At 67.4% G+C, this 458,778-nt stretch carries 393 protein-coding genes, 6 tRNA genes, 3 pseudogenes and 2 riboswitches (1 of these 404 only partly in view); of the genes and pseudogenes, 245 read left to right on the top strand and 157 right to left on the bottom strand.

Annotated features, from left to right (window positions below):
- Positions 1-29, top strand: the 3' end of a protein-coding gene (locus tag AC5QAB_RS03325; protein WP_014648233.1) for a class I fructose-bisphosphate aldolase. The gene continues 976 nt to the left of window position 1, outside the view; 29 of the gene's 1,005 nt are visible here — the last part of the coding sequence; the start codon falls outside the window, past its left edge; its stop codon occupies positions 27-29.
- Between the two features lie 129 nt (positions 30-158).
- Complete coding sequence (locus AC5QAB_RS03320) at positions 159-1,298, top strand: ABC transporter substrate-binding protein (RefSeq protein WP_142235238.1); 1,140 nt, start codon at positions 159-161, stop codon at positions 1,296-1,298.
- 92 nt (positions 1,299-1,390) lie between these two features.
- Here the strand turns inward: AC5QAB_RS03320 and AC5QAB_RS03315 are convergent, their stop codons facing one another.
- Both AC5QAB_RS03315 and cysK read right to left on the bottom strand, forming a co-directional pair.
- Positions 1,391-1,990 carry an O-acetyl-ADP-ribose deacetylase gene (locus AC5QAB_RS03315; RefSeq protein ID WP_014648231.1) on the bottom strand — a complete coding sequence of 200 codons (600 nt, stop codon included), beginning with the start codon at positions 1,988-1,990 and terminating at the stop codon, positions 1,391-1,393.
- Positions 1,991-2,255: 265 nt separating this feature from the next.
- The gene (gene cysK, locus AC5QAB_RS03310; RefSeq protein ID WP_197562083.1) at positions 2,256-3,215 is read right to left on the bottom strand and encodes a cysteine synthase A; all 960 of its coding nucleotides are present in this window, start codon (positions 3,213-3,215) and stop codon (positions 2,256-2,258) included.
- Positions 3,216-3,423: 208 nt separating this feature from the next.
- On the opposite strand from cysK, the gene AC5QAB_RS03305 reads away from it, so the two are divergent.
- From AC5QAB_RS03305 to AC5QAB_RS03260, 10 genes are all read left to right on the top strand, one after another.
- Positions 3,424-4,407, top strand: coding sequence for a LysR family transcriptional regulator (locus tag AC5QAB_RS03305; protein ID WP_010481448.1), 984 nt, complete (start codon positions 3,424-3,426; stop codon positions 4,405-4,407).
- 613 nt (positions 4,408-5,020) lie between these two features.
- Entirely contained in the window at positions 5,021-5,440 is a 420-nt protein-coding gene (locus AC5QAB_RS03300; protein WP_164110913.1) for a DUF2946 family protein, read from the top strand.
- A 72-nt stretch (positions 5,441-5,512) separates the two neighbouring features.
- Complete coding sequence (locus AC5QAB_RS03295; protein ID WP_169410685.1) at positions 5,513-7,576, top strand: TonB-dependent copper receptor; 2,064 nt, start codon at positions 5,513-5,515, stop codon at positions 7,574-7,576.
- 273 nt (positions 7,577-7,849) lie between these two features.
- The gene (locus tag AC5QAB_RS03290; RefSeq protein ID WP_046432263.1) at positions 7,850-8,956 is read left to right on the top strand and encodes an efflux RND transporter periplasmic adaptor subunit; all 1,107 of its coding nucleotides are present in this window, start codon (positions 7,850-7,852) and stop codon (positions 8,954-8,956) included.
- On the top strand, positions 8,953-12,078 hold the full coding sequence (locus AC5QAB_RS03285; RefSeq protein ID WP_495233152.1) for an efflux RND transporter permease subunit: 3,126 nt from the start codon (positions 8,953-8,955) through the stop codon (positions 12,076-12,078). The genes AC5QAB_RS03290 and AC5QAB_RS03285 overlap by 4 nt, the downstream gene beginning before the upstream one ends.
- The gene (locus AC5QAB_RS03280) at positions 12,071-12,673 is read left to right on the top strand and encodes a GNAT family N-acetyltransferase (RefSeq protein ID WP_164110909.1); all 603 of its coding nucleotides are present in this window, start codon (positions 12,071-12,073) and stop codon (positions 12,671-12,673) included. The genes AC5QAB_RS03285 and AC5QAB_RS03280 overlap by 8 nt, the downstream gene beginning before the upstream one ends.
- Before the next feature lie 180 nt (positions 12,674-12,853).
- A complete protein-coding gene (locus AC5QAB_RS03275; RefSeq protein WP_164110907.1) occupies positions 12,854-14,362 on the top strand; it encodes an alanine/glycine:cation symporter family protein in 1,509 nt (502 codons plus the stop codon).
- A complete protein-coding gene (locus AC5QAB_RS03270; RefSeq protein WP_046432259.1) occupies positions 14,363-15,196 on the top strand; it encodes a TrmH family RNA methyltransferase in 834 nt (277 codons plus the stop codon).
- 166 nt (positions 15,197-15,362) lie between these two features.
- Positions 15,363-16,349 carry a hypothetical protein gene (locus tag AC5QAB_RS03265; protein ID WP_049404925.1) on the top strand — a complete coding sequence of 329 codons (987 nt, stop codon included), beginning with the start codon at positions 15,363-15,365 and terminating at the stop codon, positions 16,347-16,349.
- Between the two features lie 10 nt (positions 16,350-16,359).
- On the top strand, positions 16,360-17,811 hold the full coding sequence (locus AC5QAB_RS03260) for an alanine/glycine:cation symporter family protein (RefSeq protein WP_134966441.1): 1,452 nt from the start codon (positions 16,360-16,362) through the stop codon (positions 17,809-17,811).
- A gap of 60 nt (positions 17,812-17,871) precedes the next feature.
- Here AC5QAB_RS03260 and AC5QAB_RS03255 read toward each other — a convergent pair whose 3' ends face one another.
- From AC5QAB_RS03255 to AC5QAB_RS03240, 4 genes are all read right to left on the bottom strand, one after another.
- Entirely contained in the window at positions 17,872-19,293 is a 1,422-nt protein-coding gene (locus AC5QAB_RS03255; protein WP_032957185.1) for a M28 family peptidase, read from the bottom strand.
- 245 nt (positions 19,294-19,538) lie between these two features.
- A complete protein-coding gene (gene mscL / locus AC5QAB_RS03250) occupies positions 19,539-19,943 on the bottom strand; it encodes a large-conductance mechanosensitive channel protein MscL (RefSeq protein WP_005418809.1) in 405 nt (134 codons plus the stop codon).
- Positions 19,944-19,997: 54 nt separating this feature from the next.
- Complete coding sequence (locus AC5QAB_RS03245; RefSeq protein WP_032957188.1) at positions 19,998-20,714, bottom strand: fumarylacetoacetate hydrolase family protein; 717 nt, start codon at positions 20,712-20,714, stop codon at positions 19,998-20,000.
- A gap of 75 nt (positions 20,715-20,789) precedes the next feature.
- Entirely contained in the window at positions 20,790-21,071 is a 282-nt protein-coding gene (locus tag AC5QAB_RS03240; RefSeq protein ID WP_005410817.1) for a hypothetical protein, read from the bottom strand.
- Between the two features lie 178 nt (positions 21,072-21,249).
- Between AC5QAB_RS03240 and AC5QAB_RS03235 the strand changes: the two genes are divergently transcribed.
- Positions 21,250-21,585 carry a Rieske (2Fe-2S) protein gene (locus AC5QAB_RS03235; RefSeq protein WP_012511947.1) on the top strand — a complete coding sequence of 112 codons (336 nt, stop codon included), beginning with the start codon at positions 21,250-21,252 and terminating at the stop codon, positions 21,583-21,585.
- 302 nt (positions 21,586-21,887) lie between these two features.
- Here the strand turns inward: AC5QAB_RS03235 and AC5QAB_RS03230 are convergent, their stop codons facing one another.
- The 4 genes from AC5QAB_RS03230 to thiS form a co-directional block, all read right to left on the bottom strand.
- Positions 21,888-23,735, bottom strand: coding sequence for an SLC13 family permease (locus AC5QAB_RS03230; protein WP_032957191.1), 1,848 nt, complete (start codon positions 23,733-23,735; stop codon positions 21,888-21,890).
- A 27-nt stretch (positions 23,736-23,762) separates the two neighbouring features.
- A complete protein-coding gene (gene trmB, locus AC5QAB_RS03225; protein ID WP_032957196.1) occupies positions 23,763-24,497 on the bottom strand; it encodes a tRNA (guanosine(46)-N7)-methyltransferase TrmB in 735 nt (244 codons plus the stop codon).
- Positions 24,497-25,291, bottom strand: coding sequence for a thiazole synthase (locus AC5QAB_RS03220; protein ID WP_005418798.1), 795 nt, complete (start codon positions 25,289-25,291; stop codon positions 24,497-24,499). The genes trmB and AC5QAB_RS03220 overlap by 1 nt, the downstream gene beginning before the upstream one ends.
- Before the next feature lie 118 nt (positions 25,292-25,409).
- Positions 25,410-25,610: a sulfur carrier protein ThiS gene (gene thiS, locus AC5QAB_RS03215; protein ID WP_032957227.1), complete on the bottom strand. Its 201-nt coding sequence runs from the start codon at positions 25,608-25,610 to the stop codon at positions 25,410-25,412.
- Between the two features lie 207 nt (positions 25,611-25,817).
- Here thiS and AC5QAB_RS03210 point away from each other — a divergent pair, with 207 nt between their 5' ends.
- The 5 genes from AC5QAB_RS03210 (at position 25,818) to AC5QAB_RS03190 (ending at position 30,040) form a co-directional block, all read left to right on the top strand.
- Positions 25,818-27,671 carry an autotransporter domain-containing esterase gene (locus AC5QAB_RS03210; protein WP_046432240.1) on the top strand — a complete coding sequence of 618 codons (1,854 nt, stop codon included), beginning with the start codon at positions 25,818-25,820 and terminating at the stop codon, positions 27,669-27,671.
- Positions 27,672-27,830: 159 nt separating this feature from the next.
- Positions 27,831-27,904 (top strand) — tRNA-Gly (locus tag AC5QAB_RS03205).
- 123 nt (positions 27,905-28,027) lie between these two features.
- Positions 28,028-28,246 carry a hypothetical protein gene (locus tag AC5QAB_RS03200; RefSeq protein ID WP_049405652.1) on the top strand — a complete coding sequence of 73 codons (219 nt, stop codon included), beginning with the start codon at positions 28,028-28,030 and terminating at the stop codon, positions 28,244-28,246.
- 177 nt (positions 28,247-28,423) lie between these two features.
- Positions 28,424-29,302 carry a 30S ribosomal protein S6--L-glutamate ligase gene (gene rimK / locus AC5QAB_RS03195; protein WP_005418651.1) on the top strand — a complete coding sequence of 293 codons (879 nt, stop codon included), beginning with the start codon at positions 28,424-28,426 and terminating at the stop codon, positions 29,300-29,302.
- Between the two features lie 258 nt (positions 29,303-29,560).
- Positions 29,561-30,040 (top strand): hypothetical protein, encoded by a 480-nt coding sequence (locus AC5QAB_RS03190; protein ID WP_032957208.1) that lies wholly within the window; start codon positions 29,561-29,563, stop codon positions 30,038-30,040.
- Here AC5QAB_RS03190 and AC5QAB_RS03185 read toward each other — a convergent pair.
- Positions 30,015-30,146 (bottom strand): hypothetical protein, encoded by a 132-nt coding sequence (locus tag AC5QAB_RS03185; protein ID WP_258391312.1) that lies wholly within the window; start codon positions 30,144-30,146, stop codon positions 30,015-30,017. The genes AC5QAB_RS03190 and AC5QAB_RS03185 overlap by 26 nt on opposite strands.
- Here AC5QAB_RS03185 and AC5QAB_RS03180 point away from each other — a divergent pair.
- From AC5QAB_RS03180 to AC5QAB_RS03160, 5 genes are all read left to right on the top strand, one after another.
- Positions 30,136-30,606 carry a hypothetical protein gene (locus AC5QAB_RS03180; RefSeq protein ID WP_014648207.1) on the top strand — a complete coding sequence of 157 codons (471 nt, stop codon included), beginning with the start codon at positions 30,136-30,138 and terminating at the stop codon, positions 30,604-30,606. The genes AC5QAB_RS03185 and AC5QAB_RS03180 overlap by 11 nt on opposite strands.
- Before the next feature lie 115 nt (positions 30,607-30,721).
- Positions 30,722-31,183 (top strand): hypothetical protein, encoded by a 462-nt coding sequence (locus AC5QAB_RS03175; RefSeq protein ID WP_014648206.1) that lies wholly within the window; start codon positions 30,722-30,724, stop codon positions 31,181-31,183.
- A 162-nt stretch (positions 31,184-31,345) separates the two neighbouring features.
- Positions 31,346-32,023, top strand: a complete 678-nt coding sequence (locus AC5QAB_RS03170) for a response regulator transcription factor (RefSeq protein WP_005410804.1) — start codon at positions 31,346-31,348, stop codon at positions 32,021-32,023.
- Positions 31,986-33,356: a sensor histidine kinase gene (locus AC5QAB_RS03165; RefSeq protein WP_032957212.1), complete on the top strand. Its 1,371-nt coding sequence runs from the start codon at positions 31,986-31,988 to the stop codon at positions 33,354-33,356. The genes AC5QAB_RS03170 and AC5QAB_RS03165 overlap by 38 nt, the downstream gene beginning before the upstream one ends.
- Positions 33,357-33,912: 556 nt before the next feature.
- Positions 33,913-34,299, top strand: coding sequence for a hypothetical protein (locus AC5QAB_RS03160; RefSeq protein ID WP_032957214.1), 387 nt, complete (start codon positions 33,913-33,915; stop codon positions 34,297-34,299).
- A gap of 173 nt (positions 34,300-34,472) precedes the next feature.
- On the opposite strand, the gene coaE is transcribed toward AC5QAB_RS03160, so the two are convergent.
- From coaE to AC5QAB_RS03145, 3 genes are read right to left on the bottom strand one after another with little or no spacing between them, the layout of a single operon-like run.
- Positions 34,473-35,084, bottom strand: a complete 612-nt coding sequence (coaE, locus tag AC5QAB_RS03155; protein ID WP_032957216.1) for a dephospho-CoA kinase — start codon at positions 35,082-35,084, stop codon at positions 34,473-34,475.
- A gap of 11 nt (positions 35,085-35,095) precedes the next feature.
- Positions 35,096-35,959, bottom strand: coding sequence for a prepilin peptidase (locus tag AC5QAB_RS03150; RefSeq protein WP_005418626.1), 864 nt, complete (start codon positions 35,957-35,959; stop codon positions 35,096-35,098).
- 7 nt (positions 35,960-35,966) lie between these two features.
- Entirely contained in the window at positions 35,967-37,226 is a 1,260-nt protein-coding gene (locus AC5QAB_RS03145; protein WP_075076078.1) for a type II secretion system F family protein, read from the bottom strand.
- A 355-nt stretch (positions 37,227-37,581) separates the two neighbouring features.
- Here AC5QAB_RS03145 and AC5QAB_RS03140 point away from each other — a divergent pair, with 355 nt between their 5' ends.
- From AC5QAB_RS03140 to pilB, 3 genes are all read left to right on the top strand, one after another.
- Positions 37,582-37,995 carry a pilin gene (locus tag AC5QAB_RS03140; protein ID WP_075076079.1) on the top strand — a complete coding sequence of 138 codons (414 nt, stop codon included), beginning with the start codon at positions 37,582-37,584 and terminating at the stop codon, positions 37,993-37,995.
- 80 nt (positions 37,996-38,075) lie between these two features.
- Positions 38,076-38,483: a pilin gene (locus tag AC5QAB_RS03135; protein ID WP_075076080.1), complete on the top strand. Its 408-nt coding sequence runs from the start codon at positions 38,076-38,078 to the stop codon at positions 38,481-38,483.
- Between the two features lie 224 nt (positions 38,484-38,707).
- Positions 38,708-40,438, top strand: coding sequence for a type IV-A pilus assembly ATPase PilB (gene pilB, locus AC5QAB_RS03130; protein WP_495233151.1), 1,731 nt, complete (start codon positions 38,708-38,710; stop codon positions 40,436-40,438).
- A 112-nt stretch (positions 40,439-40,550) separates the two neighbouring features.
- Here pilB and AC5QAB_RS03125 read toward each other — a convergent pair whose 3' ends face one another.
- Positions 40,551-41,924: a sigma-54-dependent transcriptional regulator gene (locus tag AC5QAB_RS03125; protein WP_014648199.1), complete on the bottom strand. Its 1,374-nt coding sequence runs from the start codon at positions 41,922-41,924 to the stop codon at positions 40,551-40,553.
- A gap of 60 nt (positions 41,925-41,984) precedes the next feature.
- Positions 41,985-43,598, bottom strand: coding sequence for a sensor histidine kinase (locus AC5QAB_RS03120; protein ID WP_014648198.1), 1,614 nt, complete (start codon positions 43,596-43,598; stop codon positions 41,985-41,987).
- Between the two features lie 405 nt (positions 43,599-44,003).
- Between AC5QAB_RS03120 and sucC the strand changes: the two genes are divergently transcribed.
- From sucC to AC5QAB_RS03105, 3 genes are all read left to right on the top strand, one after another.
- On the top strand, positions 44,004-45,173 hold the full coding sequence (sucC, locus tag AC5QAB_RS03115; protein ID WP_004154430.1) for an ADP-forming succinate--CoA ligase subunit beta: 1,170 nt from the start codon (positions 44,004-44,006) through the stop codon (positions 45,171-45,173).
- A 20-nt stretch (positions 45,174-45,193) separates the two neighbouring features.
- Positions 45,194-46,069 carry a succinate--CoA ligase subunit alpha gene (gene sucD, locus AC5QAB_RS03110; protein ID WP_005410793.1) on the top strand — a complete coding sequence of 292 codons (876 nt, stop codon included), beginning with the start codon at positions 45,194-45,196 and terminating at the stop codon, positions 46,067-46,069.
- A 181-nt stretch (positions 46,070-46,250) separates the two neighbouring features.
- Entirely contained in the window at positions 46,251-47,885 is a 1,635-nt protein-coding gene (locus AC5QAB_RS03105; RefSeq protein WP_126411295.1) for an NAD+ synthase, read from the top strand.
- A gap of 142 nt (positions 47,886-48,027) precedes the next feature.
- Here AC5QAB_RS03105 and AC5QAB_RS03100 read toward each other — a convergent pair whose 3' ends face one another.
- Together AC5QAB_RS03100 and AC5QAB_RS03095 are read right to left on the bottom strand one after the other, a co-directional pair.
- A complete protein-coding gene (locus tag AC5QAB_RS03100; RefSeq protein WP_495233150.1) occupies positions 48,028-49,230 on the bottom strand; it encodes a lipase family protein in 1,203 nt (400 codons plus the stop codon).
- A 190-nt stretch (positions 49,231-49,420) separates the two neighbouring features.
- Positions 49,421-50,308, bottom strand: a complete 888-nt coding sequence (locus tag AC5QAB_RS03095; RefSeq protein WP_032960726.1) for an outer membrane protein assembly factor BamD — start codon at positions 50,306-50,308, stop codon at positions 49,421-49,423.
- Between the two features lie 113 nt (positions 50,309-50,421).
- Here AC5QAB_RS03095 and rluD point away from each other — a divergent pair, with 113 nt between their 5' ends.
- The 4 genes from rluD to AC5QAB_RS03075 are packed head-to-tail and all read left to right on the top strand — an operon-like array spanning position 50,422 to position 53,120.
- Positions 50,422-51,411 carry a 23S rRNA pseudouridine(1911/1915/1917) synthase RluD gene (rluD, locus tag AC5QAB_RS03090; protein WP_014038257.1) on the top strand — a complete coding sequence of 330 codons (990 nt, stop codon included), beginning with the start codon at positions 50,422-50,424 and terminating at the stop codon, positions 51,409-51,411.
- Positions 51,411-52,181, top strand: a complete 771-nt coding sequence (gene pgeF / locus AC5QAB_RS03085; RefSeq protein ID WP_495233149.1) for a peptidoglycan editing factor PgeF — start codon at positions 51,411-51,413, stop codon at positions 52,179-52,181. The genes rluD and pgeF overlap by 1 nt, the downstream gene beginning before the upstream one ends.
- A gap of 23 nt (positions 52,182-52,204) precedes the next feature.
- Positions 52,205-52,708 carry a DUF4166 domain-containing protein gene (locus tag AC5QAB_RS03080; protein WP_495233148.1) on the top strand — a complete coding sequence of 168 codons (504 nt, stop codon included), beginning with the start codon at positions 52,205-52,207 and terminating at the stop codon, positions 52,706-52,708.
- Positions 52,683-53,120 (top strand): thiol-disulfide oxidoreductase DCC family protein, encoded by a 438-nt coding sequence (locus AC5QAB_RS03075; protein ID WP_075076084.1) that lies wholly within the window; start codon positions 52,683-52,685, stop codon positions 53,118-53,120. The genes AC5QAB_RS03080 and AC5QAB_RS03075 overlap by 26 nt, the downstream gene beginning before the upstream one ends.
- 70 nt (positions 53,121-53,190) lie before the next feature.
- Here AC5QAB_RS03075 and otsA read toward each other — a convergent pair whose 3' ends face one another.
- From otsA to AC5QAB_RS03055, 4 genes are all read right to left on the bottom strand, one after another.
- Positions 53,191-54,555, bottom strand: a complete 1,365-nt coding sequence (otsA, locus tag AC5QAB_RS03070) for an alpha,alpha-trehalose-phosphate synthase (UDP-forming) (RefSeq protein WP_014648191.1) — start codon at positions 54,553-54,555, stop codon at positions 53,191-53,193.
- Positions 54,552-56,333: a glycoside hydrolase family 15 protein gene (locus tag AC5QAB_RS03065; RefSeq protein WP_032960733.1), complete on the bottom strand. Its 1,782-nt coding sequence runs from the start codon at positions 56,331-56,333 to the stop codon at positions 54,552-54,554. Before AC5QAB_RS03065 ends, otsA begins: the two co-directional genes overlap by 4 nt.
- Before the next feature lie 41 nt (positions 56,334-56,374).
- Positions 56,375-57,133 (bottom strand): trehalose-phosphatase, encoded by a 759-nt coding sequence (gene otsB / locus AC5QAB_RS03060; RefSeq protein WP_014648189.1) that lies wholly within the window; start codon positions 57,131-57,133, stop codon positions 56,375-56,377.
- Between the two features lie 151 nt (positions 57,134-57,284).
- Complete coding sequence (locus AC5QAB_RS03055; RefSeq protein ID WP_197562145.1) at positions 57,285-59,720, bottom strand: TonB-dependent receptor domain-containing protein; 2,436 nt, start codon at positions 59,718-59,720, stop codon at positions 57,285-57,287.
- Positions 59,721-59,936: 216 nt separating this feature from the next.
- On the opposite strand from AC5QAB_RS03055, the gene AC5QAB_RS03050 reads away from it, so the two are divergent.
- The 4 genes from AC5QAB_RS03050 (at position 59,937) to AC5QAB_RS03035 (ending at position 65,353) form a co-directional block, all read left to right on the top strand.
- Entirely contained in the window at positions 59,937-60,419 is a 483-nt protein-coding gene (locus tag AC5QAB_RS03050; RefSeq protein ID WP_197562144.1) for a DUF3574 domain-containing protein, read from the top strand.
- Between the two features lie 36 nt (positions 60,420-60,455).
- Positions 60,456-61,313 (top strand): SH3 domain-containing protein, encoded by an 858-nt coding sequence (locus tag AC5QAB_RS03045; protein ID WP_495233147.1) that lies wholly within the window; start codon positions 60,456-60,458, stop codon positions 61,311-61,313.
- Between the two features lie 108 nt (positions 61,314-61,421).
- A complete protein-coding gene (locus AC5QAB_RS03040; RefSeq protein ID WP_495233146.1) occupies positions 61,422-63,140 on the top strand; it encodes a thiamine pyrophosphate-dependent enzyme in 1,719 nt (572 codons plus the stop codon).
- Between the two features lie 602 nt (positions 63,141-63,742).
- Positions 63,743-65,353, top strand: a complete 1,611-nt coding sequence (locus AC5QAB_RS03035; protein ID WP_262216848.1) for a hypothetical protein — start codon at positions 63,743-63,745, stop codon at positions 65,351-65,353.
- 165 nt (positions 65,354-65,518) lie between these two features.
- Here AC5QAB_RS03035 and AC5QAB_RS03030 read toward each other — a convergent pair whose 3' ends face one another.
- Positions 65,519-66,229, bottom strand: a complete 711-nt coding sequence (locus tag AC5QAB_RS03030; protein WP_164167680.1) for a glutathione S-transferase — start codon at positions 66,227-66,229, stop codon at positions 65,519-65,521.
- A 170-nt stretch (positions 66,230-66,399) separates the two neighbouring features.
- Here AC5QAB_RS03030 and AC5QAB_RS03025 point away from each other — a divergent pair, with 170 nt between their 5' ends.
- The 3 genes from AC5QAB_RS03025 to AC5QAB_RS03015 all read left to right on the top strand — a co-directional run bounded on the left by AC5QAB_RS03025 (position 66,400) and on the right by AC5QAB_RS03015 (position 70,627).
- On the top strand, positions 66,400-67,221 hold the full coding sequence (locus AC5QAB_RS03025; protein WP_478439697.1) for a DUF3014 domain-containing protein: 822 nt from the start codon (positions 66,400-66,402) through the stop codon (positions 67,219-67,221).
- 181 nt (positions 67,222-67,402) lie between these two features.
- On the top strand, positions 67,403-69,988 hold the full coding sequence (clpB, locus tag AC5QAB_RS03020) for an ATP-dependent chaperone ClpB (protein WP_012481080.1): 2,586 nt from the start codon (positions 67,403-67,405) through the stop codon (positions 69,986-69,988).
- Positions 69,989-70,081: 93 nt separating this feature from the next.
- Positions 70,082-70,627: a hypothetical protein gene (locus AC5QAB_RS03015; RefSeq protein WP_227864321.1), complete on the top strand. Its 546-nt coding sequence runs from the start codon at positions 70,082-70,084 to the stop codon at positions 70,625-70,627.
- 46 nt (positions 70,628-70,673) lie between these two features.
- Here AC5QAB_RS03015 and AC5QAB_RS03010 read toward each other — a convergent pair whose 3' ends face one another.
- The 3 genes from AC5QAB_RS03010 to AC5QAB_RS03000 form a co-directional block, all read right to left on the bottom strand.
- Complete coding sequence (locus AC5QAB_RS03010) at positions 70,674-71,474, bottom strand: MipA/OmpV family protein (protein ID WP_164167682.1); 801 nt, start codon at positions 71,472-71,474, stop codon at positions 70,674-70,676.
- Between the two features lie 140 nt (positions 71,475-71,614).
- Entirely contained in the window at positions 71,615-72,904 is a 1,290-nt protein-coding gene (locus AC5QAB_RS03005) for an ATP-binding protein (protein ID WP_495233145.1), read from the bottom strand.
- The gene (locus tag AC5QAB_RS03000) at positions 72,901-73,638 is read right to left on the bottom strand and encodes a winged helix-turn-helix domain-containing protein (protein ID WP_049407034.1); all 738 of its coding nucleotides are present in this window, start codon (positions 73,636-73,638) and stop codon (positions 72,901-72,903) included. The genes AC5QAB_RS03005 and AC5QAB_RS03000 overlap by 4 nt, the downstream gene beginning before the upstream one ends.
- A 180-nt stretch (positions 73,639-73,818) precedes the next feature.
- Here AC5QAB_RS03000 and AC5QAB_RS02995 point away from each other — a divergent pair, with 180 nt between their 5' ends.
- Positions 73,819-75,105, top strand: coding sequence for an O-acetylhomoserine aminocarboxypropyltransferase/cysteine synthase family protein (locus tag AC5QAB_RS02995; protein WP_495233144.1), 1,287 nt, complete (start codon positions 73,819-73,821; stop codon positions 75,103-75,105).
- Between the two features lie 267 nt (positions 75,106-75,372).
- Here AC5QAB_RS02995 and ybaL read toward each other — a convergent pair whose 3' ends face one another.
- Together ybaL and AC5QAB_RS02985 are read right to left on the bottom strand one after the other, a co-directional pair.
- Entirely contained in the window at positions 75,373-77,070 is a 1,698-nt protein-coding gene (ybaL, locus tag AC5QAB_RS02990; protein WP_041863753.1) for a YbaL family putative K(+) efflux transporter, read from the bottom strand.
- A gap of 200 nt (positions 77,071-77,270) precedes the next feature.
- Positions 77,271-79,658: a TonB-dependent receptor plug domain-containing protein gene (locus AC5QAB_RS02985; RefSeq protein ID WP_262216851.1), complete on the bottom strand. Its 2,388-nt coding sequence runs from the start codon at positions 79,656-79,658 to the stop codon at positions 77,271-77,273.
- Between the two features lie 336 nt (positions 79,659-79,994).
- Here AC5QAB_RS02985 and AC5QAB_RS02980 point away from each other — a divergent pair, with 336 nt between their 5' ends.
- The gene (locus AC5QAB_RS02980) at positions 79,995-81,860 is read left to right on the top strand and encodes an ABC-F family ATP-binding cassette domain-containing protein (RefSeq protein ID WP_014648175.1); all 1,866 of its coding nucleotides are present in this window, start codon (positions 79,995-79,997) and stop codon (positions 81,858-81,860) included.
- A 76-nt stretch (positions 81,861-81,936) separates the two neighbouring features.
- Here the strand turns inward: AC5QAB_RS02980 and ampR are convergent, their stop codons facing one another.
- Positions 81,937-82,803 (bottom strand): LysR family transcriptional regulator AmpR, encoded by an 867-nt coding sequence (ampR, locus tag AC5QAB_RS02975; RefSeq protein WP_032958938.1) that lies wholly within the window; start codon positions 82,801-82,803, stop codon positions 81,937-81,939.
- A 175-nt stretch (positions 82,804-82,978) separates the two neighbouring features.
- Here ampR and blaL2 point away from each other — a divergent pair, with 175 nt between their 5' ends.
- The 3 genes from blaL2 to AC5QAB_RS02960 all read left to right on the top strand — a co-directional run bounded on the left by blaL2 (position 82,979) and on the right by AC5QAB_RS02960 (position 85,888).
- Positions 82,979-83,893, top strand: a complete 915-nt coding sequence (gene blaL2 / locus AC5QAB_RS02970) for a L2 family extended-spectrum class A beta-lactamase (RefSeq protein WP_495233143.1) — start codon at positions 82,979-82,981, stop codon at positions 83,891-83,893.
- An 85-nt stretch (positions 83,894-83,978) separates the two neighbouring features.
- Positions 83,979-85,193: a cation:proton antiporter gene (locus AC5QAB_RS02965; protein WP_164167225.1), complete on the top strand. Its 1,215-nt coding sequence runs from the start codon at positions 83,979-83,981 to the stop codon at positions 85,191-85,193.
- A gap of 53 nt (positions 85,194-85,246) precedes the next feature.
- On the top strand, positions 85,247-85,888 hold the full coding sequence (locus AC5QAB_RS02960; RefSeq protein WP_032958941.1) for a hypothetical protein: 642 nt from the start codon (positions 85,247-85,249) through the stop codon (positions 85,886-85,888).
- A 99-nt stretch (positions 85,889-85,987) separates the two neighbouring features.
- Here AC5QAB_RS02960 and AC5QAB_RS02955 read toward each other — a convergent pair whose 3' ends face one another.
- The gene (locus tag AC5QAB_RS02955) at positions 85,988-86,722 is read right to left on the bottom strand and encodes a DUF3011 domain-containing protein (protein ID WP_032958942.1); all 735 of its coding nucleotides are present in this window, start codon (positions 86,720-86,722) and stop codon (positions 85,988-85,990) included.
- Between the two features lie 158 nt (positions 86,723-86,880).
- Here AC5QAB_RS02955 and aspS point away from each other — a divergent pair, with 158 nt between their 5' ends.
- The 18 genes from aspS (at position 86,881) to queC (ending at position 102,897) form a co-directional block, all read left to right on the top strand.
- On the top strand, positions 86,881-88,632 hold the full coding sequence (gene aspS / locus AC5QAB_RS02950; protein ID WP_046432163.1) for an aspartate--tRNA ligase: 1,752 nt from the start codon (positions 86,881-86,883) through the stop codon (positions 88,630-88,632).
- 16 nt (positions 88,633-88,648) lie between these two features.
- Entirely contained in the window at positions 88,649-88,978 is a 330-nt protein-coding gene (locus AC5QAB_RS02945) for a hypothetical protein (protein ID WP_049440340.1), read from the top strand.
- Positions 88,979-89,009: 31 nt separating this feature from the next.
- Entirely contained in the window at positions 89,010-89,531 is a 522-nt protein-coding gene (locus AC5QAB_RS02940; RefSeq protein ID WP_097049923.1) for a GNAT family N-acetyltransferase, read from the top strand.
- A gap of 75 nt (positions 89,532-89,606) precedes the next feature.
- Positions 89,607-90,239: an esterase/lipase family protein gene (locus AC5QAB_RS02935; RefSeq protein ID WP_032958946.1), complete on the top strand. Its 633-nt coding sequence runs from the start codon at positions 89,607-89,609 to the stop codon at positions 90,237-90,239.
- Between the two features lie 176 nt (positions 90,240-90,415).
- Entirely contained in the window at positions 90,416-91,147 is a 732-nt protein-coding gene (locus AC5QAB_RS02930) for a YebC/PmpR family DNA-binding transcriptional regulator (RefSeq protein ID WP_032128531.1), read from the top strand.
- A 105-nt stretch (positions 91,148-91,252) separates the two neighbouring features.
- Complete coding sequence (ruvC, locus tag AC5QAB_RS02925; RefSeq protein WP_014648164.1) at positions 91,253-91,774, top strand: crossover junction endodeoxyribonuclease RuvC; 522 nt, start codon at positions 91,253-91,255, stop codon at positions 91,772-91,774.
- Positions 91,775-91,787: 13 nt separating this feature from the next.
- Entirely contained in the window at positions 91,788-92,381 is a 594-nt protein-coding gene (gene ruvA, locus AC5QAB_RS02920) for a Holliday junction branch migration protein RuvA (RefSeq protein WP_014648163.1), read from the top strand.
- 49 nt (positions 92,382-92,430) lie between these two features.
- Positions 92,431-94,350 (top strand): potassium transporter Kup, encoded by a 1,920-nt coding sequence (locus AC5QAB_RS02915; RefSeq protein ID WP_014648162.1) that lies wholly within the window; start codon positions 92,431-92,433, stop codon positions 94,348-94,350.
- Between the two features lie 135 nt (positions 94,351-94,485).
- Positions 94,486-95,526: a Holliday junction branch migration DNA helicase RuvB gene (gene ruvB / locus AC5QAB_RS02910; protein ID WP_049465540.1), complete on the top strand. Its 1,041-nt coding sequence runs from the start codon at positions 94,486-94,488 to the stop codon at positions 95,524-95,526.
- Positions 95,516-95,947 (top strand): tol-pal system-associated acyl-CoA thioesterase, encoded by a 432-nt coding sequence (ybgC, locus tag AC5QAB_RS02905; protein ID WP_014648160.1) that lies wholly within the window; start codon positions 95,516-95,518, stop codon positions 95,945-95,947. The genes ruvB and ybgC overlap by 11 nt, the downstream gene beginning before the upstream one ends.
- A 10-nt stretch (positions 95,948-95,957) precedes the next feature.
- Positions 95,958-96,737 carry a protein TolQ gene (gene tolQ, locus AC5QAB_RS02900; protein WP_005410752.1) on the top strand — a complete coding sequence of 260 codons (780 nt, stop codon included), beginning with the start codon at positions 95,958-95,960 and terminating at the stop codon, positions 96,735-96,737.
- Between the two features lie 24 nt (positions 96,738-96,761).
- Entirely contained in the window at positions 96,762-97,190 is a 429-nt protein-coding gene (gene tolR / locus AC5QAB_RS02895) for a protein TolR (protein ID WP_197561398.1), read from the top strand.
- Positions 97,180-98,235: a cell envelope integrity protein TolA gene (gene tolA / locus AC5QAB_RS02890; protein WP_197561397.1), complete on the top strand. Its 1,056-nt coding sequence runs from the start codon at positions 97,180-97,182 to the stop codon at positions 98,233-98,235. Before tolR ends, tolA begins: the two co-directional genes overlap by 11 nt.
- A 285-nt stretch (positions 98,236-98,520) precedes the next feature.
- Complete coding sequence (tolB, locus tag AC5QAB_RS02885; RefSeq protein ID WP_014038220.1) at positions 98,521-99,840, top strand: Tol-Pal system beta propeller repeat protein TolB; 1,320 nt, start codon at positions 98,521-98,523, stop codon at positions 99,838-99,840.
- A 64-nt stretch (positions 99,841-99,904) separates the two neighbouring features.
- On the top strand, positions 99,905-100,423 hold the full coding sequence (gene pal, locus AC5QAB_RS02880) for a peptidoglycan-associated lipoprotein Pal (RefSeq protein ID WP_014648158.1): 519 nt from the start codon (positions 99,905-99,907) through the stop codon (positions 100,421-100,423).
- A gap of 3 nt (positions 100,424-100,426) precedes the next feature.
- Entirely contained in the window at positions 100,427-101,245 is an 819-nt protein-coding gene (gene ybgF, locus AC5QAB_RS02875) for a tol-pal system protein YbgF (protein ID WP_049406165.1), read from the top strand.
- A gap of 206 nt (positions 101,246-101,451) precedes the next feature.
- Positions 101,452-102,153, top strand: coding sequence for a 7-carboxy-7-deazaguanine synthase QueE (gene queE, locus AC5QAB_RS02870; RefSeq protein WP_197561396.1), 702 nt, complete (start codon positions 101,452-101,454; stop codon positions 102,151-102,153).
- Positions 102,154-102,231: 78 nt separating this feature from the next.
- The gene (gene queC / locus AC5QAB_RS02865; protein WP_032958954.1) at positions 102,232-102,897 is read left to right on the top strand and encodes a 7-cyano-7-deazaguanine synthase QueC; all 666 of its coding nucleotides are present in this window, start codon (positions 102,232-102,234) and stop codon (positions 102,895-102,897) included.
- 166 nt (positions 102,898-103,063) lie between these two features.
- On the opposite strand, the gene AC5QAB_RS02860 is transcribed toward queC, so the two are convergent.
- Positions 103,064-104,020 carry a DUF2268 domain-containing putative Zn-dependent protease gene (locus tag AC5QAB_RS02860; RefSeq protein WP_049406164.1) on the bottom strand — a complete coding sequence of 319 codons (957 nt, stop codon included), beginning with the start codon at positions 104,018-104,020 and terminating at the stop codon, positions 103,064-103,066.
- A 177-nt stretch (positions 104,021-104,197) separates the two neighbouring features.
- Here AC5QAB_RS02860 and AC5QAB_RS02855 point away from each other — a divergent pair.
- Positions 104,198-104,273 (top strand) — tRNA-Lys (locus AC5QAB_RS02855).
- A 288-nt stretch (positions 104,274-104,561) separates the two neighbouring features.
- On the opposite strand, the gene AC5QAB_RS02850 is transcribed toward AC5QAB_RS02855, so the two are convergent.
- Both AC5QAB_RS02850 and AC5QAB_RS02845 read right to left on the bottom strand, forming a co-directional pair.
- Positions 104,562-104,795 carry a hypothetical protein gene (locus tag AC5QAB_RS02850; RefSeq protein WP_032958956.1) on the bottom strand — a complete coding sequence of 78 codons (234 nt, stop codon included), beginning with the start codon at positions 104,793-104,795 and terminating at the stop codon, positions 104,562-104,564.
- An 88-nt stretch (positions 104,796-104,883) separates the two neighbouring features.
- Positions 104,884-105,390 (bottom strand): hypothetical protein, encoded by a 507-nt coding sequence (locus AC5QAB_RS02845; RefSeq protein WP_069116304.1) that lies wholly within the window; start codon positions 105,388-105,390, stop codon positions 104,884-104,886.
- An 85-nt stretch (positions 105,391-105,475) separates the two neighbouring features.
- On the opposite strand from AC5QAB_RS02845, the gene AC5QAB_RS02840 reads away from it, so the two are divergent.
- The 7 genes from AC5QAB_RS02840 (at position 105,476) to AC5QAB_RS02810 (ending at position 109,414) form a co-directional block, all read left to right on the top strand.
- Complete coding sequence (locus tag AC5QAB_RS02840) at positions 105,476-105,736, top strand: helix-turn-helix domain-containing protein (RefSeq protein WP_032958958.1); 261 nt, start codon at positions 105,476-105,478, stop codon at positions 105,734-105,736.
- Positions 105,726-106,154, top strand: a complete 429-nt coding sequence (locus tag AC5QAB_RS02835; protein WP_014038211.1) for a hypothetical protein — start codon at positions 105,726-105,728, stop codon at positions 106,152-106,154. The genes AC5QAB_RS02840 and AC5QAB_RS02835 overlap by 11 nt, the downstream gene beginning before the upstream one ends.
- A 125-nt stretch (positions 106,155-106,279) precedes the next feature.
- Positions 106,280-106,477: a hypothetical protein gene (locus AC5QAB_RS02830; RefSeq protein ID WP_014038210.1), complete on the top strand. Its 198-nt coding sequence runs from the start codon at positions 106,280-106,282 to the stop codon at positions 106,475-106,477.
- Positions 106,474-107,010 (top strand): glycoside hydrolase family protein, encoded by a 537-nt coding sequence (locus AC5QAB_RS02825; protein ID WP_014648117.1) that lies wholly within the window; start codon positions 106,474-106,476, stop codon positions 107,008-107,010. Before AC5QAB_RS02830 ends, AC5QAB_RS02825 begins: the two co-directional genes overlap by 4 nt.
- Before the next feature lie 3 nt (positions 107,011-107,013).
- On the top strand, positions 107,014-107,478 hold the full coding sequence (locus AC5QAB_RS02820; RefSeq protein ID WP_014648116.1) for a lysis system spanin subunit: 465 nt from the start codon (positions 107,014-107,016) through the stop codon (positions 107,476-107,478).
- 49 nt (positions 107,479-107,527) lie between these two features.
- Positions 107,528-108,391 (top strand): alpha/beta hydrolase, encoded by an 864-nt coding sequence (locus AC5QAB_RS02815; protein ID WP_100450488.1) that lies wholly within the window; start codon positions 107,528-107,530, stop codon positions 108,389-108,391.
- Positions 108,392-108,475: 84 nt separating this feature from the next.
- Positions 108,476-109,414: an alpha/beta hydrolase gene (locus tag AC5QAB_RS02810; protein WP_197561394.1), complete on the top strand. Its 939-nt coding sequence runs from the start codon at positions 108,476-108,478 to the stop codon at positions 109,412-109,414.
- A 56-nt stretch (positions 109,415-109,470) separates the two neighbouring features.
- Here AC5QAB_RS02810 and AC5QAB_RS02805 read toward each other — a convergent pair whose 3' ends face one another.
- On the bottom strand, positions 109,471-109,893 hold the full coding sequence (locus AC5QAB_RS02805; protein WP_014648113.1) for a response regulator: 423 nt from the start codon (positions 109,891-109,893) through the stop codon (positions 109,471-109,473).
- Positions 109,894-109,985: 92 nt separating this feature from the next.
- Positions 109,986-110,753, bottom strand: a complete 768-nt coding sequence (locus tag AC5QAB_RS02800; protein ID WP_197561393.1) for a CPBP family glutamic-type intramembrane protease — start codon at positions 110,751-110,753, stop codon at positions 109,986-109,988.
- A 149-nt stretch (positions 110,754-110,902) separates the two neighbouring features.
- On the opposite strand from AC5QAB_RS02800, the gene AC5QAB_RS02795 reads away from it, so the two are divergent.
- Positions 110,903-111,208, top strand: coding sequence for a zf-TFIIB domain-containing protein (locus AC5QAB_RS02795; protein WP_197561392.1), 306 nt, complete (start codon positions 110,903-110,905; stop codon positions 111,206-111,208).
- A gap of 77 nt (positions 111,209-111,285) precedes the next feature.
- Here AC5QAB_RS02795 and AC5QAB_RS02790 read toward each other — a convergent pair whose 3' ends face one another.
- From AC5QAB_RS02790 to AC5QAB_RS02765, 6 genes are all read right to left on the bottom strand, one after another.
- On the bottom strand, positions 111,286-111,798 hold the full coding sequence (locus AC5QAB_RS02790; RefSeq protein ID WP_032958968.1) for a GNAT family N-acetyltransferase: 513 nt from the start codon (positions 111,796-111,798) through the stop codon (positions 111,286-111,288).
- An 81-nt stretch (positions 111,799-111,879) separates the two neighbouring features.
- Positions 111,880-112,890, bottom strand: a complete 1,011-nt coding sequence (locus AC5QAB_RS02785; protein WP_053496105.1) for a copper resistance protein B — start codon at positions 112,888-112,890, stop codon at positions 111,880-111,882.
- Entirely contained in the window at positions 112,887-114,698 is a 1,812-nt protein-coding gene (locus AC5QAB_RS02780) for a copper resistance system multicopper oxidase (RefSeq protein WP_197561391.1), read from the bottom strand. The genes AC5QAB_RS02785 and AC5QAB_RS02780 overlap by 4 nt, the downstream gene beginning before the upstream one ends.
- Positions 114,699-114,773: 75 nt before the next feature.
- On the bottom strand, positions 114,774-115,157 hold the full coding sequence (locus AC5QAB_RS02775) for a CopL family metal-binding regulatory protein (protein ID WP_069116289.1): 384 nt from the start codon (positions 115,155-115,157) through the stop codon (positions 114,774-114,776).
- 204 nt (positions 115,158-115,361) lie between these two features.
- Positions 115,362-117,167 (bottom strand): DNA helicase RecQ, encoded by a 1,806-nt coding sequence (gene recQ / locus AC5QAB_RS02770; protein WP_032958973.1) that lies wholly within the window; start codon positions 117,165-117,167, stop codon positions 115,362-115,364.
- 569 nt (positions 117,168-117,736) lie between these two features.
- The gene (locus tag AC5QAB_RS02765) at positions 117,737-118,285 is read right to left on the bottom strand and encodes a Dps family protein (RefSeq protein WP_005410730.1); all 549 of its coding nucleotides are present in this window, start codon (positions 118,283-118,285) and stop codon (positions 117,737-117,739) included.
- 86 nt (positions 118,286-118,371) lie between these two features.
- On the opposite strand from AC5QAB_RS02765, the gene hrpA reads away from it, so the two are divergent.
- Positions 118,372-122,454, top strand: a complete 4,083-nt coding sequence (hrpA, locus tag AC5QAB_RS02760) for an ATP-dependent RNA helicase HrpA (protein WP_164111288.1) — start codon at positions 118,372-118,374, stop codon at positions 122,452-122,454.
- Between the two features lie 75 nt (positions 122,455-122,529).
- Here the strand turns inward: hrpA and AC5QAB_RS02755 are convergent, their stop codons facing one another.
- Positions 122,530-123,054, bottom strand: a complete 525-nt coding sequence (locus tag AC5QAB_RS02755; protein WP_197561946.1) for a hypothetical protein — start codon at positions 123,052-123,054, stop codon at positions 122,530-122,532.
- Between the two features lie 130 nt (positions 123,055-123,184).
- On the opposite strand from AC5QAB_RS02755, the gene AC5QAB_RS02750 reads away from it, so the two are divergent.
- Both AC5QAB_RS02750 and AC5QAB_RS02745 read left to right on the top strand, forming a co-directional pair.
- A complete protein-coding gene (locus AC5QAB_RS02750; RefSeq protein WP_197561945.1) occupies positions 123,185-125,341 on the top strand; it encodes a RelA/SpoT family protein in 2,157 nt (718 codons plus the stop codon).
- 30 nt (positions 125,342-125,371) lie between these two features.
- On the top strand, positions 125,372-126,937 hold the full coding sequence (locus tag AC5QAB_RS02745; RefSeq protein WP_495233142.1) for a hypothetical protein: 1,566 nt from the start codon (positions 125,372-125,374) through the stop codon (positions 126,935-126,937).
- Here AC5QAB_RS02745 and AC5QAB_RS02740 read toward each other — a convergent pair.
- Positions 126,934-129,033 carry a glycosyltransferase gene (locus AC5QAB_RS02740; RefSeq protein ID WP_075075735.1) on the bottom strand — a complete coding sequence of 700 codons (2,100 nt, stop codon included), beginning with the start codon at positions 129,031-129,033 and terminating at the stop codon, positions 126,934-126,936. The two genes, AC5QAB_RS02745 and AC5QAB_RS02740, sit on opposite strands and share 4 nt — an antisense overlap.
- A gap of 96 nt (positions 129,034-129,129) precedes the next feature.
- Here AC5QAB_RS02740 and mrcB point away from each other — a divergent pair, with 96 nt between their 5' ends.
- The 4 genes from mrcB (at position 129,130) to tsaB (ending at position 135,461) form a co-directional block, all read left to right on the top strand.
- Positions 129,130-131,568: a penicillin-binding protein 1B gene (mrcB, locus tag AC5QAB_RS02735; RefSeq protein WP_032958979.1), complete on the top strand. Its 2,439-nt coding sequence runs from the start codon at positions 129,130-129,132 to the stop codon at positions 131,566-131,568.
- The gene (locus tag AC5QAB_RS02730; RefSeq protein WP_014648099.1) at positions 131,565-132,101 is read left to right on the top strand and encodes a hypothetical protein; all 537 of its coding nucleotides are present in this window, start codon (positions 131,565-131,567) and stop codon (positions 132,099-132,101) included. Before mrcB ends, AC5QAB_RS02730 begins: the two co-directional genes overlap by 4 nt.
- A 588-nt stretch (positions 132,102-132,689) precedes the next feature.
- Positions 132,690-134,738 carry a DNA repair helicase YoaA gene (yoaA, locus tag AC5QAB_RS02725; RefSeq protein WP_134809193.1) on the top strand — a complete coding sequence of 683 codons (2,049 nt, stop codon included), beginning with the start codon at positions 132,690-132,692 and terminating at the stop codon, positions 134,736-134,738.
- Between the two features lie 9 nt (positions 134,739-134,747).
- Positions 134,748-135,461: a tRNA (adenosine(37)-N6)-threonylcarbamoyltransferase complex dimerization subunit type 1 TsaB gene (tsaB, locus tag AC5QAB_RS02720; RefSeq protein ID WP_100450480.1), complete on the top strand. Its 714-nt coding sequence runs from the start codon at positions 134,748-134,750 to the stop codon at positions 135,459-135,461.
- Between the two features lie 653 nt (positions 135,462-136,114).
- Here tsaB and AC5QAB_RS02715 read toward each other — a convergent pair.
- Entirely contained in the window at positions 136,115-136,999 is an 885-nt protein-coding gene (locus AC5QAB_RS02715) for an energy transducer TonB family protein (RefSeq protein WP_014648095.1), read from the bottom strand.
- Positions 136,999-137,946, bottom strand: a complete 948-nt coding sequence (gene gshB, locus AC5QAB_RS02710; RefSeq protein ID WP_032959093.1) for a glutathione synthase — start codon at positions 137,944-137,946, stop codon at positions 136,999-137,001. Before gshB ends, AC5QAB_RS02715 begins: the two co-directional genes overlap by 1 nt.
- A gap of 240 nt (positions 137,947-138,186) precedes the next feature.
- Between gshB and pilG the strand changes: the two genes are divergently transcribed.
- From pilG to AC5QAB_RS02675, 7 genes are all read left to right on the top strand, one after another.
- Complete coding sequence (gene pilG, locus AC5QAB_RS02705) at positions 138,187-138,588, top strand: twitching motility response regulator PilG (RefSeq protein WP_005418455.1); 402 nt, start codon at positions 138,187-138,189, stop codon at positions 138,586-138,588.
- Between the two features lie 18 nt (positions 138,589-138,606).
- On the top strand, positions 138,607-138,969 hold the full coding sequence (locus tag AC5QAB_RS02700) for a response regulator (RefSeq protein ID WP_005410717.1): 363 nt from the start codon (positions 138,607-138,609) through the stop codon (positions 138,967-138,969).
- A complete protein-coding gene (locus AC5QAB_RS02695; RefSeq protein WP_495233141.1) occupies positions 138,969-139,499 on the top strand; it encodes a chemotaxis protein CheW in 531 nt (176 codons plus the stop codon). The genes AC5QAB_RS02700 and AC5QAB_RS02695 overlap by 1 nt, the downstream gene beginning before the upstream one ends.
- Before the next feature lie 41 nt (positions 139,500-139,540).
- Complete coding sequence (locus AC5QAB_RS02690; RefSeq protein WP_014038185.1) at positions 139,541-141,577, top strand: methyl-accepting chemotaxis protein; 2,037 nt, start codon at positions 139,541-139,543, stop codon at positions 141,575-141,577.
- 100 nt (positions 141,578-141,677) lie between these two features.
- The gene (locus tag AC5QAB_RS02685; protein WP_495233140.1) at positions 141,678-148,409 is read left to right on the top strand and encodes an Hpt domain-containing protein; all 6,732 of its coding nucleotides are present in this window, start codon (positions 141,678-141,680) and stop codon (positions 148,407-148,409) included.
- Positions 148,396-149,733, top strand: coding sequence for a chemotaxis protein CheB (locus AC5QAB_RS02680; protein ID WP_495233139.1), 1,338 nt, complete (start codon positions 148,396-148,398; stop codon positions 149,731-149,733). Before AC5QAB_RS02685 ends, AC5QAB_RS02680 begins: the two co-directional genes overlap by 14 nt.
- Positions 149,730-150,194, top strand: coding sequence for a chemotaxis protein CheW (locus AC5QAB_RS02675; protein ID WP_014648089.1), 465 nt, complete (start codon positions 149,730-149,732; stop codon positions 150,192-150,194). The genes AC5QAB_RS02680 and AC5QAB_RS02675 overlap by 4 nt, the downstream gene beginning before the upstream one ends.
- A gap of 99 nt (positions 150,195-150,293) precedes the next feature.
- Here AC5QAB_RS02675 and AC5QAB_RS02670 read toward each other — a convergent pair.
- The 4 genes and pseudogenes from AC5QAB_RS02670 to bioA form a co-directional block, all read right to left on the bottom strand.
- Positions 150,294-150,407 (bottom strand): annotated as a pseudogene (locus AC5QAB_RS02670) (16S rRNA (uracil(1498)-N(3))-methyltransferase); the annotation flags it as partial.
- 157 nt (positions 150,408-150,564) lie between these two features.
- A pseudogene (locus AC5QAB_RS02665) lies at positions 150,565-150,678 on the bottom strand (16S rRNA (uracil(1498)-N(3))-methyltransferase); the annotation flags it as partial.
- Between the two features lie 154 nt (positions 150,679-150,832).
- Positions 150,833-151,570 carry a 16S rRNA (uracil(1498)-N(3))-methyltransferase gene (locus AC5QAB_RS02660; RefSeq protein WP_032959098.1) on the bottom strand — a complete coding sequence of 246 codons (738 nt, stop codon included), beginning with the start codon at positions 151,568-151,570 and terminating at the stop codon, positions 150,833-150,835.
- Positions 151,561-152,952, bottom strand: a complete 1,392-nt coding sequence (gene bioA, locus AC5QAB_RS02655; RefSeq protein WP_032959099.1) for an adenosylmethionine--8-amino-7-oxononanoate transaminase — start codon at positions 152,950-152,952, stop codon at positions 151,561-151,563. Before bioA ends, AC5QAB_RS02660 begins: the two co-directional genes overlap by 10 nt.
- A gap of 77 nt (positions 152,953-153,029) precedes the next feature.
- Between bioA and nudE the strand changes: the two genes are divergently transcribed.
- The 8 genes from nudE (at position 153,030) to AC5QAB_RS02615 (ending at position 158,991) form a co-directional block, all read left to right on the top strand.
- Entirely contained in the window at positions 153,030-153,593 is a 564-nt protein-coding gene (gene nudE / locus AC5QAB_RS02650) for an ADP compounds hydrolase NudE (RefSeq protein ID WP_495233138.1), read from the top strand.
- The gene (gene cysQ / locus AC5QAB_RS02645) at positions 153,590-154,393 is read left to right on the top strand and encodes a 3'(2'),5'-bisphosphate nucleotidase CysQ (RefSeq protein WP_014038179.1); all 804 of its coding nucleotides are present in this window, start codon (positions 153,590-153,592) and stop codon (positions 154,391-154,393) included. The genes nudE and cysQ overlap by 4 nt, the downstream gene beginning before the upstream one ends.
- Before the next feature lie 13 nt (positions 154,394-154,406).
- Positions 154,407-155,246, top strand: a complete 840-nt coding sequence (gene mazG, locus AC5QAB_RS02640) for a nucleoside triphosphate pyrophosphohydrolase (RefSeq protein ID WP_262217070.1) — start codon at positions 154,407-154,409, stop codon at positions 155,244-155,246.
- Positions 155,243-155,572: a YnfA family protein gene (locus tag AC5QAB_RS02635; protein WP_164111296.1), complete on the top strand. Its 330-nt coding sequence runs from the start codon at positions 155,243-155,245 to the stop codon at positions 155,570-155,572. The genes mazG and AC5QAB_RS02635 overlap by 4 nt, the downstream gene beginning before the upstream one ends.
- Positions 155,573-155,647: 75 nt before the next feature.
- Positions 155,648-155,950 carry an Mpo1-like protein gene (locus tag AC5QAB_RS02630; protein ID WP_014648084.1) on the top strand — a complete coding sequence of 101 codons (303 nt, stop codon included), beginning with the start codon at positions 155,648-155,650 and terminating at the stop codon, positions 155,948-155,950.
- A gap of 157 nt (positions 155,951-156,107) precedes the next feature.
- Positions 156,108-157,220: a glycine cleavage system aminomethyltransferase GcvT gene (gcvT, locus tag AC5QAB_RS02625; protein ID WP_032959101.1), complete on the top strand. Its 1,113-nt coding sequence runs from the start codon at positions 156,108-156,110 to the stop codon at positions 157,218-157,220.
- Positions 157,221-157,313: 93 nt separating this feature from the next.
- Positions 157,314-157,709, top strand: a complete 396-nt coding sequence (gcvH, locus tag AC5QAB_RS02620) for a glycine cleavage system protein GcvH (RefSeq protein ID WP_014648082.1) — start codon at positions 157,314-157,316, stop codon at positions 157,707-157,709.
- Positions 157,710-158,484: 775 nt separating this feature from the next.
- On the top strand, positions 158,485-158,991 hold the full coding sequence (locus AC5QAB_RS02615; RefSeq protein ID WP_049405613.1) for a hypothetical protein: 507 nt from the start codon (positions 158,485-158,487) through the stop codon (positions 158,989-158,991).
- Positions 158,992-159,115: 124 nt separating this feature from the next.
- Here AC5QAB_RS02615 and AC5QAB_RS02610 read toward each other — a convergent pair whose 3' ends face one another.
- Positions 159,116-160,009, bottom strand: coding sequence for a LysR family transcriptional regulator (locus AC5QAB_RS02610; protein WP_069116273.1), 894 nt, complete (start codon positions 160,007-160,009; stop codon positions 159,116-159,118).
- 114 nt (positions 160,010-160,123) lie between these two features.
- Between AC5QAB_RS02610 and AC5QAB_RS02605 the strand changes: the two genes are divergently transcribed.
- Entirely contained in the window at positions 160,124-160,882 is a 759-nt protein-coding gene (locus tag AC5QAB_RS02605; RefSeq protein WP_069116271.1) for an SDR family NAD(P)-dependent oxidoreductase, read from the top strand.
- Positions 160,883-160,984: 102 nt separating this feature from the next.
- On the opposite strand, the gene AC5QAB_RS02600 is transcribed toward AC5QAB_RS02605, so the two are convergent.
- On the bottom strand, positions 160,985-162,385 hold the full coding sequence (locus tag AC5QAB_RS02600) for a serine hydrolase domain-containing protein (RefSeq protein ID WP_032960851.1): 1,401 nt from the start codon (positions 162,383-162,385) through the stop codon (positions 160,985-160,987).
- A gap of 284 nt (positions 162,386-162,669) precedes the next feature.
- Between AC5QAB_RS02600 and AC5QAB_RS02595 the strand changes: the two genes are divergently transcribed.
- Positions 162,670-163,998: an NTP/NDP exchange transporter gene (locus AC5QAB_RS02595; protein WP_032960854.1), complete on the top strand. Its 1,329-nt coding sequence runs from the start codon at positions 162,670-162,672 to the stop codon at positions 163,996-163,998.
- Between the two features lie 76 nt (positions 163,999-164,074).
- Positions 164,075-164,425 (top strand): DUF1304 domain-containing protein, encoded by a 351-nt coding sequence (locus tag AC5QAB_RS02590; RefSeq protein ID WP_014648076.1) that lies wholly within the window; start codon positions 164,075-164,077, stop codon positions 164,423-164,425.
- A 478-nt stretch (positions 164,426-164,903) separates the two neighbouring features.
- Here the strand turns inward: AC5QAB_RS02590 and AC5QAB_RS02585 are convergent, their stop codons facing one another.
- From AC5QAB_RS02585 to AC5QAB_RS02575, 3 genes are all read right to left on the bottom strand, one after another.
- The gene (locus tag AC5QAB_RS02585; protein ID WP_014648075.1) at positions 164,904-165,371 is read right to left on the bottom strand and encodes a hotdog fold domain-containing protein; all 468 of its coding nucleotides are present in this window, start codon (positions 165,369-165,371) and stop codon (positions 164,904-164,906) included.
- 75 nt (positions 165,372-165,446) lie between these two features.
- On the bottom strand, positions 165,447-167,924 hold the full coding sequence (locus AC5QAB_RS02580) for an acyl-CoA dehydrogenase (RefSeq protein ID WP_046432033.1): 2,478 nt from the start codon (positions 167,922-167,924) through the stop codon (positions 165,447-165,449).
- Positions 167,921-168,838 (bottom strand): alpha/beta fold hydrolase, encoded by a 918-nt coding sequence (locus tag AC5QAB_RS02575; protein WP_014648073.1) that lies wholly within the window; start codon positions 168,836-168,838, stop codon positions 167,921-167,923. Before AC5QAB_RS02575 ends, AC5QAB_RS02580 begins: the two co-directional genes overlap by 4 nt.
- Positions 168,839-168,991: 153 nt before the next feature.
- On the opposite strand from AC5QAB_RS02575, the gene AC5QAB_RS02570 reads away from it, so the two are divergent.
- Positions 168,992-169,594: a TetR/AcrR family transcriptional regulator gene (locus tag AC5QAB_RS02570; protein WP_005418411.1), complete on the top strand. Its 603-nt coding sequence runs from the start codon at positions 168,992-168,994 to the stop codon at positions 169,592-169,594.
- 141 nt (positions 169,595-169,735) lie between these two features.
- Here the strand turns inward: AC5QAB_RS02570 and AC5QAB_RS02565 are convergent, their stop codons facing one another.
- The 3 genes from AC5QAB_RS02565 to hslO form a co-directional block, all read right to left on the bottom strand.
- Entirely contained in the window at positions 169,736-172,612 is a 2,877-nt protein-coding gene (locus AC5QAB_RS02565) for a TonB-dependent receptor plug domain-containing protein (RefSeq protein ID WP_014648072.1), read from the bottom strand.
- 383 nt (positions 172,613-172,995) lie between these two features.
- Positions 172,996-173,844 (bottom strand): XOO1806 family protein, encoded by an 849-nt coding sequence (locus tag AC5QAB_RS02560; RefSeq protein ID WP_014648071.1) that lies wholly within the window; start codon positions 173,842-173,844, stop codon positions 172,996-172,998.
- 116 nt (positions 173,845-173,960) lie between these two features.
- Entirely contained in the window at positions 173,961-174,854 is an 894-nt protein-coding gene (gene hslO, locus AC5QAB_RS02555; protein WP_014648070.1) for an Hsp33 family molecular chaperone HslO, read from the bottom strand.
- 77 nt (positions 174,855-174,931) lie between these two features.
- Between hslO and mtgA the strand changes: the two genes are divergently transcribed.
- The 3 genes from mtgA to AC5QAB_RS02540 all read left to right on the top strand — a co-directional run bounded on the left by mtgA (position 174,932) and on the right by AC5QAB_RS02540 (position 177,156).
- Positions 174,932-175,681, top strand: a complete 750-nt coding sequence (gene mtgA / locus AC5QAB_RS02550; RefSeq protein ID WP_481479260.1) for a monofunctional biosynthetic peptidoglycan transglycosylase — start codon at positions 174,932-174,934, stop codon at positions 175,679-175,681.
- Between the two features lie 64 nt (positions 175,682-175,745).
- Positions 175,746-176,765, top strand: a complete 1,020-nt coding sequence (locus AC5QAB_RS02545; protein WP_014648068.1) for a glycosyltransferase family 2 protein — start codon at positions 175,746-175,748, stop codon at positions 176,763-176,765.
- Positions 176,725-177,156, top strand: a complete 432-nt coding sequence (locus AC5QAB_RS02540; RefSeq protein WP_012511858.1) for a CBS domain-containing protein — start codon at positions 176,725-176,727, stop codon at positions 177,154-177,156. The genes AC5QAB_RS02545 and AC5QAB_RS02540 overlap by 41 nt, the downstream gene beginning before the upstream one ends.
- 483 nt (positions 177,157-177,639) lie before the next feature.
- Here the strand turns inward: AC5QAB_RS02540 and AC5QAB_RS02535 are convergent, their stop codons facing one another.
- From AC5QAB_RS02535 to AC5QAB_RS02520, 4 genes are all read right to left on the bottom strand, one after another.
- A complete protein-coding gene (locus AC5QAB_RS02535; RefSeq protein ID WP_032955910.1) occupies positions 177,640-179,613 on the bottom strand; it encodes an AsmA family protein in 1,974 nt (657 codons plus the stop codon).
- An 83-nt stretch (positions 179,614-179,696) separates the two neighbouring features.
- The gene (gene trhA / locus AC5QAB_RS02530) at positions 179,697-180,335 is read right to left on the bottom strand and encodes a PAQR family membrane homeostasis protein TrhA (RefSeq protein WP_049404938.1); all 639 of its coding nucleotides are present in this window, start codon (positions 180,333-180,335) and stop codon (positions 179,697-179,699) included.
- 160 nt (positions 180,336-180,495) lie between these two features.
- Entirely contained in the window at positions 180,496-182,100 is a 1,605-nt protein-coding gene (locus AC5QAB_RS02525) for a peptide chain release factor 3 (RefSeq protein WP_014648065.1), read from the bottom strand.
- A 66-nt stretch (positions 182,101-182,166) separates the two neighbouring features.
- Entirely contained in the window at positions 182,167-183,051 is an 885-nt protein-coding gene (locus AC5QAB_RS02520; protein WP_495233137.1) for a M23 family metallopeptidase, read from the bottom strand.
- 148 nt (positions 183,052-183,199) lie between these two features.
- Positions 183,200-183,318: riboswitch (SAM riboswitch) on the top strand.
- A gap of 77 nt (positions 183,319-183,395) precedes the next feature.
- Here AC5QAB_RS02520 and metX point away from each other — a divergent pair.
- Genes metX through AC5QAB_RS02505 form a run of 3 tightly spaced genes read left to right on the top strand, consistent with a single transcriptional unit; the run spans position 183,396 to position 186,723 of the window.
- Entirely contained in the window at positions 183,396-184,427 is a 1,032-nt protein-coding gene (gene metX, locus AC5QAB_RS02515) for a homoserine O-succinyltransferase MetX (RefSeq protein ID WP_100450473.1), read from the top strand.
- Entirely contained in the window at positions 184,424-185,659 is a 1,236-nt protein-coding gene (locus AC5QAB_RS02510; RefSeq protein ID WP_046432019.1) for an O-succinylhomoserine (thiol)-lyase, read from the top strand. Before metX ends, AC5QAB_RS02510 begins: the two co-directional genes overlap by 4 nt.
- Positions 185,656-186,723 carry a homoserine dehydrogenase family protein gene (locus AC5QAB_RS02505; RefSeq protein ID WP_032957054.1) on the top strand — a complete coding sequence of 356 codons (1,068 nt, stop codon included), beginning with the start codon at positions 185,656-185,658 and terminating at the stop codon, positions 186,721-186,723. Before AC5QAB_RS02510 ends, AC5QAB_RS02505 begins: the two co-directional genes overlap by 4 nt.
- 110 nt (positions 186,724-186,833) lie before the next feature.
- Here the strand turns inward: AC5QAB_RS02505 and AC5QAB_RS02500 are convergent, their stop codons facing one another.
- Positions 186,834-187,829 carry an alpha/beta fold hydrolase gene (locus AC5QAB_RS02500; RefSeq protein WP_495233136.1) on the bottom strand — a complete coding sequence of 332 codons (996 nt, stop codon included), beginning with the start codon at positions 187,827-187,829 and terminating at the stop codon, positions 186,834-186,836.
- 203 nt (positions 187,830-188,032) lie between these two features.
- Complete coding sequence (locus tag AC5QAB_RS02495) at positions 188,033-189,415, bottom strand: L-serine ammonia-lyase (protein ID WP_006464040.1); 1,383 nt, start codon at positions 189,413-189,415, stop codon at positions 188,033-188,035.
- Positions 189,416-189,514: 99 nt separating this feature from the next.
- Between AC5QAB_RS02495 and AC5QAB_RS02490 the strand changes: the two genes are divergently transcribed.
- Positions 189,515-189,745, top strand: coding sequence for a glutaredoxin family protein (locus AC5QAB_RS02490; RefSeq protein WP_049441297.1), 231 nt, complete (start codon positions 189,515-189,517; stop codon positions 189,743-189,745).
- Between the two features lie 118 nt (positions 189,746-189,863).
- On the opposite strand, the gene AC5QAB_RS02485 is transcribed toward AC5QAB_RS02490, so the two are convergent.
- From AC5QAB_RS02485 to AC5QAB_RS02475, 3 genes are read right to left on the bottom strand one after another with little or no spacing between them, the layout of a single operon-like run.
- Positions 189,864-190,436, bottom strand: a complete 573-nt coding sequence (locus AC5QAB_RS02485) for a YceI family protein (protein WP_495233135.1) — start codon at positions 190,434-190,436, stop codon at positions 189,864-189,866.
- A 3-nt stretch (positions 190,437-190,439) separates the two neighbouring features.
- Positions 190,440-191,012 carry a cytochrome b/b6 domain-containing protein gene (locus AC5QAB_RS02480; protein ID WP_049441295.1) on the bottom strand — a complete coding sequence of 191 codons (573 nt, stop codon included), beginning with the start codon at positions 191,010-191,012 and terminating at the stop codon, positions 190,440-190,442.
- Positions 191,009-191,653 (bottom strand): YceI family protein, encoded by a 645-nt coding sequence (locus AC5QAB_RS02475; RefSeq protein ID WP_126411266.1) that lies wholly within the window; start codon positions 191,651-191,653, stop codon positions 191,009-191,011. The genes AC5QAB_RS02480 and AC5QAB_RS02475 overlap by 4 nt, the downstream gene beginning before the upstream one ends.
- A 164-nt stretch (positions 191,654-191,817) precedes the next feature.
- Between AC5QAB_RS02475 and AC5QAB_RS02470 the strand changes: the two genes are divergently transcribed.
- Together AC5QAB_RS02470 and AC5QAB_RS02465 are read left to right on the top strand one after the other, a co-directional pair.
- A complete protein-coding gene (locus tag AC5QAB_RS02470) occupies positions 191,818-195,360 on the top strand; it encodes a sensor histidine kinase (RefSeq protein WP_495233134.1) in 3,543 nt (1,180 codons plus the stop codon).
- Between the two features lie 96 nt (positions 195,361-195,456).
- Positions 195,457-198,984: a hybrid sensor histidine kinase/response regulator gene (locus AC5QAB_RS02465; protein ID WP_197562087.1), complete on the top strand. Its 3,528-nt coding sequence runs from the start codon at positions 195,457-195,459 to the stop codon at positions 198,982-198,984.
- Between the two features lie 508 nt (positions 198,985-199,492).
- Here the strand turns inward: AC5QAB_RS02465 and mdtD are convergent.
- The 5 genes from mdtD to AC5QAB_RS02440 form a co-directional block, all read right to left on the bottom strand.
- Positions 199,493-200,902, bottom strand: a complete 1,410-nt coding sequence (mdtD, locus tag AC5QAB_RS02460; RefSeq protein ID WP_014648053.1) for a multidrug transporter subunit MdtD — start codon at positions 200,900-200,902, stop codon at positions 199,493-199,495.
- 92 nt (positions 200,903-200,994) lie between these two features.
- Positions 200,995-202,077 (bottom strand): uroporphyrinogen decarboxylase, encoded by a 1,083-nt coding sequence (hemE, locus tag AC5QAB_RS02455; protein ID WP_032957071.1) that lies wholly within the window; start codon positions 202,075-202,077, stop codon positions 200,995-200,997.
- A 25-nt stretch (positions 202,078-202,102) separates the two neighbouring features.
- On the bottom strand, positions 202,103-202,342 hold the full coding sequence (locus AC5QAB_RS02450) for a WGR domain-containing protein (protein WP_014648051.1): 240 nt from the start codon (positions 202,340-202,342) through the stop codon (positions 202,103-202,105).
- A gap of 143 nt (positions 202,343-202,485) precedes the next feature.
- On the bottom strand, positions 202,486-203,598 hold the full coding sequence (gene aroB / locus AC5QAB_RS02445) for a 3-dehydroquinate synthase (RefSeq protein WP_032957074.1): 1,113 nt from the start codon (positions 203,596-203,598) through the stop codon (positions 202,486-202,488).
- Positions 203,595-204,137, bottom strand: a complete 543-nt coding sequence (locus AC5QAB_RS02440; RefSeq protein WP_197562195.1) for a shikimate kinase — start codon at positions 204,135-204,137, stop codon at positions 203,595-203,597. The genes aroB and AC5QAB_RS02440 overlap by 4 nt, the downstream gene beginning before the upstream one ends.
- 98 nt (positions 204,138-204,235) lie before the next feature.
- On the opposite strand from AC5QAB_RS02440, the gene AC5QAB_RS02435 reads away from it, so the two are divergent.
- Positions 204,236-204,439 (top strand): dodecin family protein, encoded by a 204-nt coding sequence (locus AC5QAB_RS02435; protein ID WP_005410663.1) that lies wholly within the window; start codon positions 204,236-204,238, stop codon positions 204,437-204,439.
- Positions 204,440-204,447: 8 nt separating this feature from the next.
- Here AC5QAB_RS02435 and AC5QAB_RS02430 read toward each other — a convergent pair whose 3' ends face one another.
- Entirely contained in the window at positions 204,448-205,275 is an 828-nt protein-coding gene (locus tag AC5QAB_RS02430; protein ID WP_046432003.1) for a kinase, read from the bottom strand.
- A gap of 40 nt (positions 205,276-205,315) precedes the next feature.
- Here AC5QAB_RS02430 and pdxH point away from each other — a divergent pair, with 40 nt between their 5' ends.
- Entirely contained in the window at positions 205,316-205,915 is a 600-nt protein-coding gene (gene pdxH, locus AC5QAB_RS02425) for a pyridoxamine 5'-phosphate oxidase (protein ID WP_053495218.1), read from the top strand.
- A gap of 187 nt (positions 205,916-206,102) precedes the next feature.
- Positions 206,103-206,555, top strand: a complete 453-nt coding sequence (locus AC5QAB_RS02420) for a DoxX family protein (RefSeq protein ID WP_197562062.1) — start codon at positions 206,103-206,105, stop codon at positions 206,553-206,555.
- Positions 206,556-206,629: 74 nt separating this feature from the next.
- Here AC5QAB_RS02420 and prpR read toward each other — a convergent pair whose 3' ends face one another.
- Entirely contained in the window at positions 206,630-208,213 is a 1,584-nt protein-coding gene (gene prpR / locus AC5QAB_RS02415) for a propionate catabolism operon regulatory protein PrpR (protein WP_134967273.1), read from the bottom strand.
- 153 nt (positions 208,214-208,366) lie between these two features.
- On the opposite strand from prpR, the gene prpB reads away from it, so the two are divergent.
- The 9 genes from prpB to pbpC all read left to right on the top strand — a co-directional run bounded on the left by prpB (position 208,367) and on the right by pbpC (position 224,215).
- Complete coding sequence (gene prpB / locus AC5QAB_RS02410; protein WP_005418360.1) at positions 208,367-209,260, top strand: methylisocitrate lyase; 894 nt, start codon at positions 208,367-208,369, stop codon at positions 209,258-209,260.
- Between the two features lie 35 nt (positions 209,261-209,295).
- Positions 209,296-210,453: a bifunctional 2-methylcitrate synthase/citrate synthase gene (prpC, locus tag AC5QAB_RS02405; protein WP_049413436.1), complete on the top strand. Its 1,158-nt coding sequence runs from the start codon at positions 209,296-209,298 to the stop codon at positions 210,451-210,453.
- A gap of 97 nt (positions 210,454-210,550) precedes the next feature.
- Positions 210,551-213,169, top strand: coding sequence for a Fe/S-dependent 2-methylisocitrate dehydratase AcnD (gene acnD, locus AC5QAB_RS02400; protein ID WP_197606497.1), 2,619 nt, complete (start codon positions 210,551-210,553; stop codon positions 213,167-213,169).
- Positions 213,170-213,268: 99 nt separating this feature from the next.
- Positions 213,269-213,526: a type II toxin-antitoxin system ParD family antitoxin gene (locus tag AC5QAB_RS02395; protein WP_032957090.1), complete on the top strand. Its 258-nt coding sequence runs from the start codon at positions 213,269-213,271 to the stop codon at positions 213,524-213,526.
- Entirely contained in the window at positions 213,513-213,800 is a 288-nt protein-coding gene (locus tag AC5QAB_RS02390) for a type II toxin-antitoxin system RelE/ParE family toxin (protein ID WP_236636205.1), read from the top strand. The genes AC5QAB_RS02395 and AC5QAB_RS02390 overlap by 14 nt, the downstream gene beginning before the upstream one ends.
- Before the next feature lie 60 nt (positions 213,801-213,860).
- Entirely contained in the window at positions 213,861-215,039 is a 1,179-nt protein-coding gene (prpF, locus tag AC5QAB_RS02385; RefSeq protein ID WP_032957093.1) for a 2-methylaconitate cis-trans isomerase PrpF, read from the top strand.
- A 146-nt stretch (positions 215,040-215,185) separates the two neighbouring features.
- On the top strand, positions 215,186-216,646 hold the full coding sequence (locus AC5QAB_RS02380; RefSeq protein WP_495233133.1) for a bifunctional 2-methylcitrate dehydratase/aconitate hydratase: 1,461 nt from the start codon (positions 215,186-215,188) through the stop codon (positions 216,644-216,646).
- A gap of 230 nt (positions 216,647-216,876) precedes the next feature.
- Positions 216,877-221,784 carry an alpha-2-macroglobulin family protein gene (locus AC5QAB_RS02375; RefSeq protein ID WP_495233132.1) on the top strand — a complete coding sequence of 1,636 codons (4,908 nt, stop codon included), beginning with the start codon at positions 216,877-216,879 and terminating at the stop codon, positions 221,782-221,784.
- A gap of 49 nt (positions 221,785-221,833) precedes the next feature.
- Complete coding sequence (gene pbpC / locus AC5QAB_RS02370) at positions 221,834-224,215, top strand: penicillin-binding protein 1C (RefSeq protein ID WP_495233131.1); 2,382 nt, start codon at positions 221,834-221,836, stop codon at positions 224,213-224,215.
- Between the two features lie 116 nt (positions 224,216-224,331).
- On the opposite strand, the gene AC5QAB_RS02365 is transcribed toward pbpC, so the two are convergent.
- Both AC5QAB_RS02365 and AC5QAB_RS02360 read right to left on the bottom strand, forming a co-directional pair.
- On the bottom strand, positions 224,332-224,907 hold the full coding sequence (locus AC5QAB_RS02365) for a ferritin-like domain-containing protein (RefSeq protein ID WP_014648036.1): 576 nt from the start codon (positions 224,905-224,907) through the stop codon (positions 224,332-224,334).
- A 29-nt stretch (positions 224,908-224,936) separates the two neighbouring features.
- Positions 224,937-225,419 (bottom strand): peroxiredoxin, encoded by a 483-nt coding sequence (locus AC5QAB_RS02360; protein ID WP_495233130.1) that lies wholly within the window; start codon positions 225,417-225,419, stop codon positions 224,937-224,939.
- A 261-nt stretch (positions 225,420-225,680) separates the two neighbouring features.
- Between AC5QAB_RS02360 and AC5QAB_RS02355 the strand changes: the two genes are divergently transcribed.
- Positions 225,681-226,568, top strand: a complete 888-nt coding sequence (locus tag AC5QAB_RS02355; protein ID WP_032957103.1) for a DnaJ C-terminal domain-containing protein — start codon at positions 225,681-225,683, stop codon at positions 226,566-226,568.
- Positions 226,569-226,656: 88 nt separating this feature from the next.
- On the opposite strand, the gene pilH is transcribed toward AC5QAB_RS02355, so the two are convergent.
- Both pilH and AC5QAB_RS02345 read right to left on the bottom strand, forming a co-directional pair.
- Positions 226,657-227,028 (bottom strand): twitching motility response regulator PilH, encoded by a 372-nt coding sequence (gene pilH / locus AC5QAB_RS02350; protein WP_014648033.1) that lies wholly within the window; start codon positions 227,026-227,028, stop codon positions 226,657-226,659.
- Between the two features lie 88 nt (positions 227,029-227,116).
- Positions 227,117-228,112, bottom strand: coding sequence for an acrylyl-CoA reductase family protein (locus AC5QAB_RS02345; protein ID WP_197561792.1), 996 nt, complete (start codon positions 228,110-228,112; stop codon positions 227,117-227,119).
- Between the two features lie 153 nt (positions 228,113-228,265).
- Between AC5QAB_RS02345 and hflK the strand changes: the two genes are divergently transcribed.
- From hflK to AC5QAB_RS02320, 5 genes are all read left to right on the top strand, one after another.
- Positions 228,266-229,399, top strand: coding sequence for an FtsH protease activity modulator HflK (gene hflK / locus AC5QAB_RS02340; RefSeq protein WP_005418335.1), 1,134 nt, complete (start codon positions 228,266-228,268; stop codon positions 229,397-229,399).
- Complete coding sequence (gene hflC, locus AC5QAB_RS02335; RefSeq protein ID WP_014648031.1) at positions 229,396-230,259, top strand: protease modulator HflC; 864 nt, start codon at positions 229,396-229,398, stop codon at positions 230,257-230,259. Before hflK ends, hflC begins: the two co-directional genes overlap by 4 nt.
- A 67-nt stretch (positions 230,260-230,326) precedes the next feature.
- Positions 230,327-230,512 (top strand): DUF2065 domain-containing protein, encoded by a 186-nt coding sequence (locus AC5QAB_RS02330; protein WP_005414170.1) that lies wholly within the window; start codon positions 230,327-230,329, stop codon positions 230,510-230,512.
- 971 nt (positions 230,513-231,483) lie between these two features.
- Entirely contained in the window at positions 231,484-232,776 is a 1,293-nt protein-coding gene (locus AC5QAB_RS02325) for an adenylosuccinate synthase (protein WP_014648029.1), read from the top strand.
- 116 nt (positions 232,777-232,892) lie between these two features.
- On the top strand, positions 232,893-233,555 hold the full coding sequence (locus AC5QAB_RS02320; RefSeq protein ID WP_069116242.1) for a hypothetical protein: 663 nt from the start codon (positions 232,893-232,895) through the stop codon (positions 233,553-233,555).
- On the opposite strand, the gene AC5QAB_RS02315 is transcribed toward AC5QAB_RS02320, so the two are convergent.
- Both AC5QAB_RS02315 and AC5QAB_RS02310 read right to left on the bottom strand, forming a co-directional pair.
- Positions 233,485-234,162 (bottom strand): M23 family metallopeptidase, encoded by a 678-nt coding sequence (locus tag AC5QAB_RS02315; RefSeq protein ID WP_495233129.1) that lies wholly within the window; start codon positions 234,160-234,162, stop codon positions 233,485-233,487. The genes AC5QAB_RS02320 and AC5QAB_RS02315 overlap by 71 nt on opposite strands.
- Before the next feature lie 4 nt (positions 234,163-234,166).
- Positions 234,167-235,129 (bottom strand): L,D-transpeptidase family protein, encoded by a 963-nt coding sequence (locus AC5QAB_RS02310; protein ID WP_495233128.1) that lies wholly within the window; start codon positions 235,127-235,129, stop codon positions 234,167-234,169.
- Positions 235,130-235,362: 233 nt separating this feature from the next.
- Between AC5QAB_RS02310 and AC5QAB_RS02305 the strand changes: the two genes are divergently transcribed.
- Complete coding sequence (locus AC5QAB_RS02305) at positions 235,363-237,486, top strand: methyl-accepting chemotaxis protein (RefSeq protein ID WP_014648026.1); 2,124 nt, start codon at positions 235,363-235,365, stop codon at positions 237,484-237,486.
- Between the two features lie 86 nt (positions 237,487-237,572).
- Here AC5QAB_RS02305 and AC5QAB_RS02300 read toward each other — a convergent pair whose 3' ends face one another.
- Positions 237,573-237,860: a hypothetical protein gene (locus tag AC5QAB_RS02300; protein WP_053495719.1), complete on the bottom strand. Its 288-nt coding sequence runs from the start codon at positions 237,858-237,860 to the stop codon at positions 237,573-237,575.
- 134 nt (positions 237,861-237,994) lie between these two features.
- On the opposite strand from AC5QAB_RS02300, the gene AC5QAB_RS02295 reads away from it, so the two are divergent.
- A complete protein-coding gene (locus tag AC5QAB_RS02295) occupies positions 237,995-238,696 on the top strand; it encodes an alpha/beta fold hydrolase (protein WP_495233200.1) in 702 nt (233 codons plus the stop codon).
- A gap of 8 nt (positions 238,697-238,704) precedes the next feature.
- Here AC5QAB_RS02295 and AC5QAB_RS02290 read toward each other — a convergent pair whose 3' ends face one another.
- Together AC5QAB_RS02290 and AC5QAB_RS02285 are read right to left on the bottom strand one after the other, a co-directional pair.
- The gene (locus AC5QAB_RS02290; RefSeq protein WP_046431976.1) at positions 238,705-239,193 is read right to left on the bottom strand and encodes a hypothetical protein; all 489 of its coding nucleotides are present in this window, start codon (positions 239,191-239,193) and stop codon (positions 238,705-238,707) included.
- Between the two features lie 22 nt (positions 239,194-239,215).
- Positions 239,216-241,306 (bottom strand): catalase, encoded by a 2,091-nt coding sequence (locus AC5QAB_RS02285; protein WP_401734394.1) that lies wholly within the window; start codon positions 241,304-241,306, stop codon positions 239,216-239,218.
- 114 nt (positions 241,307-241,420) lie between these two features.
- Between AC5QAB_RS02285 and AC5QAB_RS02280 the strand changes: the two genes are divergently transcribed.
- The 3 genes from AC5QAB_RS02280 (at position 241,421) to AC5QAB_RS02270 (ending at position 244,107) form a co-directional block, all read left to right on the top strand.
- Complete coding sequence (locus tag AC5QAB_RS02280; RefSeq protein ID WP_014038112.1) at positions 241,421-242,143, top strand: AraC family transcriptional regulator; 723 nt, start codon at positions 241,421-241,423, stop codon at positions 242,141-242,143.
- Between the two features lie 82 nt (positions 242,144-242,225).
- Entirely contained in the window at positions 242,226-243,593 is a 1,368-nt protein-coding gene (locus tag AC5QAB_RS02275; RefSeq protein ID WP_014648020.1) for an amino acid permease, read from the top strand.
- 103 nt (positions 243,594-243,696) lie between these two features.
- Complete coding sequence (locus tag AC5QAB_RS02270) at positions 243,697-244,107, top strand: VOC family protein (RefSeq protein ID WP_005418291.1); 411 nt, start codon at positions 243,697-243,699, stop codon at positions 244,105-244,107.
- A 91-nt stretch (positions 244,108-244,198) separates the two neighbouring features.
- Here the strand turns inward: AC5QAB_RS02270 and gcvP are convergent, their stop codons facing one another.
- Entirely contained in the window at positions 244,199-247,066 is a 2,868-nt protein-coding gene (gene gcvP, locus AC5QAB_RS02265) for an aminomethyl-transferring glycine dehydrogenase (RefSeq protein ID WP_014648019.1), read from the bottom strand.
- Positions 247,067-247,128: 62 nt separating this feature from the next.
- Positions 247,129-247,231, bottom strand: a riboswitch (glycine riboswitch).
- A 299-nt stretch (positions 247,232-247,530) separates the two neighbouring features.
- Here gcvP and AC5QAB_RS02260 point away from each other — a divergent pair.
- The 3 genes from AC5QAB_RS02260 to AC5QAB_RS02250 all read left to right on the top strand — a co-directional run bounded on the left by AC5QAB_RS02260 (position 247,531) and on the right by AC5QAB_RS02250 (position 250,252).
- The gene (locus tag AC5QAB_RS02260; RefSeq protein ID WP_032960036.1) at positions 247,531-248,757 is read left to right on the top strand and encodes a multidrug effflux MFS transporter; all 1,227 of its coding nucleotides are present in this window, start codon (positions 247,531-247,533) and stop codon (positions 248,755-248,757) included.
- Positions 248,758-248,897: 140 nt separating this feature from the next.
- Positions 248,898-249,791, top strand: a complete 894-nt coding sequence (locus tag AC5QAB_RS02255) for a siderophore-interacting protein (protein ID WP_495233127.1) — start codon at positions 248,898-248,900, stop codon at positions 249,789-249,791.
- 68 nt (positions 249,792-249,859) lie between these two features.
- On the top strand, positions 249,860-250,252 hold the full coding sequence (locus AC5QAB_RS02250; RefSeq protein WP_014648016.1) for a hypothetical protein: 393 nt from the start codon (positions 249,860-249,862) through the stop codon (positions 250,250-250,252).
- Between the two features lie 119 nt (positions 250,253-250,371).
- Here AC5QAB_RS02250 and AC5QAB_RS02245 read toward each other — a convergent pair whose 3' ends face one another.
- From AC5QAB_RS02245 to AC5QAB_RS02230, 4 genes are all read right to left on the bottom strand, one after another.
- Positions 250,372-252,336 (bottom strand): M2 family metallopeptidase, encoded by a 1,965-nt coding sequence (locus AC5QAB_RS02245; RefSeq protein ID WP_032960031.1) that lies wholly within the window; start codon positions 252,334-252,336, stop codon positions 250,372-250,374.
- Between the two features lie 614 nt (positions 252,337-252,950).
- A complete protein-coding gene (locus AC5QAB_RS02240) occupies positions 252,951-254,600 on the bottom strand; it encodes a phosphoethanolamine transferase (RefSeq protein WP_414934369.1) in 1,650 nt (549 codons plus the stop codon).
- On the bottom strand, positions 254,597-255,364 hold the full coding sequence (locus tag AC5QAB_RS02235) for a phosphatase PAP2 family protein (protein WP_100450454.1): 768 nt from the start codon (positions 255,362-255,364) through the stop codon (positions 254,597-254,599). Before AC5QAB_RS02235 ends, AC5QAB_RS02240 begins: the two co-directional genes overlap by 4 nt.
- 111 nt (positions 255,365-255,475) lie before the next feature.
- Positions 255,476-257,179: an ArnT family glycosyltransferase gene (locus AC5QAB_RS02230; protein ID WP_049420433.1), complete on the bottom strand. Its 1,704-nt coding sequence runs from the start codon at positions 257,177-257,179 to the stop codon at positions 255,476-255,478.
- A 131-nt stretch (positions 257,180-257,310) separates the two neighbouring features.
- Between AC5QAB_RS02230 and AC5QAB_RS02225 the strand changes: the two genes are divergently transcribed.
- Both AC5QAB_RS02225 and AC5QAB_RS02220 read left to right on the top strand, forming a co-directional pair.
- A complete protein-coding gene (locus AC5QAB_RS02225; protein ID WP_014648011.1) occupies positions 257,311-258,024 on the top strand; it encodes a response regulator transcription factor in 714 nt (237 codons plus the stop codon).
- Complete coding sequence (locus AC5QAB_RS02220) at positions 258,011-259,297, top strand: sensor histidine kinase (RefSeq protein WP_032958989.1); 1,287 nt, start codon at positions 258,011-258,013, stop codon at positions 259,295-259,297. Before AC5QAB_RS02225 ends, AC5QAB_RS02220 begins: the two co-directional genes overlap by 14 nt.
- 86 nt (positions 259,298-259,383) lie before the next feature.
- On the opposite strand, the gene AC5QAB_RS02215 is transcribed toward AC5QAB_RS02220, so the two are convergent.
- Complete coding sequence (locus AC5QAB_RS02215; RefSeq protein WP_075077151.1) at positions 259,384-259,773, bottom strand: VOC family protein; 390 nt, start codon at positions 259,771-259,773, stop codon at positions 259,384-259,386.
- Between the two features lie 158 nt (positions 259,774-259,931).
- Here AC5QAB_RS02215 and AC5QAB_RS02210 point away from each other — a divergent pair, with 158 nt between their 5' ends.
- Positions 259,932-261,182, top strand: coding sequence for a DUF819 family protein (locus tag AC5QAB_RS02210; protein WP_014648008.1), 1,251 nt, complete (start codon positions 259,932-259,934; stop codon positions 261,180-261,182).
- Positions 261,183-261,281: 99 nt separating this feature from the next.
- On the opposite strand, the gene AC5QAB_RS02205 is transcribed toward AC5QAB_RS02210, so the two are convergent.
- Both AC5QAB_RS02205 and AC5QAB_RS02200 read right to left on the bottom strand, forming a co-directional pair.
- Positions 261,282-261,506: a YbdD/YjiX family protein gene (locus tag AC5QAB_RS02205; protein ID WP_032958992.1), complete on the bottom strand. Its 225-nt coding sequence runs from the start codon at positions 261,504-261,506 to the stop codon at positions 261,282-261,284.
- Entirely contained in the window at positions 261,506-263,587 is a 2,082-nt protein-coding gene (locus AC5QAB_RS02200) for a carbon starvation CstA family protein (RefSeq protein WP_495233126.1), read from the bottom strand. The genes AC5QAB_RS02205 and AC5QAB_RS02200 overlap by 1 nt, the downstream gene beginning before the upstream one ends.
- A 215-nt stretch (positions 263,588-263,802) precedes the next feature.
- Between AC5QAB_RS02200 and AC5QAB_RS02195 the strand changes: the two genes are divergently transcribed.
- On the top strand, positions 263,803-264,654 hold the full coding sequence (locus AC5QAB_RS02195; protein WP_401730195.1) for a pirin family protein: 852 nt from the start codon (positions 263,803-263,805) through the stop codon (positions 264,652-264,654).
- 128 nt (positions 264,655-264,782) lie between these two features.
- Here the strand turns inward: AC5QAB_RS02195 and AC5QAB_RS02190 are convergent, their stop codons facing one another.
- From AC5QAB_RS02190 to AC5QAB_RS02175, 4 genes are all read right to left on the bottom strand, one after another.
- Entirely contained in the window at positions 264,783-265,241 is a 459-nt protein-coding gene (locus AC5QAB_RS02190; protein ID WP_049441929.1) for a hypothetical protein, read from the bottom strand.
- 197 nt (positions 265,242-265,438) lie between these two features.
- Positions 265,439-266,158: an aquaporin Z gene (aqpZ, locus tag AC5QAB_RS02185; RefSeq protein ID WP_014648003.1), complete on the bottom strand. Its 720-nt coding sequence runs from the start codon at positions 266,156-266,158 to the stop codon at positions 265,439-265,441.
- 121 nt (positions 266,159-266,279) lie between these two features.
- Positions 266,280-267,143 carry a pirin family protein gene (locus AC5QAB_RS02180; RefSeq protein ID WP_005410608.1) on the bottom strand — a complete coding sequence of 288 codons (864 nt, stop codon included), beginning with the start codon at positions 267,141-267,143 and terminating at the stop codon, positions 266,280-266,282.
- A gap of 604 nt (positions 267,144-267,747) precedes the next feature.
- Positions 267,748-269,811 carry a 3-hydroxyacyl-CoA dehydrogenase NAD-binding domain-containing protein gene (locus tag AC5QAB_RS02175; RefSeq protein WP_197562152.1) on the bottom strand — a complete coding sequence of 688 codons (2,064 nt, stop codon included), beginning with the start codon at positions 269,809-269,811 and terminating at the stop codon, positions 267,748-267,750.
- 235 nt (positions 269,812-270,046) lie between these two features.
- Here AC5QAB_RS02175 and rpoE point away from each other — a divergent pair, with 235 nt between their 5' ends.
- The 9 genes from rpoE to recO all read left to right on the top strand — a co-directional run bounded on the left by rpoE (position 270,047) and on the right by recO (position 278,701).
- A complete protein-coding gene (rpoE, locus tag AC5QAB_RS02170) occupies positions 270,047-270,667 on the top strand; it encodes an RNA polymerase sigma factor RpoE (RefSeq protein WP_014038091.1) in 621 nt (206 codons plus the stop codon).
- The gene (locus AC5QAB_RS02165) at positions 270,664-271,533 is read left to right on the top strand and encodes an RseA family anti-sigma factor (RefSeq protein ID WP_197562153.1); all 870 of its coding nucleotides are present in this window, start codon (positions 270,664-270,666) and stop codon (positions 271,531-271,533) included. The genes rpoE and AC5QAB_RS02165 overlap by 4 nt, the downstream gene beginning before the upstream one ends.
- A gap of 74 nt (positions 271,534-271,607) precedes the next feature.
- Complete coding sequence (locus tag AC5QAB_RS02160) at positions 271,608-273,137, top strand: Do family serine endopeptidase (RefSeq protein ID WP_197562154.1); 1,530 nt, start codon at positions 271,608-271,610, stop codon at positions 273,135-273,137.
- A 183-nt stretch (positions 273,138-273,320) separates the two neighbouring features.
- Complete coding sequence (gene lepA, locus AC5QAB_RS02155) at positions 273,321-275,114, top strand: translation elongation factor 4 (RefSeq protein ID WP_032958997.1); 1,794 nt, start codon at positions 273,321-273,323, stop codon at positions 275,112-275,114.
- Between the two features lie 55 nt (positions 275,115-275,169).
- Positions 275,170-275,964 carry a signal peptidase I gene (gene lepB, locus AC5QAB_RS02150; RefSeq protein WP_014038087.1) on the top strand — a complete coding sequence of 265 codons (795 nt, stop codon included), beginning with the start codon at positions 275,170-275,172 and terminating at the stop codon, positions 275,962-275,964.
- 52 nt (positions 275,965-276,016) lie between these two features.
- Positions 276,017-276,400 (top strand): DUF4845 domain-containing protein, encoded by a 384-nt coding sequence (locus AC5QAB_RS02145; protein WP_014647998.1) that lies wholly within the window; start codon positions 276,017-276,019, stop codon positions 276,398-276,400.
- A complete protein-coding gene (rnc, locus tag AC5QAB_RS02140; RefSeq protein WP_046431951.1) occupies positions 276,390-277,070 on the top strand; it encodes a ribonuclease III in 681 nt (226 codons plus the stop codon). Before AC5QAB_RS02145 ends, rnc begins: the two co-directional genes overlap by 11 nt.
- Positions 277,067-277,963, top strand: a complete 897-nt coding sequence (era, locus tag AC5QAB_RS02135) for a GTPase Era (protein WP_005410599.1) — start codon at positions 277,067-277,069, stop codon at positions 277,961-277,963. Before rnc ends, era begins: the two co-directional genes overlap by 4 nt.
- A gap of 18 nt (positions 277,964-277,981) precedes the next feature.
- Entirely contained in the window at positions 277,982-278,701 is a 720-nt protein-coding gene (recO, locus tag AC5QAB_RS02130) for a DNA repair protein RecO (protein ID WP_197562155.1), read from the top strand.
- Positions 278,702-279,214: 513 nt separating this feature from the next.
- Here recO and AC5QAB_RS02125 read toward each other — a convergent pair.
- Positions 279,215-279,943, bottom strand: a complete 729-nt coding sequence (locus AC5QAB_RS02125) for a response regulator (protein WP_014647994.1) — start codon at positions 279,941-279,943, stop codon at positions 279,215-279,217.
- A 127-nt stretch (positions 279,944-280,070) separates the two neighbouring features.
- Here AC5QAB_RS02125 and rlmD point away from each other — a divergent pair, with 127 nt between their 5' ends.
- The 9 genes from rlmD to AC5QAB_RS02080 all read left to right on the top strand — a co-directional run bounded on the left by rlmD (position 280,071) and on the right by AC5QAB_RS02080 (position 287,428).
- Positions 280,071-281,405 carry a 23S rRNA (uracil(1939)-C(5))-methyltransferase RlmD gene (gene rlmD / locus AC5QAB_RS02120; protein WP_053495771.1) on the top strand — a complete coding sequence of 445 codons (1,335 nt, stop codon included), beginning with the start codon at positions 280,071-280,073 and terminating at the stop codon, positions 281,403-281,405.
- A gap of 34 nt (positions 281,406-281,439) precedes the next feature.
- Positions 281,440-281,925 carry a CYTH domain-containing protein gene (locus AC5QAB_RS02115; protein ID WP_100450446.1) on the top strand — a complete coding sequence of 162 codons (486 nt, stop codon included), beginning with the start codon at positions 281,440-281,442 and terminating at the stop codon, positions 281,923-281,925.
- A gap of 117 nt (positions 281,926-282,042) precedes the next feature.
- The gene (locus tag AC5QAB_RS02110; protein WP_014647991.1) at positions 282,043-282,738 is read left to right on the top strand and encodes a DsbA family oxidoreductase; all 696 of its coding nucleotides are present in this window, start codon (positions 282,043-282,045) and stop codon (positions 282,736-282,738) included.
- Positions 282,739-282,898: 160 nt separating this feature from the next.
- Positions 282,899-283,906, top strand: coding sequence for a beta-N-acetylhexosaminidase (gene nagZ, locus AC5QAB_RS02105; protein ID WP_014647990.1), 1,008 nt, complete (start codon positions 282,899-282,901; stop codon positions 283,904-283,906).
- Positions 283,906-284,460 (top strand): hypoxanthine-guanine phosphoribosyltransferase, encoded by a 555-nt coding sequence (locus tag AC5QAB_RS02100; RefSeq protein ID WP_014038078.1) that lies wholly within the window; start codon positions 283,906-283,908, stop codon positions 284,458-284,460. Before nagZ ends, AC5QAB_RS02100 begins: the two co-directional genes overlap by 1 nt.
- An 82-nt stretch (positions 284,461-284,542) precedes the next feature.
- Entirely contained in the window at positions 284,543-285,289 is a 747-nt protein-coding gene (locus AC5QAB_RS02095; RefSeq protein ID WP_100450444.1) for an S-methyl-5'-thioinosine phosphorylase, read from the top strand.
- An 88-nt stretch (positions 285,290-285,377) separates the two neighbouring features.
- On the top strand, positions 285,378-285,584 hold the full coding sequence (locus AC5QAB_RS02090) for a cold-shock protein (protein WP_005410590.1): 207 nt from the start codon (positions 285,378-285,380) through the stop codon (positions 285,582-285,584).
- 125 nt (positions 285,585-285,709) lie between these two features.
- Positions 285,710-286,978 (top strand): FAD-dependent monooxygenase, encoded by a 1,269-nt coding sequence (locus tag AC5QAB_RS02085; protein ID WP_197561880.1) that lies wholly within the window; start codon positions 285,710-285,712, stop codon positions 286,976-286,978.
- Between the two features lie 180 nt (positions 286,979-287,158).
- Entirely contained in the window at positions 287,159-287,428 is a 270-nt protein-coding gene (locus tag AC5QAB_RS02080) for a hypothetical protein (RefSeq protein WP_014647988.1), read from the top strand.
- A gap of 1 nt (position 287,429) precedes the next feature.
- Here AC5QAB_RS02080 and pdeM read toward each other — a convergent pair whose 3' ends face one another.
- From pdeM to AC5QAB_RS02060, 4 genes are read right to left on the bottom strand one after another with little or no spacing between them, the layout of a single operon-like run.
- On the bottom strand, positions 287,430-288,071 hold the full coding sequence (gene pdeM / locus AC5QAB_RS02075; RefSeq protein WP_032959004.1) for a ligase-associated DNA damage response endonuclease PdeM: 642 nt from the start codon (positions 288,069-288,071) through the stop codon (positions 287,430-287,432).
- Positions 288,061-290,520, bottom strand: a complete 2,460-nt coding sequence (locus tag AC5QAB_RS02070) for a ligase-associated DNA damage response DEXH box helicase (protein WP_053495780.1) — start codon at positions 290,518-290,520, stop codon at positions 288,061-288,063. The genes pdeM and AC5QAB_RS02070 overlap by 11 nt, the downstream gene beginning before the upstream one ends.
- On the bottom strand, positions 290,517-292,124 hold the full coding sequence (locus AC5QAB_RS02065) for an ATP-dependent DNA ligase (RefSeq protein ID WP_046431931.1): 1,608 nt from the start codon (positions 292,122-292,124) through the stop codon (positions 290,517-290,519). Before AC5QAB_RS02065 ends, AC5QAB_RS02070 begins: the two co-directional genes overlap by 4 nt.
- The gene (locus AC5QAB_RS02060) at positions 292,121-293,119 is read right to left on the bottom strand and encodes a ligase-associated DNA damage response exonuclease (protein WP_134967322.1); all 999 of its coding nucleotides are present in this window, start codon (positions 293,117-293,119) and stop codon (positions 292,121-292,123) included. The genes AC5QAB_RS02065 and AC5QAB_RS02060 overlap by 4 nt, the downstream gene beginning before the upstream one ends.
- A 113-nt stretch (positions 293,120-293,232) precedes the next feature.
- Between AC5QAB_RS02060 and AC5QAB_RS02055 the strand changes: the two genes are divergently transcribed.
- Positions 293,233-294,870 carry an acyl-CoA dehydrogenase family protein gene (locus AC5QAB_RS02055; protein ID WP_046431928.1) on the top strand — a complete coding sequence of 546 codons (1,638 nt, stop codon included), beginning with the start codon at positions 293,233-293,235 and terminating at the stop codon, positions 294,868-294,870.
- Between the two features lie 112 nt (positions 294,871-294,982).
- On the opposite strand, the gene AC5QAB_RS02050 is transcribed toward AC5QAB_RS02055, so the two are convergent.
- The 3 genes from AC5QAB_RS02050 to AC5QAB_RS02040 form a co-directional block, all read right to left on the bottom strand.
- Positions 294,983-295,393 carry a hypothetical protein gene (locus AC5QAB_RS02050; RefSeq protein ID WP_014647982.1) on the bottom strand — a complete coding sequence of 137 codons (411 nt, stop codon included), beginning with the start codon at positions 295,391-295,393 and terminating at the stop codon, positions 294,983-294,985.
- 156 nt (positions 295,394-295,549) lie between these two features.
- Positions 295,550-295,891 (bottom strand): hypothetical protein, encoded by a 342-nt coding sequence (locus AC5QAB_RS02045; RefSeq protein ID WP_005418203.1) that lies wholly within the window; start codon positions 295,889-295,891, stop codon positions 295,550-295,552.
- Positions 295,892-296,015: 124 nt separating this feature from the next.
- Positions 296,016-297,191 carry a thiolase family protein gene (locus tag AC5QAB_RS02040; RefSeq protein WP_014647981.1) on the bottom strand — a complete coding sequence of 392 codons (1,176 nt, stop codon included), beginning with the start codon at positions 297,189-297,191 and terminating at the stop codon, positions 296,016-296,018.
- A gap of 182 nt (positions 297,192-297,373) precedes the next feature.
- Here AC5QAB_RS02040 and AC5QAB_RS02035 point away from each other — a divergent pair, with 182 nt between their 5' ends.
- Positions 297,374-300,217, top strand: a complete 2,844-nt coding sequence (locus tag AC5QAB_RS02035; RefSeq protein ID WP_495233125.1) for a S8 family serine peptidase — start codon at positions 297,374-297,376, stop codon at positions 300,215-300,217.
- Positions 300,218-300,264: 47 nt separating this feature from the next.
- Here the strand turns inward: AC5QAB_RS02035 and AC5QAB_RS02030 are convergent, their stop codons facing one another.
- Positions 300,265-301,362 (bottom strand): Glu/Leu/Phe/Val dehydrogenase dimerization domain-containing protein, encoded by a 1,098-nt coding sequence (locus tag AC5QAB_RS02030; protein ID WP_008264553.1) that lies wholly within the window; start codon positions 301,360-301,362, stop codon positions 300,265-300,267.
- Between the two features lie 278 nt (positions 301,363-301,640).
- Between AC5QAB_RS02030 and AC5QAB_RS02025 the strand changes: the two genes are divergently transcribed.
- Positions 301,641-302,717 carry an HDOD domain-containing protein gene (locus AC5QAB_RS02025; protein ID WP_262088033.1) on the top strand — a complete coding sequence of 359 codons (1,077 nt, stop codon included), beginning with the start codon at positions 301,641-301,643 and terminating at the stop codon, positions 302,715-302,717.
- 3 nt (positions 302,718-302,720) lie between these two features.
- Here AC5QAB_RS02025 and AC5QAB_RS02020 read toward each other — a convergent pair whose 3' ends face one another.
- The 3 genes from AC5QAB_RS02020 to AC5QAB_RS02010 form a co-directional block, all read right to left on the bottom strand.
- Positions 302,721-304,313, bottom strand: coding sequence for a phospholipase D-like domain-containing protein (locus AC5QAB_RS02020; protein ID WP_197562067.1), 1,593 nt, complete (start codon positions 304,311-304,313; stop codon positions 302,721-302,723).
- A 108-nt stretch (positions 304,314-304,421) separates the two neighbouring features.
- Entirely contained in the window at positions 304,422-305,120 is a 699-nt protein-coding gene (locus AC5QAB_RS02015; RefSeq protein WP_032958643.1) for an RNA pseudouridine synthase, read from the bottom strand.
- 47 nt (positions 305,121-305,167) lie between these two features.
- Positions 305,168-305,668, bottom strand: coding sequence for a M48 metallopeptidase family protein (locus tag AC5QAB_RS02010; RefSeq protein ID WP_014647976.1), 501 nt, complete (start codon positions 305,666-305,668; stop codon positions 305,168-305,170).
- 62 nt (positions 305,669-305,730) lie between these two features.
- On the opposite strand from AC5QAB_RS02010, the gene AC5QAB_RS02005 reads away from it, so the two are divergent.
- Positions 305,731-306,288, top strand: a complete 558-nt coding sequence (locus tag AC5QAB_RS02005) for a DUF2058 domain-containing protein (protein ID WP_014647975.1) — start codon at positions 305,731-305,733, stop codon at positions 306,286-306,288.
- A gap of 170 nt (positions 306,289-306,458) precedes the next feature.
- Positions 306,459-306,725 carry a DksA/TraR family C4-type zinc finger protein gene (locus tag AC5QAB_RS02000; protein WP_049404696.1) on the top strand — a complete coding sequence of 89 codons (267 nt, stop codon included), beginning with the start codon at positions 306,459-306,461 and terminating at the stop codon, positions 306,723-306,725.
- A gap of 533 nt (positions 306,726-307,258) precedes the next feature.
- On the opposite strand, the gene AC5QAB_RS01995 is transcribed toward AC5QAB_RS02000, so the two are convergent.
- Together AC5QAB_RS01995 and AC5QAB_RS01990 are read right to left on the bottom strand one after the other, a co-directional pair.
- Positions 307,259-307,852 (bottom strand): mechanosensitive ion channel family protein, encoded by a 594-nt coding sequence (locus tag AC5QAB_RS01995; protein WP_080469282.1) that lies wholly within the window; start codon positions 307,850-307,852, stop codon positions 307,259-307,261.
- A 35-nt stretch (positions 307,853-307,887) separates the two neighbouring features.
- On the bottom strand, positions 307,888-308,067 hold the full coding sequence (locus AC5QAB_RS01990; protein ID WP_014647972.1) for a hypothetical protein: 180 nt from the start codon (positions 308,065-308,067) through the stop codon (positions 307,888-307,890).
- A 126-nt stretch (positions 308,068-308,193) separates the two neighbouring features.
- On the opposite strand from AC5QAB_RS01990, the gene AC5QAB_RS01985 reads away from it, so the two are divergent.
- The 3 genes from AC5QAB_RS01985 to AC5QAB_RS01975 are packed head-to-tail and all read left to right on the top strand — an operon-like array spanning position 308,194 to position 310,195.
- Positions 308,194-308,772 (top strand): RNA polymerase sigma factor, encoded by a 579-nt coding sequence (locus AC5QAB_RS01985; protein WP_032958649.1) that lies wholly within the window; start codon positions 308,194-308,196, stop codon positions 308,770-308,772.
- Positions 308,769-309,302 (top strand): hypothetical protein, encoded by a 534-nt coding sequence (locus AC5QAB_RS01980; protein WP_014647970.1) that lies wholly within the window; start codon positions 308,769-308,771, stop codon positions 309,300-309,302. The genes AC5QAB_RS01985 and AC5QAB_RS01980 overlap by 4 nt, the downstream gene beginning before the upstream one ends.
- Before the next feature lie 11 nt (positions 309,303-309,313).
- Positions 309,314-310,195, top strand: a complete 882-nt coding sequence (locus AC5QAB_RS01975; RefSeq protein ID WP_197561262.1) for a DUF4097 family beta strand repeat-containing protein — start codon at positions 309,314-309,316, stop codon at positions 310,193-310,195.
- 49 nt (positions 310,196-310,244) lie between these two features.
- Here the strand turns inward: AC5QAB_RS01975 and AC5QAB_RS01970 are convergent, their stop codons facing one another.
- From AC5QAB_RS01970 to AC5QAB_RS01960, 3 genes are all read right to left on the bottom strand, one after another.
- Complete coding sequence (locus tag AC5QAB_RS01970) at positions 310,245-310,427, bottom strand: hypothetical protein (RefSeq protein ID WP_005410566.1); 183 nt, start codon at positions 310,425-310,427, stop codon at positions 310,245-310,247.
- 11 nt (positions 310,428-310,438) lie between these two features.
- On the bottom strand, positions 310,439-310,732 hold the full coding sequence (locus tag AC5QAB_RS01965) for a YkgJ family cysteine cluster protein (protein ID WP_053462562.1): 294 nt from the start codon (positions 310,730-310,732) through the stop codon (positions 310,439-310,441).
- Positions 310,733-310,961: 229 nt separating this feature from the next.
- Positions 310,962-312,323, bottom strand: coding sequence for an Hsp70 family protein (locus tag AC5QAB_RS01960; protein WP_049407984.1), 1,362 nt, complete (start codon positions 312,321-312,323; stop codon positions 310,962-310,964).
- A 193-nt stretch (positions 312,324-312,516) separates the two neighbouring features.
- Here AC5QAB_RS01960 and AC5QAB_RS01955 point away from each other — a divergent pair, with 193 nt between their 5' ends.
- Positions 312,517-312,852: a zinc ribbon domain-containing protein YjdM gene (locus AC5QAB_RS01955; RefSeq protein ID WP_049442344.1), complete on the top strand. Its 336-nt coding sequence runs from the start codon at positions 312,517-312,519 to the stop codon at positions 312,850-312,852.
- Positions 312,853-312,859: 7 nt separating this feature from the next.
- Here the strand turns inward: AC5QAB_RS01955 and AC5QAB_RS01950 are convergent, their stop codons facing one another.
- A complete protein-coding gene (locus AC5QAB_RS01950; protein WP_134966276.1) occupies positions 312,860-314,011 on the bottom strand; it encodes a tetratricopeptide repeat protein in 1,152 nt (383 codons plus the stop codon).
- Between the two features lie 229 nt (positions 314,012-314,240).
- Here AC5QAB_RS01950 and AC5QAB_RS01945 point away from each other — a divergent pair, with 229 nt between their 5' ends.
- The 4 genes from AC5QAB_RS01945 (at position 314,241) to AC5QAB_RS01930 (ending at position 317,105) form a co-directional block, all read left to right on the top strand.
- Positions 314,241-314,843: an HD domain-containing protein gene (locus AC5QAB_RS01945; RefSeq protein WP_049447118.1), complete on the top strand. Its 603-nt coding sequence runs from the start codon at positions 314,241-314,243 to the stop codon at positions 314,841-314,843.
- A 49-nt stretch (positions 314,844-314,892) separates the two neighbouring features.
- Positions 314,893-315,066: an oxidoreductase-like domain-containing protein gene (locus AC5QAB_RS01940; protein WP_032958663.1), complete on the top strand. Its 174-nt coding sequence runs from the start codon at positions 314,893-314,895 to the stop codon at positions 315,064-315,066.
- Entirely contained in the window at positions 315,063-315,680 is a 618-nt protein-coding gene (locus tag AC5QAB_RS01935) for a DUF998 domain-containing protein (RefSeq protein ID WP_049447121.1), read from the top strand. Before AC5QAB_RS01940 ends, AC5QAB_RS01935 begins: the two co-directional genes overlap by 4 nt.
- A gap of 78 nt (positions 315,681-315,758) precedes the next feature.
- Positions 315,759-317,105 (top strand): virulence factor family protein, encoded by a 1,347-nt coding sequence (locus AC5QAB_RS01930; protein ID WP_495233124.1) that lies wholly within the window; start codon positions 315,759-315,761, stop codon positions 317,103-317,105.
- A 124-nt stretch (positions 317,106-317,229) separates the two neighbouring features.
- Here AC5QAB_RS01930 and mprF read toward each other — a convergent pair whose 3' ends face one another.
- On the bottom strand, positions 317,230-319,794 hold the full coding sequence (mprF, locus tag AC5QAB_RS01925; protein WP_197561984.1) for a bifunctional lysylphosphatidylglycerol flippase/synthetase MprF: 2,565 nt from the start codon (positions 319,792-319,794) through the stop codon (positions 317,230-317,232).
- A gap of 192 nt (positions 319,795-319,986) precedes the next feature.
- Between mprF and AC5QAB_RS01920 the strand changes: the two genes are divergently transcribed.
- Entirely contained in the window at positions 319,987-320,334 is a 348-nt protein-coding gene (locus tag AC5QAB_RS01920; RefSeq protein ID WP_005418155.1) for a RidA family protein, read from the top strand.
- Positions 320,335-320,384: 50 nt separating this feature from the next.
- Here AC5QAB_RS01920 and rnfB read toward each other — a convergent pair whose 3' ends face one another.
- From rnfB to AC5QAB_RS01875, 9 genes are all read right to left on the bottom strand, one after another.
- Positions 320,385-320,798: an Rnf electron transport complex subunit RnfB gene (rnfB, locus tag AC5QAB_RS01915; RefSeq protein ID WP_164110719.1), complete on the bottom strand. Its 414-nt coding sequence runs from the start codon at positions 320,796-320,798 to the stop codon at positions 320,385-320,387.
- Positions 320,799-320,823: 25 nt separating this feature from the next.
- Positions 320,824-321,414 carry an HAD family hydrolase gene (locus AC5QAB_RS01910; protein ID WP_032958670.1) on the bottom strand — a complete coding sequence of 197 codons (591 nt, stop codon included), beginning with the start codon at positions 321,412-321,414 and terminating at the stop codon, positions 320,824-320,826.
- Between the two features lie 78 nt (positions 321,415-321,492).
- The gene (metG, locus tag AC5QAB_RS01905; protein ID WP_164110717.1) at positions 321,493-323,574 is read right to left on the bottom strand and encodes a methionine--tRNA ligase; all 2,082 of its coding nucleotides are present in this window, start codon (positions 323,572-323,574) and stop codon (positions 321,493-321,495) included.
- Between the two features lie 102 nt (positions 323,575-323,676).
- Positions 323,677-324,120, bottom strand: a complete 444-nt coding sequence (locus AC5QAB_RS01900) for a DUF2147 domain-containing protein (protein ID WP_032958676.1) — start codon at positions 324,118-324,120, stop codon at positions 323,677-323,679.
- Between the two features lie 418 nt (positions 324,121-324,538).
- Positions 324,539-324,943, bottom strand: a complete 405-nt coding sequence (gene gloA2, locus AC5QAB_RS01895) for an SMU1112c/YaeR family gloxylase I-like metalloprotein (RefSeq protein ID WP_014647959.1) — start codon at positions 324,941-324,943, stop codon at positions 324,539-324,541.
- A complete protein-coding gene (locus AC5QAB_RS01890) occupies positions 324,940-326,010 on the bottom strand; it encodes a serine hydrolase domain-containing protein (protein WP_046431895.1) in 1,071 nt (356 codons plus the stop codon). The genes gloA2 and AC5QAB_RS01890 overlap by 4 nt, the downstream gene beginning before the upstream one ends.
- A 16-nt stretch (positions 326,011-326,026) precedes the next feature.
- Complete coding sequence (locus AC5QAB_RS01885; protein WP_049442350.1) at positions 326,027-327,967, bottom strand: DUF885 domain-containing protein; 1,941 nt, start codon at positions 327,965-327,967, stop codon at positions 326,027-326,029.
- A 94-nt stretch (positions 327,968-328,061) separates the two neighbouring features.
- A complete protein-coding gene (locus tag AC5QAB_RS01880) occupies positions 328,062-328,847 on the bottom strand; it encodes a queuosine precursor transporter (protein WP_495233123.1) in 786 nt (261 codons plus the stop codon).
- Positions 328,844-329,539, bottom strand: a complete 696-nt coding sequence (locus tag AC5QAB_RS01875) for a DUF502 domain-containing protein (RefSeq protein WP_049404662.1) — start codon at positions 329,537-329,539, stop codon at positions 328,844-328,846. The genes AC5QAB_RS01880 and AC5QAB_RS01875 overlap by 4 nt, the downstream gene beginning before the upstream one ends.
- Positions 329,540-329,615: 76 nt before the next feature.
- Here AC5QAB_RS01875 and AC5QAB_RS01870 point away from each other — a divergent pair, with 76 nt between their 5' ends.
- The gene (locus AC5QAB_RS01870) at positions 329,616-330,932 is read left to right on the top strand and encodes a hypothetical protein (RefSeq protein ID WP_014647955.1); all 1,317 of its coding nucleotides are present in this window, start codon (positions 329,616-329,618) and stop codon (positions 330,930-330,932) included.
- An 8-nt stretch (positions 330,933-330,940) separates the two neighbouring features.
- On the opposite strand, the gene AC5QAB_RS01865 is transcribed toward AC5QAB_RS01870, so the two are convergent.
- The 5 genes from AC5QAB_RS01865 to trxA form a co-directional block, all read right to left on the bottom strand.
- Positions 330,941-331,657, bottom strand: coding sequence for a hypothetical protein (locus AC5QAB_RS01865; RefSeq protein ID WP_100450434.1), 717 nt, complete (start codon positions 331,655-331,657; stop codon positions 330,941-330,943).
- A 47-nt stretch (positions 331,658-331,704) separates the two neighbouring features.
- Positions 331,705-332,157 (bottom strand): DUF4442 domain-containing protein, encoded by a 453-nt coding sequence (locus tag AC5QAB_RS01860; protein WP_197562045.1) that lies wholly within the window; start codon positions 332,155-332,157, stop codon positions 331,705-331,707.
- Between the two features lie 67 nt (positions 332,158-332,224).
- On the bottom strand, positions 332,225-333,850 hold the full coding sequence (locus AC5QAB_RS01855) for a CHASE2 domain-containing protein (protein ID WP_197562046.1): 1,626 nt from the start codon (positions 333,848-333,850) through the stop codon (positions 332,225-332,227).
- Positions 333,847-335,547 carry a FecR family protein gene (locus AC5QAB_RS01850; RefSeq protein WP_032961938.1) on the bottom strand — a complete coding sequence of 567 codons (1,701 nt, stop codon included), beginning with the start codon at positions 335,545-335,547 and terminating at the stop codon, positions 333,847-333,849. Before AC5QAB_RS01850 ends, AC5QAB_RS01855 begins: the two co-directional genes overlap by 4 nt.
- 107 nt (positions 335,548-335,654) lie before the next feature.
- Positions 335,655-336,512 (bottom strand): thioredoxin, encoded by an 858-nt coding sequence (gene trxA / locus AC5QAB_RS01845; protein WP_014038035.1) that lies wholly within the window; start codon positions 336,510-336,512, stop codon positions 335,655-335,657.
- 323 nt (positions 336,513-336,835) lie between these two features.
- On the opposite strand from trxA, the gene AC5QAB_RS01840 reads away from it, so the two are divergent.
- The 9 genes from AC5QAB_RS01840 to AC5QAB_RS01800 all read left to right on the top strand — a co-directional run bounded on the left by AC5QAB_RS01840 (position 336,836) and on the right by AC5QAB_RS01800 (position 344,764).
- The gene (locus AC5QAB_RS01840) at positions 336,836-337,435 is read left to right on the top strand and encodes a DUF998 domain-containing protein (protein ID WP_075076259.1); all 600 of its coding nucleotides are present in this window, start codon (positions 336,836-336,838) and stop codon (positions 337,433-337,435) included.
- A gap of 105 nt (positions 337,436-337,540) precedes the next feature.
- Positions 337,541-340,183, top strand: coding sequence for a leucine--tRNA ligase (gene leuS / locus AC5QAB_RS01835; RefSeq protein WP_495233122.1), 2,643 nt, complete (start codon positions 337,541-337,543; stop codon positions 340,181-340,183).
- A gap of 137 nt (positions 340,184-340,320) precedes the next feature.
- Positions 340,321-340,896, top strand: a complete 576-nt coding sequence (locus AC5QAB_RS01830; protein WP_032961942.1) for an LPS-assembly lipoprotein LptE — start codon at positions 340,321-340,323, stop codon at positions 340,894-340,896.
- 12 nt (positions 340,897-340,908) lie between these two features.
- Positions 340,909-341,946: a DNA polymerase III subunit delta gene (gene holA, locus AC5QAB_RS01825; RefSeq protein WP_032961944.1), complete on the top strand. Its 1,038-nt coding sequence runs from the start codon at positions 340,909-340,911 to the stop codon at positions 341,944-341,946.
- 3 nt (positions 341,947-341,949) lie between these two features.
- On the top strand, positions 341,950-342,615 hold the full coding sequence (gene nadD, locus AC5QAB_RS01820) for a nicotinate-nucleotide adenylyltransferase (protein WP_014647945.1): 666 nt from the start codon (positions 341,950-341,952) through the stop codon (positions 342,613-342,615).
- Positions 342,616-342,673: 58 nt separating this feature from the next.
- Positions 342,674-343,084 carry a ribosome silencing factor gene (gene rsfS / locus AC5QAB_RS01815; protein ID WP_005418109.1) on the top strand — a complete coding sequence of 137 codons (411 nt, stop codon included), beginning with the start codon at positions 342,674-342,676 and terminating at the stop codon, positions 343,082-343,084.
- A 66-nt stretch (positions 343,085-343,150) separates the two neighbouring features.
- Complete coding sequence (rlmH, locus tag AC5QAB_RS01810) at positions 343,151-343,621, top strand: 23S rRNA (pseudouridine(1915)-N(3))-methyltransferase RlmH (RefSeq protein ID WP_014647944.1); 471 nt, start codon at positions 343,151-343,153, stop codon at positions 343,619-343,621.
- 22 nt (positions 343,622-343,643) lie between these two features.
- Positions 343,644-343,720: transfer RNA gene (locus AC5QAB_RS01805), tRNA-Asn, on the top strand.
- A gap of 117 nt (positions 343,721-343,837) precedes the next feature.
- Positions 343,838-344,764 carry an alpha/beta hydrolase gene (locus AC5QAB_RS01800; protein WP_423172667.1) on the top strand — a complete coding sequence of 309 codons (927 nt, stop codon included), beginning with the start codon at positions 343,838-343,840 and terminating at the stop codon, positions 344,762-344,764.
- Between the two features lie 49 nt (positions 344,765-344,813).
- On the opposite strand, the gene AC5QAB_RS01795 is transcribed toward AC5QAB_RS01800, so the two are convergent.
- The 4 genes from AC5QAB_RS01795 to AC5QAB_RS01780 form a co-directional block, all read right to left on the bottom strand.
- Entirely contained in the window at positions 344,814-346,235 is a 1,422-nt protein-coding gene (locus AC5QAB_RS01795) for a basic amino acid/polyamine antiporter (RefSeq protein ID WP_495233121.1), read from the bottom strand.
- A gap of 167 nt (positions 346,236-346,402) precedes the next feature.
- Positions 346,403-349,198, bottom strand: a complete 2,796-nt coding sequence (locus AC5QAB_RS01790) for a TonB-dependent receptor (protein WP_014647941.1) — start codon at positions 349,196-349,198, stop codon at positions 346,403-346,405.
- 197 nt (positions 349,199-349,395) lie between these two features.
- Positions 349,396-350,046 (bottom strand): energy transducer TonB, encoded by a 651-nt coding sequence (locus tag AC5QAB_RS01785; RefSeq protein WP_134966372.1) that lies wholly within the window; start codon positions 350,044-350,046, stop codon positions 349,396-349,398.
- Positions 350,047-350,265: 219 nt separating this feature from the next.
- Positions 350,266-351,003: an SIMPL domain-containing protein gene (locus tag AC5QAB_RS01780; RefSeq protein WP_049406598.1), complete on the bottom strand. Its 738-nt coding sequence runs from the start codon at positions 351,001-351,003 to the stop codon at positions 350,266-350,268.
- Positions 351,004-351,132: 129 nt separating this feature from the next.
- Here AC5QAB_RS01780 and AC5QAB_RS01775 point away from each other — a divergent pair, with 129 nt between their 5' ends.
- Genes AC5QAB_RS01775 through tldD form a run of 4 tightly spaced genes read left to right on the top strand, consistent with a single transcriptional unit; the run spans position 351,133 to position 358,613 of the window.
- Positions 351,133-351,741, top strand: coding sequence for a Maf family nucleotide pyrophosphatase (locus AC5QAB_RS01775; RefSeq protein ID WP_197561830.1), 609 nt, complete (start codon positions 351,133-351,135; stop codon positions 351,739-351,741).
- Entirely contained in the window at positions 351,734-353,221 is a 1,488-nt protein-coding gene (gene rng / locus AC5QAB_RS01770; protein WP_005418079.1) for a ribonuclease G, read from the top strand. Before AC5QAB_RS01775 ends, rng begins: the two co-directional genes overlap by 8 nt.
- A gap of 30 nt (positions 353,222-353,251) precedes the next feature.
- Complete coding sequence (locus AC5QAB_RS01765) at positions 353,252-357,109, top strand: YhdP family protein (RefSeq protein ID WP_197561829.1); 3,858 nt, start codon at positions 353,252-353,254, stop codon at positions 357,107-357,109.
- Positions 357,110-357,167: 58 nt separating this feature from the next.
- Positions 357,168-358,613 carry a metalloprotease TldD gene (tldD, locus tag AC5QAB_RS01760; RefSeq protein WP_014647936.1) on the top strand — a complete coding sequence of 482 codons (1,446 nt, stop codon included), beginning with the start codon at positions 357,168-357,170 and terminating at the stop codon, positions 358,611-358,613.
- 41 nt (positions 358,614-358,654) lie between these two features.
- Here tldD and yjgA read toward each other — a convergent pair whose 3' ends face one another.
- Entirely contained in the window at positions 358,655-359,242 is a 588-nt protein-coding gene (gene yjgA, locus AC5QAB_RS01755) for a ribosome biogenesis factor YjgA (RefSeq protein ID WP_014647935.1), read from the bottom strand.
- A 68-nt stretch (positions 359,243-359,310) separates the two neighbouring features.
- Here yjgA and pmbA point away from each other — a divergent pair, with 68 nt between their 5' ends.
- Together pmbA and AC5QAB_RS01745 are read left to right on the top strand one after the other, a co-directional pair.
- Entirely contained in the window at positions 359,311-360,678 is a 1,368-nt protein-coding gene (pmbA, locus tag AC5QAB_RS01750) for a metalloprotease PmbA (RefSeq protein WP_014647934.1), read from the top strand.
- An 87-nt stretch (positions 360,679-360,765) separates the two neighbouring features.
- Complete coding sequence (locus tag AC5QAB_RS01745; protein WP_014647933.1) at positions 360,766-361,137, top strand: DUF4870 domain-containing protein; 372 nt, start codon at positions 360,766-360,768, stop codon at positions 361,135-361,137.
- Between the two features lie 76 nt (positions 361,138-361,213).
- Here AC5QAB_RS01745 and AC5QAB_RS01740 read toward each other — a convergent pair whose 3' ends face one another.
- The 5 genes from AC5QAB_RS01740 to AC5QAB_RS01720 all read right to left on the bottom strand — a co-directional run bounded on the left by AC5QAB_RS01740 (position 361,214) and on the right by AC5QAB_RS01720 (position 366,413).
- The gene (locus AC5QAB_RS01740; RefSeq protein WP_032961955.1) at positions 361,214-362,092 is read right to left on the bottom strand and encodes a polyprenyl synthetase family protein; all 879 of its coding nucleotides are present in this window, start codon (positions 362,090-362,092) and stop codon (positions 361,214-361,216) included.
- Positions 362,082-362,342 (bottom strand): exodeoxyribonuclease VII small subunit, encoded by a 261-nt coding sequence (locus AC5QAB_RS01735; protein ID WP_014647931.1) that lies wholly within the window; start codon positions 362,340-362,342, stop codon positions 362,082-362,084. The genes AC5QAB_RS01740 and AC5QAB_RS01735 overlap by 11 nt, the downstream gene beginning before the upstream one ends.
- A 36-nt stretch (positions 362,343-362,378) precedes the next feature.
- Entirely contained in the window at positions 362,379-363,665 is a 1,287-nt protein-coding gene (gene tilS / locus AC5QAB_RS01730; protein ID WP_495233120.1) for a tRNA lysidine(34) synthetase TilS, read from the bottom strand.
- 505 nt (positions 363,666-364,170) lie between these two features.
- Positions 364,171-364,710 (bottom strand): WG repeat-containing protein, encoded by a 540-nt coding sequence (locus AC5QAB_RS01725; protein WP_197561790.1) that lies wholly within the window; start codon positions 364,708-364,710, stop codon positions 364,171-364,173.
- A complete protein-coding gene (locus AC5QAB_RS01720) occupies positions 364,707-366,413 on the bottom strand; it encodes an alkaline phosphatase (protein ID WP_100450423.1) in 1,707 nt (568 codons plus the stop codon). Before AC5QAB_RS01720 ends, AC5QAB_RS01725 begins: the two co-directional genes overlap by 4 nt.
- A gap of 154 nt (positions 366,414-366,567) precedes the next feature.
- Here AC5QAB_RS01720 and AC5QAB_RS01715 point away from each other — a divergent pair, with 154 nt between their 5' ends.
- Both AC5QAB_RS01715 and AC5QAB_RS01710 read left to right on the top strand, forming a co-directional pair.
- Positions 366,568-367,902, top strand: coding sequence for a dicarboxylate/amino acid:cation symporter (locus tag AC5QAB_RS01715; protein ID WP_014647927.1), 1,335 nt, complete (start codon positions 366,568-366,570; stop codon positions 367,900-367,902).
- A 53-nt stretch (positions 367,903-367,955) separates the two neighbouring features.
- Positions 367,956-368,108 (top strand): hypothetical protein, encoded by a 153-nt coding sequence (locus tag AC5QAB_RS01710; RefSeq protein WP_153643432.1) that lies wholly within the window; start codon positions 367,956-367,958, stop codon positions 368,106-368,108.
- A 10-nt stretch (positions 368,109-368,118) separates the two neighbouring features.
- Here the strand turns inward: AC5QAB_RS01710 and AC5QAB_RS01705 are convergent, their stop codons facing one another.
- Together AC5QAB_RS01705 and AC5QAB_RS01700 are read right to left on the bottom strand one after the other, a co-directional pair.
- Positions 368,119-368,892, bottom strand: a complete 774-nt coding sequence (locus AC5QAB_RS01705; protein WP_005414115.1) for a C40 family peptidase — start codon at positions 368,890-368,892, stop codon at positions 368,119-368,121.
- A gap of 131 nt (positions 368,893-369,023) precedes the next feature.
- On the bottom strand, positions 369,024-369,563 hold the full coding sequence (locus AC5QAB_RS01700; RefSeq protein WP_026347086.1) for a C40 family peptidase: 540 nt from the start codon (positions 369,561-369,563) through the stop codon (positions 369,024-369,026).
- Between the two features lie 111 nt (positions 369,564-369,674).
- On the opposite strand from AC5QAB_RS01700, the gene AC5QAB_RS01695 reads away from it, so the two are divergent.
- From AC5QAB_RS01695 to AC5QAB_RS01665, 7 genes and pseudogenes are all read left to right on the top strand, one after another.
- Positions 369,675-370,157, top strand: a complete 483-nt coding sequence (locus AC5QAB_RS01695; RefSeq protein ID WP_014647924.1) for an FKBP-type peptidyl-prolyl cis-trans isomerase — start codon at positions 369,675-369,677, stop codon at positions 370,155-370,157.
- Between the two features lie 99 nt (positions 370,158-370,256).
- Positions 370,257-371,501, top strand: coding sequence for a DUF418 domain-containing protein (locus AC5QAB_RS01690; protein ID WP_041863671.1), 1,245 nt, complete (start codon positions 370,257-370,259; stop codon positions 371,499-371,501).
- Between the two features lie 26 nt (positions 371,502-371,527).
- Positions 371,528-371,689, top strand: a pseudogene (locus AC5QAB_RS01685) (amino acid dehydrogenase); the annotation flags it as partial.
- Positions 371,686-373,044, top strand: coding sequence for a glutathione-disulfide reductase (gene gorA, locus AC5QAB_RS01680; RefSeq protein WP_014647922.1), 1,359 nt, complete (start codon positions 371,686-371,688; stop codon positions 373,042-373,044). The pseudogene AC5QAB_RS01685 and the gene gorA, both read left to right, overlap by 4 nt.
- Positions 373,045-373,204: 160 nt before the next feature.
- On the top strand, positions 373,205-374,125 hold the full coding sequence (locus tag AC5QAB_RS01675; RefSeq protein WP_019660628.1) for a DMT family transporter: 921 nt from the start codon (positions 373,205-373,207) through the stop codon (positions 374,123-374,125).
- Positions 374,032-374,460, top strand: coding sequence for an MGMT family protein (locus AC5QAB_RS01670; protein ID WP_401730001.1), 429 nt, complete (start codon positions 374,032-374,034; stop codon positions 374,458-374,460). The genes AC5QAB_RS01675 and AC5QAB_RS01670 overlap by 94 nt, the downstream gene beginning before the upstream one ends.
- Positions 374,461-374,553: 93 nt before the next feature.
- A complete protein-coding gene (locus tag AC5QAB_RS01665) occupies positions 374,554-375,225 on the top strand; it encodes a rhomboid family intramembrane serine protease (protein WP_014647919.1) in 672 nt (223 codons plus the stop codon).
- Between the two features lie 50 nt (positions 375,226-375,275).
- Here AC5QAB_RS01665 and AC5QAB_RS01660 read toward each other — a convergent pair whose 3' ends face one another.
- The 7 genes from AC5QAB_RS01660 to AC5QAB_RS01630 form a co-directional block, all read right to left on the bottom strand.
- Entirely contained in the window at positions 375,276-376,859 is a 1,584-nt protein-coding gene (locus AC5QAB_RS01660; RefSeq protein WP_197561894.1) for an FAD-dependent oxidoreductase, read from the bottom strand.
- 76 nt (positions 376,860-376,935) lie between these two features.
- On the bottom strand, positions 376,936-377,430 hold the full coding sequence (locus AC5QAB_RS01655; RefSeq protein WP_014647917.1) for a VOC family protein: 495 nt from the start codon (positions 377,428-377,430) through the stop codon (positions 376,936-376,938).
- 123 nt (positions 377,431-377,553) lie between these two features.
- Positions 377,554-379,560: a M13 family metallopeptidase gene (locus AC5QAB_RS01650; RefSeq protein ID WP_032957468.1), complete on the bottom strand. Its 2,007-nt coding sequence runs from the start codon at positions 379,558-379,560 to the stop codon at positions 377,554-377,556.
- A gap of 215 nt (positions 379,561-379,775) precedes the next feature.
- Positions 379,776-381,878, bottom strand: coding sequence for a M13-type metalloendopeptidase (locus AC5QAB_RS01645; protein ID WP_197561893.1), 2,103 nt, complete (start codon positions 381,876-381,878; stop codon positions 379,776-379,778).
- 173 nt (positions 381,879-382,051) lie between these two features.
- The gene (locus AC5QAB_RS01640; protein WP_014647914.1) at positions 382,052-384,079 is read right to left on the bottom strand and encodes an alpha/beta hydrolase family protein; all 2,028 of its coding nucleotides are present in this window, start codon (positions 384,077-384,079) and stop codon (positions 382,052-382,054) included.
- 94 nt (positions 384,080-384,173) lie between these two features.
- Entirely contained in the window at positions 384,174-387,152 is a 2,979-nt protein-coding gene (locus AC5QAB_RS01635; RefSeq protein ID WP_032957471.1) for a TonB-dependent receptor plug domain-containing protein, read from the bottom strand.
- A gap of 387 nt (positions 387,153-387,539) precedes the next feature.
- Positions 387,540-390,329, bottom strand: coding sequence for a TonB-dependent receptor domain-containing protein (locus AC5QAB_RS01630; protein ID WP_197561892.1), 2,790 nt, complete (start codon positions 390,327-390,329; stop codon positions 387,540-387,542).
- A 213-nt stretch (positions 390,330-390,542) separates the two neighbouring features.
- Between AC5QAB_RS01630 and apbC the strand changes: the two genes are divergently transcribed.
- Both apbC and dcd read left to right on the top strand, forming a co-directional pair.
- Positions 390,543-391,397 (top strand): iron-sulfur cluster carrier protein ApbC, encoded by an 855-nt coding sequence (apbC, locus tag AC5QAB_RS01625; RefSeq protein WP_495233119.1) that lies wholly within the window; start codon positions 390,543-390,545, stop codon positions 391,395-391,397.
- A gap of 78 nt (positions 391,398-391,475) precedes the next feature.
- A complete protein-coding gene (dcd, locus tag AC5QAB_RS01620; RefSeq protein WP_014037995.1) occupies positions 391,476-392,048 on the top strand; it encodes a dCTP deaminase in 573 nt (190 codons plus the stop codon).
- A gap of 106 nt (positions 392,049-392,154) precedes the next feature.
- Here dcd and AC5QAB_RS01615 read toward each other — a convergent pair whose 3' ends face one another.
- Genes AC5QAB_RS01615 through AC5QAB_RS01605 form a run of 3 tightly spaced genes read right to left on the bottom strand, consistent with a single transcriptional unit; the run spans position 392,155 to position 393,428 of the window.
- Positions 392,155-392,322, bottom strand: coding sequence for a LiaI-LiaF-like domain-containing protein (locus AC5QAB_RS01615; protein WP_005418011.1), 168 nt, complete (start codon positions 392,320-392,322; stop codon positions 392,155-392,157).
- A 15-nt stretch (positions 392,323-392,337) separates the two neighbouring features.
- Positions 392,338-392,760: an HIT domain-containing protein gene (locus AC5QAB_RS01610; RefSeq protein ID WP_014647910.1), complete on the bottom strand. Its 423-nt coding sequence runs from the start codon at positions 392,758-392,760 to the stop codon at positions 392,338-392,340.
- The gene (locus AC5QAB_RS01605; RefSeq protein ID WP_032957503.1) at positions 392,757-393,428 is read right to left on the bottom strand and encodes a dienelactone hydrolase family protein; all 672 of its coding nucleotides are present in this window, start codon (positions 393,426-393,428) and stop codon (positions 392,757-392,759) included. The genes AC5QAB_RS01610 and AC5QAB_RS01605 overlap by 4 nt, the downstream gene beginning before the upstream one ends.
- Positions 393,429-393,632: 204 nt before the next feature.
- On the opposite strand from AC5QAB_RS01605, the gene rimO reads away from it, so the two are divergent.
- Positions 393,633-394,994, top strand: a complete 1,362-nt coding sequence (gene rimO, locus AC5QAB_RS01600) for a 30S ribosomal protein S12 methylthiotransferase RimO (RefSeq protein WP_046431844.1) — start codon at positions 393,633-393,635, stop codon at positions 394,992-394,994.
- Positions 394,991-395,815 carry a DUF3025 domain-containing protein gene (locus AC5QAB_RS01595; RefSeq protein ID WP_495233118.1) on the top strand — a complete coding sequence of 275 codons (825 nt, stop codon included), beginning with the start codon at positions 394,991-394,993 and terminating at the stop codon, positions 395,813-395,815. The genes rimO and AC5QAB_RS01595 overlap by 4 nt, the downstream gene beginning before the upstream one ends.
- An 87-nt stretch (positions 395,816-395,902) precedes the next feature.
- Here AC5QAB_RS01595 and greB read toward each other — a convergent pair whose 3' ends face one another.
- Positions 395,903-396,409: a transcription elongation factor GreB gene (gene greB, locus AC5QAB_RS01590; RefSeq protein WP_014647900.1), complete on the bottom strand. Its 507-nt coding sequence runs from the start codon at positions 396,407-396,409 to the stop codon at positions 395,903-395,905.
- Positions 396,410-396,533: 124 nt separating this feature from the next.
- A complete protein-coding gene (locus AC5QAB_RS01585) occupies positions 396,534-398,039 on the bottom strand; it encodes a helicase HerA-like domain-containing protein (RefSeq protein WP_046431840.1) in 1,506 nt (501 codons plus the stop codon).
- A gap of 122 nt (positions 398,040-398,161) precedes the next feature.
- Here AC5QAB_RS01585 and AC5QAB_RS01580 point away from each other — a divergent pair, with 122 nt between their 5' ends.
- On the top strand, positions 398,162-399,781 hold the full coding sequence (locus tag AC5QAB_RS01580; RefSeq protein ID WP_053494766.1) for a transglycosylase SLT domain-containing protein: 1,620 nt from the start codon (positions 398,162-398,164) through the stop codon (positions 399,779-399,781).
- A 23-nt stretch (positions 399,782-399,804) separates the two neighbouring features.
- Positions 399,805-400,152 (top strand): ribonuclease E inhibitor RraB, encoded by a 348-nt coding sequence (locus tag AC5QAB_RS01575; RefSeq protein WP_046431838.1) that lies wholly within the window; start codon positions 399,805-399,807, stop codon positions 400,150-400,152.
- 111 nt (positions 400,153-400,263) lie between these two features.
- Here the strand turns inward: AC5QAB_RS01575 and asd are convergent, their stop codons facing one another.
- Together asd and AC5QAB_RS01565 are read right to left on the bottom strand one after the other, a co-directional pair.
- Positions 400,264-401,106 (bottom strand): archaetidylserine decarboxylase, encoded by an 843-nt coding sequence (asd, locus tag AC5QAB_RS01570; RefSeq protein ID WP_053496464.1) that lies wholly within the window; start codon positions 401,104-401,106, stop codon positions 400,264-400,266.
- A complete protein-coding gene (locus AC5QAB_RS01565; RefSeq protein WP_014647895.1) occupies positions 401,103-401,753 on the bottom strand; it encodes an SCO family protein in 651 nt (216 codons plus the stop codon). The genes asd and AC5QAB_RS01565 overlap by 4 nt, the downstream gene beginning before the upstream one ends.
- A gap of 123 nt (positions 401,754-401,876) precedes the next feature.
- Between AC5QAB_RS01565 and prmB the strand changes: the two genes are divergently transcribed.
- From prmB to AC5QAB_RS01500, 13 genes are all read left to right on the top strand, one after another.
- Positions 401,877-402,806 (top strand): 50S ribosomal protein L3 N(5)-glutamine methyltransferase, encoded by a 930-nt coding sequence (gene prmB, locus AC5QAB_RS01560; RefSeq protein WP_197562084.1) that lies wholly within the window; start codon positions 401,877-401,879, stop codon positions 402,804-402,806.
- On the top strand, positions 402,803-403,906 hold the full coding sequence (gene aroC, locus AC5QAB_RS01555; protein WP_014647893.1) for a chorismate synthase: 1,104 nt from the start codon (positions 402,803-402,805) through the stop codon (positions 403,904-403,906). The genes prmB and aroC overlap by 4 nt, the downstream gene beginning before the upstream one ends.
- Positions 403,899-404,936 carry a 2-hydroxyacid dehydrogenase gene (locus AC5QAB_RS01550; protein ID WP_046431836.1) on the top strand — a complete coding sequence of 346 codons (1,038 nt, stop codon included), beginning with the start codon at positions 403,899-403,901 and terminating at the stop codon, positions 404,934-404,936. The genes aroC and AC5QAB_RS01550 overlap by 8 nt, the downstream gene beginning before the upstream one ends.
- Before the next feature lie 90 nt (positions 404,937-405,026).
- Positions 405,027-406,055, top strand: a complete 1,029-nt coding sequence (locus AC5QAB_RS01545; protein ID WP_014647891.1) for an aspartate-semialdehyde dehydrogenase — start codon at positions 405,027-405,029, stop codon at positions 406,053-406,055.
- A 145-nt stretch (positions 406,056-406,200) separates the two neighbouring features.
- Complete coding sequence (locus tag AC5QAB_RS01540) at positions 406,201-408,213, top strand: FimV/HubP family polar landmark protein (RefSeq protein WP_495233117.1); 2,013 nt, start codon at positions 406,201-406,203, stop codon at positions 408,211-408,213.
- A 26-nt stretch (positions 408,214-408,239) separates the two neighbouring features.
- On the top strand, positions 408,240-408,602 hold the full coding sequence (locus AC5QAB_RS01535) for a VOC family protein (RefSeq protein ID WP_014647889.1): 363 nt from the start codon (positions 408,240-408,242) through the stop codon (positions 408,600-408,602).
- 32 nt (positions 408,603-408,634) lie between these two features.
- Complete coding sequence (truA, locus tag AC5QAB_RS01530; protein WP_014647888.1) at positions 408,635-409,405, top strand: tRNA pseudouridine(38-40) synthase TruA; 771 nt, start codon at positions 408,635-408,637, stop codon at positions 409,403-409,405.
- On the top strand, positions 409,402-410,058 hold the full coding sequence (locus tag AC5QAB_RS01525) for a phosphoribosylanthranilate isomerase (protein WP_014647887.1): 657 nt from the start codon (positions 409,402-409,404) through the stop codon (positions 410,056-410,058). The genes truA and AC5QAB_RS01525 overlap by 4 nt, the downstream gene beginning before the upstream one ends.
- A 168-nt stretch (positions 410,059-410,226) precedes the next feature.
- Entirely contained in the window at positions 410,227-410,901 is a 675-nt protein-coding gene (locus AC5QAB_RS01520) for a hypothetical protein (protein ID WP_014647886.1), read from the top strand.
- Complete coding sequence (locus AC5QAB_RS01515) at positions 410,898-412,916, top strand: hypothetical protein (protein WP_197561168.1); 2,019 nt, start codon at positions 410,898-410,900, stop codon at positions 412,914-412,916. The genes AC5QAB_RS01520 and AC5QAB_RS01515 overlap by 4 nt, the downstream gene beginning before the upstream one ends.
- A gap of 85 nt (positions 412,917-413,001) precedes the next feature.
- Entirely contained in the window at positions 413,002-418,389 is a 5,388-nt protein-coding gene (locus AC5QAB_RS01510) for a DNA repair ATPase (protein WP_197561167.1), read from the top strand.
- Positions 418,390-418,391: 2 nt separating this feature from the next.
- Positions 418,392-419,093 carry a hypothetical protein gene (locus tag AC5QAB_RS01505; RefSeq protein ID WP_014647883.1) on the top strand — a complete coding sequence of 234 codons (702 nt, stop codon included), beginning with the start codon at positions 418,392-418,394 and terminating at the stop codon, positions 419,091-419,093.
- A 44-nt stretch (positions 419,094-419,137) separates the two neighbouring features.
- Entirely contained in the window at positions 419,138-420,247 is a 1,110-nt protein-coding gene (locus tag AC5QAB_RS01500) for a toxic anion resistance protein (RefSeq protein WP_014647882.1), read from the top strand.
- A 71-nt stretch (positions 420,248-420,318) separates the two neighbouring features.
- Here AC5QAB_RS01500 and AC5QAB_RS01495 read toward each other — a convergent pair whose 3' ends face one another.
- Positions 420,319-421,206 (bottom strand): LysR substrate-binding domain-containing protein, encoded by an 888-nt coding sequence (locus AC5QAB_RS01495; protein WP_197561166.1) that lies wholly within the window; start codon positions 421,204-421,206, stop codon positions 420,319-420,321.
- A gap of 97 nt (positions 421,207-421,303) precedes the next feature.
- Between AC5QAB_RS01495 and trpB the strand changes: the two genes are divergently transcribed.
- From trpB to glmM, 5 genes are all read left to right on the top strand, one after another.
- The gene (gene trpB / locus AC5QAB_RS01490) at positions 421,304-422,521 is read left to right on the top strand and encodes a tryptophan synthase subunit beta (RefSeq protein ID WP_032957499.1); all 1,218 of its coding nucleotides are present in this window, start codon (positions 421,304-421,306) and stop codon (positions 422,519-422,521) included.
- Complete coding sequence (locus AC5QAB_RS01485; RefSeq protein WP_014647879.1) at positions 422,518-423,198, top strand: hypothetical protein; 681 nt, start codon at positions 422,518-422,520, stop codon at positions 423,196-423,198. Before trpB ends, AC5QAB_RS01485 begins: the two co-directional genes overlap by 4 nt.
- 1 nt (position 423,199) lies before the next feature.
- The gene (gene trpA / locus AC5QAB_RS01480; RefSeq protein ID WP_197561165.1) at positions 423,200-424,009 is read left to right on the top strand and encodes a tryptophan synthase subunit alpha; all 810 of its coding nucleotides are present in this window, start codon (positions 423,200-423,202) and stop codon (positions 424,007-424,009) included.
- A gap of 261 nt (positions 424,010-424,270) precedes the next feature.
- Positions 424,271-425,146, top strand: a complete 876-nt coding sequence (gene accD / locus AC5QAB_RS01475) for an acetyl-CoA carboxylase, carboxyltransferase subunit beta (protein WP_005410473.1) — start codon at positions 424,271-424,273, stop codon at positions 425,144-425,146.
- The gene (gene glmM, locus AC5QAB_RS01470; RefSeq protein WP_014647877.1) at positions 425,146-426,507 is read left to right on the top strand and encodes a phosphoglucosamine mutase; all 1,362 of its coding nucleotides are present in this window, start codon (positions 425,146-425,148) and stop codon (positions 426,505-426,507) included. Before accD ends, glmM begins: the two co-directional genes overlap by 1 nt.
- 78 nt (positions 426,508-426,585) lie before the next feature.
- On the opposite strand, the gene AC5QAB_RS01465 is transcribed toward glmM, so the two are convergent.
- From AC5QAB_RS01465 to AC5QAB_RS01455, 3 genes are read right to left on the bottom strand one after another with little or no spacing between them, the layout of a single operon-like run.
- Entirely contained in the window at positions 426,586-427,443 is an 858-nt protein-coding gene (locus AC5QAB_RS01465; protein WP_049407821.1) for a polysaccharide deacetylase family protein, read from the bottom strand.
- Positions 427,436-428,581 (bottom strand): glycosyltransferase family 4 protein, encoded by a 1,146-nt coding sequence (locus AC5QAB_RS01460; RefSeq protein WP_014647875.1) that lies wholly within the window; start codon positions 428,579-428,581, stop codon positions 427,436-427,438. The genes AC5QAB_RS01465 and AC5QAB_RS01460 overlap by 8 nt, the downstream gene beginning before the upstream one ends.
- 20 nt (positions 428,582-428,601) lie before the next feature.
- Positions 428,602-430,479, bottom strand: coding sequence for a sulfatase-like hydrolase/transferase (locus AC5QAB_RS01455; RefSeq protein WP_197561164.1), 1,878 nt, complete (start codon positions 430,477-430,479; stop codon positions 428,602-428,604).
- Positions 430,480-430,673: 194 nt separating this feature from the next.
- Between AC5QAB_RS01455 and AC5QAB_RS01450 the strand changes: the two genes are divergently transcribed.
- The 27 genes from AC5QAB_RS01450 (at position 430,674) to pnp (ending at position 458,556) form a co-directional block, all read left to right on the top strand.
- Positions 430,674-431,609, top strand: coding sequence for an isopenicillin N synthase family dioxygenase (locus AC5QAB_RS01450; protein ID WP_014647873.1), 936 nt, complete (start codon positions 430,674-430,676; stop codon positions 431,607-431,609).
- Positions 431,610-432,352: 743 nt separating this feature from the next.
- Entirely contained in the window at positions 432,353-433,108 is a 756-nt protein-coding gene (gene tpiA, locus AC5QAB_RS01445; RefSeq protein WP_197561163.1) for a triose-phosphate isomerase, read from the top strand.
- Positions 433,109-433,139: 31 nt separating this feature from the next.
- Positions 433,140-433,577, top strand: coding sequence for a preprotein translocase subunit SecG (gene secG / locus AC5QAB_RS01440; RefSeq protein WP_014647871.1), 438 nt, complete (start codon positions 433,140-433,142; stop codon positions 433,575-433,577).
- A gap of 51 nt (positions 433,578-433,628) precedes the next feature.
- Positions 433,629-433,713: transfer RNA gene (locus AC5QAB_RS01435), tRNA-Leu, on the top strand.
- A 111-nt stretch (positions 433,714-433,824) separates the two neighbouring features.
- Positions 433,825-434,181 (top strand): NADH-quinone oxidoreductase subunit A, encoded by a 357-nt coding sequence (locus tag AC5QAB_RS01430; protein ID WP_008265012.1) that lies wholly within the window; start codon positions 433,825-433,827, stop codon positions 434,179-434,181.
- On the top strand, positions 434,172-434,726 hold the full coding sequence (locus tag AC5QAB_RS01425; protein WP_005417936.1) for a NuoB/complex I 20 kDa subunit family protein: 555 nt from the start codon (positions 434,172-434,174) through the stop codon (positions 434,724-434,726). The genes AC5QAB_RS01430 and AC5QAB_RS01425 overlap by 10 nt, the downstream gene beginning before the upstream one ends.
- Positions 434,727-434,759: 33 nt before the next feature.
- Positions 434,760-435,509, top strand: a complete 750-nt coding sequence (locus AC5QAB_RS01420) for an NADH-quinone oxidoreductase subunit C (RefSeq protein ID WP_197561162.1) — start codon at positions 434,760-434,762, stop codon at positions 435,507-435,509.
- On the top strand, positions 435,506-436,813 hold the full coding sequence (locus AC5QAB_RS01415) for an NADH-quinone oxidoreductase subunit D (RefSeq protein ID WP_032957439.1): 1,308 nt from the start codon (positions 435,506-435,508) through the stop codon (positions 436,811-436,813). Before AC5QAB_RS01420 ends, AC5QAB_RS01415 begins: the two co-directional genes overlap by 4 nt.
- A gap of 97 nt (positions 436,814-436,910) precedes the next feature.
- On the top strand, positions 436,911-437,438 hold the full coding sequence (gene nuoE, locus AC5QAB_RS01410; RefSeq protein WP_014647867.1) for an NADH-quinone oxidoreductase subunit NuoE: 528 nt from the start codon (positions 436,911-436,913) through the stop codon (positions 437,436-437,438).
- A gap of 4 nt (positions 437,439-437,442) precedes the next feature.
- Positions 437,443-438,783: an NADH-quinone oxidoreductase subunit NuoF gene (nuoF, locus tag AC5QAB_RS01405; protein ID WP_014647866.1), complete on the top strand. Its 1,341-nt coding sequence runs from the start codon at positions 437,443-437,445 to the stop codon at positions 438,781-438,783.
- Positions 438,780-441,014 (top strand): NADH-quinone oxidoreductase subunit NuoG, encoded by a 2,235-nt coding sequence (gene nuoG / locus AC5QAB_RS01400; RefSeq protein WP_049442381.1) that lies wholly within the window; start codon positions 438,780-438,782, stop codon positions 441,012-441,014. The genes nuoF and nuoG overlap by 4 nt, the downstream gene beginning before the upstream one ends.
- Positions 441,011-442,105 (top strand): NADH-quinone oxidoreductase subunit NuoH, encoded by a 1,095-nt coding sequence (nuoH, locus tag AC5QAB_RS01395; protein WP_014037948.1) that lies wholly within the window; start codon positions 441,011-441,013, stop codon positions 442,103-442,105. The genes nuoG and nuoH overlap by 4 nt, the downstream gene beginning before the upstream one ends.
- A 4-nt stretch (positions 442,106-442,109) precedes the next feature.
- The gene (nuoI, locus tag AC5QAB_RS01390) at positions 442,110-442,598 is read left to right on the top strand and encodes an NADH-quinone oxidoreductase subunit NuoI (RefSeq protein WP_005410456.1); all 489 of its coding nucleotides are present in this window, start codon (positions 442,110-442,112) and stop codon (positions 442,596-442,598) included.
- Between the two features lie 9 nt (positions 442,599-442,607).
- Entirely contained in the window at positions 442,608-443,264 is a 657-nt protein-coding gene (locus AC5QAB_RS01385) for an NADH-quinone oxidoreductase subunit J (protein WP_014647864.1), read from the top strand.
- Entirely contained in the window at positions 443,261-443,566 is a 306-nt protein-coding gene (nuoK, locus tag AC5QAB_RS01380; protein WP_005417921.1) for an NADH-quinone oxidoreductase subunit NuoK, read from the top strand. Before AC5QAB_RS01385 ends, nuoK begins: the two co-directional genes overlap by 4 nt.
- 7 nt (positions 443,567-443,573) lie before the next feature.
- Positions 443,574-445,748, top strand: coding sequence for an NADH-quinone oxidoreductase subunit L (gene nuoL / locus AC5QAB_RS01375; RefSeq protein ID WP_197561161.1), 2,175 nt, complete (start codon positions 443,574-443,576; stop codon positions 445,746-445,748).
- 23 nt (positions 445,749-445,771) lie between these two features.
- Positions 445,772-447,280, top strand: a complete 1,509-nt coding sequence (locus AC5QAB_RS01370) for an NADH-quinone oxidoreductase subunit M (protein WP_495233116.1) — start codon at positions 445,772-445,774, stop codon at positions 447,278-447,280.
- 15 nt (positions 447,281-447,295) lie between these two features.
- On the top strand, positions 447,296-448,756 hold the full coding sequence (gene nuoN / locus AC5QAB_RS01365; protein ID WP_032957446.1) for an NADH-quinone oxidoreductase subunit NuoN: 1,461 nt from the start codon (positions 447,296-447,298) through the stop codon (positions 448,754-448,756).
- A gap of 127 nt (positions 448,757-448,883) precedes the next feature.
- Positions 448,884-448,960: transfer RNA gene (locus AC5QAB_RS01360), tRNA-Met, on the top strand.
- Between the two features lie 82 nt (positions 448,961-449,042).
- Positions 449,043-449,119 (top strand) — tRNA-Met (locus tag AC5QAB_RS01355).
- Positions 449,120-449,485: 366 nt separating this feature from the next.
- On the top strand, positions 449,486-450,076 hold the full coding sequence (rimP, locus tag AC5QAB_RS01350) for a ribosome maturation factor RimP (RefSeq protein ID WP_014647860.1): 591 nt from the start codon (positions 449,486-449,488) through the stop codon (positions 450,074-450,076).
- A 4-nt stretch (positions 450,077-450,080) separates the two neighbouring features.
- Positions 450,081-451,592, top strand: a complete 1,512-nt coding sequence (gene nusA / locus AC5QAB_RS01345; RefSeq protein WP_014647859.1) for a transcription termination factor NusA — start codon at positions 450,081-450,083, stop codon at positions 451,590-451,592.
- A gap of 92 nt (positions 451,593-451,684) precedes the next feature.
- Positions 451,685-454,330: a translation initiation factor IF-2 gene (gene infB, locus AC5QAB_RS01340; protein WP_014647858.1), complete on the top strand. Its 2,646-nt coding sequence runs from the start codon at positions 451,685-451,687 to the stop codon at positions 454,328-454,330.
- A 132-nt stretch (positions 454,331-454,462) separates the two neighbouring features.
- Entirely contained in the window at positions 454,463-454,846 is a 384-nt protein-coding gene (rbfA, locus tag AC5QAB_RS01335; RefSeq protein WP_005410447.1) for a 30S ribosome-binding factor RbfA, read from the top strand.
- A gap of 107 nt (positions 454,847-454,953) precedes the next feature.
- Positions 454,954-455,862: a tRNA pseudouridine(55) synthase TruB gene (gene truB, locus AC5QAB_RS01330; protein ID WP_014647857.1), complete on the top strand. Its 909-nt coding sequence runs from the start codon at positions 454,954-454,956 to the stop codon at positions 455,860-455,862.
- A 173-nt stretch (positions 455,863-456,035) separates the two neighbouring features.
- Positions 456,036-456,296, top strand: a complete 261-nt coding sequence (gene rpsO, locus AC5QAB_RS01325; protein WP_005417886.1) for a 30S ribosomal protein S15 — start codon at positions 456,036-456,038, stop codon at positions 456,294-456,296.
- A gap of 151 nt (positions 456,297-456,447) precedes the next feature.
- Positions 456,448-458,556, top strand: a complete 2,109-nt coding sequence (gene pnp, locus AC5QAB_RS01320; RefSeq protein WP_049405012.1) for a polyribonucleotide nucleotidyltransferase — start codon at positions 456,448-456,450, stop codon at positions 458,554-458,556.
- Positions 458,557-458,778: the final 222 nt, after the last annotated feature.

Here is a 458,778-nt window from a genome sequence, read left to right as displayed (position 1 = left end):
TGGCCGCGCTGGGCAAGTGGAACGGTTGATCCGTCCCATCGCCGGATGAACAAGGCAGCGCCGGCATCACGCCGGCGTTTGCTTTTGCGGGTATCTTTTCCGCCCCCGCGTGCCTGGCCGGTATGCGGGAACCACATGGAAGGCCAAGGAGAAACAACATGCGTTTGGCAGCAATCACACTGGCCGTTGCCACGGTCCTGGTCGCCAGCGGTTGCAACCGCATCGGCGGCGGCGCGGACGCGGGCAAGGCCGCGTCACTCGATTTCGACAAGCCGGTATCCGGCGAGATCACCTCGCGCAGCGGCATCAACTACAACGACGGCAGCCACCACCAGCTCTACCAGATCAAGCTGGAAGACAAGCAGCTGGTCGGGCTGAAGCTGACCGGTTCGCTGAGCGGCTCGATCGCCGTGTTCAACAACGGCAGCCTGGTGGCCAGCAGCAACACCGGCTACGAGCGCGAAGGCGACGTCTCGGTGGCCTTCCGTGCCAACGGTGGCGGCACCTACCAGGTGGCGGTCAACGCCAACGGCTCGACCGACTACGGTCCTTACCGCCTGCGCGCCGAGAAGCTGGTGCCGTACGACGGCAAGCCGCTGGCGGGCAGCGGCGAGATCGTCGACATGCTGGCCGGTGGTTCCCAGGACTACACCTTGCAGGTGGACAAGGCCGGCCTGTACGAGATCCGCCTGGTGTCGGATGTCTTCGATCCGGTGCTGAAGCTGTCGGGCCAGGGCGTGGATGCAGAGAATGACGATGGCGGCGACAGCACCAACTCGCGTCTGACCCTGTCACTGAAGCCGGGCAAGTACACCCTGACCGCGCGCGGCCTCGGCGACGGCGTCAGCGGCATGTTCACCCTGTCGGCCAACCGCATCGAGCTGCCCGGCAATCTGGTCGAGCGCGATGGCACGGCACTGCCGAAGTCGGGCAGCGTGTACACGATGCTCGACAACGATGGCCGTCGCCGCTTCCTGCTGTCGCTGGACCGCCCGGCCGATGTGCGCCTGGATGCGATTTCCAGCCAGGTTGATACCGTGCTGCGCGTGGTCGGTGGCGACGTCGAGCTGACCGACGACGATGGTGGCAACGGCACCAATTCGCGCCTGGAAGAGACCCTGCCGGCCGGTCATTACACGGTCGACGTGTCCAGCCTGAACAATGGCGCGGGCATGGTGGAAGTGCGCGTGCAGGTGGATGGCGCCAGCGCCGATGGGGCTGCGGCCTCGGCGGCACGCGCCGCAGCCGACGCAGCCGCCGTGGCCGATGACGCCGCGGTGGAAGCTGCCAGCCGTTGAGCGTGACCCACGCCATGCGTGGCTGAGCACAACGGTGCAACGGAAAAGGCCGGGTACTGCCCGGCCTTTTTCTTTACGTCGCGCACCGGGATTCAGTGCGCGGCGGCAAAACCCGCATCACCCAGCGGCGGCAGCATCGACCCGCGCGGTTCGCTGTCCGCGCTTTGCCCGGCGGCGCTCAACGCCTGCTGGTAGGCCTTGGCCGTAGCGGTATTGAACGCCACCAGCACGATGCGCATCGGTTGCGCATGGCTGCGCTGCCACGCCAGTGTTTCGGTCACTGCGATCTGCGCCGCCTGGTACAGCGGATAGCCATAGACGCCGCAGCTGATCGCCGGGAACGCGATCGACTGCACGCCCAGCGACTCGGCCAGCTGCAGCGACTTCCAATAGCAGTTGGCAAGCAGCGCCGGTTCGTCGCGCTGGCCGTCATGCCAGACCGGGCCCACCGTGTGCAGTACATGGCGCGCCGGCAGCGCATGGGCGCTGGTGGCGCGCACTTCGCCCGTCGGGCAACGCACGCCCGGGCGCAGCTCCGGCAACTGCGCGCACTCGGCCAGCAATGCGGGGCCGGCCGCGCGATGGATCGCGCCGTCGACACCGCCGCCACCGAGCAGTGTTTCGTTGGCCGCGTTGACGATCGCATCCACCGCCAGGGTCGTGATGTCACCCTGCCAAACCTCGATCTTCATGCGTCCGTCTCCTGCCTGTGAGGTGATCCGCGCAGCATCTGCGCCGGCTGTTCCCACGGTAGGGGACAGGGCATCGATACTGCGTCATGACCGTCTCACGCGCTGCGATCCGACGGCCTTCACGCACGATGGCGGGCGACGCCTTCACGCAGGCTGAAGCAGAACGGGGTCGGAGTCCTTCCCCTGCGGAAAAGGGATCCGGCCCCGGGCATGTAACAGGCTGGGTCAGATCCTTTTCCGCGCGAAAAAGCCCTGACCCGGGGTGTCACGGCAGGCCGGCCAGCCAGTCGTCGTCGGAGCCTTCGTTGACATCGGCGAACAGCGGTGTGGAGAAATAGCGTTCACCAGTGTCCGGCAGCATCGCCAGGATCACCGAGCCGGGTTCGGCGCGGGCAGCCACGTCCAGCGCGCTGGCCACGGTGGCACCGGCAGAGATGCCGACGAAGATGCCTTCCTCGGCGGCCAGGCGGCGCGCGGTGGCGATCGCGCGGTCATCTTCGACCGAGACCAGTTCGTCCACCACATCGCGGTTGAGCACGTCCGGCACGAAGTCCGGGGTCCAACCCTGGATCTTGTGCGGCTTCCAGTCATCGCCCTTGAGCAGGGCGGCGCCGGCCGGCTCGGTGGCGATGATGCGGGTCTGCGGGCGCGCGACCTTCAGCACTTCGCCCACACCAGTGAGCGTGCCGCCGGTGCCCCAGCCGCTGACGAAATAGTCCAGCCGCTTGCCGGCGAAGTCGCGCAGGATTTCCGCGGCGGTGGTGTTGCGGTGATAGGCCGGGTTGGCCGGGTTGGCGAACTGGCTGGCCAGGAACCAACCGTGCTGTTCGGCCAGTTCGGCTGCCTTGCGCACCATGCCGCTGCCGCGTTCGGCGGCCGGGGTCAGGATCACCTTGGCACCATAGGCACGCATCAGCTTGCGGCGCTCGACCGAGAAGGTCTCGACCATGGTCGCCACGAACTTGTAGCCGCGCGCTGCGGCGACCATCGCCAGTGCCACGCCGGTATTGCCCGAGGTGGCCTCCACGATGGTGTCGCCCGGCTTGAGCAGGCCACGCGCTTCAGCGTCGAGGATGATCGCCAAAGCCAGGCGGTCCTTGACCGAGCCGCCCGGATTGAACGACTCGACCTTGGCGTAAACGCTGACCTGCGACGGTGCCAGACGCTGCAGCTTGACGATGGGGGTGTTGCCGACGGTGTCGAGGATGGAGTCGTACAGGGCCATGGAAGCGCTCCGGAAACGGGGCCGCGCCGGGCTTCGGCGGGCGAAGGGGGAGGGCTGGCTGTTCAGGCCAGCGGCTGCCGGCTGACCGTAGCGCCGGCATATGACGCCCGGAAATGACCAGATACCTTTCTTAAACAACCTTTGGTTATAAGCTGGTGACGGCAATTGACCCTAGAGTGGACCTCCGCCCCACGCCGCCTGCCTGCCAATGACGCTGACCCAGCTGCGCTACCTGGTTGCCATCGCCGACGCCGAGCTGAACATCACGCTGGCCGCCTCGCGCGTGCATGCCACCCAGCCCGGCTTGTCCAAGCAGCTCAAGCAGCTGGAGGACGAGCTGGGTTTCCTGTTGTTCGTGCGCAAGGGCCGCAGCCTGGAGTCGGTCACCCCGGCCGGGACCGAGGTGATCGCCCGCGCCCGCGCCGTGCTGGCCGAGGCCAACAACATCCGCACCTACGCGGCCAACCAGCGGCGCGAGAGCCAGGGCCAGCTGATCCTGACCACGACCCACACCCAGGCGCGCTTCGTGCTGCCGCCGGCGGTGGCGGCGATCAAGCAGGCTTACCCGCAGGTCAGCGTGCACCTGCAGCAGGCCGGTGAAGCCGACGCGCTGGATCGCTTGAACCAGGGTGACGCGGATATCGCCATCATCAGCACCGCTGGGGGGGAGCCCACCGATGGCATCGCGGTGCCACTGTTCCGCTGGCGACGCCTGGTGGTGGTGCCCAAGGGCCACCCGCTGGACCGCGCCGGGCGTGCACCGGACCTGGCCGCGCTGGCCCGGCAACCATTGATCAGCTACGAATCCTCGACCCGCCCGAATTCGTCGCTGCAGCGTGCGTTTGCCGCCAACGGGCTGGTGCCGGATCTGGCGCTGACCGCGCTGGATGCCGATCTGATCAAGACCTATGTGCGTACCGGCCTGGGCGTGGGCCTGCTGGCCGAAATGGCGGTCAGTTCCAACGACGAAGACCTGAGGTCGTGGCCGGCGCCGGACCCGATCAGCGAGTGCATCGCCTGGGCGGTGCTGCCGCGCGACCGCGTGCTGCGTGATTACGCGCTGGAGCTGGTGCATGTGCTGGCACCGCAGATCGATCCGCGCGACCTGCGGCGGGTGCTGGATGGCAACCAGGCGGCCGCGTGGCCGGTGCCACCGACCTGGGAATCACTGACCCAGACCATCACGGTGTGAGGTTGGTCGAGCAGGGCTTGCAGCCCTGCACCCGCCGAATCATTCAAGCAAGAGCAACAGCAACAGCAGAAGCGGCATTCCGTGGGTTGGCGGGGCGGTGTCGGAGTGCGGGGACGCTGCAAGTACGTCCCTGTAAGCTTGGCAGCCGCATCCATGCGGCTGACACCCCGCACTCCGACACCGCCCCACCTCTGACAGATCCCGGTGGCTGTCGGTAGGTGTCGACCTTGGTCGACACGGTAGATCCACGCCATGCGTGGATGAAAGCTGTCAGATGTCGAAATGCATCTGGGGTCAGATCCGTTTTCCTTCGGAAAACGGATCTGACCCCAAAGCCGTTCCAACAGACCGCAGGAAACTGTCGAAGGCGGGGTGGGTCCGGTTGCGGGAGTGTCCGCGGCATGGATGCCGCGGCCAAGCCCCCATGGATGGGTTTACGGCGTCTCCCGCAACCGGACCCACCCCGCCTACCCACAGGAACCCGCTTTTGCTGTTGCTTCGGCTCTTGCCGTGGACGTGGCCTCTGCAGGTGCAGGGCGCAGCCCTGCCGATAAACCCCTCCTGCGACGGTTCGTCGCACGGGCAACCCTGGACCCGGCTCTACACTAGCGGGATGACCCGGCTGTCCCGCCCGCAGCGCCTTCTGCTCCAGCTTGCCGTCCTGGCGACGCTGCTGATGGTGCTTGCGCCGCTGGTCAGCCGCGCGCTGCAGGCGCAGCCGATGGACCACGCTGCGATGGCCGGCATGGACCACGCGCACATGCAGCATGATGGTGCCGGATTGGGTCAGAGCCCTCTGCATGGGCAGAGGGATCCGACCCCACCGGCCGATCCCCACGCCATGCACGGCGAAGCCTGCGAATACTGCGTGCTGGCGATGCGCCTGCTGCCGTGGCTGGCCGTGCTGGTGCTGCTGTTGCCGCTGTTGTGGCGGCCGCGGCTGGTGTTCCCCTGGTCGCGGCAGGTGCTGCCCGCGCTGTGCTGGCCGGCGCATGCCGCGCGTGGGCCGCCGCCTTTCTCCATCGTTCGCTGATGTCCCTGTCGAATCTGCCGCACGACGCCTGACCGGGCGCCGTGCGCGCGTGCGTACCTTGGAGCTGTTCCGATGAAAATGACTTCCCGCCCCGCGGGCGCCTGTGCGCGCCTGCCGGTTGCCCTTGGCCTGGCCGCAGCTGCAACGCTCGCCCATGCCGCGCCCGCCGAAGAGGCGCGTACCCTCGACACCCTGGTGGTCACCGCTGCCGCACCGTCCTCGCCACTGCACTGGGTGACCGACCCACGCCTGCCGCGGCAGCCGGTACCCGCCAGTGATGGCGCCGATTACCTGAAGACCGTTCCCGGTTTCTCCGCCATCCGCAACGGTGGCACCAACGGTGACCCGGTGCTGCGCGGCATGTTCGGTTCGCGCCTGAACATCCTCAGCAATGACGGCAACCTGATCGGTGCCTGCCCGTCGCGCATGGACAATCCGCTGTCCTACATCGCGCCGGAGAGCTTCGACCGGCTGACCATCATCAAGGGCCCGCAGAGCGTGCGCTGGGGCGCAGGTGCCTCGGCTGGCACCGTACGCTTCGAGCGCGATACACCGCGCTTCGAAGAGCCGGGCCTGCGTGCCGATGCCAGTGCGCTGGTCGGTTCGCGCAACCGCAACGACCAGGTGCTCGACCTGACCCTGGGCAACCCGACCGGCTATGTGCGCGCCAGTGGCAACCGTTCCGAAGCCGATGACTACAAGGACGGCCACGGCGATGTGGTGCCATCGAAGTGGCGCAAGTGGAACGGTGACGTGGCGATCGGCTGGACGCCGGATGCCGACACGCTGCTGGAAATTTCTGCCGGTGCCGGAGATGCGATCGCACGCTATGCGGGACGCGGCATGGACGGGGCCGCGTTCGAACGCACCAGCTATGCCGCGCGCTTCGAGAAGCGCAACCTGCCGGGTGCGTGGGACACGGTGCAGGCCAACGTGTACTACAACGAGGCCGATCACGTGATGGACAACTACACGCTGCGTGCGCCGAACCCGAACAGCATGATGCCGATGCCGATGGCTTCAAACGTGGATCGCCGTACCCAGGGCGGCCGGGTCAGTTCCGAGTGGCGCTGGCAGGACGTGCAGCTGGTGGCGGGCGTGGACGGCGAAGACAGCCGCCATCGTGGGCGCATGGGCATGGGCCGCGGCACCTATCGCCAGGTGGCGTGGGAGACCGATGCCCACTTCCGCCGCTATGGCGTGTTCACCGAGTTGACCCTCGGCGCCGGCACCGATCAGCGTTGGATCAGCGGCCTGCGCATCGATCGCGCCAGCGTGCGCGACGAGCGGCAGTCGCTCCGCAGAATGATGGGCAACATGCCCAATCCGACTGCGGGCCAGCGTCGCAAGGAATGGCTCGGCAGTGGCTTCCTGCGCTACGAGCAGGATCTGGCCGACGGCCTGACCTGGTACGCCGGCCTCGGCCACAGTGAACGCATGCCCGACTACTGGGAGCTGTTCTCGCCCGACCACGGCCCGGCCGATGCGGTGAACGCGTTTGCCGGCATCCAGCCCGAGCGCACCACCCAGCTCGACGCTGGCCTGCAGTACAAGGGACCGCGCGTGCAGGCCTGGGTCTCGGCGTACGCCGGGCAGATCCAGGACTACATTCTGTTCACCTACCACCGCAGCGGCGCGATGGGGATGAGCCAGGCCAGCAACGTCGATGCGCGCATCGCCGGTGCCGAGGCGGGGCTGGAAGTGAGCGTGGCCGAACAGTGGAAGCTGGGTGGCACGCTGGCCTATGCCTGGGGCGAGAACCGCGACCAGCAGCGTCCGCTGCCGCAGATGCCGCCGCTGGAAGCGCGCCTGAGTGCGAACTGGGAAGGCCAGCGCTGGAGCGCCGGTGCGCTGCTGCGCGCGGTGACCCACCAGCACCGTGTCGCAGATGGCCAGGGCAACGTGGTCGCACAGGATCTCGGGCCGAGCGCGGGCTTTGCCACCTTCGCGCTCAACGCGGCGTACCGTTTCGGTTCGCAGCTGCAGCTCAGCGCAGGCGTCGACAACCTGTTCGACCGCGCCTACAGCGAGCACCTGAACCTGGCCGGCAGCGCCGACTTCGGCTTCCCGGCCGACCCGGTGCGCATCAACGAGCCGGGGCGCAGCGTGTGGATGAAGCTGAACTACCGGTATTGATCCGCCGGATGTAAAAAAACGGGGCCGGATCCCCGCCAGGATCCGTCCCCGCCCGACGCCCTCCGTCGGGCAGCTTCGACTCTACGATGACTGACCCGGTGGTGCACGACGGGATACACCCCGATACACGCCGACACTGCCCATGGCAGCCTTGCACGGAATGGGTTCAAGGCGCTATCGCAGCCCTGGTTCCACGCCGGTAAACGCTTGGCACATACCGCTTTCAGGGGCACTTGCCTACACTCGGCGGCCGTGGATCAATTTGGACCGTTCATGTTGGCTCGTATCGCTTCGACCCTGGCCCTTGGCCTCAGCCTGGCCGTGCTGGCCGGGTGCGCAGGCAAACAGGAGGCCGCCGCGCGTCGGCAGGGAGAAGCGGTGCCGGTCACTGCGCAGGTCGTGCAGTCCCGTCAGTGGAGCGACACCCTGCAGGCGCTTGGCACGGCCAAGGCGCGCGAATCGATCAGCGTGACCGCCAAGGTCAGCGAGATCGTCGAGAAAGTGCATTTCGAAAGCGGCCAGCACATTGCTGCCGGTGCGCCGATCGTGACCCTGCGTGGGCAGGCCCAGGAGGCCGCACTGGTGCAGGCGCAGGCGACCTTCCATGAAGCCGATCAGCTGTACAAGCGCCAGCGCGAGCTGGCCGCCCAGCGGCTGGTGTCCAGCGCCACACTGGATACGCAGAAGTCGATCCGCGATGCCGCCGAAGCGCGCGTGATGCAGATGCAGGCAGACATCGGTGATCGCCGTGTGCGCGCGCCGTTCGCCGGCGTGCTCGGCATCCGCCAGGTCAGCCCTGGCTCGCTGGTGACCCCGACCACGGTCATCGCCACGCTCGACGATATCGAGCACATGCACATCGATTTCCAGGTGCCTGAAGTGGAACTGGCTGCGCTGGGCGTCGGTGACAAGGTCAGCGCCACCAGCGTGGCCTGGCCGGGCCGCACCTTCGAGGGCGTGGTCAGCACCATCGATGCGCGCATCGACCCGGCCACCCGTGCCGTGACCGTGCGCGCCGACTTTGCCAACGGCGACCATGCGCTGCGTCCTGGCATGCTGCTGGACGTGCGCCTGTTCCGCCCCGAGCGCCCGGCGCTGGTGATTCCGGAAATCGCCGTGGTGCAGGTCGGTCGCGATACCTTCGTGTACCGCATCAAGGTTGACGACAGCGTCGAGCGTGTGGACGTGGTGACCGGCGCGCGCCGTGCCGGCGTGGTCGAGATCAGGCAGGGTCTGGAAGCGGGCCAGCGCATCGTGGTCGATGGCACCGGCAAGCTGCGTCCGGGCCTGAAGGTTGCCGCCAAGGACGCAGCGCCCGCCAGTGGTGCAAAGCCCGCTGAAGACGCTGCGCCGGCCGCGGCCGAGGGCCACGGCGGATGAAGCTGTCCGACATCTCCATCCAGCGGCCGGTGTTCGCCGTGGTGATGAGCCTGTTGCTGCTGGTGCTGGGCGTGATGTCCTTCACCCGCCTGACCCTGCGCGAACTGCCGGCCATCGACCCGCCGATCGTCTCGGTCTCGGTGGACTACACCGGCGCCTCGGCGGCGGTCATTGAAAGCCGCATCACCCAGGTGCTGGAAGATGCGCTGGCCGGCATCGAAGGCATCGATACGATCAATGCGCGCAGCACCAACGGCCGCTCGCAGGTCAGCATCGAGTTCACCTCCAACCGCGATATCGAAGCGGCGGCCAACGACGTGCGCGATGCGGTCAGCCGCGTGGCCGACCGCATGCCGGAAGAGGCGCGGCCACCGGAGATCGCCAAGGTCGAAAGCGATGCCGACCCCATCATCTGGTTCAACATGGTCTCCTCGACCATGGACACGCTGGAGCTGAGCGACTACGCCGACCGTTACGTGGTCGATCGCTTTTCCAGCCTCGATGGCGTGGCCCAGGTCCGCATCGGCGGCCGCCAGCGCTATGCGATGCGGATCTGGCTGGACCGGGACCAGCTGGCCGCACGCGGGCTGACCACCGGCGACGTGGAAACCGCGCTGCGCAACGAGAACGTGGAGCTGCCGGCCGGCCGCATCGAGTCGACCGACCGTGATTTCACCCTGCGCGTGGAGCGCAACTACATCAAGCCCGAAGACTTCGCGACCATCCCGCTGGGCAAGGGCCGCGACGGTTACGTGGTGCGCATGGGCGACGTGGCGAAGATCGAGCTGGCCTCGGCCGAACGCCGCGCGTACTACCGCAGCAACGGCGAACCGGGCATCGGCTTGGGCATCGTCAAGACCTCCACGGCCAACTCGCTGGACGTGGCGCGTACCGCGCGCGCTGAAGCCGAGCGGGTGGCGCTGACCCTGCCCAAGGGCACGCAGATCTTCGTCGCCTTCGACAACACCACCTTCATCGAAGCGGCGGTGGACCGCGTCTACGCCACGCTGGTGGAAGCGATGATCCTGGTGCTGGCGGTGATCTGGCTGTTCCTCGGCAGTTTCCGCGCCGCGTTGATCCCGGCGGTGACGGTGCCGGTCTGCCTGGTCGCGGCGTTCATCGCGCTGTACGCGTTCGATTTCTCGATCAACCTGCTGACCCTGCTGGCGCTGGTGCTGTGCATCGGCCTGGTGGTGGACGATGCGATCGTGGTGGTGGAGAACGTGCAGCGCCGCATCGACCTGGGTGAGCCACCGCTGGTGGCCTCCAAGCGCGGCACCGCGCAGGTCGCCTTCGCGGTGATCGCCACCACCGCCGTGCTGGTGGCAGTGTTCCTGCCGGTCGGCTTCCTGGAAGGCAACACCGGGCGCCTGTTCCGCGAGCTGGCAGTGGCGCTGGCCGCCGCCGTGGCGTTGTCCGCGTTCGTGGCGCTCACACTGACGCCGATGATGGCCTCCAAGCTGCTCAAGCCGCACACCGGGCAGGCGCCACGTGGTCTGCACGGCTTCATCAACCGCAACCTGGAACGCCTCGCGGGTGCCTATGGGCGGGTGCTCGATCACCATGTCGACCGCACCTGGATCTACCTGCTGGTGATGGTGGCCGCGCTGGTCGCCAGCTGGGGCCTGCTCAAGCTGCTGCCCTCGGAACTGGCGCCGGCCGAAGACCGCGGTTCGTTCCAGATCATGATCGACGGCCCGGAAGGTGCCGGCTACGACTACACCGTGCAGCAGGTGCAGCAGGTGGAGGCGCTGCTGGCCCCGCATGTCGGCCCGGACAAGCCGATCGTGCGTGTCAACCCGCGCGTGCCCGGTGGCTTCGGTGCCAGCGAGGAAATGCACACCGGCCGCGTCAGCATCTTCCTGCAGCCGTGGCGCCAGCGCAGCGAGGCCACGCCGGACGTGGCCAACGAACTGCAGAAGGAACTGGACACCATCCGCGGCGTGCGTGTGCGTACCCAGGTCGGTGGCGGCCTGGTGCGCAGCGGCGGGCAGCCGTTCCAGATCGTGCTGGGTGGGCCGGAGTACGCGGAGATCGCGCAGTGGCGCGACCGCATCCTGCTGCGCATGGCCGACAACCCCGGCCTGGTCGGCCCCGACTCGGACTACAAGGAAACCCGGCCGCAGATGCGGGTCAACATCGACCGCCAGCGTGCGGCCGATCTCGGCGTGCCGGTCACCGCGATCGGTTCGGCGCTGGAAACCATGATGGGCTCGCGCCGCGTCACCACCTTCGTCGACAACGGCGAGGAGTACGACGTGCTGGTGCAGGCCGGACGTGACGGTCGCGCCAGCCCGGCCGACCTGGCCGCGATCCGCGTGCGCGCCACCTCTGGCGAGCTGGTGCCGCTGTCCAACCTGGTCACGTTGAGCGAAGTGGCCGAGGCCGGCACCCTGAACCGCTTCAACCGCCTGCGCTCGATCACCATCAGTGCCGGCCTGGCGCCGGGCTATCCGCTGGGCGAGGCCATTGCCTGGGCGCAGAACGTGGCCCAGGAAGAGCTGCCGCAGTACGCGCAGGTGAACTGGAAGGGTGAATCGCGCGAGTACCAGAGCGCCGGTGGCGCCGTGCTGCTCACTTTCGCCATGGCCCTGCTGGTGGTCTACCTGGTGCTGGCCGCGCAGTTCGAGAGCTTCATCCACCCGCTCACCATCATGCTGACCGTGCCGCTGGGCGTGCTCGGCGCGCTGGTCGGGTTGTGGGTGAGTGGCGGTACGGTGAACCTGTTCAGCCAGATCGGCATCGTGATGCTGGTTGGCCTGGCCGCGAAGAACGGCATCCTCATCGTCGAATTCGCCAACCAGCTGCGCGACGATGGGCGCAGCGTGCGCGAGGCGATCATTGAATCGGCGATGGTGCGCCTGCGCCCGATCCTGATGACCTCGATCGCCACCGTGGTCGGCGCCATTCCGCTGGTGGTGGCCGGTGGTCCCGGTTCGGCCAGCCGTGGCACGATCGGCATCGTGATCATCTTCGGCGTGACCCTCTCGACCTTCCTGTCGCTGTTCGTGGTGCCGGCGTTCTACGCGCGGCTTGCCCCGTACACCCGTTCGCCGGAAGCGGTGAAGCGCGAGCTGGAGAAGCAGGAAGCGGAATCGCCGTCGGTGGGCGGCCATGCCTGACCGGCACACCGACGGGATCGGGTCCCTCGCTGACGGGGTCGGACCCCTTTCCCAAAGGGAAAGGGCTCTGACCCCACTTCGAGGCGACGGCTTCCAGCTGCGCCCCTGGCGCCCGGATGATCTGGAATCGCTGCTGCGCCACGCCAACGATCCCGAGGTGTCGCGCGGCCTGCGCGACCGTTTCCCGTATCCGTACACGCGCACCGATGGCGAGGCCTTTCTCGCCGGCCGCGTGCTGGCCCCCGGAACCCTGAATCTGGCCATCGAGATCGACGGCCAGGCCTGCGGCAGCGTCGCTGCCCAGCAGGGCATGGCCGAGCGTGGGCACACCGCCGAACTGGGCTACTGGCTGGGCCAGGCCTATTGGGGGCACGGCGTGATGACCCGTGTGGTCGGGCTGTTCGCACCGTGGGTGATGGACGAGCTGCGCCTGTTCAGGCTGCAGGCCTCGGTCGTCGACTTCAACCTCGGCTCTGCGCGGGTGCTGGAGAAGAACGGCTTCCAGGAGGAGGGCGTGGAGCGCTGCGCGGTCTACAAGCGCGGCGTGCTGCACGACCTTCGCCGTTTCGCCCGGGTACGCACCCAGCTGCCCTGAACACGCGGGCTGGCCGCTGTAGAGCCGAGCCCATGCTCGGCTGCCCTCGGGGGGCCAAGCCGAGCATGGGCTCGGCTCTACAAAACAGCGCTACCGCAGCGGCCTGCGATCAGGGAGAATCGACCGGTCCCTTCCAGCCGACGGGACGTCCTTACAACCCGCCGACTGGAGAGAGCGCGCGTGGAAGCAACCGTACACTTCATCAACAGCATCATCTGGAGCAAGGCACTGATCTTCGTGTGCCTGGGCGCCGGCCTGTTCTTCAGCCTGCGCACGCGCTTCATGCAGATCCGTGGCTTCTTCGAGATGTGCCGCCTCACCGTCAAGGGTGAGAAATCCGACGCCGGCGTGTCCTCGTTCCAGGCCCTGGCCATGTCGATGGCCGGCCGCATGGGCATCGGCAACATCGCCGGCGTGGCTACGGCCATCGCCTTCGGCGGCCCCGGTGCGATCTTCTGGATGTGGGTGATGGGCTTCCTCGGCGCGTCCACGTCGTATGTGGAATGCACCCTGGCGCAGATCTACAAGACCAAGGACGCCGAAGGCCGCTACCGCGGTGGCCCGGCGTACTACATCGAAAAGGCCATGGGCCTGAAGTGGTACGCGCTGGCCTTCGCCATCGCCACGATCATCGCCGCCGGCTTCCTGATGCCGGGCGTACAGGCCAACGCCATTGCCGACAGCATCATCAACGCCTGCCGTGGCACCGCGCTGTGCGGTTCGCTCGATGGCCAGGCCTTCGGCATGGAATCGGTGCAGGCGCTGAAGCTGGGCATCGGCATCGTGGTGGCGCTGCTGCTGGGCGTGGTGATCTTCGGTGGCGTCAAGCGCATCGCCAACTTCGCCGAAGTGGTGGTGCCGTTCATGGCCGCCGGTTTCATCCTGATGGCCATCGTCATCATGATCATCAACTACGACCGCGTGCCGGAGATGTTCAACATCATCTTCAGCAGCGCCTTCGGTACCCACGCCGCGTTCGGCGCGATGATGGGCCTGGCGGTGGAGTGGGGCATCAAGCGCGGCATCTATGCCAACGAAGCCGGCCAGGGCTCGGGCCCGCATGCAGCGGCCGCCTCGGAAGTCTCGCACCCGGCCAAGCAGGGCTACGTGCAGGCCTTCGCGATCTACTTCGACACCATGATGGTGTGCACCGCCACCGCGTTCCTGATCCTGGCCAGTGGTACCTACAACGTGTACTCGCCGGTGGAGGGCGCCGCGCCGATCTTCCAGGGCCTGGCCGGTATTCCCGAAGGTGCGGGCTACGCCCAGGCCGGCGTGGAAGCGGTGCTGCCGGGCTGGGGTTCGGCGTTCGTGTCGATCGCCATCTTCTTCTTCGCCTTCACCACCATCATGGCGTACTACTACATGGCCGAGACCAACCTCAGCTATGTGAACCACAACAGGAAGCGCCCGCTGACCGTGCTGGTGCTGCGCCTGGGCATCATCGGCATGGTGGTGTTCGGCGCGTTCCATAATGCGACCCTGGCCTGGGCGCTGGGTGACATCGGCGTCGGCCTGATGGCCTGGCTGAACATCATTGCCATCCTCATCATCCAGAAGCCGGCGATGCTGGCCCTGCGTGACTACGAACGACAGAAGAAGCTGGGCCTGGATCCGGTGTTCGACCCTGATGCCCTGGGCATCAAGAACGCCGATTTCTGGCGCCAGCGCAAGCAGGAGAGTGTGTAAGTGAACAACCCCTGGAACAACCGCCGCCCGTCCGCCCGTCCGCCGCGCGCAACGCCGTTGCCGCGCCCGGAGGTGCCGGCCACGGGCGGTGGTGGGCGCGGTGGCAGCGACGAGCTGCGCCTGTACGGCCTGAATGCCGTGCTGGCCGCGTTCGAAGCGCGGCCACAGGCGCTGCGCAAGCTGTACCTGCTGGAGGCGCGCATTCCGCGCCTGCAGCCGCTGCTGAAGTGGTGCGTGGCCAACCGCGTGGGGTATCGCGTGGTTGAAGACGGCGATCTGAACAAGCTTGCCGGCACCACCCACCACGAAGGCGTGGTGGCCGATGTGCTGCGCGCACCGGCGCTGCCGCTGGCGCAGTGGCTGGAGCAGGTCGGCGACGGCCCGGCGCTGGCGCTGTGGCTTGATGGCGTGGGCAACCCGCACAACCTCGGTGCGATCCTGCGCTCGGCCGCACACTTCGGCGCCAAGGCGCTGCTGCTGCCGGCCGGCAGCACGCTGGCGCTGTCCGGTGCCGCCGCGCGCGTGGCCGAGGGCGGTGCAGAAGCGGTGCCGCTGGTGCAGCTGCCGGAGACCGCCCAGGCGATGACGCAGCTGCGTGCGGCCGGCTTCGGCCTGGCGGCGACCCTGGTGGAGGGCGGTGACGACGTGTTCCGCACCTCGCTGCCGGCCCGCCTGGTGTATGTGATGGGCGCCGAAGGCGAGGGCATGGACCGCAGCCTGGCGGGAGCGTGCGACCAGCAGGTCTCGATTCCCGGCAGCGGCGCGGTGGAGAGCCTGAACGTGGCCTCGGCCACGGCGGTACTGCTGGCGCAGTGGGCGAGCCGCCGCGGCTGATCCGGTATCCCGGGTCGGATCCCTCGCCGCAGGCGAGGGCTCTGACCCCTTCCAGGGTCCGTAATTGCGTCAAGCGCGCATGATGTTTTGAAAGTTTCCTTATTGGTCAGCCGCTTCCGGCAACGCAGGGTGGAACTCCATCCCACGTTGTCCAGAAGAGGCTGCCATGCATCACCCACGCTGTATCCTCATCGCATTGCTGGTCCTGACCAGCGTCCTTGCCAACGGCCGTGCCGCAGCCAGCGAACGCAGCCTGGACGGCGTCAACTTCACCGGGCCGCTGATCACCCCCAACCCGGCTGGCCTGCCGCAGGGCAACTGGTACATCGAACCCTATCTGGTGCGGATCGACAGCCGCGATCATTACGACGATGGCGGCCATCGCCGCCGCAGTGGGCAACGCAGCGGCGCATGGGCAACGGTGGTACCGATCATCTACGGCTTCAGCGACCGGGTGATGGGGCAGGTCAATCTCAGTGCATCGCGTGCCGAACAGGGCGGCGCGCGCAGCAGTGGTTTCCGTGCCGGTGACACCACCGCGCGCCTGCAGTACCTGTTGCAGGCGCCCAATGCCGATGGCACGCGTCCGGCCATCTCGGTCGCGCTGGTGCAGCGCTTCAGCACCGGCAGCCATGACCGCATCACCGGCAATCCGCTCGATGCGCAGGGCGACGGTGTGCAGCGCACAACTGCCGCATTGGGCGTGCAGCAGGTGGTCTGGCTGGGTAACGACCGCCCGCTGCGCTGGCGTGCCCAGCTCAGCGCCGGGCCTGCGCCGTCGCGGACGGCGATCTCCGGGGCCAGCGTCTACGGCACCGACGACAGCTTCCAGGGGCACATCTCCCGGGGGTCGGTGCTGGGCCTGTCGGTCGGCGCCGAGTACAGCTTCAATCCGCGCTGGGTGGGCGTGATGGAAGTGGCCGCCAGCCGCGAGACCGGCCAGCGCCTGAGGGGTTTCGCGCGCAACGCCAGCGGTGGTTTCGAACGCATCGACGAGCATCGCCCGGCCAGCCGCAGCGTCACCCTGGCGCCGGCCGTGGAGTACCACTTCAGCCCGTCACTGGGCCTGATCGCCGGCGTCGAGTTCAGCGTGGCCGGCCGCAACACCGGCCGCATCATCAGCCCCCAGGTCGCCCTGGGCATGTTCTTCTGAGGGGCCGCCGATGAACATCGAATCCATCGTCAACGCGATCCTTGGCGTCGTCTGGAGCCCCTACCTGGTGGTGCTGTGCCTGCTCACCGGCCTGTACTTCAGCGTCCGCACGCGCTTCATCCAGCTGCGTGCATTGCCGGACATGCTGCGCCTGATGTTCCGCCATGAGCGCTCCGATGCCGGCGTGTCGCCGTTCCAGGCGTTGTCCCTTTCGCTGTCCAGCCGCGTGGGCGTGGGCAACATCGCCGGCGTCGCCATGGCCATCGCCTTCGGCGGGCCCGGCGCGATCTTCTGGATGTGGATCGTCGCCTTCCTCGGCGCCTCGAGCGCCTTCATCGAGTCCACGCTCGCGCAGATCTACAAGGAGCGCGACGGCAAAGGACAATACCGGGGTGGCCCGGCGTACTACATCGAAAAAGGCCTCGGCCAACGTTGGTATGCAGTGCTGTTCGCATTGGTGACGGTGCTGGCGGGCGCGATGCTGGCCGGCACGCAGTCCAATGCGATCACCAGTGCGGTGAACGAAGCCTGGGACGTGCCGGTGATGACCACCACGGCGGTTCTGCTGGTGGTGCTGGGTGCCATCCTCATCGGCGGTGTGCGGCGCATTGCGCGCGTGGCCGAATGGGTGGTGCCGCTGATGGCCGTGGCCTACCTGCTGGTCGCGGCGCTGGTGATGGTGCTCAACGCGGACAGGGTGCCGGAGGTGATCATGCTGGTGCTGCGCAGTGCATTCGGCGTGGATGCGGCGTTCGGCGCGATGATCGGCACCGCCATCCAGTGGGGCGTGCGCCGTGGCGTGCTGTCCAACGAGGCCGGCATGGGCAGTGGTGCGCATCCGGCCGCCGCCGCGGAAGTCTCGCATCCGGTCAAGCAGGGCCTGGTGCAGTCGTTCTCGGTCTACATCGACACAATGGTGGTGTGCAGTGCGACCGCCTTCCTGATCCTGTCCACCGGCCTGTACAACGTCTACGACCCGGCGGTGAACGGTATTCCGGATGAGGCGCGCCTGCTGCTGGGCAATCTGCCGGGTGTCGAAGCCGGCCCACGCTTCGTGCAGCACGCGGTGGAATCGACGCTGCCGGGCTTCGGCCGTTCGTTCGTGGCGCTGGCGATCCTGCCGTTTGCGTTCACCACCATCCTGGCGCTGTATTACATGGCCGAGACCAACGTCAGCTATCTGTGCCGTGATCGGCCGACGCCCTGGGTGATGGGCGGCTTCCAGCTGCTGTTCCTGGCGGCAACCGGCTACTCGGCGGTGAACAGTGCAACGGTGGCCTGGTCGCTGGGCGACATCGGCGTCGGCCTGATGAGCTGGCTGAACATCATCGCCATCCTGCTGTTGCAAAGGCCTGCCCTGGCCGCACTGCGCGATTACGAGGCGCAGAAGCGCAAGCAGCGTGATCCGCTGTTCAAGCCGCAGACGATCGGGGTAAGCAACACCCGGGTCTGGGAGAGCTAATACGATCAGGGGTCAGATCCCTCGCCAAGGGCGAGGGCTCTGACCCCCTGTGTCACCGCATCACTCGTTCGGCGGCGTGGTCGCCTTGGCCTCGCTGCCGAAGCTGCCGTCGGCTTCCGCCGCCAGGTAGGCGAACACCGTATACGCGGCCACGTTCTGCGCCAGTGCCTTCGGGTCGATCTTGTCCAGCGTGTCGTCGGCGGTGTGGTGCAGGTGGAAGTAGTCCGAGCCGTCCTGCGCCAGCCACGCCCACGCACCGCCCTTGGCGGCCAGCGGGCCGACGTCCGGGCCAGGGCCACCCTTGTCGGCCTGGTACTCGATGCCCAGCGGCTTCATTACTTCGGCAATCTGCTTCGTCGCCTCACGCGAGCCTTCCGGATTCGGTGAACCAGTATTGAAGGCGTAGATGCGGCCTGCGCCGAAGTCGCTCTCGGCGGCCAGCTGGTGCAGGGCCACGTCCTTCGCGTGCGCTTCGGCATAGGCCTTGCCGCCGTAGAGGCCCTGTTCCTCGTTGGCGAAGGCGATCACGCGGATGGTGCGCTTCGGTGCCTGCTTGAGCTGGCCGATCAGGTGGCCGGCGGCCATCGTGATGCCCACGCCCGCGCCGTCATCCACAGCGCCGGTGCCCAGGTCCCACGAATCCAGGTGACCACCGATCACCACCACTTCCTTCGGCAGGCTGCGGCCGGTGATCTCGCCGATCACGTTGTACGAGGTGGCGGTGCCGTCCCAGCCGCAATCCAGTGCCACCTTCACTGTGGTGCTGCCACGCGCCAGCAGGCGGGCCAGCTGGTCGGCATCGGGCACCGACAGCGCGGCCGACGGCACCGGGGTCAGGCCGTCATCGAAACGGGTGATGCCGGTGTGCGGCACGCGGTGCGAGTCGGTACCGGCCGAGCGCATCAGGAAGCCGACCGCGCCCTTGCGGATGGCTTCGGATGGGCCCTTGCTGCGGATCGCACCGCCGCGGCCGTAATCGCGGCCATCGCGGAAGGGCAGCATCTGGTAATCGACGAAGGCGATCTTGCCCTTCAGCGAACCTGCCGGTGCGGCCTGCAGCGCGGCCAGATCGGCGAAGCGCACCACCTCGGCTTCCACGGTGCCACCCGGGCTGCCGCCCAGTGCGGTGATCTGCAGCGGCTGCGGGTTCCTGCCGGTCACGGCGGCGTGTTCGCTGCGACGCTCCCATTTCGGGAACGTCACCGGCTCCTTCCAGACCTTGTCGAAGCCCAGGGCCTTGAACTTGGCTTCGGCCCAGGCAACGGCGCGGGCATCGGCTTCGCTGCCGGCGATGCGCGGACCAATCTCGGTGGTGAGCGACTCGACCACCTTCCAGCCGGTGTCATCGGCCAGCGCCTGGTCGCGCAGCTGCGCGGCGGTCGCCAGCGAGGCGGGGGGCAGGGTGGTGGTGCGCGGTGCCGCGAAGGCCGGGGCGGCCAACAGGGCGAGGGAGGATGCGATGGCAAGGACGCGGCGACGCATGGACAACTCCGGGAAGGGACCTAAGCCTTGGAGCTTAACAGTCGTTCAGCCCGGCGCATGGGCGGGAGGTCATGGCTGGCGCGGATGCTGTTTTCCGCCAGATGCAGCAAAGCGAAAGCCCCGCCGGAGCGGGGCTTTCGCCTGCTTCTGTAGAGCCGAGCCCATGCTCGGCTGCCTTTCGCAGATCAGCCGAGCGTGGGCTCGGCTCTACAGGTGGGAGGGGCGCCCATAGGCGCCCGGTACCCTTACTTCTTCAGGCTGTCGCGGATCTCGCGCAGCAGCACCACTTCTTCGGCCGGCGCCGCCGGTGCCGCTTCCTTCTTGCGCGACAGGCGGTTGATCGCCTTGACCACGATGAAGATCGCGAAAGCCACGATCACGAACTGGATGACGGTGTTGATGAAGTCGCCGTAGCCAACCACCACCGCCGGGATCTCCTTGCCATCCGGTCCGAGCCGGGCTGGCGACAGCGTCCAGGCCAGGCTGGAGAAGTCCACGCGGCCGATCAGGTAGCCCAGCGGCGGCATGATGATCTTCTCGACCAGTGCGGTCACGATCTTGCCGAAGGCCGCGCCGATCACCACGCCGACGGCGAGGTCGATGACGTTGCCGCGCATCGCGAATTCCTTGAACTCGGTGAGCATTCCCATTGTTGTTTTTCTCCGGTGGGGAAGTGGACAGCGCGCAGGGTAGCGCAGGTGATGTCAGCCGGCGATCACGCCGTGGCGCTCGGCCACGTTTTCCAGGCGCGCGCTGAAGCGGTCGCCGGGCTTGAGCGCGGCCACGCCGGACGGCGTGCCCATGAACACCAGGTCGCCGGCACGCAGCTGCCACAGCTTGGACAGCTCATGCAGGATCTCCGGCACGTTCCAGATCATCTGGTCGAGCAGAGCCTGCTGACGCACCTCGCCGTTGACCTCCAGCGACAGGTTCAGCGCGGCCAGGTCGCCGACTTCCTCGGCGTGGACGATTTCGCTGATCGGCGCGGAGGCATCGAAGCCCTTGGCCGCGTCCCACGGGTGGCCCTTGTCCTTGGCGGCGGCCTGCAGGTCGCGGCGGGTCAGGTCCAGGCCGACGGCATAGCCGTAGACCAGTGCGTCGGCATCGGCCACCGCCAGCTCGCCGACGGGCGCATCGCGGCCGATCGCCACCACCAGCTCCACTTCGTGGTGCAGGTTGGCGGTCGCTGGCGGGTAGGGGATGGCATCGTCGTGGCCGACCACGATCGCATCGGCCGGCTTGCTGAAGAACATCGGGCGGCCACGGTCATCGGCCGCCGGCACTGCCGCACCCATTTCGCGGGCGTGGTCGGCAAAGTTGCGGCCGACGCAGTAGATGCGGTGCACGGGGAAACTGCCACCACCGGCTACCGGCACACGCGGCAGGGCTACGGCAGGGATCACATCGGAGACATGGGACATGCGGGCATCCAGGAAGAGCGTGCCCGCAGTCTAGAACGCATGGCGCCCGCCGTCAGCGGGCGCGCAGGAGGTGGATCAGCGCGAGGCCGGCAACACCGGCTTGCGTACCACGCGGTACTCGCCTTCGACCACGGTCGGGTCGACCGGGCGGGCAACACCCGGCTTGCGCGAGGCCAGCAGCTTCCACGCCAGGCCGACCAGGATCATCGCCGCACCGACGAACACACCGATGAACACCATCGCGGCCAGGATCGCCAGGCCAAGCAGGCCCACGGCAACGCGCACCAGCGGGTGGCGCGGCTTGCGCGGCGCGAACAGGGTGCGGAACTGGTTGAAGGCGGATGCGCGATTGAACATGGCGGCTCGATAGGCTGGGATCAGCGAAACCAGAGTATCGGGACGCGCCACTGTCATTGAGTGAAAAACTCGTTAAATATAGCCTGTGCTTATTACGGATCAATGACTTGTGTTCATGTCGCAGCCAGTCACCTGAGTGGGCATGCGACAATGCGGGTTTACCGTACGAGCCTTCGCCATGACTGCCGCTGCTGCCCTGATCGCCCTGGATGCCATTGCCGATGGCGCGTTTGCCGAGGTCGAAGCGGTGGTCGATGGCGATGCCGAATCGCTGGTGCTGTACCGCGACGGCGCGCAGGTGCGCGCATTCCTGAACATCTGCCCGCATGCCGGCCGCCGCCTGGACTGGGCGCCGGGGCAGTTCCTGAAGAGCCGCGAGGGCCACCTGGTGTGCGCCGCGCATGGCGCGTCGTTCGCGCTGGACAGTGGCGACTGCATCGCCGGCCCGTGCAAGGGCGACCGCCTGCGCGCGGTGCCGGTGGACGTGCGCGACGGGCAGGTCTACCTGGCTTGAGGCCAGAAGCAGTCGAGCACGGCTCGACTCTACAAAGCCGTGTCGACCAAGGTCGACAGCTAACAGAGCGAGATCCGTGCCGACCAACGGTCGGCACCCACCACCCGCCGCGTGAAACTGTCGAAGGCGGCGCACTGTGGGTTTGCGGGGTGTGAACGGCATGGATGCCGCGGCCAAGCCCCCATGGATGGGTTTACGGCGCCCCCGCAAACCCACAGTGCCCCGCCATCCCACGGAATGCCCGCTGTTGCTGTTGCTTCGGCTTCTGCAGGTGCAGGGCGCAGCCCTGCCGATCAAGCCCCTCAGAACATCAGGTTGATCATCAGCACCACCACGCAGGTGTAGATCAGCGACAACGGGCCGCCGACCCGCCACATCTCGCGCGGGGTGTAGTTGGCCGGGCCGGTGATCATCGAGATCACCGGGTTGGAGGCCGTCATCAGGTTGTTGGACGCCGACAGCGCCACGATCAGCGCGAACGCGGTCGGGTTGCCACCCGCCGCCAGTGCCAGGTTCACCGCAATGGGCACCATCACGATGGTCGCGCCCACATGGCTGATCACCAGCGAGAACGCCGTGGTCAGCAGCGCCAGCGCCACCTCCAGCACCCACACCGGAATGCCGGTCGGCAGCTTGTCGATGGTATGGCCGGCCACCCACGCGGCCGCACCGCTGGAGTCCATCGCCCAGCCGAGCGGAATCAGCCCGGCCATCATGAACACCGTCTTCCAGTTGATCGAGGCATAGGCCTCGTCCATGCGCAGCACGCCGGTCAGCAGCATGCCGGCCACGCCGGTCATCAGCGTCAGCGCCACCGGCAGCTTGCTGGTCAGCGCGATCAGGATGGTCAACGCGAAGATCGCCATCGCGATCTTGAACTTGTGCGGGCGCTGCTCGCCGGTCGGGTAGTCGGTCACCACCACGAAGTCGCGGCTCTTGGCAGCCTGCGCCAGGTCGGTCCAGATGCTGTGGAACACCAGCATGTCACCGGCGCGCAGCTGCACGTCACGCACGTCCTCGCGGATCACCTGCTTGTCGCGGTTGATCGCCAGCAGGCTGATGCCGCGCTCCTTGCGCAGGCGCAGGTCGGCCGCACTCTTGCCGATCACGTTCGAGGTCGGCGGCACCACCGCCTCGGAAATGCCGGCGCGGCTGGGGTTGAACAGGTCGCCCAGGTGCTTCAGGCGCGAGGACATGCGCAGGAACTGGTTCTGCGCGAAGTCGCTGATCTGCTGGCGCGGGCCCATCGCACCGAGCACGCTGCCGACCCAGATGCGCATCTCCGCCGGCGGCGCCAGGCGGGTGTCATTGCCGGTCTTCAGGGCCAGCAGCAGTGGCGCATCGTGCAGGGTCTCGGCCTCGCCCAGGGTCATGCCGACCAGCGGGCTTTCGGCGCTGACCACCAGCTCGAACACATCGCCTTCGATGCCGTAGGTCTTGGCAAAGTAGCTCTCGGTTCGCGCCGGGGTGACCCCGTCGTTGACCAGGTTTTCTTCCTCGATCAGCTTGCGGTCGCCGTAGTAGCGGAAGTACAGCAGCGAGGCGACCAGCAGTGCCACGCCGATCGGCAGCGGCGCGAACATGCGCAGCGGCTCGATGGTGGCCAGGCCGGAGGGCAGGTTGTTGTTGGCCGAGGCCAGCAGATCGTTCAGCAGGATCAGCGGCGAATTGCCGACCATAGTCAGCGCGCCGCCCATCACGATCGCCGCCGAGATCGGCAGCAGCAGGCGCTGCATCGTCAGCCCGGTGCGCGCTGCCAGTCGCGAGGCGACCGGCAGGTACAACGCCATCACCGACGGGTTCTGCATGAAGGATGAGTTCAGGCCGGCGATGGCCGTGGTCATCATCAGCAGCCGCTGCTCGACACCGTGGCCGCGCCGCAGCAGCCAGGCGGCCAGCCGGTTCAGCGCCCCGGTGCGGTCCAGACCCGCACCGAGGATGGTGGTGGCGATGATGCTCATCACCGCGTTACCGGAGAAACCGCCGAAGATTTCCTCCGGCGCGATCAGTCCGGTGACACCGAGCACCACCAGCACCACCAGCGCGACCACGTCGGCGCGGATGCGCTCGAACAGGAACATCGCCATCGTGAAGCCGACCAGCCCGAGCACGAGCTTCATGTCGTTGGTCAGCGTCAGCGCGGTATCCATGTGGGGCGCGGCGTCCTCAGGCGATCGTCAGGTGCGGTCGTACAGCAGGTCCCAGACGCCATGGCCGAGCTTCTGGCCGCGGGTCTCGAAGTGGGTCTGCGGGCGCCAGTCCGGGCGCGGCACGCTGCCACGCGGGCCAGCACGGTTGACCAGGCCGGCGGTGGCATCGAGCACATCCCACATCTGCTCGGCGTAGTCTTCCCAGTCGGTCGCGCAGTGCAGGCGGCCACCCGGGCGCAGCTTGCGCACCAGCAGTTCGGCGAACGCCGGCTGCAGCAGGCGGCGCTTGTTGTGGCGCTTCTTGTGCCACGGGTCCGGGAAGTAGATGCGCACTTCATCGAGCGCGCCATCGGCGATCTCGTTCTGCAGCACTTCCACCGCATCGTGGTGGTACAGGCGCACGTGGTCGGCATTGTCCTCGGCCAGCGCGTTCAGCAGACGGCCCACGCCCGGGGCGTGCACCTCGATGCCGATGTAGTCGCGCGACGGGTCGTGCTGGGCGGCGAAGCGCAGCGCGGCGCCGTTGCCGAAGCCGATCTCCAGCACCTTGGGTGCCGGGCGGCCGAAGGTGGCGTCCAGGTCACGCAGCTGACCGTTGTAATCGATGCCGAAGCGCGGCCAGCGTTCGTCGAACGCGCGCTGCTGGGCAGGGGTGAAGCGGCCCTGGCGCAACACGAAGCTGCGCACTTCGCGGCGGCCCTCGCTTACGGTGAAGGGCTTGGGCGGAGCCTTGGAACCGGCGCTGTCGAATGGATTGGTCATCAGCCGATCAGCCCATCCACCGGCGAGGAGGCGCTGGCGTAGCGCTTGCGCGGGATGCGTCCGGCCAGAAAGGCCTCGCGGCCGGCCTCGACCGCCTTGCGCATCGCACTGGCCATCAGCACCGGGCTGCGTGCACCGGCAATGGCGGTGTTCATCAGTACGCCGTCGCAGCCCAGCTCCATCGCGATCGCCGCGTCCGACGCGGTACCGACGCCGGCGTCGACGATGATCGGCACCTTGGCGTCTTCGATGATCTGCAGCAGGTTGTACTTGTTCTGGATGCCCAGGCCCGAACCGATCGGCGCGGCCAGCGGCATCACCGCAGCGCAGCCGATCTCTTCCAGGCGCTTGGCCAGGATCGGGTCGTCGGAGGTATAGACCATCACCTCGAAACCGTCCTTGACCAGCTGCTCGGCGGCCTTCAGGGTCTGCATCACGTCCGGGTAAAGGGTCTTCTGGTCACCCAGCACTTCCAGCTTGGTCAGGTTGTGGCCGTCCAGCAGCTCACGGGCCAGCCGGCAGGTACGCACGGCGTCCTCGGCGGTGTAGCAGCCGGCGGTGTTGGGCAGGATGGTGAAGCGCTCCGGCGGCAGCACGTCCAGCAGGTTCGGCTCGCCCGGGTTCTGCCCGATGTTGGTGCGGCGGATGGCCACGGTGACGATCTGGGCGCCAGCGGCCTCGGTGGCCAGGCGGGTTTCTTCCAGGTCCTTGAACTTGCCGGTGCCGGTCAGCAGCCGCGAGCCATAGGTCTTGCCGGCGATCACCAGCGAATCGGGGGAGACATGAACGTTCATGGCGCGATTATCGCTTATCCGCCTGAAGATGGGGTCACGCAGAGGGCGGGGTCGAGCGTGGGGTCAGATCCCTTTGCCATCGGCAAAGGGATCTGACCCCTGAACACCCGCGCAGGCCTCAGCCCCCGCCCAGCGCGTGCACGATCTCCACCACGTCGCCTTCGGCCAGGACGTACTCGCCATGGCGGCTGCGGCTGACGATCTCGCCGTTGACCTCCACCGCCACCCGGCGCTGCAGCAGCTGCTCGGCCTGCAGCAGGTCGTGGAGGGTCGCCGAAGCGGGCAGGGTACGGGGTTCGCCGTTGAGCTGGATGTTCATCGCCGCATTGTCGCCGATGGCCTGCGCGGATCGGAACCCTTGCAAATTTCGTTGATCGCCAGCCCCGGCACAGCGTGGTCCAGCGCCCTCAGGCGACAATCCATGCGGCGGCGCAGCGTGAGCAAAACGCGGCGCAGTGGAACCATTCACCGTGCGCCGGCGTACGTCCGCCGGGTCCTCAACGATATCCCCACAGGAGTTTTTTACATGCTGCTCAGCAAACGCCCGATCCGCTCCCTGATGGCGGCCGCGATCGCGCTGGCCGCGCTTCCGGCCATGGCAGGCGAATCCCCCTATTCCAAGGCCGTGTTCTTCGGTGACAGCCTGACCGACGCTGGCTATTTCCGCCCGCTGCTGCCGGCCGATGTGCGTCCGGTGACCGGCCAGTTCACCACCAACCCGGGTTGGGTGTGGGCGCAGCAGGTCGCCAACTACTACGGCCTCAACGGCACGCCCAACGGCAATGGCCAGAACGGTGACAACTACGCCGTCGGCGGCGCCCGTGTATCGGCCGACGAAGCGGGTGGCCTCGGAGCCATTCCGTCGCTGAAGTCGCAGGCGACCCGTTACCTTGCTGCGAATGGTGGCAAGGCTGACGCCAATGCCCTGTACACCGTCTGGGGCGGTGCCAATGATCTGTTCGCGGCCACGCGCGCAGCGGCCGGTGGTGCCTCGCAGGCCCAGGTGCAGGGCATCATCGGCGCCGCGGTCACCGACCAGATCGCGCTGGTGGGCGCCCTGAAGCAGGCCGGTGCCCAGTACGTGCTCGTGCCGAATCTGCCGGACGTGGGCATCACTCCGCAGTTCCGTGGCCCCAACGCCGCCGCCGCCACTGCACTGTCGGCCGGTTACAACAAGGCCCTGTACGGTGGTCTGAAGCAGGCGGGCATCGAGTTCATTCCGCTCGACACCTTCAGCATCCTGCGTGAAGTGACCGCCAACCCGGGCATGTACGGCTTCACCAACGTCACCAGCACCGCCTGCAAGATCGATCCGGCCAACTCGACGCAGAGCATCCTGACCTGCAACCCGACCAGCTACGTCAGCCCGGATGCGGCCAACACCTACCTGTTCGCCGATGGCGTGCACCCGACCACCGCGGGTCATCAGCTGCTGGGTCAGTACGCGGTCTCGGTGCTGGAAGGCCCGCGCCTGCAGCAGGTGCTGAGCCACTCGGCACAGACCATCGGCCGCTCGCGTGCCGACCAGGTCAGCATGCACCTGGGTGGTCGTCCGGCTGACGGCCTGTCCTGGTGGGGCGGCGTGCGCGGTGACCTGCAGCGCTACGACCACGCCGACCTGTACGACGGCCTGGCCCCGGCCGGCCTGTTCGGTATCGACTGGGCCCGCGACGGCATGGTGTTCGGCGGTTTCGCCGGCTTCGGCCGCCTCAGCGCCGACTTCGGCAACAGCCGTGGCGACTTCACCCAGAAGGACACCACCGCCGGTCTGTTCGCCGGCTGGTATGGCGACCGCATCTGGGTGAACGGCCAGGTCAGCTACACCTGGCTGTCCTATGACGTGAACCGCAAGGTCCAGCTGGGCCCGGCCACCCGTGAGCATGGTGGTTCGCCGGACGGCAGCAACCTGACCGCCGCCCTGAACGCCGGTTACGAGTTCGGCACCGAAGGCGGCTTCCGCCACGGCCCGATCGCCTCGGTGATCTGGCAGAAGGTGAAGATCGACGGTTACACCGAAAGTGCTGCGGCTGGCACCCTGGCCACCGCACTGGGCTATGACCGCCAGAACGTCGATTCGACCGTCGGCCGCCTCGGCTGGCAGGCCCGCTTCGATGGCGGCGCCGTCAAGCCGTACGCGCAGGTGACCTACGATCACGAGTTCGAGGACACCAAGCAGGCCAGCGCCTGGTTGCAGACCCTACCGGAACTGGGCAGCTACCGCGTGCCGGGCCTGAAGTTCGACAAGAACTACGCCACCGTCGTGCTGGGCGCCCGCACCGAGCTGTTTGGCCTGCAGAGCAACTTCGGCCTGAGCGCTTCGACCGGCCAGAAGCGCGCGCAGGACGCTACCCTGTTCGCCAACTTCAGCGGCACGTTCTAAGCAGCACCCGCTGGGGTCGGGGCCCTTTCCGCAAGGAAAGGGCTCTGACCTGTTGCGCCGGGGGTCGGATCCGTTTCCGCCAGGAAACGGCTCTGACCCCATTGCGGCACGCTGCCATTGCGCAACACCGGCCCCACCGCATAGACTTTCACCCGCAATGCGGGCGTAGCTCAATGGTAGAGCTGTAGCTTCCCAAGCTACTGACGTGGGTTCGATTCCCATCGCCCGCTCCAATCGCGCCACGCGCGTAGACAGAAGGCCGCTCATCAGCGGCCTTCTTCATTTCTGATTAGTTTCATATCCACGGCCATGCCCGCCCGGTTAGCGTTGCCGCATTTCCTACACGGAAGCAGCGCATGGAAACGAAGGACGACGTCGTCGGCAGCCTTCATGAGATCTACAGGAACTCCGGTGCCGGCACCTCCCGCCAGCTGGAGGCAGTGCGCGCACTGGGTCGCGCCGGTGGGCCGAAGGCCGCGCAGCTTCTGTGGCAGATCTATGAGGGGACCTCGGCCGGATCGGTCACGCAGATGGCCTGCATCGCAGCGCTGGGTGAATCCGCGCGCGGGTTCTGAAGCGGAACCAGCCCGCATGGTGATGCGGGCCTGTGGTGTATCCGGCGACGGTTACTCTTTCGCCGGAATCGTCGCCGCAGGAGCCGGCCACTACCGGCGCAGGCGGCACGGGCCAGGCATCATCCACCCGCCACACGCCCGCGCTATGCTTCGCGCCTGCCGACCGATCCCACCGCGATGAAGCTCGCCATCCTGTCCCGCAACAGCTCCCTGTATTCCACCCGTCGGCTGGTCGAGGCGGCGCGCGCGCGCGGCCACACCGTGCGCATCCTGGACCCGTTGCGCTGCTACATGCGCATCGCCGCCGATGGCTTTTCCATGCACTACAAGGGCCGGCCAATGACCGGCGTGGACATGGTCATTCCGCGCATCGGTGCCTCGATCACCCGCTACGGCACCGCGGTGCTGCGCCAGTTCGAGCTGATGGGCGCGCGCACGCCCAATCCGTCCGACGCCATCCTGCGTTCGCGCGACAAGCTGCGCGCGCACCAGCTGCTGGCGGCCAAGGGCATCGACATGCCGGTCACCGTGTTCGGCGACAACCCCGACGACACCGTCGACCTGCTGTCCATGCTGGGCCCGCCGCCGCACGTGGTGAAGCTCAATGAAGGCACCCAGGGGCGCGGCGTGATCCTGACCGAGAAGGCCAGTGCCTCGCGCGGCATCGTCGAAGCGCTGCGCGGCCTGTACGCCAACTTCCTGATGCAGGAATTCATCGGCGAGGCCAAGGGGGCCGACCTGCGCTGCTTCGTGGTGGGCGACCAGGTGGTGGCGTCGATGCAGCGGCAGGCACCGGAGGGCGACTTCCGCTCCAACCTGCACGCCGGGGGTACCGCCGTGGCGGCCAAGGCCAGCCGTGCCGAGCAGCAGGTGGCGGTGCGTTCGGCCAAGGCGCTGGGCCTGTCGGTCTGCGGCGTGGACCTGATCCGTTCCGCGCGCGGCCCGCTGGTGCTAGAGGTCAACTCCACGCCCGGGCTGGAAGGCATCGAAGCGGCCTGCGGGGTCGACGTGGCGACACGCATCATCGAGCACGTAGAGAAGATCAAAAAACCCTGATTATCCATGGGGTTATGATTCTCACCGGCAAATGATCCGGGCCTTTAACGAGGCTTTAATCGGATCGGGCGTAGGCTTCAGCGAACCGCAGCTCTGCCTCTCAGCAGGATCGGTATCGGGATACGACTTCAGGCCCAGGCGGGTGCACCGTCTGGGCCTTTTTTATGCCTGTCGGCCCCATGCCCAAGGTCTCTTGTGGAGGCCGCGTGACGGTCGTAGAGTTGGCCCTTCGTTCCGGGATGGATCGGGAGGTTGGCGATGTACCGCATCATGATGATCGCGTTGCTGCTGGGCCTGTCTGGCGCTGTTGCCGCCAAGCCGGAGAAAGTGGCTGTACAGATGGACCGGCAGGGCTCGGTCGCCGAGCAGATGCGTCAGGTGGAAACCGCCCTGGCCGCCCCCGACTATGCCGAACTGTCCGCCGAGGATCGCGGCCAGGTGCAGCAGTCGCTGTCGCGTATCCGCCAGCACATGGGCGAACGCCAGACCGTGCAGGAGCTGCCGCCGCAGCTGCAGGCCGAGGTCTTCAACGAGCAGGAACGCATCAACACCCTGTTGGCGCGTGGCCATGAAGACAGCCGGCAGATCTGCAGGTACGAACGCACCACCGGCAGCAACATGCCCAAGAGCCGCTGCCTGACCGTGGCCGAACGGCGCCGGATCGAAGAGAAAGGCAAGGCGCTGATCAACGACCAGCGCAGCTACAACACGCTCAGCCCACCGCCCGCCGGGCGTTGACCGCACCGCCCTTCGGCCCATCGAGCGTGCTGTGACGGCGCATCGGTGGCACCGCAGGATCGATGTTCCACTCATGGAAGAACCTGGAGGTAACGATGCAGCGCATGACCCCCTTCGCCCTGATGTTGGGCCTGGCCCTGGCCACCACCGCCCACGCCAAGCCCGAGAAAGGGCAGGTGAAGTTCGACGCCAACGCACCGGTGGCCGAACAGATCCGCAACGTTGAGACGGCGATCAACAGCGAGGACTACAGCGAGATCGGGCTGGAAGACAAAAGCCGCGTGCAGCAGGCGCTGGGCCGCATCAAGATCAAGATGGGCGACCACGAACGCGTGGAGCAGGTCAGTCCGCAGGACCGCACCGAGATCTTCAACGACCAGGAAGTGATCAACACGATCATGACCCGCGCCCACGCCGACAGCCGCATGGTCTGCCGTCGTGAACGCACCACCGGCAGCAACATGCCGCAGAGTGTCTGCCTGACCGTGGCCCAGCGCCGCAAGGCGCAGGAAGACAGCCGCAAGGCGCTCAACGACAACCAGCGCTTCAACAACTACAAGCCCTGATCGCTGCCGGACCGATCGCATGCCGCCATCGGTCACCCTGCCGTGCGTCCCTTGTGGGCGCATCGGCGGAATCGTACAGTCGAGACCCTATTCATGGACGAACATGGAGCTCGTCATGTACCGCAATACGACACTTGCCCTGATGCTGTCGCTCGGCCTGGTAGCCACCGTGCAGGCCAAGGCGCAGAAGGACACCGTGCAGATGGATGCCTTCACCCCGGTGTCCGAGCAGATCCGCCGCGTTGAAACGGCCATGGGCAGCGAGGACTACAGCGAGATCGGGCTGGAGGACAAGAGTCGCGTGCAGCAGGCACTGAACCGGATCCGGATCAAGATGAATGGCCGGGAGAAGGTGGATGAGTTGGCCCCGCAGGAGCGCAACGACCTGTTCAACGAGCAGGAGATCGTCAACACCATCATGACCCGCGCCCAGGCCGACAGCCGCATGATCTGCCGCCGCGAGCGCCTTACCGGCAGCAACATGCCGACCAGCGTCTGCCTGACCGTGGCCCAGCGTCGCAAGGCCCAGGAAGACAGCCGCCGGGCGCTGACCGACCAGCAGCGCATCAGCCGCTGACCGCTCGCCGAGGGGGCTTTTGCCGGTGTCGGCCCTTCGGTACGAAATGTTAAGAATGGAACCTGTATCGTTCAGCAGGTAGACGTCGCGTCCACCCACGCAGGGGCATCCTGAGCGGGTGGGCCTGGCCCCCCGACGACCCTTCAAGAACCAGAGGTCCCAGTGCGCATTCTCGTAATCGAAGACAACAGCGACATCGCCGCCAACCTTGGCGACTACCTTGAGGATCGTGGCCACACCGTGGACTTCGCCGCCGACGGCGTGACCGGCCTGCACCTGGCCGTGGTCCACGAGTTCGACGCCATCGTTCTGGACCTGAACCTGCCGGGCATGGATGGCATCGAAGTGTGCCGCAAGCTGCGCAACGAAGCGCGCAAGCAGACCCCGGTGCTGATGCTGACCGCCCGCGACTCGCTGGACAACAAGCTGGCCGGTTTCGATTCCGGCGCCGATGACTACCTGATCAAGCCGTTCGCGCTGCAGGAAGTGGAAGTGCGCTTGAACGCGCTGTCGCGCCGCGGCAAGGGCGTGCAGACCCGCGTGCTGGAAACCGGCGACCTGGAATACAACCTGGATACGCTGGAAGTGCGCCGCCAGGGCAAGCTGCTGCAACTCAACCCGACCGCGCTGAAGATCCTGCAGGCCCTGATGGAGGCCGCGCCGGCCGTGGTCACCCGCCAGGAGCTGGAAACCCGCGTGTGGGGCGAGGAGCTGCCCGACTCGGATTCGCTCCGTGTCCACATCCACGGCCTGCGTGCGGTGGTCGACAAGCCGTTTGAAGTGCCGCTGATCCAGACCCGCCATGGCATCGGATACCGCATCGCCACCCCGGAAGCCTGATTCCGTGGCAACCAAGGGGGAGCGCCGGCGTTCGCCGTATCGCCGGCGCCTGCGCAGCCGCATCATCGTCTCGTTCGTGTTGTTGGGCTTCTGCCTGACGACACTGTTCGCGTTTGCCACCAACTGGGCCCGCATGCGCGTGGAAAACCAGCTGGTGGAAGACGTGATGAACCGCAACATCAACGAGTACGTGCGGCGGTTCTACGAGAGCCCGGATCGCAACCCCGACCTGCCCGTGCAGCAGATGCGTGCGCGCCTGATCAAGCCTGACAAGTTTGACGCGCTGCGCGAGGAAGAGCCGGACTGGTATGAGTTCAAGGATGGCCTGTACAACATGGGCGGCGTGGACGAGCGCGGCCAGCGCTATTCCTACAAGCTGGCCGTGCGCAAGACGCCCGACGCCTGGGCGTTCCTGGCCTATGACATGACCGACAGCGTGCGCGGTGGGCAGCAGCTCAACCGCGCGCTGGTGCTGTCGGTGCTGGTGTTCAGCCTGTTGTCGCTGGTGCTGGGCTGGTGGTCGGCATCGAAGGTGATGAAGCCGGTCTCGGACCTGGCCGCGCGGCTGCGTGCCTATCGCGGCGGCACCAGTGATCCCGAGCCGCTGGCGCCGCGGTTCCCCGACGACGAAGTGGGGCAGCTGGCGCAGGCGCTGGATGATTATTCGTCGCGACTGACCGAAGTGGTGCAGCGCGACCGCGAGTTCAATGCCGACGTCAGCCACGAACTGCGCACGCCGCTGGCGGTGATCCGTGGCGCCACCGAACTGCTGCTGACCCGGCCCGGCCTGGATGAGAAGGTGTTGCAGCGCCTGCAGCGCATCCAGCGTGCCGAACAGCAGTGCAGCGACCTGATCGGCGCACTGCTGCTGCTGTCGCGCAACGAACGCGGGCAGGGCACCAGCAACGTCGCGCGCGTGGCCGAACAGCTGCTGGACGCCCACCGCGCCCAGCTGGGTGGCAAGCCGCTGGAGCTGGCGCTGGAAGGCGAGCGCAACTTGGTGATCGATGCGCCGGAGGCGGCCTTGTCGGTGGCGCTGGGCAACCTGATCGGCAACGCGGTGAAGTACTCGCAGGATGGCGAAGTGCGCGTCTTTGTCGGCAGCAATTCAGTGTCGGTGACTGACAGCGGCCCTGGCCTGAGCGAAGAAGACGCCGCCAAGCTGTTCCAGCGCGGCTATCGCGGCACCCATGCCGGCCATTCGCAGGGCGGTGGCATCGGCCTGTCGATCGTCAGCCGCCTGTGCGATCTGTACGGCTGGCAGGTCAGCGTGCGCCCCGGTGGCGAGCGCGGCGTGATCGCCACGCTGACGTTCTCGCCGAAGCCGTTGTAAGGGCCGACTGCCGACCTCCATCGGCGTCTGGATCTGCTCTGGTCGCTGCCGACCTCGGTCGGCAATGGCTCTGCTTTGGTAGGTGCCGACCTTGGTCGGCACGAATCCCGCCGGCACCGTATAGCGCCCTGTGTCGCTAGTGCCATCGAATTAACCTCGCAGTCGTGATGCGCAAGAAGCCCAATACGACATCACCGTGATCGCCGCCACGCCGCGTGCGTGTCCGCGTGCACGCATTCGTGCCCTCAGCGGCGGCTTGAGAATTTCCTTACAGATCACAGCGCTGCGTGATGGCCAGATGGGTCGGCCGGGGCAGGTGCCTTGGCCGGGATTGGCGTCCTGAAAAAAACCTTCAACTCAAGCGCTCCGGGTGGGCTGCGGCTCATCATGGAAAATGCATCGCCTGCCTCGTTTCGGCGGATGGTGCGTGGGGATTCATCAGAATCCGCTGGAGTCTTTTTCCTCGCGCTTGAGTTGTTGGGTCTCCGGTACGCCAACCCGCACCGTCCGCCACCTCGCATCCGCAGGTGGCTCGTCGTCTGCGAGGAGATTCACCATGTCCGCACGCCCCGTGTTCCCTCAACTGCACGCCCTGATCGGCGAAGCCGCCGACCTGCTGCCGGCCGACGTCGCCGCGCGCATCGAAACCCTGCTCGATGATCCCAAGGATCTGCTGCCCGCGCTGCTGGCCCGCATGGACGGTCGCGATGCAGCCGACGGTCGCCGACTGGAAGCGCAGGGCCTCAGCCCGGCCCAAGCGGCCACCATGGCCGGTCTCAGCCGCACCCTGGCCGGCTTGAATGCACTCATGCAGGTGCTGCACGCCGCCGAAGCCGCCCGCGAACAGGGCGGTGCCCACCAGCAGCTCAGCCCGGATGTCGTCGACGGCCTGCTGCTCGGCGCACGAGAACTGGCCCGTTATGCCCGTCTGCAGTTGGAGTAGATCCAAGCCATGCGTGGATGCAGAACGCTTTGTAGAGCCGAGCCAATGCTCGGCTTGATGATCGCAGCCGAGCACGGGCTCGGCTCTACAGCAGTTCCACGCTGGTGCAGGGTAAATCGCCGCAATGCGCGGATGCGCTTCGGTAGTGCCGGTCGCTGGCCGGCAGCCAGGCCTCAGCCCCCAGCCAACCCCAGATACCGCTCATGCACCCGTTCCACCTGCGCCTGCAGGTCCTCGGGGTGACCATCGTTGACCACTACATCATCGGCCAGTGCCAACCGCTGCGCGCGGCTGGCCTGGGCGGCGATCATCTTGTCGGCCAGCGCGGCGTCGATGCCGTCGCGCTGCATCAGCCGGGCGTGCTGCACGGCTTCGGGCGCATCCACCAGCAATACCCGGTCCAACCACGGGTAGGCCTGCCGCCCACCGACCTCGGTCAGCAGCGGAATGGCGGCAATCGCATAGGGGCTGGCGGCCTGCGCGCATTGCTGTTGCATCAGCAGGCGGATGGCCGGGTGGGTGATCGTTTCCAGTGCCGCCCGTTCGGCCGGGTCGGCGAATACGTGGGCCCGCAGGCGCGCCCGGTCCAGGCTGCCATCCGCCTGCAGCATGCCGGCGCCGAAGCGCTCGGCGATACGGTCAAGGGCTGGGCTGCCGGCGGCAACCACCGCGCGGGCGGCCAGATCGGCGTCGGCCACCACGATGCCCAGCGCCTCGAAGCGCCGGGTCACCTCGCTCTTGCCGGCGGCAATGCCGCCGGTCAGGCCAACCACATAGCGGCTCATGGGGATTCCCCTCAGCGCAGTCCGCTCAACACCAGGTACTGCTCCACCACGGGCGCGCCCCACATGAAGTACAGCCAGCCCGCGATGGCCAGGTAGGGGCCGAACGGGATCGGCGTGGCGCGGTCACGGCCCCGGGTGTACAGCCAGATCGAACCGATGATGGCGCCCAGCACCGACGACAGCAGGATGATCGGCAGGATGCCCTTCAGCCCGCACCAGGCGCCGAGGGCGGCCAGCAGCTTGAAATCGCCGTGGCCCATGCCTTCCTTGCCGGTCAACTGCTTGAACAGCCACCAGACCATCCACAGCGACAGATAGCCCACCGCCGCGCCGACCAATGCAGGCTTGGCCGGCATGTACAGGTTGTCGATGTTGCCTATCAGGCCCAGCCACATCAGTGGCAGGGTCAACTGGTCGGGCAGCAGCTGGGTGCGCAGGTCGATGCCGGACAAGGCGATCAGGAAGCAGGTCAGCACGATGGCGCCGAAGCCCTGCCAGCCGAAGCCGAACTGCCAGACGCAGGCCAGCACCAATACCGAGGTCAGGGCCTCGACCAGCGGGTACTGCAGCGAGATCGGCGCCTTGCAGTGGCGGCACTTGCCGCCCTGGATGATCCAGCTGAACAGCGGGATGTTCTCGTACCAGCTCAGCTTGTGCTTGCAGTGCGGGCAGTGCGAGGGCTCGACCACGATCCCCGGTGGCGGGGGCTCGTAGAAGTCCGGTTCTTCCAGGACCTCGCGCGCATCGCGCTTCCACTGCCACTCCAGCCGCTTGGGCAGGCGCAGGATGACGACGTTGAGGAAACTGCCCAGCAGCAGCCCCAGGGCGGCCGCGGCGGGGTAGCCGAGGCCGGGATGCTGGTCGAGAAATGCCATGTAGTGATTATCCGACGACGGAAGCGAGCTTGAAGATCGGCAGGTACATGCCGATGACCATGCCGCCGACGATGGTACCAATGATCACCATGATCACAGGTTCCAGCAGGCTGCTCAGGGCGTCAACGGCATTGTTGACCTCCTGCTCATAGTACTCGGCCACCTTGAACAGCATGGCGTCCAGGGCGCCCGCCTCTTCACCGATGCCGGTCATCTGGATGACCATGTGCGGGAACAGGGCGGTCTGCTTCATGGCCATGTTGACCGGGTAACCGACCGACACGTCGTCGCGCATGCGCAATACGGCATGCTCGTAAACCGTATTGCCGGTAGCGCCGGCCACGATACTCAGTGCCTCCACCAGTGGTACGCCCGCCTTGAAGGTCACGGCGGTGGTACGGGCAAAGCGGGCGATCGAGCTGTTGTGCATGATCTGCCCAATGACCGGCAGCTTCAGTATCAGCCGATCTATGCTGTGCTGCAGTTTCGGTGAACGCTTATAAGCGGCGATGAAGCCTACTACCGAGCCAATGATGACCAGCAGGATCAGCCACCACCATGAGACCATGAATCTAGACATGTTGACGATCAACTGCGTGAACGCCGGCAAGTCTGCACCGAAGCCTTTGAATACGTCTTCGAACTGCGGTACGACCCAGACCAGCAGGATGCCGCTGACCAGCAGGGCAACCGCAAGTACCATCGCCGGGTAGAACATCGCCTTCTTGATCTTGCCCTTCAGCGCCTCAATGTTCTCTTTATAGTTGGCAACAGTGTCCAGCACCGTCTCCAGGACACCGGCGCCTTCACCGGCCCGTACCAGGTTGCGGTAGAGCTCGTCGAACTGTACCGGGTACTTGCTGACAGCCTCATAGAGCGACGAGCCGCCCTCGATGTCGGTGCGCAGGCCATCCACCATCTTCTTCATGCGCGGGTTCTTGTGCCCGTTCGCGATGATGTCCAGCGACCCCACAATGGGTACGCCTGACTTCATCATGGTGGCCATCTGCCGGCTGAAGAAAGCGATTTCCTTGGGTGTGATCTTGCTCCCGGCCGCGCCAAACAGCGGCTTGGGCTTGGGTTTGACCACGCCGGGATTTATGCCCTGGCGGCGTAGTTCAGCCCGCAGCAGGTTCGCGTTCTTCGCGGCCTGCTCCCCTTTCATCTTCACGCCCCGCTTGTCGGTCCCCTCCCAGACAAACGGCTGCAGTTCCGTGGTGCTGCGCGCCACGGGCTCCTTCTTGATCGCACTGCGACTGACAGACATATCGGCTCCCCAAGACCCGCCATCCCCAGGCGGGCGTCTAGCCGTCGATGGTAGCGGGTTCATGCCCGTCTGGGCAGTTGCCAAGGGGCCCATGATGCGAATTCGTGCCGGTTGCCGGCCAAAGGTGACGCACTGCGTCACATTGCCGCGTCCATCGCAGATTCGCATCCGGGGGGTTCCCATCCGTGAAATAGCTGCCATCATGGGCGCGGGGAAATCCAGGGGGAGGCGTGCCGGGGTTGGCACGCAACCTGCGTTGATCCACCCGCAGGGGGCAGGACCCGCTCAGCTGGCCGCTGGTCAGACCGATCCTGACTTCTGAAATCAACCACCACTTATCTTGGGGATGTACCAAATGAAGAACCAGAAGGGCTTCACCCTTATCGAACTGATGATCGTCGTTGCGATCATCGCCATCCTGGCCGCCATCGCCCTGCCGATGTACCAGGACTACGTGGCCAAGTCGCAGACTGCGGCGGGCCTGGCCGAAGTCACCAGCGGCAAGACCGCTGCTGAGGTCGCACTCAACGAAGGCAAGGATTTCGCTGATCCGGCTGACATCGGTCTGAAGGTTTCGACCCGTTGCCCGACCGTCACCGTGAAGGGCACCGCGTCTTCCGGTGCAGCGTCGATCGCCTGCACCCTGGCTGGTAACTCTCAGGTGAAGGACAAGACCATCACCCTGACCCGCGCCACTGCTGACGGTACTTGGACCTGTGCCACGACCGTACTGAAGAAGTACGCCCCGACGGGCTGCACCGGCGCCTAAAGCGCTCCGGAAGAAGCCCCGCGAAAGCGGGGCTTCTTTCGTTTGGAAGGGCGATAACTCACTCATGAGCTGGGGGAGCCATGAAGCGAACTAGGGGTTTCACACTGATCGAGCTGATGATAGTAGTTGCCATCATTGCCATCCTGGCAGCTATTGCATTGCCGATGTATCAGGATTACGTGGCCAAGGCTGATTTGGCTGCAGCTTTGTCGGATATCCGGCCGGGTAAGACCACGATGGAGTCCGTTGCCCAGGACAACCAGAACGCATCTCTGGTTAACGCGGAATACATTGGGCTCAAGCCGAGTACGAGGTGTTCTGCGGTTTCAGCGGAACTGGCGGCGACGGGCGTGGGCAGTATCACGTGCACTCTCGTTGGAGGGGCGCCAGTATCGGGCAAGAACTTGGTCCTCCGTCGCGCAGCCGACGGCACTTGGACCTGCGACGGCAGCGCCTTCGAAGCGCGCTATCGCCCAACCGGCTGTTGATCACACTTCGGCCTGCCAATGGGATGTTGGCGGGCCGTTGACGGGGCTATCATCCCCGGGGGAGTCAGGATCGTGCCTGCCGGGCTGGGAGTGCCGGGCGAGGCAGTCATGCTGAAGGATTGGCGTCGTCGTCGGCCATCGGGTCGCGGCAGGTTCTGCTGCCCTGTGCGGTGCCTCTGGAAGGCGCGCCGCACTGCCTGACCCATGATGAGCCAAGGATCCATATGAACGCCGTAACCACCGCCAATCTCGTCGGCATCACCGGCCTGGCCCGTCGCCTGGTCCAGGATGGTGCGCTGGACGAGGCTTCCGCCCGCGACGCCATGGCCAAGGCCGCTGCGGCCCGCCAGCCGCTGCCGACCTGGTTCGCGCAGAACAAGGTGGTCGGGGCGGCCCAGTTGGCGGCGGCCAACGCGGTCGAGTTCGGCATGCCGCTGTTCGACGTGTCCACGTTCGACGCCAGCCAGAACGCGATGAGCCTGGTCAGCGAGGAGCTGCTGCGCAAGCACAACGTGCTGCCGCTGTTCAGGCGCGGCGGCAAGCTGTTCGTGGGCACCAGCAACCCGACCCATTCGCTGGACGAGATCAAGTTCCACACCAACCTGGTGGTGGAGCCGATCCTGGTGGATGAAGACCAGATCCGCCGCACGCTCGAGCAGTGGCATGCCAGCCATGACACGCTGGGCGACGCGCTGAGCGGTGACGACGATGGCATTGGCAACCTGGATGTGTCCGGCGGTGACGAAGACATTTCCGGAGCCGGCGACTCCGGCATCGATGCCAAGGGTGATGACACCCCGGTGGTGAAGTTCGTCAACAAGGTGCTGGTGGACGCGATCCGCAAGGGCGCCTCGGACATCCACTTCGAGCCCTATGAAGACGACTATCGCGTGCGCCTGCGCATCGATGGCCTGCTGAAGATGGTGGCGCGCGCGCCGGTGAAGCTGAACCAGCGCATCGCCGCGCGCCTGAAGGTGATGGCGCAGCTGGACATCGCCGAGAAGCGCGTGCCGCAGGACGGACGCATCAAGCTCAACCTGTCCAAGACCAAGCAGATCGACTTCCGCGTGAGCACGCTGCCGACCCTGTTCGGCGAGAAGGTGGTGCTGCGTATCCTGGACGGCAGCGCGGCCAAGCTGGGCATCGACAAGCTGGGTTACGAGCCGGACCAGCAGAAGCTGTTCCTGGACGCCATCCACAAGCCGTACGGCATGGTGCTGGTGACCGGCCCGACCGGTTCGGGCAAGACGGTGTCGCTGTATACCGCGCTGGGCATCCTCAACGACGAGACGCGCAACATCTCCACCGCCGAAGACCCGGTGGAAATCCGTCTGCCCGGCGTCAACCAGGTGCAGCAGAACAACAAGCGCGGCATGACCTTCGCCGCGGCACTGCGCTCGTTCCTGCGACAGGATCCGGACATCATCATGGTCGGCGAAATCCGCGACCTGGAGACGGCCGAGATCGCGATCAAGGCGGCGCAGACCGGCCACATGGTGCTGTCCACGCTGCACACCAACGATGCACCGCAGACCATCGCGCGCCTGATGAACATGGGCATCGCGCCGTACAACATCACCAGCTCGGTGACCCTGGTGATCGCCCAGCGCCTGGCGCGCCGGTTGTGCAACACCTGCAAGCGCCCGGCCAACCTGCCAGAGCACGCGCTGCTGGCTGAAGGCTTTACCCAGGCGCAGCTGGATGCGGGTATCGAGCTGTACGAGGCGGTCGGCTGTGACGAGTGCACCGAGGGGTACAAGGGCCGCACCGGTATCTACCAGGTGATGCCGATGACCGACGAGATCGCCACGATCGTGCTGGCCGGTGGCAATGCGTTGCAGATTGCCGAGGCCGCACAGCAGATCGGGGTGAACGATCTGCGCCAGTCGGCGTTGAAGAAGGCGGCGGCGGGTGTCACCAGCCTGGCCGAGATCAACCGCGTTACCAAGGATTGAGGTAGAGCCGAGCCTATGCTCGGCTGATGGTTCGAAGAGCAGCCGAGCGTGGGCTCGGCTCTACAGTAGATCTGCGTCGTGCGTGGATGGGGTGGCCCGCGTCGGGCCCTCCTTACTCCATCCCCAGCTTCTTCAGCTTGTAGCGCAGCGCGCGGAAGGTGATGCCCAGCTGCGCGGCGGTGCGGGTCTTGTTCCAGCGGTTCTCTTCCAGCGCGCGCTGGATGGCGCTGCGCTCGAGCTGTTCGATGTACGAGGGCAGGGCGGCGCTGCCGGGCTGCAGGTCCACCACGGCCTCGGCGTGTGCTGCGCTGCCGGGCGTGCGCGGGGCATGCTGCGGCAGGCGCAGGTCGTCGGCGCCGATGCGGTCTTCTTCGGCCAGGGCCAGCGCGCGTTCCAGGATGTTCTCCAATTCGCGCACGTTGCCAGGGAAGGCGTACTGGGCCAGTGCGTCCAGCGCCGACGGCGCCAGCAACGGCGTCGGGCGGCCATGGCTGCGGGCCAGCCGTGCCAGTACCGATGCGGCCAGTTCCGGCAGGTCCTGGCGACGCTCGCGCAGCGGCGGCACCCTCAGTTCGATCACGTTGATGCGGTAGTAGAGGTCGTGGCGGAAGCGCCCGTCCTCGACCAGCTCGGCCAGGTCCTTGTGGGTGGCCGAGAGGATGCGCACGTCCACCGGCTCCTCGGTAGCCGCGCCCACCGCGCGCACTGATTTTTCCTGGATCGCGCGCAGCAGCTTCACCTGCATCTGCAGCGGCAGCTCGGCCACTTCGTCGAGGAACAGGGTGCCGCCATGCGCGGCCTGGAACAGCCCGGGCTTGTCGGCGTGGGCGCCGCTGAAGCTGCCCTTGCGGTGGCCGAAGAATTCGCTTTCCATCAGCTCGCCGGGAATGGCGCCACAGTTGACCGGCACGAACGGGCCGGCCGCGCGGGCGCCCTGGGCGTGGATGGTGCGTGCGACCAGCTCCTTGCCCACGCCGGATTCGCCGAGGATGTAGACCGGCGCCTGGCTGCGCGCGACCTTGCCGATGGTGGTGCGCAGCACGTCCATGGCCGGCGAATCGCCGAGCAGGCGTGCGCCCTGTTCGGCGGCGGGCCCGGGCGCGGGGCGCTCGGTGTTGTTCAGTTCCAGCGCGTGCTTGACCAGGCCGCGCAGCACGGCGATATCCACCGGCTTGCTGACGAAGTCGAAGGCGCCGGCCTTCAGCGCTTCCACGGCCAGGTCCATGCTGCCGAAGGCGGTGATCATCGCCACTGGCGTGCGCGGGTAGTGCTGCGCGATCTCGCTGACCAGCTCGATGCCATTGCCGTCCGGCAGGCGCATGTCGGTGATGCACAGGTCGTACGGATTGCTGGCCAGCAGTTCGCGCGCTTCTGCAAGGTTGGCTGCCGTACTGATGCGCAGCCCCATGCGGCCGAGCGTCAGTACCAGCAGTTCGCGGATGTCGCGTTCGTCGTCGACGACGAGGGCGCTGCGGGTTTCGTTCATGGGCGTGAAAGATAAACGAGGGGGCTGGAAGCGACAAATGTTTGACGCACAGAATCGAGATCAGGTGGGCAACAGCGTATGCGGGCCGGGCAGCACCAGGCGGAAGCAGGAGCCTCCAGCGGGAACCGGGATGTAGTCCAGCCGCGCCTGGTTGGCCCGGCACAGCTCGCGGGCGATATACAGGCCCAGCCCGGTGCCATGCTCGGACGTGGTGAAGAACGGCCGGAACAACTGTGCGGCCACACTCTCGGGAATACCGGGGCCACGGTCCATCACGTCGATGACCGCACTGCGCTCGTGCTGCGCCACGCGCAGGCGCACCCGCGCCGGCTGCTGGCCGATGCGCCCGTACTTGAGCGCGTTGTGCACCAGCACGGTCAGCACCTGGTAGAGGTGCTTGGTGTCGACCTGGGCCAGCACCGAGGTGTCGTTGATGATCGGCTCGATGCTGTCGGTCTCCAGCGTCTGGCCCTGCTTGTACTCCAGCACGAAGCGGCGCACGAAGGCGGCCAGGTCGACGTTCTCCGGCGTGGCGCGCTCGCGCCGGGCCAGGCCCAGCACGCTTTCGACGATGCCGTTGGTGCGCTGGCACTGCTGGCGGATGATCTGCAGCAGGCGGCGGTCGCTTTCGTTGAAGCCGGTGCCTTCTTCCAGCAGCTGCACCGCGTAGTTGATCGCGGCCAATGGGTTGCGGATCTCGTGGGCGAGGCTGGCCGAGAAGCGGCCCATCGCCGACAGGGTGAGCGATTCGGCGCGGCGCGAGACCACGCTGGAGTCGTCCAGGAACACCAGGGCCAGGTCGCTGCCGGCCAGCAGGCGGGCAAAGCGCGGCTGCACTTCGGGCTGGTCGGGGTTGAGCTGCAGCGGTAGTTCGTCCTGCGCCCAGCCATTGCGCCAGCGCTGCAGGCGACGGGCGAGTTCCGGGGCGGCGCTGGCCAGGTCCAGGCGGCCGCTTTCGCCGCTGCCATCACTGTCACCGAGCAGCATCGAGGCGGCCTCGTTGGCCAGGGTGACGCGGTTGTCGGCGTCGACCACCAGCACGCCGGTACGCATGCGGCGGATGATCAGCTCGTTGATCTGGAACAGGTTGGCCACTTCATCGCCGCGCTGGTTGGCCAGCTGCTGGTTGCGGCGCGCGCGGCTGCCGACCTGGTAACTGATGAAGGCCAGTGCCAGGTAGCTGGTGGCGAACATCGCCAGTTCGGCCAGGGTACGGGTGGGGTCGCCGCCTTCCAGCAGCTTCCAGGTGTACTCCACGCCGGTGGCGAGGCTGGCGGCCAGGGCCAGGCCCAGCCCCAGGCTGAGCGGCAGCAGGGTGGCGGCGGCGGCGATGTTGAACAGCAGCGACATCGAGATGCCGGCGCTGGCACCGGGCAGGGCATGCGACAACAGGGTGGCGGCGACGATATCCACCAGCACGCCGCTGACCACGATCGGGCGCAGCCAGCGTTCGTTGCGGCCGATCACCAGAGCCAGCAGGGACAGCACCAGATAGATGGCGGCGACGGTGTCGGCCAGCCGCGGGTGGTGCGCTTCGCCGACCATGGCCGACAGCGGGCTGTAGAGCAGGGCGGCGATGACCGAGGCGATCAGCACCCGGTACAGCGCGAAGAAGTACAGCTCACGCCGCGGAATCGATTCGATGCGGTCGATCAATGAAGCACTGGGTGACACGCCGGAACTCCCCTTCTGGCTGCCTGGGTCTGGAATCTGCGGCGGGCCTGCCCGGCGTCCCCTGAGGCCGGGCGGGCACGTCGCTTCGATGTGGCCTGCGGTGGAAGCAGCAGGGCAAGCCCGACTCTACACACCTTGGTCGGCCAGTATAGGGCCCCGGGCAGGGCGCCGCCGGAGCCGCCCGGATCGCGCATTTGGCCCGGGATGGATACCGGTGGCCAGTGGGCCGCCGGGCGCAACTGCCTGAATGACGGCGGAAATCTGGCCGGGTCTGGCGTTTTGTACAGACTTCTTTGCGCCCCGGCGCCGGCTCGGCCACAATAGTGGGCCCGCCGCGGTCCATGCCGGCGCCCCGCCGGGGCCCTGAGGAATTGCGTGCGGTCGTTCCTATTCCCACGGTGACGCATGAATTTCCACGAATACCAGTCAAAACAACTGCTTGCCGAGTACGGCATCCCGGTCCCGGCCGGCAAGGTCGCTGCGACCCCGGACGAAGCGGTTGCCGCTGCCAACTCCCTGGGCCAGGGCCCCTGGATGGTCAAGGCGCAGATCCACGCTGGCGGCCGCGGCAAGGCTGGCGGCGTCAAGTTCTGCAAGACCACCGACGACGTGAAGGCCGCTGCGGCCAAGATGCTCGGCACCAAGATGGCCACCTACCAGACCGCAGGCGTTGAACTGCCGGTCAACCTGGTGCTGGTGACCACCGCCGGCGAGATCGTCAAGGAACTGTACCTGTCGGTGCTGGTCGACCGTGGCACCAAGACCATCACCTACATCGCCTCTTCGGAAGGCGGCGTGGAAATCGAGCAGGTCGCTGCTGAAACCCCGGAGCTGATCCACTCGCTGAACGTCGACTTCGTCGAAGGCGTGCAGGGTTACCACGGCCGTGATTTCGGCTTCAAGCTGGGCCTGACCGCCAAGCAGGCCGGCCAGTTCGCCAGCATCATGGTGAACCTGTACCGCCTGTTCAACGAAAAGGACCTGGCCCTGGTTGAAATCAACCCGCTGGCCATCCTGGACGACGGCAACCTGTACGCGCTGGACGGCAAGTTCGACAGCGACGACAACGCCGCGTTCCGCCAGAAGGCCCTGGTCGCCATGCGCGACAAGACCCAGGAAGATCCGACCGAAGTGATCGCTTCGGAGCTGGACATCAACTACGTCACCATGGACGGCAACATCGGCTGCATGGTGAACGGCGCCGGCCTGGCCATGGCCACCATGGACGTCATCAAGCTCAACGGCGGCGAGCCGGCGAACTTCCTGGACGTGGGCGGCGGTGCCAACAAGCAGCGCGTCATCGAAGCGTTCAAGCTGATCCTGTCCTCGGACAAGGTCGAAGGCATCTTCGTCAACATCTTCGGCGGCATCGTCCGCTGCGACATGATTGCCGAAGGCATCATCGCCGCCGTGAAGGAAGTGGGCGTCAAGGTTCCGGTCGTGGTGCGCCTGGAAGGCACCAACGTGGAAGAAGGCAAGCAGCTGCTGCGCGACAGCGGCATGGCCATCATCCCGGCTGACAACATCAACGATGGCGCCAAGAAGATCGTTGAAGCTGTCAAGAACGCTGCCTGATTCGACACCAAGGAATTCCCATGTCTGTTTTGATTAACAAGAACACCAAGGTGATCGTGCAGGGCTTCACCGGCCAGCAGGGCACCTTCCACGCCACTCAGATGATCGAGTACGGCACCCAGGTTGTTGGCGGCGTGACCCCGGGCAAGGGTGGCACCACCCACATCGATCTGCCGGTCTTCAACACCGTTGCCGATGCCGTGCAGAGCACCGGCGCCAACGCTTCGGTCATCTACGTGCCGCCGCCGTACGCGGCCGACGCGATCCTGGAAGCCGCAGCTGCCGGCATCAAGGTCATCGTCTGCATCACCGAAGGCATCCCGGTGCTGGACATGCTGCGCGTCAAGAACGTGCTGACCCGTTCGCATCCGGACACCGTGCTGATCGGGCCGAACTGCCCGGGCGTCATCACCCCGGGTGAGTGCAAGATCGGCATCATGCCGGGCCACATCCACCAGCCGGGCAAGATCGGCATCGTGTCGCGTTCGGGCACCCTGACCTATGAAGCGGTCAAGCAGACCACCGAAGTCGGCCTGGGCCAGTCCACCTGCATCGGCATCGGTGGTGACCCGATCAACGGTCTGAACTTCGTCGACTGCCTGAAGCTGTTCAACGAAGACCCGCAGACCGAAGGCATCATCATGGTTGGCGAGATCGGCGGTGACGCTGAAGAAGCCGGCGCCGAGTACATCAAGAACCACGTGAAGAAGCCGGTCGTCGGTTTCATCGCCGGTGCGTCGGCTCCGGCCGGCAAGCGCATGGGCCACGCGGGCGCGATCGCCTCGGGCGGCAAGGGCACCGCGGAAGGCAAGTTCGCCGCCATGGAAGCTGCCGGTGTTGTCACCGTCCGCTCGCCGGGCGACCTGGGCGCTGCCATCGCCAAGCTGGTGAAATAAGATCGACTGCCTCCGGCAGACGATGCTGTAGAGCCGGCCGCTGGCCGGCTGCTTGAACACAGAAAGGCCGCCTCCGGGCGGCCTTTCTGCGTCTGGTGTGGGGCCAGATCCCTTTTGCTGCGCAAAACGGATCTGACCCCGGCGTTACAATGGCGGCATTGCAACCACAGGCTGGAATCCCATGGCTTCGATCCGCATCGCGATGGCGCAGTTCGACTTCCCGGTCGGCGATGTCGCCGGCAACACCGAGCGCATCATCGAGATGATCGGCCAGGCGCGCGACGAGTACGGCGCCGAGCTGGTGATGTTCCCCGAGCTGGCGGTGAGCGGCTACCCGCCGGAAGACCTGCTGCTGCGCCCGGGCTTCCTGTACGAGTGCGAGCAGGCGATGGCCAGCATCGCTGCCGCCTGCCGCGGCATCACCGCCGTGGTCGGCTGGCCGCAGGCGGCTGGCGCGGTGGTCTACAACGCCGCCAGCGTGCTGCGTGACGGCCTGGTCGAGCAGACCTACCGCAAGCGTGAGCTGCCCAACTACGCCGTGTTCGACGAGCGCCGCTACTTCGATGTCGATCCGGATGGCGGCAGCTGTGTGTTCGAGGTCAATGGCATTCCGGTCGGCCTGCTGATCTGCGAGGACCTGTGGTTTGCCGAGCCGCTGGCCGACACCATGCGCGCCGGTGCGCAGCTGGTGGTGGTGCCGAATGCTTCGCCGTACGAGCGTGGCAAGCATGCCCAGCGCGACGCCGTGCTGGCTGCACGTACCCGCGAGAGCGGGGCGGCCATCGCTTACCTCAACGTGGTTGGTGGCCAGGACGCGCTGGTGTTCGACGGCGCCTCGGTGGTGGCCGACGGTGATGGCACGGTGCACCCGGCTGCTGCTGCCTTCGTCGACCAGTGGCTGGTGGTGGAGTACGACGGCGCCAGCCGCCGCTTCATGCCGCACGTGTGGATGGACGACGGCGACGAGAGCATGGACGCGCTGGCCTGGCGCGCGGTGACCCGTGGCATCCAGGACTACTGCCGCAAGAACGGCTTCAAGAAAGTGTGGCTGGGCCTGTCCGGCGGCATCGACTCGGCGATCGTGCTGGCCATGGCGGTGGACGCGATGGGCGCGGAGAACGTAACCGCCGTGCGCCTGCCGTCGCGCTACACCGCGGGCCTGTCCAACGACCTGGCGGCCGAGCAGTGCCAGGCGCTGGGCGTGAAGCTGGAGGCGGTGTCGATCGAGCCGGCGTTCAAGGGCCTGATGGAAGCGTTGGCGCCGATGTTCGAGGGCACCGCGCCGGACGTGACCGAAGAGAACCTGCAGTCGCGCAGCCGCGGGGTGATCCTGATGGCGCTGGCCAACAAGTTCGGCGGCTTGCTGCTGACCACCGGCAACAAGAGCGAGTACGCGGTCGGCTACGCCACCATCTACGGCGACATGTGCGGTGGCTATGCGCCGCTGAAGGACCTGTACAAGACCGAAGTGTTCGGCCTGTCCAAGTGGCGCAATACCGTGGGCGGCGCACCGGTGATCCCGCCGGCGGTGATCAGCCGCCCGCCGTCGGCCGAGCTGCGCGAGAACCAGCTGGACCAGGATTCGTTGCCGGCCTATGACGTGCTGGACGGCATCCTGTACCGCTACATCGACCAGGAACAGTCGCGCACGGAGATCGTGGCCGCCGGTTACGATGCGGCCGTGGTTGACCGCGTGCTGCGCCTGGTGCGCATCAGCGAGTGGAAGCGGCACCAGGCCGCGCCGGGGCCGAAGGTCTCGCGCCGGGCGTTCGGCCGCGAGCGTCGTTACCCGATCAGCAACGGCTACAAGGGCTGAGGCAGCGGTTGGCAGGTGATGCCGGCCGCTGGCCGGCAACGCCCTATAGCGCGTATCCACGCATGGCGTGGATCTACTGCATTCGGTAGTGCCGGCCGCTGGCCGGCAACTTCCTGGATCGCGTATCCGGCATGGCGTGAATCTACCGGGCTTCGTCGAGCCGTTGTTCGAGGCCTGCGATCTCCGCAGCGTCGTTGAAGTGGTCGTCCTCCAGCCGCGCACGCACGAACGCCAGGGCATCCGCCGCCGCCGCATCCAGCGTGCCGCGATGATCGACCGGGTAGCGCCGGAACGCGACCGGCTCACCTCGCACGGCCAGGCTTGCGGCGTACAGCAGGGTGGTCAGATAGGGCACGTCGCGGTCCTCGCTGCCATGGGCCAGCATCAGCGGCTGGCTGAAGCCGCGGCGCGGTACGCCCAGGTAGTCATGCAGCACCGTCCAGATGCCCGGCACGCGGGTCAGCGGTGCAGTGAACATGCTGCCGGTATCCATGCCGTCCAGCGTGGTGGCCAGATCACCCAGGCACTGCTCGCGTGCCAGAGCAATGCGGGCGCGCCCGGCCTCGCTCAGCACGCCGTCGACCTGCGGCGCAACCTGCAGCAGGCCGTCGAGCAGGTACGCGTGATATGCGTTGAGCGCGCCGGGATTGGCGGTGCGGTTGTCGGGCTTCATCACCAGCGCGGTCAGTTCGACTGCGGTGGGCGTTCCGGCGGTGAAACTGCCGCGGTACTGCAGTGAGGGCCCGCCATGGGACGCCGCCAGGTGGCCGGCGACCAGCGCGGCCGCGCCCCCCTGCGAATAGCCTACCGAGACCCAGCGCGGCGACAACGCTGCGGTGCCCAGGTACTGCCGGCTGGCCTTGACCATGTCGATGGCGTTGCGCGCCGCGGTACGCACGTGCAGGTAGGCATGATTGCCTGGGCTGCCCAGGCCCTGGTAGTCGGCGGCTGCGACGGCATAGCCCTGGGCCAGGAACACGTCCAGGAAGCGCCCGTCGCGTTCGGCATGGGTGGGGCCGGAGGCCGACGGCGCACAGCGATCCGCGATGCCCTGGGTGCCATGTGCCCAGGACACCACCGGCCACCCGCCCGCAGGCGCCGCGCCGACGGGCAGGTACAGCAGGCCAGTGCCTTCGGCCAACTGGCCGCGGTGGTCCGGGGTGCGATAGTGCAGCTTGTACGCCTGGGCGGCCCTGGACGGCACCCAGGGCGCGCGATAGGGGGCGGCAGACAGCAGATCGCCCGGTGCGTCCCGCGCGGCGGCCGCGGGCGCCAGGGTCAGCGCCAGCAGGGCGCTGGCGAGAAGGCAGGACAGGAAACGGAAACTACAGGGCCGTGTCGGCATGGGGCGCTCCGTGATGGCCGGTGTGGCCGCAGCGCCGCAGTGTGGACACCCCCGCCCAGGCGGGGTGCGACCGCCGTCGCAACTGCCGGGGATTCGTAGCATTCCGAGTGTCGTGGTCGATTGGTGCACGAACCATCCACGCATGGCGTGGATCTACCGACAAAGAAAAGGCCCCTTTCGGGGCCCTCTCTTACTTCTTCTCCAGTCGCGCGTTGCGCTGGCCGGTGCTGGCGGACTTCTCGCCGGCGAACGGGTTCAGCTTGCGGATCATCCACGGGTACTTCGGCCACTTGCCTTCCAGCCACGGGTGATCCGGCTGGTTCAGCTGCAGGACGCGACGGGCGTCGTCGGCCAGGGTCTTGTTGCCCAGGTGGGTGTAGGAATCGGCCAGCACGGCCACGGCGTCGTACTGGAAGGCGCTCTGCGGGTAGGTTTCCAGCAGGTAGTTGGCGCGGCCCACGGCCGAGACCCAGGCGCCGCGGCGCATGTAGTACAGGGCGTTGTCCAGCTCGTGCTGGGCGAACACGTCACGCAGCTCCAGCATGCGCTGGCGCGCATCGGCGGCGTAGCGGCTGTTCGGGTAACGATCAACCACGATGTTGAAGTCCGAGTACGCCTGGTGCGGCGTGGACAGGTCGCGGCGGCTGGCATCCAGCGACCATACGCGGCGCAGGAAAACCGTACTGCGGTTGGAATTGGCCAGGCCGCGCAGGTAGTACAGGTAGGCGATGTTGCGGTGCGTCGGGTAGGTGCGGATGAAGCGGTCGATGCTGGACACCGCGTCATCGTGCTTGCCGGCCTTGTACTGGGCGTAGGCGGTTTCGATCATCGCCTGCTCGGTGTACGGGCCATACGGATACTGGGCCACCAGGCGGCGGAAGCTGGCTTCGGCGCCGCTCCAGTTGCCGCCCTGCATCAGCTTGTGGCTTTTCTCGTACAGCTGTTCGACCGGCACGCCTTCGTCGGGGCGATCACCCTTCTTGGCGCCGCGGTGGCAGCCGGTTGCGGCGATGACCAGCACCAGCAGCAGGGCGGTGAGGCGGACGGGCGCGGAGAGCATGGCGGAGCGTCGGATCATGGGGTCGAGGCGGGACGCGGCTGGAATACGAAGGGTCGATGATAGCCTAGTGTCCTGTCCAGCGACTGAAACCGGCCGCCGGGACCCCAAAATTTCAAAGAATGCCCCCTGCCATGTCTGAACAACCCTCTGAATCGGCCCGCCAGGCCATCGTCCCCGACACCGCCGCCGGCCGTCGTTTCGATGCCGTCGTGGCCGAACTGTTCCCCGAATATTCGCGTTCGCGCCTGACCGAGTGGATCAAGTCCGGTGACGTCCTGCTGGACGGCGCCCAGGTGCGCCCGCGCGATCCGCTGCGCGGCGGCGAGGTGGTGACCCTCCACGTGGTGCTGGAAACCCAGACCGACGCCCAGCCGGAGGACATCCCGCTGGACGTGCTGTTCGAGGACGAGCATGTGCTGGTGATCAACAAGCCGGTCGGCCTGGTGGTCCACCCCGGCGCCGGCAACCACAGCGGCACCCTGGTCAACGCGCTGCTGTTCCGCGACCCGTCGGTGGCGGTGCTGCCGCGCGCGGGCATCGTGCACCGCCTGGACAAGGACACCAGCGGCGTGATGGTGGTGGCCAAGACCCTGGAAGCCCAGACTGCATTGGTCGAGCAACTGGCGGCCCGTGACGTGCACCGCCAGTACCTGGCCATCGTGATGGGCGCGCTGGTGGCAGGCGGTACCGCCGATGCCCCGATCGACCGCCACCCGCGCGACCGGCTGAAGATGGCGGTGCGCGAAGACGGCAAGGAAGCGGTGACCCACTACCGCCTGCGCGAGCGCTTCCGTGCGCACACCGCGCTGGAGTGCCGCCTGGAAACCGGCCGTACCCACCAGATCCGCGTGCACATGGCACACGTGCGCCATCCGATCATCGGCGACCCGCTGTACGGCGGCGCGCTGAAGCTGCCCAAGGGTGCCAGCGACGAGCTGGTGGCCGCGCTGCGCGGCTTCAAGCGCCAGGCCTTGCACGCCGAGACCCTGGAGTTCATGCATCCGATCACCGGTGAGCCGGTGCGCAATACCGCGCCGGTGCCGGAGGACATGCTGCACCTGATGAAGGTGCTGCGCGAAGACAGCGAAGCCTTCGCCGCCCGCGAGCGGGATCGCTGGTGATGGCCGCCGCGCTGCCGTTGCTGCAGGCGGACTGGCCGGCGCCGGCAGGCGTCCATGCGCTGACCACGCGCCGGCATGGCGCGGGCATTTCGCCGGCGCCGTTCGCGCAGTTCAACCTCGGCAACCGGCACGCGGCCGATGGTGATACCCCGGCCAACGTGGAGCACAACCGCAAGCTGCTGCAGGAGGGGCTGGCACTGCCCTCGGCACCGCACTGGCTGCGCCAGGTGCACAGCAGCACCGTGCTGCGCTTCACCGCGCCACCGGTGCCCGGCACCAGCGAACCGGTGGCCGACGCCGCGGTGACTTCGGTGCCGGGCGTGGTGCTGGCGATCCTGACCGCCGACTGCCTGCCGGTGGTGTTTGCCGCGGCCGATGGCAGCGAGGTGGGTGCGGCCCATGCCGGCTGGCGTGGGCTGGCTGACGGCATGCTGGAGGCCACGGTGGCCGCCCTGCAGACGCCGCCGGCGCAGCTGCGGGCTTGGCTGGGCCCGGCGGCCGGGCCGGCCGACTACGAGATCGGCGAAGAGGTCTATCACGCCTTCGTCGGCCATGATCCGGCCGCCGAAGCGGCGTTCGTGGCGACCCGGCCGGGCCACTGGAAGGTGGACCTGTTCGCGCTGGCGCGGCAGCGGTTGCAGGCGGCGGGGATGGACCCGGCGCAGGTGTATGGCGGCACGGTGTCGACCATGGCCGATCCTGACCTGTATTCGCACCGGCGCGACCGTCGTACCGGGCGCATGGCGACCCTGGCCTGGATCGCGCCCTGACCACGCCGCTGTTCGCGCGCGTGATGGGGCCGGCCTTCGCCACCCTGGCAGCGCCGGTGCAGGCGCTGCATGCCGCGTCGTTGCCCTGCCGCTACGTGGGGCAGGCGCGCATCGTGCGAGGGCGGCACTGGCTGGTGCCGCTGCTGGCCGCGTTGGCGCGGCTGCCGAAGGACGGCGACGCGCTGCCCACCGAAGTGGCGTTCAGTGCACGCGGGCAGGGCGAGCAGTGGGCGCGACGGTTCGACCGCTGGCCGATGGTGTCGCGGCTGTGGGCGCACGAAGGGCTTCTGCGCGAGCAGCTGGGCGCGGTGCGCTTCGAGTTCGCGTTGCAGGCCCGCGAGGGTGGTATCGACTGGTCGGTGCGGCGGGTCTGGGCGTTCGGGCTGCTGCCGCTGCCGACGCGTTGGTTCGGCGGTGTGCGCTGCCGTGAAGCCTGGCGCGGCGAGCGTTACACTTTCCGGGTTGATGTGAGGTTGCCTTGGGTGGGAGCCCTGATCCGCTATGAAGGCTGGCTCGAACCACAGTGACGGCGCCGCCGGGACTGGCAGCGCGGTGATCGTGTTCGACGGCGTGTGCGCCCTGTGCAACCGCTGGGTGCGCTTCCTGCTGCGTTTCGACCGCAAGGGGCGCTACCGTTTTGCAGCGATGCAGGGGCAGCAGGGCAGCGCGATGTTGCGCGCGCACGGGCTGGACCCGCAGGACCCGATGTCGTTCCTGCTGCTGGACGCGCAGGGCGCCTGGACCGATACCGATGCCATCCTGCGTGTACTGGCCGGGCTGGACGGCGCCTGGCGCCTGACCGGCGTGCTGCGGATGGTGCCGCGCGGCTGGAGGGATGCCGCGTATCGCGCGCTGGCGCGCAACCGCTACCGCTGGTTCGGGCGGCATGATGCCTGTCATCTGCCGGCACCGGAGCAGGCTGCGCGGTTCCTGGATTGAAGAAAAAGGGGACGGAGGGGATTAAGTCGTTTGTGCACAAACGACTTAATCCCCTCCGTCCCCTTTTTCCTCAGCCTTCCAGTGCGTCCAGGTAGCTGCGCCGCCAGTGGTTGATGTCGTAGGTGCGCAGGTGCTCCATCATGGCGTGCCAGCGCTCCTTGCGCTTGCGCAGCGACATCGTCGCCGCGGTGGCGATGGCGTCGGCAACGCCATCCAGGTCGTGCGGGTTCACCAGCAGTGCTTGCTTGAGTTCATCGGCGGCGCCGGCCAGCAGCGACAGCACCAGCACGCCCGGGTCCTCCGGATCCTGCGAGGCCACGTATTCCTTGGCCACCAGGTTCATGCCATCACGCAGGGGCGTGACCAGCCCCACCGCCGCTGCACGGTAGAAACCGGTGAGGGTGGCATGGGTGAAGTTCTGGTTGACGTAGCGCAGCGGTGTCCAGTCCGGCTCGGCGTGGCCACCGTTGATGTGGCCGGCGATCTGCTCCAGCTGGCTGCGCAGCTGCCGGTACTCGGTGACATCACCGCGCGAGACGGGGGCGATCTGCAGGTAGGTCAGCGACCCGCGCTGGTCGGGATGGCGCTCAAGATACCGTTCGAAGCCGAGGAAGCGCTCGGGCAGGCCCTTGGAATAATCCAGGCGATCAACGCCGATCGCCAGTTGGCGATCACGCAGGCTCGCGCGCAGGTTCTTTACGGCGGCCTTGGTGGCGGCGGTACCGGCCTGACGCGCGATCAGCTCGGTGTCGATGCCGATCGGGAACGCCGCCGCGCGGAAACGACGCCCGCCGGGTGCTTCCAGCTCGCCGTTGGCGAGTACCCGACCGCCGCCGAACAGGCGCAGGTAGGTCTGGAAGCGATCGGCATCGCGCTGGGTCTGGAAGCCCACCAGGTCATACGCGTAGAGCGCGGAGAACAACCGCAGGTGGTCGGGCATCGCCTGCAGCAGGTCGGCCGAGGGCATCGGGATGTGCAGGAAGAAGCCGATGCGGCAGCCGATGCCACGCTCGCGCAGCAGTGCGCCAAGCGGGATCAGGTGATAGTCGTGGATCCAGACGATGTCATCCTCGCGCAGCAAGGGCGCGAGCTTGTCGGCGAACAGTGCGTTGACCTTGTGGTAGGTCTCGCGGGTGGCACGGTCGTAGTCGACCAGATCCAGGCGGAAGTGCAGCAGCGGCCACAGCGTGCGGTTGGCAAAGCCGTTGTAGTAGCCGTCCACCTCGCGCTTGCTCAGGTCCATGGTGACGTAGTCGATGTCACCGTCTTTCTGCCGGTGCAGCGTGCCGCTGCCGTCCTTTACCGTCTTGCCGCTCCAGCCGAACCACAGGCCGCCGCGTTCCTTCAGGGCGGCCAGCAGGCCGACAGCCAGGCCGCCGGCGCGGTTCTCGCCGGGTACGGCCACACGATTTGAAACCACCACCAGACGACTCACGATGCCTCCTGCCAGGACCGCGACAGGCGCATCGCGGCAGTGATCAGGCCGACGTGCGAATAGGTCTGCGGGAAATTGCCCCAGGCCTCGCCGCTGTCGAAGGCCAGATCCTCCGACAGCAGGCCCAGGTGGTTGCGCTGCTTCAGCAGCAGCTCGAACATCTCGCGCGCCTCGTCCATGCGCCCGATCGCCGCCAGCGCATCGATGTACCAGAACGTGCAGATGGTGAAGCTGGTTTCCGGCTCACCGAAGTCATCTGGCGCGACATAGCGGTACAGCGAATTGCCATGCTTGAGGTCGCGGCCGATCGCATCGACGGTGGCGATGAAGCGGGCGTCCATCGCATCGATGAAGCCGATGTCGGCCAGCAGCAGGAGCGAGGCGTCCAGGCGATGGCCGCCGAAGGTATCGGTGAAGTGGCCCAGTTCCTCATTCCAGGACTCGGCCATGATGCGCGCATGGATGGTGTCGGCGCGCTCGCGCCAGTAGTGAGCGCGGTCATCGCGCTTCAGGCGCACGGCGATCTTGCACAGGCGATCGCAGGCGGCCCAGCACATCGCGCTGGTGTAGGTGTGCACTTCGGTGCGGCCACGGAACTCCCACAGGCCAGCATCGGGCACGTCATGCAGGGCGAAGGCCTGTTCGCCCAGCGGTTCGAGGCGGGCGAAGGTGTGCGCGTCGCCGGGATCCTGCAGGCGGCGGTCGAAGAACAGCTGCGTGGAGGCCAACACCACGCTGCCGTAGACATCGTGCTGGCGCTGCACCCAGGCCAGGTTGCCGCGGCGTACCGGGCCCATGCCGCGATAACCGGACAGGCTGGGCACTTCGTCTTCGTCCAGCTTGGCTTCAAAGCCGATGCCATACAGCGGCTGCAGCGTGCCGTCGGTGGTGGCCAGGTTGAAGATGTAGCCGAGGAACTGTTCCATCGTGCGCGTTGCGCCGAGACGGTTCAGCGCCCGCACCACGAAAGCCGCGTCGCGCAGCCAGCAGTAGCGGTAGTCCCAGTTGCGCACGCTGCCGGGTGCTTCTGGAATGGAAGTGGTCATCGCCGCGATGATCGCGCCGCTGTCCTCGTACTGGCACAGCTTCAACGTGATCGCACTGCGGATGACCGCGTCCTGCCACTCCAGTGGAATGGACAGGTAGCGCACCCATTCGCGCCAGTAGTCGCGGGTGCGCTGGAAGGCTTCCTGCACGTAGCCGCTGATCGACCGGTTGAGTGACTCATCCACGCCCAGGATCAGGTGGATGGGATGGTTGAGCACGAACGGCAGGCCGTCGCGCACGAAGCGCACCGGCACATCGGTGGTCAGCCGCAGCACGTGCTCCGGCAGGATCCAGCGCACATGGTTGCTGCCCCAGGTCGACTCTGGCACGCGTGCGCCCCAGTCGGCCAGCGGGCGCGCACGCACGGTGATGCGCGGGCTGCCAGCCAGCGGACGCACCTGGCGGATCAGGCTGACCGGCCGGTAGAAGCGGTCGTTCTGCCGCCAGCGGGGGGCGAAATCCAGGATTTCCAGTTCGCCGCCGTGCGCGTCGCGGAGCACCGTGCGCAGGATCGCCGTGTTGGTGAGGTATTCCTGCTCGCTGCTGGCGAAGTCTTCCAGCTCGATGGCGAAGTCGCCACCGGTCTGCTGGTTGGGGCCCAGCAGCGCACAGAAGGTAGGGTCGCCGTCGAAGGTCGGCAGGCAGCTCCAGACAACGCGGGCACGTTTGTCGACCAGGGCGCCGAAGCTGCCGTTGCCGACCACGCCCAGATCAAGATCGGGTTGGGTCATCACGCGGTACATCTCGGTTGCGGCCGTGGGGGTTGGCCGGGTCAATAGGCATTCTCACGCAGCCAGGCGTGCACGCTGCGTATGTCGGGCAGCGCGAACACCGCCGCGCTGGGTTCACGTTCACCCACCAGCACGCTCCAGCCATGCTGGCTGTTGGCGGCATCGAAGCCGAATTCATCGGTGAGGTCGTCACCGAGAAACACCGGCAGGCGGCCGCGGAAGGGCAGGTACTGCATCATCCGGCGCACGGCACGGCCCTTGTCGGTGCCGACGGGCACGAACTCGACCACATGGTCGCCGGGTTGCAGGCGGTAACTGGCGCGGCCCCGCACGTGGCGATCGGCGAAGGCGCGCACATCACTTGCCGCGTGCGGCGCACCGCGCCAATGCAGGGCCAGGCCGACGCCCTTGTCTTCCACCAGCACGCCGGGATGGCCGTGGGCAAAGCGCATCGCCTGCTGGTGCAGCGCGTGCAGCCACTCGGCGGTGTCGTCGTCGTGCTCGTCGCGCAGCACACGACCGTCCTCGCCGCGCAGTTCGTGCCCATGCAGGCCGGCGGCAGGCAGCTGGAGGGGAGCGAACAGCTGGTCCAGCTGTTCAAGCGGTCGGCCACTGACCAGTGCCACGGCGCCTTCCAGGCGGTCACTGATGCGGCCGATGGCTTCGCGCACATCCGGCAGGAGCTGCACGGCATCCGGTCGTGCAGCGAATTCGATGAGGGTGCCATCGACATCGAGGAACAACGCACAGGCGTCGTCCAGCAATGGCGGTGGCGGACGCAGGGGGAGCGGTTCAGCCATGACGACCAGCCTGCCAGCCTGGGCGTGTACGTGGGGTCGAGGGCAGGCTGCGGATCAGCTTCGGTGGGTGCCGACCGTTGGTCGGCACGGCAGGTTAGCCTGCATCCAGCCCAAACAGCGCGGACCAACGGTCCGCACCCACCCAATGCGATCAGAACGTATAGCGGACGCGGCCGTAGTAGTACGCGCCGTTGCTGCCGATCGGCGACAGCACGTCGTACGGCAGGTTGCCGAAGTAGTGGATATCGCTGTTGGATCGATCCGGGTAGTTGTCGGTCAGGTTCTGGCCACCGATCGCCACGCTCCATTGCGGGGTGATGCGGTACTCGACTTCGGCATCCAGCTGCCATTCGGCCTGGTAGGTCTGGCGCGGGATATAGCCATCACCGAAGTTGAACACCCGGGTGGCGCTGCCGTAACGGTTCACGCGGGTGCTCAGCGACCAGTGGTCGTTGCTCCAGGCGGCCGAGAAGCTGCCACGCGTGCGCGGGGTGGCATCGGTCAGGGTGTTGGTCTCCTCGATGCCGAACAGTACGTAGTCCGGGTTCAGCGCGCGCAGCTGCGCCGGCGTGGCCAGCACATTCTTCAGCGTGGTCTTGGTGTAGGCGTAGGTGCCGGTCAGCAGCAGCTGGCCATCGCCCAGCGACTGCCGCCAGTTGCTTACCAGCTCGGCGCCACGGGTGCGGGTATCGGCGGCATTGACGAAGAAGCTGGCGCTCTGCAGGCCACTGACGCCGTAGCTGGCGGCCACGTAATCGGTCAGCGCATCGCCGGTGATGCTCTCCGACAGCGCGATGCGGTCGTCGATATCGATCTGGAAGAAGTCCAGCGACAGGTCGAAATGCTCGCCGATGCGGCTGGTGAAGCCCAGCGAGGTGTTGATCGACTTCTCCGGCTTCAGGTTCTGCGCACCCAGGCCACGCGCGATCGGATTGTTGACCGACAGCAGCCGGCCCTGCACCAGCTGGCCGCCGGCGTTGTAGCCGGTGGAGGTGGATTCGTAGCCGATCTGCGCCAGCGACGGAGCGCGGAAATTGTTGGAGATGGCACCGCGCAGTGCGAACGCCGGGGTGAATTCGTAGCGCAGGCCGAGCTTGCCGGTCAGTTCGCCGCCAAAGTCGTCGTTGTGCTCGTAGCGCGCGGCCAGGTCGGTGGAGAACTTCTCGCCGAACTGGCTGGACAGGCTGGCATAGGCGCTGGCCACGTCGCGCGACAGGGTGGCGGCGTCCTGTGGGGTCAGGCCGCCACCGGCCTGCGAGCCGGTCGGGCGGTCGGTGTACGGGCCCGCCGCATAGCTGGCCGGGTCGCCGGGGCGGGTCTGGTAGCGCTCATGGCGCGCTTCCACGCCCAGGCCCAGCGTGTGGCTGATGCTGTCGCTCTGGGTGAACACGCGGCTCAGATCGAGGTTGCCCACGGTCTGCGCGTACTCGTAGTCGGCGGTCTTGAAGCGGGTCGGGCTGGTCGGGCCCAGCGATGCGTTGAGCGAATCACGCAGGCGGTAGGTGAAGTCGTTCTGGCCGTAATCCAGGCTGCTGTCGTAGCTCCATTCGCCCCACTGCCCGCGCACGCCGGCCACGGCCTGCACGTCGCGGTTCTCGCCTTCGGAAATGGGCCGGTAACCGTTCGGATAGACCTGCTTCCAGTTGGCCTCGCCATCGGGATAGCGGAAGTAGTTGGCGCCTTCGGTGTCACGCTGGTTGAAGGTACCGAACGCGTAGAACGTCGAGGTCTGTCCCACCGGGATCTCGGTGTTCAGCCACAGGTTGATGTCCTTGCTCTTGCCATCGCCCAGCACGTAGTTGCGCTTGCCCTGCAGCGCCAGGTTGTCCGGCGTCTGGTCCCACGGCGGAATCTGGTCGAAGCCGGCGCGGTTGGTGCCGTTGCGGTGCTTGTATTCCAGGCCGACGCGCAGGAAGCCGCCGTCCTCGCCCAGCGAAGTACCGACCTTGGCGCTGACGTTGCCGGTCTGGCCGTCGGTGAGGGTGCGGCCGATCGGCTTGAGGTCGGTGTGGTTGGCACCGTAGCTGGCCTCGATCTCGCCACCGTCGCCGCCGTTGTCGAGGATCACGTTGATCACGCCGGCCACGGCGTCCGATCCGTAAAGCGCACCGGCACCATCGCGCAGCACTTCGATGCGCTTGATCGCGCTGACCGGGATCGAATTGAAATCGACCGGGGTGGTGCCCTTGCCGATCTTGCTGTCGGTGTTGACCAGTGCGGTGTGGTGGCGGCGCTTGCCGTTGACCAGCACCAGCACCTGGTCCGGCGACAGGCCACGCAACTGCGCCGCGCGCACGTGGTCGGCGCCACCGGAGTTGGATTGGCGCGGGAAGTTGAACGACGGCAGCAGCGCCTGCAGCGCGCTGCCCAGTTCGCCGTTGACCACGCCGGCCTTGCGGATGTCCTCGGCGGTGAGCACATCCACCGGCGAGGTGGATTCGAGCACGGTGCGGTCTGCGGCACGGGTGCCGGTGACGATCACGGTGTCCAGGTTGGTGGCGTCCTGGGCCAGGGCCGGGATGGCAGCGGAGGAAAGCGCGAGGGCGATGGCGAGGCCGAGCGGCGACGCGGGCAGGCGGGCGGACATGGAGGGCTCCAGCAACAACGACGACGGGGAAGGGGGGAGATAGTTTCACTTACATCCATCCGGATGAAGCGATATATTATCTTCGCGTGATGGCCGGTGCCGATGCAAGTCCCTGCCGGTCCGGCATGAGCTGATGCCCGGTTGGCATCAGCACGCCGGGCCGGTGGCGCTGTACGCTGCCGGCTTGCCCTGTCCCCCTTCCCCGGAGCTGTACCGATGAAACACCTTGGCCTCGTCTTCGCCGTGCTGCTGGCCACCAGTGGCTGCGCCAGCCTGTCTTCGCAGGCGCCCAGCGCCTATGCCACGGCCACCACCGCCGAACTGAAGGGCGATGCCGCCCGCCCTTCCGCCGGCCATGGCTGGGTGCGCAGCGAGCTGTACTTCGGCGTAGGCGAGGAGCAGGGCGCCGGCAACCGCCCGCAGGCCGACACCATCAGCGAGGCGCAGTGGCGCACCTTCCTGGACAAGGAAGTGACCCCGCGCTTTCCAGATGGCCTGACCGTGTTCGATGCCTACGGCCAGTGGCTGTTCCGCGGTGATGCCTCGCCCAACCGCCTGCGCACCAAGGTGCTGGTGGTGCTGCACGAAGACACCCCGCAGCGCCGTGCCGATATCGAAGCCATCCGCCTGGCGTGGAAGCAGCAGACCAGGCATCAATCGGTGCTGTGGTCGCGGCAGCCGGTCGAGGTATCGTTCTGAGTGGAAGGTGCCGCCGAGGTGCCGCAGGGAGCAATGATGAACTACAGGGAATGCATGCTGGGCCTGGCATTGGCAGGCGTGCTGGCACCGACGGCGCAGGCGGGTGGGGACGACGGCGAAACGCTGCGCTTCCAGGTGGCCGCGCACGTGCAGGCGCACGCCGATCCCCAGCAGGACGGCAGCATCGCGGTGCAGCTGTCACCGTCAGGCAAGCGCCAGACGCTTGAGGGCGCGGCCGATGCCGACGGCAATTCGCGATGGTCGCTCGAAGATGTCGATTTCGATGGCTACCCGGAACTGGTCGCGCGCGCCTCGGTAGGCATGGTCAACGAAGCGGTGACGGTGTACCGCTTCGATCCGGCCAGTGCCGGGTTCCGCGCGCTGCAGGCCGACACCCACGGCAAGGACAGTTGCGGTGACCTGATGGGGCTGACGGTCGACCGTCCGAGCCGCACGCTGACCAGCAGCTGCCGCAGCGGCCCGATGTGGTACACCGACCAGTACCGGTTTGCAGGCGCGAAGCTCTATCTGTACCGCGCCGAGAGCGTGCTGATGCTGGGCGATACGTTGAACGCCGCGCTGCAGTGGGAACAGACCGGCGAGCAGGGCCCGCTGGCGGTCTGGCGCACCTATGATGCCGCCGGCCGGGTGCTGGAAAGTGCCATCGCCGATGGCCTGGGTGCACCGCCGGATGGACCGTTGCGTGGCCAGCAGGCCACCGTGGTACCCGCGCGGCTGTTCCTGTTCGATCGACCCGGCGCATCCAGCACCAGGCGTTACCTGGTGCAGGGAGACCGCGTGGAGATGCTGGATGAACAGGATGGCTGGGTGAAGCTGCGCTACCGCAACCCCAGGCAGGGTGAGGTGGAGGGCTGGATCAACGTCAACGATTGACTCGATCTCCGCCGGTAGTTTGCCTATCGAGGTGATGTGCGCCTTGCCCACGGAGGCATCACTTCTTCGGGTCTAGCCTCGGATGTTCTCCCCTCGAGGATGTATCCGATGAGCAAGCGCGTTGCCGAGATCGTTGTCGATACCCTGCAGCAGGCGGGCGTCCGCCGCTGTTACGGCATCGTTGGCGATACCTTGAATCACGTCACCGATGCCCTGCACCGCAGTGAAATCGACTGGGTACATGTACGCCACGAAGAAGTGGCCGCCTTCGCTGCCGGCGCCGATTCGCTGGTGAGCGGCGAGTTGACCGCCTGTGCGGGTTCTTGTGGTCCCGGTGGCCTGCACTTCATCAACGGCGTCTTCGAGAGCAATCGCAACCGTGCACCGATGGTACTGATCGCCAGCCAGGTGGTGACCAGTGAGCTGGGCATGGAATTTCCGCAGGAAGTGGACTTCAAGGCGGTGTATGCCAGTTGTTCGGTGTTCTGCGAGCAGGTGCACAGCCCGGAGCAGGCGCGGCGCGTCGTGGCCCTGGCCTGCCAGGCCGCGATCAGCCGCCGTGGCGTGGCGGTGGTGATCCTGCCGGCCGACATCAGCCAGGCCGAGGTGAAGCACGATGTGCCGTTCTCGGTTCACTACACCCAGCCGGTGCTGCGCCCGTCCGATGCCGAGCTGCAGCGCATCACCGAACTGCTGGGGCAGGGCAAGCGCATCGGCATCTATGCCGGTGCCGGTTGCCAGGGCGCGCACGCGCAGCTGCTGGAGCTGGCCCGGCGCCTGCAGGCGCCCATCGCGCATACCTCGCGCGCCAAGGATTTCGTCGAGCCGGACAACCCGTACAACATGGGCATGACCGGCATCTTCGGCATCGAATCCGGCTTCCACACGCTGATGGAGTGCGACACGCTGCTGCTGCTCGGCGCCGACTTCGCCTGGGGCCAGTTCTACCCGGACAAGGCCACGATCATCCAGGTCGACCGCGATGGCAGCCATCTCGGCCGCCGCCACCCGGTGAACCTGGGCGTGGTCGGTGACATCGCACCGACGCTGGATGCCTTGCTGCCGATGTTGCCGCCGCGCGAGGACAGCAGTTTCCTGGACGAATGTATCGAACGTCGCGACAAGGCGCTGAAGAAGCGCGAACAGGAAGAACAACCGGGCGAGGGTGAACTGATCCATCCGCAGCACCTGACGGCATTGCTGTCGAGGCATGCCAGCGACGATGCGCTGTTCACCGCCGACGGCGGTTCGCCGATGGTGTGGGTGCTGCGCCATATCCGCGTCAACGGCCGCCGCCGCACGCTGACCAGCCTGCTGCACGGCACGATGGCCAACGCGATGCCGCAGGCGCTGGGCCTGCAGAAGGCCTTCCCCAGCCGGCAGGTGATCTCGCTGTCCGGTGATGGTGGCCTGGCGATGCTGCTGGGTGACCTGCTCACGGCAGTGCAGGAGAACCTGCCGATCAAGGTGGTGGTGTTCAACAATGGTTCGCTGAACTTCGTCGAGCTGGAGCAGAAGGTGGAGGGCCTGCTGGACAACTACACCGACCTGAAGAACCCGGACTTCGGCCGCCTGGCCGAGGTCATCGGCTTCCACGGCCGCACGGTGACCCGCAGCGAGGATCTGGAAGAGGCGGTGCTGGATTTCCTGTCCCAGCGCGGCCCGGCGCTGCTGGACGTGCATACCAGCCGCGCGGAGCTGGTGATGCCGCCGCAGATCGAGGCCAAGCAGGTGGCCGGTACGGCGTTGTACGCGGCCAAGGCAGTGTTGAACGGCCGCTTCGACGACGTGAAGCATCTGCTGGTGGACAACTTCCTGAAGAAGTAACGGGGTGGGTTTGATGCAGGGCTGCGCCCTGCACCCGCTACGAGCCGGAGCCAGAGCAGAAGCGGCCTTCCTGAGGGATGGCGGGGTGGGTCCGGTTGCGGGGGACGCCGTAAACCCGTCCCTGGGGGCTTGGCCGCGGCATCCATGCCGCGGACACCCCCGCAACCGGACCCACCCCACCTTCGACAGTTTCCTGCGATCTGTCGGTAGATCCACGCCCTGCGTGGATAGCGTGGAAATGATCGAATTGTTCGTGTAGAGCCGAGCCATGCTCGGCTCAGAGCGAAACGACCCGCTTTTGCTTTTGATCCTTTGATTCCTTTCCGTGGCTGGCACGCGCAAGGAATTATCAGGGGCCGGTCGGGATGGGCTGCGCAGGACCGTTGGTGCCATGGATGGCGCCATCGAGCCCCCAGGGATGGGTTTACGGCGTGTCCTGCGCAGCCCATCCCGACCGGCCCACTCCGATAAAGCTGCTTTGACGACCCCCCCCAGCCACGAGGGGCCCCGCCGTTGGCTGGAACCCATCATTCCACGACGGAATTGGCGCGCCGGCCTCGCTGGGCCTACCATCGGCGCTCCCCACCCCCACCGCCCCTTCCATGTCCGCTCCCGCTTCCGCCGTACCGCGTCGCTGGTTCGTCGCCGGCGACTTCAACGGCTTCTTCGGCCTGGTCGTCGACAACCTCTCCATCCTCGGCTTCATCGCCATGGCCCTGGTCGGGATCTTCCAGTTCCCCGCCGACGTGGTGTTCGGCCGAATGTTCCCCGGCACCGCCTTTGGCGTGCTGGTCGGCAACCTGCTGTACACCCTGATGGCGCGCCGGCTGGCGGCACGTACCGGCCGCGACGATGTCACCGCCATGCCGCTCGGCCTGGATGCCCCCACCAGCATCGGCATGGCCCTGCTGGTGCTCGGCCCGGCCTTCCTCGCCTTCAAGCAGCAGGGCATGGATCCGCACGCTGCGGGCATCGCCACCTGGCAGCTGGGCATGGCCGCGCTGGTCATCATGGGCGTGCTCAAGTTCGTGCTGTCGTTCTTCGGTGAAGCGGTCACCCGCGCACTGCCGCGAGCTGCGCTGCTGGGTTCCATCGCGGGCATCGCGCTGGTGCTGATGGGCCTGCTGCCGCTGCTGGAAACGCTGCGCTCGCCGCTGGTCGGCTTCACCACGCTGGGCCTGCTGCTGTATGTGCTGATCGCCAAGGGCAAGCTGCCGGTGCGTGGCCCGGGCGTGCTGCTGGCCTTCGTGTTCGGCACCGTGCTGTATTACGGCCTTGGCCTGGCCGGGCTGGGCGCGCCCGGCTTCCATGTGCCGGAATGGGTGCCGCCGCAGGTGGTGCTGCCGCTGCCGACGCTGGGCTTCCTTGAGGGCCTGCCCACCGCGATGACCTACCTGCCGCTGCTGCTGCCGTTCGGCCTGCTGATGGTGGTGGGCGGCATCAATGTGTCTGAAAGCGCACGCGCGGCTGGCGATGACTACCGCACCCGCGACATTCTGCTGGTGGAGGCGGTGGCCACGCTGGTGGCAGGCGTCTGCGGCGGCGTGGCGCAGACCACGCCGTACATCGGCCAGCCGGCGTACAAGCACATGGGCGCGCGCAGCGGCTACACGTTGTTGACCGGCCTGTTCGTCGGCATCGGCGGCATGCTCGGCATCATCTCCGGGTTGGTGCAGTGGCTGCCGCTGGCGGTGCTGGCACCGATCATCGTGTACGTGGCCATCGACATCACCACCCAGGCCTTCCAGGCCACGCCGCGCCACCATACCGGCGCGATGGTGTTCGGTTTCCTGCCGTCGGTGGCCTACCTGCTGGCGATCAAGGCGCCCGGCTGGATCGCACCGGACCAGCTGCCGCAGCTGCTGACCAAGCTCGACGGCCATGGCCTGCCCGAGCTGGCGGTGATTTTCACCCTCGGCAACGGCTTCATCATCACCTCGATGCTGTGGATTTCGGCGGTGGCGGCGATGGTCGATGGCCGCCTGCGCCGTGCCTGCGGCTTCCTGCTGGTGGCGGCGGTGCTGACCCTGTTCGGCCTGATCCATTCGGTGGACCCGCGTGGCGGCATCTACCTGCCGTGGGATCTGGACGGGCTGGTACGCATCATCAGCTTGCAGTTCGCCGGCGCCTACGTGGCATTGGCGCTGCTGCTGGGCCTGCTGTCGCTGCAGAAGCAGCCGGTGAAACCGCTGGATGATCGCACCGATCATTGACTGGTGACGCCGGGCATGGCCCGGCGTTACCGCTCCTTCCACTTCTGGTGCTCTGTAGAGCCGAGCCTGCGCTCGGCTGCTCTGAGCCGAGCATGGCTCGGCTCTACAGGGGCGTGTTGCAGGCGGCGAATGATCACAGCGTGCTCTGCCGGCCAGCGGCCGGCACTACCGTTCGGCGTCCAGTTCCGGGTAATGGCGGAAGATGCCGTTGGTGTTGAACGGCAACCGCCGCTCAGACGCCAGATAGGCGGCGATGTTGGGTCGTTTCGCCACTCGTTCCTGCAGCGCGCGCAGCCGGGGCAGGGTGGGGCCGAGCGCCTGCATGCGGCGCGGAAACATGTAGTCCAGCCCGCTCAGCAGCTGGAACAGTGACAGATCCACATAGGAGTGCTCGCGCAGTGCATGGCGGCCACCGTTGGCGGCCATCACCTGCTCGAAGTAGCCGAGGAACTTGGGCAGGCGCTCGCTGCGCAGTGACGCGGCTCGTGCCCTGGCCTCGGTCTTCTGCTGTTCGTAGTACTTCGATGCGGCGATCGGATGGTGGGTGTCGTGCACCTCGGCTACCAGGTCGGCGATGGTCAACTGCAGTTGCAGCGCCTGCATCCGCCGCGATGCGGCCTGCGGCACCAGGTCCAGCGTCGGGGCGAGGAAATCCAGGATCGCCGCGACCTGCGCGATGACCTGGCGGCCGGCCTTCAGGAACGGCGGCGCAAAGGGCTGTGCCCCTTCGTTGCGACCCTCCAGAAACGGCTGCATCACCGCATCGCCGTGCACCCGCGCCATGTCGATGTAGTCGGCGCCGGCATCTTCCAGCGCCAGGCGCACGAACTCGCCACGGCCCTGGATGCCGGTCCAGTAGTACAGCGCGTACTGCATGGCAGAGTCTCCACGGGACAGGACTCCTAGCCTCGCGCGGGTGGCGCAAAGCAGACGTGAGCGCGGCCTTGCTGCAGGTCTCAACCCGAACGGCAGCGGAACAGGCGGGGAACCGGCTGCACTCGATGGGGTCACACCTTCTCCATGCGTGTGAAACGAGGTGCTGCATCATGCAGAGTGGAAAGGCGGTCTGGCCCTGGGTGTTGGGTGTGGTGGTGATCGGTGGCGCGGGCGGCTGGTTGTTCCGCGATCAGCTGAAGAGCCTGGCCGACGGTGTCCCGGTGCCGGTGCAATCAACCCCTGCCAGTACCAGTGCACCGGCACAACCGCAGGCGGCCGCAGAGCCCGCGCCAGCACCACCATCGATCAGGCATCCGCTGGATACCGAGGCCGCCGCCGACCCGGCGCTGCCGAAACTGGCTGACAGCGACGCCGCGGGCTGGGGCGCACTGAGCCAGCTGTTCCAGGGCGAGGGGCCGCTGACCCTGCTGCTGCGTGATCACCTTATCCAGCGCCTGGTCACCCAGGTCGACAACCTGGACAAGCCCAGCGTGCCGCCGACCGCGCTGGCCGCGCGGCCGCTGCCGGGCAACCTGCAGGTCGATACGGGCGAAGGCGGCGAACGCATCGCCGCCAGCAATGCGGCACGCTATGCGCCTTACGTACAGGCGTTCACTGCGCTGGACCCGGCGGCAACGGCTACCGCTTACAAGCGCTTCTATCCGCTGATCCAGCAGGCCTATGCCGACCTTGGCCGGCCCGAGGGTTATTTCAACGACCGCCTGGTCATGGTGATCGACCACCTGCTGGACACCCCGGAACTGGCCCAGTCGCCGCTGGTGCAGCGCGATGAACGCGGCCGCTATCGCTTTGTCGATCCCACCCTGCAGTCACGCTCGATCGGGCAGAAGGCCCTGCTACGCATGGATCCTGCACAGGCGCGGGCGATCAAGCAGCAGCTGCGGGCGATCCGCAGCGCGATCACCCGCTGAGCCCGTCCACCGTACGGAACTGATCGGGATCAACGCGCCGACCACACGCGCTCCGGCATGCTGGCCGCAGGCTGACTGGCCCCGGGGTGCAGTCGCAGCCACCCTTGAAACCGGGTGGGGCAACCGCATCTTTCCAGCATTGCCGGCCCAGGCCGGCCCTGATGACCGATGAGGATTCGCAATGCGGATGGACAAGCTCACCTCGCGTTTCCAGCAGGCGCTGGCAGACGCCCAGTCGCTGGCCGTGGGCCGCGACAACAGCATCATTGAACCGGTTCACCTGTTCAGCGCGCTGCTGGACCAGCAGGGTGGCAGCACGCGCCCGCTGCTGGCCCAGGCCGGGGTGAACGTGCCGGTGCTGCGCGAGCGCCTGACCGAGGCGCTGGACGCACTGCCGAAGGTATCCGGCCAGGCCGGCAACGTTTCGATGGGCAACGATCTGGGGCGCCTGCTGAACCAGACCGACAAGCTGGCGCAGCAGCACGGGGACGCCTTCATTGCCAGCGAGTGGTTCGTGCTGGCGGCGCTGGACGATGGCGGCACGCTGGGCATGGCGCTGCGCGCCGCTGGTGCCGACAAGACGCGCCTGCAGGCGGCGATCGACAAGCTGCGTGGCGGCGAGAACGTGCAGTCGGAGAATGCCGAGGAGCAGCGGCAGGCGCTGGAGAAGTACACCATCGACCTGACCGCGCGGGCCGAGAGCGGCAAGCTCGACCCGGTGATCGGCCGTGACGAGGAAATCCGCCGCACCATCCAGGTGCTGCAGCGCCGGACCAAGAACAACCCGGTGCTGATCGGCGAACCCGGCGTGGGCAAGACCGCGATCGTGGAAGGGCTGGCCCAGCGCATCATCAACGACGAAGTACCCGAAGGCCTGCGCGGCAAGCGCGTGCTGTCGCTGGACATGGGCGCGCTGATCGCCGGGGCCAAGTTCCGCGGCGAATTCGAGGAGCGACTGAAGGGTGTACTCAACGACCTGGCCAAGAACGAAGGCCAGATCATCCTGTTCATCGATGAACTGCACACCATGGTCGGCGCGGGCAAGGCCGACGGCGCGATGGATGCCGGCAACATGCTGAAGCCGGCGCTGGCACGCGGCGAGCTGCACTGCATCGGTGCGACCACGCTGGACGAATACCGCAAGTACATCGAGAAGGACGCTGCGCTGGAGCGCCGCTTCCAGAAAGTCTTCGTCGGTGAGCCGTCGGTGGAGGACACCATCGCGATCCTGCGCGGGCTGAAGGAAAAGTACGCCGTGCACCACGGGGTGGAGATCACCGACCCGGCCATCGTGGCCGCCGCCACGCTGTCCAACCGCTACATCACCGATCGCCAGCTGCCGGACAAGGCCATCGACCTGATGGACGAGGCTGCCTCGCGCCTGCGCATGGAGATCGACTCCAAGCCGGAGGAGCTGGATCGCCTGGAACGCCGGGTGATCCAGCTGAAGATCCAGCGCGAGATGCTGAAGAAGGAAAAGGACGAAGCCTCGCGGCAGCGGCTGGCCGACCTGGAGAACGACATCGACGGGCTGGAGCGCGAGTTCTCCGACCTCAATGAAATCTGGAAGTCGGAGAAGGCTGCGCTGCAGGGCGCCACCAAGATCAAGGAGCAGGTCGAGCAGGCCAAGCTGGAACTGGAAGCCGCGCAGCGCCGCCAGGATTTCGCCAAGATGAGCGAGATCCAGTACGGCCTGTTGCCGCAGCTGGAAAAGCAGCTGGCCGCGGCCCAGGAAGCCGAGCACAAGGACTTCAAGCTGGTGCAGGACCGGGTCACCGACGAGGAGATCGCCGAGGTCGTGTCGCGCTGGACCGGCATTCCGGTCAACAAGATGCTCGAAGGCGAGCGCGACAAGCTGCTGCGCATGGAAGAGGTGCTGCACAACCGTGTGGTCGGCCAGGAGGAAGCGATCAAGGTCGTCTCCGACGCCGTGCGCCGTTCGCGTGCAGGCCTGTCCGATCCGAACCGTCCGGCCGGCTCGTTCCTGTTCCTCGGCCCGACCGGCGTCGGCAAGACCGAGCTGTGCAAGTCGCTGGCCGAATTCCTGTTCGACAGCGCCGACGCGATGATCCGCATCGACATGAGCGAATTCATGGAGAAGCACAGCGTCGCCCGCCTGATCGGCGCCCCCCCGGGTTACGTGGGCTACGAGGAAGGCGGCTACCTGACCGAGGCGGTGCGCCGTCGCCCGTACTCGCTGATCCTGCTGGACGAAGTGGAGAAGGCGCATCCGGATGTGTTCAACATCCTGCTGCAGGTGCTGGACGATGGCCGCCTGACCGATGGCCAGGGCCGCACCGTGGACTTCCGCAATACCGTCATCGTGATGACCTCGAACCTGGGCTCGCACCAGATCCAGGACATGAGCGCCGACGACAGCCCGGAGGCCTACACGCAGATGAAGGCAGCGGTGATGGGCGTGGTGCAGGCGCACTTCCGTCCGGAGTTCATCAACCGCCTGGACGACATCGTGGTGTTCCACCCGCTGGACAAGCAGCAGATCAAGCAGATCGCGCGCATCCAGATGCGCGGGCTTGAGAAGCGGCTGGCCGAGCGCGGGTTGAAGCTGGCGGTCTCCGATGCGGCGTTCGACCTGCTCGGCAACGTCGGCTTCGATCCGGTGTACGGCGCGCGCCCGTTGAAGCGTGCGATCCAGTCGCAGCTGGAAAACCCGCTGGCGCAGCAGATCCTGTCCGGCGCCTTCGTCAACGGCGATACCATCGAAGTCGGCAACGACGGTGGTCGCCTGGTGTTCGCCAAGGCTTGAACCGGTGGCGCCCCGGCCATGGCTGGGGCGCCATCCGAGCCTTGGCAGCGCACGATGGTCCTGTTTCACTTTCGCAAGGATGAGGAGAACCGCATGGACGTTGCCCGCAGGGCTTCACTCTGCATGACGCTGGCGTTGGCTGCTGTTTGTGGACACGCCGCGGCCGCCGAACAGGTCCAGCTGCCGCCGATGAAGGGCTACCAGCAGGCCCACCAGAGCACCGACGCGCAAGGCAACCGCATCACCGAGTACGTGCCACAGGGCCAGACCGTGCACGACTGGACCGACATGGTCACCGTCAACGATGCGCCGAACAGTGGCCATGTGAGTCCGCGTGAGTTCCTCGGCATCATCGAGGCGGGGTGGCGCATCGCCTGTCCGGCGGCGCAGAGCCACTGGATCCGCGAAGGTGAAGAAGGGGGACGGCCATTCGCCCTGCTGATGCTCAGCTGCCCGCGGAATCCGGGGACAGGCAAGCCGGAGTTCACCTGGATCAAGGGCGTGCAGGGCAGGCAGGGCTTCCACACCGTGCAGAAGTCGTTCCGCTCCGAGCCGGAGAAGGAGGACGTCGTGCAGTGGATCGGCTGGCTGCGCGAGGTCGGGTTGTGCGGCAACGGCGACGCACCGGCCTGCCGCTGACCGCAGAGGGAAAGGGCGCCCAGCGGCGCCCTTCATGCATCAGACATCAGAAGCGGTGGGTGTAACCGCTCATCAGCCCGAACTGGTTTGCCTTCTGCACGATCGGGCTGTTGGCCGCATCGCCGAGCAGGCGCGTGCCTTCGGCCGAGATGTACCAGTTGCCGTTGCGGCCCACGCGGTGGCTCCACTTCAGGCCGACTCCGGCACTGATCAGGCCGGCCTTCGGCTTGTGCTCGGCGAAGCCCGTGCGTTTGGCCTGTTCCGGGCTGACGCCGTACCAGGTCTGCATGTAGCCGCGGTTGCCGTAGTCGGTGGAAACACTGCCGCTGACCACGCCACCGGCCAGGTCGAACAGCGGCATGCTCAGGTTCAGATGGATCTGCTGGGTGGCCAGGCCGTTCTCGGCCTTGTCCTCGTCCTTGCGGGTGAACTGCCAGGAGCCGCTCAGCACGGCTTCGCCCAGCGTATAACCAGCCGAGACGCCGACCAGGGGACGGGTATCGATATCACCCATGCCGCGCAGGAAGTCCGAACCGCCGAGCAGCGAGTCCTTGTCCTTGCGGATGCCGCTGGCGCCGACATAGGCACGCACGCGCGTGTGCTCGCCGAGGGAGGTGCCCCAGCCGATGCCACTGGTGCCCAGAAACCATCCCCCCGGCGAGGTGACATCAAAGGACAGCGACGGCGTCGCACGATACTCCTCGCTGCCGCTGTAGCGCGGTGCCACGCCGCCACCGGCGGCGAGCTCGAAGGTCCAGTGGTCATCCTTGGCGTGGGCGATCGGGGCGGCGAACAGCGGCAACACGGCCAGGCAGAGCAGGGCGGGGGAACGGCGAAGCTGGGACATGGAAACTCTCGACAATGGGAGGAAAGCAGCGCGCGCATCCGGCGAGTGCTGCAGGGTTGCCAGCGTGGCGATATGCCGGCGACCGATCCGTCCGCAGTTGTGCGGGAGTTGTAATCAACTGTAATCGCGCCCTTGGGCGTTCAGCTGGCAGCCAGCGGCCAGTGCATTTCCAGGCGCGCGCCGCCCAGCGTGGCGCGACTGATGCGCAGCTCGCCGCCGTGGCGGGCTGCAATGCGGCCGACAATGGCCAGGCCCAGGCCGAAGCCGCCGGTATCGCGGCTGCGGCTGTCGTCCAGGCGGGTGAACGGGCGCATCACCTTCTCCCGATCGGCTTCGGCGATGCCCGGGCCGTCATCGTCCACGCGCAGGCAGGCGCGGCCGCTGATACCGACCAGCGAGACCTCCACCTGCGAACGCGCATGGCGCAGCGCATTGCCGACCAGGTTGCTCAGCGCCAGCTGCAACAGGCGTGGCTCGGCATCCACTCGCGGCAACGCGCTGGGCTGCACGCGCAGGACAATGCCGGCACGTTCGGCATCGCGGCGGGCATCGGCCAGGCAGGCCTGCAGCCAGTCGTTGGCTTCGATGCGCTGCATCGGTTCGCCCTCGCTGGGATGCTCCAGCCGTTCGTAGGCCAGCAGTTCGCTGACCAGCCGGTTGAGCTCGGCCAGGTCGCCGTGCAGGCCCTGCGCCAGCCGTGCGCGGCGTTCGCGGTCATCGCTGTCCTGCATCAGGTCCAGGCCGAAGGCCACGCGCGCGATGGGCGTGCGCAGTTCGTGCGAAATGGCATGGGTCAGGTCGCGCTGGCGCTGCACCAGTTCGGCCACGCGTGCCGCCATGCGGTTGGAGTGTTCGACGATGACCCGGATCTGCGAGCGGGGCGAAACCTGCGCACGTGCCTGCAGGTCGCCGGAACCGATGCGGTCGGCGTGCCGGCGCAGTGCTTCCAGGTCGCGCCAGAGCAGGCGCACCCAGGCATACAGGCTGGCGCCCACCAGCAGCAGGATGCTGAGGTAGGCGGCGATGGTCATGTACGTCGTCATCTGCACCGCGCCGGGCAGGCGCAGGTGCAGCCAGCGGCCGCCGATGCCGTCGATGGGCAGCAGCACCTGCTGGTACTGATCGCGCACGACGAAGCCATCGGCCTTCACGGCCTCCTGTTCCTGCGCGTCGAGCGCGGGAGGCTTGTCGAGCAGGGTCAGGGTGATGCCGTAGTGTGGCTGCCACTGTTGCAGGCGCTCACGCTGCTGGACGGCGTCCAGGCCGGCCAGGCCACTGCGCAGGGCGTACACCTGCCCGCGCACCTGCTGCACGAACACGCGATCCTGCACGGGCGTGTAGATGCCATCCAGGATGTGGTTGAGAAAGAACACCGACACCAGGAAGCAGGCGCCGGTGATGAACCACAGCCACAGGAACAGCCGCTTCATTCCGACCAGGCCGCAGGATTGAACTGGTAGCCGCGCCCCCACACGGTCTTGATCCGCCGCGGTTCGCGCGCATCGTCGCCGAGCTTGCGGCGCAGCTTGCCGATGCAGACGTCGACGCTGCGGTCCAGACCGTCGAAGCCGATGCCGCGCACCGCCTGCAGGATCTGGTCGCGCGACAGGATCTGCCCCGGCTGGCTGGCCAGCAGCCACAGGATCTCGAATTCCGTGGTGCCCAGCTCGACCGGCTGGCCGTGCAGGTGCACCTCGCGCTGCATGCGATCGATCAGCAGCTCACCATGCATCAGCCGGCTGGGCGTGCCGGTATTGCTGCTGCCGTGGCGGCGGCGCAGCAGGGCGCGCAGGCGGGCCAGCAGCAGGCGTGGCTCGATCGGCTTGTGCACATAGTCATCGGCACCCGATTCCAGGCCCAGCACCTGCTCGATGTCGTCCTCACAGGCGGTCAACATCAGGATCGGCACATCGGAGAAGCTGCGGATCTGCCGGCACACATCGATGCCCCCCAGGCCGGGCAGCATCAGGTCCAGCACCACCAGCTCCGGCGCATGCTGGCGGCAGGCGGCGCTGGCGAGGTCGCCGCGTGCCACGTGCTGCACGGTGAAGCCATGTTCGTGGAGATAGTCGCTGACCAGTTCGGCCAGGCGACGGTCGTCCTCCACCAGCAGGACCGACGTGGGCGAACTGCTGGCAGGGGGAGTCCAGGGGGATGGCTGCATGCGTGGGGCCTCCGTTCCCAGGCAGGAGCGCCCGGCGGCGCAGCCTAGCAATGCCCCATGACGACTGCCTGAATCGCGGCCAACCTGATAACCGCGGGTACGGACGTCATCGCCAGCGGCTTTCAGCGGGCGGCCCCGGCTGGCCTATGGTGGCGGTTTCCCCGGATGGAGCCTGGTGCAATGAGCGACCCGCAGTGGCAACTGGACACCCTGGCCGTGCACGGCGGTTACCGTCCCGACCCGACCACCCGCGCGGTGGCGGTGCCGATCTACCAGACCGTGGCGTATGCCTTCGATGACACCCAGCACGGCGCCGACCTGTTCGACCTGAAGGTTCCGGGCAACATCTACACGCGCATCATGAACCCCACCACCGACGTGCTGGAGCAGCGCCTGGCCGCGCTGGAAGGCGGCATCGGCGCGCTGGCGCTGGCCTCGGGGCAGGCCGCGATCACCTATGCCATCCAGACCATCGCCGAGGCCGGCGACAACATCGTCGCCTCCAGTGCGCTCTACGGTGGCAGCCTCAACCTGCTGGCGCACACGCTGCCGCAGTACGGCATCCAGGCGCGCTTTGCCGATCCGGCCGACCCGGCGGCGTTCGCCGCGCTGATCGACGACCGCACCAAGGCGGTGTTCGTCGAATCGATCGGCAACCCGCGCGGCAATGTCACCGACATTGCTGCGATCGCCGAGGTCGCGCATGCCGCGGGCGTGCCGCTGATCGTCGACAACACCGTGGCCACGCCGTTCCTGCTGCGCCCGTTCGAGCACGGCGCCGACATCGTGGTGCATTCGCTGACCAAATACCTCGGGGGACACGGCAACAGCCTGGGCGGCGCGATCATCGATTCCGGCCGCTTCGACTGGACCGCACAGCCCCAACGCTTCGCGCGGCTCAACCAGCCCGACCCCAGCTACCACGGCGTTGTCTATACCGAAGCACTGGGGCCAGCCGCCTACATCGGCCGGGCGCGGGTGGTGCCGCTGCGCAATACGGGCGCTGCGTTGTCGCCGTTCAACGCGTTCCTGATCCTGCAGGGCATCGAGACCCTGGCCCTGCGCATGGAACGCATCAATGCCAATGCGCTGGCCGTTGCGCAGTTCCTGAAGGCGCATGCCAAGGTCGCCTGGGTGCGCTACGCCGGACTGGCCGACGACCCCGAGCATGCCGCCGCGCAGCGCTATCTGGGTGGACACGGCTCGGGCGTACTGACCTTCGGTCTGCCCGGTGGGCGCGAGGCCGGCGCCCGCTTCCTCGATGCGCTGAAGCTGTTCACCCGCCTGGTCAACCTGGGGGATGCGAAGTCACTGGCCACCCATCCGGCTTCGACCACGCATCGCCAGCTGGATGCAGCGGAGCTGGCCAAGGCCGGTGTCAGCGAGGACACCGTGCGGCTGTCGATCGGCATCGAACACATCGGCGACCTGCGCGCGGACCTGGAACAGGCCCTGGCCGGCGCCTGATAGCTGCGCGCTTGGTCGTCATCGCCACAGGCGATCACCGCCGGCACCGCGATGGGTTACGGTGGAACTGCCTCTCCAAGGCGTGGCAACGTGGCGATCCAGATCCCCGGTCGATGCGGGTCGACCGGGGATTTTTTTGTTTCCGGGGTCAGATCCGTTTTCCTGCGGAAAACGGATCTGACCCCGCCATCCCACGCTATGCCCGCTTTTGCCGTTGCCGTTGTTTCGGCAGGTGCAGGGCTGCAAGCCCTGCCGCACGCACACCCCTCACACCACCGGAATGCTGTGCTGCCCCAGGTTCCGGTACGGCGGCGTGGACATGATCATCTCCGCCAGCGAATACGCCAGCTCGCGCTCGGCCATCACCGTGCCATCGGCGCCGTGCTCCAGCAGATGCTTCACCTCGGCATCGCTGTGTGCGCGCGCCAGCAGGGTCAGGTCCGGATTGATCGCCCGCAGCTTGGCCAGCGCCTCACCGGCTTCCAGCGGCTGCGGAATCGCCAGCACCGCGATCTTGGCGCGCTCCGGATGGGCCTCGGCCAGCACCCGGTCGGCGGCGGCACTGCCGCGGATCGCCGCCAGGCCCTTGGCATGTGCCTGCTCGACGTGTTCCTTGTTGTCATCGATCACCAGCACCGGCACGCCACGGTCGCGCAGCACCTGCGCCAGTTCGCTGCCCACCCGGCCATAGCCGATCACGATGGCGTGGTCATGCAGGTCGCGCGACGGGCCGATCGCTTCGGGCGGCTCGGGTACCTGCGGAGACTGCTCCTGCTTGGCCTGCCAACGGTCGAGCAGGCCGAACACCAGCGGGTTGAGCATGATCGACACCAGTGCCCCGGCCAGCACCAGCGACTGGCCTTCCTTCGGCAGGATCTGCAGCGCCACGCCGAGGCCGGCGATGATGAAGGCGAACTCGCCGATCTGCGCCAGGCTGGCCGAGATGGTCAGCGCGGTGCTGGTCGGGTGGCCGAACGCACGCACGATGAAGAACGCCGCCGCCGACTTGCCGAACATGATGATGGCGACGGTGGCCAGCACCTGCCACGGATGCTGGACGAGGATGTTGGGGTCGAACAGCATGCCGACCGACACAAAGAACAGCACCGCGAACGCATCGCGCAGCGGCAACGAATCATGCGCGGCCTTGTGGCTCAGCTCCGATTCGTTGAGCAGCATGCCGGCGAAGAACGCGCCCAGCGCGAACGAGACGCCGAACAGCATCGCCGAGCCGAACGCCACGCCCAGCGCGATCGCCAGCACGGACAGTGTGAACAGCTCACGCGAACCGGTACCGGCGATGCGCTCGAGGATCCACGGGATGACCCGCCGACCGACCACCAGCATCACCGCCACGAACAGGCCCAGCTGCACGAAGGTCCAGCCGATGTCGGCCAGCACGCTGCCGAGCGAGTGCGATTCCTTGGCCGCGTCAGGACCGAACACACCGGCCATCACCGGCATCATCACCAGCGCCAGCACACAGGCCAGGTCTTCCACGATCAGCCAGCCGACCGCGATCTTGCCGCGCATCGTTTCCAGCAGGCGGCGTTCCTCCATCGCCCGCAGCAGCACCACGGTACTGGCGGTGGCCAGCGAGAAACCGAAGATGACGCCATGGATGGCCGGCCAGCCCATCAGCGAGGCCACGCCCCAGCCGAGCAGGGTGGCCACCGCGATCTGCCCAATGGCACCGGGAATGGCGATCGCCTTGACCGCCATCAGGTCCTTCAGCGAGAAGTGCAGGCCGACACCGAACATCAGCAGCATCACGCCCAGTTCGGCCAGCTGGTTGGCCAGCGCCTGGTCGGCGACGAAGCCGGGGGTGAACGGACCTACGCAGATGCCAGCAACCAGGTAACCGACCAAGGGAGACAAGCGGAGCTTGTTGGCCAGCGCGCCGAAGATGAAGGCGAGCCCCAGGCCAACGGCAACGATGTTGATCAGGTCGGTGTCATGGTGCATCGGCACTCGCAGAAAGCAGGGGGATACCCCGATTTTCACCGAAGCGGCCAGATACGGCAAACCCGCCGTCCACGTGCCGTGGCCGGCGGGTTTGTCCACGCATTTCTCCTCTACCCCCGCCATCGGCGCGCCCCTTCAACAAGAAGGGGCGCTCCTCCAGACGCGGCCCGGGTATGCCGGCCAGCGGCCGGCACTACCCCTTACCAGGTGTACTTGATCCGCCCGTACACATACGCGCCGTTGAAGCCGAACGGCGAATAGTTGCTGTACGGCAGCATGCCGAAGGTCGAGTTCTGCAGGTCTTCGGTGCGGTCCGGGTACTTGTCCAGCAGGTTGTCGGCGCCCACGGTCAGGGTCCAGTTGCTGCTCGGCTTGTAGCTGGCCGAGGCATCCACCACCCAGGCGTCGCCGTAGGTCTGGTCACGCAGCGCGGTGGCCGAGTTGCGCACGGTGAATTTGCCGTAGCGGGTGGCGGCCAGGCCCAGTTCCCAGTGGTCCGAGCGCCAGGTGCCGCTCAGGATCGCCTTGTCGCGCGGGTAGCTGTCCTCGATGCGGCCAATTTCATCGCGACCGATCAGCGACTGGGTCAGGCCCAGCGTGCCGAACACCGGCGGGGTGCCGCCAACGCGGCGCACTTCGGTGTCGTTGTAGCTGTATGCCGCGGTCAGCTCCAGGCTGCTGGCGCTGAACGGTACCGTGTAGCTGGAGACGAAGTCGACACCGCGGGTGCGCGTATCCAGGCCGTTGGTGAAGTAGGAGAACGCGGTCACCTGCGGCAGGCCCAGGGTGCCCAGCAGCGCGCTGGTCGCGGCATTGGTGGTGATGCTCGACGACAGCGCGATGCGGTCATCGATGTCGATCTGGTAGGCATCGACGGTGATGTACAGGCGGTCGACCGGCTGCAGCACCAGGCCCAGGCTGTAGGAGGTGGAGGTCTCGGCCTTCAGCGGCGAGGCGCCCAGCGCCTGCGCGGCCTGGCTGGTGGTCGGGAAGGTGCCGCGCTCGACGAATACGCCATTGAGGAACTGGCTGGTCACCGCCTGGTAGCCCTGCTGCGCCAGCGAGGGCGCGCGGAAACCACTGGAGGCGGTGGCCCGCAGCGCCACCTTGTCGGTGAACGCGTAGCGCGCCGACAGCTTGCCCGAGAAGCGGTCGCCGAAGTCCGAATAGTCTTCGTAGCGGCCGGTGATGCCGGCCGAGAACTTCTCGGTCAGGTCCGCTTCCAGGCCGGCGTAGACCGCGTAGTTGTGGCGGTCGGCATGCACTTCATTGGTCGGGGTGAAGCCGCCGAAGCCCTGCGCGCCACTGCCGGTGTACGAGTTCAGTTCGCCCGGGTTCTGGTCCCACTTCTCCTTGCGGTACTCACCGCCGAAGGACAGCGTGACCGGGTAGGCCAGGCCCCAGTCCAGCGACTTGGTCAGGTCGGCATTGAAGATGTCCTGCTGGTACTTCAGCGTGCCGTCGTAGAACGAGCGCGGGCTGGTCGCACCCAGGCTGTAGTTGATGCTGTTGCGGGTGTGGAAGTCCAGGGTGTTCTCGCCGTGATTCAGGCTCAGGTCCCAGGTCCAGCCGTTGTCGGTGTTGCCCTTGACCCCGGCCACCAGCGAGCGGTCCTTGGAGTACTGGTTGATCTCCGGCACGAAGCCGTCCGGATAGGTCTGCGCCAGCAGCGCGCTCTGCCCGTTGTGGTTGCGCGAGCGGTAGAACGCGAACGAGGTGATGTCGCGGTTGCTGAGCAGCGCGCTGGCGTAGCCGGTCGCGTGGTCGCTGAAATCGAAGCTGGCGTTGGCCGACGCAGCGGTGGCATCCACGCGCGGGTCGCCGACGATGAAGGTCTTCTGGCCGATGCTGGGGAAGTTGCCGGTATTCGGGGTGGTACCGCGGTACGGGCCGGCGCGGTTGCTCTCGTCCTGCTGGCTGATCTGGCCGGCCACATGCACGCGGCCACGGCCGTTGCCGAACTCGACGCCGGTATCGCCGGACAGCTGGTACTTGTTGCCGTCACCAGCCGAGTACTGGCCGTAGTCCACCGCCAGGCTGCCGCCACTGCCGCTGCCCTTGAGCACGATGTTGATGACGCCGGCGATGGCATCCGAGCCGTACTGCGCCGACGCGCCGTCGCGCAGCACTTCCACGCGCTCGATGGCGGCGATCGGGATCGCGTTGATGTCCACCGCCGACGAACCACGGCCGATGCTGCCGTTGACGTTGATCATCGCCGAGGTGTGGCGGCGCTTGCCATTGACCAGCACGAGCACCTGGTCCGGCGACAGGCCGCGCAGCTGCGCCGGGCGCACGCCGCTGGTGCCGTCGGTCAGCGCCGGGCGCGGGAAATTCAGCGAGGGCAGTGCGCGCGACAGCGCGGTGGCCAGTTCACTGGTGCCGGTGGATTGCAGGGCTTCGGGCGTGATGATGTCGATCGGCGACTGCGATTCGGCGACCGTGCGGTCGGCCACGCGGGTGCCGGTGACGATCACCGTATCCAGGGTGTTGGCAGCGGTGCCGGTCTGCTGGGCAGCGGCGACGAACGGAGAGCCACCGAGTGCGACAGCGACGGCGGCGGCGATCAGGCTGGTCTTGCGGGTCATCGGGATGGGGCTCCGGTTGGCGGGGGGCGGCACCGGAATCGACATCACGGGGGTGAGGCGGACGGCGGTTGTTGCGGTGCGCAAAGCAGGAATTAACGGGATATTCAGTGGCTGTCAAATGCCGGTCATCGGGAAAAACGTTGCAGAAGCAACCATTTAGCCCGGATCGGCAGTCGCGGGGAGGGGACCCGGGAGGCGCGCGGCGAGGACGTGGGAGAGAGGAACGCCGGCCGCCGCGCATCCCGGGGCGCGTCAAGTATTCGTTAACGCTAGAATTGCGTCGCAGGAACAGTGCTCACCAGCACATTCCATTCGGTTATATGGACGCCTTCCCCCATGATTTCGCTTCGTAATTTCGCCTTGCGCCGCGGCGAGCGGCTGCTGTTGTCCAATGTCGACCTGACCCTGCACGCCGGTTACCGGGTAGGTGTGGTCGGCCGCAACGGTGCTGGCAAGTCCAGCCTGTTCGCGGCGGTGAAGGGCGAGCTGGAGGCCGACAAGGGTGACGTCGACCTGCCCGGCAAGGTGCGCATCGCCAGCGTGGCCCAGGAAACCCCGTCGCTGCCGGATCCGGCGCTGAGCTTCGTGCTGGGCGGCGATACCGAGGTGGCCGCGGTGCTGGCCGAAGAGGCCGAGGCGACCGCGCGCGAAGACTGGGAGGCGGTGGCCAACGCGCACACCAAGATGGCCGAGATGGGGGCCTACGACGCCGAAGCGCGTGCCGGCAAGCTGCTGCACGGCCTCGGCTTCCCTGCCGAGACGCACCACCGTGCGGTGTCCTCGTTCTCCGGCGGCTGGCGCGTGCGCCTGAATCTGGCCCGCGCGCTGATGATGCCCAGCGACCTGCTGCTGCTGGACGAACCGACCAACCACCTGGATCTGGACGCGGTGTACTGGCTGGAACAGTGGCTGCTGAAGTACCCGGGCACCCTGCTGCTGATCTCGCATGACCGCGAGTTCCTCGACAACGTGGCCACCCACACCCTGCACCTGCATGGCGGCGGCGCCAAGCTCTACCCGGGCGGCTACACCGATTTCGAGCGCCAGCGCGCCGAACAGCTGCGCCAGCAGCAGATCGCGCATGAAAAGGAACAGGCCGAGCGCGCCCACCTGCAGAGCTTCATCGACCGCTTCAAGGCGCAGGCCAGCAAGGCCGCGCAGGCGCAGAGCCGCATGAAGCGCCTGGCCAAGCTGGCCGGCACCGAAGCGGTGCGCGCCGAGCGTGAGTTCCGCATCGAGTTCGCGCCGCCGGCGAAGCTGCCGTTCTCGCTGATCCGCCTGAACCACGTCGAGGCCGGTTACGGCAAGGACGCGGTGATCCTGCACAACGTCGGCTTCGGCCTGGAAGCGGGACAGCGCATCGGCCTGCTCGGCCCGAACGGTGCGGGCAAGACCACCCTGGTGAAGACCCTGGTGGGCGAACTTGCACCGATCGTCGGCGAGCGCATGGCGCACCCGGACCTGAAGATCGGCTACTTCGCCCAGCACACCGTGGAATCGCTGCACGAAGGCCAATCGCCGATGGAGCACTTCCGCGAGATCGCCCCGGACGCACCGAACCAGTCGTTCCGCGATTTCCTCGGCAAGTGGAACTTCCCGGGCGACCGTGCATTCGAGCCGGTCGATGGGTTCTCCGGTGGCGAACGCGCCCGCCTGGCGCTGGCGCTGATCGCCTGGCAGCAGCCGAACGTGCTGCTGCTGGACGAACCGACCAACCACCTTGACCTGGAAATGCGTGAAGCGCTGGCCGAAGCGCTGGCCACCTTCGAAGGCGCGATCGTGATGGTCTCGCATGACCGCCACCTGATCGGCCTGGTCTGCGATACCTACTGGCGCGTGGCCGATGGCGTGGTCGAGCCGTTCGATGGCGACCTGGATGCCTACGCCGCGTGGCTGCGCACCCGCCCGCAGGCGCAGGGCACCAAGGCACGCATGGAGCAGGTGGAAGAACCGGTGGTGGTCAAGACCGCGCCGGTGGCGCAGGTGGTGCAGAAGAAGCCGGTGAACCCGCACAAGCTGGCCGCCGCCGAGGCCAAGGTGGCCGAACTGGAGGGCGCGCTGGCCGAGCTCGACCGCCAGCTGGCCGATCCGGCCAACTACGCCGATGCGACCCGCATGGCGGTGATCGGACGTGACCGCGAAACCACCGCCGCGCAGCTGGAGAAAGCCGAAGCGGCGTGGATGGAGCTGCTGGAGTCCTGATCACGCAAAAAAGGGGACGGAGGGGATTAAGTCGTTTGTGCCACAAACGACTTAATCCCCTCCGTCCCCTTTTTTGTTACGTGCCCTGCGCCTGCAGCCATTCGCGGAACCGCTTGGCCGGTTCGCGCTCGGCGCGCGAGCGCAGCCGCGTCAACCAGTAGCGGCCCAGCTCCAAGGTGGTGCCGAAGGGCTGCAGCAGGCGGCCTTCGGCCAGTTCCTGCTCGAACATGCACAAGGGCAGCAAGGCCACGCCGGCGCCCCCGGCGGCGGCCATCGCCACCGTCAGTGAGGAATCGAACACCGGCCCGCGGGCTTCCACGCCGCTCACCCCGGCCGCCTGCAACCAGCGCGGCCATTCGTCGCTGCGGTAGGAACGCAACAACGGCAGTGTGGCGAGGTCGCGCGGTTGCTTCAGCCGCCGCGCCAATGCGGGGGCGCACAGCGGTGCGAAGGGCGCATCGAGGATTGCCGTGCAGGCCTGGCCCTGCCAGTCGCCATCGCCGAAGCGGATCGCCAGATCCAGCCCTTCGCCGGCCAGGTCGATACGGTTGTTGTGGGTCTGCAGGCGCAGCTCGATGTCCGGGTGCGCGGCTTCGAACGCGCCCAGCCGTGGCAGCAGCCAGCCAGTGGCGAAGGTGCCGACCACGCCCAGCGTCAGCACCTCGCGTGCCGGGCCACCGGTATAGCGCGCGATGCTGGCGGAAATGCGCTCGAACGCTTCGTTGAGCACCGGGTACAGCGCTGCCCCTTCATCGGTGAGCGCTACGCCGCGTGGCAGGCGATGGAACAGGCGGATGCCAAGCCGGTCCTCCAGCCCACGGATCTGGTGGCTCAGTGCGGCCTGGCTGACGCACAGCTCCAGCGCGGCTCGGGTGAAGTTCTGGTGGCGGGCGGCCGCCTCGAACGCACGCAGCGCGTTCAGTGGCAGGGTGGGGTGCAGCATCGGAGAGCCGTGAGCCAGGGTGATGGCTGATCCTACCCGTTCAATGAGGAATTTCGTAAATCTCAAACATTTGATCGCGTCAGGCATGAGTTCAACTTATGGCTTGCCCTGATTTTTCGCGCTGGTCGGTCGCAGGGGAGGCGCCAATAATCGAGCGGTCACCAGGAGAACCCCTATGCTCGCCCGTCGCCGATTCCTGCAGTTCAGTGGTGCTGCCGTTGCGTCCTCGCTGCTTGCCCCGGCGCTGGCGCAACCGGTTTCCGCCTCGTCTGGCATACCCGCCGCGAACGCCGCCATTGCCGGCGCCGCCGATTTCGCCGCGCTGGAGAAAGCCAGCGGTGGCCGCCTGGGCGTCACCGTGCTGAACACCGGCAACGGCCGTCGCATCGGCGGGCATCGGCAGGATGAGCGCTTCCCGATGTGCAGCACGTTCAAGTCGATGCTGGTCGCCCATGTGCTGAGCGTTGCCGATGCAGGCCGCGTTTCGCTCGACACCCGTGTGCCCATCGCCGGGAAGGATCTGCTGTCCTACGCTCCGGTGGCGCGCCGCCACGTGGGCAAGGATCTGACCGTGCGCGACCTGTGCCGGGGCACGCTGACCACCAGCGACAACACGGCGGCCAACCTGCTGCTGGAGGTGGTGGGCGGGCCGTCGGCGCTGACGGCATTCCTGCGCGGGCAGGGCGACAGCATTACCCGCAATGACCGCAACGAGCCGGACGTGAATCTGTTCGCGAAGGGAGACCCGCGCGATACCACCAGCCCGGCCGCGATGGCCACCAGCCTGGCCCGCTTCGCGGTGGGCAATGGCCTGCAGCCTGCATCGCGCCGGCAGTTCGCCGATTGGCTCATCGACAACCAGACCGGCGATGCCTGCCTGCGCGCCGGGCTGGGCAAGCGCTGGCGGGTGGGGGACAAGACCGGCAGCAACGGTGATGACACGCGCAACGACATCGCCGTGCTGTGGCCGCATGCGGGCGGCACCGCGTGGGTGGTCACCGCCTATCTGCAGGGCGCATCGGTCAATGACGACCAGCGCGCAGCAGTGCTTGCACGGGTGGGGGCGCTGGCCGATGCGATGATCGGATGAGGTAACCGGGGTCATCGGGAAATGGCTTGCCGGATCGGTCGGGCACGCGCATCCTGCGCGCGTTCGAACCCCACGGAAGACCCCGATGAGCCATGAGTTGATCTACCTGCTGCTGATCTTCGCGCTGCTGGTGATCCCGCGCGCACTGCAGCGCTTCAGCCTGCCGGCGCCGTTGACCTGCCTGCTGTTCGGCATCATCGGCATGCTCTGGCTGGGCGACCAGGCACACGACGCGGTGATCGGCCTGCTGGCCACGCTGGGCATTTCCTCGCTGTTCCTGTTCGCGGGCCTGGAAGTGGATCTGCAGGCGCTGCGGCGTGGCATGTGGCCGCTGCTGGCGCACCTGTTGATCCGTACCGGCACGCTGTTCGGCGTGGGCTGGCTGGCCTGGCGCTATGCGGGGCTGCCATGGCAGGCCGCTGGGCTGCTGGCGCTGGCGCTGCTGACGCCCTCCACCGGCTTCATCATGGATTCGCTGTCGCGGCTGGGCCTGAGCGAGGACGAGCGGTTCTGGGTCACCAGCAAGGCCATCGCCGGCGAACTGCTGGCGCTGGCGGCGTTGTTCATCGTGCTGCAGGCCGGCGACCCGGGCCACATGGCGCTGTCCAGCCTGGCCCTGCTGGCGATGATGATCGGCCTGCCGCTGCTGTTCATCGCGCTGGGCCGCTGGGTGGCGCCGCACGCGCCGGGCTCGGAGTTCTCGCTGCTGGTGATGGTCGGCATGGTGGCGGCGTACATCACCTATCTGCTGGGCGTGTATTACCTGGTGGGCGCGTTCATCGCCGGCCTGGTCGCGCGCCTGCTGCACCAGCGCATGCCGCTGCTGGCCTCGCACGAGAACCTGCACGCGCTGCGCCTGTTCGCCTCGTTCTTCGTGCCATTCTATTTCTTCAATGCCGGCACCAAGGTGCCCAGCGAAGCCCTCAGTTTCGAGGCGCTGGGGCTGGGCATCGTGATCACCCTGGTGGTGCTGCCGCTGCGCATCGGCGTGGTCTGGCTGCAGCGCCGGGTGATGTTCGGCGAGAGCTTCCGCAGCAGCCTGCGCGTCTCGCTGGCGCTGGCCCCGACCCTGATCTTCACCCTGGTGCTGGCGGCGATCATGCGCGAGCGTTTCCAGATTCCGGCGGTGCTGTTCGGCGCGCTGCTGCTGTACGCCGCACTGACCACACTGTTGCCGTCGCTGGTGTTCCGCACACCCTTCGACGTCGATCCGGTGGAGCAGGAGCCGGCGGGCGAGGGCGAGTCCGCGCCGGTAGCGGCCACCGAGACGCGGCCGGAACCTCACATCGCCGAACGCTGACCGGTTGCCGCGCGCGGTTTGCGCCCGTCGGCCATGGCCGTTAGGGTTGGGGCATGAAACTGCCTGCCGTTGTCACCGCTTCCGCCCTCCTGCTCAGCCTCGCTGCCTGCTCGCAGCGTTCCGATACGGTCGCGCATGATCTGGCGACCGCACCGGCCGATGCCTTCATGGCTGCCATCGCCGCGCATTGCGGCCAGGCCTATGAGGGCCGGGTGGTGGAGGACACGCCGGCACCGATCGGCAAGGACCCGTTCGCCGGCCAGCGCCTGGTCATGCATGTGCGCGGCTGTGCCGACCCCGCCCATGAACTTCGGATTCCCTTCCATGTGGGGGATGACCATTCGCGCACCTGGGTGCTGACCCGCACCGGAAACGGCCTGCGCCTGAAACACGATCATCGCCACGAAGACGGTAGCCCCGACGCGATCACCCTCTATGGCGGCGACAGCACGCCACCGGGCACCGCCGAGCGCCAGCGGTTCCCAGCCGACTCCGATTCGGTGGCGATGTTCCGTCGTGCCGACATGCTGGCCTCCACGCACAACACCTGGGCGATGGAGATCGACCCCGACCAGACTTTCGTCTACGAACTGACGCGCCCGGAAGGCCGCCGTTTCCGCGTGAAGTTCGACCTGAGCAAGCCGGTCGAGCTGCCGCCCGCACCGTGGGGCGACGAGAAGGCGCCAGCACCCTGATCTTCGGGTCGGATCCCTCCTGCGGAAGGTCCGACCCGGTCACTGCATGAACCCACGGGTCAGAGCCCTGGCCGTCGGCCAGGGATCCGACCCCGGGGCTCAGCGCGCGCTGAAGCGTGCGCGGCAGCCGTTGCTCACCCACACCTGGCCGCGTGCATAGCCCCAGCTGCGGCCTTCCTGGCAGGCACTGCCGGACAGCTGCTGCTGCAGCACCGGCCGGCCCTGGCGCTCATCCCAGTCGCAGTTCTGCGTGCGGTTGTTGTTGCTGCTGCAGGTGATCGAATAGTTGCTGTTGCCGCCGCCCCAGCCACCGCCGCCGCCCCAGCCGCGGGCCTCGGCGAACTCGGCGCGGCAGCCGTTGCTGACCCAGACCGCGCCGTTGCGCACGCCCCAGGTGCGTCCTTCGTCGCAGGGGCTGCCGGACAGCTGGCGGACCAGGCGGGCGTTGCGCCAGCCGACCGGGCAGCTGCGCTCACGGTTGCTCTGGCTCTCGCAGCGGATGGTTTCGCCGGGACGGCCGTTGTTGCCGCCCCAGCCACCGCCATTGCCACCGCCCCAGCCGCCGCGGGCTTCAACGAACTCGGCGCGGCAGCCATTGCTGACCCAGATGCTGCCATTGCGGCTGCCCCAGGTGCGGCCCTCGTCGCAGGCGCTGCCGGACAGCTGGCGGACCAGCTGCGCATTGCGCCAGCCGGTGCTGCAGACACGTTCACGGTTGTTCTGGCTTTCGCAGCGGATCACCCCGTCCTGCGCAGCGGCCGGAGCAGAGGGCAGGGCGAGCACGGCCAGAGTGCTCAGGGTCACGGCCAGGCTGGCCAGGGACAACGATTTCATGGCGGCATCCCATACGGTGGCAGGTGCCCGACTATAGGGACCGGGGCGATCAAGCCGGCGTGACTGCCCGGATTTGCCCCGGCCGGGGCCTCGGCCGCAGAATACGAGGCTTTCCGGCCCCCATCCGGTGCCGGCGTTCTCCAGCGGAGCTTCCCCCCATGCGTACCCACTTCTGCGGCCTGGTCGACGAGACCCTGATTGGCCAGACTGTCACCCTCGCCGGCTGGACCGACGTGGCCCGTAACCAGGGCGGCGTCTGCTTCATCGATCTCCGCGATCATGAAGGCATCGTGCAGGTGACCGTGGAGGTCGACAACGCCGACGTGTTCGCCGTGGCCGCGTCGCTGGGCTATGAGGACGTGCTGCAGGTGGAGGGCGTCGTGCGCGCCCGGCACGCGGTGAACGACAAGATGCGCACCGGCAAGGTGGAAGTGATCGCCACCGCCATCACCGTGCTGAACAAGGCCGCCCCGCTGCCGTTCCACGCCCACGAGAACCCGGGCGAGGAAACCCGCCTGAAGTACCGCTACCTGGACCTGCGCCGCCCCGAAATGCAGCGCATGCAGCGCACCCGCATCAAGCTGGTGCAGGCGCTGCGCCGCCACCTGGACGAAAAGGGCTTCCAGGACATCGAGACCCCGATCCTGACCAAGGCCACTCCGGAAGGCGCGCGCGACTTCCTGGTGCCGGCGCGCATGCATCCGGGCGAGTTCTACGCCCTGCCGCAGAGCCCGCAGCTGTTCAAGCAGATCCTGATGGTGGCCGGGTTCGACCGCTACTACCAGATCGCGCGCTGCTTCCGCGACGAGGCCCTGCGTGCCGACCGCCAGCTGGAATTCACCCAGCTGGACATGGAGTTCGCCTTCGTCCGCGAACGCGATGTGCAGGACTTCGTCGAGGACATGATCCGCGCCATCTTCAAGGAAGTGGTCGATGTCGAGCTGGATGCCAGCTTCCCGCGCATGACCTGGGCCGAGGCGATGCGTCGCTATGGTTCGGACAAGCCGGATCTGCGCATCGCGCTGGAACTGGTCGACGTGGCTGAACTGGTCAAGGACAGCGAGTTCCCCGTGTTCACCGGCCCGGCCAACGATGCCGAAGGCCGCGTCGCCGCGCTGCGCATCCCGGGCGGCGCGTCGCTGAGCCGCAAGCAGATCGACGAGTACGCCGCGCATGCCGCCAAGTACGGCGCCAAGGGCCTGGCCTACATCAAGATCGCCGACAACGGCGAAGTCAGCTCGCCGATCCAGAAGTTCTTCAGCGAAGAGCGCTTCGCCGCGCTGGTGGCCCATGTCGGTGCCGGCAACGGCGATATCGTGTTCTTCGGTGCCGGTGGCTACAACAAGGTCTCCGACTTCATGGGCGCGCTGCGCCTGAAGGCCGGCAAGGACTTTGGCCTGGTCGCCGACGGCTGGGCACCGCTGTGGGTCACCGACTTCCCGATGTTCGAGTGGGACGAGGAAGAACAGCGCTACGTCGCCCTGCATCACCCCTTCACCGCACCAGCCGTGGACGACATCGCCGACCTGCGCGCCAATGCCCGTACCGCCGTCTCGCGCGGTTACGACATGGTGCTCAACGGCAATGAAATTGGCGGCGGTTCGATCCGTATCCACCGTCCGGACATGCAGAGCGCGGTGTTCGAGCTGCTGGGCATCGGTGCCGAAGAGGCCCGCGCCAAGTTCGGCTTCCTGCTCGACGCGCTGAACTACGGCGCGCCGCCGCACGGTGGCATCGCCTTCGGCATCGACCGCATCGCCGCGCTGATGGCCGGAACCGAGTCGATCCGCGACGTCATCCCGTTCCCGAAGACCACCGGTGCACAGGATCTGATGACCGACGCGCCGTCGCCGATCGTCGACGCGCAGCTGGCCGAAGTGCACATCCAGGTTCGCCCCAAGACCAACTGATCAGGAGATCCAGGCAATGACCGAGTTTGCGTTTTCGCTGGAGTGGGAAAAGCTGGGCAATGAAGGCTCCGAGGCCACCCTGGTCACCGAGCGTGCACGCGTGTTCGGGGGGTGGCTGGTCCGCGTCGGTACCAATCCGGCCGCGATGGCCCTGACCTTCGTCGCCGACGGCGAAGGCCGTTGGGACGGTGAAGACTTCGGCGTCGAGGACTACGAGGACGACGAAGAGGAAGAAGAGTACGACGAGGACGAGGAAGGCGAGGAAGAAGAGGACGAGGACGAGGACGAAGAGGAGTACGAGGAAGAGGACGAGGAAGAAGAAGCGGAATCGCCTGGAAAGGCTTGACCCGCGCTTCGCCCTGACGTCAACTTCCTGCATGTATTCGATCCGCCGCGCCACTGTGGACGACGCGCCGACCCTGTCGGCGCTGGCCGCACGCACGTTCACTGAAACCTTCGGCCATCTGTACCCGCCGCAGGACCTGCAGGCCTTCCTCGAGGAGGCCTACACGGTCGAGCGCCAGCGCGTGATCCTGGCCCACCCCGATTACGCGGTGTGGCTGCTGGAACTGGATGGGGAGGCGGTCGGCCATGCCGCCGCCGGCCCCTGTGGCCTGCCGCATCCAGATGTGAAACCCGGTGACGGCGAACTCAAGCGGCTGTACCTGGTCAAGACGCAGCAGAGCTGCGGCTGGGGCAGCCGCCTGCTGGAAACCGCGCTGGCCTGGCTGGAACACGAAGGCCCGCGCACGTTGTGGCTGGGCGTGTGGTCGGAGAACTTCGGCGCGCAGCGCTTCTACGCCCGCTACGGTTTCGAGAAGGCCGGCGAGTACCTGTTCCCTGTCGGCGACACCCAGGACCTCGAATTCATCCTGCGCCGCGCGCCGCGCGCGGCCTGACGTTCACCGCCGCTTGCCGCGCGCGCGTGTTCAATCACCTCACGTTCCTGCCCCGCTGACCGCCAGGCTGTTTGCATGACTCCCCCCGTATTGCTGCTGCATGGCATCTGGAATGCCCGTGCCTGGGTCGGGCCACTGGCCTGGCGCCTGCGCGCGCGTGGTTTCCAGGTACACGCGTTCGGCTATCCCTCGGTGTTCGGTGGCCCCGATGTGGCAGTGCCGCAGTTGCTGGAACGTCTGGCCGACGCCGGGCCGTTGTCGCTGGTCGGTCACAGCCTGGGCGGACTGCTGGCACTGGAGGCGCTGCGCCGCGATCCGCAGCTGCCAGTGCAGCGCGTGGTCTGCCTGGGCTCGCCGCTGCGCGGCAGTGGTACCGCGCGCTCGTTGTCCGATCATGGCTGGGGCCTGGCGCTGGGGCGCAGCAGCGAGCTGCTGCTGGACGGCCTGCCGGACTGGCAGGGCAAGGCCGAGGTTGGCCTGATCGCCGGTTCGGTGCCGCACGGGCTGGGCAGCCTGCTGGGCGCGATCGACGATGCGTCCGACGGCACCGTGGCCCTGGCCGAGACCCGCCTGCCGGGCCTGGCCGACCATTGCGTGGTGCGTACCAGCCACAGCGGCCTGGTGGTGTCGCCCGACGCCGCGCGGCAGACCGCGCATTTCCTGCGCCACGGCCACTTCGACCACAGCCGCGACGCGGCGGCGGCATAGGGGCAGGGCAGGCGGGGCCGCCTTGTAGCGCCGAGCCCATGCTCGGCTGCATTCCGTCGGGCCCATTGAGCCGAGCATTGGCCCGGCGCTACAACAATACGGGCCTAGACACGGTTGCAGCGCCCGATCAGGTAGAATCCGCGCCTTGATCCTGAAGCAGCCAGACGGTAGCACCCATGGGTAGAGGCCCCTCCATCGAAGCCCGCAAGAACGCGTCCGACGCGAAGCGCGGCAAGATTTTCACCAAGATCATCCGCGAGATCGGCGTTGCCGCGCGCGGCGGTGGAGGCGACCCCAACAACAACCCGCGCCTGCGCGTGGCGGTGGACAAGGGCCTGGCCGTGAACATGTCCAAGGACGTGATCGAGCGCGCCATCAAGAAGGCCACCGGTGAACTGGAAGGCGTCGATTACGAGGAAATCCGCTACGAAGGCTATGCCCCGGGTGGCGTGGCCGTGATCGTCGACTGCCTGACCGACAACCGCGTGCGCACCGTGGCCGACGTCCGCCATGCGTTCAGCAAGTGCGGCGGCAACATGGGCACCGAAGGATCGGTGGCCTTCATGTTCAAGCGCCTGGGCGTGCTCAGCTTCGCCCCGGGTGCCGACGAGGAAGCCATCACCGAAGCAGCCATCGAGGCCGGCGCCGACGACATCGTGGTCTACCCCGATGACGGCTCGATCGACGTGGTCACCAGCCCTGACGCGTTCAACGCGGTCAAGGACGCGATGGCCGCCGCCGGGCATGTCGCCGACCACGCCGAGATCACCTTCCGCGCCGACAACGACATCAAGGTCGAGGGCGAGGTCGCCCTGCAGGTCAAGAAGCTGCTGGACATGCTCGAAGACCTGGACGACGTGCAGGACGTGTATTCCAACGCCGAACTCGGCGCCGACGCCTACGCCTGAGCCGTCCTCGACGGCCTGGGCGCGGGCCGTTGAATGGTCACCGCGGACAGTCATGAGCCCATACGCCTGCCAGCGCCCCCCGTTCCGCCCCGCCAGGAGCGCGGCATGACCCGCATCCTCGGCATCGACCCCGGTTCGCAGCGGACCGGGGTCGGCATCATCGATGTCGACGCCGCCGGCCGCGTCAGTTACGTGCACCACCAGCCGCTGGTGCTGCTGGGCGCCGACGACTTCCCGCAGCGCATGAAACTGCTGGTGCTGGGCCTGGCCGATCTGTGCCGCGAGTACCAGCCCAATGAAGTGGCCATCGAAAAGGTGTTCATGGCGCGCAATCCCGATTCGGCGCTGAAGCTGGGCCAGGCCCGCGGCGCGGCGATCTCGGCCGTGGTGCTGCGCGACCTGCCGGTGCACGAATACGCCGCCAGCGAGATCAAGCTCGCGGTGGTCGGGCGCGGTGGTGCCGAAAAGCAACAGGTTCAACACATGGTCGGGCTCATGCTCAACCTGAAAACCAAGCTGCAGGCCGACGCGGCCGACGCGTTGGCGGTGGCGATCACCCATGCCCACGTAAGGGCGACGGCCAACCGCCTGGGGCTCAGTGCCCGCCAGGCGTGGGGCCGCAAATGAGGAGCTGCACGCAATGATCGGTCGACTGCGCGGCATCGTCGCCTACAAGGCGCCGCCGTGGCTGGTGGTGGACGTGAACGGAGTGGGCTACGAACTGGAGGCGCCGATGAGCACCTTCTACGACCTGCCCGAGCTCGGCCGCGAGGTCACCCTGTACACCCATTACTCGCAGAAGGAAGACAGCGTCTCGCTGTACGGCTTCCTGCGCGAGGGCGAGCGGCGCCTGTTCCGCGACGTGCAGAAGGTCAGCGGCATCGGCGCGAAGATCGCGCTGGCCGTGCTGTCTGGCGTCAGCGTCGAAGAATTCGCGCGCATGGTCCAGGCCGGCGACATCACCGCGCTGACCCGCATCCCGGGTATTGGCAAGAAGACCGCCGAACGCATGGTGCTGGAACTACGTGACCGCGCGGCCCAGTTCGGTGCCGGCGGCGCGCTGCCCACCGGCAGTGGTCCGGCCCCGGCCGATCCGCTGTCCGATGCCACCGTGGCCCTGCAGCAGCTGGGCTACAAGCCGGCCGAAGCGGCCCGCATGGCCCGCGATGCCTTCAATGAAGGCGACGAAGTGGCCACCGTGATCCGCAAGGCGCTGCAGTCCGCGCTGCGCTGAACCGCGTCCCTTTTCCCCAACCTACCGCCTGAGCTTCGCCAGGAGTCCCATGTCCAGCAGTCAAACCCCGCACGCAGCCGCCCCCGGCGGCCATGGCCACGCCCCCTCCGCTGGAGGACTGGCGCTGGTCATCGGTGCGATCGGCGTGGTGTTCGGCGATATCGGTACCAGCCCGCTGTACACCCTGAAGGAGGCGTTCTCGCCACACTACGGGCTCAACAGCGACCACGACACCGTGCTGGGCGTGCTGTCGCTGGCGTTCTGGGCGCTGAACCTGGTGGTGACCCTGAAGTACGTCACCATCATCATGCGCGCCGACAACGATGGCGAAGGCGGCATCATGGCGCTGATGGCGCTGACCCAACGCACGCTGCGCAACGGCTCGCGCTCGGCTTATGTGGTGGGCATCCTCGGCATCTTCGGCGCCTCGCTGTTCTTCGGCGACGGCGTGATCACCCCGGCCATGTCCGTGCTCAGTGCGGTCGAAGGCCTGGAGGTGGCCGCGCCCGGACTTCATGTCTTCATCGTGCCGGTCACCCTGGTGGTGCTGCTGGCGGTGTTCGCCGCGCAACGCTTCGGTACCGAGAAGATCGGCAAGGCGTTCGGCCCGATCATGGCAATCTGGTTCGTGTCGCTGGCGGCAATCGGCATCTACAACATCGTCGATGCGCCCGAGGTGCTGAAGGCCTTCAACCCCTGGTGGGGCATCCGCTTCTTCATGGAGCACGGCTGGCACGGCATCTTCATTCTCGGTGCAGTGGTGCTGGCGGTGACCGGCGGCGAAGCGCTGTATGCGGACATGGGCCACTTCGGGCTGCGCCCGATCCGCCACGCCTGGTACTTCTTCGTGCTGCCGTGCCTGGTGCTGAACTACCTGGGGCAGGGCGCACTGGTGCTCAACCACCCCGAGGCCCTGAAGAACCCGTTCTTCGAGGCAGTGCCGTCGTGGGCGCTGTACCCGATGATCATCCTGGCCACCATGGCGGCGGTGATCGCCTCGCAGTCGGTCATCACCGGCGCATTCTCGGTCTCGCGCCAGGCCATGCAGCTGGGCTACATCCCGCGCATGCGCATCAAGCACACCTCGCACGACACCATCGGCCAGATCTACATCCCGGGCATCAACTGGGGCATTGCGGTGATGGTGTTCGGGCTGGTGCTGGCGTTCCGCAGTTCGTCCAACCTGGCCGTGGCGTACGGCATTTCGGTGTCGGCCACGATGCTGATCGACACCCTGCTGCTGGCCGTGGTGGCGCGGACGTTGTGGCCGAAGTCGCGTGGCTGGCTGCTGCCGCTGTGCGTGGTGTTCTTCATCATCGACCTCGGCTTCGTCATCGCCAACGGCGCCAAGCTGCTGCAGGGCGCCTGGTTCCCGGTGGTGCTGGGCATCTTCCTGTTCACCATGATGCGCACCTGGCGCCGTGGCCGCGAGCTGCTGCGCGACGAGATCCGCAAGGACGGCATCCGCCTGGATACCTTCCTGCCGGGCCTGATGCTGGCCCCGCCGGTGCGCGTGCCGGGCACCGCGGTGTTCCTCACCGCCGACCCGACCGTGGCGCCGCATGCGCTGATGCACAACCTCAAGCACAACAAGGTGCTGCACGAGCGCAACGTGTTCCTGCACGTGGAAACCCTGCCGATCCCGTATGCGATGGAAGGGCAGCGGCTGAAGATCGAATCGGTGGGTGACGAGTTCTACCGCGTCTACGTGCGCTTCGGCTTCATGGAGACCCCGGACGTGCCGCTGGCGCTGATGCGCTCGTGCGACCACGGTGGCATCTATTTTGATCCGATGGACACCACCTTCTTCGCCAGTCGCGAGACCATCGTCGCCACCGCCAACCGCGGCATGCCGATCTGGCGTGACAAGCTGTTCGCGCTGATGCACCGGAATGCCGCTCCTGCGACCGGCTTCTTCCGGATTCCGGGCAACCGCCTGGTCGAACTCGGGGCCCAGGTCGAGATCTGACGCGCGCGGGGTCGGATCCCTTTCCGCAGGAAAAGGGCTCTGACCCCATGTTCCCGGTGTTCCGGTTCGGGGTCAGAGCCGTTTTCCTCTGGAAAACGGATCCGACCCCATACGCTTTTGCCGCATAATCAGCACATGACCGACGACCGCATCATCGGCGCCGGCGCCACCCGCGAGGATGACGCCGCCGACGCCAGCATCCGCCCCAAGCGCTTGGCCGACTACCTCGGCCAGGCCCCGGTGCGCGAGCAGCTGGAGATCTACATCGAAGCGGCCAAGGCCCGTGGCGACGCGCTCGACCATGTGCTGATCTTCGGGCCGCCCGGCCTGGGCAAGACCACGCTCAGCCACGTCATCGCCAACGAGCTGGGCGTGGCCCTGCGGGTGACCTCCGGCCCGGTGATCGAGAAGGCCGGCGACCTCGCTGCACTGCTGACCAACCTGCAGCCGCACGACGTGCTGTTCGTGGACGAGATCCACCGCCTGTCGCCGGTGGTCGAGGAAGTGCTGTACCCGGCGATGGAAGACTTCCAGATCGACATCATGATCGGCGAGGGCCCCGCCGCCCGTTCGATCAAGATCGACCTGCCGCCGTTCACCCTGATTGGTGCCACCACCCGCGCCGGCCTGCTGACCGCGCCGCTGCGCGACCGCTTCGGCATCGTCCAGCGCCTGGAGTTCTACAGCGTCGAAGAGCTGACCCGGATCGTGCGCCGTTCGGCCACCATCCTCGGCATCGACTGCACCGCCGATGGCGCCGGCGAGATCGCGCGCCGCGCGCGCGGCACCCCGCGTATCGCCAATCGCCTGCTGCGCCGCGTGCGCGACTACGCGCAGGTGAAGGCCGGCGGCCACATCGACGAGGCCGTGGCACAGGCCGCGATGAAGATGCTCAAGGTCGATCCGGAGGGCTTCGACGAGCTCGACCGGCGCCTGCTCAAGACCCTGGTCGACTACTTCGACGGCGGCCCGGTCGGCATCGAATCGCTGGCCGCGGCGCTGTCCGAAGAGCGTGGCACGCTGGAAGACGTGGTCGAGCCGTACCTGATCCAGCAGGGCTTCCTGGTGCGTACCGCGCGCGGCCGCATGGCCACCCACAAGGCTTACCGGCACATGGGCCTGAAGCCGAAGAACCCGCCGCAGGACCTGTTCGCGGAGGTTCCCGATGTCGGTTGAGCCCCGATTCAGTTGGCCGACACGCATTTACTGGGAAGATACCGACGCAGGTGGGGTGGTCTACCACGCCCGCTACGTGGCCTTCATGGAACGGGCCCGGACCGAATGGATGCGCGCGCTCGGCTACGGCCAGGAGCGCATGCGCGCCGAGCACGGGATGGTCTTCGCGGTGCGCTCGATGCAGATGGATTTCATCAGGCCGGCACGGCTGGATGACACCCTGCAGGTGACTGCCCGCCTGGTCCAGCTGAAGAAGGCCAGCATGGTCTTCGACCAGCAGATCCTGCGCGACGGCGAGCTGCTGCTGTCCGCGCAGGTCCGCATCGCCGCACTGGAAGCGGCCAGTTTCCGCCCGCGTGGCATGGACGATGCCGTCCTTGCCGTGCTGCAACCCCACCTCCACCCCGAATCCGAACATTGAGGAACAACGGATGATCGCAACGCTCCTGGCCCTGCAGGCCACGGTCACCGAGGCACTGCCGGCCGACGTCAGCAACGCCGCGACACAGACCCTTGCCCAGGCCACCACCGGCGGCGGCATCAACTACCTCGAACTGATGGCCAAGGCCAGCCTGCCGGTGAAGATCATCGTGCTGCTGCTGCTGGTCGGCTCGTTCGTCAGCTGGGTGATCATTTTCCGCAAGGCCCGCGTGTTCAAGCAGGCCACCCGCGAAGCCGACGAGTTCGAGAACCGCTTCTGGTCCGGCGCCGACCTGGGCAAGCTGTACAGCGCAGCCACCGACCGCAGCCGCAGCGTGACCGGCCTGGAAGCCATCTTCGAAGCCGGCTTCCGCGAGTACACCCGCCTGCGCGACAAGCGCCGGCTGGATGGCCGTGCGCAGCTTGAAGGCGCGCAGCGCGCCATGCGCACCACCTACACCCGTGAAGTGGACCAGCTCGAGCGCAACCTGGAGCTGCTGGCCAACATCGGCTCGACTGCCCCGTACGTGGGCCTGGTCGGTACCGTGTTCGGCATCATGGTGACCATGCACGACATGATCAGCAGCGGTGCCCAGGCCGGTATCGCCGCCGTCGCGCCGGGCATCTCCGAGGCACTGTTCGCCACCGCCATCGGCCTGTTCGTGGCGATCCCGGCGGTGTGGGCCTACAACCGCTTCACCACCCGCGTGGAGCGCATGTCGGTGCGGTTCGAGACCTTCGCCGAAGAGTTCAGCTCCATCCTGCAGCGCCAGAGCGCTGGCGACGAGTAAGCGCCTGACCCGGGAGTCCAAGCCATGTCCGCTGCCATCGGTCGCCGCAAGCGCCGCAAGCTGAAATCGGAAATCAACGTCGTTCCCTACATCGACGTCATGCTGGTGCTGCTGATCATCTTCATGGTCACCGCACCGCTGCTCACCCTGAGCTTCGACGTCGACCTGCCGCAGTCCAACGCCAAGGCGCTGGAGAGCAAGCAGGACCCGGTGATCGTCTCGGTGCGCCAGGACGGCCAGCTCAGCCTGAAGCTGCCCGACGCCAAGGAGCCGGCCGCCGTGTCGACCGAGGAACTGGAAGGCCGCCTGGCCGGCATCGCCGCCCAGGACAAGGGCGTGCGCGTGATCGTCGCCGCCGACCGCGCCGTGGCCTATGAGAAGGTCATTGCCGCGATGGACGTGATCAAGCGCGCCAAGGTAGACAAGGTAGGCCTGGCCACCGATGCACGCTGACGCCCTGCCATCCCCGCATCAGCGCGAACCCGGCTGGGGTCTGCCCCTGGCGCTGGCTTTGCTGGTGCACCTGCTGGTCGCGCTGGTCTTCATCGTGGCCTGGCTGTGGTCGCCCCAGCGCAACACCGATGCCGCCGCTGGCGACCCCTCGGTCGAGGCCAGCCTGGCGCTGTCCGCCTCCGAGGCGTCCGCCGCACGCCAGGCGCTGCGCCAGTCGGAGAAGCTGGAGGACCTGCCGCCGCCGGTCGCCGAGCCGATCCCGGTGCCGGAAGACACCATTCCGCCGCCGCAGCCGATTCCCGAGCCGCGCCCGCAGGACGCGCCCACGCCCCAGCAGCAACAGGCGCAGGAGCGTGTTGCGCAGCCGGACACCAAGGACCAGGAAGCGGTGAGCGCACTGGCCATCTCGCAGGAGAAGGCCAAGCAGGAACAGGAAGCCAAGCGCCGCCAGGAGCAGATCGACCTGACCGAACGCAAGCGCCAGGAAGAAGCGGAGCAGAAGCTGCGCCTGGCCAAACAGCAGGAAGCGGACGAGAAGAAGAAGCAGGCCGAGCAGGAGCGCGTCGCGGCTGACAAGGCCGAGGCCGAGAAGCAGAAGAAGATCGCCGAGATCCGTGCCCGCCGCGAGCAGGCCGAGAAGGAAGCCAAGCTGGCCGAGCGGAAGCTGCGCGAGGTCGCCGCCGCGCGCAATGCTGCCGGCAGTGCCGCTGCCGGCTCCAGCGGCGCTTCCCAGCCGGCGGCCGGTGGTGGTGGCAACAGCGACGATCTTTCAGCCAAGTACGCCGCAGCGATCCAGGCCAAGGTGCTGTCGCAGTGGGTGCGCCCGGATACGGTGCCGCTGGGCCAGCGTTGCCAGATCACCATCACCCAGATTCCGGGCGGCACGGTGATGCAGGCCAAGGTCAGCCCGAACTGCCCCTATGACGAGGCCGGCAAGCGTTCGATCGAGGCCGCGGTGCTCAATGCGCAGCCACTGCCGTACCGCGGCTTCGAGTCGGTGTTCGCGCGTACGCTCAACTTCACCTTTACCGCCCAGGATCGCTGAGGCGGGCAGGGCAGGGGTGGCCTCGGGCCACTCCTGCCCACGGATGTCGCGCTTGCCTCTGGCGTGCTCGGTTTCGGCCGGGCAGGCTGCAGGCTGCTGTCGAACACCGCCCCGAGGGGCGGCGTGCCCGGGGCAGGCAGGTGCGATGTTAGCCACGACGTTAACGGTGCGTGAGAGGACGGGCTGGAACTGACCCGGAATTCACGTACCCTTGGTTCATGATTGCGAAGCGGTTCACTCCCGCTTTGTTATCCCTCGTTCCGGTTTCCCCCTATTGAGCGCTCCATGAAAAAGATGCCTCGCTGGCTTGCCGTGTTTGCGGCCCTGTTGCTGCCCTTTGCTGCCGTCGCGCAGCAGAAGGGGCTGGATATCGACATCATCGGCGGCAATGCCTCCGCCCTGCCGATCACCATCGTGCCGATGCCCTACCAGGGTTCGTCGGCCGCTCCGCAGACCGACGTCGCCGGCGTGGTCCGCGCCGACCTGGAGCGTTCGGGCCAGTTCCGCACGCTGCCGGAAGCGCAGATCGTCGAGAAGCCCGTGCGTGGCGGTGACATCCAGTTCGCCACCTGGCGCGCGCTGAAGCAGAACTACATCGTGGTCGGCCGCGTGCTCGATGCCGGTGCCGGTGCCTACCGCGTCGAGTACGAACTGTTCGACGTGCCCAAGGGCGAGCGCCTGCTGGGCCTGGCGATGACCGCCCGTGGCAACGCCATGCGCGACGTCGCCCACCAGATGGCCGACGCCATCTACGAGAAGATCACCGGCGTGCGCGGCGCCTTCTGGACCCGCATCGCCTACGTGACCGCCAGCGGCAAGGGCGATGCCATGCGCTATGCGCTGATGGTGGCCGACTCCGACGGCTACAACCCGCAGACCATCGTGCGTTCGGCCGAGCCGCTGCTGTCGCCGTCGTGGAGCCCGGATGGCAGCAAGCTGGCCTACGTCAGCTTCGAGCGTGGCAATTCGGCGATCTACATCCAGAACATCGGCACCGGTGCGCGCGAACTGGTCACCAGCTTCCGCGGCATCAACAGCGCCCCGGCGTTCTCACCCGATGGCCGCAAGCTGGCCCTGACCCTGTCGCGTTCGGGCAACCCGGAAATCTACGTGATGGACCTGGGCAGCAAGCAGCTGACCCAGCTGACCAACCACTTCGCCATCGACACCGAGCCGACCTGGGCGCCGGATGGCAGCGCGGTGTACTTCACCTCCGACCGCGGCGGCCGCCCGCAGGTCTACAAGGTCGGCGCCGGTGGCGGCAGTGCCGAGCGCGTGACCTTCCAGGGCAACTACAATGCCAAGCCCTCGGTGTCCTACGACGGCAAGAAGATCGCCGTTGCGCAGGGCTCGGGCAACAGCTACAAGATCGCGATGATGGACAGCTCGCTGGGTTCGCCCCGCTGGAGCACGCTGTCCCCGGGTTCGCTGGATGAATCTCCGAGCTTTGCGCCCAACGCAAGCATGGTGTTGTACGCCGCCCGCGAGGGTGGCCGTGGTGTGCTGTACGCCGTTTCCGCCGATGCGCGCGTGCGCCAGCGGTTGGTTCTGGCTGACGGAGATGTGCGCGAACCGGCATGGTCCCCATACCGTACCCAGCGCTAAAAGAGTGTTAATATTTTCGCTGTCTTGAACCCCTCATCGGCCTAGGAGCCACAAAGGTATCGCCATGAACAAGTCCACCCGCGTTCTGCTTGTTTCCCTGCTGTCTGTGGCCGTCCTGGCCGGTTGCTCGAAGAAGGTGAAGGAAGAGCCGGCAACCCCGGTCGACACCGGCACCTCCACCACCACCCCGACCGGTCCGTCGACCTCCGGCCTGTACGGCCCGGGCGACCTGGACACCGACGCTTGCCTGCGCCAGCGCGTTGTCTACTTCGACCTGGACAAGGAAGACGTGAAGCCGGAATTCCAGGCCATCATGGCTTGCCACGCCAAGTACCTGCGTGACCGTCCGTCCTCGCGCATCACCCTGCAGGGCCACACCGACGAACGCGGTTCGCGCGCGTACAACCAGGCCCTGGGTGAGCGTCGTGGCAACGGCGTCAACTCGGCCCTGCAGGCCAACGGTGGCTCGGCTTCGCAGCTGACCGTCGTGTCCTACGGTGAAGAGCGTCCGGTCTGCACCGAGTCGAACGAGTCCTGCTGGTCGCAGAACCGTCGCGTCGAAATCGTCTACACCGCGCAGTAATCCATGCGCATTGGCATCAAACTGATGCTGGTCGTTGCGGCAGCCCTCGTGGCTGCCGCACCGGCGCATGCACAGCGACAGAGCCTGGCCGACCGTGTCGGCGCGCTCGAGCAGCAGATGTACAACAACAGCGCCAACCAGGACCTGTTGAACCAGATCAATCAGCTGCGGCAGCAGGTCACCAGCCTGCAGGCCTCGATCGAGCAGTTGCAGCACGACAACGCCCAGCTCAAGCAGTCCGCCCAGGACCAGTACCTGGATCTGGACAGCCGCCTGAACCGGTTGGAAGGGGGCAATGCCGCCCCGGCCCTGCCGCCCGTTCCGGCGAGCGCGCCGAAGGCCGCACCGGCCCCGGCAAAACCCGCAGCGGCGGCCACTTCCGAGCGGCCGCCTTCCGTCCACGGTGATGCCGGCAGTCTTGCCGCCACCGGCGACGAGCGCACCTCCTACAACGTCGCCTTCGATTCGCTGAAGGCCGGCAAGTACGATGATTCGGCGCAGTTGTTCCTGAGCTTCCTGCAGCTGTACCCGAACGGCGTCTACGCGCCGAACGCGCTGTACTGGCTGGGCGAGAGCTACTACGCCACCCGCAACTTCCCGATGGCCGAGACCCAGTTCCGCGAACTGCTCTCGCGCTATCCGACCCACGACAAGGCCGCCGGCGGCCTGCTCAAGGTCGGTCTCTCGCAGTATGGCGAGGGCAAGGTCGACCAGGCCCAGCAGACGCTGGAGGCCGTCGTGGCGCAGTACCCCGGCTCGGACGCCGCGCGCACCGCGCAGGACCGTCTGCAGTCCATCCGCCTCGGCAAGCAGATCCGCTGATCCGCTGACCCGGCGTACAATAGGTGCCCTGTAGAGCCGAGCCCACGCTCGGCTGCTTTCGTTTCCGGTTCGGCAAACCCGCCCGGATCCGGCAGCGCCGGGCCCTGTCTGCCCGGTTGTTTTCGTAGAGCCGAGCCATGCTCGGCTGCGTTCGTTACCGGCCACGGTAGCCCACCCGCCACGTGTCCCACCAAGAAGTACCCGCCATGACCGCCGTTACTCCGTCCAGCGCCGCCGCCACGCCCAGTGAGATCGTGCAGTCGCCCCTGCCACGCCTGAAGATCACCGAGATCTTCACCTCGCTGCAGGGCGAAGCCGATACCGCCGGCTGGCCAACCGTGTTCGTGCGCCTGACCGGCTGCCCGCTGCGTTGCCAGTACTGCGACACCGCCTATGCCTTCCACGGCGGCACCTGGTGGGATATCGACGACATCGTGGCCGAGGTGCTGGCCCAGGGCGTGCGCCACGTCTGCGTGACCGGTGGCGAGCCGTTGGCGCAGAAGCGCTGCCTGGTGCTGTTGGAAAAGCTGTGCGATGCCGGCACGGACGTCTCGCTGGAAACCTCCGGTGCGCTGGACGTCAGCGCGGTGGACCCGCGGGTGTCGCGCGTCGTCGACATCAAGACGCCGGGTTCGGCCGAAGCCGCCCGCAACCGCCTGGAAAACCTGCCGCTGCTGACCGCCCGCGACCAGATCAAGTTCGTCATCTGCAACCGCGAGGACTATGACTGGGCCAAGGCGATGGTCGCCGAGCACGGCCTGGTGCAGCGCTGCACCGTGTTCTTCTCGCCCAGCAAGGGCGAGATCACCGCGCGGCAGCTGGCCGACTGGATTGTCGAAGACCGGCTGCCGGTGCGCTTCCAGATGCAGTTGCATAAAATCCTGTGGAACGACGAGCCGGGCCGATGAGCCGGCGCAGCGTTCCCTGATGTAACTCCGGCGCGGGACAGCGTGCTGGCTTTCCCCTCCCAACCGGATGTTTTTCCCATGAAGAAGGCAGTCGTGCTTCTCTCCGGCGGCATGGATTCAGCCGCCGTCATCGCCATGGCCCAGGAACAGGGCTTCGCCGTGCATGCCCTGAGCGTGCGCTATGGCCAGCGCCATACCTCCGAACTGGACGCTGCCGCCCGCGTGGCCAAGGCCCAGGGCGTGGTCGCGCACAAAACCGTGGACGTGGACCTTCGCAGCATCGGCGGCTCGGCACTGACCGACGACATCGACGTGCCGGAGGCCGGCGGTGCCGGCATTCCGGTCACCTATGTGCCGGCGCGCAACACCATCATGCTGTCGCTGGCCCTGGGCTGGGCCGAAGTGCTTGGCGCCAACGACATCTTCTGCGGCGTCAACGCCGTGGATTACTCCGGCTACCCGGACTGCCGCCCCGAGTTCGTGGCGGCGTTCCAGGCGCTGGCCAACCTGGCCACCAAGTCGGGCGTGGAAGGTGCGGGCATCAAGGTGCACGCACCGCTGCAGTTCCTCAGCAAGGGCCAGATCGTCAGCGAAGGCGTGCGCCTGGGCGTGGACTTCGGCCTGACCGTGTCCTGCTACAACGCCGACGCTCACGGCGCCGCCTGCGGTCATTGCGATGCCTGCCGCCTGCGCGCGCAGGGCTTTGCCGAGGCCGGCGTGCCCGACCCCACGCTGTACGCCTGACCGCGTCTGGTAGAGCCGGCCGCTGGCCGGCTTCACTGCAGGTGCGAACCGCCCCTTCTTGGTGGGTGCAAGCCGCCCCCTCTCGGTGGGTGCGAACCACCCCCTCTCGGTGGGTGCGACCGCCCCCCTCTCGGTGGGTGCGAACCGTTGGTTCGCACTCCTTGACCTACCGGGCCTGCAACCATCCCGATGCCTCGATGAAGCCGCGCACCGCGTCCGGATCGGCGTAGTCCAGTTCGATCATCCGCGCGATGGCGGCCCCCTCGTCGGTCTGTTGGCGCATGTACTCCTGCGCGATGCGGTATCCGGCGTAGTAGCCCAGATCACTCACCCCGAACGGATTGCGCGCGCTGTTGTACAGCCAGTTGTCCAGGCTGTCACCGTGCATCTCGGCAAGGAAGCGCGTGCGGATTTGTGCCTCGTGCGCGGGCCCATAGGCGTACAGCGGCAGTGCCGGACGGCGACCGCTGATGCGCTCTGCCACGTATTCGGCTACGCCTTCGCGTACTGCGTACTGGGCCAGGCTGCCAGTGGTCTCGCGCTGCTGGGTATGCACGTACTCGTGCAGGTTGTTCTGCGCGTTGTTCGCACCGGGGCGGCTGTCGTAGAAGATCCGCAGGCGGCCGCGCATCGGCTCGGGCAGCTCGCTTACGTCCACGCGCTCATCGCCCAGCGCCATCTCCGCCCCGATCAACACCTTGTCGCCCAACGTGGTGCCGCCGGTACGCAGCACGCCCATCGCGTAGGTGATGGTGGCCGGACGCAGTGCAGGGTAGAGCGCGCGGAACGCGTCCAGGTCCCGGTCCAGCGTGGCGCTGGCCTGCTGCGCGTTCGCAGTCAACGGCCGTACCGAAGTCCAGAAGCGTGGCCATGACTGCATGGCCTCGGCGTATTCGCGGGCCGTGTAGTTGCGGACCTGCGTCAGTGCATGCAGTCCGGGGCTGCCGGGATCGATGTAGCGTTGCTGGACCAGCACCACGCGGCGTTCGGCATCAGGCTCGGCGCGCACCGCGTCATAGGTGGCCCAAAAGCGGGCGATGTCGTCAGTGACGACCTGGGACGGCGAGGCCACTGCTGTGCAGGGCAACAGCAGGATGGCGATCAGATAGCTGGAAAAGCGCATCCGTGGCTCCGGGTGTTGAACATGGATGGGATGCGTGGAAGGCCCGGAAGGTTTAAGCGGGCTGACCCGACCGGGTAGTGCCGGCCGCTGGCCGGCACACGCACCAACCCTGTACTTCGCGCGACCCGGCAAAGTAGGGTAGAATGCGGACCCCGCCGAAAGGCCGGGCGATGCATCGGGCCGTTAGCTCAGTCGGTAGAGCAGAAGACTTTTAATCTTTTGGTCGAAGGTTCGAATCCTTCACGGCCCACCATTGCATTGACGATCAAGGCGCCCAAGGGGCGCCTTTTTTGTTGCTTCCTTCAAAGCACTTCCGCAATGGGGGAAGCGCCGCTGCAACGATGCGGTGTTGCAGGTGCTATCGACTCCCCGGCGCCCGCTGGCAGCGGGTGCGGGGAAGCGGCGCTCCGCGCACCTGCTTCCATCGCTGCTACCCCCACGTCGCTCACCTTAAAAAAATTACCTTTAAGGTAAAAATATTGGTAATTTCAGGTAATTGATCTCATCAGAACCGGCCGTTTCCGGCCGGCCAGGGACGCTGTCAGCCGTAATGCGCGCGCAACAGCCCGGCGTCGTGGAAGGAAATGCCCTCGCGGATGCACTCCTCCGCGCGCTCCATGTCCTTGTGCAACTGGATCAGTGCGTCGTCGGCGAGCTGCTCGATGTTGACCACACCGCAACATGCCTGGTCGATCACATGCTGCATGGGTTCGCCCCAGCGTCGGCGTACGTTGCGGATCATGCGGCAATGCCACTCGCGCATGATCGCGTCCATGCGCCTCTCCCCGCGGACCACATGTGCGTCTCCCGCCACCACCCGCAATGCCGGCGCCGGGGTGCGCTCGCCGCGCAGTTCCTGGGTCCTAGCGGCCAACCGCTGTGCGAGCTCCTCGAGTCGCGTGTGAGTCATCCTTTGCCTCCCTGATCCGTCTTGCCAGAAGCTTCGTCAGGTCGAGCACATTGTCCGGTGCAGAGGGCTGACCGAACTCGTCCACGACCATGAATGCGGTCTCCAGCAGCACGGGATCGTAGATCCATTCCGGTGGATCGCCGACCAGCTCCAGGTAGTGCGAAAGCACCTTGACCGCAGCGCTCATTTTCTCGAAATCCAGTCCCGCAGATTGAGACTGAAGCGACACGTCTCCGTCCTGATCGACGCGATCCAGCGTTCCATGTGGAAGCTGCATCACTGATTCAAGATCGCGCGCAAGCCGATGGCCGATGCTCTTCGGGTTGCTCTCGGAAATCCACTGGCTGACCTGGGGCTGGGCCCAGCGGGTGCCACCGTACAGGCGGGCCCACTCGGCCGGGCCGCCGGCGGCGGCCACGCGGAGGCGCATGTTGAGGGTGCGAGCGGTACTGGCGTCCATCTGTAGATGGTGCGCTGCATTACCAATCCAGCAAATGACCAAAACGGTATTGACTACCCATTACCGTAGCAGTAATGTGTGGCCCATGAACCTCATCGACTACGCCATCTCCCAAGGGGGCTACGGCACCCCCAGCTGTCCCGTCATGCGCCGCCTGGCCCACCAGACCGGTTGCGCGCTGCGGACCCTCTACATGATCGCCCGCGGCCACAAGCTTCCCGGCGCACGCCTGTGCCGGCGCATCGAGCTGGCCACTGCGGGCGCCGTGCGCCGCGAATCCCTGCGCCCGGATGTGTTCGGTCCGGCCCCGTCGCCCGTCAAAGGAGAAGCCACCCATGCAGCTTGATACGTTCGGTGAGTATGTCCGCAGCCGCCTGGAGCACTGGGGCGGCGAATATGCGCTGCATCGCGACTGCGAATACCTCGGCTTCCAGTCGCGCAACCTGCTGGCGGTGCTGATCGAGCATCGTGGTGACATGCCGGGGCGGGCTCAGGGCTACAAGCCTCTGGAAACCGATCAGCTGGCGCAGCAGATCGAAGACATCATCACGGCGGTCGCGCGTGACAACGTGGCGATGGCCTGTGCGCTGCGCGGCTACTACTGCGGGCGTGGCCGACGCAAGGTCGAACGATTCGAAACGGCGAATCTGCTGCTGGCCAACAGCGGGCAGCGGCCGGTATCCAACCGGCATTACCTCAACCTGGTCGAACTTGGCTTCCAGCGCGTACGTGGCTGGATGGAGGGCATCGCCCAGGCCGCATGAGCGGCGGAACCGATCTTCCGCCCGCCTCCCGACCGGAACAACCCTCGTGCCGAGCCGGCAGCGGGGCGGGCACCCCTTCGGGCCACGTCGATGCGACGCGGCCTGCATTCCCTCCAGGACCCATCATGAAAGAAGAAATCATCAGCACGGCCGGCGCGGCGGCCATCAAGTCGGCGCCACCGGTTACCGTCGCCGGTGCGCTTGCAGCCGGCATCACCCTGGACCGCCTGGTCGTGGTCCTCACCATCATCTACCTGGCGGCGCAGATTGCCTATCTGGGCTGGCGCTGGCTGCGCGAATGGCGCCGCAGGGAGCGCGAATGAGCCGGCCCGGCAGTACATTGCCGGTACGCAGCCTGGTCGCCGCGCTTGCGCTGAGTGCTGCGGGCCTGATCGCCATCGTTGACCGCGAGGGATACACCGACGCCGCAGTGGTGCCCACGCGCAATGACCGGCCCACCTATGGCTTCGGCTCGACCGTTCGCGAGGATGGCACGCCGGTGAGGCTGGGCGACCGCACCACGCCGGTACGCGCGCTGCATGCCGTGCAGGCTCATCTGGCCAGGGAGGAAGGGCAGTTCCGCGCGTCGCTGCCCGGTGTGGCGCTCAGCCAGGGCGAGTACGACGTCTATGTCGATTTCCTCTACCAGTACGGCATCGGCAACTGGCGCGCGTCGTCGATGCGCCGGCATCTGCTGCAGGGTGAGTATCACCAGGCCTGCGATGCCTTGCTGCTGTGGAGACGGGCAGGGGGCTACGACTGTTCAACCCGCATCGACGGCCGCCCCAACACCGTGTGCTGGGGAGTGTGGGAGCGCCAGCAGCAGCGCCACGCGCGTTGCCTGGCGGAGCAGTGACCCATGCCGCGCATGCTGGTGGTGATGGCGTCGCTGCTGCTGTGGTCGTTGCTGATGTTCATGACTGGCTGGCGTTGGCGCGGTGATCGCAGCGACCTCGCGATGGCGCGTGCCGATGTGGAGCAACAGGCCGGCGCGGTGCAGTCCGAACGGCGGTTGCGCCGGGATCAGGAAGAACGGAGCGAGGCGATGGCCTCACTGGGGGAACAACATGAACAGGATCGTGAGCGCGCGGCCGAGGTGGATGCCGATGTGGTGGCTGCCCTGCGCGCTGGCACTCTCCGCCTGCGCGACGACCTCGCCGCGTGCCATACCGGCCGTCTGTCCGAAGCCGCCGCCCGCACCGGCGAACGTGATGCGGGCGCCCAGTTACGAGCAGAGGTTGCGGCAGCGCTTGTTCGAATCGGACGCGATGCCGACGACCAGCTCCGTGCCTGCCAGGCCGTGATCGAACTGGATCGCCGTTGAGGGCGCCGGCGCAGTTATGCTGGCCGTCCTCTCGAAAATGGAAGTTCGCATGCGCGTCGTCGCTCTCTCCGCCCTGATCCTGCTGGCCGCCGCAGGGCCGGGCCTCGCAGCTGTTCCCACCGTGCCGGCAGCACCGCCGGCATCGACCGCTGCGGCCGCACCACTGGTCATCGGCGAGACCTTCACCGTGCAGTCGAAGGCACTGGGCGAGACCCGCCGCATCAATGTCTATCGTCCGCAGCCCTGGGGCCTGGATCCGAAGGCGCCGCTGCCGGTGCTGTACATGGCCGATGGCGGCATCGGCGAGGATTTCCTGCATGTGGCAGGGCTGGTGCAGGTGCTGACCGGCAATGGCAGCATGCGTCCGTTCCTGCTGGTCGGCATCGAGAATACCGAGCGCCGCCGCGACATGACCGGCCCCAGCAGCGACCCGCAGGACCAGAAGATCGCGCCACGCATCGGTGGCTCGGCGGCCTACCGCAGCTTCCTGCGCGATGAACTGATGCCGCAGGTACGCCAGCGCTACCCGACCACAGACGAGCGTGCGCTGATCGGTGAGTCGCTGGCTGGCCTGTTCGTGGTCGAGACGCTGCTGCAGGAGCCGACGCTGTTCAACAGCTATATCGCGCTGGACCCCAGCCTGTGGTGGAACCGTGGTGCGATGCTGGCCGGAGCATCCCGGCAGCTGCCGGCGGTGACGCGTGCACAGCCGCACGTGTTCCTGGCCAGCAGCGGGCAACCGGAACTGGCCGCCTCCACGGCACGACTGGCCGCGCTGCTGCAGCAGGCCTCGCCGTCGCCGCTGGTGAAGTACCTGCCGCTGCCGGAGGAAACCCACGCGACCGTCTACCACCCGGCCGCATTGCAGGCGCTGCGCACACTGTTCCCGGCGCCGCCGCCGGCCTCGCCCTGACCGCGCGTGGCGCGGCGCCGCGCGACGTGTGAGGATGCGGTAGCGACGCCACCCGGGTGCGTCGCCCGCAACGGGAGAGTGTGGATGCAGCGTGTGCGTGGATGGAGTGTGGCGGCCTGCCTGGCCATGGGGGGCTGTGCGATGTCGGTGGCGCCACCGGCAACTCCGGATGAAGCGAAGGAAAGCGCGGCCACCGCCGCGCAGGGCGTGGTGCTGCCGGATACCGAGGCGCTGCGCGTGCACGACCCGGTGGGACGCGATTACCCGATCTGGGTGGCGTTGCCGGCCGACTACGCCGCACATCCGGAAAAGCACTATCCGGTGCTGTACGTGACCGATGCGCTGTACAGCTTCCCGCTGGTGCGCAGCGTGCGCAACCTGGTTGGGCAGAAGGGCGTCAACATCGAGGATTTCATCCTGGTCGGGCTGCCGCCGCAGGAGGGGCTGACCTCCAAGCAGAGCCGCTCGCGCGACTACACGCCCAGCACCCCGGCGCGTACGGTCGATGGCTACTACAGCGACGACGTCTCCTACGGCGGGGCCGCGCACTACCGCGATTTCCTGGCGGCGCAGGTGCTGCCGATGGTCGATGCGCGCTACCGCACCGATCCCACCCGCCGCATGTTCGCCGGCCACTCCTATGGCGCGCTGTTCGGCGCCTATGTGCTGACCACCCAGCCGGACTTGTTCAGCACCTACATCCTGTCCAGTCCGTCGCTGTGGTTCGACCAGCTACTGCTGCCACGCATGCAGGACGTTGCCGTCATCCCGGCGCAGCCCACGCGCGTTCTGTTGTCGGTGGGCAGCTATGAAACGGACAAGCCCGGGCCGCGCTATTCAACCGGCAACGACATGCTGCGCCAGACCGCCGACTTCACCGCCCAGCTTCAGCGCAGTGGCCGCAAGCTGAAGGTGGACAACGTGGTGATCGACGGTGAGGACCACCTGACCGTCTACCCGCGGGCGATCACCCGTGCGCTGCTGGAAGTGATGCCGGGCGAGGGGCCGTATACCGGCGGTTGATGGCCGGTGGCATCCACGCATGGCATGGATACCGGGGTGTGGTGTGGATGAATGCCTCAGGCCGCCTGTGCGTCCGGCCCGGTCAATACGCCCACATCGGCGTGCCGGAAGCACAGCCGGATGGCGTCGAGCAGCTCGCTCATGTTGTAGGGCTTGGGCAGGAAATGGATGCCGTCGCGCAGCTGCGGCAGCACCTGGTGCTGGTCCATGCCCGACGTCACCAGGATCGGCAGCTGGGGATACAGGCTGCGGACCCGGTTGGCGGCTTCGATGCCACTGATCGCCCCCAGATTGACGTCGGTGAACAGCAGGTCAAAACGCTCACCGGCCGCCAGCAGGCCCAGCGCCGCTTCGGCAGAGCTCACGCCCACTACGTGGCAGGCCTGGCTTTCCAGCGCCAGTCGGCTCAGCTCGCGGGTTTCCTCGGCGTCCTCGATGAGCAGGACGCGGGGTTCAACGTGGCGCTTGGACAGCAACATGACGCGACAACTCCGGACAGCAACGGTGAAAAGGCGCGCAAGTATGCGCAAGCCGGTAGTGATCCCGACGTGCACGGCAAGCTAAGCGGGCGTTACAGCCCTCTCTGGCGCCTGAACCGCACGTGCCAGGCCAGCACCGCCACCGCGAGCAGGGCGGTGCCGATGCGCAGGCCGGTGGCCTGCCAACCCAATGCGATGGCGTCATCGAGGCTGAACACATTCCAGGCAAGGTTCATCGAAACATGCAGGATCAGGCCGCACCACAGGGTGTCGCCGTCGAGGTGGTCGAGCCAGGCGAAGATGAAGCCGCCCAGCGCGATCATCGCGCCAATGAACAGTGCGATGCCGCCGCCGTCGAACCCGCCGAAGCCGAGCCAGTGCACCATGCCGAACAGCAGTGCCTGCGGCAGCGCGAGCAACGGCCACGGACCGCGCACGATCTTCACCAGCAGCACGAAGCCGAGGCCACGGAACAGCACTTCCTCGGCCAGCGGGAACAGCGCGGCCAGCATCGTGGCATCCAGCGCAGTCAGTGCCGTGTTCGGAGTTCCGAGCAGCGCCAGTCCCAGCCAGCAGGGCAGGCTGGCCAGCAGCACCCACAACGGGCCGCCCCAGCCGTTTCCGCGCAGTCCCAAGCTGGCCATCAGGCCCATGTCACGGGGCCGCAGCAGCGCGGCCAGCAGCAGTGCCACCAGCACCGCCAGCGCGTTGTCCAACAGGCTGCCGCCATAGGGGATGGGCAGTGCGGGAACCGGTGTGCCGATGGCCGCGGCGATATCCCGCAGGTTCAGGCCAAGGCCGACACCCAGCAGCACCAGCAACAGGCGCGCGGTGGTGGGCAGGCGGGACAATACGGTCATGTACGCATTCCCTGCGGAACAAGGGCGCAGTGTGCCGCGCGGTACGCATGTGGGCACGCGCCGGAAGTCCCTGTGCCATCGGTCACGCGTTGCCGCACAGTCATCGCGGTGCAGGTACAGTCGAAACCAGACCGACAGGAGCAATACCGATGCTGTGCCCCGTGTGCAAGACCCAGACGCTGCAGATGGCCAAACGCCACGGCATCGAGATCGATTACTGCCCAAGTTGCCGCGGCGTGTGGCTGGATCGTGGCGAGCTGGACAAGATCATCGAGCGCGCAGGCGCCGGTGCGGCCGTACCGCCGCCAGCGCCCGTGCAGGCTCAGCCGGCGTCGCCGCCACTGGTGATGCACCGTGATACCCGCCACCTCGGCCAGCGCTACGAGGACAACCGGGGCCAGGGCTACAAGAAAAAGAAGAAGGACAGCTTCCTGTCGGAACTGTTCGATTTCTAGTTTGTAGCGTCGAGCCATGCTCGACTGGATATTGCAGACCCTGGCCAAGCATGGCTCGACGCTACATGGCTGCATGATCATGGCCGCCGCAGGATGAACTCGCGGTCGTGGGTATCACCGACGATGAAGTCGTACTCGCCGACCTTGCTGCAGCCATAGCGCGCGTAGAAGCGCTGCGCGCCGAAGTTTTCTTCCCATACGCCCACCCACAGGGTGCGGCGCTGCGGCTGGTCCAGCCAGGCCATGAACGCGTCCATCAGGCGTGCACCATGGCCGCCGTTCTGGTGTGCGGCCAGGATGTAGAACCGCTTCAGTTCGATGTCGCCCTCGCGTGCATCGGCATGCGGCAGGGTGTTGGCACCGGCGGCCAGGTAGCCGACCACGGCGTCGCCGTCCATCAGCAGCCAGATGGCACTGCGTGGGTCGGACAGTTCAGTGCGCTGCGGTTCGCTGCTGTAGTGCGCCTGCAGGAAATCATGCAGCTCCTGCGCGGGGTACGAGTCGCCCCAGGTTTCGGTGTAGGTGGTGATGGCGATCGCCGACAGGGCATCGACATCGGCAAGGGTGGCGCGGCGGATCTGCAACGACATGGCGGTGCCTGCACTGGAACGTGGCGCAGTGTAGCCGGCCCCGGCGGCTGCCGGGGCTGGCCATTGCGCACGAGCCGCTGCTCAGAACCACATGCGCACGCCGGCCACCCAGCGTGTGTCGCGCGCGTGGTCGCCGGCGTAGTCGGCGGTGTCGCCAAACGTGCGCTCGTGGCTGATGCCGATGTATGGCGCAAAACGGCGGCTGAACTCATAGCGCAGGCGCAGCCCGGCTTCGACCTTGTTCAGTCCGCGACCAATGCCGTACTCCGGTTCATCCCTGGCAGCGACGGTGGCTTCCAGCAGCGGCTGCAGGATCAGGCGGTTGGTCAGCAGCACGTCGTACTCGACCTCGGCCTTGGCCAGCACCTGGCCGCCGGAACCCATATACAGCGTGGCCGAGCTCTCGAACTTGTACGGTGCCAGCCCCTGGATGCCGATGGCCGCCCACGTGCGCGAGTCGGCCGGGCGGAAGTCCTGGCGCACGCCGACCAGCACGTCCCACCACGGCGACACGCTGCGGCCATACAGTGCTTCCAGCGACGATGACTCGGTGCGGCCGCGGCTGCGTTCGCCATCGGTGCGCAGCCACAGGCGGTTGATGTTGCCACCGATCCAGCCGGTGGCCTCCCAGGCCTGGCCATTGCTGCTCTTGCCGTCCCAATGTTCGAGGCGGTCGATCAGCAGCAGGCTGTTGATCTCCGGCGCATGCTCCATCGCACCGTGCGCGATCGGTGGGAATGCGGCAGCGCGGTCGGCATCGGTCGGCACCGGGATGGGGGCGCGCGGTTCGGTGGGCGCGGGCGTGGCATGGCCCATTGCCCCGTGGTCCATCTGCGAATGGTCCATCGCCGCCGGTTGCATCGCGCCATGGTCCATCTTCGAGTGATCCATGCCGGCATGATCTGTGGCGCCCGAATCCATCTTCGAATGATCCATCTTCGAATGATCGGCCTGTTCGACCGGCGCGTTGGCGGTCTTTGCGGGCGGATCCATCGCGGCCATGTCATGCCCGGCGTGCGACTGCGCGAACACCGGCAATGCGGCGGCCAGGCCCAGGGCCAGCAGGCTGGGGGAAAGCAGTGAGCGGCTCATTCTTCGATCCTCACTTCGCGCATCATGCCCGCTTCCATGTGGTACAGCAGATGGCAGTGGTAGGCCCAGCGGCCGAGCGCATCGGCGCGCACGCGGTAGCTGCGGCGGGTGCCGGGCGGCATGTCGATGGTGTGCTTGCGCACCTGGAATTCCTCCTGCGCGTTCTCCAGATCGCTCCACACGCCATGCAGGTGGATCGGGTGCTGCATCATGGTGTCGTTGACCAGCACGATGCGCATGCGCTCGCCGTAGTTCAGCCGCAGCGGTTCGGCGCTGGCGAACGGAATGCCATCGAACGACCAGGAGAATTTCTCCATGTGCCCGGTCAGGTGCAGTTCGATCTCACGGCTGGGCTCGCGGCCATCGGGGTCCTCGAACAGGCTGCGCATCGCGCCATAGGTCAGCACCTGGCGGCCGTTGTCGCGCAGGCCGATGCCGGGGTCGTCCAGCTTCGGTTCGGTCGCCGAGCTCTGCATGTCCACCAGCGGGTTGTTGCGCTCGCTGGGCGGGTGCTTCGGCGCCTTGCTGGCGGCATCACCGCCGCCATGCGCACCGTGGCCCATGCTGGCGCCGCAGCCGCCTTCCATGCCCTTCATCGCGGTCATGTCGTGGCCGCCGTGGCCACCACTGCCCATGTCGTGGCCCATGTCGCTCATCGTCAGCAACGGGCGTGGGTCGCGCTCGGGAATCGGCGCCTGCAGGCCATGGCGCACCGCCAGCGTGCCGGCAGCGTAGCCGGTGCGGCCCATGTCCTGGCAGAAGATCGTGTAGGCATCCTGGCCGCTCGGTTCCACCAGCACATCGTAGGTCTCGGCCGGCGCGATGCGGAATTCATCGATGCTGACCGGGTGGATGTACTGGCCATCAGCGGCGACCACGGTCATCTTCAGGCCGGGAATGCGCACATCGAAGTAGGTCATCGAGGCGCCGTTGATGAAACGCAGCAGCACCTTCTCGCCGCTGCGGAACAGCCCGGTCCAGTTGCCGGCCGGGGCGGTGCCGTTCATCAGGTAGGTGTAGGTGTGGGCGTTGATGTCGGAGATGTCGGTCGGCGTCATCCGCATCCGCCCCCACATGCCACGGTCGGACAGCGCGGCTGACCAGCCCCCGCGCTTCACGTCACGCAGGAAGTCGGGCAGGGTGCGCTTGTAGTAGTTGTCATGCTCGGCGAGCTTCTTCATGCGCCGGAACAGCGCACCCGGATCCATGTCGGTCCAGTCGGACAGCATGATCACGTGCTCGCGGTCGTGCCGGTACGGCGCCGGTTCGGCCGGATCGATGATCAGCGCGCCGTACAGGCCGGCCTGCTCCTGGAACATCGAGTGGCTGTGGTACCAGTAGGTACCCGACTGCTTCAGCTGGAAGTGGTAGTGGTAGGTCTCGCCGGGGCCGATGCCGTTGAAGCTCAGGCCGGGCACGCCGTCCATGTTGGCCGGCAGCAGGATGCCGTGCCAGTGGATCGAGGTCGGGTGGCGTTCCAGCGTGTTGCGCACGAACAGGTCCACGGTCTGGCCTTCGCGCCAGCGCAGGATCGGCGCCGGCAGCGATCCATTGACGGTGATCGCCGGGCGGGTGCGGCCGGTGAAGTTGGCCAGTGATTCGCCGATGGCCAGTTCGATGCGGGTGTCGCTGAGCACGGCTGGGGCGCCGGCCAGGCGCGGGGTGGCCGTGGCGGCGGCGAGCGCGCGCTGTGGTACGCCGACGGCGGCGATGCCGGCAACCACGCCGCCGGCGGCCAGGCCCTGCACGAACAGGCGGCGCGACGGCATGGGCACGGCGCCCGGACCGGGGGGAATGCGGGTATTCATGGTGGTGACTCCAGACACGTAAAGACGCCGGCAGGTGGCCGGCTACGGTGCGCAGGGCGCACGGTGCATGTGGAATCAGCCGATGGGAGGGCGTGAGATCGGCGGCAGCGGCGGCGCCGGACGGCCGGTGGCCGGCATCGGCTGTGGTGCCAGCGACAACGCCGGGCCGGCCATGAACGGCAACGGCTGCACCACCAGCAACGGGTGCTGGGCACAGCTGCGCACGCAGTCCTTGATCTGGCAGTGGGCGTCGTGGGCGGGGGCCTTGGCCTGCGGGGCCGGGTCGGCCTGCATGCCGGCGTGGTGGTGGCAGTCGGCGTCACCGCCAGCTGCGGCGGCCGCGACGGCGTGTGCCATCCGCCCCATTTCTTCATGACCGCTGGCCATGGCCGCGTTCAGCCCGTTGAGCAACAGGCTGAGCATGAGCACGACACGAAGCAGGGTCGAGGCCAGGGACATGGCGCTAATCTAGCCGCAAGCGGGCGCGGATGCACTTCCGGCTGAATGGCCGGTTCAAGGTTGGAGCTGCACCAAGGTGGAGCCGGGCCCGCGCTCGGCTGCTGTTCGCGCAGGGGCAGCCGAGCGTGGGCTCGGCTCTACCGGGGCGCCCGCGCGCCGTTGGGACCATGCCCGGCGGCCGCGCAGCGCGGCAACGCGATACCGTCAGCCCTCTTCGCGCACGATCTCGACCAGGCGCGGGCCGTAACGGCTCAGCTTGGTGCCGCCGATGCCGCCGACCCGTGCCAGTGCATCCAGGCTGGTCGGGCGCTGTTCGGCGATGTTGCGCAGGGTGCTGTCGTGGAAGATCACGAACGCCGGCACGTTCTGTTCGCGGGCCAGTTCGGCACGCAGGCCGCGCAGGGCGTTGAACAGCGCCAGATCCTGCGGCAGTACCGACAGCCCGGTACGCTGCGCACTGCGCTCGCGCCCGCTGGTGCTGCTGGCCGGGTCGCGGCGCATGCTGATCTGTCGGCGGCCGGTCAGTACGTCGCGGCTGGCGTCGGTCAGGCGCAGGCCGCCGTGGCCCTCGCTGTCCACTTCCAGCAGGCTGGCGGCGACCAGTTGGCGGAACACGCTGCGCCAGGTGCGCGCATCCAGATCGCGACCGATCGCATAGGTGCTGAGCTTGTCGTGGCCCTGCTGCTTCACCTTCTCGTTCTCGCTGCCACGCAGGATGTCGATCAGGTGGCCGACGCCGAAGCGCTGGCCGCTGCGGTAGACGCAGCTCAGCGCCTTCTGTGCCGGAATGGTCGCGTCCCACGAGGCCGGCGGTGTCAGGCAGTTGTCGCAGTTGCCGCAGGGCTGGGGGTAGGTCTCGCCGAAACCGGCCAGCAGCACCTGGCGGCGGCACTGCATGGATTCGCAGTAGCCCAGCAGATGGTCGAGCTTGGCCCGCTCCAGCTGCTTGCGCTCTTCGCCGGCCTCGGACTGCTCGATCATCTGCTTGAGCAGCACCACGTCGCCCAGGCCGTAGCACAGCCAGGCCTCGGCGGCCTCGCCATCGCGACCGGCGCGGCCGGTTTCCTGGTAGTAGCCTTCCATCGACTTGGGCAGGTCGGTATGCGCGACAAAGCGCACGTCCGGCTTGTCGATGCCCATGCCGAAGGCGATGGTGGCGCACATCACGATGCCGTCCTCGCGCAGGAAGCGGCGCTGGTTGTTCGCGCGCACGTCCGGCGGCAGGCCGGCGTGGTAGGGCAGGGCGTTGAAGCCCTGGCCGCAGAGGAATTCAGCGGTCTCCTCGACCTTGCGCCGCGACATGCAGTAGACGATGCCGGCCTCGCCACGGTGGCTGCGCAGGAAGTCGGTCAGCTGCTTGCGGGCGTTGTCCTTCTGCACCACGGTGTAGCGGATGTTGGGGCGGTCGAAGGAGCTGACGAAGTGGCGTGCTTCCTGCAGATCCAGGCGCTCGGCGATCTCGCGCTGGGTTGGCGGATCGGCGGTGGCGGTCAGCGCGATCCTCGGGATCTGCGGCCAGCGCTCGTGCAGCACGGTCAGCTGGCGGTATTCCGGGCGGAAGTCGTGGCCCCACTGCGACACGCAGTGTGCTTCGTCGATGGCGAACAGGGCGATCTGGCTGCGCGACAGCAGCGACAGGAAGCGACCGGTCAGCAGCCGCTCGGGAGCGACATAGAGCATGTCCAGCTCACCGGCGAGCAGTTCGCGCTCGACGCGGCCGGCAGTCTCGGCATCCAGGGTGGAATTCAGGTACTCGGCGCGCACGCCGAGCTGGCGCAGGGCTTCGACCTGGTCCTGCATCAGCGCGATCAGCGGCGAGATGACGATGCCGCAACCGTCACGCAGCAGGGCCGGGACCTGGTAGCACAGCGATTTGCCGCCGCCGGTGGGCATCAGCACCAGGGCATCGTGACCGGCAGCCACATGCTCCACGATGTCCTGCTGCGGACCACGGAAATCGTCGTAACCAAAGACGCGTTGGAGCAGGTCGTGCGCGGGACGGGAAGCCATCCGGTTAGTTTACCCCGGAGGGAGGGGTAGGGGTTCGGCAGGGCTGCGCCCTGCACCTGCTGCAAGCCAGTGCAACGTCAAAGGCAACAGCCGGCTCTGGGCTGTCTGCTTATTGGGCGGGGCGGTGTGGGCTTGCAGGACACGCCGTAAACCCGTCCTTGGGGGCTCGATGGCGCCATCCATGGCGCCAACGGTCCTGCAAGCCCCCACCGCCCCACCCCCGACAGTTTCCCGGTGACGGGGGGCCAGATCAATCCACGCCATGCGTGGATGAAAACTGTCAGAACTCGACAAACAAAATGGGTCAGATCCGTTTTCCTGGGGAAAACGGATCTGACCCCAATGGCTTTGCCGGCAGATCGCGGAAAACTGCCGAAGGCGGGGTGGGTCCGGTGCCAGGGGTGTCCGCGGCATGGATGCCGCGGCCAAGCCCCCAAGGACGGGTTCACGGCGTCCCCTGCTACCGGACCCACCCCGCCAACCCACAGGAAACCAGCTTTTGCTCCGGCCGTTGCCGTTGCAGTTGCCTCTGCGGGTGCAGGGCGCAGCCCTGCCGGGCCCCCCAACTCTTACTGCAGCAGCGAGCGCAGCATCCAGGCGTACTTCTCGTGGGTCTGCAGCCGCTGGGTCATCAGATCCTCGGTCGGGGCGTCGTCTCCCTTGGCCGCCACCTCCAGCACTTCACGTGCCGTACGGCAGACTGCTTCGTTGGCGACCACCAACTGGCGTACCATTTCACGCCAGTCCGCGCTGTCGGTCAGGCCCGGTTCCTCGGCGATCGAGGTCAGCGCAGCGAATTCCCGGTAGGAGCCCGGGGCATTGAAGCCCAGCGCGCGGATGCGCTCGGCCACGTCGTCCAGTGCCGCCCACTGCTCGGTGTACTGCGTCTCGAACATGGTGTGCAGCGAGTTGAACATCGACCCGGTCACGTTCCAGTGGAAGTTGTGCGTCTTCAGGTAGAGCGTGAACGCATCGGCCTGGAAGCGCGACAGACCGTCGGCGATCTTCTTGCGGTCGCCCTGGGTGATCCCGATATCGATGTTCGGCGCCGACGGTGCCGCCGCTGCAAGCTTCTGCTTGCCGGTCTTGGCCTTGGTCGTGCTCTTGGTCTTCGCCATGGGGTTCCTCCTTGTGGAATCGTTGGCCTTCACAATAAACCGGTCGTGATGACTGGTCGCTATCAAAGTTTTGAACGAACCGATTGATGAACTCTATCGATAAAAATCCATCGTCCCGCCTGCGCCAACAGCGCGCCGCCATCGACGGCGCCATGAGCCGCGACCGGGGCCGTTTGCTGGGGATGCTCTCGCGTTGCCAGGCCAAGCCACAGGATGCGGCGTTGGCCGCTACCTTCGAGCAGGCCTTGCAGGCGTCGGTGCAGCGCCGGCAGGTCCGGGCGCAGCAGCAGCCGTCCATTACTCTGGACCCGCAGCTGCCGATTGCGCGTGAAGCCGACGCCATCATCGGGCTGATCCGCGACCATCAGGTGGTGGTGATCGCTGGTGAAACCGGCTCGGGCAAGACCACCCAGCTGCCGAAACTGTGCCTGGCCGCAGGCCGTGGCCAGGCCGGCATGATCGGTTGCACCCAGCCGCGACGGATTGCCGCACGTGCGGTGGCAAGCCGCGTGGCGCAGGAACTGCAGAGCGAACTGGGCCAGCTGGTCGGCTACCAGGTGCGCTTCAACGACAAGGTCAGCGACGACAGCCGCATCAAGTTCATGACCGACGGCATCCTGCTGGCGGAGATCGCCAGTGACCGCTGGTTGTCGAACTACGACACGATCATCGTCGACGAGGCGCACGAACGCAGCCTCAACATCGATTTCCTGCTGGGCTACCTGAAGCAGCTGCTGCGCAAGCGCCCGGACCTGAAACTGATCGTCACCTCGGCCACCATCGATACCGAACGCTTCGCCCAGCATTTCGACAATGCGCCGGTGATCAGCGTCGAAGGCCGTACCTATCCGGTGGAAGTGCGCTATCGCGCGCTGGAAGGCGAGGGCGAAGACCAGGGCGAACGCACTGTCAACGACGCCATCGTGTCGGCCATCGACGAGATCACCCGCCTGGATGCGCGCGGCGACGTGCTGATCTTCCTGCCGGGCGAACGCGAGATCCGCGATGCGCACCAGTCGCTGGAGCGCCGCAAGTACCGCAACACCGAGGTGCTGCCGCTCTATGCGCGGCTGTCCAACCAGGACCAGGACCGGGTGTTCAATCCCGGGCCGAACCGGCGCATCGTGCTGGCCACCAACGTCGCGGAGACCTCGCTGACGGTGCCGCGCATCCGCTACGTGGTCGATCCGGGCTTTGCCCGCGTCAAGCGCTACAGTCCGCGCAACAAGCTGGACCGCCTGCACATCGAGCCGATCTCGCAGGCCAGCGCCAACCAGCGCAAGGGCCGCTGCGGCCGTATCGCCGAGGGCATCTGTTACCGCCTGTACGCCGAAGCCGATTTCCAGGCGCGGCCGGAGTTCACCGATCCGGAGATCCGCCGCTCCAGCCTGGCCGGGGTGATCCTGCGCATGCTGCAGCTGGGCCTGGGCCGCATCGAGGAGTTTCCGTTCCTGGAAGCGCCGGACGAGCGTGCGGTGGCCGATGGCTGGCAGCAGCTGACCGAACTGGGTGCGATCGACGCCGAGCGGCGCATGACCACCATCGGCAAGCAGATGGCACGCCTGCCGGTGGACGTGAAGCTGGCGCGCATGCTGGTCGCCGCGCAGGCCGCCGGCTGCCTGCGGCCGATGCTGGTGATCGCCTCGTTCCTGGGCATCCAGGACCCGCGCGAACGTCCGCCCGAAGCACGCGGTGCCGCCGACAGCGCGCATGCGCAGTTCGCCGATGGTCGTTCCGAGTTCGTTGGCGTGCTGCGCCTGTGGGATGCCTACCGGCAGGCCCATGAAGACCTGACCCAGTCCAAGCTGCGCGACTGGTGCGGCCGTCATTTCCTCGGCTTCCTGCGCATGCGCGAGTGGCGCGAGCTGCACCGCCAGCTGCGGCTGCTGTGCGAGGAACTGGGCTGGAAGGAAGAGGCCAACGAGGCGTCGATGGCGCCGTTGCTGGCCGGCAGCAGTGCGCCGGCGGCAGCGCGTGATGATGCCGCCGCAGTGAAGGCCACCCGTGGCCAGTTGCACCGCGCTGCACGCCTGGCCCGCGAAGGCAAGGCCGAAGCGGCGCCGACGCCGGTGGCCGTACGTGCACAGAAGGAGCAGGCACCGGCGGGCGGCGGCTTCAGCGAACGCGTGCGCGCGGCTGCCTACCAGACCCTGCACCGGGCGTTGGTGGCGGGCCTGCCGACGCAGATCGGGCACCGCACCGAGAAGGGCGATTTCCAGGCGCCACGCCAGCGCCGTTTCCTGCCGTTCCCCGGTTCGGCGCTGTCCAAGCGCCCGCCGCCGTGGTTGCTGGTGGCCAACCTGCTGGACACGCAGAAGGTCTGGGGCATGACCCTGGCCGCGATCGAGCCGGACTGGGTCATCGCCGAACTGCCGCACCTGCTGCTGCGCAAGCACTTCGACCCGCACTGGTCGCGCGCGCAGGGCCAGGTGCTGGCCTCCGAGCAGATCAGCCTGTTCGGCCTGGTGCTGGCACCGAAGAAGCCGGTGCACTACGGCCGCATCGCACCGGGCGAGGCGCACGACATCTTCGTGCGCCAGGCGCTGGTGACCGGCGAGATCAACACCCGCGCCAGCTTCGTGGCCGACAACCAGAAAGTGCTGGAGGTCGCCCGCGAGGAGGAAGCGAAGCTGCGCCGCGCCGGCATCGTGGCCGACGAGGACTGGCAGGCGCGCTGGTACCTGGACCGGGTGCCGCCGCAGATCCATTCGGCGGCAGGGCTGGATGCCTGGTGGAAGGGGCTGGCGCCGGAACAGCGCAAGACCCTGCACTGGTCACTGGTCGACCTGTTGCCGGGTGAGGGCAGCGAACAGGAGCGCTACCCGAAGTACCTGCCGCTGGGCCAGGCGCGCCTGCCACTGCACTACCGCTTCGAGCCGGGTGCCGATGATGACGGCGTGACCCTGGACGTGCCGCTGCACCTGCTCAACGCGCTGGACCCGGTGCAGCTGGGCTGGCTGGCGCCTGGCTTCGTCGCCGACAAGGCCTCGGCACTCATCCGCAGCCTGCCCAAGGCGATGCGCCGCAACTACGTGCCGGCGCCGGACTTCGGTCGTGCGTTCTTCGAGGCATTCCCGCAGCCCAGCGCCGATGCCATCACTGGCGAACTGGCGCGCTTTTTGTCACGTGCCACCGGCGCGACGGTGACGGCGCTCGATTTCGAACCCGCTTCGATCGAACCGCACCTGCACATGAACCTGCGCCTGCGCGACGAGCACGGCAAGGTGCTGGCGACCTCGCGTGATCTCGATGCGTTGCGCGCGAAATTCGGCGGCCGTGCCGGCGATGCCTTCGCTGCACGCGCGGGGCGCGAGATGGCGGCCGATGGCCTGCGCACGTTCCCGGCCGCGCCGATTCCGCTGCAGGTGCCCGGTGAAGCCGGCGTTCCGGCCTATCCGGCGCTGCTGGACGAGGGCGACAGCGTGGCGCTGCGCATCTTCGCCGATCGCCAGCAGGCGCAGGAGGCCCACCCGCTGGGTGTGCGCCGGCTGCTGGAGATTGCCCTGGCCGAGAAGGTCAAGCAGGCGCGCAAGCAGCTGCCGGTGGGTGCCAAGACCGGCCTGCTGTATGCCGCGATCGAATCGCAGGAACGCCTGCGTGGAGACCTGGTGGATGCGGCGATGAACGCGGTGCTGGCCGAAGGCCTGGAAGACATCCGCGATGCGGCAGCCTTCGAGCAACGCCGCGAGCATGCGGCCAAGGCCCTGTTCGGCGAGGCGATGTCGCGGCTGAAACTGGCCGAGTCCATCCTGGCGCTGGTGGCGGAACTGAAGCCGTTGCTGGAGGCGCCGTTGATGGGCTGGGCGCGTGGCAACCTGGACGACATGGAAGCGCAGCTGGCCGGGCTGATCCACCCCGGCTTCCTGCGCGACACGCCGGCCGACGCGCTGGCGCAGTACCCGCGCTACCTGAAGGCGATGATCCTGCGCACCGAGCGTGCCAAGCGTGATCCGCCGCGTGACCAGGCGCGCATGCTGGAATTGCACCCGTTCCTGGAGGCGCTGGAAGCGGGCGAGCAGCAGGGCCTGCGTGATCGCCCGCAATGGCAGGCGCTGCGTTGGGATCTGGAAGAGCTGCGGGTGTCGTTGTTCGCGCAGGAGCTGGGGGCGCGCACCGGCATTTCGGCGAAGAAGCTGGCGCAGCGGGTGGCTGCACTTCGCCAGGCGTGAACGCGCGCCATGGTCGCCCCATCGGGCGACCATGGCCGCCGGGCATGGATCCGGCACGGCCGGAATGCCCGGGCGTTACTTGGTGCGACGAACCTTCGGTTGCACGTTCACCCCGTCCACCTTCATGTACCAGGCGCCCATCACGCCCGGGCGCATGCTGACGTTCGGCGCTTCCTTGCGGCCACCGGAATAGTGCGTGGCGTCTATCTGCTCCCACTGCTGGCCGTTCTGCAGCACGTAGCGGCGGCCTTGGCCGAAGCCACGGAATTCGCCCTGCAGGGTGCTTTCGATCGGTTCGCTGCTGCCGAAGTCCAGGAAGCCGCGGTTCTTCTTGATCACTTCCTGGCGGCCTTCTTCGCGCGCTGCGGCGACGGCCTGGGTGGTGGCCGCCTCGACCTTGCCCTGCAGCCAGCGGTTGAGCGTGGCCAGTTCAGCGGCGCTGAGCTTGTCCAGGCCGGCGGCCTTGAACTCGGCGGGCGACATCTGCTGCTGCAGGTCGCCCTCCACCACGCGCTGGGCCAGCGCAGGCGCGGACAGGGACAGCAACACGGCGGCACAGGCCAGCAGCCGTGGACGGACGCGCAGGGCAATCGAAGGCATGGCGGGTCTCTCCTGGATGTGTTGGCGAGTGTAGCGGCATGTCTTCATGCCGGGTGATGGTGGCCGCAGTGATTGTCCCTGAACGGCACCGGCGCTAGTGTAGGGGCCTCTGTCTTGCCTGCTCGATGCTGTGAACCGCGCTTCCGTCCCTGGCCTGGATGCCTTGTTGAACCGTCCCTCGGCAGCGGTGCTGCCTGCTCCGCTGCGCCAGGCCCTGCGCGAGCATTGGGAAGCGCCCGATTGCGACCACCAGATGCGTGCCACCTGGTCGGTGCTGGGCGATACCCTCGATGCGCTGGCGATGCTCTCGGCCGACGAAGGCGCAGTGGTGGCAGCATTGCTGTTCGACCTGCCGGGCCTGCGCGCCAGCCTGGACCAGCTGCCGCTGGGCAGCCACCAGGCGGCGGTGATCGGCCTGCTCGACGGCCAGGATGCGGCCGACCCGGTGTGGGCGCTGCACGCCGGCCGTGAGGCCGGACGCAACAGCGAGGGCCTGCGCCGGCTGCTGCTGGCGATCATCCGCGACCTGCGCGTGGTGCCGATCCTGCTGGCGCGCCAGCTGGCGCGGATGCGCGCGGCCGACAAGCTGGACGACGAGCAACGCCGCGCGCTGGCCCAGCTGACCCGCGACATCCACGCGCCCCTGGCCAACCGCCTGGGCATCTGGCAGCTGAAGTGGGAGCTGGAGGACCTGGCGTTCCGCCACCTGGAACCGGAAACCTACCGCCGCATCGCCCGCGAGGTGGACGAAACCCGCATCGCCCGCGAGCGTTACGTCGAGAACGTCAAGAAGGTGCTGTCGCGCGAGCTGGTCGCCCAGGGCATCAAGGCCGAAGTCAGCGGCCGCCCGAAGCACATCTACAGCATCTGGCGGAAGATGCAGAAGAAGCGGCTGGCCTTCGACCAGCTGTATGACATCCGTGCGGTGCGCGTGATGGTCGACGACGTCGCCGCCTGCTACGCCGCGCTGGGCGTGGTGCACGCGCTGTGGGCGCCGGTACCAAGCGAGTTCGATGATTACATCGCACGCCCGAAGGCCAACGACTATCGCTCGCTGCATACCGCCGTGGTCGGCCCGGAAGGGCGCACCATCGAAGTGCAGATCCGTACCCATGAAATGCACTCGCAGGCAGAGCTGGGCGTGGCCGCGCACTGGAAGTACAAGGAAGGCGGCAAGGGCGCGGAGAAGTCCTTCGATCGCAAGATCACCTGGATGCGCCAGCTGCTGGAGCAGGCGCAGGACGGGCAGGGCAATGAACTGGCCGGGGCGCTCGATGCCGAGCTGACCGAGGACCGGGTCTATGCGCTGAGCCCGAAGGACGAGGTGCTGGACCTGCCGCAGGGCGCTACGCCGCTCGATTTCGCCTACCAGGTGCACACCATGGTCGGGCACCGCTGCCGCGGCGCCAAGGTCAACGGCCGTATCGTGCCGCTGACCTATCGCCTGCGCAGTGGCGACCGCGTCGAGATCCTGACCGGCAAGGAGGCCGACCCGCGCCGCGACTGGCTGATGCCGGCCAATGGCTTCCTGGCCAGCAACCGCTCGCGCGAGAAGGTGCGCAGCTGGTTCCACAAGCTGGACCGCGCGCGCAACGTGCAGGCCGGTCGCGAGCTGCTCGAGCGCGAGCTGAAGCGGCTGGGCCTGCAGCACTCGGACCTGGCCATCGCGGCGAAGAAATTCCATGCCGACAGCGTCGATGACCTGTACATCCAGGTGGCGCTGGGCGATACCGGCCCGAACCAGGTCAGCCGGACGTTGCTGGAGGCGGAACGTGCCGCCAGCCAGCCCGCGCCCGCGCCGACCCTGCCGCGGCCGACCGCGCGCCGCGAGAACCTGGGCAAGTCCAAGTTCACCGTGCAGGGCGTGGGCAACCTGCTGGTGCAGCTGGCACGCTGCTGCCAGCCGGTGGCCGGCGAGCCGATCGTCGGCTACCTGACCCGTAGCCGTGGTGTCACTGTGCATCGTGCAGACTGTGCCGCGCTGGCCCGGCTGGCCGCCGCCAGCCCGCAGCGCATCCTGCCGGTGGAGTGGGGCCAGGCCGGTGGCGGCTACGAAGTGGACGTGGTGGTCGACGCGGTCGACCGCCGCTGGTTGCTGAAGGACATCACCAACCTGATCGCCCAGGAAGACGCTTACGTGCTCGACATCCACAGTGACAACGTGCGCAACAGTGGCCGTGCTCATCTGCGGCTTCGGCTGAAGGTCAGCGACTACGGGCAGTTGTCGACGCTGCTGGGCAAGCTTGATGCGCTGCCGGGCGTGAGCGAGGCGCGTCGCCTCGGCTGAGCTTCACGCTGCCCCGGCTACCCTGCACGCATGGAACGCGAGCCCCCGCATCGCCCGCATGGCGCTGAACATCCTGCGCTGGACCGCGTCCGTCGCGAGGGCCGCTGGTGGTGGCTGCAGGCACGCCATGCGCGCCGGGTCTGGCGCTGGGCGCTGCTTGCGGCGCTGGCCGTGTTCGTGCTGCTGGTCCTGCTGCGCAAGCCGCTGGCCGACTGGTTCTGGGATGAGCCGCAGATCGAACAGCTGCTGGCCGAGGGGGATCGTGCGCTGGCCGCCGGTCGTTTGAGCGATGCCGATGGCAGTGGTGCGCGCGAGCGCTACCAGGCGGTGCTGGCGCTGGACGGTGATCGCCCGCAGGCGCGCCAGGGCCTGGCCAATACCGGCGCGGCAGCGCTGCAACAGGCGCGCGATCGCCTGCACGCCGGTGACCTGGACGGCAGCGCGCAGGCACTGGCACTGGCCCGTGAGCTGCAGGTGCCGCAGGGCGAAGCCGATGCGGTCGCCCGCCAGCTGCAGGCGCGACGCAGTGCCGGAGCCGGTATTGGTGCGTTGTTGGCCCAGGCGCGCAACGCGTTCGCGGCCGGACGCCTGGATGATGGCGACAGCAGTGCGTTGCCCTTGTTCCAGCGCATCCTTGCCCTGCAGCCGGACAACCTGCCGGCGCTGGAAGGTCGCGAAGATGCGCTGAGCGACCTGCTGCTGCAGGCGCGCACGCTGGCAGGGCGCGGAGAGCTGGCCGAGGCGGCCGCGATCCTGCGTCGTGCCCGCCAGTTCGATGCCGGTCATGCCGATCTGCCGGCCAGCGAGGAAGCCCTGGCGCGCGCGGTGGACCAGCGCCTGCGGCAGGCGCAGCGGGCACTGCAACGACAGCAGCTGGACGCCGCAGCCCAGGGTTTCCTGGCAGTGCTTGCGGTGGCGGCCGATGATCCCAATGCCCAGCGGGGGCGTGAGCAGGCGCTGCAGGCGGTGGTCGTGCGCAGCCAGACATCCGCCGACGACTTCCAGTTCGATGCGGCGCAACGCGATGCAGCCCTGGCGGCGGAGCTGGGCGCTTCGCAGGCAATCCGGCAGCAACTGGCACAGCGCCTGCAGCGTGCGCGCCAGGCGCAACAGGCCCTGCAGCAGCCCGCGATCAGTACGGCGCAGCGCGAACGCCAGCTGCGCGACCACCTGCGCAAGATCGAGCGTGCCGAACGTGCAGGGCAGTGGATCAGCCCACCGGGGCACAGCGCGTTCGACGCACTGCGCGAAGCCCAGTCACTGGCCCCCCGCGACACGCGGGTCAAGGCTGCCGCAGCACGCCTGCTGCCCGCCAGTCGCCGCTGCTTCGACGACAATCTGCGGCAGAACCGGGTACAGGCGGCGGGTGCCTGCCTGCAGGCCTGGCAGACGCTGTCACCGACCGCAGCGGGCCTGCCCTCGGCGCGGCTGCGGTTGGCCCAGCGCTGGCTGGCGATCGGCAGCGAACGGCTCGGCAATGGCGACCTGGCCTTTGCCGCGCACGCTTCCGAACAGGCGCGGTTGCTGCAACCGGACCTGTCCGAACTGCCGGCGTTCGAAGACCGCCTGCGTCGCGCCGGTGGACGGGCGGACTAGGCGAAGAACACCCGCTGCACGGTCGCGCGGGCGGCATCAAGTGAGAAATGCTGGGCGACGTTGGCCAGGCCGGCATCGGACAACTGCTGCCACAGCTGTGGATCCTGGTACAGGCGGATCACCGCATCGGCGAAACCGACAGCGTCATCGGCCACCAGCACGTCCTGGCCGGGATGCAGGTGCATGCCTTCCACGGCGCAGGTGGTACCGACCACCGGCTGGCCATGGGCCATGCTCAGGTTGATCTTGCCCTTCACGCCGGCGCCGAACCGCAGCGGCGCAATGGCGATGCGCGCGCCGTCCATGTAGGGCGTGATGTCTTCGACGAACCCGTGCATCTGCACACCGGGCTGGCGTGCGGCCAGTGCCAGCAACGACTCCGGCGCCGCGGCGCCGATGCAGTGCAGGCGCACTTCCGGCAACCGGGCGCGGATGCGGGCAAAGACCTCGCCGATGAACCATTCCATGCCGTCCAGGTTCGGCGGATGACGGAAGCCGCCGACAAACACCAGGTCGCGCCGCTGCTCGAATACGGCGCCGGCACCGGCGACCTCATGCAGGTTGGAGATCAGCTCCACCCGCACCTGCGGCGCATCGGACTGCAGCTGCTCCCGTTCGGCCGCACTGACCAGCACGGTGATGTCGCACTGCTCCATCACGGCCAGTTCGCTGCTGCGGGTACGTTCCGCTGCACGCAGCAGGGTTGCGTCGCCGGCCACTTCGGCACCGCGGCGTTCGCGCAGGTAGTGCAGGTCGACGGTGTCGAACACGGTCCGTGCCTGCGGTGCATAGCGCTTGAGCAGCGGCAGGCATTCGTGGGCGACGTGGTGACGCACCAGCATTGCCACGTCGAAACGCGATCCGTGGCTGCGCAGCCAGCCGGCTACGCTGTCCAGGAAGGGCGCGTACCAGACTTCCACGCCCATCCGTTGCAGCGCTTCGGTGGCCGCACCGGCGTGCTCGCGCCGGGTCGGTACGAACACAACGTGGGCGCCGCCCTGCAGCAGCAGGCGGATCAGATTGACCTGGCGCAGTGACCCGGAATCGCGATCCGGTTGCGGTACTTCCTCGTCCAGGATCAGCACCTGGCGCCGGCCGCGCAGCAGCAGCGCCGGAGACGGCACTTCGCCGACCGCCGGATGACGGCCCAGTTCGGTGGCCCAGCGGGCGGCGAAGATGGCCTGGTTGCGTACCTGGTAGGCCTTCACCCCGCTGCCGGTGTCGGTACCGTTGCTGGTGCCTTCGTCGTGGATCACCCGGCTGGCCGGCTGCACCAGCACGCGCAGGCCGTGTGCACGCACGCGGAAGGCCAGGTCGGTGTCCTCGTAGTAGGCCGGCTTGTAGCGGGTGTCGAAGCCGTCCAGCTGCTGCCAGAGGGCGCGTGGCAGCATCAGCGCCGCGCCCGAGCAGTAGTCGACGTCGCGCAGGCTGGCAAAGCGCGGATCATCGGCGGCCTCGAAGCGGCCGTAGCTCCAGCCACTGCCATCGGCGAAGATCACCCCGCCCGACTCCTGCAGGCGGCCATCCGGGTACAGCAGCTGGCTGCCGACCAGACCGGCGTCGGGCACGCTGCCGAAGGTGTCCAGCAGGGCGTCGAGCCAGCCCGGCTGCGGCACCGTATCGTTGTTCAGCAGTACCACGTAGCGGCCGCGTGCGCGCGATACACCGTCATTGCAGGCTTCAATGAAGCCGCCGTTGTGCGCACGCACTTCATAGCGCAGCCCGGCCACCTGCGGCATCCACTGCACGGTGGCATCGCTGCTGCCGTCATCCACTACCAGGATCTCGCACGCGGCGGCCGGCGGGTGCGCCGCCAGGGCGCGCAGGCAGGCCACGGTGTGGGCGACGTGGTTGTAGACCGGGATGACGATGCTCACCTCCGGCGACTCGCTGAACGGCACCGTGAAGGGGGCGAAATCCTGCGCTGGCGGCAGGAACAGTGGCGTGCGCGGGGCGGGGACGGCGCGCTGGGCATGCACGCGGATGCGTTGCCAGGTGGCACGCCAGCCACGGGTGCGCAGGCTTGCCAGGCTCCGGCGGGCCAGGCCCGACAGGCGGTTGATCAGGTATCGGATCTCGGCCAGGGACATCGCCATCCGGTTGCAACTCCAGCTTAAGCAGGGGAACCCGGGAGAATTCGCCAGCCGCAGCGGCTGGGGTAGACTCGCCAGACCCTACATTCTCGCATTCCCGTGCCCCGACGCTACGATTCCGACGACATCGACGATTCCGACGACGACCAGCAGGACAACGGTCCGCTGTGGCGGCGCCGGCTGATCACCTGGAGCATGGCTGCGGTCGCGTTGGGATTGGGTTTCCTCATTCCCTATACGCTGTACCTGAACCAACAGGTGACCCAGCGTTTCGGTGAACTGCGCTGGCAGATCCCGACGCGCGTGTACGCGCGCCCGCTGGTGCTCACCCCCGGCAAGGCGATGGATGCGTCTACGCTGAAGACCGAGCTGGCCGCCTCTGCCTACCGCGATGACGGGCAGGGCAAGGAGCCGGCCACCTATGCGGTGAACGGCGGGCGCTTCGTCATCTCCAGCCGCGGCTTCAACGACGTTGACGGCCGGGTGGCCCCGCGCCGGGTGGAGCTGTCGCTGGCCGACGGCGGCGTGGCCTCGCTGCGCGACGCCGACAACCGCAAGGCGCTGAAGGCCGCGCGGCTGGATCCGGCGCGCATCGCCACCCTGTACGGCCAGAAGCAGGAAGAGCGCCGCCTGATCCGCATGGACGAGGCGCCGGACCTGCTGGTGACTGGCCTGCAGGCGGTGGAGGACAAGGACTTCAACCGCCACCACGGCATCGACCTGTCCGGCATCGCGCGCGCGGTGTGGGTGACGATCCGTTCCGGTGGCCAGAGCCGCCAGGGCGCTTCGACGCTGACCCAGCAGCTGGCCCGCAGCGGCCTGCTCGGCATCGGCAAGGAGCAGACGGTCACCCGCAAGTTCAATGAGGTGCTGTACGCACTGATCATGGAAGCGCGTTATGACAAGCGCACCATTTTCGAGGCCTATCTCAACCAGGTGTACCTGGGCCAGCGCGGCAGCCAGGCGATCCATGGCATGTCCTCCGGCGCCGAGTTCTGGTTCGGCCGTGACCTGCAGTCGCTGGAGACCGAGCAGATCGCACTGCTGATCGGCCTGGTCAAGGGGCCGTCCTTCTACGACCCGCGGCGCAACCCGGAGCGCGCGCTGGATCGCCGCAACTTCGTGCTGGGCAAGCTGCACGAGGCCACGCTGATCGACGATGCCGAGTACCAGCGCGCGCTGAAGGCACCGCTGGGCGTGCCCAAGACGCCGGGCCTGGTGGCAGCCAACCGCTTCCCGGCCTACGTTGACCTGGTCCGCCGCCAGCTCGGCCATGACTATCCGGAATCTGCGCTGCAGGGCGCGGGCCTGAGCGTGATGACCGGCATGTCGCCGTCCGCGCAGGCCTATGCCGAAGGCGCGGTGACCCGCACCATCAAGTCGCTGGAAAGCAAGCGCCGCCCCGAGCTGCAGGCCGGCATGGTGCTGACCGACGTGCACAACGGCGACGTGCTGGCGGTGATCGGCAGCCGCGAGGTGTCCGAGGTCGGCTTCAACCGCGCGATCGAGGCGCAGCGTCCGGTCGGTTCGCTGCTCAAGCCGTTCGTCTACCTGCTGGCCCTGGCGCAGCCGGACCGTTACTCGCTGGCCAGCTGGGTGGATGATTCGCCGGTGACGGTGCAGCTCGGCCGCGGCCGCAACTGGAGTCCCGGCAACGCGGACAACCGCAGCCACGGCACGGTGCGCCTGATCGACGCACTGGCGCATTCCTACAACCAGGCCACGGTGCGCGTGGGCATGCAGGTCGGCCCGGAGCGCGTGACCCAGCTGATCCATGTCCTGGCCGGCATCAAGGCTGACGCCAACCCGGCGGTGATCCTCGGCTCGACCGACCAGAGCCCGTACGCGATGGCGCAGCTGTATCAGTTCCTGGCGTCCGGCGGCGAGATCCAGCCGCTGCACGCGGTGCGTGGCGTGCTCGATCCGCAGGGCAAGCTGCTCAAGCGGTACGACAAGACCCCGGCACCGGCGCAGGAAGGCGACTCGATTGCCGCCAACCTGATCAGTGTCGGCCTGCAGCAGGTGGTCGCCAGCGGTACCGCGCAGCGGCTCAATGCCGATGGCCTCGGCCGCCTGCAGCCCGCCGGCAAGACCGGCACCACCAACGATGGCCGTGACAGCTGGTATGCCGGCTACACCGGTGATCACCTGGCAGTGATCTGGATCGGCAACGACCAGAACGCGCAGGCCGGCCTGTATGGCGCCACCGGCGCGATGCGGGTCTGGTCGGGCATCTTCCAGCGCCTGCCGAGCGCGCCGCTGCGGGTCAGCAACAAGGGCCTGGACTGGCAGTCGGTGGCTCCCACCGGCCTCAACAGCACCGATGAAGGCTGCCCCGGCGCGCGTCGTTTCCCGTTCGTGGTGGGCTATGCGCCTGCCTATGCGCCGTGCGCGCCGGCCGCGTCGCCGGAGGGGCAGGGCGAGGCCGACGGCGAGGGCGGTGGCTGGCGCAGCTGGTTCGGCCTGGACCGCAAGCCGGAAGCGCCTGCCGAACCTGCCGCGGCACCTGCCGCCGCCACTCCTCCCCCGAGCCGATGATGCCGATGAACATGCGATCCCTGCTGCAGCCCCTGGCCCTGACCGGCCTCAGCCTGGCCCTGGCCGCCTGCGTGAGCAGCGCACCACCGGTGGTCAAGCCGGTCGATACCACCACGCCGGCGCAGCGCCTGGCTGCGGTGGATGCTGCAGCGGGTCCGGACGACAAGGAATTGTCGGTACAGCCGCTGCGTGATTCGCAGGTGGAAGATCTGCGGGTAACCGCACTGGCACAACGCCAGGCGAACGACCTGGCCGGCGCGGCCAGCAGCCTGGACCACGCGCTGGAGATCGTGGCGGGTGACCCGGCAGTGCTGCAGGAACGTGCCGAACTGGCGCTGCTGCAGGGCCAGTGGGCGCAGGCGGAGACGTTCGCGCGCAAGGCGGTGGATCTGGGCTCGAAGACCGGGCCGCTGTGCCGCCGGCATTGGGCGACGATCGAGCAGTCGCGCCTGGCGCGGGGCGAGAAGGAGAATGCGGTGTCGGCGCATGCGCAGATTGAGGGCTGCACGGTGCCGGGGATCAAGCGGTACTGAATTTCCAGCCAACGGCACAGCCCCTCGTGGCTGGCTGCTTGGCCGAGTAAAGCAAAAGCCGCGCTTGGCCGGGCGGGGTGGGTTCGCGGGGGACGCCGTGAACCCGTCCCTGGGGGCTTGGCCGCGGCATCCATGCCGCGGACACCCCCGCGAACCCACCCCGCCCGGCCTCTGACAGTTCCCGTGTGCGTCCAGCCACGGAAAAGAAAAAGAAAATCAAAAGCGGGTCGCGCGCTGCGCGCACTCGTTGTGGGGTCGGATCCGTTTTCCGCAGCAAAACGGATCCGACCCCTTCTTGTTTCCGTTCCACCCACCGCTTCTGAAAGGGCAGTCGAGCAAGCTCGACGCGACGCCGCGCGTGCATCCGTCACTGGGAAACTGTCGAGGGTGGGGCGGGAGGGGCAGGCAGGACCGTTGGCGCCATGGATGGCGCCATCGAGCCCCCATGGATGGGTTTACGGCGTGTCCTGCCTGCCCCTCCCGGCCTGCCCAGCACGTAAAAATCCAGAGCCATGAACACCGCTGTTGCTGTTGCCTTGGCTTGAAACGGGTGCCGGGCAGCGCCCGGCCGGGTATCCTCTCCCTCTGATGTCCGACCTTGTCCATGCCAGCCGCGAAGCCCTCAGCGAAGGCGGCGCGCTCGCCTCGCATCTGGATGCCTTTGTCCCGCGTCCGGCACAGCTGCACCTGACCGACGCCATCGCCGAAGCGCTGCAGCAGCGCGACCTGCTGCTGGCCGAGGCCGGTACAGGCACCGGCAAGACCTTCGCCTATCTGGTGCCGGTGCTGCTGTCCGGGCTGCGCACCATCATCTCCACCGGTACCCGCGCGTTGCAGGACCAGCTCTACCACCGCGATCTGCCGCGCGTGCGCCAGGCACTGGGCGTTGGCCTGCGCAGCGCGCTGCTGAAGGGGCGCGCGAATTACCTGTGCCGCTACCGCCTGCAGCAGGCGCGGGGCGAACCGCGTTTTTCCAGCCCGGAGCAGGCTGCGCAGTTCCAGCGCATCCTGGCCTGGTCCGGCCGTTCGGAGTTCGGTGACATCGCCGAACTGGAAGGCCTGGCCGATGACTCGCCGCTTCTGCCGATGGTCACTTCCACGGTCGACAACTGCCTGGGTACCGATTGCCCGTTCTGGGACGACTGCTTCGTGGTGCGCGCGCGCCAACGTGCGCAGGCTGCCGACGTGGTGGTGGTCAACCACCACCTGCTGCTGGCCGACCTGGCACTGAAACAGGACGGCTTCGGTGAGTTGCTGCCGGGGGCGCAGGCCTTTGTCATCGACGAGGCGCATCAGCTGCCCGAGTTGGCCGCGCAGTTTTTCGGCGAAGGCTTCGGCATGCGCCCGTGGCAGGAACTCGGCCGCGACTGCCTGGCCGAGGCGCGCGGCGTAGGCGGCGCGCAGTCGGCCCTGCAGGAGCCGGTCGACCAGTTGCAGCAGGCGTTGCTGGCGCTGCGCTCGGCGATGGAGGGGCTGCCGCCACGGGGTACGCAGTGGCGTGCGCTGGCGATGCCACAGGTGCGCGATGGATTCGATACGGTGATGGCCGGCCTGGTGACGCTGGAGCAGGCACTGCAACCGCTGCGCGAGGCGGCGGCGGGTCTGGATGCCTGTCATGCGCGGGCACGCGAGGCGGTGTCGCGGCTGCAGCGCTGGCTGGGCGATGATGAGCCCACCCTCGATTTCGATACCGATCCGGCGGAGACCCCCCGTGCCGCCGATGTGCTCTGGTATGAGCTCACCCCGCGTGGTTTCCGCTGCCAGCGCACGCCGATGGATGTGTCCGGCCCGCTGCGCGAGCATCGCGAGCGCAGCCGCGCGGCATGGATCTTCACCTCGGCCACGCTGACCGTGGGCGGTGGCTTCGACCACATCGCCACGCGCCTGGGCCTGGACGATCCGCACACGCTGGTCCAGCCGAGCCCGTTCAACTGGCCCGAGCAGGCGTTGTGCTACCTGCCCGAAGGCCTGCCCGATCCGGCGGCGCGCGGGTTTGGCACCGCGCTGATCCAGACCTTGCGGCCGGTGTTGCAGGCCTCGCAGGGCAGGGCGTTCCTGTTGTTCGCCTCGCACCGTGCATTGCGCGAGGCCGCCGAGGCACTGCGCGACGGGCCGTGGCCGTTGTTCGTGCAGGGCGAGGCGCCACGCGCGGCGCTGCTGCAGCGTTTCCGCGAATCGGGCAATGGCGTGCTGCTGGGCTCGGCCAGTTTCCGCGAGGGCGTGGACGTGGTCGGCGAAGCGCTGAGCGTGGTGATGATCGACAAGCTGCCGTTCGCGGCACCGGATGACCCGGTATACGAGGCGCGGCTGGAGGCGATCCGCAGCCAGGGGGGCAACCCGTTCCGCGACGAGCAGCTGCCGCAGGCGGTGATCGCCCTGAAGCAGGGCGTTGGCCGCCTGATCCGCAGCGAAAGCGACCGGGGCGTGCTGGTCCTGTGCGATCCGCGCCTGCTCAACCGTGGCTATGGCCGGGTCTTTCTTGAGTCGCTGCCGCCGTTCCGGCGCACCCGCAGCCTGGCCGATGTGCAGGCCTTCTTTAGGCCACAATGGCTGCCCGTGGCCGATGATGCGGGTGCCCCGGCCGCCGTTGCGGCGGGCCCGGAGCCTGCTCCCGGTGCCACGTTCCCCTTGTTCTGACCTGATCCAATGAAACTGCTTGCCTTTGAAACCGCCACCGAAGCCTGTTCCGTTGCCCTGCATGTCGATGGGCAGGTGCTGGAACGCTTCGAGATCGCCCCGCGCCGGCACGCCGAGTTGAGCCTGCCGTGGGCCGAGGCGCTGCTGGCCGACGCCGGCATCAGCCGTCGCCAGCTTGATGGCATCGCCCTCAGTCGCGGTCCGGGTGCGTTCACGGGCGTGCGCCTGGCGATTGCCATTGCCCAGGGCATCGCACTGGCACTGGACCGCCCGCTGCTGCCGGTCTCGACGCTGCAGGTGTTGGCGCTGCGCGCACCGGCGGAAGAAACGCAGATCCTGTCGGCGATCGATGCGCGGATGGGCGAACTCTACGTCGCCCGCTTCGAGCGCGTGGACAGCCTGCCGGTCGCGCGCGATGCCGAGCGCGTCTGCGCGCCGGCAGCGGTGGCGCTGCCGGAAGGGCTGTCGGCCTACGGTGTCGGTACCGGGTTCGCCGCAGCCGAGGGTGCGCTGGTCGCGCAGCTCGGTACAGGTTTGCGCGGATTCGACGCCACGGCATTGCCGCGTGCGTCGGACGTGCTCGCACTGGCGGTGCCGGCGTTCGCGCGCGGCGAAGCCATTGCACCGGAGAAGGTCGAGCCGGCCTACCTGCGCGACAACGTGGCACTGACCCTGGTCGAGCAGCAGGCCGCGCGCGAGGCGAAGGCGAAGGCCAACGGCTGAGCCCCTCGTGACGGGGTTGGTTGATCGCATAAACCAAAAGCCGCGCTTGGCCGGGCGGGGTGGGTTCGCGGGGGACGCCGTGAACCCCGCTCCGCGGTCCGGCCCAGCCGCTGGCGGCTGTGCGTTCGGGCGCTTGCGAAGCAGTGCTTCGCAAGCAAAGCGCCCTCACCCATGGGGGCTTGGCCGCGGCATCCGTGCCGCGGACACCCCCGCGAACCCACCCCGCCCGACCTCTGACAGTTTCCGTGTGCGTCCGCCACGGAAAATCAAAAGAAAATCAAAGTCAAAAGCGGATCGCTTCGCTCGCATCCACGCGTAGCGTGGATGTGTGTCGACCAAGGTCGACACCTACCAACAGCAATGATGCGTCGGGATCTGTCAGAGGCGGGGCGGTATGGGCTTGCAGGACCGTTGGCGCCATGGGCCCGAGGCACGCCTCGGGCGGGTTGGGCAGGACGCTCAACCCCGGTCTTGCCGCGTGCGCAGGACAGCGCACACGAGCAAGGCGCCATCGAGCCCCCAGGGACGGGTTTACGGCGTGTCCTGCAAGCCCATACCGCCCCGCCAAACCCAATATCCCGACCGCTGCTGTTGATGTTGACTTTGACTTTGCTTCCAGCGGGTCCCGGGCCGCAGGCCCGGGCAACAAACCCCTACCGGTCGTCGTGCAGGGTGCCACCCGGCAGGAACACCCAGGTGCGGGTGACCTGCAGGATGTCGATCTCGTCCTCGGTCTTCGGCAGCGGCGGGAATGGCTGCGCAAGCTGCACCACCCGCAGCGCCGCCTCATCCAGCAACGGCGTCCCGCTTGAACGCAGGATCCGGCTGCTTTCCACGCTGCCATCGCGGCGCACGCCCACGCTGATCACCACCTGGCCGCCGAGCCGGCGCTGCCGGGCCTCGTCCGGGTAATTCAGGTTGCCGACGCGCTCGGCGCGGTCGACCCAGGCGCGCAGGTAATTGGCGTAGGCATATTCGCGCGTGCTGGCCGACACGAACTTGCGGTTCGGGCGCTTGGCGTACTGCGCCGAGCGCAGGTGCACCTCGGCCGCCAGCCGTGCCATCTCGGCGTCGCGCTGTTCGCGCGCGGTCAGCGGTGCATCCGGTTCGGGCTGCTCCGGTGTCGGGCGTGCCTGCGCCTGGGCCACTGCCTCTTCGCCGTTGCGGCTGCTGACCACCCGCGCCTGCGGCGGGGGCGCCGGCGCGGCCGATTGCTGCTGTTGCGGCACCGGGCTCAGCCCCGCCTGGGCCTGCGGAACGATGCCGGCCTGGTTGTCGCGCGGGCGCTGCGCACGGTCGTGCTCGCCGCCACCTTCCTGGCTGGCGGCGGCAAGGAAATCGGCCTGCTTCGGGGTCAGTGCGGTGCGGGTCTGGCTGAAGATCACCTCCAGCGTCGGCACCAGTGGTGCGTCGCCTTTCACCGCAAAACCCACGCCCAGGATCAGCAGGGCGTGGACCACGATCGACAGCGCGATGGTCGCGCCCAGCCGTTGCGCTTCGCGCGCCGGCGGGGGCAGGACGGCAGGTGCGGCCGCCATCAGCGCAGGCCGGCCTCGAGCGCGTCGAACAGGGTGCCGGCGATGTTCAGGCCGTACTGCGCGTCGAGCTCGCGCACGCAGGTCGGGCTGGTCACGTTGACCTCGGTCAGGTAATCGCCGATCACGTCCAGGCCGACGAAGCGCATGCCACGGCGCTTCATCTCCGGGCCAACCTGGCCGGCGATCCAGCGGTCACGCTCGCTCAGCGGGCGCCCTTCGCCACGGCCGCCAGCCGCCAGGTTGCCGCGGAACTCGTCACCCTGGGGAATGCGCGCCAGGCAGTAGTCGACCGGTTCGCCGTCGACCAGCAGGATGCGCTTGTCGCCGGCCGTGATGTCGGGAATGAACTTCTGGGCCAGCGCCAGCTTGCGGCCGCCGTCGGTCAGGGTTTCCAGGATCACGTTCAGGTTCGGATCGCCCTGGCCGCTGCGGAAGATCGAGCGGCCGCCCATCCCATCCAGCGGCTTCAGCACGGCCTGGCCGTGCTCCAGCGCGAAGGCCTTCAATGCCTTGGCATCGCGGCTGACCAGGGTCGGCGGGCAGCACTGCGGGAACAGCAGGGCGGCCAGCTTCTCGTTGTAGTCGCGCAGGCCCTGCGGGTTGTTGACCACGCAGGCGCCGGCAGCGGCAGCCACGTCCAGCACCTGCGTGTCATAGATGTACTCGGCGTCGACGGGCGGGTCCTTGCGCATCAGCACGATCTGGCCGGGACCGAACGCGGTACGGCTGAACGCGCCCAGCTCATACCAGCCGGCCGGGTCGTCGCGCACCTGCAGCGGTGCGGTCTGGGCCACCGCCACGCCACCTTCCAGGGCCAGCCCGCCGGGCCGCACGTAGTGCAGGGCATGGCCACGGCGCTGGGCTTCCAGCAACATGGCGAAGGTGGTGTCCTTGGCGATCTTGATGTGGGCGATGGGGTCCATCACCACGATGACGTTCAACGGCATGGGCGCACCTGTCAGGCAAGGCGTTGATGGTAGCGGCAACGCCGGCCGTGCGCCTCCCCGCCGTAGTGCAACGCAGCGTCCGCCTGCCGGCAGCGCAGTCATTGCGAACCCGGTCACGTTCAGCCCGGTGCTACCCCCTGCGCGGCAGGCCGGCCTTGAAGCGGGCGCGGGAAGTGCGATATAGATACGCTTTCGCAGCGGCTCCCGCCAGAGATTGGGCCGTGCGCTTGGGGATAGGCAATGACTGAAAACACGACTGCGGGCGGGGAACTCGCAGGACTCCGGGTGATGGTCATCGATGATTCGAAGACCATCCGCAGGACTGCGGAAACGCTGCTCAAGCGCGAAGGCTGCGAGGTGGTCACCGCCACCGACGGCTTCGAAGCGCTTGCCAAGATCGCAGACCAGCAGCCGCAGATCATCTTCGTCGACATCATGATGCCGCGCCTGGATGGCTACCAGACCTGTGCGCTGATCAAGGGCAACCAGCTGTTCAAGGCGACCCCGGTGATCATGCTGTCGTCCAAGGATGGTCTGTTCGACAAGGCGCGGGGGCGCATCGTCGGCTCGGAGCAATACCTGACCAAGCCTTTCACGCGCGAAGAACTGCTGGGTGCCATCCGCACATACGTCAACGCCTGACCAGGGGGGAAAGGCACAATGGCTCGTATCGTCCTGATCGAGGATTCACCGACCGACCGCGCGGTGTTCACCCAGTGGCTGCGCCGTGCCGGCCACGAGGTGCTGGAAGCGGACAACGCCGAGGATGGCCTGCAGCTGGTCCGCGACCAGGTGCCGCAGCTGGTGCTGATGGACGTGGTCCTGCCCGGCATGAGCGGGTTCCAGGCCACCCGGGCGATGGCCCGCGATGCGGCGATCAAGCACATCCCGGTGATCATCGTCAGCACCAAGGCGATGGAAACCGACAAGGCCTGGGGCCTGCGCCAGGGCGCAGCCGATTACATCGTCAAGCCGCCGCGCGAGGATGAACTGATCGCGCGGATCAACGAACTGGTGGCCTGATGCGCTCGCCCTTCGACATCCTTGAAGCCTACGAACGACGCAGCCTGGCCCATGCAGTGCAGCTGCCCGGGCGGCAGTTCGCCCAGGACCTGTGGCGTGGCGTCGGTTACCGCGTCGGCCAGCGCCGGCTGGTGTCCGATTTCCGCGAAGTGGTGGAAATCGTGCCGATGCCGCCGGTGACCCCGGTGCCCTGCGCGCAGCCCTGGCTGCTGGGCGTGGGCAACCTGCGTGGCAACCTGTTCCCGGTGGTCGACCTGAAGTACTTCCTGGAAGGCATGCGCACCGTGCAGCAGGAAGGCCAGCGCGTGCTGATCATGCGCCAGGCTGGCGGCGACGTCGCACTGACCATCGATGAACTGTTCGGCCAGCGCAGCTTCGAGCTGGACCAGCAGATCGACGCGGGCACGTTGGCCGAAGGCCGCTACGGCCATTTCGTTGACCGTGCCTTCCATGCCGACGGCCATGACTGGGGCGTGTTCTCGCTCTCGCTGCTGTCGCGCACCCCTGAATTCCGGCAAGCCGCGGCCTGAGGCCGGGCATCGCCCCCTGCATTGAAGATCGAGGTTGAACGATGAGTACTGCTTCGGACGCCACCAAGACCGGCAAGCTGCGGCTGGGCGGCAGCAACCTCTGGCTGTTCCTGCTGCTGGCATCGATGATCCTGTTCGGCGTCAACACCGGCGTCGCCACCTGGCAGGGCAGCCGCCTTGCCGACGCCGGCTCCAAGGCCGCCGACCTGCAGGTGCTGTCGCAGCAGCTGGCCAACCAGGGACGTGACGCGGTCGGCGGCAACGCCCAGGCCTTCACCGCCTTCAAGGCCACCCGCAACGCGATCGAACAGAACGTGTCGACGCTGCAGGGCCGCTATGGCAAGGAGCCGGGCGTGTCCGGCGCCATCGCCACCCTGGGCGAAACCTGGGCGCCGCTGGGCAAGCAGGCCGGGCAGCTGGTGGCCAGCGAGCCGGCGGTGCTGGCGCTGGCCGGCAATGCCAACAACTTCACCGGCGCGGTACCGGGCCTGCAGGCCCAGCTGAACGAGCTGGTGCGCGCGATGTCCGCCTCCGGCGCCCCCTCGTCGCAGGTGTACAGCGCACTGCAGCAGGTCGTGGTGGCCGGTTCGATGGCCCGTCGGGTGACCGAAATGCGTGCCGGTGGCAGCGCCGCAGCGACCTCCGGGGATGCGCTGGCGCGTGACATCACCGTGTTCTCGCAGGTGCTCGACGGCCTGCGCAACGGCAACGAGGAACTGGGCATCACCGCCGTGCGCGGTGCTGCCGCCGTGGCCGCACTGGAGCAGTCGCAGCAGAAGTGGGAAGCGATGAAGCAGGACGCCGACGCGATCCTGGCCAGCTCGCGCCAGCTGTTCGCGGCGCAGTCCGCCGCCACCGCGCTGGGCCAGGGCTCGGCACACATGCTGGACGACAGCCGCAAGCTGTTCGATGCGTTCTCCTCGTTCGGCTCGGTGTCCGACACCCGCCTGTTCCCGAACTTCTGGATCGGCGTGGTGTCCGGCGCGCTGTCGCTGATCGCGATCATCGGCTTCGTCTCCACCAACGTGCGCAGCCGCTCGCGCGAGCAGGAACTGCGTTACCAAACCCAGGTGGAATTCAACAGCCGCAACCAGCAGGCGATCATGCGGCTGCTGGACGAAATCTCCTCGCTCGGTGAGGGTGACCTGACGGTGAAGGCCTCGGTGACCGAGGACATGACCGGCGCGATCGCCGACGCGATCAACTATGCGGTGGACGAGCTGCGCCACCTGGTGACCACCATCAACGACACCTCGGCCAAGGTCGCGATGTCCACCCAGGAAACCCAGGCCACCGCGATGCAGCTGGCAGAGGCGGCGGGCCACCAGGCCAACCAGATCACCTCCGCCTCGGACCGCATCGGTGAAATCGCAGCGAGCATCGAGCAGGTGTCGCGCAACTCGGCCGAGTCGGCCGACGTGGCACAGCGCTCGGTGGTGATCGCCGCCGAAGGCGCCGGCGTGGTGCGCGAGACCATCCAGGGCATGGACCAGATCCGCGACCAGATCCAGGAAACCTCCAAGCGCATCAAGCGCCTGGGCGAGTCGTCGCAGGAAATCGGCTCGATCGTGGAACTGATCAATGACATTTCCGAGCAGACCAACATCCTGGCGCTGAACGCGGCGGTGCAGGCGGCGTCGGCGGGTGAAGCGGGCCGCGGTTTCGCGGTCGTGGCCGACGAAGTGCAGCGCCTGGCAGAACGTACCTCGGGTGCGACCCGACGCATCGAAAACCTGGTGCAGGCCATTCAGGCCGATACCAACGAAGCGGTCACCTCGATGGAGCAGACCACGGCCGAAGTGGTGTCCGGTGCGCGCCTGGCCGAGGACGCCGGTACCGCGCTGACCGAGATCGAGCGCGTGTCCAACGCCCTCAATACCCTCATCAAGAACATCTCCATCGCCGCCCAGCAGCAGTCGGCCGCGGCCTCGGACATCACCCGCACCATGGGCGTGATCCGGCAGATCACCGGCCAGACCTCGCAGGGTGCCGGGCAGACCGCAGAGTCGATCGGCCACCTCGCGCAGCTGGCGGCGGACCTGCGCCGTTCGGTCGCCGACTTCAAGCTGCCGGCGTGACGCGGGCAGGGCGGCGAGCAAGGAACCAGTCGATGAAGCATTTCCATTCCCCACGCCAGAATCCGCGCGGCCATCGCGCGGCGGCGAACGGAGCGCGTCCATGAGCAGTCTGCGCGATGCGATGAGCCACGCAGCGCTGGGCTGGGTCAAGCCCGAGCTGGACGAGACCCTGCGCCAGGTGCGCAACGAGGTCGAGTACTACGCGGAAGACCCGAGTGATGCCAGCCGCATGCGCATCTGCGCCGGCTACCTGCACCAGGTGCAGGGCACCCTGCGCATGGTTGAACTGTATGCCCCGGCGATGGTGGCCGAAGAGCTGGAGCAGCTGGCCAATGCCATCGGCGCCGGCCAGGTGGCCGACCGGGATGAAGCCTGTGCGACCCTGATGCGTGGCAGCGTGCTGCTGCCGGACTATCTGGAGCGCCTGCAGAACGGCCATCGCGACATTCCGATCGTGCTGATGCCGCTGCTCAACGAGATCCGCGCGTCGCGTGGCGAAGAAGGCGTCAACGACAGCGTGCTGCTGGCCTTTGCGCCGGACAGCATCACCGCCACCGAGGCCGAACTGGACCATGCCCGGGGCAGCCTGAGCGGGCGCAACCGCGAGCTGCTCGATACCGTCGGCAGCGCAGTGAAGGAAGAACTGCTGCGCATCAAGGATGCGCTTGACCTGCACCTGCGCACCGGCGGTGCACCGGAACAGTTGCAGACCCAGGCCAACGAACTGGGCGCCGTGGCCGACACGCTGGGCATGATGGGCCTGGGCGTGGCCCGCGGCGTGGTCGTGCAGCAGCGCGACGCGCTGCGTGGCGTGGTCGAGGGGCGCCAGCAGATCGACGAGAACCTGCTGCTGGATATCGCCGGTGCGCTGCTGTACGTCGATGCCTCGCTGGACGACCAGGTTGCCCATCTGGGCGCCGGCGGCAGTGGCGAGGACGATCCGAGCGCGGTGGAGAACCGGCGCACGGTGGAAGTGCTGGCCCATGAAGCCATCGCCAACTTCGCTGCCGCCCGCGAGCATTTCGTCGCCTTCATCGAAACCAGCTGGAACCATGCCGAGCTGCAGGATGTACCGCGCCTGCTGGGCGATGTGTCCGGCGCGCTGCGCATGCTCGACCTGGGTACCGCCGCCGATTACCTGCGTGGCGTGCAGCAGTACATCGAGGCCGAGCTGATCGGCCGCCAGCGCGTGCCCAGCGGCCGCCAGCTGGACACCCTGGCCGATGCCATGGCCAGCCTGGAGTACTACCTGGAAGCCCTGCGCGATCGTCGCCCGGGCCGCGAAGACATCCTCGAAATCACCCGCAGCAGCCTCGAGGCACTGCGCTACTGGCCGCTGCCCGAACGCAACGCCGCCGCACCGGAAGCGCCGGCAGCGCTTGCGATCGAACGTGAGCCGCTGCCGGTGCAGGTCGAGCCGCTGCAGCCCGAGCGCATCGAGGTACCGGTGCAGCCTGCTGCGCCCGCGGCCGGCGACGTGCCGGTATCGCTGCCGGACTTCACCTTCGATCCGCCGCCGGCCACACCGGCACCGAGGGTGCCCGACAACAGCCTGATGTTCGGCGCGCTGGGCACCGCGGGCGTCGTGGCCGCCAGCCCGTTGGATGCTGGCGCCTCGCCGCTGCCAACACAGGCTGATGCCGAGGCATCGCTGGTCTTCGCCGCGTCCAGCGCACCTGCGCCTGATGTCCCGCAGTGGGAGCTGGCGCCGTTCTACCCCGAAGCCGAGGCGGCCGCACCCGCCGGCGACGAACGCGCGCCGACGTTCGCCAGTTTCGATCCCGTCAGCTTCGAACTGGCCGACAGCGATCACGCCGATGCACCGCAGTGGTCGCTGTCCGAGGCGCCGCAGGTGCTTGAGGAAAGCGCAGCGCCTGCGATCGACAAGATGACGGACAGCGTGGTTTCGCCCGTGACCGGATTCGATGCTGGGCCGGTGTTCGATCCGGTAGCGGCCGAACAGGGCGCGGTTGCCGAGGCCGACGACGTGGTGTTCCGCTTCGACGCCGATGCATTGGACAACGCTGACGATGTGCTGTCGCTGCATGCGATGGAAACGTTGTCGCTGGACGATGACGCCGGGTTGCATCCGTCGCTGGAGATCGTCGATGCCGTGGCACCGCCGCTGGCCGATGCATCGCCTGCGGCGGAGGTCAGGGTGGACGAGGCTCCGGATGACCTGCCGGCATCGTCGATCACGCCGCCGTCGATCGAAGCGCCCGCCCCGGCAGCGGAAACGTCGGCGCCGGCCGTGTCGGTGATCGATATCGACACCATCGCGCCGATCGATTTCAGCGAAGCCGATGCCCAGTTCTTCGCCGAGCTGAGTGCAGCCGCTGCCGGCTTCAATCCGCAGGCGATGCCCACCGCGGCGGCACCGGAAGCGGTCGTTGCGACCGGCGCCGACGCCAATGCCGATGCGACTACGGGCTTCGACGCCGGCTTCGACGACGACGCCGAGAACATCGACGAGGACATCCGCGAGGTGTTCCTGGAAGAGTTCGACGACGAGCTCGCCAATCTGGGCACGCTGCTGCCGGCGTGGCGCATGCAGCCGGACAACATGGACCGGCTGCGCCCGATCCGCCGCATCTTCCATACCCTCAAGGGCAGTGGCCGCCTGGTTGGCGCACGTACGCTGGGCGAGTTCGCGTGGAAGATCGAAGGCATGCTCAACCGCGTGCTGGATGGCAGCCGCGCCGCCTCGCCGGCGGTGCTGGCGATGGTCGACAACGCACATGCGGCGCTGCCACAGCTGAACGCAGCGCTGCGCCACGGCCAGCGCATCAGCGTCGACCTGCAGGCCATGCAGGCCATTGCCGATCGTGTCGGCGCAGGCGAGGAAACCTACTACGTACCGCTGCCGGGTGCGGCTGCGCCGGTTGTACCGGTTGCTGAAGCTGACGGCGAAGACGAGATCAGCCGCATTCTCGATGTGGAGGCTGCCGCCTCGGCGCCGGCCGATACCGACGTGGAGGCCGAAGTGGCCGGTACGCCGGCCAACATCGACAGCGTGCTGCGCGAGATTCTCGAGGCCGAGGTGGAAGTCCACCAGGCCACCCTGCAGGACTGGCTGCGTTCGGCGCAGCAGGCGCCGCAACCGGTCAGCGATGCACTGCTGCGCGCGGTGCACACCATGAACGGCGCCTTCGCGATGACCGAAGTGCCCGAGATCACGGCGGTGACCGGCGGCGCGGAGTCCTACATCAAGCGCGCACTGGCCGCCGAGGTGGTCCCGGGTGATGAAGGCGTAGCCGCCCTGGATGCGACTGCGCAGGCGATCACCGCCACCATGGAAGCGTTGCAGGCCGAACAGCCGCGCATCGCGCCGCAACAGGTACTCGCGCAGCGCCTGCAGGCGCTGGCTGGCGCGTTGCCGGAAGCGCGCTGGCCGATGGTGGGCCTGGAAGACGAAGAAGACGATCTGGCGCTGGATGACGAACCGCCGGTGGAACTGGACGCGGATGCATCGACAGCCGTCGCGCCTGAATCCGATGCGGTGCCGCATTCGTTTGCCGCACCGGAGCAGGACGCGGAAGCACGTGCCGATACTGCCGAAGCCCCGGTCGCCGACGTGGCGATCGAGGCCGGGCTGGAGGTCGGTGAGCTGACGGCCAGCGATGATCTTTCGCGCTACTTCGATGCCGGATGGCCGTCCGTACCGGGTGAGGAGGATGCGTCGCTGCCGGTGGTCGAATCGATCCAGGTGGCCGACGACGTTCCAGCCGTTGCCGTAGCCGGTGTCGAGGCGGAGGCCGAAGGCGTGCTGCGGTTGTCCGACGATGCCGGTTTGACCGTCGTGGATGATCTGTCGCCGTACCTGGATGCCAGTGCGCTGCCGGTTGACGACCGCGACGCCGAAGAGACTCCGGCCGCTGTCGAAGCCGTCGCATCTGACCTGAATACGCCCCCGGCCGATCACGCGCAGGTCGCTGATGCCACGGCGTTCGAAATGCCTGCTGCACTGCCACTCGACAGCGAGCTGTCGAGCCTGCAGGATGAAATGGCTGCGCCGGGGTTTGCAGAACCGGTCTCGCTGGAAGCCGCGCTCGAGGCCGGCCTGCACGTGATCGACGAAGAGCAGCCCCTGGCCGACGACGGGCAATGGCCCGTGCTCGGCCTGCAGGCCAGCGAACTCGCGCCGGGCGAGGCGGAAGCCTTTGCCGAGGACGCGGACGTCGGCGGGGAGGCGGCGATCGGTGAAGGAGAGAGCGCCGATCAGCCGTCCCCGGCGACGGTGAATGAGGAGATCGCGGAGGCCGCAGCGCAGGCCACCGCCGAACCGGTTCGCTTCTTCGAACTGGAAGACGCGCCGGGCCAGGCGGAGGTCCACGCCGAAGCTGCCGATGTCGATGCGGTTGCGGTATCGGATGCCGTGGCAGCCAGCGCGCCCGAAGCCGACGTGCCTGAAACCGTGACACCTGACATCCTTGCCATGCCGGTGCCGGAAGACAGCACCGATACGCTCGACTTCAGCGTCTACGATCGCGAGCTGGTCGACATCTTCGTCGAGGAAGGCAAGGACCTGCTCGACCACTGCGATGGCCTGATCAGCGAGCTGCGTGATGCACCGCAGGACCGCGAGGTGCTGGCCGGCCTGCAGCGTGACCTGCACACCCTGAAGGGTGGCGCACGCATGGCCGGCATCAACGCCATCGGTGATCTCGGCCACAGCATCGAATCGTTGCTGGAGGCGGTCGCCGCCGGTCGCACCGAGATCGAACGCCGCGATGTGCAGTTGCTGGAGCGCGGATTCGATCGCCTGCACCAGCTGCTGACCCGCACCGGTAACCACCGCGTGGTGGAACCGGCGCAGGATCTGGTCGATGCGTTCGAAGTGCGTACCACCACCGATATTGCCGCAGCAGCAGCGGCTGCCGCAGGCGCAGCGGACGTGGCGAGCGTTGCAGAAACCGCGTCGGCAGCGGTCGCCGGCCCGGCGCCGGCGCTGCTCGATGCGCCGTTGTCGGCACCGCTGCCGGCTGAAGGCGTGATCGATGAAGATCCGCTGGCGCGCCCGCAGCAGGAACAGGTGCGCGTGCGCGCGGATCTGCTCGACCGCCTGGTCAACCATGCCGGTGAAGTGGCGATCTACCGCTCGCGCCTGGAACAGCAGCTTGGTGCCTTCCGCGGCGCGATGGGCGAGCTGGAGCGCACCAATGCGCGACTGCGCGACCAGCTGCGCCGACTCGACCTGGAAACCGAGGCGCAGATCGTCGCCCGCTACCAGCGTGAGCAGGACCAGGCCGATCAGAAGTTCGATCCGCTGGAACTGGACCGCTTCTCCACGCTGCAGCAGCTCAGCCGTGCACTGAACGAGTCGGCGGCCGATCTCGGGGGCCTGCAGGGCGTGCTCGACGATCTGTCACGCCAGTACGATTCGTTGCTGCAACAGCAGTCGCGCGTCAGCTCCGAGCTGCAGGATGGCCTGATGCGCGCGCGCATGGTGCCGTTCGATGGCCTGGTGCCGCGCCTGCGCCGCGTGGTCCGCCAGTCCGGAATGGATACCGGCAAGCAGGTGCACCTGACCCTGGAGGGCACCCACGGCGAACTGGACCGCAATGTCCTCGATCGCATGGTCGCGCCGCTCGAACACATGCTGCGCAACTCCGTGGCCCACGGCCTGGAGGCGCCGGAACAGCGTCGCGCCGCCGGCAAGCCGGAGGAGGGCGAAGTCGCCATCCGCCTGCACCGTGAAGGCTCGGAAATCGTGCTGGAAGTGGCCGATGACGGTGCTGGCCTGGACCGCGAAGCGATCCGCCGCCGCGCCATCGATCGTGGCCTGTTGGCCGCCGATGCGCAGCCCAGCGAGCAGGAACTGGACAACCTGATCTTCGCCTCCGGTTTCTCCACCGCCGACCAGGTCAGCCAGCTGGCGGGTCGTGGCGTGGGCATGGACGTGGTGCGCAACGAAGTGCGCCAGCTCGGCGGCTCGGTCGACATCCAGTCGGTGCGTGGCCAGGGCGTGCGCTTCACCTTGCGCCTGCCGCAGACGCTGGCCGTCACCCAGGCGGTGTTCGTGCAGATCGGTGAAACCACCTTCGCCGTGCCGGTGGCCTCGGTCAGTGGTATCGGCCGCCTGTCACGCGAACGCTTCGAGGCCGCCGACAGCAGCTACCGCTACAGCGGCGAAGACTATCCGCTGTATGACCTCGGCAGCCTGGTCGGGCAGGCCCCGGCACGCGCCGATGGCCAGGACCAGGTGCCGCTGCTGCTGGTGCGTGCCGGTGACCTGCGCGCTGCCGTGGCGATCGACCAGGTGCTGGGCAACCGCGAAATCGTGGTCAAGCCGGTCGGCCTGCAGATCGCATCGGTACCGGGCATCTACGGTGCCACCATCACCGGCGATGGCCGCGTGGTGGTGATCCTGGACGTCGCGCCGCTGGTGCGCCGTTTCCTCGCCAATCCGACCGCACCGGTGCTGGCCAATGCACCGCGCGACGAACGCCAGGTGCCGCTGGTGATGGTGGTCGATGACTCGCTGACCATGCGCAAAGTGACCGGACGCATCCTGGAACGCCACAACTTCGAAGTCAGTGTTGCCCGTGACGGCGTGGAAGCACTGGAGCGGCTGGAAGAGCGCGTGCCGGACCTGATGCTGCTGGATATCGAGATGCCGCGCATGGACGGCTACGAGCTGGCCACGGCGATGCGCGCCGACCCGCGCTACAAGGATGTGCCGATCGTGATGATCACCTCGCGCAGCGGCGACAAGCACCGCCAGCGCGCCTTCGAGATCGGTGTCCAGCGTTATCTGGGCAAGCCGTACCAGGAACTGGACCTGATGCGTAACGTGTACGACCTGCTGGGGATCGCCCGTGTCCGTGAGTGAAACCCATCCGGCCCCGGCCGTCGCCCTGCTGGCCCGCCCCGGTGCGGCGCGCGAACGCCTGCGCGAGGCGCTGTCGCACGCAGATGTGCAGCTGGTCCTGGAAGATGACCCGAACGGCCTGGAGCCACAGGTCCTGCAGGCTGCGGATCCGCAGTTCGTGGTGATCGCGCTGGAAACGGCCATCGAGGACGCACTGGAACGGCTGGACGCCGTGCTCTCGGCACCGGGGCTGACCCTGGTGTTCGATGAGGCCGAGCTGGCCGCGCGCCGCGACGGCTGGGAGGCGCAGCGTTGGGGGCGCCATCTGGCCGCCAAGCTGCACGGCCACCAGCAGGTGTTGCCGCCGGGTGCCGAGGAAGAGCCCAGCCTGCAGCTGGAGCCCGGCCATCCGGCGCCCGCGCCGGCGCCGCAGGAAGAAGCCCTGCAGCCGCATCTGGCGCAGGCGCTGAGCTGGGCCGATGACGTTCCGGCCGACGGTCTGTACTCGCCGCCGGCACACCTGCACGAACCGATCGCGCTGGAGCAGGCCCTGGCGGCACTGCAGCCGGACGTGCCCGAACCACGGGATCCGCCTTCGCCGCCGCAAGCGCCGGCCGAACCGGCGGCGCCTGCGGCACCGCCGATCTCCTTCGATCACACCGCCTGGTCGCTGGTCGAGGAATCGATCGAAGCGCCGGCACCGGCAGAAGTGGCGGCGCCGGCCGCCGCGCCGCAGCCCTCCTTCGATACCGATCATTTGACCCTGGTCGATCTGGATGCCGCCGCCCCGGCCGGTGCGCGCGCCGCATCAGTGCTGGTGCTGGCCGGCATCGGTGGCCCGGATGCGTTGCGTCGCCTGCTCGGCGCACTGCCCGCGTCGTTGAGCGTGCCGGTCCTGGTGCACATGCGCCTGGACGGTGGCCGCTACGGCAACCTGGTCAAGCAGATGTCGCGTGTTTCGCCGTTGCCGGTGCAGCTGGCCGAGGCCGGCCAGCGCGCCGCGCCGGGCGAGGTCCACGTGCTGGCCGATGATATCGGCGTGCGCGCGGCCAGCGATGGCCTGCATTTCCAGAGCGATGCCACCGGTATTTCGCTCGCTGCATTGCCGGCCGCACACACCGCGCTGGTGCTGCTCAGCGGTGCCGACCTGGCCCATGTCGGCCCGGCGCTGGACCTGGCGGCCGCCGGTGCGTGGGTGGCCGGGCAGGTAGGCGAGGGCTGCTACGACCCGGCTGCGGCCACCGCCGTGGTTGCTGCCGGCATGGTGGCCGGTGAACCGCAGGAGCTGGCGCAGGCAATTGCCGCGCGCTGGGGTGAGCAGGACGACAACGGAGAGGCACCATGAGCTACGCCAGCAACGACGAAATCCGCGGCGTCCTGATCCAGGCCGGCAACGAGCGCGTACTGCTGCCCAATGCCACCGTGGCCGAAATGATGTCGCGCGTACCGGTGCAGCCGGTCTCCGATGCGCCGCGCTGGCTGGTTGGCGAGATCGGCTGGCACGGCTGGCAGGTGCCGCTGGTGTCGTTCGCACGCCTTTCCGGGCTGGGCGAAGAGACGGTGGCCGGCCACAACAAGGTGGTGGTACTGAAGTCCCTCAGCGGCAACGCGCAGCGCCCGTACTACGCGCTGCTGACGCAGAACTTCCCGCAGCTGATCTCGGTGCCGCGCGACGGCCTGCTGGCCGACGCCTCCGAAGAAACCCTGCCGCAGATCGTGCACATGCGCGTGCTGCTGGGTGAGCAGAGCGCGCTGCTGCCGAACCTGGATGCACTGGAAGCGGCGCTGGATTCGCTGGCGGCCTGATCGGCAATCCGCCGGTCGGGTAGCTGGTAGTGCCGGCCGCTGGCCGGCAACCTCATGATCCCGTGGATGCCGGCCAGCGGCCGGCACTACCACGAAGCCTTACCCCAGATCGCCCAACCGCGCCTGCAACGCCGCGATCGCGGCCAGCCCGGCCGTTTCCGTGCGCAGGATCTGCGGCCCCAGTTGCAGCCCCTGGAATCCCGCCGATTGCAATCACGATGCCGCCAGCGGGAGCGGCTTCCAGCGTCGACATCCGCTGGCGGCCTGATCGGCAATCCGCCGTTCGGGTTCCCGGTAGTGCCGGCCGCTGGCCGGCAGCCCCATGATCCCGTGGATGCCGGCCAGCGGCCGGCACTACCACGAATCAGCCTTACCCCAGATCGCCCAAGCGCGCCTGCAACGCCGCGATCGCGGCCAGTCCGGCCGTTTCCGTGCGCAGGATCCGCGGCCCCAGTTGCAGCCCCTGGAATCCTGCCGATTGCAATCACGATGCCGCCAGCGGGAGCGGCTTCCAGCGTCGACATCCGCTGGCGGCCTGATCGGCAATCCGCCGGTCGGGTTCCCGGTAGTGCCGGCCGCTGGCCGGCAACCTCATGATCCCGTGGATGCCGGCCAGCGGCCGGCACTACCACGAAGCCTTACCCCAGATCGCCCAACCGCGCCTGCAACGCCGCGATCGCGGCCAGTCCGGCCGTTTCCGTGCGCAGGATCCGCGGCCCCAGTTGCAGCCCCTGGAATCCTGCTGCGGCCAGTTGATCGCGGTCGCGTGGCGACCAGCCGCCTTCCGGGCCGATTGCAATCACGATGCCGCCAGCGGGAGCGGCTTCCAGCGTCGACAGGCGATGTGCTCCCTGCGGATCCAGGGTCAGCCGCAGCGAATCGGCTGGCAGCGCCGCCGCAGCCTGCGCCAGCGACAGCGGCGAACCTACCGGCGGAATGCGCGCGCGCCCGGACTGGCCGCAGGCCGAGGTCACCACGTTGTTCCAGTGCGCCACGCGCTTCTCGGCCCGTGCCGCGTCCAGCTTCACCTCGGTGCGCTCGGCGTTGACCGGAATGATCGCGGCCACGCCCAGCTCGGTGGCCTTCTGCAGGATCAGGTCCATCTTCTCGCCACGGGCGATGCCCTGCAGCAGGGTGATCGCCAGCGGGGACTCATTGTCGATGGCCTGCACGGCGTCGATGCGGACCTGCACCTCGCGCTTGCCGGCCACGGTCAGCGTCGCGCTGTAGTCGTGGCCATCGCCGTTGAACAGCACGCAGGTATCGCCTTCGCGCAGGCGCATCACCCGCACCAGGTGGTTGGCGGTCTCTTCCGGCAGGGTCACGGTCTGGCCGCTGTGCAGCGCCAGGTCGATGGGGCAGCGGGTCACGCGCATGCAATCGCCTCGTCGATGGCCGCCAGCGTAGTGTGCGCCAGCAGCTCCAGTTGTTCGTCGTCCACGCAGTAGGGTGGCATCCAGTACAGCACGTCGCCCAGCGGGCGCAGCACCACGCCGCGCTTGAGGGCGGCCTTGTAGGCCTGCAGGCCCAGCCGCAGGCCCGGGTCGAACGGCGTGCGCTTGTTGCCGTCGCGCGACAGCTCGAACGCCACCACCATGCCGGCCTGGCGCACGTCGGCCACGTGCGGGTGGTCGGCAAACGGTGCCGCCAGCGTGCCCATCACCGAGGCGATGCCCCGGTTGCGCGCGATCACATCGTCGTCGCGGAAGATGTCCAGCGTCGCCAGCGCCGCGGCGCAGGCCAGCGGGTTGCCGGTGTAACTGTGCGAATGCAGGAAGGCGCGCTCGCGCGAGTCGTCGAGGAAGGCGTCATACAGCGCCTGCGTCGCCAGTACGGCGGCCAGTGGCAGGAAGCCGCCGGTCAGGCCCTTGGACAGGCACATCAGGTCCGGCATCACCCCGGCCTGCTCGCAGGCGAACAGGGTGCCGGTGCGGCCGAAGCCGGTGGCGATCTCGTCGGCGATCATGAACGCGCCATGGGCATCGCACAGTTCGCGCACGCGCTGCAGGTAGACCGGGTCATGCATGCGCATGCCGCCGGCACACTGCAGGCGCGGTTCCAGGATCACCGCGCAGACCTCGCCCGGGTGCTGGTCGAACAGCGTGGCCAGGCCATCGGCCGCCTGCCGTGCGCGATCGGCCGCGCTCTGGCCCGGTTCGGCCAGGTAGGCATCGGGCGACGGCGCGAACAGGCCCTCGGCCAGCAGCGGCGCATAGACGCGGCGGTACAGCGGAATGTCACCCAGCGCCAGCGCGCCCAGGGTTTCGCCGTGGTAGCCGTTCTCGAGCGCGATGAAGCGCGTGCGCCGGGGCTCTCCGCGGTTCTGGAAGTACTGGAAGGCCATCTTCAGCGCCACTTCCACGCCGGCGGACCCGTTGTCGGCGTAGAACACCTTGGCCAGCGGTTCGCGGCCGGCCTGGCGTGGCGCCAGTGCCAGCAGGCGTTCGGCCAGGGTGATCGCCGGCTCGTGGCCGAAACCGGCGAGCATCACCTGTTCCAGCTGCCCGGCCTGGGCAGCGATGGCACCCCCGATGCGCGGTTCGGCATGACCGAACAGATTGGTCCACCAGCTGCTGACCGCGTCCAGATAGCGGTTGCCGTCGTGGTCGATCAGCCATGCGCCTTCGCCACGGGCAATCGGTACCAGCGGCAGGGTGTCCGGATGCTCACGCATCTGCGTGCACGGGTGCCACAGCACCTGCAGGTCGCGCTGCCGCCAGTGGCGGGCCAGCGGGGAGGGGGTTGGGTCTGCTAGCATTTCGGGCTCATGAACATGTTGCTGCCTGCACATTCTATCGGCCCCGGCGCAGCCGCCGGTCGCCGCGGAGATTCCGCATGAACGATGACCGTGCCGGCCGTCGCTTGCCGATCATCCATCGGATCACCGATGAGGAGAACGGCCCCTTCCAGCGCCAGCACCTGGACCTGGAGTTCTCCAACGGCGAACGCCGCCGCTTCGAGCGCCTGGTCAGCCGTGGGCACGGTGCGGTGGTGGTGGTGCCGATGCTCGACGACGAGACCGTGCTGCTGGTACGTGAATACGCCGCTGGCATGCACCGTTACGAACTGGGGCTGGTGAAGGGCCGGATCGATGCCGGCGAGACGCCCGAGCAGGCGGCCGACCGCGAACTGAAGGAAGAGGCCGGTTATGGTGCGCGCCGGGTCGACGTGCTGCGCGCAGTGACCCTGGCCCCGACCTACATGAGCCACCAGTCGTGGCTGGTGGTGGCGCGCGACCTGTACCCGGAAAAACTGGCCGGCGACGAGCCGGAGGAGCTGGAAGTGGTGCCGTGGAAGCTGGCCGAACTGGACCAGCTGATGCTGCGCGAGGACTTCTCAGAGGGACGCTCGCTGGCGGCGCTGTTCATTGCCCGCCAGTGGCTGCAGGGAACGCGATGATCAAGCTGACGACGGACCTGCGCGAGACCGCCATCGCCATCGCCCAGGAAGCCGGACAGGCCATCATGCAGGTGTATGCCGATGGCTTCGACGTGCAGATCAAGGACGACAACAGCCCGGTCACCGCAGCTGACCTGGCCGCCAACCAAGTCATTGAACTGGGCCTGCGCCAGCTGACCCCGGACCTGCCGATCCTGTCCGAGGAATCGGCGCAGGTGGGCTGGGAGCAGCGCCGCCACTGGGGCGCCTACTGGCTGGTGGACCCGCTCGACGGCACCCGCGAGTTCGTCAAGCGCAACGGTGAGTTCAGCGTCAACATTGCCTTGATCTACCAGGGCGCACCGGCATTCGGCGTGGTGCTGGCGCCGGTCACCGGCATTGTCTGGCATGCCATGCGCGGGGAACTGGCCTATCGGCGGCAGGGTCTGCACGACACCGTGCTGCGCACCCGCACGCCGGCCACTGCTCCGCTGCGCGTCGCCGCCAGCCGATCGCACCGTTCGCCGGAAACCGAGGCGCTGCTGGCGCGCATGGGCCGCATCGAGACCATCGCGCAGGGATCGTCGCTGAAATTCTGCCGGATCGCCGAAGGCGGCCTGGATGTCTATCCGCGGCTCGGCCCGACCTCTGAATGGGATACCGCCGCCGGCCAGTGCGTGCTGCATGCGGCGGGTGGCGCGGTGCTGTCGGCCGCGACCGGCAAGCCGTTCCGCTACAACCGCCGCGAAACGCTGTTGAACGGCGATTTCATTGCCCTTGGTGATACCAGCCTGCCGTGGCGCGACTGGTTGTCCGACTGAACCTGGAGGCCGCATGAGCGCGCACGACACCCCTGCCACCGGCAGCGAGGCAAGCCATCAACTGGAACGCCTGCTGGTCATCATGGCGCGCCTGCGCGACCCGCAGGGAGGTTGCCCATGGGACCTGGAGCAGGACTTCTCGACCATTGCCCCGTACACCATCGAGGAAGCCTACGAGGTGGCCGATGCGATCGACCGCGGCGACCTCGACGATCTCTGCGACGAGCTCGGCGACCTGCTGCTGCAGGTGGTGTTCCACTCACGCATGGCCGAGGAGCAGGGAGCATTTGCCTTCGCCGATGTCGCACGTGCGATCAGCGACAAGATGCAGCGCCGTCACCCGCATGTGTTTGCCGATGTCAGCGTCGACGATGCCGACGGAGTGATGCGCAACTGGGACGCGATCAAGCGCGCCGAGCGTGCCGCCAAGGGCGAGCAGGACACCTCCGCACTGGCCGGTATCTCGCGTGGCCTGCCGGAATGGCAGCGCGCCGTGAAGCTCCAGTCGCGCGCGGCCAGGGTCGGTTTCGACTGGCCGGGCCCGCTGCCTGTGCTGGACAAGGCGGCCGAGGAGCTGCAGGAGCTGCGAGAGGAATTCGAGCGCGGCGATATCGCGGGCAACAAGGCGCGCCTGCAGGAAGAACTGGGCGACCTGCTGTTCGTCTGCGCCAACCTGGCCCGGCACGCCGATATCGATCTGGGCGCCGCACTGCGCGGGGCCAACCACAAGTTCGAGCGGCGCTTCCGCGCGATGGAAGCGCAGGCCGAGGCGCAGGGGGAGGCGTTGGCGGCACTGGACCTGGATGCGCAGGAAGCGCTGTGGCAGCACGCCAAGGCAGCAGAAAAAGCGTGAAGACGCTTGGCCTGTTCCTGCTGACCGCGCTAGCCGAGATCGTCGGCTGTTACCTGCCATGGTTGTGGCTGCGCAAGGGAGGCAGCGTCTGGTTGCTGCTGCCGGCCGCGGCCAGCCTGGCCCTGTTCGCCTGGCTGCTGACTCTGCACCCGACTGCCAGTGGACGGGTCTATGCCGCCTACGGTGGCGTGTACATCGGCACCGCGCTGTTCTGGTTGTGGCTGGTCGACGGCATCCGCCCCAGCCGCTGGGACCTGTTCGGTGCAGCCCTGTGCCTGGCCGGCATGGCGGTGATCATGTTCGGTCCGCGCACGCCTTCGGTGTAGAGCCTGGCATGGCCCGGCGCAACAAGGTCCGCGATGGCGCATGATGGGGGCGCCCCTGGCCCCCGGAGCACGCGCATGTCGCGCTTCGCCAGCTTCCGCGAGTTCTATCCGTTCTATCTCAGCGAGCACCGCCACCCGGTCTCGCGGCGCCTGCATTTCATCGGCAGCTGCGGGGTGCTGCTGCTGGCTGCGGCTGCCGTGTTGCGCGGCCAGCCGACGCTCCTGCTGGCCGCGCTGTTCTGCGGTTATGGATTCGCCTGGGTCGGCCACTTCTTCTTCGAGAAGAATCGCCCGGCCACCTTCCGGCATCCGCTGTATTCATTCATGGGTGACTGGGTGATGTTCGTCGACATCCTGCGTGGGCGGGTGCGCCTGTAACAGGCGGTTGCGGGGAGCGCAGCCATTGCCTTGCCCGAAAGGGAAAGGGCGCGGCGGGCCGCGCTTCCGCTTCCACGAACCGCTGCGCTGCGGCACGCCTGCGGGCGACCGATCTGGGATAATGGGAATTCCTGTTTCCTCTGCTGCCGGACCGGTCATGACCCAGAAGACGCTGCTCAACGATACCCACCGCGCCCTTGGCGCCAAGATGGTCGATTTCGGGGGTTGGGACATGCCCATCCACTACGGCTCGCAGCTGGACGAACACCACCTGGTGCGTCGCGAAGCCGGCGTGTTCGACGTCAGTCACATGACCGTGGTCGACCTGCGCGGTGACCAGGTCAAGCCGTTCCTGCGCCGCCTGCTGGCCAATTCGATCGACAAACTGAAGGTGACCGGCAAGGCCCTGTACTCGTGCATGCTGAATCCGCGCGGCGGCGTCATCGACGACCTGATCGTCTACTACCTGGGCGACGATTTCTTCCGCATGGTGGTCAATGCCTCCACCCGCGAAAAGGACCTGGCCTGGCTGCGTGAGCAGGCGGCACCGTTCGGTGTTTCCGTCGAGCAGCGCCCGGACCTGGCCATCCTCGCCGTGCAGGGCCCGCAGGCGCGCGACATCGTGATCGGCCTGGCCCGCGAAGCCGACCGTGCAGCACTGACCAAGCTGGGCCGCTTCGCCGCCCTGCAGGCGCAGTCCGACGACAGCGTCGAGTTGTTTGTCGCCCGCACCGGCTACACCGGTGAAGACGGTTTCGAGATCCTGCTGCCGCAGGATGCCGTGGTCGCCTTCTGGAACCGCCTGCTGGCGGCAGGCGTGAAGCCGGCCGGCCTCGGTGCGCGCGACACCCTGCGCCTGGAGGCCGGCATGAACCTGTACGGCCAGGACATGGACGAAGAGATCAGCCCGTATGAAGCGGCACTGGCCTGGACCGTGTCGCTGGACGAAGGCCGCGACTTCATCGGCCGCGACGTGCTGGAGGCGCAGAAGGCCGCCGGCACCGCGCGCCAGATGATCGGCCTGGTGATGGACGAGAAGGGCGTGCTGCGCCACGGCCAGGCGGTGACCACCGCTGGCGGCCAGGGCGAGATCCTGTCCGGCACCTTCTCGCCGACCCTGGCCAAGGGCATCGCCTTCGCCCGCGTGCCGGCCGGTGAACTCGGCGAGGTCACCGTCGACATCCGCGGCCGGCAGGTGCCGGTGCGCGTGGTCAAGTTCCCGTTCGTGCGCGAAGGCCAGGCCCAGCCCGGCGTGCTCGCCGACGCCTGATCCGAACGTGCCGGTCGTCACTGACAGCAGTGGCGGCCGGTTGGTTACACTAGCCCCGTTTTTTCCACCCCTGCATATCTCTGGAGCAGTCCCATGAGCGAGATCCCCGGCGACCTCAAGTTCCTCAAGTCCCATGAGTGGGCCCGTGTCGAAGGCAATGGCCGCGTCACCGTCGGTATTTCCGACCACGCCCAGGGCCTGCTGGGTGACCTGGTCTACGTCGAACTGCCGGAAGTCGGCGCCGACGCCAAGGCCGGCGAACAGATCGCCGTCGTCGAGTCGGTGAAGGCCGCCTCGGACGTCTACAGCCCGATCAGCGGCAAGGTCGTCGAGGTCAACTCGGCCCTGTCCGACAAGCCGGAAACCATCAACGAAGATGCCTACGGCGAAGGCTGGATGTTCGTGATCGAACTGACCAACGCCGAAGAGGTCAACGAGCTGCTGGACCCGGACGCGTACGCCGAAGCCCTGGAGAACGACGACCACTGAGTCGTCGTTTCCGGATTCTGGAACGGCCACCTTCGGGTGGCCGTTTTTGTTTTGGCGACCGCGTCGGACTCATGACGCGGGGTTCGCTGTGCACCCTCGGCGTGGCATCAGCCGACAGGCGAACGGTGCCGATGGGCGTGCGCAGTTTTGCGCAAATCCGCGTTTCAGCCCCGCGCCGAAGCGTTCGAATGTGAAAACTTTTCGGCCCCCGTTGCGGCGCCGTTGTGCTGGCGTTGGCGGCGGTGCCGGTGATCACCGACGATGCGCGTACGCCGTTGTGCCTTGCCTGCGCCTGTCTACGCGGAGTGCTTATTTCAAGTGTTTTTTGATCAACGCCTGCATTGGCATCGATGCAGGCAACGTGCGTGCGCGCCGCTTCCACCGTCGTTGCAGGCCGTGCAGAGTGGTGGCGCCGGCGGCGCCCGGGAAGGCGCGGATGTGAAAATTTTTCGCGGGGGTTGTTGACAGTAAAAAAAACCGTGATTAGGTTTCGCCTCAGCAGACCTTGCCTGCCCAACCGAGTGCGCAGAATCAATCGTCCGATGCGAAGCAGCCCCTTCAAGACCACCGCGACCCTGATGACGGTGGACATGGCCCCGCTTCCCCCGGAGAAATGCAAGGCAACTCCCGTTCCGATGCCCGCTCCGCCGATCGAGGCGGGCATTGCCGCATCCGTAACGGCGCGCCTGACGCGCCGGCGGTCCCCGCACGCAGCATCCGCGGGTTTGATCCAACTGGGCGTTTCAACTCCCTATCACTGACGAGGAGCCATCCCATGGCAACCAAGAAAGCTGCGAAGAAGAAGCCCGCCGCCAAGAAAGCGGTGAAGAAGGTCGCGAAGAAGGCCGCTGCCAAGAAGGCAGTGAAGAAGGTCGCGAAGAAGGCAACCGCCAAGAAGGCAGTGAAGAAGGCTGCGAAGAAGGTCGCCAAGAAGACCACTGCGAAGAAGGCAGTGAAGAAGGCGGCGAAGAAGGTAGCCAAGAAGTCCGCTGCCAAGAAGGTAGCCAAGAAGGCCACCAAGAAGGTTGCCAAGAAGGCCACCAAGAAGACTGCCAAGAAGGCCGCGGCCCGCAAGCCGGCCAAGAAGGTCGCGAAGAAGGCCACTGCCAAGAAGGCCGTCAAGAAGACCGCCAAGAAGGCAGTGAAGAAGACCGCGAAGAAGGCCACCAAGAAGGCTGCCCCGAAGAAGGCAGCGAAGAAGGTTGCCAAGCGCAAGCCGGCCGCCCGCAAGAAGAAGGCCGCTCCGGTCGCTCTGCCGGCAACCCCGGCGCCGCTGATCTAAGTACTTCCCGATAGCCGCATCCTGAAACCCCCTTCCCTGGCTGCCCAGCGGGGAGGGGGTTTTTTTATGGGCCACTTGTAGCGTCGAGTCGAGCCAGGCTCGACCGCTTTCCTGACGGTCGGCGCTAGCCGTGCGGCGCCGCTGGAAAGCGCTCCATCAGGAAGTCGAGGAAGCTGCGCAGGCGGGTGGAGTGGTAACGGTCGTGCGCATAGACCACGTGCATCGGCCGACCGGCCTGACCGTATTCCGGGAACAGCTGCACCAGACGCCCCGCCTCGACATCGGCGGCCAGCAGCAGCGTCGATTGCAGGACGATGCCAAGGCCATGCAGCGCCGCCGAACGCAGCGCTTCGCCATTGTTGATCTGCAGTCGGCCGTCGGGCACGTGGTCGAGCTCGCCAGCGTCGTCCTGCAGCCACTGCGCAAGCGCACTCGGTTCGAACGACAGGCATTGATGGCCGGCAAGTGCGTGCACGCTGCGTGGCGTGCCATGCGTGGCCAGATACGCCGGCGAGGCGCACATCATCAAGCGATAGGGGGCCAGTGCTCGTGCCACCAGCACGCTGCTGTCGGCCAGCGTGCCGATGCGCAGTGCCGCCTCGAAGCCCTCTTCGGCCAGGTCGACCACACGATCGGTCAGCGTGGCTTCGACCCGGACATCCGGATGACGGGCCATGTACTCGGCCAGCGCCGGTACCAGCGCGTGTGTACCGAAGATCACCGGTGCGCTGATGCGCAGCGTGCCCGCCGGTGAGAGCTGCTGGTGCTGCGCCTGCGCGTCGGTTTCCTCCACCAGGCGCAGGATCTCCTTGCAGCGCGCGTAGTAGTCCTCGCCGAACGGTGTCATGTGCTGGCGCCGGGTGGTACGGCTCAACAGCTGCATGCCCAGCCGGGCTTCCAATGCGCGCAGGTGCTTGCCGGCCATCGTTGCCGAGATATCCATCGCCGCGGCTGCCGCACTGAGGCTGCCCTTGTCCACGATCAGCACGTAGACCTGCATGCTCTCCAGCAGGTTCATCTGACACCCCGGGTGTTGAATGCTGAAACCTGCGTGGAGTTTATCAATCAGGGGTGATCAAACAGCATGTCGTGCACGGACCGGATTCGCCGGCCACGCTGACAGGAGAACACCATGGACTTGAACCTTGCTGGCCGTACCGCGTTGGTGACGGGCGCGGCCAGCGGCATCGGTGCCGCCGTCGCCAGGCAGCTGGCGGCCCAGGGCGTGCGCGTTGCCATCACGTCGCGGCAGCGGGCACCGCTGCAGGCGCTGGCGGCGCGGATCGAAGCCGAAGGCGGCGCCGCACCGGTCATCGTGGCCGGCGATGTCACAGTTGCCGGCGACCTCCGGTACATCGCGGACGCATCCCGTGAGGCATTGCAGCGTGTCGACATCCTGGTCAATGCCGCAGGCGGTTCCCGGCCGACCACGGTCGATGCCGATGACGATATCTGGGAGGAAGCGATCGCCCTGAACTTCTCCGCCGCACGACGGCTGACCCAGGCGCTGTTGCCCGGCATGCAGGCGCAGGCATGGGGACGGGTGATCAACTTCAGCGGTTCGATGGAACCGCGCGCGGTGAACGCGGCCACCGCGGCGAAGGCGGCATTGCACCTGTGGAGCAAGGGCCTGTCGTCGGAGGTGGCGGGGCAGGGCATCACGGTGAACGCGATTGCACCGGGGCGCATCAACAGCGCGCAGATCCTGGACCGCCTGCACCCCACCGAGGAAAGCAGACGCGCGTTCATTGCCCGCAACATCCCGATCGGACGCTTTGGTGAACCGGAGGAAGTGGCGCCGCTGGTGGCGTTCCTGGCCTCGCCGCTGGCGGGTTACATCACCGGTGCGGTGATTCCAGTGGACGGCGGCATGCACTACTTCGCGCACTAGCGCTGCGGAACTGCAGAGCCGAGCATGGGCTCGACGCTGCAACGGCCAACAAAAAGGGCGACCGATGGGCCGCCCTTCGCACACACGGTCGAGCCCGCCTGGTCAGCGCGGCGAAGCCACCGCGCGGTTGCCCGAGGCGCCCTTGCCCTTGCGCTTGTCCTGCTGCGCCGGGCTTGCGCCCTCGGCCATCAGGTTGTCGCTGCCGAAGTCGGTGTCCACGTCCAGCCAGCGCTGCGCCGGCAGGCCGAGCGCCGAGTCGAGCACGGTCGGCAGCAGGCCGCTGGGCAGGCCGCTTTCGCCATTCCAGAGGATGGCGATGCCGAGGTCACGTTCCGGCACCAGCGCGACCAGGCCGCGATAGCCCTGCACGGCACCTGCATGGAACACCACGTCGTGGCCGGCGTAGTCGAAGGTACGCCAACCCAATGCGTAGCCCGCCGAGTGCAGGCGCTCACGGCGCCAGCCCGAACGCATCTCGCCCGGCGTGTTGATCAGGCTTGAATGCAGGGTGGCCAGCAGCGGTGCCGGCAGCACGTCGGGGCGATGGCCGGTGTGGGCCAGCAGCCACTGCGCCATGTCGCTGGCGCTGGCGTTGACGCCAGCCGCCGGAGCGACGCGGTAATAGGTGGGCTTGGGCGTCAGCGAGACCCAGCCGTTGCGGCTGCGCACGTGCGGACGCGCCCAGCGCGAGCTGGCCTGGATGCCGGCCAGGCCGAGGCTGGCATCATTCATGCCCAGCGGCTTGAAGATGCGGCGCTCGACCGACTGCTCGTAGAAGCTGCCCGAGGCCGCATAGACCACGTCGCCGATCAGGCTGAAGGCCACGTTCTGGTAGGCGTAGCAGTCGCCCGGCAGGCATTTCAGGCTGGTGTTGGCCAGCTTCTGGGTCAGCGCGTAGTACTCGGCGTTGCCTTCGATGTCGCGGTCGTAGGCGTTGTACGGCAGGCCGACGCGATGGCTGAGCACGTCGGCCACGGTCAGGCGGTCGGTGGCTTCGGGCGAATTGAGGCGGAAGCCCGGCACGTAGTCGGTGACCTTGCTGTCCCAGCGCAGCGTGCCGTCGTTGACCAGCAGGCCGGCCATGGTGCCGGCGAAGGCCTTGGACAGCGAGGCCAGGCGGAACACGGTGTGCGCATCGACCGGCAGCGGGTTGTTGACGTCGGTGACGCCATAGCCACGCGCGCTGAGAATGCGGCCGCCCTGCACGATCGCCACCGCCATGCCTGGCACGCGCTCGCCATAGGTCAGCTGCTGCGCCATCGATTCGATGTTGGCGACGTTGAAGCCAGCCGCCGGCGCCTGGACGCGCGGCACCAGACCGGTGCGGTAGGCCGCAGGCTGGGTGTGGGCGACGGTGGCAGCCGTCGCGGATTCGATGTTGGTCGGCATCGGCGGCAACGCCGGCGGTGTCTGCGCGGTGGTGGACAAGGCAACGGGCATCAACATGCCCAGCAAACCGGTGGCCGCCGAACGGATCGGACGACGCAGGCTGTTCTTTTTCATCGGTTGGACCCGTGCGCGACTGCTGATGGCGATTCTAGCGCCGCTTTTCCCCTGTGCACAAACAAAGCGAAGATGAATGCGCATCTTGTTGAAAAAGTTGGAATTTTGACGCCCCGAAAGTGTGTATCGGAACGTGTCGTCCAGGCCGGTCGTCGCGTCCGTCCGCAGGCGCGAGGGCGCGTCACGCTGGCGATGTTGCAGTGCATTGGCTAACGTACGCGCTTCACCGCCCCGGAGCCTGCCATGCTGCTGTCCAACCGCCGTCTGTGGGCGAGGGGCGCTGCATGAGCGCTGCATCGGGCAAGGGGCCGCTGCAGGGCCTGGCGGCGGCGCTGCGCGAGTCGCCGGCGCTGTGGTGGTCGTTCCTGTACTTCTTCTGCCTGCTCAGCGGCTACTACGTGCTGCGCCCGGTGCGTGAGGCCATGGCCGCCTCGGCGGACCTGGAAACGGTGTTCCCGCCCGTGCTGATCACCTGGTTCGCCAGCCATGGCATCGCGTTGAAGGACTTCGTCCTGCAGTTCCTGTTCTCCTGCGTGTTCGTGATCATGCTGGTGCTGCAGCCGGTGTACGGCTGGCTGGTCAGCCGCTTCCCGCGCCGTGTGTTCCTTCCCATGGTGTACGGCTTCTTCATCGTCACCCTGCTGGGGTTCTACGCACTGTTCGACAGTCACGTGCCAGGGCGGGGCATGGCCTTCTTCCTCTGGGTGATGGTCTTCAACCTGTTCGCGGTGGCGGTGTTCTGGAGCTTCATGGCCGACGTGTTCTCCAACGCACAGGCGCGTGCCTACTACGGCTACATCGGTGCGGCCGGCACCGTTGGCGCGTTCCTCGGCCCGTTGATCACCAGCGCGCTGGCCCAGCGCGTGGGCATCGCCAACCTGATGCTGGTCTCGGCAGCATTCCTGGTCGTGTGCCTGTTGTGCATCTGGCGGCTGCGGCATTGGGCGGTGCTGCGCGAACGCGAGCAGCAACTGGTGTCCGGCGAGCAACCGATGGGCGGCAGCGTGCTGGACGGCCTGAAACTGATCGTGCGCGAGCCGCTGCTGCGCTGGTTGGCGGTGATGGTGGTGTTCGGCGTGGGCGTCGGCACGCTGCTGTACAACCAGCAGGCCAGCATCGTGCGCGCGGCGTTTACCGACCCGGCGGCCAGTACCGCGTTCTTCTCGCGCATCGACCTGGCGGTGAACGCGCTGGCGCTGCTGATGCAGGTGGGCCTGACCCGCTGGCTGCTGTCGCGCCACGGCATCGCGCCGGCGCTGCTGATTCCCGGTTTCGCGATCCTGATCGGCTTCTCGGTGCTGGCAGCCTCGCCGATGCCGTTGATGGTCGCGGTGGTGCAGGTGATGACCCGCGCCAGCGAATTCGCACTGGCCAAGCCGGCGCGCGAGACCATCTACACGCGCGTGGACCGGCAGTGGCGCTACAAGGCCGGCGCGGCGATCGACACCGTGGTGTACCGCGGCGCGGACCTGGGGTTCACCTGGATCCACAAGGCACTGACCCTGTTCGGCTCGCACGTGGTGTTCATCGGCGGCGTGCTGGTGGCCGGCTTCATGACCCTGGCTGCATTCGGCGTGCTGCGCGAAGAAAAGAAGCTGCCGCGCGACCGTTGATTTGCCGGGGTCAGAGCCTTTTCCCGCGGGGATAGGGCGCTGACCCCATTCTCCTTCCCTGTCCAAGGAACCGCACATGTACTGGATCGCACTCGCCCTGACCTTGCTGGTCGCACTGCTGCACGTCTATTTCCTGGTCCTGGAGATGTTCCTGTGGACCCGCCCGCTGGGCCTGAAGACCTTCCGCAACACGCCGGAGAAGGCCGGGGCCACGCGCGTGCTGGCGGCCAACCAGGGCCTGTACAACGGCTTCCTGGCGGCAGGCATCGTGGTGGGGCTGGTGATCGATCAGCCGGTGCTGGTGACGTTCTCGCTGGCCTGCGTGGTGGTGGCGGGGTGCTATGGCGCGTACAGCGTGAGCCGCCGTATTTTCATGATCCAGGCGGTGCCGGCGATCCTGGCGTTGGTGTTTCGCGCGCTGGCGTAGTTTCCAGCCAACGGCGCAGCCCCTCGTGGGTTGGTCGCGTGGAGCGGGTCATGTGTTGGGGGTGGCGGGTGGGCCGTGCAGGGGACGCTGCAAGTACGTCCATGTAAGCTCGATGGCGCCATCCATGGCGCCAACGCCCCTGAACGGCCCACCCGCCACACCCCTGACAGTTTCAGGGCGCGGCCAGCCACGGAGAAGAAAAAGAAGTTCAAGAGCAACAGCAACAGCAAAAAGCGGCCGGTGGGCCGCTTTTGCTTTTGCTTCTGCCCTTCTTTTTTCTCTTGCGTGGGTGGACGCCGCAGAGATGCGTCCGAGGCTGGGGGCGGTGGGTTCGCGGGGGTGTCCGCGGCATGGATGCCGCGGCCAAGCCCCCAGGGATGGGTTCACGGCGTCCCCCGCGAACCCACCGTCCCCAGCCTAACCAGGGCTTTCCGCGATCAACCGTCCACCCACGAGGGGCTGCGCCGTTCGCGGGGACCTACTTCGCCGGCGACAACCACATGTCGATCACCGCGCTGAACACCTCCGTGCCCGCACGGTCGCGCACGCTCACCGTCACCGGCAGCGCATAGCCCTCGGCCGCGACGACAATCGGCTGTGCCGGCAACGCCACCGCCTGCAGCGTGCCACGTGCCTTGGCCAGGTACTGCACCTGCATCCCCTTCGGGATCCAGCGCATGCCCTTCGGCAGCGATGCATCGACCATCAACCCGGCGGTCAGTTCGGCCAGGTTGCACATCGCGATCGCGTGCACCGTGCCGATGTGGTTGCGCACCCTGCGGCGGTCGGCCAGCGTGCCTTCGCAGCGGCCGTGTTCCAGGCGGGTGATGCGTGGCGCGATGCTGGCGAAGTAGGGCGCCTTGAAGCACACCGCGCGCGAGAACAGCCAGGTGCCGGCGGGCCAGCGCTGCAGCCGGTGGTAAAGCGAGAGCAGGGGCGTGGACATGGTGGGTATTCCGGTCGGCGGATAAAGCGACGGCGGGCCGAGGCCCGCCGTCGAAGCAACGCGTGTCGCGGGCGATCAGGCTGCCTGCGAATGCGGGTCCTTGTGCTGGCGGTCGTAGTAGCTGGCCGCGCGCAGTTCGTGGGTGTCGAAGTCGTCCACGGTGATGGTGTCCAGGGTCAGCGTGCGCAGCTCTTCCAGCAGGCTGCGCTCATCCTGGGTGATCACGCCCTCGGCCACGGCTTCGTCCAGCTGCGCCTTGAAGTCCAGCGCCTCGATGCCCTTGCTCTTCAGCGCCTTCAGGAACTTGCGCTCCACCGGCTCGGCCATGATCGCCTTGCTCAGGTAGCTGTTGATACGGCCGCCCGGGTTGTTCTCGCACGGGGTCAGGAACACGCCACTGGCCAGACGGTCGCGGGCTTCATTCGGCGCCATCAGCAGGGCGGCGACACGACGGCTCAGGCGATCGCCCGGAGCCTCGGCACGACGGCCCAGCGGGAAGATCAGTGCCCACATCAGCCAGCCGATCGGACGGATCGGGAAGTTGCGCAGTGCGGCCGACAGCGACTCTTCGATCTTGTGCACGCTGTCATGGAAGGCCCAGGCCAGCAGCGGCTGGTCGGCCTGCGGTGCGCCTTCGTCGTGGTAGCGCTTGAGCATGGCACTGGTCATGTAGACGTGGCTCAGCACATCGCCCAGGCGGCCGGACAGCGATTCCTTGAACTTCAGCTTGCCGCCGAGGGTCATCATCGAGATGTCGGCCATCAGCGCCAGGTTGGCCGAGTAGCGGTCCAGCTTGCGGAAGTAGCGGCGGGTATAGGCGTCGCCCGGGGCGGCACCGAAGCGCGCGCCGGTCAGGCCGAACCAGAACGAACGCACGGCATTGGAGATGCCGAAGCGGATGTGGCCGAACAGGCTGCGGTCGAAGTCCTGCAGGCCGGCGCGGGTATCCGGATCCTGCGCGGCCTTCATTTCCTTCAGCACCCACGGGTGGCAGAGGATCGCACCCTGGCCGAAGATCAGCAGGCTGCGGGTCATGATGTTGGCGCCTTCCACGGTGATCGCGATCGGCGCGGCCTGCCAGCTGCGGCCAGCGAAGTTGCGCGGCCCCAGGATGATGCCCTTGCCGCCGATCACGTCCATCATGTCCGAGATCACTTCGCGACTCATGGTGGTGCAGTGGTACTTGGCGATCGCCGACGGCACCGACGGCACGTCGCCACGGTCAACCGCGGCGGCGGTGGCCTGCGACAGCGCACTGATCTTGTACGCCTTGCCGCCGATGCGGGCCAGCGCTTCTTCCACGCCCTCGAAGCGGCCGACCGACAGGCCGAACTGCTTGCGGATGCGCGCATAGGCGCCGGTCACCGCGGCACCGGCCTTGGCACCACCACTGGCGGTGGACGGCAGGGTGATCGAGCGGCCCACGGCCAGGCACTCGTTGAGCATGTTCCAGCCCTTGCCGGCCATGGCCGCGCCACCGATCAGCTGGGTCAGCGGAATGAACACGTCCTTGCCGCGGATCGGGCCGTTCTGGAACGTCGAGTTCAGCGGGAAGTGGCGACGGCCGATTTCAACGCCGGCGGTGTCGCGTGGCAGCAGGCCCAGGGTGATGCCGATGTCGCGGGTATCGCCGATCAGGCCATCCGGGTCGTACATGCGGAACGCCAGGCCGATCAGCGAAGCGACCGGGGCCAAGGTGATGTAGCGCTTGTCGAAGGTGAGCTTGACGCCGAGCACCTGCTCGCCGTTCCACTCGCCCCTGCAGACGATGCCGTAGTCCGGGATCGAGGTGGCGTCGGAGCCGGCGAACGGACCGGTCAGGCCGAAGCAGGGCACTTCGCGGCCATCGGCCAGGCGCGGCAGGTACTGGTCCTTCTGTTCCTGGGTGCCGTAATGCACCAGCAGTTCACCCGGGCCCAGCGAGTTGGGCACGCCGACGGTGGAGCTGACCACCGAAGACACCGACGCCAGCTTCTGGATCACCTTGTGGTGGGCCAGTGCGGAGAAGCCCAGCCCGCCATATTCCTTCGGGATGATCATGCCGAAGAACTTGTTCTTCTTGATGAAGGCCCACAGTTCCGGCGGCAGGTCCGCATGGACGTGGGTGATTTCCCAGTCGTTGACCATCGCGCACAGCTCTTCCACCGGGCCATCGAGGAAGGCCTGTTCCTCGGCGGTCAGCTGCGGCTTGGGATAGTTGAGCAGGATGTTCCAGTCCGGATCACCGGTGAACAGTTCGCCCTCGAAACCGACCGAACCGGTTTCCAGTGCGATGCGCTCGGTCTGCGACAGCGGCGGCAGCACCTTGCGGAACACCTTCATCATCGGGCCGGTCAGCAGCGGCTTGCGGATGAACGGCAGCAGCAGCGGCACGGCGATGACGGCCAACACGGCGGCCGCGACGATCGTGGCGGTCTGGTTGACGTAGGGAATGAACCAGCAGGCAGCCAGCAGGGCCACGCTGATCAGCGTCCAGGTAACCAGCCGCATGCGGTGGTAGGCGACGAACGCGCCTGCCAGCAGCAGGGCGAGGAAGGGAAGAACGATGCTCATGAGCGTGCTCCGGTGACGTGCTCGTTTGTGGCGGACGAAGCCGCAGCGTCCGCTGCGGGCAACACGTCCAGATAGTCCAACACAGTAGCGGTAAAGGCGTCGTTGTCATCGCCGGCGACCATATGGGTGGCCTGCGGCAGCTGCACATGGCGCGCATGCGGCGCCAACGCCAGGAACTCGGCCACGGTCTGCGGCGTGACCAGGTCGCTGCGTCCGCCGCTGACCAGCAGCAGCGGGCACTTCACCTGGCGCGCGGCCTCGGCCAGTGCGTCCTGGTGCTGTTCGCTGTCGCGGGCCAGTTCGGCCACCAGGCGCGGATCCCAGTGCCAGCGCCAGCGGCCGCGGCCGTCCTCGCGCAGCAGCGCACGCAGCGACTGCTCGGATTTGCGCGGACGGTGCGGCATGTACGCCGAGATCACGTCGGCGGCCTGGGCCAGCGAAGCGAAGCCGTCGGGATGGGCGGTCATGAAGGCGAGGATGCGCTCGACGCCGGCGGTATCCCAGCGCGGGGTGATGTCGACCAGCACCATCGCCGAGAACAGGCCGGGCCAGCGCGACTCGGCCAGCAGGCCGAACAGCCCGCCCATCGATGCGGCAACCAGTACCGGCGGGCGCGGCTGCTCGCCGGCCAGCACGATCAGGTCATCGGCGAACTGTTCGCCGTGATAGGGCAGGTTGGCGGCATTCCAGTCCGAATCGCCGTGGCCGCGGGCGTCGTAGGCCAGCGTCTGCAGGCCGGCGGCATTCAGTGCGCGGGCAGTGGCATTCCAGGCGTGGCGGGTCTGGCCGAAGCCATGCGCGAACAGCACCCGGCCGCGCCGGCCATGGTCGCTGGCGGTGGCGGCCAGGCGGGCGCCATGGGCGGCGTCCAGGCGCAGGTCATGGAACGCAGCGGGAGGTGGGGACGTAACCATACTTGCTAGTATGGATCGGTTCGGGGGGAAGTCAATACTGCACGGTATGGTGCGCTGCGGAAGTCCCCTGAATGGACCTCGCCTGGGAGGCTGCGACGGTTTCGACCGCAACCGCGTACTGCAACGAACCCCGGCGTATGGTTAAATCAGCCCATGAATCAACCTGACGCTTCCGCCGGCGAACCGCGCGCCGGCCGCAACAGCCGCCTGAGTGCCGAAGACTGGGCCCAGGCGGCCCTCGATCTGATTGCTGAACAAGGTGTCGGCGCCGTCGCGGTGGAGCCGCTGGCACGGCGGCTCGGCGTCACCAAGGGCAGTTTCTACTGGCATTTCCCTTCGCGCGATGCATTGCTGCAGGCGGCGCTGGAGCGCTGGGAACTGTTCGAACAGGAACAGGTGTTCGGCAGCCTGGAAGACGTGCCGGATCCGCGCGTGCGCCTGCGCCAGCTGTTCCAGATGGTGGCGCATGAAGTGCAGCCGCACATCATCTACAGCGAGCTGCTGAAGGCACTGGATCATCCGATGGTGCGGCCGGTGATCGACCGCGTCTCGCAGCGCCGCCTCGATTATCTGGTCGCCTCGTTCCGCCAGGCGGGCCTCAGCTCGACCGATGCACGCCATCGCGCGCGCCTGGCCTATGCCGCCTATGTCGGCTTCCTGCAGTTGTCGCTGCAGCTGCAGCAGCCCAAGCAGGCACGCGAGGATTTCGAAGCGTACGTCGAGCATCTGATCGAGACGCTGATTCCGAACGGATGAGCGCCCGGGAATGATGTCGAAGGAAGGCCGCGGCGACACCGCGGCCTTTTTTGTTGCGCGCCGGCCAGCCTCCGTCCATGGCGCACAAAGAACAACGGCCCCTTGCGGGGCCGTTGCTGCATCAGCTGATCAGAGTGCCGATCAGAACTTCTGCTTGTACTGCATGTACATGAAGCGACCGATGTCGTAGCCACCGTAGTAGGAGAACTGCGAGTTCGGTGCCGAGTACATCTGCGGGCCGTAGTGGTCGAACACGTTACGTGCGCCGACGGCGATGGTCGCATTCCACGGTGCGTTCCAGGAAACCTGGACGTCGTGGAACATGGTCGAACCACGCTTGTTCATCGGCTGGTCGCGCACCGGATCCGGCGAACCGAAGTCCGGCAGGCTGCACTCGTCGCTGTAGTAGCAACGCTCCTTGACGCTGGAGAAGTAACGGGTGCCCCAGGTCACGCCCCAGTCGCCACGCTCCCAGCCCAGCACCAGGTTCGAACGCAGGCGGAAGTTGCTGCCGAAGCCGTTGAGGATCGACACCGGCACCTGCTGCGCATTGGTGGTCTTCAGCACGTTCTTGGTGACGTAGCTGTTCTGCAGGTTGGCGTTGAAGGTACCCCAGCTGTCGGTCTCGAAGCGGTACGCCACGTCGAAGTCGAAGCCTTCGGTTTCCTGGTAACCGGCGTTACGCGGTGCGTAGGTCAGGTTGATCACGTTGTGACGGTTCGGATCACGGGTGAACGAGTTGCAGCGCTCGGCGATGCCAAGCACGTAGCAGTCGTTCAGCTGGTCATCCGGGCTGTCGGTGACGATCGTGTTGGTGATCTTGATGTTCCACCAGTCCAGGCTCATGTTCAGGCCCTGGGCGAAGGTCGGGCTCCACACCAGGCCAACGGTCTTGGACTTGGACTTTTCCGGAGTCAGGTTCGGGTTGGAGACGGCGTTGAACGGGTCCGGCGTCTGCTCATCCGGACCGCTGGCCGGCACGTAGCCCTGGCGCAGCTGGCGGAAGGTGCTGGCGGTCGGGCCGATGGCCGCGGCGCAACGGGCAGCGACGCCCGGCTGGCCGGTCGAACCGAAGTCGGTATCGCACGGATCGGTGAAGTACGCGAAGGTCTGCGAGCTGCCACCGTACAGATTGTCGATGGTCGGCGCACGGAAGCCTTCGGCGTAGGTCGCACGCACCAGCAGCTGGTCGATCGGCTTCCACTTCAGGCCGAACTTGTTGTTGGTGGTGTTGCCGAAGGTGCTGTACTTCGAGTAGCGCGTCGCGGCGTTGAAGCTCAGTTCCTTGGCACCCGGCAGGTCGGCCAGGATCGGAACATTCAGCTCCAGATAGACTTCGTTGACGTCGTAACCACCACCGGTCGGGCCGGCGGCCAGGTCGGTCGAGTAGCCGGTCTGCGACAGGGCGTCCGGATTGTACGAACCCTTGTCCTCGCGGTACTCGTAACCCAGCGCGAAGCCCAGGTCGCCGGCGGGCAGGGTGAACAGGCTGCCGGCGATGTTCGCGTAGTAGGTCTTGGTGGTGACTTCACCGGTGTTCTTGGTGGTCGGGAACAGGAACTGCTGCAGATCCGGGTTGCCGGTCAGGCCACCGTCACCGGTACGGCCGTACGGAATGGCCGGGTTCCACGGCAGGCAGCCGCCGGCGCCCGGGCCATAGATCGGGTTGGAGCCATCGACCAGGCCTGCTGCCGTGCCGCACTCGACGCGGCCGGTGGCCGGGTTGTAGAACGACGGGCCGGTGGCGGCATTGACCGCCAGCACGTTGTAGTTGCCGGTCTGGCTCTGCTGGTTCTCCGAGTTCTGGTAGATGTAGCCGGCTTCCCAGTCGAAGTACTTGTCATTGAACTGGAAGCTGCCCTGCAGGGCGCCGGTGAAGCGGAAGGTGGTCAGCTTGTTGGTCGACAGGCGCGGCACTTCCCAGCCACGGCGCATGAAGCCCATGTCCTTGCCGAAGGGGTTGTAGTAGCTGTCGGCATCCCACTTGGCACCCAGGCGCTCATACGACGCCGACTGCAACGGATAGCCTGCGACCTGGGCCTGCGACTCACGACGGGTGTACAGCAGGTCGGAGACGAAGCGGATGTTGTCGGTCAGGTCGTACTGGACGTTGGCGAACACCGAGCGACGCTTGGTCGGCGTCAGCAGGTGCATCTGCGTATTGGAGTTGCTGGTGTCACCGGTGATGCCGGCGAAGTCCTGGTCGTGGTACTGGTTGACGTCGCGGTAGTCGCCACCGCGGTTCAGCACCAGCCAGTCATCGGTATCCGGATCGATGATGGTGCCCCACTGGCTGACCGGGCTCCAGTTCTGGGCCGGGTGGAAGGTGGTGCGCGGATAACGGCTGAACCAGCGATCCTTGGCCCACACTTCCTTTTCTTCGGCGTACTCGGCGCCGATGGTGATCGAACCGCGGTCACCGGTGAAGCCGGCCACGAAGTCGTAGCTGGTCTTCTGGCCGTCGCCTTCGCCGTACTGGCCGACGTAGGCGTTGGCTTCCAGGCCCTGGAAGTTCTTGCGGGTGATGATGTTGATCACACCGGCGATCGCGTCGGAGCCGTAGATCGACGACGCGCCGTCCTTCAGGACGTCGATGCGCTCGACGATGGCCGACGGAATCTGCGACACGTCCTGCAGGCCGCTGACGCTGGCGCCGAGGCGCTTGCCGTCGACCAGCACCAGGGTGCGTTCGGCGCCGAGGTTGCGCAGGTCGATGTAGAAGCCACCGACGGCTTCACCGGAGGACAGCGGCTCGGAACGGCTGATGGCCGGGCTGCCGGCTGCGGCGATGTTCTGCAGGACGTCGGCGACCGTCTTGAAACCGCTCTTCTCGATCGAAGCGCGGCTGATGCTCAGAACGGGCTGGGCGGTTTCGGTATCGACCTGACGGATGCGCGAACCGGTGACCTCGATGCGGTCGAGGTTGGTGGCTTCCTGGGCGTGCGCCGTCGCGGTGGTGGCACCGGCGACAAGCGCGATCACAACTGCGTCACGCAGCTGGCTGGACTTGAGTTTCATTGGCTCTCTCTCTCCAAGAAATCTTGGCTGGGGTTAATGCCCGGCGGGGGAGCGAAAAAGCGCTCCCAAATCGCGAGGCTGACCCGATAGTAACGGGCGTTCGCCAAGAATTAAAGCTGTGTTAATCAAGCCTGTGATTTTGGTAAAGATGCGCTTTTCCCATGCCACTCAATAGTTTACCGGCATGGTCAGGGCGCTCTGCCTCGTTTGTTAACGCAGAATGATGAAAAAAGTTTCGATTGAAATGTATCTCACTATGTCGGTGCGCAGCGCTTCATCGCCCAGCGGCGATACCGGTTACACAAGTGCGCGGCAGGCTTGCACATGCAAAAGGCGCCTTTCGGCGCCTTTGGGAATATCGTTGCTGAGCCTGTTTACCGGGATCAGAGATCCTGTTCGTAACGCACATACGGCACGGTGCCGTCGTCGTTGCTTTCGTTGCGCGGGGAGAACGGATTCTTGCCGCGGCTGATCACATTCTCGGCGCCGACGGTGAGCTGGCCGGACCACGGGGTACGCCAGGTCAGGCCGATGCCCAGGCCTTCCCACTTGCCGGGCTTGCCCGGGACGTCGACCACGCGGCCGATGATGCTGCCGGTGAAGTTGCCGTAACCGGCGCCGATGCTCAGGCTCTTGCTGTCCCAGCGATCGACGATGGCCGGCGAGGCGTCGGCCAGCGGAACCAGGCGCGCCTTGGCGTAGGTACCGGCAATGGAGACGAAGCCTTCGCGACCGATGTTCTTCTGCGCGAACACGGTCAGATCGTTCTGCTCGGCACGCAGCGAGGGCGTCTTGTTCGGGCCCGACAACCAGGCGGGCAGGGTTTCACGGCCAGTGCCGGCGGTAATGCCCAGGCGGCTGTTGCCGCGGTTCAGCGCGGCGGTACCGCTGAAACGACGGCTGTTCAGATCATCCTCGTCGCCCAGGCTGGCCAGCATGCAATGGCTGGCCAGACCGCTGATGCTGGTGCCGCTGCTGCTGTTGCAGAGCAGGCCCAGCGAATCGCCGGAGGACAGGCCAAAGGCCGCGTCCAGCGAGTTGCGGCCGAAATGCCAGCGGGCGCCGGCCGCCTGTTCGCCGGTCGGCTCAAGGTACAGCAGCGCCTCGACCTTGCCGCTGCCCTTGTTCCAGACCGGCAGCACGGTGCGGGTGTCCTTGCTCTGCGCATGCACGCCCGTGATCGCGCCAAGGGCGATCAGCAGGGCCAGCGGTAGACGCAGGAAGGTACGCATCGGACCAGTTCAGACAGGGACAGACAACGGAAGTTCCCGTGGGGACGGGAACTCGATCCTAGGGTGTTTATGAATTCTTAACAAGCCTTGATCCTCCCCAGGTACAAGACTGCCGTTCACTGAAGTCGTTCAGGCGCCGGTACAGCCCCCTGGGCGCCGTGGAACAGTATGCCGAACTCCGTCAATGGAAAGTGATACTCGCGTCCGCAGAATTCGCAACGCACCTCGACGGCGCCAGTGTCCTCGGCGGCCGCTCGGGCCTCCTCTTCCCCCAGCGACTGCAGCATGCCGGCCACCCGCTCGCGCGAGCAGGAGCAGGCGAAGGAGAGCGGCTTTTCACCCAGCAGCTCCGGCCGCTCCTCGTGGAACAGGCGGTGCAGCAGCTGCTCGGCCGGGGTCGCCAGCAGTTCGGCCTTGCCCAGGGTCTCGAACAGGGCGCTGGCGCGCGCCCAGCCATCTTCGTCGCCTTCGTCGCCCGGCAGTTTCTGCAGCAGCAGGCCGGCGGCACCGTTGCGGTCGGCCGCCAGCAGCAGGCGGGTGGGCAGCTGCTCCGACTGGCGGAAGTAGTCCTCGAAGGCCTCGTCCAGTTCCGGCGCGGTCAGCGCGACCAGGCTCTGGTAGCGCTGCGGCTCGCGCGGGTCCAGGCCGGGGTTCTCGATGGTGATGGCGAGGATGGCGTCATCGCCGAGGCTGGACAGGTCACGCGGCGCGTCGGCGCCTTCGCTGAGCTGGGCGATGCCACGCAGGGTGCCGCCCGCGGTGCATTCGGCGAACAGGGTGCGCAGGGCAGTGCTGCTGCGCAGCTGCACTGACAGGCGGCCGTCGATCTTGGTGTGGCCGGTGAACAGGGCCGAGGCGACACAGGCCTCGCCGAGCAGCTCGGCAGCGGCGTCCGGGTACACGGCGTGGGACAGGATTTCCTGCCAGGTGGCCTGCAGGTGCACATGCACGCCGCGGACGCCGGCGTCGGGGAGCAGGAAACGGATCAGGGAATCGGAGTTGGCGGTCATCGGCTCACATCGCGCGTAAACGGGGGCGGTTGCCGGATAATGCGCCGACAACCAGACAGAAGAAGGATGCACCAGTAATGGGGGCAGCGGGAGAGCAGCACAAGGTAGTGGCGGAGGTGGCCGCGCCGCGCCGGCGGCGCTGGCGCTGGAGGCGGCTGCTGTGGCTGCCGGTGCTGCTGGCTGCTTTCAGCTGCCTGCAGGTGCTGGTGCTGCGCTTCATCGACCCGCCGGTGTCCACGGTGATGCTGTGGCGCTACGGCGAGGCGCTGGGCGAGGCGGACTGGTCCTATCGGCTGCATTACCAGTGGCGCGACCTCGACCAGATGGCGCCGAGCCTGCCGATCTCGCTGGTGGCGGCCGAGGACCAGCGCTTCCCCGACCACAATGGCTTCGATCTGCAGGCCATCGAAAAGGCCCGCGACCATAACGCCAGGGGAGGGCGCCTGCGTGGCGCCAGCACGATCAGCCAGCAGGTGGCCAAGAACCTGTTCCTGTGGCAGGGCCGCAGCTGGATCCGCAAGGGCCTGGAAGTCTGGTACACGGTGCTGATCGAGGCGCTGTGGTCGAAGGAGCGCATCCTGGAGATGTACGCCAACATCGCCGAGTTCGGTGATGGTGTGTACGGTGCGCAGGCGGCCGCCCAGAAATACTGGGGCAAGGACGCGGCCCGGTTGAGCCCGGCCGAGAGTGCGCGACTGGCGGCGGTACTGCCGGCACCGCGACGCTACAACGCGGCCGCACCGGGGCCGTATGTGCAGCGGCGCGCCGCATGGATCCAGCGCCAGGCGCGCCAGCTGGGAGGCGCGTCATACTTGTCGGAGGACTGAGGCAGGCGTGGCGTGAGCGGCGGGCGACGGGTCGTGCGCCTGGCCGGCAATGTACAATCCGGGCATGACCCGCGAACGGCTCACTTTTGTCATCGCCGCCTACAACGAGGCCCTGGCATTACCGCTGCTGCATCCACGGCTGTGCGCGGTGCTGGACGGCATGCCCGACATCGACGGCCACATCCTCTATGTGGATGACGGCAGTCATGACCGCACATGGGAGGTGATCGCGGGGTTGGCCCAGGCTGATGCGCGCGTCTCGGCGCTGAAGCTGTCGCGCAACTTCGGCAAGGAGGCGGCGCTGACCGCGGGCCTGGATCTGGTGCACGAGGGGGCAGCGATGATCCTCGATGCCGACGGCCAGGACCCGCCGGAGCTGGTGCCGCAATTCGTCGCGCGCTGGCGCGAGGGCCATGACAACGTCTACGGCACGCGCATGGCCCGCGATGGCGAGTCCTGGATCAAGCGCGCCACGGCAGCGATGTTCTACCGGGTGATGGGTCGCCTGTCGCGTACGCCGATTCCGGCCGATACCGGAGATTTCCGCCTGCTGTCCCCGCGCGCGCTGAGCGCCCTGCGCGGGATGCGTGAGCGCCACCGTTTCATGAAGGGGCTTTTCAGCTGGGTAGGCTTCAAGCGGATTGCCGTGCCCTATCACCGCCACGCGCGCGTGGCCGGCACCAGCAAATTCAGCCTGTGGCGGCTGTGGAATTTCGCCCTCGAAGGCATCACCGGCTTCTCGACTGTGCCGCTGCGGGCGGCCACCTACCTGGGACTGGCAACCGCCGCAGTCGCGTTCGTGTTCGGCCTGTGGGTGATCGTGAAGGCGGCGCTGTATGGCGACCGGGTGGCGGGTTGGCCGACGATGATGGCGGTGATCCTGTTCCTGGGGGGAGTGCAGTTGATCGCGCTGGGGCTGGTGGGAGAGTACCTGGGGCGGCTGTACGAAGAGTCCAAGCAGCGGCCGTTGTACCTGGTTGACGCGTGGCTAGCATCCGCCGTGGCAGACTCGGCCCTGCAACCCACCCTCGGAGGGCAGGCAGATGACGACGGTACGGCAACTGTTGGATGGCAAGTCTCCTGAAGTACATGCGGTCGCGCCGGACGCGGCGGTGATCGATGCGATCCGGTTGATGGCGGAAAAGGGCATCGGTGCGGTACTGGTGATGGACGGGCCGCGGCTGGTCGGGATCCTGTCCGAGCGTGACTACGCGCGCAAGATCGTGCTGCGTGATCGTTCATCGCGCGATACCGCGGTGGCGGAGATCATGACGGCGCAGGTGGTGACGGTGTCGCCCGGTGAGCAGGTGGAGCATTGCCTGCAACTGGTGACCGACTACCGCATCCGCCATCTGCCGGTGGTGGAGGGCGCGCAGGTGCTGGGGGTGATCTCCATCGGTGACCTGGTGAAGTCGGTGATTGATGCGCAGCGGCGTGAGCTGGACCAGCTGCAGCAGTACATCGTGGCGGGGTGAGGTGTTCGCTGGCGGGCCTGCGGCCCGCCGGCCCGCCAACAGCAAGTGCAGAAGCAGAAGCGGCGCCTTCCTGATACGTCGGAGAGGCGGAGGGCATGGGCGTGCAGGACACGCCGCAAGTACGTCCCTGTAGGCTCGATGGCGCCATCCATGGCGCCAACGGTCCTGCACGCCCATGCCCTCCGCCTCTGGAAACATTTCCGCGAGCGCGGTGCGTACATGCGCGGTGCCTCGCCTTTGGTAGCCGCCAACCTTGGTTGGCAACAGCTTTTGACTTTGCTTTTTTTTTTGACTTTGAATTTCCGCTCTCGTTCCGCGCGCGCAGGAAACTGTCAGGAGGGGGACGGGTGAGGCAGGCAGGACCGTTGGCGCCATGGATGGCGCCATCGAGCCTACAGGGACGTACTTGCGGCGTGTCCTGCCTGCGTCACCCGTCCCCCTCAAGCCACCATCAATGCAGGCGCCGCGAACAACGCTGTAACCCTACTTCGCATACTGCCCCCCGCAGTCGGCATCCTTGCCCGGCCCCAGTTCGATGGTTGCCAGCAATGCCGCCGGCGGGGCGATGCTGCCCAGTGCCAGGGCCACCGCGCCGCGGATGCCCAGCGCCTTGAAGTCCGGGCGGAACGACGGGTCCTTGAAAGTGCCGGCGATGTGCAGTGGCGAGCGCAGCACCAGGATGCTCTTGTCCTTCGGGCGTGGCTTCAACAGCAGGTCCAGGCTCTCGTCGCGCAGGCTGACCGTGCCTTCGCCGATGAGGATCGTGTCGGTGGTATCCACCGCCAGCGCCTGGCTGGTCATCAGGCCGTCGCGCACGCCGAAGTCGGCGAAGGCGCAACGCAGGGGGATCTGCTTGTCGCCGGTCACCAGGAATTTCAGCGACTCGGTGATGTCCAGGCCGGCCAGTTCCATCACCAGGTTGCCGACATGGCCACGGCCCATTGCCAGGCCGACCTTGCCGCTGCTGCTGCCGAGCATCGCGGCGATCGAATTGCCGCGGCCACTCAGGTCTACCTCGCCGCCGATGCCGCCCTTGGCCTGTTCGGCCAGCTTGGCGTCGGGGAACAACTGGCCAAGCTGCACGCCGCGCACACTGGCCTTCAGCGCGGTACTGATCTGCGGCTGGCGCGCGTCCATGCGGATCGTGCTGCGGATGTCGCCGCCGGCGACGCCGAAGTTCAGTGGGTCCAGCCGCAGCACACCGTCATCCAGCAACAGGTGTGCATCCATGTCGTCCAATGGCAATGACGGCGCGTTGATGCGGTGGGCTTTCCAACGCACGTCGGCATCCATCGCACGCAGCTTGCCGAGGTTGTAGGGCGTGTCCGGCAACACACGCGCTCGCGCGGCGAGCCGTGCGGCCTCGGCCTTCTGCTCTGCATTGGCGGTTTCGCCGCCGCCGGTCTTCGGTGGCGCACCGACGAAGCCGGCCAGGTCATCGAAGTCCAGGCGTCTGGATTCCAGCGTGGCGGTCAGTCGCGGGCGCGCGCCTCCCACTTCGAACTGCAGGTTGCCACCGAGGTCGCTGTCGCCGACCTTGCCGGTGAACTGCTCGTAACGCCAGAGGTCGTGGTCACGCTTGAGCCGACCATTCAACGCGTAGGGTGGGGACGGCGGAATGGCGATGCCGAGCAAGGGGTAGAGGTCGGCCAGGTCCTGGCCGCTGAGCGCGAACTGCAGGTCGAACACGCGCAGCTGGAAGGGATTGGTCAATGTGCCGCTGGCGACGGCGTGGGTGGCGCCAGCGCGACCGTCGAGGTGGATGCGGAACGGGTGGCCGCTGTCGGTCAGCTCCAGCGGTGATTCAGTACCACCGCGCAGGGTGAACGGATTGCCCTGCCAGCGTCCCTTGCCCTGCACCAGCAGCGGTGGCGCCGCGTCGGCCTGTTTCGGCTGGCCGCTGCGCACGTCCACGCGGATATCGGTGCGGCCGAGCGCATCGAGGAACTGCAGGCGACCGTCATCGACGCGCAGCCGTTTGAGCTGGGGGCTGGTCCCGCCGGCGCTGTCACCGAGGAAATCCCAGTTGCCCGGTTCGCCTTTGCGCGGGGCGGTTTCCAGCAGCACGTCCGGCCGGGTCAGGCGCACTTCGGGCAGCTGCACGCTGCCGCGCAGCAGGGGCCAGACCCGTACGTCGATCTCGACGCGGTCGGCGCTGGCCATATCGGGTTGTTTCGCCCAGCTGGCATTGGCGAAGGTGACCGCATCGGCGCGGATCGTGCTGGTGCGGCCGAGGTCGACATCAAGGTTCCCGATGTGCAGCACGCGGCCGGTGCGTGCCTGCACCGCGCGCTCCACCGGCCCCTTGAACCAGTTCCAGTCCCACAACGCGATCAGTACCAGGATCGCCGCCAGCAGGAAGATCAGGATCGTGAGCCAGCGCCGGCCTCGTGGGCCGGGGCGGCGGAGGCGCCAGCGGGGCGTGCGCTTTGCGGCAGGGGAGGCGGCAGCATTCACGCTGCCATGGTTGCCCCCTCTTCGTGGACAGGGCGCGAAGCGACCATGTGCATGGTGTGCACGCGCTGCCGTCGAGCGGCCGTTTACAGCACCTGCATGGTGACCGCGACGAAGTGGCAGACGCTGCCGCCGATCACGAACAGGTGCCAGATGGCATGCGAGTACGGGATCGATTCACGGTGGTAGAAATAGGTCCCCAGCGTGTACGACAGGCCGCCGGCGAACAGCCAGGTGAGGGTGCCGCCATCGATCGAGGCCCACATCGGCTTGATCGCCACGACCACCAGCCAGCCCATGGCGATGTAGATCACCGTTGAGAGCACCTTGAAGCGGCCGGTGTAGAACAGCTTGAACACCACGCCGCCCAGCGCCAGCGCCCAGATCGCGGTGAACAGGCCCCAGCCCCACGGACCGCGCAGGCCGATCAGGGTGAACGGGGTATAGGTGCCCGCGATCAGCACATAGATCGCGCAATGGTCGAACACCTTCAACCGGCCCTTGGCGGCCGGATGCTGGATGGCGTGGTACAGCGTGGAGGCGGTGTACAGCAGCAACAGCGCGATACCGAATACGATCGCGCTGGCCAGCTGCCAGCCGTCGCCGTAGATCGCCGCCAGGGTGATCAACACCGCGCTGGCGGCCAGGGCGAATACCGCGCCCAGGCCATGGGTCAGGGCACTGGCGATTTCTTCACGGATCGAAGCAATGGACGTCGTGGACATGGCGTAGGCATTGTTCGCGGGGAGGGGGACCCGCACCCCCCTATCATCGCCGCGATGGGCGATGCGTGCACGCCTGTCACCGTATGGTGGGTGAATGTCTGCCTTGCGTTGGCTGGGGTCAGAGCCCTTTCCTGCCGGAAAGGGATCCGACCCCGTGGCATCAGCCTGCCGAAACGGTATGCGCCGCTTCGCGGGTGGCAGAGAAGCGCACATCCGGCGAGCGTTCCTGGGCCAGCTGCAGGTTGACCCGGGTCGGCGCCAGGTAGACCAGGTGCCCGGCGGCATCCAGCGCCAGGTTCAGCGCGTTCTTCTCGCGGAACTCTTCCAGCTTCTTCTCGTTGCTGCAGTGGACCCAGCGCGCAGTGGTCACGCTCACCGGCTCGAAGGTGGCTTCCACGCCGTACTCGTCCTTCAGGCGGTAGGCGGCCACGTCGAACTGCAGCACGCCGACGGCACCCAGGATCAGGTCGTTGCTGGTGAGCGGGCGGAAGAACTGGGTCGCGCCTTCCTCGGACAGCTGGGCCAGGCCCTTCTGCAGCTGCTTGAGCTTGAGCGGATCGCGCAGGCGGGCGCGGCGGAACAGTTCCGGGGCGAAGTTGGGGATCCCGGTGAAGGTGACCGCTTCGCCTTCGGTGAAGGTATCGCCAATGGAGATGGTGCCGTGGTTGTGGATGCCGATCACATCGCCCGGCCACGCCTCGGCGGCGATCTCACGGTCGCTGGCCATGAAGGTCAGCGCGTTGGCCAGCTTCATTTCCTTGCCGGTACGCACGTGGAAGGTCTTCATGCCGGCGCTGAAGCGGCCCGAGCAGACCCGCATGAAGGCCACGCGGTCGCGGTGCTGCGGGTCCATGTTGGCCTGGATCTTGAACACGAAGCCGGTCAGCTTGTTTTCTTCCGGGGCGATCTCGCGGCCGGTGGTGGAGCGCGCCTGCGGTGCGGGTGCGTGTTCGACGAAGAAGTCCAGCAGCGGCTGCACGCCGAAGTTGTTGACGCCCGAGCCGAAGAACACCGGCGTCTGCTTGCCCTCGCGGTAGGCCTGTAGGTCGAACGGGTGGCTGGCGCCCTGCACCAGTTCCAGCTCGTCGCGCAGGTCGGCCAGCATCTGTGCACCGATCTTCTCGGCCAGGCCGGGAGCATCGATGGACGGGAAAATGGTCGAGTCCTGGCGGGTGAAGTTGCGGCCCGGTTCGTACAGGTGCACTTCGCCGGTCAGCAGGTGGACCACGCCCTTCAGGCGCTGGCCCATGCCGATCGGCCAGGTGACCGGCGCACACTGGATGCCGAGCACGGTTTCCACTTCATCCAGCAGCTCGATCGGGTCCTTGCCCTCGCGGTCGAGCTTGTTGATGAAGGTCATGATCGGGGTGTCGCGCAGGCGGCACACTTCCATCAGCTTGATGGTGCGCTCTTCCACGCCCTTGGCCACGTCGATCACCATCAGCGCCGAGTCCACCGCGGTCAGCACGCGGTAGGTGTCTTCGCCGAAGTCGGCGTGGCCGGGGGTGTCGAGCAGGTTGACGATCTTGCCTTCATACGGGAACTGCATCACCGAGGAGGTGACGGAGATGCCGCGCTCCTTTTCCAGCGCCATCCAGTCGGAGGTGGCGTGGCGGGCAGCCTTGCGGCCCTTGACCGAACCGGCCATCTGGATCGCGCCCCCGAACAGCAGCAGCTTTTCGGTCAGCGTGGTCTTGCCGGCGTCAGGGTGGGAAATGATGGCGAAGGTGCGGCGACGCGACGCTTCGTTGGCGACTTCGGACATGGCAGTGGCGCCCGCCCGGGGCGCTTTTCAAAGAGATAAGCGCCCGATTATACCGGCCGGGGGCGGTCAGCGCCCGGTACCGCCTTCGGCCTCGCCCTGGCGGGCGAACTGCAGCTGGCCCTGCTCGGCGAAGATGCGCACCGGCACCGAGCGCAGGCCCATGCCGCGGTTGACCTGCACCACGAAGTGCAGGTGCGGCGCACTGCTGTAGCCGCTGTTGCCAGACAGGCCGATCGGCTGGCCGGCCCCTATCGCCTGGCCACGACGCACGCGCATGCCGCCGGCCTGCAGGTGGCCGTACAGCGCCATGCTGCCGTCGCTGTGCAGCACGCGGATGAAGTTGGCGCGGGCACCATCGCGTTCGCGGTCCTGGCCGTTGCCACGGAAGCCATCCTGGATCTGCATCACCGTACCCTCGCGCGCGGCCAGCACCGGGGTGCCCTCCGGCAGTGCGAAGTCGACCGCGTCGCGGTTCTCCTCGTCGTCATGGCTGAATCGTCCCTGCGGCGCCTGGTCCACGCGCAGGCGCGCCGCATCGAATGGCAGGCGGTAGGCGACATCTTCGGCCTGTGCGGCCGGGTTGCCCGGCACCGACTGCAGGCGCAGATCCAGCATGCGGCCATCGATCGGGGCGGGCAGGTGGCCGACTACCAGGCTGCTGTCGCCCTGGATCAGCGACTCGACCGGGAGGCCTTCGACCGGGTGCCCGGGGGCGGCGCGCAGCTGGATCTGCAGCGGCCCTGCCAGCCCGTTGTCGATCCGGGCCTGCCATTGCGTACCGACCGGCTGCAGGCGCAATTGGGCCATGGGGGCGGCGCCCTCGGCACTGCCTGCGCGGGTGGCAGGGGCGGAAGTGGGAGCCAGTCCCCAGCCCTGGCGCCAGTCGCCGGCGTGTGCGGTCGCGCTCGCCAGCAGAGGCAGCAGCAGGCAGGACAGGGGCAGGCGCGACATCGGCGTTTCCAGCGGAATGGACCGCCCGGACTGTACCCGATCCTGAACAGGGCGACCGGGACGGCCTTCGCATAGCTGTCCCAAGAATATTCATCGCTTTATCCGCATGAAGGGATTGACAGCGCCGGAATGGGCTGGCATCGTGGCCCCACCATCGAGACCGGCAGAGGGACAGGCCCTTTGAAGCCGGGGCAGCCCGCAGGCGCGCAAGCGTCTGCGTAGGTGCCAAATCCTGCGGGGACCGTGGCGTCCACCGAAAGATGGTTCGAACCATGCACCACACGTGCATCTCGAACGCGGGCCCCGCGAAGGCTCGATGGCCGATTCCCCAACCGGATCCCGCCATGAGCTTCGCCGCCAGTACCGCCATTCGCCCCGAACCCTTTGTCCCCGTCAGCGTGCCGGTCGAAGACCGCGTGCATGCCGAGCGCGGTGAGTTCGCGGCGGTGCTGTCGATGCGCCACGCCGGCCCCAGCCCGGTGCGCCTGCGCTATGAGTGGGTCGGTCCGGCCAATGCACCGGTGGTGGTGCTGGCCGGCGGCATTTCCGCCCATCGCCACGTGGCGTCCAACACGCAGTTCAGCGAGAAGGGCTGGGCCGAAGACCTGGTGGGCAGCGGCCGCGCGCTGGATCCGCAGCAGCTGCGCGTGCTGGCCTTCGACTTCATCGGCGCCGACGGTGCACTGGATGTGCCGATCGATACCGCCGACCAGGCCGATGCCTTGGCGCTGCTGCTGGACCATCTCGGCATCCGCACGCTGAAGGCCTTCGTCGGCTATTCGTATGGCGCGCTGGTCGGCCAGCAGTTCGCGATCCGTCATCGTGCCCGCGTGCGCCAGCTGGTGCTGGCCAGCGGTGCGCACCGACCGCATCCGTATGCCGCCGCCTGGCGCGCATTGCAGCGCCGCGCGGTCGCGCTGGGCCAGCTGCAGTGCGGCGAAGACCATGGCCTGGCCCTGGCCCGGCAGTTCGCCATGCTCAGCTACCGCACCCCGGAAGAGTTCGGCGAGCGCTTTGATGCTGCGCCGGAGGTCATCAATGGCCGCGTGCGCGTGGCTGCCGAAGACTATCTCGACGCGGCCGGTGCGCAGTACGTCGCGCGCACGCCGGTGACCGCTTACCTGCGCCTGTCCGAATCAATCGACCTGCACCGCGTCGATCCCACCGCGATCCTGCCGCCGACCGTGGTGGTGGCCGTGGAGGGCGACCGCCTGGTGCCGCTGGCCGACCTGGTCGGCCTGGTCGAAGGGCTGGGCCCGCGCGGCAGCCTGCGCGTGCTGCGCTCGCCCTATGGCCACGATGCCTTCCTCAAAGAAACCGATCGCATCGATGCGATCCTCGCCACCGCCTTCCGCACTTCTGGAGAGTCCGCATGAGCCTGCACGCCAACGAGCCGTCCTGTAGTCGTACCACTGCCGCCGTCCGTGCCGGCATCGATCGGGACACCGCGCATGGCGCGGTCACGCCGCCGATCGTGCTGTCGTCGAACTTCAGTTTTGAAGGCTTCGGCAACAAGCGCCAGTACGATTACACGCGCAGTGGCAACCCGACCCGCGACCTGCTGGGTGAAGCGCTGGCCGAACTGGAAGGCGGCGCCGGCGGCGTCATCACCGCGACCGGCATGGGCGCGATCAACCTGGTGCTGAACGCGCTGCTGCAGCCGGGCGACACCCTGGTGGTGCCGCACGATGCCTACGGCGGCAGCTGGCGGCTGTTCAACGCGTTGGCAAAGAAGGGGCACTTCGAACTGGTCACCGCCGACCTGACCGATCCGCGAGCGCTGGCGCAGGCGCTGGCCACGCAGCCAAAGCTGGTGCTGGTGGAAACCCCGTCCAACCCGCTGCTGCGCATCACCGACCTGCGCTTCGTCATCGATGCCGCGCACAAGGCCGGTGCCCTCGTGGTGGTCGACAACACCTTCCTGTCACCGGCGCTGCAGCAGCCGCTGTCGTTTGGTGCGGACCTGGTGCTGCATTCCACCACCAAGTACATCAATGGCCACAGCGATGTGGTGGGTGGGGCGGTGGTCGCGCGCGATCCGGCGCTGCACGAGCAGCTGGTGTGGTGGGGCAACGCGCTGGGCCTGACCGGTTCGCCGTTCGATGCCTTCCTGACCCTGCGCGGCCTGCGCACGCTGGATGCGCGCCTGCGCGTGCACCAGGAAAACACGGCGTCGATCGTTGCCCTGCTGGACCAGCATCCGGCGGTCGGCGCGGTGTACTACCCGGGCCTGGCCGATCACCCGGGCCACGCCATCGCCGCGCGCCAGCAGAATGGCTTCGGCGCGATGCTGTCGTTCGAACTGGCGCACTGCGCCGGTGATGATCCGCATGCGGCGGTGCGTGCATTTGTGGACGGGCTACGCTGTTTCACCCTGGCCGAATCGCTGGGCGGCGTCGAAAGCCTGATCGCACATCCGGCCACGATGACTCATGCGGCGATGACCGCCGAAGCGCGTGCAGCCGCCGGCATCAGCGAAGGGCTGCTGCGCCTGTCGGTCGGCATCGAGGCCGAGCGTGACCTGCTGGCCGATCTCGGCGCCGCGCTGCAGCGCGCCGAAGCGGTGATCGATGCGGCCGCCCGCCGCAAACAGGTGGTGGACGCATGAGCGCACTCGCCGCTGACATTCCTGCGCTGGGGGCGGGACGCCTGGCGCTGCTCGGTACGGGCACGGTCGGTTCGGCCTTCGTACAGCGCTACCAGGCGCTGCAGGCACGCGGGTTGGAACTGCCCAGCGTGCAATGGCTGGCCAACTCGCGCACCGCGCTGGAGATCGATCGCGACCTGGCGCTGCCCTTGGAACTGGCACGTCGAGCCCCCCGCGATGGCCACAGTTCGCCACCATGGGCGAGCGCCGAAGGGCTGGAGCGTGGCGACGTGGTGGTCGATGCCACGGCCAGTGAAGACGTGGCCGCCCGTCACGTGCAATGGCTGGCGCGCGGCGTGCATGTGGTGACCGCCAACAAGCTGGGCCGGGGCGCGCAGCTCGCCCGCGCGCAGGCCATTGCCGAAAGCTGTGCCGACAGTGGCGCGCGTTATGGCGACAGTGCCACCGTTGGTGCCGGGCTGCCGCTGTTGAGCAGCCTGCGCGCGCTGGTGGCCGGTGGCGATCACATCCATGCCATCGAGGGCGTGCTGTCCGGCTCGCTGGCGTGGCTGTTCCATCGCTATGACGGCCAGTCGCCGTTCTCGGCGGCGGTGCGCGAGGCGCTGGCGGCCGGTTATACCGAGCCAGACCCACGCCTGGACCTGTCCGGCGAGGACGTGCGCCGCAAGCTGCTGATCCTGGCGCGCAGCAGCGGGCTGGCGCTGGATGCGTCGCAGGTACAGGTGGATTCACTGGTGCCTGAAGCGCTGGCAGCGTTGCCGCTGGAGGATGCCGTGGCTGCCTTGGAGCAGCTGGATGCGCCGCTGCAGGCGCGTTGGCAGCAGGCACGTGACAACGGCCGCGTGCTGCGTTTCGTTGGCCGTGTTGACAGCGAAGGTGCGCAGGTGGGCCTGCGCGAACTGCCGGCCGATCATCCGCTGGCGCAGGGTGCCGGCACCGACAACCGCGTGGCCATCCACAGCGATCGCTACCGCCGCCAACCCTTGTTGATCCAGGGACCGGGTGCCGGCGCGGAAGTCACTGCGGCCGCGTTGCTGGATGACGTGCTGCGGATCGTGGGTTGATCGCATTGTTCCTGTAGCGCCGAGCCCACGCTCGGCTGCTCCTGACAGAACCCCGGTCCTGCCGCATGAGCCGAGCGTGGGCTCGGCTCTACAGAGGGCACGCCTGCCGGTCAGCGGGACTTCAGGGCCTTCAACAACGCGCTGTTGAACTGCTTGGGTTCCTGCACCTGCGGCGAATGGCCCAGTTCGGCGAACTCGACCAGCGTCGCGCCGGGAATCGCTGCGGCCGCTGCTTTGCCCAGCACCGGATAATTGCCCAGCGTCGCCTTCACCGCAGGCGGCGCCAGGTCGCGCCCGATCGCGGTGCGGTCCTTCTGGCCGATGAACAGCGTGGTCGGCACCTGCACGTGCTTCAGTTCGTAGACCACCGGCTGGTTGAACACCATGTCCGAGGCCAGCGCCTGGCTCCATGCAACGGCCTGCTTGCCCGGGCCTTCGTACATGCCCGACTGCATCCGCGCCCACGGTTCGTAGGCCGGTTTCCATTTGCCGTCGTAGTACACCTCCAGCTGGTAGCGGCGGATGCTGTCATAGCTGATGTTCATTTCGCCGGCGTACCACGCGTCGACGCTGCGCCAGGGGACGCCCAGCGCCTTCCAGTCCTCCAGCCCGATCGGATTGACCAGCGACAGGCTGCGCAGGTCCTGCGGGAACATCAGCGCGTAGCGCACCGCCAGCATGCCGCCCATCGAATGACCGACCAGGTGCACCGGGACGTCACCCAGTTGCAGCTGTTGCAGCAGGGCATGGGTGTTGGCGGCCAGCTGCGCGAACGAATACTGGTAACGCTCGGGCTTGCTGGATTTGCAGAAGCCCACCTGGTCCGGGGCGATCACCCGATAGCCGGCGGCGACCAGTGGCTTGATCGATTCCTTCCAGGTGGCGGCACAGAAGTTCTTGCCGTGCAGCAGCACCACCACGCCGATGGGTGCCTTCTTCGGCGCGATGTCCAGGTAGGCCATCTCCAGCGGCTGCCGCTGCGATTCCAGCGCGAAGGTCTTCACCGGATAGCCGTAGTCGAAACCCTCCAGCCGAGGCCCGTAGGTGGGGGCGGCCAGGGCGGCCAGCGGAAGGCAGGCAAGCAGGGCGGCAGCGATCACGCGCATGGGGCAATCCGGGGTGGGGAAGCCCCGAGCCTAACCGGAACGCGGTGACGGTGTCGCCCGTACGGACAAGGGTGACCGGGTAGAGTCGACTGTTGGTCGACTGCTCTTCCCTCAGGCCGCGGAAATCCCGCGCTGCGCGCGATGGTCGACTGACAGTCGACTCTACCTGTGGCCCGTCGCCATCGCGCCGGAGCCGGTCGCCCTCAGCACTCGATGACGTTCACCGCCAGGCCACCGCGGCTGGTTTCCTTGTACTTGTCCTGCATGTCGCGGCCGGTATCGCGCATGGTCTTGATGACCTTGTCCAGCGACACCTTGTGCTTGCCGTCGCCACGCATCGCCATGCGCGAGGCATTGATCGCCTTCACCGCGCCCATTGCATTGCGCTCGATGCAGGGAATCTGCACCAGGCCGCCGATCGGGTCGCAGGTCAGGCCCAGGTTGTGTTCCATGCCGATTTCCGCGGCGTTCTCGATCTGGCTCGGGTTGCCCCCCAGCGCCGCGACCAGGCCACCGGCCGCCATCGAGCAGGCCACGCCCACTTCGCCCTGGCAGCCCACTTCGGCACCGGAAATCGAAGCATTTTCCTTGTACAGGATGCCGATCGCCGCCGAGGTCAGCAGGAAATCGAACACGCGCTGTTCGTTGGCGCCGGGGCAGAAGCGGTCGAAGTAATGCAGCACCGCCGGCAGTACGCCGGCCGCACCGTTGGTCGGTGCGGTCACCACGCGGCCACCGGCAGCGTTCTCTTCGTTCACTGCCAGTGCGTACAGGTTGACCCAGTCCAGCGTCGTCAGCGGATCGCGCATCGCCGCTTCCGGCTTCGACGACAGCTCGCGGTACAGCGCCGGTGCACGACGGCCGACCTTCAGGCCACCCGGCAGCACGCCCTCCTCGCGGATGCCGCGGGTGACGCACGACTGCATCGCGCTCCAGATCTCGCGCAGCTGGGCGCGGATCTCGTCTTCGCTGCGCCAGCACTTTTCGTTCTCGAACATCAGCTGGGCGATGCTCAGGCCGCTGCGTGCGGTCTGTGCCAGCAGCTCGTCGCCGCTCTTGAACGGGTAGGGCAGCGGGGTTTCATCGGGCACGATGCGGTCATCGGCTGCGTCGTCCTGGTTGACCACGAAGCCACCACCGACCGAGTAGTAATCGCGGGTGGCGATCACTTCGTCGTCGGCGTTGTACGCGGTGAAGCGCATGCCGTTGGTGTGGTAGGGCAGCTTCTGGCGCTTGTTCATGCCGAGATCGCGCTTCTCGTCGAAGGCGATCTCGTGCTGGCCCATCAGCTGGATGCGCTTGCTGCTGCGGATGCGCTCCAGGGTGGCCGGAATGATGTCCGGGTCGATCAGGTTAGGCCGTTGGCCTTCCAGGCCCAGCAGGATCGCCTTGTCGGTGCCATGGCCGCGGCCGGTCAAGGCCAGCGAGCCGTAGACATCGGCGCGGATGCGCGCGACCTCGTGCAGGCGACCCGGGTCGAGCAGCCAGCGATGGATGAATCGCTCGGCGGCCTTCATCGGTCCGACGGTGTGCGAGGAGCTCGGGCCAATGCCGATCTTGAAAACGTCGAACGTGCTGACAGCCATGGATGCCAAACTGCGGGTACCGGACAAGCGGCTATTCTAGCGGCTTGCCGGGCCATCCGATGGCTGCGGCGCAGCATTTCCGCCACGGGAGCCTGACTGGTGCTGACCCTGATCCAGCGTGACGATTGCCACCTGTGCGACCTGGCCCTGGCCGAGCTGGCCAAGGCGCGGGCGCCGGAGTTCGAATCGGTGTTCCTGGATGACCAGCCGGCGCTGGAAGCGCGCTATGGCACGCGCGTGCCGGTGCTGCGCGACGAGCGCGGCGAGCGCGAGCTGGACTGGCCGTTCGATGCGGCCACGGTGCAGGCCTGGTTGGCCGTCGATCGGTAGTGCCGGCCGCTGGCCGGCAACCCCTCTGTTCCCGGTGATGCCGGCCAGCGGCCGGCACTACCGGATGCGTTGCGATGCCCGGTGATGCCGGCCGCGGGCACGGCATCACCGGATGGTCTTATTTCGCGTCGAACTTCACGATCGTGCTGATCGCGGTGTCGTCCGGAATGGTCTTGGTATCGGCCCAGTCACCGCCGCCGACGCCGAAGTCCAGGCGCTTGACCGTGGCCTTGCCGGTCAGCACCGGCTGGGTGCCCGGCTTCCAGGTGAAGGTCAGGGTGACCGGCTTGCTGACGCCGCGCAGTTCCAGGATGCCATCGGCGGCGAACTGGTCGTTGCCCACGGCGCGGAAGCCCTTGGCGGTGTAACGCGCGGTGGCGAACTTGCCGACATTGAAGAAGTCGGCGCCCTGCAGGGTCGAGTCACGGTCGCTGTTGCCGCTCCTGGCGCCTGCCAGCGGAATCACCACATCCAGCGAACCGGCGGCCGGGTTGGCCGGGTCGAAGCTGAGCTTGGTGGCGAAGCCCGGGAAGCTGCCGGTGAACACTTCGCCGTCGTACTTGCTGGCGAACACCAGGATCGAGCCGGCACCGGGGGCCTGCGCATACTCCGCAGCGAGCGCCGGGGCGGTGGCCAGCATGCCGGCCAGGGCGGCAGCCACGGCGGCCGGAGTGGTCAGTTTCAGGTTCATCGGTCAGTCCTTCTGAGGGGAGGCGAGCCAGCCGCGCGGCAACATGCGGGACAGCGTTGCATCGCGCTGGAACAGGTGGTGGTAGAAGGCAGCGCCGGCATGGGCCAGCACTACCGCGATCAACAGCCAGAAGCCGTATTCGTGGAGGGCATGGGACACCGCGACGACCTGCGGGTCGGGGCCGCTCAGCTTGGGCACGTCGACCAGGCCGAACCAACGGAACGGGCGCAGGCCACTGGCCGAATCGTACAGCCAGCCCGACAGCGGAATGGCAAACATCAGCACGTACAGCAGCACGTGGGTGGCACTGGCGATGCGTTCCTGCCAGCTGGGCACGCCCGGCACCTGCTTCGGCGCACCGGCATACAGGCGCCAGCCGAGACGGAACAGCACCAGCGCCAGCACGGTGATGCCGATCGACTTGTGCGCGGTGTAGACCCAGAAGTACTTGGGCGTCTTGGGCAGTTCGCCCATGGTCAGGCCGACCACGCCCAGGGCGAGGATCAGCAGTGCGATCAACCAGTGCAGGAGCTGGCTGACACTTCCCCACGCGGCGGGGGTGTTCTTGGCGGTCATGAAGGGTCCTTGGGGGCCGTCGTGTGGTCGGAGTGTGGAACGGGAGCGGGAGTTCCCGGGGCGTCGCTGCGGTCGAGGGTGGCTTCGGCCTCGATCCGCACCTGTACCGCATCACCGATGACCCCCGGCCAGGCGGTGATGCCGAACGCGCGCCGGCTCAGCGTCGTGCTGGCGGAAAACCCGGCGGTGCGTCGGAATGGAGGGAGCGGGTAGCGCTTCAGCGCGTTGAGGGTCACGTCCAGGGTGACTTCCTGGCTGACCCCGCGCAGGGTCAGCGTGCCGATCACATGCGCACGCTTGGCGTCGATCGGTTCGACCCGGCTGGAGACGAAGCGTGCGCTGGGGAATCGCTCGCCATCGAGCAGGCTGCGGGCCAGCGTGGCCTGGTTCCACTTGGCGTCGCCAAGGTCCAGACGCGACACCGGAATGTCCACTTCCAGGGTGGCGTCGCGCCAGTTGTCGGGATCGAACAGCACGCGGCCCTCGCTGCCGGACACGGTGCCCATGGCCTGCGAGTAGCCCGCGTGATCGATGGAGAACAGCACCCGCGTGTGCACCGGATCGAGGCGATAGGTGTCGGTGGCCGCCCAGGCAGGGGCGGTGGCGAGCAGCATCGGCAGCAGGGCCAGGCAGGGACGCATCGATGGCGGGCTCCGGAAGGTGACGCTGTGATCATACGCACAGCCCCCTGCCAACGTTGCGTGCATGGCTGCAACAGTTCGTGGTGGTGCCGCCGCTGGAAACAGCCTGTTGCAGCCATGAACCCGGCCCTGTGTGACAATCGGCCCAGGACAGGGGGTTCAGGATGACGAGCGGCTGGCGCCGGTGGTGCCGTGGCATCGCAGGTATGGGACTGCTGCTGATGGCTTTGGCCACGGCGGCTGCGACCCTGGACATGGCAGAAACACCGCGCCTGCGCCGCTTCGGTGCCGCCGAAGGCTTGCCGTCACGCATGGTGGTGGCGCTGGCCGAGGATCGCCAGGGCCACATCTGGGCCGCCACCGATGGTGGACTCGCCCGTTATGACGGCAACAGCCTGCGGGTCTGGGAGCACGATCCGGAACAGCCGGGCTCGCTGCCCGGCAACGAGATCGAGACCCTGCTGATCGATCCGCTGGACCGGGTCTGGGTGGGCATCAACGGCAAGGGCGTGGCCCGCCTGGATGCCGACCGCGAGCGCTTCCGGACCTTCGACACGGTCAATTCCACCTGCCAGGGGCAGTTCTGGGCGCTGGCCTATGTCGACGACGCCTTGTGGATCGGGACCAACAACCATGGCGTCTGCCGGCTTGGCGAGGACGGCAGCGTGCGCCTCTACACCCATGACCCGGCGCAGCCGGGGGGCCTGCCCAGCAACAGCATCTTCACCAGCCTGGTCGATGCGCAGGGCCGCCTGTGGCTGGGCACCGAAGCGGGCGTGGCGCGTTGGAACGGCAGCGGATTCGAGCCGGTGGCCGCGCGGGAACTGGGCACGCTGAGCGTGCTCCGGTTGAGCCGGGATGCGGAGGGTTCGATCTGGGTCGGCAGCCAGAACGATGGCCTGTACCGCATCGATGGGCAGGACCGGGTCAGTCGTCCGCGATGGGCCGACAGCGCCCAGCTGCGCTCGGCCCTGGTCCTGGCCGATCGCCAGGGGGGCTACTGGGCTGGCACCTCCGATGGCCTGTTGCGGGGGGATGCGGCGGCGCTGCGCCGGCTGGAGGGCGACCGCGGCAGCGGCTTCCTGACCGCGCACAGCGGTGTGCTCGATCTGCTGCAGGACCACGAGGGCGGATTGTGGGTGGCGCTGCTGACCCAGGGCCTGGCCTATCTGCCACCGGACTGGCGGCGCTTCTCGATCTGGAACCAGCTCGACGGCAAGCCGCTGGACAGCCAGTACCTGTTGAGCGCGGCCAGCGATGGGAAGAACTACTACGTCGGCTCGGCGCGAGGGGTGTACCAGCTCGATGCGCAGGGCACCCTGCGCCTGCTGGCCAGCGACCGGCAGCTCGGCAGCGGCGTGGTGTGGTCGGTGCTGCCGCGCCCGGATGGGCGCCTGTGGCTGGGACGCGGCGGCCGCATCACCGTCTACGATCCGGCTACCGGCGCGCTGCGCGATCTGCGGATCGATGGCAGTGCCGACCTGCGCCAGCGCATCGACCTGATGCGGCAGGCGCCTGATGGCACGGTGTGGGTGTCGGTGATGGGCCTGGACCTGCAGCAGCGCGATGCAGATGGCCGGCTGCTGCACCGCTATCCGCTGGAGCATTTCCGCGGGACCGCCGATGCGCCGATCGAGCAGATCCGCTTCGACGCCCATGGCCGGCCCTGGGTGATGGGTGACATGGGCATCTGGCGCGAGCAGGCTGGACGCTTCGAGGCAGTACCGGGCGTTTCGCGCGGGCCCATCTACGACCTGGTGTGGATCGATCCGCAACAGTTGTGGCTGGCGCGCCAAGGCGCGTTCGAGCGCTACCAGTGGGATGGCCTGAGCCTGCGCCTGATCCAGCGCATCGACGGCAGTGCAGGCGTGCCGCCGGTCACCATGGGCGGGCTGGCGCTGGCCGGCAACGGCCAGCTGTGGGCGACGACGCCGCGCGGCCTGCTGCGTTGGGACCCGAAAACGCGGCGCCTGCAGCAGTTCAACGAGCGCGATGGACTGTCCGATGCGGAGTTCACCGGCCGGCCACCGGCAGTGAATGCAGATGGTCGCGTGCTGGCCGTCACCCAGACCGGGTTGGTTGCCTTCGATGTGAATGCCGACGACACGGTGCTGCCTTCTTCGTCGCTGGTGATCGCCGAAGTGCGCGTACGCCGCGACGACGCGCGCGGCTGGCAACCGTTGCCGCTCACCGGCACCCTGTTGCTGGGACCGGATGACCGCGATCTGCAGATCGATGCGCGGCTGCTGTCCTATGCCAGCCCGCAGGGCAACCGTTACCGCTTCCGCGTGCAGGGCTATGACCAGGACTGGGTGGAGCAGGGGGGCGATGGCCAGCGCACCCTGTCGCGGCTGCCGACCGGCAGCTACGTCATCGAGGTGCAGGCAGCGACCGCCCGGGGCGCGTGGACGCCTTCGCAGCAGTTGCAGGTGAAGGTGCTGCCGCCGTGGTGGCGCAGCGGCATGGCGATCTTCGGCTACATCCTGCTGGGGTCGCTGCTGCTGGTGGTCCTGGTCTGGTCGGTCCGCGCGCGGCTGCGCCGTCGCCAGCAATGGCAGCTGACGGTGCACAAGCAGCAGCTGGCCGAGCAGGCCTCGCAGGCCAAGAGCCGTTTCCTGGCCACGCTGGGCCACGAAGTACGCACGCCGATGACCGGCGTGCTGGGCATGAGCGAACTGCTGCTCGCGACTCCGCTGGATCCGGTGCAGCGTGGCTACGCGGGGTCGATCCAGCAGGCCGGCAGCCATCTGCTGCGGCTGGTCAACGATGCGCTGGACCTGGCCCGTATCGAAGCCGGGCGGCTTGAGCTGGATCTGCGTCCGTTCGACCTGGAGGAACTGCTCGACCAGGTGCAGGGCCTGATGCAGCCGATGGCGCAGCAGCGCCAGCTGGAATTCCGGCGTGGTGAAAACCCGGCAGGGCCGGTCAGTGTCAGCGGCGACGAGATGCGCGTGCGCCAGATCCTGCTGAACCTGCTCGGCAACGCCATCAAGTTCACCGAGCGCGGCCACGTCGGCCTGGCCGTGCGCCTGGAAGAGAAGGGCGGCCTGTGTTTCGAAGTGCATGACAGTGGCCCGGGCATCAATGCCGAGCAGCAGCAGCGCCTGTTCCATCGTTTTGAACAGGCCGACGGTCCGCGCACCGCGTCGCGCTACGGCGGCAGTGGCCTGGGACTGGCGATCTGCCAGGAACTGGCGGTGGCGATGGGGGGGCGTATCGAAGTGGACAGCCAGCCTGGCAAGGGTGCGCGGTTCCGCGTGCGCCTGCCCCTGCCCTGGACGCGCCAGGCCGCCAGCACCGCGGGCGAGGTGGCGGCCCTGCCGGAACTGCCGCCGCTGCGCATCCTGCTGGTCGAGGACGACGCCACGGTGGCCGAGGTCATCGCCGGCCTGCTGCGGGTGCGCGGGCATGAGGTGGTCCACGTGCTGCATGGCCTGGGTGCGCTGTCGGAGATCGCCACCGATGGTTTCGACGTCGGCCTGCTCGATCTCGATCTGCCCGCGCTGGACGGTACGGCCATCGCCCGCCAGCTGCGCACCATGGGCTATGAACTGCCGCTGGTGGCAGTGACCGCCCGTTCCGATGCCTACGCCGAAACCCAGGTGCTGGCCGCCGGCTTCGATGGCTTCCTGCGCAAGCCGGTGACCGGCGACCTGCTGGTGGCGGCCATCGCCCAGGCGCGTGCGAAACGGCAGGCGACTGCGTGACTGTGCCGGCGCCGGGCGTGAACGGCGCGACTTTCGGTTTACCATGCCGACGCCCGCAGCGCGGGAATCATCAGGACCAGCGTGAGGAGGCAATCGGTGGTGTATCTGCGGGCGGCGATGCTGCTGCTGGTCCTCCTGTGCTGCGCGTTGCCCGCTGCGGCACAGCCGGTGCCTCCGAGCCCGCGGCAGGTGACGGTGTTCGATGGCCTGCCGTCCAATACCGTCAACCGCATGGCCGAGGACCGGTACGGCTACCTGTGGATCGCCACCAACGATGGCCTGGCCCGCTATGACGGCCGCACCTACCGCGTGTGGCGTTCCGAGGATGGACTGCGTGACAACCGCATCTGGACGGTGCTGGTCGATGCCCGCAACCAGTTGTGGATAGGCACCGAGAACGCTGGCCTGGTGCGCATGTCGGCCGACCGCCGGCAGTTGCACTTCTACGACCGCAGCAGCCAGCCGTTGATGGGCACCAACACGGTCTGGAGCCTGGCCAGCACGCCTGATGGCTCGATCTGGTTCGGTACCCACGAAGGCGGCCTGTACCGCCTGGACAGCCAGGACCGCCTGCAGCGCTTCCTGCCCGAGCCGAACAATCCGCGCAGCCTGCCTTCGTCGTCGGTGCCCTACCTGGCCACGCTGGCCGATGGCAGCCTGTGGATCGGCACCAAGCATGGCGTGGCACGCTGGACCGGGACCGACTTCGAGCGTGTCGGTACGGACATCATTCCCAGCCTGCTGATCAACGGGTTGACCGCCGAGCCCGATGGCAGCCTGTGGATCAGCACGATGGCCGGGGCCACCGTGCGCCGCCCGGATGGCCGCTTCGAGGCACCACCGTGGAAGCTGCCGCCAGGCGAGCAGGTGCTGGGCATGATGCTGCGCGACGAGCAGGGCGGACATTGGCTGGATACGCGCACCGGGCTGGGACGTGCGGTCGACGGCCAGTACCAGACCGTGCCGCTGTACAGCGCGATCGCACGCGGTCCGGTGCGGCCGAACTGGACCGGTGCCTATGAGGACCGCGAAGGTGGCATCTGGCTGGCCAGCACCAATGCCGGGTTGTGGCACCTGCTGCCACGCTGGTGGCAGTTCTCGGTGCTGTCGCGGCTGGAGGACGACCCCAGCTCGCTGCGCAATGCGCTCGTGCTGGGCACCAGCCCGTCCAGCAATGGCGGTGTCTGGACCGTGGGCAGCCATGGCGCGCTGGACCGCTTCGATCCGAAGACCGGCAGGATCGAGCAGCACCGCACCTGGGTCAACGGCATGCACTGGCTGACCTCGGTGCGCGAGGACCGGCGTGGCCAGGTCTGGATCGGATCGACCGATGCACTGGTGCGCTACGACCCGCAACGGCGCGAACTGCGTCGTTGGGGCCGTGATGCCGGTACCGATGCGGCGATGGAAGGGGTCATCGAAGCGATGATGACCTGCGACGGCGACAGCCTCTGGTTGATGCTGCCCGCGGGCCTGCAGCAACGTGATCTCGACGGACGCCTGCGGCGCCAGCTGGACAATGGCCAGCGCGGCCTGCAGCAGGGCCAGCTCAACCTCGATGTGGAATGCGGTCCGCAGGACCATATCTGGCTGGCCAGCAGCCGTGGCCTGCTGCAGTGGCTGCCGGAAAGCGAACGCTTCCAGCCGGTGCCGGGTGCGCCGGCAACGGCCATCCATGCGTTGCATGTGGGCCGCGATGGCCAGGTCTGGTTGTCCGAGGACGGGCGCCTGTCGCGATACCGCTGGAGCCAGGGGCGGCTGGAACGGCAGGCGGTGGTCGGTGCCGAACAGGGCTATCCGGCGATCTCCGCCTCTGGACTGGTGGTGGATGCGCAGGGCGTGGCCTGGGCGACCAGCGCACGCGGCCTGGTACGTGTCAGTGCCGATGGGCAGAGCGTGCGCCTGTACGGCGTGCACGACGGCCTGCCAAGCCAGGAATTCCGCGAGCACACCCTGATCGCAGCGGCCGATGGCCACCTGGTGGCCGGAACGGCGGCAGGCGCGGTGGTGTTCGACCCGGAGCAGGTACGGCCTTCGGTACGTCGCGCGCCACTGGTGATCGAGCGGGTGGAAGTGCGCCGCAACGAACAGGTGCTGGACATGACCCACGATGCGCCGTTGCAGATCGCCGATGGCGATCGCGACCTGCGCATCGTCGCGCGATTGCTGTCCTTTGCCGACTCGGCGTCCAATACCTACCGTTATCGCCTGGCCGGCTACGACCCGGATTGGGTTGAAGTCGGTCCGGCGGGTGAGCGCCTGTTCTCGCGCCTGGCGCCGGGCAGCTACCGGCTTGAAGTGCAGGCACGCTCGGCCGACCATGTGTGGTCGCGGGTGCAGAGCCTGGAGTTCCGCGTGCAGCCGCCGTGGTGGCGCAGCCTGTCCGGCCTGCTGGTGCTGGCGTCGGTCGGGTTGCTGCTGACCAGCTGGTTCGCCTGGTTGTACCGACGCCGCCTGCAGAGGCGCCACGCCTACCAGCTGGCGCTGCACAAGCAGGAACTGGCCGAGCAGGCCTCGGCGGCCAAGACCCGCTTCCTGGCCAACCTCGGCCATGAGATCCGTACGCCGATGACCGGCGTGCTGGGCATGAGCGAGCTGCTGCTGGCCTCGCCACTGGACCCGCAGCAACGCGGCTACACGCAGTCGATCCGGCATGCGGGCGAGCACCTGCTGCATCTGGTCAACGATGCGCTGGACCTGGCGCGGATCGAGTCCGGGCGCCTGGAGCTGCAGTCGCAGTCGTTTGCGTTGAATGGCCTGCTGCAGGATCTGGCGGCGCTGATGGGCCCGCTGGCTGCACAGAAGGGCCTGCGCTTCGTCCTGGACAACCAGCTGCCGCCGGGCCTGCAGGCGACCGGTGATGCCATGCGGGTGCGGCAGATCCTGCTGAACCTGCTGTCGAACGCAGTGAAATTCACCAGCCGCGGCACCATCACCCTGCATGCACGTTGCGATGGCGAGCTGCGCGCGCTGCATTTCGAGGTACGTGATACCGGCCCGGGCATCAGCCAGGAACAGCAGCAGCGCCTGTTCCGACGCTTCGAGCAGGCCGATGGTGCACGTACGGCAGCGCAGTACGGTGGCAGCGGCCTGGGCCTGGCGATCTGCCGCGAGCTGGCACAAGCGATGCAGGGGCGGATCCAGGTGGAGAGCCAGCTGGGCCGGGGCACCTGCTTCGGCGTCACCCTGCCGTTGCCACTGGTGGTGGACGGTGACGCCGAGGTGTCCGCCGAGGGGCATCGCGACGATGCGGCGAACATGCCACCGCTGCGGGTGCTGCTGGTCGAGGACGATGCCACCGTGGCCGATGTGGTGCGGGGGTTGTTGAGCGCACGCGGCCACGAGGTGGTGCATGCCGGCCATGCGCTGGCGGCGCTGCGCGAGATCAGTGCCGGCGATTTCGACGTCGGCCTGCTGGATCTGGACCTGCCCGGCCTGAGCGGCTTCGAACTGGCCCAGCACCTGCGTAACCAGGGCTACATGCTGCCGCTGCTGGCGGTGACCGCGCGGACTGATCCGGACCTTCAGCAGCAGGTGGAAGCGGCCGGCATCGGCGGCTTCCTGCGCAAGCCGGTGACCGGTGAACTGCTGGTGGAAGCGATCGCCAGGGCGATGGGCAGGTAGGGTTTATTGCAGGGCTTGCAGTCCTGCACCTGCAGAATCAACGTCAACGTCAAAAGCCCGCCTTCGACAGTTTTCCGCGATCTGTCGGAGCTCGGGGTCGGATCCCGTTGCTGCGCAACGGGCTCTGACCCCAATCTGGAATTCGATATCTGACAGATGTGTCGACCAAGGTCGACACCTACCAACAACCGCGCGTTCCAACAGTCGCCGTTATCCACAGCCGCGTGAACCTGTCAGAGGTGGGGCGGTGTGGGCTTGCAGGACCGTTGGCGCCATGGATGGCGCCATCGAGCCCCCATGGGTGAGGGCGCTTTGCTTGCGAAGCACTGCTTCGCAAGCGCCCGAACGCGCAGCCGCCGGCGGCTGGGCCGGACCGCGGAGCGGGATTTACGGCGTGTCCTGCAAGCCCGCACCGCCCCGCCAACCCACGGAATGCTCGCTGTTGCTGTTGCCGGCCAGCGGCCGGCACTACCGCAGGTGCAGGGCCGCAGGCCCTGCCGAACCCCCTTCACTCCGCGACGTGCTCGACCTGCCGCGGTTCGGGCTTGGTGTCGGGCAGCTGCCAGAAGATCATCGTCGAGGTCAGCGTGATCGCGCCCACGCACAGGAACGTGGCATGCAGCGCGGCGGTGGCGCTGTTGCTGTCCAGGTGGTTGCCGAACGCGGCCAGCAGGCTGCCGGCCGCAGCAGCACCAAAGCCGGCGGCCAGCATCATCACCATCGACAGCAGGCTGTTGCCGGAACTGGCGAACTCACGGTCCAGATCGCGCAGGGTCACGGTGTTCATCACGGTGAACTGCAGCGAATTGACCGCGCCGAAGAACGCCAGCTGCAGCAGGCGCCAGGCCAGGTGCTGGCCGGGTGTCATCAGGATGAAGCTGGCCATCGCCAGGCCGACCAGCACGGTGTTGACCATCAGCACGCGGCGGTAACCGAAGCGCTCGACCAGCCTCACCGCCAGCTGCTTGGAGACCATGCCGGCGGCCGCTACCGGCACCATCATCAGGCCGGCATGCATCGGGCCCAGGCCGAGGCCGACCTGCAGCAGCAGCGGGATCAGCATCGGCATCGCGCTGCTGCCGATGCGCGAGAACAGGTTGCCGAGAATGCCGATGCGGTAGCTGGGCACGCGGAACAGGGCCAGCGAGAACAACGGTGCGGTCGAGTTGGCGGCGTGCAGCCAGTAGCCCACCAGCGCGGCCAGGCCAGCCACGGTCATCAGCATCACCAGTGCGTGTGGCGTACCCAGGCCGGAGATGCCGTCCAGTGCCAGCGACAGCACCACCATCGCGAAGGCCAGCATGACGTAGCCGCGCAGGTCGAAGCGGGTGCGGTGGCTGGCGTAATGGTCGGGCATGATCTTCATCGCGGCGATGAAACCGATCACGCCGATCGGCAGGTTGATCAGGAACACCCAGTGCCATGAGGCGATCTCGACCAGCCAGCCGCCCAGCGTGGGGCCGATCAGCGGGCCGACCAGCGCGGGGATGGCGATGAAGCTCATCGCGCGCAGGAAATCCTCGCGGGGCACCGAGCGCATCACCGCCAGCCGGCCGACCGGCAGCAGCATCGCACCGCCGATGCCCTGCAGCACGCGCGCACCGACCAGCTGGTGCAGGTGCTGGGCCAGCGCGCAGGCCAGCGAGCCGAGGGTGAACAGGATGATCGCCACCAGGAAGGTGCGCCGGGTGCCGTAGCGGTCGGCGATCCAGCCCGAGGCGGGAATGAAGGTGGCTACCGCCAGCGCATAGCTGAACACCACTGACTGCATCTGCAGCGGGCTCTCGCCCAGGCTGGCCGCCATCGCCGGCAACGCCGTGTTGACGATGGTCGAGTCCAGCATCTGCATGAAGATCGCCAGGGACACCAGCCACAGCAGGGGACGCTGGCGGTTGTAGGTCGATGGCGATGTGGACATGGGGTGCGGCCGGTGCAGCGTGGGGGCCGCCATGATCGCGCACTGCGGGTCACGGCGCGATCAAGGTCGCGCCGTACCTGCATGCGGAATGCTCAGCGTTGGCTGTGCGCGTGCACTGCGTCGACCAGCACCTGTACATGCGCCGGGTCCATGTCCGGCGACATGCCATGGCCGAGGTTGAACACATGGCCTTCGCGCGAGCCGCCGTTGCCGGCGGCATAGGTGTCGAGCACGCGCGCGGCGGCCGCGGCGATCGCATCCGGCGAGGCGTACAGCGTGGTCGGGTCGAGGTTGCCCTGCAGGGCGACGCGGCCACCGGTGCGGCGCATCGCCTCGTCCAGGTCCAGCGTCCAGTCCAGGCCCAGTGCATCGGCGCCGGTCTGCGACAGCGCTTCCAGGTGCAGGCCGGTGCCCTTGCCGAACAGGATCAGCGGCGTGCGCTCGCTGCCTTCGCCGCGCTCCAGCCCCTCGGCAATGCGCTGCAGGTAACGCAGCGAGAATTCGCGGTACATCGCCGGCGACAGCACGCCGCCCCAGGTGTCGAACACCTGCAGCGCCTGCGCACCGGCCGCGCGCTGCGCGCCGAGGTAGGCGATCACCGCCTCGGTGGTGACCTCCAGCAGGCGGTGCAGCGCCTGCGGATGGTTCAGCGCCATGGCCTTGATGCGCGCAAAGTCCTTGCTGCCACCGCCTTCCACCATGTAGCAGGCCAGTGTCCACGGGCTGCCGGAGAAGCCGATCAGCGGCACCTGGCCGTCCAGTTCGCGGCGGATCAGCCGTACCGCATCCATCACGTAGCCCAGGTCCTGTTCCATGTCCGGCACCGCCAGCCGGGCGATGGCGGCTTCGTCACGCACCGGGTGCCGGAACTTCGGGCCTTCGCCTTCGACGAAGTACAGCTCCAGGCCCATCGCATCGGGAATGGTGAGGATGTCCGAGAACAGGATGGCCGCGTCCAGCGGGAACCGGCGCAGCGGCTGCAGGGTGACTTCGCAGGCGATCTCCGGGGTCTTGGCCATGGCCAGGAAGCTGCCGGCCTTGGCCCGGGTCGCGCGGTATTCCGGCAGGTAGCGGCCGGCCTGGCGCATCAGCCAGACGGGGGTGCAGTCCACCGGTTCGCGGCGCAGGGCGCGCAGCAGGCGATCGTTGCGGAGAGGGCTGGTCACGATGGGCATTCCTTGGACGGGAGGAGCAGCGGCGTCAGTCGCCGTGCGAAAGGATCTGGAAGCCGCGATGCAGTTCGGCATCACGGGCCTTCTCGAAGGCGTGGCGGGCGTCGTCGGCCTGCAGGAACAGCTCGCGCCGCAGCTGCGAGCGGCTGCCGACACGGCCGCTCTCGCGCAGCAGCTCCCAGCCGCCGAACAGGTCCGGCAGCAGGCTCAGGCGCAGGAAGCGCGGTGCCTGCGCGCCGGCATCGGGATGTTGCAGGTAGACGTGCATGGCGCCGATTGTAGCGGGGCCAGGGTGACCCCGGCCGCAACGCCGGCGTGCCGGTCGCTGGCCGGCAATCCTGCCGCGCAGCCCGGTAGTGCCGGCCGCTGGCCGGCCTCCTCGTTGCTGACGTTGCCGGCCAGCGGCCGGCACTACCGGACCGACAGCACCTTCAGCACCGCCGCCTCATCCACGTCCGGCACCACTTCGGCACGGCCCATCCCGCGCCACAACACCAGGCGCAGGCGGCCGGCCACGTTCTTCTTGTCCAGGCGCATGCGGCCGAGCAGGGCCTGCGGCTCCAGCCCGGCCGGGATCGCCACCGGCAGGCCGAGGCGTTCCAGCAGGGCCTGCAGGCGCGCGCGGTCGGCATCGTCGGCCAGGCCCAGGTCGGTGGACAGCTTCGCCGCCAGCACCATGCCCACCGCCACCGCCTCGCCGTGGTTCAGCGCATCGCGGCCCGGGGCCGAATAGCCCTGTTCGGTCTCGATGGCGTGGCCGAAGGTGTGGCCGAGGTTGAGCAGGGCACGCTCGCCCTTTTCGAACGGGTCGCGCTCGACGATGGCGGCCTTGTGCCGGCAGCTGCGCGCGATGGCCTCGGCCAGCACCGCATCCTCGCCGGCCAGCAGCGCATCGGCATGCTGCTGCAGCCACTCGAAGAACACGGCATCACCCAGCGCGCCGTACTTCACCACTTCGGCCAGGCCGGCACGCAGCTCGCGTGGCGGCAGGGTGGCCAGCACGCGGGTATCGGCGATGACCGCACGCGGTGGATGGAAGGCACCGACCAGGTTCTTGCCGGCCGGAATGTCGACTGCGGTCTTGCCGCCCACCGACGAATCGACCATTGCCAGCAGGGTGGTCGGCAGCTGCACGCAGTCCACGCCGCGCATCCAGCAGGCGGCAGCGAAACCGGCGAGATCACCGACCACGCCGCCGCCGAGGGCGAAGACGCAGGCGTCGCGGGTGGCGCCGAGCGCGGCCAGCGCTTCGATCGCGCGGCCGAACTCGGCCAGCGTCTTGGAGGCTTCGCCCGCGGCCAGCACGTGCTCGCCGATGACCAGGTCGGGGCGAGCGGCCAGCAGCGTCTGCTTCACCGGCGCCAGATAGCGCGGGGCGACTTCACTGTCGCTGAGCAGCAGCACATGACGGCCGCGCACGTGCGAGGCCAGCGCGGTGCCATCGGCCTGGGCACCGGCGCCGATGGTGATGGAGTAGGGGCGGTCGCCGCCAACGGCGACCTGCAGCAGGGCGGGGGAGGTCATGCGGTCAGGTCCTGGCGCTGCCATTGCGTGGCCAGCTTGACCACCAGTTGGGCGGTCGCATCGGCAGCGGTATACGGGTCGGTGTCGAGGGTGAGGTCGGCCAGTTCGCGGTACAGCGGGTCGCGGTGTGCGGCCAGATCGTGCAGCACCTGCTCGCGGTCCGGGCGCTGCAGCAGCGGCCGGCCCTTGTCGCGGGCCAGGCGCTCGAGCTGTTCGGCCACGCTGACCCGCAGATAGACCACGAAGCCGCGCCGGGCGATCAGTGCACGATTGTCCGGATCCAGCACGGCGCCGCCACCGGTGGAGACCAGCTGGCCACGGCCTTCCAGTACCCGCGCAAGCGCCTGGCGTTCATGGCTGCGGAAGCCGGCTTCGCCGGAGTGCTCGAAGATGGTCGGAATGCTGGCGCCGGCGGCATCGACGATGGTCTGGTCGACATCGACGAAGTCCAGCGTGAAACGCTCGGCCAGGCGGCGGCCGATGCAGGTTTTGCCGGCGCCCATCGGGCCGATCAGGATCAGGTTCGGAGCAGGATTCATGCCTTCTGATGCTAACACCTCCGTGCCCTGGCCTTTACGTTCTTCACGTCAGGGTGGGCGTTCCTGCGGGGTCTCCCGCGCCAGACGGAGTACAGGCCATGACGGTCGCCAAGGTCATCGAAATCACTGCGTCCTCGCCGAAAAGCGTGGAAGACGCCGTGCGCAGCGGGCTGAAGAAGGTCTCCGAGACGGTCAAGGGCATCCAGGGCGCCTGGGTGAACGAGACCAAGGTGGTCACCAATGGCAGCGGCGAGATCACCGAATGGCGGGTCAACCTGCGGGTGACTTTCCTGGTGGAATAGGGGCGCGTTCAGCGCACGTCCTGCACCTGTCGCTGGCCGTCCAGCACCACCACGTGGTCGGCCAGGGCGGGCAGGGCGCTCAATGCCTGCCGGCTGACCCGCTCGTAGTACTGCACGAAGCGCTCCAGCTGTGGCCGGCTCATGCCGTGCCGGCCCGGCTGCGCGGCCTGCAGGTTCTGCTCCTGCTGCCAGCGCCAGCGTGGTACCACCGAGAAATCCGGCGGCTGCAGGAACCACAGGCGGTCGCAGCGCTGCCACAACGCCGGGTAGTCACGGGCCAGCGCCTGGTTGCACCAGCGCCGCCAGCGGCCATCGGCGTCGGCTTCGCGTTCCAGTGCGTTCAACGGGCTGTCCAGCGCGTCGTCATCCTGCGCGGGCGTGCCCAGGAACCAGCCTTCGAATACCAGCAGGTCCAGCGGTTGCTGCAGCTGCGGCCAGTGTGCTTCGGGCAGGCGCTCGTCGGCCAGCTTGTCGAAGCGCGGCATTGCGAAGGGCTGGCGTGCGGCCACGGCGTTCAATACCGCATGGGCCAGCGGCAGGTCGTGGGTGCCGGGCGGGCCGCGGGTGATCAGCAGTGGGTGCACCTGGCGGGCCAGCCGTTGGCGCTGTGCGCGGGTCAGGTAGACATCATCGATCGACAGCGTGGCGGCGTTCAGGCCGCGTGCCTGGGCACGGGCCACCACCTGCGCCGCCAGCGTCGATTTGCCGCTCCCCTGCAGGCCGCTGATCGCCAATACTGGAACCGCTGCGCCGCTGCCCAGCGCATCATCCAGCGCCTGTTCGGCCAATGTTTCGGGGAATCCTTTCACCTGGGGCATATACGCAGCAGCGGCCATGCAGCCACAATAGCCCAATCCGTGTGAGAAGAACGCAATCATGAGCGACCTGTACGCCGAAGCCCTGTCCACGTTTGCCGGCCTGTTCGACGAGGCCAAACAGAGCCGCGAGGTCGAGCCGAACGCGATGACCGTGGCCACCGCCGATACGCAGGGTCGTCCCTCGGCGCGCACCGTGCTGCTGAAGGCGTTCGATGAGCGTGGCTTCGTGTTCTACACCCATCTGGACAGCCACAAGGGCCGGGAGCTGCAGGCCAATCCGCAGGCTGCACTGCTGTTCCTGTGGCGCAGCCTGCGCGAGGCCGGCATCCAGGTGCGCATCGAGGGTCGCGTCGAGCAGGTTGCCGCTGCCGAGGCCGACGCCTATTTCGCCAGCCGTCCACGCATGAGCCAGATCGGTGCCTGGGCTTCGCAGCAGTCGAAGACGCTGGCAACGCGCGAGGAATTCGATGCGCGCGTGGCCGAGGTCGAAGCCCGCTTCGAGGGCAAGGACGTGCCGCGCCCGGAGGGCTGGAGCGGCCTGCGCGTGGTGCCTGACCGCATCGAGTTCTGGTATGGCGCGCAGTTCCGCCTGCACGAGCGCTGGTGCTATGAAGCCGGCGCCGAAGGGCGCTGGAGCAAGCGCCTGCTGTACCCGTAAGGCGGGGTGGTGCCGGGGCTGCTGTAGAGCCGAGCCCATGCTCGGCTGATGTTCTCGCAGGAGCAGCCGAGCATGGGCTCGGCTCTACAGCAACCTGCGTTTGTCGCGAACGGACTGGTCCGCTTCATGCACGAGCAGGTCGGCGACGGGCACACTCGCTGCGATGCCCTCGATCTGCGGAGTTGCCATGCCCTCCTGGCGTTGCCTGTTTGCCGTGCCGCCACCACGCCGCGGCGTGGAAGCGTTGTTGTTGCTGCTCGCCCGCATCGTCGCCGGTGTGATGTTCTGCGTGTCCGGCTGGAACAAGGTGTTCACCGACGCCGGGCGCGAGCGCATGGTGCATACGCTGGTCGATGCCGGTATCCCATTCCCGGTGTTCAGTGCGCCGGTACTCGGTGCGATCGAGTGGATTGCGGGTGGTCTGCTGGTGCTGGGCCTTTTGAGCCGCCCCTCGGCCCTGCTGCTGGCGGCGATCTGCGTAGTGGCTGCGCTGACCGATGGCATCGCGCGCATTCCTACGGGACTGAGCGTGCCGGATTGGCTGAGCTGGTTCTTCTACCTGAGCGAAGTGCCGTTGGGCGTACTGCTGCTGTGGATTGCCGCAGTGGGTAGTGGACGGTTCGCCATCGAAGCGCGCTGACGACAGGCACCCTGTAGAGCCGGGCCCATGCTCGGCTGCTTACGCGGGAACCTCAGCCGGGCATGGGCTCGGCTTTACAGGTCCTCCGCGCGCAGCCAGCGCCACAGCGTGGTGCGTGACACGCCCAGCGCCTGCGCCATGCCCTCACGATCATGCCGGTGTTCCCGCAGCAGTGCTTCCAGCTTGGCCCGCGGCGGGCGCCTGCCGTTGCTTTCCAGCGGCAACGCCGCGACACCTTCATGCACCAGCTCGGGTGCCAGCTGCAGCAGCCGCGCCGTATCGATCAGCCCTTCACCGGGCTGCCAGTGGATGCGCAGGCGATCGACCAGATTGCGCAGCTCGCGCACGTTTCCCGGCCACTCGGCCGCGCACAGCACCGCCAGCGCCGCCTCATCCAATGGCGCGTCGATGCCACGCAGCTGGCGGAAGAAATGCTGCGCCAGCAACGGGATGTCACCGCGTCGGGCGCGCAGCGAGGGCAGGGCAATCCGCAGCGCGGCCAGGCGGTAATACAGGTCGCGGCGGAAGCTGCCGGCCGCCGCGCGCTGCTCCAGCGATTGCAGGGTGGCGGCGACCACGCGCAGGTCCACCGGCGTCGGTTCGGTGGCACCCACGCGCAGCACTTCACGTTCCTCCAGCACCCGCAGCAGGCGGGTCTGCAGCGGCAGCGGCAGTTCGCCGATTTCGTCCAGGAACAGGGTGCCGCCATCTGCAGCTTCCACCAGGCCAACGCGGCCGCCGCGCCGTGCGCCGGTGAAGGCGCCATCGCTGTAGCCGAACAGCTCCGCTTCCAGCAGCGATTCGCTGATCGCGCCACAGTTCAGCGCGACGAAGCGGCCACGGCGCCCGCTGGCGGCGTGCAGCTGGCGCGCCACCAGTTCCTTGCCGGTGCCGGTTTCGCCGCTGACCAGCACGGTGCTGTCATGTGGGGCATACAGCGCGATCTGCGCGCGCACCTGCGCCATCGCGTCGCTGTCGCCGAGCAGTTCATGCGCATCGGCACGCGCTGCCGGGCGCCGGCGCGGTGCAGCGCGGTTGCTGCCGGAACGTGCCAGGGTCTGGGTCAGTTCCAGCGCATGTTCGAACGCCTGCCGCACCGAGTCGGCCGAATACAGCAGCACCCCGGGCAGGCCGGCCTGCTCGGCATGGTCGATGGCCATGCCGGTGCCGACGATCACCTCGATGCCGTTGGCGCGCAGGTCGGCGATGCAGTCGCGCGCATCCTCGCGGGTGACGAAACGGCGATGCTCGATATCCAGGCCGAAACTCTGCTGGAAGTTGCTGAACACCGGTACGTCGCTGGCGTGGGTGACCAGGCCGATGCGGCTGGCGATACGCCGTGCCCGGGCCAGCGCTTCCATCAGGTCGAAGCCGTTGGCCTGGATCGGCACCAGCGGCAGCTCCAGCCGGCCGCGCAGCCAGGCCGCGTTGGAGCCGCCAGCGATGACCACGTCGCAGTGCTCGCGGCGCAGGCGTTGGCCGATCACCTCCACCGCTTCCTCGAAGCCGAGATTGATCTGTTCGATACGCGCGCGGCGGTCGAACTCGGGGATCACGTCGCCGAGCAGGCCGGTCAGCCGCGAGACGCTGACCGTCCAGATCACCGGACGGCCCGGGTCGGCATCGGCATGGCGAAGCGGGGAGCGGGGCAGATACATGGCAGCCGGTTCGGGGAGGATGTTTCATGATACATCCGTTTCAATGTTTCATATGTTCCACTGCTGCATGCCGGTCATTCCCGTGAAATCAACCGCTTGCAGCTTGGCATGGTGCTTGCGCTTCCTTATCCGTACTTCAACCTGGATCGTCGCATGACCGCTTCTGCCCCTTTCTCCGCCGGTGCCCGCTTCCGTGAGGCGCTGGCTGCCGAATCGCCGCTGCAGGTGATCGGTGCGATCAACGCTAACCACGCCCTGCTGGCCAAGCGCGCCGGCTTCCGTGCCATTTACCTGTCCGGCGGCGGCGTTGCCGCAGGCTCGCTGGGCCTGCCGGACCTGGGCATCAACACCCTGGAAGACGTGCTGGTGGACGTGCGCCGCATCACCGATGTCTGCGACCTGCCCTTGATGGTCGACATCGACACCGGCTTCGGCCCGAGCGCGTTCAATATCGCGCGCACCGTGAAGTCGCTGATCAAGGCCGGCGCGGCCGCCTGCCACATCGAGGACCAGGTCGGTGCCAAGCGTTGCGGCCATCGGCCGGGCAAGGAGATCGTCTCGCAGGGTGAAATGGTCGACCGTGTGAAGGCCGCTGCCGATGCCAAGACCGATCCGGACTTCTTCCTGATCGCGCGCACCGATGCCATCCAGGTGGACGGCGTGGACAAGGCGATCGAGCGCGCCATCGCCTGTGTCGAGGCCGGTGCCGACGGCATCTTCGCCGAGGCCGCCTACGATCTGGATACCTACCGCCGCTTCGTCGACGCGGTGAAGGTGCCGGTGCTGGCCAACATCACCGAATTCGGCGCCACCCCGCTGTTCAGCCGCGATGAACTGGCCTCGGCCGGCGTCGCCATTCAGCTGTTCCCGCTGTCGGCGTTCCGTGCCGCCAACAAGGCCGCCGAGAACGTCTACCAGGCGGTGCGCCGCGATGGCCACCAGCGCAACGTGGTGGAAACCATGCAGACCCGCGAGGAACTCTACGACCGCATCGGCTATCACGCCTTCGAGCAGCAGCTCGATGCGCTGTTCGCCGCCAAGAAATAAGCAGTACCCTGCACCATCAAGTTTCGGAGGGAAACATGAACGATACGACCGCAACCCCGACCTTCAAGCCGAAGAAGTCCGTCGCCCTGTCCGGCACCGCCGCCGGCAACACCGCGCTGTGCAGCGTGGGCCGCAGCGGCAACGACCTGCACTACCGCGGCTACGACATCCTGGACCTGGCCAACACCAGCGAGTTCGAGGAAATCGCCTACCTGCTGGTGCACGGCAAGCTGCCGACCCGCGCCGAGCTGGTTTCGTACAAGGCCAAACTGAAGTCGCTGCGTGGCATTCCTGCTGCGGTGAAGGCGGCGCTGGAAGAGCTTCCGCCGTCGGCACACCCGATGGACGTGATGCGTACCGGCGTGTCCGTGCTCGGCTGCGTGGCGCCGGAGAAGGACGACCACAACCATCCGGGCGCGCGTGACATCGCCGACAAGCTGATGGCCTGCCTCGGTTCGATGCTGCTGTACTGGTACCACTGGAGCCACAACGGCCGTGCCATCGACGTGGAAACCGACGATGACTCGATCGGCGGCCACTTCCTGCACCTGCTGCACGGCGAGAAGCCGCAGGAATCGTGGGTGAAGGCGATGCACACCTCGCTGATCCTGTACGCGGAGCACGAGTTCAACGCCTCGACGTTCACCTGCCGCGTCATCGCCGGCACCGGCAGCGACATGTACAGCGCGATCTGCGGTGGCATCGGCGCGCTGCGCGGTCCGAAGCACGGCGGCGCCAACGAAGTGGCGTTCGAAGTGCAGAAGCGCTACGACAACCCGGATGAAGCCGAGGAGGACATCAAGGCGCGCGTCGAGCGCAAGGAAGTGGTGATCGGTTTCGGCCACCCGGTCTATACCGTCTCCGATCCGCGCAACAAGGTGATCAAGGACGTGGCCCGCGAGCTGTCCGAGGAACAGTCGAGCATGAAGATGTACGACATCGCCGAGCGCCTGGAATCGGTGATGTGGGACATCAAGAAGATGTTCCCGAACCTGGACTGGTTCAGTGCGGTCAGCTACCACATGATGGGCGTGCCGACCGCGATGTTCACCCCGCTGTTCGTGATCGCGCGCACCGCCGGCTGGAGCGCGCACATCATCGAGCAGCGCATCGACGGCAAGATCATCCGCCCGAGCGCCAATTACATCGGTCCGGAAGACCGCGACTTCGTCGCCATCGACAAGCGCGTCTGATCCCCCTGCTGTACCCATCCGGCCGGCCGCATGCCGGCCGGGTGCTTTCGCCGCCGCACCGCCGGCACCCGGCCCGCCCCAAGCACTCCGCCAGCCCATGAATACCGATTACCGCAAGAACCTCCCCGGCAGCGCGCTGGACTATTTCGACGCGCGCGCCGCTGTCGATGCGATCCAGCCCGGCGCCTATGCCACCCTGCCGTACACCTCGCGCGTGCTGGCCGAGAACCTGGTGCGCCGATGCGATCCGGCCACGCTCGGCGATTCGCTGAAGCAGCTGATCGAGCGCCGTCGCGACCTCGACTTCCCGTGGTTCCCGGCACGCGTGGTGTGCCACGACATCCTCGGCCAGACCGCGCTGGTGGACCTGGCCGGCCTGCGTGATGCGATCGCCGACAAGGGCGGCGACCCGGCCAAGGTCAATCCGGTGGTGCCGGTGCAGTTGATCGTCGATCACTCGCTGGCGGTGGAATGCGGTGGCTACGATCCGCAGGCGTTCGAGAAGAACCGCGCCATCGAGGATCGCCGCAACGAAGACCGTTTCCACTTCATCGACTGGACCAAGCAGGCGTTCCAGAACGTGGACGTGATTCCGCCGGGCAACGGCATCATGCACCAGATCAACCTGGAGAAGATGTCGCCGGTGATCTACGTGCAGGACGGCGTAGCCTTCCCGGATACCTGCGTGGGCACCGACAGCCACACCCCGCACGTCGACGCGCTGGGCGTGATCGCGATTGGTGTTGGCGGCCTGGAAGCGGAGAACGTGATGCTGGGCCGCGCGTCGTGGATGCGCCTGCCGGATATCATCGGCGTCGAGCTGACCGGCAGGCCGCAGCCGGGCATCACCGCCACCGACGTGGTGCTGGCACTGACCGAGTTCCTGCGCAAGGAACGCGTGGTGGGTGCGTATCTTGAATTCTTCGGCGAGGGGGCGTCGGCACTGACCATCGGTGACCGCGCCACCATCTCCAACATGTGCCCCGAATACGGCGCCACCGCCGCGATGTTCTATATCGACGGGCAGACCATCGATTACCTGCGCCTGACCGGCCGCGAGGAATCGCAGGTGGCGCTGGTGGAGAACTATGCGCGCACCACCGGTCTGTGGGCCGATGACCTGGCCACCGCGCAGTACGAGCGCGTGCTGCGCTTCGACCTGTCCAGCGTGGTGCGCAACATGGCTGGCCCGTCCAACCCGCACAAGCGCGTGGCCACTGCCGAGCTGGCCGAGCGCGGCATCGCCGACGAAGCCAAGCTGGCAGCGGGCAGGGCCGAGCAGGCGCAGGGCCTGATGCCCGACGGCGCGGTGATCATCGCCGCCATCACCAGCTGCACCAACACCTCCAACCCGCGCAACGTGATCGCTGCCGCACTGCTGGCGCGCAAGGCCAACGAACGTGGCCTGCTGCGCAAGCCGTGGGTAAAGTCGTCGCTGGCGCCGGGCTCGAAGGCGGTGCAGCTGTACCTGGAAGAATCCGGCCTGCTGCCGGACCTGGAAAAGCTCGGCTTCGGCATCGTCGCCTTCGCCTGCACCACCTGCAACGGCATGAGCGGCGCGCTGGATCCGGCCATCCAGCAGGAGATCATCGATCGCGACCTGTACGCCACGGCCGTGCTGTCGGGCAACCGCAACTTCGATGGCCGCATCCACCCGTATGCGAAGCAGGCCTTCCTGGCGTCGCCGCCGCTGGTGATCGCCTATGCCATCGCCGGCACCGTGCGCTTCGACATCGAAAAGGACGTGCTGGGCGTGGATGCCGATGGCAACGAGGTGCGCCTGAAGGACATCTGGCCGAGCGATGCCGAGATCGACGCGGTGGTGAAGGCCTCGGTGAAGCCCGAGCAGTTCCGCCGCGTCTACAACCCGATGTTCAACGTGCGCGTGGAGCATGGCGCGGCGGTCAGCCCGCTGTACGACTGGCGCCCGCAGAGCACCTACATCCGCCGTCCGCCGTACTGGGAGGGCGCACTGGCCGGTGAGCGCACACTGTCGGGCATGCGTGCGCTGGCGGTGCTGCCGGACAACATCACCACCGACCACCTGTCGCCGTCCAACGCGATCCTGGCATCCAGTGCCGCCGGGGAATACCTGGCGAAGATGGGCCTGCCGGAAGAGGACTTCAATTCCTACGCCACCCACCGCGGTGACCACCTGACCGCACAGCGCGCCACCTTCGCCAACCCGAAGCTGTTCAATGAAATGGTGCGCAACGACGATGGCAGCGTGAAGCAGGGTTCGCTGGCGCGCGTGGAGCCGGAAGGCAAGGTGATGCGCATGTGGGAAGCGATCGAGACCTACATGGACCGCAAGCAGCCGCTGATCATCATCGCCGGTGCCGACTATGGCCAGGGCAGCTCGCGTGACTGGGCAGCCAAGGGCGTGCGCCTGGCCGGTGTGGAAGCGATCGTGGCCGAAGGCTTCGAACGCATCCACCGCACCAACCTGATCGGCATGGGCGTGCTGCCGCTGGAGTTCAAGCCGGGCACCACCCGCCTGACCCTGGGCATCGACGGTACCGAGACCTTCGACGTGATCGGCGAGCGCACCCCGCGCGCCGACCTGACCCTGGTCATCCACCGCCGCGACGGGCAGGACGTGATCGTGCCAGTGACCTGCCGCCTGGACAGCGACGAGGAAGTGGCGATCTACGAAGCCGGTGGCGTGCTGCAGCGCTTCGCCCAGGATTTCCTGGAAGGGGCCAAGGTGGCGTGATACCGGCCTGAATGCCTGCCCCCGGAGGCCGGGGGCGGCTTGTCCGACACCCGGGCAGGGCGCACACTGACTTGGCAAAAACTGCCAATGGAGAGTCTCATGGCCACCATGAACATTTCGCTGACCGACCCGCTCAAGCAGTTCGTGGACGAGGAAGTGCGTGAAGGCGGCTACTCCAGTACGTCGGACTACGTGCGTGACCTGATCCGTCAGCGCCAGCGCAGCAAGGCCGAAGAGCTGCTCAAGCAGTTGATAGCCGAGGGGCTGGCTTCTGGTCCAGGCGTCGCGGTGACGGCCGACACATTCGAGCGCATGCGTCGCGAACTGACCGAAAGGATGGAGCGTGAAGGCGATTGAATGGCGGCCAAGGGCCGAAGCCGACGCAGCCGATGCCGCACTGTGGTTTGCACGGCAGGGTGGGCTGGTACTGGGTCGGCGCTTTCTCGCCGAGTTGGAGGCCACGCTTCAACGCATCGCCGTGTTTCCAGGCTCGGGTTCCACCCGGCACGCCGACCTCGCAGCACAGCTGCCGGTGCCGTTGCGGTTCATGCTGGTTCCGGGCTTCGAACGCTACCTCGTCTATTACCTCGATCTACCGGACCGCGTGGACATCATGCGTGTGGTGCGTTGATCGTGGTCTTGACGCACTGATGCAAGACATTTCCTGAAATTCAAACGCGTGGATTCGACGATGACCTTCCTCCCGCAACTCCGTATTCCCGCCACCTACATGCGCGGCGGCACCAGCAAGGGCGTGTTCTTCCGCCTGCAGGACCTGCCCGAAGCCGCTCAGGTGCCGGGCGCCGCGCGCGATGCGCTGCTGATGCGCGTGATCGGCTCGCCCGATCCGTATGGCAAGCAGACCGACGGCATGGGCGGTGCCACCTCCAGCACCAGCAAGTGCGTGATCATCTCCACCGCCTCGGTGCCGGACCACGATGTGGACTACCTGTACGGCCAGGTCTCGATCGACACCGCCTTCGTCGATTGGAGCGGCAACTGCGGCAACCTCAGTACGGCAGTGGGTCCGTTCGCGATCGCCAATGGGCTGATCGATCCGGCCCGGGTGCCGCGCGATGGCCTGTGCACCGTGCGCATCTGGCAGGCCAACATCGGCAAGACCATCATCGCCCACGTGCCGATGCGCGATGGCGAAGTGCAGGAGATCGGCGATTTCGAGCTGGATGGCGTGACCTTCCCGGCCGCCGAGATCCAGCTGGAGTTCATCGATCCGTCCGATGACGGCGATGCGGGCGCGATGTTCCCGACCGGCAACCTGGTCGACACCTTGGACGTGCCGGGCGTCGGCAGTTTTGAGGTGACCATGATCACCGCCGGCATTCCGACCATCTTCCTCAATGCGGCCGACCTGGGCTACACCGGCACCGAACTGCAGCCTGCGATCAACGAGGACAAGGGGGCGCTGGAGCGCTTCGAGAAGATCCGCGCCTACGGCGCCTTGCGCATGGGTCTGATCAGGAACCTGGAAGATGCGGCCACCCGCCAGCACACGCCGAAGGTGGCCTTCGTGGCGCCGGCACAGGACTACGTGTCCTCCAGCGGCAAGGCCATTCCGGCCTCGGCCATCGACCTGCACGCGCGGGCGTTGTCGATGGGCAAGCTGCACCACGCGATGATGGGCACCGCCGCCGTGGCGATCGGCACGGCGGCGGCGATTCCGGGCACGCTGGTCAATCGCGCGGCCGGTGGTGGTGAACGCGAAGCGGTGACCTTCGGCCACCCTTCCGGCACGCTGCGCGTGGGTGCGCAGGCCGGCCTTGTTGACGGCCAGTGGACAGTGACCAAGGCCATCATGAGCCGCAGCGCCCGCGTATTGATGGAAGGCAAGGTGCGGGTGCCGGCCGAATAACCAGCCGGTCGGCGCTGGCATCACATGCTTCGGTAGATGCCAACCTTGGTTGGCATGGCATTGGCACCGCCCGGGCAACGTCCAGCGCCAACCAAGGTTGGCGACTACCGGGAGGCGCGGCCTGAGCTCTGAAGAGGAGATCGACGATGTCTGACAGCCACACCCCATCCAACGAGCGTGCAGCGTGGGATGCGCTGCTGGTGGACATCGTCGATTACGTACGCGACGCGCGCATCGACTCCCCCCTGGCCTTCCAGACCGCGCACTACTGCCTGCTCGACACGCTGGGCTGCGGGTTGGAAGCGCTGTCCTTCCCGGCCTGCAGCAAGCTGCTCGGTCCGCTGGTGCCGGGTATCAGCGTGGTCAACGGGGCGCGCGTGCCGGGTACGCACTACGTGCTGGACCCGGTGCAGGCCGCCTTCAACCTGGGCGCGATGGTGCGCTGGCTGGATTTCAACGACACCTGGCTGGCCGCCGAATGGGGCCACCCGTCGGACAATCTGGGCGGCATCCTGTCTGTCTGCGATTGGCTGGGGCGCAACGCGCAGGCCCTGCATCGCCCAGCGCCGACCCTGCATGACGTGCTGCTGGCGATGATCAAGGCACACGAGATCCAGGGCGTGCTGGCCCTGCAGAATTCCTTCAACCGGGTCGGGCTGGACCACGTGGTGCTGGTCAAGGTGGCCACCACCGCGGTGGTCGCGCAGTTGCTCGGCCTGGATCGCGAACGCATGCTCAATGCACTGTCGCTGGCCTGGGTCGATGGCCAGGCGCTGCGCACCTACCGGCACGCGCCCAACACCGGCTTGCGCAAGAGCTGGGCGGCCGGCGATGCGACCAGCCGTGGCGTGCGCCTGGCGCTGATGGCGGCCAGTGGCGAGATGGGCTATCCCAGTGTGTTGAGCGCGCCGACCTGGGGTTTTGAAGCGGTATCGATGCAGGGCAAGGCGCTGACGCTGGAGCGACCGCTGGGCAGCTACGTGATGGAAAACGTGCTGTTCAAGATCAGCTACCCGGCCGAGTTCCATGGCCAGACCGCGGTGGAGGCGGCGATCACGCTGCACCAGCAGCTGCGTGCGATGGGGCGGCGGGTCGAGGACATCGCGCACATCGCCATCCGCACCCAGGAAGCCTGCATCCGCATCATCGACAAGCAGGGGCCGCTGCACAACCCGGCCGACCGCGACCACTGCGTGCAGTACATGGTCGCCATCGCGCTGCTGCATGGGCGGCTGGTGGCCCAGGACTACGAGGACGACGTTGCCGCCGACCCGCGCATCGACGCACTGCGCGCGAAGATGGCCTGTCATGAGGACGCGCAGCTCAGCGCCGACTACCTGGACCCGGACAAGCGCAGCATCGCCAACGGCCTGAGCGTGCGCTTCAGCGACGGCACTGAGCTGCCCGAGGTGCTGGTGGAATACCCGCTGGGCCACGCGCGCCGACGTGAGGAGGGCATTCCGTTGCTGATGGACAAGTTCCGCCGGCACCTGGCCCATCGCTTCCCGACCACCCAGCAGCAGCACATCCTGGCCGCATCGCTGGATCCGGTGGCGCTGGCGGCGATGCCGGTGACCGACTATGTGGACCTGTACCTGCCGGGGTAGGGGACGCTTCACCGGATCTGACACCACGCCTGCTTGCCGGGCACGTGGCTCGATCCGCTTGGGTAGGTGCCAACCTTGGTTGGCATGGGCCCAATCCCAACCAAGGTTGGCGGCTACCGAGACTGCCGGCCAGCGGCCGGCACTACCCGCGCCTGGGGCAATTGCCGGATTTGCGTCAACACCTTGACGTGGCCTGCCTATAATGGCGGCCTCGATCAAGGAGTGACGACATGAGCGGTCCGGCACGGCGGAAGCGGTGGGGATGGGCGGCGGCCGTACTGGCAGGAGGCCTGTTGCTGGGGCTGGCCGGCTGCCGCAATGACAGCGGGCAGCTGCCCAAGGCCAGTGGTGAAGCGATCACCACCAAGGCCGAGCAGGTGAAGGAATTCACCCTGCTGCGTGCCTACCCGGACCAGAAGAATGACGGCCTGTCGCTGGCGCTGGAGTTCTCGCGCCCGCTGGTCGGCACCCAGGATTTCGACAAACTGGTTCGCTTCGAAGAGAAGGTCGGCACCGAGGACAGCAGCTGGACGCTGTCCGATGACGGCCTGACCCTGCGTTACCCGTTCGTCGAGGCCGGCAAGGAGTTCAGCCTGGTGGTCTCGCCGGACCTGCTGGCCGCCGACGGCAGCCGGCTGGGCAAGGAACTGAAGCAGAAGGTGTTCAGCGGCGAGCTGAAGCCGGTGGTCGGTTTCGCCTCGCAGGGCAGCGTGCTGCCGGCCAAGGACAGCCGCGGCCTGCCGGTGGTCTCGGTGAACGTGCCGGAGGTCGACGTCGAGTTCCTGCGCGTGCGCGAGAAGGACCTGCCGACCTTCTTCAGCCAGTACCAGCGCGGCGGCCGCCGTGGCAGCTGGGAGCTCAGCAGCGACTACGAGCGCAGCCCGATCAACAAGCTGGCCGAGCCGGTCTACGTCAACCGCTTCATCCTGGGTGGCAAACAGAACGAGCGGGTGCTGACCTACCTGCCGACCCAGGACATCAAGGAACTGCAGGAGCCGGGCCTGTACTTCGCCCTGCTCAAGCGCACCGGTGACTACGAGGGCGAGTTCGATACCGCGTTCTTCTCGGTCAGCGACATCGGCCTGCATACCCGTGCCTACAAGGACAAGCTGTTCGTGCACACCGCCGGCCTCAAGGACGGTGCGCCGCTGAAGGGCATCGACCTGCGCGTGCTCGACGCCAAGGGTGAGGTGGTGCTGAAGGGCAGCACCGACGGCAACGGCAATGCGCTGCTGAACTACACCCTGGATGCCACCCACCTGCTGGTCGCCAGCAGTGGCAAGGACACCAGCTTCCTGCCGTTCAACCAGCCGGCGCTGGACCTGAGTGAGTTCGCCGTGGCCGGTCGTGACAACGCCTGGTTCGACGTCTACGCCTGGTCCGGCCGCGACCTGTACCGCCCGGGCGAGACCGTGCGCCTGTCCGCGCTGCTGCGCGACAACGACGGCAAGCCGGTCAAGGCACAACCGGTGTTCCTGCGCCTGAAGCAGCCCGACGGCAAGACCTTCCGCGAGACCCGCCTGCAGCCGGGCGACCAGGGCTACATCAACTTCGAGCAGGTGATCCCCGCCGAGGCGCCGACCGGGCGCTGGCAGGTCGAGTTCCGCACCGACCCGGCCAGCAAGGAAGCGATCCAGGGCATGACCCTGCGCATCGAGGAGTTCCTGCCCGAGCGCATGAAGCTGGACCTGGACAGCGCGCAGAAGACGCTGAAGCCGGGCGAGGACCTGCGCCTGCAGGCCAACGGCGCCTATCTGTACGGCGCGCCGGCCGACGGCAACCGCTTCACTGCGCGCATGGCGGTGGCTGCCGAGCAGAAGCCGGTGGACGGCCTGCCGGGCTATTTCTTCGGTGACCCGACCCTGCAGCTGCCGCGCGAGGCCAAGGACGTGATCGATACCACGCTGCCGGCCAATGGCCAGCTGCGTGAGGATGTGGCGTTGCCGGAAGAGGCGGCCAAGGCCAAGGCACCGATCGCCGTGGTGTTGTCCGGCAGCCTGTATGAAACCGGTGGCCGCACGGTCACCCGTACCCTGAAGCGGGTGATGTGGCCGGCCAACGCGCTGGTCGGCGTGCGGCCGCTGTTCAATCCCGACGATGGTGCTGATTCCAACGGCAACGCACGCTTCGAACTGATGCGCGTGGATGCCGCCGGCACACCGCAGCCAGCCAAGGGCCTGAAGATCACCCTGGTGCGGGAACTGCGCGACTACCACTGGACCTTCAACGACAACCGCTGGGATTACGATTTCACCCGCCGTTTCGAGAACAAGGAAACCCGCACCGTCGATTCCGGCAGCAGTGCGGTTGCCTTTGATTTCCCGGTGGAGTGGGGCGAGTACCGGGTGGACGTGTTCGATCCGTCCACCGGACTGACCAGCCGCTACCCGTTCCGTGCGGGTTGGAGCTGGGGCGATGACAACCGTGGCCTGGATGCACGCCCGGACAAGGTCAAGCTGGGCCTGGACAAGACCGGCTACAAGGCCGGTGACACCCTGGAAGTGACGGTGACCCCGCCGCACGCCGGCAAGGGCATCCTGATGGTCGAGACCGACCGCATGCTGTATGTGCAGGACATCGAGGCCAAGCCGGGCTCGACCTTCAAGATCCCGGTCACCGCCGACTGGGAACGCCACGACGTCTACATCACCGCGCTGGTGTTCCGCGGCGGCAGTGCGCCGAGCAAGATCACCCCGGCCCGTGCCGTGGGCGTGGTGCATGTGCCGATGGACCGCAAGGGCCGAACCGTGGCCGTCGGCCTGGTCGCGCCCAAGCAGATGCGGCCGGAACAGGACCTGCCGGTAACGGTCAGCGCACCGCAGCTGGCCGGCAGGGCCGCGCACGTGACCGTCTCGGCGGTGGACGTGGGCATCCTCAACATCACCCGTTTCCCGGTGCCCGACGCCGGCGCGCACTTCTTCGCCCAGCGTCGCCTCGGGATCGATGCCTATGACATCTACAGCCGGGTGATCGAGAGCTTCGATGGTGGCAGCGGCAAGCTGAAGTTCGGCGGCGACATGGCGCTGCAGGCGTTGCCGCAGGCCAAGCGCCCGACCGCGCGCGTGCAGACCGTGGACCTGTTCTCCGGCCCGGTGCAGCTCGATGCCAAGGGCAATGCCCGCATCCGCCTGAAGGTGCCGGACTTCAACGGCACCCTGCGCGTGTCCGCGCTGGTCTACAGCGATGACCAGTACGGCAAGCGTGACGTGGAAACCATCGTGCGCGCCCCGATCCTGGCCGAAGCCAGCATGCCGCGCGTGCTGGCCCCGGGCGACCGCAGCACCGTGACCCTGGACGTGCAGAACTTCACCGGCAAGCCGGGGCAGTTCAACGTGAAGGTGGAAAGCGAGGGTCCGCTGAACCTGGGTGAGGGCAGCCGCAGCGTGCAGTTGAATGCCGATGCCAAGACCACGCTGAGCTTCCCGTTGTCGGCTCGCGAGGGCCACAGCGTGGCCAAGGTGCGGGTGCGGGTGGACGGCAACGGCTTCAAGGCTGATCGCCGCTACGACCTACCGGTGCGTGCGGCGTGGCCGCAGGTGCTGCGTTCGCAGGTGCGCACACTCGATCCGCTGGCCGCGGTCAGCCTCGACAACAGCCTGACCGATGGCCTGATGGCAGAGTCGGTGAATGCCCGCCTGCTGGTCAGCCCGCTGCCGCCGATCCCGTTCGCCAGTGCACTGCAGGGCGCGCTGAACTACCCGTATGGCTGTGCCGAGCAGACCACCAGCAAGGGTTACGCCGCGCTGATCCTGGACCAGGCGACGTCGTCGATGCTCGGTGCCGACGGCCTGGATGCCAAGACCCGTAGAGAGCGCATGGAAGGTGCGTTCGGTCGCCTGGCGTCGATGCAGGTGGCCAATGGCAACTTCTCGATGTGGGGTGACGACGGCTACGTCAATCCGTGGCTGACCCCGTACATCACCGAATTCCTGCTTGATGCCAAGGACGCCGGCTTCGCCGTGCCCGACAACGTGCTGCAGAAGGCGCTCAACCGGCTCAGCGAGGATCTGCTGTCCGGCGGCAATCAGTTCTATGGCCAGGAGGATCGCGAGAAGCTGAAGTTCGCCAACCAGGCGTATTCGGGTTACGTGCTGGCCCGGGTCAACCGTGCACCGCTGGGTACCCTGCGCACGCTGTACGACAACGAGCGCAGCAAGGCGGTCGGCGGCCTGTCGCTGGTCCACCTGGGCGTGGCGCTGTCGTTGCAGGGTGATGCCAAGCGTGGCCAGGCCGCGCTGGCGGCGGCCTTCGCCAAGTCCAGTAGCGAGCGCCCGTCGTACTTCGGCGACTACGGCAGTGCGATCCGTGATGACGCGCTGATGATCGCGCTGACCCATGAAAACAAGCTGGCCAAGCCGGCCTGGGATGCGCGTGCGGTCGATCTCGGCCGTGGCCTGGATGCGCGCCGCAATGCCGGCTGGATGTGGCTGAGCACGCAGGAACAGGTGGCGATTGCCCGCCTCGGCAAGGCCCTGGCCGCCAACCAGAAGGCGCTGGTGGCCGGTGAGCTGGTGATCGGTGGCAGCACCGAAGCCATCGGCGAGCGCAAGCTGTTCGGACGCAACTTCAGCGCCAGTGAGCTGGCCAGCGGCGTGCGCTTCACCCCGCAGGGGCAGCCGCCGATGTTCGCCAGCATTGATGTGGCCGGCATCCCGCGCAGCGCACCGGCACCGGACAACAGCGTGCTGGGCGTCGAGCGCAGTTACTACGGCACCGATGGCAAGCCGTGGTCGCCGCGCCCGCTGAAGGAAGGCGAAGCGCTGATCGTGCGCGTCACGGTGACTGCCGACACCACGATGCCCGATGCGCTGCTGACCGACCTGCTGCCGGCGGGCCTGGAAATCGAGAACTTCAACCTGGGCGACGCCAAGCAGTGGGCCGACGTGGTGGTCGATGGCATCACCATCAGCGACCGTGGTGAGGCCGCCGACACCAAGCACGAGGAGTTCCGCGATGACCGCTATGTGGCCGCGCTGAAGCTCTCGCGTGGCAGCAAGGCCAACGTGTTCTACCTGGTACGCGCGGTGACGCCGGGAACCTACTCGGTGCCGCCGCCGCTGGTGGAGGACATGTACCGGCCGCAGCTGCGCGGCGTCGGCCGCAGCAACCCGACCACGATCACGGTGGTACAGCCGTGACCGCGCGGACGGGCCGCGACGGCGCGGCCCGTCCTGCCGGCAACCTGCAATGAACAACACGATGCCGATCTGGCTGGCGGCCCTGCGCCGCCGGCTGCAGCCGCTGTGGCCCTGGCTGCGCTGGGGTACGGCCGCCACGCTGGTGCTGCTGCTGGTGCTGGATTTCGCCTTCCCGCCACCGCTGCCGAAGCAGCGTGATACCAGCACCCTGGTGGTGGCTGCCGACGGCACGCCGCTGCGTGCATTCGCCGATGCCGAGGGCGTGTGGCGCTACCCGGCTTCGATCAACAGCGTCTCGCCGCTGTACCTGCAGGCGTTGCTGACCTATGAAGACCGCTGGTTCTGGCGGCATCCGGGCATCAACCCGCTGGCGATCCTGCGTGCCAGCGGCCAGCTGCTGCGTGGCGGCCGCATCGTTTCCGGTGGCTCGACCCTGACCATGCAGGTCGCCCGCATCCTCGATCCGCATACGCGCACGCCGTGGGGCAAGCTCAAGCAGATGCTGCGCGCGGTGCAGCTGGAAGTGCACCTGAGCAAGCAGCAGATCCTGGCCCTGTATCTGGAGCGCGCGCCCTACGGCGGCACCATCGAGGGGGTGGAAGCGGCCAGCTGGGCCTACCTGGGCAAGCCGGCGGCGCAGCTGTCGCATGCCGAGGCCGCGTTGCTGGCGGTGCTGCCGCAGGCGCCGAGCCGGCTGCGCCCGGACCGTCATCCGGAAGCGGCGCAGAAGGCGCGCGACAAGGTGCTGTCCCGCATGAACGAGCTGGGCGTGTGGACGGCGGACGAAGTGGAAGACGCGCGCATCGAGAACGTGGTGGCGCGCTCGCTGCGCCCGCCGCTGCACGCCGCGCTGCTGGCGCAGCGCCTGCACTCGGCGCATCCGGGCCAGGCACGCATCCAGAGCAGCATCGACATCGGCCTGCAGCGCACGCTGGAAGAACGCGTGGCCAGCTATTTCTCGACGCTGCCCGAACGCACCTCGGCCGCCCTGCTGGTGGTCGACAACCAGACCCTGCAGGCGCGAGCCTATGTCGGCACGCTGGCGTTCGGTGACCGGCAGCGGCTGGGCCACGTGGACATGGTGCAGGCCTGGCGGTCGCCGGGCTCCACGCTCAAACCGTTCCTGTATGCCATGGCGCTGGACGATGGCCTGATCCACTCGGAAAGCCTGCTGGTCGATGCGCCGCAGAGTTTCGGCAGCTACCGCCCCGGCAACTTCGACATGGCTTTCAATGGGCCGATTGGTGCCTCCAGCGCGCTGCGGCTGTCACTCAACGTGCCCTCGGTGGACCTGCTGCAGCGGGTCGGTCCGGCGCGCTTCGCCGCACGCCTGTCGCACTCCGGCATCCAGTTGCGCTTCCCGCCGGGCAGTACACCCAATCTGTCGCTGATCCTGGGCGGCACCGGTGCGCGGCTGGAAGATCTGGTCGGTGCGTTCGCAGCGCTCAACCGCAACGGCATCGCCGGGCGCGTGCGCTACACCGATGACGAACCGATGATCGAGCGTCGCCTGGCCTCGCCGGGCGCCAGCTGGATCGTGCGCGAGATGCTGGAATCGAATCCGCGGCCGGGGTATAGCGTCGGGACGTTCGATGTCGGTGGCCGCCCGCGCGTGGCGTGGAAGACCGGCACCAGTTACGGGTACCGCGATGCGTGGGCGATCGGCAGCACCCGCCACTACACCGTGGGCGTGTGGGTGGGGCGGCCGGACGGTACCCCGTTGCCGGGCCAGTACGGCGCGGTGACCGCGCTGCCGCTGATGTTCGAGGTGGTGGACAGCCTGCCGCGCCAGCGCGGTGATTCAGCTGCTGCACCGATGCCGGCCAGTGTCAGCCAGGAGGACGTCTGCTGGCCCACCGGCGAACGTGCCGAGGGCCTGCCAGCGGCGCTGTGCCAGCGGCGGATGTCGGCCTATCTGCTGGACGGTGCGGCACCGCCGACCTTCCCCGAGCGCGAGGCGCGGCGCTGGCAGCCGGGGCGGCAGCGTTACCTGGCCGACGCGCGGACCGGTCTGCGTGTATCCGCTGATTGCCGTTTGCCGCATCAGGAAGTCACGCGGGAGATCGCGCGTTGGCCGGCGTTGTTGTCGCCGTGGCTGCCGAAGGCCACGCGCGAGGCTTCGCAGCTGCCGGCGCTGTCGCCGGACTGCCGCGACGACGGGCGTGAGGCCAGCGTCGCGCTGCACGTGGACGGGCTCAATGACGGCGCCACGCTGGCGCGCGCGCCGAATTCCGAGCACGGCGTGCGCCTGCAGCTGCGCGCGCTGGGCAGCGAGCAGGCGGTGGACTGGCTGCTGGATGGACGCTGGATTGCACAGACCCACGGCGCGCAGCTGATGCAGCGCGAGTTCGCCGATCCGGGCGCACACACCCTGACCGCGCTGGCAGCCGACGGCGCGTGGACGCAGGTGCGGTTCAACGTCCTGCGATAGGTGCTGGGAATGGCCCGTCGACCCGACGCATCCGTGCTCTGGTAGGTGCCAACCTTGGTTGGCACGCGATGAATGCGCCCACCAAGGTGGGCATCTACCGAGCGTTTGCGGGGTCGCTATTCCCCGATCCACCCGTCCAGCAGGTCGGCGAACTCGTCGGCGTGTTCTTCCTCCTGCGCCAGGATCTCTTCAAGGATGCGCTTGGTGGTGGTATCGCGGTCGCCGATGAAGTTGATCATCTCGCGGTAGCTGTCGATGGCGATCCGTTCAGCCACCAGGTTCTCGCGCACCATGTCGCGCAGGTCGCTGCCTTCCTTGTACTCGGCATGCGAGCGCGTGGTCAGCGTATCCGGGTTCAGGTCCGGCTCGCCGCCAAGCTGGACGATGCGCTCGGCCAGCTTGCCGGCGTGCGCCTGTTCCTGCTGTGCATGCTCGAGGAACTCGGCCTTGACCGCGTCGGCCAGCATGCCCTTGGCCATGAAATAGTGCCGGTAGTAGCGCAGCACGCACACGTACTCGGTGGCGAGGGCATCGTTGAGCAGCTTGATCACCACCTTGCGGTCGGCGCTGTAGCTGTCGGTGATCGCGCCGTCTTCGATGTTGTGCCGGGCACGCTCGCGCAGGGTCTGACGGTCACTGATGCCGGGAATCCCGGCGGCGGGCTTGCTGGCTTTGGCTGGCTTGCTGGACATTGCTGGCCGTTTCCTTCTGCGGTGGGGAATCAGGTAGGCAGGTGCTCCAGCACGTACTCGGCGGAAGACACCTCGAACTGGCCCGGCTGCTCGATCCAGGCCGCACGCACCACGCCATCGACCACGTACAGCGCGAAGCGGCGCGAGCGCATGCCCATGCCCGAGGCGCTGGCATCCAGCTCCAGGCCGAGCGCGCGGGTCAGCTCAGCATTGCCGTCGGACAGCATCAGCAGGCCGTCGGGCACCTTCTGGTCGGCGGCCCAGGCTTTCATCACGAACGGGTCGTTGACCGCCACGCAGTAGACATCGATGCCGCGCTGGCGGAAGGCCTCGAATTTTTCGACGTAGCTGGGCAGGTGGCGGGCCGAGCAGGTGGGGGTGAACGCGCCGGGCACCGCAAACAGGACGACCTTGCGGGCGTCGAACAGCGAATGCGTATCAAGTGTTTCGATGCCCTCGCGGATGCGCTTGAGGGTCACTTCCGGAATGTGGTCGCCGACATGGATGGTCATGGGGAACTCCTTGCTGGGGCAGGCTAGTGGGCCGGATGGGACAGGGGCGTCAAGACATTGGAAAACCCGTGTGCAGGCCCCATCTTCAGGCTTTGCGGCGGGCGCTTCCAGCCACAGCCTGGGGCATCGGGATGGCAGCGGCATTGCGCAGGATCAGTCGGCCTCACCGGGGCCGCACGAGGGGCGGCGTAGCATCGCCGGCGCGTAGAATGAACCCGGGGCGGCGCCACCGGCGCGGCCGAAGCAGATCGAGGTAGCTGGATGGAATTCAAGGATTACTACGCCACCCTGGGGGTGGAACCGAGCGCGGGCGAGGCGGAGATCAAGACCGCCTACCGCCGGTTGGCACGCAAGTACCACCCGGACGTCAGCAAGGAGGCCGGGGCCGAAGACAAGTTCAAGGCGGTCAACGAGGCCTACGAGGCGCTGCGCGATCCGGAAAAGCGCGCAGCCTACGACCAGCTGCGCGCGCAGGGCTATCGCCCGGGCGAGGAGTTCAACGTGCCGCCGAACTACGGCGGCGCCGGCGGTTTCAATTTCGAGGAAGTATTCGGCGGTGGTGGCCCCAACGGCGGCTTCAGCGACTTCTTCGAAAGCCTGTTCGCGCGCCAGCGTGGCGGTGCCGGTCCGGGCCCGGGCTTCAGCAGCCAGGGCCACGCACCCAACCGCGACACCCGCGCCAAGCTGTCGGTCCCGCTGGAAGCGGCCTACAGCGGCGACAGCCTGCGCATCACCGTCAACGGCAAGCAGCTGGACGTGCGCGTGCCCAAGGGCATCCGTCCGGGCCAGGTGATCCGCCTGGCAGGGCAGGGCAACCATGGCGGCAACCTGCTGCTGGAAGTGGAGTACGCCGCGCATCCGCAGTTCGAGGTCGATGGCCGCAACATCCTCTATACGTTGCCGGTCACGCCCTGGCAGGCCGCGTTGGGCACCAGCATCAGCGTGCCGACCCTGGGCGGTGCGGTGGAGCTGAAGATCCCCGCCGACTCCGATGCCGGCCGCAAACTGCGCCTGCGTGGCCGCGGCCTGCCGGGCAGCCCGGACGGCGACCAGATCGTTGAAATCGAGATCGTGGCCCCGGCCGCGACCGACGAGGCGCAGAAGAAGGCCTACCGCAATCTGGCCAAGGCCTTCGGCGAGGCCATTTGAAGGTAGTGCCGGCCGCTGGCCGGCAACTTCATTGCCCTGGACGGTGATGCGTGGTTGCCGGCCAGCGGCCGGCACGACCACGCGCGTCTCAGCCCTGGCCGGCGAACACCCGCTCCAGCACCTCGGACAGCTCGTCTTCCGAGAACGGCTTGGTGATGTAGGCCTTGGCGCCCTGGCGCATGCCCCACATGCGATCGGTGTCCTGGTCCTTGGTGGTCACCAGGATCACCGGGATATGCCGGGTCGCCTCGTCGCGGGCGAGGGTACGGGTGGCCTGGAAGCCGTTGAGATTGGGCATCACCACGTCCATCAAAACCAGGTCGGGCAGCTCGGCCCTGGCGGTTTCGACCCCGGCGGCGCCATCGGTGGCGGTCAGGATCTGGTGCCCGAGCTTCTCGACGATGCGCTGTATCCCCAACAGCTGCGACGGTGAGTCGTCGACGATCAGAATGCGTGCCATGTTGTTCCCCATGTAATGCCCGCAGTGTAGTGCGGGCTCATTACCGGCGGGAGGGGGGCACCTGCCGTCCGTCGCCTGCCTGCGACGTTCAGTCGATCCGCACCACCGTGCGGCCCAGCGATCCACCCGCCAGCATCCGCTCGAACACTGCCCGGAGGCCATCAAGGCCGACCTCGGCGGTGCAGATGCGGTCCAGGTGCTGCGGCTTCCACTCACCGCCCAGGCGCGACCACACCTCTTCGCGCAGCCGGCGCGGCGCATTGGCCGAAGACACGCCGAGCAGCGACACACCGCGCAGGATGAAGGGCATCACCGTCATGTCCAGCGTCGGGCTGGCCGCCAGGCCGGCGCTGACCACGCTGCCGTAGGGCACGGTCTGCGCCAGCAGGCTGGCGAGCATGGCGCCGCCGGCATTGTCCAGGCCCCCGCCGAAGCGCGCCGACTGCAGCGGGCCGGTGTCGGCCAGCGCCTCGCGCGGCAGCACCTCGCTGGCACCGATGTCGCGCAGGAAGTCGGTCTGGTCCGGCTTGCCACTGACCGCGTGCACGGTGTAGCCGGCACGGCTGAAGATCGACAGCGCCAGCGCACCGACGCCGCCGCTGGCGCCGGTGACCGCCAGCGGGCCGAGCTCCGGGGTCTGGCGGTTGTCCTGCATGCGCAGCAGCGCCAGCGCCGCCGTGAAGCCGGCGGTGCCCAGCACCATCGCCTCGCGCGGGCTCAGCCCGGTCGGCTGTGCAATCACCGCACGCGACTCCAGCCGCACATACTGGCTGTAGCCGCCGTCACGGGTCTCGCTGAGGCCGCAGCCGGTGGCCAGCACCGCGTCGCCTTCACGCCAGGCCGGGTCGGTGCTGGCGACCACGGTGCCGGCCACGTCGATGCCGCCGACCAGCGGGAAGCGGCGCAGGATCTTCCCCTTGCCGGTGCCGGCCAGGGCATCCTTGTAGTTGACCGAGGACCAGTGGGCGCGGATCAGCACCTGCCCGGGGTTGAGGTCGTCGACACCGAGCCGGGTCAGGCCGCTGCGATAGCCGGCGTCGTCGTTTTCGATGCGGAAGGCGGTGAACGGGGTGGTGGGGGCCATCGGCGTTGCCTGACTTCGAGGAAAACGCCACCTTACCCCGTCGTCGCCCTTTCGATCCTGCCGATCCGCCCCATCTTGTATGATCGGTAATGGTTTCACGGCTGGCGCCGCGGGAAGGGCCCGCGCCGCAGCCCACATCTTGATGGAGCGTGCATGGCCTGGAATACACCCGGCGGCAACAAGGGCGGACAAGGCCCCGAGGACAATCGACGCGGGCCGTTCGGGTCGCGCGGCGGTGGCAATGGTGGTGGCTGGGGCGGACTGCCCGGGCCGCTGAAGGACCTGTTCGACGGCGGCATCGTGCGTTGGGTGGTGGCGGCCGTGGTGCTGCTGGTGCTGTTCTCCAGCTTCCAGCTGATCGGTGAACAGCAGCGTGGCGTGGTCCTGCGCTTCGGCCAGTTCTCGCGCATCCTGCAGCCCGGCCCGAACTTCAAGCTGCCGTGGCCGATCGAGTCGGTCACCAAGGTCAACGCCACCGAGATCAAGACCTTCTCGATCCAGGTGCCGGTCCTGACCCGTGACGAGAACATCGTCAACGTCTCGCTGAACGTCCAGTACCGCATCGACGATCCGCAGCAGTACCTGTTCGGCACGGTCGATGCCAACCAGGTGCTGGAGCAGTCGGCGCAGAGCGCGGTGCGCGAGGAAGTCGGCCGCGCCGACCTCAATGCCGTGCTGAACAACCGTGGCCCGCTGGCCGTGGCCGCCGAGGAGCGCCTGCAGGCGCTGCTGAAGGCGTTCAAGACCGGCCTGACCGTGACCGGGCTGACCCTGCAGGACGCGCGTCCGCCGGAGGAAGTGAAGCCGGCCTTCGACGAGGTCAATGGTGCCCAGCAGGTCAAGGAACGCCTGATCAACGAAGCCCAGGCCTACGCCGCCAAGGTCGTGCCGGAAGCCCGGGGCCAGGCCTCGCGCGCCCGTACCACCGCCGAAGGCTACAAGCAGGCGGTGGTGTCCAAGGCCGAGGGTGACGCGCAGCGCTTCAGCCTGTTGCAGGCCCAGTACAAGGACGCGCCGGAAGTGACCCGCAAGCGCCTGTGGCTGGAGACCGTGCAGCAGGTGCTGAGCGAGAACCGCAAGGTGATCGGCGGCGATGGCCGCCAGCTGATCTACGTGCCGATGACCGGCGACACCCGTCCCACCACGTCGGCCCCGGCCGCAGTGGCAAACCCGGACGTGGTCATGCCGTCGCTGCCGGGCGCAGCGGTGGAAGCTTCCCGTGATCCGGGCCGGCCGGTGGGCCGCCCGACCGGGCGACCGAGCGGCCGTGAGGAGGGCAGCCGATGAAGAGTCCTATCTGGATCGCCGTGATCGTGGCGGTGGTGCTGGGCCTGCTCGGCTCGGTGTATGTGGTCCGTGAGGACCAGACCGCCATGGTGCTGAACCTGGGCAAGGTGGTGCGTTCGGACATCAAGCCAGGCCTGCACTTCAAGGTGCCGGTGGTGGAAACGGTGAAGGTCTTCGACCGCCGCTTCCAGGTGCTCGACACCGCGCCGGCGCGCTACTTCACCGCCGAGCAGAAGGACGTCAGCGTCGACTTCTTCGCCATCGGCTACATCTCCAACGTGGGTGACTACTTCCGTGCCACCGGCGGCGACCCGCGCGTGGCCAACGCCCGCCTGGCGCCGATCATCACCGATTCGCTGCGTAACCAGATCAACTCGCGCACCCTGCAGCAGCTGGTGTCCGGCGACCGCAGTGAGCTGATCGCCGAGCAGTTGAAGGGAATCAACGAGGCCGTGGCCGGCCTGGGCATGCAGATGATCGACCTGCGCATCAAGCAGGTGGACCTGCCCACCGACAGCCAGGTGATCAACGATGTGTACGAGCGCATGCGCGCCCAGCGCAAGCAGGAAGCCGCCAAGCTGCGCGCGGAAGGCGAGGAACAGTCGCTGACCATCCGCGCCCAGGCCGACCGTGACAGCACCGTGCTGATCGCCGAGGCCGAGCGCGATGCACAGCGCCTGCGCGGTGAAGGTGATGCGGAAGCCACCCGCATCTACGGCAAGGCCGGTTCGGCTGACCCATCGTTCTACGCGTTCTACCGTAGCCTGGAGGCGTACCGCGGCTCCATGACCGACGGCAACGGCGTGATCGTGCTCGACAAGAACGACCCGTTCCTGCAGTACCTGAAGAACGACCGCTGAGGTCGCAGGGCATTACCCCACGGGGCCCGGCCAACTGCCGGGCCCCGTGCTTTTTTTCGGAGTTCCGATGAAAGATCTGTTCGCCGCCGTCTGCCTGGTCGCGGTGCTGGAAGGCCTGTTCCTGTTCGTCGCGCCGTTCGCCTGGAAGCGCATGGCCGAACGCCTGCTGGACCTGCCCAGCCCGGCCCTGCGCAGCTTCGGCGGACTGGTGCTGCTGGCCGGCCTGAGCCTGCTGTGGTGGGTGCGGCACTAGACGCCCCGGCGCGGCCGCCTGCGTCTACGGGCGTGGCCTGGCCTTGGTAGCTGCCAACCTTGGTTGGCATTGCCGGCCAGCGGCCGGCACTACCGGGCGGGGCAGTTGACCGACCGGCACCAGCGTGGCCAGGCCCTGGTAGATGCCAACCTTGGTTGGCATTGCCGGCCAGCGGCCGGCACGACCGGGTGGGGCGGCTGACCGACCTGCACCTGCGTGGCCTGGCCCTGGTAGCTGCCAACCTTGGTTGGCATTGCCGGCCAGCGGCCGGCACTACCGGGTGGGGCAGCTGACCGCCCTGCACCTGCGTGGCCAGGCTCTGGTAGATGCCAACCTTGGTTGGCATTTCCGGCCAGCGGCCGGCACTACCGGGCGGGGCGGCTGACTGACCGGCACCAGCGTGGCCTGGCCCTGGTAGCTGCCAACCTTGGTTGGCATTGCCGGCCAGCGGCCGGCACGACCGGGCGGGGCGGCTGACTGACCGGCACCAGCGTGGCTTGGCCCTGGTAGCTGCCAACCTTGGTTGGCATTGCCGGCCAGCGGCCGGCACGACCGGGCGGGGCAGCTGACCGGCCTGCACTTGCGTGGCCAGGCTCTGGTAGATGCCAACCTTGGTTGGCATTGCCGGCCAGCGGCCGGCACGACCGGGCGGGGCGGCTGACCGACCTGCACCTGCGTGGCCAGGCTCTGGTAGATGCCAACCTTGGTTGGCATTGCCGGCCAGCGGCCGGCACGACCGGGCGGGGCGGCTGACCGGCCGGTGAAGCCGTCCGTCGGAAAGGTGGCAGCGGACCCCGGAAACCCGGATAATGCACAAAAGCCGGACGGGCCTCCCCGTTCGGCTTTTTCCGTGTCTGGGCCCTCCATCGCCGGCCGCTCCCCGTTTGGAGCCGCCCTCCAGGTGCTGGCCAGCCCCGCCACGGTTTACCCGTCCGCGGCCCCGATGGCCGCAACAAATCGAGGAGCCCGTCATGGGTCAGTCTGTCGTAGTGTTGGGTGCCCAGTGGGGCGATGAAGGCAAGGGCAAGATCGTCGATCTGCTCACTGAGGAAATCGGCGCCGTCGTGCGCTTCCAGGGCGGCCACAACGCCGGCCACACCCTGGTCATCAATGGCAAGAAGACCGTCCTGCACCTGATCCCGTCGGGCATCCTGCGTGACGACGCGCTGTGCCTGATCGGCAACGGCGTGGTGATCTCGCCGGCTGCGCTGCAGAAGGAAATCGCCGAGCTGGAAGCCTCCGGCGTGGAAGTGCGTTCGCGCCTGAAGATCTCCCCGGCCGCGCCGCTGATCATGCCGTACCACATCGCCCTGGACCAGGCGCGCGAGCGCGCAGCCGGTGGCAAGGCGATCGGCACCACCGGCCGCGGCATCGGCCCGGCCTACGAAGACAAGGTGGCGCGTCGCGGCATCCGCATCGCCGACCTGCATTACCCGAAGCAGCTGGAAGAACTGCTGCGCACCGCGCTGGATTACCACAACTTCGTGCTGACCAAGTATCTGAACACCGATGCGGTCGACTTCCAGAAGACCTTCGACGAAGCGCTGGCCTTCGGCGAATACGTGCAGCCGATGAAGTCCGACGTGGCCGGCATCCTGCACGACCTGCGCAAGCAGGGTAAGCGCGTGCTGTTCGAAGGTGCGCAGGGCGCGCTGCTGGACATCGACCACGGCACCTACCCGTACGTCACCAGCTCCAACACCACCGTCGGTGGTGCGCTGGCCGGTTCCGGCGTCGGCGCTGATTCGATCGACTACGTGCTGGGCATCGCCAAGGCCTACGCCACCCGCGTCGGCGGTGGCCCGTTCCCGACCGAGCTGGACGACGAAGTCGGCCAGGGCATTCGTGACCGCGGCGCCGAGTACGGTGCGTCGACCGGCCGCCCGCGTCGTTGTGGCTGGATGGACATCGTCGCGCTGAAGCGCGCCGTGGCCATCAACGGCATCAGCGGCCTGTGCATCACCAAGCTGGACGTGCTGGACGGCATGGAAAAGCTGAAGGTCTGCATCGCCTACGAATACAACGGCAAGCGCACCGAGTACGCGCCGCTGGACGCGCAGGGCTGGGAAGAATGCACCCCGGTGTACCTGGAGTTCCCGGGCTGGAGCGAGAACACCCACGGCATCACCCAGTGGGACGACCTGCCGCCGGCCGCACGCGCCTACCTGCGTTCGCTGGAAGAGCTGGCCGGCTGCCCGATCAGCATCGTCTCCACCGGCCCGGACCGCGACCACACCATGGTCCTGCAGGATCCGTTCGCCTGAGGTGGCGCCGGGCCATGCCCGGCGTTGGTGACAGGAAAAGCCCCGCGCACGCGGGGCTTTTTCGTTACTGTGTGGCCAGGCCAGCGGGGAAGCGACGCGATGACCAGGATGTCAGCGTGAAAGGCGGGACGGTAGTGCGGGTCACCCTGTGGGTGTCGTGGAGCCTGTGGTGCATGGCCGGCCTGGTACTTGTGTTGGGTGCAGCCGCCAATGCCCTGGCTTCGCGCACGCAGACGGTGCCGCTGGTGCTGCGCCCTGGCGCAACCGCCCAGATCACCGTCTACCGCCTCATCGATGACCAGCTTCGGCTGCGCCTGCGCTATGCCGCGGACGGTACAGAGGCTGACCCTGAAGTGCTGCTGCGCATCGAGACTCCCACCGAACATGGAGACTTCCGCGCAGGGGAGCGTTGGGGAGTGGCCGGGCAGGGCATCGACCGCGCGCTGGTATCGGCTGAGTCCGGCGGCCTCATGGCCTCCTACTTTGGTTACGGTCGCGGCGACGCATTGCCACGCGGCCGTTCATGGCTGCGGGTAACCGTGCTGGAGGTGGGTCCGGCGCTGGCGGGACGCACTGCAGACATCGAGCTGCAGCCGCCGCTGGGTCTGCTGAAGCTGACCGACCTGGACTACCTCTGGCTGTGGCCGTTCTTTTTCTGGAAGATGGCGGCGCTGTTCCTGCTGATTCCAGGGGCTGCGTTGGCTGTCTTTACTGTGGCGTTGCGGCGCCAGCAGCGCCGGGCATCGGTGCCGCCGACTTCAGCAAGGGATAGGGATTGATCGAGTCTCCCTTCCACCACTGCTTCTCCGGCCCCAACACATGCACTTCGAAGTGCAGGTGCGGGGCCTCGGCGCTGGCATTGCCGGTGCTGCCGACGTAGCCGATCACATCCCCGCGCTTGATCGCCTGTTTCTCGGCCAGGCCATCGGCATAGCGCTGCAGGTGCGCGTAGTAGTAGCACCAGCGTCCGCTGGGCTCGAACTGGTAGATCGTCAGCCCGCCGCGTTCGCTGTCGAACAGTTTTTCCACCGTGCCATCAGCCACCGCGAGTACCGGAGTACCGGCATCGGCCAGGATGTCGATGGCATCGTGCACGCGGCCTTCGCTGCGCGCATCGGTGAAGGTATCGTGCAGCTGCGAGGCCAGGATGCCCTGCACCGGCAGCAGCAGGCCGGACGGTGCATCCGCAGCCTGCGCGGCCGGCGGCGCGGTGGTGGCGGGTGGGGCCGTTGCGCGTGGCGCTGGTTCGACCACCGGCGCGGCGGCCACCGCCGATGGCGCTGCCGGCAGCGAGGCGGCTACCGGCTCACTCCCATCGCGACGCAGCCACCAACCTGCCCCCAGTCCCAGCAGTACGCCCAATACGATCAGCTGCGAAAGACGCATGGGCTTACTCCTGCATCACCACGGGCACCGAAGTATCCACTGCGTCGGCCACACGCACCGCATCCCAGTTGGTCATGCGTACGCAGCCATGCGATTCGGTCTTGCCCACGTGGCTGGGTTCGGGTGTGCCATGCAGGCCGTAGTGCGGCTTGGACAGGTCGATCCAGACCCGGCCGACCGGGTTGTTCGGGCCCGGTGGCAGCGTCGCCTTCTTTTCGCCCTTGCGCGCATCCCAGAACAACTTCGGGTTGTAGTGGAACGGCGGGTCGCGATACACGCCCAGGATCTTCCATTCGCCGATCGGCAACGGGTCGTGCTGGCTGCCCGACGACACCGGCACCTGCGCGATCAGCTTGCCCTGCGCATCCAGCAACTGCAGGGTGGAGTCGGATTTGTCGACCACGATCTTCGCCGCCTTCGGCAATGCCGCTGGTGCGATGTTGGGCACTTGGATGCGGCTGCCAGCCTTGGTCAGATCCACGCCGGGATTGAGCACCTTTAGCAACTCCGGCGAGGCGTGGAAGCGCTCGCCCAGGGCTTCTTCCATACTGCTGAAACCCAGCGATTTCAGTTTGGCCTGTGCGGCAGGTCCTTTCGGTATGGGCTGGAACGGGCCGGCGACATCCTCGGCAGTCAGCGTGTAGCTGGCCAGCGGCCCCACCGTATCAGCCTGCAGAGCCTTCCAGGTGGCGTCGTCCAGCTCACCCGTCACGGTCAGCCCATGCGCGGCCTGGAAGCCCGCCACCGCGCTTCGCTGGTTGCTGCCCACTTCGCCATCGATCTGGCCAGGCGAGAAATTCGCGCGATCCAGCAGCACCTGGGCATGCAGTGCGGAGCGCACTGCGGTGTCCGGGTCGGCCTTCTCGGCAATGGGGGCGGGCAGGTTGGGCGGCGGCACCTGCGCGAAGGCCGGCGACGCCAGCAGCGAGAGTGCGAGCAGGGTGGATCGGGACACAGATGAGGGCATTGGGATCTCCAGCAGGTACGCCGCCACCTTGCCCGCAGACAGCGCCGAGCCGCCGTGAAAGGGATCTGATGCCCGCATGAGCAGGCATGTCATTGCGGCCGATTGCCAGCGGCAGGTGCCGCTGGGACGGGGACTCACCAAGGTGAACCGTGGCCGAAGCCACCGATGGAGGGCGATCAAGATTGCCTGCCGTGCCGCCGATAAGGGCGCATCCCCCCGTTTTGGATGTACCGATGAACTACTTGAGGAACGTCAGGGTTGCCTGGCGTCTTGGGCTGGGCTTTGGCCTGTTGCTGCTGCTGGTCGCCGCCGTGGTGGCCACCGGCGCCACTGCCAGTGTCGTGCAGAAGCGCGCGATGCAGCAGGTGGTCGACGTCAGCGTGGCCAAGGTGCGCCTGCTGTCGCAGATGCTCGATGCCAACAACCAGATGATGGTCGTGCGCCGCGAAATGCTGATCCGTCAGGGCGAAGACCGCGGCAGCGACGAGAAGCGCATCGCCGACCTGGTCAAGCGCTATGAGGCCAGCTGGACCGCCTACCAGGCGCTGCCCAGCGATGCCCAGGGCAAGACCATCGCGGAAACCATCGCGGCCAAGCGTGCCGTTGCGCGCCCGCTCAACAAGCAGACCAGCGAACTGATGGAGCAGGGCGATTATCCCGGCGCCGTGGCGCTGACCCTGGGCCCGGTGCAGGAAGCGGCCAACGGCTGGAACAAGGCGCTGTCCGATGGCGTGGACTTCGAGGAGAAGGAAAGCCGTGAAGCTGCCGCCGAAGCGATCCGCCTGGGCGAACGCAGCCTGCTGCAGCTGCTGGTGCTGGGCGGCGTCGCGCTGCTTGCCGGCATCGGCGCCTCGGTGATGATCGGCCGCAGCCTGACCGGCCCGCTGGCGCGCGCGGTGAACCTGGCCGAGCGGCTGTCCAAGGGCCAGCTGGACCAGGAGTTCCGCCTCGGTGGCCGGGATGAACTGACCCAGCTGGGCGAGGCGATGGCCAGCGTGCGGCAGAGCGTGCAGGCGGCGATCGGCGCACAGCTGCAGATGGCTGAGCAGCACGAAGCGGGTGCGATCCGCTATCGCATGGACGACAGTGCCTTCCCCGGTGATTTCGGCCGCATGGTGCAGGCCACCAACAGCCTGGTCGAATCGCACGTGCAGGTGGAGCTGCTGATGGCCGAAGTGATGCAGCGTTACGCGATCGGCGACCTCAGCCGTGACCTGCCGGACTACCCGGGCGAGAAGGGCACGCTGACCCGCACTCTGGCCGCGGTAAAGCAGAGCCTGATGGCGATCAACGCGCAGATCGATGAACTGGCTCGTGCGGCTCGCGCCGGCGACTTCAGCATGCGTGGCGATGCTGCTGCGTTCCAGTATCAGTTCAAGGCGATGGTCGAACACCTCAACGGCATGATGGCCAGTTCGCAGGCCAGCATTGCCGATGTTTCCGACGTGCTGCGCGCGATCTCGCACGGTGACCTGACCGCACGCATGGACGGTGAGTACGATGGCGTGTTCGCCCGCATGCGCGACGACGCCAACACCACCACCGCACAGCTGACCGGCATTGTGCGGGGCATCCAGGTGGCTGCCGACAGCATCAACAACGCAGCACAGGAACTGGCCGCCGGCAACAACGACCTGTCGCGCCGCACCGAGCAGCAGGCGGCCAACCTGGAGGAAGCTGCCGCGTCGATGGAGGAGCTGACCTCCACCGTGCGCCAGAACGCCGAGCTGGCGCGTCAGGCCGACAGCGAAGCGCATGCCGCCGGTGCCGCCGTACGCGAGACCGAGCAGGCGATGGCGCAGATGGCCTCGGTGATGGGTGAGATCGATCAGTCCTCGGCACGCATCTCGGAAATCTCCACCGTTATCGACGGCATCGCGTTCCAGACCAACATCCTGGCGCTGAACGCTGCGGTGGAAGCCGCGCGCGCGGGCGAGCAGGGCCGTGGTTTTGCCGTGGTCGCCAGCGAAGTACGCACGCTCGCGCAGCGCGCCGGCGTCGCGGCCAAGGAGATCAAGGAGCTGATCGAAGACGCCGCTGCCAAGGTGAAGAGTGGCCTGGCGGTGACCGTTGAATCGGAAGCAGCGATCGCACGCGTCGCCCAGGCCAGTTCGCGCACCACCCAGCTGATGAGCGACATCGCAGCGGCCAGCAAGGAACAGGCCGCCGGCATCGAGCAGGTCAACCAGGTGGTGGTGCAGATGGACCAGGTGACGCAGCAGAACGCGGCCCTGGTGGAAGAAGCCACTGCGGCGAGCCGCGCGCTGGAAGAACAGGCGCATGCGCTGACCACGTCGGTAGCGGTATTCAAGGTGGAAGGCGCAGTGGCTTCGGCCGTGCCGCGCCGTGCAGCCTGAGCAGGCTGCTGACCCCGTGACAGGAATACGGCCGCCTTGAGCGGCCGTATTTGCATCGCCCGCTCAGGCAGCAGGGAGGATCGCCCTCATTGCTCCAGGACGCTGCCGAGCATGGCCCCAAGCACGTACAGCACGCCAAGCGTGGGAGGAATCACCAGAAGGTAGACGGTGATCCAGGTCATTCCGGAAAGCCAGCGTCCCACGCCGATGACGTTGAGTGCTGCGGTCTGCAGCATCACCGGCAGTTGCATGAGGATGTAGGCGCTCTTGGGGTCGCTGTTGGACCGGGCATCGAGCACCAGCCAGGCGGTCAGCGCGAGATAGAGCGCGCATAGGGCAATGCCGGTCCAGCTGAGCCAGCGTGGCTTGCGCATGCCGCCTTCTTCGTTCCGTCCGGGGCCATCAGGGTAGCGCCGCGAGCAGCGGCGTGCACTTCCCTGGGGCGAGCCGATAAGCGAAGCTGCGCGGCAGCGAGTCGTGCGAAGGGACCTGAGAGGTGAGCAATGTGATGAACGCCGTGATGCTCCCGATCGTGATGCTGCCCGGGCTGGATGGCAGCGGCCTGCTGTCGACATGCTTCGTGGAAGCGATGCAGGACGAGGGGGCTACCGTGCAGGTGCTGCCGCTGCCCATGCACGGGCCACAGGACTACGTCACATTGGCGTCGATCCTGCGCGCGCAGCTTCCCCTCTCTCCCTTTGTGCTGCTGGCTGAATCGTTTGCCGGGCCGCTGGCTATCGAACTGGCGGTGGCTTCACCGCCGGGATTGCGCGGATTGATACTGAGTACGACCTTCGCGCGGCGACCGGTGCCGCTGCCAGCGGCGAGCGCACGCTTGCTTGCCCCTGCATGGCCACCGCCGCCGCTGGCGTTGCTGGCCCGGCTTCTGCTGGGGCATTGGCGGACACGCATGAACCTTCGCGAGCTGCGACATGCGATCGCTGCGGTACCGACCGCGATCCTGCGGCAGCGCGCTGCGGCGACACTGCAGATCGATGTCCGCGCGCAGTTGCCGAAGCTCACGCTGCCGACGTTATGCCTGCATGCACGACAGGACCACCTGTTGTGGCCGCCCAGCGTGGCCGAGCTGCAGGTCTTGTTGCCCGATGCCCGGCACGTATCGCTGGAAGGGCCGCATCTACTGCTGCAGGCCCGTGCCGAGGCAGCCTCAGCCGAAGTTGCCGCATGGATGAGGGCGCTCCCCTCCTGATCGAAGACTCAGCCGCGTGCACGCGTGCGCGCGGCTTTCTTCGCCGCCGCCTTGCGCACGGTCTTCTTCGCGGCCCGCGTCTTGGCTGCCTTCTTCGCGGCGGCGCTCCGCGCGGCGGCCGTACCCGCCTTCTTTACCGCTGCCTTCTTCGCCGTCTTCTTTGCGGCCTTCTTTGTCGCGGTCTTGCGAGCCGGTGCCTTCTTTGCCACCGCCTTCTTCGCAGGTGCCTTCTTCGCCGCCGTCCTCTTGGTTGCGGCCTTCTTTGTGGCCGATTTCCTGGCAGGCGCCTTCTTGGCAGCCTTCTTGCTGGTCGCCTTCTTCGCGCCCTTGCGGGCACTGCCGGCGCGCTTGCCGCCGCCGTCCTGCTTGTTCACGGTGGCCCAGGCAATGCGTTCGGCGGTGCCTTCACTCGCGCCGCGATCACGTTCGCTTTGCTCGATGTGCTCGGCCTGGCGCTTCTGCTTTTCGGTATATGCGGATTTGTCACCACGGGGCATGACGATTCTCCTGTCGTTGTGGTCAGGCCAGCAGGCGCAGCTTGGGTTCGCGCGCCCACTGGCGGGTGGCGGCCGCCGCCAGGAATGCCTTGGCGTCTTCTGCTTCGATGATGCCGGGGTCGTTGCCGACGCGCGCCGCCTTCAGCAGCACCTGGCCGCCCGCGTCGCTGGCGATGGCCTTCAGGTGTGCCCACGCCTGGCTGACGAATTCGACGGCTGCACTCTCTTTCGACAAGGCCTTCGCGGCTTCAAGGCTGAGCACCACGGCTACTGCATCGAACACGGCTGACGGGGTGCCCGCCAGCTGCCCATCTGCCGCCTGCAATGCGCCATCGCTCAGCGTGGCGCCTCCCACTTTTGGCGCGACCAGCTTCACGTCTGCACCTGCCTTCCGGGCGGCCTTGCTCAGGCTGGCAATCACGCGCGCGTCGGAGCCTTCGTCGAACAGGATGCCGATGCAGCGACCCTGCAGGGTGGGCTTGTTACGCCCGATCACGCGCACCTCGGGAGCGGGTGGCATGTCCCGCACCGGCGTGGCGGTTGGGGCCGGGTCGGGCAGCGCAGGCAGGGCCAGGCCATCGGCCACGCGCTGCGCCAGCGCGTCATCGATGTTGCGCAGGTGGCTGACGGTGCGCACCCGCACCTTCAGCGTTTCCACCTTGGACAACTCGAACACCAGCGCCGATGCCAGGTGCGCCTGCTCCGGCTTTTCCAGGCTGCGGAAGAACATCCGGGCCTGGCTGTAGTGGTCGGCGAAACTCTCCGCGCGGGTGCGGCCCTTGCGGCCATCGTCGGCGCTGGCATGGCTGCGGAATCCGGCAGGCGTCTCGCGCGGGCTGTCGTCCTGCAGCGAGCTGGGATCGTAGGCGACGCGGCCCTTGGGCACCTGCATCTGCATGTGGCCGTCGCGCTGATGATTGGCAAACGGACACTTCGGTGCATTCACCGGGATCTGGTGGAAGTTCGGGCCGCCCAGGCGCAGCAGCTGGGTGTCCAGGTAGGAGAACAGGCGGCCCTGCAGCAGCGGGTCGTTGCTGAAGTCGATGCCGGGCGGCACGTTGGCCGGGCAGAACGCCACCTGCTCGGTCTCTGCGAAGAAGTTGTCGGGCCAGCGGTCCAGTACCATGCGCCCGATCACCTGCAACGGCACCAGCGATTCGGGAATGATCTTGGTTGGATCCAGGTGGTCGAACGGGAATGCGTCGGCGTCTTCTTCGGTGAACAGCTGCACCGCCAGCTCCCATTCGGGAAAGTCGCCGCGCTGGATGGCCTCGAACAGGTCGCGGCGATGGAAGTCATTGTCGGCCGATTGCAGTTTCAACGCTTCGTCCCAGACCGTGGACTGAATGCCCAGCTTGGGCCGCCAGTGGAACTTGACGAACGTCGACTCGCCGGCATCGTTCAGCAGGCGGAAGCTGTGCACACCGAAGCCTTCGATCATCCGCAGCGAACGCGGGATGGCGCGGTCGCTCATCGCCCACATGATCATGTGCATCGATTCGGGCATCAGCGAAATGAAGTCCCAGAACGTGTCATGGGCCGACGCGGCCTGCGGGAAGGCGCGGTCCGGTTCCATCTTCACTGCGTGCACCAGATCCGGAAACTTCATCGCGTCCTGGATGAAGAACACCGGGATGTTGTTGCCGACCAGATCCCAGTTGCCCTCCTTGGTGTAGAACTTGACCGCAAAGCCGCGCACGTCGCGCGGGGTATCCACCGAGCCTGCGCCACCGGCCACGGTCGAGAAGCGGGTGAATACCGGCGTCTTCACGCCGACCTCGGTCAGGATGCGTGCGCGGGTATGGGCTGCCAGTGATCGGGTCAGCTCGAAGTAGCCGTGTGCTGCGCTGCCACGTGCGTGCACGATGCGCTCGGGAATACGTTCGTGATCGAAGTGGGTGATCTTCTCGCGCAGGATGAAGTCCTCCAGCAGCGTGGGCCCCCGAGGTCCCTGCCGCAGGGAGTTCTGGTTGTCCGCCACCGGAATGCCCTGGTCGGTGGTCATTGCCGGATGGCTACCCCCGGCCTGCTGGTGCAGTTCATCGCCATCGCCCCGGCGGTGGCTTTCGGCAGGGACGGTTGCGCGCTTGCCGGTCGGCTTGCTGGCGGCCATGGACGTTGGCTCCGGATCATCAAAAGGAACCACGACACTGGAACCAGCCCCGTTAAACCACGGTCCGGCAAAGGTGAACGTACGGGCAAAAGCAGGCTCGGGTATGCTTGCCGCATGCGAGTCGAGCCCGCCGACATCGAAGCCCTGTTCGACGCCATCCCGGATGTGCTGTTCTTCATCAAGGACCGCCAGGGGCGTTACACCCACGTCAACCAGACCATGCTGCGGCGGCTGGGTCTGCGCGCGCGCAAGGACGTGATCGGGCGTACGGCGGCCGAAATCTACCCGACCGGCCTCAGTGCGGACTACGTTGACCAGGACGCCCGCGTGCTGTCCGGTGAGGTGATCGAGAACCTGATGGAGCTGCACCTGTTCGCCAACCGCGAACCGGGCTGGTGCCTGACCTGCAAGCGCCCGCTGGTGGTCGACGGGGCCATCGAGGGCCTGATCGGCATTTCCCGCGACCTTGGCCAGAAGGACAGCCTCGGCACCCAGTACGAGCAGCTGCGGCTGGCGCTGGCCCACCTCAACGCGCACTACGCCGAGAACGTGCGCATGCAGACCCTGCTGGACATCACCGGCTTTTCGCTGTCCAAGCTGGAGCGCAGCTTCCGCAAGGTGTTCCAGATGACCCCGCAGCAGGTGCTGACCCGGCTGCGGATCCAGATGGCCATGCATCTGCTGCATGGCGACGACAGCATCGCCTGCATCGGCCAGGCCTGCGGTTTCAGCGACCAGAGTGCCTTCACCCGCAAGTTCAAGGCTGAAACCGGTTTCTCGCCGCGTGCCTATCGTGCCCGTATCGGTGGGAACGTCGGCGAGCCGGCGCTGGCCTGAGCGGCCTGCTGCGCTGTGCCTATCCCCGTGGGCACGGGACAGGGTAAGGTGTCGCCCCTGTAGCCCGCCGCCAGCCCCGCCGATGCCCAACTCGATTCCGACCGCTTCGCCGTCCCGCCTCGGACATTCGCTCAAGCCCCGCCAGCTGATCATGATGGGCCTGGGCAGCGCCATCGGCGCCGGGCTGTTCCTCGGCTCGGGCGTGGGTGTGCAGGCGGCCGGTCCGGCGGTCCTGGTTTCGTATCTGGTCGCCGGAGCGCTGGTGATCATCGTGATGAACGCGCTGGGCGAGATGGCGGCGGCCAAACCGACCAGCGGCGCGTTCTCGGTGTATGCAGCCGACGCCATGGGCGCTACCGCCGGTGCCACCGTGGGCTGGCTGTGGTGGGTGCAGCTGGTGATCGTGATCGCCGCCGAAGCAGTGGGTGCGGCCGGGCTGCTGGCCACGGTCTGGCCGGCGATACCGGTACCGATGGCGGCGTTGGCGTTCATGCTGTTCTTCACCGCGATCAACCTGCTCGGAGTGAAGAACTTCGGCGAGTTCGAATTCTGGTTCGCCATCCTCAAGGTCGCGGCGATCCTGGCGTTCATCGCCATTGGCGTGGCGCTGCTGATGGGATGGCTGCCGCAGGTGACCTCCCCGGGCCTGAGCAACTTCACCGAACACGGTGGTTTTGCGCCGAAGGGCCTGGCCGGGATCGGCGCGGCGCTGCTGGTGGTGGTGTTCGCCTTCGGCGGCACCGAGATCGTGGCCGTGGCGGCGGCCGAAACCGAAGACCCCGAGCGCAGCATTGCCCGTGCCATCCGCACCGTGGCCTGGCGCATCCTGGTGTTCTACATCGGCTCGCTGAGCGTGATCATCGCCGTGGTGCCGTGGACCAGCGAGGCGCTGAAGTCGCCGTTCGCCGCCGTGCTGGACATCGCCCGCATCCCGGGCGCGGGCACCGCCATCACGCTGATCGCCGTGATCGCGCTGCTGTCGGCGCTCAATGCCAACCTCTACGGCGCCTCGCGCATGATGTATTCGCTGGCGCAGCGTCGCGAAGCGCCGGCCGTGCTTGGCTGGACCGACCCGCGCCAGGTGCCGGTGATCGCCGTGCTGGCCAGCGTGCTGTTCGGCTTTGCCGCCACGGTGATGGAACTGCTGTTCCCGGACCGGGTGCTGCCGGTGCTGCTGAACATCGTCGGTTCCACCTGCCTGCTGGTGTGGACGCTGTCGCTGGTCTCGCAGCTGGTGCTGCGTCGTCGCGCGGATCGTCTGGGTACCCGACTGCCGTTCCGCATGGCCGGTTTCCCGTGGCTGACCTGCTGTGCACTGGCGATCCTTGCGCTGATCTTCGGCCTGCTGCTGAGTGAGTCGCACACCCGCCTGCAGTTCCTGTCGATGGTGGCGTTGACTGCCACGATCGCCGCCAGCAGTGCCATCGCGCGGCGCATGCGCCAGGCGTGATTGAAGCTGCCGGCCGGCGGCCGGCACTACCACGGGGGCTGCACATCTGCCGTGCCATCCTGATCGCGTGGGCCGTCATCGGCCCGTCGACCAGGAGTACCGCATGCTGCGCAGCCGTCCCTTCCTGATGTTCACCGGCCAGGCCGAGGCCGCGCTGGCCCTGTACGCCGAAGCCTTTGCCGATTTCCGGCTGCTGGCCCTGCAACGCCATCCCGAGGGGGCCGGCGCCGGCGTGCCGGGGCAGGTCCGCCAGGCCATCTTCCTGCTCGGTGGCACCCACTACCTGTGCTTCGACAGCCTGGACGTGCACGATTTCACCTTCTCGCCGTCGATCTCGCTGTTCGTCGAGTGTTCCGGTGCCGAGCAGTTCGAGCGCGCGGCACGCGTGCTGGGTGAGGGCGGCCATTGGTTGATGCCGGTGGGCGACTATGACTTCAGCAATCGCTACGGCTGGGTGCAGGACCGCTTTGGCGTGTCGTGGCAGTTGAGCCTGGGGCAGATGCCGGACCCTTGATCGGATGCTTGTGGGTGTGGGCCTTGGTCCACACGCCCCATGAAAACGGCCCGCTTGCGCGGGCCGTTTTCTTTACCGATGCAGTGAGGAATCACGCCTCGACTTCATCATCCTTGTAGGCATCGACCGGGATGCAGGCGCACATCACGTTCTTGTCGCCGTACACATTGTCGACACGCGCCACCGGCGGCCAGTATTTGCTCTGCTTCAGGCTGGCCAGCGGGAAGGCGGCCAGTTCACGCGGGTAGGCGTGGGTCCACTCGCTGGCGGTCACTGCGGTGGCAGTGTGCGGCGCGTTCTTCAGCGGGTTGTCCTCGCGGTCCAGGCGGCCGTCTTCGATCGCGGTGATCTCCTCGCGGATCTGGATCATCGCGTTGATGAAGCGATCCAGTTCGTGCAGCGATTCGCTTTCGGTCGGCTCCACCATCAGCGTGCCGGCAACCGGGAAGCTCAGGGTCGGAGCATGGAAGCCGAAGTCGATCAGGCGCTTGGCCACGTCCTCGGCACCGATGCCGCTGGTCTTCTCCAGCGGGCGCACGTCCAGGATGCACTCGTGCGCCACCAGGCCGTTGCGGCCGGTGTACAGGGTCTTGAAGTGCGGGGCCAGGCGCTTGGCGATGTAGTTGGCGTTGAGCTGCGCGACCTGGGTGGCCTTGCGCAGGCCGTCGCGGCCCATCATTGCGATGTACATCCAGCTGATCGGCAGGATCGAGGCGCTGCCGAAGCTGGCCGCGCTGACCATGCCGACCGGGCCGTTGTCACCCAGCTTGCCCGGCAGGAACGGGGCCAGGTGCTCCTTGACCGCGCACGGGCCGACGCCCGGGCCGCCACCGCCGTGCGGGATGCAGAAGGTCTTGTGCAGATTCAGGTGCGAAACGTCCGAGCCCCACTTGCCCGGCTTGGCCACGCCGACCAGGGCATTCATGTTGGCACCGTCGGTGTACACCTGGCCGCCGTGCTTGTGGATGATCTCGCAGATCTCCACCACCTCTTCCTCGAACACGCCGTGCGTGGACGGGTAGGTCATCATGATCGCGGCCAGGCGGTCGCTGTACTTCTCGGCGTTGAGGCGGATGTCCTCGACGTCGACGTTGCCGTTGGCATCGGTCTTGGTCACCACCACCTTCATGCCGCACATCTGCGCCGAGGCCGGGTTGGTGCCGTGCGCCGAATCCGGGATCAGGCAGATGTCGCGGTGGCCTTCGCCGCGCGAGCGGTGGTAGGCGCGGATCGCCAGCAGGCCGGCGTACTCGCCCTGCGCGCCGGAGTTCGGCTGCAGGCTGACCGCGTCATAGCCGGTGCATTCCACCAGCATCGCTTCCAGCGTGTCGATGAGTTCCTTGTAGCCCAGCGCCTGGTCGGCCGGCACCAGCGGGTGGATCTGCGAGAACTCCGGCCAGGTCACCGGGATCATCTCGGCGGTGGCGTTGAGCTTCATGGTGCACGAGCCCAGCGGGATCATCGTGCGGTCCATCGCCAGGTCCTTGTCGGCCAGCGAGCGCAGGTAGCGCAGCAGTTCGTGCTCGCTGTGGTGGGTGTTGAACACCGGATGGGTCAGGAACGCGGACTGGCGCAGCAGGCCGGCCGGCAGTGCGTCGGCGGTGCTGGCATCCAGCGCATCGATGTCGGCCTGCGCGCCGAACACGGCGGCCAGCGCGACCACGTCGCCGCGGGTGGCGGTCTCGTCCAGGCTGATGCCGACCGAGTCGCTGTCGATCGCGCGCAGGTTGTAACCGGCGGCGCGTGCCTTGGCGTGGATCTCATCGGCATGCACGCCGGTGATGTGCAGCGTATCGAAGAAGTCGCCACCGACCTGCACGCCGGCCTCGCGCAGCGCGGCGGCCAGGATCGAGGCCAGGCGGTGGGTACGCCGGGCGATGCGGGTCAGGCCTTCCGGGCCGTGGTACACGGCATACATCGAGGCCATCACCGCCAGCAGCACCTGTGCGGTACAGATGTTGGAGGTGGCCTTCTCGCGGCGGATGTGCTGCTCGCGGGTCTGCAGGGTCAGGCGGTAGGCCGGGTTGCCCTGGGCATCGACCGAGACGCCGATCAGGCGGCCCGGCATCGAGCGCTTGTAGGCGTCGCGGCAGGCCATGAATGCGGCGTGCGGGCCGCCGAAGCCGAACGGCACGCCGAAACGCTGGCTGTTGCCGACCACGATGTCCGCACCCCATTCGCCCGGGGCGGCCAGCAGGGTCAGCGCCAGCAGGTCGGTGGCCACGGCCACCAGGCCGCCGCGCGCGTGCACGGCCTCGACCAGCGCCTTGTAGTCGCCGATCTGGCCGAAGGTGTCCGGGTACTGCAGCAGCAGGCCGAAGGCTTCTGCTTCCAGTGCCTCGGCCGGGGTGCCGACGCGCAGCACGATGCCCATGGGCTCGGCGCGGGTACGCAGCAGTTCCAGGGTCTGCGGGTGCACGGCGTCGTGCACGAAGAAGGTGTCCGACTTCGACTTGGCCGAACGCTTGGCCAGGGTCATCGCTTCAGCTGCGGCGGTGGCTTCGTCCAGCAGCGAGGCGTTGGCGATTTCCATGCCGGTGAGGTCGGCGCACAGGGTCTGGAAGTTGATCAGCGCTTCCATGCGGCCCTGCGAGATCTCGGCCTGGTACGGGGTGTAGGCGGTGTACCAGGCCGGGTTTTCCAGGATGTTGCGCAGGATCACGTTCGGCGTGTGGGTACCGTAGTAGCCCTGGCCGATGAAGCTGCGCAGCACGGTGTTCTTGTCGGCGATCGCACGGATCTTCGCCAGTGCCTGCACTTCGGTCATCGATTCCGGCAGTGCCAGCGGCGCCGGCGACTTGATCTTGGCCGGTACGATGGCATCGGTCATCGCATCCAGCGACGCGTGGCCGACGACGTCGAGCATCTGCGCGATCTCGGCATCGTTGGGGCCGATGTGGCGCTCGACGAACGCATTGTGGTGCTCGAGCTCACGCAGGGAAGGGGTGTTCTGGGACATGGCGAAGGATCCGTCAGGAAAGGGCACACGCACGGGCACAAGCCGCCGGTCGGCGGTCTGCGGGGCGCCCCTCTGTCCTTTTGCCTGAGAGTTTGGAAGCGCGGAAAACCGCGGCTTCGTGCCCCTTCGGCGCCGGATCGAACCGGTCTCTCCAGAGTTGTGTTACGGGTGGTATCGGGCCTGAGCGATTACGGGCGTTGCGCCTTCGGCAGCGGTGTTCCGCTTCTCCCACCGTGTTGCCCGCCGATTATAGCCCGTTGCGGGCGCGCCAGCCGCCTGCGGGCCCGGCCGCGGCGCCTGAATGGCCGATGGCCCGCCCGTGCGTTTTGTGCACTGCTGCATGGCATCAGGCGCAATCCCCACCTATGATGGGCGGATACCCGAATTCATCTGGCGCCGTCCCTGCTGCAGGGGACTGGCGCCCGCCGTGCGTGCCGCGCATGGCCCTGCCGGACGCCTTCTCCATGACCGCCGCTGTTGCTCCTTCCACCCGCCGCATGGCCCTGCTGCTCGCCGGCCTGGCCATGTTCGGTCCGTTCTCGATCGACACCATCTTCCCAGCGTTCCCGCAGCTGGCCCAGCGCCTGGCGGTGGACGAGGTGGCGGTGCAGCAGACCATCAGCGTGTACCTGCTGTTCTACGGCCTGATGAGCCTGGCACACGGCCCGCTGTCCGATGCCTGGGGCCGCAAGCGGGTGATTCTTGGCGGCCTGGTGGTGTTCGTCGGCGCCTCGGTCGGCTGTGCGCTGTCCACCGATCTGACCACGCTGCTGGGGTTCCGCGCCCTGCAGGGCCTGTCCGCAGGCGTCGGCATGATCGTCGGCCGCGCGGTGATCCGCGACCTGTACCACGGTCACGACGCGCAGCGGCTGATGAGCCAGGTGTCGATGCTGTTCGGCATCGCCCCGGCGATCGCGCCGATCATCGGTGGCTGGATCCTGCTCAGCGGTGCTGGCTGGCCGCTGATCTTCTGGTTCCTGGTGGTGTTCGCACTGGTTCTGCTGGCGGCCACCGCCCGCTACCTGCCGGAGACCCATCCGCTCGAAGCGCGCGTTCCGTTGTCGCCGCGGGTGCTGATGCGTGATTACGTGCGCATCGGTTTCAATCCGCGCTTCCTGCGCCTGGCGCTGGCCGGCAGCATCGGTTTCGGTGGCATCTTCCTGTACATCTCCTCGGCACCGGTGTTCGTGATGCAACACCTGCACCTGGGCGAGGGCGGTTTCGCCTGGCTGTTCATCCCCACCATCGGCGGCATGACCACCGGCTCGTTCCTGTCCGGGCGCATGGCCGGGCACACCACGCCCACCCGCCAGGTATCCATTGGTTTCGGCCTGTGCGCGCTGTCGGTGCTGCTGAACGTCGGCTACGTGGCGCTGGCGCCGCAGTTCGTGCTGCCGTGGGCGGTGCTGCCGATCTTCCTGGGTGGCATGGGCATGGCGCTGATCTTCCCGATCCTGGCGCTGGCGGTGCTGGACATGTACCCGCACCAGCGCGGCCTGGCCTCGTCGCTGCAGGCCTTCGTGCAGCTGATGATCAGCACCGTGGTGGCCGGCGTGGTGTCGCCGCTGCTCAGCGCCAGCCCGCTGCACCTGGCGTTGGGCCAGGCTGGGTTCTTCGGCGCCGGCTTCGTGTTCTGGTACTGGGAACACCGGCGCGAACGCGCGGCGCAGGCAGCCTGCACGGGTCACTGAGCAGCGCGCAGGGGTAGGGCGGGCCGTGGCGCCCGCAACGCTTGCGACGGGAAATCACCGGACTAGGCTGGGCACTCCAGCCAGCCGGTGCACAGGTGCACGACAGCCAGCCGATCCACTGTCGTTGCATGAGGTTCCCCATGGCTGCGCAGCAGACCTACCGCCTGTTCGAGGTGGCGCTGAAGGAGCGCCGCGTTCTTTCCCCTTCCCTGGACCGCATGGTGTTCACCGGTGCCGACGTGGCGCGGATGGCGACCGGAGGGCCGGACCAGCGCATCAAGGTGTTCTTCCCCTTGCCCGGCCAGGAGGCGCCGCAGGTCCCCAGCGGCGAGGACTGGTACCCGCGCTACCGGGCCCTGCCGGACGATCAGCGCCCGCCGATGCGCACCTACACCATCCGCCAGCTGCGTGCAGAGCAGGGCGAAGTCGATGTTGATTTCGTGCTGCATGGCGAGACCGGGCCGGCCTCGCGATGGGCCATCCATGCACGGCCGGGCGACCGCGTGGTGCTGCTGGCCCCGGATGCCGACTGCGCCGACAGCAGCGAGGGCTGGGAATGGAAGCCGCCGGCCGGCGTTGGCCAGGTGCTGCTGGTGGCTGACGAGACCGCGCTGCCGGCAGTGGCCGGCATTCTTGAGGAACTGGCGGCCAGGGTGGATCCGCCACGTACGCTGGCCCTGCTGGAAGTGGCGCAGGCCGGTGATGCGGTTCGCCTGAAGGCGCCGGCCACGGCCGAGCTGGTCTGGTTGCCGCGCGGGCAGGCGGCGTACGGGGCGCCTCTGTTGCAGGCGGTGCAGGCGCGCCTGGCCGCCTCGAGCGTGGTCGCTGGCGAAGAACTGGAAGAGATCGACGTCGACGCGCAGATCCTCTGGGAACAGGCCGATGCCAGCGTGGCGGGGCCGCTGTATGCCTGGGTGGCAGGCGAGGCGGGAGCGGTGATGGCGATCCGTCGCCATCTGGTCCGCGAGTGCGGGCTGGACCGCCACACGATCACCTTCATGGGCTACTGGCGGCACGGGAAAGTGTTGGACTGAGGGGGTGTGAAGCGGTGTGGCGGGCGGGGTGCGCTATCCTTGCGCCCCCCTCGCAGCGGTACCGCACCATGTCCACCAGCTCCAAGACCCGCCGCGACCAGCGCCGTCGCCAGGAAAAGCAGGCCGCCAACAAGGCCGCTGCCCAGGCCTCGCCGGTGGAGCCGCATGCGGAACTGCGCGACGCGCAGCGCACCCTGCTGGCCGGTGTCGTGCGCCGCGATGGCGAATGGGTGCTGGGCATGGACGGCCGTATCGCCGGCCACAGTGACTCCGCCGCGCAGGTACTGGCGCTGATCATGCAGGCCGGTGAACTGCACGAGCGCAACGGCACGCCGGTGCGCCTGATGTACTCCGATGCGCTGCGCGACGCCGCACAGGCCGAAGCGAAGGAAAAGGGCCAGACCTTCGAGGAGTTCAAGGCGGACCTGGCCGCGGCGATGGCGGCGAAGAAGGACAGCTGACAGGCATTCCGGTAGAGCCGGCCGCTGGCCGGCTGCCCGCGGGGTCTTCATCGCGTAGTTGCCGGCCAGCGGCCGGCACTACCAGGAAGGGGCGGATCCTTGCGGACCCGCCCCTTTTCTCATTTCGCCGCCGGTGCCGCGTTGGCCTGCCAGCCGCACATCTGGCCTTCGTTCTGCTGCTTCAGCCACTCGTTGACCGGCGTGAAGTACTCGATCATCGGGCCGGCATCGAGCTTGTCGGTGCCGGTCAGCTCCTTCAGCGTGGCCTGCCACGGCTGGCTGGCACCCTTGCTCAGCATCGCCCAGTATTTCTGGCCGGCTTCCTTGTTGCCGTAGAAGGTGCACTCATGCAGCGGGCCCTTGTAGCCGGCCGCGTCGCACAGGCCCTTGTAGAACTGGAACTGCAGGATGCGCGCCAGGAAGTAGCGGGTGTACGGGGTGTTGCCTGGCACGTGGTACTTCGCGCCCGGATCGAAGAACTCCTCGCCACGGGTACTGGCAGGCGCCACGCCCTGGTACTTGGCCTTCAGGTCCCACCATGCCTTGTTGTAGTTGTCGGCGGTGATCGAACCATCGAACACACCCCAGCGCCAGCGGTCGATCATCAGCCCGAACGGCAGGAACGACACGCCCGACAGCGCCATGCGCATCTGGTTGTTGATGACCGCTTCGCGGCTTTCGGTCGGCGCATCGACCAGGCCGATCGAGCTGAGGTACTTGGGGGTCATCGCCAGCACGATGGTGTCGCCGATCGCTTCATGGAACCCATCGTTGGCACCGCCCTGGAACAGCGGCGGCAGCGGGTTGTAGGCCAGGTCGTAATAGATGTGGCCCAGCTCGTGGTAGATGGTGGTGAAGTTCTCTTCGTTCGGCTTGATGCACATCTTGGTGCGCACGTCGCCTTCCATGTTCATGTCCCAGGCGCTGGCGTGGCAGACCACATCGCGGTCATCGGGCTTGATGAACTGGGTGCGTTCCCAGTACGACTGCGGCAGCGACGGCATGCCCAGCGACACGTAGAAGTCCTGCGCGCGTTCGGTCATCTGCTTGGCGGTGCGCAGTTCGGCCTCGCGCTGCGCCTTGTACTGCGCGGCCACGTTGGCATCCTTGCCGGCCTTGGCCAGCGCCGCGCTCAGGTTGGTCTGGTATTGCTTCTCCAGCGCCGCGGTGATGTCCAGGCTGCCGGCGCCCGGGTACGGTTCCAGCTGGTCCCACAGGTTCGACCAGTCCTGCTGCCACATGTTGCCCAGCAGGTGCGCGGCGATCAGGCCGTTGCCCACTTCGGCCTTGTCCTTGCCGTAGGTCTTGTCCAGCTTGCCGCGTGCGTAGCAGTGCAGCTGCTCGTACATCGGCTTGACCTGTTCCCACAGGCGGTCGGTTTCCGGGCCGATCTGCTCCGGCGGCATGTCATAGCCGCTGCGCCACATCTGGCCGGCATCGGTGAAGCCCATGCCCTTGGCGCCTTCGTTCACCAGGCCGACGAACTTCTGGTAGTCGCCGCGCATGTTCTTGGTGGTGCTGTGCCAGCCCTGCCAGGCGTCGAGCTGCTTGTCATAGTCGCGGCTGCGTGCCAGCACCTGCTCCAGCTCGCCCAGCTGGCGGCAGGAGTTCGGATCGTTGGCATCGGTGCAGTACTTGCCGGCGCCATAGCTGCCTTCCATGCGGGTGGCGATCTGGGTCAGCTCGGCCAGCTTGGCCGGGTCGCGCGGTGCCGGCATCGACGACATCAGCTTCAGCAGGTGGATCGCGCGCTTGCTGTCCTCGCTCATCGGCTTGCCGTCGAACTTCGCAGCCTGTTCGATCCAGCTGTTGAGCTGGGTCAGCGAGCGCTCGTTGGCCTTGGCCGCGATGCGTTCCGAATCACTGTTGATGTAGGTGGAGGACAGCCACTGCGCCGAGGTCATCTCCGGGTAGGCGGCCTTGAACTCGGCATTGATGCGGGCCACGAACTGGTCGGCGGTTTCGCCGGCCGGGGCGCTGCTGCTGGCGGTATCGGTGCCTGGGGCAGCTTCCTTCTTGCAGGCGGCCAGGGCCAGCGTGGCGGCGGCGATTGCCGAGGCCAGCAGGAGATGACGGTGTTTCACGGGCGGTCCTTGGGTGGTGAACGACGGCCGAAGGCTAGTGGGCAGCCGCTGCCACCGCAAGTGGCGGAAGTCGGCCGGGCGGCGCCCGGCACCCGCAGAGGCCAGAGCACAAGCAACAGCAACCGCCGAAGCAACCGCAACAGCGGGGTATCCGTGGGATGGCGCGGCGGTGTGGGCTTGCAGGACACGCCGTAAACCCATCCATGGGGGCTCGATGGCGCCATCCATGGCGCCAACGGTCCTGCAAGCCCACACCGCCCCACCTCTGACAGATCGTGGCGGCTGTTGGTAGGTGTCGACCTTGGTCGACACATCTGTCAGGTATCGACAATCAAAATGGGGTCAGATCCGTTTTCCTCCGGAAAACGGATCTGACCCCAAGATCGTTCCAACAGATCGCGGAAAACTGTCGAAGGCGGGGTGGGTCCGGTGGCGGGAGTGTCCGCGGCATGGATGCCGCGGCCAAGCCCCCAAGGATGGGTTTACGGCGTCTCCCGCCACCGGGCCCACCCCGCCATCCCAAGGAATGCACGCTGTTGCTGTTGCTGTCGAGGCTGCCGGCCAGCGGCCGGCACTACCGCAGGTGCAGGGCTGCAAGCCCTGCCGAACACCCCTCAACTCTCGCAGTTGGCGAACACGTCGCGGTCGCGTTCGTACAGCGAGGTCTTCACCTGCATCAGGCCCAGCACCGACGGGAACAGGTTGTCATGGTCGGTATACGCCGCCGAACGCTTGCGCACGCACTGCAGGTCCAGCCCACGGCTGCTGGCGAAGCCTGGCGAGAACCACATCGTCATCGGTACCCGGGTCTGCTCGGCCGGGGCGATGGCGTAGGGCACACCATGCAGGAACAGCCCCTTCTCGCCCAGCGACTCGCCGTGGTCGGACAGGTAGATCATCGCCGTGTCGTAATCCTGCATGCCCTGCAGCGTGCCGATGGCCTTTGTCAGGAAGTGATCGGTGTACAGCACGGCATTGTCGTAGCTGTTGGTGATCTCTTCGCGCGAGCAACGGCCAATGTCACGGGTATCGCAGGTCGGGGTGAAACGGCGGAATGCGGGCGGATAGCGCTCGAAGTAGGCCGGTCCGTGGTTGCCCAGCTGATGCAGCACCACCACCCGGTCGCCGGGCCTGGCCCGCACCTGGGTGGCCAGGTCCTGCAGCAGGATCTCATCCATGCAGCGGCCATCGGCGCACAGGCCCGGCGTGGTGGCATCGGACAGCGACTGGAAGTCCAGGCCCTCGCACACGCCCTTGCAGCCGGACTGGTTGTCACGCCACAACGGCACGATGCCGGCGCGGTCCAGGACGTGCAGCAGCGACTGGTGCGCACGGATCTTCTTTTCGTCGTAGTCGTGACGACCCCATGGCGAGAACAGGCACGGTAGCGAAACCTCGGTGCTGGTGCCGCACGAGTGCATGTCCGGGAAATTGATCACGCTGGCCTGCGCCAGTTCCGGGGTGGTGTTGCGGCCGCCGTTGAGCCCCCAGTTCTGCGCACGCACGGTCTCGCCCATGACGATCACCAGCAGGCGCGGCTTGCTGGCCGGCGCGCGCGGGGTGGCCTTGGCATCGGTGCCGATCGGCAGCTTCGGCGCGCGCTGCACCGGATTGTCGCCACGCAATGCACGCGGCATGCCCAACAGGACATTGGCCGGGGTCGCGAGATAGCGCACTTCACGCTGGTTGCGCATCAGTGCCGAGACATCCTGGAACGAGATCAACGCGCCGCCGACAGCCGTCACTGCCGCCACCACCAGGAAGCCGACGCGCCAGAGCAGGCTGCGGCCCCAGCTGCGGCGGCGCAGCTGCACGCGCCACAGCACCACCATCGGCAGCACTGCCAGCAGCAGTACCGGCCACAGCAGCGATACGGTCATCAGCTCGCGGCTTTCCTTGGGGTCGGTCGCCAGCACGTTGCGCAGCATGTCCGCATCCAGGTAGATGTGGTAGCGGCTCATGTAGTGTGCGGCGAATGCGGTCACCAGCAGCAGCAGGCTGATCACCACCTTGGCGTTCCAGCGCCAGACCAGGATGCCCAGCAGCACGCCGTGCGCACCCAGCAGCAACAGCAGCAGCGACAGCGCGTAGCGCAGGCTGCCCGGATGGCTGGCCATCGCGCTGTGCCAGAACAGGCCGTTGCCGGCCACCGCGAAGAACAGGCTGGTGAACGCGATCAGTGCTTCGGTGGACAGCTGTGGCCGCCAGTGGCGAAGACCCGCCAGCGCAGAAGAGCGGGCGGGGCGTTGGACCGATGCACTCATGCGTTTGCCTCCTGGCGGTTGGGACGGTCCAGCTGACGGCGGATCAGGATGCCTTTGACGATCAGGTACAGGCCGAGTGACAGCAGCCAACATATCAACGCGGTGGCAACGTCATGCGAAAGGAAATGCGCGCCGCGCAGCTGCTGGCTGATGCCGAACACCAGACCGGTGCCGAGGCCGATCCACAAGCCTGCCCAGCGCCACGACGGGCGCCACAGCAGGGCGAAATAGTACAGGCACAGCCACGCATAGCCTGCGCTGGCGTGGCCGGCAGGGAAGCAGGCCTGTGCGGCCATGCCGGCCGGGCGCTGCGTGAAAAGCCCGATATAGGGCTGATGGCCACCGTAGCGCAGCAGGTCCCAGGGACATTCCATCGGCACCAGGGTCTTCAGCAGGGAGATCACGCCCGTACCCAGCGCCATGCCAATTACGACATAAAGCAGCGCCCATCGCAGGGTGCGATCGCCCCCCTTGCGCCAGTGGTGCACGCACAACAGGATCGCGACCAGCGCCGCCGATGTGCTCAGCCACTTGCCGGCCTTGTGCACCACCGTGCGGGTGACCCAGGCGTCCTGCAACGCCCAGTGGCCACCTTCGAGGCGGAACAGGTGATCGGCCACCCATTGATCACCGCCGAAACCCATCAGCAGCGTAAACACGGGCAGACCGATTGCGACAGGCAGCCAGAAGTGAGTTACGGCGAATCTTGACGCCAGTGGTGATGTCGCAAGCGGCGCAACCGCATCAATGGGACGAACGGGCATGCTGGGAAGGGGCGGTTCGGGAATCCGCGCTCATGCTCGTCACCTCGATGTCGGAGAAGGGTCGGACGCCCGTTCGCGCCGGGTTAATGAGTCCCCGGCGCGCGTCACCGTTCAGTCTTCTTCGGCGGTCGATCCGGTGCGCTCGGCGTGGCACTTCGGGTCCCAGGCCGTACCGGGAAGCAGTTGCCAACGATTCCTGTTGGCAATGCCGATGTCGATCACCTTGGCCGGGTCCACGCAGGGGCTCATGGCATCGTCCAGCACCAGCACCCAGCGCTTGCCCGGTGCCTCGGCCAGCCACGGGCCGGCGTCATGCCACTGCTCGGCCCACGGGCGCTTGAAGCCGAACTCGCGCACCGGCCGATCTGCCTGCAGCAGGTTCTGTTCGCGCCAGGCGACCAGTGCCAGCTCCGCATCCGGGCCGATCCGCGCGCCCACCCGGCGCATCACCGCCGACGCGGATGCATACGGATCCAGCGCCGGGATCAGCACCAGGCCGTAGAGCATCCACAGCATGCCGTGGGTCAGCAACACCAGCGTTGCGGCACGTCGCACCCGCAGCCACACGATCAACGTGGCCAGGGCAATGGCAAAGGTCAGCAGGCCATCTCCCAGCACCGGCAGCAGCGAATCGGGCATCGCCCGCCGTTCCAGCTGCGCCAGGGCCCACGGATGCTCGGTCATCAGCATCACGCCGAGCACGCCGGTGGCCAGCATCAGCACCACGGTGTAGCCGAACAGGTACCGCCGCACGCACAGCCGTCGCAGCAGGCCAGGCAACAGCGGGGCCACCGCCAGCGCCATCGCCGGCAGCATTGGCAGCACATAGACCTCGCGCTTGCCGGGGCTGGCACTGAAGAACACCAGCACCAGCAGCGCCCACCCCAGCAGCAGCCATTGCCGGCGGTCACCACGGCGGATGCGGCGCCACCAGGGTTTGAACAGCATCGGCAGCAACAGGCTGCCCGGCAGCCACAAGGTCAGGATCACCTGCAGGTAGTACCAGACCGGCTGGCGGTGGTGCCAGGCGTTGGCGTAGCGGGTGCCGGTCTGCTTGAACAGCAGTTCGTGGGCGTAGGACTGCAGGGACGCGCTGGGCTCATGCAGCAATGCCCAGCCCAGCGGGGCAAGCCACACCGCCACGCCCAGCAGGAAGGCCGGGATCAGCCACAGCAGCGTTGCCGGGTGCGGACCGTCCACGCTGCGTCCGCGGCGGCGCTGGTACAGCCACCAGCCGAACCACGGCAGCACCATCAGCAGCGGCAGGAACCCCACGCCCTTGGTCACCGTGCCGAGGCCAGCGGCGAAACCGGCCAGCCACAGCGCGGGCAGGTTGCGGCGCTCGCACAGGTGGCGCATCAGTCCCCACAGGGCCACCGTGGTCATGCCGACCAGCACCATGTCGATCTGCGCGCGCTTGGCCATCAGGCCGAACTGCAGGGTGCAGAACAGCGCCGCGAGGGCGTACAGGGAATGCCGGGGTGACCACAGCCGCCGTGCCAGGTCCGACACCAGCCACAGGCTGAGCAGGGCGCCCAGCAGCGACGGCAGCAGGAACGACCATTGCCAGCTGCCGACCACCTCGTAAGCGGCCGCCTGCAGCCACATGAAGACCGGCGGCTTCTCCGCGTACAGCTCCACGCCCCGGTGCGGCAGCAGCCATTCCCCACTTTCGACCATGGTACGGGCCGCCAGCACGAAGCGCGGCTCGTCCGGCGGCTGCGGCTGGCGCAGGCCGATACCGGCGGCCAACGCGGCGATGATCAGCAGCCACAACAGGGGCAGGCGCCAACGGCGGGGCAGGGCTACGGGCACGGCAGGCTCCGGGAGCAAAACCGCCACTCTGACGTGGCTGGGGTAGGAAAGGCGTCGGAGCGGGCGCAGGGCGACCGCATTCCGACATGGTCGGCGCTACCATGGTACGAACTTCCGTGGATCTTTCGTGCATGCGTCTGTTGGTGATCGAGGACAACCGCCAGCTGGTGGCCAACCTGTTCGACTATTTCGAGTCGCGCGGGCACGTGCTCGACGTGGCCCCGGATGGCATCACCGGCCTGCACCTGGCAGGCAGCCACCCCTACGATGCGGTGATCCTGGACTGGATGCTGCCGCGCATGGAGGGGCCGGAGGTGCTGCGTCGCCTGCGCGCCGAGCACGCGTCGGAGGTGCCGGTGATCATGCTGACCGCGCGCGACGAGCTGCCGGACAAGATCGCCGGCTTCCGCGCCGGTGCCGACGACTACCTGACCAAGCCGTTCGCCCTGCCCGAGCTGGAAGTGCGGCTGGAGGCGCTGCTGCTGCGCGCGCAGGGCCGCAATCCGCGCAAGCGCCTGCAGGTGGGCGACCTGGTGCTGGACCTGGCGACCCTGGAAGCCCAGCGTGGTGGCCAGGTGCTGCACCTGTACCCGGCCTGCCGCAAGCTGCTGGAAGTGCTGATGCGCGCCAGCCCCGGTGCGGTCACCCGCCAGCAGCTGGAGTTCGCCCTGTGGGGCGACGAGCCACCGGATGGCGATCTGCTGCGCTCGCATGTCTACGAGCTGCGCCGCAGCGTCGACGGCCCGTTTGCCGACAAGCTGATCCATACGCTGCCGCGGGTGGGCTATCGGTTGGCGCTGATGGACGCTGCCGACGCAGGCAGGAATGCTGATGAGGGCGCGTAAGCCGGGGCCGCTGTACCGGCGGGTGGTGTGGTGGTTGCTCGGGTACCTGGCACTGCTGTCGATTGCAGTATTCAGTGTCGGCAACTACGTGCACGAACACGCCGAGCACGCCGCGTGGCGCGCGCTGCTCAATTCCGAACTGGACAGCATCGTCGAGCATGTCGAGCACGAACCTCACTATCGCTGGCAGGACTCGGACACGCTGAGCCTGTACCGCTTTGACGCAGTCAATCTGCCAGAGAGCCTGCGCTCCCTGCATCCTGGGTTGCATGACGGAGTGATGGTCAAGGGCCGCGAGACGGCGGTGATGGTCCGTGAAACGCAGTCGATGGGACGGGTGGCGCTGGCGCTGGACATCTCCGATTTCCATGACCTGGAACAGTTCGCCACGCGCTGGGTGATGCTGGCCGGGGTGATCATGATCTTCGTCACCGTGCTGATGGCGTCGTTCGGCATGGAGCGGATGGTGCGTCCGTTGAGCCTGCTGGCACAGCACATTGCCGGGCTGCGGCCGGGCGTGCAGGGCCAGCGTATCGAAGTCGATCCGCGCGGCAGCGCTGAGCTGCATACCATCGCCGGTGCGTTGAACGACTACCTGGACCGCAACGAGCAGTTCGTCGAGCGCGAGCGGGTCTTCATCAGCACCGCCAGCCACGAACTGCGCACGCCGATCGCGGTGATGACCGGTGCTGCCGAGCTCGCGCTGGAGCAACCGGGCCTGCCCGAGCGCGCCCGCCAGCAGATGCAGCGGGTGTTGCGCACAGCGCAGAGCGTGGAGCAGCTGATCGAGCTGCTGCTGGTGCTGGCGCGTGATCCGGCACGCCTGGCCGCGCGTGCCGAGCGCATCGCCCTGGACCAGCTGCTGCCGGAGATCGTCGACGACCATCGCCACCTGCTCGGTGACAAGGACCTGAGCATCGGCATCCAGGCGGCGCCGGTGGATATCGTTGCGCCGATGGCAGTGGTGCAGGCGGCGATCGGCAACCTGCTGCGCAATGCCATCGAGAACAGCGGCCGCGGCCATATCGAGCTGCAGCTGAGTGCGTCGGCGGTGCTGACGCTGCAGGACCCAGGGCATGGCATGAGCCCGGAGGAGATTGCCGCCATCCACGCGCGCATGGCCCGTGGCGGACGCGCCGATCGTGGCAGCGGCATTGGCCTGGACCTGATCGCGCGGCTGTGCGAGCACCTGGGCTGGACCCTGCAGCTGCAGCCCTGCGAACCGCGCGGAACGCGTGTCACGCTCGATTTCAGTGCCTCGCGCCCGGCCTGAACCGGCCGTCCTGGTAGATGCCAACCTTGGTTGGCATGCGGCCCGTCGACCAAGGTCGACGCCTACCCACGCAATGGCTGTTCGCATTACCGCCCGTTCGGCTGCGCCACGTGCTGGTCGATCAGGATCACGTTGCCGTCGGGATCGGCCAGCTGCAGGTAGCCGGTCCCCTGGCCATCGGGGTCAGTGCGGACTGCCAGTTCGATACCCTTGGCATCCAGTTCCGCCTGCAGTTCACGCACATCCTGGAAGTGGGGCAGTTCCTGCCTGTGCTGGTCCCAGCCGGGGTTGAAGGTCAGCAGGTTGCCCTCGAACATGCCCTGGAACAGCCCGATGACCGTGCCGTTGCTGCGCATTACCAGCCAGTTCTGCGTGGGATCGCCACCGGTGACCGAGAACCCGAGGGCTTCGTAGAACGCACGGGAGGCGGCCAGGTCCTTCACGGACAGGCTGACAGAGAAGGCACCAAGCTGCATGGGCCTGCTCCACAACGGTGATGCCGCAATCGTCGTCAATGCAGGGGAAGGCGACAAGCAGCGCAGCATGACCAGGCGTGAAGACAATGTTAATCTCGACCTGCGCCGCTTCATGCGGCGCTTTTTTTTCTCCGCTCTTTCGATCGACAGAGGATCCCATGCCGACCGAACCCGCTACCGCCCTGATCAGCAACGACATCGTTGGACTGGGCCTGATTGCCGCCACCCTGGCCCTGATCTTCTGGGCCGCCAGTGGTCCGACCCCGTTGTTGAAGAAGATCTTCGCCTGGGTGCCGGCACTGCTGCTGTGCTACTTCATCCCCGCCATCTACAACACCGCCGGTGTCATCGATGGCCACAACACCTCGCTGTACAACCCGGTCGCGCGCGACGTGCTGCTGCCCGCTGCGCTGGTCCTGCTAACACTGTCGATCGACCTGAAAGGCGTCATCAAGCTCGGCCCAAAGCTGCTGATCGTGTTCTGTGCCGGTACCGCCGGCATCATGCTCGGCGCCATCGTCTCGTTCCAGCTGATGAAGCTGATCCATCCGGAAACGGTGGCCGGTGATACCTGGGCCGGCATGGCCGCGCTGGCCGGCAGCTGGATCGGTGGCGGCGCCAACATGGTGGCCATGCGCGAGGTGTTCGGCACCGATGCCACCACCTTTGGCCAGTTCGCGGTGGTCGACGTGGCCTGCGCCAGCCTGTGGATGGCGATCCTGCTGTTTTTGGCCAACCGCGCGCAGCAGATCGATACCCGCAACGGTGCCGACACCCGCGCCATCGACGAGATGAAGGCGCGCATCAGCGCCTACGAGGCACAGAACGCGCGCATTCCCAGCATGACCGACCTGATGGTGATCGTTGGCGTGGCATTGGGTGGCGTCGGCCTGGCCCATGCCATCGCCGCGCCGTTGTCGGGCTGGTTCAAGGCCAATGTCAGCTGGGCCAGCCAGTTCAGCCTCGACAGCCAGTTCGTCTGGGTGATCCTGCTGTCCACGGCGATGGGCCTGGGCCTGAGCTTCACCCGTGCGCGCCGGCTGGAAGCCGCAGGCGCTTCGCGGCTGGGCACGGTGTTCCTGTACTTCCTGATCGCCTGCATCGGCATGCAGATGAACCTGCTGTCGCTGCTGGATCGGCCGTGGCTGTTCCTGCTTGGCGCGATCTGGATGGCCACGCACGTGCTGGTGCTGTGGGTGGTGGCCAAGCTGCTGCGCGCGCCGCTGTTCTTCTTCGCGATCGGTTCGCAGGGCAACATCGGCGCGGCCGCCTCGGCCCCCGTGGTGGCCGCAGCCTTCCATCCGACGCTGGCCCCGGTGGGCGTGCTGCTGGGTACGGTGGGCTATGCCACCGGCACCGGGCTGGCGTATGTCACCGGCCTGATCCTGAAGTGGATGGCCGGCGCCTGAGTCCTGGCCGGACGATCCTGTTGCGGGTTCGCGGCGTGCGTCGCGAACCCGCTCTGCCCGTGTAGAGCCGAGCCCGCGCTCGGCCTTCTTTTGCCTGCCTCAGCAGCAGCGCCCGCCGTTGCGTCCGCCGTAACGCGCTTCCTGGCGCTCGCGGAAGAACGTCTTGTAGTCCATCGGCTCCTGGTCCGGGTGCTTATCCAGCATGTGCCGGACGTAGTTGTCGTAGTCAGGAATGCCGCAGCACAGTCGTGCGGTCTGCACCAGGCGCCGCCAGATGCGGCGGTGCGCCTGGTACTGGCCGGCGGGAACCAGTTGCGTGCTCATCACAGATCCACCATTTCATGCGGCTTCAGCGCCACGTACGGGGTCTCGCGGTCGCTGCGCTGCGGGTTGCGGCGTGCCGCCAGGATGGTCTTGATCGAATACACCAGCACCGCGCCGACCACCAGCAGGAACAGCGCGGTCAGGCCGGTGTTGACGTAGGCGTTGACCACGATCTGCTTCATCTGCGCCACCGACTTGGCCGGTGCAGTGATCGTATCGCTGGCGAGCGCGGCCTGGAACTTGTGTGCCTGCGCCAGGAAACCCTGCGCCGGGTTGCTGTCGAAGATCTTGATGAAGCCGGCGTAGGTGGTGCAGATCAGCAGCCACACCGCCGGTACCGCAGTGACCCACGCATAGCGGTCACGCTTCATCTTGAACAGCACCACCGTGCCCAGCATCAGCGCGATGCCAGCCAGCATCTGGTTGGAGATGCCGAACAGCGGCCACAGCGTCTGGATGCCGCCGAACGGATCGACCACGCCGGTGTAGAGCAGGTAGCCCCACAGCGCCACGCAGCCGGCGGTACCGATGATGTTGGCGGTCCACGACTCGGTCTTCTTCAGGGCCGGCACGAAGTTGCCCAGCAGGTCCTGCAGCATGAAGCGCCCGGCGCGGGTGCCGGCGTCCACCGCGGTCAGGATGAACAAGGCTTCGAACAGGATCGCGAAGTGGTACCAGAACGCCATCATCGCGTCGCTGCCACTGGGAATCGCTTCGTGCAGGATCTGCGCGATGCCTACCGCCAGCGTCGGTGCACCACCGGCGCGGTGCAGGATGGTCGGTTCACCGATGGCGGCCGCGGTCGCGGTCAACTGCTCGGGGGTAATGGTGAAGCCCCAGGTGTTGGTGATGTAGTGCGCCGCCGAGGCTGCATCGGCACCGATCACGGCGGCCGGGCTGTTCATCGCGAAGTAGATGCCCGGATCGATGATCGAGGCCGCCACCAGCGCCATCACCGCCACGAACGATTCCATCAGCATGCCGCCGTAGCCGATGTAGCGCATGTGCGCTTCATTGGCCAGCAGCTTCGGCGTGGTGCCGGAGGAGATCAGTGCGTGGAAACCGGAGACCGCACCGCAGGCGATGGTGATGAACAGGAAGGGGAACATGCCGCCCTTCCACACCGGGCCATCACCGCTGGCGGCGAACTGGGTCAGCGCCGGCATCTTCAGTTCCGGCATCACCACCAGGATGCCGATGGCCAGCGCGATGATGGTGCCGATCTTGAGGAAGGTCGACAGGTAGTCGCGCGGGGCCAGCAGCAGCCACACCGGCAGCACCGAGGCGACGAAGCCGTAGCCGATCAGCATCCAGGTGATCTGGGTGCCGGTGAAGGTGAACGCCGGCCCCCACACCGGGTCGGCGGCGACCTTGCCGCCGTACCAGATCGCGGCCAGCAGCAGGATCAGGCCAACCACCGAAATCTCGCCGATCCTGCCGGGGCGGATGTAGCGCATGTACACGCCCATCAGGATCGCGATGGGCATCGTCGCGATCACCGTGAACATGCCCCACGGGCTTTCGGCCAGCGCCTTGACCACCACCATCGCCAGCACCGCCAGGATGATGATCATGATCAGGAACGCACCGAACAGGGCGATGGTGCCGGGTACCTGGCCCATCTCCTCGCGCACCAGGTCACCCAGCGAGCGGCCGTTGCGACGGCTGGACAGGAACAGCACCATGAAGTCCTGCACTGCGCCGGCCAGCACCACGCCCACCACCAGCCACAGCAGGCCGGGCAGGTAGCCCATCTGCGCGGCCAGCACCGGGCCGACCAGCGGGCCGGCGCCGGCAATGGCGGCGAAGTGGTGGCCGAACAGCACGTGCTTGTTGGTCGGCACGTAGTCCAGGCCATCGTTGTTGATCACCGCCGGGGTGGCCCGGGTCGGATCCAGCTGCATCACCTTGTTGGCGATGAACAGGCTGTAGAAGCGGTAGGCGACCAGGTACAGCGAGACCGCGGCCACCACGATCCACAGTGCGTTGACGTGCTCGCCGCGGCGCAGGGCGACGGTGCCCAGACAGAATGCGCCGAGCAGGGCGAGTGCCGCCCAGCCCAGTTTGGAAAACCCTTTCATGAGGTGCTCTCTCCCGGAAAGACAGTCAAAGAGTCCTGCTTGCCCACGACAGGGTCAATTGGCACAGGACGAATCGGCGGTAGTACTTTGGTCGTACGACGGTGGCGCTGACGTGCAGCCAACATCAGGGATGGAACAATTGGTTGCGGTGCCATCCATTGGCGTACGGCCATGTGGCGTCCATCTTCAGGGGCATCCATCCCACAGGAGTCGCCATGAGCCTTCCCGAACCGGTCCGCGTGCTGCGCACCATCCGTGGCATGCCCACCTCCGACGGTGCCGGCGTGCGCCTGACCCGCGTCATCGGCGGCCCGACGCTGCCGGACCTGGACCCGTTCCTGCTGCTCGATGAATTCGGCACCGACCGGGCCGAGGACTACATCGCCGGCTTCCCGGAACACCCGCACCGCGGTTTCGAGACCGTCACCTACATGCTCGACGGACGCATGCGGCATCGCGACAACCATGGCAACGAAGGCCTGTTGACCCCGGGCAGCGTGCAGTGGATGACCGCTGGCCGCGGCCTGGTGCACTCGGAGATGCCCGAGCAGGAAAGCGGGCAGATGCGTGGATTCCAGCTGTGGGTGAACCTGCCGGCGAAGGAGAAGATGACCGAGCCGAAGTACCAGGAGTTCCCGCCCGAGCGCATTCCCGTGGTGCAGCCGGCAGCCGGCGTGGAAGTGAAGGTGATCGCCGGCTCGGTCGACGGCACCCGCGGCCCGATCGTGCAGCCGGCCACCGAGCCGCTGTATCTCGACATCACGTTGGCGCCCGACCGGGCCTGGACTTACACGCTGCCGGAAGGCCACAACGCCTTTGCCTATGTATTTGAAGGCGGACTGACGGTGGGTGAACAGGACGCCGCCCGTGATGTTGCGCGCCAGGAGCTGGCGGTGCTGGGCGGCGGCGAACAGCTGCATGTTTCGGCTGGCAGCGAAGGCGCGCGGCTGATCCTGGTGGCCGGCCGTCCGTTGCGCGAGCCGGTGATGCGGCACGGCCCGTTCGTGATGAACACGCGGCAGGAACTGATGCAGGCCTTCGTCGATTTCCAGGAAGGCAGGTTCTGAGGTAGTGCCGGCCGCCGGCCGGCACCTGCTTTTGATCAGGACCGAAGGGTTTGCCGGCCGGCGGCCGGCACTACCTGCCGATCGAGGTGCATTGCGGGGATGCTGCCAGGCAGTCATCCCCGTCACCTTCAGCGCCCGGCGGCCACGGCCGAAGGGGTCAGGCTCATGCCCTGCGCCAGCTGCTGCAGTGAGCTCAGTTCCTGCGCGCTGTCCGGATACAGCGCAATCTGCGCATAACGCCCTTTGTCGATCTTGACCACGCTGATGCGCCGTTCGGCATATCCCGGCGGTTGCTGGCCGCCCAGGTCGGGCTGGTACCAGTACAGCGATTCACCGCCGAAGCTGCCTTTTTCCTGGCGCAGCGAGCGGCTCAGCGGAATGGCGGGGTCACGCGCGCTGAGCATCAGGCTCAGTACTTCGCGGCCATCAGGGGTGCTGGCGCGGCAGACCAGGAAATCGGCCTGCACCTGCTGCTGCCACTGCAGGCCACTGCTGGCTGGCAGCGAAGGACATTCGGACGGCGCCTGCGCGGCCGCCTGGGCCGCAGCGAACAGCAGGCTCGACAACATGACAGGCACGAACTTCATGCATCCCCCAAGGTGATGAGTTGTTTGGCTCCGCCAGCAGGGCCGGCGGCCGTGGCATCCCATCCCCGGATGCCGCCCCATCCGGCATGTGCACGGACGGTCAACTCAACCTTAACGGAACGTGAGCAATCGCACAATTCGCGGTTGCAGAAGTAACCATTGCGGCCGAGGGTGGGCCGCAATGGGAGCCGCGTGGATCAGCGGTCGCTGCCGATCCACTTGTAGATCAGGCCGCCGATCGCGCCGCCCAGCAGGGGAGCGACCCAGAACAGCCACAGCTGGCTGACTGCTCCGCTGCCGGCAAAGAAGGCCACGGCGGTGGAGCGGGCCGGGTTCACCGAGGTGTTGGTGACCGGAATGCTGATCAGGTGGATCAGGGTCAGCGACAGGCCGATCGCCAGCGGGGCGAAACCGGCCGGTGCCTTGCCGTGGGTGGAACCCATGATCACGATCAGGAACACCGCCGTCAGCACCACTTCGCACAGGAAGGCGGCTGCCACGCTGTAGCCGCCGGGCGACAGCGTGCCATAGCCATTGCTGGCGAACGCACCCGCCTGGCTGCCATCGATGGCGAAGCCAGTGGCGCCGGAGGCGATCTGCAGCAGGATGAAGCCGGCCAGCAGGCCGCCGGCAACCTGGGCGATGATGTAGGGCACCAGATCCCTGGTCGGGAAACGACCACCGGCCCACAGCCCGACGCTGACTGCCGGGTTGAAGTGCGCGCCGGAGATATGGCCGAACGCATAGGCGCCGGTCACCACGGTCAGGCCGAAGGCCAGCGCCACGCCGAGGAAACCGATACCCAGCGGATTGCCGTCGCCACCGAACTTGGCGGCCAGCACCGCACTGCCACAGCCACCCAGAACCAGCCAGAACGTGCCGAGGAACTCGGCGGACAAGCGTTTACCCATGCTCATGTGTTGCACTCCTTTGACGGTCGAAAGTGTGATTTATGTCACATTTCAATGATCAGCGGGTGACTGTAGCGTCAACGCCGGGTGCAGGGATACACCTTCAGATGTGTGCAACACGCGATGTTCAGTACTGCGGAAGTGGGATGAATTCCTTGTCGTCGCCCGGAATGGTGCCGAAGCGGCCGGCTTCCCAGTCGTGCTTGGCCTGCTCGATGCGCTCCTTCGAGCTCGACACGAAGTTCCACCACAGGTGGCGCGGGCCATCCAGCGGCTCGCCACCGAACAGCATCGCCTTCACCGGCGTCTTCGCGCGCAGGCGGCCGCGTGCACCGGCTTCGGGGATCACCAGGTGCTGCGCGGGAATATCCACGCCATCCAGCTGCGCGTCGCCCTCGAGGATGTACAACGCGCGCTCGCGGTGGCCGTCGTCGATATCGATTTCCGCATCGGGGTCGAGATCGATTGCCACGTTGAGGGTGTCGGCGAATACCTTCACCGGCGATTCCTCGCCGTACGCACGGCCGGCGATCACCCGCAGCCACGCGCCGTTGCGACGCTGCTCGGGCAGGGTGGCAGCGGCATGGTGGTAGAACGCCGGCTCGATTTCCTCGTGCGACTTCGGCAGCGCGACCCAGGTCTGCATGCCGTGGATCGGGTTGTCATGGTCGCGGTCCGGTTGCGGCGTCCGCTCGGAATGGGCGATACCGCGGCCGGCGGTCATCCAGTTGACGTCACCGGGACGGATCACCTGATCCGAACCCAGCGTGTCGCGGTGGCCGATCGCGCCCGACCACAGGTAGGTGACGGTGGCCAGGCCGATATGCGGATGCGGGCGCACGTCGATGGCGGTGCCGGGGTGCATGAGTGCCGGGCCCATCTGGTCGACGAACACGAACGAGCCGATGCTGCGCGCCTGCAGGGTGGGGACGGCGCGACGGACTTCGAGGCCGCCGATGTCGTGCACGCGCGGGGCGATGATGGTGGTCATGCGGGCATTCTCGCTGGCAGGGATCAGGTGGTGAGCATCGCATGCAGCTGTGATGGGCACATGCCCCGTCTGGGTAACAGGGTGTTCCAGCCAACGGCGCAGCCCCTCGTGGCTGTGGGGTTGGTTGCGTAAAGCAAAAGCCGCGCTTGGCCGGGCGGGGTGGGTTCGCGGGGGACGCCGTGAATCCGTCCCTGGAGGCTTGGCCGCGGCATCCATGCCGCGGACACCCCCGCGGACCCACCCCGCCCGGCCTCTGACAGTTTCCGTGTGCGTCCAGCCACGGAGAAGAAAAAAGAAAATCAAAATCAAACGCGGGTCGCTTCGCTCCTGGTGTCGACCAAGGTCGACACCTACCAGCCATCGCAGTTCAGCAACCGTCACCGGGAAACTGTCTGGGTGGGGCGGTGTGGGCTTGCAGGACCGTTGGCGCCATGGAAGGCGCCATCGAGCCCCCATGGATGGGTTTACGGCGTGTCCTGCAAGCCCACACCGCCCCGCCAACCAAACAGAAAAGCCAGAGCCGGCTGCTGCTCCGGCTCTGGCTCTGGCTTTTGCTTCGGCGGTTGCCTCTGCGGGTGCCGGGCCGCAGGCCCGGCCGATGAACTCAAATCATCGGTTCGCGCAGGGCGGGGTTGTCCCAGCCGGGGCGCGGCGCGAAACGGTCGCCATGGCGCTGCTGCAGCGCCTTCAACCGCTCGACGATCGCATCGGCACCGACCGCACGGATGTGCTGGATCGGACCACCGCGGAACGGTGCGAAACCGGTGCCGAAGATCACGCCGGCATCCAGCAGGTCCGCGTCGGCCACCACGCCCTCGTGCAGGCAGGCCACCGCCTCGTTCAACAGCGGCAGGATCAGGCGGTCCTCCAGATCGGCCGGGGCCTGGTAGTCGCTGGCCACGTCCGGCTTCTTCGGCTTGCCGTTCTCCCAGGTGTAGATGCCCTGGCCATCCTTCTTGCCGCGCTTGTCCGGTTCCACCGTCTGCAGTGCGGCCGGGATCTGCAGGCCCAGGAACGGCGCCAGTTCGCGGCCGACGCCGGCGGCCACGTCCAGGCCGACGGTATCGATCAGTTCGATCGGGCCCATCGGCATGCCGAACTTCACCGCGGCCTTGTCGATCACCGGGCCCGGAATGCCCTCGGCATACGCGGTGGCCGCTTCCAGCATGTACGGGAACAGCACGCGGTTGACCAGGAAGCCCGGGCTGCCGGCCACCGGCACCGGGAACTTGCCCAGCGCCTTGCAGAACGCGGCCAGGCGGCGCTCGGTCTCCGGCGCCATGCCGTCGTGATGGATGATCTCCACCAACGGCATCTGCGCCACCGGGTTGAAGTAGTGCAGGCCCGCGAACTGCGCAGGGCGCTGGATGTGGTCGCGCAGTTCCACCAGCGGAATCGACGAGGTGTTGGTGGTCAGCAGGGCGTCCTGCTTCATCTTCGGCTCAAGCGTCTGGTACAGCGCACGCTTGGCTTCGGGGTTCTCGATGATTGCCTCGATCACCAGGTCGGCCTCGGCCACGCCGTTGCCTTCCAGGTCGGCACTCAGGCGCGCGGCCACGGCCGGGCGCTTGCTCTCGTCGCGCACCTTCTTGGCGAACAGCGCCTGCGCGCGTTCCATGGCCGGGTCGATGAAGCGCTGCTCGCGGTCCTGCAGGGTCACCTCGAAGCCCTTGTAGGCGGCCCACGCGGCGATGTCGCCGCCCATCACGCCGGCGCCGACCACGTGCACGTGGCGGATGCCGGAATCACCGCCACCGAGGCCCTTCAGGCGTTCGGTGAGGAAGAAGATACGGATCAGGTTGCGCGCGGTCGGAGTACTGGCCAGCTTCACCACGGCACGCCGCTCGGCGTCCAGGCGGGCCTGGATCGGCTTGCCGCCACTGCGCTGCCAAGTGCTGATCAGTGCGTACGGCGCCGGGTACTGGTCCTTCTTCGCCTTGCGGGCGACCTGCTTGACCATCTGCGGTGCCAGCAGCGTGCGTGCCAGCCAGGTGTTGGTGGCCCAGGCCGTGGCGCGCTGCTTGAACGGGCGGGTGGTGCCGGACAGCGCCAGTGCAACGGCCGTGTCGAGCACCACCGCCGGTGCCACCACCTTGTCGACCAGGCCGATGCCACGCGCGGCCGAGGCCGACAGGGTGCGGCCGGTCAGCATCATGTCCATCGCTGCCGGGGCGCCCACCAGGTGCGGCAGGCGGGCGCTGCCACCCCACCCCGGGAAGATGCCCAGCTGGGTTTCCGGCAGGCCGATGCGGGTGCTGCTGTCATTGGAGGCCACGCGATAGCGGCAGGCCAGGGCAAGCTCGGTGCCACCGCCGAGGCAGTGGCCGTGGATGGCCGCCACGGTCGGGCAGGGCAGCTCGGCCAGCTTCTGGTAGGTGGCCTGGCCACGCCGGATCGCGTCGTTGACGGTGCCGCGACGGTCGAATTCCTGGAACTCCTTCAGGTCGGCACCGGCAATGAAGCCGGCCTTCTTCAGCGACTGGATGACTACGCCCTTGGGCGGGTCCAGGGCAATGCGCTCAAGCAGGTCGCCCAGTTCCAGCAGCACGTCCTGCGACATCGCATTGACGCTGCTGTCCTGGCGATCCAGGGAGAGAACCACCACGCCGTCGTCGCGGATCTCGGGGTGCCAGTGGCTGAAGCGGAGACCATCGAAGCCTGAGAGCATGGACGTTCCATCCGGTTGTGTATGGAGAAGCGGCTATGATCCAGAGGTTGTTTCCCCCGCGTCAAATCCCAATAGCAGGGGAGTGGCGCCCCCGGATCCATGGCCGTGGACCGGGACGCTAACCGAATGGTGGTTAAAAGCTGGTGCGGCGCCAGGTGATCGGCGACTGAACTTTTCCCGGGATTGGCAGTCTCATTGCCCGACGTCGGTTGGGCTGACAGGAGTGCGGCCCCTCATGGCCGATGTTGATACACCTCAGGAGCTGGATCTGGAGCTGGTCCGGCGCGTGCAGCACGGCGAGAGTGCCGCGTTCGATGTCCTGGTGCGCAAGTACCAGCATCGGGTCGTGGCCCTGGTCGGTCGCTACATCGCCGACTGGAGCGAATGTCAGGACGTCGCCCAGGACACTTTCATCCGTGCCTACCGCGCGATCGGGAGTTTCCGTGGCGATGCCCAGTTCTCAACCTGGTTGCATCGAATCGCCGTGAATACCGCCAAAAACTACCTGGCTTCACACAATCGTCGTCCGCCGACCGATGACATCGACATCGGTGACGCCGAGCAGTTCGACAGCGGTACCCGCCTGCGGGACACCGACACGCCCGAGCGCGAGTTGATGCGCCAGGAGCTGGAACAGACGGTCATGAAGGCCGTCAACGCGCTGCCGGAGGAACTCCGGTCGGCGATCACCCTGCGCGAGGTGGAAGGCCTGAGCTACGAGGATATCGCGCAGAAGATGGGGTGCCCGATCGGCACCGTGCGTTCCCGGATCTTCCGGGCGCGCGAGGCGATCGACACCGAACTCCGGCCGCTGTTGGACATCGGCAGCGCCACCCGTGAGAAGAGCCGCGTATGACCAGTAATCCGTTCAACGAATCGCAGAACCATCAATCGCCCGCCGGGCAGCGCCTGGACCAGCGCCATCGCGAGCAGCTGTCGGCCCTGGTCGATGGCGAGCTGGGTGCCGATGAAGCGCGCTTCCTGCTGCGCCGGATGGAACACGACCCCGAACTGGCCGGCTGCCAGGAGCGCTGGCAGCTGCTGGGCGACGTGATGCGCGGGCAGGCCCCGGCGTTGGCACCGGCCGGCTTCAGTGCCGCCGTTGCGGCCGCCATTGCGGCAGAGCCGACGCCGCAGGCCGAGCCGCGTCGCCAGGTGCGTCGCAGTGGCTGGCGCGCCTGGGGCGGCGGTGCTGCGCTGGCCGCATCGGTCGCCGCGGTCGCCCTGTTCATCGGCGGCGAGAAATTGAAGGAGGCGACGCCGGGTGAACCGCTGGCGCCGCAGGTGATCGCCAGCCAGGCGGAACTGGCACCGGCCGCGCCGACCCCAGTCACCGAGGCTTCGGTGGACACGGCCGCGGTGGCCGTGGCTGCTGCGCCGGCCGTAGCGATGGCCGCGGCGGGCCGCCGCCAGGACGCCCGCCGTGCCAGCGCTACGCGCAGCCAGCAGGCCGCGCGTGCCGCCCAGCGCGACGACACTTCGCAGCGCGCCATCGCGGCCGTGCAGGCACCGTTGACCCCGACCGTGCCGGCCAACCGCAACCTGCCGTTCGGCGAGGTCAGCGGGCTGCAGGCCCGGCCATGGCCGCGCTCCAGCCTGGCGCCCGCCGCTGGCGGCGCGCTCAATGCCAGCTTCCCGGCCCACGCCGGTAGTGCCGCGTTCTATCCGTTCGAGCCGCGCCTGCAGGATGACCTGCCGGTGCCGCCGCGCCCGCGCGACTGAGCCGGGCGCCTTCACGCCCCGCCGTCGGCGGGGCCCGTATTCCTCTTTCCACCCGACCCGGAGGTTGCCGTCCGATGACTCCCCGACTCCGCACGCAGGCCATTGGCCTGCTGGCCCTGACCCTTCCCCTGGTGGCCTGCGCACAGGCGCCGGCACCCGTCGCGCAGACCCAGCCCGTGCCAGCCGCGGCCGCGCGGGCACCGGCGCAGCCGCTGGTCAGTGGCCTGCCCGACTTCACCAACCTGGTCGAACAGGTCGGCCCGGGCGTGGTCAACGTCGATACCACCATCGTCCGCAACAACCGCCAGGCCGCGCGCGGCCCGATGGGCGACGATGACATGCCGGAGTTCTTCCGCCGCTTCTTTGGTCCCGACTTCCCGATGCCGGGGCAGGGGCCGGGTGGGCCAGACGGTGGCCCCAGCATCAAGGGCCGTGGCATGGGTTCGGGCTTCATCATCTCGCCCGATGGCTATGTGCTGACCAACTACCACGTGGTGGCCGACGCCAGTGACGTGAAGGTCAAGCTGGGCGACAGCCGTGAGTTCACCGCCAAGGTGGTGGGCAGCGACCAGCAGTACGACGTCGCCCTGCTGAAGATCGACGGGAAGAACCTGCCAACCGTGCGCGTGGGTGACTCCAACAGCCTGAAGCCGGGGCAGTGGGTTGTCGCGATCGGCTCGCCGTTCGGCCTCGACCATTCTGTCACCGCCGGCGTGGTCAGCGCCGTCGGCCGCAGTACGGGTGGCCCCGACCAGCGCTATGTGCCGTTCATCCAGACCGACGTGGCGATCAACCAGGGCAATTCCGGTGGCCCTCTTCTGAACACCCGCGGCGAAGTGGTCGGCATCAACTCGCAGATCTTCTCCGCGTCCGGCGGCTACATGGGCATCAGCTTCGCGATCCCGATCGACCTGGCGATGAGCGCGGTGGAGCAGATCAAGAAGAGCGGCAAGGTCACCCGCGGCCAGCTCGGCGCGGTCGTGGAGCCGATCGATTCGCTGAAGGCGCAGGGCCTGGGCCTGCCGGACAGCCGTGGCGCCCTGGTCAACCAGATCGTGGCCGGCAGTGCGGCCGCCAAGGCCGGCGTGCAGGTGGGCGACGTCATCCGCTCGGTCAACGGCAGCCCGGTCAACAGCTGGTCCGACCTGCCGCCGCTGATCGGTGCGATGGCGCCGGGCAGCAAGGTGAACCTGGTGGTGTACCGCGACGGCAAGCCGCATGACCTCAGTGCCACGTTGACCGCCCTGAGTGAAGACGGGCAGGCCAGTGCCCGCGGGCCGTCGGCCGGCGGTGCCGAGGCGGCGCCGCAGACCGGGGCCAATGCCCTGCTGGGGCTGGACGTGAGCGACCTGAGCGCGGCTCAGCGCAAGCAGTTCGGGCTCAACGGCAACGAAGGCGTGCGCATCACCGGGGTCAAGGGCCAGGCGGCGCGTGATGCCGGCCTGTCGCCGGGCATGGTGATCCTGCAGGTCGGCCGCGTCGCGGTCGGCAGTGTGGATGCCCTGAACCGGGCGCTGTCCAGCTTCAAGAAGGACGACGTGGTCATGCTGCTGGTCCGCACGGCCAACGGCAACAGCGCCTTCGTGGCGGTCAAGGCCGGCTAGTAGGGCCTGCCGGGGCCGCTCCGGCGGCCCCTGGGCCTCCCCCGAAGCCCCGCCCCGGCGGGGCTTCGGTCGTTCCGGGCCGGTGCCCGGCAGCCGGTTTTCGCGGCCGGGCGCTGGGCGTGCGATAATCGAGCGTTACCCTGACGACGCCGCGCGCCGCCGCCACCTATGTCTTCTGATTCGATGCGGAACATCCGCAACTTCTCCATCATCGCCCATGTCGACCACGGCAAGTCCACGCTGGCCGACCGCATCATCCAGCTCTGCGGTGGCCTGCAGGCCCGCGAGATGGAAGCGCAGGTGCTCGATTCCAATCCGATCGAGCGCGAGCGTGGCATCACGATCAAGGCGCAGTCGGTGTCACTGCCGTACCTGGCCAAGGACGGGCAGACCTACCACCTGAACTTCATCGACACCCCCGGCCACGTCGACTTCTCCTATGAAGTCAGCCGCTCGCTGGCCGCCTGCGAAGGCGCGCTGCTGGTGGTCGATGCGGCGCAGGGCGTGGAAGCCCAGTCGGTGGCCAACTGCTACACCGCCGTGGAGCAGGGCCTGGAAGTGGTGCCGGTGATCAACAAGATCGACCTGCCCACCGCCGACATCGAGCGCGCCAAGGCCGAGATCGAGGCCGTGATCGGCATCGATGCCTCCGACGCCGTGCCGGTCAGTGCCAAGACCGGCCTCAACGTGCAGGACGTGCTGGAAGCGATCGTGCACCGCATTCCGCCGCCGGCGCCGCGCGACACCGACAAGCTGCAGGCGCTGATCATCGACTCGTGGTTCGACAACTACCTCGGCGTGGTGTCGCTGGTGCGCGTGATGCAGGGCGAGATCAAGGCCGGTGACAAGCTGCAGGTGATGTCGACCGGCCGCAACCACCAGGTCGACAACGTCGGCGTGTTCACGCCGAAGCGCAAGGTGCTGCCGGCGCTGCGTGCCGGTGAAGTGGGCTGGGTCACCGCCAGCATCAAGGACGTGCATGGCGCGCCGGTCGGCGACACCCTCACCCTGGCCGGCGATCCGGCGCCGAAGCCGCTGCCGGGCTTCCAGGAAATGCAGCCGCGCGTGTTCGCCGGCCTGTTCCCGGTCGATGCCGAAGACTACCCGGACCTGCGCGAAGCGCTGGACAAGCTGCGCCTGAACGATGCCGCGCTGCGTTTCGAGCCGGAAAGCTCCGAGGCGATGGGCTTCGGCTTCCGCTGCGGCTTCCTGGGCATGCTGCACATGGAAATCGTGCAGGAGCGCCTGGAGCGCGAATACAACCTGGACCTGATCAGCACCGCGCCGACGGTGGTGTATGAGGTCCTGAAGACCGATGGCTCGATCATCAACATGGACAACCCGGCCAAGCTGCCGGCGGTGAACCAGGTCGAGGAAATCCGCGAACCGATCATCCGCGCCAACGTGCTCACCCCCGAGGAGTACATCGGCAACATCATCAAGCTGTGCGAAGAAAAGCGCGGCAGCCAGATCGGCATCAACTACCTGGGCAGCCAGGTGCAGATCAGCTACGAGCTGCCGATGGCCGAGGTGGTGCTGGACTTCTTCGACAAGCTGAAGTCGGTCAGCCGCGGCTACGCCTCGCTCGATTACCACTTCGTGCGCTTCGACGCAGGCCCGTTCGTGCGCGTGGACGTGCTGATCAATGGTGACAAGGTCGATGCGCTGTCGTTGATCGTGCACCGCAGCCACGCTGACCGACGTGGCCGCGAGCTGTGCGAGAAGATGAAGGACCTGATCCCGCGCCAGATGTTCGACGTGGCCATCCAGGCCGCCGTCGGCTCGCAGATCATCGCCCGCACCACGGTCAAGGCCATGCGCAAGAACGTGCTGGCCAAGTGCTATGGTGGCGACGTTTCGCGCAAGAAGAAGCTTCTGGAAAAGCAGAAGGAAGGCAAGAAGCGCATGAAGCAGGTCGGACGCGTGGAGATTCCGCAGGAAGCGTTCCTGGCCGTCCTGCAGATGGACAACAAGTAAGGCCCGCGCCGGCCCTGCGGGGCCGGTCGTCTGGTGACGTTGCAAAGGACCCTGAATGAAACTGTTTGAGATCCTCCTGGTCGTGCTGACCCTGGCCTCGGGCCTGATCCTGCTCGCGGACAAGCTGTACCTCGCCAAGCGTCGCGCCCAGCGCGCGGGCCTGCTCGACTCCGAGCCGGTGCTGGTGGATTACTCGCGTGCGTTCTTCCCGGTGCTGGCGATCGTGCTGATCGTGCGCAGTTTCATCGCCGAGCCGTACAAGATCCCGTCCAGCTCGATGATGCCGAACCTGCTGATCGGCGACTTCATCCTGGTCAACAAGTTCTCCTACGGCCTGCGCCTGCCGATCAGCAACACCAAGATCGTGCCGTTTGGCGAGCCGTCGCGCGGCGACGTGGTGGTGTTCCACTTCCCCGGCCACAGCGACAACGATCCGGCCAAGGGTGAGAACTTCATCAAGCGCGTCATCGGCGTGCCGGGCGACACCGTGGTCTTCGAAGGCGACGGCGTGATCCTCAACGGCGAACCGCTGAAGTACGACAACAAGGGCATCTATGCAGGCCACAAGGGCCAGGGCGAGGGTGCCAACCTGCTGGTCGAACACCTGCCGGGTCGTACCCACACCGTGCTGGAGACCGACTATCCGCGTGGCCAGGGCCAGTGGACCGTGCCGGCCGGCAAGTACCTGGTGATGGGCGACAACCGTGACAACAGCGACGATGGCCGTTTCTGGGGCCTGCTGCCGGAAGAAAACCTGCGCGGCAAGGCCTTCCTGATCTGGCTGAACTGCCAGGGCTGGTTCTGCAAGGATGGCTTCGAGCCGTCGCGGATCGGCTCGAGCATCAACTGATCGGGCATCAACCGAGTATTTTCACATCCAACGCGTATCTGGGGAGAACGCAATGAAGACGATGAACACGCAGCGTGGCATGACCCTGACCTCGTTCCTGGCGGTCCTGATCGTGGTCGGTTTCTTCCTTTACATCGGCATGAAGCTGTTCCCGATGTACCAGGAGTATTACGCGGTGCGCTCGGCGATGAAGAGCCTGGCCAACGAGCCGGGTGTGGGCAGCATGGAACCGGCCCGGATCCAGGATCTGTTCTTCAAGCGGCTGTACATCAACTACTCGGAAAACGTGAAGCCGGCCAACGTGAAGTTCGACCGCCGCGACAATGGCTGGACCCTCAAGGTCAACTACGAAGTGCGCCGTCCGCTGGTCGGCAACCTGGACGTGGTTGGCAAATTCGATTCATCCCAGGACCTGACCCGAAGCGGTGCCGAATAAACCTTTCCAACGTGGTGACCTGATCGGTCATCCCTTCCGCGACCCGGCGCTGCTGAAGCAGGCGCTGACGCATCGCAGTGCCGGTGCGCCACACAACGAGCGCCTGGAGTTCCTGGGCGACAGCATCGTCAACATGATGGCGGCCGAGGCGTTGTACCAGCGCTGGCCCAAGGCTGACGAAGGCGCGATGACCCGTGCCCGCGCCGAGCTGGTGCGTGAAGGCGCGCTGGCGGTGATCGGGCGCACCCTGGAACTGGGCGATCGACTGATCCTGGGCCCGGGCGAAATGAAGTCCGGCGGCCACCGTCGTGATTCGATCCTGGCCGACGCGGTGGAAGCCGTGGTGGCTGCGATCTACCTGGATGCCGGCTTCGAGGCCTGCCGGGCGGTGGTACTGCCCTGGTTCAGCGCTTCGATCGAGGCACTGCCGGCCTCCGGCCGGCCCGAGAAGGACCCCAAGACCCGCCTGCAGGAATGGCTGCAGGCCCGACAGAAGGCGTTGCCGCAGTATGAACTGGTGTCAGAATCCGGTGACGACCACGCCAAACACTTCCGGGTACGCTGCAACGTAGCCGACCCGGCCGCCAGCACCGAGGGCGAAGGCGCCTCGCGGCGGCTTGCCGAACAACAGGCGGCCGCGGCCGTCCTAGAACAACTGGATTCCAAGTGAGCGAACAAACTCCCCATCATTGCGGCAGCGTGGCCGTCATCGGCCGCCCGAACGTGGGCAAGTCGACCCTGACCAATGCCCTGGTCGGCGCCAAGGTCAGCATCGTCTCCAACCGTCCGCAGACCACGCGCCATCGCCTGCTGGGCATCGCCACCTATCCGGAAGGCCAGCTGGTGCTGGTCGACACCCCCGGCCTGCACAAGGTGCAGAAGCGGGCGATGAACCGGGTGATGAACCGCGCCGCGCGTGGCTCGCTGGAAGGCGTCGATGCAGGCCTGCTGGTGATCGAAGCCGGTCGCTGGGATGAAGAGGACAGCCTGGCGTTCAACGTGCTGCGCGACGCCGGCATCCCGGTGGTGCTGGTGGTCAACAAGATCGATCGCCTGAAGGAAAAGGGCGCGCTGCTGCCGTTCCTGCAGCAGGTGACCGAAGGTCGTGATTTCGCCGCCGTGCACCCGATCTCGGCGCAGAAGCGCAACGGCCTGGAAGCGCTGGTGCGCGACGTGCTGAAGCTGCTGCCGGAAGCCCCGCCGATGTTCGGCGAGGACGAGATCACCGATCGCAGCCAGCGTTTCCTGGCCGGTGAACTGGTGCGCGAGCAGTTGATGCGCCAGCTCGGCGAAGAACTGCCGTACGCAACCACCGTCGAGATCGAGCGCTTCACCGAGGATGGCAACCTGCTGCGCATCGGTGCGGTGATCTGGGTCGAGCGCGAGGGCCAGAAGGCCATCGTGATCGGCAAGGGCGGCGCCCGCCTGAAGGAGATCGGCGCCAAGTCCCGCCTGCAGATGGAGCGTCTGTTCGGGGCCAAGGTGTTCCTGGAAACCTGGGTGCGCGTGCGTGAAGGCTGGTCCGACGACGAGGCCGCGCTGAAGGCCTTCGGCTACGAATAAGCCGCGACGGTCGCTTCGATGATGATCGAGGACGACACCGGCTTCGTGCTGCACGCACGGGCCTACCGCGAGACCAGCCTGCTGGTCGAAGTGTTGAGCGCGCAGCATGGCCGTATCGGCCTGCTGGCGCGTGGCGTGTCCACCGCCAAGGGCCAGGTGCTGCGCGCCGCCCTGCAGCCGTTGCAGTGGATCCGCTTCAGTGCCCAGCAGCGGGGTGAACTGGCCCAGCTGCGGGGTGCCGAGGCGCTGGATGCCGCGCCACGCCTGGTCGGCCAGGCGATGTTGGCCGGCTTCTACCTGAGTGAACTGACCCTGCGCCTGGCCCCGCGCCAGGACCCGCTGCCGGAGCTGTACCTCGCCTACGGTGAGGCACGCGCGCGGCTGGCGGTCGGTGCCGGCCTGGCCTGGACCCTGCGCCGTTTCGAGCGCGAACTGCTGTCCGCGCTGGGCCTGGGTTTCGAGCTGGACAGTGCCAGTGATGGCCAGCCGATCGACCCGGCGGCGCGCTACGAGCTAGACCCGCAGGAAGGGGCGAAGCGCCTGCTGAGCGAGCGTGGCGGGGAGCGCCGGGCGGCGGCCACTGGCTCGGCGCTGCTGGCCCTTGCGGCCGACGAAGAACCGGATGCCGCCGATCTGGCCAGCCTGCGCCTGCCGATGCGGCGGGTGCTGGCCCATCACCTGGGCGCGCGCGGGCTGAAGTCCTGGGAAATGCTCGAGCAGCTCGCGCCGCGCAGGTAGGGGGGGGCGGCAGGGCTTGCAGCCCTGCACCTGCCGAATCAACGTCAACGGCAAAAGCTGGCTATCCGTGGGTAGGCGGGGTGGGTCCGGTTGCGGGAGACGCCGTAAACCCGTCCCTGGGGGCTTGGCCGCGGCATCCATGCCGCGGACACTCCCGCAACCGGACCCACCCCGCCTTCGACAGTGTTCCGCGAACTGTCGGAACGGCGTGGGGTGGGATCCGTTTTCCGCAGGAAAACGGATCCGACCCCAGATTGATTTCGATATCTGACAGAAATTCATCCACGCATGGCGTGGATCTACCCGATCGCGGAAAACTGTAAGAGGTGGGGCGGTATCGGAGGGCGGGGTGTCAGCCGCATGGATGCGGCTGCCAAGCCCCCAAGGACGGGTTTACGGCGTCCCCGCCGTCCGATACCGCACCGCCAACCCACGGAATGCATGCCGTTGCTGTTGCTGTTGCCTTGGCTTGAAGCCTCTGCGGGTGCAGGGCGCAGCCCTGCCGAAAAACCCTCAATGCAGCAGGGCAGCTACCGCGGCGCGGAACCCGTCCTGGGCCTGCCCGGACTCGGGTGCATGATGCAGCTGGCGCACCGCCCGGCCCAACCGTGCCGCCCCCACGAAGCCACAGCTCGCCTGCAACCGGTGCAGCTGGCTGCGCAGCTGGCGCTCGTCGTGCTGGTCCACCGCCTGCTCGACCGCGTCGCGCACACCGGGCAACTCGGCCAGGAACAGCTCGCGCAGTGCGATCAGGTGGTTGCGCTGGCCATTGAGCGCGGCCAATGCCGCAGTCTCGTCCCAGTCCTGAACGGCCAGCTCGACCGCGGCCGGGGCCTGTGCCACGAAGATTCCCGCCGGGCTGTTGACCAGCGCACGGCGCACGGCCTTCAGCAGCTGGTCGCGGCCCAGCGGCTTGACCAGGGTGTCGCTGAAACCGGCTTCGCGCAGGCGGGCGTGGATGGAGGTATCGCCGTCGGCCGTATGTGCCAGCGCCGGTGTGTCGGGATGTGAGCGGCGTAGCTCACGCAGCAGTTGCGCGCCATTGCCATCCGGCAGGTTGACGTCGATCAGCCACAGATCATGCGCGCCGGGTTCGGCACTGGCCAGGGCACTGGCCAGCGAATCTGCGGTATCCACATCCGCCGGTAACGTTTCCAACGCCGCCTTGAAAAAACCGCGGCTGATGATGTCGTCCTCGACAAGCAGGAAGCGGGGCCGTGCGGCCCGCGGGGTCATCTGCATCAGGGCTGCCTCCATGTCAGCTGGCCCAATCATCAAGCACGACGGCCACGGGCGCAAGCGGGTCCAGGCCCCGTCGGTCAGGATCTGCGACAATACGCCCCCATTTTTGCCCGCAGCCTGTTGCCACGTGGCCCGATCCCGTTCCCGCACTGACCGTACCCCATTCCAGACCGAGATCCTCGACCTCAGCCATGATGGTCGCGGTGTCGCCCGCCGTGAAGGCGAGGGCGGCAAGGTCACCTTCGTCAGCGGCGCGCTGCCCGGCGAGGTGGTGATGGCTGAACAGACTGCCCGCAGCCGCCATTTCGACGAGGCGCGCACCCTGGAGGTGCTGCAGGCCTCGCCGCAGCGGGTGACCCCCAAGTGCCCGCATTTCGGCACCTGCGCCGGCTGCGTGCTGCAGCACCTGGACGAAGACCAGCAGATCGTGGCCAAGCAGCGCGTGCTGATGGACAACCTGGAGCGGATCGGCCATGTGAAGCCGGGCACCGTGCTGGCGCCGCTGGTCGGTGAGAGCTGGGGCTATCGCCGCAAGGGCCGTTTCTCGGTGCGCCGGGTCGAAAAGAAGGACAAGACCCTGGTCGGCTTCCGTGAACAGGATCCGCGCTTCGTTGCCGACCTCAGCCAGTGCCTGACCGTGATCCCCGAGATCGGCACCAAGGTCGAGGCGCTGTCCACCTTCATCGAGTCACTCGATGGCAAGCGTGACATCCCGCAGATCGAATTCATCGCCGGTGACCAGGCCGTGGTCCTGACCGTTCGCCATCTGCAGCCGCTCAGCGATGCCGACCGCGCGGCCTGGGCGGCTTTCGGCCAGCAGCATGGCTTCGTGATCTACCTGCAGTCCGGCGGCGTGGATACCGTGCGGCCGCTGGACGGGCAGGATGTGCCGCTGTCGTTCCGTCTGGCGCCGTGGGATGTCGAGCTGGCGTTCCGCCCGCTGGACTTCATCCAGGTCAATGCCAAGCTCAACGAGAAGATGATCGCCCACGCCCTGGACCTGCTGGAACCGGGTGAGGACGAGCGTGTACTGGACCTGTTCTGTGGCCTGGGCAACTTCACCCTGCCGCTGGCGCGCCGCGTGCGCGAGGTGGTTGGCGTGGAAGGCGATGCCGGCCTGGTGGCGCGTGCGCGTGAGAACGCCGAGCGCAACGGCCTGGCCAACGCGCAGTTCTTCAGCGCCGACCTGACCCAGGACCAGCGCAGCACCCCGTGGATGCGCCAGGGCTTTGACAAGCTGCTGCTGGACCCGCCGCGCTCGGGTGCGATCGAAGTGCTGCAGCAGCTGCCGCTGAAGCAGTTCAAGCGCATTGTCTACGTCAGCTGCCACCCGGGCTCGCTGGCGCGCGATGCCGGCTATCTGGTCAACGAACAGGGCTTCACCCTGGTCAGCGCCGGTGCCATGGACATGTTCCCGCATACCGCGCACGTGGAAAGCATCGCGGTGTTCGAGAAGCGCTGACAGGTTGTCATCACCCATCGCGCATAATGGCGCGATGGGCATCGAAATCGAACGCAAATTCCTCGTCAGCAGTGATGGCTGGCGCACCGCCGCGCATCGGGTGATCCCGATGGCGCAGGGCTACATCAACGACATGGGCGCGCTCGACCGCGGCACCCAGAACGCCTCGGTGCGCGTGCGCATCGAAGGCGACCACGCCGCGCTGAACCTGAAGTCGCGCACCATCGGCCATACCCGCCAGGAGTTCGACTACCCGATCCCGGTGGAGGATGCGCGCGCCCTGTTGGCGCTGTGCGTCGGTGGCCTGATCGACAAGCGCCGCCACCTGGTCGAACACGCCGGCCTGACCTGGGAGGTGGACGAGTTCCTCGGCGACAACGCCGGCCTGGTCGTGGCCGAAGTCGAGCTGGACAGCGCCGACCAGGCGATCGAACTGCCGGACTGGGTGGGTGCCGAAGTCACCGACGACGCGCGCTACTACAACGTCGCACTGGCCAGTCACCCCTATTCACAGTGGTGAAGCCCCCCAAGAAAAGGGGACGGAGGGGATTAAGTCGTCTTTACCCCAGCTGTGCTGGAAACGACTTAATCCCCTCCGTCCCCTTTTTTCGAGGGAGGCGGGCCCCATGTGGTGGGGATGAGAATCGACATCTACTCCGACGTGGTCTGCCCCTGGTGCTGGATCGGCAAGCATCGCTTCCAGCAGGGTGTGCAGTTGCTCGGCGCCAATGCGCCTGAACTCGATATCCACTGGCAGCCGTTCCAGCTGGACCCGGACGCGGACGCCACCCCGGTGCCGCTGCGCGAGGCCTATGTGCGCAAGTTCGGTGGCGTCGAGCGCACCGAGCAGATCCTCGGCCAGACCCAGACCACCGCGCGGGCCGAGGGCCTGCCGATGGATTTCAGCCAGGGCCAGGTGCGGGTGACCACGCTGCCGGCGCATCGGGTGTTGTGGCTGGCCGGCCAGCACGGCGTGCAGGATGCGGTCGGCGAAGCACTTTTCCGTGCCCACTTCGAGCATGGCCAGAATCTGGCCGATACTGCAGTGCTGGTGAAGGCCGGCGTGGCTGGCGGCCTGGACGGTGCTGAAATCGCGCAGATGCTGGGCTCCGACCGCGGCCTGGCCGAGGTCGAAGCCAGGCTGGCGCAGGCCCATGCACTGGGCATTTCCTCGGTGCCGACTTTCGTCATCGATGGGAAGTGGGCCATTTCCGGGGCCCAGCCGCCAGAGGCCTTCGCCAACGCCCTTCGCCAGATCGCAGCCGAACAGGGCGCCCCGGCAGCTTCGGCTGACGGCGACGAGGCCTGCGGCCCGGACGGCTGCAAGGTCTGAGCAGATCGGGGTCAGAGCCCCTGCGGGGATCCGACCCCGGGGTCAGGTCCCCGCAGGGGCTCTGACCCCACACTCCCCTTCGTCTGACCCCTGCGCCTGTCGGCCGGTTCTGCGACAATGCGGCACTGCGCCATGCGGGCGCGCGTTGTGGAGATCGACCATGCTGCTGATCGGCGTTGCCGGCACCGAACTGACCGCCCAGGAACGTGACTGGCTGCAGCACGACGCCGTGGCCGGGGTGGTGCTGTTCAAGCGCAACTTCGCCTCGCGCCAGCAGGTGACCGATCTGAGTGCGGCGATCCGTGCCGCCGCCCCGCGCCCGCAGCTGATCTGCGTGGACCAGGAAGGCGGCCGTGTGCAGCGTTTCCGCGAGGGCTACAGCGCGCTGCCGCCGCTGCAGGACATCGGCGCGCTGTACGCCGCCGACCCGCAGCAGGCGCTGGCCCTGGCCGAGCAGCATGCCTGGCTGATGGCCAGCGAAGTACGTGCCAGCGGCCTCGACCTGAGTTTCGCGCCGGTGGTCGACCTTGGCCGCGGCAACCGCGCCATCGGCAACCGTGCCTTCAGTGAAGACCCGCAGGTGGTGGCCGCGTTCACCGCCGCCTATGTGCGCGGCATGCATGCGGTCGGCATGGCCGCCACGCTCAAGCATTTCCCCGGCCACGGCACCGTGCTGGAAGACACCCACGTCGATACCGCGATCGATCCGCGCGCGCTGGACGAACTGCGCGCCCAGGACCTGGTGCCGTTCCAGGCCGGCATCGCCGCCGGTGCCGATGCGGTGATGATGGCGCACGTGATCTATCCGCAGGTGGCGCCGGAGCCGGCCGGCTATTCCCCGCGCTGGATCCAGGACATCCTGCGTGGCGAGCTCGGCTTCCGTGGCGTGGTGTTCTCCGATGACATCGGCATGGCCGCCTCGCACAGCGCCGGTGGCGTGCCGGCACGCGTGCACGCGCATCTGGATGCGGGCTGCGACGTAGTGCTGGTCTGCCACCCGGAACTGGTCGATGAAGCCCTGCACGCGGTGCAGGGACGCTCCCTCAATACTGCTGCGCTGCTGGGCCTGCTTGGCCGCGGCGCGCTCGGCTGGGACGGCCTGCTGGCCGACGCCCGCCATGGCGACACCCAATCCCGTCTGCTTGAAACCCTTGGAAGAACCGTCTGATGCCCAACCTCACCATTTCCCAGGCCCTGGCCCAGGCTGACCTGCTGGTCGACCGCCCCACCATCGACAAGGCCATCGCTGGTATCGCCGACGCCATCGCGCGCGATTACAAGGGCGAGGTGCCGCTGTTCCTGTCCATCATGCATGGTGCGCTGCCGTTCGCCGGCCAGCTGGCGCTGGAACTGGGCGCGCGCGGCCAGGACGTGCAGTTCGATTACCTGCACGCGACCCGCTACCGCGGTGAAACCACCGGCGGAGACCTGGTCTGGAAGCACAAGCCGGCCACCTCGCTGTTCGGCCGCCGCGTGCTGCTGATCGACGACATCCTCGACGAGGGCTACACCCTGCAGGGCGTCCGCACCTGGTGCCTGGAGCAGGGCGCGACCGACGTGCGCATCGCCGCGATGACCGTGAAGAAGCACGACCGCGCACTGCCGGACGTGACCGCCGACTACGCCGGCATCGAGCTGCCGGACCGCTACGTGTTCGGCTTCGGCATGGACGTCAACGAGACCCTGCGCTGCGTGCCGGCGATCTACGCAATGAAGGAGTAACGGCGCAGCTGCCTGCGGCGCGTCTTCTTCCACCGCCGGCATCCTCGGGTGCCGGCGTTCGTCTTTCCATGGAGTGCTTTGAATGCAACAGATCGCCCTGGCCGTGATTGGCGGTACCGGTGTCTACAACCTGGCCAAGCTCGACGACGTGCAGATCCACGAGGTCGACACCCGCTTTGGCCGCCCGTCCGGCCCGGTGCGCGTGGGCACGCTGCTCGGTCATCGCGTGGCGTTCCTGGCGCGGCATGGCGAGGGGCACTCACTGCCGCCGCACAAGATCAACTACCGCGCCAACCTGGCCGCGCTGCAGCAGCTGGGCGCGCAGCGCGTGCTGGCATTGAACACGGTGGGTGGCATCACCGAAGACTTCGGTCCGCGCGTGCTGGCCTGCCCGGACCAGATCATCGACTACACCTGGGGCCGCATCAGCACGATCTGTGAAGAAGAAGGCACCGACGTGGTCCACGTCGATTTCGGCCACCCCTATACGCCGATGCTGCGCAGCAAGATCCTGGCGGCAGCGAAAGTGACCGGCGTCACGGTCCATGACGGTGGCTGCTACGGCGCGACGCAGGGCCCGCGCCTGGAGACCATCGCCGAGATCGCCCGCATGCGCCGTGACGGCTGCGACCTGGTAGGCATGACCGGCATGCCGGAGGCCGCGCTGGCACGCGAGCTGGGGCTGGATTACGCCTGCCTGGCAATCATCGCCAACTGGGCCGCCGGCTGCGGTGATGGCGAGGAGATTACGATGGCCGAAGTACTGGCGAACGTGCAGGCGGCCAGCAACGGACTTCCGGAACTGGTGGGCGAATTGGCGCGGGGGTGATTGTCTTCCCCGAGCAAGCTTTGCATACTCAGCTTGTGCGCGGGTTCAGCGTACACCACCCATTCATTGCATAAGGTCTCGCATCACCATGCCGAACGGTACCGTCAAGTGGTTCAACGACGCCAAGGGATTTGGCTTCATCTCGCCGGAGGATGGCAGCGCCGACGTGTTCGCGCACTTCTCCGCCATCAACTCCAAGGGCTTCCGCAGCCTGCAGGAAGGCCAGCGTGTCACCTATGACGTGACCCAGGGCCCGAAGGGTGCCCAGGCTTCGAACATCACGCCGGCCGAGTGATCCACTCGACAGTGCGTTGAAAACCCCGCTTCGGCGGGGTTTTTTTTGCGTCGCGACGGGCATTGCGGCGCTGTGGACAGGGTTCCAGGTGGCCATCCGGATTTGCGCTCGGGCACAATGCGCCGATGAAGGAACGACTGCGCATCGCCGTGATCGGCTACGGCACCGCTGGACAGGCATTGTCCATCCTGTTCTCTCGTGATGGCCACGAGGTGGAGATCTTCGAACGCGTGCCCTCGCCGGGACCGGTTGGCGCCGGCTTCCTGCTGCAGCCCAGCGGCCTGCAGGTGCTGTGGCAGATGGGCCTGCTTGATGCCGTGCGCGCGCATGCGGCGCCGGTGCACCGTCTGTATGGCGATACGCCGTGCGAGCGCACGGTGATGGACATGCGCTATGACGGCCTGGATGCGCGCCTGCACGGCCTCGGCATGCAGCGTGGGGCGCTGTTCTCGCTGCTGGACGGGGCGCGTGCGGGTGCGGGCCAGCTGCATGCCGGTGTCACCATTGCCGCAGTGGATGCCGCACAGGGCCGCCTGCATGACAGTGAGGGCCGCATGCATGGGCCGTTCGACCTGGTGGTGGCCGCCGATGGTGCGGCTTCGACGCTGCGCGGCACGATCGAAGGCGGCACCGGGCTGGACCGCGTGTATCCCTGGGGCGCACTGTGGTGCCTGCTGCCGGCCGAGGACTGGCCGCACCTGCAGGAGCTGCGGCAGCGCTACGTGGCCGCGCGCAAGATGATCGGGCTGCTGCCGGTCGGTACGCGGCCCGGTGATGACACGCCGCGCCTGAGCTTCTTCTGGAGCCTGCCACGCGCCGACTTCGAACGTTGGCAGGCCGATGGCATGACGCCCTGGCTGGACGAGCTGCACGCGCTGTGGCCGCAGGCCAGCGCGCGCTTTGCGCATCTGCATGATGCCGGCCAGCTGGCGCGCGCGGTCTACCGTGACGCCGTGATGACGCGCTGGCATTGCGGCCGCATGGTGCTGGCCGGCGATGCCGCACATGCGATGAGCCCGCAGCTGGGGCAGGGCGTGAACATGGCGCTGCTCGATGCGCTGGCATTGCGCGATGCCGTGCGCGCACATGGCGGGGGAGGCGCTGCATTGCAGGCCTACCAGGCGCAGCGCAGGGCGCACGTTGCGGTCTACCAGCGCTGGAGCCGTTGGCTGACGCCGCTGTTCCAGTCTGATCGCGATGCCTGGGCAAAGGCGCGCGACGTGCTGCTCGGGCCGATGGGGCGCCTGCCGGGTGGGCGTGGCCACATGCTGCGCGTGCTCAGCGGTACGCAGCATGGCTGGTTCGGTTCGCTTGCGCTGGATCCTGCATTTGTCGACGCGTTGGCTGCAGGGGCGCAGATGCCTGGCATCAGCGCGATCACTGCGAATGCGTGAAGCGCGCTGTCACGCGAATTAACGGTTGCCTCACCGTGTATATGCGAGAAGTAGGTTGCACGCGATTGCGCGTCGCCCGTTTTCCTTTCCGTGATTGACATCGCGCGTGGCCCGGGCGGCGCTGCCGTTGCGGCCTGTCGCGGCCCGGACGTGCCGCCTGTTGTTGAAGAGGAGGACGCCATGTGGTTCGCGGTCGAGGAGCTGGAATCGGAAATCTGCAAGCTGCGCGGACTGTTGCAGATGCTGCACGAGGACCAGCCCGACGTACTGGAGGACGTGTTCGAATTCCATGTGGGCAGCTTGATCAGTCATGCATCGCCGGAGCACCACGGACGCATCCGCGCCTGCGCACAGGAGATGCTGGCGGCAATCCAGGCCTTGCCGCGGCGACGTGAAGTTGACACGCCTGAGTTCCAGTTGATGCCGCAGCTGGACATTCGTCCGGCCTGATTCAAGCCACTGGCAGTTCCACCAGGCCGTTTTCCACGCAGGCGATCATCTGTTCGCCGCTGGCGGGAGCAGGCACGATTCCGGCGGTGAACGCGGAAAAGGCCGGCAGGACCGTCATCCGCTCGCGCAGCCAGAAGGCCGGGAAGCGCCGGCGCAATGCGGGCAGTGCGACCTGCGGATGCAGGTGGCCTGCGACCACGTGCCACGCCGGGTCTGCGCACGGTTCATGGCGCAGCAGGAACGGCGCCAGCCGCACCTCCTCGTGGATCTGCACCTGCAGCTGGGCATGCGGTAGCTGCCGGTCATGATTTCCGCGCAGGACATGCACGTCCAGTGCGGTGTTGCGTTCGCGCCAGCCGAGCCATTGCTGGTACCAGGCGGCGCGATGCGCCGGCCCATGCAGGATGTCGCCCAGGATCCACAGCTCGCGGCAGGCATGCCTGTCCAGCAGACCCTGCAGGCGTTGCAGGTCTTCGCCGGTTCCGCCGCTGGGCAGCGCGATGCCGGCGCGGCGGAACACATCGGCCTTGCCCAGGTGCAGGTCCGCGATCAGCAGCGCCTGCCGCGCCGGCCAGTAGAGTGCGCGTGCGCCCGCCAGGGTCACCGGTTCGCCGGCAAGCAGCAGCGGTATCTCATCGGCCATGGCGACGTTCCAGCTGCTGGGCCGCGCGTTGCACGCGGGTACGCCAGTCCTCGTTGCTGAACTGTCCGCGCAGGCGTTCGGCCCACAGTGGAAAGCCCAGGGGCGTCAGCGATGCAGGGCGCTGCATCGACATGCGTCGCGCGCCGATCCGGACCAGCACCTGGCGTAGCCCCGGCAGGTCAAGGCTGTCATGCAGCACTTCGCGTTCGGCCAGCGCCAGCAGCAGGTGCTCGGGGTCATGCTCGCGCAATACGTCATACAGCAGGCCCGCCGAGGCCTGCAGCTGGCGCAGCGATCGCGGCATGCCCCCCGGCAGGCTGGGTACCAGCAGGCCTGCGACGCGCGCAATGCCACGGAACTGGCGCCGCGCAAGCTCGCCCAGGTTCACCGCCGCACGCAGATCGTCCAGCAGCTGATCGGTGGTGAACAACGCATGCCATTGCGCCGCGTCCAGGTCGATCGCCTGCGCCGGTGCCAGCACCAGGCCGTGATCATTCACGGCATAGCCGATGCTGTTGCGTTGCTGGCGGGTGCAGCGCAGTGCCAACAGGGCGGCCAGCGCCTCGTGCACGTGGCGTCCGGCGAAGGGATAGACGAAGAGGAACTGGCCTTCGCGGCGGCGTACGTCCTCCAGCAGCACGTGGTCCGGGCCGGGAAGCGCCGACACCTGCTGCTGAAGTGCCAGCAGCGGTGCCAGCCAGCGCGCTTCCGCACTGTCGTCGGCGCCTGACAGCACCGACTCCAGTTCGCCGCCGAGTGCCATCGACAGCGGCAGCTGGCCTCCCTGCCAGCGGGGCACGACACCTTCACCGCGCCCTCGTGCCAGCCGCACGAAGGCGGTCATGTCGCGCAGCTGCACCAGCTCCAGCAGGCGCCCGGCGAACTGGAAGCGGTCTCCGCGGCGCAGGCGGCTGGCGAACTGTTCCTCCACGGCGCCGAGGCCGGCCCCGCGCAGGAACTGCACGCGCACGCTGCCATCGCTGCTGATGGTGCCGATCGACAGCCGGTGGCGTAGTGCCTGGCGCCGGTCGTGCATCCGGTAGCGGCCATCGGCGTCCTGCACGACCTTGTGGAAGTCAGGGTACTGGGCCAGGGCCTGGCCCCCCTGCACGATGAAAGTCAGCACGGCCTGCCACTGGTCCTCGGCCAGGGATGCGAACGCATGGGTGCGCCGAACCTGCGCCAGCAGCGCATCACCGTGGAAGCCACCGGCCAGGGCACGGCTGACCGCATGCTGGGCCAGAACGTCCAGCGACAGCATCGGTGGCCTGCGTGCTTCGACCACGCCTTCGGCCAGTGCGCGACGCACGGCTGCGTACTCGGCCAGTTCCAGCGCATGGCTCGGCACGCAGAGGATCGCGCCACTGGCACCGGGACGATGGCGCGCACGTCCGGCGCGCTGGCGCAGGCGGGCGACGCCCTTCGGGCTGCCCAGCTGCAGTACCTGTTCGACCTCGGGAAAGTCCACGCCGAGGTCGAGGCTGGAGGTGGCGACCACGCAGCGCAGCGTTCCTGCACGCAGCCCGTCCTCCACCTGCTGGCGCAGCGCCGGATCCAGCGAACCGTGGTGCAGCGCAAGCGTGTCGTGTTCCTCGGGCCAAACCGACGCCAGCGCCTGATGCCACAGTTCTGCCTGTGCACGGGTGTTGGTGAAGAGCAGGCTGCTGCGTGCCTGCATCAATGCGTCCAGCACCCGCGGCAGTTGGGCCAGGCCCAGGTGCCCGGCCCAGGGAAAGCGTTCACCGGGTTCGGGCAGCAGGCTGCGCACCGTGGTCGCACGCGGGCGCACGCCCTGCACGATCGGCGCGTCGGGCTGTCCGGGCAGCAGCACGTCGCGCGCCTCATCCAGATTGCCCAGCGTGGCCGACAGCCCCCACAGCTGCAATGCAGGCGCGGCATCGCGCAGCACGGCCAGATTCAACTGCAGCAGGACGCCGCGCTTGTTGCCCAGCAGTTCGTGCCATTCGTCCACCACCACGCAGCGCAGCTGGCGCATGCGCAGCAGCGTATCCGGATAGCTCAACAGCAGCGCCAGCGATTCCGGCGTCGTGACCAGTACGTCGATGCGGCCCTCGCGTGCCTGTCGTCGCTCGCGGTTGCTGGCGTCACCGCTGCGCAGGCCGACACGCCATCCAAGCTGCAACCCATCGACCACGGCCTGCAGCGCACGCGCGGTGTCGCTGGCCAACGCGCGCAAGGGCGTCACCCACAGCACCTGCAGCGGGCGTACCGCACCGGCGCGGCGGGGCGAAGGCGGTGGGTCGATCATGGCCTGCAGCAGCGGTCCCCCGAACATCGCCAGTGTCTTGCCGCTGCCTGTGGGCGTGTGCAGCAACCCGGATCCGCCGGCGAGATAGTGCCGCCACATCGCGCGCTGGAACGGCAACGAGCGCCAGCCTTTCGACGCGAACCAGTCTTCCAGCCGGCGTAGTGCCTGGCTGCGGTTCATCGCGCCAGCGCCTGCAGGGTAGCCAGCTGATCGGCCTCGCTGGCTGGCTTGTCGTGGCGCCAGCGCAGGATGCGTGGAAAGCGTACGGCGATACCGGACTTGTGCCGGCTGCTGCGGTTGACCGCCTCGAAGCCCAGTTCGAAGACGTGTTCGGGGCGTACGCTGCGCACCGGGCCAAAGCGCTCGCGGGTATTGGCGCGGATCCAGCGATCAAGCGCGAGGATCTCCTTGTCATCCAGGCCCGAATAGGCCTTGGCCACCGGTACCAGCGTGTCGCCGTCCCAGACGCCGAAGGTGTAGTCGGTGTACAACGTGCTGCGCCGCCCATGGCCGGCCTGCGCGTACAGGAGCACTGCATCGATGGTGAGCGGATCGACCTTCCATTTCCACCAGTCACCGCGGCGTCGCCCGGCCTGGTAGGGCGAGGCACGACGTTTCAGCATCAGCCCTTCCACGCCACGTTCGCGTGCCACATCGCGCATCGCCGCCGCCTGCGGCCAGTCTTCGGCGGCAACGTCGGGTGAGAGCTGGATCCGTGCATCACCCAGGGCACCGACGACGTCGGCAAGCCGTGCACGCCGTTCCCGCAACGGCAACTCACGCAGGTCCGCGCCATCGTGTTCCAGCAGGTCATAGGCGAGCACGCGCACCGGCGTGTTGCGCAGGGTAGCCGCACCGGGCTTGCGGCGCTGGATGCGGGTCTGCAGCGCGGTGAATGCACGCGGCAGGTCGGTGGCTTCGTCCCACGCCAGCAGCTCTCCGTCCAGCACGCAGCCATCGGGAAGCGCCATCGCCGCCTGTTCGATTTCGGGGAAGCGACCATCCAGCCGCTCTTCGCCGCGTGACCACAATGCGACCTCGCCGCGCCGGCGCAGCAGCTGCAGGCGGATGCCATCCCACTTCCATTCCAGCAGCCAATCTTCGATGGGGCCGAGGCGTTCGGCAGGATCGCCTTCCAGTGGCGAGGCGAGGAAGAACGGGTAGGGTTGCTGCCGGTCCAGTGGCAGCTCATCCGGCGACAGCAGCTGGCCCAGCAGTGCGGGCGAGGGCACCCACTCGCCAAGCATGCGCTGGGCGATGCGCGCGATGTCCAGCCCGGACCACTCCGCCAGTGCCTGCTGCACCAGCCGCTGCGAGACGCCAACGCGCAGGGCGCCGGTCAGCAGCTTGTTGAACACCAGGCGTTCGCTGCTGCACAGCTGCTGCCAGCCCGCGACGACCGCCGCACGGCGTACCGCTTCGGGCTGGTTGGCCACCGCCAGCAGATGCTGTTCGATCCAATCCGCCAACGCACGGTCGGCGGCCGGCTGGGATGGATCATCCAGCAGCAGGGTCAACGTTTCGGCCAGGTCACCGACCTGCGCATAGCTGTCTTCCACCAGCCATGGCGGCAAGCCGGATTCTTCGGCAATCCAGGCGCGCAGTTCGCCACTGGCGGCGATCTTGCGGCGTGCGCCGCCCACCTTGCCACCGCTGAGCAGGTACAGCGCCCACGCCGCATCGTGCGCGCCTGCCTGGCGGAAGTAATCGATCAATGCCGCACGCTTGTCCAGCGTGGCGGTGCTGCGGTCCAGGCGCTGGTAGAGCGCCGCGAAGGCCTTCATTCCTCGCTCCCGAAATCGGTACGGAAGGCTTCAGCCGCTACGCCGCGCTCGCGCAGGAAGGGAATCAACGCATCGGTATTGCCATGGGTGGCGATCACCCGCTGCGCGCCGGTCTGTTCGATGGTCTGCAGCAGTGCGGGCCAATCGGCGTGATCGGAAATGACGAAGCCACGATCGACGTTGCGGCGACGCCGGTTGCCGCGCAGCTGCATCCAGCCCGAGGCGAAGCCCAGCTGGTAGCGGCCGAAGCGGCGCATCCACGGTGTGCCGGCGGCCGAGGGCGGGGCGAGGATCAACTGGCCGGCGGCATCCGGCTGGCGACCCTGCTCGGCCACCGCCAGCGTCTCCAGCATTGGCACGTTGGCCTGCCGATACACCTCCACACCATTGGCGATGGCACCGTGCAGCCACGCCGGGCGATCGTCCAGCGGCAGCAGTTCGGCCAGTACCCGTTGCGCCTTGCCCAGTGCATAGCACAGCAGGATGGCAGCTTCGCCGCGCTGTTCGCATTCGCGGCGCCACGCCACGATCTCCGCAGCGACGGTGGGCGTGTCCGGCCAACGATAGATCGGCAGGGCAAAGGTGGCCTCGGTGATGAAGGTATCGCAGGGCACCACTTCGAACGGCGCACAGGTTGGATCAGGCTGGCGCTTGTAGTCGCCGGACGCCACCCAGACCTGCTGCCCGTCGTCGATGCGCACCTGCGAAGATCCCAGTACATGGCCGGCGGGATGCAGCGATACCTGCACCCGGCCCAGGCGGAACGGCACGCCCTCGGCATGCGCCTGCACCGGCACATCGCCCAGGCGCCAGCGCAGGATCGGCAGGCTGCCGTCGCTGCAGTGGTATTCGCCCATGCCCGGGCGTGCGTGATCGCCGTGGCCATGGGTGATGACCGCGCGCGGGACCGGTCGCCAGGGATCGATGTGGAAATCACCGGCGGCGCAGTACAGCCCTTCGGGGCGCAGGACCACCAGATCGTTATTGACTGCCATGCGGTCACTGTGGCCGGCCGCTCGTGCACAGGGTGAGAATCGGCCTGAACACGGGCTTGGCAGGCGATGCGGCACAATCGAACCGCAGATCTCTTGCCGCCAGGACGGACCGGATGAGTGGACCCAGCTTCAGCAGCAATGCGCCCTACGAAACCCATGTGGTGCTGAACCAGCCGCCGTCGTTCGCGGGGCGCCAGTTGTGGACCGATGACGTGGCGCTGATGGAGGCGGTGCAGCGCGAAGGCGCTGGCGGCTTTGCGCCGCGGCTGGCGGTCTATGGCGCGCTGGCGGGTGACGAACTGTACCGGCTCGGCTTCGATGCCAACCGCGATCGGCCGCGCCTGCGCACGCATGATGCGCAGGGCCATCGCATCGATACGGTGGAGTTCCATCCGGCCTATCACCAGTTGATGGGCACAGCGAAATCGCACGGGGTCGCCGGGTTGTCCTGGCACGAGCCGCAACCGGGCGGGCATGTCGCGCGCGCGGTGTTGAGCTACCTGCACCACCAGGCCGAGGCTGGCACCAGTTGCCCGTTGACGATGACCCATGCGGCAGTTGCAGTGCTGCACACGCAGCCGCACCTGGCCGAGTGGGCGCGCAAGGCCGCAGCGCCGGTCTATGACCCGCGCGATGTACCGGTGGCGGACAAGGCCGGCATCACGCTGGGCATGGGCATGACCGAGAAGCAGGGAGGCTCGGATGTGCGTGCCAACAGCACGCGCGCTGAACCGATCGATGGCGAGCGCTATCGCCTGGTCGGTCACAAGTGGTTCTTTTCCGCACCGATGTGCGATGGCTTCCTGGTGCTGGCGCAGGCGCCGGGAGGACTGACCTGCCTGCTGATGCCACGCCGGCTGGCCGACGGCGACCGCAACGCATTCCGGTTGATGCGCTTGAAGGACAAGCTTGGCGATTGGGCCAATGCCTCCAGCGAAGTCGAGTTCTGCGGGGCACAGGCGTGGCGCGTGGGCGAGGAGGGGCGGGGCGTGGCCACCATCATCGGCATGGTGATGATGACCCGCCTGGACTGCATGCTGGGCGCGGCGGCGGAAATGCGCATGGCGCTGGCGCAGGCGCTGCATCACGCACGTCATCGCCGCACGTTCGGCAAGCTGCTGGTCGAGCACCCGTTGATGACCAATGTGCTGGCCGACCTGGCACTGGAGTCGGAAGCGGCCACAGTGCTGTCGATGCGCATCGCGCGTGCGGTGGACCGGGCCGGCGTGGATGCCAACGAAGCCGCGTTGGCGCGTGTGGGGACGGCGCTGGGCAAGTACTGGTTGTGCAAGCGCGCGCCGGCCTTCGTCAATGAAGCACAGGAATGCCTGGGCGGCGCGGGCTATGTGGAGGAATCGATGCTGCCGCGGCTGTACCGGCAGGCACCGTTGAATTCGATCTGGGAAGGAAGCGGCAACATCCAGTGTCTGGACGTGCTGCGCGCGCTGGCGCGCGAACCGGAGGCGCTGGCGGCGCTGCGCGCTGAACTGGCGGCGGTGGCCGATCGTGATGCGCGCTACGCAGCGGCTTTGCAGCGGTGGGCAGCAGCACCGCCACCGGATGAGTCGCAGGCGCGGCTGTTCTGCGAGCGCACAGTGCTGTTGTTGCAGGCCGCGCTGCTGTTGCGTGCGCAAAGTCCGATGGCAGAGGCGTTCGTGCGCAGCCGGCTGCAAGCGGAGCATGGGCTGGTGTTCGGGACCCTGCCGACGGGCGTGGATCTGTCGGCGATGCTGGTGCGCGCGCTGCCGTAGGAGCGCCCACCACGGAATCAACGGAAAAAACGCGAAGCGAAAAGCAGAAAAGCCGCGGCAGTGCCGCGGCTTTTCCTATAGCGCCGGGCCCATGCCTGGCTGCCGGTACGCCTCAGTGCTTGGCTTCTTCCTTGGCGGCGTTCGCCTTCGCGTCATTGGCGACATCGCGGGCCTTGTCGGCCACCTTCTGTGCGGCGTTGGCGGTCGCGTCGCTGGCGTGTGCGGCGGCGTCGGTTGCGGCGTCCTTGGCCTTGTCGGCAGCGTTGGCGGTGGCGTCTGCAGCCTTGTCCAGCGCCTGCTGGGTATCGGCGGCGGCCTGCTCGGAGGCTGCAGCGGTCTTGTCGGCGGCGTCACGGGTAGCTTCTGCCGCCTTGTCGACGGCATCGCGGGCAGCCGCGCCGGCGCTGTCAGCGGCCTGCTGCGCGTCCTGCTTGGCCTGTTCGGCTTCCGGGCCCTTGCAGGCGGCCAGGGCCAGCAGCAGGGAGGCGGCCAGCAGGGTGGTGGTGATCGGGCGAATCTTCATGGCGGTCTCCGGTACTGCAATGGATGGGGACGCCAGCCTATTCATGCCGTTGTGAAGGCGGGGTCGCGATGCCCGCGCCGCGAGGTCGCAGTGGCGCAAAGAAAAAGCCGCTGGCGAACCAGCGGCTTTTCCGGAACAGCGTGAAGAAAGAAGTTATTACTTCTTGGCTTCTTCAGCAGCGTCCTTGGCCTGCTCAGCGGTAGCTTCGGCAGCCTTGGCAGCGTCCTTGGCTTCGCCAGCAGCAGCGTCGGTCGCGGCAGCAGCGGTGTTGGCAGCAGCGTCGGTCGCAGCGTCAGCAGCGGTGGCGGCGGTGTTGGCAGCCTGCTGGGCAGCGTCGGCGGTCTGGGCGCCGGCAGCGGCGGCCTGGTCGGCAGCAGCCTGGGCTTCGGTGGCGGCTTCGTTGGCCGAAGCAGCGGCGTCCTGGGCAGCTTCCTGCTTCGAGCAGGCGGCCAGGGCCAGAGCCAGGGACATCGCGACCAGCAGCTTGTTGATGCTCATTGTGTAAATCCTCGTCGTTAGAATTAGGCAACGCGCATGCTGCGCGCCGACAACATGATGACAAGCCAAGATTGGGTGTCAAGCGATCCCGCATTCATTTTTGCGAAATCATCGTTAAATCTTTTTAAATCAATTCGATGGCGATTGCCGTTGCTTCGCCGCCACCGATGCACAGGGTGGCAATGCCGCGCTTGCCACCGCGCGTGCGCAGGGCGTTGACCAGGGTCACCACCAGGCGTGCACCGGAGGCACCGATGGGATGACCCAGCGCGCAGGCACCGCCATTCACGTTCAGCTTGTCGTGCGGGATGCCCAGCTCACGCATCGGCGCCATTGCCACCACGGCAAAGGCCTCGTTGATCTCGAACAGGTCGATCTGGTCCAGCGACCAGCCGGTCTTGGCCAGCAGCGTGTGGATCGCGCCGATCGGGGCGGTGGTGAACCACTCCGGTTCCTGCGAATGGGTGGCGTGGCCGACGATGCGGGCCAGCGGAGTGATGCCACGGGCGGCCGCGTCTTCCTCGGTCAGCAGGACCACCGCGGCGGCGCCGTCGGAGATGCTGGAGGAACTGGCGGCGGTGACGCTGCCGTCCTTCTTGAAGGCCGGACGCAGGGTCGGGATCTTGGCGATATCCGAGCGCCCCGGCTGCTCGTCGGTGGCGACCTCGACGTCACCCTTGCGGGTGGCTACCTTCACCGCGACGATCTCGTCGGCGAACGCACCGTTGGCCTGTGCGGCCTGCGCGCGCTTGACCGATTCGATCGCGTAGGCGTCCTGCTCCTCGCGGCTGAACTGGTACTTGTCCACGGCGCATTCGGCGAATTCGCCCATGGCCTTGCCGTCATAGGCGTTGACCAGGCCGTCGTGGGCCATGTGGTCGACCGCCTGGAAGTTGCCGAAGCGGTTGCCGGTACGCGAGTTCGGCAGCAGGTGCGGGGCGTTGGACATCGATTCCATGCCACCGGCGACCACGATGCTGGCCGAACCGGCCTTGATCAGGTCATGGCCGAGCATGATGGTCTTCATGCCCGAGCCGCACACCTTGTTGAGGGTGGTGGCGCCGGTCGACAGCGGAATGCCGGCGGCGATCGCCGCCTGGCGGGCGGGCGCCTGGCCGAGGTTGGCCGGCAGCACGCAGCCCATGAGGACCTCGGAGACGTCGCTGGCCGGTACGCCCGACTGTTCCAGGGCGGCAGCGATGGCGGCCGCGCCGAGGGTGGGGGTCGGCACGCCGTTGAACTGGCCGAGGAAGGAGCCGATGGCGGTGCGCTTGGCGGCGGCGATGACGATGTTGGACATGGCAATCTCGTTGATGCGTAAGCAATGTTCGGAAAGGAGACCGCGGACGTTGGAAGCGCCCCGGTTTCCCGGCAGACTGCGTGGGGGTCGGCCCAAGTATAGAGGGTCGGGGAGGGCCGCCGCTGGGCGGCACCGCACGCCTGCCGGGATGTAGGCAGGTCAACGTTCATGGGAAGGAATCGATGGAACGCACGATGATGGTTAGGTCCGCGCTGGCAACGGCGCTGGCGATGGCAATGACGGCATGTGGCGGCGGCGGAGGCGGCGGCAATGTCCGCATCGATCCCCCTCCGACCACCCCCACACCCCCAACGACGCCCCCTCCGACGGCACCGCCTCCGGCCAAGCCGCAGGAACCGGCCTTCGACGCGCACCTGTCAGTGACCAATGCGCGTGCCGCACAGGCCGTCGGCCTGACCGGGCAGGGCGTGCGCATCGGCATCGTCGACTCGGGCGTGCAGCGCAACGCAGCGGCATTGAACGGGCGGGTGGTGGGCAACCTCAACTACATCGATCCGGCGCGCAACAACCTGCTGGTGGACGACGTGGTGGGCCACGGCACGGCGGTAGCCAGCCTGGCCGCCGGCGCGCCGGTGGGATCCTGGCCGGGCGGCATCGCCCCCGGTGCGCAGATCGTTTCGGCGCGGATCATCGCCGACAAGCCGCCGGTCGATGACGGCAGCGGCAAGGGCAATTCCTTCAGCGGTCCGCTGGGCGTGGCGCAGGTCCACCAGGACCTGATCAGCTACAACGTGAAGGTGATGAACAACTCGTGGGGCGGCCTGTACTGGACCGACCTGCCGACCACCGCGCAGGTGGCGGCCGAGTACCGTCCGTTCGTCATCAACCATGGCGGCCTGGTGGTGTTCGCGGCCGGCAACGATGCGCGCACCGAACCGAGCAGCCTGGCCGCCCTGCCCAGCCAGCTGGGCGTTGCCGGCTCGCTGCCGGCGGCCGACCTGGAGCGCGGTTGGCTGGTGGCGACCGCAGTGGATCCCTATGCACCGGGCACGCTGGCCAGCTACGCCAATGCCTGCGGGCAGGCGGCGCGCTATTGCCTGGCGGCGCCGGGCAGCGCGGTCTATCCCGATGCCAATGGCAGCACCTACTACTGGAACTACGGGACGTCCTTCGCCGCCCCGTTGATCTCCGGCGCCGCCGCGCTGGTCTGGCAGCGCTACCCGTACTTCGACAACAACCTGGTGCGGCAGACCCTGCTGGGCACGGCCAAGGACATCGGCGCGCCCGGCGTGGATGCGGTGTTCGGCTACGGCCTGCTCGACATCTCGCGGGCGATCAAGGGCCCGGGCCGCTTCGACTGGGGTGATGTAGTGGCCAATGTCGATGCGCCATCGAGCGGCTCGCTGTGGAGCAACGACATCGTCGGCAGCGGCGGCCTGGTCAAGCAGGGCGGGGGCACCCTGGTGCTCGCAGGCAACAACAGCTACAGCGGCGCCACCCGCATCGAACGCGGCATCCTGTCGCTGCAGAACGGCGGTGTCATCCGTTCCAACGTGACCATCCTCGGCCAGCCCGACCCGGATTCGACCGGCCTGCAGTTCAATGGCGGCACGCCGCGCGTGATCGGCAACGTGGTCAACGGCAGCAGCGTGTTCCTGACCACCGGCAGCACCACCGGCACCATCGAGGGCAACTACACGCAGCAGGCGGGTGGCCAGTTGATGATCGCGCTCGGTGCCAATGCGCTGCAGGTGACCGGCACGGCCTCGATCAATGGTGGCGTGCGCGTGCATGGCTTCGTCTCCGGCTACGTGCCGCAGAACGGCAGCCGCCAGGACCTGGTCCATGCGGCCGGTGGCCTGAGCGGCACCTTCAGCAGCCCGGCCTCCTCCAGCGGCCTGCAGGGCCTGTCGCTGCTGCAGAGCAGCTATGGCTATGACAGCAACACTGCCTGGTTGAACCTGACCCAGGTGAGCGTGACGGCGGCGGCGACCGGGCTCGCGGCCTCGGCGCAGTCCGCGGCGCAACGACTGGAAGGTGCGTTCAGCGCACTCGATGGCAGTCCTGCGCTGCAGGGCTCGGCCTTCGGCACGGCGGCCGGTGCGCTGCAGTGGACCGGCGGTGGCAGCGAGGGCCTGGCAGCCAGCCTGCAGAGCCTGTCCGGGCAGGCGCATGCGCGGGCCGAGTCGGCCACCTTCGACAGCATCGACATGTCGCGCCGTGCGATCGCCGAGCGCTTCGATCGCGTGCGGGCGGCGCCGCGCCTGCGCGGGGCCTGGCAGAGCGCGCTCGGTGAGGCCGGGCAGGGCAGTTTTGCCGGCAATGCCGCCGACAGCCGTGGCTGGATGGCCGGCCAGGACCTGCCGCTGGGCAGCAATGGGCTGATGGGCGTGGCCTTTGGCGAGACCCGCAGCAATGGTGGCAGCAGCTTCGGCGGCGATCGTAGGCGTGATCGCCAGGCGCAGGCACAGTTGTACGCCGGTTGGAACCTGGGCCGGGGCTATGCGCTGGCGCAGGTCGGCAGCGGCCAGTTCACCCGTGCGCTGGATCGCCAGTTGCTGCTGGGCGCCGGTGCCTATGGTGTTTCCGCACGTTACGGCGGACGCTTCAGCAGTGCCAGCGTCGAAGGCGGCTATCGTTTTGGCCGCGCGGGCGCGTCGTTGACACCGTATCTGGGTGCCAGCACCACGCGCGTGGATACCGATGCCTTCAATGAGCTGGGTGGTTTCGGCTTCGGCCTGCGTGGCGACGCCAACCGCGTGCAGCGCAGCCAGATGCTGGCCGGTATCCGCGGCGAGCGCGGCTGGGGGCGCTGGACGCTGCGCGGGCACGCCGAGTGGCAGCAACGGCTCGACGGTGCCGATGCGGACTGGCAGGCCAGCTTCGTTGGTGTCGATGCCTGGGCACCCCTGGCGGGATGGGACGCACCGCGTGGCAGTGCGCTGTTCGGCGTGGCGCTGGAGTCGTGGTGGGGCCGCAATGGCCGCCTGAGCCTGGGCTTCGACCAGCGCGTAGGTGGCGAGGGCGCGCGCCAGGCGGCGCTGCGCTACAGCACCGGGTTCTGAGCGGGAGGTCGCGCCGGGACGTCAGCTCCGGCGCGACATCGGCAGGCTCAGCCGCCGCGCAGGTTGCCCAGGCGCGGGGTGCTGCGGCCCAGCGGCATCTTCAGCTTGCCGATCGACAGGATGCGGCTTTCGGCGATGCGGTCGGCCGCACGCTGCGGCGCGATGTTCTCGCGCTGCGACAGTTCGAAGATGCGGGTGAGGTTGTGATAGATGCTGCGGATCAGGCGCATCGCGCGTTCGCGGTTGTAGCCATCGATCTCCAGCGACACGTTCATCACGCCGCCAGCGTTGACCGCATAGTCCGGCGCATACAGGATGCCGCGCGCGTGCAGTTCATCGCCGATTTCCAGGCTCGACAGCTGGTTGTTGGCGGTACCGCAGATGATCTTGGCCTTGATCCGCGGCAGGGTGTCGGCGTTGATGGCGCCTTCCAGCGCGCACGGTGCGAACACGTCGGCGTTCACTTCGTGGATCTCGTCGGGCTTGACCGCTTCGGCGCCGAAATCGCTGACCGCGCGATCAACCAGTGCGCTGTCCAGGTCGGTGACATACAGCTTGGCACCGCGGTCGCGCAGCAGTTTCACCAGCTCCATGCCGATGTGGCCCAGGCCCTGCACCGCGATGCTGGTCTTGCCCACTTCCTCGTGGCCGAACTTGAAGCGCATCGCCGCCATCAGCGCCTGCAGCGCACCGTAGGCGGTGAACGGGGCCGGATCGCCGGAGCCGCCATGGACCTGGTGCACGCCGGTCACGAACTGGCTCTCCAGGTAGATGTTCTCCATGTCGTTGACGTCGGTGCCGACGTCTTCGGCGGTGATGTAGCGGCCGCCCAGCGAGTCGACGTAACGGCCGAAGGCGCGGAACAGCACCTCGGTCTTGTCCACCTTCGGATCGCCGATGATCACCGCCTTGCCGCCACCGACGTTGAGGCCGGCCAGCGCATTCTTGTAGGTCATCGTCCGGCTCAGCCGCAGCACGTCGGCCAGTGCCTCGTCGGTGCTGGCGTAGGGGCGCATGCGCACGCCGCCCAGGGCCGGGCCCAGGGTGGTGTTGTGAATGGCGATGATCGCCTTCAGGCCGGCATCGTGGTTGTGGCAGAACACCACTTGTTCGTGGCCGGTGGTGGCGAGGGTTTCGAATAGCATGGCGTCTCCGATGGCGCGAACAGCGGCGAACTGCAGCGAACGGCCAGTGAACGGTAGGGTCCCAAAACAAAAAAAGCGACGTCGTCATGGCTGGGGGACGGGTCGCGCGGCGCCATTCTAGTCCATTCGCCCGGCCGTTGCCGTCGACGTCGGCGGCCGTCCGGTTAAAGAAGATGAAAGTGCGGCCGATGCTGCGACGACGGCGGGTGGCCGGATGGGCGTGAAGAGGCAGGGCGGTCAGTGACGGCAAGGGCATCACAACGACAGGACGGGCGGCGATGACAGCGGCATGGTGGCGATCGCTGCGCGGCTGGCTGACACGTTCGACCGGGGCGGCACCGGCGCGGCTGGTTGCCGCATCCCGCCAGGCGGTGGCCGCCGCAGCCGCAAGCCTGCAGGGCGAGGCGCTGCCGTCGCCGGAGATCGCCGCTCACCTGCAACGCGGGCTGCATGCGCTTGCGTTGTACCCACGGCTGGCCGGCGAGCCAACGCCGGTGCAGGACCCAGGCTTGGGCGAGGCGGTGGCGCGCGCGCTGCAGGACCGCGACTGGGCGGCCAGGCAGTTGCCCCGCCGGCCGCAGCTGCTGCCGCAGCTGATCCAGACCGTCAACGACGATGCCGCCTCGGCCCGGGTGATGGCCGCGATCATCGGCCAAGACCCGGTGCTGACCGGCAACCTGCTGCGCATCGCCAACAGCCCGGCCTACAAGGTCCACGAGCGCCCGGTAGAGAGCCTGCAGCGGGCGGTGACCCTGGTCGGCACCGAGGGCGTGCGCCAGATCATCAGTGCGGTACTGGTGCAGCCGGTGATGCAGGTGCAATGCGAGGTGTTCCCGCAGTTCAGCGCGATCATCTGGGAGCACGCACTGCTGGCATCGCGTGCAGCGGCCGACCACGCACGCACGGTCACCTTCGGCGATGCCTTCGCCGCGCAGTGGCTGGGCCTGGTGCAGGGGCTGGGTGCGGCGCTGGTGATGCGCCAGCTGCTGCAGGAGGCACAGGCCCGTGGCGAGCCCGTGGAGCCGGCGTTGGCCCTGCAGCTGTTGCAGCAGTGGTCGTTGCCGCTGGCGCAGCGGGTCGCTGCCGCATGGGAGTTGCCTGAGCCGGTTCACCAGGCCTTGGCGGTGGATGCGGAAGGACCGTTGGCCGACAGCCTGCGCCTGGCCAGCGCGGCCGCAGCGGCCAGCCTGTTGTGCCGCCATGGGCATGCCAGCCAGAGCCGCATGCTGGCCCTGCTGGAGCAGCTGCCTTCGGCACCGCCGCATGCATTGCGCTGGATCTGGCGGCGCCTGCATGGGCGCAACGTGGAAACGCTGGATGAGGCCGGACAGGATGAGGCCACTCCGGCGTCCTGAGCGCTACAGCTGCGATTCCACCGGCAGCCAGCTGATCACCCGCGACAACCAGCGCTTGCGCGCCGTTGCCCCTGGCTCGGCCTCCACCCAGTGCGGTGGCGGTTCGCGCTCCAGCCAGCGCAACCGGCGGCGGTCGTCCAGTGCCAGCCACCAGCTGTGCCTGGGGTCAGCCAGGCGCAGGTATTCGTCCCGCAGCTGTGTACCCAGCACCGGATCGTCGAACAGCACACCCATTTCAGTGTTCAGGTAGGCCGAGCGCGGGTCCAGGTTGAAGGAGCCGACGAAACCGCGGCGGTCATCGATCAGGAATGCCTTGGTGTGCAGGCTCGCGCCGCTGCTGCCGAACACGCCGGCATCGCCCGACTGACCCTGTGCCTTCAGCTCGTACAGGTGGACGCCCGCTTCCAGCAGTGGCCCGCGGTAGCCCATGTAGCCCCCGTGCACGGCGGCGACGTCGTTGGCGGCCAGCGAGTTGGTGACCACGCCCACCTGCACGCCCCGCCCGGCCATTGCCGAAAAGCCATCGAGGCCCTCGTTGCCGGGCACGAAGTAGGGCGAGATCAACAGGGCCTTGTGCCGGGCGGCCTGCAGCTCGCTGATCAGGGTCGACACCAGCCAGGTGGCGCGATCATCCCTGCGGTGCTTCATCGGCGGGTCCGACACGATGCGCACGGCACCGCTCCAGTGCAACGGCTCGGGGCTCGGGCGCTGCCGTTGGCGTGATTCGGCCACGCGCGCAAGGTAGGGGCGGGCCACGTCCCGCTGCGCCTCGTGGTCCGATTCGCGCACCAGCAGGCGCAGTTGTGCGTCGGTATGGAAGGCGAGCGCGGATACCGGGATGGCGGTTTCGCTGTTCCAGTAGTCGTCGAAGATCCGGTTGGCCTGCTCCACGGCGGGGCCGGCGACCAGCAGGTCCAGATCCTGGAAGTTCACGTCGGTGCGCGCGCTGAAGTACTCCTCGCCGATGTTGCGGCCACCGACGATCGCGACGCGGCCATCGGCGATCCAGCTCTTGTTGTGCATGCGGTGGTTCACGCTGAAGAAGCGCTGCACCATCTCCACCATGCGCAGGATGCCGGTCCGGTTGCGGAACGGGTTGTACAGGCGGATCTCGATGTTCGGATGGGCATCGAGCGCCATCATCAGCGCGTCCTTGTCCTTGGCATTCATGTCATCGAGCAGGATGCGCACGCGCACGCCGCGCTCGGCGGCGTCATACAGCGCCTTGGCCATCAGGTGGCCGATCAGGTCGTCGTGCCAGATGTAGTACTGCAGGTCCAGGCTGCGGCCGGCCTGGGTGGTGATCATCGCGCGGGCGGCGAAGGCATCCATGCCATCGCTGAGGAAGGCCACGCCCGACTGGCCGGGATGGGCCGCCTGCAGCGGCACGATCTGCTGGTCGATGCGGGTCTGTGCCGGCTGCAGCGGCAGCACGTGCGAAGGCGCGCCATGCGCCTGCGGCGTGAGATGGTCGGCCAGCAGCAGCCCGGACAGGACCAGCAGCACCAGCACGGCGAGGATGATCGCAGCAACACGCAGCAGGCGTCGCCACAGCGGCTTGGGCAGGCTCATGCCCCGATGGTAGAGCCACGCCATGCGTGAAGGAATGCCTGCAGGATCGACCGGGGGTCAGAGCCCCTGCCTTCGGCACGGGATCCGACCCCCGGATCCCTCTCCACGGGAAAGGGCCCTGACCCGCACACCTCAGAACCGCTCGTCGCTGCCCAGGTAGCGCCACTGCCCCGGCGGCAGCGGCCCCAGCGCCACGCGTCCGATACGCAGGCGGCGCACGGCCGTGACCTGCAGGCCGGCGGCGCTGACCGCCACACGCAGCCCCTTGGCCGTCAGACCCTTGCCGGCGAAGCGCAGGCGCTGCTCGCTCTGCCAGCTGACCTTGGCGCCGCCCGATTCCTGCTGCAGCCGCGCCATCAGCCACGGCCCGCGCTCGGGACCGCCTTCGGCCACTTCGATCAGGTATTCCTGCTCGGTACGGCCCAGGTTGCGCTGCAGGTGGGCCAGCGTGGCCGGATCCTGGCTGACCACCACCAGCCCGCTGTCGCTGGCCGGCAGCGAGGCGGCCAGCTGCAGGCCGTGGAAGTGACGCTGCAACGGACGGATGTCGCTGGCATCAAGTTCGCTGCGGCTGTCACTGCTGACCAGGGCACACAGGGTTTCGGCGGCGACACCGGCCGGCTTGTGCAGCAGCATGCTGACCCGCTCGGCCTTTTCATCGCTGGCCTGTTCGGCCACCACGATCACCGCGCTGTCATCGACCGGGCGCTGCGGCTGTTCCACCACGTCGCCGTTGACCGTGACCCAGCCGCCTTCGATGTAGCGCCGCGCTTCGCCGCGCGGGATGCCGAGCAGGGCGGACAGGCGTTTGTCGAGACGGATCGGTTCCATGGCAGGCAGGTCGGGCAGGGGGCGCGCAGTGTAGCTGCTGCGGCCGGTCAGCGCTGGCCGCGGTTGGCCAGCTCGGTCAGGTACAGGCGGGTATCGAACTCCAGCTGCAGGTAGTCCGGCTCCATGTGCTGGCACAGCTGGTAGAAGGCCTTGTTGTGGTCGGCTTCCTTCAGGTGGGCCAGCTCATGCACCACGATCATGCGCAGGAACGCCGCGGGTGCCTGGCGGAACACGGTCGCGATGCGGATCTCGCGGCTGGCCTTGAGGCGGCCGCCGTGCACGCGGGAGATGGCGGTGTGGGTGCCCAGCGCGTGCTTGATCACTTCCAGCGTATTGTCGTAGCAGACCTTGTTGAGCGGCACCGACTTGCGCAGGTAACGGTCCTTCAGCTCCTGGGTGTAGTCGTACAGCTGGCGGTCGCTGCGCACCTCGTGCGGGTCGGGGTAGCGCTGCTGCAGCCAGGGGCCGAGCCTGCCCTGCGCCAGCAGCTCGCTGACCTGGGCAACCAGGGGTTCGGGATAACCGGTGAGGTACTTCAGGACTGCCATGCAGGGGCGGCGGGGCGTCGGTAGAATGGGGCATCCAAGATTACACGCGGTACGCACCGACCATGGCAAAGCCCAACGCGCTGCAGGAACAATTGCTCAAGGCCGGCCTGGCCAAGAAGTCGCAGGCCAGCGCCGCCGCACGCGAGCAGGCCAAGGCCCGCCAGGGCAAGGCCGAATCGACCTCGGCCGAGGTCCAGCGCGAGGCTGAACGTGCCCGCGCCGAGAAGGTCGAGCGCGACCGCGCACTGGCCGCCGAACGCAATGCCCAGGCCAGGCAGGCTGAACAGAAGGCCCAGGCCAGGCAGATCATCACGGCCCATGCCGTACCCCACAAGGGCGACGACGAGTACCGCTTCAGCGATGGCGCGGCGATCCGTACCCTGCTGATCGACCCCAAGCTGCGCAAGGCGCTGTCGGTGGGCGTGCTGGTCATCGTCGCCCACGGCGAGGGCTATGCGTTGCTGCCCCGCGCCGCCGCCGAAAAGGTGCGTGAACGCGCACCCGAAGCAATCATCGTCGACCACGGCCAGCCGGGCTCGACCGCCGAGATCTCCACCGGCAACGCAGAAGACGACGCCTATTACGCGCAGTTCCAGGTGCCCGACGACCTGGTCTGGTAAGCAAAAAGGGGACGGAGGGGATTAAGTCGCAATCGGCCTGATCGGATCCGTCGGCGTTCTGTTTGGCATCCTGAAGAGCAGCCGAGCATGGCTCGGCTCTACATGAAGGCCTTCCTTTTTGCCGGGGTGTATCGTCCCCATATCGGGCGACACACCTGCGGAGGATAGCCATGGCCACCGGTTGGGCAGGAGACGGCGCGGTCCAGGACCAGATCGACGCCACTGTCGATGATGCGATCGCCCGCGCGCGGCGCCAGCTGCGCGACGGCCCCGGTCTGGACCACTGTGAGGAATGCGACGCGCCGATCCCGTTGGCGCGACGCCGGGCTGTGCCTGGTGTGCGGTTGTGCGTTGCGTGCCAGCAGGCGCGGGACGACGAAGACCAGGCGCATGCCGGGTACAACCGGCGTGGCAGCAAGGACAGCCAGCTGAGGTAAAGGGGTGTTTTATTGCAGGGCTGCGCCCTGCACCTGCAGAAGCAACGTCAACATCAAAGGCGCCATCCATGGCGCTCACTGATCTGGCCCCCCTCAACCGGACCCACCCCGCCTTCGACAGATTTCCGCGATCTGTTGGAACCTGCTGCTGATGGTGGGTGCCGACCGTTGGTCGGCACGGGGTCGGATCCAATTTTGACTATCGATATCTGACAGATGTGCCGACCAACGGTCGGCACCCACCAACAGCGCGCGGAATCTGTCAGAGGTGGGGCGGTGTGGGTGGGCAGGACCGTTGGCGCCATGGATGGCGCCATCGAGCCCCCAGGGGTGAGGGCGCTTTGCTTGCGAAGCACTGCTTCGCAAGCGCCCGAACGCACAGCCGCCAGCGGCTGGGCCGGACCCCGGAGGGGGGTTTACGGCGTGTCCTGACCACCCACACCGCCCCGCCATCCCACGGAATGCCGCTCTTGATCTTGCTTCGGCTTCGGCCTCTGCAGGTGCAGGGCGCAGCCCTGCCGAAAACTCCACCCTCAACCGTCGCCCTGGATGCCGCCGGGGGCCTGCGCCGGGTCGCGCCAGCGCCGTACCGTGCGCTGGAAGAACAGGTTGTTCGGCAGCTGCAGCACTGTGCCCTCGTGGCCCTCGCCGGTCTCCTGCAGCGTGGTGTAGATCAGGTTCACGTCGATCACCCGGCCCTTCAGGCCCGGCTTCTCGCCGTTCTCCAGCACCTCGATGTAGTCGTGCAGGCGGAACGGGCGGGTGGTGAAGATCAGCAGCGTGCAGAAGATGTTGGACAGCACGCTCCAGGCCGCGAAGAAGGCCACTGCGCCCACGGCCGCGAAGCCGGTGAACGCGGTCCACAGCACCGAGGGCTTCGCGCCGAGCAGGCTGAGGATGTACAGCAGGGCACTGAAATAGACCACGAAACTGGTGATCCGGCGCGCGCCCATCACCATCTCGGGCGGCAACGTGTAGTGCTCGGCGAAGCGGCGGATCAGGCGCCGGGCGAGCACGCGCAGGAGCCACGCGACCAGAAGCACCACTACGATCTGCAGGGCGACGCCGGCGTAGTTCAACCACGGGTGGGTCCAGGGCGGCAGGTGATCCTTCAGCGACAACATCATGGGGCGACAACAGGTGGCAATAGCGACCTTCGATGTTACCCGGCGCGTGCCGGGGATTCGACCGCCGGGGCCCAGGCCAGGCACACCAGCGCCTGGCGGTGCTGTTGCAGGCAGGCACGGCCGTTACCGGGGTGCAGCTGCAGCGACAGGCCCAGTGCCTGCAGCACGACGCAGGCGGCGATCACCAGCAGGGCGGCGCAGGTTGGGCTGGACATGGCAGGACTCCTGGACGGCAATTTCGCGAAGGACCTTCCATGGATGCAGCAGGAGTCGAAAAGGTTGCACGGCAGTGATCGTCGTCCGGCTCTAAACCTTTTCCCGGGCCGCCGCATCCAAGCGATATGCTCGACACCACCATGCCCGCGCCGCCTGCCGCCCACGACGCCGTCGATGAACCCGCCCTGGTGCGGGCGGCCGCCGCCGGCGATACCTCGGCCTATGAACTGCTGTACCGGCGGCATGCACCGCGCGTGTTCGCCGTGCTGTGGCGGCTGTGCGGGGGCCAGCAGGCGCGTGCCGAAGACGCCTTGCAGGAAGCCTTCCTGCAGGCGTGGAAGGCGCTGCCGGGGTTCCGTTTCGAGAGCAGCCTGTCGACCTGGCTGCATCGCCTGGGCGTCAACGCTGCGCTGATGGAACTGCGTGGGCGCGCCGCCGGGCAGGACCACGACAGTCTTGATGATGTGGACGGAGGACTGCAGGAACTGGCCGTACACGACCGCTGCGCCGGTACCGAGCGCGACCTGGAGCGCGCGCTTGCGACGCTGCCGCCGAGGGCGCGCGCGGTACTGGTGCTGCATGACATCGAGGGCTGGAAACACCAGGAGATCGCCGCGCAGCTGCAGATGGCCGTCGGCAGCTCCAAGGCACAGTTGCATCGTGCGCGCGGCCTGTTGCGCGCACGGCTGGGAGACATGACATGAGTACACACGAACACGATTCCGACCACGATCTGGTGGCCCGACTGCGCGCGCTGCCTTCCGAACGCGGCCTGCCCGCCGATGGCTGGACGCGGTTGTCGGCGCAGCTGCCGCCGCGTGAACCACAGGCGGCGCCTGCGCCGACCGGCAACGTGGTGGTGCTGCCGGGGCGTTCGCGCCGGCGCTGGTGGTTGCCGGTGGGGGCCGCACTGGCCGCAAGCCTGGCGCTCTACGCGGTGGCGCCGTGGCGCCATGCGCAACCGGACGCGCCGGTGCCGTCTACCCTGCAACTGCAGGCCGCGGCGATGACCGAGCAGTACCAGCAGGCAGTGGCCTCGTTGCCCGCAGGCCGGGCGCCGGAATGGCAGCCGGCGCTGCACGAACTCGATGAAAGCGCGGCACAGATCCGGGCCGCGCTGGCGCAGGATCCACGCGCGCCGCATCTGCTTGGCCAGCTCAAGCGCACCTATGCGTTGCGGCTGGAATTGACCCGGCAGGCGGCCTATGCCGCCGAGTCCGGCCTGACGACCTGAGGAGACCCCCGATGACACGAACCCTGATGACCTGCTGCGCCGCGCTGTTGCTGCTGCCCGCGGTGGCCCTGGCTGACACACGGATCGACGAGCGCCACAACCTGGCCGCCGGCGGCCGCATCGAACTGAGCAACGTGGCCGGCAAAGTGAGCGTGCGTGGCTGGGACCGCAACGACGTGCAGCTCACCGGTACGCTGAGCGATGGCCTGCAGCTGCGCCAGGAGAAGAGTGCCAACCGCGTGCGCTGGGAGATCGAGTATCCGCGTCGCAACAACAACGGCGGCGCGACGCTGGTGCTGAACGTGCCGCGCTCGGTGGAACTGCTGCTGAGTACGGTCAGTGCCAGCCAGGACATCAGCGGCATCGATGTGCGCCGCCTGCAGGCCGACACGGTCAGCGGCAGCCTGAGCGCCTCCGGTCGCAGCGGCGACAGCAAGCTCAATACGGTCAGCGGCGGTGTCATCGCGCGCCTGCAGACGCCGAAGCTGGACGTGAACACGGTCAGTGGCCGCATCGAAGCCGGCGGCGGCGTGTCCGGTGACATCGGTGCACAGACGGTATCCGGCCGGGTCGAGGTCGATGCCGGGCGGGTGCAGCGGCTGGCGGTGGAAACCGTGTCGGGCAGCATCGACCTGTCGGCGGCCGGGCTGGCGCCGGGGGGCCGTATCAATGTCGAATCGGTGAGCGCGTCGGTCAACCTGCGCCTGCCACGCACGGTTTCGGCGCAGCTGTCGGTGAACAGCTTCAGCGGGTCGATCAACAGCGATGCCGGCCAGTTGGAACGGCCGCGCTACGGCCCCGGCAGCCATCTCGATACTCGGCTCGGCAATGGCGACGGTGACATCCGCGTCCAGTCGCATTCGGGCAGTGTGCGGGTACGCCTGGATCGCTGAGCGCGGTCCGGCAGGCCGCGGCGGCAGCGCCGCCGCGGTCGGAGCTGGGTCAGCTGGCTTTCTTCAGCGCCCAGGTAGTGCCGAGGACTTCGATCTTGCCACCGGCCTTGCGGAACGCTGCCAGGTCCGAAGCGATCGAATCGCTGCTGACCACGGTGCTGGCGGCCGCGCCCTTGCGTTCGCTGCGGATGCTGTTGCTGGCCTTCGCGGGGGTCTTTGCCTTGCGGGGCATGGTTGCTCCTGTCAGGTGGAAGGGGAGGAAAGCGCCCAGGCATCGGCCTGGCGCAGGTAGTCCTGCCGCTCGCGGCGGCAGTCATCGCCGCCCATCGAGAACTGGCGGCAGATCGCCGGGCGCTGCGAATAGATCGTGCAGCGCAGGTGATAGGGATCGATCGCCGCGCACCAGCCTTCCTCGTTGCGCGCCATCACGGCACGGCCGTGGGTGTCGCGTGACAGGAACTGGCCGGGCACGTGGTCGCCGGGCTGCAGCAGCACGGGCAACCGGCAACAGACCGCGTCACAACGGCGGCAGTCGATGGGTGCAGGTGCTGCGTCAGGTTGTAAGGCCTCAGGGGCCTGGCGGGTGCCCAAAGCGGGTCTCAATGGCGGCTCAGGTGCTGCGCGGACCATGAACGAGCCAGGAAGGCATGGCCGCTAGGCCCGCTGGGCGGGCCAGGCTGCACCGTGGACACACACCGGCATGGCCGGTGGAAGGGGCAGCAGGGTTCTAGCCGACCAAGAGTAACTTAGACCGCGTAACGTTTTGTTAATCCTGGCTGGCTGCCGCCAGCGCAAGGCCCTGGACCACGCCCAGCGAGGGCTCGCCGTGGACCATGCGGGCGCCCGGGAAGGCGGCCGCCACCGCCTGGCGCAGGTAGCCGGCGCGGGACATGCCACCGGTCAGGAACACGGCATCCGGGTCGCCGCCGATGTCGCTGCGGACCTGGGCCAGCAGCTCGCGGATCTGCTCCAGGTAGCCATGGGCGGCGGCGGCCAGGCCGTCGGCGCTGCTGTCGGCATGCAGGTCGCGGGCGATGTAGTCCAGCGTGCTGCGGTGCTCGCTGGCAGCGCTGAGGGCGATCTTGGCGCGTTCGACGTCACGGTACAGGCGGGCGGTGTTGCCGGTGTCCTGCAGGGCCTGCAGGCGGTCGCCCCAGGGCGCGTCGACATGGTCGTACTTGTGCAGGCGGAATTCGCGCTGGCGGGTCATGTCCTGCACGGTGGCCGCTTCCACGTAGTGGTGGGCCGGCACGCGGGTGATGCCGCGGCCGAACAGCGGCATGTAGCTGGACAGGCTCAGCGCCAGGTCGATGTCGGTACCGCCGCGGGCGATACCCCAGGCGCGGTGGATGCGCGGGGCGTCGTCGCCGCCGACTTCGGCATGGGCGATGTCGGTGGTGCCGCCGCCGATATCGACGATCACCGCCTGGTGCCGCTCGCGGCTTTCGGCGTGGTAATGCATGGCCGCCGCGGCTGGCTCCTCGAGGAAATCAACCTGGTCGAAGCCGGCCTGGGTGGCCGCTTCACGCAGGATGTCCAGCGCCTGGTCGTTGCCGGCTGCGCCGATCGAACTGCGGAACTGCACCGGGCGCCCGAGCAGGGCGGCGCGCAGCGGCCGGCCGAGCTGGGCACTGGCGGTCAGGCGGATGTGTTCGAGGATGTGCGCGGCGATGCCGGTGATGGTCTGCTTCGCGCGCGGGTGCAGGTTGTAGCCGAGCATCGACTTCGGGCTCTGCACCAGGTTGCCTTCGTGTTCCTCGAAATAGGCTTCCAGCGCTTCGTCGCCGTAGACCGCGTTCTGCAGCAGGTCGTTGGCGCTGCGTTCCTTGCCGGCGCGGGCTTCCATCCATTCCCGGCGCAGCGCGCGCAGGGCTTCGCGGCGCAGCGCCTGCGGCGTGCGTTCCTGGCCGGCGGCGCGCGCCGCGCGCGCGGCGCTGTCGATCATCTGCTGCAGCTGGTGTTCCTGGCCGTCGTCGAGCTGGAAGTCGTCCGGGTCGGGCACCACGCCGGGGAAGTACACACTGGTGCGGAACTGCTCGGCGTCGCCGAAGCGGATCGGCAGCAGTGTTCCCTCATGCACGATGGCGGCGGCGGAGTTGCTGGTACCGAAGTCGATGCCGAGGCGCATGGGGAGTTCCGGGGGGCGATCAGGGGCCGCGCACTCTGCTGCAGTTCGCCGCCGACTGCAAGTTCCTGCGGCCTCCCATTCCGTACCGGGAGGCCGGATCGGGTCAAGCCGGGAGCCGGGCGCCGCCCGGAAAAGGGCAGGCGAGCCGGGCGGTTACAATGGCGGCTGTTGATTCACTTTGAGGTACTTGCTGATGTCTTCTGCCCCCGCCTGCCCGCAGTGCACCCTGGAAAACACCTATGCCGATGGCGCGCTGTGGATCTGCGCCGACTGCGGCTTCGAATGGACCGCCGAGGAAAGTGCCGGTTCGACCCTGGTCGTGCGTGACAGCAACGGCAATACCCTGCAGGCCGGTGACACGGTCACCGTGATCAAGGACCTGAAGGTGAAGGGTTCCTCGATCCCGCTCAAGCAGGGCACCGTGATCCGCAACATCCGCCTGGTCGAGGACGATGCCGAGCACATCGAAGGCAACTCGGAGAAGATCAAGGGCCTGGTCCTGAAGACCTGCTTCCTCAAGAAGGCCTGACCGGCCTTCAGCGCCTGGCCTGCTGCTGTGCGCGCCAGCGGGCCAGGCTGTCCAGCTTGGCCTGGTAGCGCGCCTGCTGCGGGGCACCGCCCAGCGCCTGCGCGCGCAGCAGTTCACGATCGGCGCGCTTGAGCTGGCCGGCCAGGAAATAGGCCCGCGCCAGCCCGAAGTGGAACTGGTGTGCGGTGTCGTACAGGCGCACGGCCTGCCGGTAATAGCGGATCGCCTGATCCAGTCGGCCGGCGCGTTCGGCCTCGGCGCCGAGCATGTACTGCGCGAACGGATCCTCGCGCTGCACCGACTGCAGGCGCTGCTCCAGCGCCTGCGCCTGCATGATCATGCCCAGCTTCCGGTACAGCGCGCTGGCGTTGGTCAGTGCAGCGTCCTGGCGGCCGTCCAGTCGCAGCGCCGTTTCCAATGCCCGGCGCGCGGCGGCGGTATCGCCCGTACGGTTTTCCAGCACGCCCAGGTTGTTCCAGGTGGCGGCGAAGCTGTTGTCCTGTGCCAGCGCGGCATTGAAGAAGGTGCGTGCACCCACCAGATCGCCGCTGGCCATGCGTTCGGCGCCGCGGTTGTTGTAGAAGTGTGCCAATGCCCGTGCCTGGCTGATCGGCAGCGGCCCGCGGCGGTCGTACAGCACGTTGCGATCCAGATCGACGGTGGCGAAGCGGCCGGCGAAGCCGACCCCGGCATTGACGTGGCCGACGCTGTAGACCAGGCCCTGGGCCTGGTCCTGGTACCACGACACGACCTGGCCGACTTCCTGCACGCGTGCCTGGATGCCGGCTTCGCGTGCCAGCGCGACGAACATCAGGGTAAAGGCCAGGCAGTTGGCGCGCCGCTGCTGCCAGATCTCGCTGACGGTGAAGGTCGCATCGGCGTCGTACTGCAGGTCCAGGCCGTGGCGGTCGAAGATCATCTCCACCAGCGCCTGCAGGCGCTGCTCGCGGGAGTAACCGTGATTGATCACCTGCGTGCGCAGCATGTCGCGCATCGCCGGTGGAATCGCGAACACCTGCTGCGGCGTCGGCATCGCCGGAGTGGTGGTGCTGGCAACGGCCAGCGGCGCGGCCGTTCCCGGATGATCCTGTGCGATCGCGGACGGTGCTGCCAATGCGGCCAGTGCGAGCAGAACGAATCGGGCGGCAGGACGGTACATGACGGCTCCCGGCAGCGGCGGGCGCTCCCGCCTGAGGCGAGTGTAGACCTGTGCGCGCACCGCTGCAGCGACCGTTGGTCGGTCCGCACGTTCATCCACAACCGGTGTGGACCAGCGCTCGGGAAAGCTGTGGACAACCGCGTTGCGGCCTAGTGCGAAGGGCCTTGTGAGGGCGTGGTGAAAAAAGTGACAGCTTGCCCGCCACCGGCGCAGGCGGGATGATCCGCGCATGGACTTTTCCCCGCTGACGCTCGCTCCAGTGCAGTGGCAGGCGCTGCAGGACAGCTATGCAACGCCGCCACGGGCCTACCACCACTTCGGCCACGTGCGCGCGGTGCTGCAGCACTGCCAGGAGGTTGCCGACGGCCCCGGCTGGCAGCAACCGGCCGAGGTCTACCTGGCCGTGCTCTACCACGATGCGATCTACGTGGCGGGGCGAAAGGACAACGAGGCGCGTTCGGCGCAGCTGGCCCTGCAGGCGATCGCGCAGGCGCCGGAACTCGCCGCCGTCGATGCCGCCCGGGTCGAGCAGCTGATCCTGCTGACCGCCCGCCATGGCGCGCTCGGCCCGGACGATGTCGATGCCGAGGCCGCGTTGTTCCTGGACTGCGACATGGCGATCCTGGCCGCGCCGGAACCGGTGTTCGCCGCGTATGACCGTGGCGTGGCCGAGGAGTACAAGGGCGTGGTGCCGGGCTTCCTGTATCGCGCCGGTCGCCGCCGTTTCCTGCAGGGCCTGCTGCGCGCACCGCGCATCTTCCTCAGCGAATTCTTCCACCAGCGCCTCGACGCGGCCGCGCGCGACAACCTGCGCCGCCAGCTGGACCACTGAGCCAGCCCGGTACACTGGGGCCTGTTTCCACCGATCGCCGCTTCCAACCGTGTCCGTCCCTGATCCCGATCCCCGTCCGCTGCCGCCGGAAGAGCCCGGTCCCAACGAATGCTGCGGCAGCGGTTGCCCGCTGTGCGTGCTGGATCTGTATGCCGATGAGCTGCAGCGCTACCGCAAGGCGTTGGCCGAATGGCAGGCGCGGCACCCGGAGGCCTCCGCATGAGCCGCGCGCGTCCGGCGGCGCTGTTGGCGCTGGCAGCCCTGGTTCTGTTCCTGGCCACCGCGCTGTGGACGCAGTTCGCACGCACCGACCTGGACTGGGTGCGGGCCACGCTCAGCCTCTACCTGCATGGGCCGTGGGGGCTGGCGTTGCGCGCGGCCTACTGCCTGCTGGCATTGGCGATCGCCCTGCTCGGCATCGCCCTTTATCGCGGCAGCATCGGCCCGCGGCGCAGCGCGGCGGCGCCGCTGCTGTTCACGGTCTCGGCGCTGGGCCTGGCCACGGTCGCCATCGGTGACAGCTGGCTGCCCGAAGCAACCCCGCTGCTGGCACCGTTCATCCACGGGTTGGCGGCCAACACTGCATTCCTGTGTGCCAGCGTCGGCATGCTGCTGCAGGCCTGGTACCTGCGCCGCGAACCGGGCTGGCAATCCGCCGCCGGCCTGCTCTGGGGCTGGGCCTGGCTGGCCTTCGTGCTGCTATGGCTGCACGTGCTGTGGCGTGGCGGGCCGCCGCGCGGGCTGGGGCAGAAAGTGGTGATCGTGGTGATCGTGGGCTGGCTGCTGTATCTGGCGCTGGCGCTGTATCGGCGCAGTCGTCGCGCCGCAGCCTGCTGAAACCCCAACGGCCTGCACCGGTACGTGCCGTGCACGTGGAGGCAGCGTATCGTGTGCGCATTCCATCGGGGCTGCGATATGAAGCGTGCAGGGCTGGGCAGGGTAATGGGCGTGGTGCTGGCGCTGGCCGCACTGCCGGCAACCGCGGCAGCGACCGTGCAGCAGTTCAGCCACGGGCGGTTCGAACAGATTCCGGTGCATATGCCGGCCGGTACCCCGCAGCGGGTGGTGATCTGGTTCCACGAACCGACTCCCGGTGGCGATACCAGCCGTCTGCCGATCGAGGCCCTGCGTGCCGACGGTGCGATGGTCGCCGCCGTGGACATCGCGCACCTGCGCGGCGTGCTCAAGCGCGAAGGCAACCCGACCTGTTCGTTCGGTTCCGGCGATGTCGAGAATTTCTCGCGCTGGCTGCAGGCCTCGCTGCATCTGCCCGGGTACCACCTGCCGCTGGTCGGCGGCGATGGCGAAGGCGCTGAAATGGCCTACTCGCTGGCCGCGCAGGCCGACACCCAGGTGTTCGCCGGCCTGCTCACCACCGGCTTCTGCCCGGACCACAACCACGAGCGCATGGTCTGCGGCGATGGCGTGAAGCGCAACACGCTGCAACCCGCCGAGCTGAACTTCCCGTGGTTGAGTGCAGCCGGTGATCACGGCTGCAAGGCGGGCGAGGCCAGCGGGTTCGTGCAGCAGGTGGCGATGGCGCGCGAGTTCAAGCGCACGGCGCGTGGTGATGCCTCACCGGGCCTGGTGGCTGCAGCGCGGGTGATGGGTGCGCAGGCAGGCGTCAGCCTGGCACCGCCGCCGGCCGCGCTGAAGGGCCTGCCGGTGGTGGAAGTACCGGCGACCGGCAACGGCGACACGCTGGCCGTGTTCGTCTCCGGTGACGGTGGCTGGGCCGGCCTGGACAAGGACGTGGCGTCGTCGCTCAACGAGCACGGCGTGGCCGTGGTCGGCATCGACTCGCTGCGCTACTTCTGGAGCGAGCGCACGCCGAAGGGCTTCGCTGCTGACCTGCAGAAGATCATCGATCACTATCGCCAGCAGTGGCACCGCGACAAGGTGATGCTGATCGGTTTCTCGCAGGGGGCCGACGTGCTGCCGGCGACCATCAACCAGCTCGATGCCGATACCCGTGCAGCGCTGGATCGCATCGTGCTGCTGTCGGTAGGCAAGAAGGCCGACTTCGAGTTCCACGTCAGCAACTGGCTGGGCGGCGGCGGCGACGGCCTGCCGATCGCGCCGGAAGTGGCCAGACTGCCGGCGGAGAAAACGCTGTGCGTGTACGGCGACAAGGATGAGGACGCACTGTGCCCGGACCTGCCGGCCAATGACGGTGTGAAGAAGGTGAAGCTGCCGGGTGACCACCATTTCGGTGGTGACTATGATCGGCTGGCCGAGGTGATCCTCAAGGGCGGTATGTAGCGCTTGGTAGACGCCGACCTTGGTAGGCGCTGGGGCTGAGGGCGCCTTGGGGATGAGCGTGTCGACCAAGGTCGACACCTACCGGGCGGCAGGTGGCACCGGGTATGCCTGGTGGTGCGGGGCGTCAGTTGCGCCGCGGGTCCAGCGAGATCAGGCGCGTGGCATCCAGCAGTGCGGCCGGCAGGTGCATGCCACTGGGCGCAGCGAGATAGCGTGGCCGCCACTGCGGGTCGAACTTCGACTTGAAGCGGCGCAGGCCACTGAAGCCGTAGAAGCGTTCGCCATGCCGCGCCAGCAGGCCGGCCAGGCGGTTCCAGCGGCCGGCCAGGCGATGCTGCGCCAGCCCGGACAGTGGCGCCATGCCCAGCGAGAAGCGTGCATAGCCCTGCGCGCGGCCCCACAGGAACAGCTCGATGAAGAGGAAGTCCATCGTGCCCTTCGGCGCCTCGTTGACGTGGCGCATCAGGTCCACCGACAGCTCGGCACCGGCCGGCGCCTGCCACAGGTTGGCGAACGCCACGATCTGGCCTTCGGCCTCGACCAGTGCCACCGGGAACCGCACCAGGTAATCCGGGTCGTAGCTGCCCAGCGAAAAGCCCTTTTCGTCGCCGGCCTTGTCTTCCAGCCACGCGTTGGAAATCGCGTGCAGGCGCGGCAGCAGGCTGGGAATTTCCTCCACCGGTGCCACACGGAAGGACAGGCCGCCGCGCTTGCCCCGGTTCCAGGCCTGGCGCAGGTCCGCACGTTCGCGGCCTTCCAGGCCGAAATCGTGCAGCGGCACCATCGCTTCTTCGCCCAGCTTGACCAGGCCCAGGCCCAGGTCGAGGTAGGTCTGCCAGTAGGACTCGCCGACCTGGTAGAACACCGGGCGCAGGCCGAGCCGGTCGGCTTCCTCGCGGAAGCGCCAGATCAATGCGCGGGCGACCTCCGGCGGGCCGACCGGATCGCCCATCGCGATCAGCGAACCGCCGTAGCGCTGCATCATCACGAAGCCCTGTTTCGCCTCGTCGCGCAGCACCGCCTTGTCGGCGGTCAGCACCAGGAAGGCCTGGGTATCGGTGGCACCGGCCAGTACCGGCGCCAGTGATTGCAGCGTGGCCTCGTCGGCGGCTGGCAGCGGGCTGCGCGTGCTGTGCAGCAGCCGCGCCAGGCCGAACATCACCAGCGCGATCGCCACGACCAGCAACGCGCGCAGCGCGCGTGGTGCGTTGCCGGATATCGCAAACTGCCACCACAGCTCGTTCTGGTACTCGACATGGCTGTAGGTGAAGAACAGCAGCCAGGTGACCGCGACCAGCACCAGGCCGAGGTTGCGCAGCCACGGCCATGACCAGGCTTCGTCCAGCAGCGCGCCCTGGCGGTAGAACTCGCGACGTGCGGCCCACAGTGCCATCGCCACCAGCACTGCCGAGACGGCGATCAACAGTTGGCCACCCCGCAGCCACAGCGGCAGCGGGGTGATCACGCACACCGCCATCGCCAGCACCCACGCGGCGTGGCTGCGCCGGGCCAGGCCCTGGCCGATCAGCAGCAGTGCGACGCCGCTGAGGCTGCCGATCAGGTGCGAGGTCTCCAGGATCGGCAGCGAGGCATTGACCAGGTGACGGCGTGGCGTCGGCAGCGTGCCGTCGATGACCAGTGCGGCGCCGATGCTGAACACCGCCAGCGCGATGATCTGCGGCAGCCACGGGCGCAGCGCGTTCCAGCCCGCACGGGTTGCCCCGGCGCTGGCCTGCAGTGGCTGACGCAGGGCGGGCGCGAGCGCGAGCAGGGTGGCCAGCACCAGCGGCAGCACGTAGTAGGTGACGCGGTAGATCAGCGCCGCTGCCAGCACCGCCGCCGGTGCCACCTGCGGCAACAGCTTCAGCAGGCTCCACTCGAACACGCCAAGGCCGGCGGGCACGGTCGAGACCAGGCCGGCCAGCACGGCCACCAGGTACAGGCCGACGAAGCCGGGCAGTCCGGTCGGCGTGGAGTCCGGCAGCAGCACGTAGAACGCGGCACTGGCCAGCACCAGTTCGATCACGCTCAGCACGGTGACGCCGATCATGGTGCGGCGGTCGGGCAGCCACAACGCATGGCCGAACACGCTGAACTGCCGTCCATCGCGGCCGACCAGCAGCACGGTGCCGAGATATGCGAGCAGGGCGACGATGCCGACGATGCGCACGGCATCGGGATTCAATGGCAATGCCAACGCTGCCGCTGCAGGTTCCATGCACAGTGCCACGCTGATCAGCAGCCATGCCCCGAACACGAAGCCGAGCGTGCTCATCAGCACCACCTGGCCGATCTGCGCCAGGTCCAGGCCGGCGCTGCGGTAGCCACGCAGGCGTACCGCGCCGCCGGTCAACGCGGCAAAGCCCACGGTCTGGCCCAGCGTGTGCGCAAGGAACGCGGTGATGCCGACTCGCGCAGGGTGCACGCGGATGCCGCTGCGACGCAGGCCGATGGCATCGAAGCCGATCAGGCAGGCGTAACTGGCCAGGCCGAGTACCACGGTGAGCGCGATCTGCATGCCACTGAGCTGGCGGAACGCCTGGCGGATGGCCCGGTAGCCGTGCTCGTCGAACTCGTTGGCCAGGCCGTGCAGGGCCAGGGCGAGGATCAGCAGCGGGATGACGATGGTGGCAACCCGCTTCCAGGCTGGCGTGGAAGGGGCAGTGGTGGAATCGACGGGGACGGTCATCGGCGCAAGGGTGCGGCAGGAGGGGCGAGGGCGGTGTCAACGCGGGCGTGGCGCATCGTGCGCCTGTCATCGTCATTTGACCAGTGGGACCGTCGGAGCCCGGTAGTGACGTGTCGCGGAAGGTGCCCGTGCACCCACCGTCGACCGGATTGGAGGACAATGCAGGCCTGATCACCCGCAGGAGCCACGCCCATGATGGAGCGTTACGACGTCGGACCGCGCATGTCCGAAATGACCGTGTACAACAAGGTCGCCTACCTCTCCGGCCAGATTCCGGAAGACACCAGCCAGGACATCACCGGGCAGACCCGGCAGGTGCTGGCGGAGATCGACAAGCTGCTGGCACTGGTCGCCAGTGATCGCCAGCACGTGCTGCGCGCGGAAGTGTTCCTGGCCGATATCGCCGACTTCGACGGCATGAACAAGGCGTGGGACGAGTGGGTGGTCGAGGGCGCGACCCCGGCCCGCGCAACCTTCGAAGCCAAGCTGGCCCACGCCGAGTGGAAGGTCGAGATCGTGGTGACGGCGGCTGTGCCGTAACTGCGGGATGGGGTCGGATCCCTTTCCCGCGGAAAGGGATCCGACCCCTGTTACAGGGGCAGCAACTCGATGCAGTCCACCGGGCACGGCGGAATGCACAGTTCGCAACCGGTGCACAGATCGGCGATGACCGTGTGCATGTACTTGGCGCCGCCGACGATGGCGTCCACCGGGCAGGCCTGGATGCACTTGGTGCAGCCGATGCAGTCGGCTTCCACGATCAGCGCCACCTGCGGCACCTTGTGTTCGCCACGCGAACGATCAAACGGAATGGCAGGCACGCCCATTACCTGCGCCAGCGCGCGCGCGCCGGCATCGCCGCCCGGCGGGCAGCGGTCCACGCCCACCTCGCCGCGCGCCATCGCCTGCGCATACGGGCGGCAGCCGTCGTAGCCGCACTGCCCGCATTGGGTCTGCGGCAGCAGGCGGTCGAGGCGTTCGGTCAGGGGCGGGATCAGGCTCATGCGTGGCGAAGGCTGCGCGTCGGGGTTACTTCAGGGGTTTGCCACGGAACCAGCGCTCGTGGGCCAGCGCCAGCATCGGCTTGTCTTCGGAACTGTCACCGTAGGCATGGATGCGCACGTAGCGGGACAGATCGAACTGGCGACGGATGTGCTCGACCTTGCGCGGGCCGCAGTCGCCACCGGCATAGCGACCGGTCAGGCGGCCGTCCTGGCTTTCCAGCCGGTTGCAGATCAGCTGAAGGCCCAGCTGCTCGCACCATGGCCGCAGGTACAGGTCCAGCGAGCCGGACACGATCACCACGGTATGCTGCTGTTCCCTGTGCCAGCGGATCTGCTCCAGCATTTCCGGGCGCACCACCTCGGGCAGGAACTCACGCGAGAAGCCTGCGGCCAGCGTGGCGATGTCATCGCTGTGGCGGTTGCTGAAGGTCAGGCGGGTGACGCGTGCACGGATGCGTTCGGCCGAGATCAGTTTCAGCTTGTATGCGGCCAGCCACGGGCCGACCTTCCACCACGCCTGCGCCAGCTGTTCGGCGGTGGCCACGCGGCGCAGGAAACGGCCATAGGTATCGCAGGTGGTCACGGTGTGGTCGAAGTCGAACAGCGCCAGTTCCATTCCATTGCTTCCCATCGCGTTGCCTCCGCTGGCCGATGCTGCCGGCAGGCGCGGCGGTGGCCGCGCCCGCTGCAGGCATCAGCGGACCGGCATGCCCGGCTGCGCGCCGCTGTCGGCGTCCAGCAGCGCCAGCGCGCCGCCGTCGAAACCGGCCGACAGGATCATGCCTTCGCTCAGGCCGAAGCGCATCTTGCGCGGCGCCAGGTTGGCGATGAACACCACGCTGCGACCGACCAGGGCTTCCGGCTCGCCGTAGCTGCCACGGATGCCGGAGAAGATCTGGCGCTTGCCCAGTTCGCCGGCATCCAGTTCGAAGCGCAGCAGCTTGTCCGAACCTTCCACGAACTCGCACACCAGCACCTTGCCGATGCGCAGGTCGAGCTTGGCGAAATCGTCGATGCCGACATAGGCCGGAGCATCGGCACTCTTCGCGTCGTCCTTGGCCGGGGCCGGTGTGGCCGGCTTGGCGGCGTCGGTCCTGGCGGCGGGGGCGGCAGCGGCGGCCGGCTGCAGGGTGTCCTTGGAGGCGTCGATCATGGCGTCAATCTTCTTCGGGTCGATACGGGTGAACAGCGGGGTGTAGTCGGTGATGCGGTGGCCCAGCAGCGGCTGTGCCAGTTCGGTCCAGTCATTGACCGGCGCGGCCAGGAAGGCCTCGGCCTGCGCGGCGGTGGCCGGCAGCACCGGCTTCAGTGCGGTGACCAGCACGCGGAACAGGTTCAGGCCCTGGCTGCACACGGCCTGCAGCTGCGCGTCGGCGCCTTCCTGCTTGGCGATGACCCACGGCTTGACGTTGTCGATGTAGCGGTTGGCTTCGTCGGCCAGGGTCATGGTCAGGCGGATCGCCGCAGCCGGGTCGTTGCGCTCGTAGGCTTCACGGATCGGCGCCAGGCCGTCGACGAAGCGCTGGTACTGCGCCGCGTCGGGCAGCTGCGCGGCCAGCTGGCCGTCGAAGCGCTTGCTGATGAAGCCGGCGCAGCGGCTGGCCAGGTTGACGAACTTGCCGACCAGGTCGGCGTTGACGCGGGCGATGAAATCACCCAGGTTCAGGTCAAGATCGTCGACGCCACCGCCGGACTTGGCGGCGTAGTAGTAGCGCAGCGCTTCCGGCTCCAGGCCGGCATCGAGGAAGGTACGCGCCATCACGAAGGTGCCGCGCGACTTGCTCATCTTGGCACCGTCCACGGTGAGGTAGCCGTTGACGTGCAGGCGGGTCGGCGCGCGGTGGCCGGTACCGTGCAGCACCGCCGGCCAGAACAGGCCGTGGAAGTTGACGATGTCCTTGCCGATGAAGTGGTGCAGTTCGGTGGCGGTGCCGGCGCGCAGGTGCGCTTCGAAGTCCTCGCCGAGCTTGCCGCACAGGGTCTGGAAGCTGGACAGGTAGCCGATCGGCGCATCCAGCCAGACATAGAAGTACTTGCCCGGCTGGCCGGGAATCTGGAAACCGAAGTACGGCGCATCGCGCGAGATGTCCCACGCGCGCAGGCCACCTTCGGCGTTGAGCCACTCACCCAGCTTGGCCTTCACGCCCGGCAGGGCGACATCGCCGGCCAGCCATTCGCGCAGGAATGCATCGAAGTGGCCCACCTCGAAGAAGAAGTGCTCCGAATCGCGCATTTCCGGCGTGGCGCCGGAGATGACCGAACGCGGCTCCTTCAGGTCGGTCGGTGCATAGGTCGCGCCGCAGACTTCGCAGTTGTCGCCGTACTGGTCGGGGCTGCCGCAGTTCGGGCAGATGCCCTTGACGTAGCGGTCGGGCAGGAACATGCCCTTGGCCGGGTCGTAGAACTGGGCGACCGAACGGCGGCTGATGTGGCCGGCCGCTTCCAGCTTCAGGTAGAACTGCTCGGTCAGTGCCTTGTTGGCCGCCGAGTTGGTCGAGTCGTAGTGGTCGAAGGCCACGCCGAAGGCGGCGAAGTCACGTTCGTGGCTGGCCTGGATGTTGGCGATGAAGGTTTCCGGGGTGACCCCGGCCTTTTCCGCGGCCAGCATGATCGGCGTGCCGTGGGTGTCGTCGGCGCAGACGAACCAGGCCTTGCCGCCGCTCATTCGCCGCGCACGCACCCAGATGTCGGCCTGGATGTAGCCGACCAGGTGGCCCAGGTGCAGCGGGCCGTTGGCGTAGGGCAGGGCGGTGGTGACGAGCGCGGTACGGGTCATGGTCGCGGGGTGAAGCCGAGGGGAACCGCAGAGTATCGCATGCCCGCAACGACGTGACCCGGCCGGGGCCGGGTCACGGGGATGAAGCGGGGGCCGGGGCGCTTATTCGCGCTGCCAGGTCTGCGCGCGGCAGATGAAGGCGATGCAGCCGGACACGTCCAGCCTGGTGCCACCCGGCTGCAGCTCCATCTTCGACTTGTAGGTCTTGCCGTTGGCCGGGTCGAGGATGGTGCCGCCGGACCACTTGTTGGCGCCATCGGCCTTCAGGTTCCAGAGGATGGTCATGCCCTTCACCGGCTTGTTCCTGTTGGCGCCTTCACAGCCATCGCAGACCGGGTTCGGGCCCTTGTCCGAGTGCAGGATGTCGACCACCTTGCCGGTCAGGGTGCCGTTGGCGGCTTGGCTGATCTCGACGATCGACTTCACCTTGCCGGTCTTGTCGTCGATGGTCTTCCAGCGGCCGGCGGCGCCGTCGGCGGCCTGGGCCGACAGGGCGGCCAGGCACAGCGGCAGTGCCAGCAGCAGGGTCTTGAAGGTGTTGCGCATGGTCCCCTCCCAGGGTTCATTCCGGCACGGTGCCGGCATGGGTCGACTGTATACCCATTCGGCGGGGTATGGGGAAGGGGGGCTTTGCAGGGCTGCGCCCTGCACCTGCAGAGGCAGCCGCAACAGCCGGAGCAACAGCAAAAGCGGACTTGCTGAGGGATGGCGGGGCACTGTGGGTTTGCGGGGCCGCCGTAAACCCGTCCCTGGGGGCTTGGTCGCCGCATCCATGCGGCTCACACCCCGCAAACCCACAATGCCCCGCCTTCGACAGTTTCCGGCGATCTGCCGGTGCTGGTGCGGTTGGTGGGTGTCGACCTTGGTCGACACAGATCCATGCCATGCGTGGATGACGTTTCCGGTGGCGGCGATGGGGTCAGATCCCTTTTCCGTCGGAAAAGGGATCTGACCCCCGGGGACGTCAACCGGCTTCGTACAGCTCCAGCGGCAGGTCGTCGGGGTCGGCGAAGAAGGTGAAGCGGCGGCCGGTGTACTCGTCCACGCGGATCGGTTCGCACACTACGCCGTGCGCTGACAGGCGCTGGATGAAGGGTTCCAGCGTGGCCACGCGGAACGCGAGGTGGCGCAGGCCCTGGGCTTCCGGGCGGCTGGGACGGGGCGGCGGCGAGGGGAAGGAGAACAGTTCCAGCTGGCCGCCGTCGGGCAGGGCCAGGTCCAGCTTCCAGGAATCGCGCGCGGCGCGGTGGTTCTCGGCCAGCACGCGCAGGCCGAGGATGCGCACGTAGAAGTCTTTTGAACGTGCGTAGTCGCTGCAGATCAGTGCGGCGTGGTGGATGCCCAGCAGGGCACCGGAATCGGCGGTCATTGCAGGGTGTCCAGCCAGCGCTGGGCGATCTTCAGCGCCAGCGGATAGGGTTCGGGGTCGTTGCGGTTGGTCAGAACGATCACGGTCAGGTGTTTTTCCGGGTGGCGCACGATCACGTTGCGGAAGCCGATGCTCTCGCCGCTGTGCCATTGCACGGGGCCATTCAGCCGCCAGCCGAACCCGTAGTGCGGTACATCCGGTTCGGGCGTCGATGTGGCGGGGCTGAACATCGCGCGGCGCGAGGCCTTCGACAGCAGGCGGTCGTCGTACAGCGCCGCATCCCAGCGGGCCAGGTCGTCCAGCGAGGAATAGATGCCGCCATCGCCGAGCACGGCGCTGGTGGTGCTCTGGTCGGTGCGCCGCCAACGGCCATCGATCCAGCTGTAGCCATAGGCGCGTGCGGCGATGGTATCGATGCCGTCCTGATGGGCCACGGTGTGGGCCATGCCCAGCGGGCGGAAGATGCGCTGTTGCAGGAAGGCTGCGAAATCCTGGCCGGAGGCGCGGCCGACGATCAGTGCCAGCAGCGCATAGCCGCTGTTGCTGTAGTGGTACTGCGTGCCGGGCGCGAAGTTCAGCCGGTCCTGGCGCGACAGCAGGGTCAGCACATCGGCGTCATGCACCTGCCGAGCATCAGCCGGGTCCATCAGGTCTTCGTAGTCGGGCAGGCCACCGGTATGCGAGAGCAGCTGGCGGATGGTGATGGCGGCCGCAGCCGGGGGCAGTTCGGGCAGCCATTGCCGGGCAGGTTGGTCCAGCCCGAGCCGGCCATCTTCCACCAGCAGCAGCACCGCCGCAGCGGTGAACTGCTTGCTGACCGAGGCCAGCCGGAAGTTGCTGGCCGCGGTGACCGCCGTGCCGTCCTCCACCACCGCCAGGCCATAGCCGCGCCGGAATACCGGTTTGCCGTCATGCAGCACCAGTACGGCGGCGCCGGGCACCTGGCCGTCGTAGGCCTGCATCAGGCCGTCGATGCCCGCATCCGGTGGGGCCAGCACCGGTGCGGCGACGGTGGCCAGCGGCAGCAGGCCCAGCACGGCGGCGAACAGGGCGACGGCAGGACGCATGGCGGCTCCGGAAGGCTCAGGGTGACGGGGCGGGCGTGGCGCTGGCCGGCTGGGCCATCCAGCGTTCCATCTTGCGGTCCAGCACGTCCAGCGGCATCGAGCCGTCCTTCAGCAGTTCGGCGTGGAAGCGGCGCAGGTCGAAGGCGGCGCCCTGGCGCGCCCTGGCCTTGTCGCGCAGGGCGACAATGGTGGTCAGGCCGGCCACGTTCGACAGTGCCTGGCCAGGCTGGGCCATGACCCGCTCGACTTCGGCGTTGGCATCGTCGCTGCTCATGTCCACGGTCTTCTGCAGGTAGGTGACAGCCTGCTGCTTGCTCCAGCCCTGGGCATTCACGCCGGTATCGGCCACCACGCGGGCGGCGCGCAGCAGGCGCGAGTACAGGTAGCCGATGCGGTCGTAGGGATCGGTGTAGATGCCCAGGTCCTCGCCCAGCGTTTCGGCGTACAGGCCCCAGCCTTCGACGAAGGCGAGATCGCCACCGAGGCGGCGGAAGCGCGGCAGCTTGGCCAGCTCCTGTTGCAGGCCCAGCTGCACGTGGTGGCCGGGGATCGCTTCATGCAGGTACTGCACCGGCACGTTCCAGCGCTTGCGGCCGGGCAGGTCGCGGGTGTTCACGTACAGCACCGCGGATTGCCCGGGCAGTGCCGGCTGGTAGGCAGCGGCAGCGGCGGTGAGCGCACGCTCCGGTTCCACCGCGCGTACGTCCAGCGGCGCCTTCGGCAAGGTATCCAGCACCTGCGGCAGGCGTGCGTTGACCTGCTGCTGCACCTGGCGGTAACGGTTGATCAGCGCATTGGCATCGCCGTACTGGAACTGGCGGTCGTTGCGCATGCTGCGCAGCAGCTTGGTGGGGGTGCCGCGCAGCTTGGCATCCTTCATCACCGTGGCGATCTGCGCCTGCAGTTCCTGCACGCGTTGTTCGCCCAGCGCGTGCAGCTGCGCGGCGGTCTGGTCGCTGGCGGTGGTCTGCACGATCAGGCTGGCGTACCAGGCCTGGCCATCGGGCAGTGCGCCCAGGCCGCTGCTGGCGCGCGTGGCCGGCAGGTATTCGGTGGCGATGAAGCCGCGCAGGGCGCGATAGGCCGGCATGATGCGCAGTTCGATCATGCGCTTGTACTCGGCGCTGATGCGCGCCTTGTCCTCGGCCGGGATGGTGTTGGGCATGGTGCGGATCGGCGACCAGAAGATGCTCTCTTCGGCGGTCGGCTTGATCACCGCATCCAGTTGCGGCAGCACTTTTTCCATCAGGTCGCGCGGCTGTACTACGCCGGCCTTCATGCCTTGGCGCATGTTGTCGATGGCCTGGTCGAACAGTTCGGGAATGCCCAGCGAACGGCGCGACCAGGTGTCGTAGTCCTGCACGGTGTTGAATGGCTGCGCGCCGGCACCGGCACCGAGGATCGCCATGATGCTGCCGATGTTGTAGTACTGGCTGATCGGCATCATCCAGCTCGGGTAGCGCTCGGCAGCCAGCGAGGCGCGTGCGTCGCGCACGAAGATCTCGTAGCTGAGCAGGTCCTGGCCCTGCAGGCCATCACTGCCGAGCTTCTCGACCTTGCCCAGCCATTGCGTGGTGAAGTCGTGCGACTGCTGGCGCCAGGCGGCGGACAGGATGTTGGGCAGCTGGTCGTTGTAGCGGGATTCGCCCTGGAAAGTGGCCTGCAGCGGGTTCAACCGCATCGAGGCATCCCAGTACTCGTCGTACAGGCGCTCCAGCTGTACCTGCTTGGGTACGGCACGGGCCGGCGCGACCGGACGCGGCGCGGCGCGGCGTGCCGAGCTGCCACGCGCCGGTGCGGTGGCGCGGGCGGGCCTGGCCTTGGGCTTGGCAGCCTGGCGGGTCTGCGCGGCGGCAGGGCGGCTGGCCTTCTTTTTCGCTGCTTCGGCCGACGGCACGGCACTGAACAGGAACAACGCGGCGATGGCGGCGGCCAGGGCGCGGGTGGGATGCGGCATCAGGAGCTTCCGTGGAACACAGACCGTGGAGCTTGCACGATCCGGCCGCGTACGGCCAGCGTGAAGGCGCAGTCAGCTTGCCGCCGCTGGGGCTTCAGTCAGCCGCCGCCGCCGCGCGCAGCGCAGCGGCCCTGTCTGCGCCCAGATAGCGGGTGATCGCACGCCGCATCAGGTACAGCAGCGGAATCAGGGCAATTGCAAAGCCCATCTTGTAGATGTAGTTGACGCTGCTGACGGCCAGGAACAGCGAGGTCGGCCAGTGCTGCGGGCCGAGCACGAAGGCGATCCAGATCACCACGAAGCTGTCCACCACCTGCGAGATCGCGGTGGACCCGGTCGCACGCAGCCACACGTGGCGCTCGCCGGTGGCCTGGCGGATGCGATGGAACGCCGTCACGTCGATCAGCTGGCCGAGCAGGAAGGCCACCAGTGAACCGGCGATGGTCCACATGCCCTGGCCGAACACCGCTGCGAATGCGGCCTGGTAGTCCGGCACGCCGTGCCCGTCCATGGAGGTGATCCACCAGCTGGCCGGCGCCAGCGAGATCGCCGCGAAGGCGAACAGGAAGCCATAGGCGATCAGGACCACGGCCAGCCACGAGATGAAGCGCACGCCGCGCTTGCCGAAGAACTCGTTGATGGTGTCGGTCATGATGAACACCACCGGCCATAGCAGGGTGCCGGCGGTGAAGCTGAGCGAACCAGTCTGGCCGAACAGGTTCCAGTTCAGCGGATCGATGCCGAGGGTGTCTTCCAGCGCGAAGATCTTCACTCCGATCAGTTCGGCCAGCACCGCATTGCCGCAGAAGAACGCAGCCAGCACGATGAACAGCAGGACCGCGCGGTCCTGCAACGGGCGCTCGATCGGCGCCGCGGTCATTCGCTGCGATCGCCGGGGCGATCGCCGGCGCGCGTGAACGGAACGCTGGACGGCGCGACGGCGCCGCCGGAAATGATGAAGCTCATGGCCTGGTCGACGGTCCAGTCGGTCGGGGTCAGCAGTTCCACCGGCACGATTTCCAGGTAACCCGAAGTCGGGTTCGGCGTGGTTGGCACGTACACCGCGGCCAGTTCACGGTCGGTGCCGTGTTCCTTGATCACGCGGGTGACCAGCCCGACCGACTTCATGTCGCGGTGCGGGAAGTCGATCAGCACCACGCGCTGGGTGCTGCCCGGTTCGGTCTGCAGCATGTCCAGCAGCTTCTTGGCGCTGTCGTAGATGATGCTGGCCAGCGGAATGCGCTTGATGACCGCGCCGACCCAGCGCAGCAGGCGCTGGCCCAGCACGCGGCGGCTGGCCACGCCCACCGCCAGGATCACCAGCAGGGTGGCCAGCAGGGCGATGGTGTTCTGGATCCACTCGGCCCGGACCCAGCCGAGGTAGTGCGGAAAGCTTGTCGCGATCTGCTCGGAAAGTGGCACCACCAACGGGCTGGAAATGCCCGACAGCAGCACGAACACGAACTTGACCACGACCCAGGTCAGCCAGATCGGCAGCAGGGTCAGCAGGCCGGTCAGGAACAGGCGCTGCAGGGAGGGGCGGGGGACCAGGGCGGGGGCTTCGAGCGACATGTGCGCATTGTAGCGGTCACGGCCGCTCGATTACGCTGGGCAATCGACTGCGGCAACGGCACATGGAAGGGAAGCTGTGTTGAAGATTCTGCGCGGACTGGGTTGGACCCTGGCAGGCCTTCTGGTGCTGGCCATCGTGGTGTGGTGCGCCTCGCGCATGTGGCCGGTGCCGGAATCGCGGCTACAGGCCCAGCAGCGCCTGCAGGCCCGCCTGCCTGTCCACGGCCACAACGGTTTTGCGCTGCTGTGGACGCTCGCGTTCGACGATCTGGACGCGCGCCAGCGCGAACAGGCCCTGGCCCGCGACGTGCAGCGTTGGGAGGCCGATCCGCGCGGCAATGGCGGCGCCGGACCGCAGCTGGCGGAGGACCATGACGCGCTGCGATCACGACCGGCGGCCAGCTGCGGACCGACCGCCAGTGACTGCCTGGGCCAGGTGCGCGCCGACCCGCAGCGCTTCGTCGATGCCCACGCTGGCCACCAGCAGCTGCATGCGCGCCTGGACCAGCTGGCCGATGCGGACCACTTCGTGTCGCCATTCCGGCCCAAGGGCGACGGCATCCTGGTGCCGATGCCGACCTATGGCCTGATGATCGATGCCACCAGCGCACGCGCGCTGGCCTATGTGCAGGGCGATATCGACGGTGCGCTGCGTGGCAGTTGCAGGGGGCTTCAGCTGGGCCGGCGGCTGGTGACGGGCGGCAGTTACCTGGTGGAGAGCATCATCGGTGCCAGCCTGGTGCAGGCCAATGCCCAGCTGCTGGCCGACATGCTGGTCGAACTGCCGGCCGACCATCCGTTGCCAGCGGAATGCGATCAGGCAATGCAGCCGATGCTGGCCGCCGAACAGAGCCTGTGCCGTGCGATGCAGGGTGAGTACGCGATGAGCCGGGCTGCGATCGAAACCTCGGCGCAGGAATTCGGCGGGGTGCTGGTCCTGGATCGCAGCAGTACCCTGGCGCGCGCGGCGGGCAATCTGGGCTGGGCCTGCGGCGCGGCGGCGATGGCGGCGCTGGAAGCGGATCGCCCGCTGCCGGTGCCGGCACCGCCGCAGCATGACTTTGGCTGCCTGTCGAACATCCTGGGGTGCGTGCTGACCGATATTGCCCGCCCGGTCTATCCGGCCTATTCGTCACGGACCCAGGATGCCGCCGCGATGGTGCGGCTGATCGGCGCGCAGCGCTGGCTGAGGCAGCAGGCGCAGGATCCGGTGGATGCGCTGCAGCGCCTGCCTGCGCAGTTCCGCTCGCCGGTGCGGGCACCGCAGCTGTCGGCCGATGGCCGCCGTCTGCAGGTGCCGCGGCGTTCACCGTCGCGCAGCACCGACGAGAGCCCATGGCTGTCGGTGCCGCTGGTGATGGAGAACGCCCCGGCCGCTGCTGCGCGCGATTGAGCAGCGTCTCAGTCGCTGCCCGCCAGCGGATCGAATGCCCAGCCATCACCGATGGTCTGCAGCGTCCAGCGGCGGCGGCTGTGCAGGGGCTCCCAGTGCACGCTGTCCTTGTCGTCCTCGATGCTGCCTTCGCTCCGCTTTACCCTGCCAGTGGAGAAGTTCACGCTCACCGACTCGGTCTGCCCGGAATTGCGCATCACCGAATTCTGGTCGTAGCCGATCAGCGCAAAGGCATCGTCCTGCCAACGGAAGGTAAAGGCGGTCGTGCCCATTGACCAGCTGCCCGCGCTGGCGAATGAAAACAGTGCGACCTTCAGGGTGCCCCGCTGGATGCTGACGCCGCCGTCTTCGAGCGGGTCGCTCATCACCGGATTGTCCGGGCGTGGTATCAGCTGGTGGTCCTGCACCGCCAGCACATAGCCGGACGGGCGCGACCACGCCACGGCGAGAATGCGCGGGTTGCTGTCGTACGGCGAGGGACCCAAGCCATCGTGCTCGATGACGTTGCGTGGCGCCTGCTGACGCAGCACCAGCACCAGGTCCGCGCGGCCATCCTGGTCGAGATCGCCTTCGACACTCGATTCAAGTGCCCAGCCCTGGGGGACGAAACCGGCGGCATTGGCCGCCTGGGCCGGCAGCGTCGGATATTGCACCGGTGGCAGGTCGAGGGCGTGGGCGGTGAAGGACAGCAGGGTCAGCAGTGTGGCAAGCGCATACGGGCGCATCGGAGCCTCCATGGCAGGGAGGCCGAGGATAGCGCGCGCGTGCTGGATCAGCGTGCGTGCGGCTTCAACCGCAGGTACACCTGCTTGCGTACCTGGGCGACCACTTCGCCGCTTTCGTCGACGACATCGTTGCTGAACCAGCGCAGCACCTTTTCGCCGCCGGCCGCTTCGGCACGCAGTTCGGCCAGCAGTACATCATCGATGCGGAACGAAGTGCGCACCGTGCCCCGGCCAGGCTTGAGGAAATCGATCGCACCGGCCCGGTCCCACACGTAATAGTCACGGCCGAGGATGTGCAGCAGGCCCAGCATCCAGAATGGATCGGTCATCGCGAACAGGCTGCCGCCGAAATGCGTGCCCACGTAATTGCGGTTCCACGGCCGCAGTCGCAGTGCCACGTCGATCTGCCGGTAATCGGGCGTGATCCGGGTGACGTGGATGCCGGTGAACAGGAACGGCGGCCAGAGGTTGATGCCGAAGCGGAACAGGCGGGCGTTCATGCGGGTCCGGGGCGCGAGGCGAGGTGCCCAGTCTAACCATTCGCATGCGTATGTTGCACCCCGGGAGTCACGTCCCGCCGTCGATCATGAACCCGTCGCGGCCGTTGGCCTTGGCCTGGTAAAGGGCGGTGTCGGCGCCTTCCACGAAATGGTGCGGTTGCAGGTCACCGTCGGGCACGCGGGTGAATACCCCGATGGTGAGCGTGACGCCGTCATCGCTGCCGTCGCCCGGCGCCGGCAGTGCACGCACGCAGGCAATCAGGTCCTCGATCACCCGGCGCGCGCCCTCGGCCGGCGTATCCGGCAGCACCAGTGCGAATTCGTCGCCACCGTAGCGCGCCGCCATGTCGCGCGGGCGACGGGCATGCGCGCCGATCAGGCGGGCGACATCACGCAGCACGCGGTCACCGACCTGGTGGCCATGGCGGTCGTTGTGGCGCTTGAAGTGGTCGACGTCGATCAGCGCCAGGCTCAATGGCTTGCCACTGCGCCGCGCGGCGTCGCATTCCTGCTGCAGTGACTGCTCGAAGCGCAGGCGGTTGCCCAGGCCGGTGAGGGCATCGCGGTTGGCCAGGCGGTGCCAGGCCGAGATCCGCCACACCGCCCAGACCAGCAGTGCCAGCACCACGCCCAGCATCGCGCTGGCCGGTGCCCACCACAGGTCACCGGTGCGCAGCAGCAGCCAGCTCAGCAGCGGCGGCATCGGCAGCGAACACAGCGCGACCAGCCACGGCAGGCGCAGGCCGAGCAGGATCACGCACAGCGCCACCAGCACGCCACTGATGACGTGCTGCCAGGCGTGCGGCAGCACGTCGATCTGCTTGTGCTGCAGCAGCATCGAGGTGATGTTGGCCTGGTACTCGCTGCCGCTCATCCAGAACTCGCGGGTGGTCGGGGTCAGCAGGCGAGGCGCGATGCCGCTGGCCGTCATGCCGACCACGATGCGGCGGCCATGCAGCATCGCTCCATCCACGTGCCCATCGAGCACGTCCGCATAGGACACCTGCGGCAGCCGCTCGGGCGGGCCGGCGTAGCGCACGCGCACGTAATCATCGCGACGCCATTGATAGGGCGAGCCCAGCGCCGGGTCGGGGTCGGGCAGGCCGCGTACCGCACCCGCCGGCAGGTCGGCCAGTGCCAGGCCCAATGCCGGCCAGTGCGGCCGTCCGATACCGGCGTGCAGATAGACGCCGCGGGCGACGCCGTCCCCATCCACCTCGACATCGGTGTGGCCGATCGCGGCGGCACTGGCGGCGATCTGCGGGATCGGCAGCATTTCCTCGGCCATGCGGTCGCCGGCCGCCGGTGCCGCCAGCACCGGCAGCACCACCCGGCCGTTGCGTCGGATCGCGGCCGCCAGCTCATCATCCTGGCGGCTGTCGCGACGGTCGGGTTCGGACAGCATCAGGTCCAGCGCAACGCGTTCGGCGCCGGCATCGGTCAGGCGGTCCAGCAGGCGGGCATGCACCGAGCGCGGCCAGGGCCACTGGCCGATACGCTGCAGGCTGCCTTCGTCGATGGCCACGATCAGCACGCTGGGGTCGGGGCGGTAGTCCCAGTTGCCGACCAGTGCGTCATAGGCCGCCTCGTCCTGCCGCCACAGCCATTGGCCCTGGCTGGCCACGATGGTCAGCACGCCGGCCAGCAGGGCCAGCAGGATCCGCTTCGACCATGGCAGCGGCGAGCGCCTCACAACAACAACCAGAGCAGCAGTGCACCGCCACCGGCGCCGTAGCACAGGCGGCATGGCAACGGGATCTGCTGGGCAGGAGAGAACTCGCCGGCGTGGCCGTCATCGTCGATGTACTGCACGCGCACGTGCAGCGTGCCGCTCCACGGGCGCTTGAAGCTCACCTGCGGCTGGGCCACGGTTTCATCGATCAGTGGGGCCTTGAAGTCACCGCGGCGATCCACCTGCACCCGGTAGCGCTGGCCTTCGCTGCCGGCCTGCCAGCGCAGGGTGAGCTCGCCGTGCGCGGCCTCGGGCGGTTGCAGTGCCGGGTCCACCGGCTCGTTGCTCAGCTGCAGCGGCAGCGCCTGGCCATAGCGGCCCTGGTGGCCTTCGGCATCGCGCGAGGCCACGCGCCAGTAGTACTGTCCGGGCGGCAGCGGTTGCGCCAGGCGCAGGTCGGTCGCATGGGTAGCCTGCTCCTGCAGTGGCTGCCGGAAGCTGGGTTCGGCGGCGATCTGCAGCACGCTGCTGCGTGCACCGGGGGCCTGGCTCCAGCGGAAGCGCGGGCGGTCGCTGTTGATCGTCTGCCCATGCAGCGGCGATACGGTCAGCGGCGGCGGTGGCTGGTCACTGAGCTCGAAATCGGCGCTCGCATCCAGGCCTTCGACGCCCTGTGCGTCGACCGCGCGCAACAGGAGGCGCAGCTGGCCGGGCGGCAGGTCGCCGATCGCCAACCGGGTGTCGGCGGTGGTGGTGGCGAACAGCAGGATCTCCGGCGTTGCCGCCTGCACCACTTCCACCCGGTAGTGATCGGCGCCAGTGACCGGTTCCCAGGCAAGCAGGGTCGGCAGCGGCGCCAGGCGCAGCGCGTCATTGCGCAGCGCCGGCGCCGGCAGCAGGGCCGAGACCGCGGCGGGGGCCGCATCGGCGCTGCTGCTGCGGGTGGACTGCCCCGGCCGTACCAGCCGCTGGCCATGGGGGTTGCCGACCTGCACCTTGCCCTGCAGGACCTCGGTGGCGCCGACGTGCCCGGTATCCCCGGCGCTGACCCGGAACACCGTGCCGCGCACGCTGCTGGTCGCGGTGGGTGCATCGATGATGTAGCGCGAGGCCGGGCCGCGCGCCGGCGTCACCCGGTTGCTGGCGCGCCCCTGCTGCAGGCGCAGGCGGGTGTCGACCATGCCGGTGTGGCCATAGCGGCTGAGCTGGTCCAGGCGCAGGCGCGAGTATTCGCGCAGCTGCAGGCGCGAGGCATCGGCAAATTCCAGCGTGATGCTGGAATCGCCCTCGGTTTCCACGGTGTCACCGATATGCAGCTGCTCGCCGGCCTGGAGCGCACGGGTCGCCGTGCCATCGGCACCGGACAGCTCGACCTTGCCGCGCACCGACAGCACCCGGGCCGGCGCCGGTTCGGTGCGCAGCCAGCTGATCGGGAAGCGCAGCAGCTGGCCCGGCGGCAACTGGTAGGGGTTGTCGATGCGGTTGTGCTGCTGCAGCTGCTGCCAGCGTACCGAGGGTTTCAGGTACAGCCCCCCCAGGTCCCACAGGGTGTCGCCGGGCCGGACCCGGTAGTTCCAGTCCTGGGCGCCGGCGATGGCAGGCGGCAGGAGGAGGGCGCAGAGCAGGGCGCCCGTTAAACGCATGGCGAACGACAGAGAGCGGACGACGGTCACAGTTTGCAATCCCGGCAATGCGGGGGTGCAGCTGCAAGACCCCATGGCCCCGACCTCATCCCCCCGAACGGATCGTGGCGACCGCAAGGCCGCCAGCGCGCGCATTATTGCCCGCGTTCAGTGCAGGGATTCTGAACGGAGCGGGCTTCCGTTCAGAACAGCAGCGACGCCATCCTGCGGCGGTACTGGCCCACCAGGTCCTCGTCGGAGATCACGTTGAAGGCGTCGATCAAGGCTTTGCGTGGCAGGCCCTCCTCGAATCCACGGTCGATCCGCAGCATTTCCAGGAACTGCGCCAGGGCGGCCTCGTCATGCCCGCCCAGCAGCAGCTGCACGCCGCGCAGGTGGCGGGCCTTGAGATCCTTGCCATCAGCGGCGATGCGGGCCTCCAGCACCTCGGCCGCCGGGGCATCCTTCAGCGCAGCGGCGAAGGCCAGGCGGGCACGGGCGCGCACGGCGCGGTCGTCGGTGGCCAGATTGGCCGGCAGGCCGTCGATCAGGGTACCGGCCTCGTCCACGCCGCCGATCTGCAGCAGGGCCAGGGCCAGGTCGAGCTTCAGCTCATCCTTGTCCGGCTCGGCGGCGATCTGCGCGCGCAGTACGTCGACCTGCGCCTGCGGGTCCAGCGGGGCGTCATCTTCAGGGGCGGCATCGCCGACATCGGCCGGCACGATGCCGTGCTGGGCCAGGAATTCACGCAGCTGGCCTTCCGGAATGGCGCCGGGGAAGCCGTCCACCAGCTGGCCGCCCTTGACCAGGAACACGGTGGGCACCGAGCGGATCTGGAAGGCCGCCGCGATCTGCTGTTCCTTGTCGACATCGACCTTGGCCAGCTCGAAAGCGCCGTTGTACTCGGCAGCCAGCTTTTCCAGCATCGGGCCCAGGGTCTTGCACGGCCCGCACCAGGTGGCCCAGAAGTCGACCAGCACCGGCGTCTGCAGCGACTTCTGCAGGACTTCGGCCTCGAAGGTCGCAGTGGTGGCGTCGAATACGTAGGTCGTCTCGGTCATGGGGGAGGCATCGCTTGGCATCTGGAGACCGATTCTATGGTGACGATCGATGTCGGTCTCAACCCTGCGATCACGGAGTACGCCCTCGAGTGGTGCTGGCGGGCCGGCAGGGGCGCAGTGCAGCGAGTGGATCACCCACTAGCCGGAGGCGACAGGCTTCGATGGGGAGGCGCGCTTGCGACAGGGCGGAACTGCCATGCCTCGAGCATCACGGTAGGCGCAGCAGGCGGATATTGAAGTGCTCTGGAATGCGCCGCGCTTGGCGCATCGCGCCGCTACCGCGACAATGCCGTGGTCCATTCCTTTCCGGGTGATTGCGCGCAATGTCCGTGGTCCGGCTTGATCGTTGGTTGGGGCTGCTTGCGGCAGTCGTATTCGTCCTGGCCGTGGCCGGCTTCGGTGCCGGCCTGGACGGCTATGCCCAGGCTCGCCACCCGGTGGCGCTGCTGGGTGCGCGCGGTGTACCGCATGCGCTGGCCTTCAATCTGCTGGGTTTCGTGCTGCCCGGCGTGCTGGCGGTGGCGGTGGCTGAACGCCTGCGCCGCAGTCTGCCGGCCACCGCTGGCTGGGCGCCACGGGTCGGCAGCCAGATGCTGCTGCTGGCCGGTCTGGCCTTTGCCGCGATGGGGCTGCTGCCACTGGACGTGGATGACCTGCATGGGCCCGCCAGCCAGCTGCATGCCAGCGCCTGGATGATCTGGGTGCTGGGTTTCGTCGCGGGCACCGTGCTGCTGGGCGTGTCCCATCTGCGCCAGGCGCATGGCCGGGCCTTGGGCGCAGTGGCCCTGGGCTGCGGCGTGCTGGCCGCGCTGGCGGCGTTCGCCCTGCAGGGCACACTGCCGGCGCCGATGGCACAACGGCTCGCGTTCGCCTGCTGGCTGGTCTGGCTGGCGGCGGCCCTGCCGCTGTCGCGCCCGCGCTGAGACGCCTCCCCGAGCGCTGCGGCGCCGGCGTCCGGCAGGCAGGATTGGAGCCATTTGCCGCACTGCGGTACGCTGTACCGCTTTGCCGCCGCATCCGCGTGTTCCATGACCAGCGCTGAAACCAACGCCTACGACCCGCAGCAGGTTGAATCCGCCGCCCAGCAGTACTGGGACGCCACCCGTGCCTTCGAGGTCGACGAGACTTCGGACAAGCCGAAGTACTACTGCCTGTCGATGCTTCCGTACCCGTCCGGTGCGCTGCACATGGGCCACGTGCGCAATTACACGATCGGCGACGTGATCAGCCGCTACAAGCGCATGACCGGCCACAACGTGCTGCAGCCGATGGGCTGGGACGCGTTCGGCCTGCCGGCGGAAAACGCTGCGATCAAGAACAAGACCGCGCCGGCGGCGTGGACCTACAAGAACATCGACCACATGCGCAGCCAGCTGAAGTCGCTGGGCTATGCCATCGACTGGTCGCGCGAGTTCGCCACCTGCCGTCCGGACTATTACGTCCACGAGCAGCGCATGTTCACCCGCCTGATGCGCAAGGGCCTGGCCTACCGCCGCAACGCGGTGGTGAACTGGGACCCGGTCGACCAGACCGTGCTGGCCAACGAGCAGGTCATCGACGGCCGCGGCTGGCGCTCCGGTGCGCTGGTGGAGAAGCGCGAGATCCCGCAGTGGTTCCTGCGCATCACCGACTACGCCCAGGAACTGCTGGATGGCCTGGACGAGCTGGACGGCTGGCCGGAATCGGTCAAGACCATGCAGCGCAACTGGATCGGCCGTTCCGAGGGCCTGGAGATCCAGTTCGATGTGCGCGATGTCGATGGCAGCGCGCTGGACCCGCTGCGCGTGTTCACCACCCGCCCGGACACGGTGATGGGCGTGACCTTCGTGTCGATCGCTGCCGAACACCCGCTGGCGCTGCATGCGGCGAAGAACAATCCGGAACTGGCCGCGCTGCTGGCCGACCTGAAGCAGGGCGGTGTGTCCGAGGCTGAACTGGAAACCCAGGAAAAGCGCGGCATGGACACCGGCCTGCGCGCGCTGCATCCGGTCACCGGCGAGCCGGTCCCGGTGTGGGTCGCCAATTTCGTGCTGATGGGCTACGGCACCGGCGCGGTGATGGCGGTGCCGGGCCATGACCAGCGCGACAATGAAGTGGCCAACAAGTACGGCCTGCCGATCAAGCAGGTGATCGCGCTGAAGGACCCGCGCACTGAAGAAGAGCGCAACTGGGACGGTAGCCGCTGGCAGGACTGGTACAGCGACAAGAGCCGTGCCTTCGAACTGGTCAACTCGGCCGAATTCGACGGCCTGGATTTCCAGGGCGCCTTTGAAGCCCTGGCCGAACGTTTCGAGCGCAAGGCCCAGGGCCAGCGCCGCGTCAACTACCGCCTGCGCGACTGGGGCGTGAGCCGCCAGCGCTACTGGGGCTGCCCGATTCCGGTGATCTACTGCGCCAAGTGCGGCGCGGTGCCGGTGCCGGAAGAGCAGCTGCCGGTGGTGCTGCCGGAAGACGTGGCCTTCGCCGGTACCGGCTCGCCGATCAAGACCGACCCGGAATGGCGCAAGACCACCTGCCCGGATTGCGGCGGCGCGGCCGAGCGCGAGACCGACACCTTCGACACCTTCATGGAGTCGAGCTGGTACTACGCCCGCTACACCTCGCCGGGTGCCCGTGATGCGGTCGACAAGCGCGGCAACTACTGGCTGCCGGTGGACCAGTACATCGGTGGCATCGAGCACGCGATCCTGCACCTGATGTATTTCCGCTTCTACCACAAGCTGCTGCGCGACGCGCGGATGGTGGACAGCAACGAACCGGCGCGCAACCTGCTGTGCCAGGGCATGGTGATCGCCGAAACCTATTACCGCCCGAACCCGGACGGCTCGAAGGACTGGATCAACCCGGCCGACGTGGAAGTGCAGCGCGACGAGCGCGGCCGCATCACCGGCGCCACCCTGATCGCCGACGGCCAGCCGGTGGTGGTCGGTGGTACCGAGAAGATGTCCAAGTCGAAGAACAACGGCGTGGACCCGCAGGCGATGGTCGGCAAGTACGGCGCCGATACCGTGCGCCTGTTCTCGATGTTCGCCGCACCGCCGGAACAGTCGCTGGAGTGGAACGAAGCCGGCGTGGACGGCATGGCCCGCTTCCTGCGCCGCCTCTGGGCCCAGGTGCAGAAGCACGCTGCCGACGGTGCCGCCCCGGCACTGGATGCCGCGGCGCTGGATGCCAACCAGAAGGCGCTGCGCCGCAAGACCCATGAAACCATCGGCAAGGTCGGTGACGACTATGGCCGCCGCCACAGCTTCAATACCGCGATCGCTGCGGTGATGGAGCTGATGAATGCGCTGGCCAAGTTCGAGGATGGCAGCGAGCAGGGCCGCGCGGTGCGCCAGGAAGCGCTGCAGGCGATCGTGCTGCTGCTCAACCCGATCACCCCGCATGCCAGCCACGCCCTGTGGCAGGTGCTGGGTCATGGCGAGACGCTGCTGGAAGACCAGCCGTTCCCGCAGGCCGACAGCAGCGCGCTGGTGCGCGATGCGCTGACCCTGGCGGTGCAGGTCAACGGCAAGCTGCGTGGCACCATCGAGGTGGCGGCCGATGCCGCGCGCGAGCAGGTCGAGGCGCTGGCCCTGGCCGAGCCCAACGCGGCCAGGTTCATGGAAGGCCTGACGGTGCGCAAGATCATCATCGTCCCGGGCAAGATCGTGAACATCGTCACTGCCTGATGTCCCCGGCACCGGTCACCCGCGCGGTGGCCGGTGCCATTCCATGAGCAGGGCCGGGCGCCTGATGGCCCTGCATTCACGCGGCTTCGGGCACGCTGTGTGTTGCCGTGATCGCCCGGCTCCGCCAGACTGTCTCCATGACCCGAATCCTGCTTGCCCTCGTTCTTGTCCTCGGCCTCGCCGGCTGCGGTTTCCATCTGCGCAACAAGCTGATGCTGCCGACCGACACTGCTCCGGTGAAGGTGGTCTCCACCGCCCCGTACAGTGAACTGGTCAAGCTGCTCAACCGCAGCCTGCTGGCCTCCGGTGCCAAGCTGGCCGATGAGGACAGCAAGGGACCCAACGCCCAGCTGCAGGTGCTGTCCGAGCGCTGGGGTGACCTGCCGATCGCCATCGACTCGCAGGGCCGCGCACAGGAATACAGCCTGCGCTACGCGGTGATCTTCATCTTCCGTCGCGAGGATGGCAGCGAACTGGTGCCGCAGCAGGTGATCGAACTGTCGCGCGACTATGTGTCGCCGCCGACCGACGCCACCGGTACCACCACCGAACGCGAAATCCTGGCCACGGAGCTGCGCCGGGAAATGTCCGCCTCGATCATCCGCCGTATCGACAGCGTGGTCCGCGCCGAGATCGAGAAGGGCGGCAGCCTGTCCGCGCCGAAGGCCAAGCCGATCGAGGGTGCGGTGCCGGCCGCCGACGTCAAGCACTGAGCGGCAGCGACGATGGAACTGCGTCCGGAGCAGCTGGCCAGCCAGGGCGCTGACACCCCGTTGGCGCCGGTGTACCTGATCGCAGGCCCGGAAACCCTGCGCGTGCTGGAGGCGGCAGATGCCGTCCGCGCGCGCGCGCGCGCCTCCGGCATCGGCGAACGCGAAGTGTTCGACGCCGACGGGCGGGATTTCGACTGGAACCAGCTCGACGCCAGCTTCAATGCGCCCAGCCTGTTCAGCGCCCGCCGCCTGGTCGAGGTGCGCCTGCCCAGCGGCAAGCCCGGCAAGGACGGCGCCGAAGTGATCAGCCAGTTCTGCGCCAATCCGGCGCCGGACGTGGTGCTGATGATCACCGCCAATGAATGGAGCAAGGCCCATCAGGGCAAGTGGGCCGAGGCGGTCAGCCGCATCGGCGTGCTGTCGGTGGCCTGGGCGATCAAGCCGCACGAACTGCCGGACTGGATCGAGCGCCGCCTGCGCGGCAAGGGCCTGCGTGCCGACCCGGCCGCCGTGCAGCGCCTGGCCGAGCGGGTGGAGGGCAACCTGCTGGCCGCCGCCCAGGAAATCGACAAGCTGGCGCTGTTGGCCGATGGCCAGCCGCTGGATGTGGAGCGGATGGAATCGCTGGTGGCTGACGCTGCCCGCTACGACGTGTTCCGGCTGGTGGAGGCGACGTTCTCCGGCCAGCCGCCGGCCGTACTGCGCATGCTGGCTGGCCTGCGCGGCGAAGGCGAAGCGGTGGCCGCACTGATGCCGATCGTGATCCGTGAACTGCTGGCCGGTGCCGGCCTGGCCCGTGTGCAGGCCCGTGGCGGCAACCTGGCCGCCGAAATGAAATCGCGTGGCATCTGGGAATCACGGCAGGCGCCCTACAAGCGCGCGCTGCAGCGGCACCCGGAAGGCAAGCGCTGGGAACGCTTCGTGGCCGAAGCCGGGCTGGTCGACCGCATCGCCAAGGGGCGGGCCGACGGCGATGCCTGGCTGGCGCTGGAGCGCCTGCTGGTGGCCGTGGCCGAACCGCGTGCCGTGCGCCTGCTGGCGCGGGCCTGAGCGATGAGCCTGCGGATCTATTACGGGGGCACCTTCGATCCGGTGCACCTGGGGCATCTGGCAATCGCGCGAGCCGCCCGGGACGAACTGCAGGTAGCCGTGCGCATGTTGCCGGCAGGCGATCCGCCGCACCGTGCGGTGCCCGGCGCCACCGCCGAGCAGCGCTGCACCATGTTGTCGCTGGCCATCGGCGACGAACCGGGCCTGCTGCTGGACCGTCGTGAACTGGACCGTGCCACGCGCTATCCCGGTCGTCCGTCCTACACCGTCGATACCCTGCGCGAGCTGCGTGGCGAGCTGGGCCCAAGCCGGCCACTGGCCTGGCTGGTGGGCGCCGACAGCCTGCTGGGCCTGTCCGGCTGGCACGAATGGGAGGCCCTGTTCGGGCTGGCCCACTTCGTGGTGGCCGAGCGGCCGGGCAGCCCGCTGCAGGCGTCGATCGACGGTGAACTGGGGCGTGCCCTGCAGGGGCGCTGGGCCGACAACGAACAGGCCCTGTTCGCCAGCCCGGCCGGACGCATCCTGCGCCTGCACCACCCGCTGCGCGAGGAATCGGCCAGCGCCGTGCGCTCGCAGATCGCCGCCGGTGGCCCCTGGCGCGCCCTGCTGCCGCCGGCCGTCGCGGACTACGTCGCTGCACACGGGCTGTACCGCCCGGCCACAGCGTGAATGGCGCCGCCGTGCCATCCCCGTATAATCGCCCCCACGTTTATCGAGTCGATCCACTTTGAGCAACCAGACCCAGCCCCAGACCATCAAGGTCGATCTGCCCAGCCCGCCGCCGTCCGTGCCGGAACTGCTGGCCAGCGTCCGCCAAGCCACCGAAGACCTGAAGGCCAAGGACCTGGTCGAGATCGACGTGCGCGGCCGGTCCAGCGTTGCCGACTACATGATCGTCGTTTCGGGCACCTCGACCCGCCACGTCAAGTCGATCGCCGATGAAGTCGTGCGCTTCGCCAAGAACATCGACGTGATGCCGCTGGGTGTTGAAGGCGAGCGCGAAGCCGAGTGGGTGCTGGTCGATCTGGGCGACGTGATCGTCCACGTGATGCTGCCGCGCGTGCGTGAGTTCTACGCCCTCGAGCGCCTGTGGACCGTTGGCGACCAGCCGCCGTCCAGCGACGACGAAGTGGCCTGAGCCGCACGTTGATGCATCCCTTCGACGGCGCCGATGGCGCCGTCGACGTATTGGAGGACCGTGTAGATGAAAGCCCGCCTGATCGCCACCGGTGAACGCGCGCCCAGCTGGGTCGCGCAGGGCTTCGCCGAGTACCAGAAGCGGCTGTCGCACTGGCTGCCGTTCGAGCTGGTGGAAATCGAGCCCGGCTTGCGCGGCAAGGGGCGTGATCCGCGCCGCGCCACTGAAGAGGAAGGCAAGCGGGTCATCGCCGCGCTGCCGAAGAACGCCTATGTGGTGGCGTTGGATGTGCCGGGACGGCAGCTGAGTTCCGAACAGCTGGCACAGCGCCTGGAGCATTGGCGCGGGCAGGGCCGCGACCTGGCGTTCCTGATTGGTGGCCCGGAAGGGCATTCGCCGGAGGTGTCCGCGCTGGCCGATGAGAAGTGGTCGATCGGACCGCTGACGCTGCCGCACATGCTGGTGCGCCTGGTGGTGGCCGAGCAGCTGTATCGGGCCGCCGCAATGATTGCCAATCACCCCTACCATCGCGCGTGAAGAGTGGTTATACTAGTCGTCTGCCCGAATAGCTCAGCCGGTTAGAGCACTTGACTGTTAATCAGGGGGTCGTTGGTTCGAGTCCAACTTCGGGCGCCACCTTGAGAAACCTGCATCGCAAGATGCAGGTTTTTTTTTTGTCGCTACACTCTGCTGCTGCAACCATGGATGCCGATCATGCGCGTGCTGCTGTCCTCGAGCTTCCTGCTGCTGGCGATGGTGCCGTTCGCCACAACGAAGGCCGCGCCTTCCACCTGGCATCCGCCACAGGGCACCACCGAGCTCCCGTTGTGGCCGCAGGGCACGGTGATCGCGCCGCCGAAGTTGAAGGGACCCGAGCAGGTCAGCGAAGTGATCTCCGAAGCCAGTGGCGAACACTGGATGATGCTGCAGAACGTCGCTGCGCCGACCCTCACCGTGTTTCCACCGAAGGGACCGGCCACCGGCACCGCGGTGATGGTGGTGCCTGGCGGAGGCTATCGGGTGCTGGCGATGGACCTGGAAGGCAGCGAGATCTGCGACTGGCTGACCGCACAGGGCATCACCTGTGCATTGCTGAAGTACCGGGTGCCAGCCTCTGGCCCGAACTGGGACCCCGAGTGCAACTGCCGCGACTTTCCGAAAGTGCCGATGGCCCTGCAGGATGCACAGCGTGCAATGGGCCTGCTGCGCGCACAGGCCGAGCGCTGGTCAATCAATCCCAAGCGGATCGGGGCGATCGGCTTTTCCGCCGGTGGTCACGTGGTGGCTGGACTGAGCACGCACGCGCTGCGCAGCTACGCGCCGGTCGATGCTGCGGATGAGCAACCCAGCCGTCCCGATTTCGCGATGGTGATGTATTCCGGGCACCTGTGGGCAGGGCACGGGAAGGGATTGTCGCTGGTCAGGGACATCACCGTGGATGACAAGGTGCCGCCGACGTTCATCGCGCAGGCCACCGACGATCGCACCGATGACGTGCGCGAATCGCTGGCCTATTACCGTGCCCTGGCGGACGCGGGGGTGCCGGTGGAAATGCACCTGTTCGCACGCGGCGGCCACGCATTCGGGTTGCGCATGAAGGATGCACCGGTCGCGGCGTGGCCGCAGCTGGCCGAGCGCTGGATGCAGGATATCGGCATGCTGGCGGATCGCCAGTTGTAGAGCCGAGCCATGCTCGGCTGCCTGTGTGAAGCCGGGCGTGGGCTCGGCTCTACAGTGCCAGCTCACCTCTGCAGAAGGCCACCAGCGTGGCGATCGCCACCGCCAGGATCGCGCCGAACAGTACCCACTCCCAGCGCGTGAATACCCGCTCGCCGCGCTGGCGCCGGGTCAAAGCGAACAACACCACGCCGGGCACGTACAGCAGTACCGACAGCAGCAGGTTGTCCAGGCCGCCGGCATACACCAGCCACAGCGCATAGGCGCTGGCCAGCAGTGCGACCCCGAAATCGTGCCAGCGCACGCCTGGTTCGCCGGCGTAGGCCTGCCCGCGCCAGGCCAGCTGCACGCCGAACGCGGTGGACAGGAAGTAGGGCACCAGGCTCATCGACGCAGCGAGCAGCACCAGCCCGGTGTAGCTGCCCGAACTGACCAGCACCATCAGCAGGAACAACTGGATCAGGCCATTGCTCAACCACAGTGCATTGGCCGGCACGCCACGCGCGCTCTCGCGGCCGAGGAAGGCCGGCATGGTGCCGTCACCGGCGGCGGCATACAGCACTTCGGCGCACAGCAGCACCCAGGCCAGCAATGCGCCGAGTACGGAGACGATCGAACCGATGATGATCACCGTCGCGCCCCATTCGCCGACGATGGCGCGCAGCACATAGGCCATCGACGGATTGGGCAGCCCGGCCAGTTCGGCCTGCGACAGCACGCCCATCGACAGCAGGCTGACCAGTACCAGCAGCAGCCAGACCCCGAGGAAACCGATCACCGTGGCACGGCCGACGTCGGCACGGCGCGCGGCACGCCGCGAATAGATGCTGGCCCCTTCGATGCCGATGAACACCCACACGGTCACCAGCATCATGCCGCGCAGCTGCTGGCCGAGGTCGCCGAGTGCGGGCGTACCGAGGAAATCGGCGCGGAACACGTCCATGCGGAACGCGCCCGCCGCCAGGATCAGGAACAACGCGATCGGCAGCAGCTTGGCCACCGTCACCAGGCCGTTGACGATGGCGGCCGTGCGCAGGCCGCGCAGCACCAGCAGGTGCACGGTCCACAGCAGCAGTGATGAGGCGGCCACGGCGGCGGGTGTATTGCCTTCACCGAAGACCGGCACGAAGTGGCCGAGGCCACTGAAGATCAGCACGAAGAAGCTGGCGTTGCCGAGCACCGACGCCACCCAGTAGCCCCACGCCGCGGAGAAGCCGATGTAGTTGCCGAAGCCTTCGCGCGCATAGGCGTAGATGCCGGTATCCAGGTCGGGGCGACGATTGGCCAGGGCCTGGAACACGAAGGCCAGCATCAGCATGCCGGCGCCACTGACCGCCCAGCCGATCAAGGCGGCGGCCGGGCCGGCGCTGCGCGCGACGTTCTGCGGCAGTGAAAAGATGCCGGCGCCGACCATCGAGCCGACTACCAGTGCAGTCAACGCGGGCAGGCCCAGCCGTTGCGATGTCGCGGCCATGGAGATCCCCTGCGGCGCGGATGCCGCGAGCATACGGTAGCCATGTCCTCGTGAACATGTCCGCAAGAGTCAGCAGGCAAGCGCCAGCCTGCAGGAACCGGCCCGCGTGAAAACGACGAAGGCCCGGGCAACGGCCCGGGCCTTCGAAGGTGACGCTGCAACCGGTCTTACTTGAACGTGTACTTGAAGCCGACGGTGTAGTAACGGCCCAGCGCACCGGAGAAGTGCATCGGGTTGTAGTTCACCGCGCCGTAGGTGGTCGGATCGAGCGGGGCGATGCGGTCGAACACGTTGGCCACCGAGGCGTTGAGTTCGAACGAGTCGTTGATGCTCCAGCGACCGGACAGGTCCATCGTGGTGAACGAAGAGATCTTCTTCACCGGCGTACCGTCAGCGTAGAAGGCCAGGTAGCTGCCACCACGGCTGTCGATGTTGTCCATCTTGCTGATGTAGTTGACGATGCCGCTGACGCTCCACGGGCCCTGCTTCCAGGTGGTGCCGAAGTTGACCTTGTCCTTCGGCGTACCGATGCAGTTGGTGACGTCGCAGTTGCCGTGGGTACCCACGTAATCAACCGTGTCGCCGCCTTCGGTGCGCTCGAACTTCAGGATGTGGCTCCACTGCAGGTCCAGCTCCAGCTGGCCCGGGCCGATCTCGAAGGTCTGGCGGATATCGGTATCGATACCGCGCACGCGCGACGAGCTGGCATTCACGTAGCCGGTGTTGACCGCCAGGATGGTGCCGCTGTTGGCCACGCCATTGAGATTGTTGCTGTCGCGCAGCACGTTGCCGGCCAGGATCGCCGCCGCCGTGCTGCCCTGAACGATCTCGTTGGTACGCTTGATCTGCCAGGCATCGACGGTCATCGAGGTGGTCGAAGTCGGCTGCAGCACGATGCCGACCGAGTAGCTCTTGGACTCTTCCGGCTTCAGCAGCTTGTTCGGCTTGGTGATGATCGCCACCGAATTGGCGCCACATTCGCTGGCAGCGCCGCCGCTGATCTGGCAACGCACCGGGTCGACCGCAGTGGAGAAGGCGGCCAGGCCACCGTCACCGTTCTCGGCCGGGTTCGGCGCGCGGAAACCTTCGGCGTAGCTGGCGCGCAGGGCGATCCAGTCGGCCGGGGTCCACTTCACGCCCAGCTTCGGCGTAGCCTTGCCTTCGCCGCTTTCGTACTTGTCGTAACGCAGGGCGCCGGACAGTTCCAGCTGTTCCAACACCGGTGCCGACAGTTCGACGTAGCCGGCGTAGACGTTCTGGGTGCCGTCATAGGCCGAGTAGCCCAGGCCGATGATGTCGCCCTGGTCGGTGTAGGTCTGCGGGGTCAGGCTGTTGCTGGTCTTGCGCCACTCGGTACCGATCGCCAGGCCCAGCGGACCACCCTTCAGGTCCATCAGGCTGCGCGAGACGGTGAAGTCGAACATGTCCAGGCTGGACTTGGCGCGGGCGCTGATCGTGGGCGAGATGTAGTCGTACAGCGCCTGCGAGTTCTTGCCGGCATCATCACCGATACGCCACACGCCACCGGCGCAGTTGGCATTGCCCAGTGCACACTGGACGGCGCTGTAGCGCAGGAAGCCGGTGCGCTTGTTGGTCAGGTCGGTGCCCGAGTGCAGGTAGGCGGTGTCGTAGCTCCAGTCGCCCCAGTTGCCCTTGATGCCGACCAGGAAGCGGTTGAACTCATTGGTGTTGTCGGTCACGCGCGGGCCGACATCCCAGGCCGAGTAACGCACGCGGCGCGCCGTGCCCGGGGTCGGGTTGTCGGGATGGTTCGGGCCCAGCACGGTGGCACCGGGGCCACTGTTGGCATTGACCGGGCCGCCCGGATAGCCCCAGCCGCCCGACACGCCGGACGGGGTGTTGCTGAAGATGGTTTCCTTCTTCGAGTAGCCGATCTCGGTGTAGATCTCGCCGCCTTCACCGAAGGCGAAGCTGGCGCGACCGAACACGTTGACGTACTTCTCTTCCGGAATCAGGTCGCGGTACTGCTGCGCCGGATCCCACAGGCAGCCATCGGCGGCGATGCTGGCCGGGGTCTGCCCACCGATGGTGGTCAGGCCGGCGCAACCCGGCAGCGGCACCAGATGGCCGGTGGCGTCGAGGTAGGAGCCGTTCGGGCCGGAACCGCCGGAGGTGCCACCACGGGTGTAGGCACCGCCGAGGAACTGGGCGGTCTTGTCATAGCCCCACGGGCGGGTGTCACCGGTACCGATCCACTTGCGGTTCTTGCGGTCGCTGATCTTGATCGCGTCGGTCTTGCCAACGTCCAGGCTGAAGAAGGCGTTCCAGCCATCGGTGGCCAGGTCGCCGGTACCGGCGGTCAGGGTTGCCTTCCGGGCGTCGCCATCGCTGTCACCGGACAGGCCGTAGGAGCCACGCAGGATGGCGCCCTGGAAGTCGCTGCGCAGGATGATGTTGACCACGCCGGCGATGGCATCGGAGCCGTAGATCGCCGAAGCGCCGTCCTTCAGGACTTCCACGCGCTCGACGGCATCGAGCGGAATGGTGCTGAGGTCGGTGAAGACCTTCTGTCCGTCATCGGCCAGGCCATAGGTGGCCATGCGGCGGCCGTTCAACAGTACCAGCGTCGAGCCGGCGCCCAGGCCGCGCAGCGAGATGCCGGCGCCACCGCCGGCGAAACCGTTGCCGAAGGTCTTGGGAATCGAGCCGGCGCCATCGGCGGTGATGGTCTGCAGGTACTCGGCCAGCGAGGTCTTGCCGGTGCGGTCGATTTCCTGGCGGGTCACCACCTGCACCGGCGACGGTGTCTCGGTGTTGGTGCGCGGGATGTTGGAGCCGGTGACCGTGATGCGGTCGAGGTTGGTGGCCTTTTCCTGCGCGAAGGCGGAGGAGGAAGCGACGGCGCCGGCCAGCAGCAGGGCGCCGCCGGTGAGGATGTGGGTGATGGACGATGCCAGGGTGCTGCGGCGGCGGCTGGCGGGCCGTTGGATCGGGTGTTTCACAGCTTCTCTCCTAACTGGAAAACCGTAGCGTTGAGGGCTGTCGCCGGATCGATACCGGGACGCGCCAATCTAGGTTTCCTGCAGGTGACGAAGTCGTGAAATTTTGCTTAATCGGTAACGCTTGGTCCCTGGCCTGTCCGCATTTCCCGGGCAGCGGCAGGGACCGGCCCGGCGCGAGGCCGGGCCGGTGGTGGGGCTCAGTCGGGCAGCGAGAACTGTACCGGTACCAGGCCGATGGCCGGAACTGCCACGCCGTCACGCTGGGCAGGCTCGAAGCGCCAGTGCCGGAGCACCTGCTGGCGGGCGGCCTGGTCCAGGTTGCGCGAGCCGCTGCTGCGCTCGACGCTGACCGCGACCGGTTGGCCATGGCTGTCCACTTCCACCCGCAACAGCACTGTTCCCTGTTCGTGGTTGCGCAGGGACTGGATGGGGTAGGTCGGCGGCGGGGCGCTGCGGTACTGCAGCTGGGCGCCGGCCAGAGGGGTGGACGTGTCGATGCTGGGCGCCAGCTGCGGCGGAGCCGGTTCGGCGGCCGGCAACGCGATGCCCTGGGTCTCCTCCACGGTCGCGGTGGGCGCGGGCAGTGGCGGTACCACCGGCTGCGTTCGCGGTTTCGGCACCACCTGGACGATCTCCCTGGGCGTGACCGGAACCGGCGGTGTCGGCGGTGGCGGGATCTTCTCGATCAGCCGGACCGGCGTCTTTTCACGCGGGACCTGCACGGCCTGGTAGGTCGCAGGGATGAGCAGCAACAGGAAGGCCAGCAGGTGCAGGGCGATCGCCGCGCTCCAGGCGGCCACCCGGGCGGGGTCGAAATGCAGGGATGCAACGGGGTACGTACGAACCATGATCCACCTCCATGCCAGTGACGAAGTCCTCAACGCACCAGGGCCCGTGGCGGGGTTGCCGCACGCGGCTGGCAGTCCATCAGTAGCGCGGCACGACGGCTACTGCCTAGAGGCAGGGGCAGGATCGTTGGGCTGGCCTTCAGCCAGTGTCGGCGGAGGGCACGAAAAAGGCGGGCCCCCTGCGGGACCCGCCTGTGTCGTCGACCGCGGCGGACGCGATCAGCGGCCCAGTTCGAACACCACGTCCAGGTTGACCGAGACGGTCGATTCGCCCGGTGCGACCGGGGTGGCCTTGTCCATCGCCGCACCGGCCGCCATGGTGCGCATCATCTGCATCGGGCGGAAACCGCCGCTGCTGTTCTCGGAGATGCTGACGATGCGGCGCACCTGCAGGCCCAGCGACTTGGCATAGGTCTGGGCGCGGGCCTGGGCCTTCTTCAGCGCGGCCAGGCGGGCTTCGTCATAGACCGGTTCGGGCTGGTCGATCTCAAACTGCGGACCGTTGATCTGGTTGGCGCCCTGAGCGGCCAGCGCATCGAGCACCTTGCCGAGCTTGGCGATGTCACGGACCTTCAGGCTGACCGTGTTGCTGGCCTGGTAGCCGGTGATCTTCGGCGCCTCGTTGTCGGCATAGCGGTACTGCGGGTTGAGGCTGACGCCGCTGGTCTGCACGTCGCGCTCGGCGATGCCGGCGGCCTTGATCGCGGCCAGCACCTTGTCCATCTGCTGGGCGTTCTGGCGCATGGCGCTGTTGCCGTCGGCGGCCTGGGTGACCACGCCGGCCGACAGGGTGGCGACGTCCGGCACGCGGGTGGCCTCGGCGTTGGCCGAAATGTTCAGCAGGGTGCCTTCGGCCGCGGCGGCGATCGACGGCGACGACGGAGCAGCATGGGCAGTCATCGAGGTTCCAAGGGCGAGGGACAGGGCGAGCAGCAGCGGGGTGGCGGTCAGGCGCATGGGATCTCCTTGTTGTGCGGTGAGGGTGGTGTCGTAGCGATGAACGCGCTGTGAGCCTGTACGGGGTTGTACGCGTTCCGTAACGGGTTGCCGACGATTCAGGTGACGGGCTCAGGTTATGCTGTGCCGATGCTCTATCTTGCTTCCCGCTCCCCCCGACGCAACCAGTTGCTGGCCCGACTCGGACGCCCCTTCCAGGCCCTGGACCTGGAGGTCGTCGAGCAGCGCGCCGCGACCGAGAGTGCCGAACAGTATGTGTGCCGGGTCGCCGCCGACAAGGCGCGCGCCGGGCTGGCCCGGGTGCTGGCCGAAGACCCGCAGGCGCGGGTGCTCGGCTCGGACACCGAGGTGGTGCTGGACGGTGAAGTGTTCGGCAAGCCGGCCGACGCCGCCGGCGCGCGCGAGATGCTGGCGCGCCTGGCCGGGCGCACCCACCAGGTGATGACCGCGGTGGTGGTGGTCGGTGCCGACGGGCTGGACAGCGAACTGGTCATTTCCGAAGTGACCTTCGCCCCGATCGCCGCCGCCGACATCGCCGCCTATGTCGCCACCGGCGAGCCGTTGGACAAGGCCGGGGCCTACGCCATCCAGGGCGGGGCCGAGCGCTGGATCGAACATCTTTCCGGCAGCTACTCCGGCGTCATGGGGCTGCCATTGCTGCATACCGATCGTCTGCTGGCGCGCTGTGGCGTGCCGGCCCCCACTGCCGATGCCGCCAGGGAGGCTGCCGATGTCTGAGGAAATCCTGGTCAATGTGACCCCCCGCGAAACCCGGGTCGCGGTGATCGAGAACGGCATGCTGCAGGAACTGCACATCGAGCGCGGCTGGCGCCGGGGTGTGGTCGGCAACATCTACAAGGGCAAGGTGCAGCGGGTCATGCCCGGCATGCAGGCCGCGTTCGTCGAGGTCGGCCTGGAGCGCGCCGCGTTCCTGCACGCCAACGACGTGGTGCGCCCGGCCCCGGTGGCCAGTGCCGACACCGAGAACACGACCCTGCCGCCGCCGGCCAGCGTGCCGATCGTCGAGCTGCTGCGTGACGGCCAGGACATCGTGGTGCAGGTGGTGAAGGACCCGATCGGCACCAAGGGTGCACGCCTGACCACGCAGATCAGCATTCCCTCGCGCTACATGGTGCTGCTGCCGCAGTCCAAGGTGGTGGGGGTGTCCGCGCGCATCGAGGATGAAACCGAGCGCGCCCGCCTGAAGGCGCTGGTGACCGAGTTGTCGGCGCAGCACGGCGGCTACGGCTACATCGTGCGCACCAACGCCGAAGGCCAGCCGGCCGAGGCCATCGCCGAGGACATCGCCTACCTGTCGCGCGTGTGGAACGTGGTCGAGCGCCGCGGCCGCGAAGCGCCGTCGTGCAGCATCATCTATGAAGACCTGAGCCTGCCGCTGCGGTCGGTGCGCGACCTGATCCGCAAGGACGTGGACAAGGTGAAGGTGGACTCGAAGGAGACCTTCGGCCAACTGCAGGCCTTCGTCGCCAAGTACATGCCGGTGCTGGCCGAGAAGCTGGAGCTGTACTCCGGTGACCGCCCGATCTTCGACATGTTCGGCGTGGAGGACGAGATCGGCCGCGCGCTGGACAAGCAGGTGCCGCTGAAATCCGGTGGTTACCTGGTGATCGACCAGACCGAGGCGATGACCACCATCGACGTCAATACCGGTTCGTTCCTCGGCCAGCGCAACCTGGAAGAGACGGTGTTCCGCACCAACCTGGAAGCGGCACAGGCGGTGGCCCGCCAGCTGCGCCTGCGCAACCTGGGCGGCATCATCATCATCGACTTCATCGACATGGACGATGCCGAGCATCGCCGCCAGGTGCTGCGCACCCTGGAAAAGGCGCTGGCCCGCGACCATGCCAAGACCACGGTGTACGACTTCTCGCCGCTGGGGCTGGTGGAGATGACGCGCAAGCGCACGGTGGAAAGCCTGGAGCGCCAGCTGTCGGAAACGTGCCCGCAGTGCAGTGGCCGTGGCAGCATCAAGACCACCGAAACGGTGACCTACGAGATCTTCCGCGAGATCACCCGTGCCGTGCGCCAGTTCGATGCCGCACGCCTGCTGGTGATCGCCTCGACCAAGGTGGTCGCGCGCATCACCGACGAGGAATCCTCGGCGGTGGCCGAGCTGGAGGAATTCCTCGGCAAGAGCATCCGCTTCCAGGCGGACGAGCAGTACCTGCAGGAGCAATTCGATGTCGTTCTGCTCTGATCCTCGCCGGCCGCAGGCCGGCGGTGGCCGATGAGCGCGCCGCCGCGCCTGCGACTGCGAAGGATCCGCCGTCATTTCATTGCCGCCTGCGCGGTAGGCCTGGTCGGGCTGGCACTGCTGGTGGGTACCCTCAGCCAGCTGCTGCCGCTGGCCGAGCGTCACCCCGACAGGATTGCCGCCTGGCTGAGTGAGCGTGCCGGCCAGCCGGTGCATTTCGACCAGCTGCAGACGGCCTGGACCCGGCGTGGTCCGCTGCTGCAGCTGAAGGGCCTGCGCATCGGCGCCGGGCAGGGCCTGGCCATCGGCGAGGCCGAAGTGCTGGTGTCAATGTACAGCGGGCTGCTGCCCGGCCGCTCGTTGACCGAACTGCGCCTGCGTGGCCTGGCGCTGGACCTGCAGCAGGGCGAGGACGGACGCTGGACGGTGCGCGGGCTGCCGCAATCGGACAACGGCGGCGATCCGCTGGATGCGCTGCGCCGGCTGGGCGAGCTGCAGGTGATCGGGGGGCGCCTGGGCGTGCAGGCGCCGACGTTGGGCATCGACACCACGCTGCCGCGCATCGACCTGCGCATGCGGGTCAATGGCGATCGCCTGCGCGTGGGCGTACGCGCCTGGGCGCAGCCCGAAGCGCTGCCGCTGACCGCGGTGCTGGACGTGGACCGTGCGCGCGGCAACGGCGAGGCCTGGCTGGGCGCCGACCCGGTCGATTTCCACGCCTGGGCGCCCTTGCTGGCGGCTGGCGGCGTGCGCCTGCGCGAGGGCAAGGGCGAGTTGAACCTGTGGTTGACCCTGCGCGATTTCGCGCCGGTGGCGCTGACCACGGATTCGGACCTGCGCGACGTGCGTATCGATGGCGCACCGATACCCGGCATGGCGGCGCCGCAGCTGCAGCTGCAGCGACTGCAGGCCCGCCTGCGCTGGCAGCGCCAGGCCGAGGGCTGGGCGCTGCAGGTACCGCAGCTGCGGCTGAAGAATGAAGACGGCGAGCAGCGCCTCGATGGCCTGCAGCTGCAGGTCGGCAAACAGCTGCAGGTCCGTTCCGGTGAAGTGCAGGCCGGCATCGCACTGCGTGCGCTGGCCCTGAGTGATCGCCTTGAGCCGGGCCTGCGTCGCTGGCTGTTCCTGTCCAGGCCGCAGCTGGACGTGCGCGCCTTGCAGCTGTCGGGCGAACGCGATGGCCCCCTGTGGGCGCAGGGTGAACTGCAGTCGCTGGGTTTCGCCAGCGTGGGCAACTCGCCCGGCCTGCGCGGCCTGGGCGGGCGCTTTGAAGGCGACGCCGACGGCTTCAGCCTGCAGCTGCAACCGCAACGGCAGCTGCAGTTCGATTGGCCGACCGGCTTCGGCGTGCGCCATGACCTGCACCTGGCCGGACAGATCGTGGGCTGGCGCGACGAGGGCGGTGGTTGGCGGATCGGGACGCCGGCGATGCGTGTGGAAGGCACCGACTACGCGGCCGACGTGCGCGGCGGGGTCTGGTTCCAGGGCGACGGCACGCGGCCGTGGCTGCAGCTGGCCGCGAAGCTGGACGACGTGCCGATGACGGCGGCCAAGCGCTTCTGGATCCACTCCAAGATGAGCAAGGGCGCCACCGACTGGCTGGACATGGCGCTGGCTGGCGGCCAGGTGCGCAATGGCGTCGGCCTGGTCACCGGTGACCTGGACGACTGGCCGTTCGACAACAATGATGGCCGCTTCGAGGCCACCGGCCACATCACCAATGGCGACATCCGCTTCCAGCACGACTGGCCGCTGATGAGCCAGGTCGACGCCGACATCGCCTTCATCGGCCCTGGCTTCGACATGCGTGGACGGGGTGATCTTGCCGGCGTGGCGGTACAGAAATTCGAAGCGGGCATTCCGGACTTCGGGCACCAGCCGTTGTACGTACGTGCCGACGCGCCGAGCGAGGCCGGCAAGCTGCTGGCGATGCTGCGCCAGAGCCCGTTGCACAAGGATTACGGCGATACGCTGGACAATCTGGTCGCCAGTGGTCCGGCCCATGTGACCTTCGATCTGCTGCAGCCGCTGCATCAGGATGAAGGCGAGGGCCACCTGCAGGGCACGGTCGATCTGGCCGGCGTGAAGCTGGTCGACAAGCGCTTCCAGCTGACCTTTGACAACATGCACGGGCAGGCGCGCTACAGCAATGGCGGTTTCGGCGCCGAGGACCTGGCGGTGCGCCACCTCGGCCAGGAAGGACGGCTGAGCCTGCGTGCCGGCGGTTACGTGCATGACAGCACGCGCGCCTTCGAGTCGCAGCTGACCGCCCGCCTCGATGCCAGCGTGCTGATCGACCGTGCTCCCGAGATGGCCTGGCTCAAGCCTTACATCAACGGCAATTCGGCCTGGACCATCGGCGTCAACCTGCCCAAGGTGGCGCCCGGCGCACCTGCGCCGCCGAGCGAGCTGCGACTGGGTTCGGACCTGGTCGGCACCCGGCTCGACCTGCCGGCGCCGCTGGACAAGCCGGCCGCCGAGCCGCTGGCGACCACGGTGGCCGCGCAGCTGCCGATGGGCGCCGGCCGCATCGACGTAGCGTTCGGCCAGCGCCTGGCCCTGGCCGCGCGCAGCCACAACAACCAGACCGGTGTGCAGGTCACGCTGGGCAGCGACCATGTCGACCGCGAGCCGCCGGCGAGCGGACTGACGGTCAATGGCCGCAGCCCGACCCTGGATGCGCTGGAGTGGATCAGCCTGGCGCGCGGTGGAAGTGACGACGACGCGATGCCGCTGCGCGCGGTCGACGTGCAGGTCGGCCAGCTCAAGCTGATCGGCGGAGTGTTCGAGCAGACCCGGCTGCAGCTGCACCCGGGCCCGCAGGCACTGGACGTGCGCCTGGACGGGCCGTCGCTGGCCGGCCGCCTGACCGTACCCAACGCCGACGGCGGCACCATCAGCGGTCAGCTTGACCGCGTGCACTGGCAGTCACTGCCGACGGCACCGGATGCGGCCGCCGCGCCGGCGCGGGTACAGGCCGGTGCCAATGACATGGACCCGGCCAAGCTGCCGCCGTTCGCGCTGGACATCGCCGACCTGAAGTTCGGCAAGGTGGTGCTGGGCCAGGCGGTGCTGCGCACGCGCCCGCTGGCCAACGGCCTGAACGTGGACGCGTTGCGCTTCCGCGCGCCGGACCAGGAAATCGACATCACCGGCCGCTGGCTCGGCCGTACGGGCGGCGCCCGTACCGAACTGACCGCGCAGGTGCGCAGCGAGGACCTGGGCGGGCTGATGCAGAACCTTGATTACGGCGGCCAGCTGCGCGGCGGTTCCGGCCAGGCGCAGCTGCAGGCGGCCTGGAGCGGGGGGCCGTCGGACTTCCAGCTGGGCAACCTGCAGGGCAGCCTCGACCTGCATGCGCGCAATGGCCAGCTGCTGGAGCTGGAGCCGGGCGCCGGCCGCGTGCTGGGCCTGCTCAGCGTCGCGCAGCTGCCGCGGCGGCTGATGTTCGATTTCCGCGACTTCTTCTCCAAGGGCTTCGCGTTCAACCAGATCGAGGGCAGCATGCAGTTCGGTCAGGGCATGGCGCGCACCGACAAGGTGCTGATCGAAGGCCCGGCGGCCAACATCACCATCCGTGGCCAGGCCGACCTGCGCAACCAGCAGTTCGACCAGACCATCGACGTCAACCCGCGCGCGGGCAACCTGCTGACCGTGGTCGGTGCGGTGGCCGGCGGCCCGGTGGGGGCGGCGCTGGGCGCGGCCACCAATGCGGTATTGTCCAAGCCGCTGGGCGAGATTGGCGCCCGTACCTACAAGGTGACCGGTCCATGGAAGGAGCCGAAGGTGGAAGTGATCGAGCGCAGCCGCGACAAGACCCCATCACCGCCCGTGCCGGCACCTGCACCGGCCATTCCGCCGACCGTCACTGACCTGCCGCGCTCGCGCTGAGCACGGCTTCCCGTTCACGGGGCTTGCCTGAGCGCCCCCGCACCCCCAGATCGAAACCATGACTGATATCGCCCTGACGCTTGCCCAAGACCGCCTGCTGCGCCCCGGCGGCCTGGATACCGCCGGCCTGGAGCGCACCTTCGGGCAGCTGCTCGGCCCTGGTGTCGACTTCGGCGACCTATATTTCCAGCACGCCCGCCGCGAGAGCTGGAGCGTGGAAGACGGCATCGTCAAGGACGGCGCCCATTCCATCGAGCAGGGCGTGGGCGTGCGGGCGATTTCCGGCGAGAAGACCGGCTTCGCCTACTCCGATGACATCCATGCCGATGCGCTGCTGGCGGCGGCGCAGTCGGCGCGCGCGATCTCGCGCGAGGGCGGTGCGCAGACCGGACGTTCGCTGCTGCGCGGCAATGCGCGCGCGCTGTACCCGGCGCTGGACCCGATCGACGGCATAGGCAACGAGGCCAAGGTCGAGGTGCTCAAGCGCCTGGATGGCTACCTGCGTGCCGCCGACCCGCGCGTGAAGCAGGTGATGGTGAGCCTGTCCGGCGGCGTCGATACGGTGCTGATCGCCCGCAGCGACGGCGTGCTGGCGGCCGACGTGCGCCCGCTGGTACGCCTGAACGTGCAGGTCATCGTCGAACACAACGGCCGTCGCGAGTCCGGCTACGCCGGTGGTGGTGGCCGTTATGGCTACGAAGCGCTGTTCGCCAGCGGCCGCCCCGAAGCCCTGGCCCAGGAAGCGCTGCGCCAGGCGCTGGTGAACCTGGACGCGGTGCCGGCGCCGGCCGGCATGATGCCGGTGGTGCTCGGCCCGGGTTGGCCGGGCGTGTTGCTGCACGAAGCGGTCGGCCACGGCCTGGAAGGCGACTTCAACCGCAAGGGCACCAGCGTCTACGCCGGCCGCATCGGCGAGCGCGTCGCCGCACCGGGGGTGACCATCGTCGACGACGGCACCCTCGACGGTCGCCGCGGTTCGTTGAACATCGACGACGAAGGCCACCCGAGCCAGTGCACCCCGCTGATCGAGGACGGCATCCTGGTCGGCTACATGCAGGACAGCCTCAACGCGCGGCTGATGGGCATGGCCCCGACCGGCAACGGGCGCCGCGAATCGTTCGCGCACCTGACCATGCCACGCATGACCAACACCTACATGCGCGCCGGCGAGCACGACCCGCAGGAGATGATCCGTTCGGTGAAGAAGGGCCTGTACGCGGTGAACTTCGGCGGTGGCCAGGTCGACATCACCAGCGGCAAGTACGTGTTCTCGGCCACCGAGGCCTACCTGATCGAGGATGGCCGCATCACCACCCCGGTGAAGGGCGCGACCCTGATCGGCAACGGCCCGGAGACCATGCAGAAGGTGCGCATGGTCGGCAACGATCTGGCCCTGGACGAGGGCGTGGGCATCTGCGGCAAGGACGGGCAGAGTGTGCCCGTGGGTGTCGGCCAGCCCTCGCTGTTGATCGAGGGCATCACCGTCGGCGGTACGCAGGCCTGAGCGTGGCGATGGCCGCGGCCACCGCCCGGGCCGGCGCGGACTCAGTCCTCGTCGGCCTCGTCGACCGGATCGCCGGCGTGTTCGTCGCCCGCCGTCTTCAGGCCCAGCGCCGCCGGCAGCATCAGCGTACGCAGCACCTGGAAGATCTCGCGGTAGGCGCGCGGCGGCTTGTTCTTCGCCTTTTCGGCCTGCGCGTTGCGTACCAGGGTGCGCAGCTGCTGGCGGTCGGCCTGCGGGTAGTCGTCAAGCAGGGCGGCCAGCGCCTTGTCACCGTCGGCCAACAGGCGGTCGCGCCAGTCTTCCACGCGGTGCATCATCGCCACTTCGCGGCGGCCAGTCTCGCTGTTGGCGTCCAGCGCATCGCGGATCGCGTCCAGCGTTGCCTCGTCCTCGCGGCGCATGTGCTTGGCCAGGAACGCCAGCTGGCGCTTGTGGGCGATATGGGCGGTGATGCGCTTGCACTCGGCGATATGCGGCAGCAGGTCTTCCGGGATCGGCAGGCGCGCCAGCTGGGCCGGGGTCAACGACACCAGCTTCTCGCCCAGGGCCAGGACGTCGAGCGCGTCGCGCCGGTTCTGGCTGCGGCTCTTGTCGTGGAATTCACCGGTTTCTTCGTCGCGTCCGCGCATCGTCCCTACCTGATCTCAAAAAAAGTCGCCCGGCGTGATGCCGGGCCCAACCTGTACAGGATAAAGCATTGAACGTGATCGCCCCTGAAGTGGCCGTCGGCGACGACAGCCCGGCCCGGCTGGAACGGCTGGCCGACCTCTCCCAGCAGTTGCTCGACCGCGCCCGCGCGCTGGGCGCCAGCCAGGCCGAGGTCAGTTGCAGCGAGGACCGCGGACTGGAGGTCAATGTCCGCCTCGGCGAGGTCGAGACCGTGCAGTCCACGCGTGACCGCGGCATCGCCGTGACCGTCTATTTCGGCCAGCGCAAGGGCAGTGCCAGCACCGGTGACCTGAACGAGGCCAGCCTGGCCGCTACGGTCGAGCAGGCCTGCGCGATTGCCCGGCATACCGAGGATGACCCGGCTGCCGGCCTGGCCGAGGCCGCACTGATGGCCACCGACTTCCCTGAGCTGGACGGTTGGCACCCGTGGGCGTTGCAGGCCGATGAGGCGGTGGACCTGGCCCTGGCCTGCGAGGCGGCCGGTCGCGAGGCCGACGCGCAGATCCGCAATTCCGACGGCGCATCGGTGTCGAGCATGCAGAGCCTGTCGGTGTATGCCAATTCGCATGGTTTCTTTGGTCGTGAGCGCGGCACCCACCATTCGGTCGGCTGCGCGCTGATCGCCGGGCAGGGCGATGGCATGCAGCGCGATGGCTGGTACACCAGCGCGCTTGCCCGGGAGGACCTGGAAGACGTGGGCCTGGTCGGCCGTCGTGCCGCCGAGCGCACCGTGGCCCGCCTGCAGCCGCGTTCACTGGCTACTGGCAGCATGCCGGTGCTGTTCGCCCCGGAAGTGGCGCGCAGCCTGGTCGGCCACCTGCTGTCGGCGGTGTCCGGCGGCGCCTTGTACCGCCAGGCCAGCTTCCTGCTGGACAGCGTCGGCCAACGCCTGTTCCCGGAATGGATGCAGATCGACGAGCTGCCGCACCTGCGCCGTGGCCTGCGCTCGGCCGCCTTCGACGGCGACGGCGTGGCCACCCGTAGTTCGGCGCTGGTCCGAGACGGCGTACTGCAGCGCTACGTGCTGGGCAGCTATTCGGCGCGCAAGCTGGGCCTGCAGACCACCGCCAATGCTGGCGGCGTGCACAACCTGCAGCTGGCGGCCAATGCCGGCCCGCTGGAAGAGATCGCCCGGCAGATGGGTGACGGCCTGCTGGTGACCGAGCTGATGGGGCAGGGCGTGAACGGGGTGACCGGCGATTACTCACGAGGCGCGGGCGGCTTCCGTGTCGAGAACGGCGAGATCCAGTACCCGGTGGACGGCGTCACCATCGCCGGCAACCTGCGCGAGATGTTCAGCAGCATCGAGGCGGTCGGCAGCGACGTCGACCCGCGCTCGCACATCCGGACCGGTTCGATCCTGCTGGGGCGGATGACCGTCGCCGGTAATGATTGATGGCATTGATGACGTAAGCTATGCGCGCCTGACGCAACCAGCTTGGTGCTGGTGGGTCAAGACCACCCAATGAAAAGGAGTTTTGTCGTGAGCGAATTCGATAACGTCCCGCCGCCGCCGGCAACCACCGATGCCCCGGCCGACCAGCGCACCATGGCGCTGGCTGCGCACCTGCTGGGCATCTTCACCTGGTTCATCGGCGCCCTGATCATCTGGCTGATCAACAAGGATGACGCCAGCAAGGCCTTCGTGACCGACCAGGCCAAGGAAGCGCTGAACTTCCAGATCACCGTGACCATCGCCATGGTCATCAGCATCATCCTGATGGTGGTGATCATCGGCGGCATCCTGGCGCCGATCGTGGGCATCATCAACCTGGTTTTCTGCATCATTGCCGCAGTCAAGGCCAACAACGGCGAAGCCTATCGCTACCCGTTCACCCTGCGCCTGATCAAGTAATACCGGCCGCATGCGCAAACAGGAACGCCCGGCATTGCCGGGCGTTCCTGTTTGAGGGCAGCGTCACCGGCGGCGATCAGTGATCGCGTTCCACCGCCAGCGTTGCCAGCGCGCGCAGCGCATCGGCCTCTTCGCCATGGCCGGCCAACGTGGCCTGCATGCGTGCGGCCAGTTCGCGCAGCTGCGCCTTCGCGCCGTCCATGCCGAGCAGCGCGGGGAAGGTGCTCTTGTCCTGCGCCTGGTCCTTGCCGGCGGTCTTGCCCAGCTGTTCGGAACTGGCTTCGACATCGAGGATGTCATCGCGGACCTGGAAGGCCAGGCCGAGTGCATCGGCGAAACTGTCGAGCTGGGCCAGCTGCGGCTCGTGGGCCTGGCCGCACAGCGCCCCCATGCGCACCGCTGCACGGATCAGCGCGCCGGTCTTCAGCGCATGCATGCGGGTCAGTGCCGCCAGGGTCTGCTGCTGGCCGGTGGCATCGATGTCCAGCGCCTGGCCACCGCACATGCCGGAGGCGCCGGACGCGTGAGCGAGGGTCTGCAGGCAGGCCACGCGCAGCGTGGCCGGCAGCGGCGCATCGGCCAGCAGGCCGAAGGCACGCGTCTGCAGGGCGTCGCCGGCCAGGATCGCGGTGGCTTCGTCGAAGGCGATGTGGGTGGTCGGCTTGCCGCGGCGCAGGGCGTCGTCGTCCATCGCCGGCAGGTCGTCATGCACCAGCGAATAGGCGTGGATCAGCTCGACAGCCATCGCCGCCGCGTCCAGCTGTTCCGGCTGCGCGCCGAACAGGTGGCCACTGGCATACACCAGCAGCGGGCGCATGCGTTTGCCACCGCCCAGCACCGAATAGCGCATGGCCTGGTGCAGGCGCTGCGGTGCTTCGGCGGGCGAGGGCAGGGCGGCATCGAGCTGGCTTTCGATACGGTCGCGCCAGCGCGCGAACAGGGCTTCAGCCGTCATGGTTGGGCGGATCGAAAGGCTCGGCCGTTTCCGGCTGGGCCGGATCGCTGAGCAGGCGCACGCGCAATTCGGCCTGCTCCAGCGCCTGCTGGCACTGACGGTACAGACCGACACCGCGTTCGTAAGCACTGAGCGACGCTTCCAGGCTCAGCTCGCCGGTTTCCATCTGCTCCACCAGCTGTTCCAGCGATTCGAGCGACTGCTCGAACTGGGCGACCGGGGAGGCGTTTTCGGGGGACTTCTTGGCCATGCGGCAAGTGTGGACGGGCTGCGCGCGGGGGTCAATTCACCAGCCGCCCGGACGCCACTGCAGCTGCGCGTCGTGGGCCTGCAACCAGGCCTGCAGGGGAGCTGCGATGACCACGTCGGCGGCGGCAAGCAGCTGCGCTCCATCGAAGACCAGCGGCAGCTGGGCGCGTCGCCAGGGGGCAAGGTGTTCGCGTTGCAGGCAGTCCTTCAGCGCATGCGAATGCTGGCGACCGGGCAGCAGGATGCGTTCGCCGCCCACACGCGCACGGACCTGGAGCGGCCGTTCGAAGGCCTCGGCGCCGTGCAGGTGCAGCTGACCGCCATCGGGCAGCGCCAATGGCGCGCGTCCATCCCATCCGGCCTGCCAATCATGGGGAAGCGCCGGCAGTTGCGCGGGCAGGAGATAGGCATGATCGCGCCATTGCTGGATGGCATGATCGTGCCAGCGCACCCGCGCCTGGCGATCGTTGCTGGCTGGCAGCAGTTCGTCCAGCGCCTGCTGCAGCACCGTGGCCGGCAGTGGGGCGGCCCCATGGCCGATCACCCAGGCACGCAGCACGCGCGCGGCGCGGCCCGGTGACACCTGGCGCAGCAGCTGCAGCGACAGCACACGCGGTGCCACCTCCAGATGCGCGATCAGCTCGGCGTCCTCCTCGCCCAGCAGCTCGCGGGTCTGCCGGCAATGCAGGGCGCTGCCCGCCAATGCCGCGGCGGCGTGCGGCCAGCGCTGGCGCAGCAACGGCAGCACCTGCAGGCGCAGGAAATTGCGATCGGCGTGGTCGTCGGCGTTGCTGGGGTCTTCAACCCAGCGCAGCGCGTGCTGGTGCGCGTAATCGAGCAGCGCACGGCGCGGCACCGCCAGCAGCGGTCGCCACACACGGTGTTCGCCTACGCGGCTGTCTGCGGACATCGCGGCAAGACCATCGACGCCGGAGCCACGCAGGGCACGCAGCAGGAAGGTCTCGGCCTGGTCGTCCAGGTGCTGCGCCAGCGCCAGTGTTTCGCCGTCGCGCAGTTCGGTGGCGAACGCGGCGCGTCGCGCCTGCCGTGCTGCGCCTTCCAGGCCCAGGCCCGATGTGGGGTCGATCTGCACGCGATGCACGGCCAGTTCGATGCCCAGCGCTGCGCATTGCTGCTGGCAATGCAGCACCCAGTCGTCCGCATCGGGGTGCAGGCCATGGTGCACATGCACCGCGCGCAGCGCCGTGCCGGAGGCCTTGGCGCAGCGCCACAGCCAGTGCAGCAGCACGGTCGAGTCGACACCGCCACTGTAGCCCACCAGCAGTGGCGCATCCAGCGGAACGAGGGCAGGGAAGGCAGTCACGGCGGCAAGTATAGGGTTGCTCGGCAGGGCTGCGCCCTGCACCCGGGTACGATCCAGAGCAACGGCAACAGCAACAGCAACAGCAACAGCAACAGCAACAGCAACAGCAGAAGCTGGTTTCCTGAGGGAAGGCGGGGTGGGTCCGGTTGCGGGAGACGCCGTAAACCCATCCATGGGGGCTTGGCCGCGGCATCCATGCCGCGGACACTCCCGCAACCGGACCCATCCCGCCTTTGACAGTGTCCTGCGAACTGTCGGAATGGCTCTTGGGGTCAGATCCGTTTTCCTGCGGAAAACGGATCTGACCCCGTATTCAATTCGATATCTGAGAGAAAAATCGTGTCGACCAAGCTCGACACCTACCAGGAGCAACAGCAACCGCCGTGGTTGCCGGCCGCCCCGCCATCCCACGGAATGCACGCTGTTGCTGTTGCTGTTGCTGTTGCTGTTGCTTCGGCCGTTGCCGTTGCATCGGCAGGTGCAGGGCGCAGCCCTGCCGAAAAACCTACTTCACCCGACGGCCCGCGCGGTCGATGCGGAACCACTCCCCGCCTTCCATCGGCGTGTGGCCATCGGCATCCGGCGTGCCGCGCCGACAGCCGTTGCAGACCTCGGCCACGCCATCCTGGAACGGCCACCCGAAATCGTAGGTGCCGGGCACCACCTGGCGGAACGTCAGGTCGAAGTAGCCGACGCGGTTGCCGACGCGGCCGCGCAGCAGGCCTTCCTGCGGTGTTTCCGGGCCGTTGTCCCAGGTCAGCACAGGCAGGCTGCGGCCCTTGCGGTCGACGTAGTGGAAGCCCTGGTCGGCATACACCACGGCCAGGCCGTGGTCGTCGTAGCTCAGGTCCTTCAGCGCATCGGCGCTGATCTTCGGCCGGTGATCGACCACCTCGCAGTTGGGCAGCGGCCACAACCCGTGTTCGTCGGTCAGCAGCTTGCAGGCCGGCGCCTGCGCCAGCGCGCTGGAACCGGCCAGTACGCCGAGCAGGACCAGCGACCGCGCGAAGCGGCCGCGGTCGAGGCGGGCCTGCCGCACGATCACTTGGCCTCGGCCTTGCGCTCGAAGGCCGTCGGTGCCGGCAGCTGCACCGGCACGCCCTTGTCATCGCAGGTGCCGGCCTGGCACAGGCGCTCGCGCAGGGCCGGGGTGGCCTGCACGATCATGTGATAGATCGCGTTCTGTTCCAGCGTGCCGCGGATCGCCTTGCTGCCCGGGCCACGCGCCCAGATGCCGACATCCTCACCACCGTGCGATTCGGACTTCATCGGCACCAGTGCTTCCTGCATGTAGTCCGGATGCTCGGTGTCGACCTCGCGCAGGTTCGGGCGGCCGTTGGCCGGTTCGAAGCTGCTCGGGTTGTGCGGGTAACGCTTCGGGCCGGCCGGCTGCTGGTTGCTGCTGCCGGTATGGCCCGGGCCGTTGGCATAGCTCAGCGTGGTGTACGGCTGGCCGGTGCCGTCCAGCGCGTAGTCCAGCTTGCCGGCACCATCTTCGCCGCCCTTGTCCTTCACCTTGCCCAGGATCGGATTGCCACGTGCCGGGTAGCCGACGAAGTTCAGCGTATGCGAGTGGTCGGCGGTGACGATGATCAGGGTGTCGTCGGCCGAGGTCAGTTCGTTGGCCACGCGCACCGCGTCGGACAGCGCCACGGTCTCGGTCAGTGCACGGTAGGCGTTGCCGCTGTGGTTGGCGTGGTCGATGCGCGCGCCTTCGATCATCAGCACGTAGCCTTCCTGGTGCCTGGCCAGATTCCTGATCGCTGCAGCCGTCAGTTCGGCCAGGCTCGGCTCACCGCCCGGATCCTGCGGGCGCTCGTATTCGTAGCGCATGTGGTCCGGTTCGAACAGGCCGAGGATGGCCGGCGCATTGGCGGCCGCCGCCAGCTGCTTGCTGTTCCACACGTAGGCACCCTGCGGGTGCGCCTGCTGCCATTCCTGCACCAGGCTGCGGCCATCCAGGCGCTGGCCGACCTTGTCGTCGTATTCCGGATCGCGCTCTTCCACGGTGGTGAATTCACCGCGACCGCCGCCGAGAGCGACCAGCGGGCCGCGCCCATAACGCGAGGTCGACAGCAGCTGCTGTGCGATGTCCTTGCAGCCTGCAGCCTTGGCCGCTTCAGTCAGGTCGGTGTCGTTTTCCCAGTTGCGCTCGGGCGAGTGCGCATAGGTGGCAGCAGGGGTGGCATGGGTCAGGCGCGCGGTGGACACCACACCGGTGGCCAGGCCGGCGCTGTCGGCCAGCTGCAGCCAGGTCAGCAGGCCCTTGGACAGGCTGTCGGCGCAGTCGGTGCGGCTGCCGGCGCTGACACCGATCGCGCCCATGTGGGTCTTCACGCCGGTGGTGATGGCGGTCATGGTGCCGGCCGAGTCCGGCGTCTGCGAATCGGTGTTGTAGGTCTTGCTGAACGCCGTGGCCGGGAAGCGCTCCCAGGACAGCAGGTTCTCCTCGCCCGAGCCACCCTTCTGCTGGCCTTCGTAGATGCGCGAGGCGGCCACGGTGGTCAGGCTCATGCCGTCGCCGAGGAACAGGATGACGTTCTTCGCCTTGCCGGACATCGCGCCGTTGGCGGCGGCCTGGGCGGCGCCACTGCGGTACCACCATTGCGGGGTCTCGCCGGCAGGATGGGCGACCGGGTCGACGGTGACCTTCAGGCCGGCCGGAACAGAGGCGGGGGTGGTGCTGGCGCAGGCGCCCAGCAGCAGGGTGGTGGCGCAGGCGGCCAACATTGAGACGGAACGGCGCATGGACGCTGGGATCTCACAAACTGTAACGGGACGTTCATTATGCCCGCCCCTGCAAGGCACGCCGATGACACACTGATTTGCCGGCCGGGCGGTCGTTCTGCGGGCCGCCTTGGGCTATCGTGCCAGCATCCCTTCCTTCCCCTCTGGATTGCCTATGAAGCTGGTCTCTGCCTGGCTGCGGATTCCATTCTGGCAGCGCGTGGTCGGTGGCTTCGTGCTCGGCGCGCTGGCCGGCTGGGCGCTTGGCCCGGCCGCGGAAACGTGGTTCGGCCCGCTCGGTGAGCTGTACGTCACCCTGATCAAGATGATCGCCGTGCCGCTGGTGTTCTTCGCGGTCATCAACGCGATCTCGTCGCTGCACGGGCAGAAGTCGGTCGCCGCGCTCAGTGGCCGCACCTTCCTGTGGTTCGTGATCACCGCGGCGCTGGCGGTATGCGTTGGGCTGGGCGTGGGGACCGTGCTGCAGCCCGGTGCCGGCGGGCTGCAGCTGACAATGGCCAGCAACTACGTGCCGCGCGAAGTGCCCAGTGTGGTGCAGGTGCTGCTGGACGTGGTGCCGGCCAATGTCTTCTACGCGCTGTCCGGCATCGGTACCAAGGTCAATGCGGCCGGTGAGACCGTGCTGGCGGCCGGTCGCGGCTCGATCCTGCCGGTGATCTTCTTCGCAGGCCTGGTGGGCTTTGCCATCGTCAAGCTGGGCGAGAAGGTGACCGAGGCGCGCAAGCTGGTCGGCCAGATGAGCGACATCATGATCCAGGTGACCCGCTTCGTGCTGGAAGTCACCCCGATCGGTACCTTCGGCCTGATCGCCGGCCTGGTCGGCAGCTATGGCTTCGAGAAGCTGCTGCCGCTGGGCCATTTCGTGCTGGCCCTGTACGTGGCCTGCGCCCTGCACATCGTGGTGGTCTACAGCGCGCTGCTGCTGGCGCACGGCCTGAACCCGCTGAAGTTCTTCCGCGGCGCGGCGCCGGGCATGCAGGTGGCCTTCGTCAGCTCGTCCAGCTTCGCCGCGATGCCGGTGGCGCTGCGTTCGATCACCCACAACCTGGGCGTGAACAAGGACTACGGTTCATTCGCGGTGCCGCTGGGCGCCAGCATCAAGATGGATGGCTGCGGCGCGATCTATCCGGCGCTGTGCGCGGTGTTCATCGCGCAGTACAGCGGTGTGCCGCTGACCCCGGAGCAGTACGTGGTGGTGCTGATCGCCTCGGTGCTGGGCAGCTTCGGTACGGCCGGCGTGCCGGGTACCGCGGTGATCATGGCCACGGTGGTGCTGAGCGCAGCCAACCTGCCGCTGGAGACCATCGGCTATCTGTATGCCATCGACCGCATCCTCGACATGATGCGCACGATGACGAATGTGACCGGCCAGATGCTGGTGCCGGTGATCGTGGCCAAGGAAACCGGGCTGCTGGACCAGGCGGTGTATGACAATCCGTCCAGCAATGTGGGCGTGGACGATCCTGACCCGACACCGCCACGCAGCTGAGGTTGCGTGGAGATGAAAGGCCCGCCCTGACCGGCGGGCCTTTCGTTTGGGAGATGGCTGACGCGCTGCCGACCGTGGTAGATCCACGCCATGCGTGGATGGAGGCGGTGCCGACCAAGGTCGGCAGCTACCCACCATTACGCGGGCCCAACAAAAAAGCCGCTGCAGGGCAGCGGCTTTGCTTTGCGTATCAGGCGGCGCTGTGACGCCAGCCGGTCAGAGGTCGACGCGGCGGGCCTGCATGAACTTGTTGCCCCAGTAGCCACTGAGCAGGGTGTCCACGCGGACGTCCTTGCCCGAGCTCGGCGCATGCAGGAAACGGCCATCGCCGACGTAGATGCCGACGTGGTCGACGCGGCCCTTGCGGCCGAAGAACACCAGATCACCCGCGGCCAGCGCGGTGCGGTCGTTGATCAGTTCGGCATTGTCATCGTGGGCCATCTCGCGCGAGACGCGCGGAAGTTCGATGCCCAGGGCCGAACGGAACACATAACCGACCAGGCCGCTGCAGTCGAAACCGCTGTCCGGGTTGCTGCCACCCCAACGGTACGGGGTGCCCAGCAGGGTCATCGCGCGGCGCAGCAGCGACTGCACCTTGCCGTTGTCGGCGGCGGTGCCGACGACGCTGCCATTGGCGGCGCTGCTGGTGTCGTAGTTGGCGAGCAGGCGGCTGAGGTCGCCGGCCACCACGGCCGAGCGGTCCATCAGCGGAATGGTGTCGTTGGCGGCCAGGTGCGGCAGCAGGGCGGCCAGCGTGGCACTGGCGGCGGCATCGACGCGGCTGCGCTGCGGAGCGGCAGCCTCGGCCTTGGCGGCCGGTCGGGCGGTGCTCTCGGCCACCGGGGCCGGGGTCACATCGGAACGGTTCGGAGCAGTCTGCGACCAGGCCGGAAGGCTGGTCAGACACAGTGCCAGGCCAAGCAACAGCGGGCGGGCACTACGTGAAGATACGGAAGTCTGGCCTTCGCTTTTCAGGTCGTCAGTCGTCACGCGTCGGTCACAGGAAAAAAACGATGGGGCATCATGCCCTGTAAAAGCGCGGATAAGTTAAAAATTCCGTTAGTAATTCGTTAGTTACACAGTGATGTTCGTCACAGTTTTGAATATATCGCCTGTTCATTTTAGCGAAGGACGCGTTTCGCCCCTGTGTAGTGGTCCTTCCAGTAGGGACCGCTGAGCGAGTCCAGGCGCACGGTGCCGCCGGTGCTCGGCGCATGCACGAAGCGCCCTTCACCTACATAAATACCGACGTGGGTGACGCTGCCGCGGCTGCCGAAGAACACCAGGTCGCCGGTGGCCAGGCGCTGCGGGTCGATCTTCGGGCCCTGCACCGCCGCCAGGTCGCGGGAGGTGCGCGGCAGCCGCAGGTCCAGCATCTCGCGATAGACATAAGCGACCAGGCCGCTGCAGTCGAAGCCCGAATCCGGAGTGTTGCCGCCATAGCGGTAGGGCGTGCCGACCAGGCTGATGGCGCGCATCAGCACCGAGTTGGCAGCCTCGGGGTTGTCCGGCACGGTCTTTGGCCAGTTCGCCGTGGGCGGGGGCGGGGCCGGGCGGGTGGCCTTGCCACCGCCACAGGCGGTCATCAACAGGGGCAGGGCCAGCAGCAGGGCCGGGGCGAGAAACCGGCGCTGGCCGGACGAAACTGGCGTGATGTGCATGATCTCCGGATAATGCGCCACCTTGGATTGGCCGTCATGATGGCGGCGTCCCCGCCGGGCGACAACCCGCCCCAACCCGCCTGCCTCCGGCAGATCCAGACAGAGTTGCGCATGAAGATCGAAAAAGACCGCGTTGTCCGCTTCCACTACACCGTTTCCGAAGTCGGCCAGGAGCCGATCGAATCGTCCAAGGACCGCGGCGAGCCGCTGGCGATCCTGATCGGTCACGGCAACATCATCCCGGGCCTGGAAAACGCCATGATGGACAAGGAAGCCGGCGCGACCTTCAACGTCGACGTCAAGGCGGCCGATGCCTACGGCGAGCGTCGTGAGGGCCTGTCCCAGCGCGTGCCGAAGAAGCACTTCGGCAATACCAAGCTGGCGCCGGGCCAGCAGGTCGTGCTGCAGACCAACTTCGGCCCGCGTGCGGTGACCGTGCAGAAGGTCGGCATGAGCGTCGTCGACGTTGACCTGAACCATCCGATGGCTGGCAAGGACCTGCACTTCGACGTCGAAATCGTCGACGTGCGCGAAGCCGGCAAGGAAGAGCTGGACCACGGCCACGTCCACGGCGACGGCGGTCACCAGCACTGATCGCAGCGCGATCGTGATGGCAGCAATGGCCCGCTTCGGCGGGCCGTTGCGTTTCTGGAACACGCCGCGGCCATCCATGGTGCACGGGCCGGCGGCATAATGGCGGACCTGCCTGACGGACGCCCCGTGAACGCCGCTTCTCCTTCCCTGCAGCCGGTGGCTTCCGGCGAACGCATCGCCGTGCTGGACGTGCTGCGTGGTGCTGCGCTGCTGGGCATCCTGCTGATGAACATCGAGGCTTTCAGCGGCCCGCTGGACCTGGCCTTCACCGGCATTGACGTGCACTGGCGGGGCATCGATTACTGGGCCGACGCCTTCGTCTATGTGTTCGTGCAGGGCAAGTTCTTCACCCTGTTCTCGCTGCTGTTCGGTGCCGGCTTTGCGGTGATGGCACAACGCGCCGAGGTGGCCGGGCGCGACTTCACCCCGTTCTACCTGCGCCGCAGCGCCGGCCTGCTGCTGATCGGCCTGTGCCATGCACTGCTGGTCTGGTCCGGCGACATCCTGGTGATGTATGCGCTGGTCTCGTTGCCCTTGCTGGCCTGCCGCGAGGCGCCGCGCAGCTGGCTGCCGTGGATGGGCGTGATCGTCTACCTCGGCGGTGTAGCGATGATGCTGCTGGTGGGTGCGATGGTGTCGATGGCGTCGGCCGAAGAGGTGCAGGGCATGCTTGCCGAGGCGCAGCAGAGCATCGACCTGCAGCGGCAGGTGTACGGGCAGGGCAGCTGGGCGCAGGCCACTGTGCAGCGCCTGAGCGAGTTCGGCACCTCGATGGGCGCGTTGCTGATCAGCGGCCCGGAAGTGCTGGGCATGTTCCTGCTCGGCAGCTGGTTCGCCGGCAGTGGCGCGCTGGCGACGCCGGAGCGCTTCCCGCGGCTGTACGCGTCGCTGCGCTGGATCGCACTGCCGCTGGGGCTGCTGGTCACACTGCTGGGGGTTGCCTGGAAACCCTACCTTGCACCCGGCGCCTACAACCTGCCGGTGACCGCGGCGATGGCCCTGGTCACGGTTGGCGGGCTGCCGATGTGCCTGGGCTACCTGGCGTGGATCGTGCACTGGCGCACGCGGCTGGCGTGGCTGGCGCCGGTGGGGCGCATGGCGTTGACCCACTATCTTGGCCAGTCGCTGCTGTGTACCTGGACCTTCTACCACTACGGCCTGGGCAGGTTCGAGATGATGCCGCGCAGCGTGCAGCTGCTGTTCGCGCTGCTGTTGTTTGCCGTGCAGGTGGCTGTTTCGCACGCGTGGCTGGCGCGCTTCCGCTTTGGTCCGATGGAATGGCTGTGGCGTGCAATGACCTACCGGCAGTGGCCACCGATGCGGCGCAGGACGAAGCAGGGGTGAGCGATGAGCGCGCACGCGCTGTGCCGATCGGCCGCGCGCCCGCGCATCCTCACGTCTGGCCTGCAGCGGGGCATGGCATGCTCGGCGTCAGCATGAGCGCCGGCATCGGCCAGCGGATCGCCGATCTCGTCTGCGGCCACACGCCAGCGATCGATCCTGCCCCTTACCGACCCGAGCGATTCCGATGAGCACTGCATCCTATGATTACGACCTGATCGTCCTTGGCGGCGGCTCCGCCGGCCTGGCCGGTGCGATCCGCGCCGCGCAGCATGGCAAGCGCGTGGCGATGCTGGAACCCGGCGAACTGGGCGGAACCTGTGTCAATGTCGGCTGCGTGCCGAAGAAGGCGATGTGGCTGGCGGCCGACCTGCACGAGCGCATCGGCCTGGCCAATGCGATGGGCTTCGATGTCGAGGCACGCCCGGCGCTGTCGTGGAAGGAACTGGTGATCCATCGCCAGGCCTACATCAGCAACATCCACACCAGCTACCACAAGCGCCTGGACGAAACCGGCGTGGTGCGCATTCCGGCACGTGGCCATCTGCTTGATGCGCACACCGTGGCCTGCAGTGATGGCGTGCACTACAGCGCCGAACACATCCTGATCGCCACTGGCGCGCATCCACTGCGTCCGGATATTCCCGGCGCGGAGCTGGGCCTGGTCTCCGATGATTTCTTCGACCTGCGTGCGGCGCCGGCCGAGGTGGCGATCATCGGTGGTGGTTACATCGCGGTGGAGCTGGCTGGCCTGCTGCAGGCGCTCGGCAGCCGCGTGAGCCTGCTGGTGCGCGGCAAGCGCCTGCTGGAGCGCTTCGATTACGAGCTGACCGATCAGCTGGCCGAGAACCTGAAACAGCAGGGCGTGCGGATCCATTTCGACTATCGCCTGCGCGAACTGCAGCGCGATGGCGAGCGCGTGCGGGCGTTCGGCCATGACGGCCCGATCGACAGTGTGTTCGATGCGGTGTTCTTCGCTGCCGGCCGCCGCGGCAACAGCCGTGGCCTGGGTCTGGAAGCGCTCGGCATCGACATCGGCGAGCACGAGCAGGTGCAGGTGGACGAGTGGCAGACCACCCGCGTGCCGAGCGTGCACGCGGTCGGTGACATCGCCGGCAAGGTCGGCCTGACCCCGGTGGCGGTGGCCGCTTCGCGGCGGCTGATGGACCGCCTGTTCGGGGGGCGCCCGCAGTCCAAAATGGATTACGAGAACGTGGCCAGCGTGGTTTTCTCGCATCCGCCGCTGGGCGCGGTGGGCATGAGCGAGGAAGAAGCGCGCCGGCGTTTCGACCAGGTGAGCGTCTACCACAGCCGCTTCCGCCCGATGCTGCAGGCGCTGGCCAATGGTACCCAGCGCAGCCTGTTCAAGATGGTCTGTGCCGGCCCGGAAGAACGCGTGGTAGGCATCCACCTGCTGGGCGAAGCGGCCGACGAGATCCTGCAGGGCTTTGCGGTGGCGGTGAAGATGGGCGCGACCAAGGCCCAGTTCGACGACACCGTGGCGATCCACCCGACCTCGGCCGAAGAAGTGGTGCTGATGCGCTGAGCCGGGATGTTGTGGGGCCGAGCCCTGCTCGGCAGCCTTTCGCACCGGCCTGGCGACGCAGAGCGCAGGCTCGGCTCTACAGGGCAGCGGGCGCCCCCATGCGACAATGAGCGTCCCCCACGCCTTACCGGGCCGCTCTGCGCGGCCCGCCGTCGTCCTGATGTCCACTCCCGCTTCCCGCATCGCCACTGCTTCCCCACGCATTGCGCTGGGCGGCATCGGCCTGGCCGCGATCGGCGCCATCGCCGCGTCGGGCAAGGCGATCATCGTCAAGCTCGGCCTGCGCCACGGCGTCGATGCCACCACGCTGCTCGCCCTGCGCATGCTGATGGCGCTGCCCCTGTTCGTACTGATGGCACTGTGGGCCGCGCGCCGGGCCGAGCCGTTGTCCTGGGCCGACCGTGCCCGCGTGCTGTGGCTGGGTTTCACCGGCTACTACCTGTCCAGCCTGCTCGACTTCCAGGGACTGCAGTACATCAGCGTGACTCTGGAGCGGCTGATCCTGTACTTGAACCCGACCCTGGTACTGCTGATCAACGTGCTGCTGGCGCGCCAGCGGCCGGGCCGCTGGCAGATCGGTGCGCTGGTGCTGAGCTACCTCGGCGTGCTGCTGGCCTTCGGCCACGATCTGCAGCGCGAGGGTGGGCAGATCATCGTCGGCAGCCTGCTGGTGCTGGGCAGTGCCCTCAGCTATGCGCTGTACCTGTTCGGCAGTGGGCAGGTGGTCGCGCGCATCGGTGCGGTGCGGCTGACCGCCTATGCCAGCTGCGTGGCCAGCGTGCTGGTGCTGCTGCATTTCGCGGTGACCCATCCGCTGCCGCTGCTGTGGCAGGCACCGGCGCCGGTGCAGTGGCTGTCGTTGGTCAATGCCACCGTGTGCACGGTGCTGCCGGTGCTGGCGATCATGCTGGCGGTGCAGCGCGTGGGTTCGTCGCTGGCCGCGCAGGTCGGTATGCTGGGCCCTGTTTCCACCATCGTGATGAGCCTATGGCTGCTCGACGAACCGATGGGGCCGGCGCAGATCGCCGGCACCGTGCTGGTGCTGATCGGCGTTCTGCTGGTGACCCGCCTGCGGCGCTGACGCCGGAGCAGGCGCGTGCGCGCATCCTGGCGGTGATCCGCGCAATCCCGGCGGGGCAGGTGATGGGCTACGGCCAGGTGGCGATGCGCGCGGGCCTGCCCGGGCGTGCACGCCTGACCGCACGCATCCTGGGCCAGAACGACGACCCGGACCTGCCCTGGCACCGCGTGCTGCGCTCGGACGGGCGCATTGCCATGGAAGAAGGGTCGGCCGGCTGGCGCGAGCAGTCACAACGGTTGCGCGCCGAGGGTGTGCGGGTGGAGAACGGCCGGGTGCGGATGCCGGCGACCGATCCGGCGGCGGCGCTGGACGCAGCGGTGTGGGGCCCGGGCTGAGCACCGCTGGCGACTGAACAGGCCGGACCTGCGGGTCGCCAACAAGACACGATGCTGCGGCTATGATGGAGGCCGTTCCATGCCGGTGCTCCCATGTTCCCGCGACTGCCAACCGTCACCAAGGCCCTGCTGATCGCCAACGCGATCCTGTTCCTGCTGCAGCAGCCGTTCCTGCTCGGCATGCAGACCTTCGAGCCGTTCATGCTGCAACCGTTGCAGCAGGGCTTCGACGCTTTCTCGCCGGGTGGCAACTTCCAGCCTTGGCAGCTGCTGACCTACGGTTTCCTGCATGGCAGCTTCGGCCATCTGTTCTTCAACATGCTGGCGGTCTTCATGTTCGGCGCGCCGCTGGAGCAGACCTGGGGCGAGAAGCGCTTCCTGCTGTACTACCTGGTGTGCGTGGCCGGTGCCGGTGTCTGCCAGCTACTGGTGGGTACGCTGCTGGAAAACCCTGCCACGGTGCTGGGCGCCTCCGGCGGCGTGTTCGGCCTGCTGCTGGCCTACGGCATGCTGTTCCCGAACCAGCGGGTGATGCTGCTGTTCCCGCCGATCCCGATGAAGGCGCGCACTTTCGTGATCCTGTTCGGTGTGGGCGAGCTGGTGCTGGGCATGACCGGCTGGCAGCCGGGCGTGGCCCACTTCGCGCACCTCGGCGGCATGCTGTTCGGCTGGTTGCTGATCCGCTACTGGCGCGGGCAGCCGCCGTTCAAGCGCCGCCCGCCCGGCCCACCGAAGCGCCCGAACCATCTGCGCAGCGTCAAATGATCCGAAGGATCATTTGACGCTGCAGGTGCCGACCGTTGGTCGGCACGCCTCTACAGATCCTGCAACACCACCTGCGCCGCGTTGTGCCCCGGTGCACCGGTGACGCCACCGCCGGGGTGTGTGCCCGAACCGCACAGGTACAGCCCGGGCAGGGCGCCACGATAGCCGGCCTGGCCGACCATCGGCCGTGCCGAGAACAGCTGGTTGGCGCTCAGTGCGCCGTGGAAGATGTCGCCGCCGACCAGGCCGAAGGTGCGTTCCAGATCCAGCGGCGACAGCACCTGCCGACCGAGCACGCTGGCGGTGAAGCCGGGCGCATGCCGTTCGACGGTGGCGATCATCAGGTCGGCCACGATCTCCCGGTGATCGTCCCAATGGCGGCCTTCAGGCAACACCGGCGCCACATGCTGGCAGAACAGGCTGGCCACGTGCTGCCCGGGCGGCGCCAGCGAATCGTCCAGCGTGCTCGGAATCAGCATTTCCACGATCGGTTCGCGCGCCCAACCGTCGCGGCGCGCATCCAGCCAGGCGCGGTCCATGTAATCCAGGCTGGGTGCCATGATGATGCCGGCGCTGAGGTGATCGCCGGGCCCGGGCAGGGCGCGGAACTCCGGCAGCCGCGACAGCGCCACGTTCATCCGGAACGTGCCGGAACCGCAGCGCCAGTTCGCCATGCGTTCGCGTGTCGCGTTGGGTACCTGTGCCGGTTCCAGCAATTGTTCGTACAGCAGTTTCGGATTGACGTTGGCGACCACCGTGCGTGCGCGCAGGATCTCGCCGTTGGCCAGTTCGACGCCCACCGCGCGGCCCTGTTCGATTCGCACGCGCTGCACGCCGGCCTCCACGCGCAGTTCCGCCCCGGCCTCGCGTGCCGAGGCTGCAATCGCCTGGCTGATCGCGCCCATGCCGCCGATCGCATGGCCCCACGCACCCTTCACGCCATTGCACTGGCCGAATACGTGGTGCAGCAGTACGTAGGCACTGCCCGGTGTATAGGGGCTTGCGTAGTTGCCGACGATGCCATCGAAGCCGAACAGCGCCTTGATCGGTTCGCTTTCGAACCAGCGTTCCAGATACTCGGCTGCCGACAGCGTGAACAGGTCCAGCAGCTCCTGCCGCAGCGAGGCATCCAGCGTGGCCAGTTCACGACCAAGACGACCCATCTGCCACAGCGCAGGCAACGCCCGCCAACCACCCGCAACGCCGGCATCCGGTGGCGCGCGCAGGGCCCACGCGCGCAGCACATCGGCGAAGATCTCCAGGCGCGCTTCGTATTCGGGAAGCCGCTGCGCATCCCGCTCGGAGAACTTCGCGACCTCTGCCTGGGTGCGGCCCGGTGCCGACAGCAGGTAACGACCATCCTCCATCGGCAGGAAGTTGTTGACCGGGCGATTGATGATGCGCAGCCCATGCGCATGCAGTTGCAGGTCGTCGATCACCTTGGGCTGCAGCAGGGACACCGTGTACGACGCCACCGAGTTGCGGAAGCCGGGATGGAATTCCTCGGTGACTGCGGCACCGCCGAGAACGCCACGACGTTCCAGCACCAGCACCTTCTTTCCAGCGCGCGCCAGATAGGCCGCGCAGACCAGGCCGTTGTGGCCGCCACCAACGACGATCGCATCCCAGGACATCAACACCTCGCAAAAAGGGGACGGAGGGGATTAAGTCGCAATCTGCATCTGCACACGGGGCATGGGGAGAAACGACTTAATCCCCTCCGTCCCCTTTTTTGATTGCCGCTTCGATGGTGGCGATGTCGATCTTCTTCATCGGCATCATCGCGTTGAAGGCGCGCTTGGCCAATGCCTTGTCCTTGCTGGTCACGGCTTCGATCAACATGCGCGGGCTGATCTGCCAGGAGATGCCCCAGCGATCCTTGCACCAGCCGCATTGGCTCTCCTGTCCACCGTTGCCGACGATCGCATCCCACAGGCGGTCGGTCTCGGCCTGGTCCTCGGTCTGGATCTGGAAGGAAAACGCTTCGCTGTGCTTGAACGCGGTGCCGCCGTTGAGGCCGACGCAGGGAATGCCGCAGACCGTGAACTCGACCGTCAGCACGTTGCCTTCCTTGCCATCCGGAAAGTCGCCGGGGGCGTGATGCACGGCGATCACCGCGCTGTCGGGCAGGATGCTGGCGTAGAAGGTGGCGGCCTCGAGCGCGCCGTTGTCGTACCAGAGGCAGATCGTGTTCTTGTGTGCCATGTCGGGGCTCCGCGATGGACGAAGCCGCAGCGATAGCACGCGCGGTGTTAACCCGGGATCGTGCTGCACCCGCAAAAAAGGGCGCCCGAAGGCGCCCCCTGTACTACGGGTAGTGCGCGTGGCTCAGCGCCAGACCTTGATCTGGTCGGCTTCGCTGCGCTGCATCGGCTGGCCGGCCTTGCAGCTGAAGGTGGCACCGAATGCCGGCAGGTTGGCCAGCGTGCCGTTGCTGCGCCACAGGCCCGGCGCGCGGATGTCGGCGGTCAGGCGGCGCACGGCCTCGTTCGGCGACAGCTGCTGTGCCCACAACGCCGACCAGGCGCGGAAGAAGCCCTGCTGCTGTGCCGGCTTGGCCTTCGGCTCCTGCGCGGTATAGGCCGCCCAGGCCAGTTCCAGACCGGCGATGTCGGCCAGGTTCTCTTCCTGGGTGAGCGTGCCGTTGACCTTGGCACCCTTCACGCCCGGGAAATCGTAGGCGCTGTACTGCGCGGCCACGCGGTTGCCAAGCAGGGTCCAGGCGGTCTTGTCGGCCGGGGTCCACCAGCTGCGCAGTTCGCCCTTGGCGTCGACCAGTGCACCCTTGGCGTCGATCGCACGGGTCAGCTCATGGCCGACCAGGCCACCGAAGCTGCCGAACTTGTCGGCGGCGTCGGCCTTGGCATTGAACACCGGGCCCTGCAGGATCGCCGCGGTAACGATCAGGCGGTTCTGTGCCAGGTCGTAGGCCAGCGACGGCTGCTGCGGCAGCACGTCCCAGCGGCGGTCGGCGTTGCCCTTGCCGATGCGCTTCATTTCCTCGCGGTGGCGCCAGGTCGACGCGATCAGCATGTTGCCGCCGAACGAACCGCGGCCCATCGGCTGCACGCTGTAGTCGAGGTCGCGCAACGGGGTGCCGATCTCGATCTTCAGCGCAGCCAGCTTGGCCTGCGCTTCGGTCTTGGCTTCGGCGCTCATCCAGCTGTTGTTCTTGACCGCCTCGATCTGCACTTCGCGCAGCTTGTCGACGATCCACGCCGCCTGGCGACGGTCTTCGGCCGACAGGTAACGGGCCGCATATTCGCGGCCGACCATCGGGCCGGCGGCCACGTTGATCGCCTCCAGCACGTCTTCCCAGCGCTGCGGCGGCAGCGTTTCGCCACGCAGCACGCGGCCACGGAATTCAAACTCCGCGTCGCGGTAGGCCTTGGACAGGTACGGTGCCATCGAGTCGCCCACGCGCCAGCGCAGGTAGGCCTTCCACTGGTCCGGCTTGAGCTTGGTGACCATGCCATCGAGCTGCTTGAACAGGCCCGGGTCGGCCAGCGAGACCAGGTCGTCGTCCACGCCCTGTGCCTTCAGGAACGCGTCCAGCTGCAGGTTGCGGTAACGGCTGTTGAGCTCCTTGGTGGAGATCGGCGCGTAGTTGTTGAACGGGTTGTTGATGCCGGCCAGCGACTGCGCATTGCGCGCCAGCTCGGTCTCCAGCGCGATCACCGCCTGCGATTCGGCATCGAGCCTGGCCGCCGGGGTGCCGGTCAGCGCCAGGATCTGCTTGACGTAGTTGCGGTAGCGCCCCATCAGCGCCACGGTATCGGCGTCGGTGCGGGTATAGAACGCCGGGTCCGGCAGGCCCATGCCGCCCTGCATGAAGTAACCGATGTGGCGGTCCAGTGCCTTCAGGTCGACGTCCGGGCCGAAGTTGAAGGCCACCGGGATGCCCACCTGGTGCAGCGCGGCGATCGAGGCCGGCACATCCTTGGCCTTCTTGATGGCGTTGATGCGGGTCAGCAGCGGCGCGATCGGGTTGGAGCCGTCCGCTTCCACGGCGGCTTCGTCCAGGCCGCTGGCCCAGAAGTCGCCCAGCAGCTTCTGCACGTTGCCCTGCGGCGACTTCATCGCGGCGTCAAGCAGTTCACGCTGCTGCTGGCGGCTGCGCTCGACCAGCTGGCCGAGCGCGGTGGTGGCACCGGTCTGCGGCACAGGGTTGGCCTTCAGCCAGCCTGCGTTGGTGGCGTCGTAGAAGTCGCTGCACTGGGCGCTGACGGCCGGGGCGCGCGCGGCCTTCTTCTTGGCGGCGAACGCATCGTGGGTCGGGACCAGCGTCGCCAGGCTGATGCCCAGGGCGATGGCAAGCGGACGGAAATTGGGCATGTGGAACGAATCCGTGATGGATTGAGGGCGCGCGCACTATAGCAAGCCGTGCATGGGCGCGGCATGCACGCGTCACGGTGGCGCCGCCGGGCCGTGCGCCGACCAGGGTCGGCATCTACCAACGGCCTGGGCCATGCGTGGATGACGGGCGCTGTGAAAAACAAAGGCCCGGGATTCCCGGGCCTTTGCAGGTCTGCCGCAGCGTCAGCCGTCGCTTACCAGATCACCACCTGCTGCTCGCCGGTGCGGGCCATCGGCGAACCGGCCTTGCACTGGAACGCGGCAGCGAAGGTCGGCAGGTTCGACGGCGCACCCATGGCACGGAACTGCGCCGGGGCGTGCGGGTCGGTGGCCAGGCGGACCTTGGCGTTTTCCGGGGTGTACTTGGTGCGCCACACGGTGGCCCAGTTGAAGAAGAAGCGCTGGTCGCGGGTGAAGCCGTCGACCTTCGCATCTTCCTTGCCGGCGGTGGCCTTCTGCAGGGCGTCGTAGGCGGTGGCCAGGCCGCCCAGGTCGGCGATGTTCTCGCCCAGGGTCAGGTGGCCGTTCACTGCCTGGCCGTCGACCTTGTACTGGTCGAACTGCTTGACCAGCTTGCCGGTGAGGCCTTCGAAGTTCTTCTTGTCGGCCGGGGTCCACCAGTCTTCCATGTTGCCGGTCGGCCCGAAGCGTGCGCCCTGGTCGTCGTAACCGTGGGTCATCTCATGGCCGATCACCGCACCGATGCCGCCGTAGTTCAGCGCGTCGTCGGCCTTCGGATCGAAGAACGGCGGCTGCAGGATGGCGGCCGGGAACACGATCTCGTTCTGCAGCGGGTTGTAGTAGGCGTTGACGGTCTGCGGGGTCATGCCCCACTCGGTCTTGTCCACCGGCTTGCCGATCTTGGACAGGTTGAACTTGTAGTTGAACTCGTTGGCCGCGCGCACGTTGCCCAGGTAGCTGTCGCGCTGGGTCTGCAGGCCCGACCAGTCGCGCCACTTGTCCGGGTAACCGATCTTCGGGGTGAAGGTTTCCCACTTGGCGATGGCCTTGGCCTTGGTTTCCTCGCTCATCCAGCTCAGGCCCTGGATGCGGTCCTTCAGCGAGGCGGCCAGGTTCTTCACCAGTTCTTCCATCTTCGCCTTGGCTTCCGGCGAGAAGGCCACCTTCACGTACAGCTGGCCGAAGGCTTCACCGGCATCGTTTTCGATGGTGCCCAGCACGCGCTTCCAGCGCGGCTTCTGCTCCTTCTGGCCGTTGAGGGTCTTGCCGTAGAACTCGTAGTTCTCCTGCACGAAGGCATCGGCCAGGTACGGCGAGGCGCTGTCCACGGTGTGGAAGCGCAGGTAGGCGCGCCACACCGACGGATCGGTGTCGGCCAGCGACTTGCTCACTTCCTCATGGAAGGCCGGCATGGCCAGCGAGAACTTCTCCGGCGCGGCCACGCCCTGCGACTTGAAGAACTCGGTCCAGCTGAAGTTCGGGGTCAGCTTGTCGGCGTCGGCCAGGGTGACCGGGTTGTAGTACAGCTCGACGTTGCGCGACAGCTCCACGCGCGACTTGGAGGCCTTGGCCAGGCGGGTTTCGAACTTGACCACGTCCTCGGCCTGCTTGGCTGCATCGGCCGCGGCCACGCCGGACAGCTCCAGCACCTTGGCGACATGCGCCTGATAGGCCTTCAGCTTGTCGGCGTTCTTGGCATCGGTGTAGTAGGTGGTATCCGGCAGGCCCAGGCCGCCCTGGCTGGCATAGGCCATGTTCACCCCGGAGTTCTTGAAGTCGGCTTCAGCGCCGAAGCCGAACAGGAGGTTGTCACCCTTGGCGGCGCTGGTGCGCAGGTAGTTGGCGATGGCCGCCTTGTCCTGCAGGCCGTCGATCGCAGCCAGGTCGGCCTTCAGCGGCTCGATGCCCTGGGCGTTGATCTTGGCTTCGTCCATGCCGGTGGCCCACAGGTCGCCGACGATCTTCTCGATGTGGTTCGGGTTCTTGACCTGCGCAACCTGTTCGGCCAGCTGGTGCTGCACGGCCACCGAACGCTCGTCGAGGATGGTGAACGCGCCCCAGCTGGTGCGGTCGCCCGGGATTTCATTGGCGGCCAGCCACTTGCTGTTGACGTAGTCGCCGAAGGCGGTGCACGCGTCCTTGGTGTTGTCCAGGTCGCTCGGCTGGAAGGCGTTGTAGGCCGGCAGCTTGCTGTCGTCCAGCTTGTAGGTGGTGGCTTCGGCGGTGGCCGGGGCGGGGGTCGCGGCATCCTTGGCCGGGGTTTCGTTCTTGCCGCAGCCGGCCAGCACGGCCGACACGGCCAGGCTGAGCAGGACGATCTTGGGAGTGCGCGTCATCACTATTCTTGGCCTCCAGGCCGAGTGAGTCAGGGAGAAGCCGCAGGTACGGCCGTGGGCCGAACGATACGCCGCCGGCCTGGCCTGCAAGGGTGTCGAAGGTCATGTCCGGGCGCAAGGGGCCAGAACGTGCAAGGGCGCCCCGTGGGCGCCCTTGCAGGAAGCGGTGCGGCTTACAGGCCGCCGCCGCCGCAGCCCTTGCCCAGGTAGTCGTCGATCAGCCTGAGCTGGTCACCCATGATCGCGCGGGTCCAGGCGGGACCATGCGCGTAGTCGGCGATGGCGTGAAACTCGACCGGCTGCCCCGAACCCCTGGCCTTGTTCACGAACCACTCCGACTGCTCGATCGGCACCGTGCGGTCGCGGTCACCGTGGTAGACCATCAATGGAATCTTCATTTCACCGGCCTTGTCGACCGGGTTGAGGCCGGCCACGGTCGGCGCCTGGGCCTGGCGGAAGAACGGGTTGGTATAGAAGCGCGACCAGATCTTCTTGATGTCCGAAACGCCGGCACCGGCGATGGCGCACTTGTACAGGCCATTGGGACGCACCGAAGCCGCGAACGCCGAGTAGCCGCCATAGGAGAAGCCGAACATGGCGATGTGGCCGGGCTGGGCGATCTTCTGGTCGATCATCCACTGCGCGCCATCGTCCTTGTCGTCCTGCATCTTCTGGCCCCATTCGGCATCACCGGCCATCCACAGCTTGCGGCCCCAGTCGGCCGAGCCGCGGAACTGCGGGCGCAGGACCGCCATGCAGCGTGATGCCATCAGCGGTACCCACATCGAGCCGTCGAAGTCCATGCCATCGCGTGCCCACGGGCCGCCGTGCGGATGCACCACGGCTTTCCACGGGCCGGCACCGCACAGCTCGGTGCTGGGCGTGGTCAGGAATGCCGGAATGTCCAGCCCGTCGCGTGCCTTGTAGTAGACCAGCCGGGTGGTGCCCAGCGCGGCTGGCTGGATCTGCGGATAGGTCTTGGCCAGCAGGGTCAGCTTGCCGTCGTGCAGCAGGTGATACTCGGGCGGGTTGGAAGGGCCGGAGGTAGCCACCAGCACATTGGAAAGATCGGCGGTGTAGTCGACGATGCGGTAGCTCAGGCCTGTATCGTAGTTGGCGGTGTAGCGCTGGCCGTTCGCGGTATCGACCATCGCCAGCGGCTCCTGGCGGATGCCAAGCGCCTGGCGCAGCCCCTGGTCCAGGGCCTTCATGCGCGGAGAGGTCCACTGGATGTCGTCGCCGCGCGGACCGGCGTAGCCGATTCCCATGATCTCGCCGAAGGGTACCGCACCGCTCCGGTGGCGGTTGATCAGCATCGAGCCGGCGTTGAACAGTTTGTGCTCGAACAGCACTTCCTTCTGCTTGCGGGCCGTGATGTCGTACTCGTAGACGATTGATTTGTCGCGGCCGACATTGCTGAGTACGAACGCGATGTTCGGATCATCGGCAAAGCCGATCACCTGGTTGACGTCGCGGTTCTTCACGTAGGAGCGGAAATGCTCCTCCCAGGCACCGTTGGCAGGCGAGCGGAACTCGGTGGCGACGTAGGCGCCGGTACCGTCGACGTCCTGCCGCAGGCGTGCCCGCAGTTCACTGTCCAGGTCGGTGATATAGCCCGCCACGCGCTCTTCGGTCTTCTGGATGCGCTGGGAGGTGAAGTTGCGCAGGTCGACCTTGTAGACGTCACCGGAACTGCTGCCCGAACCGTTGACCACCAGGATGTGGTCGGGATCGTTGGGCAGGGTGTCGAGCACCGTGGCGTTGGCCAGTGCCTGCTCGAGCTCTTCATTGCGACTGGAGGCGCGCGGCGGCGTGATCGGCTCCTTCCACTGCTTGCCTTCGATGTCGGTGATGAAGAACTTGCTGACGAAGGTCTTGGTCACCCGGTCGGCGCGCAGGTCATAGGGTTGCCACAGCACGACGGCCAGCTGTCCGTTCTTGATGAACGACACGCTCTGGAACTTCATGCGGTTGGCGCCGATCACCGTGGGTGGCTTGTCCAGTGCATCGGTCCGCCAAACCACGATCACGCGCTCCTCGCCATCGGCGCGAAGGCCGGCGATGTGTTTTCCGTCTGGTGACAACGACAGGCTGGAGATGGCCGGGAAGGCGGCCATCTGTTCGATGGTGGGCGCCACAGGCTTGGCGTGCAGCAACGGTGAAAGGCTGGCCAGGGCCGCCAGCAGCAGGGCTCGCTTCATTGCAACCTCGGAATGCGTTGGCACCGGCCTGCGGAGAATCCGGTGCCTGAAATGGAACCGCCGCCCCGAAGGGCGGCGGTTGCAGGGAGCAGGATCAGAACGAACGCGTGATGTTCAGGAAGTAGCTGCGACCGAAGTAGTCGAAGCCGCTGTACAGCAGCGCGTTGCCGACGGTGTTGTAGATACCCTGGGAGATGGTCGGCGGCTTGCGGTCGGCGAAGTTGCGCACGCCACCGGTGACCGACCACTTGTCCGCTTCATACTTCACCGAGATGGCCTGCAGGAAGTAGTTCGGGGTGTACAGCTTGTACGCCGAGGTGGCCGGATCGAAGTCACCCGGGTTGCGCTCCTCGTAGTACGCGTAGCTGTCCATCTTGTCGATCCAGTCCAGGCCGTAACGCACCTGCCAGTTCTTCCACTTGTAGCTCAGGTCCAGCGAGGCGGTGTTTTCCGGACGCGACAGCATGCCGTTGTAGTCCACCAGCGGATCGTCGGAGAAGACCTTGCTGGCCTGTTCCAGGTAGTGGGTGAACTGCAGCGTGGTGCGCAGGGTGCCTGGGCCGATTTCGCGGACATAGCGGGTGGTGAAGTCCAGGCCACGGACCTTGTCGGTGGACAGGTTGATGAAGCCGTTGGTCACCACCAGTTGGTTGTTGACCGGGTTGCGGGCCACCAGGCGGCACAGACCCGAACCGGAGGAGAAGTCGGCACTGCCGCTGTCGTAGCAGCGCGACAGGATGTTCGCGCCGCCCGCGCTGTCGACGCCGTTCTTCACTTCGATGTCGAAGTAGTCGGCGGCGAAGGACAGGTCACCGAAGCCGCTGCCGAATTCCGGCTGGATCACCACGCCCAGGGTCTTGGCCTTGGAGGTTTCGGCTTCCAGGCCGGCCTCGGCACCACCCTGGGTGACCACGGTCACGCCCTGGGTGGCCAGGTAGTCCGGTGCCAGGCCCAGCGATGCGCAGTTCTGGTAACGCGGCGAGCTCGGGTTGCGATCACCATACTCGTTGCAGGGGTCGGCACTGCTGCTCAGGAAGCCGGTGGTGCCGCCCAGGAACTGTTCGAACAGCGCCGGTGCGCGGTAGGAGGTGCCGTACGACGCGCGGAACGACAGCCACTTCACCGGGGTCCACAGCGCGCCGATCTTGTAGGTCTCATCCGAGCCGTAGGACTTGTAGTCGGTGTAGCGGCCGGACAGGTTGACCGTCAGTTCCTCGGCAGCGGTGACGCCGGACAGCAGCGGCAGTTCCAGTTCGCCGTAGGCTTCGAACACCGAGTCCGAACCGCGGGTCGGAGTGGCGTTGGTCAGGTTGTACAGGTCGGCATTGATCGAGTACGGCGACGGGGTGTCGTCGATGCGTGCCTTGCGGTACTCGACGCCGAACGCACCACCGGCCGAACCGTACGGCATGTCGAACAGCGGGCCGTTGACGTTGAAGTTGACCGTCGTTTCCTTGTACAGCGTGTTGCCGGTGACCGGCACGAACACCCAGTCCTTCCAGTCCTGCGGCAGCTTGCCACCGATGGTGTTGGTGTTCAGCGCCGGCGCGGCGATGCAGCCGTTGGAACCGTCCCGGCAGACATAGCCACCGGCACCGTTGGAGACCACGTCCAGGCTCTGGCGCAGGCGGCTGGTCAGGAAGCTCTCGAAGGTGTAGTCGGCGTCGCTGCGCGAGTGCATGACGTTGAAGTCATAGTTCCACTCCGAGCTCAGGTGGCCACGCAGGCCGGCATTGAAGCGCAGGAAGTCGACGTTCTGCTTGTTGGTGTCGTTGCCGAAACCGATGAACGCACGCACGCCCAGGTTCTTGCCGCTGGTCTGGTCGGTCGGAGCACCGGCAACGCTGTCACGCAGGTTGGCCGGGATCAGCGGGCTGCCCACGGCATAGTCCAGGGTCAGCTGGCGATAGCCGGTCTGGGTCGACTTGCGCTTGTTGCCCAGGAACTCGTAGTACAGCTCGGCATCGCCCAGTGCGTTGAGGTCGAAGCCACCCTGCAGGTACAGGGTGTGGGTCTTGGTCGGCGAGATCAGCGACTGGTTGCGCATGGCCGGATCGAAGGTGTCGCGGGTGTTCAGGTCCACGCCTTCGTAGCCCACCAGGCCGGTGGTGATGGCCGCATTCGGGCGCCAGCGGTTGAAGCGGGTGCCGGCGCCGCCCGGGGCCGCAACACCGGTACGGGTGTTGGTGCCGATGGTGTTCAGCGTGGTGCCGCCGGCATCGAGCGACCAGCACTTCGGCTTGCCGGTCAGCGGGTCGATGAAGTCGCCGCTGCCCCAATAGTCGCCCGCGTCGATGTCGCGGTACATGTCGGTCGGGCAGCCACCGGCCCAGCTGCGGTCGGCCAGGGTCAGCTCGTTGCGGGTGTAGTACTCATAGGAGCCGGAGAAGTGCGAGCGCTCGCCGGTGGCACCGAACATGATGGAGTAACGGCGCTCTTCACCGCCGCCGCCATCGGTGGCGTTGTGCTGTGCTTCGAAGCTGACGCCATCGACCTTCTTCTTGGTGATGATGTTGATTACGCCGGCAACGGCGTCGGAGCCGTAGATCGAGGACGCACCGTCCTTCAGGATTTCGACGCGGTCGACGATCGAGTTCGGCAGCACGTTCAGGTCGGTCGAGCCCACCGAGCCGCGGGTACCGGCCGGCGACACGCGGCGGCCATTGAGCAGGATCAGGGTGCGGGTCGGGCCGAGGCCGCGCAGGCCCAGGGTGTTGGCGCCCGGGCCACCGTCGGTGACGTAGCCGCCATAGGCGTTGTTGATCTGCGCCGCACCGGCGGTGACCGCGGTGCTCTGCAGGGCCGCCGTGGTCGAGTTGAAGCCGGCCAGGGTGGTTTCTTCACGGGTGACGACCTGCACCGGCGAGACCGAGTTGAACACGTCGCGGCTGATGCGCGAGCCGGTGACGGTCACCGTATCCAGATTGGTGGCCTTGGACTTGGATGCCTCTTCGGTGGTCTGCGTCGAGCCCGAGGCGTCCTGTGCGATCGCCGGGGCAGCCGCAGCGAGCAGCACGGCGGAGGCGAGGGCGAAGCTCAGCGGGTGCTTGCTGAGCGACTTGCGATTGATCATCTGAAATCCCCTTGAATCGAATGATTGCGTCGTACACCGGGACAGGTCCTTGTCGGCGTCTCCGTGTGCCCCTTGCCCGGGGTCGGCAGCGTGCTGCCACCCGGCGCTGGTACCGGCTTCACGTGCCGATGACCCGAGATTAACACGACATTAACCGAGCCTGTCAAACGTTCACGAGGGAGTCATGAAGCTGTGGGTGATGGGCGCGCCTTGCAGTGACAGGAGGGCCCATTTCTCCTTCATCTCATTGATATGTATTGATTTGTTTCGGTTCATGTCAAACGTGTCTGAACCGTGAACGGGATGTGGCCGTGCTGTGCGACGGACAAAAAAAGGCCCCGCCGAAGCGGGGCCTGGTCCAGACACGCAGTCCGGAATACGACGGGATCAGAAGTCGTACTTGACCTGGGCCGAGATCTGACGGCCGTAGACGCTGTAGAAGCCGTCGTTGAACGGGGTCGATTCGTTGCCCGGGTAGTTGTAGCGCTGGCCTTCCGGCAGCTTGTTGAACACGTTGTTGACCATCAGCGACAGGGTCAGATCGTCCTGCGCCTGGTAGTTCAGGCTCATGTTGTAGGTGGTGTACGAGCCCCACTTGCCGGCCTTGGCGCCGGAGGAGTGGACGTAGTCATAGCTGCGGCCGGTGTAGGCCAGGTAGTTCGGGGTGCTGCCGACGTAGTTGGCGTACAGGGTGGTGGTGAACTTGGAGATGGCCCAGCCCACCGACACATCGCCGCGCACCTTGGCGAAGTTGTCGTAGTACCACATGTTGTACGGATCGCTCAGCAGATCCAGCTTCTGTGCGCCCGGCAGCGGCACCACTTCACGCTTCAGCATGTTGGTGTAGTTGCCCGAGAACATCAGCGAACCGAAGCGGCCCAGGTCCTGCTGGTACTTGGCGCCGACGGTCACCGCTTCCAGGTTCTGGCTGGCCACGTTGAGCTTCGGGGTGTACACGCGGGCCAGGTTGCCACCGGCGTCGCGGGACACCCAGTCGGTCACGTTCTGGCAGCTGGCCGAGGTGTTGTTCGGCAGGCCGTTGCGGCACTGGTACTCGGCCAGCAGCAGCTGGTCGGTGCTCAGGGTCTTGACCTCGTTCTTGATCTTCCAGTTGTAGTAGTCGACCGACAGCGAGAAGTTGCTCACCGGGGCCCACACCACGCCCGCGCTCCACACGTCGGCGGTGATCGGCTTCAGGTCCGGGTTGCCGGACTTTTCGCTGTACACCGAGGTGGTCTTGTAGAACGAGCAGGCTTCGTCACGCAGCGCGTAGCCCATCTGGCTGCAGCGGTAGTAGTCGTTCTGGCCGGAGGCGAACGAGCCGCTCATGCCCTGGAAGGCATCGGACAGGGTCGGCGCACGGAATGCGGTGCCGTACTTGCCGCGCAGCAGCAGGCTCTCAACCGGGCGGTATTCCAGGCCGATGCTGTAGGTGGCCTTGTCAACGGTCTTGTCGGCGATCTTGAAGGCGTCGTAGCGGCCCGAGGCGCTGATGGTCAGCGACTCGAACACCGGCATGCGCAGTTCGCTGGTCACCGCGTAGTTGCTGCGGTGGCCGGCACCGGCCACGGCGGTGGCGCCCCAGGCGTTGCCATCGACGAAGGCCTGGTCGGGCGAGTAATCCCAACCTTCGCTGCCACCTTCCAGCACCACGGCCAGGCCGGCGTCGCCGCCCGGCAGGGAGAACAGCGAACCGTTGGTCACCTGCACGCGACCCAGGTTCTGCCAGGTCTTGCTGCGGTGGGTGCCATAGCCGGTGAAGCTGGCGAACTGGTCCGGGGTGATCGGCGAGTAGAACGCGGCGTAGTCCGGGTTGTAGATGCCGAAGCCATCAGCGGTGGTACCCAGGCGCGGGCCCAGCACAGTGTCGCCGAAGAAGCCTTCGATCTTGTCCTTCCAGCGCGCGAAGCGGTTCTGGTCCAGGCGGTATTCGCCGCGGGTGAAGCTGGCGCTGTAGTCCCAGTCGCCGACCATGCCCTTGCCGCCCAGGGTGACCTGGTAGGAACGGCTCTCATCGGAGTTCAGGATGTTGTTGTAGTGGCCCGGGCCGATTTCTTCCGGTGCGAAGGCGCGCTGCAGGTTCACGACCTTGCCCAGGCCCTGGTCGTAGAAGCCGCCCGTCACCGACTTGGTGCCCCACCACAGGGCGCTGGAGCCGGAGGTGAACTCGGTCTTCTCCTTGCTGTACAGCACATCGGCGAACAGCTGGAAGTTGTCGTTCACGTCGAAGGTCATCGACGAGTAGAACTGGCCGCTGTTCTTGCCGTTCTTCAGGGTCTTGTAGCCGGCGCTGTACACCGAGCCGCACGATTCGCCCGATGCACGCTTGCCGACGGTGGTGGTGCCGTCGTACAGGCCTGCGACGTTGGCGCAGCGGGTCGGGTCCATCATGTACAGCTTGTTGTCGGCGTTGCCGATGACGGCAAAGTCGTTCGACGGCAGCTGTGCGGTGTAACCGACCGGGTTGTTCTGCTTGGTGATGTCACGCTGGTAGCCCCAGATCGGGCTGCCGTTTTCGATCTGCACGTTGACCAGCGCGTGGAAGCGGTCGTCGAATGCATTGAAGCCCTTGGCGGCGCTGAAGCGGATGTTGCTGCCACCACCTTCGGTGTAGGTGCCGCCACGGATCGACATCGTGCCGCCGTCCATGCGTTCCTTCAGGATGATGTTGACCACGCCGGCGATCGCGTCCGAGCCGTACAGCGACGACTGGCCGCCCGGCAGGACCTCGATGCGCTCGACGATGTCGATCGGAATGCCGCTGATGTTGTTGAACGACTCGCTGCCGTTGTACAGCGCCGGATACGAGAGCATCGGGCGGCCGTTGATCAGGTACTTGGTGTAGCCCGGGTTCAGGCCGAACATGCCGGCGGCTTCGGCGCCCTGGGTGAACGCACCCGAGGTCTGTCCACCCTGCAGGCCGCCGGTGGTCAGCGACGACTGCTGCAGAACTTCAGCAACGCTGCTGAAGCCGCGGGTCTGGATGTCTTCGGCGGTGATGGACATCACCGGGGTCTGGGTTTCGACCTGGGTCTGCGGGATCAGCGAACCGGTGACGGTGATCTTGTCCAGGTTGGTCGCCTTGTCCTGGGCCATTGCCGGGGCGGCGGCCATCAGAGCGGACATCAGGGCGACAGCGAGCGTGTTGCGACGTGCGGTATTGCTGACGTGTTTCATGTAATTCCATTGGAGAGCAAAAACAAAAACGGCACTGCGCATGCGCCATCGCGCGGGCTGGAATATCCGGCTCCGCAGCTCAAAACAGTGCTCATCGAACGTAACATGAACTTAACAATCTGTGCACGAATCTGTCGCATTCCTGAATTTCAGTCAGCTTGCATCCAGCTTGTATGATGTCGGGTTATCCCCCTGACCCCGCCGGTGCCCGTTGTGAACAGTTCTCCCCGCCGTCCCCATGTCAGCCAGGTCCAGAAGGGACTTACGCCGCATGCCCGCATCCGCAACGTGATCGCGGTCGGTTCGGGCAAGGGCGGCGTCGGCAAGTCCACCACCTCGGTGAACCTGGCCGTGGCGCTGCAGCAGCTCGGTGCGCGCGTGGGCGTGCTCGATGCGGACATCTACGGGCCGAGCGTGCCGGCCATGCTGGGCCTGTCCGGTCGCCCGGAAAGCCCGGACAACAAGAGCATCGAGCCGTTGCGTGCCTTTGGCGTGGACACCATGTCGATCGGCTACCTGATCGAGGAGGACACGCCGATGATCTGGCGTGGCCCGATGGCCACCTCGGCGATGACCCAGCTGTTCAACGACACCCTGTGGGACGACCTGGATTTCCTGCTGATCGACCTGCCGCCGGGCACCGGTGACATCCAGCTGACCCTGACCCAGAAGATTCCGCTGGCCGGTGCGGTGATCGTCACCACGCCGCAGGACATCGCCACGCTGGACGCGAAGAAAGCGCTGAAGATGTTCGAGAAGGTCGAGGTGCCGGTGCTGGGCATCGTCGAGAACATGGCGGTGCACACCTGCAGCAGTTGCGGGCACATCGAGCACCTGTTCGGCGAGGGCGGCGGCGAGCGCATGTCCGCGCAGTACGGCGTGCCGCTGCTGGGCTCTCTGCCCCTGCAGATCGGCATCCGTGAACAGGGCGATGCAGGCACCCCGATCACCGTCGCCCAGCCGGATTCGGCGCCGGCCCAGGCCTACCGCCATGCCGCACAGCGCCTGATCGAGGAAGTGGGCAGGCGCCCGCGGGCTTCGATCCCGATCCTGTCGTCGCTGCTGTAAGGGCCGGGGCAGGGGCCGCCGGCCGAGGCCGGGCCCCTGCTAGAATCCTCGCGCCCCCTCGTACCCCCAGGACAAAGCATGAGCATCAAGAGTGACCGTTGGATCCGCCGCATGTCCGAGCAGCACGGCATGATCGAGCCGTTCGAGGCCGGGCAGGTGAAGCAGGCCAACGGCCAGCGCATCGTCAGCTATGGCACGTCCAGCTATGGCTACGACGTGCGCTGCTCGCGCGAGTTCAAGGTGTTCACCAACATCAACTCGACGATCGTCGATCCCAAGCACTTCGACTCGGGCAGCTTCGTCGACATCACCGCCGACGAATGCATCATCCCGCCGAACAGCTTCGCGCTGGCGCGTACCGTCGAGTACTTCCGCATCCCGCGCGATACCCTGGTGGTGTGCCTGGGCAAGAGCACCTACGCGCGCTGCGGCATCATCGTCAACGTGACGCCGCTGGAGCCGGAATGGGAAGGCCACGTCACCCTGGAATTCAGCAACACCACGCCGCTGCCGGCGCGCATCTACGCCAACGAAGGCGTGGCACAGATGCTGTTCTTCCAGGCGGCCGCCGATGACGTCTGCGAGACGTCCTACCGCGACCGTGGCGGCAAGTACCAGGGCCAGACCGGCGTGACCCTGCCGCGGACCTGACGATTGCAGGCGATTTGTAGAGCCGAGCCATGCTCGGCTGCCCTGCATTGAAGCCGAGCATGGCTCGGCTCTACATGAAGGAAGGCGGCGCAATGCGCCGCCTTCCTTATTTGCCGCGACCGAACAGCATCGCGATGCCGACACCAACCAGGGCCACCGGCCACCAGGTCAACAGCAGCTTGGACAGGTTCAGGTGCGTCCAGCCGAGATTGCTGGCGAGCATGAACAGGCCGATCAGGATCAGCAGGACGGCGGCAACGAGGTTGAATCGCATCGGGTCGGCGAAGGCTCAGGACTGGGCCGGATATCCTAGCCGTTCCTTCCAGTAGGCGACATGCTGGTCCAGCGCCGCCGGCTCGTAGCGGTGCGCCGGGCCACTGCCCCAGACCGGGCCCGGCCAGGCCGGATCACCGTCATGGCGGCCGATCACATGGAAGTGCAGCTGGCGCACGATGTTGCCCAGCGCCCCGATGTTGATCTTCTCCACCCCGTCGGCACCCTTCAGGGCCTTGCAGGCGCGGTTGAGCTCGGTGCGCAGCTTGTCCTGCTGCTCGCCGTCCAGCTCGATCCACTCGGTCACCCCGGCCAGGCGCGGTACCAGCACCAGCCAGGGGAATCGTTCGTCGTTCATCAGCCGCACTTGCGACAACGGTCCTTCCGCCACCAGCACGCTATCGGTGGCCAGGCGTGAATCGAGTTCGAATTCGCTCATCCAAGATGCTCCGAGAAGAAGTCCAGGGTGCGTTGCAGCGCCAGGGCGGCGCTGTCTGGATCATACGCATGTCCGACCTCCCGGTTGAAGGCGTGATCGGCCGGATAGACGTAGGTGGCCATCTGCGGCAGCTTCTCGCGGTGGGCCTGGACCGCTTCCGGCGGGATGCTGCGGTCCTGGGCGCCGAAGTGGAAGATCACCGGGGCCTTGGGCGCCTCGTCGAGGAACTGCACGTTGCGCGCACCGTAGTAGCTGACCGACGGCAGCCCCAGGCGCAGTGCGGACAGCATCGCCACCGTGCCGCCCCAGCAGTAGCCGACGGTGCCGACCTTGCCGTAGGGCGCCAGCCGGGTGGCCGCCGCGCGCACGACCTCCAGCGCCCGTTCCATGCCCAGCGCGCCGACCCGTTCCAGGCCCTGCTTCACGCCCTCGGCGTCGTAGGGCAGCGCATCCGGGTCGGCGTCGGGGCCGTCGACCAGGTCGAAGAACGAGGGCGCCAGCACCGCATAGCCTTCGGCTGCGAAGCGCTCGGCCACGCTGCGGATGTGCGGGTTGGCGCCGAAGATTTCCTGCACCACCACCAGGCCGCCGCGCGCGGTGCCGTCCGGCAGGGCCTGCCAGGCCCGTACCGGGCCGTGATGCGTATCCAGGGTGATCCACTCGGCCATCGTCATCTTCCTCGTTGCTGGGAACAGAGCTGCATTGTTGGCGCTGCGCCGGTTAGCGCGGCGTCAGCGGCTGTGCCGGATCGGGCGGCTGGGCGTTCAGAGGGCGGCTGCCAACCCCGGTATACTGGCGCCCTTTCAGGCCCCGGCCCCCAGGTACCCCTGCCATGCCGGCAGGGGCCCAGGCCCCCAGAGTCTTGCGATTCCATGTCCCAGCTGAACCCCAAAGTCGGCTTCGTCAGCCTTGGCTGCCCGAAGGCCCTCGTCGATTCCGAGCGCATCCTCACCCAGCTCCGCTCGGAAGGCTACGACATCGTCCCGTCCTACGATTCGGCCGACGTGGTGGTGGTCAACACCTGTGGCTTCATCGATTCGGCGGTGACCGAGTCGCTGGATGCCATTGGCGAGGCGATGAACCAGAACGGCAAGGTCATCGTCACCGGCTGCCTGGGCAAGCGCCCTGAGCAGATCCGCGAGGCGTACCCCAACGTGCTGGCGGTGTCCGGCCCGCAGGATTACCAGAGCGTGATGGAAGCGGTGCATGAAGCACTGCCGCCCAAGCACGATCCGTTCGTGGATCTGGTGCCCGACTACGGCATCAAGCTGACCCCGCGCCATTACGCCTACCTGAAGATTTCCGAAGGCTGCAACCACAAGTGCAGCTTCTGCATCATTCCGTCGATGCGCGGCAAGCTGGTCTCGCGCCCGGTGGATGAGGTGCTGCGCGAAGCCGAGCGCCTGGTGCGTGGTGGCGTGCGTGAGCTGCTGGTGGTTTCGCAGGACACCTCGGCCTACGGCGTGGACGTGAAGTACGCCGAGAAGATGTGGCGCGACAAGGCCTACCAGACCCGCCTGAAGGCGCTGTGCGAAGGCCTGTCCGAGCTGGATGCGTGGGTGCGCATGCACTACGTCTACCCGTATCCGCACGTGGACGAAGTGGTGCCGCTGATGGCCGAGAACCGCATCCTGCCGTACCTGGACATCCCGTTCCAGCATGCGAGTCCGCGCATCCTGCGCCTGATGAAGCGCCCCGGTGCGGTCGAGAAGACCCTGGAGCGCGTGCAGAACTGGCGCCGTATCGCGCCGGACATCACCGTGCGCTCGACCTTCATCGTCGGCTTCCCGGGCGAGACCGAGTCCGAGTTCGAAGAACTGCTGTCGTTCCTCGACGAAGCGCAGCTGGATCGCGTGGGCGCGTTCGCCTATTCGCCGGTCGAGGGGGCCACCGCCAACGATCTGCCCGATGCTGTGCCGGAGGAAGTGAAGCAGGAGCGTCTGGCCCGCTTCATGGAGAAGCAGGCGCAGATCTCCGCCGCACGCTTGGAGGCCAAGATCGGCACCGTGCAGCAGTGCCTGGTCGACGCCATCGAAGGCGATATCGCCGTGGCCCGTTCCAGGGCCGATGCGCCGGAGATCGACGGACTGGTGCACATCCAGAACGCCGACCAGGTGCCGCTGCGCGTGGGCGACTTCGTCGACGTGGAAATCACCGAGAGCGACGAGCACGACCTGTACGGTGACGCGCTGCCCGCCGCTACCCGCCCGGCATTCGATCTCAAGATGCTGTGACCGCAGCGACGACCGCCGCCAATGACGGGGGCGGCGTCCGGCGCTTCGTACCGCCGCCACGTGCGGCGATCGATCCGCAGGTGTTCGCGCAGCCGCTGTTTGCCGGGCTGCAGGATTTCCGTGATCTGCTGGATGGCCCCCACTGGCCGTCCATCGCGGCGCTTGACGCACGCCTGTCCCTGCCGGGTTGGCAGCTGGTCGAACAGGATGCCGCGTTGCTGGCCGATGGCCTGCACTACGAGGCCCGCATCGCGCAGGGGCGCATCGCCACCCGTGCCGACAACTGGCACGACCTGTTCAACGCGCTGGTGTGGGCCTCCCAGCCGCAGCTCAAGCGGGCACTCAACGTGCAGCAGTGCCGGCATATCGAAGCCATGCCACGCGGCCAGCGCAACCGCGCGCAGGCCGCCTTGACCCAGTTCGACGAAACCGGCGTGATCGTGCGTGTGGGTGATGTCACGTTGCTGCGCGCGTGGGATGGGCATGACTGGCCTGCGTTGTTCGAGCCAACGCGCTGGCAGAGCGGTGACATCGCCATTGCCACGGTATTCGGGCACGCGTTGATGGAACAGGCACTGCTGCCGGGGCGATTGCTGGTGGGCAAGTGCGTGGTGGTGCAGGGTGATGCCGATGCTGCCTGCGTTGACGCGGTGACTGCGGCCATTGCCGAAGGCAGGGCAGTGACCGATCCGCTGCAGCTGCGGCCCCTGCCGTTGGCGGGTATTCCTGGCTGGCACGGCGTGCAGGATTCCGCCTTCTATCGCAATGCCGATTATTTCCGCCCGTTGCGTGCAGGGCGCACATACCCGCCGCCGTTGTAGAGCCGAGCCCATGCTCGGCTGTGTTTGCCCACCAGCCGAGCATGGGCTCGGCTCTACAACGGCAGCGAGGTCGGGCATGACTCGACTCTACAACGGCGCGTACTCCACCCCGATCACCGCAAAGGTGAATTGCCCGCCGGGCAGCTCCACCGAGAATTCATCATCCAGTCGCTTCTTCAGCAGCGCCCGCGCCAACGGCGAATCGATGCTGATCCAGCCCAGCCCGGCATCGGTCTCATCCGGCCCGACAATGCGATAGCGGCTGGTCTCGCCACTGTCCACATTCTCCAGTTCCACCCATGCGCCGAAGAACACCGCCAGCGGATCGGTCGGCGTGGTGTCGACCACGCGCAGTGATTCCAGCCGCTTGGTCAGGTAGCGCACGCGACGGTCGATCTCGCCCAGCTGCTTCTTGCGATAGGTGTATTCAGCGTTCTCGGAGCGGTCACCTTCCGCGGCGGCCGCGGCCAGTGCCTTCACCACCTCCGGGCGGCGCACGCGCCACAGCTCATCCAGTTCGGCCTTCAGCCGGGCATGCCCGGAGGCGGTGATCAGTGCCGTGCTTTTTTCTGCGGGGGGGCGCCAACGCGACATGCAATACGACTTCTTTTCCGGATGACGAACGGGGAGTGGGGTCGGAGCCCTCCCTGGCGGGGGATCCGACCCTGGGGTCAGATCCCTTTCCAGCGGAAAGGGCTCTGACCCCGGCCGTGGCAGATCAACGCTTTCCGCCGAAGATGCCACCCAGGATGCCGCGCACGATCTGGTTGCCCAGCTTGGTGCCGACGGTGCGCGTGGTCTGCTTGGCCATCGTCTCGATCATGCCCTGGCGGCGCTTGGTGCCGAAGATCGCATCCTTGATCGCCTGGCCGAAACCGCCTTCCTGCGCTTCGTCCTGCTCGCGGCTGCGCGCGGCCGGCGCCTGCGCCTGTTCGACAGTCTTCTGTGCACGCTGGGCCAGCAGTTCGGCGGCCGATTCGCGGTTGATCGCGGTGTCGTAGCGACTGCCGACCGGGCTGCCGGCACGCACCTGGGCGCGTTCGGCTTCGGTGATCGGCCCCATCCGGCAGCGTGGCGGCGCGATCATGGTCTGCTGCACCGGCATCGGGATGCCCTTGTCCTGCAGCGTGGAGACCAGGGCCTCACCAGTGCCGAGCTGGCTCAGTACCTTGGCCACGTCCAGCTTCGGGTTCGGCACGAAGGTTTCGGCCGCGGTCTTCACCGCCTTCTGGTCGCGCGGGGTGAACGCGCGCAGTGCGTGCTGCACGCGGTTGCCGAGCTGGCCGAGGATGTTGCCTGGCACGTCGTCGGGGAACTGCGAGCAGAAATACACGCCCACGCCCTTGGAGCGGATCAGGCGCACCACCTGCTCGATGCGCTGCACCAGCGATGGCGGCGCATCGTCGAACAGCAGGTGTGCCTCGTCGAAGATGAAGACCAGCTTCGGCTTGTCCAGGTCGCCCACTTCCGGCAGCTGCTCGAACAGCTCCGACAGCAGCCACAGCAGGAAGGTGGAGTACAGCTTGGGCTTGAGTACCAGCTGGTCGGCGGCGAGGATGCCGATCATGCCGCGGCCGTCGTGGTTGACGCGCATGATGTCGGCCAGCTCCAGCGCAGGTTCGCCGAAGAAGTGCTCGCCACCGTCCTGCGCCAGGCGCAGCACCGAACGCTGGATCGCGGCGATCGACTGCGCGCTGACCAGGCCGTACTCGGTGGAGATGTCCTTGCGCTCCTCGGCGACGAGGCCGAGCAGGGCGCGCAGGTCGTCCATGTCCAGCAGCAGCAGGCCGCGGTCGTCGGCCAGCTTGAACACGATGTCGAGCACGCCGGACTGGGTGTCGTTCAACTCGAGGATGCGCGCCAGCAGGGTCGGGCCCATTTCGCTGACGGTGGTGCGCACCGGGTGGCCCAGCTTGCCGTACAGGTCCCAGAAGAGGGTGGGGCTGGCGGCCGGCGCATAGTCGGCCACGCCGATCTCGGCGGCACGCTGGAGCAGGTTCTCGGCACCGCTGCCGGGCACGGCCAGGCCGGAGACATCGCCCTTCACATCGGCCAGGAACACCGGCACGCCCAGTCGCGAGAAGCCCTCGGCCAGCGTCATCAGGGTCACGGTCTTGCCGGTACCGGTGGCGCCGGCCACCAGGCCGTGGCGGTTGCCGAGTTTCGGCAGCAGGGTGACGGCAATATCGTCGGTAATGCCTTTGCCGAGCAGAATCGGATCCATGGTCCAGCCCTTGTGATGAATAGCCCAATGTTAACCGCCGGCAGTGACGGTCCGAAGGTCGGCTTGCCCGGACCTTGGCGGCGCCGCTACTCTGCCTGCCTGTTTCGCACACAGTGCCATCAATGCCCGTTCCTGTCCTGATTTCCCGCGGTTGGCCGCTGCTGGCCCTGGCCGGCCTGGTTTCCCTGGCGCCCGACGCCCATGCGCAGCGGGTTTCGGCCCGGGACAAGGTGAAGGTGGATGCGCTGCAGCAGCGCATGACCGTCGCCGAAAAGCGCTACAGCGACGCCCTGCTGCTGGTCGCCAATGCCGACCCCAAGGGCAGCAACGAGGCCGACGCCGCGCTGGAGGACATGGAAGATGTCCTCAACGACTGCGTGAAGCAGAAGGGCTGCCAGATGGGCACCCTGCTGGCCAGCTACAAGCGCCTGCTCAAGCACGACGCCGATGCGGCTGCCAGCGATGACGTGGCCGACGAGGGGGGGGACCGCCTGGAAGCCGACCCGGATCACATCGGCCCGCTGACCGCGGATGTGCCCGAGGCCGCGCGCGCTGCCGCGCTGCTGAACGACAAGCGGCACGCCTTCGACAGCATGGTCGAGTACAACCCGGCGGTGCAGGCCGGCATCCGTCGCTGGCTGACCGACATGCGTCCGGCGCTGCTGACCAGCTACGAGAACTACCAGAACCTGCGCGCGGTGATGTGGCCGGAGTGGGAGAAGCGTGGCCTGCCTGAGGCGCTGCTGTTCGGCATCATGGCCAAGGAATCCAACGGCCGCGTGCACGCCTCCTCGCGTGCCGGCGCCGCCGGCCTGATGCAGTTCATGCCGGCCACTGGCCGTCGCTTCGGCCTCGGCCCGGATGGCACCGGCTTCGACACGCGCTTCGATGCGCGCAGCGCCGCCGAGGCCAGCGCCAGCTACCTCAACGAACGCCTGCGCGAACTGAACAACAACGTGGAAATGTCGGTGGCCGCCTACAACGGTGGCGAAGGCCGTGCCGCACGCGTGTTCAAGCAGAGCGCCGGCCAGAGCTTCTGGACCGACAGTGTCTACAACCAGTTCCCGGGCGAGACCAAGGACTATGTGCCGATGGTGATTGCCGCGGCCTGGATCTTCCTGCACCCGCAGCAGTATGGCGTGGAGTTCCCGAAGATCAGCGCGCAGCCGGCCACGCTGCGCCTGGCCAAGTCCACCACCATCTATGAACTGACCATCTGCCTGGGCAGCCACGGCACCCGTGATGGCTACATGCGCGCGCTGCGCAACCTCAACCCGCGCTATGAAGCCGATGGCTGGATTCCGGCCGGCACCCTGATCAACGCCACCACCCGCATCGCCGGGCTGTACCAGCGCAACTGCGTCAGTGGCCCGCGTGCCGACCTGGCCCGCACGCTGATCACCGCCGATCTGAACGCGGCGATCAAGCGCCCGACCGCGGCCAGCTACACCGGCAGCGTCGCCGTGGGCGGCGTGGTGCCGGTGGCCGACGCTGCGGCCTCCACCAGTGTGCCGACCACGCCGGTGGCGGCGGTGGCGGCGGTGGTGACGCCTCGCCCGGCGCCGGCCGCGCGCCCGAAGCCGGTGCGCAGCCACAAGGTGGGCAAGGGCGAGACCCTGGGCGCCATCGCGGCGAAGTTCCAGTGCGACGTGCCGACCCTGGCCCGCGCCAACGGCCTGAAGGCCCCGGCCTACAGCCTGCGCCACGGCCAGACGCTGAAGCTGCAGGGCTGCGACAAGTAATTCCCCCGACCCCTGGAACCCGCATGGATCTCGAAGACACCCGCAACCTGTTCGCCAACCTCCGCGAAAACACCGACTGGGACATCAACGGCCCGCTGCTGTGGGGGTACTTCTTCGTGCACTCCACTGCTGAGCCGTTGCAGGCACTGGCAGAGCACCTGCAGGCGCAGGGCTACACCTTCGTGGAACTGTTCGAACAAGATCCGGAAGAGGGTGACGCGCCGTTCCACGTGCTGCATGTGGAGCGCGTGGAGATCCACGACGAAGCCTCGCTGGACCGTCGCAACCAGGAATTCGCAGCGCTGGCCGCGGAGAAGGGCGTGGAAGACTACGACGGCATGGACGTCGGCCCGGCCCCGGCCCTGCAGTAACGCGCGTACCGGTAGTGCCGGCCGCTGGCCGGCATCCCGTTGTGGAAAAGGGGACGGAGGGGATTAAGTCGTTTATGCATAAACGACTTAATCCCCTCCGTCCCCTTTTTATCAGCGCAGCTTCGCCAGGGCCTGGCCCAGCTGTACCGGGCTTTCGGCGCCCAGCTGCGGGGCGAATTCGGCCACGCCCGGCGGCAGGAGCACGATCACGGTCGAGCCATAGTTGAAGCGTGCCATCTCGGCGAAGCGCTCCAGCTTGATGCCCTGGCCGCGGTAGTCCTTGCGGGTGATGCGGTCGCCGTAGTGCGGAATCTCCTCGCCGCTCCACACGGTTTCCACGCCGGACACCAGCAGTGCACCGACCATCACGCTGACCATCGGGCCGAAGCTGGTGTCGAAGTGGCAGACCAGGCGCTCGTTGCGGGCGAACAGGCGCGGTACGCCGTTCACTGCCGCCGGACCAACGCTGAACAGGCGCCCCGGCACGTGCACGGTCTCACGCAGGGTGCCGGTCCACGGCATGTGCACGCGGTGGTAATCGCGCGGCGACAGGTACACCGTGGCGTAGAGGCCATCGTTGTATGGCTTGGCGTCCTCGTCACTGCCCAGCAGTTCGGCAGCGGTGAATGACTGGCCCTTGGCCTGGAAAATGCGGCCGGCCTCGATCCTGCCGAGCTGGCTGATGCGGCCGTCGGCCGGCATCACCAGGCTGCGCGGATCGGCATCGGCCACGCGTGCGCCCGGCTTCAGCGCACGGGTGAAGAACTGGTTGAAGGTCGAATAGCTGCGCGGGTCCGGGTTGGCCGCTTCGTCCAGGTTGACGTTGAACTTGCGGGTGACCGTGTCGATCAGCCAGCGCGACACGCGCGGATCGTCCGAGTACGCCAGCGAACGCGCCATCGAGGACAGCAGGCGGTGGGGCAGGGCATACGTCAGGGCGGTGGTGAGGCTCATGGGGCGGTTTTCTCGGTCAGCTTCTGCAGGTCGCGGGCGATCGCCGGCGCGTTGAACGGGGGGCGTACCAGGCCGGCGAGGCGGCCCTGCGGGTCGAGCACGGCCAGGCTGGCCGAATGCTCGACGGTGTAATCCTCGGGGTTCTCGTCGAAATGCTTGCCCGGCACCTTCTGGAACACGAAGCCCAACGAGGTGGCGAAGCGCTCCAGCGAGGGAACGTCAGCGGTGGCGGCCAGGGTGTCCTTGTGGAAGCCGTGCACGTATTCGCCCAGGCGGGTGGCGCTGTCGCGGTCTGGGTCGACCGAGATGAACAGCACGCGTGGGCGCAGGCTGTCGGGCAGGGCTTCCCACTGGTTCTGCGCGCCGGCCAGCGCGGCCAGCGTGGTCGGGCAGACGTCGGGGCAGAAGGTGAAGCCCAGGAACACCAGGGTCCAGTGGCCCTTCAGTTCGCCCGGGATCAGGCGGGTGCCATCGGACTGGGCCAGGTTGAAGTCGGGCAGTTCGCGCGGCTGCGGGTACAGCGTGATCGCTTCGGTGGCCGGGGCATTGGCCGGCGGCTTCGGCGCGAACACCTGCTGGGCGGCCAGCAGGCCGAGACCCGCCGCCAGGGCGATCAGCAGGATGATGCCGGCGTTGCGATTGAACATGGGGGCTCCCGCGCGAAGTGGGCCCCATCATACCGGCTGTGGCCCGAATCGTTTCCGCCGCAACGGATGCCGCCACGGGCGCCAGCCCCTATAATCGGGGGCCACTTTGCCCGCAGTACCGCCATGACCGCTGAAACGGCCGCCGAACTCCACACGATCATCGATCTGATCCGCTACGGCACCAGCCGTTTCAACGAAGCCGGGCTGACCTTCGGGCACAGCTACGACAACGCGCTGGACGAGGCCACCCAGCTGGTGCTGCACAGCCTGCACCTGCCGCACGACCTCGGCCCGGCCTACGGCCAGGCGCGCCTGCTGCAGGCCGAAAAGCTGCGCGTGCTGGAGCTGTTCCAGCGCCGCATCGATGAACGCATCCCGGCCGCCTACCTGACCGGTGAGGCCTGGTTTGCAGGATTGAGCTTCAAGAGCGACAAGCGCGCCCTGGTACCGCGCTCGCCGATCGCCGAACTGATCGAATGCGGCTTCGAGCCGTGGCTGGCCGCCCGCGACGTGTACCGTGCACTGGATCTGTGCACCGGTTCGGGCTGCATCGCCATCGCCATGGGCCACTACTACCCGAACTGGCAGGTGGACGGCGTCGACCTGAGCGACGATGCACTGTCGCTGGCCGAAGAAAACAAGGAGCGCCTGCAGGCGCACAACGTCACCCTGATCAAGTCGGACCTGTTCAACGGCCTGTCCGGCCGCCACTACGACCTGATCGTCACCAATCCGCCATACGTTACCAACGACGAGACCGATGCCCTGCCGCAGGAATACTCCTACGAGCCGGAGATGGGCCTGCGTGCCGGCGACGACGGCCTGGACCTGGTGCTGAAGATCCTGCGTGACGCGCCGCTGCACCTGAGCGAGGACGGCCTGCTGATCTGTGAAGTGGGCGAGTCCGAGCAGCATCTGGTCAAGCTGCTGCCGGAAGTCGATTTCGCCTGGATCGAATTCAAGGTCGGCCAGATGGGTATCTTCGCGGTTGAATGCCGCGAGCTGATCGCCCACAGCGCACGCATCACCGAACTGGCGGCGCAGCGCCCGTGAGCTCCAATTCGTTCGGCAAGCTGTTCACCGTCACCACGTTCGGCGAGTCGCACGGGCCGGCCATCGGCTGCGTGATCGATGGCTGCCCGCCGGGGCTGGCGCTGGACGCGGCCGAATTCGCCCACGACCTGCAGCGCCGCGCCACCGGCAAGAGCCGGCATACTTCGGCGCGGCGCGAGGCCGACGAGGTCGAGATCCTGTCCGGCGTGTACGAGGGCCTGACCACCGGCACCCCGATCGCGCTGCTGATCCGCAACACCGACCAGCGCAGCAAGGATTACGCCAACATCGGCCAGCAGTTCCGGCCGGGCCATGCCGACTACAGCTACTGGCACAAGTACGGCATCCGCGACCCGCGCGGTGGCGGCCGTTCCTCGGCACGCGAGACCACCATGCGCGTGGCCGCTGGCGTGGTCGCCAAGAAGTGGCTGGCCGAGCGCTTCGGCGTCACCGTGCGTGGCTACCTGTCGCAGCTGGGCGACATCACCCCGGCCGGTTTCGACTGGTCGGCGGTGGAAGACAACCCGTTCTTCTGGCCGCACGCTGCACAGGTGCCCGAACTGGAGGCGTACATGGACGCGCTGCGCAAGTCCGGAGATTCGGTCGGTGCGCGCGTGGACGTGGTCGCCGACAATGTGCCGCCGGGCTGGGGTGAGCCGATCTACGGCAAACTCGACGGTGAACTGGCTGCCGCGCTGATGAGCATCAACGCGGTGAAGGGCGTGGAGATCGGCGACGGTTTCGCCAGCGCCGCGCAGAAGGGCACCGAACACCGCGACCTGCTGACCCCGCAGGGCTTCGCCAGCAATCACGCGGGTGGCATCCTCGGTGGCATTTCCACCGGCCAGCCGGTGGTCGCCTCGATCGCGTTGAAGCCGACCTCCAGCCTGCGCCTGCCGGGCCCGTCGCTGGATACGTCCGGCAACGTGGTCGAGGTGGTCACCACCGGCCGCCACGACCCCTGCGTCGGCATCCGCGCCACCCCGATCGCCGAGGCGATGGTAGCGATGGTGCTGATGGACCAGGCGCTGCGCCACCGCGCGCAGTGCGGCGATGTCGGCACGATCACCCCGCGCATTCCCGGGCAGATCGATGGCTGACACGCGGCCGACCGTGTGGGTGAGCCAGCCGCTGATCGACGCGGCCATCGCGCCGCTGCGCGATCGCGTGCAGCTGCGCTGCACCGACACCGTCACCGCCTGGGCGCCGGACCAGATCGCCGGACAACTGGCCAGCGCCGACGGCGCGATCATCACGCTCAACGAGCGCATCGGCGCGGCCCAGGTGGCCGGCGCCGCGCAGCTGCAGGTGATCGCCAATGTCGGGGTGGGCTACAACAACCTGGACGTCGACGCGCTCAGCGCGGCCGGCATCCTGGCCAGCAACACACCGGACGTACTGACCGAAACCACCGCCGATCTCGGTTTCGCCCTGCTGATGGCCACCGCGCGCCGCATCACCGAGTCCGAGCGCTGGCTGCGCGAAGGGCAGTGGCAGCAGTGGTCGTTCCAGACCATGCTCGGTGCCGATATCCACGGCAGCACGCTGGGCATCCTTGGCATGGGCCGCATCGGCCAGGGCATCGCCCGTCGCGGCGCGCACGGTTTCGGCATGAAGGTGCTGTACCACAACCGGTCGCAGCTGCCGGCGGCGACCGAGGCGGAAGTGGGCGCGACCTATGTGGACCTGGATACGCTGCTGGCACAGTCCGACCACCTGCTGCTGGTGCTGCCGTACACGCCGGCCTCGCATCATCTGATCGATGCCGCCGCACTGGCGAAGATGAAGCCGTCGGCGACGCTGGTGAATATCGCCCGCGGTGGCCTGGTCGATGAGATCGCGCTGGCCGATGCGCTGGCCAACGGTCGCCTGGCTGCGGCGGGTCTGGATGTGTACGAAGGCGAGCCAACGGTACGCCCGGAACTGCTGGCGCTGCGCAACGTCGTGCTCACTCCGCATATCGGCAGCGCCTCGCTGGCCACGCGCACGGCGATGGTACAGCTGGCGGTGGATAATCTGCTTGCCGGGCTCGGCCTGGACGGCGGCCCGTCGCGGATGCCGAGCGCGATCAACGCTGACGCGGCGATGGCCGCGCGCGTGACGCTGGGCAAAAAAACCGGGAAACGATAGGGAACCTCCGCGCGCCCCGCTTGAGGAGGTTCCCCGAACCCAGCTGTCGTGCGTGTTTTTCCCCATTCCCGTTTTCGTGAGAGTTCCCCCATGAGCAATGCACAGCGCAGTTTCCACGTCGCCGTCGTCGGTGCCACCGGCGCCGTCGGCGAGACCATGTTGTCGATCCTGGCCGAGCGTGATTTCCCGGTCGGTACCCTGAGCGTCCTGGCCTCCGAGCGTTCGGCCGGTGGCGAGATCGAGTTCAACGGCCAGAAGGTCACGGTCCAGGACCTGGCCACCTTCGATCCGGCCGGCGTCGAGATCGCGCTGTTCTCGGCCGGTGGCAGTGTGTCCAAGGAATACGCACCGAAGTTCGCCGCCGCAGGTGCGGTGGTGATCGACAACTCCTCGGCCTTCCGTTACGACGATGACGTGCCGCTGGTGGTGTCCGAAGTCAACCCGGAACAGGTCGCCAACCGTCCGCGCGGCATCATCGCCAATCCGAACTGCTCGACCATGCAGATGCTGGTGGCGCTGGCGCCGCTGCACCGCAAGTACGGCATCGAGCGCATCAACGTCTCCACCTACCAGTCGGTGTCCGGCGGTGGTCGTTCGGCCACCGAGGAGCTGGGCAAGCAGACCGGCCAGCTGCTGAGCTTCCAGGAGATCGATCCGCAGCGCTTCCCGGTGCAGATCGCCTTCAACCTGATCCCGCACATCGACGACTTCCAGGACAACGGCTTCACCAAGGAAGAAATGAAGCTGATCTGGGAGACCCGCAAGATCCTCGGCGACGACAGCATCCTGGTGAACCCGACTGCAGTGCGCGTGCCGGTGTTCTACGGCCATTCCGAGTCGGTGGCGATCGAAACCCGCGACAAGGTCACCGTGGCCGAAGCACGTGCGCTGCTGGAGCAGTCGCCGGGCATCGAAGTGGTGGACCGTCACGAGGCCGGTGGCTACCCGACCCCGGTCACCCACGCCTCGGGCACCGACGCGGTGTACGTCGGCCGCATCCGTGAGGACCTGTCGCACCCGCGCGGCCTGAACCTGTGGATCGTATCGGACAACGTGCGCAAGGGCGCCGCCCTGAATGCCGTGCAGCTGGCCGAGCTGGTCGCCGCCGAGCAGCGCTGATCACAGCGGTTGCCTCACCGGTGGTGCCGGCCGCTGGCCGGCATTGCCGTGATGGCACGTGCGTGTCTGCCGGCCAGCGGCCGGCACTACCGAAGGTCCCCATCGGTGGGTGCGGACCGCGGTCCGCACGCTTTATAGTGTCGCCATGAATAAACGGGCCAGGGGCGCAAAGCGCCCCCTCCTCTATCTTTCCACCGCGCTGCTGGCCCTGGCCAGCAGTTCGGCGCTTGCCCTGGGCTTGGGCGACATCCGTGTCCTGTCCAAGCCGGGCCAGCCCCTGCTGGCCGAAATCCCGGTGGTCTCGGCCGATCCGTCCGAGCTGGAGAACCTGCGTGTCGCGTTGGCCTCACCGGTCACCTTCGAGCGCGTCGGCCTGCAGCGGCCGACCGGGCTGGTGGGCGAACTGCAGTTCGAACTGACCCGCAATGCGCAGGGCAGGGCAGTGGTGCGGGTGACCTCGCAGACGCCGGTCGAGACCCCGTCGCTGAGCTTCCTGATCGAGGCGGACTGGGGCCAGGGCCGCCTGGTGCGCGAGTACTCGGCGCTGGTCGATGCACCGTCCAGCGCACTGGCCGTGGCCGAGCCGGAAATCGTTGCACCCGCAGGTACGCTCTCCAACACCATCGCCCGTGAGGCCGCCCCGGCGCCCGCCGCCGCGGAGAGCGTGAGCGCGCCTGCGCCGTCCACCGCCACCACGCCGGCACCCGCACCGGCTCGCCCGCGTGCAGTGGCTGCACCCGCTGCCGCACCGGCAGCCGATGGCAGCGTTACCGTCCAGCGTGGGCAGACCTTGTCGCAGATCGCCAGCGTGGTGGCCCGCGGCAACCAGGTCAGCCGCGACCGCGCAATGATTGCGCTGCTGCGGGCCAACCCGGAGGCCTTCATCCGTGGCAACGTCAACCTGCTCAGGCAGGGCGCCGTGCTGCGCATGCCCGGCAGCGATGCACTGGCGGCGGTCGATGCCGCCGAGGCCGCCGCGCTGGTGCGCGAGCATGCCGCACAGTGGCGTCAGGCGCGCACCGTGCCGCAACCGGCGGGTACTGTCGCCCCGGTCGCCACGGCGGGAACCACGAACGCTTCTTCCCCGGCTGCGGCCACTGGGGCACGACTTGAAATCGCTCCGGCGCTGGCCTCCGACGCCGCGCACGCGGGCACAACCACCGGCACTGCAGCCGGCAGCGAGGGTGACATGCTGGGCAACGAACAACTGCGCCAGGCACGCGAGGACATCGCGACCCGCGATGCCGAGATCGGCGAGCTGAAGCAGCGGGTGGCCGACCTGGAAAAACTCAAGGAACAGCAGCAGTCGCTGATCGCGATGAAGGACAACGACCTGGCCGCGGCGCAGCAGCGCCTGGCGCAGGCACCGGATGCCCGCGATGCGGCAACGCCGTGGTACTGGCTGGGTCTGCCGGTGCTGTTGCTGGCGGCCGGCGCGGCCTGGCTGCTGCGTCGTCGCAAGCCGTCGCCACTGCCGCCGCTGCGCGAGGAAGGCGACGCCGCCGGCCTGGCCGCTGCGGTACCGGCCGGCGCGGCGCTGGATACGCTGGCCGAGCAGTCTTCGTGGTCGACGGCGGTGTCCGACAGTGGCCGCCAGGAACCGGCGATGCCTGCCTGGGCGACCGAAGCCGAGGTGCAGGATGACGTGGCTGCCGAAGCGGTCGCCGACGTCGCCGCCCAGACTGACTGGCAGGCGCAGACGCTGCGCGATGACGAAGTGGTGGAGCTGCCCGGGGCCGTGACCGACCTGCCGCGCTGGGACGAGCCGGTGGCCATGCAGGACACCCCCGTGCAGGATGAGCCGCCCGCGCAGGCGGTCCCTGACGAGATCGCAGTGCCGGACTACGCGCTGCACGCCGAACAGCAGCCGCAGTTCCGCGGCGTGTTCGACCTGCCGGCCGAGCATCATGACGGCGGGGATTCGAGCGCGGCGCCGCACGACGCGCTGGCGGCGGCCGCGCATGAAGACGGTACTGCCGCGCCGGCCAGCGATGCCGGCTGGGCGCCGCGCGCCGGGCAGGAACGCCTGGAACTGGCCATCGCCTACCTCGACCTGGGCGATGCGCAGACCGCACGGACGTTGCTGCTGGAAGTGGCCGAGGGCGGCGACCTGCACTGCCAGGCCCAGGCTCGCGAACTGCTGGCCCGCCTGCCGTGACCGAACCCGCCGACAAGGACCGTGCCATGAGCCGCGAGCGCCGTATCGACTACGTTGAATTCGCCTCCAGTGACCCGGCCGACAGCCGCGCCTTCTTCGAAAAGGTGTTCGGGTGGTCGTTCGTCGACTATGGCAGCGACTACACCGCCTTCGACGATGGCCGCCTGCAGGGCGGCTTCTTCCGCGGCCAGCCGCAACGGGCCAGTGACAGCGGCGCGCCGCTGCTGGTGCTGTATGCCGACCAGCTGGCGCCCATCGAGGCGGCGGTGCGCGACGCTGGCGGTGAGATCGTACGGCCGGTGTTTTCTTTCCCCGGTGGCAGCCGCTTCCAGTTCGTCGAGCCCGGTGGCAACGAACTGGCGGTCTGGTCCGAACGCGATCCGGCCTGAGCGCCGCCCCTCCCGCAACATCGAGGTAGCACATGCGTTACGCGCTTGGCGTCGAGTACGACGGCAGCGATTTCAGGGGCTGGCAGAACCTGGGCGAGGGTGGTCCCAGCGTGCAGGCCAGCCTTGAGCAGGCCCTGTCGTCGGTGGCCGATGCGCCGCTGCAGGTGGTCTGTGCCGGTCGCACCGATGCCGGCGTGCACGGCCAGTGCCAGGTCGTGCATTTCGACACCGACGTGGTGCGCGATCCGCGCGCCTGGATGCTGGGCACCACCACCCGCCTGCCGCGCTCGATCGCGGTGCGCTGGTGCGTGCCCGTGGCCGATGATTTCCACGCCCGCTTCTCGGCGCGGGCACGCCGTTACCGTTACCGCCTGCTCAACCGCGAAGTGCGGCCGGCGCTGCAGCGGCAGACCCTCAGCTGGGAGCGCCGTGCGCTGGACGCGGGCCTGATGCATGCCGCCGGCCAGGCGCTGCTCGGAGAGAACGACTTCAGCGCTTTCCGCTCGGTGCAGTGCCAGGCACTGCATGCACGGCGTGAACTGCAGTCGCTGCAGGTCAGCCGCCAGGGCGAGGTGATCGAGGTCGCCGTGCAGGGCAATGCATTCCTTCATCACATGGTCCGCAATATCGTCGGATCGCTGATCCTGGTGGGCAGTGGCGAGAAGCCGGTGGAATGGATCGCCGAACTGCTGGCCGGGCGCGATCGCACCGTAGCCGGTCCCACCGCACCGCCGCAGGGCCTGGTGTTCCTTGGGCCCCTGTACCCCGACAACTGGCATCTGCCCGCCGAGGTCACGCTATGAGCCGCTCCTACTACCGCACGCGCATCAAGTTCTGTGGCATGACCCGGGCCGGCGACGTCCGCCTGGCCGGTGAGCTGGGCGTGGACGCGGTGGGTTTCATCTTCGCCCGTGAAAGCAGCCGCCGGGTCGCTCCGGCCGAGGCACGCGCGATGCGCCAGGCGATCGCGCCCATGGTCGACGTGGTGGCGCTGTTCCGCAACAACAGCAAGGAAGAAGTGCGCGAGGTGCTGCGCACGGTACGACCGACCCTGCTGCAGTTCCACGGCGAGGAAGACGAGAGCTTCTGCCGCAGCTTCAACATGCCGTACCTGAAGGCGATCGCCATGGGCGGCCGTGAAGAGATCAACGCCCGCACCCTGCAGCTGCGCTATCCCAGCGCCGCCGGCTTCCTGTTCGACAGCCACGCGCCGGGCGGCGGTGGCGGCACCGGCGTGGCCTTTGACTGGGGCCGGATCCCGACCGGCCTGCATCGCCCGTTCCTGCTGGCCGGCGGCCTGAACCCGGAAAACGTCTACGACGCGGTGCTGGGTACCCTGCCGTGGGGCGTGGATGTCTCCAGTGGCATCGAACTGGAGCCGGGCATCAAGGACGGCTACAAGATGCGCACCTTCGTCGAGGAAGTGCGCCGCGCCGATTGCACGGTTCTCGAGTGATTGGCGTCATTATTTGCCGTGATTTGGACCTGGATTTGAGCCTGCACGCATTCTTCACATAGGATGGTCCCAAGCGCGCCTGCCATGAGGGCTGGCGCGGGGATCGACGGGACGCGCGCGGCGCGTCCCGAACGGGCGGCCGCCGCCCACAGCCCAGGAAGGCAAGCGATGCAGGAGTTTCTCACCGTCGTACTCGGTTACCCGACGCTGCCGTACAGCATTCTGCTGTTGGTGTCGGTGATGTATTGGGCGGTTGCGGCGTTCGGCCTGGTCGATGACGGTTTTGGCAATCTCGGCGCCGATGGCGCGCTCGAGGCGGGGACCGACCTCAGTGGCCTGTCGGCCATGCTGGCGCGCTGGGGCCTGGGTGGCGTCCCGATCATGGTGGTGGTCACCCTGCTGAGCCTGTTCGGCTGGCTCATCACCTATTTCATCCATCTGTTCGTACTGCTGCCGCTGCCGGACCTGCTGCGCTGGGGCCTGGGTACGCTCGTGGCGGTGCTGGCACCGCTGCCAGCGGTACCGCTCATCGCGCTGATCCTGCGCCCGGTCCGGCGCTTCCTGCTGCGCCTGCGGCCGGTGCCGCAGGCATCGCTGCTCGGCCGGGCCGGCGTGGTCGCATCGCCGAAGGTGGACGCACGCAGCGGTCATGCCACGGTCGATGATGGCGGCGCCGGGCTGGTGCTGCAGATCCGCAGCGACATCGAACTGCAGCGTGGCGAGCGCATCGTGCTGGTCGAGCACATGGCCGAACAACACTATTACCGGGTGGTCCGCGCCGATGCGATCGCCCTCGATTTCCAGGACAACCTGCTTCCGGGCAACAAGGAGACTCATCAATGACGTTGGCATCCCTCTTACCGTTCCTGGCCGTCGCCGGCGGCCTGCTCGTCCTGCTGCTGGGCGTGGCCGGGCTGTTCAAGGCCTTCTACCGCAAGGTCGACCAGGGCGTGGCCCTGATCGTCAACGACATGAGCTCCACCCCCAAGGTGCACTTCACCGGTGCGCTGATCATCCCGGTGCTGTACCGCGCCGAGCTGATGCGGATCAGCCTGATCACCCTGCAGATCGACCGCCGTGGCAAGGAAGGCCTGATCTGCCGCGACAACATGCGTGCCGACATCGCCGTGGCCTTCTACCTGCGGGTGAACGAGACCCAGGCCGACGTGCTGCGCGTGGCCAAGGCCATCGGTGCCGACCGTGCGTCGGACAAGCATGCCGTCGATGAGCTGTTCAACGCCAAGTTCTCCGAAGCGTTGAAGACGGTCGGCAAGAAGTTCGACTTCACCGAACTGTTCGAGAAGCGCCAGGAGTTCCGCGACGAGATCATCGCGGTGATCGGCAACGACCTCAACGGCTATGTGCTGGAAGACGTGGCGATCGATTACTTGGAGCAGACCCCGAAGGCGCTGCTGGACCAGTTCAACATCCTTGACGCGCAGGGTATCCGCAAGATCACCGAGCTGACCGCCGCGCAGAACGTGGTGACCAACGAGCTGGAGCAGAACGAGAAGCTCGCCATCACCAAGAAGAACGTGGAAGCGCGTGAAGCGCTGCTGGCGCTGGAACGCCAGCAGGCCGAAGCCGAAGCACGCCAGAAGCGCGAGATCGAGACCATCCGCGCGCGAGAGGAGGCCGAGACCGCCAAGGTGCAGGAAGAGCAGCGCCAGCTGTCCGAGAACGCCCGCATCGAAGCACAGCAGCTGATCGAGATCCGCGACCAGAACCGCCTGCGCGAAGTGGAAGTGGCCGAGCAGAACCGCCAGCGTGCCGTGGCCATCGAGGCCGAGCGCGTGGAGCGCGCACGCCAGCTTGAGCAGGTCACCACCGACCGCGAAGTGCAGCTGCAGGGCGTGGAGCGCGACAAGGTGGTCGAGCAGGGCAAGATGGACGTGGCCAACATCACCCGCGAACGCATCTCCATCGACAAGACCGTGGCGCAGGAGGAAGAGCGCATCAAGGAAGTGCGCGAGGTCTCCGAGGCCGACCGCCAGAAGCAGGTGCTGATCCTGGAAGCCGAGGCCAAGGCGCAGGAATCGCTGGTGCGCGAGGTAAAGGAAGCGCAGGCACGCGAGACCGCTTCCAAGCACCGCGCAGTGGAACTGACCACGCTGGCCCAGGCCGAACACGAAGTAGCCGGCAAGCAGGCCGAAGCCAAGCGCCTGCTGGCCGACGCGCTGCGCGCCGAGCAGGCCGCACCGGGCCTGGCCGAAGCGCAGGTGCGTGAAGCTTCGGCACTGGCCATCGAGAAGGTCGGCATCGCAGAGGCCCGCGTGATCGAAGCCAAGGCCGAAGCCAGCCTGAAGCAGGGCAGCAACGAAGCCCGCGTGCTGGCCGAGACCCTGCAGGCGCAGGCGCAGGGTGAGGAGAAGATGGGCCTGGCCCGTGCCACCGCCGCCGAATCGCTGGGCAACGCCGAAGCCGGCGTGGTGCAGAAGAAGCTGCTGGCCGAGGCCGAAGGCCTGGTGCGCAAGTTCGAAGCGATCGCTTCGCTGAGCGACCAGGCACGTGGCCACGAAGAGTTCCGCATGATGCTGGACAACAGCCTGAAGCAGGCGCTGGCCTCGATCGAAGCCGGCAAGGAAGTCTCGCGCGAGAACGCCAACGTCATCGCCAGCGCGTTGCGCAACGCCGATATCGACCTGGTCGGTGGCGACGGCGGCATGTTCGAGAACCTGGTCAAGGCGGTGTCGCTGGGCAAGTCGATCGAAGGCTTTGCCGGCAAGAGCCCGATCGTGCAGGAGCTGATGCAGCGCTACCTGGGCGTGGCCGTGGCCGAACCGGCGCCGCGCCAGATCGCCGAGGATGCCGAAGCGGTGCCGACCGTGTCGGCCACCGTGGTCGACAGCGCCCGTTGATGCATCGGGCGATGGCTGCTGCGGCCATCGCCCGCCCGCGCCGGCCGCAACCGCGGCCGTCCGCCCGTGAGCCGGAAGCCTGCTGATGTCTGATACCCATCCGTCCACCGAATCCACTGCACCGGAGGCCGGCGGCACTACCGTCGACCAGGCCGTTGCCCAGGGCGGTGCCTATGAAGTCCTGCGCCGCCGCCTGGCCGAGCAGGGCCAGCGCCTGCAGGGCCTGGCCGAAACGCTCAACCGCCAGCGCCTGGCTGAGTTCGGCGACAGCCGCCTGGAGGTGGTCGGGCGCTTCCGCATCCGCAGCGAAAACAACTGCGTCGGCCGTGACATCGTGCAGGTCGGGCCGGACCGCCTGCTGTTCGGCTACAACGTATTCATCGGGCTGAAGACCCAGACCCGCATCGAGGACGTGTTCGGCCTGTACCGGCTGGTGCAGGGCAGCGACGGCTACGACGTGGCGGCGCTGGAGCTGAAGGGCAGCTTCCTCGACCAGCCCGGCTTCGTGCACGACTTCAACGAACTGTACGCCTACTACAAGCACGCGCGCCTGCTGCAGCTGATCGTGGTGGGCGACAAGCTGCTGGCGTCGTTCCAGATCGGTGAGCGCAGCAGCGACGTGCGCGTGTTCCGCTGGGCGCTGTCGCGCGATGGCGAACTGACCTATCTGGATGCGCGCGGTGAGCGCGATATCGCACTGCCGCCGCCGTTCGACTTCGAATGGACCCGGGCGACCCGCGACCTGGCGGTCAATGGCCGCCATTCGCACCTGAACATCCTCGATACCCTGTTCGTGGAGACCACCGGCGGCGACCTCACGATCAAGGTCGAGAACAACACCGAGACCGGGCAGGGCATCTACAGCGAACCGGTGGAGGACAGCACGCAGTCGCTGGACGACGCCCAGTTCGAATTCGCCCGGGTCGGCTCGCTGGTGCTGCTGAAGGTGCTGCCGTACCGCGAGACGGAGTGGCGCGGGCTGATCTACAACACGCTGACCGGCGGCATCGTGCGCAACGATGCGATCGTGCAGGCCTGCGTGCAGCTGCCCGAAGACCACGGCGTGATCTTCCCGGGTGGCTATTACCTGCAGGGCGGCGAGCACAAGGCGTTCGACGCCTCGATGGCCGGCATGCAGTTCAAGCGCAGCATCCGTTCGCCCAACGGCGAGGACGTGCTGTACATCTTCTACGAGCGCGAAGGCGGGCGCTCGGCGCTGTTCGTCTACAACACCATCCAGCGCGTGCTGCAGAACCCGGTGTTCGGCCATGGCTACGCCTTGATGCAGGACGGGCGCATGGTGCTGTTCCATGCCGAAGGCAGCGAACCGACCCGCATCCATCCGATGCAGGTCTGGCAGACCCCGTTCAGCAGTGACGAGTTTGCTGCAAGCCGGCCACCCGGCAACACCTTCATGGGCCGCATCGGCAACGCCGAACTGGTGCGGGGCATCTCCAACCTGTTCAACCTGGCGCGCGAGATCGATGGCCAGGACGTGTCGGTGCAGCGCTACCAGCGCCTGGTGGCCGACACCCGGCGCCTGTTCGATGCCCACCACTGGTTGGGCGACGCGGCCTGCGATGGCGCCGAGGCGCTGCTGCGGCAGATCAGCGCCACCGGCGAATCGGTGCTGGACGAGTACGAGAAGGTGCAGTCGATCCGTCAGCAGTCGGCGCAGGCGATGGTCGAGGCAGAGGCCGCGCACAAGGCGCTGCTGGGCCGGCTGCAGCCGCAGAACTGGAACGAGGTGCAGGCCTTCGTCGAGGCCCTCAATGCGATCACCGCATTGCGTGGACGGCTGCTGACCATCCGCGAGCTGCGTTACATCGACACCGCGCGCATCGAGACGATGACGGCCGAGCTGGTGGAGGCGCAGGATCGTGTCGGCGCCGCCACGGGTGACTTCCTCGCCGGCGATGCCGCGCTGGTGCCGCTGACCACGCGCCTGCAGGCGCTGGATGAGGCTGCGCAGCAGGCGCAGAGTGCCCGCCAGCTGGATGAGCAGCTGGAGGGGCTGCGCGGGATGGCGGCCGATCTGGATATGCTGTCTGAACTGATGGCCGGCCTGAAGGTGGACGATGCCACCGCCCGCACCCGCGTGGTCGAGTCCATTTCGGTGCTGTACGGCCGCCTCAACCAGGCCCGCGCGCGTGCCGATCAGCGCCGCAGGTCGCTCGGCTCAGCCGAGGCCGTGGCGCAGTTCGCCGCGCAGTTCGCGCTGTTCTCGCAGTCGATCACCAGCGCGCTGGCGCTGGCCACGGACCCGGAGCGTGCCGACGAGCAGCTGTCGCGCCTGCTGGTGCAGCTGGAGGAGCTGGAGAGCCAGTTCGGCGAACACGAGCAGTTCCTCGGCGACATCCTGAGCAAGCGCGAAGAGCTGGTTGAAGCCTTCGAAACGCACAAGCAGGCGCTGCTGGATGACCGCCAGCGCAAGGCACGTTCGGTGCTGGATGCGGCCAGCCGCATCCTCGATGGCCTGGCCAAGCGCACCGAGCGCTTCGCCACCGCCGATGAGCTCAATGCGTTCTTTGCCGGCGATCCGCTGATCCTCAAGCTGCGTGAGCTGGCCGAACGCCTGCGCGCGTTGCATGACAACGTCAAGGCCGACGACATCGAAGCGCGCCTGAAGGGTGTGCGTGACCAGGCGGTGCGCCAGCTGCGTGACCGCAGTGATCTGTACGAAGCGGGCGGCAACGTGGTGCGGCTGGGGCCGCGCCATCGCTTCAGCGTCAACACCCAGGCGCTGGACCTGACCCTGCTGCCGCGTGGTGACACGCTGGCGATCCATCTGACCGGCACCGACTTCCTGGAGACCCTGCACGATCCGGAGCTGGATGCGCTGAAGCCGTTCTGGCCGGTCACCCTGGACTCCGAATCACCTGCACTGTATCGCGGCGAGTATCTTGCCGGCAGCCTGTTGATGGCCGCGCAGGAGGGGAGCGACGGGCTTGACCTGGCCACGCTGCAGCACGACGTCGCCACGCCCGAAGCACTGGACCAGCGCGTGCGTGCGTTTGCCGCACCGCGCTACCGCGAAGGCTACGAGCGCGGCATCCATGACCATGATGCCGCGCTGATCCTGCGTGCGTTGCTGCCCTTGCAGCAGGCGGCCGGCAGCCTGCGGCATGCACCGCGGGTGCGTGCGCTGGCGGTGCTGTTCTGGGCTGCCGAGCAGCGGCGCGAAGCGGTGGCGCAATGGCCGGCCCGCCAGATGGGTGCTGAAGCGCTGGCACGCCTGCTGGGGTCCGACGAAGGGCGCCTGGCGTTGCGTGCGGAAATGGCCGAGGCACTGCTGGCGTATGCGCAATCCCACGCGTTGCCGTTCGATGCCGATGCCGCAGAGGCCGCGGCCGCTTATCTGGGCGAGGAACTGGCGGCCGGCGAACCGGTGTTCAGCAGCAGCCGCCATGCGGTAGCGCTGCTGGAGGCACTGGCTCGGCAGCTGGAACAGGCCGGGCAACGCGAGGCGGTCGAACGCGCCCTGCAGCGCAGCCAGGATCCGCTGGCCACGCGCTGGGCGCTGGCCGGTCAGTGGCTGCGGGCGCTGGCGCGGATGCCGGCGCATGCCCCGCATGCCGGCTACGTCGACGAGGCTGCAGCACTGCTGCTGGTGCAGCGCCAGCTGCGTACCCGTGCCAGCGACGCCGCGCTGCAGGCGGAGGTCAGTGGCCTGCTGGGTGAACACGCACGCATCAGCAACGGCACGCTGGTGGTATCGCTGGATGATTTCCTGGCGCGCCTGAAGCAGCACCTGCGTCATTTCGTGCCAGCGTTCCATGCCTACCAGGCGCTGCGCCAGGGCATCATCGGCCGCGAGCGCGAGACCCTGCGGCTTTCCGAGTTCAAGGCGCGGCCGCTGTCCTCGTTCGTACGCAACAAGCTGATCAATGATGTCTACCTGGGCGTGATCGGTGACAACCTGGCCAAGCAGATGGGCACGGTCGGCGAGAACAAGCGCAGCGACCTGATGGGCCTGCTGATGATGATTTCGCCGCCCGGCTACGGCAAGACCACGCTGATGGAATACGTGGCGCACCGCCTGGGCCTGGTCTTCATGAAGATCAACGGCCCGGCGCTGGGTCACGAGGTGCGGTCGCTGGACCCGGCCCAGGCACCGGACGCGACCTCGCGGCAGGAGCTGGAGAAGCTCAACCTGGCGCTGGAAATGGGCAACAACACCATGCTGTATGTGGACGACATCCAGCACACCCATCCGGAGTTCCTGCAGAAGTTCATCTCGCTGTGCGATGGCACCCGCCGTATCGAGGGTGTGTGGCGCGGTCGCACCCGCACCTACGACATGCGCGGCAAGAAATTCTGCGTGGTGATGGCCGGCAATCCGTACACCGAGTCCGGCGAGGTGTTCAAGATTCCGGACATGCTGGCCAACCGTGCCGACATCTACAACCTGGGTGATGTGCTCGGTGGCATGGAGGCGGCCTTTACCCTCAGCTACATCGAGAACAGCCTGACTTCCAACCCGGTGCTGGCGCCGCTGGCTACGCGCGACATGGCTGACCTGTACACGCTGGTCGACCGGGCGATGGGCAAGGAGGTCTCGACCAACGGCCTGAGCCACGCCTACAGCAGCGCGGAGATCAACGAAATCACCGCCACCCTGCAGCGCATGCTGCGCGTGCGCGACGTTGTCTACCGCGTCAACCAGCAGTACATCGCCAGTGCCGCGCAGGACGATCGCTACCGCACCGAGCCGCCGTTCCGGCTGCAGGGTAGCTACCGCAACATGAACAAGCTGGCCGAGAAGATCTCGCCGGTGATGAACGAGGACGAGCTGCAGCAGTTGATCTCCGACCACTACCTGGGCGAGGCACAGCTGCTGACTACCGGCGCCGAAGAAAACCTGTTGAAGCTGGCCGAGCTGCGCGGCGTGCTGGACGACACGCAGGCGCAACGCTGGACGCAGATCAAGCGCGACTTCCTGCGCAACAAGGCCATGGGGGCCGACGACAGCGATGTCGGCGGGCGCGTGGTCGCGCAGCTGGCCGACATCGCCACCGCCCTGCAGCTTCCACCGCCGGCGCCGGAAGCGATTGCCGTTGCCGACCCGGCACCGTGGCCGGCGTTGCTGGAGGCCCTGCATCGTCTTTCTGAAACACGTCCGGCCGCCGCGCCGGTGCCGGTCGCGGCAGCCGCCAGTGTGCCGACGACGGTCCTGGCCGACGACCTGCAGGCTGGCCTGGCACCGTTGGTGGAACTGTTGGCGGCATCGCAGGCGCAGCAGGCACAGGTGTCGCAGACCCTGGCCGCGTTCGCCGGCTGGGCGCGGCAGCAGGTCGAGCGTGGGGTGCCGAACAGTGCGGTGGCGCAGCGTGCGCGTGTGCGCCGTGCCACGACGCCGGAGGAGCGCGCGCTGGATGAGGCGCTGATGCGTCACTTCTACGGCGAGTCGTTGCCGCCGGATGACGGTGAGGAGATTCCAGCGACGACACCGAAGCCGCCGCCGCTGCCGTGACCATGCAGGCGCCACTGCCGCCACCGAGCTTGCCGGACACGGCCGATGTCGCCGCGCTGGCCGACTATGGTGCGCCGTTGCTGCAGGCGCTGGCGCGGCGCGAAACACCGTTGCCGCCGGGCGCGGGCGCAGGGCTGGTGGCCGCACTGGCACGCATCGCGCTGGCCCTGCAGGCCGATAACCCGGCGCAGATCCGGCAGCAGGCGGGCTGGTGGGGCCGCCTGCTGGGGCGCGATGTCGATCGCGAGGCGGAAGGACGTGCGCTGCAGTCGCAGCTGGGCGTGCTGGCCCTGCAGGCGCGCGAGCAGGCCCAGCAGCTGCAGCAGCAGCTGCAGCTGCGGGCCATGGCCATCGCCGGACATTCAGCGGCGGCCGCAGCGCTGGACGCCTGGGTCGAGCTGGCAGCGGTGCGGCTGGCGTCGCTGGATACCGCCGGCCAGGCCGCGCTGTCGCAACGGCTCGATCACCTGCGCCGGCTGGCCACGCTGCGCCGTCTCGAGGCCGGCCAGTGGCAGCTCCTGCAGGACCAGGACAACGTGCTGCTGCAACGCTTCGCGCGCATCCATGACGTCCTGTTGCCAGCCTGGCGGCAGGCCGCCGCGGCGGGCCAGGCCGCGGCCGGCGCCACATTGGCGGCGAAGGCCGCCACGCTGCACGCACAGATCGATGACGAGGTCGCGGCGGCTCAGGCTAGACTGCCTTGAGCCGGCCGCCGCTGCCGCTTACCCAACTGCAAGGAGACTGCCCGATGACCCAGGACAGCCAGACCCCCGGTGCCCTCGTGCCCGGCACGACTACCGCCGTTCCGCTCGATGAAGGCGCATTGCAGGCGCTTGGCCTGGTCCGCGAGGATCTGCCGCGCATCGCCGAGATCCGTCTGGAGCTGGATGACCTGCGCCCGGGCAACCTGCAGGTCTTCGGTCGCGAAGCGGCCACGCGCACCGCGGCGTTTTCCAGCCAGTTGCTGGACCAGGTGCGCAATCGTGACCTCGATGCCAGCGGCGAGAAACTGGGCGAAGTCGTGCGCATCGCACGCAGCCTGAAGCTGGACGGCTTCGCGCAGCGGTCGAAGGTGCCGGTGATCGGTGGCCTGATCGACCGCCTGCGCGTATCCAAGGGCGAGCTGGTGCAGAAGTTCAGCGACACCAATGCGCAGATCGAGCAGCTGCTGGGTGATGTCGGTGTGCAGCAGGCGTTGATGGGCAAGCGCGTGGGCGAGTTCGACCGCATGCATGACATCGTCCGCGAAGAACGCCATGCGCTGGGCCTGTATGCTGCGGCCGGCAAGCAGCGCCTGGCCGAACTGCAGGCCGAGCAGCAGGCCGGGCAGGGCAGTGAGGATCCGCAGCAGCGCATCCGCCAGAGCGAAGTCGACAACGCGATCCGCCTCCTCGAAAAGCGCGTGTCCGACCTGCAGCTGATGCAGCATGCGGCCGACCAGTCGCTGCCGATGATCCGCCTGATCCAGGCCAACGCGCTGCAGCTGATCGAGAAGTTCAACACGGTGCGCGAGATCACCATCCCGTCGTGGAAGCGCCAGTTCGCCATCCAGCTTTCGCTGGGTGAGCAGAAGGCCGCGGTCGAGCTGTCCACCGCCATCGACGATGCCACCAACGAGCTGATGCGCCGCAACGCCGACCTGCTGCGCCAGGCCTCGGTGGATACCGCGCGCAGCAACCAGCGCGGCGTGATCGACGTGGCGACGCTGCGCCACGTGCACGACCAGTTGATCGCCACGGTCGAGGAAGTGCGCAGCATCCATCGCGAAGGAATGCAGCAGCGGCAGCAGGCCGAAGTCGAGCTGTCGCGCCTGCGCGAAGACCTGCAGCAGCGACTGGCCACCCCGACTGCCAGCTGAAAAAAGGGGACGGAGGGGATTAAGTCGTTTGTGCCACTTGCGACTTAATCCCCTCCGTCCCCTTTTTGTTGTCAGCGCAGTTGCTGGCCCAGCCAGTCGGCCAGCGCATCCACGCGCCCATCTGCCGGTCCATCCGGTCGCGCCAGCACCCAGAAGCCACCGGTGGCGGCAAATCCCCACGGCGCGACCAGTCGCCCGGCGGCCAGGTCCTCGGCCACCAGGGGCTCGGGTGCGATCGCCGGGCCCAGCCCGGCCACCGCTGCCTCCAGCAGGTAGTACAGGTGTTCGAAGGCAGTACCCAGCTGCAGCTTCAAGGTGTCCAGACCGTGCGCTTGCGCCCACGCCGGCCATGCCTGCGGCCGTGAGCTGGTGTGCAGCAGCGTCTCCTGCAGCAGCGCCGAGGGCGGCACGTGCCGCAGGCGCTGCGCGGCCGGATGCGAGGGGGCCACCACCACGCCGACCCGTTCCGGCGCCAGCTCACGCACCTGCCAGCCCCGGGGCCACGGCCCCTGCGCCAGCAGCAGCACCGCGTCCAGTGCGGCCTGCGCCTCGGTGAAGCTGCCATCCAGCGCCGACCACTGCAGGCGTACGCCGGGCAGGGCGGCCTGCAGTGCGGGCAGGCGCGGAATCATCCAGCGCGCCAGCACGCTGCCGCTGCAGCCCAGCACCAGCGCCGGGGCCGCGGTCGGCCGGCGCAGTTCGCGCACGCAGTCTTCGATGCCGCTGAAGGCCTCGCTGCACGCTGCCTGCAGGCGCGTGCCCGCAGCGGTCAGGCGCAGGCCGCGACCGGCCCGCTGGAACAGCGCCAGGCCGAGGTGGTCTTCCAGCAGCTTCAGCTGGCGGCTGACCGCGCCGTGGGTCACGTGCAGGTCCTGCGCGGCGCGGCCAACCCCGCCCAGGCGGGCGGTGGCCTCGAACGCGCGCAGCGCATTGAGCGGTGGCAACAGCGAACGGCTCATGTGAGATTTCCTGACGGTATATGCCAGATAATATCCATTTTCCGGTCACGACCCGTGCGCTAGAGTATCCACCTGTCTCGAACCAGCGGTCGCTTCCATGTCTGCCTCCCCCATTGCCGACTACCACGCCTTCCCGGATGCCCAGGGCCATTTCGGCCGCTACGGTGGCAGCTTCGTTGCCGAAACCCTGGTCGGCCCGCTGCAGGAACTCGCCCAGGCCTATGACCAGGCCCGCCAGGATCCGGCATTCCAGGCCGCCTACGACCGCGACCTGGCCCACTACGTGGGCCGGCCGAGCCCGATCTACCACGCCCAGCGGCTGAGCGACCATGTCGGCGGCGCGCAGATCCTGCTCAAGCGCGAAGACCTGAACCACACCGGCGCGCACAAGATCAACAACACCATCGGCCAGGCGCTGCTGGCGGCGCGGATGGGCAAGAAGCGCATCATCGCCGAGACCGGTGCCGGCCAGCACGGCGTGGCCAGCGCCACGGTTGCCGCGCGGTTGGGCCTGGAATGCGTGGTGTACATGGGCGCCACCGACATCGAGCGGCAGAAGATCAACGTCTACCGCATGAAGCTGCTCGGCGCGACGGTGGTGCCGGTCACCTCCGGTTCGGCCACCTTGAAGGACGCGCTCAACGAAGCGATGCGCGACTGGGTGACCAATGTGCAGGACACCTTCTACATCATCGGTACGGTCGCCGGTCCGGATCCCTACCCGCGCATGGTGCGCGACTTCAACGCCATCGTCGGCCGCGAGGCACGCGAGCAGATGCTGGCCGAGTACGGCCGCCTGCCCGATGCGATCACTGCCTGCGTCGGCGGCGGCAGCAATGCCATCGGCCTGTTCCATGCCTTCCTCAACGACCGCCAGGTCGAGATCGTCGGCGCCGAGGCCGCAGGTGATGGCATCAGCACCGGTCGCCATGCTGCATCGATCGCCGCCGGTCGCCCGGGCGTGCTGCATGGCAACCGCACCTATGTACTGTGCGACGACGACGGCCAGATCATCGAGACCCATTCGGTGTCGGCCGGCCTGGACTATCCGGGCGTCGGCCCCGAACACGCATTCCTGGCCGATACCGGCCGCGCGCGCTACCTCGGCATCACCGATGACGAAGCACTGCAGGCCTTCCACCTGCTGGCGCATACCGAGGGCATCCTGCCGGCGCTGGAGTCCAGCCATGCGCTGGCGCAGGCGATCAAGCTGGCGCGTGAGCGTCCGCGTGACCAGATCGTGCTGTGCAATCTGTCCGGCCGTGGCGACAAGGATGTGCATACCATCGCCGCGCGCGAAGGGCTGGTGCTGTGAGCGCGCTGCTGCGCAACAGTGGCGTGCTGCTGCTGGCGCTGGGGTTGGCCGCGTGCCAGCCGCCGGAGCCGCCGCTGCTGGCACCGGCCGCCAAGGCCACCACGCAGCCGGCACAGCAGGCGGCCGCGAATGATGACCTCGACCCGATGGCACGTGCGCCGATCGTCGATCCGCCGTCCACGGAAGATATGGACAGCGATGGCGCGCCTGCGGTGGTCTCGGTGGCGCTGGACCATGCCGGCGAGGTGCTGATCGGCCAGCACATGAGCGATCTGAAGGCACTCGGGCCATGGACCGCGCAAGGGGCGGTCGAAGCCATCGGCGGCAGTTGCGAGTACTACGACGGCAAGGGGCTGCCGCCCGGCGTGTCGATGATGACCGATGAAGATCGCGTCGTCCGTTTCGATCTCGGCCTGGATCCGGACAGCGGGGCGCCGACCCAGCAGCCCGGTCCGTTCGGCCTGCGTGTCGGCATGACCCGCGCCCAGGCCATGGCCCAGTTCCCGAAGCCGCCGGTATCCAGCCCGCATGCCTACGATGGTGACCAGGGCGAGTACCTCACCTGGCAGGACCCGGGTTCGGACCTGGGTATCCGCGTGGAACTGTTTGAAGGGCGGGTCACCCAGATGTACTGGGGAACCAGCGATGCGATTGAACTGATTGAAGGATGTGCCTGAAATGTCCGTATCCCGACTCGATGCCTGTTTCCAGCGTCTGCGCGAACAGCAGCGCAAGGCGCTGATCCCCTTCGTCACGGCCGGTGATCCCTCGCTGGAGGCCACCGTGCCGGTCATGCACGCACTGGTCGACGCCGGCGCCGACGTGATTGAACTGGGCGTGCCGTTCTCCGACCCGATGGCCGATGGCCCGACCATCCAGCGCAGCTCCGAGCGCGCGCTGGCGCGCGGCGCCGGCAGCCGCTACGTCCTGCAGGCCGTGGCGCAGTTCCGCGAGCGCGATGCGCAGACCCCCGTGGTGCTGATGGGCTACCTGAACCCGGTGGAGATCCACGGTTACGCGGCCTTCGCCAAGGCCGCCGTCGACGCCGGCGTGGACGGCGTGCTGCTGGTCGACCTGCCGCCGGAAGAAGCGGGCGACGCCCAGCAGGCGTTCGACGCAGCCGGCCTTGCGCTGGTACTGCTGGCGTCGCCGACCACCAGTGAGGCGCGAGCCGACAAGCTGTTGGCGCTGGCCCGTGGCTATCTCTACTACGCCAGCTTTGCCGGTGTCACCGGCGCGTCCGAGCGCCTGGACAGCGATGCCGCCAGTGCCCGCCTGCAGGCGTTGCGCGCGCGTGCGTCGGTGCCGGTGGTGGCGGGCTTCGGCATCAAGGATGCCGCCAGTGCCGCGGCCATGGCCCGCCAGGCCGACGGCGTGGTGGTGGGCAGCGCGTTGGTGGCGGCGCTGGCCGAAGCGGGCTCGGCGGAAGAGGCCGCGCAGCACGCCCGGGCCTTCCTCGCCCCGCTGCGGCAGGCGCTGGACGCGTAACGGTAGTGCCGGCCGCTGGCCGGCATCCTCCTGAGGGCTCGCGTGCAAGGGCTGCCGGCCAGCGGCCGGCACTACCCATCGGTCTGCACGCAAGGGCTGCCGGCCAGCGGCGGGCACCGCCCCAGCACCTAAACGTACGTCCCAGCATGGTTTTTTCCGGCTGCCCCGTGGCTGGCAAGGGGGTGCACGGGCGGGGAAAGCGGAGCTAGACTGTCCGCCTTTGCGGCCCCCGGGCCGCCCTGAACGGAAGTGTCCTCCCGCATGAGTTGGCTCAGCAAGTTGATGCCGTCCGGCATCCGCACCGACAACACCCCCAGCAAGAAGCGCAGTGTCCCCGAGGGCCTGTGGGAAAAGTGCAGCAACTGCGGCAGCGCGTTGTACCGTCCGGAACTGGAAGAGAACCTGGAAGTCTGCCCGAAGTGCGGCCATCACATGGCGATCCGTGCGCGTGCGCGCCTGGCCGCCCTGTTCGATGCCGACAGCACCACCGAGATCGGTGCGCGCCTGGGGCCGACCGACCTGCTCAAGTTCAAGGACCAGAAGAAGTACAGCGAGCGCATCAAGATCGCGCAGAAGAACACCGGCGAGTACGACGCGCTGATCGCCATGCGCGGCCTGCTCAAGGGCCGTGCGCTGGTGGCATCGTCGTTCGACTTCGCCTTCATGGGCGGCTCGATGGGCTCGGTGGTCGGCGAGCGTTTCGCACTGGCCGCGGAAACCGCGGTCGAGATCGGTGCGCCCTACGTGTGCTTCTCGCAGAGCGGTGGCGCCCGCATGCAGGAAGGCCTGTTCTCGCTGATGCAGATGGCCAAGACCTCGGCCGCGCTGGGCAAGCTGCGTGAAGCCGGCCTGCCGTACATCTCGGTGCTGACCCATCCGACCACCGGCGGCGTGTCGGCCTCCTTCGCGATGCTGGGTGACATCAACATCGCCGAGCCGCAGGCGCTGATCGGCTTCGCCGGCCCGCGCGTGATCGAGCAGACCGTGCGCGAGAAGCTGCCGGAAGGCTTCCAGCGCTCGGAATTCCTGCTGGAGCACGGCGCCATCGACCAGATCTGCGACCGTCGCGAAATGCGCGACCGCCTGTCCGATCTGCTGGCAATGCTGGGCCGTCAGCCGGCGCCGGAGGTGGCTTGATGGGAGGCCGCAAGTACTTCGGTACTGATGGCATCCGTGGACGGGTCGGCCAGGGCGTGATCTCGGCCGACTTCGTGCTGCGCCTGGGCAACGCCCTGGGCCGTGTCCTGGTCGACCAGCGCGGCCAGGACGGGCGCCGGCCGATCGTGGTGATCGGCAAGGACACCCGCATCTCCGGTTACATGTTCGAAGCGGCACTGGAAGCCGGCCTGGTCGCCGCCGGTGCCGACGTGCAGCTGCTGGGGCCGATGCCGACCCCGGCGGTGGCGTTCCTGACCCGTACGCTTGGCGTGGACGCTGGCATCGTCATCAGCGCCTCGCACAACCCGCACTACGACAACGGCATCAAGTTCTTCTCCGCCCAGGGCGAGAAGCTCGACGATGCCACCGAGCTGGCCCTGGAAGCGGCGCTGGACATCCCGTTCACCACCGCCGAATCGGAAAAGCTGGGCAAGGCGTCGCGTGCGCGCGAAGCGGTCGGCCGCTACATCGAGTTCTGCAAGGCCAGCGTGCCGCGCGCGTTCGACCTGCGTGGCGTGCGCCTGGTGCTGGACTGCGCGCACGGCGCCACCTACCAGATCGCGCCGCTGCTGTTCCGTGAACTGGGCGCCGAGGTGATCGGCATTGGTGCCGAGCCCAACGGCGTCAACATCAACGCCGGCGTGGGTTCCACCCACATCGACAACCTGGCGGCCAAGGTCCGCGAAACCCGCGCCGATCTCGGCATCGCCTTCGATGGGGATGGCGACCGCGTGCTGATGGCCGACGACCAGGGCAACCCGGTCGACGGCGATGACCTGCTGTATATCCTGGCCCGTGCATGGAAAGCCGAAGGCCGCCTGCGCGGCCCGGTGGTCGGCACGCTGATGAGCAACTACGGCGTCGAGAAGGCATTTGCCGACCTGCAGATTCCGTTCGTGCGCAGCAATGTCGGCGATCGCTACGTGCACCAGGCGCTGATGGAAGGCGGCGGCGTGCTCGGCGGTGAAGCCTCCGGCCACCTGCTGTGCCTGGATCGGGCCACCACCGGCGACGGCATCGTCAGCGCGCTGCAGGTGCTGGTGGCATTGCGCAACAGCGGGCAGACCCTGCGCCAGGCGCTGGAAGGACTGGTGCGGGTGCCGCAGAAGACGGTCAACGTGCGGCTGGGCAATGTCTCGGCCAAGGCCACTGTGCAGGCCGGCAGCGTGCAGGCCGCGCTGGCTGTCGCGCAGCAGTCGGTGGCCGGTCGTGGCCGTGCGTTCCTGCGCCCGTCCGGTACCGAGCCGGTGGTGCGGGTCACGGTCGAGGCCGATGATGCGACGCTGATGCAGGACACGCTGGATCGACTGTCCGCGGCGGTACGTGAAGCCGCCGCCTGAGGCCGCTGCACATCCGCCCAACGAAAACGCCCCGGAATGCCGGGGCGTTTTCGTTGAAGGGGCAGGGCGGTGGGTTGCCTACGGCCCCGGCACCATCTTCTTCTGGCGTGCCTTGAAGCCATTGAACAGCGGTGCGATCAGCGGGTTGTAGCTCTGTGCGATGCGTTTTCGCAGCCAGCTGGCCGGGCGGTTGCGGATCGCGAAACGATAGATGCGCTCCGGGTCGCCGCCCACCACATTGCGTCCGAACGGGTGGGTGGTATGCAGGTAGCGGAAGCCGTGCTCGCGCGCCACCTCGATGTGGTCCTGGTCGAAATCGCCGTAGGGCCAGCACAGCGTATCGGACACCTCGCCAAGCTTGTCCTGCAGGACGTCGCGCGAGACTGCCAGGTCGTGGCTCAGGCCGGCACGGCGCTGTGCGCGGTCCAGGTCGTCGCGGCGCAGCCAGCGGGTGTGGGTATGGGTGTGGCAATGCACTTCGAAGGTGCCGGCGGCGATGGCCGCGCGCGCTTCGCTCCAGCGCATCATCACGTCGTCGCTGCGGTTCTGCTCGTAGATCGCCGCTTCGCAGCCGCGATGGTCCGGCGTGGCAGGCAACGTTGCCCCGGCAAGCCCGGCGTGGGGCCGCTCCGGGCCTTCGCCCATCCAGCCGGTGACCACGAACACCACCGCGTGCATGCCGTACTTCTGCAGGATCGGGTGCGCATACACCCAGTTGTCCAGGTAGCCATCGTCGAAGGTGATCACGATCGACTTGCGCGGCACCGGCTTGCCGGCCAGGAAGCCGGCGTACTGGTCCAGTGTCAGCGACGTCCAGCCGTTGCCGGCCAGCCACGCGATCTGGCTTTCGAAATTCTCCGGTGACACGGTGATCATGCCCGGCGACGGACTGACGTGGTGGTGCATCAGCACCGGTACGGTTCGGGCATCAGCCATGTCCCAGCTCCTTCAGCCACTGGTGGTAATAGTGTTCGGTGGTCTCACCGTGGCCGTCGGGAGTGAACCGGTGCGCGCTGCGCATCCAGTCCCACCCGGCGCGGCCCATCTGCCGCCGCCGTTCCGGATCGTCCACCAGCAGGCGCAGGGCGCCTGTCAGGGCTGCATTGTCGCCCAGCCGGGTGAGGATCGCATTGCTGCCATCCACCACCATCTCCGGCACGCCACCCACCCGCGTGGCCACGATCGGCACCCCGACATAGGCGGCCTCCAGGAAGACGGTACCGGCCGCTTCCTTGTGCGATGCCAGCGCGAAGATGTCGAAGCCAGCCATCAGCCGGCATGCGCCATCGCGATAGCCGAGCAGATGGACCTGCTGCTGCAGCCCGTGCTCGTCGCGCAGCGCCTGCAGCCGGTCCATGACCGGCTGGCCATCGCCGACCACCACCAGGTGCAGGTTCGGGTGCGTCTTGCACAGCGGTACCATCGCCTGCAGCAGGTCGGCATGACCCTTGGGTTCGCGCAGCACCGCCACGCAACCGACCACGATGTCCTGTTCGCCGAAGCCGAGTTCGGCGCGCACGTCCGCGCGTACCTCCTGCAGGCATTGCCAGGGGTCGTCCTTGCGGATTTCGCTCCAGCGCGGCGGGACCGCGATGGGCGGCACGATACCGATGTGTTCGGCCGGAATGCCGCGCGCGGCCAGCAACTGCTTGACGAAGCTGCTGACGGTCAGCACCCGGTGCGGCAGGCCGGTATAGGTCAGCAGCGAGTTGACCGGGCTCATCAGGTGGCGCGAGCGCACCACCAGCGGCGTGCCGCCCAGGCGTGCACCGGCGGCGGCGATCAGTGCGTCACGGCGGCTGGTGGTGTTGACCACGTCATAGCGTTCGCGGCGCACCAGGCGCGAGACCGACCAGATGCCGCGCAGCAGGCGCAGCAGGCCACCCATGCGCAGGGTATGCACGGTGAAACCATCATCGCGTGCCAGCTGGGCCAGTCGCGCTTCGGGCTGGCACAGCAGCGCCACCTCGTGGCCACGCGCGCGCATCACCTGCATGTGGCGGAAGATGTAGATCTCCTGCCCGCCCATTCCCTTGGCGGCTTCAGTGTGCAGGATGCGCAGCGGACGGTTCATGCAGGATCGATCCTTGAGGGTCAGCGGTTGCGGAAGCGGGTCAGCGCTTCCCATGCAGTGCGTACGGCGGCCGCATCGGGCGCCTGCTGTGGCAGCGGCCGGTAGCGCAGGTCCAGGGCGGTGGCGTTGCCGAACTTGTCGAACACATAGATGGCATCGCCATGGCGCACCGCGCGCTGCGACCAGCTTTCGACCACCAGCGCACGCGTGCCCTGCGGCTCGGCCAGCAGGTCCTGGCCGGTGCTGTAATCGGCCGGTGCGTTCTCGCAACCCAGTGCGTGGCGCATCAGTGTCGGCACCCAGTCTTCGTGCGAGCTGGTGCGTGCGTCGTGGCCAGCGGCCTTGCCCGGCCAATGCAGCACGAACGGGACCTGCAGCTGATAGTCGGAGAAGTTGCCGTTGTGGCCCCAGTAGTTCAGCTTGAGGTCGTTGAACTCTTCGGCATGGTCACCGGTGACCAGCACGATGGTGTCCTCGGCCAGGCCCTGTGCGCGCAGGTCGTCCAGCAGCGAGCCGATCAGGCTGTCGGCATAGTGCACGGCGGTGCGGTAGCGGTTGAGTTCCGGCGTCGGGTCATGCTCCGGGCCGAATTTGAGGAAATCGATATCGGCGGCCATCGGTGTGGCCACCGCCGGATAGCCCTCGGGCATGTGGTAGGGCGCATGGGTGGAGTCGAGGAACACGAAGCCGAACCACGGGCGCTGCGCGGCCTGGCTGGCGCGGATGTCCTGCTGCAGCGCACTGATGATCGCGCGGTCGCGGCCGTCTGACTTCAGCGCTGCCGGCCCCTGGTGCAGCTGGTCGCGGACATCGGCGAACACCGTGCGATCGAACTCCGGGCTGTACAACGGCGCACTGCCGTACAGGTGCAGGTCGTAGCCCTGCTGGCCCAGCACCTGGAACAGCTGCGAGCCACGCTGCTCGTCAAGCATGCTCGGCCAATAGCCGCCGGGCAGGCCGTAGAGCAGTCCGAACAGGCCGTAGCGGGTGGCATTGCCGGTGCTGAAATGGTGGTCGAAGACGCGCGCATCCTGCGCCAGCATCGACGTGTTGGGCATCAGCTGCGGTGTCAGCACATCGTGGCGCAGCGACTCCAGTACCACCATCAGTACGTTGGGACGATGTGGGCTCTGGCAGCGCAGCGGATGCAGCGGGTACAGCAGCTGCGCATGGCGCGGGTCGGGCAGGCCGGCGTGCTGTTGGCTGACCACGCCCAGGCGCCGCATGAAGCTCTTGGCCGTGATCGGCTGCGCCCACGGCAGGTAGTTCCATTGCGCGATCACATCACGGTCGCCGCGGGCGTCGTAGTAGGCCGTGGCGACCTGGCCGCCGGCCATCAGCAGCGCGACCACCGCCCAGGCCTGCAGCACCCGTCGACGGCGCGGCGCGGCCGGCAGCAGTTTCCAGCACGCCCAGGCCAGCAGGCCCTCGGCGGTGAAGACCGCGGCAACCAGCAGGCCGACCTGCAGCCAGGTCTTCCAGGACAGGGCAACCTGGTCCTGCAGGGCGCCGCCGAACACCATGTTCACGACCATGGCATTGAGGTGGAAGCGGTACAGGGTGAAGACCTTGGCGTCGACCAGCAGCAGGCACAGCCACAGGCCCTGCAGCACGGCCGCGCTGATGCTCAGCGTACGCGCGCTGCGTGGCCACAGGCCCAGCAGCAGCGGCAGCAGGCCGGCCAGCGCACCGAACGCGAGCAGGTGGCCGGGCAGGGCGACCGCCAGATAGGCCAGGCCGGCGCCGCCGCCCGGATTGTCACGCAGCGGTACATTGCCCAGCGCAATCGCCGCGGCCAGTACCGCATTGCCGGCGATGAACAGCGACCACCAGGCCAGCCGCCGCCAGCGCCGGGCGGAACCTTCAATGGCAGGGGCGGCAGGGGCAGCTGCGGGCATGGTGGGGCAGGTTCAGGGGGTGCAGGAGAGGGGCGGGGCCAACGTGACGGAAGCGTTGCTCCGCGCGCGGGTCGCGCATTGTATCGGTTTGTTTCCGTGTATCGAGTGGCGTCCCCCGGGCGATCTGTCACAATGTTCAGGCGGGCCATGAATGCGTTGGCCCCCTCAGACCCAACGACAAGCCAGGAACCGCTGTGAGCCAGATCCCCACCCTCGACATCACCCGTTTCGACAGCGACCGCGAGGCCTTCGTGGCCGAGCTGGGCGCGGCCTACCGCCAATGGGGATTCGCGGGCATCCGTAACCACGGCATCCCGCAGGCCGACATCGACGCGGCCTACGATGCCTTCAAGGCTTTCTTCGCCCTGCCGGAAGAGGTCAAGCGCAAGTACCACGTGGCCGGCAGCGGCGGCGCCCGCGGCTACACCCCGTTCGGCGTGGAAACCGCCAAGGGCTCCAAGCATTTCGACCTGAAGGAGTTCTGGCACATCGGCCGCGAGATCGCCGACGATTCCAAGTACCGGGACGTGATGGCGCCGAACCTGTGGCCGGCCGAGGTCGAAGGTTTCCGTGAGCGCGGTTACGGCCTGTATCAGGCGCTGGACAACCTGGGGTCGCGCGTGTTGTCCGCATTGGCCCTGCACATTGGCCTGCCGGAAGACTTCTTCGCCGACAAGACCAACTTCGGCAACTCGATCCTGCGCCCGATCCACTACCCGCCGATCACCACTGACGACATCCCGAACGTGCGTGCCGGTGCCCATGGCGACATCAACTTCATCACCCTGCTGGTCGGCGCCAGTGCCGCAGGCCTGGAAGTGCAGTCGCATGACGGCGAGTGGGTGCCATTTACGTCAGATGCGGACACGATCGTGGTCAACATCGGCGACATGCTGCAGCGCCTGACCAACCACGTGTATCCGTCGACCATCCACCGCGTGGTCAACCCCCCGGGTGACCTGGCGCGCCAGCCGCGCTATTCGGTGCCGTTCTTCCTGCACCCGAACCCCGACTACCTGATCGACGTGCTGCCCTCGTGCATCACCCCGGAGAACCCGAGCCGGTATCCGGAGGCGATCACCGCCCACGGCTTCCTCGAGGAACGCCTGCGCGAGATCAAGCTGAAGTAAGGAAAAGTGAGGCCGCCGAAAGGCGGCCTTTTTCTTTGCAGGGTTGCACCCTGCACCCGCGGTAGTGCCGGCCGCTGGCCGGCAAGTCCAAAGCCAAAGCGGCTCTGGGGTGTTCCGTGGGGAGGCGGGGAGGTGTCGGATGGCGGGGACGCCGTAAACCCATCCCTGGGGGCTTGGCCACGGCATCCATGCCGCGGACACCCCGCCATCCGACACCTCCCCGCCTCCGACAGTTTCCCGGTGACGGTTGGTGGGTGTCGACCTTGCTCGACACGGTAGATCCACGCCATGCGTGGATGAGATCTGTCAGATCGAAGTGGGGCAGGGCACGTGGTATGCCGCTTTTGCTCTTGCTCTTCTTTTTTCTTTCCGTGGCGGGCGGAACCGCCGGAATGTGTCGGAGGCCGGGCGGGTGGGGATGACGGGGGTGTCCGCGGCATGGATGCCGCGGCCAAGCCCCCATGGGTGAGGGCGCTTTGCTTGCGAAGCACTGCTTCGCAAGGGCCCGAACGCACAGCCGCTAGCGGCTGGGCCGGCCTGGGGGTTTACGGCGTCCCCCGCCATCCCCACCCGCCCGGCCAAGCCCACCAATCCAACCGGGCTTTCCGCGACCAACCCAAACAAACTCCCGCCACGAGGGGCTGCGCCGTTGGCTGAAAATCCATGTAACCGCTTACAAGGAAACGGATTTTTGCCGCAACGGGTATCATGACCGGCTGACTTCACACAGGAGCCACCCGCTCATGCGCCGCAAGATCGTCGCCGGAAACTGGAAGCTGCATGGCAGCCGTCAATTCGCCAATGAACTGCTGGGGCAGGTGGCCGCCGGGCTGCCGCTGGAGGGGGTGGACGTGGTGATCCTGCCGCCGCTGCCGTACCTGGGCGAGCTGGTCGAGGACTTCGGCGAGACCAGCCTGGCCTTCGGCGCGCAGGACGTGAGCAGCAACGAGAAGGGCGCCTATACCGGCGAGGTCTGCGCGGCCATGCTGGTCGAGGTCGGGGCCCGCTATGGCCTGGTCGGCCATTCCGAGCGCCGCCAGTATCACCATGAAAGCAGCGAGCTGGTCGCGCGCAAGTTCGCCGCCGCCCAGCATGCCGGCCTGGTGCCGGTGCTGTGCGTGGGCGAGACCCTGGAGCAGCGCGAGGCCGGGCAGACCGAAGCGGTCATCGCCAGCCAGCTGGCGCCGGTGCTGGAACTGGTCGGCGCGGCCGGCTTCGCCCAGGCCGTGGTCGCCTACGAGCCGGTCTGGGCCATCGGCACCGGCCGTACCGCCAGCAAGGAGCAGGCGCAGCAGGTGCACGCGTTCATCCGTGGCGAAGTTGCGCGCTTCGATGCTAGAATTGCTGATTCACTGCCCATTGTTTACGGCGGTAGCGTGAAGCCCGACAATGCCGGGGAACTGTTCGCGCAGCCGGATGTCGATGGTGGGCTGGTCGGCGGCGCCTCCCTGGTGGCCGCGGACTTCCTGGCCATCGCACGGGCGGCGGCCGCGAACTAATCCTAGAAGTATTGTCCGAGGGCGGTTTCCAATGCTGATGTTGATCCTCAATGTCGTCTACGTGCTGGTCGCTGTGGCCATGATCGCGCTGATCCTGATGCAGCGTGGCTCGGGTGCGGCGGCGGGTTCGGGCTTTGGCGCCGGCGCCTCGGGTACGGTGTTCGGTGCGCGTGGCGCCTCGAACTTCCTGTCCAAGTCGACCAAGTGGCTGGCCGTCGTGTTCTTCGGCATCAGTCTCTTCATGGCCTGGTATGCCGGTCACGGCACCCGTCCGGCGGCCGACCAGGACCTGGGCCTGATGTCCGCCCCGGCGGCCAGTGCGCCGGCGGCTCCGGCGGGCGAACTGCCGGCCGTTCCGAAGGCCGATCCGGTCCCGGCCGCCCCGGTTCCGGCGGCGAATGTGCCGGCTCAGGCGGAATCTTCGGTTTCTGGTGAAGAAAAGCCTTCGGAAGGCTCCCAGAAACACTGAAGCCGGTTACAATACGCGGCGCATCGGGAAGATAGTCTGATGTGATCGTTTGCCCAGGTGGCGGAATTGGTAGACGCACTACCTTGAGGTGGTAGCGACGCAAGTCGTAGGGGTTCGAGTCCCCTCTTGGGCACCATTTGTAAGTAAAGCGGGTTCGTCTGGCGCGCAAGGCGCCAGGCAGGTTCCCGTCCACTCCCCCATGCCAAAGCGCCTGCAGGCGCGGCGGCAGAGGCAAGAGAGAATCGCTGTGCTGGCCGAATATTTGCCTTCTCTGCTGTTTCTGATCGTTGCCACCGGTATCGGCATTACGCTGATGCTGGTTGGTCGATTCCTCGGTCCCCGCCGCCCCGATCTGGAAAAGCTGTCGCCGTACGAGTGCGGCTTCGAGGCCTTCGAAGACGCGCGCATGAAGTTCGACGTGCGCTACTACCTGATCGCGATCCAGTTCATCGTCTTCGACCTGGAAATCATCTTCATCGTGCCGTGGACCCAGGTCTTCATGGAGCTGGGCGCCCGTTCGCTCATCACCATGGGCCTGTTCGTCGGCATGCTGTTCCTCGGTTTCATTTACGTCTGGAAGAAGGGAGCGCTGGAATGGGAGTGATTCAGACTCTCGATGGCCTCATGAACAACCCGTCGCCGGAAGGCCGGGTTGATGACATCCTGCGGCCGGAAGGCGACAACCCGCTGCTGGAAAAGGGCTTCGTCACCACCAGCGTCGACGCACTGCTGAACTGGGCGCGCACCGGCTCGATGTGGCCGATGACCTTCGGCCTGGCCTGCTGCGCGGTCGAGATGATGCACGCCGGCGCCGCGCGCCTGGACCTTGACCGTTACGGCGTGGTGTTCCGCCCGTCGCCGCGTCAGTCCGACGTGATGATCGTGGCCGGTACCCTGGTCAACAAGATGGCCCCGGCGCTGCGCAAGGTCTACGACCAGATGCCGGACCCGAAGTGGGTCATCTCGATGGGTAGCTGCGCCAACGGCGGTGGCTATTACCACTACTCCTATTCTGTCGTGCGCGGCTGTGATCGCGTGGTGCCGGTGGACGTCTACGTCCCGGGCTGCCCGCCGACCGCCGAGGCGCTGGTGTACGGGATCCTGCAGCTGCAGAAGAAGATCTGGCGTACACAGACCATCGCCCGCTGACCCCTTCACCTGACAAGAGCGCGCCAAGCCCCCATGGCAGAGCAAGCATCCTTCATCGACCGACTCTCCGCACGTTTCGCTGGTGCGAAGGTCATCGTGGTCGAACCCCGCGGCGAAGTGACGCTGGAAGTGCCTGCCGCCGAGTGGCACGCCACCGCCCTGGCGCTGCGTGACGAGTTTGGTTTCGAGCAGGCCGTGGATCTGTGCGGCGTCGACTACCTCGGTTATGGCTCCGACGAATGGGACACCGCCGACGTGTCCTCGCAGGGCTTCAGCCGTGGCGTCGAAGGCAAGGCCCAGGGCCGCTTCGCGTGGGGCGAGTTCCCCACCGAGGAAAACGGTGCCGACGGTGCCCGCCCGCAGCACATGCCGACCCAGCGTTTCGCCGTGGTCGCCCAGCTGCGTTCGTACCAGCACAACCTGATGATGCACCTGCGCTGCTTCGCCCCTGACGAAGCGCTGCCGCTGGTGTCCTCGCTGACCAGCGTGTGGCCGGGCCTGAACTGGTTCGAGCGCGAAGCGTTCGACCTGTACGGCGTGATCTTCGAAGGCCACCCGGACCTGCGCCGGATCCTGACCGACTACGGTTTCGTCGGCCATCCGTTCCGCAAGGACTTCCCGCTGATCGGCAATGTCGAAGTCCGCTACGACGAAGAAAAGAAGCGCGTGATCTACGAACCGGTCACCTCGGTGGAGCCGCGTGTCGGCGTGCCGCGCGTGATCCGTGACGACGCCCGTCTGCAGACCGCAGCCGGTGAGCGCGCGCAGGAGGCAGTGAAGTGAGCCACGTACACCAGGCCGGCGAAGCGTTCGCCAGCAACGCCGCCGAAAGCCGGCAGGAAATCCGCAACTACACCATGAACTTCGGCCCGCAGCATCCGGCCGCTCACGGTGTGCTGCGCCTGATCCTGGAAATGGACGGCGAAACCATCATGCGTGCCGACCCGCACGTGGGTCTGCTGCACCGTGGCACCGAGAAGCTGGCCGAGTCCAAGCCGTTCAACCAGTCGATCGGCTACATGGATCGCCTCGACTACGTGTCGATGATGTGCAACGAGCACGCCTACGTGCGCGCGATCGAGACCCTGATGGGCATCGAGGCGCCGGAGCGTGCGCAGTACATCCGCACCATGTACGACGAGATCACCCGCATCCTCAACCACCTGATGTGGCTGGGCTCCAACGCGCTCGACCTGGGTGCGATGGCCGTGATGCTGTATGCCTTCCGTGAGCGCGAAGAGCTGATGGACTGCTATGAAGCGGTCTCCGGCGCGCGCATGCACGCGGCGTACTACCGCCCGGGCGGTGTCTACCGCGACCTGCCGGACCACATGCCGAAGTACAAGGAATCGCGCTGGCACAAGGGCAAGGCGCTGAAGCAGCTCAATGCTTCGCGCGAAGGCTCGCTGCTGGACTTCCTGGAGAACTTCACCGTCGAGTTCCCCAAGCGCATCGACGAATACGAAACCCTGCTGACCGACAACCGCATCTGGAAGCAGCGTACCGTCGGCATCGGCGTGGTCACTCCGGAACTGGCGCACCAGTGGGGCATGACCGGCGTGATGCTGCGTGGCTCGGGCGTGGCCTGGGACCTGCGCAAGAAGCGCCCGTACGCCAAGTACGATGCTGTCGATTTCGACATCCCGCTGGGCAAGGAAGGCGACTGCTACGACCGCTACCTGGTCCGCGTCGCCGAAATGCGCGAATCCAACCGCATCATCAAGCAGTGCGTGGCGTGGCTGAAGGCCAACCCCGGCCCGGTCATGGTCAAGAACTTCAAGGTCGCTCCGCCCAAGCGCGAGGACATGAAGGACGACATGGAAGCGCTGATCCACCACTTCAAGCTGTTCAGCGAAGGCTATTGCGTACCGGCGGGTGAAACCTATGCGGCCGTGGAAGCGCCCAAGGGCGAATTCGGCTGCTATCTGGTCTCCGATGGCGCCAACAAGCCCTTCCGCGTGCACCTGCGCGCACCGGGCTTCGCCCACCTGTCCTCGATCGATTCGATCGTGCGCGGCCACATGCTGGCCGACGTGGTGGCGATGATCGGTACCTATGACCTGGTGTTCGGCGAGGTTGACCGGTAATGCCGTCCGCCACGCCAACGCCCGCTGCAGGCAGCCGGCGCAAGCCGGCGCCGCAGTTTCTGGAATTTCACGTTATGCATTTCGCTGAGGTCGGCCGATGAAGGCGACAGGTAATTTCGAGGCGGCGCGCGACGTCGACCCGATGGTGGTGCTGAGCGACAAGACCCGCGCTCACATCGATCACTGGCTGTCCAAGTTCCCGCCGGACCGCAAGCGCTCTGCCGTGCTGCAGGGCCTGCATGCGGCCCAGGAGCAGAACCAGGGCTGGCTGACCGACGAGCTGATCGCCGCCGTCGCCAAGTACCTCGACCTGCCGCCGGTGTGGGCCTACGAGGTCGCCAGCTTCTACTCGATGTTCGAGACCGAGAAGGTGGGCCGCAACAACGTGGCCATCTGCACCAACATCAGCTGCTGGCTCAATGGCGCCGAGGACATCGTCCGCCATTGCGAGAAGAAGCTGGGCATCAAGCACGGTGAATCGACCCCGGACGGCCGCGTCTACCTCAAGCGCGAGGAAGAGTGCCTGGCCGGTTGTGGCGGCGCGCCGATGATGGTCATCAACGGTCACTACCATGAGCGTCTGACCCTGGAAAAGGTCGACGAGCTGCTGGACGGGCTGGAGTAAGGGCATGGCACATCACCACGAATCCAAGGGTCCGGTCGGCCCCGCGCCGCTGCCGCACCAGGTGGTCTACACCACCCTGCATTACGACACGCCGTGGTCGTACGAAAGCTACCTGAAGACCGGTGGCTACGCCGCCCTGCGCAAGATCCTCGAAGAGAAGATCCCGCCGGAGCAGGTCATCGAGATGGTCAAGGCCTCGGGCCTGCGCGGCCGCGGTGGCGCCGGCTTCCCGACCGGCCTGAAGTGGTCCTTCATGCCCAAGGGCAACATGCAGAAGTACATCCTCTGCAACTCGGACGAATCCGAGCCGGGCACGTGCAAGGACCGCGACATCCTGCGTTACAACCCGCATTCGGTGGTGGAAGGCATGGCGATCGCCTGCTACGCCACCGGTTCGACCGTGGGTTACAACTACCTGCGCGGTGAGTTCCACCACGAGCCGTTCGAGCACTTCGAGCAGGCCCTGGCCGACGCCTATGCGAACGGCTGGCTGGGCAAGAACATCCTCGGCAGCGGCGTGGACATCGACATCTACGGTGCGCTGGGCGCCGGCGCGTACATCTGCGGCGAAGAAACCGCGCTGATGGAATCGCTGGAAGGCAAGAAGGGCCAGCCGCGCTACAAGCCGCCGTTCCCGGCCAATTTCGGCCTGTACGGCAAGCCGTCGACGATCAACAACACCGAAACCTACGGTTCGGTGCCGGCGATCATCCGCAACGGTCCGGAGTGGTTCAAGGGCCTGAGCCTGACCGCCAACGGCGGTCCGAAGTGCTTCTCGGTGTCCGGCTGCGTGCAGAACGGCGGCAACTTCGAAGTGCCGCTCGGCACCAAATTCCACGACCTGCTGGAAATGGCCGGTGGCCTGCGTCCGGGCCGCACGCTGAAGGGCGCGATCCCGGGCGGCGTGTCGATGCCGGTGCTGACCGCGGCCGAGCTGGAGGACCTGCCGATGGACTACGACACCATCCGTGCACTGGGCTCCGGCCTGGGTTCGGGCGCGATCGTGGTGCTCGACGACAGCGTCTGCTGCGTCAAGTTCGCCTGCCGCATCAGCCAGTTCTTCCACAAGGAATCCTGCGGCCAGTGCACCCCGTGCCGTGAAGGTACCGGCTGGATGCACCGCGTGCTGGAGCGCATCGTCGCCGGCAAGGCCACGATGGAAGACCTGCACCAGCTGAAGGCGGTGGCGGGGCAGATCGAAGGCCACACCATCTGTGCGTTCGGTGAAGCGGCTGCATGGCCCATCCAGGGCTTCCTGCGCCAGTTCTGGGACGAATTCGAGTACTACATCGTCAACGGTCATTCGATGGTTGACGGCAAGAAGGTGGAGGCAGCCGCCGCATGAGCGCGCAACCCGTAAACCCGAACGTGCCACCGGATCACGTGACCATCGAGATCGATGGCAAGTCGCTGGTCGTGCCCAAGGGTTCGATGATCATCCAGGCGGCCGACAAGGCCGGTATTCCGATTCCGCGCTTCTGCTACCACGAGAAGCTGCCGATCGCCGCCAACTGCCGCATGTGCCTGGTGGACGTGGAGAAGTCGCCGAAGCCGGCGCCGGCCTGCGCCACCCCGGTGATGGACGGCATGAAGGTCGCCACCCGTAGCGAAAAGGCACTGAAGTTCCAGCGCTCGGTGATGGAGTTCCTGCTCATCAACCACCCGCTGGACTGCCCGATCTGCGATCAGGGCGGCGAGTGCGAGCTGCAGGACGTGTCGTTGGGCTATGGCCGTTCGGTCAGCCGCTTCAACGAGCGCAAGCGCGTGGTGCCGGACGAGGACATGGGCCCGCTGGTCGCCACCGAGATGACCCGCTGCATCCAGTGCACCCGCTGCGTCCGCTTCACCGCCGACGTTGCCGGTACCTACGAACTGGGTGGCATGTACCGCGGTGAGAACCTGCAGATCGGCACCTTCGACGGCAAGCCGCTGACCACCGAGCTGTCCGGCAACGTCGTCGACGTCTGCCCGGTCGGCGCGCTGACCAACAAGGTGTTCCAGTTCCGCGCCCGTCCGTGGGAACTGACCGCGCGCGAATCGCTGGGCTACCACGACGCGATGGGTTCGAACCTGTTCCTGCACGTGCGTCGCGGTGAAGTGCTGCGCACCGTGCCGCGCGACAACGAAGCGGTGAACGAGTGCTGGCTGTCCGACCGTGACCGCTACTCGCACCAGGGCCTGTACAGCGAAGACCGTGCGGTCAAGCCGCTGCGCAAGGTCAATGGCGAGTGGAAGGAAGTGAGCTGGGCCGAAGGCCTGGCCGCGGCCGCCGAGATCCTCAAGGCCAACCAGGGCGACAACCTGGGCGTGCTGGTGCACCCGTCCACCTCCAACGAGGAAGGTGCGTTGCTGGCCCGCCTGGCCAAGGGCCTGGGCACGGGCAACATCGACCACCGCATCAACAACCGCGATTTCTCCGACGCCGCAACCGCCGAAGTGTTCGGCCTGCCGCTGGCCGAAATCGAAGGCGCTGACCGCATCGTCGTTCTGGGCAGCAACATCCGCCACGAACTGCCGCTGCTGCACGCCCGCCTGCGCAAGGCGCAGACCACCAAGGGCGCGAAGATCCATGTCGTCAACCCGGTGGACTTCGACTTCGCCTTCAGCATCGCCGGCAAGCAGATCGTCGCACCGTCCAAGTTCGTCGACGCGCTGGCCAACGCCGAGCTGCGTTCGGCAGTGCAGGGCGGCAACAACACCGTGCTGATCGTCGGTGGCATCGCCGAAAACCACCCGCAGGCTGCCGCGATCCGCGCTGCTGCGCGTGAGTTCGCCGCCGCCACCGGTGCCAAGCTGTGCCGCATCCCGCAGGGCGCCAACGCCGTTGGCCTGACCCGCGCCGGTGTGCTGCCGGCCGGCAAGGACGTCGCCGCGATGCTGGCGCAGCCGCGCCAGGCCTATGTGGTGTACGGCCTTGAGCCGGGCCTGGACTTCGCCGATGCACCTGCCGCGCGCAAGGCGCTGGCCGGTGCCCAGGTGGTGGCTTTCAGCCAGTTCGCCTGTGCCTCGACCCGCGACGTCGCCGACGTGATCCTGCCGATCGGTGCGCTGCCGGAAATCGACGCCACCCTGACCAACCTTGATGGTCGCGAGCAGTCGGCCCGTGCCGGCGGCAAGCTGCCGGGCGAGGCCCGTGAAGGCTGGCGCGTGCTGCGCGCCCTGGGCGGCGAGCTGGCCGTGGCCGGTTTCGACTTCACCGACCTGGCCGGCCTGCGCGCCAGCCTGGCCCCGGTACCGGTCACCGTTGCCGCTTCGGCGCAGCCGGTGGTTGCCGGCGAAGGCCTGGAAGTGGCTTCGACCGCCGCGATCTACCGCACCGATGCGGTGGTCCGTCGCGCCCCGGCGCTGCAGTCGCATCCGCTCAACAACGCCCCGCGCATCGTGCTGAACGCTGAAGATGCCGCTCGCCTGCAGCTGCAGGAAGGGCAGATGGCCAAGGTCGGCACCGATGCCGGCAAGGCCACCCTGCCGGTGGTGGTCGACGCCCGCGTCGCTGCGGGTTCGGTCTGGATTGAATCGGGCCACGGCGCGACCGCGCCGCTGGGTGCCGCTCGCGTATCGGTGGTGGCTGCATGAACGAATTGCTGTTGAACGCGGTCGACCCGCTGCACCAGTGGCTGCTGGGCCTCGGTGACATCGGCGCGCTGATCTGGATCATCCTGAAGATCCTGGTGATCGCCGTTCCGGTGATCATCTCGGTGGCCTTCTACGTGGTCTGGGAACGCAAGCTGATCGGCTGGATGCACGTCCGCCACGGCCCGATGTACGTGGGCATGGGCATCTTCCAGGCCTTCGCCGACGTCTTCAAGCTGCTGTTCAAGGAAGTGGTCCAGCCGAGCAGCGCCAACAAGGCGATCTACCTGCTGGCCCCGCTGATCACCCTTGCCCCGGCCTTCGCGGCCTGGTCGGTGGTGCCCTTCGATTCGCAGATCGTGCTGTCCAATGCCAATGCCGGCCTGCTGTACCTGCTGGCGATGACCTCGCTGGGCATCTACGGCATCATCCTGGCCGGTTGGGCGTCCAACTCGAAGTATGCGTTCCTGGGTGCGATGCGCGCCTCGGCGCAGATGATCAGCTACGAAATCGCCATGGGCTTCGCCCTGGTCGGCGTGATGATCGCCTCGGGCAGCCTGAACCTGAGCAACATCGTGATGGCGCAGGCCGGCAGTTCCGGCTTCTTCGACTGGTTCCTGCTGCCGCTGTTCCCGCTGTTCGTCATCTACTGGGTCTCGGGCGTGGCTGAAACCAACCGCGCGCCGTTCGACGTGGTGGAAGGCGAATCGGAAATCGTCGCCGGCCACATGGTCGAATACTCCGGCGGTGCCTTCGCCCTGTTCTTCCTGGCCGAATACGCGAACATGATCCTGATCAGCTTCCTGATCTCGATCTTCTTCCTCGGCGGCTGGCTGAGCCCGGTCCAGGGCTGGGTCAACTTCGGCGATGTCTCGCCGCTGGTCGACTGGATCTGGAAGGGGGGCGCGCCGTGGCTGTTCGTCAAGGTGTTCTTCTTCGCCAGTGCCTACATCTGGTTCCGTGCCAGCTTCCCGCGCTTCCGCTACGACCAGATCATGCGCCTGGGCTGGAAGGTCTTCATCCCGCTGGCCATTCTGTGGATCGCGGTTACCGCCGTCATGGTGTTCTTCGGCGTGATTCAAAAGGGCGTCTAAAGTGATGAACAGGATTACCCATTACTTCAAGAGCCTGCTGCTGCTCGAACTGCTGGCGGGCCTCTGGCTGACGCTGAAGTACAGCTTCAAGCCGAAGTACACGATGATGTACCCGATGGAGAAGTTCCCGCAGTCGCCGCGCTTCCGTGGCCTGCATGCGCTGCGCCGTTATCCCAACGGCGAAGAGCGCTGCATCGCCTGCAAGCTGTGCGAAGCGGTGTGCCCGGCGCTGGCCATCACCATCGACTCGGCCAAGCGCGAGGACGGCACCCGCCGCACCACGCGTTATGACATCGACCTGTTCAAGTGCATCTTCTGTGGCTTCTGTGAGGAAAGCTGCCCGGTGGACTCGATCGTCGAAACCCACATCCTCGAGTACCACTTCGAGAATCGTGGCGAAAACATCGTTACCAAGCCGCAGCTGCTGGCCCTGGGCGACCGTCTCGAAAACGAGATCGCCGAGCGTCGCGCCGCCGATGCCGCTTACCGCTGAGGTCGAGAGATGGATTGGGTAAATATCGCTTTCTGGGTGTTCGCCATCGCGGCAACGGTTTCGGCCGGTGCGGTGATCAGCGTGCGCAACCCGGTTCACGCCGTGCTCTGCCTGGTGCTGACCTTCTTCTCCATCGCCTGCGTGTGGCTGCTGGTGGGCGCCGAGTTCCTCGGTGTGGCGCTGGTGCTGGTCTACGTCGGTGCGGTGATGGTGCTGTTCCTGTTCGTGGTGATGATGCTGGACATCGACCCCACCAAGCTGCGTGAGGGCTGGGTGCGCTACCTGCCGGTCGGCCTGATTGTCGCGGTCGCGATGCTGGCGCAGATGCTGATCCTGATCGGGGTCAAGGCGCGTTCGGTCACGCCGTTCCCGGCCGACAACGCCGCTGCGGTCGCCGCCGACAGCTCCAACATCACCTGGCTGGCACGCACGCTGTTCACCGAGTACCTGCTGCCGTTCGAGTTCGCCGCCGTCATCCTGACCGTGGCCGTGGTAGCCGCCGTGATGCTGACCCTGCGTCGCCGTACCGGCGTGAAGAGCCAGAACCCGGGCCAGCAGACCATGGTCAAGGCCGGCCAGCGCCTGCGCATGGTCAAGATGGGTGCCGAAGCACCGGTCGTGCACAGCAACAGCAAGCCGGTCGCCGGCGAGGAGACCCAGCCGTGATTACCCTTGGCCATATCCTCGCGCTGGGCGCGGTGCTGTTCGCCATCAGCCTGGCCGGTATCTTCCTCAACCGGAAGAACGTCATCGTCCTGCTGATGTCGATCGAGCTGATGCTGCTGTCGGTGAACATCAATTTCGTCGGCTTCTCGCGTCAGCTGGGCGATCCGTCCGGCCAGCTGTTCGTGTTCTTCATCCTGACCGTCGCCGCCGCGGAAGCCGCCATCGGCCTGGCGATCCTGGTGACCCTGTTCCGTACACGCCGCACGATCAATGTCGGCGAAGTCGATTCGTTGAAGGGCTGATCCACAGATGGAAATCACTCTCTCCAAGAGTCTGTTGATCGCAGTGGTGCTCGCACCGCTGTTCGGCAGCATCATCGCCGGCCTGTTCGGTCGCCAGGTCAAGCGCTTCGGCGCGCAGACCATCACCATCCTCGGCGTCGCGGTGGCCTGCGGCCTGTCGATGTATACGCTCTACCAGCTGCTGTGGGGCGGGGCGCAGCCGTTCAACCAGAACATCTACACGTTCTTCGAAGTCGGCCAGTACTCGGCCCACGTCGGTTTCATGGTCGACAAGCTGACCGCGATGATGATGGTGGTGGTGACCTTCGTGTCGCTGCTGGTCCACATCTACACGATCGGCTACATGCAGGACGATCCGGGCTACCAGCGGTTCTTCAGCTACATCTCGCTGTTCACCTTCTCGATGCTCACCCTGGTGATGAGCAACAACTTCCTGCAGCTGTTCTTCGGCTGGGAAGCGGTGGGCCTGGTGTCGTACCTGCTGATCGGCTTCTGGTTCAAGCGCCCGACCGCGATCTTCGCCAACATGAAGGCGTTCCTGGTCAACCGCGTCGGTGACTTCGGCTTCCTGCTGGGCATCGCCGGCGTGCTGTGGGTGTTCGGCACCCTGGACTACTCGCAGGTGTTCTCGCAGGCCGGCATGCTGGCCGACCCGCGCGCCCAGCTGCAGATCTGGGACGGCACGCTGCTGGGCATGCAGCTGCTGAACGAGCCGGTGATCTGGTCGATCGCCACCGTCATCTGCATCTGCCTGTTCATCGGTGCCATGGGCAAGTCGGCCCAGGTCCCGCTGCACGTGTGGCTGCCGGACTCGATGGAAGGCCCGACCCCGATCTCGGCACTGATCCACGCCGCGACGATGGTGACCGCCGGTATCTTCATGGTCACCCGCATGTCGCCGCTGTTCGAGCTGTCGCAGACCGCGCTGAACTTCGTGCTGTTCATCGGTGCCACCACCGCGTTCTTCACCGGCCTGATCGGCATCGTGCAGAACGACATCAAGCGCGTGGTCGCGTACTCGACTCTGTCGCAGCTGGGCTACATGACGGTTGCGCTGGGCGTGTCGGCCTATTCGGCTGCCGTGTTCCACCTGATGACCCACGCCTTCTTCAAGGCCCTGCTGTTCCTGGGCGCCGGCTCGGTCATCATCGCGATGCACCACGAGCAGGACATGCGCAAGATGGGCGGCCTGCGCAAGTACATGCCGATCACCTTCATCACCATGTGGATCGGTACCCTGGCGCTGGTCGGCACGCCGTTCTTCTCCGGCTTCTACTCGAAGGACACCATCATCGAGGCGGCCGAGCTGCACGCGCACCTGTCCAACAGCTGGGTGGCCACCTATGGCTACTGGGCGGTGCTGGGTGGCGTGATCGTCACCAGCTTCTACAGCTTCCGCCTGCTGTTCCTGACCTTCCACGGCAAGGAGCGTTTCCGCGACGCGCATGACGATCACGGCCACGGCCATGACGATCACCACGCCGCCGACGCCCACCACGGCGATGCACACCATGGTGATGGCCACGACGACCACGGCCATGGCCACGGTCCGCACGAGCCGCACGAAACCCCGTGGGTGGTGACCCTGCCGCTGATCCTGCTGGCCATCCCGTCGATCGCCATCGGTTTCTTCAGCATCGGCCCGATGCTGTACGGCACCGACTGGGCCGGCAACCACGCGCACGATGCCATCAAGGGCCAGGCGCACACGTTCTTCACCGGCATCGTCGACTTCTACGATCCGGCCAAGAACACCATCGGCTTCCTGGGTGAGGAGTTCCATGGCCCGGTCGCCTTCGCGCTGCATGGCATGATGGCTCCGGCGTTCATGCTGACCGTTGCGGGCTTCCTGCTGGCCGCACTGTTCTACCTGTGGAAGCCGGACCTGTCGGGCAAGGCCCGCAAGACCTTTGCTCCGCTGGTGTCGGTACTGGAAAACAAGTACGGCTTCGACAAGCTGTGGATCGATGGCTTTGCCGGTGGCAGCGTCAAGCTGGGCAAGGTCTCGCGCTGGGTCGACAGCAACATCGTCGACGGCGTGGTCAATCTCTCGGCACGTGTTGTGGACGTCGCAGCCGGCGTGCTGCGTCGTACCCAATCCGGTTTCCTCTATCACTACGCCTTCGCGATGATCATCGGCCTGATTGCCCTGCTGGGCGTGCTGATGCATTACCTGCGTTGATGACCTGTACGGAATAAGAAGACGTGTCGAACTGGCCTCTACTCAGTGTCCTCATCTGGCTGCCGATCATCGGTGGTGCCCTGATCCTTTCGATCCGTGATGCGCAGACCGCCCGCTGGGCGTCGCTGGGCGTAGCGGTGCTGACCTTCGTGGCGAGCCTCTCGCTGCTGAGCGGCTACAACGCAGGCGTCGATGGTCTGCAGTTCGTCGAGACCCATGCCTGGATCCCGGCGTACAAGATCGGCTACAACCTGGGCGTGGACGGCATTGCCGTGGCGCTGATCCTGCTGACCACCCTGGTCAGCGTGCTTGCCCTGATCGGCGCCTGGAGCGCCATCGACAAGCGCGTGAACCAGTACGTGGCGGCCTTCCTGATCCTGGAAGGTGTCACCGTCGGCATCTTCGCCGCGACGGACGCGATGCTGTTCTACGTGTTCTTCGAAGCGATGCTGATCCCGATGTTCCTGATCATCGGTGTCTGGGGCGGTCCGCGCCGCATCTACGCCGCGCTGAAGTTCTTCCTGTACACCTTCCTCGGCTCGGTGCTGATGCTGGTGGCGCTGATCTACCTGTACATGAAGGGCGGCAGCTTCCAGCTGGCCGACCTGTACGCGCTGCCGCTGTCGGCCAAGGAGCAGACCTGGATCTTCTTCGCCTTCCTGATCGCCTTCGCGGTCAAGGTGCCGATGTTCCCGGTCCACACCTGGCTGCCGGACGCCCACGTGGAAGCGCCGACCGCCGGTTCGGTGATCCTGGCCGCGATCGCCCTGAAGATCGGTGGCTACGGCTTCCTGCGCTTCAACCTGCCGATCGTCCCGGACGCGTCGCAGGAGTGGGCCTGGCTGGTGATCGCACTGTCGCTGATCGCGGTGATCTACGTCGGCCTGGTCGCCCTGGTGCAGGACGACATGAAGAAGCTGATCGCCTATTCGTCGATCGCGCACATGGGCTTTGTCACCCTGGGCACCTTCATCGCCCTGTGGCTGGTGCGCGAAGCCGGCAACGCCGATGCCGCCCGCCTGGGCCTGCAGGGCGCCATGGTGCAGATGATCTCGCACGGCTTCGTGTCCGGCGCGATGTTCTCCTGCGTCGGCGTGCTGTACGACCGCATGCACAGCCGCCGCATCGCCGATTACGGCGGCGTGGTCAACGTGATGCCGTGGTTCGCCACCTTCGCGATGCTGTTCTTCATGGCCAACGCGGGCCTGCCGGGTACCAGCGGTTTCGTTGGCGAGTTCATGGTCATCCTCTCGGCCTTCCAGCGTAATCCGTGGATCGCCCTGGGCGCGGCCACCACCTTGATCATCGGCGCCGCCTACACCCTGTGGCTGTACAAGCGCATCTTCTTCGGTGAAGTGGCCAACAGCCATGTTGCCGAACTGAAGGACATCAACGGCCGCGAATGGCTGGTGCTGGGCGTGTTCGCCATCGGCGTGCTGGCCCTGGGCATCTACCCCAAGCCGCTGACCGACCTGATGGAGCCCTCGATCGCGAAGCTGGCGATGCAGATCGCATCCAGCAAGCTGCTGTAATTCCAGGATTTGATGATGACCACCTCGCCGCTGCTGCCATTGACCGCCGCTGACCTGCCACCGCTCGCTCCCGAGCTGGTGCTGATCGGCAGCGCCTTCGCCCTGATGATCCTCGACCTGTTCGTCAGCAACCGGAACAAGATCGTCACCCACCTGTTCTCGCTCGCTGCGCTGGCCGTGGTGCTGTTCATGCTGGCCACCGGCGTGGGCGGGCAGGGGGAGGTCTTCCATGGCATGTTCGTGCGCGATACCGCCGCGGACGTGATGAAGACCGGGATCGTGCTGCTCAGCGGCCTGACCCTGGTCTACGGCTGGCGCTACCTGCGTGATCGCGACCTGTTCCAGGGCGAGATCCCGGTGCTGATCCTGTTCGGCACCGCCGGCATGATGATCCTGGTCTCGGCCGGCAGCCTGCTGATGGTCTACCTGGGCCTGGAACTGCTGGCGCTGTGCTCCTACGCCCTGGTCGCCAGCAACCGCGAAAGCGGCCTGGCCTCGGAAGCGGCGATGAAGTACATCGTGCTGGGTTCGCTGGCCTCGGGCCTGCTGCTCTACGGCATGTCGCTGATCTACGGCGCCACCGGCAGCCTGCACCTGGATGTGATCCGCGAGGCCATCCCGCACTCGGAAGAGCGCGTGCTGCTGATCACCGGTGCGGTGTTCATGATCGCCGGCGTCGCCTTCAAGCTGGGTGCCGCGCCGTTCCACATGTGGCTGCCGGACGTGTACCAGGGTGCCCCGGCACCGATCGCACTGTTCATCAGCTCGGCGCCGAAGCTGGCCGCGTTCGGCATGGCCTACCGCCTGCTGGAAATGGGCGTGGGCCCGCTGTCGACCGAACTGCAGCTGCTGATTGCCGGCCTGGCCGCGGTATCGCTGGTCATCGGCAACCTGATGGCCATCGCGCAGAGCAACCTCAAGCGCATGCTGGCGTTCTCCACCGTCTCGCACATCGGCTTCCTGCTGATGGGCATCGCCGGTGGCGGTTCGCAGGGCTACGCCGCCGCGCTGTTCTACGCACTGGCTTACGCGATCATGTCCACCGCCGCCTTCGGCGCGATCATCGCGCTGTCGCGTGCCGGCTTTGAAGCCGAGAACATCGAGGACTTCAAGGGCCTGAACGCCCGCAACCCGTGGATGGCCGGCCTGGTGCTGTGCATCATGGCGTCGCTGGCCGGCATCCCGCCGTTCCTGGGCTTCTGGACCAAGCTGGCGGTGCTGGGCGCGGCCGTCAACGGCGGCCTGCTGTGGCTGGCCATCCTCGGCGTGCTGTGCGCCGTCGTCGGCTGCTTCTACTACCTGCGCGTCATCAAGGTCATGTACTTCGATGAGCCGGTGGGCGAGGCCATGCCGCGCAGCAACGACCGCGTGCTGGGCGTGGTGCTGGGCGTGAATGCCCTGGCGCTGCTCGCGCTGGGCCTGGCCTGGAACCCGATCATGGTCTGGTGCCAGCAGGCATTTGCGCATCTTGCATGAAAGTTGACACAAAGCTGCGCGATTCGTGTAATATGCGCAGCCTGAGTTGTCACTGCAGCGGTTCAGCCAGAACATCGTTGCGGTAGCCCTCCTCGAAAGAGCAGGGCAGCAGTTCAAACACTTCCGGTGCGGGGTGGAGCAGTCTGGCAGCTCGTCGGGCTCATAACCCGAAGGTCGCAGGTTCAAATCCTGCCCCCGCTACCAACGTCGGATCGGCGCCAACCGGTTCGATGAATGAGGGAAAGCTTGCATTTGTCGCAGCAATGCCTCATGATTCCGCTTCTGATGCGGGGTGGAGCAGTCTGGCAGCTCGTCGGGCTCATAACCCGAAGGTCGCAGGTTCAAATCCTGCCCCCGCTACCAAGTAAAGAGATCGCCTTCGAAGTCCTGCTTCGAGGGCGTTTTTCTTTGGGGTCTGCGTTGTTTCTGCGTGATCGGGGTCAGATCCCTTATCCACGGGAAAAGGGATCTGACCCGGGTCCGCACCTTGCACCAGCGCGGTGCAGTCGCTATCATCAGCGGCCTAGCAGTACCCCTGAAGGCGGCCTCCCAGCGGGAGTCCGGACCCGGAAGGAGGGCCGCAACCGGCAGGCAATGCAGGTTGCAACCGGAATCCAGTCACCGGAGTCTTTCCGGAAAAGGGGCCCAACGGGCCCTTTGTCGTTTCCGGGGCGTCACGTTTCCACGCCGGCCAAGGCCGGCACCCAACCATAGAGATCAAGGCAGGCTGTGAGCGACAAGGCAACCGACATCGCGAATCTGCTCGCCCCGACCGTTGTGTCGCTGGGCCTGGAGCTGCTGGGCGTTGAGTATCTGCCGGCCCCCGGCGGTGCGACCCTGCGCCTTTACATCGACGTGCCGCTGGCTGAACAGCCCGAGCGCATCATCAATGTCGACGACTGCGAGCGGGTCAGCCGCGAAGTGTCGGCGCAGCTGGACGTCGAGGACCCGATCAGCGGCAATTACACGCTGGAAGTGTCCTCGCCGGGCGTCGACCGTCCTCTGTTCAGCCTGGAGCAGTTCGGCCGTCACCTCGGCGAATCGGCGAAGGTCACGCTGAAGCTGCCGCAGGACAACCGTCGTCGCCTGCAGGGTCGTATCGAGGCGACCGACGAGGCGGCGGGGACCATCACTTTCATCGTCGACAAGGCCGAAGTGGTCGTGTCGGCCGACAACATCGACAAGGCACGGATCATGCCCGACTGGGTGGCGCTGGGGCTGGCCCCGAGCAAGCCGACCGGTCCGGCACCGAAGCGTCCGAAGCCGAACACGAATTCTTCTTCCAACGAGCCGGCGGCAAAGAAGCCGCGCGCGGAGTGAGCCAATGAGCAAGGAACTGTTGCTGGTAGTCGACGCAGTCGCCAACGAGAAGGGCGTGCCGCGTGAAGTGATCTTCGATGCCATCGAGGCCGCCCTGGCCTCGGCAGCGAAGAAGCGCTATCCCGACGAGGAAGTGCTGACCCGCGTGGTCATCGACCACAAGGACGGCAGCTACGAAACCTTCCGCCGCTGGGAAGTGGTGGCCGATGACGTGGTCATGGAATCGCCGGACCGCCAGATCCGCCTGATGGATGCCGTCGATGAAGCCGAAGGCGTCGAGGTCGGCGACTACATCGAAGAGCAGATCGAGAACCCGGATTTCGGCCGCATCGCTGCCCAGGCCGCCAAGCAGGTCATCGTCCAGCGCGTGCGCGAAGCCGAGCGCCAGCAGGTCGTGGATGCGTGGAAGGATCGCGTGGGTGAGCTGATCACCGGCGTGGTCAAGCGCGCCGAGCGCGGCAACATCTATGTCGACCTCGGTGGCAACGCCGAAGGCTTCATCCCGAAGGACAAGGGCATCCCGCGCGACGTGCTGCGCGCCGGTGACCGCGTGCGCGGCTACCTGGCCGAAGTGCGCTCGGAGCCGCGTGGCCCGCAGCTGTTCATCAGCCGTGCCGCCCCGGAATTCATGATCGAGCTGTTCAAGCTGGAAGTGCCGGAAGTCGGCCAGGGCCTGGTGGAAATCAAGGCCTGTGCACGTGACCCGGGCGACCGCGCCAAGATCGCCGTGCTGGCCCACGACCAGCGCACCGATCCGATCGGCGCCTGCATCGGCATGCGCGGTTCGCGCGTGCAGGCCGTGTCCAACGAGCTTAATGGCGAGCGCGTGGACATCGTGCTGTGGAACGACAACCCCGCCAACTTCGTCATCAACGCGATGGCGCCGGCCGAAGTGCAGTCGATCATCGTCGATGAAGACAAGCACTCGATGGACCTGGCCGTTGCCGAAGACCGCCTGGCCCAGGCGATCGGCAAGGGCGGCCAGAACGTGCGCCTGGCCAGCCGCCTGACCGGCTGGCAGCTCAACGTGATGACCCAGGACCAGGTCACCGCCAAGTCGGAAGCCGAGCAGGCTGCGGCCCGCCAGCTGTTCATGGACAAGCTGGAAGTGGACGAGGAAATCGCCGGCATCCTGGTCAGCGAAGGCTTCGGCACCGTCGAGGAAATCGCATATGTCCCGGTCGGCGAACTGCTGGCCGTGGAAGGTTTCGACGAGGACATCGTCGAAGAGCTGCGCGCTCGTGCCCGCGATGCGCTGCTCAATGAGGCCCTGGCAGTCGAGGAAGGCCTTGAAGACGGCCAGCCGGCGCAGGACCTGCTGTCCCTGAAGGGCATGGACGAAGCCACCGCATACGCGCTGGCCGGCCACGGCGTGCGTACCAGCGAGGATCTGTCCGACCTGGCCGCCGACGAGGTCATGGACTTCGGCATCGAAGGACTGGATCAGGCGCGCGCCGCTGCGCTGATCCTGGCCGCCCGTGCCGAGGAGATCGCCCGACTGGAACGCGGCGAATGAGCCGGCAATGAACAGGGCCCTGAGCCGCTCAGGGCGTAGAATCCGCGCCACCTCCACATGCGGGGGGGCGCCCACAAGATCATAGGATCCGAATGTCGCAGCAAACCACCATCCGCAAGCTTGCCGAACTGGTCAACACGCCGGTCGAAAAACTGCTGGAACAGCTGGCCGGTGCCGGCATGAAGTTCAGCGGTCCCGACCAGGTCGTGACCAGCTCCGAGAAGGTGAAGCTCCTGGGCTTCCTTCGTCGTTCGCACGGCAAGCCCGAGCAGGCCCCGGAAGAGACCGATCAGTCTGCGAAGAAGATCACGCTCAACCGCCGGAAGCAGCAGGAAGTGACGGTCAATTCCGGTCGCAGCAAGACGACCGTGAATGTCGAGGTGCGCCAGAAGCGTACCTACGTCAAGGATGGTGCTCGCGCCATGACCCCGGACGAAGAGCGCGCCGACATCCTGCGCAAGCTGGAAGAGTCGCGCGCCCGCAACCTTGCCGAACAGCAGGCCCTGGCCGAGAAGGATCGTCTGCGCGACGAAGCCATCGTCCGTGCCCGTGAGGAAGAGGCCGCCGCCAAGGAACGCGCCGAGGCCGAGAAGAAGGCTGCCGAGGAAGCTGCGGCTGCCGCCAAGGCGGCCGAGACGCTGGCTGCCAGCAAGCCCAAGCGTGCTCCGATCGACGAAACCGCGCCGCGCCCGCCGCGCACCCCGGCCGCAGCCCCGGCTGCGCCGCGTGGTGCACCGCCGCCGCCGCGCAACGACGACCGCAACAACCGCAGCGCGCCGCGCAACGAGCGTGGCCCGGGTGACCGTTTCGCTGGCCAGATGCACCTGTCGGCCGCCGACCGTGCGCGTCGTGGCAACAGCAACAACAGCAACACCCGGGGTCGTCCGGGCGGGCGCAACCAGGCCGGTGGCCGTCGCGACATGTCGCGCGGTGGCAACAATGCCGGCCCGCACGCCTTCGAGCGTCCGACTGCACCGGTGGTGCGTGAAGTGGCGATCGGCGACACCATCACCGTGGCCGACCTGGCGCAGAAGCTGGCGCTGAAGGGCGGCGAGGTGGTCAAGGCGCTGTTCAAGATGGGCGTGATGGCGACCATCACCCAGTCCATCGACCACGACACCGCCGCGCTGGTGACCGAAGAACTCGGCCACAAGGCGATCCGCGCCAACGACAACGACGCCGAAGACGCACTGCTGGCCTCGACCGGTGAAAACCAGGGCGAAGCCACCCAGCGTCCGCCGGTGGTCACCATCATGGGCCACGTCGACCACGGCAAGACCTCGCTGCTGGATTACATCCGCCGCACCAAGGTCGCCACCGGCGAAGCGGGTGGCATCACCCAGCACATCGGCGCTTACCACGTCGATACGCCGAAGGGCGTGATCAGCTTCCTGGACACCCCGGGCCACGCCGCCTTCACCTCGATGCGTGCGCGCGGCGCCAAGCTGACCGACATCGTGGTGCTGGTCGTGGCCGCCGATGACGGCGTCATGCCGCAGACCAAGGAAGCGATCCAGCACGCCCGTTCGGCGGGTGTGCCGCTGATCGTGGCGATCAACAAGATCGACAAGTCCGACGCGGATCCGATGCGGGTCAAGAACGAACTGCTGTCCGAGCAGGTCGTGGCCGAAGACTTCGGTGGTGACACCCAGATGGTGGAGATCTCGGCCAAGACCGGCCTGGGCATCGACGACCTGCTGGACGCCATCTCGATCCAGGCCGAACTGCTGGAACTGAAGGCGGTCGATGAAGGCCGCGCCTCGGGCGTGGTGATCGAATCGTCGCTGGACAAGGGCCGCGGCCCGGTCGCGACGGTGCTGGTGCAGCAGGGCCGCCTGAAGAAGGGCGACTACCTGGTGTGCGGCATCCAGTACGGCCGCGTGCGTGCGCTGTTCGACGAAACCGGCAAGCAGCCGGAGTTCGCCGGCCCGTCCATCCCGGTGCAGGTCCTGGGCCTGTCCGGCGTGCCGGAAGCTGGTGACGACTTCGTGGTCGTCGAGGACGAGCGCCTGGCCAAGGACGTTGCCCAGCAGCGCGAGACCAAGCGCCGTGAATCGCGCCTGGTGGCCACCGCTGGCAGCCGCATGGAAGACATCATGGCGACCCTGGGCAAGGGCGAGGGCCAGCAGGTCCTCAACCTGGTCATCAAGGCCGACGTGCAGGGTTCGGTGCAGGCGCTGAGCCAGGCACTGGTCGCGCTGTCCAACGAAGACATCCGCATCAACGTGATCCACTCCGGCGTGGGTGGCATCACCGAGTCGGACGCCAACTCGGCCGCCGCTTCGAAGGCCACCGTCATCGGCTTCAACGTGCGTGCGGACGCTTCGGCCCGTCGCATCATCGAATCCAATGGTGTCGACCTGCGTTACTTCTCGATCATCTATGACGTGATCGACCAGGTGAAGCAGGTGGCCTCCGGTCTGCTGGGCGTGGAGATCCGCGAAGAGATCATCGGTATCGCCGAGGTCCGCGACGTCTTCCGCAGCTCGAAGCTGGGTGCCGTCGCCGGCTGCATGGTCATCGAGGGTGTGGTCAAGCGCAACAAGCCGATCCGCGTCCTGCGCGACAGCGTGGTGATCTTCGAGGGCGAGCTGGAATCGCTGCGTCGCTTCAAGGAGAACGTCGAGGAAGTCCGCAACGGTACCGAATGCGGTATCGCGGTGAAGGCCTACAACGACGTCAAGCCGGGTGACCAGATCGAGTGCTTCGAACGTATCGAAGTGCCGCGCACCCTGTAATGCTGCAAGGTGGCCCGACCAACGGTCGGGCCCCACCATGTACCTGTAGCGCTCGACCGTTGGTCGGGCGACAATCGAATCAAAGGTAGTGCCCGACCGTTGGTCGGGCGACAACTGAACCAAGAGCTCCTCGTGCCCAAGACTTTCCATCGAACCGACCGTGTCTCCGCCCAGCTGCGCCGTGAACTCGGCACCCTGGTGCACAACGCCGTGCGCGAGCACGGGTTGCCCTCGGTGAGCGTGTCCGACGTGGAAATCACCCGCGACATGGCCCATGCCAAGGTGTTCGTCACCGCGCTGATGCCGGAACGTTCGGCTGAAGCCGTGGCCGGCCTGAAGGAACTGGGCTACCGCCTGCGCATGGACCTGGCCCGCGCGATGAAGCTGCGCCACGTGCCGGAGCTGCATTTCCACTACGATGACTCGGTCGATCGTGGTGAGCACATCGACAACATCCTGCGCGACCTGCCCGACACGCTGGCCGCCGAGAAGCGTCGCGAGAGCGACGAAGAATAACCGCGCGACGCCGGGCATGCCCGGCGTTGCTGCATTCCGGCTGCGCGATGTCTGATGCAGGCCGCGCTGCGGCAGCCGAGCATGGCCCGTCCCAACACTTTCCTGTCATGACCCGAATTCAGTTCCGTCGCCTGGATGGCATCCTGCTGCTCGACAAGTCGACCGGCATGAGCTCCAACGCCGCCCTGCAGGTGGCGCGCCGCCTGTTCCGCGCCGAGAAGGGCGGCCATACCGGCAGCCTCGACCCGCTGGCCACCGGCCTGCTGCCGCTGTGTTTCGGCGAGGCGACCAAGATCGCCGGCCTGCTGCTGGGTTCGGCCAAGGCCTACGACGCCGAGATCGTGCTCGGCCAGACCACCGATACCGACGATGCCGAAGGCCAGGTACTGCTGCAGCGCCCGGTGCCGGCGATCAGTGCCCAGGCCCTGCAGGCTGCGCTGGCGCCGCTGACCGGCACCATCCGCCAGCGTGCCCCGATCTATTCGGCGCTGAAGCAGGGCGGTGAACCGCTGTATGTGAAGGCCCGCCGCGGTGACGTCATCGAAGCGCCCGAACGCGAGGTGCAGGTACACGCCATCGAGGTGCTGGAGCAGCAGCCGGAACGGCTGCGGCTGCGCGTGACCTGTGGTTCCGGCACCTATATCCGCAGCCTGGCCCGCGACCTCGGCGAACGCCTGGGCTGTGGCGCCCACATCAGCGCGCTGCGCCGGCTCTGGGTCGAGCCGTTCCGCGAGCCTGCCATGGTCACCCTGGACCAGCTGCGGGCGATGGTCGAGGCCGGTGACGAGGCTGGCATGGACGCGTTGCTGCTGCCGCTGGCGGCCGGCCTGGCTGAATACCCGAGGGTCGACCTGGACGCCGACCAGGCCCACCGGTTCTGCGTGGGCCAGCGCCAGCGCGACCTGTCCTGGCCGCGCGGCCTGGTGGCCGTGTTCGGTCCGGACGATGCTGTCCAGGGCCTGGGCCAGGTCGACGAGAGTGGCCTGCTGGCCCCGCAGCGCCGTTTCAACCTCTGACCGGGGCCTGCCGGTTCAGTCCCGGTCCTTGTCCCGGACGCCCCCGGCCGTTACAATTTCGCGGCCGTTTTCCGGCAACCTGCCTCGCGCAGGTTTCATCCTCGTAGTCCACGGCGAGCCTGGCGGTGCGCGAAGCGCGTTCCTGCCGGCCACGCATCACAGAGAAAAAAGAAATGTCGATCGACACCCAGAAGGTCATTGAAGACAACAAGCGCAGCGCGGCTGACACCGGCTCCCCGGAAGTCCAGGTTGCACTGCTGACCGCCCGCATCGAACTGCTGACCGGCCACTTCAAGACCCACAAGAAGGACCACCACAGCCGCCGCGGCCTGCTGCAGATGGTCAACCGCCGTCGCAGCCTGCTCGACTACCTGAAGAAGAAGGACGTCGAGCGCTACAAGGCCCTGATCGAGAAGCTTGGCCTGCGTCGCTAAGCAACGAATCCCCCGCGGCGCAGCGATGCGCCGCGGTTTTGTTTTGTAGTACCGCAATCCCCGATTCAGGCCGGAACGATCCGGCCACCCGCTGGCGGCAAGGGTCGCCGACGGTCCAAATTCGCAGACAGCATCCCCAAGGACACCCTCCGTGGCAAAAATCACCAAAACCTTCCAGTACGGCAAGCACACCGTCACGCTTGAGACCGGCGAAGTCGCCCGTCAGGCCAGCGGCGCCGTCATCGTCAAGATGGACGACACCGTACTGCTGGTCACCGCCGTCGCCGCCAAGAGCGCGCGCGAAGGCCAGGACTTCTTCCCGCTGACCGTCGATTATCAGGAAAAGTTCTACGCCGGCGGCCGTATCCCAGGTGGTTTCTTCAAGCGCGAAGGCCGTGCGACCGAGAAGGAAACCCTGATCTCGCGTCTGATCGACCGTCCGATCCGCCCGCTGTTCCCGGAAGACTACAAGAACGAAGTGCAGATCATCGCCACGGTGATGTCGCTGAACCCGGACGTGGACGGTGACATCCCGGCCCTGATCGGTGCTTCGGCTGCCCTGGCCCTGGCTGGCACCCCGTTCATGGGTCCGATCGGCGCGGCCAAGGTCGGTTACAAGAACGGCGAGTACATCCTGAACCCGACCGTCAGCGAACTGGCTGACTCGCAGCTGGAGCTGGTCGTCGCCGGTACCTCCAACGCCGTGCTGATGGTTGAATCCGAAGCCGCGCTGCTGTCCGAAGAAGTGATGCTGGGCGCCGTGACCTTCGGTCACCGCGAAATGCAGAAGGTCATCAACGCGATCAACGAGCTGACCGTCGAAGCCGGCACCAAGCCGTCGACCTGGGAAGCCCCGGCCAAGAACGAAGCGCTGATCTCCGCCCTGAAGGAAGCCATCGGCCCGCGCCTGGGCGAAGCCTTCCAGGTGCGTGACAAGCTGCAGCGCCGCGACGCCATCTCGGCGATCAAGAAGGACGTGTTCGAAGCCCTGGCTGGTCGCGTGGCCGCTGAAGGCTGGAACCCGGCCGAGCTGTCGAAGGAATTCGGCGAACTGGAATACCGCACCATGCGTGACTCGGTGCTGGACACCAAGGTCCGTATCGACGGTCGTGCGCTGGACACCGTCCGCCCGATCACCGTGAAGACCGGCGTGCTGCCGCGTACCCACGGTTCCTCGCTGTTCACCCGTGGCGAAACCCAGGCCATCGTGACCATCACCCTGGGCACCGCCCGTGACGGCCAGGTCATTGACGCCGTTGCCGGTGAGTACAAGGAAAACTTCCTGTTCCACTACAACTTCCCTCCGTTCTCGGTGGGTGAGTGCGGCCGCATGATGGGCCCGAAGCGCCGCGAAATCGGCCACGGTCGCCTGGCCAAGCGCGGCGTGCTGGCTGTCATGCCGTCGCTGGAATCCTTCCCGTACACCATCCGCGTCGTCTCGGAAATCACCGAGTCGAACGGTTCCTCGTCGATGGCATCGGTCTGCGGCTCGTCGCTGGCCCTGATGGACGCCGGCGTGCCGGTGAAGGCGCCGGTGGCCGGTATCGCCATGGGCCTGGTGAAGGAAGGCGAGCGCTTCGTCGTCCTGTCCGACATCCTGGGTGACGAAGATCACCTGGGCGACATGGACTTCAAGGTGGCCGGTACCGCTGAGGGCATTTCCGCCCTGCAGATGGACATCAAGATCGAAGGCATCACCGAAGAGATCATGAAGCAGGCTCTGCAGCAGGCCAAGGCTGGTCGTCTGCACATCCTGGGCGAAATGGCCCACGGCCTGACCGCTCCGCGTGAAGAGCTGTCGGACTACGCGCCGCGCCTGCTGACCATCAAGATCCACCCGGACAAGATCCGCGAAGTGATCGGCAAGGGTGGCTCGACCATCCAGGCCATCACCAAGGAAACCGGCACCCAGATCGACATCCAGGATGACGGCACCATCGTCATCGCTTCGGTCAATGCCATCGCTGCCCAGGCCGCCAAGGCCCGCATCGAGCAGATCACCTCGGACGTCGAGCCGGGCCGCATCTACGAAGGCAAGGTCGCCAAGATCATGGACTTCGGTGCGTTCGTCACGATCCTGCCGGGCAAGGACGGTCTGGTCCACGTGTCGCAGATCTCCAGCGATCGCGTCGAGAAGGTCGGCGACGTGCTGAAGGAAGGCGATGTGGTCAAGGTCAAGGTGCTGGAAGTCGACAAGCAGGGCCGTATCCGCCTGTCGATGAAGGCCGTGGAAGAAGGCGACGCCGCCAGCGCCGAGTAATCGACCTCCGGTCGATTACGGTAGGTGTCAACCTTGGTTGACACGCTTCTGGAATCGCTGAATTGAAAAAGCGGGCTTCGGCCCGCTTTTTCTTTGCCTTGATGTCATGCAGTGCCGCTCATCCAGGTCGCTGCATGTCCTGCTGCAGTGCGTGAGCGCCGCCACGTGGCCATCGTTCTGTCACGGTTGCGCGGATCACGGCTGTCCACGGGACGACATGCC

The sequence above is a fragment of the Stenotrophomonas sp. YJH_SMC_127 genome, assembly GCF_059372445.1.
The sequence above is the reverse complement of the archived record's forward strand: the minus strand, read 5'-3'. Positions and strand labels throughout refer to the sequence as shown.

Coding starts and splice junctions, on each gene's coding strand:
- AC5QAB_RS01650 (WP_032957468.1), bottom strand. CDS start 379,560: ATGCCCAATTTCCGTCCGCTTGCCATCGCCCTGGGCATCAGCCTGGCG.
- AC5QAB_RS03265 (WP_049404925.1), top strand. CDS start 15,363: ATGCATCACCCACGCTGTATCCTCATCGCATTGCTGGTCCTGACCAGC.
- mazG (WP_262217070.1), top strand. CDS start 154,407: ATGAGCGCGCACGACACCCCTGCCACCGGCAGCGAGGCAAGCCATCAA.
- asd (WP_053496464.1), bottom strand. CDS start 401,106: ATGAGCCTCACCACCGCCCTGACGTATGCCCTGCCCCACCGCCTGCTG.
- AC5QAB_RS02050 (WP_014647982.1), bottom strand. CDS start 295,393: ATGAAGATTCGCCCGATCACCACCACCCTGCTGGCCGCCTCCCTGCTG.
- AC5QAB_RS02985 (WP_262216851.1), bottom strand. CDS start 79,658: ATGACCCGCAAGACCAGCCTGATCGCCGCCGCCGTCGCTGTCGCACTC.
- pilB (WP_495233151.1), top strand. CDS start 38,708: ATGAACGCCGTAACCACCGCCAATCTCGTCGGCATCACCGGCCTGGCC.
- AC5QAB_RS01830 (WP_032961942.1), top strand. CDS start 340,321: ATGACCCGAATCCTGCTTGCCCTCGTTCTTGTCCTCGGCCTCGCCGGC.
- pdeM (WP_032959004.1), bottom strand. CDS start 288,071: ATGGCCGATGAGATACCGCTGCTGCTTGCCGGCGAACCGGTGACCCTG.
- AC5QAB_RS02765 (WP_005410730.1), bottom strand. CDS start 118,285: ATGGCGAAGACCAAGAGCACGACCAAGGCCAAGACCGGCAAGCAGAAG.
- AC5QAB_RS01665 (WP_014647919.1), top strand. CDS start 374,554: ATGTTCCCGCGACTGCCAACCGTCACCAAGGCCCTGCTGATCGCCAAC.
- AC5QAB_RS03075 (WP_075076084.1), top strand. CDS start 52,683: ATGAAGGCTGGCTCGAACCACAGTGACGGCGCCGCCGGGACTGGCAGC.
- AC5QAB_RS02090 (WP_005410590.1), top strand. CDS start 285,378: ATGCCGAACGGTACCGTCAAGTGGTTCAACGACGCCAAGGGATTTGGC.
- tldD (WP_014647936.1), top strand. CDS start 357,168: ATGACTGATATCGCCCTGACGCTTGCCCAAGACCGCCTGCTGCGCCCC.
- AC5QAB_RS01885 (WP_049442350.1), bottom strand. CDS start 327,967: ATGCCGCATCCCACCCGCGCCCTGGCCGCCGCCATCGCCGCGTTGTTC.
- AC5QAB_RS02580 (WP_046432033.1), bottom strand. CDS start 167,924: ATGAGCATCGTTCTTCCCTTCCTCGCCCTGCTGCTGGCAGGCGCGTTC.
- AC5QAB_RS02285 (WP_401734394.1), bottom strand. CDS start 241,306: ATGGCCGCCAGCAAGCCGACCGGCAAGCGCGCAACCGTCCCTGCCGAA.
- greB (WP_014647900.1), bottom strand. CDS start 396,409: ATGTCGCGTTGGCGCCCCCCCGCAGAAAAAAGCACGGCACTGATCACC.
- AC5QAB_RS02250 (WP_014648016.1), top strand. CDS start 249,860: ATGTCCACCAGCTCCAAGACCCGCCGCGACCAGCGCCGTCGCCAGGAA.
- AC5QAB_RS02180 (WP_005410608.1), bottom strand. CDS start 267,143: ATGACCACCATCATCGCCCCGCGCGTGCACGACATCGGCGGCCTCGAA.
- AC5QAB_RS02800 (WP_197561393.1), bottom strand. CDS start 110,753: ATGACCGTATTGTCCCGCCTGCCCACCACCGCGCGCCTGTTGCTGGTG.
- AC5QAB_RS03030 (WP_164167680.1), bottom strand. CDS start 66,229: ATGCAGTACGCGCTGTACTACTGGACCGGCATCCAGGGCCGTGGCGAG.
- AC5QAB_RS02600 (WP_032960851.1), bottom strand. CDS start 162,385: ATGAAAAAGAACAGCCTGCGTCGTCCGATCCGTTCGGCGGCCACCGGT.
- AC5QAB_RS02330 (WP_005414170.1), top strand. CDS start 230,327: ATGAAAGATCTGTTCGCCGCCGTCTGCCTGGTCGCGGTGCTGGAAGGC.
- trhA (WP_049404938.1), bottom strand. CDS start 180,335: ATGTCCACGACGTCCATTGCTTCGATCCGTGAAGAAATCGCCAGTGCC.
- AC5QAB_RS01420 (WP_197561162.1), top strand. CDS start 434,760: ATGGCAGAGCAAGCATCCTTCATCGACCGACTCTCCGCACGTTTCGCT.
- AC5QAB_RS02590 (WP_014648076.1), top strand. CDS start 164,075: ATGTACTGGATCGCACTCGCCCTGACCTTGCTGGTCGCACTGCTGCAC.
- AC5QAB_RS02015 (WP_032958643.1), bottom strand. CDS start 305,120: ATGGAACCGATCCGTCTCGACAAACGCCTGTCCGCCCTGCTCGGCATC.
- AC5QAB_RS01800 (WP_423172667.1), top strand. CDS start 343,838: ATGGTGCCGTTCGCCACAACGAAGGCCGCGCCTTCCACCTGGCATCCG.
- pilH (WP_014648033.1), bottom strand. CDS start 227,028: ATGGCACGCATTCTGATCGTCGACGACTCACCGTCGCAGCTGTTGGGG.
- AC5QAB_RS01840 (WP_075076259.1), top strand. CDS start 336,836: ATGTCCGTGGTCCGGCTTGATCGTTGGTTGGGGCTGCTTGCGGCAGTC.
- AC5QAB_RS02570 (WP_005418411.1), top strand. CDS start 168,992: ATGAATCAACCTGACGCTTCCGCCGGCGAACCGCGCGCCGGCCGCAAC.
- AC5QAB_RS01700 (WP_026347086.1), bottom strand. CDS start 369,563: ATGCACATCACGCCAGTTTCGTCCGGCCAGCGCCGGTTTCTCGCCCCG.
- gcvP (WP_014648019.1), bottom strand. CDS start 247,066: ATGTCCCAGAACACCCCTTCCCTGCGTGAGCTCGAGCACCACAATGCG.
- AC5QAB_RS03230 (WP_032957191.1), bottom strand. CDS start 23,735: ATGGATACCGCGCTGACGCTGACCAACGACATGAAGCTCGTGCTCGGG.
- mtgA (WP_481479260.1), top strand. CDS start 174,932: ATGGGGGCAGCGGGAGAGCAGCACAAGGTAGTGGCGGAGGTGGCCGCG.
- AC5QAB_RS02020 (WP_197562067.1), bottom strand. CDS start 304,313: ATGGCGTGGCTCTACCATCGGGGCATGAGCCTGCCCAAGCCGCTGTGG.
- tpiA (WP_197561163.1), top strand. CDS start 432,353: ATGCGCCGCAAGATCGTCGCCGGAAACTGGAAGCTGCATGGCAGCCGT.
- AC5QAB_RS01580 (WP_053494766.1), top strand. CDS start 398,162: ATGCCCGTTCCTGTCCTGATTTCCCGCGGTTGGCCGCTGCTGGCCCTG.
- AC5QAB_RS02005 (WP_014647975.1), top strand. CDS start 305,731: ATGGCAAAGCCCAACGCGCTGCAGGAACAATTGCTCAAGGCCGGCCTG.
- AC5QAB_RS02980 (WP_014648175.1), top strand. CDS start 79,995: ATGATTTCGCTTCGTAATTTCGCCTTGCGCCGCGGCGAGCGGCTGCTG.
- AC5QAB_RS02480 (WP_049441295.1), bottom strand. CDS start 191,012: ATGACCGCCAAGAACACCCCCGCCGCGTGGGGAAGTGTCAGCCAGCTC.
- AC5QAB_RS01850 (WP_032961938.1), bottom strand. CDS start 335,547: ATGGGGTCTTGCAGCTGCACCCCCGCATTGCCGGGATTGCAAACTGTG.
- yoaA (WP_134809193.1), top strand. CDS start 132,690: ATGTCCGACCTTGTCCATGCCAGCCGCGAAGCCCTCAGCGAAGGCGGC.
- AC5QAB_RS02700 (WP_005410717.1), top strand. CDS start 138,607: ATGGCTCGTATCGTCCTGATCGAGGATTCACCGACCGACCGCGCGGTG.
- AC5QAB_RS01585 (WP_046431840.1), bottom strand. CDS start 398,039: ATGGATCCGATTCTGCTCGGCAAAGGCATTACCGACGATATTGCCGTC.
- AC5QAB_RS01565 (WP_014647895.1), bottom strand. CDS start 401,753: ATGTTCAATCGCAACGCCGGCATCATCCTGCTGATCGCCCTGGCGGCG.
- AC5QAB_RS03260 (WP_134966441.1), top strand. CDS start 16,360: ATGAACATCGAATCCATCGTCAACGCGATCCTTGGCGTCGTCTGGAGC.
- lepA (WP_032958997.1), top strand. CDS start 273,321: ATGCGGAACATCCGCAACTTCTCCATCATCGCCCATGTCGACCACGGC.
- pdxH (WP_053495218.1), top strand. CDS start 205,316: ATGAGCGACCTGTACGCCGAAGCCCTGTCCACGTTTGCCGGCCTGTTC.
- AC5QAB_RS02000 (WP_049404696.1), top strand. CDS start 306,459: ATGGCCACCGGTTGGGCAGGAGACGGCGCGGTCCAGGACCAGATCGAC.
- recQ (WP_032958973.1), bottom strand. CDS start 117,167: ATGGCTTCCCGTCCCGCGCACGACCTGCTCCAACGCGTCTTTGGTTAC.
- AC5QAB_RS03200 (WP_049405652.1), top strand. CDS start 28,028: ATGGAAACGAAGGACGACGTCGTCGGCAGCCTTCATGAGATCTACAGG.
- AC5QAB_RS02730 (WP_014648099.1), top strand. CDS start 131,565: ATGATGCCGATGAACATGCGATCCCTGCTGCAGCCCCTGGCCCTGACC.
- AC5QAB_RS02605 (WP_069116271.1), top strand. CDS start 160,124: ATGGACTTGAACCTTGCTGGCCGTACCGCGTTGGTGACGGGCGCGGCC.
- thiS (WP_032957227.1), bottom strand. CDS start 25,610: ATGAACATCCAGCTCAACGGCGAACCCCGTACCCTGCCCGCTTCGGCG.
- AC5QAB_RS03010 (WP_164167682.1), bottom strand. CDS start 71,474: ATGTCCCAGCTTCGCCGTTCCCCCGCCCTGCTCTGCCTGGCCGTGTTG.
- yjgA (WP_014647935.1), bottom strand. CDS start 359,242: ATGCGCGGACGCGACGAAGAAACCGGTGAATTCCACGACAAGAGCCGC.
- AC5QAB_RS02190 (WP_049441929.1), bottom strand. CDS start 265,241: ATGAAGTTCGTGCCTGTCATGTTGTCGAGCCTGCTGTTCGCTGCGGCC.
- AC5QAB_RS01900 (WP_032958676.1), bottom strand. CDS start 324,120: ATGCGCAACACCTTCAAGACCCTGCTGCTGGCACTGCCGCTGTGCCTG.
- AC5QAB_RS03285 (WP_495233152.1), top strand. CDS start 8,953: ATGAAGCTGTCCGACATCTCCATCCAGCGGCCGGTGTTCGCCGTGGTG.
- AC5QAB_RS01945 (WP_049447118.1), top strand. CDS start 314,241: ATGGACTTTTCCCCGCTGACGCTCGCTCCAGTGCAGTGGCAGGCGCTG.
- ybgC (WP_014648160.1), top strand. CDS start 95,516: ATGTCGGTTGAGCCCCGATTCAGTTGGCCGACACGCATTTACTGGGAA.
- AC5QAB_RS02055 (WP_046431928.1), top strand. CDS start 293,233: ATGAGTGGACCCAGCTTCAGCAGCAATGCGCCCTACGAAACCCATGTG.
- AC5QAB_RS03125 (WP_014648199.1), bottom strand. CDS start 41,924: ATGAACGAAACCCGCAGCGCCCTCGTCGTCGACGACGAACGCGACATC.
- AC5QAB_RS02240 (WP_414934369.1), bottom strand. CDS start 254,600: ATGAGTGCATCGGTCCAACGCCCCGCCCGCTCTTCTGCGCTGGCGGGT.
- gcvT (WP_032959101.1), top strand. CDS start 156,108: ATGACCCAGAAGACGCTGCTCAACGATACCCACCGCGCCCTTGGCGCC.
- AC5QAB_RS03240 (WP_005410817.1), bottom strand. CDS start 21,071: ATGTTCAATCGCGCATCCGCCTTCAACCAGTTCCGCACCCTGTTCGCG.
- AC5QAB_RS01980 (WP_014647970.1), top strand. CDS start 308,769: ATGAGTACACACGAACACGATTCCGACCACGATCTGGTGGCCCGACTG.
- AC5QAB_RS02840 (WP_032958958.1), top strand. CDS start 105,476: ATGAACCTCATCGACTACGCCATCTCCCAAGGGGGCTACGGCACCCCC.
- AC5QAB_RS01875 (WP_049404662.1), bottom strand. CDS start 329,539: ATGTCGCTCGAAGCCCCCGCCCTGGTCCCCCGCCCCTCCCTGCAGCGC.
- AC5QAB_RS01695 (WP_014647924.1), top strand. CDS start 369,675: ATGAAGATCGAAAAAGACCGCGTTGTCCGCTTCCACTACACCGTTTCC.
- AC5QAB_RS01495 (WP_197561166.1), bottom strand. CDS start 421,206: ATGAGCCGTTCGCTGTTGCCACCGCTCAATGCGCTGCGCGCGTTCGAG.
- AC5QAB_RS02310 (WP_495233128.1), bottom strand. CDS start 235,129: ATGCCCTCATCTGTGTCCCGATCCACCCTGCTCGCACTCTCGCTGCTG.
- AC5QAB_RS02995 (WP_495233144.1), top strand. CDS start 73,819: ATGAGCGACCCGCAGTGGCAACTGGACACCCTGGCCGTGCACGGCGGT.
- nadD (WP_014647945.1), top strand. CDS start 341,950: ATGAGCCTGCGGATCTATTACGGGGGCACCTTCGATCCGGTGCACCTG.
- aroB (WP_032957074.1), bottom strand. CDS start 203,598: ATGACCTCCCCCGCCCTGCTGCAGGTCGCCGTTGGCGGCGACCGCCCC.
- AC5QAB_RS02215 (WP_075077151.1), bottom strand. CDS start 259,773: ATGCAGCTTGGTGCCTTCTCTGTCAGCCTGTCCGTGAAGGACCTGGCC.
- rnfB (WP_164110719.1), bottom strand. CDS start 320,798: ATGAGCCTGATCCCGCCCCTGACCGAACGCCTCGACCGCCTGCTGCCG.
- AC5QAB_RS02500 (WP_495233136.1), bottom strand. CDS start 187,829: ATGCGCGTGATCGCTGCCGCCCTGCTTGCCTGCCTTCCGCTGGCCGCC.
- AC5QAB_RS01775 (WP_197561830.1), top strand. CDS start 351,133: ATGCTCTATCTTGCTTCCCGCTCCCCCCGACGCAACCAGTTGCTGGCC.
- AC5QAB_RS03035 (WP_262216848.1), top strand. CDS start 63,743: ATGTCCGCTCCCGCTTCCGCCGTACCGCGTCGCTGGTTCGTCGCCGGC.
- AC5QAB_RS02495 (WP_006464040.1), bottom strand. CDS start 189,415: ATGGCTGTCAGCACGTTCGACGTTTTCAAGATCGGCATTGGCCCGAGC.
- AC5QAB_RS02520 (WP_495233137.1), bottom strand. CDS start 183,051: ATGTCGCGCCTGCCCCTGTCCTGCCTGCTGCTGCCTCTGCTGGCGAGC.
- AC5QAB_RS03160 (WP_032957214.1), top strand. CDS start 33,913: ATGTCCGCACGCCCCGTGTTCCCTCAACTGCACGCCCTGATCGGCGAA.
- AC5QAB_RS02940 (WP_097049923.1), top strand. CDS start 89,010: ATGTATTCGATCCGCCGCGCCACTGTGGACGACGCGCCGACCCTGTCG.
- AC5QAB_RS02095 (WP_100450444.1), top strand. CDS start 284,543: ATGCAACAGATCGCCCTGGCCGTGATTGGCGGTACCGGTGTCTACAAC.
- AC5QAB_RS01975 (WP_197561262.1), top strand. CDS start 309,314: ATGACACGAACCCTGATGACCTGCTGCGCCGCGCTGTTGCTGCTGCCC.
- AC5QAB_RS01500 (WP_014647882.1), top strand. CDS start 419,138: ATGACCCAGGACAGCCAGACCCCCGGTGCCCTCGTGCCCGGCACGACT.
- AC5QAB_RS02045 (WP_005418203.1), bottom strand. CDS start 295,891: ATGAGCATCAACAAGCTGCTGGTCGCGATGTCCCTGGCTCTGGCCCTG.
- AC5QAB_RS02145 (WP_014647998.1), top strand. CDS start 276,017: ATGAAGACGATGAACACGCAGCGTGGCATGACCCTGACCTCGTTCCTG.
- AC5QAB_RS02965 (WP_164167225.1), top strand. CDS start 83,979: ATGAGCCATGAGTTGATCTACCTGCTGCTGATCTTCGCGCTGCTGGTG.
- AC5QAB_RS02915 (WP_014648162.1), top strand. CDS start 92,431: ATGTCCAGCAGTCAAACCCCGCACGCAGCCGCCCCCGGCGGCCATGGC.
- prmB (WP_197562084.1), top strand. CDS start 401,877: ATGACCGCTGAAACGGCCGCCGAACTCCACACGATCATCGATCTGATC.
- rimK (WP_005418651.1), top strand. CDS start 28,424: ATGAAGCTCGCCATCCTGTCCCGCAACAGCTCCCTGTATTCCACCCGT.
- cysQ (WP_014038179.1), top strand. CDS start 153,590: ATGATCAAGCTGACGACGGACCTGCGCGAGACCGCCATCGCCATCGCC.
- AC5QAB_RS02175 (WP_197562152.1), bottom strand. CDS start 269,811: ATGCTCTCAGGCTTCGATGGTCTCCGCTTCAGCCACTGGCACCCCGAG.
- AC5QAB_RS02115 (WP_100450446.1), top strand. CDS start 281,440: ATGGGCATCGAAATCGAACGCAAATTCCTCGTCAGCAGTGATGGCTGG.
- AC5QAB_RS01660 (WP_197561894.1), bottom strand. CDS start 376,859: ATGTCCTGGGATGCGATCGTCGTTGGTGGCGGCCACAACGGCCTGGTC.
- AC5QAB_RS02470 (WP_495233134.1), top strand. CDS start 191,818: ATGACGAGCGGCTGGCGCCGGTGGTGCCGTGGCATCGCAGGTATGGGA.
- AC5QAB_RS02715 (WP_014648095.1), bottom strand. CDS start 136,999: ATGGCGGCCGCACCTGCCGTCCTGCCCCCGCCGGCGCGCGAAGCGCAA.
- AC5QAB_RS01520 (WP_014647886.1), top strand. CDS start 410,227: ATGCAGGAGTTTCTCACCGTCGTACTCGGTTACCCGACGCTGCCGTAC.
- AC5QAB_RS02345 (WP_197561792.1), bottom strand. CDS start 228,112: ATGGCCCCCACCACCCCGTTCACCGCCTTCCGCATCGAAAACGACGAC.
- AC5QAB_RS02795 (WP_197561392.1), top strand. CDS start 110,903: ATGCTGTGCCCCGTGTGCAAGACCCAGACGCTGCAGATGGCCAAACGC.
- AC5QAB_RS02255 (WP_495233127.1), top strand. CDS start 248,898: ATGGCTGCGCAGCAGACCTACCGCCTGTTCGAGGTGGCGCTGAAGGAG.
- AC5QAB_RS01970 (WP_005410566.1), bottom strand. CDS start 310,427: ATGCCCCGCAAGGCAAAGACCCCCGCGAAGGCCAGCAACAGCATCCGC.
- AC5QAB_RS01955 (WP_049442344.1), top strand. CDS start 312,517: ATGTCTTCTGCCCCCGCCTGCCCGCAGTGCACCCTGGAAAACACCTAT.
- AC5QAB_RS01505 (WP_014647883.1), top strand. CDS start 418,392: ATGCAGGCGCCACTGCCGCCACCGAGCTTGCCGGACACGGCCGATGTC.
- AC5QAB_RS02565 (WP_014648072.1), bottom strand. CDS start 172,612: ATGAAACTCAAGTCCAGCCAGCTGCGTGACGCAGTTGTGATCGCGCTT.
- AC5QAB_RS01785 (WP_134966372.1), bottom strand. CDS start 350,046: ATGGTTCGTACGTACCCCGTTGCATCCCTGCATTTCGACCCCGCCCGG.
- AC5QAB_RS02450 (WP_014648051.1), bottom strand. CDS start 202,342: ATGCACGTCTACCTGCAACATCCCGATGCCGGCGCGCAGGCACCGCGC.
- AC5QAB_RS01715 (WP_014647927.1), top strand. CDS start 366,568: ATGAAGCTGGTCTCTGCCTGGCTGCGGATTCCATTCTGGCAGCGCGTG.
- AC5QAB_RS01615 (WP_005418011.1), bottom strand. CDS start 392,322: ATGCGATTCAACCTCGTTGCCGCCGTCCTGCTGATCCTGATCGGCCTG.
- hrpA (WP_164111288.1), top strand. CDS start 118,372: ATGAACTCTATCGATAAAAATCCATCGTCCCGCCTGCGCCAACAGCGC.
- AC5QAB_RS01575 (WP_046431838.1), top strand. CDS start 399,805: ATGGATCTCGAAGACACCCGCAACCTGTTCGCCAACCTCCGCGAAAAC.
- nuoE (WP_014647867.1), top strand. CDS start 436,911: ATGAAGGCGACAGGTAATTTCGAGGCGGCGCGCGACGTCGACCCGATG.
- AC5QAB_RS01550 (WP_046431836.1), top strand. CDS start 403,899: ATGGCTGACACGCGGCCGACCGTGTGGGTGAGCCAGCCGCTGATCGAC.
- AC5QAB_RS03305 (WP_010481448.1), top strand. CDS start 3,424: ATGACGCTGACCCAGCTGCGCTACCTGGTTGCCATCGCCGACGCCGAG.
- AC5QAB_RS01605 (WP_032957503.1), bottom strand. CDS start 393,428: ATGGCCGAGTGGATCACCCTGGATACGCATCACGGCCCGGTACGGGCC.
- tolA (WP_197561397.1), top strand. CDS start 97,180: ATGCACGCTGACGCCCTGCCATCCCCGCATCAGCGCGAACCCGGCTGG.
- AC5QAB_RS02205 (WP_032958992.1), bottom strand. CDS start 261,506: ATGAGCACGCAACTGGTTCCCGCCGGCCAGTACCAGGCGCACCGCCGC.
- AC5QAB_RS02660 (WP_032959098.1), bottom strand. CDS start 151,570: ATGCGCGTGACCCGCTGCCCCATCGACCTGGCGCTGCACAGCGGCCAG.
- clpB (WP_012481080.1), top strand. CDS start 67,403: ATGCGGATGGACAAGCTCACCTCGCGTTTCCAGCAGGCGCTGGCAGAC.
- aqpZ (WP_014648003.1), bottom strand. CDS start 266,158: ATGAGCATGGGTAAACGCTTGTCCGCCGAGTTCCTCGGCACGTTCTGG.
- AC5QAB_RS02615 (WP_049405613.1), top strand. CDS start 158,485: ATGGCAACCAAGAAAGCTGCGAAGAAGAAGCCCGCCGCCAAGAAAGCG.
- AC5QAB_RS01655 (WP_014647917.1), bottom strand. CDS start 377,430: ATGGCACACAAGAACACGATCTGCCTCTGGTACGACAACGGCGCGCTC.
- AC5QAB_RS03180 (WP_014648207.1), top strand. CDS start 30,136: ATGCAGCGCATGACCCCCTTCGCCCTGATGTTGGGCCTGGCCCTGGCC.
- AC5QAB_RS02085 (WP_197561880.1), top strand. CDS start 285,710: ATGAAGGAACGACTGCGCATCGCCGTGATCGGCTACGGCACCGCTGGA.
- AC5QAB_RS02315 (WP_495233129.1), bottom strand. CDS start 234,162: ATGCGTCTTTCGCAGCTGATCGTATTGGGCGTACTGCTGGGACTGGGG.
- AC5QAB_RS02305 (WP_014648026.1), top strand. CDS start 235,363: ATGAACTACTTGAGGAACGTCAGGGTTGCCTGGCGTCTTGGGCTGGGC.
- trpB (WP_032957499.1), top strand. CDS start 421,304: ATGTCTGCCTCCCCCATTGCCGACTACCACGCCTTCCCGGATGCCCAG.
- AC5QAB_RS02220 (WP_032958989.1), top strand. CDS start 258,011: ATGAGGGCGCGTAAGCCGGGGCCGCTGTACCGGCGGGTGGTGTGGTGG.
- AC5QAB_RS03300 (WP_164110913.1), top strand. CDS start 5,021: ATGACCCGGCTGTCCCGCCCGCAGCGCCTTCTGCTCCAGCTTGCCGTC.
- AC5QAB_RS01720 (WP_100450423.1), bottom strand. CDS start 366,413: ATGCGCCGTTCCGTCTCAATGTTGGCCGCCTGCGCCACCACCCTGCTG.
- AC5QAB_RS03165 (WP_032957212.1), top strand. CDS start 31,986: ATGGCATCGGATACCGCATCGCCACCCCGGAAGCCTGATTCCGTGGCA.
- AC5QAB_RS01460 (WP_014647875.1), bottom strand. CDS start 428,581: ATGAACCGTCCGCTGCGCATCCTGCACACTGAAGCCGCCAAGGGAATG.
- prpR (WP_134967273.1), bottom strand. CDS start 208,213: ATGTATCTGCCCCGCTCCCCGCTTCGCCATGCCGATGCCGACCCGGGC.
- AC5QAB_RS01545 (WP_014647891.1), top strand. CDS start 405,027: ATGAGCAATGCACAGCGCAGTTTCCACGTCGCCGTCGTCGGTGCCACC.
- nuoH (WP_014037948.1), top strand. CDS start 441,011: ATGAACGAATTGCTGTTGAACGCGGTCGACCCGCTGCACCAGTGGCTG.
- acnD (WP_197606497.1), top strand. CDS start 210,551: ATGAATACCGATTACCGCAAGAACCTCCCCGGCAGCGCGCTGGACTAT.
- hflC (WP_014648031.1), top strand. CDS start 229,396: ATGAAGAGTCCTATCTGGATCGCCGTGATCGTGGCGGTGGTGCTGGGC.
- gcvH (WP_014648082.1), top strand. CDS start 157,314: ATGAGCGAGATCCCCGGCGACCTCAAGTTCCTCAAGTCCCATGAGTGG.
- AC5QAB_RS03015 (WP_227864321.1), top strand. CDS start 70,082: ATGGACGTTGCCCGCAGGGCTTCACTCTGCATGACGCTGGCGTTGGCT.
- nuoG (WP_049442381.1), top strand. CDS start 438,780: ATGAGCGCGCAACCCGTAAACCCGAACGTGCCACCGGATCACGTGACC.
- AC5QAB_RS02440 (WP_197562195.1), bottom strand. CDS start 204,137: ATGAATCCTGCTCCGAACCTGATCCTGATCGGCCCGATGGGCGCCGGC.
- coaE (WP_032957216.1), bottom strand. CDS start 35,084: ATGAGCCGCTATGTGGTTGGCCTGACCGGCGGCATTGCCGCCGGCAAG.
- AC5QAB_RS03175 (WP_014648206.1), top strand. CDS start 30,722: ATGTACCGCAATACGACACTTGCCCTGATGCTGTCGCTCGGCCTGGTA.
- AC5QAB_RS01645 (WP_197561893.1), bottom strand. CDS start 381,878: ATGACGCGCACTCCCAAGATCGTCCTGCTCAGCCTGGCCGTGTCGGCC.
- AC5QAB_RS02060 (WP_134967322.1), bottom strand. CDS start 293,119: ATGGCAGTCAATAACGATCTGGTGGTCCTGCGCCCCGAAGGGCTGTAC.
- AC5QAB_RS03150 (WP_005418626.1), bottom strand. CDS start 35,959: ATGGCATTTCTCGACCAGCATCCCGGCCTCGGCTACCCCGCCGCGGCC.
- AC5QAB_RS02575 (WP_014648073.1), bottom strand. CDS start 168,838: ATGGTTACGTCCCCACCTCCCGCTGCGTTCCATGACCTGCGCCTGGAC.
- gorA (WP_014647922.1), top strand. CDS start 371,686: ATGAGCACTGCATCCTATGATTACGACCTGATCGTCCTTGGCGGCGGC.
- AC5QAB_RS02780 (WP_197561391.1), bottom strand. CDS start 114,698: ATGAATACCCGCATTCCCCCCGGTCCGGGCGCCGTGCCCATGCCGTCG.
- AC5QAB_RS02040 (WP_014647981.1), bottom strand. CDS start 297,191: ATGTCCAACATCGTCATCGCCGCCGCCAAGCGCACCGCCATCGGCTCC.
- AC5QAB_RS01675 (WP_019660628.1), top strand. CDS start 373,205: ATGTCCACTCCCGCTTCCCGCATCGCCACTGCTTCCCCACGCATTGCG.
- holA (WP_032961944.1), top strand. CDS start 340,909: ATGGAACTGCGTCCGGAGCAGCTGGCCAGCCAGGGCGCTGACACCCCG.
- AC5QAB_RS01740 (WP_032961955.1), bottom strand. CDS start 362,092: ATGACGGCTGAAGCCCTGTTCGCGCGCTGGCGCGACCGTATCGAAAGC.
- AC5QAB_RS02375 (WP_495233132.1), top strand. CDS start 216,877: ATGAGCGGTCCGGCACGGCGGAAGCGGTGGGGATGGGCGGCGGCCGTA.
- AC5QAB_RS01765 (WP_197561829.1), top strand. CDS start 353,252: ATGAGCGCGCCGCCGCGCCTGCGACTGCGAAGGATCCGCCGTCATTTC.
- AC5QAB_RS01670 (WP_401730001.1), top strand. CDS start 374,032: ATGGCTGCTCGACGAACCGATGGGGCCGGCGCAGATCGCCGGCACCGT.
- AC5QAB_RS02110 (WP_014647991.1), top strand. CDS start 282,043: ATGAGAATCGACATCTACTCCGACGTGGTCTGCCCCTGGTGCTGGATC.
- ruvA (WP_014648163.1), top strand. CDS start 91,788: ATGATCGGTCGACTGCGCGGCATCGTCGCCTACAAGGCGCCGCCGTGG.
- AC5QAB_RS02280 (WP_014038112.1), top strand. CDS start 241,421: ATGCGAGTCGAGCCCGCCGACATCGAAGCCCTGTTCGACGCCATCCCG.
- AC5QAB_RS01540 (WP_495233117.1), top strand. CDS start 406,201: ATGAATAAACGGGCCAGGGGCGCAAAGCGCCCCCTCCTCTATCTTTCC.
- AC5QAB_RS01465 (WP_049407821.1), bottom strand. CDS start 427,443: ATGGCTGATGCCCGAACCGTACCGGTGCTGATGCACCACCACGTCAGT.
- AC5QAB_RS03040 (WP_495233146.1), top strand. CDS start 61,422: ATGAGCAAGCGCGTTGCCGAGATCGTTGTCGATACCCTGCAGCAGGCG.
- AC5QAB_RS02860 (WP_049406164.1), bottom strand. CDS start 104,020: ATGCGCTTTTCCAGCTATCTGATCGCCATCCTGCTGTTGCCCTGCACA.
- AC5QAB_RS02820 (WP_014648116.1), top strand. CDS start 107,014: ATGCCGCGCATGCTGGTGGTGATGGCGTCGCTGCTGCTGTGGTCGTTG.
- AC5QAB_RS02195 (WP_401730195.1), top strand. CDS start 263,803: ATGAGCCTTCCCGAACCGGTCCGCGTGCTGCGCACCATCCGTGGCATG.
- AC5QAB_RS02525 (WP_014648065.1), bottom strand. CDS start 182,100: ATGTCCGAAGTCGCCAACGAAGCGTCGCGTCGCCGCACCTTCGCCATC.
- AC5QAB_RS02790 (WP_032958968.1), bottom strand. CDS start 111,798: ATGTCGTTGCAGATCCGCCGCGCCACCCTTGCCGATGTCGATGCCCTG.
- queE (WP_197561396.1), top strand. CDS start 101,452: ATGACCGCCGTTACTCCGTCCAGCGCCGCCGCCACGCCCAGTGAGATC.
- AC5QAB_RS02675 (WP_014648089.1), top strand. CDS start 149,730: ATGAGCTACGCCAGCAACGACGAAATCCGCGGCGTCCTGATCCAGGCC.
- prpC (WP_049413436.1), top strand. CDS start 209,296: ATGAACGATACGACCGCAACCCCGACCTTCAAGCCGAAGAAGTCCGTC.
- AC5QAB_RS01960 (WP_049407984.1), bottom strand. CDS start 312,323: ATGCGCCTCGGCATCGACTTCGGTACCAGCAACTCCGCCGCCGCCATC.
- AC5QAB_RS02610 (WP_069116273.1), bottom strand. CDS start 160,009: ATGAACCTGCTGGAGAGCATGCAGGTCTACGTGCTGATCGTGGACAAG.
- rng (WP_005418079.1), top strand. CDS start 351,734: ATGTCTGAGGAAATCCTGGTCAATGTGACCCCCCGCGAAACCCGGGTC.
- AC5QAB_RS01425 (WP_005417936.1), top strand. CDS start 434,172: ATGGGAGTGATTCAGACTCTCGATGGCCTCATGAACAACCCGTCGCCG.
- AC5QAB_RS01535 (WP_014647889.1), top strand. CDS start 408,240: ATGAGCCGCGAGCGCCGTATCGACTACGTTGAATTCGCCTCCAGTGAC.
- AC5QAB_RS02300 (WP_053495719.1), bottom strand. CDS start 237,860: ATGCGCAAGCCACGCTGGCTCAGCTGGACCGGCATTGCCCTATGCGCG.
- AC5QAB_RS02210 (WP_014648008.1), top strand. CDS start 259,932: ATGCCGACCGAACCCGCTACCGCCCTGATCAGCAACGACATCGTTGGA.
- AC5QAB_RS01910 (WP_032958670.1), bottom strand. CDS start 321,414: ATGGAACTGGCGCTGTTCGACTTCGACCACACCGTGACCACCTGCGAT.
- AC5QAB_RS02785 (WP_053496105.1), bottom strand. CDS start 112,890: ATGAGCCGCTCACTGCTTTCCCCCAGCCTGCTGGCCCTGGGCCTGGCC.
- trpA (WP_197561165.1), top strand. CDS start 423,200: ATGTCCGTATCCCGACTCGATGCCTGTTTCCAGCGTCTGCGCGAACAG.
- pal (WP_014648158.1), top strand. CDS start 99,905: ATGAACAAGTCCACCCGCGTTCTGCTTGTTTCCCTGCTGTCTGTGGCC.
- AC5QAB_RS01795 (WP_495233121.1), bottom strand. CDS start 346,235: ATGGCCGCGACATCGCAACGGCTGGGCCTGCCCGCGTTGACTGCACTG.
- AC5QAB_RS03145 (WP_075076078.1), bottom strand. CDS start 37,226: ATGTCTGTCAGTCGCAGTGCGATCAAGAAGGAGCCCGTGGCGCGCAGC.
- AC5QAB_RS01385 (WP_014647864.1), top strand. CDS start 442,608: ATGGATTGGGTAAATATCGCTTTCTGGGTGTTCGCCATCGCGGCAACG.
- AC5QAB_RS02035 (WP_495233125.1), top strand. CDS start 297,374: ATGGAACGCACGATGATGGTTAGGTCCGCGCTGGCAACGGCGCTGGCG.
- otsB (WP_014648189.1), bottom strand. CDS start 57,133: ATGGCTGAACCGCTCCCCCTGCGTCCGCCACCGCCATTGCTGGACGAC.
- recO (WP_197562155.1), top strand. CDS start 277,982: ATGATGATCGAGGACGACACCGGCTTCGTGCTGCACGCACGGGCCTAC.
- AC5QAB_RS02295 (WP_495233200.1), top strand. CDS start 237,995: ATGAACGCCGTGATGCTCCCGATCGTGATGCTGCCCGGGCTGGATGGC.
- nudE (WP_495233138.1), top strand. CDS start 153,030: ATGAACGATGACCGTGCCGGCCGTCGCTTGCCGATCATCCATCGGATC.
- AC5QAB_RS02930 (WP_032128531.1), top strand. CDS start 90,416: ATGGGTAGAGGCCCCTCCATCGAAGCCCGCAAGAACGCGTCCGACGCG.
- AC5QAB_RS03245 (WP_032957188.1), bottom strand. CDS start 20,714: ATGTCCCATGTCTCCGATGTGATCCCTGCCGTAGCCCTGCCGCGTGTG.
- AC5QAB_RS03190 (WP_032957208.1), top strand. CDS start 29,561: ATGTACCGCATCATGATGATCGCGTTGCTGCTGGGCCTGTCTGGCGCT.
- AC5QAB_RS02260 (WP_032960036.1), top strand. CDS start 247,531: ATGACCGCCGCTGTTGCTCCTTCCACCCGCCGCATGGCCCTGCTGCTC.
- rluD (WP_014038257.1), top strand. CDS start 50,422: ATGTCTGAACAACCCTCTGAATCGGCCCGCCAGGCCATCGTCCCCGAC.
- AC5QAB_RS02695 (WP_495233141.1), top strand. CDS start 138,969: ATGCGCTCGCCCTTCGACATCCTTGAAGCCTACGAACGACGCAGCCTG.
- nusA (WP_014647859.1), top strand. CDS start 450,081: ATGAGCAAGGAACTGTTGCTGGTAGTCGACGCAGTCGCCAACGAGAAG.
- AC5QAB_RS01920 (WP_005418155.1), top strand. CDS start 319,987: ATGATGGAGCGTTACGACGTCGGACCGCGCATGTCCGAAATGACCGTG.
- AC5QAB_RS01510 (WP_197561167.1), top strand. CDS start 413,002: ATGTCTGATACCCATCCGTCCACCGAATCCACTGCACCGGAGGCCGGC.
- AC5QAB_RS03220 (WP_005418798.1), bottom strand. CDS start 25,291: ATGAACGTTCATGTCTCCCCCGATTCGCTGGTGATCGCCGGCAAGACC.
- gloA2 (WP_014647959.1), bottom strand. CDS start 324,943: ATGACCGCCGATTCCGGTGCCCTGCTGGGCATCCACCACGCCGCACTG.
- AC5QAB_RS02380 (WP_495233133.1), top strand. CDS start 215,186: ATGTCTGACAGCCACACCCCATCCAACGAGCGTGCAGCGTGGGATGCG.
- ruvB (WP_049465540.1), top strand. CDS start 94,486: ATGACCGACGACCGCATCATCGGCGCCGGCGCCACCCGCGAGGATGAC.
- AC5QAB_RS02960 (WP_032958941.1), top strand. CDS start 85,247: ATGAAACTGCCTGCCGTTGTCACCGCTTCCGCCCTCCTGCTCAGCCTC.
- AC5QAB_RS02100 (WP_014038078.1), top strand. CDS start 283,906: ATGCCCAACCTCACCATTTCCCAGGCCCTGGCCCAGGCTGACCTGCTG.
- lepB (WP_014038087.1), top strand. CDS start 275,170: ATGAAACTGTTTGAGATCCTCCTGGTCGTGCTGACCCTGGCCTCGGGC.
- AC5QAB_RS03295 (WP_169410685.1), top strand. CDS start 5,513: ATGAAAATGACTTCCCGCCCCGCGGGCGCCTGTGCGCGCCTGCCGGTT.
- leuS (WP_495233122.1), top strand. CDS start 337,541: ATGACCAGCGCTGAAACCAACGCCTACGACCCGCAGCAGGTTGAATCC.
- AC5QAB_RS01610 (WP_014647910.1), bottom strand. CDS start 392,760: ATGAGCGAATTCGAACTCGATTCACGCCTGGCCACCGATAGCGTGCTG.
- AC5QAB_RS02560 (WP_014648071.1), bottom strand. CDS start 173,844: ATGCGTACCTTCCTGCGTCTACCGCTGGCCCTGCTGATCGCCCTTGGC.
- cysK (WP_197562083.1), bottom strand. CDS start 3,215: ATGGCCCTGTACGACTCCATCCTCGACACCGTCGGCAACACCCCCATC.
- AC5QAB_RS02835 (WP_014038211.1), top strand. CDS start 105,726: ATGCAGCTTGATACGTTCGGTGAGTATGTCCGCAGCCGCCTGGAGCAC.
- AC5QAB_RS02025 (WP_262088033.1), top strand. CDS start 301,641: ATGACAGCGGCATGGTGGCGATCGCTGCGCGGCTGGCTGACACGTTCG.
- AC5QAB_RS03140 (WP_075076079.1), top strand. CDS start 37,582: ATGAAGAACCAGAAGGGCTTCACCCTTATCGAACTGATGATCGTCGTT.
- AC5QAB_RS03005 (WP_495233145.1), bottom strand. CDS start 72,904: ATGAAGCGGCTGTTCCTGTGGCTGTGGTTCATCACCGGCGCCTGCTTC.
- AC5QAB_RS02420 (WP_197562062.1), top strand. CDS start 206,103: ATGCCCTCCTGGCGTTGCCTGTTTGCCGTGCCGCCACCACGCCGCGGC.
- nuoL (WP_197561161.1), top strand. CDS start 443,574: ATGGAAATCACTCTCTCCAAGAGTCTGTTGATCGCAGTGGTGCTCGCA.
- tsaB (WP_100450480.1), top strand. CDS start 134,748: ATGAAACTGCTTGCCTTTGAAACCGCCACCGAAGCCTGTTCCGTTGCC.
- pgeF (WP_495233149.1), top strand. CDS start 51,411: ATGGCCGCCGCGCTGCCGTTGCTGCAGGCGGACTGGCCGGCGCCGGCA.
- AC5QAB_RS03290 (WP_046432263.1), top strand. CDS start 7,850: ATGTTGGCTCGTATCGCTTCGACCCTGGCCCTTGGCCTCAGCCTGGCC.
- AC5QAB_RS01710 (WP_153643432.1), top strand. CDS start 367,956: ATGGCTGACGCGCTGCCGACCGTGGTAGATCCACGCCATGCGTGGATG.
- infB (WP_014647858.1), top strand. CDS start 451,685: ATGTCGCAGCAAACCACCATCCGCAAGCTTGCCGAACTGGTCAACACG.
- AC5QAB_RS02945 (WP_049440340.1), top strand. CDS start 88,649: ATGACCGAGTTTGCGTTTTCGCTGGAGTGGGAAAAGCTGGGCAATGAA.
- glmM (WP_014647877.1), top strand. CDS start 425,146: ATGGGAGGCCGCAAGTACTTCGGTACTGATGGCATCCGTGGACGGGTC.
- nuoF (WP_014647866.1), top strand. CDS start 437,443: ATGGCACATCACCACGAATCCAAGGGTCCGGTCGGCCCCGCGCCGCTG.
- secG (WP_014647871.1), top strand. CDS start 433,140: ATGCTGATGTTGATCCTCAATGTCGTCTACGTGCTGGTCGCTGTGGCC.
- bioA (WP_032959099.1), bottom strand. CDS start 152,952: ATGCTAGCAGACCCAACCCCCTCCCCGCTGGCCCGCCACTGGCGGCAG.
- truB (WP_014647857.1), top strand. CDS start 454,954: ATGACCCGAATTCAGTTCCGTCGCCTGGATGGCATCCTGCTGCTCGAC.
- mprF (WP_197561984.1), bottom strand. CDS start 319,794: ATGACCGTCCCCGTCGATTCCACCACTGCCCCTTCCACGCCAGCCTGG.
- AC5QAB_RS01950 (WP_134966276.1), bottom strand. CDS start 314,011: ATGTACCGTCCTGCCGCCCGATTCGTTCTGCTCGCACTGGCCGCATTG.
- AC5QAB_RS02165 (WP_197562153.1), top strand. CDS start 270,664: ATGACCAGTAATCCGTTCAACGAATCGCAGAACCATCAATCGCCCGCC.
- AC5QAB_RS01525 (WP_014647887.1), top strand. CDS start 409,402: ATGAGCCGCTCCTACTACCGCACGCGCATCAAGTTCTGTGGCATGACC.
- AC5QAB_RS02745 (WP_495233142.1), top strand. CDS start 125,372: ATGGAACGCGAGCCCCCGCATCGCCCGCATGGCGCTGAACATCCTGCG.
- AC5QAB_RS01930 (WP_495233124.1), top strand. CDS start 315,759: ATGAAGCGTGCAGGGCTGGGCAGGGTAATGGGCGTGGTGCTGGCGCTG.
- nuoN (WP_032957446.1), top strand. CDS start 447,296: ATGACCACCTCGCCGCTGCTGCCATTGACCGCCGCTGACCTGCCACCG.
- AC5QAB_RS02755 (WP_197561946.1), bottom strand. CDS start 123,054: ATGCCTTCGATTGCCCTGCGCGTCCGTCCACGGCTGCTGGCCTGTGCC.
- AC5QAB_RS03210 (WP_046432240.1), top strand. CDS start 25,818: ATGCTGCTCAGCAAACGCCCGATCCGCTCCCTGATGGCGGCCGCGATC.
- AC5QAB_RS01865 (WP_100450434.1), bottom strand. CDS start 331,657: ATGCGCCCGTATGCGCTTGCCACACTGCTGACCCTGCTGTCCTTCACC.
- mdtD (WP_014648053.1), bottom strand. CDS start 200,902: ATGTCCACATCGCCATCGACCTACAACCGCCAGCGTCCCCTGCTGTGG.
- trmB (WP_032957196.1), bottom strand. CDS start 24,497: ATGACCAATCCATTCGACAGCGCCGGTTCCAAGGCTCCGCCCAAGCCC.
- AC5QAB_RS03065 (WP_032960733.1), bottom strand. CDS start 56,333: ATGACCCAACCCGATCTTGATCTGGGCGTGGTCGGCAACGGCAGCTTC.
- rpsO (WP_005417886.1), top strand. CDS start 456,036: ATGTCGATCGACACCCAGAAGGTCATTGAAGACAACAAGCGCAGCGCG.
- blaL2 (WP_495233143.1), top strand. CDS start 82,979: ATGCTCGCCCGTCGCCGATTCCTGCAGTTCAGTGGTGCTGCCGTTGCG.
- AC5QAB_RS02845 (WP_069116304.1), bottom strand. CDS start 105,390: ATGGACGCCAGTACCGCTCGCACCCTCAACATGCGCCTCCGCGTGGCC.
- AC5QAB_RS02270 (WP_005418291.1), top strand. CDS start 243,697: ATGCTGCGCAGCCGTCCCTTCCTGATGTTCACCGGCCAGGCCGAGGCC.
- rimO (WP_046431844.1), top strand. CDS start 393,633: ATGTCCCAGCTGAACCCCAAAGTCGGCTTCGTCAGCCTTGGCTGCCCG.
- AC5QAB_RS02805 (WP_014648113.1), bottom strand. CDS start 109,893: ATGTTGCTGTCCAAGCGCCACGTTGAACCCCGCGTCCTGCTCATCGAG.
- AC5QAB_RS01780 (WP_049406598.1), bottom strand. CDS start 351,003: ATGCGCCTGACCGCCACCCCGCTGCTGCTCGCCCTGTCCCTCGCCCTT.
- AC5QAB_RS03315 (WP_014648231.1), bottom strand. CDS start 1,990: ATGAAGATCGAGGTTTGGCAGGGTGACATCACGACCCTGGCGGTGGAT.
- queC (WP_032958954.1), top strand. CDS start 102,232: ATGAAGAAGGCAGTCGTGCTTCTCTCCGGCGGCATGGATTCAGCCGCC.
- ruvC (WP_014648164.1), top strand. CDS start 91,253: ATGACCCGCATCCTCGGCATCGACCCCGGTTCGCAGCGGACCGGGGTC.
- AC5QAB_RS03095 (WP_032960726.1), bottom strand. CDS start 50,308: ATGATCCGACGCTCCGCCATGCTCTCCGCGCCCGTCCGCCTCACCGCC.
- AC5QAB_RS02830 (WP_014038210.1), top strand. CDS start 106,280: ATGAAAGAAGAAATCATCAGCACGGCCGGCGCGGCGGCCATCAAGTCG.
- AC5QAB_RS01990 (WP_014647972.1), bottom strand. CDS start 308,067: ATGTCCAGCCCAACCTGCGCCGCCCTGCTGGTGATCGCCGCCTGCGTC.
- ybgF (WP_049406165.1), top strand. CDS start 100,427: ATGCGCATTGGCATCAAACTGATGCTGGTCGTTGCGGCAGCCCTCGTG.
- AC5QAB_RS02430 (WP_046432003.1), bottom strand. CDS start 205,275: ATGGCCGCTGCTGCGTATATGCCCCAGGTGAAAGGATTCCCCGAAACA.
- pbpC (WP_495233131.1), top strand. CDS start 221,834: ATGAACAACACGATGCCGATCTGGCTGGCGGCCCTGCGCCGCCGGCTG.
- AC5QAB_RS03320 (WP_142235238.1), top strand. CDS start 159: ATGCGTTTGGCAGCAATCACACTGGCCGTTGCCACGGTCCTGGTCGCC.
- AC5QAB_RS01735 (WP_014647931.1), bottom strand. CDS start 362,342: ATGGCCAAGAAGTCCCCCGAAAACGCCTCCCCGGTCGCCCAGTTCGAG.
- AC5QAB_RS01635 (WP_032957471.1), bottom strand. CDS start 387,152: ATGATCAATCGCAAGTCGCTCAGCAAGCACCCGCTGAGCTTCGCCCTC.
- AC5QAB_RS03045 (WP_495233147.1), top strand. CDS start 60,456: ATGAACTACAGGGAATGCATGCTGGGCCTGGCATTGGCAGGCGTGCTG.
- AC5QAB_RS02070 (WP_053495780.1), bottom strand. CDS start 290,520: ATGAACCGCAGCCAGGCACTACGCCGGCTGGAAGACTGGTTCGCGTCG.
- AC5QAB_RS01630 (WP_197561892.1), bottom strand. CDS start 390,329: ATGAAACACGTCAGCAATACCGCACGTCGCAACACGCTCGCTGTCGCC.
- tolR (WP_197561398.1), top strand. CDS start 96,762: ATGTCCGCTGCCATCGGTCGCCGCAAGCGCCGCAAGCTGAAATCGGAA.
- truA (WP_014647888.1), top strand. CDS start 408,635: ATGCGTTACGCGCTTGGCGTCGAGTACGACGGCAGCGATTTCAGGGGC.
- AC5QAB_RS02510 (WP_046432019.1), top strand. CDS start 184,424: ATGAGCCTGCACGCCAACGAGCCGTCCTGTAGTCGTACCACTGCCGCC.
- hemE (WP_032957071.1), bottom strand. CDS start 202,077: ATGCCCATCGTGACCAGCCCTCTCCGCAACGATCGCCTGCTGCGCGCC.
- rpoE (WP_014038091.1), top strand. CDS start 270,047: ATGGCCGATGTTGATACACCTCAGGAGCTGGATCTGGAGCTGGTCCGG.
- prpF (WP_032957093.1), top strand. CDS start 213,861: ATGACCTTCCTCCCGCAACTCCGTATTCCCGCCACCTACATGCGCGGC.
- AC5QAB_RS02160 (WP_197562154.1), top strand. CDS start 271,608: ATGACTCCCCGACTCCGCACGCAGGCCATTGGCCTGCTGGCCCTGACC.
- AC5QAB_RS02595 (WP_032960854.1), top strand. CDS start 162,670: ATGAGCGCTGCATCGGGCAAGGGGCCGCTGCAGGGCCTGGCGGCGGCG.
- nagZ (WP_014647990.1), top strand. CDS start 282,899: ATGCTGCTGATCGGCGTTGCCGGCACCGAACTGACCGCCCAGGAACGT.
- AC5QAB_RS02360 (WP_495233130.1), bottom strand. CDS start 225,419: ATGACCATCCATGTCGGCGACCACATTCCGGAAGTGACCCTCAAGCGC.
- metX (WP_100450473.1), top strand. CDS start 183,396: ATGAGCTTCGCCGCCAGTACCGCCATTCGCCCCGAACCCTTTGTCCCC.
- sucC (WP_004154430.1), top strand. CDS start 44,004: ATGAATTTCCACGAATACCAGTCAAAACAACTGCTTGCCGAGTACGGC.
- AC5QAB_RS02935 (WP_032958946.1), top strand. CDS start 89,607: ATGACTCCCCCCGTATTGCTGCTGCATGGCATCTGGAATGCCCGTGCC.
- mscL (WP_005418809.1), bottom strand. CDS start 19,943: ATGGGAATGCTCACCGAGTTCAAGGAATTCGCGATGCGCGGCAACGTC.
- AC5QAB_RS02435 (WP_005410663.1), top strand. CDS start 204,236: ATGACGGTCGCCAAGGTCATCGAAATCACTGCGTCCTCGCCGAAAAGC.
- AC5QAB_RS01880 (WP_495233123.1), bottom strand. CDS start 328,847: ATGACCGCGGCGCCGATCGAGCGCCCGTTGCAGGACCGCGCGGTCCTG.
- AC5QAB_RS02685 (WP_495233140.1), top strand. CDS start 141,678: ATGAGCAGTCTGCGCGATGCGATGAGCCACGCAGCGCTGGGCTGGGTC.
- nuoI (WP_005410456.1), top strand. CDS start 442,110: ATGAACAGGATTACCCATTACTTCAAGAGCCTGCTGCTGCTCGAACTG.
- gshB (WP_032959093.1), bottom strand. CDS start 137,946: ATGCCGTTGAACGTCATCGTGGTGATGGACCCCATCGCCCACATCAAG.
- AC5QAB_RS02355 (WP_032957103.1), top strand. CDS start 225,681: ATGGAATTCAAGGATTACTACGCCACCCTGGGGGTGGAACCGAGCGCG.
- AC5QAB_RS03025 (WP_478439697.1), top strand. CDS start 66,400: ATGCAGAGTGGAAAGGCGGTCTGGCCCTGGGTGTTGGGTGTGGTGGTG.
- AC5QAB_RS02585 (WP_014648075.1), bottom strand. CDS start 165,371: ATGTCCACGCCCCTGCTCTCGCTTTACCACCGGCTGCAGCGCTGGCCC.
- AC5QAB_RS02775 (WP_069116289.1), bottom strand. CDS start 115,157: ATGTCCCTGGCCTCGACCCTGCTTCGTGTCGTGCTCATGCTCAGCCTG.
- AC5QAB_RS02505 (WP_032957054.1), top strand. CDS start 185,656: ATGAGCGCACTCGCCGCTGACATTCCTGCGCTGGGGGCGGGACGCCTG.
- AC5QAB_RS03050 (WP_197562144.1), top strand. CDS start 59,937: ATGAAACACCTTGGCCTCGTCTTCGCCGTGCTGCTGGCCACCAGTGGC.
- sucD (WP_005410793.1), top strand. CDS start 45,194: ATGTCTGTTTTGATTAACAAGAACACCAAGGTGATCGTGCAGGGCTTC.
- AC5QAB_RS03000 (WP_049407034.1), bottom strand. CDS start 73,638: ATGCAGCCATCCCCCTGGACTCCCCCTGCCAGCAGTTCGCCCACGTCG.
- pilG (WP_005418455.1), top strand. CDS start 138,187: ATGACTGAAAACACGACTGCGGGCGGGGAACTCGCAGGACTCCGGGTG.
- AC5QAB_RS01985 (WP_032958649.1), top strand. CDS start 308,194: ATGCTCGACACCACCATGCCCGCGCCGCCTGCCGCCCACGACGCCGTC.
- AC5QAB_RS02825 (WP_014648117.1), top strand. CDS start 106,474: ATGAGCCGGCCCGGCAGTACATTGCCGGTACGCAGCCTGGTCGCCGCG.
- AC5QAB_RS02485 (WP_495233135.1), bottom strand. CDS start 190,436: ATGAACCTGAAACTGACCACTCCGGCCGCCGTGGCTGCCGCCCTGGCC.
- AC5QAB_RS02475 (WP_126411266.1), bottom strand. CDS start 191,653: ATGCGTCCCTGCCTGGCCCTGCTGCCGATGCTGCTCGCCACCGCCCCT.
- AC5QAB_RS01515 (WP_197561168.1), top strand. CDS start 410,898: ATGACGTTGGCATCCCTCTTACCGTTCCTGGCCGTCGCCGGCGGCCTG.
- AC5QAB_RS02200 (WP_495233126.1), bottom strand. CDS start 263,587: ATGAAAGGGTTTTCCAAACTGGGCTGGGCGGCACTCGCCCTGCTCGGC.
- AC5QAB_RS02290 (WP_046431976.1), bottom strand. CDS start 239,193: ATGCCCCGTGGTGACAAATCCGCATATACCGAAAAGCAGAAGCGCCAG.
- AC5QAB_RS03185 (WP_258391312.1), bottom strand. CDS start 30,146: ATGCGCTGCATCGTTACCTCCAGGTTCTTCCATGAGTGGAACATCGAT.
- AC5QAB_RS03255 (WP_032957185.1), bottom strand. CDS start 19,293: ATGCGTCGCCGCGTCCTTGCCATCGCATCCTCCCTCGCCCTGTTGGCC.
- AC5QAB_RS02815 (WP_100450488.1), top strand. CDS start 107,528: ATGCGCGTCGTCGCTCTCTCCGCCCTGATCCTGCTGGCCGCCGCAGGG.
- AC5QAB_RS03135 (WP_075076080.1), top strand. CDS start 38,076: ATGAAGCGAACTAGGGGTTTCACACTGATCGAGCTGATGATAGTAGTT.
- AC5QAB_RS02955 (WP_032958942.1), bottom strand. CDS start 86,722: ATGAAATCGTTGTCCCTGGCCAGCCTGGCCGTGACCCTGAGCACTCTG.
- tolB (WP_014038220.1), top strand. CDS start 98,521: ATGAAAAAGATGCCTCGCTGGCTTGCCGTGTTTGCGGCCCTGTTGCTG.
- rlmH (WP_014647944.1), top strand. CDS start 343,151: ATGAAAGCCCGCCTGATCGCCACCGGTGAACGCGCGCCCAGCTGGGTC.
- ybaL (WP_041863753.1), bottom strand. CDS start 77,070: ATGCACCATGACACCGACCTGATCAACATCGTTGCCGTTGGCCTGGGG.
- AC5QAB_RS02325 (WP_014648029.1), top strand. CDS start 231,484: ATGGGTCAGTCTGTCGTAGTGTTGGGTGCCCAGTGGGGCGATGAAGGC.
- AC5QAB_RS02690 (WP_014038185.1), top strand. CDS start 139,541: ATGAGTACTGCTTCGGACGCCACCAAGACCGGCAAGCTGCGGCTGGGC.
- AC5QAB_RS03080 (WP_495233148.1), top strand. CDS start 52,205: ATGGGGCCGGCCTTCGCCACCCTGGCAGCGCCGGTGCAGGCGCTGCAT.
- AC5QAB_RS02010 (WP_014647976.1), bottom strand. CDS start 305,668: ATGGCAGTCCTGAAGTACCTCACCGGTTATCCCGAACCCCTGGTTGCC.
- AC5QAB_RS03100 (WP_495233150.1), bottom strand. CDS start 49,230: ATGCCGACACGGCCCTGTAGTTTCCGTTTCCTGTCCTGCCTTCTCGCC.
- AC5QAB_RS01455 (WP_197561164.1), bottom strand. CDS start 430,479: ATGCCCGCAGCTGCCCCTGCCGCCCCTGCCATTGAAGGTTCCGCCCGG.
- AC5QAB_RS02740 (WP_075075735.1), bottom strand. CDS start 129,033: ATGGCGATGTCCCTGGCCGAGATCCGATACCTGATCAACCGCCTGTCG.
- hflK (WP_005418335.1), top strand. CDS start 228,266: ATGGCCTGGAATACACCCGGCGGCAACAAGGGCGGACAAGGCCCCGAG.
- dcd (WP_014037995.1), top strand. CDS start 391,476: ATGAGCATCAAGAGTGACCGTTGGATCCGCCGCATGTCCGAGCAGCAC.
- tolQ (WP_005410752.1), top strand. CDS start 95,958: ATGATCGCAACGCTCCTGGCCCTGCAGGCCACGGTCACCGAGGCACTG.
- AC5QAB_RS02365 (WP_014648036.1), bottom strand. CDS start 224,907: ATGTCCAGCAAGCCAGCCAAAGCCAGCAAGCCCGCCGCCGGGATTCCC.
- hslO (WP_014648070.1), bottom strand. CDS start 174,854: ATGACCGCCAACTCCGATTCCCTGATCCGTTTCCTGCTCCCCGACGCC.
- aspS (WP_046432163.1), top strand. CDS start 86,881: ATGCGTACCCACTTCTGCGGCCTGGTCGACGAGACCCTGATTGGCCAG.
- AC5QAB_RS02065 (WP_046431931.1), bottom strand. CDS start 292,124: ATGAAGGCCTTCGCGGCGCTCTACCAGCGCCTGGACCGCAGCACCGCC.
- AC5QAB_RS03055 (WP_197562145.1), bottom strand. CDS start 59,720: ATGTCCGCCCGCCTGCCCGCGTCGCCGCTCGGCCTCGCCATCGCCCTC.
- AC5QAB_RS02395 (WP_032957090.1), top strand. CDS start 213,269: ATGGCCACCATGAACATTTCGCTGACCGACCCGCTCAAGCAGTTCGTG.
- AC5QAB_RS03280 (WP_164110909.1), top strand. CDS start 12,071: ATGCCTGACCGGCACACCGACGGGATCGGGTCCCTCGCTGACGGGGTC.
- AC5QAB_RS02235 (WP_100450454.1), bottom strand. CDS start 255,364: ATGCCCGTTCGTCCCATTGATGCGGTTGCGCCGCTTGCGACATCACCA.
- AC5QAB_RS01935 (WP_049447121.1), top strand. CDS start 315,063: ATGAGCCGCGCGCGTCCGGCGGCGCTGTTGGCGCTGGCAGCCCTGGTT.
- AC5QAB_RS02125 (WP_014647994.1), bottom strand. CDS start 279,943: ATGCAGATGACCCCGCGGGCCGCACGGCCCCGCTTCCTGCTTGTCGAG.
- AC5QAB_RS02540 (WP_012511858.1), top strand. CDS start 176,725: ATGACGACGGTACGGCAACTGTTGGATGGCAAGTCTCCTGAAGTACAT.
- AC5QAB_RS01995 (WP_080469282.1), bottom strand. CDS start 307,852: ATGATGTTGTCGCTGAAGGATCACCTGCCGCCCTGGACCCACCCGTGG.
- prpB (WP_005418360.1), top strand. CDS start 208,367: ATGACCGCTTCTGCCCCTTTCTCCGCCGGTGCCCGCTTCCGTGAGGCG.
- AC5QAB_RS02225 (WP_014648011.1), top strand. CDS start 257,311: ATGCGTCTGTTGGTGATCGAGGACAACCGCCAGCTGGTGGCCAACCTG.
- AC5QAB_RS02275 (WP_014648020.1), top strand. CDS start 242,226: ATGCCCAACTCGATTCCGACCGCTTCGCCGTCCCGCCTCGGACATTCG.
- ampR (WP_032958938.1), bottom strand. CDS start 82,803: ATGCTGCACCCCACCCTGCCACTGAACGCGCTGCGTGCGTTCGAGGCG.
- AC5QAB_RS02850 (WP_032958956.1), bottom strand. CDS start 104,795: ATGGACGCGATCATGCGCGAGTGGCATTGCCGCATGATCCGCAACGTA.
- AC5QAB_RS02080 (WP_014647988.1), top strand. CDS start 287,159: ATGTGGTTCGCGGTCGAGGAGCTGGAATCGGAAATCTGCAAGCTGCGC.
- AC5QAB_RS03235 (WP_012511947.1), top strand. CDS start 21,250: ATGACTGCCGCTGCTGCCCTGATCGCCCTGGATGCCATTGCCGATGGC.
- AC5QAB_RS02545 (WP_014648068.1), top strand. CDS start 175,746: ATGACCCGCGAACGGCTCACTTTTGTCATCGCCGCCTACAACGAGGCC.
- AC5QAB_RS01690 (WP_041863671.1), top strand. CDS start 370,257: ATGGCGGACCTGCCTGACGGACGCCCCGTGAACGCCGCTTCTCCTTCC.
- AC5QAB_RS02630 (WP_014648084.1), top strand. CDS start 155,648: ATGTCGCGCTTCGCCAGCTTCCGCGAGTTCTATCCGTTCTATCTCAGC.
- AC5QAB_RS01890 (WP_046431895.1), bottom strand. CDS start 326,010: ATGCGTCCTGCCGTCGCCCTGTTCGCCGCCGTGCTGGGCCTGCTGCCG.
- AC5QAB_RS01860 (WP_197562045.1), bottom strand. CDS start 332,157: ATGAACGCCCGCCTGTTCCGCTTCGGCATCAACCTCTGGCCGCCGTTC.
- trxA (WP_014038035.1), bottom strand. CDS start 336,512: ATGACCGAGACGACCTACGTATTCGACGCCACCACTGCGACCTTCGAG.
- AC5QAB_RS03105 (WP_126411295.1), top strand. CDS start 46,251: ATGGCTTCGATCCGCATCGCGATGGCGCAGTTCGACTTCCCGGTCGGC.
- metG (WP_164110717.1), bottom strand. CDS start 323,574: ATGACCCGTACCGCGCTCGTCACCACCGCCCTGCCCTACGCCAACGGC.
- AC5QAB_RS02810 (WP_197561394.1), top strand. CDS start 108,476: ATGCAGCGTGTGCGTGGATGGAGTGTGGCGGCCTGCCTGGCCATGGGG.
- AC5QAB_RS02030 (WP_008264553.1), bottom strand. CDS start 301,362: ATGCTATTCGAAACCCTCGCCACCACCGGCCACGAACAAGTGGTGTTC.
- accD (WP_005410473.1), top strand. CDS start 424,271: ATGAGTTGGCTCAGCAAGTTGATGCCGTCCGGCATCCGCACCGACAAC.
- AC5QAB_RS01640 (WP_014647914.1), bottom strand. CDS start 384,079: ATGAAGCGAGCCCTGCTGCTGGCGGCCCTGGCCAGCCTTTCACCGTTG.